Below are 450589 nucleotides of genomic sequence, written 5' to 3' on the forward strand. Positions count from 1 at the left end.
CGGGGTGATGAAGATCAGCGCTATCTGCAGGCGATGTGGCATTCCCGCGCCATCGTTAACGATACCCTGATTCCCAGAACAAGGGAATTTTGCGCCATCGCGCAATAAGGTTGCCGAGGCTTTCCCCCGATGCTAGCAATCCTGACACCGGGAGCTGAGCCTTCCGGCCACGCCGGCCCGCCTTTCTGCGGACCCGGCAATGCCTACAGGTTGATGCCCGAATGAGAAGCAAGAGCCATATTGCCAGTCCGCAGCCGCAAGGTTGCGCCATGGCGGTCGCTCTGGCGCAGCAAATACCCCCGCGCCTTCGCATTTCGGCAGACACATTCGACAGCGCCCCCCACAACATTGCACGCAAGTTGGCTCGGGGCGCCAATCCAATCTCCGTCCGAGTGACCGGCTATCGTCCGGCAAGTGGCGGAATTCACACAGATCGGCGCGCTTCGGCCCATGCCATTCCTAGCGGGAATTTGGTCATGGCAGCCGCGCGCGCCTGGAGACTATTTAATGGCAACGCGCATGCTGATCGATGCGCGCCACCCGGAAGAAACGCGGGTGGCGGTGCTCAAGGGAAATCGGATTGAAGAATTTGATTTCGAATCTGCCGAACACAAGCAGATCAAAGGTAACATCTATCTAGCCAAGGTAACTCGCGTAGAGCCGTCACTACAGGCGGCCTTCGTGGATTTCGGCGGAAATCGCCACGGGTTCCTCGCTTTCAGCGAGATCCACCCTGACTACTACCAGATCCCCCACGCAGACCGAGAGGCTCTGCTGGCGGAAGAACGCGCCCACGCGGAAGAAGAGGCTGCTCTTCGCGCCGACGAGGACGAGTTCGACGACGAGGCCGAAGGTGACGACGGCGATCTCGAACACTCGCATGTCGAGGAAATCGACACGAGCGAGAAGGACGATGTCGCGACCATCGAAGACGGTCATCTCGAAAACGGCGATAACGACGCCGACGAGGAGTCTGACGAAGGCGCTCGTGACGAAGGTGATGAAGAGACCGGCGAAGGCGATAACCAACGCGGCCGCCGTGGTCGTGGTCGCGGACGTCAGGGTCGCTCGCGCGCCAAGGAAATGGACGAGCTCCGCGCCAAGCGCCAGGCGCTGCGTCGTCGCTACAAGATCCAGGACGTCATCCAGCGCCGCCAGGTCCTGCTGGTGCAGGTCGTCAAGGAAGAGCGCGGCAACAAGGGTGCTGCCCTCACCACCTATCTCAGCCTCGCGGGCCGCTATTGCGTGCTCATGCCCAACTCGGGCCACGGCGGCGGCATCAGCCGCAAGATCTCGAGCGCGGCCGACCGCAAGCGCTTGAAGCAGATCGTCGGCGAACTGAGCCTGCCGAAGTCGATGGGCCTGATTGTCCGTACCGCGGGCCTCCAGCGTACCAAGACCGAGATCAAGCGCGACTTCGACTACCTCGCCCGCCTGTGGGACGAGATTCGCGAGAAGACGCTAGCCTCCAGCGCGCCGATGATGATCCATTCGGACTCCGACCTAGTGAAGCGGGCTATCCGCGACATCTACAACAAGGAGATCGAGGAAGTCGTCGTCGAAGGCGAAGGCGGCTACCGCGCGGCTAAGGAATTCATGAAGCTGCTGATGCCGAGCCATGCCCGGCGCGTGAAGCAGTATGCGGACCCGGTTCCGCTGTTCCAGCGCTACGGTGCCGAGGATCAGCTCTCGGCGATGTACGACCCGGTCGTGCAGCTGAAGAGCGGCGGCTACCTGGTGATCAATCCCACCGAAGCGCTGGTGTCGATCGACATCAACTCCGGCCGTTCCACCAAGGAGCACGGGATCGAAGCGACCGCGCTCAACACCAACCTCGAAGCCGCGCGCGAGATCGCCCGCCAGTTGCGCCTGCGCGACATGGCAGGCCTCGTCGTCATCGACTTCATCGACATGGAATACGGATCAAACGTCCGTAAGGTCGAGAAGGCGATGAAGGAGGCGCTCAAGAACGATCGCGCCCGGATCCAGGTCGGCCGCATCTCGGGCTTCGGCCTGATGGAGATGAGCCGCCAGCGCCTGCGCACCGGCGTGCTCGAAGCCACCACCCGCGCCTGCCCGCACTGCGACGGCACCGGCCTCGTCCGCACCGCCTCGAGCGCAGGCCTTTCGGCCCTGCGTCTGATCGAGGACGAAGCGGCCAAGGGCAAGGGGACGACGATCTCGCTCTTTGCTTCGACTGAGGCAGCGATCTACCTGCTCAACGCCAAGCGCGCCGATCTCGCAGAGATCGAAGAGCGTTATGGGGTGGCAGTGGAAGTCATTCCCGAAGGCGAAGACGAAGGCGCCAAGATGCGCGTCGGCAGCTCGGGTCCGCGTCCGACGACCGTTCCACGGTTCGAGCCGATCGTCGAGGAACCGGACGACAGCCTGCCCGAGGAATACGAGGACGAGGACGAAGAAGCCTTCGAAGCTCGCCCCGAACGCGAATCCGACGGCGAAGGCCGTGGCAAGCGCCGCCGCCGCCGCCGTGGCGGACGCGGTCGCAACCGCCAGGACGAACGCCAAGAGGAAGGTGAGGAACAACTCGCTGACGTCGATGGCGAGGAAGCTGGCGAGGAACGCCCGCAGCTGGCCGACGAAACTACGCCCGATGGTGAGGATCGTCCCCGCAAGCGTCGTCGTCGTGGTGGCCGTCGCCGGCGCCGTGGTGGTGATGGCGAGGGCACGACCGAAGGCGAGACCGGCGAGTTCGAAGGCACCGATACGGACGAAGCTAATGCTGAACCCGTAGCTGAAGAACTCACAGCAGGGACTTCGACGGACGAAGTTGAGGCCCCGGCGCCCAAGCCGCGCAGCCGTCGCCGGAAGGCCGAACCTAAAGCCGAGGAAGCGGAAGCCGTTACCGAAGCTCCAGTAGAAGCCGCCGAGGAACCTGCGCCCAAGCCCAAGCGCACACGCCGGAAGAAGGCTGATGTCGAGGCCGAGGCACAGGTAGAGGCAGCACCGGCGGAAATCGTCGAAGTGGCTCCCGAACCTGTCGCCGAGGAAGCGCCCAAGCCCAAGCGCACGCGCCGGAAGAAGGCCGAAGAGCCCGTCGAGGCTGAAGTAGCACCGGAGGCTGCTCCGGCGCCCGAGGCCGCTAACGACGCCAACGGCGAAGAAGCAACTGGCGACGACGAGGCCGGTTCGCCTCGCCGCGGTTGGTGGCAGCGCACTTTCGGGGAATAACCCTTAGAACTTGCGGGCGCTGCTCGGCTGGCAATTCTGTCAGTCGGGCGGCGCCCGCGGTTTTGAGCGCCTACCTATTTCAAGCATGACCGCGATGGCGCCGCAGCAACCTCAATCCTAACCACGTAACCCCTGCCAAGGCCGCGATCTTCAGCGTCGTACTTCCTGGCCGGCCTTTGCGTTCATTCAGTTCTTTCTGCACCCAGGCGTGCGGCATGGCCGAATTCGGAATTCTCGACATCATCTTGCGTCCCTTTGTGGTCCAGGCCTCAACGAGACCCTTCCCGCTTCGGTTCCGCCACGATCTTGCGTGCGTTCCTTGCAACAGCTGTTTTGTCCCAAGCGCTTGCCCTGTCCGCAACAGCGGCTAGATAGGCCGCGACGCAGCAGGATCTCCCGATGGCTACCTTCACGCTTCCGACGAACAGCAAGATCACCGGCAAAGGCCGTGAGCACAAAGCAACTGGCGCCGCGCGCGTGCGCAAGTTCAAGATCTATCGCTGGGACCCGGAAAGCGGCGAGAACCCTCGCTACGACACGTTCGAGATCGACCTGGACGAATGCGGTCCGATGGTCCTCGACGCGCTGATCAAGATCAAGAACGAGATCGACCCCACGCTGACCTTCCGCCGCTCGTGCAGAGAGGGGATCTGCGGATCCTGCTCGATGAACATGAATGGCCGCAACGGCCTCGCCTGCACCACCTCGATGGAAGACCTGTCAGGCGAAATCCGCGTCACGCCGTTGCCCCACATGGAGGTGGTCAAGGACCTGGTCCCAGACTTCACCCAGTTCTACGCCCAATACGCCTCGATCCGTCCGTGGCTGCAGACCGTCTCGACCACGCCGAGCGGCAAGGAACGCCTGCAAAGCCCTGAAGAGCGCGAGAAGCTGGATGGCCTCTACGAGTGCATCCTGTGCGCCTGCTGCTCCACTGCCTGCCCGAGCTACTGGTGGAACTCCGACGTGTTCCTCGGTCCCGCCATCCTGCTCCAGGCCTATCGCTGGCTGGCCGACAGCCGCGACGAGATGACCGGCGAACGGCTCGATGCGCTGGAAGACCCGTTCCGACTTTATCGCTGCCACACGATCATGAACTGCGCCAACGTCTGCCCCAAGGGTCTCAACCCGGCCAAGGCGATCGCGGAAACCAAGAAGATGCTGGCGGAGCGGCACGCCTGAGCGGACTGCTCGATCGTTATCGCGCGCTCGTAGCTGCGGGCGAGCTCCGCCCGGACCCCGCGCAAAAGGCTGCGGCTGAACGGCTGGTGGCCCTTCAACGCGACCTGGAGAGAGTTCCGTCCCGAGGCTTGCTTGGCCGGTTTTTTGCCCGCCCAAAGCTCCCCAAGGGTGTTTATCTCTGGGGCGGCGTGGGTCGCGGCAAGTCCATGCTGATGGACCTGTTCCACGAAACCCTGGCGATCGGGGACAAGCGGAGGGTTCACTTCCACGCCTTCATGATCGAGGTCCACCAGCGCTTGCGCGAAGCGCGCATGACCGAAAGCGGCGATCCGATCCCGCAAGTCGCGGAAGCGCTCGCACAAGACCTGCGCTGCCTCGCCTTCGACGAAATGGTCGTCAACAACAGCGCCGACGCCATGATCATGAGCCGACTGTTCAAGGCGCTCATCTGCGACGAGGGCGTCACCGTGGTCACGACCTCCAACCGCCCTCCCCGCGACCTCTACAAGGACGGCCTCAACCGCGAGCATTTCCTTCCGTTCATCGCTCTGATCGAGCAGCAGCTGGACGTGATTGAGCTCAACGGGCCCGTCGACTATCGGCTCGAACGCCTGGGCGGGATGAGCACCTGGTATTGTCCGGCCAATGGGCACGCGACCGCGCACTTGCGCGAGGCGTTCTTTCGCCTGACCGACTATCCGCCCGAGGATGCGGAGCATGTTCCGTCCGCTGAGCTCGACGTCGGTGGTGGACGAATGCTCCGTGTGCCGAAGAGCCTCAAGGGCGTCGCCGTGTTCAGCTTCAAACGCCTGTGTGGCGAAGCGCGCGGTGCAGCAGACTATCTGGCGGTAGCTCAGACCTATCACACCGTAATCGTGGTCGGCATCCCGATCATGGGCCCCGAGATGCGCAACGAAGCCGCACGTTTCGTGACGCTGATCGACGCGCTTTACGAGAACAAGGTCAAGCTGCTCGCTTCGGCAGCGGCCAAGCCCGAAGCCCTCTACCCAGCGGGCGACGGTCGGTTCGAGTTCGATCGCACAGTGAGTCGGCTCAAGGAAATGCAGAGCGCTGACTATCTGGCGGAGGGCCACGGCGAGGTGTAGGTTCCCACAAAGACAGTTGCGGGGGAGAATGAAATGCTTGTCGTAACCACCGAGAATGTGGCGAGTTATCGTACGGTCGAGACGATCGGCCAAGTCTTCGGCGTGGTCGTTCGAAGCCGCGGGCTCGGCGGCAATGTCGTCGCCGGATTGCGTTCGCTGGTGGGTGGCGAAATCAAGGAATACACGTCGCTGGTGGAAGACACACGGCGTCAGGCGATCGACCGTTTGGTCATGAATGCCCAACTTATGGGCGCCGACGCGGTGGTCATGATGCGCTTCGATTCCGGCTCGATCGGCCAGACGATGAACGAAGTCGTCGCCTATGGCACAGCGGTGAAGCTGGAGCGGGCATGAGCCCCAATGCCCGCCTTGCGGCCTTCGTCGTGGGCGCACTGGCGGTCGCTGGGGGCACCTTGATGACGATGGCTGGTGGTGGCCCAGGGTTATGGTTGTTGATCACTGGCGCCGTGATCATCGCCAGCTTGGCGCTCGAAGGCCGCTACGGCCGGCCTGGGGCACCGACTGATGTGCCGCCAACGGCGTGGCAACTGACCAACGAGCGCTTCGTCGATCACGAGACCGGGCAACTGCTTGAAGTCTGGATCGATCCCCTGACCGGAGAGCGTCGTTACGAGCCCGCCGGGCGCGATCCTCGACTGCCCGGCTCAGGGTCTTGAACAGCGCCATGAGCCACCACATCTATTTGTCATTCCGGCGGTAACTCCCCGCCGAGGTGGATTACCAGACATGATTGAAATCCGTCCGTTCGCCGATTTGGCGCACCGCAACCACGGCTGGCTCGACACCCGTTTTCACTTCAGCTTCGCCGACTACCACGATCCCGACCGCATGGGCTGGGGCCGTATCCGCGTGTGGAATGACGACCTGATCGCGCCCAAGAACGGCTTCCCGCCGCATCCCCATCGCGACATGGAGATCATCACCTTCGTCAGGAACGGAGCGATCACCCACAAGGACAGCCTGGGTAACACCGGCCGCACCGGCGCAGGTGACGTGCAGGTCATGAGCGCGGGTACCGGCGTCACGCACGCCGAATACAACCTCGAGGACGAGGATACCTCGCTGTTCCAGATCTGGATCATGCCCGACCGCGCTGGAGAGGCACCCGACTGGGGTCAACGCGAGTTCCCGCGCGGCGACCGTGCAGGTCGTTGGGAGATACTGGCGAGCGGCGATCCGGAAGGCGACGGCTCCCTGCCCATCCGCAGCGACGCGAAAATCCTCGCCGCCACGCTACCTGCGGGAGAGACCGTGACCTATGAGGCCGCCCCTTGGCGCCACCAATACCTCGTGGCCACAGGCGGGCGGATCCGCATCAACGGTCAGGAAGCCAACCCGCGGGACGGCATTGCCATCACCGGCGAGGAAGCGATCACCGTCGAGGCGATCGAAGACGCCGAACTGGTGTTGGTCGACGCCCGCTGAGCGGGCGCAGTAGCATCAGGCGGCTTTGTTGCCGACGCGCTGCTGAGCCCGTGTCAGCCGGCCCATGACCTTGAGGTCTCCATCAGTGAGCTGGAGCGCCGCGTCGGCCCATAGGTCAACGATGCGCTTCAGCTCCAGGAGGTCGATCGGGCTGGCCACTCGCATAGCCTTGCGGGCATTGACGAGGCCCGGGTGGCGCCGTTCTGACTTCTGGATGAAGTCCTCGCAGGCGGCCACGCCCTCGCCGTCTTCGGCCAGGTAGTGGACGATCCCGAGGTCGTACATCTCTTCAGCCGTATAAGTCCGGTTCGAAAGGATCAGTCGGTCCGCCATGGCACTGCCGAGCTTGCGCGAGAGGATCGCGTGGGCGCCCATTCCGGGGAACAGCCCGAACAGGATCTCCGGCAAGCCGAAGGTCGCGCTGCGTTCGGCGATGATGTGGTCGAAGGACAGCAAGGCTTCGAACCCGCCACCCAGAGCCGCGCCTTGCACAAGACCGATAGTCAACATCGGCAGGTCGAGCGCGTTCATGTTGCGGTGAAGGATTTCGACGCAACGATAGCCATAACGGGCGAGCCCGTCGCGGTCGCGATTGCGGATCAGGCGTTCGAACAGCTCAAGGTCGCCACCGAAACAGTAGACGCCCGGCGCGCGGCTGCCCAGGATGAGGTAGCGCAGCGGAGCCTGGCCCGAGCCGAAATTCTCGACAATCAGCCTTTGCCAATCTTCGAAATCGTGCAGCATCGAGGGCGTAAAGCTGGGACGGCCGTCCGGACGCATGAAAGTCCAGAGGGCGGCCTGATTACCTTGGTAAAGTACATCGAGTTCGGACAACTCGAACAGTTGCCGATCAATACGAAGGTGCCTGCTACTTTCCTGGACAAGACGTTCTTCGCCCGGCCCGAAGCCGATAACGCTATCGTCAGATTCAGAGAGGCTTTCGTTCAAACGATCTAGCTGGCTTGACAGCCGATCCATAAATTACCCCCATGCAACCCACTGGAGTGCCAGCGCTTTTGTTCGTTTTGAATTGACGTGATGCTATCATCACTTGTCTCATTGGCAACGAATTAATTGGCGGGGTTGATGGGTGCCCCCCGATGTTCCTAAAATGGCACATGACGATAACTACGTAGTATTACGTATCGTCAGGCGAAAATGCCCAAGCGGACCAATGATCGTTCCAGCATGAGCAGCTGCCAAAGTACGCGAGAATTGTCGGCCAGACCTGACGAATGAGCCTCCACAAGGCCACCGAGAGCCGCCTTGTCGAACCACTCCGACCGCGCCAGCGCGCCATTCGTCGTCATAGCCTTTGCCTGGTTGGCCAGCGGGCCGCGCAGCCATTCCTTGATCGGAGTCACGAAGCCCTGCTTTGGCCGATACAGGATGTCATCGGGAAGGTACCGGCCCATGGCCTTCTTGAGCAGCCACTTGCCCTGCCCTCCGCGCACGCGCATCCGGTCAGGCAGTCCGGCGGCGAATTCTATCAGCCGATGATCGAGCAAGGGCTCGCGCGCTTCGAGGCTGACGGCCATGCTCGTACGGTCGACTTTGGTCAGAATATCGCCGGGTAGCCAGAACTTCAGATCGGCATATTGCGCGCGATCGAGACCGGTTCGCGCCGGTGCCCGGTTCATCATGTCGATCACGGGCTGCTCGGCGCGGTAGCCGCCCAACGATCGCTGTAGCGCTGGAGCGTAGAGGCCGTCTCGAAGCATCGGCGGCACGACCGAGAGGCCGAGTGCGTAGCCCGCCGCCCCGTCTCCGGCCAACGAGAGCAAAGTGGCTTTGGCTCGCAGCCGCTGTGGAGCCCAATCGGCCTTGGGATAGATCCTGCCGAGCGGGCCGAGGACATTCCGTCGGAACGCCGCCGGAAGGAGGCTGCGCACTCGCTCCTCGTGGAAGTGAAATACCTGCCGACGGTAGCCGGCCATCGCCTCGTCAGCTCCATCGCCGGACAGGGCGACCGTCACACTCTCACGGGCGAGTTGGCAAACCCGCCAGGTCGGCAGAGCCGATGCGTCGGCAAAGGGCTCGTCGAACATTGCGGAAAGGGTGTCGAGGGCGTCGAAATCATCCGCGCTGACCTGCCGGGTGCGATGGTCGGTGCCGAACTTCTCGGCGATCTGGGCCGCGTAAGAGGTCTCGTCGACGGCAGCGACATCGAAACCGATCGTGCACGTCCGCACAGGATCGCGGCTAGCTTCGGCCAGCAGCGCGACCACGCTCGAGGAATCCACCCCGCCCGAAAGGAACGCGCCTAGGGGCACGTCGGCGACCATGCGGCTCGTCACGGCCTCGCGCAGGTGGTGCAGCAGCTCCGCCTCAAGGTCGCGCTCTGAACCACGGTGGCGTTCGGCGAAGCTCACGTCCCACCACTGGACGGGTGCAGTGGGAGGGCGATCATGCCTGAGCAGCCGGAAATGACCGGCCGGAAGCTTCTCCACCCCCGCGAGAATAGAACGGTGATCGGGCACATAACCCCAGGTCAGGTAGTCCTCGATCGCCAGCGGATCGACCTCGCGGCGCAGTAGCGGGTGTGCCAGCAGGCCCTTGAGCTCCGAAGCGAAAGCGATGCTGCCGTCGGACAGAGGCGCCATGAACAGCGGCTTCACGCCCAGTCGATCGCGGGCGAGGAACAGCGACCGCTCGCGCAGATCGTAGAGCGCGAAGGCGAACATGCCGTGGAGGCGAGACAGGCAGTCGGTGCCCCAGCGCTTGTAGGCGGCGAGGATCACCTCGGTATCGCCGTTAGTCCGGAACTTGGCGCCAAGGCCTTCAAGTTCCTTCCGCAACTCGCGGAAGTTATAGATCTCGCCATTGAAGACGATCACCGAGCGCCCGTCGGCGGAGAGCATCGGCTGGGGCGAACCTGCCAGGTCGATAATCGACAGCCGGCGGTGGCCGAGCCCTACTCCAGGCGCCGTCCAGACCCCCGAGCCGTCAGGTCCGCGATGGACAAGCGCGTCGCACATCCTTTCGACCCGCTTGGGATCGACCGGCTTGATCGTGCCGCAATGAAAAATCCCCGCGATCCCGCACATGAGGATGGACCGTTAGGTCAGTTGCCCGACGCGGTCCATCGCCGCGACGGTGACTGCCGTGGCAAACAAGACGAGCAGAACCGCTCGCCATCCGCCAACCTCGAGCCTCGCCAGGGCGGAAAGCAAAGGCGACGCCTCGATCGCCTGGGTATCGAGCAGTTGATCTTCGGGCGAACGGTCGAAGAACCGCCAGGAAGCCGCGAGCAGCCCACCCATGACGATCGCGAAGAAGACCCAACCGTAGACGATGTGATCAAACCCGGCGGCAAACTCCACGCCTTGGCTTTGCGCAACGTAGATCGTTCCCCAGGCTCGGACGCCGTTGGCGAGGATCGGAACGACTACCGCCGCCGTCATCCACGCGATGCGACGCTTAGGGCTGGCAAAGCAAAGATGCGCGACCAGAGCTCCAAGGGCGACCATCGCCACGAGGAACTTCACGCCCGAACAAGCTTCGGCCACCTCGAAGAGACCCGCCGGGGTGTCGATGAGTACGCCTTCGATTGTGGCCGGCACTCCGCTGGCATGCGTCAGACCGATGGCCAGCTTGGCGGTGATCGCCTGCAGCGCTGGCACGATCTCGTCACCGAAGGGCACGAGGAAAAGCATGTAGCCCAGCGGAAAGAGCAAGCCCGCGGTCACTCGGACCCCCAGAATGGTGGCAACGGCCGCCTGGAGCAGGACAACGGCCCCTGACTGGCTGAAGAGGTTTATCCCCGCCGCGCTCCCTCCGGACCAGATCAGCAAGCCTGCGCCGAGCAAGGCGAAGCCGGGCCACCATCCTTTCGGGCCCAGACTGGACACTTCCGACCAGCGCGTGCCGACGAGCCAGGCGATGATCGGAGGAACGAGCAGGATGTGGTTGTAGGTCGAGACGTCCCACCACTGGTGCGCCATCTCGGCCCAGTCCGCCCGCGTCAGCGCAATCAGTCCGGTCCAGGCAATGGCCAATTGCAGCAATGGAGCACGCCAGGCCTGGGGTAGCGCTCGCGATGGGCTCACTCTCGGCAGGATTGCTTCACGCGGCATGGCGCCGCCTGCTGCGATCACGCGGACGGCCGACGATCGCCGGTAGCGGCTCGAGCATCGCGCGCCAGCTCCGCTGCTCCACCACGACATCGCGCGCAGCAGCGCCCATGCGTGACGCCCGTTCGCGGTCTGAGAGCAAATCCAACGCACGGCTGGCGATTTCCTGGTCGGTGTCGGCAACCGCAAAATGTGTACCGTCGACGCCCGGCAATCCCGTCGCCGCCGCGGTTGTCAGAACGACAGGGCGGGCCATCGCCATGGCCTCCAGCACCTTGTTTTGAACCCCACGTGCGATGGTCAGAGGGGCGAGTACCACGCCTGCTCCAGACAGAAACGGGCGAACGTCGGGAACCTCGCCCCATACACGCGATCGGCACACGCCGTCTTTAGCGAGGAGCTCAGGCGCCGGCGACCGCCCGACTATGTGGAGGCGGGCTTCAGGCATGGAGGACAAAATCCGCGGCATGATGCAATCGATCATGCGAAGGGCCGCGTCGACGTTGGGCGGGTAGTCCATCTGCCCGGTGAAGACGATGTTTGCGCCCCCTTCACAGAGCGCGGGGTGAGCCCGCACCCGCCCCGGATTGAAAGCCGTCGCGTCGATGCCATTGCCCAATGCCGAGATATTGCCCTGCACGTCGGCGGGCAGTCGCGAAGCCAGCAAGGCCGCCTCTGCCTCACTCACCAACAAGGTGTGCGTCGCTTGCGCTGCCAGGCGAGCCTCTTCCACCCGCAGCAACCGGGCCTCGCGGGTATTGACCCACCGCATCGGCATGGGCTTCTCAGCGGAATAGGCCTCGAACTTGGCGGAATCGACATCAACCAGATCGACCACGAGCCGTCCGCCCCAATCCTTCGGCACGTACTGCCCCATCTGCCCCGAGAAGACGTAGATCGTATCGATGTCGGTCGTGGCCAGCATACGCCTAACCCACCGCGCCAGTTCGTAGTGATGGAAGGCTTTGAGGCTCACCGGCTTCGCCGCGCAGAGCGCCTCGAAGCCAGCCAGCGGCAGCGGCTTGGTCCGCGCCGGCATGCAATAGCCGGTGCTGACACGAGCCAGCTCCATTTCGCCGGCCTTGTCGGTCGCGGTATCCGCCAGGCAGCCGACATAGACAGGACCCAGGTTCGACAGGGCCTTGAGGATGTGGTGCGAGCGGATCTTGTCCCCACGGTCGGGTGGGAACGGTACGCGGTGGGCCAGGAAAAGGATGCCGCTCATCCGAGCCCCCTGGCGATGACCGGTCCAAGGCGTGCCGCAACCGACAGCGGCAACTTTCGCCACAAAGCGATGCGGGCGGCGTGTCGGCTGCTCGTGGGATCGGCATCGCGCGATGCTTGGTCCGGAGCCGTCCAGCTCGAGTAGGTCAGGGGTTCGGCCTCGAAACCCCAGTTCTTCTTGTACGCGTGGTTGCCGCTGCCGGTCTTGCTGCGGCCGAAGTCGAACCGCGTAAAGCCCTGGGTCCGCGCATGGAGCATGAGCTCGAAGTACATCCGGTCGTTGGCTCGCAGGCCGCGGGCCGCCCTGGTGCCGCCGCCCCAGTAGGGCATGGCCGTGTCAGCATGATAGATCGTCAGCACGGCGGCGACCGGTTCGCTCCGGTGACGAACGGTCAGAATATCGGCATCAAGTTCGTCGAGCACTGCCTGGAACAGCTTGCGCGGGAATACCGGGGTCCCAAGGTTGCGCACACTTTCGGAAAAGGTGGAGTAGAACGCGGCTTGCTCCGTCGCGCGAGTGCCGATGGTGATCTCAAGGTCGTTTTCCAGCCCTTTGCGGACTTCCGCGCGCTGCTTGCGCGGAATCGCGGCGAGCTCGGCATCATCGTGTGACGCCAGCGACTTCACGAAACCACAATGGCTGTCGCTGCGGCGGGTCCAATGTTCCGGCGAAATCCCGCCACGCAGTTCGATCGTTGTACAAGATCGCCGCGCCGCCAGCTCCTCAGCGGCTCGGCACAGCAGCAGCGATGTACTCTCCCGCTCGGCAAGCGCCCCGCCATCGACGGCAAAACCGCTCGAAGCCAGCATCCTGCCGAAGATCGGCGAATGAACCTCGCTCAAGGGCAGCCAGCCTGTGAGCATGCCACCCTTCTCCGCCACGAGCCCGAACCCCCGCTGCCCGGTCCCGCGCTCGATCGCCCGCAACCAGGCCGGGCGGTGGAATACACTGCCCTCCAGTGCCGACACGAATCCTTCGATCCGCGCCACTTCATCCGGTTGACGGAGGTCAGCCAGGCGAACGCGTTCCGCAGTCAGGGCGAAGGGCGCGTTCATCCGGCGTCTGCCGTGGTCCGCTCGGCATCGAGCCTGGCACTTTCGCGATGGGCCAGCAGATCCATTCGGCCCCACTGGAACTCTCGCACCAGCTGGCGCAGCTTGGGAGCCATCTGATCGAGCTTGGTGTAATGCCGCAGCCGCGACTTCAACGGCGCGCCGGCCACCCGAGGCTGACCCGGATCGATTTCCCAAGGGTGGAAGTAGAAGATCGCCGGACGTTCATCGCGGCGGTTGACCTGACGGATCGCCCAACGGCTGAAGGCATAAGGCAAGACGCGGAAGAAGCCACCTCCACCTGCCGCGAGCCGCTTCCCGCCGAATAGGGCGGTAGTGACCGGAATTTCGATCAAGGGCTTCCACGGCAGCGGCCGAAAGGCAAAGCGCGGTGCCTCGGGCCAGCCATAGTGATCGTGGAGTACGGGGGCGACACTGGAAGAATAGGCATAGCCCTGCTCGGCCAGTTCCATGAACGCCCAGGGCGTGCGCCGGTCGATCGAGAAACTCGGCGCACGGTAGCCGGTGACGCGCGCTCCCGTCACGTCTTCGAGCACGCTGCGCGCTTTCCGGATGTCGTCACCGAACTCGGCGCGATCCATGGTGAAGACCCGCCGATGATCCCATCCGTGGCTGGCGATCTCATGCCCGCGCGAAGCGACCTCGCGCAGTAGCTCCCCATGACGCTGCGCCACCCAGCCCAGCGTGAAGAACGTGGCCTTGGCCTCCACCTCGTCGAACAAGTCGAGGATCTCACGCACATTGCGATCGACGCGATCGGCAAGGCTTCCCCAATCGCCCCGCTCGATAACGCTCTCGAACGCGCCGACCTGGAACCAGTCCTCGACGTCGACGGACAAGCCGTTGACGATCGCAGCCTGCCCAACGGGCAGACCTGTCAGCCGTTCTAGAGAAGTGAGCGCATCCACATCCGTAGCCTGTGCCGGGGCGGCGGTTAGGCCGCCCTCGCCTGATCCATCTCGGCTTCCATCCATTCGATGAGCATGCCGAGCGTCTGCCGCACGGCCTGTTCCTGCTCCAGCAAGCGGGCCTCCATGCGCGCCATTTGATCCTTCAAGGCCGCGACATCCGGGGTGGATGAGGTTTCGGTGGCTGACTTGAGATGGGTCGCCAGCTCGATTACGGCATCTTGCAGCTCAACGATCTGCGCGTCGCGCACTGCCAGCTGAGCTTCGAACACGCTCATGTCCGCCTTGGGAGCCACCGGCGCAACCGCCACCGGCTCCGGCAGGTGTTCGGGTTCTGGAGCGGCCGCCGTCGGTACCTCGGCAAAGGTGCGCTCGCCCTCCATCTCGGCAACCACAGTCCGGAGCATCGTGGTATCGATGCGGGTGCTCTGCTCGACTGCACCGAGCAGCAGCAGACGGTTGGCGATCTGGTTGACCCTGCGCGGAATGCCGCCGCTGGCTTCGTAGAGTTCGGCAAATACCGCTTCGTCGAACTGCGGATTACCGTTCCAGCCAACCGTCTTCAGGCGGTGGGCAATGTAAGGCTCAACCTCGTCCTCTTCCATCGCCTCGAGATGATGCGCGGCAATGACGCGTTGACGCAATTGCTCGAGCGACTCATGGCCTTGCAGCGTCGAACGGAACTCGGGCTGCCCCAGCAGCAGGGTCTGCAGCAGCGGATGATTGCCGAGCTGGAAGTTCGACAGCATGCGCAACTCTTCGAGCGCCGAGACCGAGAGGTTCTGGGACTCGTCTACGATCAGCAGGCAACGACGGCCGGCACGCGCCTCGTCGTGCAGGAAGCCCTCGATGGCGCCCAGTGCGCTCGCCTTGTCGTGGCCTTCGATCTCGAGACCGAAGCTCTGTGCGACGACGTGGATGATCTCTTCCTCGTCGAGCTTGCTGGTCACGATCTGCGCCACGCTCAGCTGCGAGGGATCGACCGAGCCCATCAGGTGCGCGACCAGGGTGGACTTGCCCGCCCCGACTTCGCCGGTGATGACCATGAAGCCCTCACCCTGCGCCAGGCCGTAGCCGAGGTAGGAGAGCGCCTTGCGATGGGTCACGCTGCGGAAATAGAAAGCCGGGTCAGGCGTAAGCTGGAAGGGCTTCCCTGTCAGGCCGTAGAATTCAGCAAACATTGCGATGCCTCCGGTTCACCGGTCAAAAAACGAATAGCGCAGTCCCAGAAGGGCCGATGCGGCGAGAAAATCGGGTACGTTGTCGCGGACCACGCCATCGAGCCCGACGGCGGCAACGCCGCTCAGGCCGCGCAAGAGGTCACGGTTGTAAGCCATCGACATCGAGTAGCCGGTCGACTTCCCGTCGCTCGCGAAGGCGCCGTCGAACCAGTTGATCGATGCTCCTGCGGAAAGCGACGAACGCATGTCGAGCTCGGTCGAGCCGTAGACCGCGACCCAGATCATGTCGTCGGTCACCCCGCTGGCGTCGATCCCGCTGCCGGCCGCAGGAATGTACTTCCGCTGGTCGTAGCCTACCCCGGTGCTCACCTGAGTGCGGCCGAGGTTGAGCGAGTGGCTTGCGACAATGCCGCGGCTCTTGAACACCGACGAACGCAGCGAACCCAGTGCGCTGGCCAGGCAGTTCCCATTGTCGAGGCTTGCCACGCAGCCACCGACCTGGCCGTTGATCGGGTTTACGAAGGCGTCGAAGTTAGCCGGAAGTCCGGCCAGCTGGTTCACCAGCGCCCCGCCGAAGCTGGTCAGGTTGTCATAGACGGCGACGTTGTAGCTCTCCCGCGCATTCGGCGCGTAGGAGAACGTCCCGTGGTAGTTCATCATGCCATAGCGGTGGCCGACATAAGCCTCGAGCGCGGTACGGCGGCTCGGGCGCCACATTACGCCCGCGTCCCAGATCAGTCCGTCGGTCTGGTAGTCGATCCGGCGGGGTGAGCTCTTGTCGGTCACGAGGCGACCATCGGGTCCTACAACCGGATTGCCCGCCCCATCACGCACGACATCGCGGCTTGAGACCTCTACGTCCTCCAGCCCAACCCCGCCAACCAGCGCGACTGCCGGGCTAACCGGCAAGATCGCGTCGGCGCGGGCGTAAGCATCGCGGATACGCTGGTCGAAGTTCGAGATGTCCTGCTGAGTGAACCCGCCGCCTGCGCCGAAGCCGAACGGTGCGACCACATCCGGGCCGATGCCCGCGCGGGCCTGAGCCGTGTGGATCGTGCTCTCATCAAAGATGTCGGCCGGCTGCTGACCGGGTGCGATAACAACTTCGTCCGGCTCTTCGACCTTGGTGTAGCCAAAGCGATAGTGCCCCTCGACCTCTACCTGGTCGACCATGGTATGCACCGAGGGTCCAGCATAAGCCGAGTAGATCTGGCTGGTGGAATCGTCGCTGACGAACCCGCCAAGCGAGGTCGAGCCGTCAGCCTCGACGCGAGTGCGGGCAGCGTAGCCGCCGGCCTCCATGGTCAGACCTTCCGCCAGCGCCACGCCGGCACGGGCGATCCCGCTGACGGTGTCACCTCCGACATCGTCGTCGTCCCAACCGATCCGCCGCTCGTAGCGGAGCGAGACCGAGGCCGCGCTCCTCTTACCGACAATCGAAGCGTCGATCCCGACGGCGAGGTTGGTCCAGGTCACGACGTCGTTCACCGGATCGATCTGCGCGCTGACGACTTGAGCGGCCTCGATGTAAGGGACCACTTCGGTGTGGTAGCCGTCCGCGTTGGTGGACAACGCATCATCGGCGGCCGCCTCAGCGGCGCCCGGCAGGCCGAGCGCGGCCAGCGCAACAACAAGGCGAAGCGCGAACTGCTTCACTCCCCATCCCCACCATATCCGTAATAGGCACCGAAGCGGCGGCCGCTCGGGCTGAAGTTGGCAGAGTTCAACAGCAGCTTGATGTCGGGACAGATCGAAAGCAGCGAAAGCGCGTCTTCCAAGGCACGCTGGCCGGTCTGGTCTGCGCGACAGATCACCAGTGCCTGCGCCACGTACTTCGCCAGTTCCGCAGCCGGCGAGGCCGCCAGCGCCGGCGGAGAATCGAAAATCACCACGCGGTTGGGAGCGCCGGCCGTCAGCCTGTCGAGCACTTCGCGCGTGCGGCCACTGGAGAGATATTCGCTGTCCGAAGACGTGCGGTCGCCCGCGGGGAGCACGAACAAGCCCGGAATGTCCGTCGCGACCACACAGTCCTCGACCCGCACGGCCGGATCGGCCAGCGCGTCCATGAGGCCCTTGCGTCCCTCAAGCCCGAACAGCGTCAGGATCGAAGGCTTGGCGAAATCGGCGTCGACTAGCACGACCTCGGCATCCCTCTCGGCCGCAACGGCGAGCGCGAGGTTGGTTGCGCAGAACGTCTTTCCCTCGCCGGGAAGCGGCGAACACACCAGCACGCGCTGCAACTCAGGCGACAGGTTCGATCCGGAACGTCCCTCCCGCATCGCGAGAAGGAGCTGGCGCTTCACAATGCGGAATTCCTCGAGCGGCGTCGTCACCGGCCCATCGGGCACGATGAAACCCTGTTCGAGCAGGCGGGCGCGATCGACCGATTGCCGCTCGGCGGTGAATTCCACTCGTTGAGCCATGACGCGAGGTACGGGCGCGGCGGCAACCGGCGCTTCGACCACCGTCTCGGCTACCTTAGGAGCCGCTTGCACGTCAGGTTGCACCAACGGCGCTACCGGCCGTCGAGGGCGATTGGCGGGAGGCGCGAGGACCGTTGGGACTGGCGCGGCCCGAAGCTCGCCGGGAGCGCCGAACAGGCCTTCGGCTCGCTCGAACAGCGAACCGCCCTTGTCACCTTGGCCGGGAAGCGGGATCTTGCTGTGCTCTGTCATCCGCCGCTCCTCAGGCCACCATGCTGCGTTGGATGTACTCGACACCGACCAGCACCACGAACAGGCCGCCAAGCGCACCCGAAGCCATCACAAAGCGCTTCAGCTTGCGCCGTTGCAGGACCCGCGCCGCCTCGGTCATCGTGTGCGAGACGGTGCCGATCACCGGCAGCTCGAACGTGCGTTCCAGCTTCGCCGCGGTGGCGAATGTGCCGTTGACCTGGCCCGTGGCGAAAGCCGCGCCGCCACCGGCACCGATCGCGATGACCAGGACCGCGAACAGCAACAGCGGACGGTTCGGGGCGGAGGGCACTCGCGGAGTGCTCGGCGGATCGATGATCTCGAACTTGATCGCGCTGCGCTCGGTCTCGACTTGGCCGCGCAGGCGCAGTTCCTCGCGATCCTGCAGCAGCTTGTCGTATTGGGCGCGCAGCACCTCGTAGTCGCGGCTGATCCGTTGGGCTTCCGCCGCGGCACCCGGTTCCTGGGCTTGGCTGGCGAGGATCGAGGCGATCTCCGAATTCAACGCCGCCGCGCGCGATTGCAGCGCCTGCACGTTGGCCTGCCGCTCGACCTTCATCGCCTGCAGCGAGGAAAAGGCCGGGTTCGGCGTACCGCCCAGGTCCGCTGCTGCACCCTGCGCCTGAGGCCGCAACGCGGCGATCTGCCTTTTCACGGCGGCGACATCGGGATGATTGTCGGTGAGCCCGCGGCTTTCGAGAGCCGCAAGGTTGGCTTCGGCCTGGGCCAGAGCCGCCCGAGGGCCGCCCGTTCCGCTGGTCACCAGGGTGCGCGGAGTGCCCGCCAGCTGCCCTTCGATAGCCGCCAGCGCGGATTGCGCGGCAGCGAGATCGGCATCGACGCTACGCAGTTCCGAGCGGGATGCGCTGAGCTGCGCCGAAATCGACGCTGCGCCACCGATCAGGTCGGGATGTTCGGCTTCGAACGCGAGACGGCGCTGCTCGGCTTCCTCCAGTTCGCGCTGACGGTCCGCGAGTTGCCGATCGAGGAAGTCGATGGTTTCGCGCATTTCGCCGCGGCTGCCGCCAAGGTTCTCCTCGCGGAAGATGTCGACCAGGCGTTGCGCGATCTCATGCGCAAGCTGGGCATTGGCCGAGTCCGAAAGGCTCCTGCGGCCGCTCGTGGTCGTGATCTTGAATACGTTCTTGTCGTCGGCGACGATCTTGATGTCTTCGGACAGGTCCTTGACCGCCTTCTCCATCTGGCTCGCACCGGTGACATTATCGCCGAGGCGGGTGGAGCGGACGATCTTCTCGAGATTTGCCGCGCTCGTCACCGTTTCCCGGACACGGTCGATGTCCTTCTGCCGGGTGGCAGCACCAATGCCGATCTGTTCGGCCAAGGCGTCGTCGAGCTGTAGGAACAGCTTGGCTTCCGAGGAATAGCTGTTGGGGAACAGGGCAATCGCCAGCCAACCCAGGACGCATAGTCCCCAGGTTACCGCCAGCGCCAGCCAGCGGCGGTTCCAGATGGTCCACAGGGCCGCCCGGAATTCTTCGAGAATGACGTTCAACCGACCCCTCCCCGAACTTGCTTAGAACATGCTTTCGGGGATGATGATCACGTCACCCGGCTTCAGCATGACGTTGGCCTTGCTGTCGCCCTGCTTGAGCAGGTCGCCGAGGCGCAGCTTGTATTCCTGCTGGTTGCCGCTGGCTCTGTCGAAGCGCACCAGCTTCGCCCGGTTGCCGGCGGCGAACTCGCTAAGCCCGCCGACCGCGATCATCGCGTCGAGCAAGGTCATGTTGGCGCGGTAAGGCAGCGAGGCCGGCTTTTCCGTGGCCCCGACAACCCGCACCTGCTGGCTGAACGTGCCGGCGAACTCGTTGACGATCACCGTCACCAGCGGTTCGGAAATGTACTGCGAGAGCTTTACGCGGATATCTTCGGCCAGCATGGTCGGGGTCTTGCCGACGGCGGTCATGTCCGCGACCAGCGGCGTGGTGATCCGCCCATCGGGCCGGACCTGGACTTTCGCGCCTAGCTCGTCGTTGCGCCAGACGTGGATCGTCAGCTGATCGAGCGGGCCAATGACGTATTCCTCACCCGGGCCTTCCTCCGCCGACACAAAGCTCGCGGGCGCCAATTGGGCGCCGCCACTGCTTGCGCAGCCGGTCAGGAAAAGCGTCGCACTCGCAGCTATGGCGAGGGACTGGCCAACGAATGACTTGCGCATGCCTTGCGTCCTTGCAGTGTTCGGGCGAACCGCCGGCTCACCGGAGTTCGGGGGGATAAGGCCCCGTCATCGCCGGAAAGCGTGAACATTGCGTTAGTCTTAAGCGCGGAAAGCCCGCGATTTCGCGGGTTACGACAGCGCCGTCCCGGATCGGGACAGCGGCGAGTGAAACTCTAAACGAGCCTCTCGCGCGCCGGCCCCTGGCCAAGGAAAGCAGACGGGCTGGCGCTGGCCCCGTAAGCTCCGGCACAGAAGATCGCGACGAGATCGCCCACCGCGGCGCGAGGAACGAAGGCCTGGTCGGCCAACCTGTCGAGCGGGGTGCAAAGGCAGCCCACGATGTTCGCTTCTTCCTCCGGCTCGGCGTCATATCGCGTGGCGATGGCGGCCGGATAGTTGCGGCGGACCACGGTGCCGAAATTGCCCGAGGCCGCCAGCTGGTGGTGCAATCCGCCGTCGGTAACGAGGAAGACTTGTCCGTGGCTCTCCTTGCGATCGACGATCCGCGCCAGATAAACCCCCGTCTCCCCCACGAGATAGCGACCCAGCTCGATGGCGAACTCCGTTCCCGAGAGTTCTGACGGAAGCGACGCGAACCGGTCAGCGAGGGCAGACCCTACGGTCTCGACGTCCAGCGCCTGGTCACCGTGGAAATAGGGGATGCCGAAGCCGCCGCCCATGTTGAGGTGTGAAAGCGGCGAACCAATCTCGGCGGTCAGTCGCGCGGCGAGATCGAGCACATTGGCCTGCGTTTCGATGATCGCCAATGCATCGAGCGCTTGGCTACCGGTAAAAATATGCAGCCCGCGCCACTCGGCCCCGGCACTGATCAGCGAGCGAGCGAGCGCCGCAACGCGATCCTGGTCGATGCCGAAGGGCTTTGCGCCGCCTCCCATCTTCATTCCCGAGCCGCGCAACTCAAAGCTCGGATTTACCCGGATCGCGAGGCGAGGCCTGATGTCGAGCCGGTCCCCGATCGCCAAGGCCCGCTGCGCTTCGCCTTCTGATTCCAGGTTGAGAGTGACGCCGTGGCGGATTGCCAGTTCCAGCTCTTCGTAGCGCTTGCCCGGACCAGCAAAGCTGATGAGCGTTGGATCCTGTCCGGCTTCGAGCGCCATAGTGAGCTCTCCGGCAGAGGCTATGTCGAAGCCATCCACCAAAGTTCTCATGAGTTCGAGGATGGGGTGGTAAGAATTTGCTTTTATGGCGTAATGAATGCGCAACTGATCGGGCATCGTTTGCCGGAGCAGTTCCACCCGCCGGCGAATGAGGTCCTGCGAGTAGAGGAACAGCGGGGTGCCCCCGGCCTCCTCGACCCAGGCGCTCGCAGTGCGGCCACCAATAGCGAGTTCGCCATCGATCGCCTCGAAACCGGCGGGGATGGGGCCGAGCGGCTTCACGCGGTCAATTCCGCCTGCAGTGCGGCCCGATCAATCTTGCCGTTGGGATTGAGCGGCATGGTCTCGACCCAGTGAATGGCCTGCGGTTGCATGAAATTGGGTAGATCGCGCCGGAGCGCCCCGCGCAAGCCTTCCCCGTCTCCCGTCCCCCGGACCACGAGGTGGACGGCTTGCCCCAACCGTTCATCGGGAACGCCAATAGCCGCGGCCTCGGACACGAGACCGCTGGCCAGCGCGGCTTCCTCGATTTCCTGCGGACTGATGCGGTTGCCGGCACTCTTGATCATCGCGTCGCGACGCCCGACGAAATAGAGCAGACCCTCCCGATCACGCGTCACGCGGTCACCGGACCATACCGCCGTGCCGCCATAGCGCGACGCCGCCGGGGCCGGCTTGAACCGTTCGGCCGTGCGTTGGGGATCGTTCCAGTAGCCGTGGGCCACCAGGGGGCCGCAATGGACCAGCTCGCCCTCCTCGCCTGACGTCGTGACGTCACCATTTTCGCCTATGACGAGTATCTCGGCGAACGGAATCGCCTGGCCCATCGAGGTCGGATGGATGTCGACGAGCGAGGGGTCGAGATAGGTCGAGCGGAAGGCTTCGGTCAGTCCGTACATCGGGAATAGCTTGGCATTCGGAAACTTGCCCCGAAGCGCTCGCACCAGGTCGGCGGTCAGTGCGCCGCCGCTGTTGGTCAACCGCCGCATTGGCGTCACCGCGTCGATGGGCCAATCCTGTTCGACAAGTTGAACCCAGAGCGGCGGTACGGCAGCCAGCGTCGTGACGCCGTGACGCGCGCAGGCCTTGATGACGTCACGCGGGGTGAGATAATCGAGCGGGACCACGCAGCCGCCGGCATGCCAGGTCGAGAGAAGCTGGTTCTGACCGTAGTCGAAGCTCAAGGGCAGGACCGCCAGGGTCACGTCGTCCGCCGCCAGCCCGAGATAGTCCGCCACGCTCACCGCGCCGAGCCACATGTTGGCGTGGCTGAGCATCACGCCCTTGGGCCGGCCTGTCGAGCCGCTGGTGTAAAGCAGTGCGGCAAGCGTCTCAGGATCCCATGCCGACGGGGGGAGCGAGGCCTCGACCTGATCGACTCCGGCGAGGACGGCATCCTCCGCGATGGCTTCGCATGTATCTGCCAGGTCGCCGTCTTCTAGCGTCGCAAGCCGAGCGGAAGTCGCGAGCAGCAGCCTCGCGCCACTATCGCCGACGATGTGAGCAACCTGGGCCCGCTTGAGCAGCGGATTGATCGGTACATGCACCAACCCTGCCCTCGCCGCGGCGAGCGGCATCAGGCAAGTCAGTTCGCTTTTGGCGGCCCAGGTGGCGACCCTTGCGCCCTTGTCCGGCACCCTATCGGCCAGCCAGGCGGCCAGGCGGCCGACACGGGTTCTTAAGTCCTTCCAGCTAAGCACCGCTCCACGCAAGACCAGAGCCGGTGCATCATCCCGTCCGAATTCGGCGAGATGATCGAGTGGCCGGGGCTTTGGATCGGGCGCGGAATTCATGGTTTCCTGGAGTGCGGAAGTGTGACGGCGGTCAGCTATCACGACACGGTTAACGATCTGCAAGGCTTAGGTTTAACGAGCCGCAATCCGTTTACCCGTCCGGAATGGTTCGCCCTGCTCGAAAGCGCCGGGGCCAAACCGGTGATCGCGCTCGCCCGCGATGGACGGGGCGTGGTGGCTCTGCCCCTTGCCCGTAACTCGCATGGGCTCGAGAGCTTCAGCAACTGGTACGCCTTCACATGGTCCGATCTTGCGACCGACGAGGGATCACGCGAGCCGTTGCTCGAACGGGCCGCCAGCGAGCTTTCTCGCAAGGCAACCTGCGTCACTCTCTCGAAGTTGCCGGACGAGGACGGCACAGCCACACGCCTGGAGAGCGCGTTCCGCAATGCCGGCTGGTTTGTGCATCGCGAGCGCTGCGACTGGAACCACTTTCTGCGCGTGGATGGCCGCGCCTTTGCTGAATTCCTTGCGGGCCGACCGGGCGCACTGCGAACGACGCTGAAGCGCAAGGCGAAGAAGGTCGAAATCGAACTTCTGACGGATTTTCATGATGATGCCTGGGCTTCCTATGAGGCGATCTACGCTCAAAGCTGGAAGCCCGAAGAGGGCGACCGCGCCCTCCTCCGCAACTTCGCCAAAGCCGAGGGCGAGGCAGGCCGCTTGAGACTGGGGCTGGCCTCGCACGAAGGCGAAGTCGTCGCCGCGCAAATGTGGACCGTCGATCACGGCACCGCCTACATCCACAAGCTGGCCCACCTCGAAAGCGCCAAGCCGCTGTCGGCGGGCACGACGCTCACGGCCGCCTTGTTCGAGCAAGTGATCGACCGCGACCATGTCGAATGCGTCGATTTCGGCACCGGAAACGATCCCTACAAGCGCGATTGGATGGAGGAGGTGCGCCCGCGATATCGCCTCACTTGCTGGCGCGCTGGCAATCCCCGCAACTGGCCCGCAATCGGCAAGTCGCTGCTGCGCCAGCTTGTTTCGCAGCCAAGCCCTCTGTAGGGGGCCGCGCAAGAAGGGGCATTTGGATGTCGAGCGAGCCGGTTTCCATGGGCGAGTTTTCCGCGACCGACCTGATCCTGCGCGGGGTTCTGCGCGACGTGCTGGGGCTTAGCTCCGCCCGCGTCGACGCCTTTACCGCCGAGACCGGCCTGTTCGGCCATCTGCCCGAGCTCGATTCGATGGCAGTGGCGGGCCTGCTGACCGAGATCGAGGATCGGCTTCACATCATCATCGAAGACGACGAGGTCGATGGCGAAATGCTCGAGACCTATGGGGCGCTGCTCGGCTTCGTCGAGACCAAGCGCCGCGACGGCTGACCTTTCCCAGTGATCGCCGCCTGGCCCAGCTCCACCGGCGGAGACGAATACGCGCTGACGATCGGCAGCGGCGGCGGTACTCGGGTCCTGATCCTGCCCGCGCTGTTCGACGAAGCAAACAAGCTGCGCCACTTCACGGTCGAGGTTATGCGCCGGCTTGAGCAGTCGGGCATAGCCTCGGTTCTCCCCGACCTTCCCGGCTGCAACGAGAGCCTCAGTGCGATCGAGGCCCAATCGATCGAGACCTGGCGCGAAGCGTCGACCGCAGCGGCCTCGTTTTTCGGCGCTACCCATGTCCTGACACTTCGCGGCGGTGCTCTCGTGGCGCCCTTCAGCCTCCCGGTTCTCCGCTACGCCCCCGCCACCGGGTCATCGATCCTGCGAGCCATGATGCGGGCGCGGATGATCGCCAGCAAGGAAGCGGGGATCGAGGAAGACCGCGAGACCCTGCTCGAACGCGGCCGCCGAGAGGGACTCGAACTGGCAGGCTATCGCCTTGGCGCGCAGATGATCGGAGAACTTGAGACCGCTGAACCCTCTGGCGGCGCCGCGCTCGCCAATTTTGCTCAGGGCGACCTCAGCGGCGCGGGCCTGTGGCTCCGGGCTGAGCCCGATCATGATCCGGCCCAGGCCGAGGCGCTGGCGGCGCTCGTCGTTTCGGAGCTTACCAAGTGAGCCGACGGCATCTCGCCTTCGGGTGCGAAGGGGACACGCTCGTCGGCACGCTCGACGATGCCGAGGGAACAGCGGGCCTGCTGCTGGTAAGCGGCGGCAACGAGATCCGCTCCGGCGCCTTTGCGGGTCAAGCCCAGCTGGCAGCGCGTCTGGCCAAAGCAGGCTTCCCTGTGTTCCGCTACGATCGCCGTGGCATCGGCGACAGTAGCGGCGAAAACCGAGAGTTTCGTGAGAGCGGCGCCGACCTTGCCTGTGCGGTCGAGGCGTTCAGGGCCGAGCGGCCCGGCCTGTCGCGCGTGGTCGGTTTCGGCAATTGCGATGCGGCGAGCACGCTGATGCTCAATTCCGGCGTGGGATGTGACGCCCTGGTGCTCGCCAACCCTTGGACCATCGAGCAAGACGACGGCGCCCCGCCGGCGGAGGCCATTCGGGCGCGCTATGCCCAGAAGCTGCGCGACCCGAAGGAAGTCCTCCGCCTTGTCACCGGCGGTGTGTCGCTGCGCAAGCTCGCCTCCGGCCTCAAGCGCGCCGCGACCGCTCCTGCAGCGCCATCGGGGCTTGCCCAGCAGATGAAAGTCGGGCTCGAGGCGTTTGCCGGACCGGTGCGGATCCTCATCGCAGAGCGCGACCGCACGGCGCAGGCCTTCCTCGCCGAATGGGACCGGCACGATCCGCGCCTGTCGACGTGCAAGGGCGCCAGCCATGCCTTCGTCGAGCCCGATGCCAGGGAATGGCTATTCGCGCAGCTTGTCACCGCGTTGAAGAAATAGGATAAAAACCATTTTCCTACAAAGGATTGGATATGCATGATGGTCTCCCATGCACAACTCTCTCCCCCACCTCGCCCGCCTTCTGTCGCGCTGGAAGGCCGCAGCTTTTCAACGATTACGATCGATCGTTCGAGCGCTATCGTACGAACAGACTCACCAGTTCGACATGTGTCGACCAGCGGAACTGGCCCACCGGTCTCAAGTCAGCGAGCCGATAGCCAGCATCGGCAAGGACCCTGCCATCTCGTGCCCAGCTAGAGGGATTGCAGCTGACATAGACGATCCGTGGCACCGAGCTCGCTGCCAGCTGAACCACCTGCTCCCGCGCGCCCGCCCTGGGCGGATCGAGCAAGACCCCGTCGAACCCAGCAAGTTCTTCCGAGCGCAGCGGGTTGCGGAACAAGTCACGATGCAGGGCCTCGACCGGCAAGCCAGCGCGCCCAGCGGCCGCGCGGCAAGCAACCAGCGCCTCACGCGAAGCCTCGGCTGCGGTCACACGGGCCGAACCGGCAAGCGCAAAGGTGAAGGTGCCGAGGCCGGCAAAGAGATCGGCCACCTTGCTGCAATCGGCCAGCCCTTCACGCGCCGCTTCCACCAGCGCCCGTTCGCCATCAGCCGTCGCCTGCAGGAAGGCGCCGGCCGGCATGGTAACCTCCGCACCGCCGAAGGAGACAGTCACTGGCACCGGCTCCCAAAAAGTCTCCGCCCCATAGCCCTGGTCCAGCGTCAGGCGGGCAAGGCCTTGGTCGCGACAGAAGTCGAGCATGGCCTCGGTCTGGGCCAGGCCCTCGAGCGAAAGGCCCTTGATCGCGCAATCGACGCCCTGACTTGCAAGCGTCAGCGAGATTTCCACCGCGTACTTGTCACGCCGCGGCGTCAGCATGTCGCGCAGAGGGGCGATCAGGGCGAACAGGTCGGGATGCAGGACATGGCACTCGCGCATGTCGACCACCCGGTGAGAGCCACCCTCGTTGAAACCGATCAGCGGCTTTCCCCCGCCGTTGATCGCGCGAAGCGTCGCACGACGCCTAGTCCTCGTCGGCGAGAGGTGGACGGGTGCGACTTGTTCAGGGATCAGCCCCTGCCCTTCGGCCGCATTCAGCACACGGTCGCGAACGAACTCGGCCAGTACTTCCTCGTCGAGCTGCTGCAGCTGACACCCCCCGCACCGGCCAAAGTGGCGGCACGGCGGCTCGGCGTGATGCGGTCCGAATTCGAGCGTGCCATCGGGCAGCACACGGTCTCCTGGCGCGCTCAAGGCGACGTGGCGGCCCGACGCGGTGACGCCATCGCCTTTGGCGGCGACGCGAACGATCTCTTCTGATGTACTCACAACGCGGCCGCGTAGGCTTCCGAAACGTATCGCGCCAGCCCGGAGGCGGTGAAAGCCGGCCCAGCGAGCCGTGCAGCTTCGCCGTGAAGCCAGACGGCCTCACAGGCGGCGGTGAAAGCATCGGCCCCGGTGGCAAGCCGGCTGGCGGCTATTCCCGAGAGCACGTCCCCGCTCCCGGCGACCGAGAGCCAACTCGTGGCCGGCGGCGCGATAGTAAGCTTCCCACCCGGCGCGGCGATGAGTGTATCGGGCCCCTTTGCGACAACGACCGCTTGGGCGGCCTCAGCAAGCTGCAAGGCTCGCTCCGTCCGACTGCCCGCCTCTATCCCGAAAGCCTCGCCAAGCCGCGTCATTTCGCCCTCGTGCGGCGTCAGGACCAGGGCGGCAGAGCGGCCTTCGCAGTGCCGTGGACGAAGCAGGGTCAGCGCGTCGGCATCAAGCACGGTTGGGCGGTCTGCGGCGAGGACTTCGCCGAGCTTCACCCGCGCCGTTTCGTCAAGCCCGAGGCCTGGACCGGCGAGCACCGCCGAGGTCCGGTCATCCGAGAGGAGTTCGACAAGCGGTCCGCGTTTCAAGACCAGGTCAGGCGTGGCCGAAGGGTGCAGGCCTTGCGCAGCGAGACGGATGCAGCCAGCCCCGGCCCGCAATGCTCCCTCGCTCGCCAATTGTGTGGCGCCTGGCATGGCTCCGCCAACGACGAGCACCAGGCCACGAGTGTATTTGTGCGCATCAATGGCCGGGACGGAGATGTGCGGTCGGCCGAGGAGTGTTGCGGCGCCTTCGACGGGCTCAACGCCGATCGAAACCAGGCGTCGGTGGCCCATTGCCGCCATGCCCGGCATCAGCCAATGCGCGAACTTCCAGGCACCCAGAGCGACGGTAACGTCGTTGACCGGCAGACCGTCGTTCAAGGGAAGACCTGTGTCGCTGTCGATACCGCTCGGCATGTCCACCGCCACGAGAGCGGAATGACGCACCGCCTCTCGCGACAGGAGCGCGGCGAGCTCAGGCGATAGCGGCCGAGTTAGCCCGCTGCCGAATAGGCAATCGACCAGGACCCCTCCGTTGCCGGCGAGGTCGATCGTTCCACGATAGGTTTCGCGCGCAGCCTTGGCCGCCTCCGTCGCTGGTTCGAGCGGCGCCACGACCACCACAGCCGCCCCACGACTGGAAAGTTCTCTCGCAATTACATAGCCATCGCCGCCATTGTTCCCAGATCCACACAGGACTGTGACCGAACGCCCATGAGCGATCCGCCAAACCCAATCGGCAACGCCCTTGCCGGCGCGCTCCATCAAGGAAGTGACGGTCTCGCCGCCGTCGATCAGCGCTTGTTCGGCCGCGCGCATCTGCGCGACGGTGAGGACCTGGTCACTGTGCGTCATGGCTCATGGCCTTGGCCGGAATGCGATAGCGATCGAGGCCCACGGTGACTTCGATCCCGTCCTCGCGCGGCGTGACCGACGCGAGCTGCGCTCCGTCAGCGGACGACACGGTCCGTCCATCGCTGACAACGGTGAAACGACGGAAGCCACCTTGCGGATGGAGCACTGTAAGCACCAGGCCCTCTGCGCCCACGCTGCTTTCAATTGCGCAGGTCCGCTCAAAGGCACCAGCCCCGGCAAGGGCACATTCGACGAGGTTTTCCGGATCCGGCGGCGGAGCGCCGTTTCCCTGGGAGCAGGCCGTGAGCAGGAATAATGCCGCGCTCACGGCCTTCCGCATCAGCGGCGGCCCTGGATTTGTGTCACGTCGCGCACCGCACCGCGCGCAGCGCTGGTCGTCATCGCGGCGTAGGCCTGGAGTGCAGGCGAAACCTGGCGTGGACGGGCCTTGGCGGGTTGCCAGGCAGCGTCGCCCTTGGCTTCCATCGCGGCCCGGCGTTCGGCGAGCACCTCATCCGACACGGCCAGGTTGACGGTGCGGTTGGGGATGTCGATCTCGATCAGATCGCCCTCCTCGACCAGGCCGATCGTGCCGCCTTCGGCCGCCTCGGGAGAGACGTGGCCGATCGAAAGCCCCGAAGTGCCGCCCGAGAAACGCCCGTCGGTAATCAGCGCGCAGGCCGCGCCCAGGCCCTTCGATTTGAGGTAGCTGGTCGGGTAGAGCATCTCTTGCATGCCCGGCCCCCCGCGCGGTCCTTCGTAGCGGATCACCACCACGTCGCCCGCCACGACATGTCCGGCAAGGACACCCGCCACGGCGGCGTCCTGGCTTTCGTAGACCTTTGCCGGGCCAGTGAACTTGAGAATCGCATCGTCGACACCCGCCGTTTTCACGATGCATCCGTCGAGCGCGATATTGCCCGAGAGCACGGCGAGGCCGCCGTCCCGGCTGAAAGCGTGCTCGACCGAGCGGATCACACCGTTCTCCCGGTCGAGATCGAGAGCTTCCCAGCGGCGCGACTGGCTGAACGCGGTCTGCGTCGGCACCCCGCCGGGAGCGGCGGCGTAGAACTCATGAACCTTGTTGTTGCGCGTGCGGCCCACGTCCCAGTCTTCGAGGGCATCACCCAGCGTCGGGCTGTGCACCGTCGGCAACGCGGTATTGAGCAGTCCGCCCTTCTCCATTTCGCCGAGGATCGACATGATCCCGCCGGCCCGATGGACGTCTTCCATGTGTACGTCGGACTTGGCCGGTGCGACCTTGCACAACACCGGCACCTGCCGCGACAGGCGATCGATGTCGGTCATCGTGAAGTCGACACCCGCCTCATGAGCGGCGGCGAGCAGGTGAAGCACTGTGTTGGTCGAACCGCCCATGGCGATGTCGAGCGACATCGCGTTCTCGAAGGCCGAGAAACTGGCAATCGAGCGCGGCAGGACGCTGGTATCGTCCTCTTCGTAGTAGCGGCGGGCCAGCGTCACCACGAGCCGGCCGGCGCGCTCGAACAGCTGCTTGCGGTCAGAGTGCGTCGCCAGCTGCGAACCATTGCCCGGCAGCGAGAGGCCGAGCGCCTCTGTGAGGCAGTTCATCGAGTTTGCGGTGAACATACCCGAGCACGAACCGCACGTCGGACAAGCCGAGCGCTCGATCGCGGTCACTTCCTCGTCGGTCATGTGTTCGTCGGCTGCAGCGACCATGGCGTCGACGAGGTCGAGCGCAACTTCCTTGCCGCGCAACACCACCTTGCCGGCTTCCATCGGGCCGCCCGAGACGAACACCGCCGGAACGTTCAAACGGAGCGCCGCCATCAACATGCCAGGCGTAATCTTGTCGCAGTTGGAGATGCACACCATCGCGTCGGCGCAATGCGCGTTGACCATGTACTCGACGCTGTCGGCGATAAGGTCGCGGCTGGGCAGCGAATAGAGCATGCCGTCGTGCCCCATCGCAATGCCATCATCGACCGCGATGGTGTTGAATTCCTTGGCCACGCCGCCGGCTGCCTCGATCTCCCGAGCGACGAGCTGACCGAGGTCCTTCAGGTGCACGTGACCCGGCACGAACTGGGTAAAGCTGTTGACCACCGCGATGATCGGTTTGCCGAAGTCATCGTCCTTCATGCCCGTAGCGCGCCACAGGCCACGGGCGCCGGCCATATTGCGGCCATGGGTCGAAGTACGGGAACGATAGGCAGGCATTGGCTAGACTTTCCGGAACGTACGCAAACAGATGTGCGGGCGCATTATATCAGATAGCGAAGCAGTCGAAGAACAAATCGGCAATTGGCGGGCAAAGCCCGGCTATTGCGTGAGTTCCAACCGCACTGTCGAGGCGATGCGGCCAAGTCGCTCGGCCCAGAGCGCTTGACCGGTCGCGTCTGTGATCTGATCCTGGCGCACTTCGATGCCGACGTAAGGAACGCCGTTCGCCTCAGCGTGGATGTTCATCGTCGCGTTGAGCAGCTTGCCCGAATAGGGCTGTTGGTCGCCGACAACGAGTCCGTCATCCTCGAGCAGCGGGATCGCCAGGCGCGAGGCTCGGTCGTCCTCGTTGTAGAGGACACCGACCTGCCACGGGCGCATTTCTTCCGGGCGGGTCGTGAGTTGCGGCGTGAAGCTGTGCAGCGAGACGATCAAACTCGGCGGTGCATGCCTGATCAGCTGGGCCAATGCCGTGTGATAGGGACGATGGAAGCGCGCCAGTCTCTCTTCGCGCCCAGCGACGTCGAACAGGTTGCCGGGAATGTCGTGTCCGTCGCTGGCGTGGGGAACAACCGCCGGCGCCTCTTCCTCCCGGTTGAAGTCGCACACCAGTCGACTGACATTGCCAAGAAAGGCCGCGAACTGCGGCATTGCGGCCAAGCGCTCCGCCACCTTCGCCACACCGATATCGATAGCCACATGCTGATCCAGCAGCGCGCGGTCGATTCCCAGATCGATATCGTCCGGCACCCGGTTTGATGCGTGATCGGACACTACGAGAATGCCGCAAGTGACTGGGGTTCCCAGGATACGGAAGGCTTCCTCAGTCACCTCAGACGTCCTCTCAATTGCCACCAGTCGGGACGGCGCAAAGCCAGCGTTTCCGCGGCATTGAGCATGACGTCATGACTGCTGTAGAGGGCAAAACAAGTCGCGCCCGAACCGCTCATGCGGACCAGATCGGCCGGCCCCCCGCGCAATTCGCCAAGCACCTCGGCGACCGGCGGACAAAGCGCGATGGCAGGCTCTACGAGGTCGTTCCGCCCTTCACGCGCGATCTTTGATGCCGGACCAGTGGTCAGTGGACCGCGATCGACACCTTCCCAGTTCGCAAAGACCGGTCCAGTGGACAACGGCAGGCGGGGATTGACCAGGAGAACAGCCGTGCCCGCCAGGTCATTCTCGACCGGCTCGAGTTCGGTCCCCGTCCCGCGACCAATACAGGCTTCGCTCTCAACGCAAGCAGGCACATCCGCACCCAGCTTTGCAGCGCGCGAGTGCCAGTCGTCAGGCAAGCCAAAGGCATCCCGCACGAGGCGGAAAATCGCCCCGGCGTCTGCCGAACCGCCGCCGAGCCCCGCTGCAACCGGCAGGTTCTTCTCCAGAAGCACGGAGAGGCCGTCTGGGCGGGGAAGAAGCGAAAGCGCCTTGGCGACAATATTATTCAACGGATCAGTGAGTTGTCCCGAGAACTCACCAACGACCCTAAGCTCATCCTGAGGAGCGGACCGCGCATTGATCCGGTCACCCGCGTCCACGAACGCGAACAGCGTTTCGAGCTCGTGATAGCCGTCCTCCCGCCGCCGCCGGACATGGAGAGCGAGGTTGATCTTGGCGTAGGCTGTTTCGGAAAGCTGCAACCTGCCCGCTCACATATTCGGATAGTTGGGCCCGCCGCCGCCTTCGGGCGTGACCCATTCGATGTTCTGCGGCGGATCCTTGATATCGCAGGTTTTGCAGTGGACGCAGTTCTGAGCGTTGATGACCAGGCGCGGTTCACCCTCCTCGACACCGACGTATTCGTACACTCCGGCGGGACAATACCGGGTCTCGGGACCAGCGTAGATCGGCCAGTCCACGCGCTCCGGTATCGTCGGATCCTTGAGCAGGAGGTGGCAGGGCTGGTCTTCCTCGTGGTTGGTGCCCGACAGGAACACCGAGGACAGCCTGTCGAACGAGATCTTCCCGTCCGGCTTGGGATAGGCGATCGGCCGATAGAGATCGGCACGCCCGGTTGCCTCGGCATCGGTGTGATGACTGAGCGAGAACGGCAGGCGGATTTTCAGCGTCCGCAGCCACATGTCGGCACCAGCGAGCAATGTCCCCAGCACATCTCCAAAGCTGGAGACCAGCGGCTGGGCATTCTGCACTTGCTTGAGTTCGTCAGCGATCCAGCTCGACCGGACGGCGCTGTCGTATTCGGCCAGTTCATCCTTCTCGCGATCGGTCGCGATCGCGGCGGCAATGGCTTCGGCGGCGAGCATGCCGCTCTTCATTGCGGTGTGGCTGCCCTTGATCCTCGGCACGTTGACGAAACCGGCCGAGCAGCCAATCAACGCCCCCCCCGGGAACGCCAGCTTCGGCACCGACTGCCATCCGCCCTCGTTGATCGCGCGAGCACCATAGGAAACGCGTCGCCCGCCTTCGATCACCTCACGAATGGCCGAGTGCTGCTTCCAGCGCTGAAACTCCTCGAACGGGCTGATGTACGGATTGGCGTAATCGAGCGCGGTCACGAAGCCGAGCGCCACCTGGCCATTGGCCTGATGGTACAGGAAACCGCCGCCCCAGGTGTCGTTCTCCGACAGCGGCCAGCCTTGGGTGTGAATGACTCGACCCGGCTCATGCCGGTCCGCAGGTATCTCCCACAACTCCTTGATACCCAAGCCGTAGACCTGCGGCTCACTTTCAGCGTCCAGCGCAAAATGAGCCTTAAGCCGCTTGGTCAGATGTCCCCGCGCACCCTCGGCCAGCAGGGTGTACTTGGCGTGGAGCTCCATGCCCGGCTGATAGTCAGGCTTGTGCGAGCCATTCGCAGCGACGCCCATGTCCTGCGTTGCCAGGCCCATGACCGAGCCGTTCTCGTCAAACAGCACTTCGGAGGCGGGGAACCCGGGAAACACCTGCACGCCCAGCGCTTCCGCCTGCTCCGCCAACCAGCGGCACAAGTTACCGAGCGAGCCCGTAAAGCAGCCGTCGTTCGACATGAGCGGCGGCAACAGGAAGTGCGGCATGCCCCACTTGCCGTTCCTGGTGAGGAACCAGTGGTGGTTCTCGGTGACGGGTACTTCGGCCAGCGCGCAGTTTTCGCGCCAATCGGGCAACAACTCGTCGAGAGCCCGCGGGTCGATCACAGCACCGCTGAGAATGTGCGCCCCGACCTCGGAACCCTTCTCGAGCACGACGACCTCTAGGTCTTCGTTGAGCTGCTTCAGACGGATCGCCGCGGCGAGTCCGGCAGGCCCGGCCCCGGCGATGACGACATCGACCGGCATGGCCTCGCGTTCTGGGTGTTGATCGCTCATCGGTGGCTGTCAGTTTGGGGGGTTAGCATGGGTTCGGGACTTGATCGTCGCATGCCAGCAGGTCAAGACCCGAGCGCACCACATGAACAACCGCCCCGCCCCCTCGCTCGCAGATAGCATCGCCGCTGCCCAGGCATGGTGGCGTGACGCGGGCGTCGACCTGGTCTTTCAGGACGAGCCCATTTCCTGGCTGGCCGAAGAAGTTGCCGCGAGTCCCGCGCCCGCAGCCAAAGTTCGTGTGGAAACGCCGCCGGAGCCGGAAACTCCGCCAATGGGTGGCGAGCGAACGGCTTGGCCGGCAGATCTCGCCGGCTTCAAGCAATGGTGGCTGGAAGAGCCGAGCTTTCGCCAGACCGGCCCTCACCCGCGCGTTCCGCCGCGCGGTGACCACTCCGCCCCAGTTATGCTTATCGTGCCGATGCCCGAAGCAGGCGACAGCGACAGTCTGCTTGGAGGCCCCCAGGGCAAGCTCCTGGCCTCTTTCGTGAAGGCAATGGGGCTTGCTCCGGAACAGGTCTATTTGGCGTCAGCCCTGCCGCAACATATCGAGATGCCCGATTGGGATCGCCTGTCTTCCCAGGGACTTGGCGCCATAATCAAGCACCACGTCGAACTGGCGAATCCTGCCCGACTGATCGTTTTCGGGACCGGCATTCTACCGCTTGTGGGGCACGATCCAGCGCAAGGCACTCCCGCAATTGGCGAATTCACGATTCAAAGCGGCACGCTGCCGCTTTTGGCGAGCTACGCGCCCGGGCGATTGCTTGATCACCCCTTGTTGCGTGCCTCACTCTGGCGGCGGTGGCTTGAATGGACGGACGGGGACGCATGATGAGGAAACTGATGCTCGCCCTGGGCGCGGTCGCCGCGGTTTATTCCGTGCCGGCTCTTGCTCAGCCGACGCGGGAGTATTTTTCGAGCCGGTCCTCGCGCAGCGAGGCGCCGCGGCAACTCGACCAGGCTACGCGCGACTATTACACGCAAGTGTTCGCGGCGATCGACCGGCAAGACTGGGCCGGCGCCGAAACCCTGCTGTCGCAGCGCGACGGTATTCTTCACCCGGTTGCCCGAGCCGAAATCTACCTCGCCGCCAACTCGCCAAAGGTCGATTTGCCTCGGATCGAGACCTGGTTCGCCGCTGGACGCGACTTGCCGCAGGCGGATCGCCTGGCTCGTCTCGCCTACACGCGCGGCGCGACGGCCATGCCCGAGCTGCCCTATGAGCAACGTTTCTATGCGACTAGCGGAGCGACCAAGCGCACGCGACCACGCTCGATTGAAGACGGCACCATGCCGGCCGACATTCGCACTGCCATCCAGGAACGGATCACCAACGACGACCCTGACGGGGCCCGCATCCTGCTCGACGGTATCGATGCACAGCTCAGCCCCGAAGCGAAGGCCGAATGGCGCCAGAAGGTCGCCTGGAGCTACTACATCGAGAACATGGATGCTCAGGCCTTCGCTCAGGCCGCAACTGTCGGCGCCGGTGCCGGCTCGTGGGTGGCCGAGGGCGACTTTACCATGGGCCTCGCGGCCTGGCGGCTTGGTGACTGCGAACAGGCGGGCCAAGCCTTCGAGCGCGCGGCCTATGGCGCAGGCAACACCGAACTCCGCTCTGCCGCCTATTACTGGGCAGGGCGCGCGGCTCTGCGCTGCCGTCAGCCTGACCGCAGTTCGGAATTCTTGCGCCTCTCCGCCGGTGCCGACGAGACGCTTTATGGGATGCTGGCGATCGAGCAGCTGGGTACGGCTCTTCCCGACCGCCAGGCGAAGGCCGACTTCTCCTACGAAGACTGGCACCGCATCGGCGGTATCAGCAACGTCCGCGTCGCTATCGCGCTGGCTGAAATCGGTCGAGACAAGCTGTGCAGCCAGGTTCTGCTGCATCAGGCTCAGATCGGTGATCCCGGCGATTATGGCGCGCTTTCGCGCCTGGCCCGCGACCTGAGCCTGCCCTCTACGCAGCTCTACATGGCCAACAATGCCCCGAACGGCGCGCAGGCCCATCCGGCCTCGCAGTATCCCTCGCCGAAATGGGCGCCGATGACAGGCTGGCGCGTCGATCCGGCACTGGCCTACGCCCATACCTTGCAGGAATCGAACTTCCGCTCTGAAGCAGTGAGCCCGGCCAAGGCCCAAGGGTTGATGCAGATCACGCCCATCACCGTGCGCCAACACGCACCGGGATTGGGAATGAGCGCCAGCCAGGTCGACATCTTCAACCCGAGCGTAAACTTGGCGTTCGGTCAGCAGAACCTCGAAATGCTGCGCGACAGTCCGGCGACTGGCGGCGCGCTTCCAAAGATCATCGCAGCTTACAATGCCGGCCTGACCCCGGTGACGCGCTGGAACTACGAGGTACGGGACCAGGGCGATCCGCTGCTCTACATGGAATCGATTCCCTATTGGGAAACGCGCAGCTACGTCTCCATCGTGATGAAGAACTACTGGATGTACGAACGGCAGGCCGAGGCCTTGTCAGGTAGCCGCATCGCCTTGGCGCAGAACGCCTGGCCGGCCTTTCCCGGAAACAATGAGACCGGTGGCGGGCGCGTTTACCTTTCGGCTGGGGCCAACTGATGGCGATCGATTTAGAGCGCCAATTCAAGCCCATAAACATCGCCCTTCTCACCGTTTCGGATACACGCGGCCCGGATGAGGATACCTCGGGCGATATCCTCGCCGAGCGTATCCTGGCCGCCGGACACAAGCTCGCATCGCGGGCTATCGAGAAGGATGACGCCGACGCGATCGCTCGGCGGTTCAACAACTGGATCGACGATCCGCAGATCGATGCCATCGTCTCGACCGGCGGCACCGGTCTCACCGGCCGCGATGTGACGCCCGAGGCGATCGACCGGATCAAGGAAAAGGACATCGAGGGGTTTGGGGAGCTGTTCCGCTGGATCAGCTACAAGTCCATCGGCACCAGCACGGTCCAGTCGCGCGCCTGTGCTGCGGTCGCTCGGGGCACTTACATCTTCGCCCTCCCCGGCTCGAACGGCGCGGTTAAGGACGGGTGGGACGGCATCCTGGCCGAGCAACTCGACAGCCGTAACCGTCCCTGCAATTTCGTCGAACTGATGCCTCGCCTGCGCGAAAAATAACGTCATCTTTTCGGATTTCAGCGAAACCTCACCCTCTCCTCATGACGTTCATGCCGGGCTGAACGCATTCTTCGCCATCTTCGATCGAGGAGGTGGACGATGCAGAACCAATCAAACGGTGAGAAGTCCGAGACGGGGCCTTCTAGCATGCGCTCGGTAAGTGCCTGGGTGCCCCTACTGATGTCAGGGGCGGCAACCTGTCTGCTGGTCACCTATCTCGCGACCGGCCCGCATGAACCCTACATGGTCGTTGAGAATGGCGTCGCGCGTCCTGACGAGAGCACCACCGCGCGCCTGTGGCAATTGCTCATGTTGCTGCAACTGCCGTTGATCGGGTGGTTCGGTGTCCGCTGGTTTCAGCGCGATCCAAAAGGAACGGTGACAATGATTGCCATACAAGCGCTGGCCATCGTTGCGGCCGCGATGCCGGTGTTTTTACTCGAAATGTGACGGACCGCGGGCTCAACCCAAGCGGTACGGAGTGGGATCCCCGATCTCTGCAATGAGCTCCAATCGAGCCTTGGCGAAACATCGCGCGTATCTTTCCGAAACGTCTTGCCGATCGCAACCGGACCTCTCGGCGGCAATGTCGACCAGCGCATCCTGCTCAAGTGCTGCCGTATCGCGAACAAGCTCGTTCTCCTCAACGCCGAGCTCCCGGGCGAGCAAGCGCGTCGCCCTGACACGCTGGCGGAAGTCGAAGTCCATCAGGCGAGCGGACTCGAACTCCTCTTTCTTCAGCATGGCGCGGCGAAGATCCCAAACCATCGTGCCAGTATGACGCGTGACTTCGAGAACTCAACCGCAGGACCTTGCAATCTTTGATTGCCGCCACCAGCTGTTCCCTGTATGTTCCACGCCATGAAATCCCGCCTGGATCCTGCCATTCTCGGCCGTGGTGCCCAATCCGGCGCGATCCCCGATCGTTTCGGCCTGGCCCAGAGGGAACAGGACGGCGACTGGCGCGACTACATGGAAACGCTCGATGGTCCGCCGGTCAAGCTCCGCACAACGGTCACGGAAGAGCACCCAAAAACGATCCTCACCTTCAACCAGTCGCCCGACATCGGCTTCGACCGTTCGATCAACGCCTATCGCGGATGCGAGCACGGCTGCGTCTACTGCTTTGCCCGGCCGACGCATGCCTTCCACGACCTGTCGCCCGGCCTCGACTTCGAAACCCGGCTATTTGCCAAACCGAATGCCGCAGCATTGCTTCGCGAGACGCTGGCCCGACCTCGCTACCGCCCGAAACCCATCGCGATGGGGACCAACACCGACCCCTATCAGCCGATCGAGGGGCGCTTCCGGATCACTCGCTCGTTGCTGGAACTATGCCTGGAGACCCGCCATCCGGTCACGATCACAACCAAGTCCGATCGGGTCCTCAAGGACTTAGACCTCCTGAAAGACCTGGCACACCTTCAACTCGTAGCCGTGGCGATCTCGGTCACCACCCTCGATGCCAAGCTTTCGGCGCTCCTTGAGCCGAGGGCACCCGCCCCCGCCAAGCGACTTGCGGCCCTAAAGACCTTGGTCGAGGCCAATGTCCCGGCTCACTGCTCGATCGCTCCAATAATACCGGCGATCACCGACGAGTTCATGGAGGACATCGTATCCCGCATCGGCGCCATAGGTCTGCGTTCGGTCGGATGGATCCCGCTACGCCTCCCCTACGAGGTCGCACCGCTGTTTCGCGAGTGGCTCTCGGTCCATTTCCCTGACCGGGGCGACAAAGTCATGGCAATCGTTCGCTCGATGCGAGGAGGCCGCGACAACGATCCAGGCTTTTTCTCGAGAATGAAGCCTAGCGGCGTGTGGGCAGACCTATTCCGCGCCCGTTTTCGGATCGCGAAAAAGCGGGCGGGCATCGAAAGCGAAAGGTTCCAACTCGATATCGGGAAATTTGTCCCCCCCTCTTTGCGCGGACAGTTGCGACTTCTCTAGCAAAACTGCGGTAACGCGCCGGAAGTGCAGCTTTTTCACAACAATAAGGCAATAAACGGAGTTCTAGGCACACCTTATCACCATAATGGGCTTGCCAGGGTCGCACTGCTTGTATCAAGAATTGAAATAGGGATCCGTCCGCACACGGCCCGACGAAGGGGAATAAAAAACATGCGCAATATAGCACTCGCGCTCGCGACAGCGTCGACGATCATCGCATCGCCGGCTCTCGCGAGAGACGACTTTAGCTACGGCGGTATCGGTATCGGCGTAGTCTTTCCAAACGAGATTGACTACGAAGTCGTCGGCACCGACGACGTCGTTACTGCGGATCCCGGCAATGGCTGGAATCTGGAATTCGAAGGCGTAATCGGTCACGACTTCGGCCTACTGCGGGTCGAAACCGAAGCCGCCTACAAGAAGTTCGACATTGAGACGATCACCGCACCGCTTCCCGTCGGCACTTTCGACGTAACGGAAGGCAATGTCACCGTGATGAGCGCAATGCTCAACACGCTCATCGACATTGGTGGCAATGACGGTGTCGGCTTCTCGTTCGGCCCCGGCCTCGGCATCGCCGGCGTCGACGCTGAAATCAATCAAGTGATCAACGCGGAAGACATTGGCTTTGCCTGGCAGGGTGTCGCTGAACTGCGCGTCCCGGTCAGCAGCTCGATCGATCTCGGCCTGAAGTACAAGTTCTTCAACGTCGAAGGCATCAAGCAGAACGCGGGTGAGTTTGCCGACGTTCCGGTGAAGAGCAGCCTGAGCAGCCACTCGCTGCTGGCGACGCTCAAATTCAACTGGGGTGGTCCGCCGCCGCCGCCGCCGCCGGCTCCGCCGCCGCCGCCTCCTCCGCCGCCTCCCCCGCCGCCGCCTCCGCCGCCTCCGCCGCCGGTCGCGCGCTGCAACCAGGGTCCGTTCATCGTGTTCTTCGATTGGGACAAGTATGACATCACGCCCGAGGCTGCGACGATCCTGAACAACGCGATCACGGCCTACAGCAACTGCGGTACGGCAGCGATCATGCTCGCAGGTCACACTGACCGTTCGGGTACCGAAGAGTACAACATGGCTCTGTCGGCACGCCGCAACACCAGCGTGCAGACCTACCTGACCGGCCGCGGCATCCCCGCAGCTCGGATCTCGAGCCAGGCGTTTGGTGAAACCATGCCTCGCGTGCCGACTGCTGACGGTGTGCGCGAACTGCAGAACCGCCGCGTGGAAATCACCTACGGTCCGGGTTCGGGTCGGTAATAACCAACCACGGCAAAGAAATTGGCCCGGGAAGCACTGCTTCCCGGGCCTTTTCTTTTCAACCTGAGCAAGTGCTCAGCTGACCCTTTCGGAGCCAGCTAGCTAGCGCTCCATCAATCCATCAGCAGGAATATGCCGAACGAAAGCCCTGCCCCGATCAGGAAAATGGGCCACGACCAGAAGAACTGGAAGTCTGCCACCATGACCTGGTGAACGTTGAGCAATCCGCCGGTGGCGCCGCTCGAACCGATGAACAGTGACACGATCGCCGCCAGGAAGGCGCCCAGCACGGTGGCTTTCAGCAACGCGAACACAGACTTCTCCCCCCTAGGGTCAGGCGACCAATCTCAGACTCGCTTGTGCCCGACGCGTAGTTAAAGACACGTTCGTAAGGCCTTCGACGTGCGCCAAGCGCTCCGCCAGCTCTCCGTCGATCCGGAAATCGCGACCCAGTCGCATCCAGACGTCCTCGCTCTCGGAGATGTGCAGGCGGGTGACGACTTCACCCCTGCCGCCCTCGCCTTTCCCGGCCTCGCCCTCGCTCAGCGCCAGGCGAAGTTCCTGGAGCGCCTCCAAGGTGTGAACTTCGAGCGTCAAGAGCATTCGCGCCGAATTGCTCACCTCGGTCAACGGCCTCGCACCGCGTACGGTGACCCGCGGCGGCTCATCAGGACTGGGAGCATCCAACTCGACATTGAGGAGCACGCAGACCGAATCCGCCGCCCATCGTTGAAAGCTCTCGACCAGTCCCTCTTCGAAGCAAGCGGCGGTGAACTGTCCTGACGAATCCGAGAAGTCGGCCCGAATAAACTCGCTGCCCTTCCGCGTGCGCCCCTTGGTCACACCCTCGACCAGGGCAGCCATCACGGCAGACTGGCGCCCTCCTGCAATCCCAGACTCCATCAGACCGGCAAAGCTGCGCGCGCCGTTCGCCGAGGCGACCGCGCGGAACTGTTGGACGGGGTGAGCCGCGAAGTAGAAGCCGAAGTTCTCGCGCTCGGTCGCCATCTGGTCGGCGCGACTCCAGGGTTCGGCATCGGCAAGCAACAGCGACGGTTCGGCGTGATCGGCTCCGCCGAACAACCCTCCTTGCCCACTAGTACGCTCACGAACCGCGGCATCGGCGACCGCCAGCAGCCGGTCGGCATTGGCGAGCACCTTGGCCCTGTTCGGTTCCAGCCCGTCAAAAGCGCCCGCCCCGGCCAGCCCTTCGATCTGACGCCGGTTCATCGCGCCGGGGGGCATTCGGCGGAAGAGGTCTTCCAGACTATCGAAGGGACCGTTCGCCTCGCGCTCAGCAACGACCTGCTCCATCGCCTTCTCGCCGACATTGCGGATGCCCGCCAGCGCATAGCGGACCGCGTAGCCAAGCTCGGTCTGCTCGACGGTAAACTCCGCCTCGGAGTGGTTCATGTCCGGACCAAGCAGGACGAACCCGTTGCGGCGCAAGTCATCGACGAACACCGCCAGCTTTTCCGACTGGTGCATGTCGAAGCACATGGAGCCGGCGTAGAATTCTTCTGGATAGTGCGTCTTCAGCCATGCCGTCTGATAGGCAAGCAGTGCGTAAGCCGCGGCGTGGCTCTTGTTGAAGCCGTAGCCGGCGAACTTGTCGATCAAGTCGAACAGTTCGTTCGCCTTGCCCTTTTCGATCCCCGAAACTTCCTTGCAGCCTTCGACGAAGCGCAAGCGTTGCGCGTCCATCTCTGCCTGGATCTTCTTGCCCATCGCACGGCGCAGCAAGTCGGCGTCGCCGAGCGAATAGCCCGCCAGGATCTGCGCGGCCTGCATCACCTGTTCCTGGTAGACGAAGATGCCGTAAGTCTCCGCCAGGATCTCCTCGAGCTTCGGGTGAGGATACTCGATCGCGACTTCGCCGTTCTTGCGCTTGCCGAACAGCGGGATGTTGTCCATCGGGCCCGGCCGATAGAGCGAGACGAGCGCGATGATGTCTTCGAACATCGTCGGCTTCACCGCCGAGAGCGTGCGTCGCATTCCTTCGGATTCGAGCTGGAACACGCCGACCGTATCGCCGCGTTTGAGCAGATCGTAGACTTGGCTATCGTCCCACGGCAAGGCGGCCAGATCGACCTCGATCCCGCGCCGCGCCAGCAGGTCGACAGCCTTGCGCAACACCGACAGGGTCTTGAGGCCGAGGAAGTCGAACTTCACCAGGCCCGCGTCCTCGACGAACTTCATGTCGAACTGCGTCACCGGCATGTCCGAACGGGGATCGCGGTAGAGCGGCACAAGCTGCGCTAGCGGTCGATCCCCGATCACCACGCCGGCAGCGTGGGTCGAGGAGTTGCGCGGGAAACCTTCGAGCTGCATCGCCAGGTCGACGAGGCGCTTCACTTCGTTATCGTTCTCGTATTCCCGCCGAAACTCGCTCACGCCATTGAGCGCGCGCGGCAGGGTCCACGGGTCGGTCGGATGGTTGGGCACCATCTTGCACAGCCGATCGACGTGCCCATAGCTCATCTGCAGGATGCGGCCCGTGTCACGCAGCACCGCACGTGCCTTAAGCTTACCGAAGGTGATGATCTGGGCGACCTTGTCGTGCCCGTAACGCTCCTGGACGTAGCGGATCACCTCTCCACGGCGGGTTTCGCAGAAGTCGATATCGAAGTCCGGCATCGAAACGCGCTCGGGGTTGAGGAAGCGTTCGAACAGCAGGCCCAGGCGAATGGGATCGAGGTCGGTAATCGTCAGCGACCAGGCCACCAAGGAACCCGCGCCCGAACCGCGCCCCGGGCCAACCGGAATGCCTTGCCCCTTGGCCCACTTGATGAAGTCGGCAACGATCAGGAAGTAGCCGGGAAAACCCATTCGAGTAATGACGTCGACTTCGAAATCGAGGCGGTCAAAGTAGACCGTTCGCTCTTCGTCGGTCAGGTCTTCATAGGGGTCAAGCCGCGCGAGCAGCCCGGCCTTGGCGTCTTCGGCGAGCATCCGCGCCTCGCCTTCGAGGTCACCCGCGAGGCTTGGCAGAATCGGCTTGCGCTTCGGCGGAGCGAAGGCGCACCGTTGGGCCACTACGAGTGTGTTGGCGGTCGCCTCGGGCAAGTCCGCGAACAGTTCCTCCATCATCGCCGCCGACTTGATGAACGCCTCAGGGCTCGACCGAGGCCGTTCAGCGCTGTCAATGTGGGTGGAGTTGGCGATGCATAGCATGGCGTCGTGGGCCGAATGCATATGCGGATCGCCGAAATTGGCCGGGTTCGTCGCCACCAGCGGCAAGTCGAGAGCATAGGCGAGATCGACTAGCGCGTCTTCGGCAGCGTCTTCCGACAGGTCACCGCGCCGCACCAATTCCAGGTAAAGCCGTCCCGGAAACAAGCCCGACAACCGATCCAGCATATCCCTGGCCCGCTCGGCTCGGCCGTCCGCGAGCAGCCGCGTCACGGCTCCCTCACCGGCGCCGGTCAGGGCAATCAGTCCCTCGGTATGCCCCTCGAGATCTTCGAGGGCGACATGCGGCTCCTGCTCCAGGGGCCTGTCCAAGTGTGCACGGCTGACCAAGTGGCACAGGTTGTTCCACCCAGCCTCATCCTGCGCATAGAGTGGCAGGTAGTCGATCGGGCCATCCGCTCCTCGCGAAACGCCAAGCAGAGTGCCGATGATGGGTTGAACGCCCTCGGCTTTGCAGGCCGAGGCGAACGCGGTCGTGCCATAGAGGCCGTTGCGGTCGCAGATTGCGATAGCGGGGAACCCGCGTTCCTTTGCCAGCTTGGCGATCGCCTTGGGGTCGATCGCGCCTTCAAGCATCGAATAGCTCGAGAGGATGCGCAGGGGAACGAACGGAGCAAATGGCATGCGATTCAGATTTAATCCTCGGGCCGAGAATCTAAAGAGCGAGGCGGCCCCTTTCCCCCGGATTGAGCGGCGCTAACCGGGAAAGTCCGGCCGCGCTGCCAGCGACATGATTTCATAAAGTTCGAGGCGATGATCGCCCGACTTCTGAATGGTGTAACGGTTCCGCTGCGCTTCGGGCATGCGACAGATCATGGCGACCATTTCGGCCAGCGTGCCACGGTAGAGAATCTTCATCGCGTCGAGCAGGCCGCCGCCGTCATCTTTCAAATGGATCGAAGCGTGATCGTTCCAGTCGACGCCCTCCGCCTTCGTCGTGAAAGCGCGGAATGTGCTCGGATGATCTGTCATGAAAAGCTCCCTCTTCAAGATCAACGCCGATCTGGGCAGATTTGTTTCTACGTTAGCACGCCCTCGTGGATCCGGACGATCCGATCCATGCGTTGGGCGAGACGTTCGTTGTGCGTAGCGACGAGCGCGGCGCTGCCCTGCCCGCGCACGAGTTCAAGGAACTGCGCCAGGACCTTGTCGCTCGTTACCTCGTCGAGATTGCCAGTAGGCTCGTCGGCGAGGACGAGCTGCGGCTTATTGGCCAAGGCGCGGGCCACTGCAACACGTTGCTGCTCGCCGCCCGAAAGCTGGCTCGGCCGATGGGTCTTGCGATGTTCCATCCCGAGCGAGGCGAGCAGTTCTTCCGCACGTACGGCGGCCTGGGCACGCTCTACGCCGCGAACGAGTTGGGGCAACATCACATTTTCCTGCGCGGTGAAATCAGGCAGCAGGTGATGGAACTGATAGACGAAACCCAGGTGGTTGCGACGCAGCGCCGTCCGATCTCCTGAGGCCAGCTCCGTCGCGTCGATCCCGGCGATCTCGATCTTGCCGCCGAAGCCGCCTTCGAGAAGGCCCACTGCCTGCAACATGGTCGACTTGCCGGTGCCGGACGGCCCCAACAGGGCCACGATCTCGCCCGGCATGACGGTCAGGTTCACGCCGCGCAGCACGTCGATGCGCACTCCACCTTGCTCGAACGAGCGGGTCAGGCCGGTCAGATGGACGACGGGCTCACTCATAGCGCAACACCTGCACGGGATCGGTACCGGCCGCCCGATAGGCGGGATAGAGCGTAGCAAGGAAGCTGAGGCCCATCGCCATCACGCAGATCAGCAGCACCTCGAACGGATCGGTCTTGGCGGGCAATTCGCTGAGGAAGCGGATCGACGGATCCCACAGGTTTTGCCCGGTCACGAGTTCGATGCCCTTCACGATCGGCTGACGGAACAGCAGCACGATGAACCCGAGCGCAAGGCCAGCCAATGTGCCGACGGCCCCGATGACCGAGCCGGTTGTGACGAAGATCTTGAGCAGGCTTTTCCGCGTCGCCCCCATGGTGCGCAGGATCGCGATGTCGCGCGTCTTGGAGCGCACGAGCATGACCAGCGACGAGAGGATGTTGAAGGCTGCGACAAGCACGATGATCGACAGCGCGAAGAACATCGCCACACGCTCGACCTGCAAGGCTTCGAACAACTGCGCGTTAAGTGTCTTCCAGTCGGTCACGACCGCCCGGCCCTGCAATTTCTGCGCGATGGGAGCGACGATCTGGTCGACCTTGTCGGCATCATCGGTCTTGATCTCGATCAACTCGATCGAGTTCCCGGTCAGCAGCAACGTCTGCGCGTTGGGGATCGGCATGACGACATAGGATTCGTCGTAGTCGTACACCCCGATCTCAAAGATCGCGCCGACGGTATAGCCGACCTGCCTCGGCATAGTGCCAAACGGGGTCGAGCGGCCCTGCGGATTGATCAACGTGATGACATCGCCGACGCGGGCGCCGAGATTCATCGCGAGGCGCGAACCGATCGCCACCGTGTCGTTTCCGGGCTGCAACGAGGAAATGTCGCCCATCAGCACGTTCGGCTTGAACTTGGCGATGTCCTCCGGCGTATTTCCACGCAGGAGCACACCTTCGACGCGGCCATTGAAGGTAACCATCAGCGGTTGGTCGACCAGCGGCGAGGCCGAGGTGACACCGGGCGTCTTGCGCACGTCCTCGAGCACTTGTTCCCAGTTATCGAGCCGCCCGCCGTAGGCCTGGATGATGGCGTGGCCGTTGAGGCCGACGATCTTGTCGAGAAGCTCTGCGCGGAAGCCGTTCATCACGCTCATCACGATCACCAGCATGGCAACCGAGAGCATGACGACGCCGATGCTGATCGAGGCAACGAGGGCAATAACCGCCTCGCCGCGACCGGGCAGCATGTAGCGCTTGGCGATGGTCCATTCGAAGGGGGAGAGGATCAAGGAGTGCGCTTTGCCTTGTTAGGTCTGCGGGCGGTGTAGGAGGCTCGACTGACGGAGGCAACAACGTTCGAGGTAGGTAGATTCCGAAGCGTTTCGCGCAACACCTGTTGCGTTCGCGGAATTTGCCCATCTGTGCCATCGAGGCTATGGAGCCGCCCATGGTCGAGAACGCAGACGCCCTGCTGCTCGCGCGCTTCCAGTTCGCCTTCACGGTGAGCTTCCACTTTATTTTTCCGGCATTTTCGATCGGCCTGGCGAGCTACCTCATGGTGCTCGAGGGACTGTGGCTGAAAACCGGGAAGAGCCTCTACCTCGACCTGTTCAAGTACTGGATCAAGATCTTCGCCGTTACATTCGCCATGGGCGTCGTTTCGGGGATCGTCATGTCCTACCAGTTCGGGACGAACTGGTCGGTATTTTCGGACAGGGCCGGCCCGGTCATCGGCCCACTGATGGCTTACGAAGTGCTGACGGCCTTCTTCCTCGAGGCCGGGTTCCTTGGGGTCATGCTGTTCGGGATGGAGAAAGTCGGCAAGAAGCTCCACTTCGCCGCCACCTGCATGGTTGCCCTCGGCACCGCCGTATCGGCCTTCTGGATCCTCAGCGTGAACAGCTGGATGCAAACGCCTGTTGGCTACGAGAGCGGCGCCAATGGCCAGTTCCTTCCCGGAGAGAGCTGGTGGACCATCGTGTTCAACCCGAGCTTCCCCTATCGCCTCGTCCACACAGTCATCGCCGCCTACCTCACTACGGCGATGGTCGTCGGCGGGGTTGGGGCTTGGCACCTGCTGCGCGACCGAAGCAATGCCCACGCCCGCAAGATGTTCTCGATGGCCATGTGGATGGCCGCGCTCGTCGCCCCGATCCAGATATTCGCTGGCGACATGCACGGCCTCAACACGCTCGAGCACCAGCCGGTGAAGGTCATGGCGATGGAAGGACATTTCCAAAGCCATCCCGACGGCGCACCGCTGATCCTGTTCGGTATTCCCGACAGCGAGGCGAATGTGATCAACTATGCGATTGAAATACCCAAACTCTCGTCGTTGATCCTCAAACACTCGCTCGACGCGCCGCTCGCGGGCCTCGACAGCGTCCCGGAGGAGCTGCACCCGCCCGTGGGCATCGTATTCTGGTCGTTCCGCATCATGGTGGCGATCGGCACGGCGATGCTTGTGCTTGGCCTGTGGAGCCTGCTCGCGCGTTGGCGGGGCAAGCTTTACGACTGGCCGTGGCTACATCGCGCAGCGCTGGTGATGGGTCCGAGCGGGTTCGTGGCCGTGATCGCCGGTTGGGTTACGACCGAAGTCGGCCGTCAGCCGTGGACGATCTACGGCCTTCTGCGAACGGCTGACTCCGTATCCCCGCTGGACGCCCCCGCTGTCGGCATATCGCTGCTGGCCTTCGTGGTGGTCTACTTCGCTGTGTTCGGGGTCGGCACCTGGTACATCCTGCGGCTGATGAACGCGGCCCCTCACCCGCATGAGGAAGGCCTCGAACGCGAACCCGCACCCGTCCGCACCGCCGGCATCACGCCCGCGGCTTCGCAGTTGCCGGCTGACGGCAGGGAGGACGTGTGATGGATCTCACGGTGATCTGGGCGATCATCATCGGGTTCGCGGTCTTCGCCTACGTAGTAATGGACGGTTTCGACCTCGGCATCGGCATCCTGTTCCCGAGCTTCAAGAGAGGTCCCGAGCGCGACCAGGCGATGAACTCGATCGCGCCGGTGTGGGACGGCAACGAGACCTGGCTGGTACTCGGTGGTGGCGGGTTGCTGGCTGCGTTCCCGCTGGCCTATGCGGTGATCCTTCCGGCGACCTATCCGCTGATTATCGCCATGCTGCTGGCGCTAGTCTTCCGCGGCGTGGCCTTCGAATTCCGGTGGCGCGATCCCGAGCATCAGCCGTTCTGGGACATCGCTTTCTTCGGGGGCTCGCTGGTGGCGGCCATGGCGCAGGGTATGACTTTGGGCGCCTTGCTCCAAGGCATCGAAGTGGTCGATCGCGCCTATGCCGGGAGTTGGTGGGACTGGCTGACGCCTTACACCCTGCTGACGGGCCTTGGGGTGACCGCGGGCTATGCCCTGCTCGGCGCCTGCTGGCTGGTGTGGAAGACCAGCGGAAGCGGCCAGGACCATGCCTATCGCCTCGCCCTACGCGCCGCGGTGGCGACGCTGGTCCTGCTCGCCGCGGTCAGCCTCTACACGCCGTTTGTCGAGGCGCAGTATTTCCGGCGCTGGTTCACCATGCCGAACATCCTCTTTGCCAGTCAGGTGCCTCTGCTGACGGCGATCATTGCCTTCCTGCTGTTCCGGGGCCTCCTGAAGCGTCAGGAGGCCATGCCGTTCCTGCTCTCGCTAGGAATATTCCTGCTCGGCATGGCCGGGCTGGCGGTCTCGATGTGGCCCTATGTCGTGCCTGACGCCCTGACGATCTGGGACGCAGCAGCCCCGCATCGAAGCCAGGTGTTCATGCTGATCGGCGTTGGGCTGACCATGCCGCTGATCCTCGCTTACACCGGCTGGGCTTACTGGGTGTTCCGCGGCAAAGTGGACGAAGCGGGCTATCACTGATGGCCCCCGCCGAACCCAAGGAAGCCCCACTGTGGCAAAGGCTTCTGTGGATGGCGGCAATCTGGGGGGCCAGCGTCGCGGTGCTAGGCGCAGTGGCTTTCGTCATCCGCGCGTGGCTGGCCCCCGGATAGCTCAGCCGATGCCGGGGATTTCCCCGATCAGCGACTTCTTTTCCATGAACTCCTCAAGCCCGAACTTGCCGAACTCGCGGCCATTGCCCGACTGCTTGTAGCCGCCGAACGGACTGTTGAAGTCGAGCCCGCCCGAGTTCACGAACACCGAACCCGCGCGGATCCTGCGTGCGACCGGACCCGCTTCGGCCGGGTTGCCGGCGATATAGGCGCCAAGGCCGTAAGGCGTGTCGTTGGCGATCTCGACCGCCTCGTCCACGTCGTTGTACGGGATCACCACCAGCACGGGGCCGAAGATCTCCTCGCGAGCGACCGTCATATCGTTGGTCACGTCGCGCAGGACGGTCGGCTGGACGTAGTAGCCCTTATCCTTGCCCTCCGGACGGCCCGGACCGCCAACGGCAACCTTGGCGCCTTCGGCAATGCCCTTGTCGATCAGGCCCTGGATCTTCTCGAACTGCGACTGGTTGACGACCGGACCGATGTGACCGCCTTCCTTGGCCGGATCGTCGACGCCCTTGGCGCCGAAGATTTCCGCGAGTTTGTCGATCGCTTCGTCGTACTGGTCCTTGTGAACCAGGAACCGCGTCGGCGCGACGCAGGACTGGCCCGAGTTGAGCAGGATGCCGCCTGCACCGCCTGGCAGCGCGAGGTCGAGCGGCGTGCCCGGCAGAACGATGAACGGCGATTTGCCGCCCAGTTCCTGGTGCACGCGCTTGACGGTATCGGCCGCGTTCTTGGCAACCTGGATCCCCGCACGGGTCGAGCCGGTAAAGCTGATCATGTCGATTTCAGGGTGCTTGGCGAGCGCCGTGCCGACGCCTGGGCCATCCCCCTGGACGAGGTTGAATACGCCCGCTGGTACGCCCGCGGCGTCGAGAATCTCGGCAAAGATCTGAGCGCTACCCGGGGTTTGCTCGCTCGGCTTGAGGATCACGCAGTTGCCCGCCGCCAGCGCCGGAGCGACTTTGGCGACGATCTGGTTCATCGGCCAGTTCCACGGCGTGATCAGGGCAACGATGCCGGCGGCTTCGTAAAGCACGTGGTTCTTGCCGGTGTTCTCGACGAATTCGAAGTTCTTCAGCGCTTCGATGGTTGCGCCAAGGTGGCCCATGCCGGAACCCGACTGAGCCGTGCTGGCGATCGAGATCGGCGCGCCCATTTCCTCGCTGATCGCCTTGGCGATATCCGGAATCCGCTTCGCGTATTCGCCCTGGATCTTCCCGAGCAATTCGAGGCGCTCTTCCTTGCTGCTCTGCGACCAGGCGGGGAAGGCCTTCTTCGCCGCAGCGACTGCCTTGTCGACATCTTCTGCCGTGCCGAGGACGACCTTGCTGACCGGTTCCTCGGTCGCAGGATTCACCACGACCTTGGTGTCGGAGCCGGTGCTCGCGACCCATTCGCCGCCGATATAGTGCTTGAGATATTCGTGCATGGTGAACCCTCTCAATTCGGGAAAATCGTCGGGCCCGATATGGGTGCTCAAACCGGTTTCGCCAGTCCGATCGGGACCTCTTGAGGGGTTTGGTCGACGAAGCGCGGACGCTCTCAGGACAATCGCATTCCGCGATAAATCGCCCCTGACCGTCTCACGAGATCCATCGGGGATGCACGCGACGATCTAACGCCGTCCGCAATCCTTCAAGGGGTCATCCTGGCGAGTGGCAAGCCGGAATTACCAACTGTTAAGAAGTATATGCGATCTGGTGAACAAGTCTTTCGCATTATAGTGTCATTTCTATTACCACCCTGAAGAGGACCTGCCCGTGAAACTTGGTAAAACCATTCTCACGTCGCTTCTCGCGATCACGATGACCAGCACGCCTGTCCTCGCACAGGCAGCCACCGCCTCTTCGAGCGCGACCGCTCGCACCGGCACGGAAGTGACCAATAGCGACGAGTTCGCCGGCGGCAGCATGCTCGTCGTCGTTGTCGTGATTGTCGGCCTGCTCGCTGGCTTGCTGCTCATCGGCGGCGACAACGACACCCCCACCAGCCCTTGAATTCTGTTCAACCTCCTCTGAGCAGCTGGACACCCCAGTCACGCTCGAACAGGTAAAGCAGAACGCGCGCGGCCTCCCCTCGCACTGAGGCGAGGCCGCCGTCGCGCTCGACGAGCAAACGGGCATCGTCGCTCGCCATCGGCAGTAGACGTTCGATCTGTTCAAGATCGGCGATGCGGAAGGGCGTGTCGCCCGATTGGCGCGTCCCCAGCAGCTCGCCACCACCACGCAGGCGCAAGTCTTCCTCCGCGAGCCGGAAACCGTCCTGTGTTTCGCGCATCAAGGCCAGGCGTTCGCGGCCGACTTCGCTCAACTGCTCGCTGCGGAGGAGGAGGCAGACAGACTTGGCGCTTCCCCTGCCGACCCGGCCGCGCAACTGATGAAGCTGGGCGAGACCGAAGCGTTCGGCCTGCTCGATCACCATCAGCGTCGCGTTGGGAACGTCCACCCCGACTTCGATCACCGTGGTGGCGACGAGCAATCGCGCCTCCCCTCGCACGAACCGCTCCATCGCGGCGTCCTTGAGCTCGGGCTTCAATTGTCCGTGCACGAGCACCACGGCATCACCGAAGCGCGCCTTCAAAGTTGTGAAGCGGGCTTCCGCCGCGGCGAGATCTTCGGTTTCGTGCTCACTTCCTCGCACCATCGGGCACACCCAGTAGGCCTGTTGCCCAGTCTCAAGGTGGCGCGCCAAGCCGTCCGCCACATCGGACAAGCGGTCGAGCGCAATCACCCGGGTATCGATAGGCTGCCGTCCCGGAGGCATTTCGTCGAGGCGGCTGACGTCCATCTCGCCATATTGCGCCAGAGTCAGCGTGCGCGGGATCGGCGTTGCCGTCATGGCCAGGCAGTGCGGGGTGACGCGCCCCTTTTGGGTCAGCATCAGCCGCTGGCCGACGCCGAAACGATGTTGCTCATCGATCACGACCAGCGCCAAGTTCTTGTAGGAAACGGCCTCCTGGAAGATCGCGTGGGTGCCGACGACGATGTCGATGCTCCCATCGACCAGTCCCATGAGGATGGATTCCCGTGCCCGGCCTTTGTCTCGCCCAGTCAACAACGCGATGTTCACGCCGGTCGGTCCCGCCATCTTCCTGAGCGTGTCGAAATGCTGCCGCGCCAGGATCTCGGTCGGCGCCAGCATGGCTGCCTGCGCTCCGCCCTCGACCGCGATCAGCATGGCTTCGAGAGCAACGACGGTCTTGCCCGCACCGACATCACCCTGCAGCAGGCGCAGCATCGGGGATGTCTGCGCCAGATCGCCCTCGATCTCACCGATCGAACGCCGTTGGGCGCCGGTCAGCGGGAACGGCAGCGACAGCTTGTCGCGCAACCGCCCGTCACCGGTAAGCGGCTGTCCTCGGCGCTTGCGGTTATCGGCGCGGACCAACATCAGCGCGAGGCTATTGGCGAGGAGCTCGTCATAGGCGAGCCGGTCGCGTGCCGCAGGATTCTCACCGCGATGGGCGAGGACCAAGGCGTCGCGCCAGGCTGGCCACTTCTGGCGATCCAGCACTCCGGGTTCGATCCATTCGGGCAGTTCAGGAGCGCGCTGGAGCGCTTGATGAGCGAGATTGGCAACCTTGGGCTGGGTCAATCCCTCCGCGAGCGGATAGACCGGCTCGACCAGGTGTCCGACGAGTTCCGCGCTGTCCTCTGCAACGTGATCGGGATGCACGATCTGCAGCCACTGGTCGTACTGCTCTAGCTTGCCGGCGACCCAGCGTTTCTCGCCCGGCGGAAACAGCTTCTTGGCGGTGTAGGAAGCCTTGCCGAAATAGACGAGTGCGCAGACGTTGCCCTTGGCGTCGCGGGCCAGAACGCGGTGCGGGGCGCGGCTGTTGGAACTGGCGCGATGCTCCGTCACGGTCAGCGCCACGACGACTTGCTCCCCCACTTGCGCGTCGTCGAGATCGGGCACCGAGCGGCGTTGCACGAACCGATCGGGCAGGTGGTAGGCGAGGTCCCTCACACGCGTCAGTCCGAGCTTCTCGAGCGGTTTCTTGAGCTTGGGCCCAACGCCTTCGAGACTCTCGGTCTCGGCAAACAGCGGGTTGAGCATTTCGGGGCGCATAGTCCGCCTTCTCTATTCGCATTCTGCGCCACTCGAAAGGCCACCGCTTAACTTCGGTTTAAAGGGGAACGACGACGGAGACGGTGGATTGGGCTGTGGAGGGCTTCGAGGTCCGAAGCAGAGGAGTTTATCATGGCGCAACAAGAGTTTTCCGACGCGATCGCCCTGCTCAAGGCCGATCACCGCGTTGTCGAAGGGCTGTTCTCGAAATTCGAAAACGCCAGCGGCGACGGAAAGAAGCAGCAGATCGCCGAACAGATCTGCGACGAGTTGAAGATCCACACTCTGCTCGAGGAAGAGATCTTCTACCCGGCCCTGCGCGGAAAGATCGAGGATGACTTGCTCGACGAAGCCTATGTCGAGCACGATGGCGCCAAAGTTCTGATCAATGACATCATGGCCGGTGGCGCAGGTGATGCCTTTTATGACGCCAAGGTCACCGTGTTGAGCGAAGAGATCGAACACCACGTCAAGGAAGAGGAAGCGCCGAGCGAGGGCATGTTCTCACAAGCCCGCAAGGCGGATGTGGACCTCGTGGCTATGCGTGACCAGATGATAACGCGCAAGGAGGAGTTGAAGCAGCAAGCCGAAAGCCGCGGCCTTCCCCCTGCAGAACCGGCCGTGGTCAACCCGCGCGCCGCTTAGGCCTGACTGCCGGCGGCACTTCGTGGAGGAGAGCGGCGAAGCGATCCAGGGCACACTGCCGTCCTGGGTTGCTTCGCTTCTTTTCGCGCGACGCGCTTGAGGTCAGCCGGTCACCACGTTACCGCCGCCCACCATGACGGACCTCTCACCTCGCCTCGCCCGAGCCAAGTTCCGTGCCTGGCACCGCGGCACACGAGAGGCCGACTACATGATTGGCGGCTTCTTCGACCGGCATCACCTGTCGTGGGACGAAACGGAATTGGCCTGGTTCGAGGCCTTGCTGGACGAGGACGACGTGGACATCATGGCCTGGGCCCTGCAAGCGCAGCCCGCGCCCGAGCGCTTCGCCGGTGCGCAGATGCAGGCTCTGCAAAAGCTCGACTACGTAACCATATGACTTGCGCTCTGCTGCCCATCGCATAGGGCAGCGGCGACGAAAACGACCCCGGCAACGCGACCTTTCGGAACGCGGGGCCGGGTTTGCTGCGTGCCCGGAACAGACGGCCCGCCAAAAGCTTGGACATCACAATGGCCGATTTCTCCCGCATTATTTCCGCCAGGCACCCGCTGTCGCTGACATCCGTTGCACGAGGCTCGCAGCCGCTGGTCCTCGCCGACCTGGCCCGCGCGGCCAAGGGACGTGCGGTGTTCGTCGCGCCCGATGAACAGGCGATGCGCGCCGTCACCGACGCGGCCCGTTGGTTCGCACCCGAACTGCAGGTGATCGAGTTCCCAGCGTGGGATTGCTTGCCGTACGACCGCGCCAGCCCCGCCCTCTCGGTCAGCTCTCGGCGCCTCGCGGCCTTGCACCAGCTCCAGGCGGGCAAGACCACCAGCCAGTTGCTCGTCACCACGGTCAACGCCGTACTCCAGCGCGTACTGACCCCCTTCCGCATCCGCGAGGCGGTTCGCGAACTAAAGCCTGGCATCCAGATCGGCTACGAAAGCCTTACGGCGTTGCTCCAACGCCAGGGCTACAGCCGCACCGATACCGTGATCGACACCGGCGAGTTCGCTGTGCGCGGGTCGATCTTCGACGTGTTCCCCGCAGGACTCGAGCAAGGCTTGCGGCTCGACTTTTTCGGCGACGAGCTGGAATCGCTGCGCCTGTTCGATCCGACCACCCAGCGCACCACCAGCACGGTCGACGGTCACCTGCTCCTGCCCGCGAGCGAGGCCCTGATCGACGATGACTCGATCAAGCGTTTCCGCAGCAATTACCGCGAGCGCTTCGGCGCCAATGCCACCCAGGATCCGCTTTACCAGGCCGTGAGCGACGGACGGCGTCTCGCCGGGATGGAGCACTGGTTGCCGATGTTCGAAGACCGGCTGGCGACGCTGTTCGATCACCTCTCGGCCGACGACCTGATCGTTATCGATTCATCGGCCGTCGCGGCCGGGGAAGAGCGGCTGACCGACGTCGAGGACTACCACCGCCAACGCATGGAAACCGCTGGACAGGCCGCCGGAAGCTATCGCCCGTTACCGGCCGATGCGCTCTATCTGACCCGCTCGGAGTTCACCAACGCGCTCGAAGCGCACCCAGTCCACCGTGCGGTGATCTTTGCCGAACCCGAGAGCGACAAGGTAATCGACTTCGGCTTCCGTTCAGCGCGCGACTTCACCCCCGAACGCTCGCAAGGCGCGAACGTCTACGAGGCAGCGGCGGCGCACTTCAAGGCGCTCGGCAAGTCCGGCAAGCGACCGCTGCTGGCGGCCTATTCCGAAGGCTCGCGCAGCCGCATTACCTCGATCCTCGGCGAAAGCGGCACCGAGATGAAGCTCGCCGGGAGTTGGCAGGAAGCGCTCGGGCTTTCCGCCAAGGGCGCCCCTGTGGCGATGGTCCTGCCGCTCGACACCGGCTTTTCCAACGACGAGCTAGAGCTCGTCACCGAGCAGGACCTTCTCGGCGACCGCCTGGTCCGCCGACGCAAGCGCAAGAAAGATTCCGACGCCTTCCTGGCCGAGCTCTCGGCGCTCAATCGCGGTGACCTCGTGGTCCACCTCGACCATGGGATCGGCAAATACCTCGGGCTGGAGCCGATCACGGTCGGCAAGAGCCAGCACGATTGCGTGATGCTGGAGTACGCCGGGGGCGACAAGCTCTACATCCCGGTCGAGAACATCGACGTTCTCAGCCGTTATGGCAGCGGCGAGGACGGCGCGGTGCTCGATCGCCTCGGCGGCGAAGGCTGGCAGAAGCGCAAGGCCCGCCTCAAGGAACGCATTCGCGAGATCGCCAACGAGCTCCTGCGCACTGCCGCCGCCCGCGCCTTGCGTCGAGCTCCGGTGCTTGAGCCGGAGGAGAACGCCTTCAACCAGTTCGTCGAACGATTCCCCTGGCAGGAAACGGAAGACCAGGAACAGGCCATCGACGATGTGTTGCGCGACTTGTCAGAAGGCAAGCCGATGGATCGTTTGGTCTGCGGCGATGTCGGCTTCGGCAAGACCGAGGTGGCCCTACGTGCCGCGTTCGTCGCGGCCATGAATGGTCAGCAAGTGGCCGTGGTTGCGCCAACCACTCTGCTAGCGCGACAGCACTTCCAGGGCTTTGCCGAGCGCTTCAACGGCTTTCCCTTGCGGATCGGCCGCCTTTCTCGACTGGTTCCGGCCAATGAGATGAAGGCTACTCGCGATGGCTTGACCGATGGTACGATGGACGTGGTCGTCGGCACCCACGCGATCCTCTCCAAGACCACCAAGTTCAAGCGGCTCGGCCTGGTCATCGTCGACGAGGAGCAGCGCTTTGGTGTCGCGCACAAGGAGGCGCTCAAACAGCTTCGTGCTGACGTCCACGTGCTCACGCTCACCGCAACCCCGATTCCGCGCACGCTGCAGATGGCGATGAGCGGCTTGCGCGAGCTTTCCACCATCCAGACCCCGCCGGTCGACCGTCTCGCGGTGCGGACGTACGTGATGGAATGGGACGACATGGTGATGCGCGAGGCCCTGCTGCGCGAGCATCATCGCGGCGGGCAGAGCTTCATCGTCGTCCCGCGGATCGCCGACATGGAACAGGTCGCCGAATGGCTCCACAAGTACGTTCCCGAGATCAAGGTGGTCACGGCGCACGGCCAGATGGCGCCCAGCGAAGTCGAAGAGCGGATGAGCGCCTTCTACGAGAAGCGCTACGAAGTGCTGCTCTCGACCACGATCGTCGAAAGCGGCCTCGATATCCCGAGCGCCAATACGATCATCATCCATCGCGCTGACCGCTTCGGCCTTGCCCAGCTCTACCAGCTGCGTGGGCGTGTGGGCCGCTCGAAGCTGCGCGCTTACGCTTACCTGACCACGCCGAAAGATCGGCAGATGTCGGAAGTGGCCGAGAAGCGGCTCAAGGTCCTGGGCGATCTCGATAGCCTGGGCGCGGGTTTCCAGCTGGCCAGCCACGATCTCGACATTCGAGGCGCCGGTAACCTGCTCGGCGACGAACAGTCAGGGCATATCCGCGAGGTCGGCTTCGAACTCTACCAGTCGATGCTGGAGGATGCGATCCTCGCCGCAAAGGCCGGCGACATGGGGATCGAGCGCGAACGCGAGGGCCTGAGCCCGCAGATCACGGTCGACGCGCCGATCATGATCCCGGACGATTACGTGCCCGACCTTGCCGTCCGCATGGCGCTCTATCGCCGCCTCAACGATGCCAAGGACAAGGCGGAAATCGAAGCCATGGCGGCAGAGATGATCGATCGCTTCGGCCCACTGCCCGATGCCACCGCTAATCTGATCAAGCTGATCGAGATTAAGCACCAGGCGATCGAGGCCTGCATCGCCAAGATCGAGGTTGGAGCGCGCGGCACGTTGGTGAGCTTCCACAACGACCAGTTCCCCGATCCCGTTGGCCTGATCGCCTATGTCGAGCGCTTGAAGGATACCGCGCGGCTACGTCCGGACATGAAGCTCGTCATCAACCGCGCCTGGGGCGACCCGCAAAGCCGTCTGAACGGCCTGGTGCAGCTGACCAAGGGGTTGAGCGCGATTGTCAGGAAAGCGGCGAAGCGGGAAAAGGCGGCCGCTTAGCGAATTCAGCGAATTCGGCCTCGGCCAGCGGCTTGGCGCCGAGGAAACCCTGCCACGCCACGCAGCCTTCGCTGACGATGGCGTCAAGCTGCGCCTGCCGCTCGACGCCTTCGGCGATGACCTCGAGGTCCAAGGCCTTTGCCATCGCCAGGATTCCACGCAGCACGGCCAAGTCGCGCTCGCTCGTCTCGATGGCCTCGATCAGGCTGGCATCGAGCTTGAGAGCATGCAGCGGCAGGCGCTGCAGGTAGCGAAAGTTGCAGAAGCCAGCGCCGAAATCGTCGAGTGCGATCCGGATGCCGCGCTCGGCCAGTTGCTGCAATTGCAGCGATGACAGCTCAAGATTGGCCACGAGCACCTGCTCGGTGATTTCAATCGTCAGCCGTTCGGGCGCGAAGCCCGTTTCGGCGATCGTTTCCGCCAGAGTTTTGGCAAAGCTCGGGTTGGCGAGGTCGGCGGCAGTCACGTTGAGCGACATTCGCACGTCACGCTCCCAGCGGGCAGCGGCTGCGAGCGCCATCTTTGCCACATGGCGCGAAAGCGGATCTACTACTCCAGCCCGTTCGGCCATGTCGAAAAGCTGGGCGCCTCCGATAAGGACTTGTTCGGGGTGCTGCCAACGCGCCAGCGCCTCGGCGCCAATCAAGCCGCCACTCGCAGCGTCGAACAGAGGCTGAAACAGGACCTCGATCTCGCCGCGCTCCATCGCCGCTTCGATCGTGGCGCTGGATTGCTCCGCCGCGTCCTCGCGCCGGTCCGGCTTCTTTCGACGATCCTGACCCAAGACCAAGTTTTCCATGGCGGGCCGTGTGACCGATCCGTGATCGTCCGTCTCCTGCCTTGCAGCGCGCGTTGCAAATCGGGACGGCCGCCCATAGGCTGTGGAAGCCGAGCAAGGGGGATGCTGCCATTACTTACGAGAAACTCGCGCTGCTTGCCTCACCGACGGACCGTGCCCAGGAAGCGGCCGCGGATCTGGTCGGCTGCACCGACTGGGTCCCGCTTGAAGAGGCCGATGCTGCGGTTGTGCTAGGCGGCGACGGCTTCATGCTCGAAACCATGCACCGCATGATCGAGGATGGCACCCTGCGCCCGGTCTACGGGCTCAACCTTGGCACCGTCGGCTTCCTGATGAATCGCTACACCAAGGGCTGCCGCCTGCTCGACCGGATGGCGAAGGCCCGGCCGATCGCGGTTTCGCCTTTGCGGATGGAAGCGGTCACCCAATCGGGCGAGACCGAGAGCCTTTACGCCATCAACGAAGTGTCGTTGCTGCGCGAAACCCGCCAGACGGCAAAGATCGAGATCAGCGTCAACGAACGCGTGAGAATCGCAGAGCTGGCCGGAGACGGTGTGCTCCTGGCGACGCCGGTCGGCTCCACGGCTTACAACTATTCGGCGAATGGCCCGATTCTCCCGCTCGATTCGCGGATGCTGGCACTAACTCCGATCAGCCCGTTCAGGCCGCGGCGCTGGAGAGGTGCTGTACTGCCTGATCGCAGCCGGGTGACCTTTCGCGTGCTCGATCCGAAGAAGCGCCCGGTTTCCGTGGTGGCCGACCAGAAAGAGCTGCGCGACGTGGCGGAAGTTCGCCTGGAAATCGACAATTCGCGCGAAATGACCCTGCTGTTTGACCCCGGCCACGCGCTCGACGACCGCATTGTCGCCGAGCAGTTCGCCTACTGAAGAATTTCCCACAACTCGGGCTTGTCAAAGCTGCAGGCCGCCCATATAGGCGCACCCCTGCCGACGCGGCTGCTCCCCGATAGCTCAGCGGTAGAGTAGGTGACTGTTAATCACTTGGTCGTTGGTTCGAATCCAACTCGGGGAGCCACTCTTCAACACTAAAGAGCCGCAGCAGCGCGATTCTTCGCGCTCAGGCAGGCTTGCGGAAACGCATCGCGAACTTCTCGGTTTCGCCTTGCACTGAAGGATCGCGCACGCCGGCGGTCTTCGGATCGGCGGGATTCTTGAGCAGGTCCGACTGCGCATCGAGCACGAAGCCCGCGGCGGTCATTTCCTGCACTACCGCGGCAGGTTCGATGCGATGCAAGGTCGATGTAACGGTCGTTCCGGCACCGGTTGCCGCTGCGTGATCCTCCACAAAGTAGATTCCTCCCGGCTTAAGGGCTGAGAAGACCGAGCGGTTGATCGCCGCGACATTGGCGGTCGGGCCGTTGTGGAAGTCGTGATAATTCTCAGTGGTCCACATGAGGTCGACCGGTTCGGGCAGCTTGAGGTCGGTGTAGTCGACCGTAACCACCTTCACATTGGGATATTGCGCCGCCAGGGCGTTGATCGCGTCGAGCGCGCCCGGACGGCTGGCGACGGCTGCGGGCACCATCGCATAGACTTTGCCCTCAGGACCGACGGCCTTGGCCAGGATGCGGGTGTAGTAGCCGCCGCCCGGGGCCATCTCAGCGACGATCGAACCCGGCTTCACACCGGAAAAGGCGACGATCTCCGCTGGCTTGCGTGCGGCGTCACGGGCAGTGTCGGCTGCGGGACGCTGGGCATCGGAGACGGCCGCAGTTATCGCGGCAACCGGATTGGATCCTTGCGCCACTGCTGTGCCTGCCAGAGCCAGGCCCGATACGGCCAAAGCCAATGTCACTCGCTTCATCGACTTTCTCCCACGCGCTGCTGTTTGGCTTGCAATGCCATCGCAAGTCGTGGACTGCCAGCATATTGCGCCAGTGCGTAGGGATCAGGAGTTTGCATGCCCGGGGGATTGGTCGCGCTGCTGGATGATATCGCCACTTTGGCGAAGCTTGCGGCGACATCGATAGATGACGTGGCCGGCGCGGCAGGCAAGGCTGGCTCGAAAGCGGCCGGCGTCGTCATCGACGACACCGCGGTGACGCCGAAATACGTCGTGGGTCTCTCGCCGGACCGTGAACTGCCGATCATCGCCAAGATCACACTCGGGTCGCTGCGAAACAAGCTGCTGTTCCTCTTGCCCGCGGCGTTGCTCCTCAGCGCTTTTGCGCCGTGGGCGATCACCCCGCTGTTGATGATCGGCGGCGCGTATCTCGCGTTCGAAGCGACGGAGAAGATCTGGGAAGTCCTCTCGCACACCAGTCACGCAGAGGAAGTGATCGAGATCACTGATCCGAAGGAACTCGAGGACCGCCAGGTTGGCGGCGCTATCCGCACGGACTTCATCCTTTCGGCCGAGATCATGGCCATTGCCCTGAATGGGTTGCCACCCATGTCGCTGCCCATGCAGACCGCGGTACTGGCCGCTGTGGCCATCGTGATTACGCTCGGCGTCTACGGCGCCGTGGCGCTGATCGTGAAGATGGATGACCTCGGGCTGCACCTGTCAACGAGGCCACAAGCCTACCTGCGCAAGATCGGGCATGGCCTTGTAAGCCTGATGCCCGTCCTCCTGCGCGCCCTGTCGATCATCGGGACCGCGGCGATGCTGTGGGTCGGCGGCGGGATCTTCGTACATGGTCTCGAAGAATTCGGCCTCGGCGTCATCCCGCACACGATCCATGACCTGGCCGTTGCCGTGAGCGAAGCTGTGTCATTCGCACCCGCCGTGGTCGAATGGGTGGTTCAGGCGCTTGGAGCGTCGGTGGTAGGTCTTGTCGTTGGCGGCGCGATCGTCGCCGTGCTCCATGTCCTGCCGAAGAAGAAGCCCGCCTAAGCCGCCGCTAGCTTCGCCTTATCGGTGATCCTCACCGCCTGAAGCGCCACCAACGCCACCAGGCCAATCATCACCGCGCCGACGTACCACGGTGCGTCGTGCCCGATCTGACCGTAGATCAACCCGAACACCGGCGGCATGACGATGCGACCGACCGCGTTCGAAGCCATCATCAGCCCCATCGTACTTCCCTGCCGCTCAGGCGGCGTATTGCGCGACAACAGTGCGCCGGCCGAGGGGAACGCCAGGCTATGCCCCGTCATCAGCAGGCCCATCAGCAGCACACCAGAAATCGGCAAGCGAATGATCGGCTGCAGAACCATCGACAGGGCAAGCAGCGATAGGCCGATCACGATCACCCTCGCCTCGCCATAGCGGGCCGCGAGCGGACCGATCAGGAACAACTGACTGAGCAGCCCGCCCCCGCCGATAGCCAGGAACGCGAAGCCAAGGTCCTTGGCGTTCCAGCCAAAGTTCTCTTCGCTCCACAGGCCGTAGATTGCCTCCATCGAGGCGAACAGTGCGATGCCGAAGAACGAGATCACGAACAGGCGCAGCAGTAGCGGTTGCCCGCCGACGAAATTGAAAGCCTCGCTGTACTTGGGCAGCGGCGCCCCCTTGCCCTTGGGCGGTACGGCGTCGCGCAGGACGGCAAGGCACCACAGCGATGCGATGATCGAGAGCCCGCCAGCGATGAAGATCGGCAAGCGGAAACTCGCGGCCACGACCTCTTCGCCCGCGAACAACCCACCGATCACCGGTCCAAAGGCAAAGCCGAGGCTGAACGCGGCGCCGAACAAGCCCATTGTCTTGGCACGCCGTTCTGGTGTGGAGACGTCCGCGATAAAACCTTGCGCGACGCTCAGCGTGCCGGAGAAAAACCCGCTGACAATCCGGATGAGGACCGCAGCCCAAAGCGTTGGCGCATAAGCGAAAGCGAAATAGGTCAGCCCGGCAATGAACGTCGTCAAAGCCAGCACCTTGCGGCGGCCCCATACGTCCGACTGCCGGCCCCAGTGGATCTCCCCGAACACGTTGCCAAAGCTATAGGCCGCGAACAGCAGCGCGATTTCGTAAGGCTGGGCGTCGAACACCTGCCCGTAGAACGGCAGCAGCGGGAGGATCAGGCTGAAGCCGGCGATATTGATGAACACCGCAACGAGCAGCGGAGGAAGGCGTTTATCCACGGTATCTTGGCTCCGGCAGGCCGCGCACGCCGAGGCCGTCGATTACGTAACACCAGCCATCTCCTTCGGCGGGATCGCGCCCGAGAAACGATGGGTCGATGCTGGGAACGAAGAGGCGGTCGAGATCGGGGCCGAAGAACATGCAACTCGCCGGCAGCTTCGTCGGCATCTCAATCACCTGCTTGACCTCGCCTTCCGGCGAGAGGCGCAGAACCACCCCGCCTTCACAGATCGCCACCCACATGTCGCCATCGGCATCAATCGTCGCGCCATCGGGAATCGGGCCATAATCGGTCGTGTCGAAGAACACGCGCCGGTTCGAGGCGGCGCCGGTCGCAAGGTCGTAGTCGTAAGCGTAAATCGCCTGGCGCATGGAATCGGCGTGATAGAGGGTACGATTGTCGGGCGAAAAGCATGGCCCGTTGCCAAGGATCACGCCGTCGTCGAGTTGAGCGATGCGGCCTTCGATCCCGAGCGAGTAGAGCCCACCGATGGGCTCCTTGGCTTGGCGATGGCTGGTCCCGAACAGGAAACGCCCCGCGCGGTCGACCTTGCCGTCCGCTAGTTGCGTCGCGGGATCGGGCGGACTGAAGAGTGCAAAGGGCGTGACCTCGCCGCTTGTCAGGTCGAGAGTGTGAATCCCGTCAGGGAGCGACACGATTGCGCCGCCCTGCTCGCGCAAGGCCATCGAACCGATCATCGCAGGCACGCTCCAGCCCTGGTGATCGCCAGACGCGGGGTCCCAACGGAACACCCGCTTTTCGAGGATGTCGATATAGTAGAGCGCTTGTTCGCCTTTATCCCAAACCGGCCCCTCGCCCACCGAACAGCGAGGAAGCGGCAAGCGCGTGATTTTCATCGCCGGCTCCCTTTCCCGGCGACATTACTAACAGGTGTTACAATGGGAGCAAGGCTGAGCCGCGTTCAAACCATCAATCCTCCCCGAGCTTGCTCGGGGAGGTGGCGCACGCTGTAAGCGTGTGACGGAGGGGTAGGCGGAATAACACGACGCCCCTCCACCATTCGCTGCGCGAATGGTCCCCCTCCCCGAGACAAGCTCGGGGAGGATCTGACGGCTCAAGCCGCTCCGTGGCAGTGCTTGTACTTCTGCCCCGAGCCGCACGGGCACGGCGCGTTACGGCTGATGTCGAGGCCTGCGTAAGGATTGCTGTCGCCCTCGGCGCCGCCCGGTCCGACGGTCGGATGCGGAGCGCCCGCGAGCGAGCCAAGGATCGCTTCGGCACCGGCAATCCGGCCGAGGCCTGCGGCATCGTCGGTACCGAAGAACGGATCGATGTGGCCGGTCAGGAATTCGGGCAGCTCAGGCAGCGGCGGCGGCGGTTCGGCCATGCGCAGCTGCGCGGTCATCAACACGCGCGTCACGTCCTCACGGATCGCTTCGAGCATGTTCTCGAACAGGCCGAAGGCTTCCTGCTTGTATTCGTTGATCGGCTGCTTCTGCGCATAAGCGCGCAGGAACACGACCTGGCGCAAGGCATCGAGCGTGGCGAGGTGTTCTTTCCAGTGGTGATCGAGTCGATCGAGCAGGATGCTCTTTTCGACCTGGCGCCAGATGCTCGGATCGGTTTCACCGATCTTCGCCGCCATCTTTTCCTCGGCGAGCGCAACCAGGCGCTCTTCGATGATGTCGGGTTCGACCGCCTCTTCTTCCATCCAGGCGTCGATCGGCGGCTCCATGCCAAGGACGTCGGCGACTTTCTCCCTGAGGGTCTTGATGTCCCACTGCTCCGGATAGGATTCCGGTGGGCAGGCGGTGCCAACCATGGTGTTGATCGCATCCACGCGCATATCGGTGACGACATCGTCGACCGCATCGGCGTCCATGACTTCCGAGCGCTGCTCGTAGATCACCTTGCGCTGGTCGTTCATCACGTTGTCGTATTCGACGACCTGCTTGCGGACTTCGTAGTTGCGCGCCTCGACCTTCTTCTGCGCAGTCTCGATGGCTTTCGAGAGCCACTTGGAGCCGATCGCCTCGCCGTCGGCGAGGTTCGAGTTCATCATCTTGGAGAACAGCGTGTCCGGCCCGAAAATGCGCAGGAGGTCGTCTTCGAGGCAGAGATAGAACCGGCTCAGGCCGGGGTCCCCCTGGCGGCCCGCACGGCCACGCAGCTGGTTATCGATGCGGCGGCTTTCGTGGCGCTCGGTGCCGAGCACGAACAGTCCGCCGGCTTCAAGCACCTTCTGGCGCTCCGCCGCGACTTCAGCCTTAATCCGGTTGATCTCCAGGTCGCGCTTGGGGCCTTCCTCGAGGTCCTTCAGCTCGTCTTCGGTACGGAACTCGACGTTGCCGCCAAGCTGAATGTCGGTGCCGCGGCCCGCCATGTTGGTGGCGATGGTGACCGCGCGAAGGCGACCGGCCTGCGCGACGATGTGGGCTTCCTGTTCGTGGAAGCGGGCGTTCAGGACGGCGTGCTCCACACCTTCCTTCTTGAGATAGCCCGACAGCAGTTCCGACTTCTCAATCGACACGGTGCCGACCAGAACTGGCTGGCCCAGGTCCTGCTTCTCGCGGATCGACTTGGCGATCGCCTGGAACTTGTCGGCAGTGTTCTTGTAGAACTCGTCCTCCTCATCGACGCGCTGCACCGGCAGGTTGGTCGGGATTTCGACGACGTTGAGCTTGTAGATGTCCCAGAACTCGGCCGCTTCGGTCGCGGCGGTGCCGGTCATGCCGGACAGCTTGGGATACATGCGGAAGTAGTTCTGGAAGGTGATCGAGGCCATCGTCTGGTTCTCGGGCTCGATCTTCACCCCCTCCTTGGCCTCCACGGCCTGGTGCAGGCCGTTCGACCAGCGGCGTCCGTCCATCATGCGGCCGGTGAATTCGTCGATGATGACGATCTTCTCGTCCTTCACGATGTAGTCGATGTCGCGCTTGAACATCACGTTGCCGCGCAGCGCCTGGTCGAGGTGGTGCACGACCAAGGTATTCTCAACGTCGTAGAGATTGTCGGTCTCGATCACCCCGTTGGCGATCAACAGCTGCTCGACATGCTCGACGCCTTCCTCGGTCAGCGAGATGTTCTTGGTCTTCTCGTCGGCCTCGTAGAGCTCCGGCGGCAGGGTCTTCACCAGTTGATCGAGCGCGATGTAGAGGTCCGACTTATCCTCGGTGGGACCCGAGATGATCAGCGGGGTGCGGGCTTCGTCGATCAGGATCGAGTCGACCTCGTCGACGATCGCGTAGTTGAACGGACGGTGGACCTGCTGGGTCCGCTCCTGCTTCATGTTGTCGCGCAGGTAGTCGAAGCCAAATTCGTTGTTGGTGCCGTAGGTGATGTCGGCAGCGTAGGCCTCGCGGCGGGCATGCTCGGGCAGGTTGGGCACGATCACGCCGACGGTCAGGCCGAGGAACTGGTGAATGCGGCCCATCCATTCGGCGTCGCGACGAGCGAGGTAGTCGTTGACGGTAACGACGTGGACGCCCTTGCCCTCGATCGCGTTGAGGTAGGTGGCGAGCGTCGCTACCAGGGTCTTGCCTTCGCCGGTGCGCATTTCGGCGATCTCGCCGCGGTGGAGCACGATGCCCCCGATCAGCTGCACGTCAAAGTGACGCATGCCGAGGACGCGCTTGGAGGCTTCGCGAACGGTTGCGAAGGCTTCGGGCAGGATCTGGTCGAGCGTCTTGCCGCCCTCGAGCTGTTGGCGGAACTTGGCGGTCTGTGCCGACAGTTCGGCGTCGGAGAAATCTTCGAGCTGCGGCTCGAGCGCATTGATAGTGGCGACAATTTTGTCGAGCGATTTGACGTAACGGTCATTAGCGGAGCCGAAAACGGCCTTGGCGAGCACGCCGAGCATGGGCGAATCCTGTCTGTAAGAAGCGATGGCGGCCGCGCGCCAAGGCGTGGCCGGAGTTACCGAGCGGAAGTGGGATGTCGCCGCGCTATTCGCGCGCGCGGTCAGCCTGTAGCATCACCGTCGGAACGATGAGCACGATCTTCGGTGGCCTGGGGCACATCTTCGACTGCGAGGCGTCCCTGTCCTGCCGGACCGCGAGACGCGCCGTCGAAGCGCCCGCTTGCGCGGTGCAGGTGTAGCCGACATCAACCGTCCGCACGCTCTCCACGTCGAAAAGCCGCGCTTGCGCAGGCTGCGCGAGCACGGCGAGACCCGTGAGGAGGAACAGAAGAGCGGCTAGCTTCCGAAGCATCGCGGTGAAAGATAGTTCGTGCTCTGGCAAAGGTCCAGCCGGAATGCGCGTTTACGCGGGCACGGCTGGGTATTACAGGCGCTTGCCCATGGACCTCGAACGCTCTCCGCTCGCCCTGCCCTTTCCCGAGATCCCGTCGATCGACGGCGTGACGCTTCGCGTTGCGCGAGCCCACTACAAGTCATGGGACCGCTGCGATCTCACTTATGTCGAGCTCGCCGAAGGCACCACAGTAGCGGGCGTTTTCACCAAGAACGTCTGCTGCTCGAGCGAGGTCGAGCTCGGACGCGAGCAGGCGCGTCTGGGACGGGCCCGAGCGCTGGTGGTGAATGCCGGCAACTCGAATGCCTTTACCGGCTATCGCGGGCGTGAGGCGGTCGAGCAAATAATGGCCCAGGTCGCGGCGCACCTCGAGTGTCTGCCGAGCGACGTCTTTGTGTCGTCCACCGGCGTGATCGGCGTGCCGCTGCCGAAGGACAAGGCGCGTGATGGCGTGGCGTCAGTCCTGCAGGCTCCTGCATGTTCGTGGGAGAAGGCTACTGCAACCATCGGAACAACCGATACTTTTCCCAAAGGCGCCGTAGCTCAAGCCGTGATCGGTGACCGGACGGTCACTATCGGCGGGATCATCAAGGGTTCGGGCATGATCGCGCCCGATATGGCGACCATGCTCGGCTATATATTCACGGATGCCGCGGTCGAGCCGGGATTCTTGCAGCAGTGCCTTTCGGCGGCGAACGAGAGCACGTTCTCCTGCATTACGGTCGATAGCGACACCTCGACCAGCGACACTGTGTTGGCTTTCGCCACTGGCAAGGCCGGAAACACGCCGCTTGCCTCGTTCGAGGACGCCGGGAGCGACGCGTTTGCTGCAGCCCTGCAGGACGTGTGCAAGCGGTTGGGCATGCTCGTCGTGCGCGACGGCGAGGGTGCGCAGAAGTTGATCGAGGTGCAGGTTTCCGGAGCCGTCTCCAATGACAGCGCTCGGCGGATCGGGCTCGCGATTGCCAACTCCCCTCTGGTCAAGACCGCTATCGCCGGCGAGGACGCCAATTGGGGCCGCGTGGTCATGGCTGTCGGCAAGGCTGGAGAGCCCGCCGACCGCGACAAGCTGTCGATCGGATTCGGCGGGGTCTGGGCTGCGAAGGAAGGCCTGCCGCTCGCCGATTACGACGAGGCACCAGTTGCCGCGCACCTCAAGGGGCGAGAGATTGGAATCGAGGTGGATCTGGGCCTCGGCGAAGGCCGCGCGACCGTGTGGACCTGCGACCTGACCCACGGCTACATCGCCATCAACGCGGATTATCGCTCGTGACCCCGGACGTCCTTCATCGCACGATGCAAGACCTGCTGCGCGACGTAACGCAACGGGCGATCCTTCCCTACTACCAGAAGCTCGCCGCGGACGAGATCACCGCCAAGGCGGTCGACGACGTCGTGACGGTGGCGGACAACCTTGCCGAGGAGATGCTCGCCGAGGGCCTGGCCAAGATCGTCCCGGGCCTCCCCATCGTTGGCGAGGAGGCAGCACATGCCGATGCCTCGGTGCAGGATCGGCTTTCGAGTGACTGCTGGATCGTCGACCCGCTCGACGGCACGCGCAACTTTGCCAAGGGCCAGCCTCCGTTCGGCATCCTGATCGCCATGGCCTCGGGCGGGGAGGCGCATTCCGGGTGGATCTACGACTGCCTGACCGACCGGATTTGCATTTCCCACCGCGGCAAGGGCGCCTTCGTCAACGGTGAGAAGATCACCGCCCGACCGACAGGCGAAACTCCGCCGGTCGCGGCGATCTCGCTGATCTTCATGGATGGCGCGCGGCGGGAAGCTGTGAAGGAAGCCGCAGCCGGATACCGCCTGGTCGATGTCCCCTATTGCGCCGCCGAACAGTACCCGCGCCTGGCGTTGGGTGTGAACGACGTCTCGATCTTCGAACGCACGCTCGCCTGGGACCACGCCGCGGGCGTACTGTGGCTCAACGAAGCTGGCGGCAAAGCAGCGCGGCTCGATGGCTCACCCTACCGGGTGGACGAATGGGCCCGCAAAGGCCTGCTTGGTGCGGCGTCGCCGGCGCTGTGGGAAGAGATGGCGAACCGGCTGGCAAACCTGCCGCCGGAATAGCGCCTGTGCCCCTCCCGCAAGCGGGAGGGGAAAAGCAGTCTTAAATAACGCTCTCGATCCAGCCCTTGAGCTGGCTCTTCGGCGCAGCGCCGAGCTTTTGCGCGACGGGCTGGCCGTTCTTGTAGAGGATCATCAGCGGGATCGACTGCACGCCGATCTGCCCGGGCACTTCCGGGTTCTCCATGATATCCATCTTGGCGATGGTCACCTGGCCGGCCAGTTCCTCGGCGATTTCTTCGAGCGCAGGGGCGATCATTTTACACGGGCCACACCAATCCGCCCAGAAATCGACCAGCACCGGAGTCTCGGAATCGAGGACATCCGCCTGGAAGCTGGCATCGGTAACGTTCTTGGTGGCCATGTCTTAGCTCCTGTTCTTGGATCGATTATCTAGGCAGCCTGATCCAAGTGGCAACGGCTCAATTCACAAAGCTTTCCTGCTCCGGGGTCAAGCCGGCGTTGAGGCCAGGCCGGTGTGCCTCGATAAGTTCGGCCGGAATCGGGATCAGTTGAGGTGTCTGGGTATAGAGCACCGCCGCCTCGATCCTGCGGCCCGGGTAGATCGCCGCCAACGCCGCGGCGTAGGCCGCCATCTGGCGCAGCGTCGAATGCGGAACCTCCTCGATCGATCGCGGCGGACGGCGCGCGGTCTTGAAATCGGCGACGAGCACACGGCCGGGCTCAACCAGCAAGCGGTCAGCCGTCCCAGCAATGACTTGCCCGCCTACGACCGCAGCAAGCGGCACTTCGGCCAGCGCGGCCGGCGAGAACAACTCGGCCCACTGCGGCTCTGTCAGCACGGCCAGCGCACGCGAGACGATATCCTGGCGGTCATCTTCGGTCAGAGTGGCGGCATTGCGTGCCAGCCAGGCAAGCGCCCTTGCCTCCCGCTGGTCAGGCCAGACATCGGGCAGACGTTCGAGCAGCCGGTGGATCAGCACACCGCGCTGGGCTGCGGCGGCCAATACCCCGCCAGGCAACGGCGGATCGGCCCCTTGGTCCTCTCCCACCGATGAAGGCGCGAGGGGCCTAGGTGGGCGCGGCTCCGGTCCGACAGGTTGCACCGCCCACGCAGGCAGGGCTGGCGGAATGGCAAGCTTAGCCCGCAGCGGCTTACCAACGACAAGGGCACGCTCACCGAGTTCTCGGAGTTCGCCCCATATCGGATCCGCCACGGGTTCGCCCTGCACCAGCAGGTTGAGCCGCGCGTACCAGCTGTCCGCCGCCGGTTCCTTCTCCCGCTTCCCGAGCGCGCCGCCGATGAACAGCGCCTCCTCCGCGCGAGTCATGGCGACGTAGAGCAGCCGCCAATGTTCCTCCCGCTCGGCCTTCTTGGCCACTTCCGCCGCCTCGGCGATGCGGCCGACGCGCTGGTCCTTGCTCAGGTCGAGGACGGGAATTGTCCGGTCACCGAGGGGCTCCTTGAGCGACAGGCCCCTCTGCAGCGACTTGTCGGGATCGCCCGTTGCGTCGGCGAGGATCACGATCGGCGCCTGCAGCCCCTTGGAGCCGTGGACGGTCATCACCCTGACGAGGTTTTCAGACCCTCCGGCCTCACGCTTCAACTCGCCTTCGCCGGCATCGAACCACTGGATGAAGCCCTGGATGCTCGGCGTGTTCGAGGCCGAGAAAGCCAACGCGGCGTTGAGCAATTCGTTGATCGGATCGTTGGCTTCCCGGCTCAAGCGGCCAACCAGCTTGCTGCGCCCCTGCCATGGCCCCACCAGCAGCCACTGCAACAAGGCCTGCGGCGGCTCGAAATCGGCACGAGCCAGCAGCGGATCGAGCAACTCGCGCAGCATCGCGACATCGGCATGGCGCGAGCGGCGCAAGTGATCCCACAGCGGCACCTTGGGCGGCCGGTATCCGTGCTCGAGCAACTGCTCCTGGCTCCATCCGACAAGCGGAGACACGAGCAGCGCAGCGAGGCTGAGATCGTCGAGCGGCTGAGCTGCGAAACGCAGCGCCGCCATCAGGTCCTTCACCGCCAGCGGCGCGCCGAGCCTCAATCGGTCGACCCCCGCCACCGGCACACCCGCGGCGTGAAGCCGGGCAACGATCAGACCCGCAAGCTCCCGGCGCTTCCTCACCAGCACCATGAAATCGCCCGGCGCGGCGGTGCGTCCGCCTTCCTTCGCCAGGGCAAAGCGGCCGATCATCGACTTGATCTGCTCGGCGATCTTGTCCGCCATCCGTCTTTCAGGCGCGGAAAGCCAGGTCTCCGGACCCTCCCCGTCGTCTTCATCGTCCGGCCGCGAGTTTATCGGGTTCCACAATGTGACGAGGCCGGGCCGCTCGTGGCCGACATGCTGCCCCGGCACATCCTTCAAACCGAAGTTCTCAGGCCCGATCGCCTCGATGGCGGTATCCACGAAATCGAGCACCGGCTGGGAGGTGCGGAAGGATCGACCGAGACCAAGTTCGACGAGCTCGCGCGCTTCGATCGGTTGGCGTAGCTCGGCGGCGTTGCGCGCCAGTTCGGCCATCTCGCGGGCATAAGCGGTCTTGGCGGCTTCGAAGTTTTCCGGGCTGGTTCCCTGAAAGCCGAAGATCGCCTGCTTGTAGTCGCCGACGACAAAGATCGTCCGCAGCTTGTTGTCGCGCTGCCCTTCCCCGGTGAAAAACTCGCCCGTCAGCGCGCGGATGATCTCCCACTGTGCCTCGTTGGTGTCCTGCGCCTCGTCGACCAGGATGTGATCGAACTGCCGGTCGAGCTTGTACGCGATCCAGCGCCCGGTGCTCTCCGACTTGAGCAGTCCGGCTGCGCGACGGATCAGGTCGTCGAAGTCGACTAGTCCTTCCCGCTGCTTGGCCTCTTCCCAGGCCAGCGCGAAACAGCGGCCCACGGTGAGCGCGGGCGTGAGCATGTCCACGAGGGCGAGGAGCTGCTGCCGCTGCCGGACCGCTTCAAGACCATCGCGCACCCGATGCGCCATGCCTTCATAGTTGGCGTCGAGCTTCTCGAGCGACTTGAGCGAGCGGATCTCGCCCTTCTGGGTGAACAAGGCCGCGGCAAGCTCGGCTGACGCTTCCGCGCGGCCTATGGTGTCGGCGGACAGCCACCCTTCAATCGCCTCCGCACTCTTGAGGCCAGTTGCCGTTCCCCAGGCGCGATTGACCTCCAGGCACCGAGTGAGGGCCGCGCAATCGAACAGCCCATCGTCGCACAGCGCGGCCACGCTCTCGGGCCCAGCGCCGATTTCAAGGCCGAGCAGCGCCTCGACACGATTGCGCAGCGGCTCCTGCCAGGAACCTGGCCCGAACCACGCCTCACGCGCTTCGGCGCAGCGCATCAGCCAGCCCCGCGCCTTGTCGGGGCCGAACCTCAGCGACAGCCCCTCAAGCGCAGCGATCGAGCCTGAATCGCCGCGTTCTTCCCACTCCACGAGCAGATCGGCGAGGACCTGATGCGCGAGCAATTCCCGGTCTCGGTCCTCCATCGCCCGAGTGCCGGGAATGAGGCCTGCTTCCTCGGGAAAGGCGCCGAGCAGCCACTGGGCAAAGGCATGGATCGTATCGATCCGCAGCCCGCCACCCGGACAGTCGAGCACGCTGGCGAACAAAGTCCTCGCGCGTTCGATCACTTCGGCGGTCGGGTTGGCCCCAATGTGTTCGAGTTCGGCGAATAGCCTGGTCCGTTCGAGCCGGACCCAGCGGGCGAGCACCGAACTCACGCGCTCCGCCATCTCCGCGGCGCCGGCCTTGGTGAAAGTCAGGCAGAGGATGTTCTCCGGACGAACGCCGGGCGTCAGCAACAACCGCAGCACGCGGGCCGAGAGGACTTGCGTCTTGCCGGTGCCGGCCGAGGCGGACAGCCATACGCTGTCCGACGGATCGACGGCTCTGGCCTGGTCGCCTTTGAGGGGGTGGACCTGGCTCATTCGCGGCCCATCCACTCGTCGAGGCGCATGAGTTGGTCGTAAGTGTCGTACCCCGGCGCATCGGGGTTCAGCCGGGCCGTGAAAGGCTCGTCGCCTAGAATCCAGCGGTCGAGCGCCTCGTTGAGATAGCGCGAGGCTTCGGGCAGGAAGTCCTCTACTGGGATGCCGACGCGCTTGTTGCCTTCAAGGATCGGCGTGGTGACGTAGCCGAACCCGGTCTCGCTCTCCTTGCTGGAGCCGAGCGACCAGTACTCGAACCTCACGGGCTCGCCCTGCACTTTCTCGAACGCGCCCCGTTCGGCCATCAAGCCCAGGGTTCCGAGTTGCAGCGCATAACCCGCCTCGACTTCGCGGCCGCTTGGCGGAGCACCGGTCTTGTAGTCGACGATGGCGAGCGTGCCGTCGGCGAAGCGGTCGATGCGGTCGGCCTTGCCGAATATCTCGACCCCGCGGACCTCCATCTTGCCCCAGTCCTCGATCACGGTCGGGACACGCGCGGGATCCGCGGCGATCTGCCCCTCGACCCATTCGAGGGCCTTGAGCAGCCGGGGCCGCCACAGCGCTCGCATCAGCGGGTGTGCGTTCATCTGACGCAGTTCGTCGGCGGCGAGGGTATCCAGCGTCCCTTCACCGTTGTGCCAGCGCTCGAGGATCTTGTGCGCGACTTCACCGCGCCAGGCGGGCGAAGGCTCTGCGTCGAGGGCGTCGAGCTCCTTCAGGCGCAGGATCGAGTTGGCGTAGAACTGGAACGGGTCGGAGCGCAGGCGATCGAGCGCGGTAACGCTGATGCGCACCTGACGCTGCTCTGCCAAGGGACTGGGCTCGGGGCGGGGATGCGGTTCGGCCGGTTTTCCGTCGTCGAGCGAGCGCGCGAGTTCGGGGATCCCGGTTTCGAGGTGGTTCTTGAGCAAGTCCTCACCAAGCAAGGCCTGCACACGCAGCCAGAACCGGCTCGCAATCGCCGGACCGCCGCCATCGCGCCGGGCGCGGCTGAGCACGACTTCGGGCGCTCCGAGTAGGCCGGCGAGGTCATGCGCGGCGAGGCCAATGCGGAAGTCTGCACCCGGCACTCCCAGCGCCCGCAGAACCGCCGGGGCAAGCAACGGATCGGGCGCCGGAGTGGCCGGCCATACGCCCTCGTTGAGTCCGGCGCAGATCACCAGCTCGGCCCGCGTCATGCGCGATTCGAGCAAGCCGTAGACCGCCACTCGCGAATGCCCACCGTAAGGCGGCCGCACGGCGACACGGTCCATCGCCTCGCGCAGAACCGACGGCAAATCGGCGGTGTCGAGGCGGGTGCCGACATCGCGAGCCTGCAGCCGCAAGTCCTCCACAAGTGCCGACAGAGCGCGACCGTCCTCGCGAGCCCACAGCCCTTCTCCGCACAGCGTCTCGCCCGCGAGGATCAAGCGGTCGAGTTGGTCGGCAAGCAGCGCCTCTCCCGGCTCGACGAGAGGTGCGAGAATCGCCTCAACCTCAGACCACCACGGTGCAACCTGGGCCTCCTGAGCGACCTCGCGCAATGGCTCCAAGCCGGGCGCCGAGCGAGGACCGCGCAAGGCGAGCTCCAAGGCACGGGCGGCGTCGAGCCAGTCCCCACGCCCTTCGCCGGCGCGGACCAGTGGATGTTCGAGCAAGGCGACCAGCGCCACCGGTGCCGCTTGCTCCGCCCCGACTTCCGCCAGCAGCAACAACAGGCGTCCCGCCGCCGTTTGCGACAGCGCACGACCGGCGGAATCGTCGGCCTCAATGTTCCAGCGCCGCAAGTGCTGCACCACTCTGGCAGCGAGCCCGCGATCGGGTGTGACCACCGCGACCCGCTTCTCCGGTTGCTCGAGCGCCTCTCGCACCAGCAGCGCAATGGCCTGGGCTTCCTCCTCCGGGTGATCGGTCAACATCAGGCGCACGCCCGAGAGCCGCCGCCGCTCCGGTGAAAGGCCTGCCCATTCCTTGCTCGCCTCGGGCGGCAGGAACAGGCTGGAAATGGCGTGACTGCGCTCGGGCGGCCCTTTGCCAAGTCCTGCCCGATGCCACGGCTGCACCTCGTCGCGCGCGACGCGCATGCGGTTGAGCAGCAGCTTGAGGTGGTATTGCGGATGCGTCACCGCATCGCCGCGCATCATCGGTTGTTCGGCGTCCGGGGCACCCGCGACGCCAAGCTCGTCCCAAACCTCCGCGCTCATCGACAGGTCGAGATCAGGCAGGACGACCGCGCCGTCCGGCAACCGCGCCACCGTCCGCAGCAGCGCCGCGACGCCCTTGGCCGCGCTGGTCACTCCTGCGGCGACGATCGGAGTCGGCGGCGGATCGGCCCGCCAACGCTTGGCGGCGTAGCGGAACAGCCGGTTGCGCCGATCGGCGGGATCGACCTCCCCGCGGGCCATCAGCTCCTGGTACCAGCGGTCCTGCACGATCATGAACAGCGCCAGGCTGCGCTTCCAGTTGTCGGCCATGTCGCCCAGCAGGCCCATGAGTCGGTCTTGGTAGAGCTCCTCGGGACCGATCTCCTCGACCAGCAGGCGATCCATCGCCCGCCCCATCTCGAAGGCCAGGCGCAGCAGCGCGCTGCCCTTGGGTGCCTTGTCACCCTGCGTCTCGCGAATGATTTCTGCCAGACGCAGCCAGCGGCGCGTGAGGTCGGCAGCCGGGGGAATGCCGTCACCCGCCCCCAGCGGATCGAGCAGTGGCCCCAGCGTCTCGTCGAGATCAAGGTCGCCAACCACCACCATGCGCGGCATCAGCAGCCCGGTGCCCGAATGGCGGATGAAGGCCTCGCTCATGGTCCGCACTGCGCGGCCACTCGGCAGGAGCAGCGTCAGGCGGGTGAGACCGACCTCAGGATCGGCGTAGCGCGGCACCAGCCCGGCCACGAGCGCATCGGCGAACCCGCGATGCGCGGCTATCGAATAGACATTTGGCCCTGGACGGTCAGGCACCGGCCAAGGCCGCCTCCGTCGGTGCTATCGCCTCGGGATCGCCGACTTCGAACCACTCGCCGGTGAAGGCTATTCCGAAAAGGCGCCCTTCCTCGATTGCCCGATCCCACAACGCGAGCGTCGAGAACGGCCCTTCCGGCGCATCGCGGAGCAGGCGTTTGGAGACAATTTGAACGCCGGTATAAATGAACGGCGCGATCCGACCGGAGAGGCGGCGAGTCAGCCTGCCCTTGCCGTCGACTTGGAAATCGCCCTTCCCGCGAAAGTTTGAGGCCCGGGTATGCGACACCAGCAACAGCAGCGCATCCATCCGCTCCGGGTCCCACACCTGCGAAAGCTCCGCAAAGGCGTTGGTAGGGCCATCGAGCCAAATGTTGTCGCTGTTCACGCAGAAGAATGGATCGGGCAACAGGTCCTGCGCGTTCACCATTCCACCACCGGTTTCGAGCAGGACGGCTCGCTCGTCAGAGAATGTCACCGCAGGCGCGACGCGTCCTGCGAGGTGCTCCTCGATCATTTCGGGGAAGTAGTGAAGGTTGACCACTGCGCGAGCCACCCCCGCCTCGGCCAGGCGATCGAGCGCATGGTCGATAAGCGCCTTGCCGGCGACCTGGACCAACGGTTTGGGACGGTCGTTGGTCAGCGGACGCATGCGAGTACCCAGCCCAGCGGCCAGGACCATGGCGGTGTCTGAAGCCAGCTCGGTCACTTGATCTCACCACCGCCGGTTTCGCGCAGTTCCTGCGGCACATTGGCGGCGAACCATTCTGCCACCGGAGCAAGCGCCGGATGCGCCAGATCGCGCTCCATGGCTTCCCACACGCGCGGGATCATCGACAGGTAACGCGGCTTGCCATCGCGCAGCCACAGGCGTGCGAAAATTCCTACGATCTTGGCATTCCTCTGCGCACCGAGCCGGGCGTAGTCCGCTTCAAAGTCCGGCCCGGCATTCACTTGGGCCAGATACCGGTCGAGCATCTTGCGCTCCAACTCCGGCGAAACATCGCGCCGGGCGTCCTGCAGCAGCGAGACCATGTCGTAGGCCGGATGGCCGACCAGCGCGTCCTGGAAATCGATCAGCCCTTGCTCCCCATCCGGAAGCAGCATGATGTTCTCCGCGTGGTAATCGCGAAGCACGGTCACGCCTGGGTGCTGGCGAGCGAGCATCGGCTCGAGCACCTCATTCCACGCTTCGCGCCAGCCCTCGCTATCAACCGAGAGCTTCATCGCGGGGCAGTACCACTCGGTGAATAGCCCCACCTCACGCTGATAGACGGCCATGTCGTAAGGCTCGAACGGCCCCGGAGCGCAGGCGTGCAACTCAACCAACGCATCCACCGCCCGGCTGTAGATCGCTTCCTCGGCGTGCTGGTTCTCGTCGAGCCAATCGCGCATGCGGTCGGCGCCGAAATCCTCGATCAGGACCAGGCCCCGCTCAGCCTGCTCGGCGTAGATTATCGGCGCGCGCAGGCCGTTGGCGGTGAGCCACTTGCCCACATGAAGGAAAGGGCCCGGATCCTCGTGAGGCGGCGGCGCGTCCATCAACATCGCACTTCCGGCATCGCTTCGGATGCGGAAGTAGCGGCGAAAGCTGGCGTCGCCGGGCAAGGGCTCGACGATCGAACCGCTCCACCCTGCACCCTCTAGAAACGCCTCGAGACCATCCGGCAGTTCTGAATTCATGGAAGGCGCCCTAGCCAATCAGCCCCCGGTTCGACAATCGCCCTGCGACCGCTACCCGCAATTTCCAGCGTGACGGAGAGGCATCCTGGCTCATGGGCAAATCCGCCCGCCTGCTCAGGCCACTCCGCAATCAGCACTGCCCCCTCGCGATAATCGTCGAGGCCCAACTCGTCCGCCTCCTTCGGCCGCTCCAATCGGTAGAAGTCGGCGTGGACCAGCGGCAAGCGGACGGACGGCGGATCATAGGTCTCGAGAATCGTGAACGTCGGCGACGGCACTTCGCCTTCATGGCCAAGCGCGGCAATGACCGATCGAGCGAGCGTGGTCTTGCCCGCGCCAAGGCCGCCTGAGAGCGCGACGACATCGCCCGGCTGCAGTCTCGCCGCGATCCGCTGGCCTAGCTGCTCCATCGAAGCGAGGTCCGGCAGGTCGATGGTCACGGCAACACGATGGTGGCTGTCGTGCCGGAGCCCTTTTCCGACTGCAGCTCAAGCCGGCCGCCGTGGGCTTCGATCAGTTGCCGGGCGAGCGGCAGGCCAAGCCCGCCACGCCGGCTCTCAGGCTTGCCATCTGCGCCCATTCGATAGCCATCGAGGGCCCGTGCGAGCTCGCTCGGCTTCATGCCCGGGCCATTGTCGGAAACCACGATCCGCACACCCTGCTTGCGACGGGAGAGCGCGACGAGAATGCGGCCGCCATTCGGCGCCGCCTTGATCGCATTGTCGAGAAGGTTGCCGATGGCGCGCTTCAGCTGACGAGTATCGGCCATGATCGAGCCCGCTGAGCGATCGCCGCGCAAGTCGAGCGTCAGGCTCTTCTCTTCGATTGCCTCTTCGCGTTCGCGTACGATTTGGGTGACGAAAGTCAGGAGCTCGGTTTCCTCGGTCGCGATCGGCAGCAGCCCGGCTTCGCTTTGCGTCAGGTCGAGCACACTTTCGATCTGGGCGCTCAGCCGTCCAACCGAAGCGAGGATCGCAGCCACATACTCCTGCCCCTGGTCGCTCAACTGCCCGGCGACGCCGGTCTGCAAAAGCTCGGCAAAACCGCCGATGGAGGTCAGCGGCGTGCGGAACTCGTAGGACATGTTGGCGAGGAACCGCGTCTTGACCGCATCGGCCTCTTCCAAAGCCGTATTGCGTTCGCGCAGGGCATCCTCGGCCTTCTTGCTGTCGGTGACGTCGAGAACCGTAAGCAAACCGTTCCCGTCGGGCAGAGGCACGCCGGCAAACTCCAGGGTGCGGCCGTTCGAGAGTTGCACCCGCCCGCCGCGCTGCTTGCGATCGAGCGTGGCCGCGCGCACGACTTCGCCGATAGCTTCCCGCTGGCCAGGCCGCGCGAGTTTCGAACCGATGCGTTCGAGCAGGGATTCGATCCTCGGATGTTCGTCGAACCATTCCTCCGGCAATCCCCAGATCTCGGGGAAGCGGCGGTTCCACAGCTGCATGCGGCCGTCCGGCGCAAACACCGCGAGAGATTCGAACAGGCTGTCGAAGGTGGCCGTGCGCGTGCGCAAGAGCGTATCGCGCCCGGCGGACAACGCCAGTTGCTCGGAACGGTCTTCGGCGACCATGAACAACCCGCCATCGGGCAAAGGCTGGGCAACGATGCGCAGGTGTGTGCCATCCGACAGGGTCCAGGCATCCTCGTTCGCCTCGCCGGCCGTGAACCAACCGCCCAGCTCACGGCGCCAGACCGGAAAGTCACGCACTTCGGGCAATCGCCCGGCCTCACGCGCGGTATCGAGGAAGCGGTCGAACTTGAGCGGATCGAGCCGGGCCGCAGGCGGCATCGCGAAGATGCGTTGGAAAGGCTGGTTGGCGAACGTCAGCAGGCGATCCGCATCGAACTGCGCCACGCCGATCGAGAGCTGGTCGATGATCTGGCGCTGAGCCTCGCGGAAGGCGCGGAATTCGCGCGCCTGTTCCTCCATCTCTTCGATGTCGATCGCATAGCCCGCAACGCCTTCCTTGCCGAGCGGCAGGTCGCTGACCCGCAAGGTGCGGCGTTGGGTGCCGACAGTGGCCTGGACGATGCGCTCGACCGGCAGATCCTTGTCAGCCGCCTGGCGCGCGACTTGTGCCGCGCTGAGCCCGTCGACCACTTCGATCAGTTCGATCTGCTTCTTGACGCAATCCTCGGCGCTCTCGCTGCCGACCGCTTCGACATAGGCGCTGTTGACGAGGCGCAGCTTCATGTCCGGACCGCGGAACCACATCGGCGTGGGTGCGGCCTCGATCAGGCCGACAAGCGCGGCAAAGTCGGTCTTTGCCCTGGCGGTTTCGCTGCGCAAGCGCGCCAGCTCGCCCTGGCTTTCGGAGAAATCGAACCACCACAACAACGCCGCTCCGTTCGGGGCGATGACGGAGTCGGCCAGATGGCAACGGATCGCCAGGCTCTTGCCCGAACCGCGCGGCGTCGCGACCATGCTGAAGGGAGCGGCAGTCTTCTGCGTCTTGCGTACGGCATCGCGCAGTTGCTCGAGGTCGTCGGCCTCAAGGCCGCCCGCCTCCCCACCGTCGAGTTCGCTCAGGTATCCAGGAAGCTTTTGCAGCCCCAGCCAGGCCGCAAGCCGTTCTGGCCCTTCGATCTTGCCGTCAGACTTCACCAGTAGCGGAATCGCGGGCGAATCGTCGATCATCCGCGTCAGCCGGCGCGCAGTCGACCGGGCCGTGCGCGCGTGGCGAGCGCGGCTTTGCGCCGCCAGTACCAGCCAGACCGCGCCAAAAGTCCACGCCGCCAACAGGAGGCCGAGCATGACCAGCGCGACAGGAGATAATTCCATGACCTGTCAGCTATTAGCGCGGAGGGGGTGATGCAATGCCCGAAGCCGCCTCCTGCACGACTATTGAGGCCGAATGTGCCCAGTCACCCCCGCCGAAGCGGGGGTGACGAGCGTTTACGAGATCAATAGCGGTAATGGTCGGCCTTGAACGGCCCATTTGCCGGCACGCCGATGTAGTCGGCCTGGCGCTGGCTCAGCTTGGTCAGCTTGGCGCCGAGCTTGTCGAGGTGCAGCGCAGCGACCTTCTCGTCGAGGTGCTTGGGCAGGATGTAGACGTCGTTCTGGTATTCGCCGCTCTTGGTGAAGAGCTCGATCTGCGCCAGCACCTGGTTGGTGAAGCTGCAGCTCATGACGAAGCTCGGGTGGCCGGTGGCGCAGCCGAGGTTCACCAGGCGACCCTTGGCGAGAATGATGATCTTCTTGCCGTCCGGGAAAGTGACCAGGTCGGTGCCCGGCTTCACTTCCGACCAATCGTAGTTGTCGAGCGCGGCGATCTGGATCTCGCTGTCGAAGTGACCGATGTTGCAGACGATGCTCATCGGCTTCATCGCCTTCATGTGCTCGGCGGTGATCACGTCCTCGTTGCCGGTCGCGGTGACGAAGATGTCGCAGCGCTTGACCGCTTCTTCCATCGTCACGACTTCGTAGCCTTCCATCGCCGCCTGGAGCGCGCAGATCGGATCGATCTCGGTCACCATCACGCGCGCACCGCCATTGCGGAGGCTGTCGGCCGAACCCTTGCCAACGTCACCGAAACCGGCGACGCAAGCGACCTTACCGGCCAGCATCACGTCGGTCGCGCGACGGATCGCGTCGACCAGCGATTCCTTGCAGCCATAGAGGTTGTCGAACTTCGACTTGGTCACGCTGTCGTTCACGTTGATCGCCGGGAACGGCAGCTTGCCCTGCTTGGCCAGGCTATAGAGGCGATGGACGCCGGTGGTGGTTTCCTCCGACACGCCGCGGATCGCCTGGACCGTCTTGGTCAGGTAGCCCGGCTTGGCCTTGAGGTAAGCATTGAGCGCGCGAACGAACTCGATTTCCTCGGCATTGGAGGGTTCGAACAGAGCTTCGCCAGCTTCGACGCGAGCGCCCCACAACGCGAACATGGTCGCATCGCCGCCGTCGTCGAGGATGATGTTGCAAGTGGAGTCATCACCCCAGTCGAAGATCCTGCCGACGTAATCCCAATAATCGGCCAGGCTCTCGCCCTTGATAGCGAACACCGGAATACCCTGCGCCGCGATGGCGGCAGCAGCGTGGTCCTGGGTCGAGAAGATGTTGCAGGTGGCCCAACGGACCTCGGCGCCGAGCGCGACGAGCGTCTCGATCAGCACGGCGGTCTGGATGGTCATGTGCAGTGAGCCGGTGATCCGCGCGCCCTTGAGCGGCTGCGAAGCGCCAAATTCCTCGCGCAGAGCCATCAGGCCCGGCATCTCGGTTTCGGCAATGGCGATTTCGGCCCGGCCATAGTCGGCCTGAGAGATGTCCTGGACGATATAGTCTTGTTCAACGACGGCAGCGGTAGCCACGGTGCAACACTCCTGTGCTTTGGGGTGAAGGCGCAGCCGGGGCTCCATGCCGACGCCGATATCGCGAACGCACATAGTCGGTCACGCCCCGCATGGCAAACCCGGCTTCCGCGATCCGCTGGCTGAATAGGTGGAACGAAAAAGTTCGGCAGCAATGTCACATCCAGGTTCGCTGCCTCGTCAATGCATCATTCCTAGCGATGAAACGGATGCAATCATGACGAAACGCCTTAATCCCTACACCGCCGCGCCGGAACTCATGAAGGCCTGGCTTGCCCACTCGACCGAGGTTGCCGAAAGCGGGCTTGAGAAGCCCTTGGTCGAGCTCGTGAAAATTCGCGCCTCCCAGATCAACGGCTGCGCGAATTGCCTTAACATGCATACATTTGAGGCGCGCCAGGCCGGGGAGACCGAACAGCGGCTCGCTCTGCTGAGTGCGTGGGAAGAAGCGCCGTGCTTCAGCGACCGCGAACGTGCCGCGCTGGCCTGGACCGATCATCTCACACTGGTTGCCAAGAAGCGCGCGCCTGCCCACGTCTATGCCCGACTGGACGAGCTGTTCAGCAAGGAAGAACAAGTGAAGCTGACCCTGATGATCAACGTGATCAATGGCTGGAACCGGCTCGCGGTTGCTTTCGAATTGTTCGATCCGGGGCTAGGCTGGAAGGCATGAACGAGGCCGCCGCTCAGTTCGAGGCATTGAGGCCACGGCTCTTGCGCGTTGCCTATCGTATGCTCGGCTCGATGGGCGATGCCGAAGACGTGGTGCAAGACGCGTGGATACGCTGGCAGGCGGCAGATCGCGCAGTCGTGCGTACGCCCGAAGCTTTCCTGCGCCGCGTGGTCACACGGCTGTGTCTCGACCAACTCAAATCGGCGAGGACGCAGCGCGAAGATTACGTTGGAACCTGGCTGCCCGACCCGGTGGTGGAGGCCGATGATGTGGAAGACGTGACACTTCCGCTCATGCTCGCACTCGATCGGCTCTCCCCGCTGGAACGCGCGGCCTTCCTGCTTCACGACGTCTTCGGCGAGAGCTTCGAGCAGATCGGAGACACCCTCGGCCGCGATGCCGCCGCGTGCCGCCAACTCGCCAGCCGGGCCCGCGAGCACGTGAGAGCAGAAAAGCCGCGCTTTCCTGTCGACCGCGCCCACGGGATGGAGATCGCCGAGGCCTTCTTCGCCGCCTCGCGCGAAGGCGACACCGCACGGCTCGGGACGATGTTGGCGACGGACGTCGGGTTCTATTCGGACGGCGGCGGCAAGCGGCCAGCCGTGGCTCGCGTGATGCGAGGGGTCGGCGAGGTAGCACGGACTTACGCGGCCCTCGCCCGGCTGACTCGCGGCTATAGGGGGGCGCTGATCCGCTTTGCTTTTGTAAATGGCCTTCCCGGCTTCATCACGCGCGAAGCTGACGGCGTGCTGCAGACTACGGCGCTCGTGATCGAAGAAGGCAAGGTCCGGGCCATCTATGTCATGCGCAACCCCGACAAGCTCCAGCATCTGGAAAGCGCGCTTCATTAGCCGTCACTTCGTTCGCGGTTGCGCACCGAGCGGCAGAACCTATGTACGCATGCGCACTCACACAGGAGAACGGTTCAGATGACAATTTCCAAGGGCGACAAGCTGCCTGACGTAACGCTGGTCAAGGTAACCGAGAACGGACCTGAGAAGGTTCAGAGCGGCGAGTACTTCGCCGGCAAGAAGGTTGCGCTGTTCTCCGTGCCGGGTGCGTTCACCCCGACTTGCTCGGTCAAGCACCTGCCGGGCTTCGTCGAGAAGGCCGCCGAACTCAAGGCCAAGGGCGTCGACGAGATCGTCGGTACCGCGGTGAACGATGCTTTCGTGCTTGGCGCATGGAACAAGGCATCGGGTTCATCGGACATTACCATGCTCGCGGACGGTAACGGCGACTTCGCAGAAGCGATCGGCCTGACGATGGACGGCAGCGGCTTCGGCATGGGCAAGCGCGCCCAACGCTACTCGATGATCGTCAACGATGGCGTGGTCGAGGAGCTCAATGTCGAAGCGCCGGGTGACTTCAAAGTCAGCAGCGCCGAGCATATCCTCGGACAGCTCTAAGGCACGGCCTTCAGTCGAACCAACGAAGGGCGCCCCACTACGGGCGCCCTTTTTTGTTGAGAGTCGCTGCGGTGAAAGACCCTACAGACAACGCGTCACGCGCCGTATTTCACAATCCCGTAGGGGTTGAATTTGAAGCTATCCTCTTCGTGATTCATATCCCTGGTCAGCCGCGCACCGCGTGACTCCAATGAGGCAGCCAGGCCTTGCGCGGCGATCTCGTCGGCAATGCTGTCCATGATGGCGATCGCCTGCCATTCGTCTCCCGCCAACTGCGCGACATGGACATCGGGCAGCCCGACAAGGTGGAAACCTACGCTCTCGAAGTAGGCCTCTGAAGAGAGCGGACGCTTGGCAAAAGCTAGGCGGGCGATCCGCCGCTGCTCCAGTTGATCGTCGCTGGCCACCGCTGCCGCAGCCTCTGCAACCAAGTCGCGCCAGCGCTGAACGCCGTGGGCGGCACCCGCGCTCTCCGCCTTGATCGCCACCGCCCCTGCATCGAGCAAGTCATCGATCAGCATCAACGCCGCCATCGAAAACGCGACGCTGTTGTCCTGCGTCATCGGCGGGCTCAACACGTAGAGGACGGATTGGTGATCGGCGACGGCTTGCGCGTCGGCTTCGGTCCAGGCCCCCGGCTCCACCCGATCGCGGCAGATATCGAACGAGGCGACCATGCGATCGTCCGGCTCTTCCTGCGAATAGTCCCCGTCGATGTTGAAGCCTTCGGCATATTCGCCCGCTTTGCTGACAGCCGTCACGACATCACGCAGCGGTTGCAGATCGTGGGTCGCGCCCAGAATGCACAGGATGTGGCGTGGCTGTACGGCCGAGAAGGGGCTGTCCTGAGGATCTTCATCCACCTCTTGCACAGTATCTGCAGCGGCAAGATACCCCTTATCCCGCCAATGCTGCAGGGCGAAAGCGTCGCCGCAATGGGGCACTTCCCCGCGTTCGATCAGCGCGTCATTGGCAAGATCGAGCTGCCGGCGCCCAACCCGAAACATCAGCGTCGCCAGCTGCAGAGGGCGGCCGCCTAGAAAACTGGCCGGCACGCGATCGTCATCGCTGTCGAAGTGACTCTTGTATTCAATAAACACGCTTTCCGTTCCGTCGACCTGGCGGTGGATCGTGAAGAACCAGGTCTGATTCCGCTCCGTGCCTTCGGCATCGACGCACTCGCGGATCAGCCTGAGCTTGGGCGGGAGTGGTTCATCGCCAAACGAGGCGCCTTCCTGGCTGAAAGCGCACTCGATATCGCCAAGCCAGAAGCCGTAGCGATCGTCGTCGGTGAAATCGTCATAGGGAGCGACGACGGGCAGCGCGAGCAGCCGGCGCACCTCGTCCGGGTTAATCAGCGTGCGGGCGTAATCATAAGTGGACACTCCGTCGAGCAGGGCGTTCCAGCCGGTTTCCAGCAAACGCTGATACTCCGGCGGGAGTGAGAGCACCTCTCCCGACAACGGATTAGGGTCTTCAAAGTGGTGCCATTCACCGTCACCAGCCTGAACATCCTTACCCATCGCCGATATATCCCAGCGGCCAGTTACGGCGGCACCGGTCAACTTGCCGAAGAGTGAGCGGCGCTCTTCCTCCCAGTTGGCCGAGATAAACAGAACTTGGCGATCGTTCCACAGGCGGACGAAGCGCCTCGCAGACTTCTGGATGCCTGCCTGCACCGAGACATCCTCACCCACCTGGAAGCTGAAATCCGTTATGTTTGGATAGTCCGGATCGTGGACCATCCGCGAAGGGTCGGTGACCTTGAGTATATTCTCTAAGCTCACGTCCCGCTGTTCGAACATGGATGGGATGGCCATCGGCGCCTGCTCGATCCCTTCCATGCGCACGACTGGCTGCCCCGCCCGCAGCATGTCCAACATGGCCCCGCGGTGCAGCAGGACTTCCGTGTCATCGGCGTTTTGCGAAAGGCAATCGGGATCGAGCAACTCCGACATCGCCTGCTCGTCCATCAGGTACAACTCGCCGCCGTCCGGGTCACCCGAGGTCAATCGGCGGCGGATGCCCCGCGGCTCGCGGAAGAAGAAGTGATATTCATCCGTATCGATGCACAACGCGGCCGAGATAGTCCCGCAAACGGTCATGCTGCCATGACTGTAATCGCCCCACAGCAGCTCTTCGACCTCCACGTCACCGGTAACATGGACCTCTTGCCCGCCAAGGAGCGCGTTACGCACTTTCAAGTTGCCGTTGACGATCAACCCAATGGCACCGTCGGTCTCTTCATTGCCGATCCAGCTTTCGACCGTGAGATCGCCCTCCACCAGAACCATGAAGAAAGTCTCGGCTCCCTCTTCAGTCGGGAAATCGAGATCGAGTTCGGGCAGCGTTGTGTCGCCGCGATAGACCTTGACGGTCTCATCCTCGAACGCCCCATCCTTGAGCTCGTTGAGCGCACGCGCCCAGGAATCTTTGGGCAGGCGGTCTTTGATCTGCGAGAACGGAAGTAGTTCGTACTGTGGCATGTGACGGATAAGCCGATCGTCCGAGAGTTCACCTCACAGCACGACACACCGCTAACAAACCAACGAAGGTGGATCGCAGGCGCACAACTGCTGCCGCGCCGATCACCCGATCGAGCGTTTAAGTACCGTACCAGCCGCTGGACTTCGTCTCTTTACGCAGATTCCCGTAAGGGCACGCTGCCCTCAGCTAATCCACTGCACGTCCGCGCCGAGCGAGACGAAGTTGTCGATGAACCCCGGATGCGCCCGGCGGATCGGGTCCGCATCGAGAATCGTCGATTCGCCCTTGATCGAAGACGCGACCATCAGCAGCGCGATGGCGACGCGGATGATGTAGGGGCTGGTCACCGTCGCCGGTGCCAGTTCATCGCCGCCAAACGTGATCAACCGGTGCGGATCGCACAGCAGGGTATGGGCGCCGAACAACGAGAGTTCGGTGTGCCAGGTCAGCCCACCTTCGTAGACCTTGTTCCAGAACATCACCGAACCTTCGGCCTTAACGCCAAGAGCGATGAAGATCGGCAGCAAGTCGGCCGGAATGTACGGCCATGGCGCCGCTTCGACCTTGGTGATGAGGTGCGAGGTAAAGTTCTCCTCGACCACCAGGCGTTCTGGAGCCGCCAGGCGGGACCAGCCGCCTTCGTGCGTCACCTCGGCGCCGAACTTTCCGAACGTGCGGTCGATCAGGTCGAAATGTTCCGGGTGGTTGTTGCGCACCTGGATGTCGCCGCCGGTCACCGCCGACAGGGCGAGGAAGGTCGCAATCTCGTGGAAGTCGTCGATGAAGGTGTAGTCGGCACCGCCAAGCTTGCCGCCGCCTTCGACCGAAACCATCGAGGTTCCCTTGCCGATGATCTTGGCGCCCAACAGCTCGAGGAAAGTGCACATTTCCTGGACGTGCGGCTCGCAAGCCGCGTTCACGATCTGCGAGGTACCCTTGACCGTAAGGGCGCTGAGAATGAAGTTCTCGGTCGTCGTGACCGAGGCGTATTCGAGCCACATCCGCGCTGCCTGGCCCTTGCCGCTGGCGCTGAACACGATGTCATGTCCGCGCTGGCTGACCTCGGCCCCGAAGGCGCGAAATACGGCGACGTGGGGATCGATCTCGCGCGCGCCGAGAGTGCAGCCCTTTACCTCATGCTCGAGCCGGGCCTCGCCCAGGCGTACGATCAGGCCGGGGATCATCATGATCGAGGCTCGCATCGCCTGAGGCAGCCGGGCATCTGCGCCCGGCAGGACCGTCGAGTGATCGATCTCGAGGATCTTGGCCGTCTTGTCCCAGTTCACCGTCGAACCGAGCGTGCCGAAGAATTCGACGATCCGCGAGACGTCGGTGATCTCCGGGACGTTGCGCAGGATGATCGGCGCGTCGGTCAGCAGCGTCGCGCACAGTACCGGTAGCACGGCGTTCTTGTTGGCCGAAGGTTCGATACGGCCAGTAAGGGGCTTGCCGCCCCGCACGAGTAGCGCGGTCAAATCAGTATCCCATCAGCTTGAGGACTTCCTGGCGACTCTTGTCGTCGCGACGGAAGATACCCATCACCCGGCTTGTTACCATGTTCACGCCGGGTGTCCGTACCCCGCGCGCAGTCATGCACGCATGGCTGGCCTCGATCACCACGGCGACGCCCTTGGGCTGCAATTCGTCCCAGATGCACTGGGCGACTTCGGCGGTCAGACGTTCCTGGATTTGCAGCCGGCGAGCATAGGCGTGGAGCACGCGGGCGAGCTTCGAAATCCCGACCACCCGATCCGTCGGCAGGTAGGCGATGGCGGCCTTGCCGATGATTGGAGCCATGTGGTGCTCACAGTGGCTCTGGAACGGGATGTCCTTGAGCAATACGATCTCGTCGTAGCCCCCGACTTCCTCGAACATGCGCGAAAGGTGGCCCGCGGGATCTTCGGTGTACCCCTGGCAATACTCTTTCCACGCCCGCGCCACGCGCTTTGGCGTGTCGAGCAGCCCCTCACGCTCCGGGTCGTCGCCGGCCCAGCGGATCAGGGTGCGGACGGCTTCCTGCACGTCCTCGGGTACTGGCGGCTTGCCACGCGGATCGTCCTCGTCGGGACCGTCCAAACTGCTCATTGGGGGCGGTACTTCCTCTTCACCCTGGTCATCGCACGGGCCAATAGTCCGCCATTACGCAAAAGGCCACGCCTTGGTCCGCGTATCTGAAACATCTCTGCCGGTTCTTCAGGGTCGAGCACCTCGTTAGCCGCCAGTTTCAACGGCAATTCCGCGGGAACTTCCGGGTGGAACGGCATCAGGTGGCGGCCCGAATCCTTCCCGATCAACGCGATCATACCGGCCATCGATCCGGTCCGCTCGATCAACTCCGCGACTTCCTCTGCCGAGATTCCGCAATGTTCGGCCAGCAACGAATGCCGCAGATCGCGGATCATCGCACCGCAATGACCGTTTGCGGGGCGCTCACAGTCGATGAAGACATCGCATTCGGTGTCGAGCCCCATCGAACGGTTGTTGAAATTTGCCGATCCGACCCGCAGGATTTGGTCGTCGACGATCATGACCTTCGCATGGACGTAGATCGGGGTCTCTCCCGAGTAAGGCGTATAGATGTGGAAACGGGCATGCTCGTCGATCTCGCGAATGGCGGCCACGAGCTGCGCTCTGGCGGGGTCCATCGCGGTCGCTTCGATCCATCCGTTTGCTGAAATAGGCTGAACGATCACCACTTCCGGCGGATCGGCTTCGGCCATTCGCGCGGTGATTGCCTCGGCAATGACGCGCGAGGCGAAGTACTGGCTCTCGGCGTAAATGAAGCGCTTGGCTCGAGCGATGTGCTGCCGGAACAACGCTTCGATCTCGCGCACGCCGGGATCTTCATCGTACTCCGGCCGTGTGCGCGCGATCCCGACTTCGACATTCTCGAAGTGAGGGTCCAGTCCGTCGGGCCATGCGCTATCGTCCGAGGGCGTTGAGGGCGTGAGAGGCTTTCCTCCCGCGCGCACCCAACGGTTTAGGGCTAGCGCTTCAAGCTCCGCCGCTACTGGCCCCTCCATCATCATCGTCATGTCATGCCAGGGGAAATAGGGGGCACCGTTCGGCGTTTTTCGCCGCGCGTCCTGCTCGAGGTGTTTGGGCGTGTCCCAACGCCCAACTGTCATGTCGATCCCGCCACACACTGCGAGCGCCTTGTCGATGACGACGATTTTCTGGTGATGGCTGCATCCGAGCGGATGGATGGAGTCGAACTTGAAGTCGATCCGACGGTTTGGGAACCAGCGGATGAGGTCCAGCATCATCGAGCCGCGGAAGGCAAACTTGAGCGCGCCCACGCCCCACTTCAGGATGCGTACCTCCAGACCTTGTCGGTTGCGGGTCAACCAGGGGATGAAGCCGCCGAGGCGAGCCGGAAAATTCCGATTCCAGCCTCTCTGCCACCAGCGCCTTCCGTGAGTGAGATGAACGCGCGTGTCGACGTCCCACCCGATCAGCAGGATCCGTTGCCGTGCCTTGAGCATGGCTTGCTGCATGAGGTCGAAATAGGCCTCGGCATCGACAATGAGGCGCGCACGCGAAGCCATCGCGTAGCGCCACACACCAGGCTCGATCGAGCGGTCGTCGAATGCAGGATCGTTCTTTCCGACGCCCAAGGCCCCTCCGCTCGCGTTCATCTCAATACTCTGTTGCGGCAACAAGCGATTGCCCTCGCCGGTTCCACCTCACGAGGAGTGAGGCCGCCAGCCTTCGCATTGCCAGCTCCGACCGACGTGAAAATCCTGTGAGCCCACTCTTGCAACCTGTTGGAATGACCTAATTGCTAAGTTGCGCAATCTTAACGTTACTTGGTTAGGCCCGACCGCACTCAGTAAGTTACCGAGGCCCCCGCCCGAGTGCGCACGTTCAATCAGTACATCGACCGCGCGACCGATTGGCTTCTGGGTGCGAGGATGCAGGTTTCGCCCGCGATCCGAACGCAACTCGAAGCGGGGCTGTTTGGTTCGGTACCGATCTTTCTTGGCGGAATATTCAATAGCATAGCAGTTGCTGCGATCGCGGTGTGGCGACAGCCCACCACGCCGTTCTTCATATGGCTAGCGGTCGAAATCGCGCTTGGGGTCATCAGGCTCCCCGTTCTGCTTGCCGGACGGCGAGCGCTCAAGAATGGGAAGCCACCACCCAAGACCACGGCGGCCCTCCTTTCCTCAGCCTGGGCCGCGTCGATCGGCGTTGGCGCCTATTTCTCGCTGACGCACCACGACTGGGTCCTGTCGACCATCGTTTGCCTGTCAGCCGCGGCGATGGTCAGCGGCATCTGCTTGCGCAACTTTGGCACACCGAGGCTGGCCGCCCTCATGGTGTTCCTGGCCCTCGCCCCGTCGACGGTTGCAGGATTGATTGCCCCAGAGCCGGGCATCGCCATCATTTCCTTCCAGCTGCCGATCTTCATCCTCACCATCTTTTCGGCTTCGTTCGTGCTGCACCGGATGATGGTTTCGCAAATGACGGCGCTGAGTGATCTCGAGAAGAGCGAGTTCTTCAACCGGATCATTCTTGAATCGAGCCCCGACTACACGATCATCCTCAACGACCAGTACGAAATCATCTTCTTTAACCGCCCCAACTCGGCCCTGCGTGAAAGCGACGACCTGCTTGGGATTGCCTGGCTTTCCTTGCTTCACCCAGCGGATCAGGCGATCGGCGAAAAGGCCCTCGCCGATGTGATGCGCGACGGATCGGCCAATTTCACGACGCGGCGAATCGAACCAGACGGCCGAACCCGCTGGTTTGATGTGATCGCCAGCCGCATCTCGGACGGTTCCGGACGCATCTTGATGGTCGCGCGCGACATCACTCACCAGAAGCGCTCTGAAGAGCGAGCCTTGTGGATGGCCAGGCACGATCCTCTAACCGGACTACCCAATCGGGCAGTGCTGCAGGACCGACTCGACGCGATTCTGAAGACGGGCAAACCGTCGGCAGCCTTGCTGATGCTGGACATCGACAACTTCAAGACCATCAACGACACGCTCGGCCACGATGCCGGGGACCGCATGCTGTCGACCTTTGCTGCCAGATTGCAGGCAGCCCTGGGCGAAGAAGACCTGGTCGTCCGCCTGGGCGGCGACGAATTCGCCATCCTGATCTCCGCCCAGTCCGAGGCCGACGTCTGGAGTGCCGGGGCTCGAATCTATTCCGGACTGTGCGAACCGTTCGAATACCAGGGCAGACTCCTCGCCTGCGGAGCCAGCATAGGCGCCAGCCGCCTATGGCAGGACGGAGGAAATCGCTCCGAAATCATGAAGGCAGCCGACATCGCCCTCTACGCGGCAAAGACCGCCGGACGCGGGCAGCTCAAGCTATTCGAATCCTCCATGAAGGCCGAAGTGGAAGGCCGAGAAACGATGGTCGCCGCAGCGCTCTCCGCGCTCAGGCAGGACCGCGTGGTTCCCTACTTCCAACCGAAGGTCTCGCTCGGCACTTCGCGAATAATCGGCTTCGAAGCGCTGCTGCGCTGCACCGGCGACGATAACCAGGTCCTGGGGGCCGATGACATCAAGGCCGCCTTCGATGACCCAGCCCTGTGCGCCGTCCTGAGCGAGCGCATGATCGAGCGCACGCTGGCCCAGATCGAATGCTGGTTGGCCGAAAAGGTGCCGTTTGGCCACGTCGCCATAAACCTGACTGCCGCCGACTTCCGTCGGGAAGGCTTCGTCGAAAGCCTGCTAGCCCGCTTGCAACGCAAGGCGATTCCGCCCTCGTGTCTTCAGATCGAGGTGACGGAGACCGTGTTTCTCGGCCGCGGGGCGGGATATGTTGAGGCCGCACTCAAATCGCTGAGCGAAAATGGCATTCTGATCGCCCTCGACGACTTCGGGACTGGCTATGCCTCGCTTTCCCATCTCAGCCAGTTTCCGATCGACCTGCTGAAAATCGACCGCACTTTTGTGCAGCAGTTGGGGCAAAGCCCGGAGGCAGAGGCCATTTCCTTAGCAGTCATCAACCTTGGCCACTGCCTGGGAATGCAGATTGTTGCCGAGGGCGTGGAAACCACGGCACAGGAAGCGGCCCTCCTCGCTATGGGCTGCGATACCTGCCAGGGCTTCCTCTATTCGAAGGCTCTGCCGGCCGACGCCATTCCGATGATCTTGCTGGGGCAGGAAAGCACGCCGTTGCGAGCTCTCAGGGCCTGAGGGGCAACCTCGCGCCCATTAGGCTCGCTTGAGCCTGATGCTGAACGCAGGAACGACCCGAGCGGTCGGCGCCTTCGGCAACCGCTCATCAAGCTTCCGTCGATGTTTGAAAAATTGGCGCGCCCGGAAGGATTCGAACCTCCGACCCCCAGATTCGTAGTCTGGTGCTCTATCCAGCTGAGCTACGGGCGCGCTTGGAGGGCGGCACATAGGCAGGCCTTTCTGGCTTGGCAATAGCCTATGATCGGACTTCGGGACACAATCCCTCAAGAAGTTCACGATCCATGGGTGGCATGGCCAGCGCGACCGCCTCCGATGGGGTGAACCAACCCCATTGCTGACCGTCCTTGCCGTCAGGGTCACCATGCCAGTCCGGGCAATTGTAAAGGAATAGGACAAGTCCCGGGCGACCGGATTCGGCAGCCTCCTCAGCAAAGCCGGCCGGGCTCAAACTCTCTAAATGGAGCGAGATACCGAGCTCCTCCAGTACCTCTCGGCACACCGCAAACCGCGGAGTTTCGCCACTTTCCAGCTTTCCACCGGGGAACTCCCACAACCCGCCATGTCGCTTGTGAGGCAGAGCCTGCTGCAGCAGCAATCGGCCTGAAGAATCGCGGATGGCGGCAGCCACCACCAGGACGATTGTCGGACAATTTTCCACCTTAACCAATCCAATCAATAATTCATTAGGACGATACTGCGATAACGACATTCGATCAGACCAATGTGTTGGGGTAACTAGTGATGATCAGGGGCGATCTATTCCATAGATTACGGCGGGACGACCGCGGCGCAACTGCCATCGAATATGGCCTGATCGTTGCATTGATTGTCATTGCGATAATGGTTTCGCTTGGCACCCTTGCCGATGGTGGCAGCGGTCTTTGGGCTGTTGTCAGGGACAAGGTGGTTGAGGCGACCCCCGCTTAGGCATTTGTCAACTAATGCGAACTACTGCTGCGAATTGCTTGATCTCTACCTCGGGTCGAAAATGGGTGGGGTCAAGTTGGGTACCGAAGACCTAACTTAGGAGACGATCATGAAGTTTTTCAACAAGCTGCTCCGTGACGAGCAGGGCGCGACCGCCATCGAATACGGCCTCATTGCTGCTCTCATCGCGGTTGCCGCGATGGCCGCCATGGGCACCATTGGCACTCAGCTGAACAGCACCTTCACCAAGGTCGGCCAGACGCTGGACAACGCGAACTAATCGCGAAGTCGAGCCTCGGCTCGCAAGGAATGAGGCGGCAGGGCAACCTGCCGCCTTTTTCTGTTTGAGGCCCAGTCCCTGCTTAATTGCTGCGGATGACGATCTTGTATTTCTCGCCCGGAACGACCTGCGCATTGGCTGACAGGCCATTGAGGACGCGGAACCGCTCCACCTGGGCATTACTATAGGCCATTCGGTTGGCGAGGGACTGAACCGTGTCGCCGTTCCTCGCAGTGACGACGTCGATCCGCCGAGGGATCACTTGCGCCGCCTCCTGGGCCGAGATGCGGCGCATGGAATTGTACATCGGATTGAAGACGGAAGCCCTGCCAGCTGGAGTGATCGACGAGAAGTGGAGCACCTGGTTGTTCGCGAACTGATACGCGACAACCGTCACGTCTACCGCTCCCTGGCTGGCGTTGACCCGTGACGTCCCAATCAGCGTTTCGAGACCGTTTATCCTGCTCCGCTGCAGGTTTTGCGGTGCGAGCTGAGTTCGCCCGCCGATCGTCTGAAATGCCTGCCTGACATACGATTCCAGATTGCCGTCAAAGGCTGCGGTAGTCAGTTGAGCCTGACCGCCTTGGCCGTTGATCGACACCTCGGTTGAGCCGTTGACCATGTAGTAGCCCTGCGGAACAGTGAAGGTCAGCCGCAAGTCCGGGTGGATGAAGGTGTTTCCCTCGACCACCCCCTGATGAGGATCGTCGCCATAGAGCACGCCATCGATGCGGGTCAGAAACGTATCGCGATTGGTTACGCCGGTTAAATTGCCAGCCAGGCTGTTGGCACCCTGGGCCCGGCTCGCCGGATCGGGATGGCTGGAGGCCCATTCGGGCATCGTGGCGTCACGGCCTTCGAGCCGCGCGTCTAGCGCGCCCTGTGCAGCGAGGCTTTGCAGCACCGTGGCCATCGCGTGAGGATCATAGCCCGCCGACCGCAGGTACTGCACGCCGAGCCTGTCGGCCTCGGTTTCCTGCTTACGGGAATATTTCAGCGTCAGCAGCTGAGGAGCCGTCGAGAACACCTGCTGACCAAGCTGCCCAAGGGCGTTGTTCCCCAAAAGCACGCCTGATAGAATCGAACCGAGCGCACCAAGGACGCTATTCCGCGCGGCCGCATCCTGACGCTGCTTCGAGTGCCGTGCAGCAACATGGCCAACCTCATGGCCAAGCACTCCGGCCAGCTCCGCCTCATTGTTCATCAGCGAAACCAACTGCCGGGTGACGTAAACGTAGCCACCAGGGATGGCGAAGGCGTTGTTGACCGAGCTGTTGAGCAGGGTGACGTTGAATGCCGACGCCGAGTTCGACAGGCCGGACTGAACAGCGATGTTCTGGCCCACCTGCTTGACATAGTCGGCCTGAGGACCGGTCATCTCCCCGCCAAATTCACGCAGAAGTTCAGGGTGATATTGCGCGCCTTGCTGCGCCTCGGTCGGTGTAATGGCGCTACCGGCTCGTTGCGCGACAACGGGGCTTGCGCTCACGGCAATTACAGCAGCACCGGCCAGCGCAGTGCGCCGGAAGCCAGTTTTGAACTTCAGGACCATCGGATTCCTCGTTGGGCAGCACGCGATCTTAGCCGCGCTTTCACGCCACACGAACCCGTCAAGAAGGTCAATGTTCCCGTTTCTGCCTCACTGGACCATGACTAGCGTTCGACGCCCATGGTGAGGAAGCGCTCTTCGCGTAAGCGGATCAACTCCTGCGGAGTTTTCTGGGACAGCGCATCCAACTCTTCAGAGATCGCTCCGCCCAAAGTCAAAGCCGCAGCCTGCGGATCGCGCTGTGCGCCCCCCATCGGCTCCGGCACGATCCTGTCGATGACGCCCAACTGCACGAGATCCTGCGCAGTCATCTTCATGGCCTCGGCCGCCTGCGGCGCTTTTTCCGCGGTCCGCCAGAGGATCGAGGCACAGCCTTCCGGCGAGATAACCGAATAGACCGCGTGCTCGAACATGAGGACCCGTTCAGCACTCGCCAGCGCGACAGCCCCGCCGGAACCGCCCTCGCCCACGATTGCAGAGACCATCGGCACCGGCAGCGCCAGGCAGGCTTCGGTCGAGCGAGCGATTGCTTCGGCCTGCCCCCGTTCTTCGGCCTCGACGCCGGGGAATGCCCCTGAAGTATCGACAAGCGTGACGACAGGGAGCCCAAAGCGGCCCGCCATCTCCATCAAGCGGATAGCCTTCCGGTACCCCTCAGGCTTGCCCATCCCGAAATTGTGCCGCAGCCGGCTTTCGGTATCGTTGCCCTTCTCGTGCCCGATCAGCACGACCTTGCGGCCGTTGAGCCTGGCGAGCCCGCCCATGATCGCCTGATCGTCTCCGAAATGACGGTCTCCGCCCAGGGGGACGAACTCTTCGAATGCCATCGCCACGTAGTCGCGGAAATGCGGCCTGGAAGGATGTCGCGCGACCTGGGTTTTCTGCCAAGGCGTCAAACCCGCGTAAGTCGTCGCGAGCAAGTCGGAGCTTTTGCGTTCCAGCTTGGCCAGCTCACTGGACAGATCGACGTCGCCCCCTTCGGACGCGGCGCGCAGTTCGGCGATGCGAGCTTCCAGCTCAGCGACGGGCTTTTCGAAGTCGAGGTATGAAATCATGTCGACGCGCTAACCGCCCGGCTCGCCGCTCGCAAGAGGATGGCGCTGATTGACCAGCGCGACCAAGCGGGCAGCGTCGACGTGCGTGTAGATTTGTGTGGTCGCAATATCGGCATGTCCGAGCAGCATCTGCAGCACTCTCAGGTCTGCCCCTCCTTCAAGCAAATGCGTGGCGAAAGCGTGGCGCAATACGTGAGGGCTGACTTTGGCGGGATCCATTCCGGCCCTCGTTGCGAGATCCTTGATGAGCTGAAACAGGCGTATCCGGGTCAGATGCTTTCCGCGCGACGGAAAGAGATATCCACCGCCCTGAGGCCGCACGGCCAGCCAGCGCGAGAGCGCTTGCCGGGCCCGCGCCGAAACCGGGACCATGCGCTGTTGCGAGCCTTTGCCGGTGACTGTCAGCAGCGGCGCATCGCGCGGCACGGCGGATAGCGGGAGCGACACGAGCTCAGTCGCACGCAGCCCCGAACCGTAAAGCAGTTCGATCAATGCCAGCAGACGTATCGCCTCCGGACGATCGCTTCCGGCCTCCATTTCGACCCGAGCGAACAGGGCCTCTACTTCGCTGTGGGACAATATCTTCGGCAGCGGGCGTCGCGCCCCTGGGCGCGGCAGCGCGGGCGACGGGTCATCCTCGCGCTCCCCTTCGTCCACCAGGAAACCGTAGAATTGGCGCAAGGCCGAGGCCTTGCGTGCCACCGTCGAGGGAGCGAGGTCTGCCCATCCCTGTCCCAAGCGGGCGAGCGAAGCACGATCCGCCGAGGCAAGATCGCCGACGATCTCCTGCGCGCCTTCAAGGTCCCGGCGATAGGCAACAAGCGTATTGGCTGCGGCGCCCCGTTCGGCCGCCAGCATAGCAAGGAAAGCGTCTATCGCGGCGACGATGGCCTCATCCCCGCGCCACGGCTTCGGCGGCGATCATGCGCGCCTCTGCATTGAGCCCTGCTTGATCGAGCGCCCGCACGATGTGGTAGAGGTGGCGGGCAGTCATCTTGTCCCAACCCGACCCTTGCATGCCCAGCCCCGCCAGAAGCGCGACAAGCGTCTGATTGCGAAGTTCGCCGGCACGATCGATCTTGCGGCTCCAGGGGCTCTCGCGGTTCAAGTTGACGCCGAGGTCCTGGCCGAGACTCACCGCAGTGGAGAAATCCAGCCTGCCGAGGCCAGCAAGGCCCGCCACGAGGAAGCGTGACTTGCGCTGATTCTCACTCGAATCGTCGTCGATGAACTGGCTTACGGCCCCGCCGCTCACCTGCCCCGATCCTCCGGGTTGTGCGACGGCGAGGAGAGCCCAACCTTGGCTACCCTCAGCCACTGCGGAACTCCAGCGCGCTGCATTCCTGTCGAGACCGGCGGCGAGCATCGAGCCGATGATCTGCGGAGCGTCGTCGACCAGCAGCTCGGACACCGGAAGGCGTGCCGCGGCATAGGCGGTCAGGACCTGGCGTCCGTAGCTGTTCCCGTCGCCCCAAAGCTGCCGCATGGCCGCGAGGCGGTCCGCAGGGTCGCTCGCAACGTAAGCCTCGCGCAGCGTGCTTGCCCGTGTGCGGGCTTCGCCCTCGAGCTGCTCGGACCACAATTGCGAGTAGAGATCGACCATCGCCGAAGACGACAGGATGCCGCGTTCGCCGGCCACGTCCATCACTGCGACGCGTTCGGGCAGCGGGACGGCCGGGATCAGGACATCCGAGATGTCATAGGTCGGTCCCGCCCCGTTCCTCAGACTTGCCGGCAGTTCTACGCCAAGCTGGCGCGCCAGTCCGAAGCGCCACGGCGTAAGTTCGTCGACGTTGTTCCACTCGATGTTGACGGCCCGCCGTCCTTCGCCGGCGGCACCGGCAAAGCGCTGTGCGAGCAAGGCATCGATCCGCGGCGCTTCACCGTAGTAGAGCATCCTCTGCAGGTCGCGTTCGGCCTGGCGAGCCTCACCGGCGTAGGCAGCGCAGATCGCTCGCGCCATGTCCCACTCGGCGTCTTCGATCAGCGTGCTTTTCAGGCGCGCGACCGGGCAAATCCCCAACAGGTCTCCGGTGGCGAGATAGGCGTCGAACGCCGCACTCGCGAGGGCGGCGTTATAGTTCGACGAATCGACGTCCTGGACGAGGGCTCGGGCCGCCAGACCTTCGCCGATCCGATTGAGCAGTGAAGCCCTCAAGGCGATAAACGAGGCCGGGTCCATGCCCTGGGGGGAATCGAGCCTGCTGGCCAGTGCGCGGCGCAGCAGGATGTGCCCCCAACGGGAAACCAACGGCCCCCGCGTTGCCTGTAGCGCGGCCTGGACCAGCGCTGGCGGCTGAGCGGCCAACGAGGTGCTATCGAAGCCGCCTTCGTCCTGCCCGATCACTCCGACTTCGCGCAACGCGCGCCGGGCCGCAGGTGGGATGTCGAACTTGGGCTTCAGGCCGAGAAGCTCGTCGATCTGATCGGGATCCATCGCTTCGAGCTCGGCGAGCGAGGGGAAGTTCGCCGGAAGCGGGATATCGGGCAGCGCAACTGCGCCCGGATCGCCGATTCCCGGCAAAGGCTGGATGACCGGCTCCGACACCGTGGGCGCCGAAGGAGCATTCTGTGCCGGGGCGGGAGCCGGAGCCGGTGCGGGCCGTGGCGCGGGCGTCGGTGCCGGATTGTCGAAGCTCGGCGGCAGCAGCGATTCGGGCGCGGCAATCGCCAGTGTCGAGCATAGCGCCAGAGCAGCGCCCGCGAGCAGGACAGCGCGCCTCATTTCACTCCTTCCGGCAGCTCAACCGGCTGCTCGATCATCCGTTGGGGCTCGCGCCCGCCATCGTACCAAGCGACAGCGAGGAAGAGTACGAACAACGCCAGTAAGCCCAGCCAAATCTTGTTGACGCGCATCGCGACCAAAAACCAAACCTTCCGCAAACTTGCACGGGCGGTTAGCCCATCTATAGCGCATGCGGCAATGACCATCGAAACACCCAGCCTTACCGATACCGAGATCAAGTCTCTCGCCGCCCGTGTCGATCGCCCCCTTGTGCTCGTGGGTATGATGGCCGTGGGCAAGTCAACGGTCGGCCGCAAGATTGCGCAATTGCTCGATCTTCCCTTCGCCGACGCCGACGATGAAATCGAACAGGCGGCGCAGATGAGCGTGTCCGAGATTTTTGAGAAGTTCGGCGAGGAGCATTTCCGGGACGGGGAGCGGAGAGTGATCGCCCGCTTGCTTGAGCGCGGACCCTCAGTACTCGCGACGGGCGGTGGCGCATTCGTGCAGCCGGATACTCGCGCCCTCATCCTCGACCGCGGAATCGCCGTTTGGCTGGATAGCGAAGTCGACACGCTGATCGAGCGGGTCGGCCGGAAGGACAACCGCCCTCTGCTGCGCGGCGGTGACCGCAAGGAAATCCTCGCCCGGCTTAAGGTCGAGCGCGAACCCGCCTATGCACAGGCACCGATCAAGATAATGAGCGACGCCGGACCGCACAACGAGACGGTCAATCGTATCCTGCAGGGAATATCCGAATGGCTGTAATTCCGGTCGAGCTTGCTGGCCGCTCCTACGAAGTTCGCGTCGGCAGCGGTTTGCTTGCCGACGTCGCGGCACAGTGCGGCAAGCTGCTGCGCAAGAACCGCGTCCCGATCGTGACCGATTCCAACGTCGCAGCCCACTGGCGTGACACGGTAGAGGGCTCGCTTCGCGCAGGCGGCTTCGAACCGCGCTGGCTCGTGCTCGCTCCCGGCGAAGGCGCGAAGAGTTGGAGCGTGCTTGAAGAAGTGATGGATTGGCTGCTGGCCGAGGAAGTCGAACGCGGTGATCACGTGCTCGCCCTCGGCGGCGGCGTGGTCGGGGATCTGACCGGATTTACCGCAGCGATCCTCAAGCGCGGTTGCGGCTTCATCCAGTTGCCGACCACGCTGCTGGCCCAAGTCGATTCGAGCGTCGGCGGGAAGACGGCGATCAACACCTCGGCCGGTAAGAACCTGGTCGGCGCGTTTCACCAGCCCAGCCTGGTGCTGGCAGACCTCGACGCGCTCACGACCCTCCCCGCACGCGAAATGCGGGCTGGGTATGCCGAAGTGATCAAGTACGGCATCCTCGGCGACCAAGCCTTCTTCGAATGGTGCGAAGCGAACGGCGCCGACGTCGTCAGTGGCGTGGTTGCCGCGCAGGAATATGCCGTCACTGAAAGCGTAAAAGCCAAGGCCCGGATTGTCGCGGAAGACGAGCGCGAGACCACCGGCATGCGCGCCCTGCTCAACCTGGGACACACGTTCGGTCACGCGCTAGAGGCGCAGACAGGCTTTTCCGATCGTCTGCTACACGGCGAGGGAGTGGCGCTCGGCATGGTGCTGGCCGCACGGTATTCGGCGCGACAGGGGTATATTTCCGATGGCGACGCCGAGCGCGTGGCTGCGGCCATCGGTGCCTCGGGACTGCCCACCGAGATCGCCCCGCTTGGCCTCAACTGTGATGGCCGCGCGCTGGTTGCGCACATGCTGCACGACAAGAAGATGGACGCCGGCACCCTGCCCTTCGTGCTGCTGCGGGGGATCGGCGAGGCGTTCCTCGACCGGGCAGTCTCGCTCGACGACGTGGGGGATTTTCTCGACGGGCAATTGCAGCGGCGCTGATCCCGGCCTAGCCAGTTGCGTTCGTAACCGGTCGGGGAGAGCCGATGACCACTGCCGAAGCCACGCCAGAACTCGACATCGAGACCCGGCACGACCGCGCCTTCCTCGGCCACCCTAAGGGCCTGGGCTACCTCGCCTTCACCGAGGCGTGGGAGCGTTTTTCCTACTACGGCATGCAGACGCTGCTGGTGCTGTACATGGTCAACTTCCTGCTCAAGCCGGGGCAGGTCGAATATGTCGCCGGTATCGAGCAGTTGCGCGCGCTTTTCGGCGGGCTCGAGGGTCAGGCCTTCGCCTCAGCGATCTTCGGTACTTACGCGGCGAGTGTTTATCTGACGCCGATCTTCGGCGGCTGGCTGGCCGACCGAGTCCTGGGCAAACGGCGCACGGTGCTGCTCGGCGCCGTCACGATGGCCATGGGCCACTTCCTGATGGCCTTCAACGTCACGTTCCTGTTCGCGCTGCTGTGCCTGATTATCGGCTCGGGGATGTTCAAGGGCAACATCGCCAGCCAGGTCGGTGCGCTCTACAAGCCCGATGACTTGCGCCGGGCGGATGCGTTCCAGATCTTCTATCTCGGCATCAATGCCGGGGTGATCGCCAGCCCGCTGATCGTCGGCACGCTGGGAGAGACGGTCGGCTGGCACTGGGGCTTCGGCGCTGCCGGTGTCGGCATGCTGATCGGCCTCGCGATTTACATCGCCGGGCAGAAGTACCTGCCGAAAGAGCACTTCGACGTGCCCGACAAATCGGCCGAGCCGCGCGAACCCATGACCAGTTCTGACTGGCTCGCCACGCTGGCGCTGATCCTGCTGATCCCGGTCATGGCTATTGCCATCGTGCCCAACAACCAGATCTTCAACGTCTACCTCGTGTGGGCAGACCAGGACTTCGACCTGGTGTTCTTCGGCATCAAGCTGCCGACGACCTGGCTGGTTACGCTCGACGCGGTGGTTTCGGTCAGCTTCCTCGCCATCGTCGCCCTGTTCTGGCGCTGGTACGGCAAGCGTCGGCAGGAGCCTGACGAGCTGTCCAAGCTGATCATCGGCTCGGGTTTCTCGGTCCTTGGCATGCTGTGCCTCTACCTCGCCGCCGAGACCACGCCGGTGGGTGCCAAGATCGGGCTGTTCTGGCCGGTCATGTTCCACGTCCTCAATTCGATCGGCTTCGCCCATATGCTCCCGGTCAGCCTCGCGCTGTTCGCCCGCCTCGCGCCCAAGCAGATCAACGCGACCGTGATCGGGCTCTACTACCTCGCCTTCTTCGGCGCGAACTCGCTGGTCGGCTGGGTCGGCGGCTGGTTCGAGACGATGCCGACGACGCAGTTCTGGCTCATCCACATGGGCTTTGCGGCGACGGCGGGGCTGGTCTTCGTCCTGTTCAAGCTGTTCCTTGCGCCCAAGCTGATGCACCGGGCGGAACCGGCAGAGGTGGCGCTGGCCTAAGCCTCAGTATCGGTAGACCCGAAACCGCTGCATCCCGAACTCGCCGGGCGGCAGGCGCACGTGGCGGCCCTGGTGCGTTTGGTCACCGTTGAGCCGGCGGCCGGCGATCCATTGCCCGTCTTCGTAGCGGCCTTCCTCAACCTGCTCGAAGCCGAGGCGCCCCCGGCCATCGGCGGGTTCGACCGTAAGTGTGACACCCTGCCCCGCTAGGAGATAGTCTTCTCCGCCAAGCCAGATCAGCACCGCGCCGTGAGCCGAAGGATCCTGCTTGGCGCGGTCGGTCCAGGGATCGATCGTCGTGGCGGTGAAGCGCGTGGCACCAAGTGTCTCGACCAACGGGGCTTCGTCCACGGTACCGTCAAAGGAAACGGGATTGGCGAACCCGGCGATCCGTCCCTCCGCCTGCGCATCGAGCACAAGGGGCGCGATGCCCCCCAGCATCGCATAAAGCCCGGCAATGCGTCCGGCCTCCGCCTCGCTGGCATCTTCGATGGCAAAAGGGCTAAAACCGATGGCATCGCGATGGCCGATGCTGCGCAGGGCGTTAGCGGCGATCCGGGTGTCCGACGGCCGGTTGGCCTCGGGAATGAATAGCGGATTTCCGCTTGCGACGTAGCCGTCGACGATCCCCGCGAAGTTGGAAAAGTAGATATCGGGCGCGATGAAATCGATCGACGGTGCGCCTTGCCGCCACTCCTTTGAAAGATGCGCCAAGGGGCCACCGCTCGGGTAATCGCCAGGCGTGACGCCGGGTCGGCCCTGCGCGCCGTTGACGAACATCGGCAGGGCGTACTCACGCTTGCCCGCCGCCGCCACGGCCTCGACATAGCGGGCATAAGCGGTGGCCATGGCGCGCTCGTCGGCCAGGGGGTCGGCACCGGTCCCGCCCTCTTTCGCGAACGGCAGGAAGCCGACCTCGTTCTCGACCTGCACCATCAGCACCGTGTGCCGATCGCCGTCACTCGCCTTGAGGTGCCGCATCAACGCCGCGAAGGCCTTGGCATCGGCATCCCGCGCCTCCGCCGAAGAAGCCGAGATAATTTCCTGCGCCTTGCCGCCCGCGCCTATGGTGCGGGGAAACCTGGCGGGGTCGCGTTTGACCCACGCAGGCACGTAGCTCGAGGTCGAGTTCTTCCACGTGCCGAACCACAGCAGCACGAGCCGCATGTCGTGGGTCCGGGCATCCTCGATCAGTCCATCGACCGTAGCGAAATCGAACCGGCCTTCCGCGGGTTCGATCAGTTCCCAGTAGACCGGCGCGAGCACGGTGTTGAGGTTCATCGCCTGCAGTTTGGCCCAATAGGGTTGCATGTACGCCCTGCTGGACGCGCTCGAATTGCCGAGTTCGCCGCCAAGGATCAGGAACGGTTGTCCATCGACGATCAGCTGGATTGCCTCACCCCGGCGTTCGAGATGAGGGATGTCCTGCGCCTGCGTGGGTGTTGTGAGCGCGATCAAGGCGAAGAGTGCGGTCGCTATCCAGCCCACGAGGTGATGGAGAATGAAACGGTTCCGGGGTTGCCCAGATAGCGTCACTTCGGGCGGGTTTCCGAACCTCTCGGCGGTGATCGTCAAGGAAGCCTCCATGGCCGGGACACTGCATCAATCATGGGGTTGTAGGAAAGTGGATTCTTGTTGAACATCAAGAAATTAGATAACTTTTAGCTTCCGCGTTTTGGGGAGGGTTCAGGCTAGCACTGGCTCTAAATCCACTCGCGCAAAATCGGCAAACAACGCATCGAACAACAGCGAGCGGTGGCACTCCGCCGCGTCGCGCTCGTAGCACAGCAGCGCCACCCGCTTTTCCTCCGCCAACGCTCTGAGTTCGGCCATCTGGGCCAGCGCCTCGGGCAGTTCGAGCTGCCCGGCATAGACCCGCGCTAACTCCGCATGGTCATGCCGGCGAGCTGCCGCTCGTCCTTCCGCCGGCGTGCCGAGTTGCTTGAAATGCCGGTACCCGATCCCCGCCTCTTCGACGGCGGCCTTGAGCGAGCTTTTCGAAAACCCCGGCCGGCGCGACAGCGGGAGGTAGCGTATATCCGCCAGCACCTCGACCCCGGCCTCCTTGAGCACCGAAACCACCGCGGCCTGAGTCACCTGCTCGTAACCGATGGTGAAGATCGTGGGCATCGCCCTACCCGGTCCGCATCCCGTTGAAGTCGACGCCCCACATACCGAGCACGACCAGCATCATCGTGAGCCAGAACCATTGGGTAACAACGAAAGCCCAAAACGTGATCGGCTGCTCCGTGCGTCTTACCGTCATGCCCATCTTCTGGACTCTACCGGTTCGGAGTGTCTCACGGATCGCCCAGAAGAGGATCGCGATGAGGATCGCCGGGATGAGGGGGAAGTACCAGTTCATGCCGAATAGTACCGCAAGCCCACCAAGGGAGTCCTAACGGGGCCCGTCCTCATAGCGGTAGATTGTCGTGCTTCTTCCAGGGGTTCTCCAACCGCTTCCCCCGCAGCTTCCGCAATCCCAGCGCGATCCGTTTCCGCGTCGCATGGGGATAGATCACCTCGTCGATGTACCCTCGCGACGCGGCCACGAACGGGTTCGCGAACCGGTCCTCGTATTCCTTGGTCTTCTCCGCGATCTCCTCTGCCGAGAGGCCGCGGAAGATGATCTCGACCGCGCCCTTGGCCCCCATCACCGCGATCTCGGCCGTCGGCCAGGCGTAGTTCAAATCCCCCCGCAAGTGCTTGGATGCCATGACGTCGTAAGCCCCGCCGTAAGCCTTGCGGGTGATCACGGTGATCTTGGGCACGGTCGCCTCGGCAAAGGCAAACAGCAGCTTGGCGCCGTGCTTGATGATGCCGTTATGCTCTTGCGCGGTGCCGGGTAGGAAGCCGGGGACGTCGACGAACGTCAGGATCGGGATCTCGAACGCGTCGCAGAAACGCACGAACCGCGCGGCCTTCTTCGAGGCGTTGATATCGAGCACACCGGCGAGCACCATCGGTTGGTTGGCCACCACACCCACCGTACGCCCCTCGACCCGGCCGAAGCCGCAGATGATGTTGGCTCCGTGCGCAGGCTGGATCTCGAAGAACTCGCCCTCGTCGAGAACCTTCCGCACCAGCTCGTGCATGTCATAGGGCTGGTTCGCGCTCGCCGGGATCAAGGTGTCGAGGCTGTCTTCCTCACGGTCCCACGGGTCCTCGGTCGGCCGCACGGGAACCCCGCTGCGGTTGTTCTCGGGCAGAAACGAGATGAAGTCGCGCGCCGCCATCAGCGCCTCGATGTCATGCTCGAGCGCCAGGTCGGCGACGCCGGTGCGGGTGGTGTGCGTTACCGCGCCGCCGAGTTCCTCCTGGGTCACGACTTCGTTGGTGACGGTCTTCACCACGTCGGGGCCGGTGACGAACATGTAGCTGCTGTCCTTCACCATGAAGATGAAGTCGGTCATCGCCGGCGAATAGACCGCCCCGCCCGCGCATGGTCCCATGATCAGCGAAAGCTGCGGGATGACCCCGCTTGCGAGCACGTTGCGCTGGAACACCTCGGCATAGCCGGCGAGGCTGGCGACACCCTCCTGGATACGCGCGCCACCGCTGTCGTTGAGACCAATCACGGGCGCGCCGACTTTCATCGCCATGTCCATGACCTTGCAGATCTTCTGCGCATGACGCTCTGAGAGCGAGCCGCCGAACACGGTAAAGTCCTGGGAGAACACGAAAACCAGCCGCCCGTTGATCGTGCCGCTGCCGGTGACGACGCCGTCTCCCGGGATGCGTTGCGCTTCCATCCCGAAGTCGGTGCAGTTGTGCTCGACGTACATGTCGAGCTCTTCGAAACTGTCGGCATCGAGCAGCACCTCGACCCGCTCACGCGCGGTCAGCTTGCCCTTGGCATGCTGCGCCGCCATCCGCTTCTCGCCCCCGCCCAGCAAGGCGGCTGCACGGCGGCGTTCGAGTTCGGGAATGTTGGCGGACAATATGCTCTCCCTGCTGCCCTGGTGCAGGGGGTAGAGCCAGGAGCGGCGATTGCCAATCCTCCCCGGCACGGGGGAGGATCAGCGCATCAGCACAAGCTCTTCGGCCATGGTCGGGTGAATCGCCATGGTCGCGTCGAAGTCGGCCTTGCTCAGACCGGCCTTTACCGCAACCGCCGCGCCTTGCAGGATCTCAGGCGCGTCGGGCCCAAGCAGATGGATGCCCACCACCTTGTCCGCATCATCGCAGATCATCTTGTAGAGGCTGCGCTCGTTGCGCCCCGCGAGGACGTTCTTCATCGAGCGGAAGTCCGAGGTGTAAACCTTGACCGAGCCCAGCTTGTTGCGCGCTTCGCTCTCGGTCATGCCAACGCCGCACATCGGCGGATGGCTGAACACCGCGCTCGGCACGCAGGAATGGTCGACGGCGGTCGGCTTGTTGCCGAACACGGTGTCGGCAAAGGCATGGCCTTCGCGGATTGCAACCGGAGTGAGTTGCACGCGGTCGGTCACATCGCCGACGGCATAGATGCTGTCGATGTTGGTCTTGCTGAAGCGGTCGACTTTGATTTCGCCCTTGTCGCCCATCTCGACGCCGACTTCGGCGAGGCCGAGCCCCTCGGTGTTGGGCACGCGTCCTGTGGCGTACATCACAGCATCCACTTCGAGAGGATCATGGTTGGTCATCGACACCTTGAGCACGCCGTTCTCAAGTTTCTCGATCCCGCGGAACTCGGCGTTGAAGCGGAAGTCGATCCCCTTGGTCAGCGAGATCTGCAGCAGCCGGTCGCGCAGCTGCTCGTCATAGCCCCGCAGTAGTTTGTCGCTGCGGTTGATGATCGTCACATGGGTGCCGAACTCGTTGAAGATGCCGGCGAATTCGTTGGCGATGTAGCCGCCGCCGGCGATCAGGATGCGCTTGGGCAGTTCGTCTAGGTGGAACGCCTCGTTGGAGGTGATGCCGTGCTCATGGCCGGGGCAACCCGGGACGTGCGGACGCGCGCCGACGGCGATGAGGATGTACTTGGCGGTGACCTTGGTCCCGTCGCCCAGGGTGACTTCGTTTGGTCCAGTGACGACCGCGCGCTGTGCGATAATCTCGACTTTGTTGTTCTCGAGCGTCTGGGTGTAGAGCCCGTTGAGCCGGTCGACGTCCTTGAGCACGTTGTCGCGCAGGACCTTCCAGTCGAAAGTGCAGTTCTCGACCGACCAACCGAAGTTCTTCGCGTCCTGCAGGTCCTCGGCGAAGTGGGCGCCATAGACGAGCATCTTCTTGGGCACGCAGCCGCGGATCACGCAGGTGCCGCCGACGCGGTATTCCTCTGCCACGGCCACTTTGGCGCCATAGCTGGCCGCAATGCGGCTGGCCCTTACCCCGCCCGATCCGGCGCCAATGGTGAAGAGGTCGTAATCGTAGTCAGCCATGTACGCGCTCCGTGAAGGTGCGGGGCATATGGCGGGTGCCAGGGCGTTGGGCAACCAGCGCGGACGAGCCGTTCACTCATGTTGCGGAGGGCTTGCGATGCAACGCGGGATATCTGAAGCCCTGCGCACTGATTGTCGTGAGACTGAGGACGAACCATGCGATCGATCATCTTCTCAATGCTGCTCGCGGCGAACGTCGCGCTGGCCCCTGCTCCGGCGGAGGCACAACAGTCGCAGACGGACGAAGCGATCACCGCCACGCTGTCTGCCCTCTTGCAAGCGGATGGGAAACGAGCGCGCGAACTTCTGGCGGGTATTCCGGCCGATGGGCTCGACCCAAAGGATGTGAAGTTCCGGGAATGTGTGTTGGCGCGCCTGGACGGTCCGACGCTTGCTCAAGCTCTCGTCTCCCCGACCACCGGACAACCCGATGCTTTCGCCGGAGAAGTCCTTGGCCTTTATCGAGAGTATTGGCGGCGCAGCGTCATGGCTCCCGATCAACGCGAGGCCGAACTTGAAAAGCTTCGTGGACAGCTCGGCCGCCTGCTCGGTTCGGACACGCTCGACCTCGAGATGTTGCTTGAGCAGACCAAGGCGCGGCTCGAAGCCTCGGGCTTTCACCTGATCAACGGACAGACCGGCCGGCTCCAGGATCTGATTGTCTGGTCGAAAGAGGATGCCAAGATCGAGAGCGTCACACTGCCTGAAGGCACTGTGCAGACGCACGTCTTCTATCTCAACGATTTCCAGAGCCAGGGATGGAGCAGCTATCTCTCCTGCGAGCGGACGGGAACCGGAGGGTGGGCTACGCGAGATGGGCTCTATGTCATCGTGCCATCATACGAATCTCTGACCGATGAGAATTTCACGGTCAGCTTCCTGGGGCATGAAAGCCAGCATTTCGGCGACTACGAGCGCTTTCCGGATCTGTTGGGCTGGCAATTGGAATATCGCGCAAAGCTTGCCGAGCTCGCTCTCGCCAACGCGAACCGCGACCGGCTGCTGGCCAAGTTTGCCGGCAATCAGGGGGACGACCCGGAGGACGCGCATAGCTACGCGAACCGCCGGGTCCTTTTGACCTTGCGCGAACATCTGGGCCTTGGTCCGCAAGCGGACCTCAGCACCGTCCCCGTCGACCAGTTTAAGCAGGCCGCCGTTGCCGCACTCCGCGACGATAGCGCGCAGCGGAGTGGCAAGCCGGGAAAATAGCGGCCCTTCGGCCCAGAAATTCGCAGACGTCTAGATCAGCCCTCTACGGCGCGCGGGCCGCTCGGACGGCCGCCACGGCGGCGATTGCCTCCATTGCCACCGGGACCGCCATGTCCATGACCGCCGGGCTTGCCGCCCGGGCGGCCCTGGCCACCGCCGTGACCTTGGCGACGTTCGCCCTGGCCACCGCCGTTGTGTTCGCGGCGTTCGCCTTGTCCACCACCGTGGGCCGGACGACGTTCGCCCTGACCACCACCGTGAGCCGGACGACGTTCGCCCTGACCACCACCGTGAGCCGGACGACGTTCGCCCTGTCCAGCACCGTGAGCAGGACGACGTTCGCCTTGACCAGCACCGTGAGCAGGTCGACGTTCGCCTTGACCACCGGCGTGAGCCGGACGACGTTCGCCTTGACCGTTGGCTTGACCGTGACGACGCTCGCCACGCGGTTCGACCCGAGCTTCGCCGCGCGCATCGCGCTGGGCTTCGGTACGGGTATCGCGGCGCGGCGGCTGACCGCGGCCGGGCTGGCGACGCGGACCGCGTACCGGCTCGGCGTGCTTGGCCACGATCGCGACCTCTTCACGCAGACCTTCAGGCAGCGGCACCTGGTCGAGAGTGACCTTGGTCAGGCGCTGGATGTCGCGCAGATAGTCGCGCTCGTCATTGGCGCAGAAGCTGATCGCCACGCCTTCGCGCCCGGCACGCGCAGTGCGGCCGATGCGATGGACGTATTGCTCGGCGACGTTGGGCAGCTCGAAGTTGACCACGTGGCTCACGCCCGAGATGTCGATGCCGCGAGCCGCTATATCGGTCGCCACCAGCACCTTGACGCTGCCCTGCTTGAACTCGTCGAGCGCGCGTTCGCGCTGCGGCTGGCTCTTGTTGCCGTGAATGGCGTTGGCGCGGATGTTGCTCTGGACGAGCTTCTTCACCACGCGGTCGGCACCATGCTTGGTGCGGGTGAACACGAGCACGCGGTCCATCTCGCCGGCCTTGAAGCCTGCGCGCAGCGTGAGCGTGAGCAGGCCCTGCTTTTCGGGCTGGCCAATGAAGCAGACGTACTGCTCAACGCGCTCTGCGGTAGTGGCAGCCGGAGTGACCGAGACTTGCGCCGGATCGGACAGATACTGGCCGGCCAGCTGCTTGATCGCATTGGGCATGGTGGCCGAGAAGAACAGCGTCTGGCGCTGCTTCGGCAAGAGCCGGACGATCGCACGCAGCGCGTGGATGAAGCCGAGGTCCATCATCTGGTCGGCTTCGTCGAGCACGAGGATTTCGACCTGCGACAGGTCGAGCGCGTTCTGTTCGGTCAGGTCGACCAGGCGACCCGGAGTGGCGATCAGGATGTCGACGCCGCGCGCCACGTCCTGACGGTTCTTGTTGACCGAGGTGCCACCGAACACGGTGACGACCTTGAGGTGCGAGAAGTGCCCGTATTCACGGGCGCTCTCGGCGATCTGGCCAGCCAGTTCGCGCGTCGGAGCGAGCACCAGCATACGGCAGGTGCGCGGCTTCGGACGCTTGTCGGAGGCGACCAGGCGGTCGATCGACGGCAGCATGAAAGCCGCGGTCTTGCCGGTGCCGGTCTGCGCGATACCCAAAAGGTCGCGGCCGTCGAGCACGTAAGGGATCGCCTGTTCCTGGATCGGGGTCGGCTGCCCGTAGCCCTTGAGCTCGAGCGCCTGGAGTACGGGCTGCGACAGCCCGAGTGTTTCAAATGTCATGTTAAATTCTAAACTCGCAATATATGCGTCGGCGCGCAGCCGTAACGGCGCGCGTCAGCGGGTGGCTGAACGACCCGCGTGAAAAGGGAAGCTCTTTGGCTAAAGAACGAAGCGCGGCCGGGGCGGATTTGTCCGCCAGTTCACGCTGCCGAGGCGCTTCGATGGCGGCCATATGGTTTCGCAGTTGCGAAATGTCAATCGAATCTTGCGTGAACTAGTAATCTTCGAAAGCTTCGAGAGAGCATCTAACAGTCCGAGAGGGGCGTGAATGCGAGGGGACTTTATCAAGATCGCCATTGGCTTATGGGCCGTGTGGCTCGTCTCCTGGCACATCGCCGCGCTCTGGCACAGCCAACCCACGGTCAAGGCACCGCGCCGCGATTACCGGCTGCATTTTGTAGTGATCGTGCTGGGGTTCTTTCTGATCTTCAATGGCCTGCCGCGGCTTGCGGGACCAATCTTATGGCCAGTCACGCCCAAGCTCGGTTGGTCCATGATAGCACTGACGGCTGGCGGCATCCTGTTCGCATGGTGGGCCCGGATCCATCTCGGCAAACTGTGGTCGGGCGGCGTCGAGCGCATGGCCGACCACCGCGTGGTCGAGACCGGGCCCTATGCCCTTGTCCGGCATCCGATCTACACCGGTCTCATCGCGGCGGCGCTGGCGATGGCCGTTCTCCGAGGAACGCCATGGGCCTTGGCCGGCGTTGCGCTGTTCGCGCTCGGTTTCGCGCTCAAGGCCAAGGTCGAGGAGCGGTTCCTCGAAGGTGAGCTTGGCGGCTACGAACAATATCGCGCTCGCGTACCGATGATCGTCCCGTTTATCCGCCTCGGCCGATGACCCGCTCCGCTACGTTCAGCCCCCTCGCCCATCGCGTGTTCGCGCTCGCTATGGCGGGCGTGCTGCTGACCAATCTCGGTAACGCGATCCAGTCGGTCGGTGCGTCCTGGCTGCTCACTGCCGGCGGTGAGCCCGCCGATATCGTCGCGCTGGTGCAGACGGCGATCAACTTGCCGATCATGCTGCTGGCCTTACCCGCGGGCGCCTGGGCGGACATGCACAACCGGCGGCGGATCATCCTGACAGCGCAGACGGGCATGCTGCTGATCTCGCTCGTGCTTGCCTGGCTGGCGCTGTCGGGTAATGCACCGGCTGTTCCGGTACTTATCCTTACCGCGCTGCTGGCTTGCGGCATCGCCTGCTTCAGCCCGGCGATGGGCGCGTCGATCGGCAGCACTGTCCCACGTGCGGAGCTTGCTGCCGCCGTGGCGCTCAACATCCTGATCTTCAACACGGCTCGCGCTGTCGGCCCGGCCATGGGCGGCGCGATCGTTTCGTTCGGGGGCTCGACGGCCGCGTTCCTGGTCAACGCCGCGAGCTATCTGATCGCCATCGCCATCTACTTGCGCTGGCGCCCCACGCAGGACCTGCCGCAGAACCGGCGCCCGCTGGGCTCGATGATCGCCGAGGGCCTGCGCCACGCTGCCACCACGCCCCAGATCCGCACGATCCTGCTGCGCGCCCTGACCTTCACGATGACCGGTGCCGCCGCCTGGGCGCTCATGCCGCTGGTCTCGAAGGACATGCTGCACAGCGGCTCCACCGTATACGGCGTCCTCCTTGGCTCACTGGGCGCGGGCGCGGTGCTCGGAGCGGCGAGCGCCACCTTCTTCCGCGCCCGCTATTCGGCCGAGTTGATCACCCGGACCGCCGGCTTGATCTACGGCCTCGCCTGCGTCGGCGTCGCTCTTCAACCGAGCCTGGGCGCCATGGTTGCACTGCTGGTCCTCGCCGGCGCCGGGTGGGTCCAGGCGTTGTCAGGCTTCTCCGTCGCTGCCCAGCTGTGGGCCCCGCGCGAGGTGGTTGGGCGGATCGTCGCACTCGCGAGCGCCGTCACCTTCGGTGGGATCGCGTTCGGCAGCTGGCTGTGGGGCCACTTTGCCGAGGACTATGGCGTGGCAAGCGCGATCATGGCCTCAGGCGCCGGAATGGTCGTCCTGCCGCTGATCGGCCTGTTGCTACCGATGCCCGCGCACGAGGCGCCGCAGCCGAGCGCCTAGCGTACGCGGGTGAAGTAGTTGGTCCGCATCACCGGGACGCCGTTCTCGTTGTAGTAGACGGCCGTCTCAGTCTGCGAGTTGCCGTCGGGAGCGACGGTGTAGATGCGGATCGAACCGGGCACCCCGCCCTTGCTCAGCGCCATCACCAATACGTTCGGCTCCGGAGTCCGCACAGCGACCGTGTCGGCCTCGCTGCTCCCGGTTGCAGGGGCGGCCGTCCCATCGAGCGGATAGATCGCCACGCCGTGGCTCTCGCTGCCATCGGCCAGGATGATGTCGACATTGGAGCGGTACTTGCCTTCGCCGGCATCGCTGAAGGTGATCATGACGCTTTTCGGCCGCGCCTCGGGCGGGACCGGCAGCTTGGTTACGTCGACCGCCCAGGTGCCAAGGATCGGAGGTCCGCTATCGGCCGAGGCCGGGACCGCCTGAAACAAGATTCCTGCTGCCAATCCGATCGCTAATGCGTGTTTCATAACCCTCTCCCAAGACGGGACTCTCTCTTGATGCAGGTCCTTTGCTCCAGCCTTTAGCCAAGGCCCGCTGCCGCCAGCAGCGCTTCCGTGCTGGCATCGAAGCCTTCGCCGCCCTGCTCGATCTTCCGGGCGATCTCTTTGCCCAGTTCGACTCCGAACTGGTCGAAGGCGTTGATCCCCATCAGGACCGCGTTGGCAAACGTCCGGTGCTCGTGGAAGGCGATCAGCGCACCCAGCGTGGCAGCGTCGAGGTCGTCCACCAGGATCGTCGCACTCGGCCGGTCGCCGGGATAGGCGCGCGCGAGGTCGTCGCTGGCCTTGCCGGCCATCAGCGCCGCGCCTTGGGCAAAGCAGTTCATCAGCAGGATGCGGTGATGCGCCGGGTCGAGTTCATCGCCTGGGGCGATGCTGGCGATGAAGTCCACCGGCACGAGGTGGGTGCCCTGGTGAAGCAACTGGAACACCGCGTGCTGCGCATCGGTGCCTACCCCGCCCCAGGTGATCGGCGCGGTCGGCCCATCGACCGGCTTACCTTCGGCCGTCACGCTCTTGCCGTTCGATTCCATCTCGAGCTGCTGGAGGTAGCTCGGCAGCAGCCGCAGCCTTTCGTCGTAGGCGAAGACGGCGCGGGTCTGGGCCCCCTTGAGGCGGGTATAGAGCTGATCGGCGAAGGCGGCGCGCAGCGGCATGTTGGCGCGTCCATCGGCATCGCGGAAGTGCACGTCCACCGTGGCCGCGCCATCGAGCATGGCCTGGAAATCCTCCCAGCCCACGGCCATCGCCACGGGAAAGCCGATCGAGGACCAGATCGAATAGCGTCCGCCCACGCTTTCGGCGAACGGAAGGATGCGCGTCTCGTCGACGCCCCATTCCACCGCTTTCTCCGGGGCAGCCGTCAGCGCAATCACTCGGCCATAGGCATCGGACACGCCGTTGTCGGTCAGCCACTTGAGCGCACTTGCGGCGTTGGTCATGGTCTCGATGGTGGTGAAGGTCTTGCTGGCGACGGCGACGAACGTGGTCGCCGGATCGCAAGCCGCGAAGGCCGCCTCGAGCGCGACGCCATCGATGTTCGAGACCACATGGACATCGACCAGCGCCAGATCGCGCGCCAGGGCATCGACCGCCAAGGCCGGGCCGAGCGCCGAACCGCCGATGCCGATGTGGATCAAATGGCGGACCTCGCCCAAGGCGCCCTCGTGGATCGCCTCGACCAGCAGCCGCATCCGCGCGCACAAGGCAGCCGCCTCTTCGACGCTCGCTTCCTTGCCCACACCGCGCAGCGACGAGTGCTCGGCAGCACGCTTTTCAGTCGGGTTGACCACCTCACCCGCAAACAGCTTGCGGCGCATCTCGGCGAAACCCGATGCCGCTGCGAGATTTTCGAAGCCGTCGAGCAGGCCATCGGTCAGGTGGGTCTTGGACCAGTCGAACAACACGCTACCCGCGCCAATTGGCAACCGCGCGGAGAGCTTGGCCACCCGGTCAGGATCGGCGGCGAAAAGCTCTGCCAGTGTTTCCGCCGGTTGTTCCTTCAGCGCCTTCCAGGCCTGCGTGCGGCTCTCACTCAACGGTGTTTCCCCTTTCCTATATTCGGGCATAGCGGCTAAGGCCTCGCCCCATGATAGGCCAACGCAATCGCATCGATCCTAGCCAGGACAAGCTGCCATTGCGCCGGACTGCGTCATCTGTGTCAACTTCGGTAGCAGGCCAATGAGCGAAAACGCCCCCACCGTCACGAGTGAACCTGTCGAAACTCCGCCCGCCCCGGCGGCGAAGGCGAAGAAGAAGGAAGACAGCTTCCTCGTCTTCCTGATCAAGCTGGTGGTGGTCGTCCTGATCTTCCGGACGTTCCTGTTCACCAGCTTCTCGATTCCCAGCGAGTCGATGATGCCGCGCCTGTTGGTCGGCGATTACCTGTTCGCCGCCAAGTGGCCGTACGGTTATTCAGGAGCTTCGCTGCCGATCGATTGGAAAACTGGCAAGCGCATCTTCGGCAGCCAGCCCGAACGCGGCGACGTGGTGATCTTCAAGCATCCCATCGACCGCACCGACTACGTGAAGCGCGTCATCGGCCTGCCGGGCGATCAGGTGCAGATGGTCGCAGGGGTCGTGCACATCAACGGCGTGCCGGTGAAGAAGCAGAAGATCGCGGACTTCGTTGTCCCGGTGCGCCCCAATGGCGGTTGCGCCGAGGTCCGCTTCACCGAGCGTGAGGCCGACGGCACTTTTGCCTGCCGCTACCCGCAGTACCGCGAAACTCTGCCCAACGGCGTCAGCTACAACGTGCTCGATTTCGGGCTGAAGCCGCAGGACACCACCCCACCTGTGGTCGTCCCCGAAGACCGTTTGTTCCTGATGGGCGACAACCGCGATAACTCGCTCGACAGCCGCTTCCCGGCCGTCGCACAGCGTGGCATCGACCTCGTGCCCCAGGAAAACCTCGTCGGCCGGGCGAGCTTCATGTTCTTCTCCACCGACGGCACGGCGGAGTGGCTCAAGCCCTGGACCTGGTTCACCGCCGCCCGCTGGGACCGGATGGGGCGCGCGATTTGAGTTCGCTAACCGATGAAGCGCGTGAATGGCTCGATGGCCTTGGGTTTGAGGTCATCAATCCGGATTTGTGGCTCGAAGCGCTGACTCACGGCAGCACTGGGGCCGCACGCAAGTATGAGCGGCTCGAGTTCCTCGGCGACCGGGTGCTCGGCCTGTCGATTGCCGAATGGCTCTACCGTAACAGCACGGGCTCCGAAGGCGAGTTGGCCCAGCGCCTCAACGCGCTGGTCAGCCGCCTGTCCTGCGCCAAGGTAGCCCGCACGATCGGCGTCCCCGCGCATGTGCTCCTGGGCAAGCAGGCGCGGGATGACGGCGCGGCCGATAGCGACAACGTGCTTGGCGACATCATGGAGGCCCTGCTCGGGGCCAGCTTCCTCGAGAGCGGCTTCCCCGCCACCCGCGACAAAGTCCACAATTTGTGGCAACCGGTGATCGAAGGCCGGGCAGGTCGCTCCAAGCATCCCAAGAGCGCGCTGCAGGAATGGGCCGCCGGTAACCAGCGGAAGCCTCCGGAGTATAAGCTGGTCGGACGCTCGGGCCCGGATCATGCGGCCAAGTTCACCGTTCGGGTGAGCGTAAGAAACGTTGGCGAGGTCGAAGCGACTGCCAACAGCAAGCAGGACGCCGAGACCGAGGCGGCACGACAATTTATGGAGAGATACGGGTGAGTCAGAAGTGCGGAGTGGTTGCGGTTATCGGCGCGCCGAACGCCGGCAAGTCCACGCTGGTCAACCAGTTGGTGGGCCAGAAGGTCGCAATCACCAGCGCCAAGGCCCAAACCACGCGTGCGCGCCTGCTTGGCATCGCGCTGGAAGGCGAGACGCAGATCATCCTCGCCGACACGCCGGGCATCTTCGAACCCAAGCGACGGCTCGACCGCGCGATGGTCAGCGCCGCGTGGGAAGGCACAGTGTCGGCCGACGCTGTCCTGCTCGTCGTCGACCCGATCAAGCAGCGTCGTCACGAACTTGAGCCGCTGCTCGAAATCCTCAAGGACCGGCCCGAACGCAAGCTGCTGGCCCTGAACAAGGTCGATGCCAGCGCCAAGGAACCGCTACTGGCCCTCGCCCAGGACCTGACGGGGAAAGTCGACTTCGCCGAGATATTCTTCATCTCCGCCCTGACCGGCGATGGCGTTCCCGAATTGAAGGCTCACCTCGCCGGCCTGATGCCGGAAAGCCCCTGGCACTACCCTGAAGACCAGGTCTCCGACGCCAGCGAGCGCTTGCTCGCCACCGAGGTCACCCGCGAGCAACTCTACCGCCAGCTGCACGAGGAACTGCCCTACGACAGCGCTGTGCGGCCCGAGAGCTACCAGGTGCGCAAGGACGGCAGTGTCGAGATCCACCAGCAGATCGTCATCGGCCGCGACAGCCAGAAGCCCATCGTCCTCGGCAAGCGCGGTGCGCGGATCAAGGCCATCGGTGAAGAAGCGCGCAAGGAGCTAAGCGAGATCCTCGGCGTGAAAGTGCATCTCTTCCTTCACGTGAAGGTGGACGAACGCTGGGCAGAAAGCCGCGAGATCTTCGAAGAGATCGGGCTCGACTGGGTCCGTTAGGACTTCCGCAGCGTCGCCATTGTCCCACCTGCCTTGGTCACGCTGACGAACCTCGCCAGGCTGCACAACGCCGCCACCGCCGCGAGCGCGCAGGCCACGAATAGCGGCGTCGGTCCGAGCCCTGCCCCGCTCGCCAGCAAGATGCCGACGGTAACCGCCGCCATCGTCTGACCCAGCAGGCGCGACGTTGACAGCAAGCCTCCCGCCGCCGCCGCCCGCTCGCGCGGAGCCTGGCCGATCAACAGCCGCGAATTGGGCGCAAAGAACAGACCGAAGCCGAGCGCGGTGAGGCTGAGGCGCCAACCGATGCCGAACTCGCCCGGTCTGTCGGGCATGAAGGCCACTAGCAACAGGCCGACGATGGCGATGGCCATGCCGGCGACGCCGAGCTTGGTCGGGGCGATCCGGTCGCTCATCCAGCCAGCAAGCGGGGCCACGACCAGCATCGTCAGCGGGAATGGCAACAGCAGCAGTCCGACTTCCTCGGGCGCGTAGCCCATGCCCTCTTCCAGCCGGAACGGCAGCGAGAGCATCAGCGAGCCGGCAGCAATGAAGCAGGCGATCGCCCCGAGCGCAGACAGGCCGATGACAGGCTTGGCCAGGAGGTCCACCGGCACGACAGGGTTCTTGCGCGCCTTCTCCCGCTGCACGAGCAGTAGCAGCGAGACGGCACCGGCGATCGCCAGGGCCGTGCCGATGACCGCGTTCTCATGCGTCGCCAGCTGCATTCCGCCGATCAGCAGGAGCATGGTCCCGGCGCTCCACAAGCCACTGACCCATTCGGGCGGATGCGATTTGCGGACCGGCTCGGGGAGAGCCCTCCCCAGTAGAAGCGAGACCAACGCCAACGGCGCCGCGGCGACGAACACCCATTGCCAGGGCGCATGCCCGACGATGAAACCGCCCAGCGTCGGCGCCAGGGCCGACGACGAGGCGACGATCACGCTGTTGACCCCCATCCCGCTGCCAAGCTGTCGCGCCGGATATATCTGCCGCAGCATCGCCGCCGAAACGCTCAAGGCCATGCCCGCCCCGACCGCCTGCAACCCTCGCAGCGCAAGGAGGACGAGGAAGTCGCCGACGAACAGGCACAGCGCCGAGGAAACGAGGAACAGCGCTTGGCCGTACTGGTAGAGCCGCCTGTGCCCCATCCGGTCACCCAGGCTGGAGAACGGCAGCAGCACCATCACGAGGACAAGTTGGTAAACCGCCACGACATTGGTCACCGCCGCGTTGCTGACGCCGAGGTCGCGCGCGATGGTCGGTAGTGCGACGTTGGCGATCGCCCCGTCGAGCACCAGCAGCGCCGTGCCGAAGCTTATCGCCGCAATCGCCCACCAGCGGCGAGGCTTTGGGAGGCCGTCGTGCTGGTGAAGGTCGGGCTCGGTCGGCATTGAAGCCATGTGACTGTAATACCGCTCGCTTTCAAGCCCACCCAGCCTGCTGATCAGGAAGGCGTGCTCGGCTCCAGGCGGACGCTCAAATTCATCACGTAGGCAACGGGCGCGCCTGTCTTATCCGCAAGGACGGGACCGGTGAGCTTGGAAGCATGCCCGCAAGTCCATTCGACGACGGAACTGTCCACGGGATTGGAGGCAGGTATTCCTTCGCAGCGCTTCACGGCCCCCTCAGAATCAATCTCCAAAGCCAGCCCAAGCGACAGCGGTTCGGTGATCTGGAGAGAAGGAGTATCGACCTTCAGCGTAAGATCAGGCGTGCGCCTTGCAACTTTGACTTCGCTGCTCTGCTTGTCGCCGCCCACGAGCCATCGAGTGACGAACGTTCTAAAGCGGCCGGGCATGGGCGTGCCGTCCACCCCCTTGGCGGGAGTTAGCCGCAAACGCATCGCTGCATTGCACTCCTGCTGCGCCAGGCGTTCATCGCCGATGAACGAGACGACCGAACAGCTCCGCACTTTCCCATCGGTTTCTACGATCAAATCGATGAGTGTGGCGGCCGACTTCCCGTCTCGCACGGCCCAGGTGGGATAGGTGCCGAAAAACTGCTTCTTCGCCGCATTCGAGAATTCTGGCGCCGCCATGAGCGACGACAGAAAAAGTACCGATCCAATCACTTCCACCCCCATTGATCGCCGACCCCGGAACTACCGCTTCTTAGCAATCCCGATCCCGTCGATCTTGGCGCGGTCCTTGGTCGATTCCTCGGTCCGCCCCAGCGCCTTGGCGATCTCCTTCAGACCCTTGCCCTTGCCGGCAAGGATCTTGAGCTTGCCGACTTCCTCGGACGTCCAAGGCTGCTTATGTCGCTCGAAACGTTCACTCATGACTTCGCCGCCTTCTTCTTTGCCGGCGCCTTCTTGGCCGGAGCCTTCTTCCGGGCGCCCTTCTTCTTTGCCGGTCCCTTCGCAGCGCGAGCGTCGATCAAGGCGATGGCCTGCTCTTCGGTCACGTCCTCAGGCTTCACGTCCTTCGGCAGAGTGGCGTTGGTCGTGCCGTCGGTCACATAAGGGCCGTAGCGGCCCGGCATGACCTTGATCTCGCCGCCGCTGGTCGGGTGGGATCCGAGCGTCTTGATCGGTTCCGCCTTCGCCCCGGTACCCCGAGCCGCTCCGCCGCGGTTGGCGGCTTCGGCGAGCAAGGTCACGGCGGCGTTCATGCCGGTCTCAAACACCTCGCGCGTGCCGCCGAGCTTGGCGTACTTGCCATCGTGCGCGAGGTAAGGACCGTAGCGGCCGATGCTTGCGGTGATCGGGTTGCCCGTCTCCGGATGCGTGCCCACCTCTCGCGGCAGGCTCAGCAAGCGCAGCGCCCAGTCGAGATCGAAGTCAGGCAGATCCTTCGGGATCGAGGCGCGCTTGGCGTCCTTGCCCTCGCCCAGCTGGATATAGGGCCCGAAGCGCCCGGTGCGCCGGGTGACCGGCAGCCCGCTGTCGGGATCGGTGCCCATGACATCGTCGTCAGCGCCGTCTTCCGGCGGTTGGCCGAACTTCCGGCGGAAGCTGCATTCGGGGTAGTTGGAGCAAGCGATGAAAGCACCGAAACGTCCGCCGCGCAGCGACAGCCGGCCACCATCGCGGCCTTCGGCAATGCACTTCGGGCAGGCCCTCGGGTCGCTGCCGTCCGCCTTGGGCGGGAACAAGTAGTCGGACAGGAACTCGTCGAGCACCTCGGTGACTTCGGAGGGCTTGCGCTCCATCACCTCGTCGCTCTTCGGCTTGAAGTCGCGCCAGAACTCTTCGAGCACCGTCTTCCATTCCGCACGGCCGCCGGAGACGTCGTCGAGTTCTTCCTCCATCTCGGCGGTGAAGTCGTAGCCGACATAGCGCGGGAAGAAGCGTTCGAGGAACGCGGTCAGCAGGCGGCCGGAATCTTCCGCGAAGAAGCGGTTCTTCTCAGTGCGGACATATTCGCGGTCGCGCAGGGTCTGGATGGTCGAGGCGTAAGTCGAAGGGCGGCCGATGCCGAGTTCCTCGAGCCTCTTCACCAGGCTCGCTTCCGAGAAGCGCGGCGGCGGCTGGGTGAAGTGCTGGTCGGCCTCGACACCGAGCTTGGCCGGTGAATCGCCCTGGCGCATCAGCGGCAGCAGGCCCTCTTCCTCGTCGTCATCGCCCTTCTGGTCGCGGCCTTCCTCATAGACGGCGAGGAAGCCGGGGAACTTCACCACCTGGCCGGTGGCGCGCAGCTCGTGGCGTCCGGTCGGATCGCGCAACGTAATCGTCGTGCGTTCAAGGCTCGCGGCCGCCATCTGGCTCGCCATCGCGCGCTTGAAGATGAGGTCGTAGAGCTTGGCCTCGTCGCCAGAACCGGCACGATCGCGGCTGAAGTCGGTCGGGCGGATCGCCTCGTGCGCTTCCTGCGCGTTCTTGGCCTTGGTCTGATAGATGCGCGGCTTTTCCGGCAGGAAGTGGCCCGAGAAGCGCTCGGTGATGGCCTTGCGCGCGGCGCTGATGGCGCTGTGGTCCATCTGCACGCCGTCGGTACGCATGTAGGTGATGGCGCCCGCCTCGTAGAGGTTCTGCGCCAGACGCATGGTGTGGCTGGCCGAATAGCCGAGCTTGCGCGCGGCTTCCTGCTGCAGGGTCGAGGTGGTGAACGGCGGTGCCGGGTTGCGCTTGAGCGGCTTGGTCTCGACGCCTTCGACGGTGAAGCGGCCCGCTTCGACGGCGGCCTTGGCCTTGTCAGCCGTACCCTTGTCACCGATCGACAACCGGTCGAGCTTCTGTCCGTCGAACGTGACCAGACGGGCATCGAACTCGGTTCCGTCGTGCTGCATCTTGGCAACGACCGACCAATATTCCTGCGCGACGAATGCCTCGATCTCGCGCTCGCGGTCGACGATCAGGCGCAGAGCCACCGACTGCACGCGGCCAGCACTCTTGGCGCCAGGGAGCTTGCGCCACAGCACTGGGCTGAGGGTGAAGCCGAACAGGTAATCCAGCGCGCGGCGGGCGAGGTACGCATCGATGAGGTCGGTATCGAGCTCGCGCGGGTGCGCCATCGCTTGCGTCACCGCTTCCTTGGTGATCGCGTTGAAGGTGACGCGCTCCACCTCTTTAGGCAGCGCCTTGCGCTTCGCCAGCAGCTCCCGGACGTGCCACGAGATCGCTTCGCCCTCGCGATCAGGGTCGGTGGCGAGGATCAGACGGTCGGCCTTCTTGGCCGCGTCGGATATCTCCTTCACCCTGGAGACCTTGTCGCGATAGGTCTCCCAATCCATCGCGAAACCTTCCTCCGGCCGCACCGAACCATCCTTCGGTGGCAGGTCACGGATGTGGCCATAGGAAGCGAGGACCTTGTAGTCCTTGCCGAGATACTTCTCGATGGTTTTCGCCTTGGCGGGGGATTCAACGATGACAAGTTGCATGGGTTATTGGCATTCCTTACGCGTACACGCGCGAGGGTGGTGGGGCTCGGCAGGGTTCGTCAAGCACTTGCACAGAAGCCCCTCGCTCATGCGAAGACTTCGTCAAGCTCTTCGGCCTCGTCATGTACCAAGGAGTAGATGGCGATACCAAGGCCAGCGTAAACCCCGCTGATCGCGGTTTCGACAAAAGACGAGACGATGCCGCCAACAGTCTCGCCGGCGATGCTGAAAACGACAGAGAGCACGGCCACCGCCACTCCGAGCCCCAAGAGCAGGACGATGGCTGCGAAGAAGATGGCCCAGCCACTCCCCTTTGTGGCGTGCCAGCTCGATGACAATGACTCGAAGACGCCCTGGCGCGCGCCAATCAGGTAGCCGGATGCTGCTGACCAGCGAACCAGCAAGATAACGCCGGGTACGATCAGAAACAGGAAGCCAATGAGTACCGCGATCACGGAGAGGATCGACATGCCGAGATAGAGCCAGAAGCGGCTTCCTTCGCTCTGCAACCGTCCTCTTGCGGCTAGGTAACGGGTAAGCAGCACATAAGTGGCGACTATGCTCACGATCATGGTGCCTATCTCAAACAACGCGCTTGCCGGCGTGTCGTTCGTATCCACCGAGAACCCATAGCTGATGGTGCCGCTCGAGGTTTCCATCAGCCCGAACGCCACACCGATCGCTGTGAGGCCGCCCACTACGAGCGTGTAGATGGCAACGTCCCGCTTGGCATCGCCGATCAGCGATACCAACTCCTGAAATATGCCCGAAAAGGTGGCTTCGTTCCTCATCATTCCCCCCATTGGTCGACTGTCACGTCGCCGAAAATATGCATTAGATCAGCTAGAAAATCGCACCTAATTCAGGTCCGCTGTCGTAACGAGCGAAACCCGTGCCCCCGCGTGCCGCGCCAGTCTTCCAGCGATTTCCAGCTCAAGCAAGGCCATCTGGACCGCGCTCGCACTCTCACCACTCTGCCGAACCAGCTCGTCGACGCCGATCGGCGCCGTCGTGAGTAGATCGCGAATGTCTGCCGGCTCATCGGCGAGATCGTCTTCCTCGCCCGCTACGAACGGCGGCTGTGTCTCCTGGAACCCCGAACGCGGACGGCCGTCGAAGCCCTTCAGAAGTTCGACCACATCCTCTGGCGTTTGCACGAGCACGGCACCGTCGCGGATCAACTGGTTGCAGCCGTGGCTGCGCGCGTCGAGCGGGCTGCCCGGTATCGCCATGACCTCGCGCCCGGCTTCACCGGCCAGCCGTGCGGTGATTAGCGAGCCGCTCTTCGGTGCGGCCTCGACCACGAGGGTGCCCAGCGACAGGCCGGCGATGATGCGGTTGCGACTGGGGAAATGGCTGGCGCGGGGCTCGGTGCCGGGGGGCTGCTCGGCCACCAGCAGGCCCTCGCTGGCGATCCGCTCCTGCAGGGCCGCATGCTGTGGCGGGTAGGCGATGTCGATGCCGCTCGCGATCACTCCGATAGTCGCGGGAAGCGAGCCTTCGTGGGCCGCGCCGTCGATACCCCGAGCGAGGCCGGAAACGACCACAAAGCCCTCTTCCGTAAGCCCATGAGCGAAATCTCGCGCCAGCTTGACCGCCGCTGCCGAGGCGTTGCGGGCGCCGACGATCGACACGCAGGGCTTGGCGGCAACCTGTACATCGCCGCGAATGGTCAGGATCGGTGGGGCACTGTCGATTTCCCGGAGCAGCGCTGGGTAACCCGGCATGTCGTGAAACAGGTAGCGCGCTCCGGCGGCGCGGACTGCGGCGACCTCCCGCTCGATCCTGTCGCGAGGCGCGGGGCGGTAGTCCTTCTTTCCGCCAGCGGCCAGTTGGGGGAGCGCCCCGATCGCGGCCTGGGCATCACCGAACCGGCGGAGCAATTGGGCGTAGCTGATCGGCCCGATGTTAGGCGAACGTAGCAACCGGATACGGGCAAAAGCTTCGTCCTGACCCAGCGTAGCCGGTGCATTCATGTCTTCCGGCCGACCCTCGGTTCGGTGCCGGCGCGCAAGCGGGCGATGTTCTCGCGGTGCAGCCAGACCACGATCAAGGCGATCGCCGTGAGGACCGGCACGAACTCCATGCGTCCAAGGAGCGCCGCTGCGATGGGAGTCGCGACAACTGCGCTCATCCCGCCGAGCGAGGAAATGCGCGTGATCGCGAGCATGCCCAACCACACCAAGGCATAGACCAGCCCAAGGACCGGCGCGAGACCGAGCGCCACCCCGAGCGTCGTCGCCACGCCCTTGCCGCCCTTGAACTTGAGCCAGACGGGGAAGCAGTGGCCGAGCACTGCGCCGAGCGCCGCAAAGACCGCCACGTCAGGCAGCCAGCGCCAGGCCAGATAGACCGCAGCGAAACCCTTCGCCGCATCGAGCACCAGGACAGCAGCCGCCAGCCCCTTGCTGCCCGTCCGCAGCACGTTGGTAGCGCCGATGTTACCCGAGCCGATCTTGCGGATGTCACCCTTGCCCGCGAGTATCGCCAGCAGGAGCCCGAACGGCACCGATCCGAGAAGGTAACCGCCCAGCAGAGCCAGAACCCAGTCCATATCCTCCCCGTTCATTGCCGCCGAACTAGCTCAGCCCTTGCACTTCGCCAAAGGGAATACAATCCGTTGCGGACCGTATCTTGGGGTACCAGCCTTGCGGGCTTGGGTACCAAATGGCGATATTCTAGAACCTTGGGCCATGACCGACGCTGAGATCGACGAGAACACACGCGCCGCCTTGGGCCGTCTAACGGCGGGAGAGAGGGAATGCCTCCAGCGGCGGCTGCGTCACCAGACGGCGAAGGAAATGGCGATAGATCTCGGCGTATCGCCGCATGCCGTGGAAAAACGGCTGAAGATGGCGCGGGCGAAGCTGGGGCTTTCGTCCTCGCTGGAAGCGGCACGGCTGCTGGCCGCCTCTGAATGGTACCAGCAGACAGCACCCCACTCGCCGGCCCTCGCGCCAGCGGCCGCCGTCATCGACCACGGGGCAATCCGACTGACAGTGTGGGGAGTGATTGCCATGAGCCTTGTTGCAGCAACCTTGATCGTATTGGCCACCCAGAGCCCAAGTTCGGGTGGGGTCGCGCCATTGGATGCTGGTGGCGTGGCGCCATACCCTAGTGGCGCTGTCGCCCCTTCTCCGCGCTCCGAGGCAATGGTCGAACCCACTGCTGCGGAGCTTCACATGGTGGTGGTGGCAACATTCGGGAAGCTCGACGTGGACAAGTCCGGCTTCATCGAGCTCGCCGAAACACCGGTCACGGGCAACGACCCCATCGCGCAGAAGATCTATGACCGTGATGAGCAAGGTACGGTTCGCGAGACCGGCCAGGTTCGGACGGTCAGCGCTGATCAGGCCCGAGCCGAATACATCGCGCGCGGCGACCGCGACGGTGACGGAAAGTGGAGTTTCATCGAGTTCCGTGAGTGGATGAAATCCAACGTAGCGAAGACGGGGATTCCGGCTGCCTGGCGCGAAGATATCGAAAGCGCCTACTAGTCGGTAACTGTCGTTGACGGGGACGAGACCATTGTCCATCCCGCGCTGATGGATCCCGCTGCCCCGATATTGCTGTTCGACTCAGGCGTCGGGGGCCTCACCGTGCTGGCGGAATTGCGCAAGCTGCTTCCTGATGCGCCGGTCATTTATGCGGCCGACACAGCAGGCCTCCCGTACGGCGAGAAGACCGAGGCAGAGATTGCCGCACGGGTCGCCGGCCTGCTTGGCCGACTTGGCGAGCGCTACAAGCCGAGGCTGATTACAATCGCCTGCAACACCGCCTCGACCATTGCGTTGGGCATGGTTCGCGACGTGTTGCATGTGCCGATTGTCGGTACCGTGCCTGCGATCAAACCGGCGGCTGCGCTCACCAAGACCGGCTCAATCGGGTTGCTCGGCACGGCGGCGACGATTCGCCAGGGCTATGTCGACCGGCTTGAGGCAGAGTTCGCTAACGGCAAACGGCTGATCCGCCATGCCGCGCCCGATCTGGTCGAAGCAGCCGAGATCGTGTTGCGCGGTGGATTGCCCGACCCTGCCGTGTTCACCGCTGCCGCCGAAGGCTTGCGAGCACAAGCCGGCGGCGATGAGATCGACACAGTGGTCCTCGCCTGCACCCATTTCCCGCTAGTCGAAAGTCAACTTTCCACAGCCTTCGGGCCCGGCGTGAACTTCGTCCACGGCGCCGAAGGCATCGCTCGGCGGATCGAATTCCTCACTCGCGGACAGACGTTTGAGCGCGAAGTCCCTGATATGGCTTTGTTCACCGGAGATGCAGCCCGGTTCGGCCAATTGGCCGAGGCGCTCAAGCGATATGGGCTGGAACGGACAGAGTCATTCTAGTTGCGAATCCCTCGCAAACTCCGTGCTTTAAACCCTGCCCGCCTTCGCCTAAGTCGCGCGAGACTCAATCGGCCGCTGGGATCGCGGCGCTGAACGGACACATCCGTTGAACTACGATTTTATATTCGACCAAGCCATTCAGCGTCTCCATGCAGAGGGGCGCTATCGCGTTTTCATCGACATCCTGCGCAACAAGGGTGCCTATCCCGACGCGCGGTGCTTCGCCGGACACAACGGCCCGAAGCCGATCACGGTGTGGTGTTCGAACGACTACCTCGCGATGGGCCAGCACCCCAAGGTCACGGCCGCGATGGAAGAGGCGCTGCACAATGTCGGCGCCGGTAGCGGCGGCACGCGCAACATCGGCGGCAACACCCACTATCATATCGAGCTGGAGCGTGAGCTTGCCGATCTCCACGGCAAGGAAACGGCGCTACTGTTCACGAGCGGCTACGTCTCGAACGACGCGACGCTCTCCACTCTCGCCAAGCTGCTGCCGGGCTGCGTGATCTTCTCGGACGAGATGAACCACGCCAGCATGATCGCCGGCATTCGCAACTCGGGCTGCGAGAAGCGTATCTTCCGCCACAACGACGCGACGCACCTCGAAGAATTGCTGGCGGCTGAGGACCCGAACGTCCCCAAGCTGATCGCGTTCGAGAGCGTCTATTCGATGGATGGCGACGTCGCTCCGATCCACGCGTTCTGCGACCTGGCCGACAAGTACAACGCCCTCACCTACATCGACGAAGTCCATGCCGTGGGCATGTACGGCGCGCGTGGTGGCGGCATCTCGGAGCGTGACGAAGCTGCGCACCGGATCAACATCATCGAAGGGACGCTGGGCAAGGCGTTCGGCGTGATGGGCGGTTACATTGCGGCCGACACCAAGGTGATCGACTGCATTCGCAGCTATGCTCCGGGCTTCATCTTCACCACCTCGCTCTCTCCCGTGCTCGTGGCCGGCGTTCTGGCGGCTGTGAAGCACCTCAAGGAAAGCTCGGCGGAACGCGAAGCGCAGCAGGCCGCTGCGGCGACGCTCAAGCGCATGTTCCGCGAAGCCGGCCTGCCGGTGATGGATTCGACCACGCACATCGTTCCGCTGATGGTGGGCGATCCGGTGCGGGCGAAGAAGATCAGCGACATCCTGCTCGCCGAGTACGGCGTCTATGTGCAGCCGATCAATTTCCCGACCGTGCCGCGCGGCACGGAGCGCCTGCGCTTCACGCCTGGCCCCGCCCATACGGAAGCGATGATGGCGGATCTGACGGCGGCGCTGGTCGAGATTTGGGACCGCTTGGAACTCGAGTTCCGCAAGGCCGCCTAAGGTCGCGGCGGGAACGCCGACGCACCATCGTTCCACACCTGTCGGTCCCGGCAGCGCGGGCTTTCGCGTCTGCATCTGGTTAAAACTCCAGAGAAAACCTGAGTTGATCCTCGGTGCCGAGCGGCGCATCGTCCGCGTCCATATAAGAAGTGAAGTCTACCAACGGGTCGCCAACATCTCGGAGGTTGGCATGAAGGCACTTCTTCGGATTTCGACGATCGGGCTTTTCCCCCTCGCCCTGGTGGCGTGCAACCAGGCGAGCGAACCGGCGCCGGAGGCGACCACGGCAACGCCGTCCGCCGCCCCCGCCATCAAGCTTCCGGTCAGCCTCAACGCGGCGATGGTCAGCATGGTCGACCATTCGGCCGACTACATCTTCGCCCTCGGTAACGACGACCTGCCGAGGAATGATCGCGACTGGCTGCTGGTGCGTAACTCGGCCTTCGAGATGATGCTGGCAGGCACGGTCACACAGATCCCCGGCACCGGAGCGTTCGACGAGGAGTGGACGAAGAATCCAGAGTGGCAGACCCTGGCCAAGCAGTTGACCGCCCACGGCGCAGAGGCGCTCAAGTTGGCCGAGGCCAAGTCGACCAACGTCCAAGAGTGGCGCGCGCTCGGTGACCGGTTGGTCCAGACCTGCCTGCAGTGTCACGAAAAGTTCAAGCCGGAGATTCCCAGCGAAGGAATCCTCAAGGGTTCGACCGAGCGACAATCGCGCGGAGAGAGCATCTTCAGCTGACGGCAGCACCTTAACTGTATCCAACGATACAATTCCGCTTGGCTCGATTGTAGTCGTTGGATACAATCGCCTCCGATAAGAGTTGGGGGCAGATGTCGTGAAGCTCGCGGATATCGTCGGATATCGCCTTGATATGGCGCGTTGCGCGGCCTTGCGCAGCCTCCACCGACTCCTGGACGACACCACGTTCCGTCCCGCCGACACCACCGCGCTGCTGTTGATTAAGGAACGGCCCGGTTGCGACCAGACGATGCTGGGACGCGCGCTCGCCGGCAACCGGTCGGTCGGCATGAAAGTCGCCACTCGCCTCGAAGCCCGTGGGCTGCTGACACGCGGCGAAGGCCGCAATCGCCGTAGCAAAGGCCTCTACATCATGCCTGAGGGCGAAACGGTCCTCGCCGAACTCCTCGACTGCCACGACGAAGCCGAGGCCCGCATCGCTGCCGCCCTCGCCCCCGGCGAGCGCGAGCAGCTGCTCACTTTGCTTGGAAAAATCGAACAGGCCGTCCTCGATGAAGAGGCCGGACTCACCGGAAGTACCGCCGCTCAGACGGCAATCCAGGAAGCGGGAGTGCCCGAACCGACCTAGCCCAACCTCACGACAATCGGCCCGAAGAACATGCCGATGTCGATACCAGGGAGATCGATGCCATGAAGTCACGGATACCTTTGCTGTGCTCCTCCGCCTTCGCAATCCTGGCGGCCCAGCCCGCCCTGGCGCAGGACGCACCTGCCAGCCCCCCACCTGAAACTCAGAGCGGAGACATTGTCGTCACCGCGCAGTTCCGTGAGCAGCGGCTCCAGGACACGCCGCTGGCGATCACCGCGGTGAATTCGGAAATGCTCGAGGCTCGTAGCCAGACCGACATCAGCCAGGTTGCCAGCCAGGCGCCTTCGGTCACGCTCAAGCCGCAAGGTGCCGCGTTCGGCCCTTCGCTGGCAGCCAACATCCGCGGCGTCGGCCAGTACGACTTCAACCCCGCGCTTGAGCCGGGCGTCGGCCTCTATGTCGATGATGTCTACTACGCGACCCTGACCGGATCGATCTTCGACCTGCTCGACCTTGAACGTGTCGAGATCTTGCGTGGCCCACAGGGCACCCTGGCAGGCCGCAACTCGATCGGCGGCGCGGTGAAGCTCTATTCGCAGCGGCCCGAAGGCTCCAACACCGGATCGATCACCGCCGCTTATGGCAGCCGCGATCGCGTCGACTTGCGCGGCAGCTTCGACTTCAACATCACCGATGGGCTCGATGCCCGCATCGCCGGCGTGGCCAAGCGGCAGGACGGCTACGTCCAGCGGCTCGACTTCGGCTGCGTCTATCCCACGGGAGGCCCCGCCACGCTGCCGGCCGATGCTCCGCTGAACGCCGGAGCGCCGATCAACCCGGCAGTCGGCGGGATCCCCGCCCGCCTGCCTTCCGGCAGCGACTGCGTCGTCGCGGACGAAGGCGAGGTCGATTACATGGGCCTGCGTGGTCAGGTCCGCTGGCGGCCGACCGACACGATCGATATCAACATCATCGGCGATTATACGATCGACGATCGCTGGCAGGTCGGCTCGGTCCTGCTGGAAACGTACTACCCCAACGGGGTGCTCGCGAGCCCGCGTTTCCCGCTCCCGGCTAACCCGCCGTACAACACCGCAACGAACCCGACGCGGGACATCAATCCGTTCGGCCCCGGCATCGCCTACGACACGCGGTTCGTCTGCGGACCGTACTGTAACTTCGCCAGCTACACGAACGAGCCCGACACCACCTGGCCAATCCGCGACCAGGCCGACGGGCGCATCAAGTTCGAAGGTTGGGGCGTATCCGGCCAGATCGACTGGGACGTCGCCGAGACCGTCCAATTGGTCTCGATCACCGCCTATCGCGAATACACCTCGAACTTCTCGAACGACAACGACACCTCACCGATGGCTCATAGCCTCGGCTATGGCCCGCTGACGTTCGAGTTCTTCAGCCAGGAACTGCGCCTCAACGGCACTTTCGGCAGCAATGAGGAAATCAACTACACGGTCGGCGCCTATTACAGCGACCAGCAGTCGGTCTACACGTCGTTCCAGGGCTTGCGCGGATCGGGCCTCCGCTTCGTCCAGAGCGACCCCGTCGATCTCACCAGCAAGGCCGTGTTCGCCAACGTCAGCTGGACGCCGATCGATGACCTGACGCTCAACGGTGGCATTCGCTACACCGAAGAAGACAAGACCTACACCTACAGCCGCAAGAACCCCGAAGGCGGCGTGGCTGGCCCGCCGCTAACTGCGCTCGACGGTCTGGTCGGCGAGGCTTCGGCAGAACACGTCGACTACCGCCTGGCGCTGCAATATCGCTGGTCCGACGAGTTCATGACCTACGCCCAGTACTCGACGGGCTTCAAGGGAGGCGGCGTCAATCCGCGGCCGTTCTTCCCACAGCAGGTCCTGCCGTTCGGTCCGGAAACGCTGGAATCCTTCGAGCTCGGCTTCAAGAGCGACTTCTGGGATCGCCGGGTCCGTCTCAACGTCGCCGGCTTCTTCAGTAACTACAACGATATCCAGCTAACGCTAACCAATTGCACGGTCCAGGCCGGGGCGGGCTTCGGCGCGCCGTGCGCCCTGCCCGTCAACGCGGGCAACGCCGACGTGAAGGGTATCGAGGTCGAGACCACGATTACCCCGATCGACGGTCTGCTGATCGACGCCGCGGCGGCGTTCCTCGACTTTGACTATAAGGAATTCGCCAGCTTCGACACGCCGGCGGGCCCGGTCAGTGTGGGTGGGCCGACCAATATCAACGCCCCGCAGTTCGGCGACTATCCGGCGTTCACGCCGCGGTGGAAGTGGAGCATCGGGGCGCAGTACGCGATCCAACTGGGCGGCGGTGCGGGCTCGCTGACCCCGCGCATCGACGTCGCTTACCAAGGCGACCTGCACACCAACCCGATCAATCGCGATAGCAACCTGATCGAGGGCTACACGCTAGCGAACGCACGTCTGACCTGGCGCAACGACAAGGAGGATCTCGAGTTCGCGCTCGAGGTCTCCAACTTGTTCGACGAGTACTACTACCTGACGATCAACGACCAGACGACGGGCGGCCAGGGCTACACCAATGCCCAGCCCGGCCGGCCGCGCGAATGGGCCGTCAGCGTGAAGAAGAAGTTCTAGGGGCCTTCCGGCCGGTTCGCCCCTAGGGGGAGGGGATGCCGGGCTGCCTTGGGCGGCCCGGCATTTCAGCGCCAAGGCCGCACTTTAGCGGCCCAGCGCAGCTCAGTTCTTGAGCGCGTCTTCGCCAGCCTGGCCGACGGACTGGATATCGCGCCCGGCACCCTTGACGGTGTTGCAGGCACCAAGCGCCAAAGTGGCGACAATAAGGATCGCGGCAGCGGCTTTACGCATCGAGAACAGACCTTTGCAGTGAGAATACGAAACGGGTGAGCCGACTAGCGCAGACTCACGACGTTGTCGCTGGCACGAGGATCCTTACGCTCGCCTGTATAGAGGCTCGCCATCGGCTCATCGTTCGCGATTACGGCTTCGGCCACGCCGAATCCGTTGAACCGCGTCTTCATCGCCGCACCGTAGGCACCGAGCATGCCGATCTCGATGTAGTCGCCCGCCTGGATGTCGGCCGGCAACATGAAGGGACCCTTCATGTAGTCGGCGTCGTCGCAAGTCGGTCCGTAGAACGCGAATTCCTCGAGCGGCTGGGTGAGGTCATCCTCCAGCGCGCGAACCGGGAAACGCCAGGCCACGTGTGCGGCATCGAACAGCGCGCCATAGGCACCGTCGTTGATGTAGAGCTCGTCACTGCGGCGCTTCTCGACCTTGACGATCATCGAGCTGTATTCGGCGCAGAGCGCCCTGCCCGGCTCAGCCCAAAGTTCGGCCGAGTACGAAATCGGCAGAGCTTCGAAGTGGCGGTGAATCAGCGCGAAGTAGTCTTCGAGCGGCGGAGGCTCCATGCCCGGATAGGAGCTAGGGAAACCGCCGCCCACGTCGATGATATCGACCGTGACCGCCGCCTCGACGATCGCCACGCGAACGCGCTCGAGCGCCTGGACATAAGCGAACGGCGTCATCGCCTGGCTACCGACGTGGAAGCAGATGCCGAGCGCGTCGCAATGCTGGCGAGTCGCCTGCAAGAGCGATCCGGCGTCAACCAGGTCCGTGCCGAACTTGGCAGCGAGAGAGAGCTCAGAATGCTCGGAAGACACGCGCAGGCGGACCAGCAGGTTCAGGTCCTGCGCGCCGTCGGTGGCTTCGACGATCTTCGCCAGCTCTTCGTGCGTATCGAGGCTGAAGGTGCGGACGCCGTGGACCTTGTAGGCTTCGGCGATGGCGCTCTTCGTCTTGACCGGATGCATGAAGCACAGCGTCGCTTCGGGCAGCAGCCCGCGGACGAGACGCACCTCGGCAATCGAGGCCACGTCGAAGTGAGTGATTCCCGAATCCCACAGGATCTGCAGCAGTTCGGGCGAGGGATTCGCTTTTACCGCATACATCGACTTGCCGGGAAAGCTCTCGGCAAAGAAGCGAGCAGCCCGCGCCGCGGCGTGCGGGCGGTTGCAGATCACGGGTTCATCCGGCGCGAGAGCGCGAACTACAGCCTTGGCGTCAGGATAGATGTGCAACTCAAGGGACCCCCAACAAAACGTTCGGTTTAAAAGCTGCCTTGCGGTTGGAAGTCCCCATGGGGCAGCGGAGTGGCGCGCATATATGCGGAGGCAGCTGAACTGCAAGTTAAAATGTGCAGGCCGCGCGATGACTGCGATCAGTTGTCCACAGCGTCAAAAGCTTACGGATGGAACCTGATCGACGGTGCCTTGTTCGCTCGCATCGAGTCGATGAAAATCAGCCTCGCGAAAGCCCAGGGTTCCCGCGAAAAGAATCGCGGGAAATGACTGAATTGCAGCGTTGAAGCGCGACACGGCGGCATTGAGAGCTCGGCGGGCTGCGGCCAGCTTGTCCTCCACGTCGGCCAGCTCGCGCTGCAGTTCCTGGAAATTGGCGCTGGCCTTGAGGTCCGGATAGGCTTCACCCAGCGCCAGCAGCTTGTCGAGCGCGACGCGAAGCTGCGCCTCGCTGGCCGAGTTCGTGCCCTGCGCTGCGCGATTGCGTGCTTCGACTACGGCGTCGAGCGTGGAGCGCTCGTGAGTCGCGTAGCCTCTCACCGTGTTGACTAGGTTGGGCACCAGGTCATGCCGCTGGCGCAGCTGGGCATCGATGTCCGCTACGCCCTGGTTCACGTTCTGACGAAGGGCGACGAGCCGATTGTAAATGCCGATTACACCGACCAACAGCACGACCACTACCGCGAGCAGTATCCATTCCATCGCCGAGTCCCCAGCTTCGCCCGCTTGCCCCCGGGCCCCCTGACGTTATCAAAGCGCAACGGGGGGCATCTGGCAATGATCGAACGTCCGAACGTGGAAGCCTTGTTGGCGGGACCGCTGGGCGAGTGGCTCGAACGTCAGGTTCAAGTCCGGGCAGAGGCCAAGGCCAAGTCGAACAAGCGCTTCGTGATCGCAGGGCTGATCGGGGCGGTGCTGGCCTTCGTTGGCTGGACCACCCTCCCCATCCCCGAGCAGATCAAGGCGTTCGGCACCCTGGCGATCGCCCTGGTCGGCGCGGCCTGGGCCTATGCTCCCCGCGCCAAGGCGATCGAGGAGACCAAGAACGGCATCAACAAGGCGATCGCCGCTTCGCTCGGCCTCTCCTACGAAATGGAGTTTGATCCCGGCCACGGCTTCGACCTCGCCAGGCGCTATGGCCTGTTGCCGAGCTACGACCGGTCGAACTTCGAGGACCTGTGGAGCGGCCCTTTGGGAGCCCGCGCCTTCACCCTGCACGAAGCGCATCTCGAAGAGGAGCGCGGCAGCGGCAAGAACCGCAGCTACGTCACCGTGTTTCGCGGCGCGATCCTCACGATCAGCTTCGACAGGCGATTTCTCGGAACAACGCTAGTCGAACGCTCGAACAAACACCGCAAGCTGTTCGGCGGGTCCCAGGATTCAGTCGAACTCGACGGGCTTGAGCTCGACTATGTCGACATGGTCCACCCCGACTTTCAGGACCGCTTCTCGGTGTGGTCGGACGATCAGGTGGAGGCCCGCTACCTCGTCCACCCTCGCTACGTCGAGCGCCTGCTCGACATCGAACAGGCGTTCAGCGGCAAAGACGTGCGCACACTGTTCAAGGGCGGCGAACTGGTCATCGTCATCGAGAGCGAGAACATGTTCGAAAGCGGCTCGCTCGACGCCAGCGAGGACCGTGCCAGGGTCACTCGCTGCGTCGATCAGTTCATGACGCTCGTCGACTTGTGCGAGGCCCTGAACGAGCCGGCCAGGTAAGCCTCAGGCGAACAGCTTGGCCCAGCGGCGCTTCTCGCGATCCTTCCACAGGCCGCGATGGTAGGCGTCCGACGCCAGCAGCGGCATGACCGAGCCGGCTTCGGCGAAGACCATCTGCTCGATCCCGGTGTTGACCTTGCCCCAGCTCGCGGCCTCCTGCAGCGTCGAGGACGAGCAGGCCCCGTCGCGCACGTCGGCGACGGTGATCTGCACGGCGTACTTGTGCACCTCGACGTCATCGTGGCCGAGGATCTCAGCGCAGACGACGGTGTCCTGGATGAAGTTCTTGGGCACGCCGCCGCCGATCATCAGCAGGCCGGTGGTGCCGGCCGCGATCTTGATGTCGGTCAGTTCGCGGAAATCGGCGATCGAGTCGATCGTGAGGTAAGGCCTGCCCGCCTTCATCGCGTCGACCTGGTGCTTCACCAGACCAAAGCCTGCAGAGCTGTCGGTGAAGGCCGGGCAGAAGATCGGCACGTCATGCTCGTAGGCGAGCTTGACCAGGCTGTTCTCTTTCTTGCCATGCTCGACGAGGTACTTGCCCATCTCGCGGATGAACGCGCGGCTCGAATAGGCCTTGGGTTCCAGTGTTTCGGCAATCTCAAAGATCGTGTGGTCGACGTTCTGGAGGTCTTCCTCGTCGATGTAGGTGTCGTAGATGCGGTCGATGTAGAGCGAGCGCAGCGTGTCGTCGTCGGGGATCTCGAGCGCTTGGTAGTGCTTGTGACCGAGGCCTTCGAAGAAATCCATGTCGACGATCGTGGCACCAGTCGCGACGATGCCGTCGACCATGTTGTTGCGCAGCAGCTCTGCATAGAGATCCATGCAGCCCGCCGCCGAAGTCGAGCCGGCGATGACCAGGAACACCGAGCAATCCTTGTCGCCGAGCATCTGGTTGTAGATGCGCGTCGCGCGGGCAAGGTCACGGCTGGTGAAGCTCATCTTGCCCATGGCGTCGATCAGCGGGCGAGCGTCGAACTTGGTGATGTCGATGTGTTCGACCTCAGTCGAAAGCAACTCGGCTTTACGAGTGTCGTTGATCGCGGCGTCGGTCATGAAGAGTCCTCCGGCATGTCGGTGAGGCAACGGGCCGCGTTGAACAGCGGTTCCCCGAGAAAACGGGCCCGTTAGAGGCTGGAGGCCCGCTAGTAAATATGCCACGTGGCAAGGCTGTGACGGAGACAGCCAACATGCGCACGCCAACCAGAGAGGGCGTGCTTCGCGCCGCGACGAAAGTGGCAGAGATCCTGCCGCAGACGCCGCTGCTCATGACGGAGATCGGCGGCACGCCGGTTTGGATCAAGGCTGAGTCCCTTCAGCCTATCGGCGCATTCAAGATTCGCGGGGCGTGGCATCGACTGACCGATCTCTCAGACGAAGAGCGCGCACGTGGAGTGGTTGGCGTCTCCAGCGGCAATCATGCCCAAGGAGTCGCCTGGGCGGCGCGAAGGCTCGGCATCGCCGCGACTATCGTCATGCCCAGTGACGCACCCTCGGTTAAGCTCGACCGGACCCGGGCCATGGGCGCCGAGATCGTGCCCTACGATCGCTACAAGCAGGATCGGGACGAAATCGCCCAGGCCCTGGTCGCCGAGCGGGGCGCAACGCTGGTGCATGCTTACGCGGACCCATGGGTGATCGAAGGCCAGGGCAGTTCCGCCATCGAGATCGCTGCGCAACTTGGCGGCGAACCCGATCGGATCGTAACACCCTGCGGCGGAGGCGGGCTGGCCGCCGGTCTTGCCCTCGCCTGCCCGTCCGCGAAGATCGTTCCGGTGGAACCGGAAGGCTGGGACGATGTCTGCCGCAGCCTGGAAACCGGTACCATCCAGCGCGTCGCTGCCGATGCCCCGCCCACCGCCTGCGACGCCTTGCAGACCCCGGCAACCCGGCCGATCAATTTCACCGTTCTAAAAGAACGCTGCCCATTCGGTCTGCGGGTCAGTGAAGCCGAGGTCGCCGAAGCACAGCGCTTCGCCTTCGCTCATTTGCGGCTGGTGGTGGAGCCAGGCGGAGCAGCAGCTCTTGCTGCTGCACTTGCCGGCAAGGTCGCGCTCGACGGACGAACGGCCATTATGGTTACTGGCGGCAACGTTGATGCGGCCAAGTTTGCCAAAGTGCTCTGAGGGACTGCTCGATCGGTAGCTGAGCAGTAGCCCAGGTGAATGGCCCCCGAGATGACGTCTCAAGCTTTCAGGTGAAACGAATCACCATCGTGATGAACATTGCGCCATTTTGGGCGCGCACGACGCTTCTGTGCCAGAATGGCACCATTAAGTGTCGCAAATATACAACGAATTAACAAATGTACAACGGGGTTAGCGCTACCCGGTCTACCCCTTTAGTATAGTTTGCCCGACAAACAGGAACCGCGCTCCACCATGCATGCTCATGGAATGAATGATTTTTTTGGGCTTAGCCAAAAGGGAGAGCCTCGACCTCTTTGCACAGGTTTTTTGCGATGCCGCAAATTTCTCGACACCGGGGGCGTCAATAATTTATAAAGACTTCAACGGTTCCGGTCATCCGGTTAGCCGAACGAGAGCAAGAAACGTCCACTGTATCCTGGGTCGCGTACTTCTTTTTACCGAGAGAAGGTACCCGGTATGCACGAGCTTAAAAATATCAGTGTCTCACTTATTTGTTCTACATCACTTGTGAGCGAAGGTCTCAGAAGGATATTGGACGAGAGGGAGTTCATCGTTGAGGGATCTTTCAAAAGCAGCCATGCTTTACTTGGCGATGGTGGAGAATTACTCCCCAGCACCGCTTCAGAACTTATCCTTCTCGATGTAAGCGCCGCCACCGAGTTGCGTGACGAAGTTGTCGCGCTGCGGAAGGCGTTCCCCAAGTCCAGGCTGGTGTTGCTTAGCGACACCTTCGAGCTCGACATCATGATTGAAGCTGTCAGAGCTGGAGCCGACGGATACATCCTGAAAGAGATCGCCTGCGAGTGTTTGCTGGAATCCCTCAAGCTTGTGGCGTTGGGCGAAAAGGTTCTCCCTGGCCAGTTGATTGAGCATCTGCCTCACGGCGGGATGATGAACAGCAACCACAATAAGGTTGAAGCCGACTTGGCTTCGCTGCTTTCGGAACGAGAAATCGAAACCTTGCGGTGCCTGATCATGGGCTACCCCAACAAGGTCATCGCCTATCGGCTCGATATCAGCGAGGCGACCGTCAAGGTCCACGTCAAGGCAATCCTGCGCAAGCTGATGGTCCAAAATCGGACCCAGGCGGCGATCTGGGCGGTCAATCATGGCCTGGACTCCAATGCGGTCTGCGCGACAATTGCCGCAGCTCCGAACGCCGCGCGGCGGGCCGTCGAGGGGATCAAGTCCGACAGCCTGATTGCCATTGCTTCCTGAGGCGGGAAACTCCCCCCTATCCCGCCTAGGATCCTGCCAATCTCAAGCCCCGGTGGCGCAAACGAATTGAACGGCTAAACACGGATTTCGTCATTCGCGTTTACAGCTACCGGGGACTTGGAGAGCATGGCTCTGCTAGAAATCGACGGCGATGAACTACGCAACGAGCTTGCGGCGATCGGGCGGTTCATCCTGGTCGGGATACTCAATACGGCGATCGGATATGCGATCATCCTCACGGGGCTGGCCGCCGGGCTTGGCGACTATTCGGCAAACCTGGCTGGTTTCGTTCTCGGCTTCCCGATTGCCTATACCTTGCAGCGTCGCTGGACTTTCCGAACAAGTTCCAAGGCGACGATCCTGGAAGCCGCGCTCTACGCGCTGTGTTTCCTGGCTGCGTACGGGATAAACCTTGCAGTCATCGCCATTGGCCGACGGCTAGGTTACGAGGAAAACGCAATCGTACAACTTGCCGCGATCTGCTTTTACTCTGGATCGTTCTATGTATTGACGCGGCTTATTGTCTTTCGCGGAAAGGCACCAGCGTCGCAGTCTCGGCGAAATTGATTTTGGTTTCGATTATCGGCTGGGCATCGTTCTTTGCCTGAAGGAACAACCTGCCGATGTATTCGCCCATGATCCCCATGAAGATGGCATTGATCGAAATCGACATCAGCAAGAGGATGGTGGTCGTCGCAAAACCGGCTGGCCATTCCTGACCGAGCAGTAGCCGCCCCACGATATAGACGAATGTCAGCACCAGGCTGAGCATCCCGATGACGATCCCCGCGATCGAAGCCAACCGCAGCGGCAAAAGCGAATGGTTCAGCACTCCATCGATTGCCAGGGATATCATCGACTTGATGGGGAACTTGCTTTCTCCGGCAATCCGGTCGGCCCGATCGTATTCGAGTCCGATCTGGGAGAACCCCATCGAACTGATCAGTCCGCGCAGATAGGGAGTGGTATCGTCGACCTTACGCAGCTCGTTCAGGATGCGCCGGTCAACCAGCCTGAACTCACCGGCATTGACCGGCAGATCGTCCTCGCTGATCCAGGAAATGAAGCGGTAGAAAGTTCGTCTCGACGACGCGACGAGAAAGCCGTCCGCCAGGGACCTGCGGATGCCGTAGACGACCTGGTTACCCAGCCCCCAGAGACGCAACATGTCGGGGATCAGCTCCGGCGGGTCCTGCAGATCGCAATCGAGCTGGACCGAACAGTCGCCCGAAGCCGCCTTGTAGGCACACAGGAGCGAGCGCTGGTACCCGAAGTTGCGTGAGAAGCGGATGACCTTGAGCTTCGGATCACGCTTGGCGAGGCCCTCGAGCAGTTCAAACGTCCTGTCCGTCGAGTGATTGTCAGTGACGATTATCTCGTAGTCGTAGTCTGTGAGCTTGCTGAACGTGTTCACGATCGCCGCATAGGCGCGTTCGACGTTCGCCTCCTCGTTGTAGGCCGGCACCAGAACCGAAACGAGTGTCTTGCGCTCAGCCACTGCCATGCCCCGCTCTTAAGTGATCCCCATCCCCGACCGACAGCAGCCTGGCCAGGCCTTCTTCGAGCGAAAGCGAGGCTCGCCACCCGAATACTTGCCAGGCGAGCGACGTATCCGATCGCAACTCCGTCGACGGCGATTGAGCCGGGCCGAAGTGCAGTCGTTGCGGATCGCTGCCTATCAGTGTCACAACAGTCTCGGCCACCTGTCGCATCGTGGGCGCGACACCCGTGCCGATATTTACCAGTCTGCAAGCCCGATCATGCTGTTTCGCGACCAGCAGCAGAGCGTCGACGACGTCGTCCACATGGATCAGATCGCGCCGGTCTTCGGGCCGCTTGATGTCGAAATCGCGCCCAGCGAGACAGGCTTCGACCAATGCGGGAAGCAGGAAGTTGTGGGACTGGCCAGGCCCATAGGTGAGCGCAAGCCGCGCGGTGATGACCGGAAACGCAAGCTTGTCCGCTAACATCTCGAGGTACTGCGTACCGGCAAGAAGACCCGCACCGTAGGCGTTTCGCGGGGCCTCGCGGACGCCCTCAAGATAGGGGAGCGGTACGTCGCCATATTCGGCGATACTGCCCGCGCGCACCACGACAGCTGGCGGCACACTGAGACCCTCGAGCGCTTCGACCAGACTGATCAGGGGCTCGACGAGGTGCTTTACGGAGAGATGCGCTGCCGCAGGCGATGCCTGTGTGCCCGCCCGCGTTTCCGCACCGAGATGGAAAACGATCTCTGGCTGGACCCGCTCGATGCAAGTTCTAACCGCATCCCGATCTTCGAGATCAGCACGGTGGATGACGATTTTGTCTGCGTTGCGGGCGATCCGCCCAACATGTGATCCTGGCCGGATGACCGCGTGTACCTTTGCCCCTTCACGGATCAGCCGGTCGGTCAGGTGCGAGCCGATAAAGCCCGCAGCACCTGTAACGAGACAGACTGACCCTTCCATTTCGCGCTATCCCGCCCCCGGGTTTTCTAGACCAGCCGTGGCTCCGGGAACGGGACAAGGAACTTGCCTCCGCGCGCCCGGAAGTCAGCTTGCTGCTCCTTGATTTCGTCGAAGAAGTTCCACGCGAGCATGAAGAGGATGTCCGGCTTTTCTTCCTCGATGGCTTCCACCGGCCTGATGGGAATTCGCAGGTTCGGCGAGAACAGGCCGTGCTTGAGCGGGTTCTTGTCGACCAGGAAGTCGAGATACTGCGTCCCGATCCCGTAGTAGGTGATCATGGTGTTGCCGCGGGCCGAAGCGCCATATCCGGCGATCCGGAGGCCCTGCACCTTGAGGTCGTCGAGCATTTCGCGAAGCCGCATGCCGGTCTCATCGAAGCGTTCAACGCGAGCATCATAGGTGGCCTGGTCGAGCATGCCGCCGGCAGCCTCCTCGTCCAGCATTTCGGCCACCAGGGGATTGATGGGGTACCCCGCCGATTTCCTGGTCAGGAACACTCGCATCGAGCCGCCGTGGATGTTGGGCAGCCGTTGAGCGTCGGAGACTTCGAGGCCGAAGAACGCGCCTAGCTTCGCGATCGACAGGAGACTGAACTCCGAAACATGCTCGTGATACATGTTGTCGAACTCGGCCAGTTCGAGCATTTCCTTCGCGCGCGGTACTTCGATGATGAAGGTACCGTCCTCGGCAAGCAGGATGCAGACGGCATCCATGAAGCTGTGCAGGTCGCCGATGTGATTGAAGGTGTTGGTCGTGACGATGACCTTGGCGCGACCGTGCGCTGCCTTCACTTCGTTTGCCGATTGCCGATGGAAGTAGTCGATGTGGGTCTGAACCCCCCTCGCAGCAGCCAACTCGGCAATGTTCTCAGCTGGATCGATGCCCAGTGTCTTGCAACCAAGGGCATTGCAGGCGGCGAGCAGCAATCCGTCATTGCTGCCGATATCGACAACAAGCCCTTCCGTCCCTGCCCGCTCGGCGATGACGCGCGAGAAGCCTTCGAAATGGCTCTGCATCGTGGCCGCGCCGGAAGGCACATAGAGATAATGGGAGAAGAAGTTCTCCGGAATCTGGTCCGCCACCGCGATCAGCCCGCATTCGAGGCACACGTGCGCGTTCAGTGGAAAGGAAGGCTGTTCGCGTTCCATGTCCTCAGGCCGGATGAGCATCTGAGCTGGCGAGTGCGAGCCGTACTCCAGGAACAGGTACGGGTCCGGTGCCTTGCAAGCGCGACAGCTCGAAAGCGTGGCGTGGTCGACACGTTCGACGGATTGCGGGTCAAGCATTTGCGGCCTCTTGCATTGGATTGAAAAGACGCTCGCGGACGAACGCTTCGAAACACTCGTGCATGTAGTCGAGTTGAGCTTCTTCGAGCCCGTGATGACACGCGAGCAGGATACCGCCCCGCATGACCGCATCAGCCACCGGGTAACCATCGGCGGAAGTAGTCGAAACGACCGACTTCATTGCGGGTTGGCGCAGGATGTTGCCGGTGAAGACCGGACGGGTCTGCACATCGCGTTCCTCGAGCCAGATCTGCAGCTCGCGGCGGGTGAACGGCGCATCGGCGCGGATCGTCATCGGGAATGCCAGCCAGCCGGTACGCGATTCCGGCAGCTGCTTGGGAAGGATGAACCACTCTTCGTACGCCTTGAAGAAGTCGTACTGGCGCTTGAAGTTGTGCTCCCGCGCCGCGATGTTGTTTTCCAGCTTGTTGAGCTGGATCAACCCGAACGCAGCGCCCATTTCCGACGGCTCGACGTTGTAGCCAAGCTCTTCGAACAGGAACTTCGCGTCGTAGCTGATTCCGTCGAGCTCGACGTTGAAGCGCTTCTCGATGCTCTCGGAATCCACGTAGAGCGACGAAGTCCTGCCCCATGACCGGAGCAAGAGCGCGCGACGCCCAAGCTCCTCGTCCGACACGCACAGCATGCCACCGTTGCCGGCGGCATTGATGACGTGCGAACCGTAGAAGCTCGTCGTGCTGATGTGTGAACGAGTTCCGGTGCTGGTGCCGCGTATCGTCGCGCCCAGGGTATCGGCGCTGTCTTCGATCACCATCAGGCCGTGCGCATCGGCGATGTCGCGAATTCTATCCCAATCGGGGAGGTTGCCGATCAAGGACGGGATCATCATGGCCTTGGTCTTCGGGCCGATCAGTTCCTCGATCTTGTCGACGTCGATGTTGTAGGTGCCCTCTGCCGCATCGATGAAGGCGGGTACGAGCCGCCCGCGAACGATCGGTGCAACCGTCGTCGCGAAGGTCAAAGCGGGAGTGATGACCTCGCTACCTTCGGGAAGGTTGAGCAGCTCCATCGCAAGGTAATTCGCGCTCGAGCCGCTGTTCACCATGATGCCGTGGCTCTTGGCGAACAGCGCCGCGACGCGTTCCTGCATTTCGCGCACTTTTGCCCCCATCTGCGTGGATGTGCGGAGCACCTCCACGACAGCGGCGATTTCCTCTTCGCCATGGACCGTCTGGCCGTAGTTCACGCGCATGCCTGGATCTTCTCCTGAACACGAGAGGACAATTCTGCAGATGCCGCGAAGCTGGCGATCTGTTCGATGGTTAGCGACCGCATGTTTTCCGAGCCATCCGCGAAAGCGCGATACCAATTGGTGGTCATGGCAATCGCTTGCTCGGTGGTGAGCCTGGGCCGCCAGCCGAGCCGGCCAAGCGCCTTGCTGCTGTCGAGCGTGAGCATGCCGGCCTCGTGAGGGTCGTCGGTCCGCTTGCCGAATGCGATAGAGGCAGCGCCTGGCCCCCAGGTCTTCTGTAGAATTCGGGCTATAGTCTCGACATCGACGAATGCGTCCGGGTTCGGGCCGAAGTTCCACGCCTCCGCGAAGTCAGGTGCGGCATCGCTGAGCAGCAAGGCACCGATCGTGAGGTAGCCCGACAAGGGCTCGAGGACGTGCTGCCACGGCCGCACGCTGGCAGGGTTGCGAATGGCGACTGCCGTTCCGGCGATCGTCGCTCGGATGATGTCAGGGACCAGTCGATCTACGGCCCAATCGCCGCCACCGATGACATTCCCCGCGCGTACCGTGGCGATCTGGCAACCTTTGGGATCGCTGAAGTAGGATCGCCGAAAGGAGCTGGCGACCAGCTCCGTGCATCCCTTGGAAGCGCTGTAAGGATCTGCCCCGCCCATCGGGTCAATCTCGCGATAGGGCCAGGGCCACTCGTTATTCTCGTAGCATTTGTCGCTGGTGACGACGACCACGCCGCGCACGGTTGGCATCCGCCGAACTTGATCCAGCACCACAGCCGTTCCGACAGCATTGGTCCGAAACGTGTCCACAGGATCAGCGTAGGAAGGACGCACGAGTGATTGTGCGGCCATGTGAATAACGAGATCGGGCTCCAGTCCCTCGCAGGCCCGCCCAAAGTCCGCCCCGTCGCGAATGTCTCCGATGCGATGATCGATGACGTCGGCCAGGCCTACCGCTGAGAACAGCGAGGGACCCTCAGCAGGCGGCAAGGCAATCCCCGTCACCTCGGCCCCCAGCTCCTTCAGCCAGAGGCACAGCCAGCCTCCCTTGAAGCCCGTATGGCCTGTAACAAGGACCCGCTTGCCGGCAAATTGAGCTGCCAGGGCGTCATGGCAGATCGCTTGTTCAGGCATTGACGGCCTTCGCCTGCCAATCTGTCGAGGTGATCGCCTGACCGTTCTCGAAATCCATCCACGGCGGCAGCGGCTCGGAGCCTAGCTTGTTCAGCGTGTCGCGATCGCGCACGGTGTCCATGGGGTGCCAGAAGCCCTTGTGCATGAAGGCCATCAATTCGCCATCACGCGCCAAGTTTGTCAGCGGACCTTGCTCCAGCGGCTCGTCGTCGCCGGTCAGGTAATCGAGCACACCCGGTTCGAAGACGAAGAAGCCCCCGTTGATCCAGGTTTCGTGCTTGCGCACCTTTTCCGTGAATTCCACGACCTGGTTGCCGTCCAGCTCCAGATTGCCGAACCTGGCGGGTGGCTGCACGGCCGTGACGGTCGCAAGCTTGCCATGCGAGCGGTGGAACTCCAGCAGCGCCTCGATATCGATGTTCCCCACTCCGTCGGAGTAGGTGACCATGAAAGTCTCGTCGTCGAGCCAGTCGCGCAAGCGACGGATGCGGCCACCGGTCATGGTGGCAACACCGGTGTCGACCACCGATACCCGCCAGTCCACCTTTGACGTTGGGCGCAGGGCCATTTCACCGTTGCCGATGCCAACGGTGAAATCGTTGGTCATCAGGTGCAGCCCCTGGAAGAAGCTCTTGATCGATAGGGCCTTGTAGCCACAGGCCACGATGAAATCGGCGTGCCCCCAGTGATCGTAGATATCCATCACGTGAAGCATGATCGGCCGCCCGGCGACTTCGACCATGGGCTTCGGTATGTGGACGGTTTCTTCCGCGAGGCGTGAACCAAGTCCGCCCGCTAGCAAGACTACCTTCATTTGGCCCTCCGATGCACGGAAATCTCCGCGCGTCGCGTGGTTAAATACCTGTCGATTTTACGGAACCGGGCCGATGCTTCTAAATGGGCATCGGGGTTAGGCAGCTTTAGACAATCGGTGTACCAACGGGCTAGCGCCCCACCTAAATCGTCAGTCAGTCGGGCCGAACGTACAGCCGGACGTCTCGCCCCTCCCGCCCGGGGACCTCGCGATAATTGTGGCTCACCGCGAATGCGGCAAGAGCGCCCTCCATGGGCTCCTCTTCGTTGACCAGGATCGCGTCGGGCCGTTTGCTTGCAAGAAACGCGGGCAATTCGGCCGCTGAGGTCGTCCGGTAGTAAGGTTTGTCGTCAGCCGGTATGAAGGGTGCAACGCGATAGACGAACTGGCCAGCCGCGAACTCCGGGTAGATCTGCCAGCCCCCGTCAAGTGCCATTACCGGCGTCATCGTCACCACGTGCGCCCGACCATCCAGTCCGGCTTTCCCAGCTAGGTCGCGCATATCTCGATGCAGCGCGAGAGGCTCCCAATGGCCGGGTCGGGCAAGTTGGAGCAGGCCTGGTCCGATCCGCGTGACGGATCCGAGTATGGCGATCAGTGAAAGAGCCAGCCAAAGCGGCATTGCAGCCCTTCTCTCCCCTTCGCCAAGCGAACCGGCCAACGCGATCATCGCCAATACGAGGAAGGGCAGAGGCAGCGCAAAGTACTGCGGGAATGCCGGATCGGGCACGAACGCGACAATGAAGCCGAACCCGGCAAAAGCCGCGGGCAAAATCACCTTCCACGACGCGATCTGTCGAATTCCCGCCCACAAGCCCCTTTCCCACAACACCATGGCGATGAGCACGACCAGGCCCGCGATGGCCAGGAGGTAGGTGTTCGAGAGCCAAATCTCTTCGGCCAGAAGCGTCTTTTGGGCCAATCCCGTGACCAGCGGGTCGGTTGAGCTACCCCAGTAAGCCTTTTGCAGCTCGGTGAAGTAGCGCAAGGTGTGGGCCAGGAAGGCGTCGGGATCCCTGGCAAGATGGATCAAGGCCGGGAGCCCGCCAATGACGCCGCCGATTGCCAGGGGCAGGCTGCATTTGACTATGCGCTGGGTAAGCGGCCGCGCTTGCGGAGCAAGGACTGTCACCAGAGCGATGACTGGCGCCAGGAAGAAGTAGTTCACCTTGAAGCCGACAGCGAGAGAGGCGAACAGGCCTGCCCAGAAGGCGGAAACCGGCGACGTTCGCCCCTCATCCATGGCGCCGAGCAGGAAGTAGTAGGACGCAAACGCGAACGGCAACGGAATGAAGGTGTTGCTCACCAGCATGCCCGACGGGCCGAGAAACAGAACGTTGCCGGTCAGCAGGAAGGCACAGGCGAGGAAGGCCGGCAGGCCGGCGTTGAGGCGCCGGGCGATAAGCCAGAGCATTGCGATCAAGGCCAGCCAGGCAACTAGGACAACCAGCCTTCCCGTGAAGAGGTAAGTACCGGTCCCGGTCAGCGAGTATACCGAGCCCAGTAGGTAAGGCATGTTGGGCAGGTGGTTGTAGCCAAAGTCGCGGTAGATATCGCCCTGCCCCAACTGGCTCGCTACCGAAACGAACATGTTCTCGTCACGATTGAGCGGATAGGAGAGGAGGCGTCCGGCGATCCCCGCGAGCATGACGCCCAGAATGACCAGCCCGGCCTTGACGAATGTGCCGCTGCGCAGCTCGTCGCTCTTGGCGTCCACGTCGCTCATCGGTCGAGTGCCCTCCAAATCAACCGATGTTGAGGCGGAGAAGCGCAGCTGGCGAGCGCTATAACGACGTAATCATTCTGGATGGCCATGCGATCCCAGTGGCTTACGTTCCCAGCTGGGCGAACCAAGGTGACGACGCGCCCGGATCTCGCCCCTCTAAGAAGGGTTAGACCAGAAGACTATCCTCAAAGCTCTCTCTCCCATGCTAGAAACGCCGTTGTTAGAAACGGAGAAACGACGTTTCAGCTGTGCCGTCGCACCACATATCTATCCTGACATCCGGCCTTGGGGCCGGTGGCGCGGAGCGCGTCATCGCCCAACTTGCGGCGCATTGGTGCGACACGCCCTATCGTCTTTCGATCATCACGTTCGACCATGCCGAGGATGCGGTCTTCCATCCGCTGCCTTCGAATGTCGCCGTCGAGCGGCTCGGTGACACCACCGGGAGTGGCCTTACGGGCGCGATCCGCAAGACCTTTGCCCTTCGCAAAGCCCTGCGCCGCGATCCGCCCGACTTGCTCATATCCTTCCTGACAAAGAACAATCTCCTCGCCGCGATTGCTTCGATTGGTCTCCCAACAGGCCTCGTTTGCTGCGAACGGAACAACCCTGAGCGGCAGAAAGTGCACCCTCTCTGGAATTTCCTGCTCCCCGCGGCCTATCGGCGCGCGGATGCCATCGTTTGCCAGACTGAAGGGGTAAAGAGGTGCTTTCCCCGCTCCGTCGCAGACAAGTTGGTGGTCATTCCCAATCCGTTTGCCGGTCTCGATAGGACCGGGCCGGAAACGGCCGGCAAGGATATCTGTGCCGTGGGACGCCTGACCGAGCAGAAGGGATTCGACCTCCTGATCGACGCGTTCTCCAGGGCTCTGCCGGATTTCCCCGGATGGAACTTGCACATCTGGGGCTCCGGACACGATTTGGAGGCACTGGAGCAGCAAATCTCCGACCTCGGCTTGAGCGAGAGCGTCCACATGCGTGGCATCAGTCCCCGCCCGGGCGGTTGGCTCGACAATGCCGACCTGTTCGTCCTCTCTTCCCGCTACGAGGGCTTTCCCAATGCCCTGGGTGAAGCGATGGCGGCCGGCCTGCCGATCGTTGCGACGGCTTGCGACTTTGGGCCGGAGGAAATGCTCGACCACGGGGTAAGCGGGTGGCTTGTCCGCAACGAGGACCCGGCGGCGCTCGCAGCAGGTCTGAAGCATCTGATGTCGGACAGCGCTCTTCGTGTCAGGCTAGGGGACGGGGCAACCAAAGCGGTCCAGCGTTACGCGCCCGCCGTAGTTTTCAGGCAGTGGGACAATCTCGTGCGGGACTTGCTCGGACCACGGGAAGAAGCCGTCGCTGCGGGAGCGAGCCCGGCTCACTCGTTGGAGGTTCGGGTCACCGAATGAGGAACGGGCCGCTGCGTATTCTGTTCACGTCCGCCGGACGCCGGGTTGAGCTTGCGCAGTGCTTCCGTGCGGCAGCCGCGCGATTGGACACAAGTTGCGAAATCCACGCCTGCGACCTCGATCCGGAACTCAGTCCGGCATGCCGAACTGCCGACGCCCGGTTTGCGGTCCCGAGGTGCACGGCCCCCGGCTATATCGACACCCTGCATGAGTACTGTGTGACGCAGTCGATCGATCTTCTGGTCCCGACAATCGATCCCGAACTTCCCCCTCTCGCAGAAGCACGCGATCGCTTCGCTCAGACCGGCACACTGGTCCACGTGAGCTCTGCTGAGACGATCGATATCGTACGCGACAAGCTGAAAACCATCGAGGCGCTGGCCAAGTCTGGGGCTCCGGTGCCACGGACCGCAACGGCAGAAGAAGTCCGCCGGTCGCCAGGCGATTGGCCCTTCGCCGCATTCATCAAGCCATCCGCAGGAAGCGCGAGCCGCGGGATCGGGATTTTGCAAGGTCCGGAAGATATTCGCGCCGAATACGATGAGCCCATGATCGTGCAGGAGTTCCTTCGCGGCCCCGAATACACCGTGAACATCTACGTTGACCGCAATGGCAAGCTCTTGTCCGCGGTACCGCACATCCGCCTTTCAGTGCGGGCCGGTGAAGTCGAGAAAGGCCGTACCGAACGCAACTCCGCCTTCTGGGAGATCGCAGAACGTGTGGTCGCCGCCCTGCCGGGACCGCGAGGGGCGATGTGCTTCCAACTCATTGTTGACCCGGCGAAGGGGCCAAGGGTGTTTGAAATCAACGCGCGGTTTGGTGGCGGCTATCCGCTGGCGGACCATGCCGGCGCCAGGTTTGCTGAAAGCCTGTTAGCGGGAGTGCTCGGGCAACCCGAATGCGCATCCAACGACTGGCGCGAAGGGGTGACGATGCTGCGCTATGATGCGGCGGTGTTCGATGGTTGAGATTGATGCCGCAGTCGTCGTGCTCGATCTCGACGATACGCTCTTCCATGAGAGTGATTTCGCGCGCAGCGGATTTGCTGCAGTTGGCGCCCACCTCGAAAATCGGCTCGGCGTTTCCGACTTTGCTTCTCATTGTGAAAGGCTGCTCAAGGCCGGCTCGCGAGGACGCATTTTCGATCAGGCGTTAGCCGAGTGCGGGCACCATCCCACCCCTGACTTGATCGAAGAGCTTGTCGATATTTACCGATCGCATAAACCTTCGATCCAATTGCCGCGAGATACGGTGGCGTTCCTCGAACACGTCGCGGGATTGCCGACGGCCCTGATCAGCGACGGCCCCGCAAGGATGCAGCGGAACAAGGTCGTAAGCCTGGGTCTCGATAAGCTCATCGATAAGATCGTGCTGACCGGCGAATGGCCCGACGGCTATGGCAAGCCCCATCCCAGGGCCTACGGCGAAGTCATGCAATGGTCCGGCCGTATCGGCTCCGATCACGTCTATATCGCGGATAATGGCTCAAAGGACTTCATCGCCCCAAGAGCCCTTGGGTGGAAGACCGTACAGATCCTCCGGCCCGGGCGAGTTCACGACGGCGTTGCACCAACCGCGGAGCACGAAGCAGAGTTCAGAATAGCCAGCCTCGACGAAATTAGCCTGCGTCGCGTCCTCGCTGGCTCGCGTTAGCGCGACACTTCCTCGCGCAGGACTTTGGTCCGCCGCTCACCGCCGATCATGACGAGAACCGTTCGCTGCAGGATCGTCAGATCAAGCCAGAGACCGGCGTGATCGATATACCAGAGGTCCAGCGCCACCTTCTCGTCTAACGAGAGGAGAGTGTTGCCATTCACCTGGGCCCAGCCGGTCATCCCCGGTCTTACCAGGCCTCTCCTCCGGCCCTTGTCGCCGAGTTCCTCGATGGTAATCGGCAGAAGCGGGCGAGGTCCGACAAAGGCCATTTCGCCCCGTGCGATGTTCAGGAGGCCAGGCAACTCGTCGAGGCGGCTCCGGCGTAAGAATGCACCCACTGCAGTGACTCGCTGCTCGTCGGGCAATAGGCGCCCAGCTTCGTCGCGGTCGTCCCGCATCGTACGGAACTTGTACAACACGAACGGCTCGCCAAGACGCCCGCAACGGACCTGCCTGAATAGGACCGGCCGACCCAGCGAAAGCAGGACAAGCAGTCCGAGCAGCAACTGGATCGGGGTCAACGCGACCCCAAGGATCACCGCCAGCAAGCGAGAGAACGCGGAAGCCATCGAGCGCGGCCGATCAGGCCATTTCAGGTTCATTCCATTCTGGCCGGCGCCGGCGTCGCATCCAGTTGCGTGCCCGTGTGACGATGCCTTGCGGATGTTCGAAGTCATCCGAGTAGTAGTCCGACGAGTCGACGTAGAACTGGACGGAATCGCCATACCGGAGCCGCGCGTGTTCGGCATAATCGACATGGTCGAAGATGACGCCCGACACGGCATAGTGGTGCAGGTCGAGGGATGCATCCATCTGCTCGATGGTCGTGCGTCCCCAACGGGCCACCATGATCGTCTGGTCGGCGAACTGCCCCATCGCCCGCGCGTCGCGCACGGCGAGCGTCGCCGGGGCGTTGATGACGATGAAGTCGAACTTCTCCCGAAGATCGCGGAGCAACTTTGCCAACTTGGGCGAGGACAGCAGCACCGCCGGTTCTTCCACCGGGTTATGGGCGCTCAGGAGGCCGATCCTCGGAGCGTTGGTGAATTCGCCGTCGTCGTCGGTTGCTCCCTCATGAGGCAAGGGAAGCAACCCATCGATATCGGCCTGGCCCGTGATGATATCGATAAGGTCAGGTGAATCGATATTATTCTGCAACCGTTGCAGATAGCCGTGCTTGCGCAGGTCCAGATCGAGCACCAGGGTCCGATCGCCCATGGCGAGGCCTGCCGCGGCGAGTGTCAGGGTGACAGTCGACTTGCCATCTCCCGGCAAGGGAGAGCTGACCAGCACGACTTGCGATCCCGGCTTCTGCCGCAGCGACCGGATCTCGCAATACATCGACCTTGATACTTCGGCGAAGAGCGACTGCGGGTCGGCGATGACCGGGCTGTCGCTCGGATCGTCGGCCGGCTGGTCCCGCTCTAGCAGCGGAAGCATGCCGAAGGTCGGGAGCCCGAAGTACTTCCGGATCTGGGCAGATGTCCGCAGGCGATCATCCAGGAAGTCGCGCAGGAACGCCAGGAGGAAGGCGAGTATTCCCGAGCCGAGGAAGGCGATTATCGTATACTTGAGCGGCGCCGGAGCAATGGCGTCGAGGTTGGGCACGGCCGGCGAGACGATCGAGGATGAAACGCCCTCTTCCTGCATCTGGGCACGCACCTGCTCAACGCGCGCGGCGATGGCTTTGTATGATTCATCAGCCAGCGTGGATTCGCGAACCAGGTTCTCGAGTTCGACCGAGTTGCCCACGTTTTGGTAGGACTTGCTTTCGACGCTCGCGAGGATCCCGTTGAGGCGTGCGGCGGCCGCTGCATCACCAGCTGCATCGCTGCGTGCTATCTGGGCCATCCTGGCGGACTCAGCGGCCGCAACCGCCCGAGCATTGGCTTGGGCGTTGCCTCGCTCCACCGTCATCGCGCTTTCGACGGCATCGATCTGCGACGAGATGCGCTTTACGTCTGGGTGGTTGGGGCCATAGCTCGACGTAAGCTTCGAGCTCTCCGCCACGAGATCGGCGTGCCGGCGTTCAAGCTGATCAAGGCCGGCCGAACTGGCCATCGCCGTGCTCTGCATCGATCCCGCCGCGGCGATCCCGCCGCTGCGCGCTGCCGAACCTTCGCGCGAAGCGCTGGCGGCCGCTGCCTGAGTGGCAATGCGATTGAGCTGGGCCAGGTCTTCAGCACCGCCCGCACCAACGAGCATGCGATTATTTTGCCGGAATTCGGCAACCTTCTGCGCAGTGGCAGCGGCAATCTCTCCACGCTCGTGCTGTTCGGTCTCCAGGGAGGCGAGCAGCTGAGCGCGAAGCTCATTGTTCTTTGAGGCGCGTACGGCGCGAACCGACGCGGGGATCTGGTTGGCAATGCGCGCCGCCAGCTCGGGCGAACGCGAAGAGACCGAAATCGCGAGCAAGTCGGAGTTCGGCTCGGCTGCCACTGTCACCATGCTGAGCAGCCGGTTGATGGCGAGATAGATGAAATCGTCGTCGCCGGAGCCGATATTGCCCATGTCTTTCTTGAAGTGCGGATCGTTGAGCAGATCGAGGTCCTCAATCACGTGCTCTGCAGCTGAACGCGAACTGTGGAGACGGACAGCGTTAGCCACCCGCTGCGCGTTCTGAGCGATGACGTCAGCCTGGTTGGTACCCACCTGGTCGATAAGCTCGACCTGAACGTGTGCCGTGGACCGGTAGATGGTCGGTGACAGCAACTGATGGGCCAGGACCGGCAACGTGATCGCGGCAACGATCGCCGCCATCATGTATTTGTAGCGAATTGCTACCCGCAGAAGGTCCTTCAGCGAGATCGCCGACCCAGCATGCGGGGGCGCCCCACTGGGGTAATAAGGTGCCTGGGAATTTGTGCTGAGGCTGTTGCCTCCATATGATGCCAAGGCAGTTTGCATCGTACACCCCTGTGAGCAGACGCGCCGGCAAAATTTGCGTCACTCGCCGCCGACGCAAACGGGGTTATGGGCAATTTCAATGGGTTTTTGAAACGGGCATCCGTCTTGTCGGCCGGGTCATAAAGGGTAGCTCGAAAGGGTGGTAGCGAGATCCCCTAACGGCCGGCGCTGCGATATAGGGCGAGATGCCGGTCCGCTGAAACGTCGATCGAGAATTGCCCGCTCTTCTTGACGGCTCCCTGCGAGAGGGATCGGTACAAGTCAGCATCGACGATTACACGTCCGATGGCTGCTGCAAGCCCTGCTGGATCGTCAAGCGGAGCAAGCAAGCCGTTCTCGCCCTCGGCCACCAGGTCGCGGTTGCCAGCGACATCGGTGGCAACGATTGGCAGGGCCATCCCCATCGCCTCGATAATGGCAATGGGTAGCCCCTCGTAAGTCGACGTGTTGAGAAGGATGTCAGCGGAAGCCATCAGGTGGCGAACGTCAGATCTTTCGCCGAGGAACTCTACATCCTCGAACAGGCCCATGTCCTGCGAGCGCATCCTGAGCTCGTCGAGGCCCTGCCCACCCCCCGCGATCAAGAACTTAGGTCTCGCGAACTCGGGATTGCTGTCGCGCATTGCCGCTGCTGTTTCCAACACCAGGCCATAGTTCTTTTGGTCGGAGATCGTCCCCACGCTGAGGATCAGGCATGGCTTGCCGGCTGCCGTTCTCGGAGCGCCAGCGTCGAATTCACGCGCCGCGGCATTTGGGATAAGTGTGATCGGACGCCTGGTAAGGCTTCGATAAATTGCCTCCAGCTCAGGCGAAATAGCGACATACCTGTCTACGACCAGATCGAAGGCTCTGAACAGATAACCGGGAAACGAGAGCCGCGTGTTGTGATGGGTCAATATGACCGAGCCGCGAAAACCGGAAAGGGCAACCATCGCCACCGCCCTGGCGGTATGGCAATGGATCACGTCCGGGACGCTAGAGGCCAATAGCTTTCGGAGGGCTGCTGCGCCTTCCAATGGGCCGCGTTTCTTGCTGAGTCGCAACGACACGAAGTCACTGCCGCCATTTCGTATTTGTTCGGCGAGGATCGCTTCCATCTCGATGGTGTTGCCGAGCGTGGCAGCATCACAGAGCGCAATTACGCGGTTCGTTACCCCGCGGGCCGCTAGCGCCGCACTCAGGTTGGACACCAGCACCTCTGCCCCGCCCGCGGTGAGGCTCGTGACGATCGACCAAACATTGAGGGTCGTTTGCACTTGTTCGACCGACCCTTGCTCTTCAGCGATGGTCCGCATGTCGTTCACGCGCTGTCTTCTTCCAGCCGCTGCGCACTTATTTCGGCGCGAACACGGCCCAATCCTCGCCACATCGCGACGTCGAGAGCGACAGCGGTCACGAAACCAAACGCGATATGGGCAAGGTTCACCCCGACAGCGCCGAGGCTCGGCATGGCCGCAAATGCCGTGACAAAGAAGATTGCAGTCGAACCTGCTGCGACCGCGAGAACGTAAGTCGGGCGATTCATCGCCAGCAACGCGGAGCGCGAAGGCGCAGCATGCAAGACGAGCGCGACGGCGAGCAGCTGGGCCAGCAGCATGGGAAACGCGCCCACGAAATCCGGACCGAAAACGAGGTGCAGCGCCCACTCACCCGCAAACCAGCACAAGGTGATTGCAACAACGGCACCCACTGCGAGGATGACCTGCAACCACTTCACCGTCTGGGCAAAATTGGCGATCCCCTTGCCTGTCCACATCCGCGCCAGGTCAGGATAGGCCACGGTTTGGATCAGGTCCCCCCCTTGCTGGGCGATCTTCGCGATCCGACGCGACAAGAAGTAAAGGCCCGCAGCCGCAGGACCAGCAAAGAAGCCAACCAGCAGCGTATCGGCCTCATGCGTTAGAGTACGCAGCGCGGAGGACATATTGGTAGAGAACGCAAAGCCGAGGAAGCCCGGAAATTTCGCGGGCAGCCCGCGCCAGCTTGCCTTGAATGGGCTGGGTATTCCGTTCTGCGCCAGCGCACGCAAGCCAATCCAATTGAACACGATCGAATCGAGAGCCTGGGCAAAGGTCCAAGCGGCTATGAATTCGAGCAGGCTTCCGCCGGTCAGAAAAACCAACAGCGCCAATACGAGCCGGGTCAGGCCGCCGACGAACTGGACGTAGGCAATCGTGCGAAATTTGCCGGACATGCGGAGCGCTGCGCTGGCCATGCCCCGGAAGTTGATGGCAATAGCGGCCGCGTAGATTACAACCAGCCGCCCCTGATCGGGAGATAGCCCGACATGGCTTGCCGCCAGCCATCCTGTGATGACGCAGAGCACGGCCGCAAGAAACGCGCTGCTCACGTCAAGGAGCAAGCCATACGCGTAGAGCTGCGACAGTCGCTTGGGATCAGCCGCATTTTCCTCGGCAGCCACGAAGCGGATCAACGGCTGCCAGGATTCAAAACGGACCAGACGCTCACAAACGCGACCTAGTGCCAGAATTAACGCAAGAGCCCCGAAGTCCGCCGCTCCGAGCGTTCGAGCCGCCACCGCTGTGCTCGCCAGCATTGTGACTGCAACACCGAAGTTTCCGGTCAACAGATGAACCACGCTGCCGATCCGACTTTTCAGAAGCGGGTTCTCGTTTACCGACGCGGACAGATTGCGCACGAGTTCTCGAGGATGCAGCGCACTGAGCGAAAACTTCGCGGTCGGTCTGGAGGCAGCCATGACGCTTATCCCGTCGCGCGCAGCGAGTCCCGGACGGACCGGTTGCCAGCAAGGTCCGGACCGTCCCGTCGCGTTGCCCGCTCGTACCTTGCGAATGCCAGCGCAAAGACGATGAGCGTCGGACCAATCCAGATGCGGGCGTACATGTGCGGGATCGACATCGTATAGATGAAGAAGGCCGCCGTAATGGCCGCGCACGCAGCGCCGTCCAGCCGATGGTTCCGCCAGATCAGGAGGCTGGTGAGGCACATGCTCACCAGCATTGCGGTTAGCCCAAGGCCAGCAACGGCCCCGCCCTCATTTAGGACCAGGAGATGCAGATTGTGGACCGGCATGCCCTCCGGATTCACTTCGCGATATCGATCGGTGCCGAGCCCGATCAGCATGTTGTCGTTTGCCATCTGCCAAGCCTCGGCAACAAGGTGCGTCCGTCCCGTGAATGTTCCAGCCTTGTCGAGATCGCCGGTTGCGATGGCGGCCACCACACGATCCTCGAATGGCTTTGGCAACGGTCCCCCTGCCCAAACATAAGTGACCGCCACGAGGGCTAGCGGGACCGCGAACCTCACAAAGTTCGAAAACCGTCCAAGCACCAGAAAGAGCGAAATTGCCAGTACTCCGGCCGCGACTGCCGAGAAGCTGGCGCTGGCGATGAGGCCGGCCACGATCAATCCACCACATACCACGGCAATGCGGATCGGCATCCGGCGATCCATGGCACAGTGAAGCAACATCACCAGCGCATAGACGCAGACCGCCCCGTTCGAATTTGGCTCACCCGTCAACGTCCCGAGCCGACCGTTACCCGACAGGACTGTCTGCCCGACATATGGGGCAACGTCGTCATAGGTAAGAAATTGAATGATCAGCAACCCAATGAGCTGGGAGATAGCGACGGCTACGACAAAGGCAGTCACCGCCGTCTGCAACGTCAATCGATCGCAGCTCCGTAGAACCATCGGTATGACCAGCAAGGCGAAGAGATACTGCGCCGCTACCGGCATCCAGCGGTCCGGCTCGCCGCTGGCGAGTGAACTGACTAGCAAGCCGCCAAGCATCAATGCGAGGCCTCCAATCCAGAAGATCGTCAACCTTCCGAATACGTCGACCCGCAACTTTCCAGACAGGAGGAGCACCAGGCTTGCTGCAGCAAACAGCATGTCGGAGACGCTCAAATTTTCCTGGGGCAGGCGCACCAGTTGCCAGGGCAGGAAGAAGCACGCCGCAATAACGATGAGGCGATTGGCCATCGACGTACGGAAGGGGTCGTATCTGTCTCGAGCCGGCCGAGTTGGCATCGGGCCAAGCGGTCCGCCTTCCGGAACACGATGTCGTCCTCTCGCGACTTGCATGCCCAGATGATGGCGCCTGGCCCCTGCATGCGCAAATTCAAGAAAGGCCAGACCCGCTACGCATTGTTGGTACCCTAATGGTCACGGCCGCCCCCGAGTTGCATCTCGAAATGATAGCTTTCGGTCTAATGGCGCCGTTCGTATCTTTGTTGACCAAGTATGTTGCCGATTCCGCTCAATTATTCACACCAACCCGGCACCATGGCGGGCATTGGAACCACAATGAGTGGAACTTCCTCGGAGACGGATGGATGAAACGCGCCCCGGTCCACACCCGCATGGCCAAACTCGCATGGATTCCTGTCTGCGCTCTCACGGTCCTTTCCCTGGGCTGTTCGAACACCGCTGGCGCCGACGCCTCGCAGGAGCCTCAACCTCCGACATTCAAGGCTGTCGCGGGCACCCCGGCGTTTCCGGGGGCTGTAGGGTTTGGCGCCGTAAGTAAGGGCGGGCGCGGTGGTCGCATTATTCAGGTGACGACGCTGGCCGACAGCGGACCCGGATCACTTCGAGCTTGCGTCATGGAAAGTGGCCCCCGCGTTTGCGTGTTCCGTGTGAGCGGCGTTATCCGGTTCACCGATCGCCCTCCAATAATTCGCGAACCCTATCTGACCATCGCTGGCCAGACGGCCCCTGGCGGAGGAATAACCTTGGCCCATGCTGGCGGTCCAAACGGCCGAACCCCGCTGGTCCTAAAGACCACCCATGACATCGTGGTTCAACACATCCGGATAAGGCCTGATATTTTCGGAGAAAATCGCGAATCCGAAGACGGAATAACCATCGAAAACAGCAGCCGCGTGATCATCGACCATGTCAGCGCCACCTGGGCGCGAGACGAACTGATCAACGGCTATGCGGACAACGATGAACTGACGATCAGCAATTCGATCTTTGCCCTCGGCATCCCTCCTCACGACAAATGCGCCCTCCTCGCAAGCGACCCGACTGATCGGCAGAACGTGAGCTTCATAGGCAACATCTGCGCGCACAATGGTGACCGCAATCCTGATGCAAACTTCCCGGTTCGGTCGTGCGTCGAAGTGGTCAACAACGTGTTCTACAACGGCCAGTCGGAATTCACCGAGGTCTGGGAGAGCGAAGGTGGGACACCGATCTCGATCGTTGGTAACACCTACATTGCCGGCCGAAACACGCACGCCGAAACGGTTGGAATTCAAAACGATCGTACGGAATCACTCGGGCAAGCGACAATTTACCTGTGGGACAATCGGTTCTTCGGCTCGTTCATCCACCTGGGCCCGAACGCGCGCGAGGCGTTGAGTCCTACCTCGCCTTGTCCTCTGACCGTGCACCCCAAGGAGGTGAATGCCGCCTACGATGCCGTCCTTGCGCAGGCCGGCGCCTGGCCACGTGACGATATCGATCGACGGGTGGTCGAGGATGTAAAAGGCCGCTCCGGACGCATCGGCGCCATGACCAGGGTCATTCCAGAAATCGCCCAGGGTGATCCTTATCCGGATCAAGACCAGGACGGCATGGACGATAGTTGGGAACGCACCGCGGGCGCAGATCCGGCGACAAATGACGCGTGGAAGGATTCCAACGGCAACGGAACCGCGAACCTCGAGGAATTCCTCGCTTATCGCGAAAAGCAGCTCGCTTCTTGAGCAACCGGCGATCGGCTCTTGATCAACCTGCCGACGCAGAGCCGACCGGCAGCGACCTTTCGAGGACTGGGCGAGGCCCGATTACCGTCTGCTACCCCCTAGCTGGCGACACCATTGGCGGAAGCCACGTGTCCTTGCGAGGGCTCCTCGATCGCCTCGATACCGCACAGTTCAATGTTCTCATCGTCCCAGAGTCGACCACCGGCCGCCTCGCCCAGCACTACGCGGGATTTCGGCAGATTGCCGATCCGGCTCCTCCGCGAAACTCGTTCGTTGCTGGTCGACAGTTCGGTCTCCTGAATTTCCTGCGCACATTTCCGGCGATTGCCAAACGCGCTCGTTTTCTGAAGCGCCACCGGGTCGACATCGTCCACACCAATGATGGACGCACGCACGCGAGTTGGGCCTTGGCCGCAAAGCTCGCCGGCGCTCGCCTGGTCTGGCATCATCGCGGCGATCCAACCGCACGCGGCATTCGATATGTCGCTCCGCTGCTCGCGGACCAGATACTCGCGGTCTCGTCGTTCGCGCTTCCGGGCGGGAAAGTGGGTGCCGCCCGAACGGCCAAGGTCGTGCACAGCCCATTCGACAGCTCCATGACGTTCGATCGGCAAGCTTCCCGAGACAAGATCATCGCCGAGCTCGGATTGGATCCGGACACCGTGCTCTGCGGCTATTTCGGTTTGTTCATCGAACGCAAGCGACCGCTGAAGTTTGTCGAAGCCGTTGGTGAGCTTGCTCAGCTGATGGACCGGCCAGTAGCCGGGGTCATGTTCGGCGAAGCGCTCGATGAGGCGATGCCCACTTCAATAGGCGACCATATCGCGCAACTTCCTGCAAATGCTCGAGTTGCGCTTATGGGCTACCGTACTCCCGGCCATGAATGGCTGGTGGGTTGCGACCTCTTGCTCGTTCCAGCGATCGATGAGCCACTGGGACGCACCCTGGTCGAAGCGATGCTCGTCGGCACGCCAGTGGTCGCAACCAATTCGGGCGGAAACCCCGAGGCCCTCGCGAACGATTGCGGCGTCCTCTGCGAGGGCGATGATCCGACAGACATGGCCCGCAAGGCGCGGGACCTGCTGCATGACCCCGAGCAGGTTGCCGCCATGGTGTCCCGCGCTCGAGCAAGAGCAGTCGACAACTTTTCAGAAGAACGCCACGTCCAGTCGATCGAGGAAATCTATCTCCGGCTCGCCGGATGAACCTAGATCCGTAGGCGGATTGCCACGCCGCCGCGGAACCGTTCGAACTCATCGAACGGAACGTCGCTGGTGCGCTTGCCATAGGATGCGTCGGCAACAGCGGATAGATTGCGGCTGACCAGATACTCCAGCTCGAACCGTCCCTGCGCCGTTTCCTCGGTCAAACCGCTGCCGCGATATTTGCTGTGGCGATAACCTGCGCCGAGGCTGGAGTAGAGGTTATGGCGGATTTCGTGCTGCCAGGTCAGCTGCACGCTTGTGTCGGTTCTTCCGCTTGCCCCGTTCCGAAACGTGACCACATCGCCATTGAAGGCATCCAGGATAATCGCAGCCCGGCGAGTGGGACGATAGACAAGCTGTCCAGCTGCAGAGAGGCCCGTGTGACTGTCGATCGTGGGCTCGGCCGGTTCGTGCTTGAACACACCGATCGAGAAATTGCCTTCTAGGACGCCACCAGGCGTCACCTCAAAGCCCAGTCGTCCGCCATATGTAGTCGTGTTTCGTAGAAGCCCGGCGAGCGAGGTTTCTAGACGAAAGTCTCGCGTGGTTATGAAGCCGGTTGCAGTCGCGAAGGTCGAACCGCCGATCCGATAGCCCACCGTCGCTCTACCCGAATAGGATGTGAAATCGCGGTCGGCGTCGATGATCGATACCGCGTCATTCTTGACGGCCGATCCCTCGATATCGAGAAGCAGCTTGGCTGAAGTCCGGCGGTATCCGGCAATCGCGGAAGCGATGTCGATTTCGCGCGGTCCGATCGCCCTGACGTCGCGAGCTTCGGGATCGCCACGATCCTCGATCGCTCGCTCGTACCCGGCGTTTAGCCGAAGCGCGTCTGCTTCCGTCGGCCGCCAGGTCAGGTCGCTTGCGAGGCGATAGGTCTCGGCGTCTTCGGTGCTGTAGGTCGCGTATCGCCGGAGGCCGAATGCTCCATGCAGATCCAGGTCAAATGGGCCCGATCGGTGGCTTGCGTCGGCCCTGACGTCCAACTGGACGATCTCATCAGCAATGGGATCGGTCGGGATGGCATAGATATTGTCGTCGTAGCCAAGATGCAGATCGCTCCCGACGGTAAGCGCCAGTCCGCCAACGTCGGTCGGACGAACACGATACTCGGGGTCGTTGCCCCTCACCGCCGGCGCCGTCTGCACCATGGTTTGGGCATGGAGCGGCAGCGCGTGGTACGCGACGCAATTGCACAATACGGCGATCGAAAGGCGTAACTTCACGGTCAGAACCAGCGCTCGAGAACTCGAATTCGATCGCCAGGTAAGACGCGTGTGTTTTCATCGGCCCGAGTGGTGACTTCTTGCCCCTGAACCGTGCGGGTGATCGCCACCTCACCGGTTTTGGCTCGGTAAGTGTATCCGCCCGCGGCAGAAAGGGCGGCGAGAACCGTCATCCCCTGCCGGTACTTGAATTCACCCGGCTGATTGACTTCACCCATGACGTAGAACGGGCGCAGCTCGACGGGCTGCACGCTTACGACGGGCTGGTTGAGAATGCCGGACTGAAGATACGCGGCCTCGACTTTGCTTTCGATCTCTCGAAGCGTCAAACCATCCACGGGGATTGCCTTGACCAGCGGAAGCGAGATCGAGCCGCTATCGTCGACCTCGTATTCCCCGTCGGCAGCGGTCAGGTCCTGCACCGTGATCCGAATCTTGTCGCCGGCACCTGCGCGATACTCGGCCGCATCGGCTGACATCTCCGGAATGCCTTGCAGGCCAGAGCTACACCCCTGAAGCACCATCGCCGCAAGGAGGGCCTGCGCGAAGATTAGGAGTGTTTTCCTCCAGGAGCTCATTCTCACCTCCATCATCCGTTGTGACGGTTCCCGGAACAATTTTCCGGATTTTGGCACCCGAAAACCTAGCGTTTTCAGACGCTGTGTCGCTTTCTACGATGGCGAGTTGACCCACCCTCTTTCTTCCACTCGACAGTCCTGTCGAGTATGCCTCTCATACCAAGGGGTTATCGCACCATTCTTTTCAGGCAGCAATCTCCGATGCCGGAACCTTCCAGTGCGAGAGGTCGAGATCGAGTAACTTCTCCGCCCGTTCGATGTCTTTCTGGTAGAACTCAGTCATTCGTTCCCGCAGATCGGGCCTCAAGGGTGGATAGGCTACCTGCCTCGCCAAGAGCGATCGGGCCCCCTCGAAGAGCTTGGTGCCGCGAACCGGTCGGACGCTATCTTTGAGCGGGGCCAACGCCTTGCGTATCGGCAGCGGCAGAAGCGGTGACTGGCTGCTGTTTTCGTGCTTGTCCGCGAGCCCTGGATCGAAATAGGCCTTCGCTCCGATGTGCTGCGAGGTCGACCGCACCACTTGTTCAGGATCGCGCTCCACATCCTCAAAACGGAAGGCAAATATCTGCTCGCGATCGAAATGGTCGAGCCATCGCGACAGATGCTCGCCGTACAATCCGTCATTCAGGAATCGCGGCTGGGGGTTGTCCAGGGAGCTGAGATACTCTTCAGGCTGGCCTCGCACGGTGCCGCGGCGGAAGAGCATCTTGTAGTCGGAATAGGCCCGTTCGACGGGGTCGCGAAGCTGCACGACCAGCCTCACCTTCGGCAACATGGCTGCGATGCGCTCTGCTGCCTGGTCATGTGACAGGTAGTCGGCCGATTTTTCGCCGATCAATGCGCCTGTAGCGGGCCTGCCGGAAAAGAAGCTCTCGTAGAATTCCAAGCTCTTCTCGAACTCCCGGCTGAAGAAGTGCGGTTCCGGATCGGGCATGAAGATTGCCGGGTTCGCCTGCAACTGCATTTGAATCCACGTGGTCGCCGCCTTTGCAGCGCCGATCACAATGAATGCAGGATGCCAATCCGTGTCACGCGAATCCGTCGTCATGCCAGGGCCTCGACCAGACTATCGGCAATGCGGGCCATGTCCGCTTCGCTAAGTGTATGATCTACCGGGAACATGAGCGTCCGCCCGGCAAGCCCAGCAGCCGCAGGCAGGACACCATCCTTCCTGATGGGTAACCCGGCAAACGCTTCTTCCTTGCTCATGTCGGGGCAGGAGCCTGTGGCCACGGGAATGCCTTTGGCCGTCAGCTTGGCGATAACGCGAGCACGGTAGTGCTGGATTGGCTCGTCCAGGCGCTCGCGGAGCTGAACGTAGAATTTGTACCATGCACTCCGGACTGATGCGGGAGGCTGGAAGACGTCAAGGCTCGGATGGCCTTCCAATGCCGTGGTAAGGACTTCGACGTTGCGCGCCCGGCAATCAAGCCACTCCGGCAAACGCCGCAATTGCTTTCTGCCGATAGCGGCCTGCATCTCGGTCAGGCGGTAATTGGAGCCCGGCCCGTCGTGGATGTACCGGAATTCGCCAGGTACGCCCTTGCCGTCGGTGAGCTTTGCGGGGTTCTTCCCGTGATCCTTGTAGGACCAGGCAATGTCGTGGTGCCGACGGTCCTTGAACAGGACCATGCCCCCTTCCCCTCCCGTGGACATGATCTTGTCGGTGCAGAAGGAAAACGAGGAAATATCCCCGAACGAACCCACGCGACGCCCCTCTATCTCGGCTCCGTGGGCCTGGGCACAATCCTCGATCAGGAACAGGCCATACTTCTCCGCCAGGCCGACTAGCGCTCGCATGTCGCAAGGCCATCCGGCTAGATGGACGCAGATGATCGCTCTGGTGCGCGCCCCAATCAGGCGCTCGACCGAGACGGGATCGATGTTCTGGCTGTCCGGCAAGACATCGGCGAACACCGGCATTGCCCCGGAAGCGAGCACACAGCTTGCGGTCGCAAAGAAGCTCCGCGCGGGAACGATGACCTCGTCCCCCGGCCCAACGTCCAAGGCGCGCAGTGCCAGTTCCAGCGACACTGTTCCGTTGGCCACACAGAAGGCATGATCCATGCCGATGTAGCTCGCGAACTCTCGTGCGAAGAGCGCGTTTTGCTTGCCATGGACCAGGCTGTTCACCTGACCAGTTCGCAACACTTCGGCTACGGCGTCGATCTCGTCGTCCTCGTGACGCGGCCACTGGCTACGCACGGGCGGCAGGGCGTGATCTGCCGTGGACAGATCATCGCTGAAGTCTGACGGTAGTTCCGAACGAAAGTGAGCGGCGCTCGCTTCCTTCATAACGGGATCGCTTTCTCATTTGTGCTGGATGAGCGACCCCCGGGCGGTGCAGTGAAGATATCGAACGTTGCCCCGCTGGCCGGGATCTTCGTGAGATTGTGAGTGATCGTCCGCGCTTCCGCCTGATCGCCTTGGGCAACGGCGCGCGCCAGGCGGTCGATGCTCTTGGTGATGAAGGGAAGAGGAATGGGCTGCGACAGCGCCTCGAAGATGCCCTTGATGCCGGATTCAACCTGCTCTTCGCAGTTGTCGAACAACTCTTCGAACAGCTTCTCTCCAGGACGAACACCGACGAACTCGATTGGAACGTCGGTTTCCGGTTCGAGGCCGTAAAGCCGGATCATTCGACATGCGAGATCGACGATCTTCACGGGATTACCCATGTCGAGGACGAAGATCGTGCCTCGCGGAGTGTCGTAATTGAGCGAGCTTGAGCTGCTCTGCAAAATCAGTTGCACGGCTTCGCGAACCGTCATGAAGAAGCGCTCGATGTCCGGATGCGTGACCGTGAGCGGTTTGCCTTCCTCAAGCTGGCGCCGGAACAGGGGCACCACCGATCCGCTCGACCCCAACACGTTTCCGAACCGAACGGTCATGAACCGCGGCGCTTCCTCATCGTCCGCACCGCACATATCCAGAGCCTGGCAATAAAGTTCGCCAACCCGCTTCGTCGCCCCCATCATCCCCACCGGATTGACGGCTTTGTCGGTCGAGATTTGGATCATGGCCTTGGCCGAAAACTCGCAGACCGCGTCGGCGATGGTCTTGGTGCCGATGATGTTGGTCTGCACGCCAGCGCAGGGGTTCATCTCCACGATCGGCACGTGCTTCAGCGCCGCAGCGTGATAGACGATGTCGGGGCGATGCTTGGCAAAGACCCGGCGCACTTCCTCCTGGTCGTACACACTGCACAGTTCCGCGTGGATTTCGACCTCAGGATAGGCCTCACGCAGGCGCATCTCGATCGTGTAAAGTTGGTACTCGCTATGCTCGAGCAGGATCAATTTCGATGGCCTGAAGCTAGCTAGCTGCCAGCAAAGTTCGCCGCCAATCGTTCCTCCGGCACCCGTAACCAGAACGCGCTTGCCGCCGACCTCACGAGAGATGAGCTCGCCATCCATCTCGTATTCGTTGCGGCCCAGCAACTTCTTGACCGAGATCTCGCCGGGGTTCGACGCGCTTGGGGATTGGAGGATGTGGCTCCAGCAATCGCGGATGCGCGAAAGGTCGAGCCCGAGCTGGCGGGCACGGTGCGACAAGCGGGCCATTTCGCGGTGGCTCAAATGGGTGCCGTCATCGCAGGCAATCACCAAGGACGGGCGTTGATCGCGCTGCTCAAGCGTCGCGACCACCTCCACCAGCATGTCGTGACTGCCTAGGACCGGGACGCCGGCAAGCCGGTTAAGCGTATCGCTGATCGACGGCAAAAGAACGCCAGCGATGCGGAACGACGGCTCCTCCTCAGCCCGGAGCAAATGGATCACGGACAATGCCCATTGGGGCGAGCCGACCAATATCGCCCATCGAGTGCCGTCCGCGCCGCTTCTGTGAGCCACGCTCGGTCCGGTCCCCGAAAGCCACTCCCGGACAATTCTTCGAGATGCACGCAAGGCCATCAACAACGCAGTGGCGAACATCAGGTGATCGAGCGCGAGCGGAACGATGCCGCGGCCGATGGCCCGAACGTCAGGAACCGCCAATGAGGAAGTCCAGGCTATCAGCAGCCCAACTATGAGCACACCGACCAGCGTAAGCGCATGCCAGAAGCCATAGTATCGCCAACTCCGGCGATAGATTCCGGAAATGTACAGGACGGCGACGACGATCGACCCGAACGGCAGAGTGATCCACCATTGCGTCATCACGCTCGCCACTTCCGGCGAGTTCGATTGATTTGCGAGGAGAACCAGGCCGAAGACCAGCGCGAGGTAATCGACCAGGACAAGCGTCAGGGTTCGCGTTGCGCGCCTGACGCTGAACGGCCGGCGCGCCGGTCCCGATTGCTGGCCGATAAGCGTGATCCGGTGATCCTGCCCCTCAAGGTGAGAAGTCAGTTCCCCATCGTTACCGGCAATGACATTCGTCATGGGTGGTGCGCCCTTCCTCTCGCCCCCGATCAATCGATCGCCAGAAGAACAGAACAATTCGGACTTTAGAGCTAAGCAGCGATAATCTATCGGTCGCCAACAAACACAGGTGCAATTAGCCATCAGCCATAATGGCAGGCGCATAGCCTTTGGGATGTCTGCCCTGCTCCCTTAGCTCTCTTCGCTAGTGGGCACGCCGCAGAGCACCCTTTTGGCGCTGCCATCCTATCCGAAGGGTTATCAAACCGATGACCGGGTTGCCGATCGGCATGGGCGTGCCAACTATACGGCGTCCACTTGGTCTGGGTGAACGGGGGTGCCGGACAGCCGGCTTGAATGCCCGTGACCCGAGTAGAGCACGGTAAAACCTCGTGAAAATATTGATCTTATCGAGCCTAGCCTATTCGTTGACGAATTTTCGCGGGGCCCTCCTCGCGGACATGCGGCGCAATGGACACAAGGTCATAGCCGTTGCACCGGACGACAATCCCGAAGTCAGGGAAAAGCTTGCGGCAAACGGAATCGACTTCCGCGTGATCCCAATGCAGCGAGCAGGCAAGAACCCGTTCAGCGACCTTTGGTTGTTATTGAACTATCTTTGGCTCATGACCCGCGAGAAACCGGACCTCGTCCTCGCCTACACACAGAAGCCGATCGTGTACGGAGGTCTTGCCGCCCGAATACTGTGCATCCCGCGGTTTTACGCACTCATGTCCGGTCTCGGTCATGTATTCGGCTCATCTGGACAAGTCGACACGGTCTTCAGGCTGATCGTCGCCAAGCTCTATCGAGAAGCAGTCAGGTGGGCGCGAGCCATTTTCGTGTTCAATGCCAACGATCGAGAAGACATGCTCCGGTTGGGCATCATCTCGCCCGAGCAGAACGTCATCCAGGTCCCTGGATCGGGAGTCGACGTGGACCATTTTGCGTTCACTCCGCCCGTTCAGTCCCCGACCTCGTTCGTGCTGATCGCGCGGCTCATGCGCGACAAAGGCATCTACGAATTCGCAGAGGCCGCGAAGCTTGTGAGCGCCGACCATCCGAACTGCAAGTTCAGCATTCTTGGTCACATCGATTCCGAGAATCCCACGGGGCTCACCGTGGCGAAATGCGAACGTCTGGCTCAGCGATATCCGGTCCGCTTCATTCCCGGCACCAAGGATATCCGCCCCTTCCTTTCGAGCGCCTCGGTGTTCGTGCTCCCCTCCTATTATCGGGAGGGGCTTCCCCGTACCATTCTCGAAGCCATGGCAATGGGGCGGCCGGTAATCACGACCGATATGCCCGGATGCCGTGATCCGATTGAGGAAGGAGGCAACGGCTTCCTCGTTCCTCCTCGTGACACAGCAGCGCTCGCCGAGGCCATGCTCCGTTTCGTGAAAAAACCAGCGCTGCTCGAACAGATGGGCCGGCGCTCAAGGGAACTGGCGGAAGAGACCTACGATGTCAGAAAGGTCAATCGGCTCCTTCTCAGCGAAATGGATCTTGAATCACCATTTGGCTATGAGAGCACGATCAGGCCGTCCCCAGTGAAACGATCACTTGGCAGTGCCGGCACCGCCACCACGCAAGCCAGTAAACTCGACAGACCTGCCCGTGCAGCAAGCTGACGGCGTGGCACATCATCCTGCAATCCTGACTAGGGTAGCTTGACGTGCGTGCAGTGGTAGTGGGTGCCGTCGGCAGCACTGAAGTATTAATCAACGCCTTGATCGCCGATCCGGCGTGGGAGCTCGCTCTAGTCGTCACTGTCCCGCCGGAGCTCCATGGTCGGCATTCGGACATCGTCGATCTGTCCGATCTCGCCGCCGAGGCCGGGTGTGCCTTGCATTTCACCGCCCACACTAATGACGAACCAACGCTAGCGGCCGTGCGTCGCGCCGAGCCCGACTACATCTTCGTAGTCGGTTGGTCGCAGCTCTGCAGATCGGAGTTTCTGGCCCTGAAACCCGGCCGGATTGTCGGGTACCATCCTGCCGCTCTCCCACGGCTGCGAGGAAGGGCCGTATTACCCTGGACCATCCTGCTCGATGAGAAGATCACTGCCGGGAGCCTCTTCTGGTTGGAAGAGGGGACCGATGACGGCGATCTGATCGCGCAAGAGTTCTTCCATGTGGCGCCCGACGAGACAGCCACGACCCTGTACGCCAGGCACATGCTGGCGCTCGGAGCCATGCTGGCGCGAGTTCTGCCTGAGCTCGCCAGCGGACGACAGCCACGGACCGCGCAGGACGAGCGGTACGCAACTTACGCTGCAAAGCGCACACCATCGGACGGGCTCATCAATTGGGCCGCTGGTGCCCGTGAGATCGATCGGCTTGTGCGGGCGGTTGGGCGCCCTTACCCTGGCGCCTTCAGCTACCTCGGGGACGAAAAGCTCATCCTATGGAAATCATCGCCGGCTGCAGATGATGGACGTTATCATGCACGGCCTGGGCAAATCGTGGCCTGTGGAGACGATACGTTGGTAGTTCAAACCGGCGACGGACTGCTGCAGGTCGAGGATTGGGAACTTGAGGGACAATCACGGCCGCGGATACACGCTGTGTTGGGGCGCTGACCGATGGGCGAGCTGAAGCACCTTGGGCGCGTGCTGGTGATCGCGCCCCATCCGGACGACGAAATCCTCGGCTGTGGCGGCACAATGGCTCGTCTCGCTGCCGAAGGGCATGACGTTCACGTAGCAATCGCGACCCAGGGCTACCCGCCCGCGTTCTCGGAAGAGAGTGTCGCGCAGGTCAGACGCGAGATGACGAACGCTCACGAAATCGTGCGCGTCACCAAGACGCACGTGCTGGACTTACCCGCCGCGGCACTGGATCAAGTGCCGGCTTCCGAGCTTAACGCCAGGCTTGGACGGCTGGTCGAGGAAGTCGAACCGGACACTCTCTTCCTCCCATTCGTAGGGGATATTCACGGCGATCATCAGCTGATCTTTCTAGCGTCGATGGTCGCTGCCCGGCCCAGGCACGACAAAGCTCCGTCCCGAATATTCTGTTACGAGACGCTATCCGAAACGAACTGGTATGCTGCGCCGATAACGCCCGCATTCGTGCCCAATGTCTTTGTCGACATCGCCGACACACTTCAGGTCAAGCTGGACGCGTTCGCAGCGTTCGAGAGCCAGGTCCGTCGCTTCCCCGAGGAACGCTCGATCGAAGCGATCGAAGCTCTCGCACGAGTTCGTGGGGCGGCCGTGCATCTGCGCGCTGCCGAAGGGTTCATGCTAATCAGGGAAATAGCCCGCAAGGCCTGAACCGCGTTGGCAAATCCTCTCGACGCGGGATCCGCCGCAAGCGGTCGCGTAGAGCGACGCTACATGACACCAGGCAATAGGCGCCAAGTCACCAATACAATCCATTGAAATATCAAATTATTTCAAATTGTCGGCCAAGAACGCCAAATTTCGGCGGTTGATAATCCTTCGGCTCAGCGAAAATCAACCACGGTTCACCTCCTTTTGTTCAGACCGTATTGTGCCCTTATCATTAGCTTTGGCAATAAGCGCTCGGGCGGAGCGTCGTTGCAATAAGTTCAATGCAGCGCATCCCAATCTTCTTTGGCGTATCCATCGGTTTTATTGGGATTTGTTCAAGTATGAACCTGCACCGGGTGAAGCTGTTCGCTTCAGCAAGCATTCTTCTTATGTGTCTGTCAGCTTGCGAAGGTGGATCTAGCTCCGGTGGCGGTGGAACTCCCACGCCAGCGCCCGTGCCGACACCAGCTCCGACGCCGGTGCCTTCACCGTCACCGACCCCCTCGCCGTCTCCGACACCGGTGCCAACTCCAACTCCCGCACCGACACCCACTCCAACCTCCACGCCGACGCCAACGCCGAGCGCAGGGAACGTCAGCGCGTTCACGAACCCGGACGACGGTGCCATTCCAGATCGCGCCAAGCATCCAATCGCGTTTCCTACCGCGATTGGTTTCGGTCGCGCGACGAGTGTGCGGAGCAGCGATGCAGTGGTCTACAAGATCAACTCGCTGGAGGATTCGGCCAGCCCGGGTGATGGCAAGATAACTTATCGCGAATGCGCCCTCGCCCTGGCAGTCACGTCGCCTTACGCGATCCCCGCCGGGAGGCCGCGTTACTGCGTGTTCGACGTTTCGGGCGCGATCATCATGCAATCGCCGGCCCAGATCACCACGGGCAAGATCTACATCGCTGGCCAGACATCGCCGGGAGGGATCGAATTCCGGCTTGGTGCAAACTACGATCCGGTGGACTCCTTGATCGACACCAGGCGCGGCGGCGACAACATGATCTTGCGCCACGTGAGAGCCCGCTTGGGCGAGCATCCGACGCGTAATTCAGACAACGGCGACCCGATCCGGCTCAACGCCACGAGCTACCAGATCCTCGATCACGTCTCGACCATGTACGGGACCGACGAAAGTCTCGAGGCCGATTGTTTCAATTGCACGATTCAGTGGTCGATCATCGGGCCGAACATCTGCCGCAGTTCAGGGCATACGGCTGCCCTCCACTGCAAGACGTTCTTCCTCAAGCCGGCAGGCAACGTAACAATTGCCTATAATCTCAGCCAACACGGCGAGCAGCGCGGCGTCAACATCGCGCCTGGAACGTACCCCCAAGGCCCGGGCAGCTACGCCCAAGCGGACATCTTCAACAACGTCCTATATCACTTCGTGGCGGAGGGAGGATTGCTGTCGAACCAGTTCGGTAGCCCCTACGTCAACTATATGGGCAACGTCTATTTGCGCGGCCCAAGATATAACGCATCGGACGGAAACTACCTCGCCGCATTTTATGCAGACGGCGCGCAATATGACTTTGGCTACAGTGTCTTCATGAAAGACAATGTTACTCCTCGCACGCGTATTGCAGGCCAGTTTGGCCAAACCGTCACCGACCCGTTCCAGAATGGAGCCGGGTTCCATTCGACGGCCAATCCTGCGGACGTCTGCGGAGTTACTGCCACGGGGATCAAGAACTGCGCGGTTAGCGGCCTCAGTGTCGTGCAAAACACCGCCTACACCACCGCACCAAACGTAAACGGGCTGCAGTACGAATCGTGGATGATCGGAACGCCGATGCAGGCCATGCGCGACGTCCTGGCTTATGCGGGCGCGGAGCGGTGCCGTGACGGTTCATGCCGCGACAATGTCGACAGCCTCTACCTCGACGACGTTCGGACTTGCGACAGCAGCCCTTACCTCATGCAAAACGATTGGACGTCGACCGTCGCCGCTTCAGGTGGGTGGGCAAACCTGACTTCCACCGGCGGAGCAAAGCCCGATCGCGACAACGACGGCATGCCGGACGAATGGGAGCAGAAGTTCAAGAACACCAACCCCGACATCTGGGATGCCAACGCTGACGCTGACGGGGACGGATATCCAAATATCGAGGAATACCTGAACTTCCTCGCCCAGGATGACCTGCGATATCGCGGCATCTACGGCTCAGGAGCAGGTACTCTCCCGGCCTATAACTGCGGTCGCCCGATGTTCTAAGACTGCATCGGTCTGCCGCGAGCAGTACCGATCGCGTAGCGAAAATCGCCTCAGACGCCGCACAACCGACGAGTCCCGGCTATTTTCCGGGCTGGCTTGCTAGTTCGGCGAGGAAGCGTCCCTTCCGCGGCCAAATTGCGGCATAGCTCGGAAAAAATAAAATAAAAACAAATAGATTGTATGTCAATCGCAAGACTGTTTGAAGCCCGATTGCAAAATTAGACTACAATCCTGAGACTTACAATTTCTCATCTTAGCCAGATTCGACCACGGTTCGTCTAATTTTCGGCGAAACATACTGTGCTGATATCGCTTGCTTTGGCAAGAAAAGACCGGGTCAGGCGTCGCTGCAATAAGATAAGTGCAGCGAATCCCAATTCACATTGTCTTGTCCATTGGCTTGTTGGGATTTATTCAATTATGGGTCGGCACCGCTTCGGGCTACTCGCTTCTGCGAGCGCACTTCTGTCACTTACGGCCTGCGACGGGGCCTACACCTCCGGAGGTGCGGGGACGAAGTCCACGCAGGCGACGGCTGCAACTCCCGCCCCCACTATTACCACCGCTGCAGTAGCCGTGACCCCTACCGGGAACGTGAGTGCGTTCACAAATCCGGACGACGGCGCGATACCCGATCGGGCGAAGCATCCGATCGCATTCCCGACGGCCATCGGCTTCGGGCGTACCACCAGCGTGCGAGCGAGCAATGCGGTGGTCTACAAGATCAACTCGCTGGAAGACACTGCAAGCCCCGCAGACGGTAAGATCACCTATCGCGAGTGCGCCCTCGCCCTGGCAGTCACGACGCCGTACGCGATCGCTGCCGGGCGGCCGCGTTACTGCGTCTTCGATGTCTCGGGGGCGATCATCCTCCAAAAGCAGGCGCAGATCACCACGCCAAAGATCTATATCGCAGGCCAGACGTCACCAGGAGGAATCGAGTTCCGGCTCGGCGCGAACTACACACCGGTCGACTCCCTGATCGACACCAGGCGCGGCGGCGACAACATGATCCTGCGGCACGTCCGAACTCGGTTGGGAGAGCACCCTACCCGCAAGTCCGACAATGGCGATTCCATCCGCCTCAATGCGACGAACTATCAGATCCTCGACCACGTCTCGACCATGTTCGGGACGGACGAAAGCCTTGAGGCCGATTGCTTCAACTGCACGGTGCAATGGTCGATCATCGGGCCAAACATCTGCCGCAGCTCTGGGCATTCGGCCGCGCTCCACTGCAAGACGTTTTTCCTCAAGCCAGCTGGCAACGTCACCCTTGCCTATAACCTCAGCCAACATGGCGAACAGCGAGGGATCAATATTGCTCCGGGCACATATCCGGAGAAGGTCGGAGGGTTTGCCCAAGCCGATATCTTCAACAACGTCTTGTATGATTTTATCGCAGAAGGCGGCCTGATCTCGAACCAGTTCGGCAGCCCTTTTGCCAACTATATCGGCAACGTCTATTTCCGAGGACCACGCTATAATGCGTCGGACGGAAATTACCTCGCGGCCCTCTACTCTGCAGCCGCTCGAAATAAGTACGGCTTCAATATCTACATGAAGGACAACGTGACACCGCGCACGCGCGTGGCCGGCCAGTTCGGACAGACCATCACGGACCCGCACCGGAACGCCGCCGGCTTCCACTCGACTGCGACACCTGCTTCCGTCTGCGGTCTGACCGCAGCGGGGCTGCAGAACTGCTCCATCAGCGGGTTGAACGTGGTGCAGAGCACGACCGTCGCCACCGCGCCAGGCGTCGGCGCGCTACAGTCTGAGTCCTGGATGATCGGCACCCCGATGCAGGCCATGCTCGATGTGATGGCCTTTGCCGGCGCGGAGAGGTGCCGTGACGGTTCCTGCCGAGACAACGTCGACGCCTACTACATCGACGACCTGCGAACTTGCGACAAGAGCCCCTACCTGTTCCAGAGCAACTGGACATCGACCGTCGCAGCGTCGGGCGGATTTGCAAAGCTGACTTCCACCGGAACGGCAAAGCCCGACCGCGACAACGATGGCATGCCTGACGAATGGGAACAGAAGTACAAGAACACCAACCCCAACGTCTGGGACGCCAATGCCGACCTCGACGGGGATGGCTATCCGAATATCGAGGAATACCTCAACTTCCTCGCCCAGGACGACCTCCGCTATTACGGCATCTATGGTTCCGGGAAGGGAGCCGTTCCGGCCTACAACTGCGGGCGCCCGATGTTCTGAGGCGCTTCTGGCGACGGCCATGGGCGCGCAGGAGGTGGCTCTCCTGCGCGCGCGTTGGGGGTGACTAAGCTTCGATGCCTCGTGCCTTAAGCAGCTCGCGACTGTTCTCCACGTAGATCCGCCGCCGTTCCTGCGGGGTCAGCGCGCTGTTCAAGGTGGAGATTGACGGTGCGATGTTCCCCCTCTCACCCCCGCCCACGCCATAGTCGGTGCCAAACAGGATCCGATCGGCGCCAAGCTTGCGAACCGCTTGCGCGACCCACTCGCCATTCCGGCTATACGGTCCGGTATCGAGATAAAGGCGCCGCAGGCGTGCGAGCGGATCGGCAATGCCATTCTCGCGCCCCGCGTCGATCCAGCTGTCCAGCAGGTGCGGCAAGTAGCCGGCAAGCATCACGATTTCGACGCTCACATCGGGATAGGGATCAAGAAAGTCGGTGAGCCCCAGAGTGATGCCACCCGAGGTTAGGTGCAAACCGTTTATGAGACCCCAGCGGGCGAAGGCCGTGTCTTCGGGGATGATGATCGGTGGCTGATCGGGCAGCAATGCGCTCGCCGGACCCCGGTGGATGAGGAAATGGCTCCCGAGCTTCTGCGCCTCAGCGAAAAGAGGGGCCAGCGTCCGCGCAGACTTCAGCGAAATGAAGGCATTGAGCGGCAATGATCCACCGATGAAGCCCAGCTCGCGTTGCGCTCGGCGGAGTTCGTCCGCCGCCCACTGAGGATCGGCCGACGGCAAAGCCGCCACCGCCAGAAACCGGCCAGGATGGCGCTGCAGGACTTGCGCCAATTCGTCGTTGTAGGCTCGATAAAGTGTGCGTTGATCCTCGATCGCCAAAGTCGCGTCTAAGCCCAACGGAATTGTCTGCGACAACAACTGCCGCTTTACACCATTGGCGTCCATTTGCCGAAGCCGAGCTTCTACATTGGAACGAGCCACGCCGGTGAAGGCCAGACCTGCTCCTGAGGCCGTGGGCAGGTTGTCGATGCTGGCGACGCCGTCATCGCCGCGGATCAGGCGCGGAGCGGCGTTCCGCGCGGCGAGGAACTTGAGCTCGGCATCCGAGACATAGTGGCTGTGCCAATCGACAAGGACGGGATAGGCCTCGGCAGCCAGCGCGGGTGCCCACCTGGCGGAATAGGCGACTGCCGTGGCCGCGCCCGCGGCTCTGAGAAAATGGCGCCGGGTTGCGTTCATTGTCGCTTCTCCATCGATTTCGTCGGTGGTCCCAAGAAGGACAGCCAGGCCGTGAGGCCTGGCCGTCGCAGCGTCCTGGATCAGAAGTTCACACCCACTCGCAGGTAATAGTAGGCGCCGTTCGCGCCCTCAGGATGGATGAAGGAATATCGATTGATCCCATTCACCTGGTTCTGCGGGATGAACTGTGCCGGATAGGTGTCGAACAGGTTGTTGGCACCCACGGTGACACGCGCATCTGGTGTGACGTCGTAGCTGACCTCGAGGTTCGTATATCCCTTCTCGCCGTACTCCTCGTCGAAGGCCGGGTTGGTCGGGTGGACGTAGGTATACTTGCCGTAGAACAGCTGGTTGAGCGAAGCTGAGAAATCCCCCAGGCGCCAGTTCGCTCCCAACACCACCTTGTATTCCGGCGTACCCAATTCCGGATTGAGAATGACGTTGCGCTGGAACAGGTCGATCGAAGTCACCTCGTTCGGACGGACCCACAAGACCTTGGTGTCGTAGCGGCTAAACCCGGCCGACAGGTCCAGTTGTCCCGCACTTCCGAGATCCGCCTCGTAGCTCGCCAGGATGTCCACCCCGCGCGTTCGAGTATCGAGGCCGTTCACGAAGAACGTGATGCTCTTGTATTCCGGGATACCCGCGGCCCTTGTCGCCGCTTCGACGATCGGCCCCGTGAGGGCCTGGGTCGTCACGATGCGGTTGTCGACTTCGATCTGGTAAAGATCGACCGTAAGCGAAGCGTTAGAGGCGGGACGCCAGACGAAGCCGGCGGAAATGTTGACCGCCTTTTCCGGCTCGAGCGGTCCACCGCCGAGAGCGGCGGCCACCGAGCTGTCGGGCTGCACCTGACGTGTGCGGTTCGGCGCCGGCACGACGCCGCTGTGGTTCCAGGTGCCGGCATAACCGCTGCTCTGGTAGGCGAGCTGGCCCACCGTAGGCGCATGGTAGCCGTTGCTGACCGTGCCGCGCAGCGCGAAGGCTGGCGAGAAGTCATAGCGCGCCGAGATCTTGCCGGTCGTCGTCCAACCGAAGTCGGAATACTGCTCGCCTCGCGCGGTCACGTCGATCAGCAGCTTGTCGGTGATGTGGAAATCCGCGCCGATATAAGCACTGTAGACTTCACGGTCGCCCGCGGTGACGTCCCAGGGTGCGATGCCCTGCTCTGTTCCGCCCCAACCAGCCGGGTCACCGGCAGTGGGCCCGTCCAGGATCGGCTGGCCGCCATGGTTCCAGGACTGTTCCTCGCCGGTCTTGTTGACCCACCATTGCTCGCGCCGGAAGGACACGCCTGCCTGAATGGCCAGCGGTCGGGCAAGCCAGGAGACGTCGAGGTCACGATCATAGTCGAGGCTGGCGATCAGCTGGTCGGCGACCACCTGCCCCGAATAGAGATCAGTCTTGCTGGCTAAGCCGTAGCTGGGCGAGACCAGGTTGAAGTTGTGGGTGTCGCGTTCATGGCGCCCGTAGACCAGCGACAGGTCGAACTCGCCAGCATCACCCGTGTCATAGCGCAGGCCGGCGACGCCCGAGTAGTTGTCATCGTAGTATTCGCCGATCACCTGGAAGCCGTCCGGGAAAATCGCACGCACGTTCGAAGGCGAAGACGGAACCTGAGGGTTCACCCAGCTGCGTGTATCGGTGTTGGCGTAGTTCACCCAGGCATAAGCTTCGACGCTGTCCGACAGGGGCAAGCCAGCATTGACGAGGATCGCGGCGTGTTCGATCGCCGCGTTGCCCCACTGCCCCACCTGATCGCGGCCATAGGGTTCGCGCGGGTCCGCAACACCCTGGGTGCTGTTGGCGGGCAAGGGGCTGCCATCGGCTGCGATGCGGAAGTAGCGGGGCCGAATGTCAGGTCCGCTTCGATCGGTGGAACCGCGCCGCGAATAGTCGGCGCTGATATTGAGGAAACCGCCATTGCCCAGGCCGGTACCGACCCAACCGCTGACCGCACCGGTCTCCCCATCGCCTTCCTTGTAAGTGCCGAGCGTGGTCGTGATCGCACCGCCGCCGTCATCCTCGCGCAAGGTCAAGTTGACCACGCCGGCAATCGCGTCGGAGCCGTACTGTGCCGATGCGCCATCCAGCAGCACCTCGACCTGGGACACGGCGGCCACCGGAATGGTGTTCACGTCGGAATAGCCAGCGCCGCCGTAGGGGAAGGTTCCGCCGGTCGACACGGAGCCGTGGCGTCGCTTGCCGTTCACCAGCAAGAGCGTCAGATCGGGGTTCTGCCCCCGCAGCGAGAGCGAGCGCGTGGCGCCACCGCCAACGCGAGCGGCCGCGCCTTGCGGAAAGTTGATCGAGGGCGACAGGCGGAACAGGCTTTGCTGCAGCGTGACCGCGCCACCCCTGTCGAGTTCGTCTTGCGAAAACACGTCGATCAGGCTGGCGCTCTCGAGCGCGGGCGTGGCGCGCCGGTTGCCGACGACGACGATTTCGTTGCCTTCTGTTGTTGTCTCAGCGCTCTCGGCGGTTTCGTCGCCTTGCGCTTCGGTCTGCGCAAACGCGGCCGAGGCAAAGGCAAGCGCGCCCAGCGCAACGCCGAACTTGATGTTGGTAAGTCTCATTATTTCCGTCCCTCATTTTTTGGACAGGCTCCGCCCTCCGCGCAAAGCGGTGCAGTCAGGCCTGCGGATTCGCTGTCCCAAAGACCCTCGAGCTCAGCGCTCGCGAGCCGATCCCAAACAGCTTGCTAGGAAGCCTCTCGCTGGCGTCGTCGCCCCGCGAGCGGTGATGTCATCGGCTGATAATTGGCCCCGTGATCGGTACGCCAACCGCCCCGCCGCCAAACGGGCCGTTGTTCTCGACGCAAACGCGTTCGAGATATTCGTTGAGAAGCGGCTGTCCCGGCCGGTTGGCCGCAAACGCTTCGTAGTGCCAGCCGTCGGTCGCGTCCGCTTCGGTGTAGCGGCGCGCCGGAATGGTGGCGGTCCAAGGCCGCGAATAGACCGTCGGATCGGTAAAGGTCGCGACGTAGTTGTAGCGCGAACCATCGCTGTCGAAGATGAAGCGCTCCTGGACCGTAGCGTTCTCGCTCATGAAGTCGCCGCTGCGCCCGAACAGGGCCTTTCCGTTGTTGTTCTGCACATCGACGACCAGCGTGTTGCCTTCCCAGTGACCGCGGGAATCCCCGTTCCACAGCTTGATGTCGGAAGGCAGGTGCGGCTTGTCGTCGAGGTAGATGACCCGCGTGCCCGAATTGAACAGGATCACCACGTAACCGGGGAACTGGCGGATCTCGTACCCGTGCCAATAGAAAGACTTCGGCACCCCGCCCGGCGCACACCGCGCCAGCGGCTCAATATACTTCTGCTCGGTCGGGTCGGCGAAGTGGCGTTCGAAATCCTGCTGCAGAGCGCGGGCTTCGGGCAGATAGGGGATCTGCCCGTCAGCCGGATCGGTGACCCGGCTCGGCGCGCGCTGCTCACGCGGAAGGCTCGCCTGGCGCGAGGGCTCCCCCGGTGCGCCGGCTTGCGGATCGGTGAAGTTGTTGTGGTTGGCGATGGTGTTCGACCAGTGCCCCTCGACGTCGGGCTGGCCGTCTGGCAATCGCTTGCCAGTCCATTCTGCGGACTGGATGAGGGGGACCTTGCCTCCCCATCGGCTCTGCATGGTTTGCTCGGGCGGCGGAGTAGTAGCACCCGTCTGCGCCTGGAGCGGGGCCGCGACCGTCAAGGCTAACGCGGCGACGAGCGGCAGCTTGGCCGTGCGGTTCATTGGGCACCGTCCTTGTGCGGATAGTATTGATCGTAGGGGAGCGTGAAGCAGTAGTCCTCGATCACCTGGAAGTTCTTGTCGCGCCGGCGATGCAGGAGAACATCGATTGTCCAGGGGGCCGTGAAGACCTCGGGATCGTCCATCGTCGCGGTGTAGGAGATCGTGTTGGCGTCGATGAGCGTCCACTTTTCGACGACGTGCAGGGACTCGCTATGGAAGTTCCCTGACCGATCGAGCCAAGTCTCACCCGCGAAACCGTTCACATCGACCACCAGCGTGTCGCCTTCCCATTTGCCGCGGGAATCCCCGAGCCACAGGCCCGCATCCAGTTCGACCGGATGAAGGGTCCCGTTGGTGTGGATCGTGCGGACCTGGTGGCCCAGCTGGTGAATCAGCGTAAGGTCACGCTCGCGCTGGAAAATCTGGAAGGGCGCCGGGTAGTAGACACTCCGAGGTACGCCGAGTGACCAGCACTTCTTGGCCGGATCGTCCTCGGCACGCTGTTCGAAGTTCTCCTTCCGCTGCTCGAGAGCATCGGCGCGGTAGGGGATTGTCCCACCTTCGACGACGCCCGGCCCCGGTGGCGCGTCGCGCCGACCGGCATGGGGCTCGAGATCGTAGTCGGCCTCGCCGAGTATCTGCCAGATGCCCGACAAGTCGGGCTTGCCATTGGCCTGGCGGGGAATGTCGGCCGACACTTGCGCGCTCGCCGAATGCCCGATCACCAATGACAGAGCGAGGACGGCTGCCTTTAGGCCGCGGCTCAGGACCGTTGAGTGAAGTTGGGCCATGTTAGCGCCTCGCCTGCGCGGTCGGCGCATCGGGAGCGCTGCCCACTGCAATCGTGCGGCCGTCACCCAGCTCTACCGCCTGGGCATAGCCGAAGGGGCCCGTGTTCTTTGACCGATAGCCGGAGATGCGCACCACGGTGCCCGGGCGCACGTCCTCGCGCTTGATGCCCTTGGCCTTGAGTACGATCGGCGTTCCGAACTCGAATCCCCAGTTGGTCTTCGTCCCGTCCACGTTGCGAACGTCGAGATAGAGCCAGCCGTGCGGATTGACGATCCGAGCGCTGGTGACAGTCCCTTGGACTTCGACCGGCTGTCTCCGATCGAACTCCGATGAGAACGAGTGATGGGCCTGGCTCTGGGTTGAGAAACCAGCCGTCGCGGCGGCGAAACCGGCAATAGCCAGCACGCTTGAAAGTCGTTTGTTCATGATATCCCCGGGGCGTGCGGGTACGCCCTCTTCGTTATGAGGAGTGAAGGTGTCGACGGCGCTCTCGAGAGGCGACGCGCGGCGCTATGGAGCCCCCTGCCCTGCCGATCCGCTTGAGGCGGTCACAGGCCAGTGATTGGCAAGGGGCATGGGCGGACCACGCCTTCCGAACACGCGGAAAGCAGGTCCCAAACGCCTGGTGCTAGGTTTTCGTGTGTATGCGCATCGTATCACCCCGTTAGGAGGGAACACGATGCCGAGCGAGGTCGCCTGGGCATCGCGCGCTTTAGCCGTTGGTGACGCGGAGCAAGCTGCTTCCCGGTCAAAAGCCGCGGATCTCTTTGAAAAACAGGAGCGAGATCAGACCCCTTGCCTTTCTCAACTAATTTGGTTGAGAGCTGGTGTCAACGGCCATGTGGGTAGCTTTTCTAAAGATCGATTAGGCGCAGCTATCGCGGCCAAGAGCCGCCAGTCCGACTTGCGCCCATTCACGCCATTCAAATGACGCCACCCCGTGACGGAAAGCTCCCGTTCACTTTGATTTGAAGGCTTTTGGTTCAGGTTAAGTGCCATTTGCGCTGGTAGTTCCATGAACTGGCGCGAGTTCCACTGAGAGCAGGCGCGGAGTACAGGCCGCGGGTCACTTGATCCTGCCGAGGTAGTGAACTAGGCCGCGCCAGGTTTGGGCGCTCGGGGGTGTGCGTGGGGGATTTTATTGGGCGTCATCGCGCCATTCGCGGCGCGATTTTTTCGAGCACTTTGGCGATCGCGTGGTTGGCAGCGGCCCCGGCGGCCGGGCAAGTCGCGTTACCTTCACGCCAGGAACTCGATCCGGCCAGGGCTGCGCCGATACCGGCCGCACCGCGCCGCGATCTGTTCAAGGGCATCGAAGCCGCGCCCTGCGCCTTTCGCGACAGCCCGTTGAAGGTCAAGCTTAGCGCGGTGGAGTTCCGCGGCGCGACTGCCGGCGACCTGGCCTTGTCGGACGAAGCCCTCGCCTCGACTTATGCCGAGTTCATCGGCCAGGAAATGCCGCTCAGTGTCGTCTGCGACATCCGTGATCGGGCGGCAGCTTTGTATCTCCGCAAAGGCGTGCTCGCCAGCGTGGTCATCCCTGAGCAGCAGATCACCGAAGGGCGGTTGACCCTGACGGTGGTCGAAGCGCGGATCGAAGCGGTCAACTATCACGGCGACGCAGGCCCGAGCCAAAAGCAGGTCGAGCGCTTCCTCAACCACTTGCGCGGCCTGGCGCCGTTCGACCTCGACGTTGCCCAGCGCTACCTGCTGCTGGCGTCGGACGTACCGGGTGTGACCATTCAATCGGTGCTCAAGCCTTCGGCGGCCGGTGACGGCGCACTGGATCTCGATATCGCCATTGCCCGGGACTCTCTCGACGGCTCTGTGATGACCCAGAACTACGGTTCGAAGACCGTGGGTCGTGATCTCAACCTGGCGCGGGTGGATCTCAACAGCTTCACCTCGCTGGGTGAGCGCACATCGGTGATCGCCTACGGGACTCTCGCCGCTGACGAACAGCGCGTGCTGCAGGTGGTGGAGCGGTTCTTCATCGGTGGCAACGGGCTCGCGGCCGACTTGTCGGGCGCTTGGTCCTGGACCCGTCCAGGAGACACGCTGAGGCCGCTGGAACTGGAAGGTGAATCCTTCGCCGGCAGCGTCCGCTTCACTTATCCGCTGATCCGCCACGGCCGCCGTAACCTCAATGTCGGGGTCGGCTTCGACCTGATCGACCAGTCCGTGGACTTCGGTGGAGGCCTGGCCACGCTGACGGACGATCACTTGCGCGTATTCTTCGCGCGCCTCGACGGCCACTACGCGCCCGCCAGCCTGGCCGATCACTCGTTCGCGATGACGGGATCGCTCGAAGTGCGGCAAGGTATCCGCGGCCTCGGCGCCAGCAGCTTCGGCGATCCGCAGGCCTCTCGCTACCTCGCCAAGCCGGACGCCACGGTGTTTCGCGCCGAAGGCGAGGTTGGCGCCCGCCTGGCCGGGCCGATCCTTGGCAAGATCGCCGCCACCTGGCAGTACACTGACGATCCGCTCCTCTCCTACGAGGAGCATGGTGTCGGCAACCTCTCGATCGGACGAGGCTACGATCCTTCTGTCGCCTCTGGGGACCGCGCCCTCGCGGCGACGATCGAACTCAGCACCGTACCCCTGCCCCTCCAGGGCGGCCGTTCCGCCTGGCGGCCCTACGTCTTCTACGACGCAGCCGAACTGACAAATCTCGGTTTCGGTGCGGGCAAGCTCAACCTGGCTTCGGCCGGATTCGGAATTCGCGCCCAGCTTACCCCGAGCGTGGCGATCGACGTCGCCTACGCCGAGCCATTCGACAGCCCCTTTGGCGTAGGCGACGAGCCGCCCGCGCGTCTTCTCGTCTCGCTGTCCGCCCTGGTCTTCTAGCCGCCTGAAATCTCCGGAGCCTTCCATGACACAGTCTCAGATCCGCATGATTTCCCACCCCGCCGCCAAACCCTCGGCCCGCCTGTCCCGCCTGCTGATGAGCTCGGCCCTGTGCGGCGCGGCAATGCTCCCCCAGCCTAGCCTGGCGGGGACGCTGCCGGGCATCCCGAGTGCGGCCAACATCACGGTTTCGAGCGGCGGATCTCAGCCGCTCATCACCTTTCCCGACGCCATCACCCTCCAGATCGAGCTCAACGCCCCGCGCACGGTGATCAACTGGACCGACCTCCACCTGAGCAGTGGCGATGCGATGAACTTCATCTTCGATGCCGCCAGCGACATCGTCCTCAACAAGACGACGAGCCAGATCACCGTAGATAGCGGTGCGATCGTAACCGGCACGGTGGGCGCCGCGACCGCCGGCAACGTCTGGTTCTATTCACCGCAGGGCGTGATCATCTCCCCTGGCGCGACGATGACCGCCGGCGGATTCCTGTTCAGCCGCGGGTCTTCGCTCAATGACTTGAGCTTCGTCGGCTCGGCCGACCCGCTCGCCAACCTGCGCGCGGCCACCGATGCGTTGATCCGGATCACGACCATTTCGTCCGCCACCACCGCCTCGATCAACAGCAGCGGGGACGTCGTATTGAGCGCGTCGTCTGGCGCCCTCAACGTCTCTATCGTGGAGGGCAATACCGCGGAGGTAAGCACCACCAGCGGTTCGATCACCATTAGCGAAATGATCGCGACCGGTGGCGCGGCCGTGGTGACTGCGGGCGGTCCGGGCGCAACGGTCACTCAGATCACCGGGGCGACGGGAGTGACCGTCTTCTCGAACAACAACACTTCCGTCGGATCCGCCACCACCACGGGCACCGGGGACATCCACATCTCGAGCAACGGGTCGGCATCGCTTACCCTCGGCAATTCGGGGCGCGATCTCACCTTGAGCGCCCCGCAGGTGTTCATGAGCACCGTCGACGCCGTGCGCGACGTGTTCGTGACGGGTACGACCAGCGCGTTCGTAACCAACCGGATCTTCGCGGGCGATGATATCGAGATCACTGCGGACGGCGACGTCTCGGCCGGCGGAGCTTATCTCAAATCCACCGGCGTCGGAGCGGTCGACGATGCCCATATTCTGCTCAGGTCGACAACCGGCGCGGTAAACGCCAGCAACACCCTGCTGACCCAGGGGACCGGCGTGGCCGCGGGCGACATCACGATCAGCGCCGCAACGACAGCGACCGCGGGCACCCTCGACTCCAGCCGCGATGTGCAGGTCACCGGCGTAACCGCCAGCCTCGCGAACGGCTCTGCCGCCCGTGACCTCTTCGTCACCGGCACGACTGGCGGAGCGACCGTCACCACCCAGGCTATCGCCGGTGACGACGTCGAGATCACCGCGACCAGCGGCAATGTCTCAGCCTCCGGTGCGACACTCCGTTCGACCGGTGTCGGCGCCACCGACGATGCTCACGTCCTGGCCCGCTCGACCACGGGCTCGGTCGCCGTCGGCACGGCACAGACCCAGGGAACCGGCGCGGCAGCGGGCGACGTCACGGTCACCGGCGGCCCGAGCGCGAGCCTCGCCTCGGCGTCCTCGACCCGCGACTTGACGCTGGCGGGTTCGGCCGCGCTGACCCTGACCGGGAATTACAGCGCGAACCGAACCGCGTCGCTGACCTCGACGACAGGATCCATCACCCAGACCTCGGGTGTCATTGCCGCCCAGACGCTGACTGGCAGCGCCATTGGCGGGGCCAGCTTCGGCGGCGACAACCAGGTCGCGCAACTCGGCAACTTCACCAACACCGGCGGCCTCCTGCTGTTCAACAATGCCACGGCGCTGAGCGTTACGGGAACCGTGCTGAGCACCGGAACCCTGAGGGTCCAGTCGCACGGTGGCATGACCTTCGCCGCCACCGGCACAGTGCGGGCCAACGGCGCCGGCGACGCGGTCATACTGGCCTCTGATGGGCTGTTCACCAACGGGCGCGGCGCCGATGCAGTGACAACTCCGGCCGGCCGCTGGCTGGTCTACACCCAGGCGGCGGGTGACCCGGCCGGCTCGACCGCCGGCGACACTTTCGGCGGTCTGGCGGGCAAGAGCTATTACGGGACGGCGTACGACTTCTCGACTGGGACTTTCGGCGCGACGCCGGGCGCCGGCAATCGCTTCGTCCACGCCTACACGCCTATCCTGACGGTGACCCCGAACGGCCTGACCGTGACCTACGACGGCGCAGTGCATGCCGGATCGACGGCCACGATCACGGGCTTGGTCAATGGCGACCTCGCCGTCGACGCCTGGTCGGGAGCACCGGTCGTGACCGGGTCTGGCAGGAACGCCGGGACCTACACTCTTAACGCCAACGTGGGCAGCCTCGCGTCCGCCCTCAATTACGCCTTCGGCTTCGGGACCGGCACGTTGCAGATCGATCCCAAGGCGCTGACCGGGGCGCTGACCGCCAACGACCGGACCTACAACGGCACCACCGCCGCGACAGGGAGCATCGCGCTGACCGGCGTGGTGGCGGGCGACGCGGTCAGCGCTGCCGGGACCTACACCTTCGCCGACAAGAACGCCGGCTCCGGCAAGACCGTGACCGCATCAGGCGTGACCCTTAGCGGCACCGACGCCGGCAACTACACAGTGAGCGTGGCGACCGACACGGCCGACATCCAGCGTGCCGCGCTGACCGGCCTTCTCACCGCCAACGACCGGACCTACGACGGCACCACCGCCGCGACCGGAACCATCGCGCTGAACGGCGTGGTGGCGGGCGACGCGGTCAACGCTGCCGGCAACTATGCCTTCGCCGACAAGAACGCGGGCACCGGTAAGACGGTGACCGCATCGGGCGTGACCCTGAGCGGCACCGACGCCGCCAACTACACAGTGAGCGTGGCGACCGACACGGCCGACATCCAGCGTGCCGCGCTGACCGGTGCGCTGACCGCCAACGACAAAACCTACGACGGCACCACCGCCACGACCGGGACCATCGCGCTGACCGGCGTGGTAACCGGCGACACCGTCGGCGCTGCGGGGACCTACACCTTCGCCGACAAGAACGCCGGCATCGGCAAGACGGTGACCGCATCGGGCGTGGCCCTGAGCGGCACCGACGCCGGCAACTACACGGTGAGCGTGGCGATCGACACGGCCGACATCCAGCGTGCCGCGCTGACTGGCGTCCTGACCGCCAACGACAAAACCTATGACGGCACCACCGCCGCAACCGGGGCCATTGCGCTGACTGGCGCGGTGGCCGGCGAAACGGTTAGCGCTGCCGGCACCTATGCCTTCGCCGACAAGAACGCCGGCATCGGCAAGACCGTGACCGCATCGGGCGTGACCCTGAGCGGTACCGACGCCGGCAACTACACCGTGAGCGTGGCAACCGATACGGCCGACATCCAGCGCCGACTGCTGACGGTGACCGCCAACGGCACGGGCAAGGCATTCTCCCAGGTCGACCCGCCGCTGACCTATCTGGTCTCCTCCGGCCAGTTGGTTGCGGGCGACACGTTCACCGGCGGCCTGGTGCGCGACGCCGGCGAGGCGCCCGGCGCCTACGACATCCAGCGCGGGACCCTTAACCTGTCCTCGAACTACGACATGACCTTCGTCGGCGCGATCTTTGCCATCGGGGCGGTGCCGACGAACGATCCGGGCGGTTCGGCGGCCCTGAAGTATCTGCTTGAGGGCCCCGACTTTACCCTGAATTGGGATCCGTCGCCCAACCTCACCGTCGACGCAGCAGTCTGCTTCAGCGACGACTGTCCAAATTAAGTCGGCCGTGCGGGCACGGCGATATCAAATTCAAAGAAGCGAAATCGGGCACTCGCTCCAATGCGGACCGTCTCCAAACGACCCATTGCGGACATTGGGTCCGGGCCATAACGTCGGGTCCAATATGAAGGGCGGCACGCAGGGGATTGAATGCTGGTCGAGGACAGCAGCGGTCAAAGGCTGAAACCTGCCCTGGGGGCGGTTATGTCAGGCTCTGCGGTGGGACTGCTGCTGGCCATTCCCGCGATTTTTGCAGCGGTGATTTCAAGTGGCGCTGGGCACGGCCATTACGTGGCGGCGCGGGCCTTGTTTCCTACATCGATGCTGCTGACTCTTCTCGAGGGTAGCATTGGAGTTCTGTCGGTCAGTGTCGCGCTACTGCAGTTTCCAGTTTATGGTGGACTGGTTGCCTGGGGCTTCGTTCGGAAGACCTACATTCCAGCCGCGGTGGCGGGATCGCTGCACTTGGTAGCAGCTCTGGTCTGCTTCGCGGGCACACTTCCCAATTTCTCCTGACCCGAGGGTCCGCTTCCCACCGATGTCGGCCATTCGGAGCGCAAATCCCGGAAATCATCGCTCAACGATTGGGGACCGTCGGCTAACGACCCATTGCGGACGTTGAGGTCCTCTGTCAGTCCATTTCCCTCATAAAAAAGTTGGAGGGGTATTTGAGGCGGGCCAATCTGTCCTGGTTCGCGGCGGGCGCGGCAACGAGCGCGCTTGCTGCGGTTTTGAGTCGAGTTTTGATCCCTGTATCTGACGATGCTCATCCATACTTGGCGATCACCGATCGATGGTACCGAGTGGATGAAGTGGGGCAATACAAAGATATTGAATATAACGGTGGACAATTGCTCAGCGATTGCGGCGCGCGGCAGTTCACTATAAGACTAGCTCAGCAACCGCATAGAGAAACCTATTATATCATCAAGATAAACCAGCCTAACGCGACGGCTATTAGGTGTGTTTTGGGGAGGGCTACTAAGGAAGGATTCCCGATTGAGGTCCAATTTATTACGGATACTCAGATTAGGAACTATTGATGTGGGCATTTTCTTGGTGTGCCCACCTTAAAACGGGGCAATGACCGCTTTCCACCCATTGCAGACCTCAACGAAACGGCGCGGGGCTAGAAGCGGACCGTCCGCAACCGGCCAGTTCCAGGCGCTCGGCTAGGCGCCCAACTCCGTCATTCTGGACCGCCTCACAAAAGCATCCAGCAGCAAGACACGCTGTTTGGCATTTAGAAGCTCAGCGTGACCACGATGAAATCCTGATACTGTCCTGGGGTCGGTGGTGGATCGGGTTCGACGCGGCCGTAGATCGGCGTCGTCTGGACGCTCCCAGTGCCTGTGCCTCCGATCGTGCCGTTGATCGCAATCAGGTTGCTCCGGTTCGCATCGCGATAGAGGCGGTAGGGGACATAGTTGCCGAGCGTGTCGCGCATTCGCCGGGTGCTGTTGGCGGAATTGCGGCCGCCATCGAAGCTGAGCGTCCAGGCGCGGCTGACCGGGCAGGTGAGCTGCACCGAGCCGGCGGCGTCGGCTCGCTTGAACAGGCCCGATTGCGCACCGAAGTCGATCAGGCCGATCGTCCCGAGCGTGCACGAAGCCGCGACCGTGGCCTTCACGTTGAGAGTGAACTCTACCCCTTGGAGACCGGGATTGAGGTTGGCTTCGCAAGACTGCACGCCAGTCGGCTTGAAGCCGAGGCGCGTGTTGAACATCTGCCCCTGGTAGGTGCCCACCGGCACGACCTGGCCCGCCGGTATCTTGCCGTAGATCAGGAACGAGCCGGTGGACGTCTGATTGGCAGGAATGGTGACGGCCCGGGTCAGGAAGTTGGTCGTCGTCCACACCTGGGTAGCCGCGGCGTCGGTGTAGAGGTTGTAGTTGAGCGCGTCCGCCCCGCTCTGCAGCTTGGGCTGTGCGACGGTTCCGGGGAAGCTCGGCGTTCCCACGCGTAGGCACAGGGTGAAGCTAATCGAGCTCGGGTCGAAGTTGGTACAGCTATACTGGATGGAAACCGTGGTGGTGAGGGCGCTGCCGAAGTCCATGTTCGGCTGAGTGACGTTGCAACTGGTGTTGGCCTGGGCCGGTTGCGGTGCGACCACGAACCCTAGGGCGAGAACCGCGAGAAGTGCCGTCAACAGCAGTCGGACTTGGGGCAAGGTCAGCGACATGTCAGGGGTCCGATCAGTATCTGTTCGCCCTCGACGGGCGTGAAATCGAAGCTGGCGGCACAGTCAGGTGCATCCGGGCGTTGCACCTGAACGCTGTTGTGTGGAGCAAGGCCGGTCAGATAGGCGCGTCCGTCGAACCCGACGACGGCAGGTTCGCTCGATCCCTCAAGGGTGACGACCGAGCCCACTGGCAGCACCTCTCCGGCGCTGTCGACCAGGATCACGATTGCCGCCGCGAGCTTCTCCACGCCGTAGTCGATGACCACGCCGGCCCGGTCGCCTGGTATGACGACGGCTTCGGTGCGGGCGGGCCGCAGGTCGACCGGCAGGTTGATAGGATCGATGGAGACAAGGTTTTCCTGGAACGAGGACAGGAATGGCACCAGCGCGCGTCCCGAACTGTCGGTCTGCGTGGCGAGGCGGGTGTTCGACAGCACCGGCGTATCCGCGCCGGCGCCGGTGACAACCGCGAAGCTGTCGTCGATGCGCGGCGAGAGGAACACGCCGCCGCCCATGCCGACGATCGACCCTTCGACATAGGCCGTGGCCCGCAGGTCGCCTCCGTCCTGCTGGAGACCGCCTTCGAGCGTGGCGAAGCCCGCGTGGTAGCGAACCGTTGCTGAGCGGTGGCTCTGCAGATCGCCGCCAAGAGGCTCGGTCGCGGCCAGCGACCATCCCCATGATCCCACGGTTCCTTCGGGATCACGCCACACCCTGGCCGACACCAGTTCGCTGTGGTTGGTCTTCGAATAGCTGCTCGAAGCCGTGATGCGCTTCCCGAGCGCAAGGCTCAGGCCGACGAACGCCCCGTAGTCATCCCGTTCGCCCAGGTCCTTGAACCCGTTGGCCCAGATCGAAACCCGCCCGAACAGCGTCCGCGAAAGCGAGGCGCTGGCGATCTTGGCGTCATCGTTCGACAGCCGCAGGCGAGTATAGTTGAGGCTGACCCCGGTATCGAACAGGCTGAAGCTAGCCCCCGCGCGATCGACCTTGCTGGAGAAGGCCACCAACAACGGTGATCCCGCCGAGCCGCCCGAAGGGACAGGAATGTCCGGATCGGGTTGATTGGCCCGTCCGAGGCGCGCCAGACGGTCGGTCTCGCGGACCACGTCCTGATAGTTGCGCTGGGTGCGTTCCCTCCCCGCGTAGAAATTGACACCCCCAATGTGCCCTTCAACCTCGATGGAATAGCGGGTGCTCACGTTGCCGCGATAAGTGCTGGCCGCGAACTCGCCGCTAATCGTACCGATGCCGCCGATGCGGAAGGTCGCCCCGGCGCTGCCGTTGCCGAATTCCTTCATCCCTTCGGCATGGGCCCTGACCGTCAGCCAGTCGGTCAAACCATAGCGTATCGATCCCGAGGCGGCGGGCTCCTTGAGGTAATCGAGCGACCGGACGCCGAAGGCGAAGCGCGGAAAACCCGCCTCGACCGAGAAATCGAGCATGCCGCGGGGCAGCAGGCTGGGTGCAAAGAAGATTGGCTGTTGGATGCGGGTTTCGCGCCCGGTCGCATCGGTCAGCACCACCGTCGCCGTCGCCCCTCCGCCGACGTTGGGGAGCGAGCGGAATTCGAACGGCCCGCGACCCGTCTGGCCGGTGAAATATCGCATCCCGTTGATGTAGAGATCGACGGTCGAGGGCACGGCCGCGGTTCCACTGAGGATCGGCAAGGCATGCGTCACGAGGTCCGGCCGGCTCCCGAAGTCGCGTTGCACCTGGAGCCCGCCGAGGCGGTAGAGATTACCCAACTCGCCCCCAGCGGCGATCACGTCTCCGGCCGAGAACGCAATCGCGCTCCGGGCATCGACGTAGCGCCAGTAGGTCTCGAGCCGGACATGTCCCGTGGGCGTAAGGCCGCTTGAAGCGAGGATTCCAAACCCTGTGCTCGTGAGCACACCGAACGGGCTCAGTAGCCGCAATTCGTACTGGGTCGAGATGTCCGCCCCACCCTTGGTGAAGTCGCCGAAGAAGCTGTAGTTCAGCATGACGCCAAGGTTCTGCTCGACTTTGTCTGGGTCGATTGGAACCGGGGCGGACGCTGCATCGAGCTGAACCGGAACCATGTCTTCGTCGACCGCTTCGATCTCGATCGACTGCTGGTTCTCGATGTAGCGGAACCTGACGCCGGGCAGTTCACCAAGTACGACCAGCGTTTGCTCGGTGGAGACTCCCAGCGCCTCCAGGTCGAAGCCGAGCCTTTGCAGCTTCTCTGGCGTGATCGCGATCCTCCCATCGGGGAGCAGGACGAACTCCCACAGCTGGGGGGAGAATCGTCCGTTGAGGTAGACTTCGAGGACTAGCGGGTACTGTCCCACCGGCGTATCGGCCTGAGCGCGGGCTTGATTGCAGGACACAGCGATGACGAGGGACGCAACCAGAATTCTCTGCAAAGAACTCCTGCGCCTAGTTGGCGAGCGTGACGGTCTGGCGGGTTTCACTGCCGCCGGCTCCGCTCACGACGGTTGCACCTCCTCCGGCGAACAAGTCCGGACTCGGGGTCGGCGCGCTCCAGCTCCGGGTTGAATTGCCGAGCACGTATCCGTTCAGCCCCTCGCCGAACGAAACGCTCGCGCTCGAACCCTGCAGCTTGAGCCCCTCGATCCGTGCGTGACGCGAACTCGCGTTGGTGCCGGTGAGCACGATCTCGGACCCGACACGCCGTGCGGTCCAGCTGACCTGAGGGGCGCTATTGGTGTCGTGAAAGAAGATCGGCAAGTCGAACCGCAGCCGCACCTCGACTTTGCCGCCTTCGTCGCGCACCTCTGACGGTGGCGGCAACTCATCGACCCAGAGGCGATAGCTCTTCTCGGTTCCGGCTGCTGCAGCCCCGGCCGTCCGCGCCACCCGGATCGTGAAGTTGGAGCCCGCCGGTATTCGCGCGACAGGAGGACTGGCCACGACGTCGTTGGTCGGCACGAGCTGATCGTGACCATCGACTTGCGACCATTCGAACACCCGCAACTGTAGCGAAAGCTCTTCGGACCCGTTGTTTTGCAGCGTCAGCGAAGAAGCCGCCGAGGGTGAACTCACATCCACTAACAAAGGCTGGACGCGCAGCGCTGCCTGGGAACTCGCGGTCAGCGGCATCAAGACGGCAGCCGCCGCTGCCAGGATCGCGGCTTTTCGCATTCAGGCCTCCCTGTTCAGAAAGCGACCGTGATTGTCACGACGTCCTTGTAGTTCCCCGGTGGCGGAGCGGTCTGGACCGGTACCCGGCCGTAAACGACGACATATTGCTGAGTGCCGGTGCCCGTGCCGGAGAGATTTGCGAGTACCGTGTTGCGCGCCGCCGTCGTGTAGAGCTGGTAACCCACGACCTCTGAACCGCCTTCCCGCTTCATCGCCCGATTGGCGATTTGGGTGGCGTTCTGCCCGGCGTCGAATGTCAGCGTATACTGCACGCCGGGATTGCACAGGACCCTCAGCGCCTGGGTGCCGCTTGAGCCGGTGTCGGCATTGATGGCCTGCTGCAGCAGGGTTGCCGTTCCGAAATCGAGCACCGCGTTTCCAAGGCCCCCAGCCGTGGAACCCGAAATATCGCACGAGGCGTTCACGAGCATTCTTACCTCAAGTTGCCCGGTCGATTGGGTGACTTGCGCTTGGGCCGCTGCAGGCAGGGCAGCGAGGGCGATGAAAAGGGCGATGGCGCGCACTTTGGACCCTCCTTGTTTTCGTTGCAGCGGAACAGTCCGCCTAAGAAACACGCGCTGCAATTGGGAAACACCCGGACGCGGGAGGTGGAAAGTGTGTAGTTCCAGATCGAGTCAAATGACCGCTCAACCTGAATCCCGGTTGGGAAATTGGGTCGTTGCTACGATGAAGCCCGTCGGTCAGCTTTTGGCTTACGAGCCTTCCGCTTTTGACTGCGATGGGTAGGAAGCGGACGCTAGATCCGACCGTCGCCTTGCAAACACACTGCCTCGTTGCCGCATTCCAGGTGACTTCTCATCAACTCTCGAACCTCGTTGATCGCGATGCACGGCGTGCCCGCGTCGAAGTTCAGGGTCGTGAGAGGTACAGGGTAAAACTGGGGCACCACGCTGAGGTTAGCCTCCAGGAGTGATTTGGACACGTCGGTACCGTTCCAAGTGATTGACCGATCTGCCCGAATCTTGATGACGTTCGTCAAGTCGCTACCGGGAGCAGCTGGACGGCTGTTTGAAACCTCATGGAATGAACGAAAATCAGCTGGCATTATGGAACAGTTGACCGAGCTCGGCACGGCATCTGTGCTCGCTTCATCCCTCGTTAGCACCTTTGCAATGCTATCCTCACCGTCGGGCGAGCAAGCTGCAGTCAGGCAGATCAATGACCCCAGCCAGATCGAGCGCATCATAAGTTGCAGTATGGCACGCGGCCCAAGGTCCGCCAAGGCCACTAGCCGATGGCCGGCAAAATGATCCGTTGCGATCGCAAGCAGAACTCTCCGGGAAAAAGAGGATAATCGGCAGTCATCGCAACGTGGTTATTGTCCGCTTCTGACCCATTGCAGACATTTAACACTGCGAAAATTGCGAGATTGATCGAACCGTTTGCGGACAGTCCGCTAACGACCCTTTGCGAAGGTTGGCCGTTCCCGCGAGAATGCCACAATGACGCATTGGACTTTCCGCGACTGGAAGCACCACACCATCGAGAAAATCGTTGGCAACGGCCTTGCCGCGACCGAGGTGCACCGAGCCGATTATCTTCGATTGCAGATAGGGCTCGCAATTGAACAGGCGTTGCGACACGGACGATCGGGGCTTGGCGACGATGAGCCAGTTACGCCGTAGCCGCAATTGAACAGGCGTTGCGACACGGACGATCGGGGCTTGGCGACGATGAGCCAGTTACGCCGTAGCCTGCAATGCGATCCAATGTCCGCTTTCCACCCAATTCGGTCATCACGACAGCCAGCAAATAGCCGCAAAGCGGACCGTCTGCTTAAAGGTACCCGTCAAAGAGTTCGGAATGACTGCAATGGGTGGAAAGCGGTCCGGCGGTTTTCGGGTCGCCCACGTCCGACAGCGGCCTGCTATTCGCGATCCCATTTGCCCGATATCGAACAAATGGAACATCACGGTGTCGCCGCCTTCCGCTAAGGATAGGGCAAGTACTAATTGAGCGTGGTCTGACGAATGGTGCGTGAGAGGGTCAAAGGCGCTTGCCTGGTCGGCTACCCGACCCGATGCGTTGTAATGCAACGTCAGCGCCTCCATATGGAGATTATCGCAGGCTGATCATGTGCACGCCTGCGGCTGAGAGACCACGTGGCGCTCCCGCATGCGGGAGATTTGCTATGGCTACCCCAGGTTACGAACTCCAAGGTGCCTATCTGGCGCGTGCGGCTAAAGATCATGCCTCGGCGCGTGCGGAGGTCTTGCACCACGTTCGCCACAAGCACATGACGTCGGCTGCGAGTTGGGAAAGGCTGGCGCTGTTGGCGGCTGAGACACTGGCCGCTCGCGAAGCTCGCCTGTTCAGTCCCGATGTCTAAGATCATGACCCAGGAGAGCGATGTCGTCTTCGCCGCAGCTAGGCGCAAGGCACCACGGTTCCTAACCGAAGAGCGCTGGCAGTTCCGGCTCTTTCTGGCTGACCGGGTGAGCTTTACTTCGACCCAGTTCGGCGGAGGAGATTGGCGGTGGCAGTTTTGCTCGCCAACGGGAGAGATTCTGGCTGAATGCGGTGGATATTCCACCGAGTTGGGATGTCGCAATTCCATCCTGCGCCTCCAGAAAGAGGCGGCCTCAGCCACCCTCCCGAGCCAGGACTAACCGAGCGGTCAGGCCTTCGGCGTGGAGCGCACCACTTGCCGCGCAATCTGGAAGCCCAAGCTATCGGTATCGACCAGGTTGGTGTTCGCCAGGATCACGATGGTGATGTCGTCGTCGAGCAGTCTCAACAGCAGCGTATTGGCTCCCATGATCCGGCCCGGCCGCTGTGCGAACCGGTGCTTCTGACCGTCGACATCGAGCGTCGATATCCATTGCCCGAAGCCATATTCATCGAGCCCTGGCACGAGCATTTCGGCCAAGGCGGTCTCCTGGAGCAGGCGCTTTCCGTATAACGCATTGGCAAAGGCCAGCAGATCGCCGGCCGTGGAGTACATCCCGCCAGCCGCGTACCAGTTCTGCGGATAGACCGGTAAGTCGTTGGCGAGCGGCGCTTGGCCGTCCTTGTAATAGCTGGATGCGAGGCGCAGGATGATGCGCGATTGCACGGCCATGCCGGTGGAGGTCATGTTCAGCGGACCGGTGATGCGGGTTTCAACGACCCGATCGAAAGGGGCGACCTCGATCGCCTCGATGATCTGGCCCAGGATCACATAGTCGGCGTTGTTATAGTCGAAGGCGGTCCCCGGCTCATTCACCAGCGGGCCGCTCGCAAACTGGTCCATCAACTCCTGGGGCGTATGGGGAAGCTGATAGGCCGGTATCCCGGTCCTGGCAGCGTCCGCAAAGCTGGTCAGGCCTTTGTCGGAATTCTCGATGCCGGACGTGTGGTTGAGCAGTTGGCGCAACCGTACTTTCGAAGCGCCCTCTCCGCGATAGTTCGGCAGATAGGTTGCGATCGGCGCTTCCAGATCGAGCTTTCCGGCTTGCCGCAGCTGCTGGACGAGCGTTGCGGTGAACAGCTTGGTTATCGATGCGATCCGATAGGCGGTATCGGCTGTGCAGGGGACGGCAAGAGCCCGATCGGCGAGCCCGTATCCTTGCTGCAGAAGCGTACTACCTCTTACGGCGACGAGGATCGTTCCTCCAAAGTCCGTGCCGGCGAGTTTTTCCGCGACGAAGGTATCCAGCGAGGCGTCTTGCGGCGCGGCATGGGCAAGTTGCGCATAGGCCATGGCGGCCATCGAGGTGGTCAGAAACTCTCGCCGGTGCATCGATCTTTCCCCTCAACCCTTGCGCGGTTCCAGCCAGACCCTCCGGTCCTTGAAGTCTGCGGTTATGAGGAAATGACGCAGGATCGACGTGCCGAGGTTCAGGTCATTGGCGCTCGGTTGGTCGTCGACGGCCGCACGCACCTCGCGAAAGTCGGTGCCGGCGACCTCGAGTAGTGGAATGACCACGATGTCCCGACGTACTTCCCCGCCAATACCTCCACCCGCCTTCTGGCCCACGACCGCCAGCTTCAGCTTGTCGGCCAAGGCGCGCGAGATGAGCACCTCGCTGCCATTCCCAAGGTCAAATTCCGCCTGAGCCATCTGGCCACCCACTACGACCGGCAACGCCTCAACTCCGGCATGAGCGGTGAGCGGCAGTTCGCGGCCGGGAGGCGGGTCATCGCGCGATGCCAGGACGATGCTCCCTCCGCCAATATCGATGCGCACTCTGGCGGCGTCGAAGAACTCGCGCCCGATCACGGCGTTCGTGGGGCGCTTGATGAGGCGCTTGGAGAGTTCGCTGAGATCAGTCACCACCACCACTTCCGGGCGCAGGTCGAGACCGAGAACCTCGATCTGCACCCCCTCGACGATCAGCGCGCTGGTGCTGCCACCCGAGCCTCTGATCGTCTGAGCGGTTCCGCCCGAAATGTTCGCTCGCCGGGCAAATTCCGGGTCGATGAGCGTGGCTTCGGCCGCGCTATCCAGCAGCGCCTCGGTCTCCACGCCATTGACGCGAGCGTCCACAAAGAGACGTCCGTTATGAATAGCGAGGGGCTCAGCGGCAGCCGGAACGGCCAAGGCGAAAAGTAGGACCCCAAGGCTGCGGATCATCTGCTTCAATCCTGTGAGCGCCGGCGCGGAACTAAGGTCTATCAATTCGGTCTACGTCCGCAATGGGTCGCTAGCGCTCCGTCCGCAATCGGCTGCGAAGGGTGGAAAGCGGACGTCACTGACGCTTGAAAACAGATTGCATTGATAAGCTAGGTTGCAATCATGTATTTCGGACTTCCGCCTTCGCTCGTTCAATCAATCTCTCTAATCCACGTAAGATAGATCGACGCTTCATCTTGAGCGTCACAAGCTCATGCAAACTTTTCTTCAGGAAGTATACATCGGTCGTTTCTGCGGGAATACTCATCTGGAGGTAGAAGTCTCCATAGTGACTCGCATAGTTCCAGAGTTCGTGCGTTTTGCCGACAAGCGACTTGAGGGCGGGGCATGTCGACAGGTTCCGACCTTGTTGATCAAGCTCTCCCCAAAGGCCCATCGCTTGATTGCCTAGCTCGAAGAACTCCTTAGCGTGCTTCCGAAACTCGCGGGAAATCAGCTTCTGACTTAGCGCGATCATCGCGGCATCTCTCTGTTCGCCACTTGCCGTCGATGGGTTCAAGCGGAACCCCTAGATCGAGACCTATTAACGTCCGCTAAGGGTCGCTAACCGACTGTCCGCAATAGGCTGCGAAGGGTGGATTGGAGACTGTCGGCTTTTCGGGCGAATTGCCGAAAGTTGCCGCTGCGCTCGTTCTTTACAGCCGGCCCGCCTCGCACCATTGAGAAGCAAAGTTCGTTTGCGATGTTGCGCGAAACGAGGGGGCGATTGTGTTCGATTCGATAGGTGCGTTCACCAAGCAATTTACGCCTGTGGATGGGGGTTACCTCTATTATCCAACAAAGCGGGATGGCGGTAAGCTTGTGACTGCTGAGGAATATGAACAGTTGGCCGAAGGTTGGTGCAAGGTGGCTGGTCGCCGCGGTACATGGACGATCGCCGGTGTGGTCATGCTGGCGATCTTCGTTTGGACTGCCGTGTCGCAATTTTTGTCCCTGCCAGACTGGTCGGACTCGGTCTTAGTTGCCGCGTGCGTGATCGGTATTTCAGCGTGGCTGTTCTGGGCCAGCTTCGCACCACGTCGCCTGGTTAGGGACCGACCCTCGATAACACCGCCAAGACCGATTACAGAGATGAAGCGTCAAGCTCGAGCGCTGCTTAGTCGGCGCTTGATCATTTTCGTGCTTTTTTTCAGCGGTATCGCGTTTCTTGGTTCGTTGAGCTCGCCAAATCGCGATTTGAAATCATGGGCATGCCTCCTCGGAAGCGGAGCGATGTTCGGCGGTTATATTTGGGTAGCCATCATGAAGCTTCGGGACCGGTAGGCCTTGCTCAATCTGCCGCGAAATGTCCGCTAGTGGGACTGTGTCACGATCGTTCGAAAGGCAAGAATGGGTCGTTACAAGAATGGGTCGTTAGCGGCCAGTCTGCTTTCGACCCATTGCGAAGGTTGGCCGTTCCCGCGAGAATGCCACAATGACACATTGGACTTTCCGCGACTGGAAGCACCACACCATCGAGAAAATCGTTGGCAACGGCCTTGCCGCGCCCGAGGTGCACCGAGCCGATTATCTTCGATTGCAGATAGGGCTCGCAATTGAACAGGCGTTGCGACACGGACGATCGGGGCTTGGCGACGATGAGCCAGTTACGCCGTAGCCTGCAATGCGATCCAATGTCCGCTTTCCACCCATGGCGGCCATCCGGTGCTTCGACGGGGCCTTCGGAAGCAGACATTCCGCTTTGGGATTCGACGGAACCCCACCTGAATGACCGACATGGGCGCAAAGCTGCCCGCACGAACAACCGTCTCGGTCGCGTCCAAGTCAATCAGGGAAAGATGCCGAAAAACTCTGGTAGGACACACGGTTCGCGTCACCTTACGGCCAACTCGTATGCGGAGATGTCACCCCCACGTGCATCAAATTGCAACGATCGGCGCACCTCGATATTCCGAAAACTGCTCAGGATTTCGGTCATTTTCAAAGGCGTTGCGAGGCGCATTATTCACGACCCGAAAAATACGCGGGCGAGGCGGTGGGATAAGCACGTTCTGAGGGGCAACCGTTTCCCCCCTTCCCCTGCCCTATCCGGTAAACAGGTGCGTTCCGCTGTCTTGACGACCGGAATGGGTGGAAAGCGGTGCTCACCACCAACCCTATGTCTTCCTCTACTGCTCAATCGACGATAGCCATGCGGTTGGGCAATCAGGGGGATCTCATGTCAATGTGGCGCGCTTTCAACTTGATCGTACCTCTCGTTGTGCTGCCGTATCTCGCTGCCTGCAACTCACAGGCTGAAAGGCGGGCTGCCGAACTTCAGGAGACGTCCGAAAAGCTCGACGCACTCCGCCAGGATGCCATTGAGATCGCTGATCGGGCCAAAGCTGCGGAACAGGCAGCGCTGTTAGATGATCGGGGGGAAGGTCCCGATGCCGACAAGGGCGTAGACACCATTAGCCCCCAACAGCCTGACACCGTCGTCTATACACCGGATTAGCCTTTCCCGCGGCGCTGAGCGGGAAGGAGAAGGCTGGAGGATGACGAAGTGAGCGCACCTATGGCCATCACTGCGCCTGACAGGATCACGCTTCGCCCGCTAAGGCGGACGGTCTGGTCAGTCATCTGGCAAATATAGGCATTCGCGCCCGTGTTTACAGCGCGGATCCGATGGCCATTCGGCCAGAGCCTCTAGGAACTTTGCCAACCGGCCGGATTTCTACCTAATGTGGAAAGTTGCATTTTCGTCGCGTACCTGCTGATCGCCCTTGTCGCCGAGGCCGGGCTGTTGACCGCCTTCCTGGCGGGGCGGAAAGCCATGAGCGATACGCGCTGGTATGAACCCCATAGCGATCAGATGCGGAGGATGAAGGAGCGGTGACCACCCTATGCACTACGGAAATACCTTGATCCAAGCCTAACGTGACGGACGTCTGGCCGAACCAATCGGAGAAGGACGAATGCCAGACTGGCTTATCGTTGTACTGGTGATCCTGCTTTCGTTTTTGCTCTTGGGCAGTTGGTTTCTCGTGTCCTGGGGAATCCGCCGAAGAACCCGGCGTGGCCGGCGCTCGCGCATACTTCCCATGCGGGTCCGGCGGTCGCGCATCTTGCCCATGGAGGATCCCCCGAGAAGTCGGCGCAAGAACACCTGAGGCGCCCTTCGATCAGTGCGAAGAGGGGCGGTGACTCCACCCAGGAGACTCTGACGTTCATACGCCTGTGCCATCTCGAGGACCTTCGCCCTCGTTTCTTCGTCTGCCTCAGCAGCCGGCGTCGGCATTTCGAATGCCCAGACCCGCAAGGGCCTTCACCTACGGGTAGAATCAGGGTTGTAAGCCTGTGGTCCTTGCCAACCCTGCCCTGCTCTCGACCGAAATTTGCGGGAAGAAGGACATTGCTTCGCTCGAGCGGCGGAGGCGCTGTGGCGAGTGCGGAGAGCAAAAAGCCCGCATTACTGCCGAGCCAATAGCGAAGCCCAGAAGCCCAAGTGGGTGCTCGCCTGGAAGAAGCCGGAAGAATAGCGACAGGTCGAGGGAATCAGGCGCGCCGCATCAGGGGTCAAGCAAGGCACGACGCACCCGAGCGCCTTATAGCGTGCCCAGCAGCCACAACCTTAACCTTGATCATGCCGATACCAGGTGCTTGCGCCGACGATCAGGAGTATGACCATGTCATCGCCGGCTCCATTAGGCCTGCCTGCGCCTGAGAGACACGGATGAGCTCCCGCCTGGCAGGAGCACAGATATGTCCTGGATTCTCATTACGGCCCTAATCGTTCTTGCCTTCTTCGCATGTGCGTGGGTCATGTGTGAATGGGTCGCCAGACGGATGCGTCGATTGCCGGCGCGTGGCAGTGACTCTGCCCAGAACAAGCGGCGCTTGCCAGCAGCTCATCCAGAGGTATGGCACTAGGACAGAACCGGAGCGCCGGTCCCTCCTCCACTTTGAGCCTTGGCTTCGTATTCCTCAGCCAGCTCGATCAACGCATCGGCGGTGCGTTGGTCGGCCCCCCGCGCCATTCGACGGCATCTCTTGGCCTCCGCGGTATAGTAGGTGAGATCGTCCTCATCGGGCATAACGAGCTTACCGATGTAAGCTGTTGTCGTTCCTAACTTAACATTGCCGCGCTTGCGGCTGACAAGCTGCGATCATCCGACCATCATGGCAGCGTGCGCAGCTTTGGCTCGCGAGCCCAATAGCGCTTTGCTGCTGCTTCGACGAAGGTCTTATCGAGCGCGACCACACCCTCGTCGGGCTGGACCCCGGCCTTGTCGAGCAGCGGCTGCGCGGCGGGAGTATGGCCGATCGCTTTGAGATGCCCGAAGGCATCCATGACAAACTGGATTGCCGCAGCCTCGCCAAGCAAAAGTTTGGTTCCTTCCGCCGAGAGAGCAATCGCCACCGCGTCGACCAGCACCGATGGGAAACCAGCAAGTTGTCCGTCCGCCTTGAGTATTGAACCATCGGACAGCTTCGCGCCGCCGATCCTGGGCGCGATGACGATCGCGCGGGCGCCAGCGTCAGCGATCTGCTTGGTCAGGGCCGTCACGGTCTTCGCATCCGATCCGTCCGCAACGAGAATGCCAATCGCTCTTCCCTTGATCGAGTCCGGGGTCAGCGGCCCCTCGATGATGCGAAGCGCCGGTGAAAGCTTGAGATCCTGAACCGGCGTGACCGATTTCGAGGCCGGAGGAACGGCCATATTGAGCCCTTCGGCCACGCGCTTGGCCAACGACGGATCGACGTTGACGAGGTTCGACAGCATCCGCGTGCGGACATGCTCGAGCCCAACCTTGGACAATTCAAACACGAGCGCGAACGCAAGATGCGCCTGTTCTGGCGCCGCCAGCGAGCGGAAGAACAGCCGCGCCTGGCTGTAGTGGTCGGCAAAGCTCTCCGGGCGAAGGCGAAGCTTGTCGCCTTGCTCTTCGGCGCCATCGGCACTCGCGAAAGTCCCAAAGCCGGTCACCGGGCATTCGCGCGGTCCCGGCTCATCGCTGGGGCGTTGCTCCGCGCCTTCAGATAGCCCGTTGGGCTCGTAGTTGGTTCGCCCCTTGGGAATGGCCATCTGCATCATGCCGTCGCGCTGGAAATTCATCACTGGGCACTTCGGCGCGTTCACTGGCAACTGATGGAAGTTGGCGGTGCCGAGACGGCTCTTCTGGGTGTCGAGGTACGAGAACAACCGGCCCTGGAGGAGCGGATCGTTGGTGAAGTCGACGCCTGGGACAATGTTCGCCGGGCAGTAGGCAACCTGCTCGGTCTCGGCGAAGAAGTTATCCGGGTACCGGTCGAGTACCATCCGACCGATCGGTCGCACGGGGAGCACTTCCTCGGGAATGATCTTGGTCGGATCGAGCACGTCGAATGGGAGGGAGTCTGCAAAATCCTGGTCGAAGGCCTGAATACCGAGTTCCCATTCCGGGAAGTTGCCAGTGTCGATCGCTTCGAACAAGTCGCGGCGATGGAAATCGGGATCGGCACCGGCGATTTTGACCGCCTCGTCCCAGCACGTCGATTGCAGGCCCTGCGTGGGCTTCCAGTGGAACTTGACGAAAGTCGACTTCCCCGCGGCATTGACCAGGCGGAAGGTGTGCACACCAAACCCCTGCATCGTGCGCAGTGAGCGCGGAATGGTCCTGTCGGACATCGCCCACATGATCATGTGGGTGGATTCCGGCATGAGCGAGATGAAATCCCAAAAGGTGTCGTGCGCAGTCGCGGATTGCGGATAGCCACGGTCGGCTTCCATCTTCACCGCGTGCACGAGATCGGGAAACTTGATCGCATCCTGGATGAAAAAGACCGGGATGTTATTGCCGACGAGGTCCCAGTTGCCTTCCTGGGTATAAAATTTGACGGCGAACCCCCGCACGTCGCGCGGCGTATCGACTGAGCCCGCCCCACCGGCGACCGTCGAGAAGCGCACGAACACAGGCGTTCTTTCGTCGGGGCGTTGGAAGATGTCCGCCTTCGTAAGCTCGGCTAAGCTCTCATAGACCTCGAAAAAGCCGTGCGCTGCCGTACCGCGCGCATGAACAATGCGCTCCGGGATGCGCTCGTGATCGAAGTGGAAGATCTTCTCACGGAGAACGAAATCCTCCAGCAGTACGGGACCGCGCGACCCGGCCTTCAGCTGGTTCTGATTGTCAGAGACACGGATGCCCTGGTTGGTTGTGAGGTGGTCTTCACCCGTGTGCGGACCCTTTTCCGGCACATGCTGGTGAAGCTCTCCGCCGGGTGCCACGTCGGATGTGAATTTGCTCTTGGTGGCCATCTCGCGCTCCTGCTGATTTCTGGCACGCTCAGGCTCGGCATGCGATCCTCAACCGCCGGGCGGATGCAAAGGTCCATGATTGCCAAATGTCACTATCTGCCCACCGGACGCTCGTTCCGACAGATGTCGAGGACTCCACTTAAGTCGGCCGTTCCGGGTGCCATTGTCTGTCGCGAAGCATTGCGCAGGGAAGAACCACAGCAGCAAATCAGGGGTCATGATGTTCACCAACGACGCATATCGCCGCTGGCTCAATCTTGGCTTCGATGCCTGGGTGCTGGGAGTTGAGGCCTCCACGGTCATCGCCTTGAGGGCATCTAAGGCGGCCATGGGTGGTGACGCCGATGGCCGGGAGGCGCGGCGCATGATCAATGAAAAGGTCACCGCCGCGATCGAACTGCAAACGGCGTTTCTGACGGGACGCCTGGGAACCGATCCTGCTTCCGCCACGAAACGCGTCGTGCGCAAGTACACGCGCAAAGTTCGAGCTAACCGACGGCGCTTGTCTTAGGGCCATCAAGGCCCCTGGGATCAACTAGCTTCTCCGCCCGACAAGGCTCGAGTGCGGAGTCTATGCGTCGCGCGTTAGAGGCATAAGAAATGTGAAGCGCGTTTCACTTTCGTTCGAGACCAGCCCAATCGATCCCTCGTGCGCTTTGGCAATTTCGCTGACGATGAACAACCCAAGGCCTAGCCCGTTCTGGCTGCTGCGCACCGTCCCGCGGAAGAAAGGTTGAAAGAGCTGATCTTGCGTCGCGGCGTCGATCGGCGCGCCACCATTCGCAACAGAAATAGAAAGCCGATCACCCAGCGTGTCAGCCGTCAATCTGATCGGGGCTTCTGGATCCCCATGCGTAACCGCGTTCGATAGCAGATTGCCTACGAGTTGGCCGATCTTGACCCGGTCGCAATAGACTGGATCCTCAATCGATAAGGCGATGTCGAACACACGGTCCGGCGCGATGGTGCGCATTTCGGCGACAACTTGTTCAAGGACGGGTTGGAGCGGCTCTCGGCTATCGCAAGTTATCTCAAAGCCGTTGCCGAGCCGATTTCGGGCAAAGTCGAGCACGTTGTCGATCAGCGCCGACGCCCGTTTGCCGCTTGCCAACATCTCCCTGAGAATCAGATCGCCACGCTCGCTGAGCTGTTCGCGAGCTTGCAACATTTGAACGCCCGCCGTGATTGCGGCGAGCGGATTGCGCAGATCATGTCCGAGCACTGCGATGAACTGCTCTCGGAGAATCGCAGCATCTTGCTCAGCAGCAAACGCTGCTTCGACCTTGGTCAGTGACGCACGCAAGCCCCGCTCGTAACCAAGGCGGTCCACCGCCTTCAACAAAGTGAAGCGGGTAAAATGGTGCTTCCCCGCCTCGTCACGCTTCTCCGTCGCATTTGCGATCACGGGGATCTTGGAGCCGTCGGCATGGATCAGATCGAGCGCTATCTCATCAACGAAACCCTGCAGCCTCAGCAACGGCGCCAAGTGGGTTTCGTAGGCTATGCGGCCTCCGAAGCTCAGCACATCAAGGAATGAACGCCCCAACAACTCGCTGGCTGTTAGCCCTAACCAATTGGCGAGTGTTCGGTTCGCTTTGACGATGCGCGTATCGGGCGACAGCGAGATGTAGCCGCAGGGCGCTTGCTCATAGAGGTCGGAGAGATCCTCGGTAGGGAAGGTGTCAGACAAACGCGCGGATCGCCGCCGTCACTTCCTCTGGAGCGCTCAAGTTCGGGCAGTGGCCGGTTGCATCGAGCAAGACATAGGTGCTGCCGGGGATCCGGGAATGAACGTATTCACCGACGGTCGAGGGGGCGATGATGTCTTCCCGGCATTGCAGCACGAGCGTTCGGGCTTTGATTGCCGGCAGGTCATCGCGGTTGTCAGACAGAAACGTGACCCTGGCGAACTCGCGAGCGATCTTCGGATCGGTATGGCAGAAACTACTGGTCAACCGCTCGCCGAGTTCCGGACGGTCCGGATTGCCCATGATCGCAGGGCCCATCGCCGCCGACCAGCCGAGATGATTTTCCGCAAGAAACTCGAGCAGTTCGTCTATTTGCGCGCGGGAAAACCCGCCGTGATAGCTGTCGTCATCCAGGTAGCGGGCCGAAGGTCCGACCATGACGAGCTCGGAGAACATCTCAGGGGCCTTTAACGATGCCAGCGCACCGATCATCGCGCTTACCGAGTGCCCTACGAACACGGCGCCATGGAACCCGAGGGTACGGCCGATTTCAACTACGTCGTCGGCGTAGCCGTTCAAACTCGAATACTTCGAAGAATCATAGGCCGACAAATCGGATCTGCCGGCTCCGACGTAGTCGAAGAGGATGACGCGAAAATCCTGTTCGAACGAGGGAGCAACGGCGTCCCACATCTGCTGGTCGCACCCGAAACCGTGCGCAAACATCATCGAGCGGGAACCGGTTCCAGTGACTTTCACATTGTTTCGAGCAAGAACCATCCACCTTCATATCGCAGGCGAACGACAAGCTGCCCATCCAAATCTGCGGTGGGGTCAAATGGATGCCGGCCATTGGTTCCGCTCTTTCACCTATGCCCCGCTTGCTTGGCTTCAGTCAGGGCCAAGTGAAGAACAAGCTGTTTGGATCATATTTCGCGCGCAAGCTCTGCAGGCGCTGGAGGATTTGCGGTTCGAAGCATTCGGCCACACGCCCCGGCGACGCGGTCAAATCTGCTTCGCCAACGTAACGGCCTGAGCGAAAGAGGCTGAGCGCCGCGTCGACCCGCCGCACCCAAGCTCGGTTTACGTCATCGTCGGTCGCGTTGTCCCACATGGCGTAGATGCCGACACCCGTACCGCCGCCCACCGAGAGGGCACCATCTCTCGGTAGACAAACTCGTGAGTGGCCGCCGTAAGCCACCAGATCGATCGTCGAATGAGGGCTGCGCGCGGGGATGTCATGAACTGCGAGCAATAGCTCGCCCAACTTAGCGGTGGCCCACAGGTGATCCGCTGCAACGCGCTTTCCGCTTGGCATTGGCGACAGCTTGAACAGTTCGACGAACGGCAAGATCTCGGTGCAAGGATCGCCAATGGTGGTCGCTCCACGAGGTGGGGAGGCGAAGGACGACACTCGCGATCTCGCGTCAGCTTCGTCGTCTCCGCAGGCCGAAACCCGAAGCACGATGGCCTGCTCACCCGTGTCCCAATGCGACATCAGGAAGCAGCCGACTTCGGTTTCCGGAGCGGCCGCATCCGTCGCGGCCGTGAGCCAGTCGGCCAGTAGCGGCGCGCTAGCGGCAGGAAAGGCGCCTCGCCAGGCGCAGGTGACAGTTGGTAGCGGCCGGAGGGTGATGTGGTACGCAATCACCGCGGCGAAGAACCCGGGTCCTCCTCCACGAGCTGCCCAGAAGAGGTCCGGATGATTGCTCTCGCTGGCCAAGACAGTCTCACCATCCGCCAAGACCATTTCGATTGTGATGACGCTGGCGCAAGCTGCACCCCATTCGCCTGAATTCCAGCCGAAGCCGCCATTGAGGAGGTAACCGCTCACGCACACATCGGCGCAATGGCCAACCGGGAAAGCGAACCCGTGCGCGGCAAGCTTCTGGCTCAGCACGTCGCCGCGCACGCCCGCTCCAATTCGGGCAACGCGGGCCGCGCTGTCTATTTCGATGAAGTCCAACGCGCCGAGGTCAAGTAGCAATCCGCGATCCCGTAGTGCAGCACCACCATAGTGGTGGCCACCTCCCCGCGGAGACACCTTCAAGCCGTTTGCTGTCGCAAAGCGAACCACTTCAACCACTTGGTCTACGGAGCGAACCGTTATAATCCCATCTGGTTGCCGGGCCTGAGCGAGCCGCTTGTTCCAGATCGCCCGATCGCACTCTTCAGAGTACCCGGCTGAGCCCCTCATGGTCACACTCGCTAACGCCGCTGCAAGGGCATCTAAGGGCGAGCGGGCACACACTCCCTGCTAATCGAATACCTCGCCAAACAGTTCCGGCTCCCCGAGCCAAACCGACGCGGAGACTTGGCCGAATGACCTGTGCTGGCCGATAGCGGATCGTCCGCTCGTATCGGCTAGGCGCGATAAGCAGTCGCTCACGCGTACAACTTTGGTCTGGGCGACCGGCTGGGCTATCAAAGCCCGCTCTTCAATTGCCCACCGGCGTACTTCGACAAAGCCCATTCGATGGTCGGGGTGTTGGGGAAGGCACTCCGACGACCTTCGCGTGAGGCGAAGAGAGATCCGCCACCCGTTCTGTAAGGCGTCAGGTGCGACAACCGCATCCGGACCGCCGTCAAGTTGAAGCTTTGCAAGCCAGATCGGGCGCGGCTAAACTCATGCCGTGTCCGGATCCGCCGACCTAGATGATCTATTACGTTCGCTCTGCAATTCACCGATTGCGACCGTGGTTACCAATCCGCGAGCACCGGATAATCCCATCGTCGGGGTCAACGAGGCGTTCACCCGGCTGACCGGTTACGCAGCTTCCGAAGCCATTGGCCGGAACTGCCGGTTTTTGGCCGGCGGCCACACGAGACAAGCCGGCACAAGCATCCTCCGAGAGGCAATCGTAAGGCAACGACCCGTCTTGACCGAATTGTTGAATTACCGACAAGATCAGACGCCCTTCCGGAACGCAGTAATGATCGCCCCTCTTTTCGACGGTGAGGGCAGGCTGGAGTATTTCATCGGGTCGCAGATGGAGGTCGGCGGCGGTGATATGCCCTCGGTCGCCCGCAAGGAGGCGTCGAGGGAGCTGATCAACAGGCTGACGCCTCGCCAACGGCAGGTGCTCGGCGAGATGATACTCGGCTATCGCAACAAGCAGATCGCCGCACGGCTGGGCTTAAGTGAAAAGACGGTGAAGATGCATCGCAGCCTTTTGCTTGAGCGATTGGGCGCCATTTCGTCCATGGAAGCGGTCCGGATAGCGGTCGAGGCTGGAATCTGAGTTAGTAGTCTCGGGGGCTTGCGAAGCCGGCGATGGCGTGCGGCAAGAACAAGTCTATGCCGAACGATCGGAGGTGGTCCTTGGCCTGGCCGACCGACATGCGCGCCTGGGCGCGTACTCGCTCGCGTCCCAGCAGGGACACGAACTTGACGTTGCCCGCAGCGGCGTCCTTTCGTGGGCTCTTGCCGGGCCTTCGCGTCGCTGTCGTCGGCATCGAGGAGGTCGGCCGCAGTCTCGAATGCCAGACCGATGCGCGTCTGCGCCGGGTCGAACAGCCAGTCGATTTCCCCACAGACTAGCTTCCCGCCGTGGACAGCGTGACGTCGACTTCAAAAGGCCTGAGCATGATCATCGACTTTCATCCGCTTGAACATGGTCCCTTCGCTCGCCTCGCCAAACTCCTCCACGGTGATATCAAAGCGCTCGCGCAGCGCCGCGATGATTGCGGCAACGCTCGCTTCAGGGGTTGACGCAGCTGCCGTAATGCCGATCGAACGGCAATCTTCCAGCGAACGCCAGTCGATCTGCGAAGCTTCGGCAATGAGCTGCACCGACGCGCAACCGTGAGCCCTGGCCACTTCGGCCAGCCGGTTAGCGTTGGAAGAAAACGATTCTCCGGCCACCAGCACCGCGTCTACCTGCGGAACCATCTGCTTGACCGCGGCCTGCCGGTTGGTCGTCGCGTAGCAGATGTCGCTGCTCGCCGGGCCAACGATGTCCGGGAAGCGCGAGATTAGCGCGGTCACCACTTCGTCCGCCTCGTCAACGGAGTAGGTCGTCTGTATCGCGTAGGCCACCCCCGTGTCCGGCTCCAGACGGAGCTCAGCCACGTGTTCGATGTTCGCAACCACGCTGGCGGCCTCCTCCGGGATCTGGCCCAGGCTGCCTACGATTTCAGGATGTCCGGCATGGCCCACCAAGACCACGTGACGGCCCGCGCGGTGATGCTTGAGCACTTCGCGGTGAACTTTGGCGACCAGCGGGCAGACCGCATCGAAGTAGCGCAACTCCCGCCTCTGGGCCTCGTCAGTGACGCTGCGGGCGACGCCGTGCGCGGACAGGATCACCACTGCGCCATCCGGGGCTTCGTCAAGCTCTTGAATGAACACCGCACCCTTGTCTTCCAGCGATCTCACGACAGCCAGATTATGGACAATGGCGCGCCGCACGTAGACCGGCGGGCCGAACCGTTCGAGCGCATCTTCGACGGCGTCGATCGCCCTCCGGACGCCGGCGCAAAAACCGCGGGGGCCCGCCAGCAGAACGTTCAGTTGGGCGCGAGCTTGCGAGACCGCTCTGGGATCCGCGGCAGCACTGCTTCCGTGCGACATCGTTCTCCTTCCGGCCCCTACCCGCCGCGCGAAGGTACGAGACCCAAGGAAGGGCGTCCACATGGACTAAAGGAGGTACCGCATCCTGACCACCTGCAGATTCCGACCAGGCGTCAATGTGAAACTGGCTTCGCCGAATTTGGGCGGGCCGAACCGCATCGGTGGATTACCCGAAAAGCCATACCCCTCGCGCGGGATTTTAGCGAACGTGTCGAGCTTTCCGTTGCCGTTCTCGTCGTGGACAACTGACAGCGCATAGCTGCCGCTTGCCAAATGGCGAAAGCTCAGCTCGCCCGCCTCGTTCGCCGCCACGCTAAGACGATGCGCCCGCGCGTCGGCCTTGCAGTCGGGGAAGTAGGCCTCGACCTTTGTTAGGCAGACATGAACCATTCCCTTGGCGTTGCGCAGATGGGAGACTTCGACAAGCAGCTCAAACTCCTGAGGCTCGGCCGCCCGCGTTACCGCGGAAGTCGCCAAGACCCCAATCAGTACGGTAGATCCGATCCCAAAAGCGGAAATTGAGCACATAGTTTCACCTGTGATCGTGATGATGTCTCTGGTGGTGGCTCACGGTTACCAGCCATTTGCCTAGCCGACCATGAACCAGTTCGAGCGGGAAACCTCGCATCCCATTGGTTGGTGCCGCCCCTGACCTTCATGATTAAGAGCGGAGCCGTGTGAACGGCGATAAGCACGACCGAAGCAGGGATCGGCCGCTCAGGTCGAGCATCCAGGTGAGCAAGCTTATCGCAGGTCTGGCGATCGACGGTTTGCTCGCATGATCGATGGCGTGTGCCGCGCGAACACTGTCGGCAGAAATATCCATCGATGTGGCCAGTAGCACCAAGTGTGGCCAGGACTGCGATTTGATTCCCCCCTAGTCGGCCGGGAACCAATCGGGAGAGCGAGGTATTCAGAAGCCCTGTCAAATTGAACTGCACTAGAGGCTTTTGTCATGGTCATTGGTAACGACGAGTTGGATCTCAAGCGAGACTTCTGGAACGCGCTGGAGGAGAGCCAGACACTGATGCTGGGTCTCGTAGCGGACAGTGCGAAAATGCTGAGGCCGATGACCGCTCAAATCGATCGCTCTGGTCACGCCGAAGACGACAGCTTGGCAGAAATCTACTTCTTTGCCTCGCGCGAGGAGGGGGTGGGAGCGAGTCTATCGCATACCGAGAGCGAAGCTATCGCCGCATTCCAGTCGAAAGGGCATGATATCTTCGCTTCGATCCGGGGGTCGCTCGCCGTCGTCGACGATCGCGCGACGATCGAGAGGCTTTGGTCACCGTTTGCGGAACTCTACTACGAGGAGGGGAAGGCTGATCCCAACCTCCTCTTGCTCCGCCTCGATTCAGCAACAGCCGAGGTTTGGCGAGCCGACGCGACCGGTTTTTTCAAGTCTATTGTTTTCAAGTTGCTCGGCAGGGACCCGGGATGCGCAAACCCCGAGAATCGAATTGCGATCTCCCTCTGACGAAAGCGGAGCGCTGAGATGTCCGCCCTTCTTCTAAACTGAGGGGCGATCGCGGACCGCCGCCGTGTTGGCCCGAAAGCACTACTACCGCAGCCGGGCTAGCTGCAACGCGAACGGGGCCGGAACGTATTGTTCTGGAACCTTGAAGGAAATCCGATGAGAAAGGCAGTTCTGGCGGGCGGTGTGCTCGGCACAACGATTTTGATGGCAGCTACTGCGCTCGTCTTGCGACGAAGGCCCGTGGGCAACAAATCGGTTCCGGAACCTGCCAAACCTGTCGATGTCAAACGTTATATGGGCAGGTGGTATGAGCAATTCCGCTATGAAGCCTGGTTTGAAAAGGACCTCGACGCTGTCACTGCCGACTATGGGCTAAATGACGACGGCACGGTAACTGTCGTCAACAGGGGCCGAAAGGGCGGGCCGGGTGGGCGGATTAAGCAATCCATTGGGAACGCGAAAATTGAGGATACAGCCACCAACGCTAAACTGAAGGTCGCGTTCGTAAGACCGTTCTACGGAGACTATTGGGTGCTGGACCATGGCGACGAGTACCAGTGGTCCATTGTTGGCGAACCATCAGGTCGTTATCTTTGGATACTCACACGAGAAACGAATCCGAACCCGGACCTGTTAGAACAGCTAAAGAACCGCGCGCAGGAGATGGGATACGATCTTTCGTCGTTGCGGAATACCCAGCACTGAAAGCTTCTACCGACAAAGAGCATTTTGGGGTTGCGGTGACCGAAACTCCGACACCACTCATGACCGATCGTGGCCGATAGCGGACGGTCCGGATTCGGGCGGTGTGGGGCGAAAAGCTGCCGGTTAGCTCGTCGACTAATCTAGCGCCGGCCATCGAGAAGGGTGGCTGGGTATTCCTGATTTCGGGGTACTGGCCTACCAACTCCAAGCCGATGAACCTGCGTTCGCGATCAATGGAAAATAGCGCTTTACCCAGACTAAGCCGAAACCCCGCCATGGCCACCCGGGCGGAGGGCGGTCATCGCAGAAGGCCGAGCGCCGCTCTGCCTTTTTGAGTAAGCGCCCGGCTACCGTGGCGCCGTTCGACAAGTCCCTTCCGGTGCAGTTCCTGCCAGGTACTGACGTCAATATCAGAACCGGCGGAGACGCGACGCATTGCGTTCTGTTCGCCTTGGGTTAGGGCAGAGTTGCTCATTGGCGCGGTATGCCACTTGTCACTTCATGATGCCACGGGGCGGATGGGCCGAAGCCGCTCGTATCGAAATGGTCACTGCGTGACGCTTATGACAATGCCGGACCCAGACCTGCTCGAACTTGGCTGGAAGTCCTTTTTCAGCGACCAGCTCTCGCCCGAGGAGCGCTCGCAACTGCAATCGGCGCGCGTAATGGCGGTCCACCGGGGGAAGCTCGCCGTGGCAGGCTCCGGTCTCGATCAATTCATCACGCCAAGTTTGCCGAACTCAGATGCCGAGGAATACCAATTGGCAGTCGGTGACTGGCTGTTGCTCAATCCAGCGACATTGCAGATTTCACGCATCCTTCGTCGCGGCAGTCTGTTCAAACGGCGCGCGCCCGGAAGCGGCCGCAAGCTTCAACTCATCGCCGCTAATGTCGACACAGTGTTCATCGTTGCCTCGTGCAACCAGGATTTCAACCTCGCCCGGATCGAGCGTTACCTGATCCTGGCGCGCGAAGTCGGTGTCCATCCGGTCGTCGTACTGACCAAAGTTGATCTGACCGAAAGGCCTGACGAATTTGTGGACGCCGCACGCGGTCTGCAATCCGGCCTCGATGTGGAGATCATCAATGCTCGCGATCCCCTCAGCGCCGGTTCGCTCACTGCCTGGTGCGGTATAGGTGAGACGGTCGCGCTTCTCGGCTCTTCTGGGGTGGGAAAGTCGACCCTGATCAACACGCTCAGGGATTCTCAAGACATAGCCACGCAGGAAGTTCGGCAAGCCGATGGCAAGGGGCGCCACACGACTACCGTGCGCGAAATGCACCGTCTCGCGCAGGGCGGCTGGCTGCTGGATACGCCCGGCATGCGTGAGCTCCAGCTAACAGATGCGGCAGCGGGACTTGCGGCCGTTTTCGAAGATATCGTTTCCCTCGCGCAGCAGTGCAAATTTTCGAACTGCGCGCATGAAAGCGAGCCGGGATGTGAAGTGCAGAGGGCACTACAGGACGGTACCCTGGACCGGGAGCGGCTCGACCGCATGCGTAAGCTGACGGCCGAGGATGATCTAAACACACTAAACCTGGACGAGCACCACGCGCGGCCCCAGCGCCGGCACTAATGCCGCCCAGTTGTTGGGGTTCGCGACCAATGCAGCTGCAAGGAACTGTAATGTCGTCAGTCTCGCGCTCGTCACTTTCCGGTACAGCTAGCTTTTGCCAAAAAGCGGTCGTGAAGCCGACGCGACTAACGCCCTCAGGCGGTATGGCGCAGTTGCCCTTACAATCCCGACATACCGTTTAGTCGAACACCACCGTCCGATTGCCGTTCAAGAACACGCGGTATTCAAGGTGTGACTTGACCGCTCGCGCCAACACGCCGCGTTCGACATCTCGCCCCCTGGCGACAAGCTCATCAGGCGTTTCTCGATGGCTAACGACCGCTACGTCCTGAGCGATGATTGGCCCTTCATCGAGGTCGGTCGTCACGTAGTGGCTGGTCGCACCGATTAGCTTCACGCCGCGATCATAGGCCTGATGGTAAGGCTTCGCGCCCTTGAAGCCGGGCAGGAACGAGTGATGGATGTTGATGCAACGGCCCGACAGGAACGCGGTCAACTCGTCCGAAAAGATCTGCATGTAGCGTGCGAGCACGACCAGTTCTGCACCGCTTCGCGTCACGAGGTCTTTGATCTGCGCTTCCTGCTGAGGCTTCGTTTCCTTGGTGATCGGCAGGTAGTGATAGGGAATGTCCTGGATCAGTGAGGTGGTCAGCGCTTCGCGGGGATGATTGCTGATCGCCGCAACCACCTCCATGTTTATCTCGCCGATGCGCATGCGATAGAGCAAGTCGCCGAAAGCGTGGTCGAACTTGGATACCAGCAGCACGACCTTCGGCACGTAGCCGGGCGAACGCCACCGGCACTCCATTTCACACTCGCTTGCGATGGGCGCAAATCCGGTTTGCAACTCGTCGACAGGTGTCGTGCCTTTGAACTCGGCTCGCAGGAAAAAGCCCGCACTGATCGGGTCGGTGTATTGCTGCAGGTCTACGATGTCGGCGCCGCTAGCCGTCAGGAACGTCGAGACTCTTGCGACCAGGCCGGGCCGGTTCTTGCACGATAGCGCAAGGGTGAAGGTATCTTTCACAGGGACATTCTCCGTCGGAACCTAGTCTAGCGCGTCCGTCTTTGGGACCTAGCCCGTGACGTGCGAGGCTGATCTCTTCGCAATTCCAAGCAGGTACTTTTTGATCCTATAATACCCCCAGGCCAGGCAGGGGAGTGCTGATGACACTTGATCGGCTCACGCATCGGCTCGGAGCTCGAAGTCGGGACGATCCACGATGCCCATTACATGCATCGCGATCCAGCACTCGGCAAAGCAGCCATCCAAAAGCTCGAAGGGAGAGTGATTTCTCCCAACTAAGCGCCCAACCGTCTCGGACGCGTCCAGTTCAATCAGGGAAAAATGCTGAAAAACCCTGGTAGCGGAGGGGCGCTCATGCCTTAACCGTACACTTGCTTGCTGTAGGGTTTAGCGTGGTGCTCCGGTAGATAGGCACACCCAATCGTTGACTAGCCCGCGTGAACGCGACAGCATTTCCGGAGGCAATATGGGCCTGGATTGGGGCGCTCCGCTAGTGCTGGCGCACGTTCGGTTACCGACACCATAAGGGGGGCTTCTTGGCGATTGATCCCAAACTGCGCGAGCTGCTGGAGCTGCTCTTTTGCTACGACAGGGAACGGGTGAAGACGGTCAAGGAGGAAAAGAGACTTATTGCTCATTACACGACCGCCGACACCGCGATGAAGATCATCAGTGGCCGCACGCTCTGGCTGCGAAACGCCGGGGTGATGAACGATTACATGGAAATTCAGTACGGGAGGTCGGTGATCGAGCCAGTCCTAAGGGGACAAACTGGCAAGCGGTTCTTTGCCCTGCTCGACGGCGTCAAGTGGGGGCTGGGCCAGAGGGTTCAACGGCAATTCGCGGAGCACTGCGAACACGCCCGCGAGACGGTATTCATGACTTCGCTGAGCGAACACGATCAGACCGATGCCCTAGGCAAATTGTCGATGTGGCGGGCATATGGTGGGCCAGTGAGTGGGGTGGCACTCCTGTTCAAGGGCGACGTCGTCGATCTCGAATTGGAGCCAAGCCTCGAAATAAGTGCCAGCCCGGTACTCTACGGTGGGCCCGAGAGATTTGACGCCGAACTACAGAAAGTGGTGAAGGGGTTGGAGGCGAGGTCTGATCTCCTAAAGGAGTTCGAACCGGATCATCTCCTCTCCGTATGCGGAGCGCTCCTGCAATTTTCGATGTTCTCTATCAAACATCCGGGGTTTGCCGAGGAATGCGAATGGCGATTTGTTCATCGGCCTTTTGAATTTGCAGCCGCCCATGTAACTTCGCAGACCGTTACCGTGAACGGCATTCCCCAAACGATTTACGAGGTGCCATTTCACAATCCGGCACGAGGTCCGCTTTATGACCTCCCTCAACTCAACCTGGATGAGATATTGGAGGGAATAATCATCGGGCCCTGTCATTACCCGGAAACCGTCTTTCGTGCCTTTGTCGATGCAATGCAGAGCGCCGGTATCACCGACCCCGAACGCCGCATTCGCGTTTCAAATATCCCGCTTCGACAGCAATGGTAGCGAACCGCAACGCCGCAAAAGTATTGCGACGCGAAGCCCCTCAAAGGCCTATAAGATACTGATATCTAATGATTTTTCCGTGGTAGCGGAGGAGGGACTCGAACCCCCGACACGCGGATTATGATTCCGCTGCTCTAACCGGCTGAGCTACTCCGCCCCAAGGGCTTTCGGTCGCGGTTGAACCGCGGCAAGGCGGCGCATTTAGGGCGGACCTGCGGCGCGGTCAACCGCGGAATGACCAAGATTTGAGGTGGTCCCAAGGACCGCCTCTCCAGGCGTGGAGAGCGAGGCCCGCGAAGGCGAAATCGCGCGTGGGGAACTCGCTTTCCAGCTCGCCCTGCAACGCCCTTGCCTCCGCAGACGCTACCTTGTTTTGGATCGTGATGTGGAGCTTGGGAACACCCAGGTCCTGCGCACTGAGCAGGCCGTACAGCCGCTCTGCAAGGTCCTGACGCAGGGACAGCAACTGCGGGGACATGACCTCTAGAGCCGTTCCGCCGGCAAACCGCAGCACTCCTGACAGTCTTGCCTGCGGTGGCCGATTGCATCGGGCGCTATCCTTCAGGAGCTCGCGCAGTTCGCCTTCGCTCGATGGTGGCAGCGAATGGAACAGCGTGACGTGCGCGGGGACTTGGTTGCGCTCGGGCGGATAGTGCTGGCGGCGGAGCTTGTCCGCGAAGGCCTGCACGTCGCCGGGCAGGACCGCGGTGACGATCAGGGGCGCCCCGCCCGCTGGCAGCGGCGCCGCCGTCGCTACATCTCCCCGCGGGCGCGGCGAATGGCGAACCACTTGGCGACGTTGGCGTTGTGTTCGGCCAGGGTGCTGGCGAAGGCGTGGCCGCCAGTACCGTCGGCGACCATGAACAGCGCATCGGTGTCGGCCGGGTTGAGCACCGCTTCAATCGAGGCGCGGCCGGGGTTGGTGATCGGGCCCTTGGGCAGCCCGACCATCGAGTAAGTGTTGTAGTCGTTCACGTCGGAAATCTCGGACTGCCGAATCCGGCGCCCGAGCGGCTTGCCCTTGGTGATCGGGTAGATGATCGTCGGGTCCGCCTGCAGCATCATCCCCTGCCTCAGGCGATTGGAGTAGAGCCCGGCGACCATGCGCCGCTCGCTGTCCTTGCCGGTTTCCTTCTCTACGATCGAGGCGAGGATCACGGCCTCTTCAGGCGTCCTCACCGCGATGCCTGGCGCGCGCTTGGGCCATAGCTCGGCGACAGTGTCGCGCATGGCCTTCTGCATCCGCGCCAGCACCGCCGTTCGGGCCTCGCCGCGTTCGAAATCATAGCTCTCGGGAAGGACCGAGCCTTCCTCGGGAACGGGGATCGCGCCGGTCAACAAGGACTCGGCCATCAAGCGTTCGTAGACCAGGATCGAAGGCATGCCTTCGGGTATGGTCACGAACCGGCGGATCACCTCTCCGTGCTGGAAAGTGTCGAGGATGTCCGAACCGCTCGAACCGGCAGGCAGCAGGAATTCACCCGCCTTGATCGGATCACCGCTGCCGAGGAACTTCGACCAGAGGAGGAAGGACTCGCTCGAAGCGATCAGGTTTTCCTCTTCGAGCTTCGTCGCGATCGAGGTGAGCGACGATCCCGAAGGAACCACGAACGTCGTGTCCTCCTCGATCTTCGACGCCCCCCACCAGCCCCAGGTCGAGGCTGCGGCTATGCCAAACAGCAGCGCGCCGAGGACGACGGCAACGAGGCAACCCTTGCGGCCCATTGCCTGCCCTAGTCGACGCGCTTCACGATGAGGCTGGCGTTGGTGCCGCCAAACCCGAAGCTGTTGTTGAGCGCCGCGCGCACGGTACGCTTCTTGGCCACGTGCGGGACCAGGTCGGCGCCTTCGGTGCCTTCATCCGGATTGTCCAGATTGAGCGTCGGCGGAACGATCTGGTCGCGGATCGACAGGATGCAGAAGATCGATTCGACCGCGCCCGCGCCACCCAGCAAGTGGCCGATGGCGGATTTGGTCGAGCTCATCGAGACGTTGGCCATCTCCGGTCCGAACAGGCGCTTCACCGCGCCGAGTTCGATCGTGTCGGCCATGGTCGAGGTGCCGTGCGCGTTGATGTAATCGATGTCTGCCGGGGTCATGCCCGCCTTCTTAAGCGCCGCACTCATCGAGCGGAACGCGCCGTCCATCTCCGGATCGGGCGCGGTCACGTGATAGGCATCGCCCGACAGGCCATAGCCGACCACTTCGGCGTAGATCTTGGCTCCGCGCGCCTTGGCATGCTCGTATTCCTCGAGCACGACCACACCCGCGCCCTCGCCCATGACGAAGCCATCGCGGTCGCGGTCATAGGGGCGGCTCGCCTGCTCAGGACGGTCGTTATAGGTCATGTTGAGCGCACGCGCCTGAGCGAAACCGGCAATGCCGATCGGGCAAATGGTCGCTTCCGCGCCGCCCGCGAGCATGATGTCGGCATCGTCGTCGCGGATCATCCGCGCGGCATCGCCGATCGAATGCGCGCCCGTCGAACAGGCGGTGACGACGGCATGGTTCGGGCCCTTAAGGCCGTACTTGATGCTGACCTGACCGGAGATCAGGTTGATCAGGCGGCCATGGACGAAGTGCGGGCTGACGCGGCCAGGGCCCTTCTCGGCCAGCAATAGGCTCTCGCTCTCTATGCCCGGCAGGCCGCCGATGCCCGAACCGATCGAAACACCGGCGCGCAGGCGCGTGGCCTCGTCCATGTCCTCGAGTCCCGCATCCTCGATCGCCTGGCCGGCGGCATCGAGGCCAAAGATGATGAACGGATCGACCTGGCGCTGGACCTTGTGGTCGACGCGCTTGTTGGGATCGAAGCCGTACTCGTGGTCGGCGGGCTTCACTTCGCAGGCGATCTGGCACTTGTACTCGGACGCATCGAAGTGCGTGATCGGTCCCGCACCGCTCTTGCCGGCAAGAATGTTCGCCCAGGTCGTCTCGACATCGCTGCCAAGCGGGGTGACTAGCCCCAATCCGGTTACGACCACTCGACGCATAACTAATCTCCGAAAACCGTGCGGAACGTCCGCCATAAAATGCAACAGGCCCAACCCCTGTTCGGGCTGAGCCTGTCGAACCCGTTAGGGTTGCGCCGCGCGCCCCTTGATAACCTCAGGGCTCACAGCGGCAGGGATGGCAATTATCCCTTGTGCTCTTCGATATACTTGTTGGCATCGCCAACCGTATTGATCTTCTCGGCGGCGTCGTCCGGGATCTCGACCCCAAACTCTTCCTCGAAGGCCATGACCAGCTCGACGATGTCGAGGCTGTCTGCGCCCAGATCGTCGATGAAGCTCGCATCCGGCGTGACCTTGTCTTCTTCGACGCCAAGATGCTCGACAACGATCTTCTTCACGCGATCGGCGGTGTCGCTCATGTAATGCCCTCTCGAACTATGCAGGGTTGGAATTTCCTGTCGCCCTAATGAACGGCGCGGGCACTGGCAAGTGCCCGGCGTTCAGTTCCCTTAGTTCTCCGCGGTGGCAGTTTCGGCCGAAGCGGGCTTGGGCGGGTCGACAAGTCGAACGTGAACGTCGCGCAGTTGGCGCGCGCTGACCGGGCTCGGGGCGCCCATCATGAGGTCCTGCGCCCGCTGATTGAGCGGGAAAGCAATGACTTCGCGGATGTTCGGCTCGTCGGCCAGCAGCATGACGATACGGTCGATACCCGGGGCCGAACCGCCGTGCGGCGGGGCGCCAAGCTTGAATGCCTCGATCATGCCAGAGAAATTCTCATCGACCTCGGCCTGCGAATAGCCGGCGATTTCAAACGCCTTGTACATGATTTCCGGACGATGGTTCCGGATCGCGCCCGAGCTCAGCTCATAGCCGTTGCAGACGATGTCGTACTGCCAGGCGAGGATCGACAACGGATCCTGCGTCTCCAGCGCCTCGAGCTCGCCTTGCGGCATCGAGAACGGGTTGTGGCTGAAATCGACCTTCTTCTGCTCTTCGTCGTATTCGAACATCGGGAAGTCGACGATCCAGCAGAACTTGAAACAGCCCTGCTCGATCAGCCCCAACTCTTCGCCGACGCGGGTGCGCGCGGCACCGGCGAGCTTGACCGCGTCCTTTTCCATGCCCGCGGCGAAGAACAGGCCGTCATCGGCGCCAAGGCCGAGCTCGGCGTAGAGCTTCTCCATGTTCTCCGGACCGTGATTCTTGGCGATCGGTCCTCCGAACTCGCCGCCCTTGCGGGTGACGTAGCCGAGGCCGGCAAAGCCTTCGCGCCGGGCCCAGTCGTTCATGTCGTCGAAGAACTTGCGGCTCTTCTCCGCCGTGGCCGGCGCCGGAATGGCGCGGACGATGCCGCCCGAACCGACGATCTTCTCGAACAGGCCGAATCCCGACTGCCCGAAGTGGTGCGAGACGTCGGTGATGATCAGCGGGTTGCGCAGGTCCGGCTTGTCGCTGCCGTACTTGAGCATCGACTCGCGATAGGGAATGCGCGGGAAGTCGCCCGCCGCCGTCACGGTCTTGCCGTTGGCGAATTCGGCGAACACGCCGGCGAGGACCGGTTCGATCGCGTTGAACACGTCATCCTGGGTGACGAAGCTCATCTCGAAGTCGAGCTGGTAGAACTCCGGCGAACGGTCGGCGCGGAGATCCTCGTCGCGGAAGCAGGGCGCGATCTGGAAGTAGCGGTCGAAACCGGCGACCATCAGTAGCTGCTTGAACATCTGCGGCGCCTGCGGGAGCGCGTAGAAGGTGCCCGGGTGCAGACGGCTCGGCACGAGGTAGTCGCGCGCGCCTTCGGGGCTCGATGCGCCGAGAATCGGGGTCTGGAATTCGTTGAAGCCCTGCTCGATCATCCGGCGGCGCAGGCTGGCGATAACCTGGCTGCGCAGCATGATGTTGCGGTGCATCGAGTCGCGGCGAAGGTCGACGAAGCGGTACTTGAGGCGGATTTCCTCCGGATAATCCTGCTCGCCAGCCACTGGCAGCGGCAGTTCATCGGCCCGGCTCTGTACGGTTACGCTGCGGGCATAGACCTCGATAGCGCCGGTGGGCAGGTTCGGATTGGCGGTGCCTTCTGCGCGCGCCTTGACCGTCCCATCGATGGTGACGACGCTCTCAACGCGAAGCCCTTCAAGCACTTCGAGCGCCGGCGAATCTGCGTCGGTGACGATTTGCGTGATGCCATAATGGTCGCGCAAATCGACGAACAGCACCCCGCCGTGATCGCGCTTGCGATGCACCCAGCCCGACAGGCGGACGGTTTCCCCGACATTTCCGGCGTCTAGTCCGGCACAATTGTGGGTACGATAGGCATGCATCGCTGACTCTTCCGTTCTTGCAGTCTATGGGGCTAAGGAGCCGGCGCTAACGGGGCTTGGGCCCTGTTTGTCAAGCGTCCCGCCCGGCATCATCCGGGCCCTATAGAAAAGTCACGATGAAAATACACCCGCTCATAACGACCACAGAGGAACTGGCGGAACTCTGCACGCGCTTGGCAAAATCGAACTTCGTCGCGGTCGATACCGAATTCATGCGGGAGAACACCTTCTACCCGCTGCTGTGCCTGGTGCAGATCGGCAATGAAGAAGAAGCCGCCGCGATCGACCCGCTTGCAAGCGGAATCGACCTGTCGCCGCTGCTCGAGCTTCTCACGAACAACGAGGATGTGCTGAAGGTCTTCCACGCCGGCGGACAGGATGTGGAGATCGTCTACAACCTCACCGGCCGGACGCCCCACCCCATCTTCGACACCCAGATCGCCATGATGGCGGTCAGCCAGTCGGAGCAGATCGGCTACGCGAACCTCGTCGAATCATGGATCGGCAAGACGATCGACAAGGGCGCGCGCTTCACTGACTGGAGCCGGCGCCCGCTGACCGAGCGGCAGATCGAATACGCCATCGGCGACGTGACTTACCTCGCGAAGATCTTCCCCAAGCTGCTCAAGAAGCTGATCAAGACCGGGCGCGGGGAATGGCTCAATGCCGAGATGGAAAAGCTCGCCGACCCAGACAACTACGCCAACGACCTCGAGACGGCCTGGCACCGCATCCGCGCGCCCAGCCGCAACTCGCTCGTCCTAGGGCGGTTGAAGGCGCTCGCCGCCTGGCGTGAGACCGAGGCCCAGGCCAAGGACATTCCGCGCGGACGAATCATGCGTGACGAGACCCTGGCGGATCTCGCCAGCCATCCGCCGGCCAAGCAGGAAGACCTCGCCAAAGTCCGCGGGCTTAGCCAGGCATGGAAGGACAACGATATCGGAAAGCGTCTCATGCGCGTCCTGCGCGACGTCGAACCGCTCCCCGCCGATGAGATGCCCGACAAGCCCAAGCGCGGTGCGCCCCTGGGCAAGGAAGGCGCCTTGGTGGCTGATCTGCTCAAGCTGCTGCTCAAGATCCGTACGCGTGAGATCGACGTCGCGGCGCGGCTGCTTACCCGCTCAGACGAGCTCGAGGCGCTCGCCGCCGGCGTGCGCAAGCTGCCGGTGCTCGAAGGCTGGCGCTACGAGGTGTTTGGGCGTGACGCGCTCGAGCTGGTCGAAGGTCGCCTCGGCTTCGGTGTCGAACATGGCCGCCTCAAGATGACGCGGATCGTCGACACCGGCGAGACTGCCGCACCCGAAGAACCGGGAGAAGGGGCGGAGTCGCAAGCGGCCGAGTGAGCACTTACCTCCCCACCATCAAGCAACTGCAGTACCTCGTTGCCCTTCACGAGCATGGCCACTTCGGCCAAGCCGCCAAGGCCAGCTTTGTTTCGCAGTCGACCTTGTCGGCGGGGATTCGCGAACTCGAATCGCTGTTGGGTGTCACGCTGGTGGAGCGGAGCCGCCGAGTCGTGCGCTTCACTCCGCTAGGCAACGCGGTGGTCGCGAAGGCTCACCGGTTGCTCCGGGAGGCCGAGGAACTGAGTGATCTCGTCCAGGCCTCCGGCAAGCCCCTCCAGGGCGAATTACGGATGAGCGTGATCCCGACGATCGCGCCGTTCTTCCTCCCCCGCATCCTCCCTCGCCTGCGCAGGGAACGGCCCAACCTGCGGTTGTTCCTGCGTGAGGAAACGAGCGGAGACGCTGTCGAGTCGCTGCATCACGGCCGTGCCGATTGCGTGCTGCTCGCCCTGCCCTTCGCCACTGGCGAAGTGGACAAGGCGCACATTGCGGATGACCGCTTGTTCGTCGCCTTCCCCAAGGACGACCCGCGCGATCCGCCCGATTCGATTCCTCCGGCAATGATCGACGAGAATCACTTGCTGCTGCTCGAAGACGGGCATTGCCTGAAGGAGCACGCGCTCTCTGCCTGTAACAGGCCTGAGTTGCGCGCCTCAGCCACGATGATTGGCACCAGCCTGCACACGCTGGTGCAGATGGTCGACAATGGTCTGGGGATGACGATGCTGCCGGAAATGGCGATCGACGCGGGGATTCTCCACGATACCCACGTGATCGCAAGGCCCCTGAAGGCACGCAAGGCGAGCCGCGAGATCGCGTTGATCTGGCGCAAGAACAGCCCTCGCGCCGAGGAATTCCGCCTGTTGGCTCAGGAACTCCAGGCGGGCTGACCGCCGAACTGTCTTAGCGTAAAATGAGCGCGGAGACTGGAGTTCCGGCGGGAAACCGAGCCGAACATCCAGCTAGCTAAAGCGACCCGAAGGGCTTTCCCTCCGGTCCCGGCACCTCCGCGCCCGCCAATCCCGGGATTGCGCGGCTTCTGCAGTGAAGCGGGACCGAGCGCTTTCCGGAATGCGACAAGTTGTGTGCGGATCGGCCCTTCGGCCTCAGTCCATGTGCTTGATGCCGACCCGCAGGTAGTCCCATCCGGTCACCAGCGTCAGGATCGCCGCGCCCCACAAGCTCGCCAGACCGACGACATGGATCCATTGTTCGCGTAGCGATTCGCAAACGCCCGCGGCATCGCAGGGCTGACCTTGAACCGCCCCGCCCAGGATCAGCGCCCCTAGAGCGACGAGCTGGAAGGTCGTCTTCCACTTGGCGAGCTTTGAGACCGGCACCGAGACCTGGAGGCCCCCGAGGAACTCCCTGAGGCCCGAGACGGCGATCTCACGCACCAGGATGATCAGGCCAGCAATGACATGCATATCACCAACAAGTGGGCCTCGCAGATACCCTTGGGCGGTTAGGACAAGTATGACGACAGCGACCATGATCTTGTCAGCGATGGGATCGAGGAAGATACCAAGCCGAGAAACGGCGCCGCTCGACCGGGCGAGATAGCCGTCGAAATAATCGGTAATACCCATCAGGCAGTAGAGGACGAACGCCATGGCGTAGCCGACCTGCCAGTTGGGCCACCACAAGAGGAAGCCAAGCAGTGGCAGAGCCACGATTCGCGACAAGGTGAGCAGGTTGGGCAGGGTCAGCATCATGAGGGTTCTAGGCGGTCGGCGTTCGCGGGAAAAGTCCGCCGATAGGATTGTCGTTAAGCTCAGGGTGTCTAAACGGGCTGGCACATGCTGACATCAACGCACTTGCTGAAACAGCGGCGCTTCCTGCCGCTCTTTGCCACCCAGCTCTTCAACGCCTTCAACGACAACCTGTTCAAGAACGCGATGGTGCTGTTCGTCGTGTACAGCGTCTACAATTCCGAAGAGGCCGAGGCGCAGTTCAGCGCGATCGCCTCGGGCCTGTTCATCCTGCCGTTCTTCATCCTCTCGGCCCTCGCGGGCCAACTTGCCGACATGCGCGACAAGGCGATGATCATTCGCTGGATCAAGGCGGCGGAGATCGGGATCATGCTCGTCGGCGCCATAGGCTTGGTCATGGCGTGGCAGGGCCTGCTGACACAAGTTGCAGCCATTCCGCTCATGTTGCTCGCGCTGTTTGCGATGGGCGTCCATTCGACCTTCTTTGGCCCGATCAAGTACGCCATTCTCCCCCAGCACCTGGAAAAGGACGAAGTGCTTTCCGGTACCGGCCTGGTCGAGGCCGGAACTTACATTGCGATTCTCGCGGGCACTATCGTCGCCGGATATATCGACGTCGAATGGGCGGCGTTGGCAGTCGTTCTGACCGCCATCGTCGGCTACATTACCAGCCTACAAGTTCCACCGGCCCCGCCCTATGAAAAGGGCCAGCCGATCGATCACCACATTTTCCGCGCCTCGGTAGAGCTGGTGCGTGACACGATGCACATACGCGAAGTGTTCTACGCGATCCTCGCCATCAGCTTCTTCTGGACCATCGGCGCGGTGCTGTTCATCCAGTTCCCGCCGCTTGCCAAGAACGTGCTGATGGCCAGCAAGGAAGTCGCCAGCCTGTTCCTGGTGGTGTTCTCGATCGGCGTGGCGATCGGATCGGTCGCCATCAACGCCCTGCTCAAGGGTAACGTCTCGGCCCGCTATGCACCGATATCGGTGCTGTTCATGGGGGCCTTCGTCGCGGCGTTCTGGTTCGTCTGCCACGAGTGGAAAACCGAAGTGCGGCCCACCGACTTGATGAACGTCGGCGAATTTCTGTCCCAGCCGCTCGCTCCCATGGTTCTGCTCACGCTGCTGCTGATTGCCGTTTCCGGCGGCATGTTCGTGGTCCCGCTCTATGCGTTCCTGACGACCAAGTGCGATCCGTCCCGCGCCGCGCGCACCGTCGCGGCGAACAATATCGTCAATTCGGGAGCCATGGTGATCGGCTCACTCATCGCGGCAGGACTGAGCGCAGTAGGCATCGCTATTGTCGAGCAACTGTTGCTCAGCGCGGCGATGTGCCTGGTCTCAGCCTGGCTGGGCGCTCGCCTCTACCAGGCAGAGCGGCACGCCCTGGTTGCCAAGCAGATCGAGGTCAGATGATAAAGGCTGTGATCGCCAGGAAACAGGCGCAGTAAGTCTGGGCAAAGCCCCGGACATCCAGCGCCAGCTGACTTCGCCAGGGAGCGCGAGGCTCGGCGAATTCATGGCGGAATTCCCGCCATTGAGGTGGCAGGGAAGCCCGAAACGGATGTCGGGCGGACTCGTCGGTCAGGACCAATGAACGGCGCATAGTCATGCTGCGTAACGATTTAGTAACCTATTGGTATCCGCCTATCCGGGTATGTCCCGGGATTGCACAGAGGTTGCTACCGACGCGGGGCCTCGCTACTCCTCTGTCATGACTTCAACGGCTGCCAGGCTGCTCGTCGATTGCCTGGTCGAACAGGGCTGCGACCGCATCTTCAACGTGCCCGGGGAAAGCTTCCTTCCGGTGCTCGATGCGCTCGGCGAAACGAGCCAAATTCAAACGGTTACTTGCCGGCAAGAAGGCGGCGCAGCCTTCATGGCTTGTGCCGATGGCGCAATGACCGGGCGTCCAGGAATCTGCTTCGTCACCCGCGGCCCGGGGGCGACCAACGCCAGCATTGGCATCCATGTGGCGTTTCAGGACTCGCAGCCGATGATTCTGTTTATCGGAGACGTCGACCGGTCGATGCGCGATCGCGAAGGGTTCCAGGAAGTGGATTTTCCTGCCTTTTTCGCCCCAATCGCCAAGTGGTCCGCCCGAATCGAAGATGCGGCCCGTATTCCAGAGTACGTCGCGCGGGCTTACGCCACCGCGATCTCGGGCCGTCCCGGCCCGGTGGTACTCGCCCTGCCGGAAGACATGCTGCACGAAAGCGGCCTTGAGAGCTCTTCCCGCCCGTACATATGCCGACCCGCGCAGGCTCCCTGTCCGGACGCGATGGCGACGATGCTCGACCTGGTCGGTGATGCCGCCGCCCCGGTCGCCATCATCGGGGGAGCAGGGTGGAACGCGAAGGCCAGGCAGTATTTCACCGATTTTGCTGAGCGGATCGGCATTCCAGTCGCCACGGCGTTTCGCCGGCAGGATGCCATCCCCCCCTCTTCACCGGTCTTCGCGGGCAACCTCGGCTACGGACCCAATCCCAAGCTGGTAGAGCGCATCAAGGCGGCCGACGTCGTTCTCGTCGTCGGAGCCCGGCTCGGGGAGGCGACGACTGACGGGTACGAGCTGGTGACGCTCGAACACCCCGGACAGACGCTGATCCATGTCCATCCTGATCCGAACGAACTGAACCGCGTCTATCGCACCGACCTCGCGATCTGTGCGGACGTGGATGAATTCGCTGAAAGTGCGGCACTGTGGGAGGAAGGGAGCGTGATTCCCTTCGACGCCGGGGCCGAGGCGCATGGCGAATGGCTTACCTGGTCGACGCCGGGCGATGGCGGCTATCCCCTCGACCTTGCTGCCTGCCTTGCAATCGCACGGCGCGAGCTGCCTGCCGATCTGATCGTGTGCAACGGCGCGGGCAACTTTTCGGGCTGGTGGCATAGGTACTGGCCCTACGCGGGCTATCCTTCACAGCTGGCGCCGACTGCCGGAGCGATGGGCTACGGCGTACCGGCGGCGGTTGCTGCGGCCTTGCGCCACCGCGACCGCCTGGTCCTCGCGGTTGCGGGAGACGGCGATTTCCTGATGAACGCCCAGGAACTGGCCACTGCGGCTCAATACCGCTGCAACTTGCTGGTACTCGTGGTCGACAACGGCTCGTACGGTACGATCCGCATGCATCAGGAGCGGACTTATCCAGGCCGCGTCTCGGGCACCGATCTCGCCAATCCCGATTTTGCGGCGCTCGGCGCTGCTTTTGGCGCGTGGACGCGAAGAGTGGAGACAACCGCAGAGTTCGAAGCGGCATTGATCGAGGCAACCAGCCTCGAGGGCATTCGCCTCATCCACTGTCTGGTCGAAGTCGAGCAGCTGAGCGCTGGCGGCGCGACCATCAGCGGACTGCGCGCCAAGGCCTGACAAGCAAAGGGCCGCCCGAATGGGCGACCCCAAGCTCATGTCGGCAGGGCTCAGATCTTGTCGCCCAGGGCGCCTTGAACGCTGCCCTTCAGATTCTGGGCCTCGCCCTTGCGTTCCTGCGCACGCCCTTCAGCGCGCTTTGCCGGATCGTCGGAACCCTGTTTTGCCTTGCCGATCGCTTCGTTGGCCAGGCCCTTAGCTTTGCTCGTAAGCTCGCCCATCGGTTCTCTCCTGTTGGCAGTGCACTGCGCACCACCTTACAGAAAACGAACGGCCCCTTCTGGCTTAAGTTCCTGAAATCAGGCCTTTGCCAGCGAAATGACGTGGTTCCATTCCGCCGGTCGGATTTCCGCCACGGACAACCGTGAAAGCCGCACCAGCTCAATCTCGGGGAGATCCTTGTCGGCCTTGATCTCAGCCAGGGTAACCGCCCGCTCTAGCGCGCGGACCGGCTTTACTTTCACCGCCGCCCAGGCCTCGTCCTTGGGATCCGGCAGTCCTGCAACACTCACCTCCACGATGCCGACGATCTCCTTGCCGGTCACCGAGTGGTAGAAAAAGGCTTGGTCGCCAACTTTCATCGACCTGAGATTGTTCGCCGCCCGGTGATTGCGGACGCCATCCCACAGAGTTTCGCCATCTTTGACCAGATCGTCCCAGCTATAGGCAGCGGGTTCGGATTTGATCAGCCAATATTGTTGCACAAAATTGTCCTCTGTTTTCCGCACTGTGACTTTGGTTTGCAGTAATTAACGGAATTTTGAATGAGTTCAGCCATTGATGCCGAAAGGGTTTGGGATCTCAAGACTCTGTGAAACACGCTGTCGGCAAATTCAGGTCGAGCCTCCCCGGCACCGCCAAGGCGGAAAGGGATATCGTCACCCTCGGGGTGGCGGTAGCGGCCATTATTCTGTTTGTCGGCACCGGTGGCACGATCATGCACAAGATCGTGCGCTCTTTCCTCGGCTTCGGACCCCAGCCCGACTCCGCCTTGAGCGCCACCGTTCTGTTGAACATCGCGTTGCTGATCTTCGGGTGGCGCCGCTACTCGGATCTTCACGAAGAGGTGGCCGAACGCCGCCGAGCCGAAGAAAGAGCCAACCAGCTCGCCGCGATGGACCCCCTTACGGGCAGCCTCAACCGCCGCAGTGGCGGACCAGCGATCGACAAGCTTCTCGCAGATTCGCGCGCCAGCCGGCGGGAAGTCGCGCTGCTGATGGTCGATCTCGACAAGTTCAAGCAGATCAACGACCTCAACGGCCACAAGATGGGCGACGCCGTCCTGGTAGAGATAGCCCGCAGGATCGGGGAGTTGCTGCCCAGCGACGGCATCTTGGCCCGCATCGGCGGCGACGAGTTCGTCTGCGCGCTGCCTTATGATTCCCGCGATAGCGGCGACATCGACCGGTTGGCGCTACAGCTGATTGCCTCGGTATCGGCTCCGATCAATGCCTACGAAATGCAACTGGAAGCCGCTGTCTCGATCGGCATGGCCAGCAGCGGCGAGCATTTTGACGCGGTCGAACCTGATGCCGAAGGCCTGATCCACCACGCCGACATGGCGATGTATCACGCCAAGAAACACGGCCGTAACCGCTACTTCTGGTTCGAACCTGCGATGGAACGTGAACTGCGGCATCGCAACGACCTCGAGACCGGCATCCGTCGCGGTATTCCGGCCGGCGAGTTCGTACCGTTCTACGAACAACAGATTGACCTCGAAACCGGCGAGCTCGTCGGCTTCGAAATGCTCGCGCGGTGGCAGTCGCCCCTCTTCGGGCTGGTCAACCCGGACACCTTCATTCCGATCGCCGAGGAAATCGACCAGATTGGTGCCCTGTCTGAGTCACTCATTCGCCAGGCGCTCGACGATGCCAAGGAGTGGCATCAGAAGCTTACGCTTTCGGTCAATGTCTCTCCCATGCAGATGCGCGATCCGTGGTTTGCGCAGAAGCTTCTGCGCCTGTTGATCGAGAGCGGATTTCCGCCCAGCCGGCTGGAAGTCGAAATCACCGAAAGCTGCCTGCATGAGAACCTGGGCGCCGTGCGAGCCATGGTGACCAGTCTCAAGAACCAGGGCATCCGCATCAGCCTCGACGATTTCGGGACCGGATATTCGAGCCTCTCGCAATTGCGGGCGCTTCCGTTCGACCGCCTCAAGATCGACCGCAGCTTCGTCAGCGAATTGGCGAATGAAGGCATGGGGCACGAACTGGTCGAAGCTATCGTCTCGCTCGGACGCGACTTGTCGTTGCCGATGACGGCCGAAGGGGTCGAATCACACGAGATCCTGGAGAAGCTGCGCAGCTTCGGCCAGCTGAAGGGCCAGGGCTATCTCTACGGTCTGCCGGAAGATGCCGTGACCACCCGCGCACGGCTCGCCCGGCTCGATTTACTGGTCAACGGCAAACCGGCGATCGAGCCCCTGCCGGCCGGCGAGACCGCGGATGAGGATACGACGGCCGACCGCAAGGCGGGTTAGGCCCTATCCGCCCATTGCCCTGACGCCGCGCGGCTCCTAGGTGACTGCGATGCGCGCAGCGTTCACCAAGATGCACGGCCTCGGGAACGACTTCGTCGTGCTCGACACGCGCGTTCATCAGCTGCCTCCCATCACGGCCTCGCTCGCGCGGGCCGTGGCTGACCGTCGCACCGGCATTGGCTGCGACCAGATGATCCTTCTCGAGCCCTCCGACATCGCCGATTTCCGCATGCGCATCTTCAACGCCGACGGCAGCGAGGTAGAAGCTTGCGGGAATGCGACGCGCGCCGTGGCTCTGCTCCATGGCTCGCCCGCACGGATAGAGACACTTGCCGGAATTCTTGCGGTACAGCCGAGCGACGGCGGCGCCGCTGTCGACATGGGCGAACCGCGCTTCGAGTGGGAAGCGATCCCTCTGGCTTACGCGATGGACACGGCGTCCCTCCCCGTCGGCTGGGAAGAGCTCGAACAGCCGACCGCGGTCAACCTGGGTAATCCGCACGCGGTGTTCTTTGTCGACGACTGCGACGCCGTCGCGCTCGATCGGCTGGGGCCTGTCATCGAAAACGATCCGCTGTTTCCCGATCGCGTCAACGTCGGCGTAGCCACGGTCGAGAGCCGCGACCGCCTGCGGCTGCGAGTGTGGGAACGCGGCGCCGGCCTGACCCGCGCCTGCGGTACCGGTGCCTGCGCGGCGGCGGTGGCAGCCATTCGCCGCGGCCTTGTCGACCGAGAGGTTACCGTCAATCTGCCGGGCGGATCGCTCTTGATCGAATGGGGCGAAGACGGCCGCATCACTATGACCGGCCCGGCCTCCGAGAGCTTTCGCGGCACATTCGACTGGGGCGACTTTGCGTGACCGCTGAAGTCATTTCGCTGGGTTGCCGCCTCAACCTTGCCGAAAGCGAAACAATCCGGGCGCTTCTAGCGAGCGAACGCGATGTCGTGGTCGTCAACAGCTGCGCCGTGACGGCCGAAGCGGTCCGGCAGACGCGCCAGGCCATTCGCAAGGCCCGCCGCGCCAATCCCGATGCGCGACTGCTGGTGACCGGCTGCGCCGCCGAGGTCGAACGCGAGTCTCTCGGATCGATGCCCGAAGTCGATGGCCTGATCGCCAACGAGCATAAGCTCGACCCGCGCGTGTGGAATATCCCGGGCAATCCTGCGCCCGTTCCCTCGCTGCACACCCGCGCCTTCATCGCGGTCCAGAACGGTTGCGATCACGCATGCACCTTCTGCGTCATCCCCCAAGGCCGGGGTCCTAGCCGGTCGCTGCCGGTCGGAAGCGTGTTGCATGAGGTCGAGCAACACTTGGAGCGCGGGGCCTCGGAGGTCGTGTTGACCGGGGTCGACGTAACAAGTTGGGGCCACGATCTGCCCGGACAACCGCGCCTCGGGAGCCTTGTGGGTGCCGTACTGGACGCATTTCCTGAGCTCGCCAGGCTGCGCCTGTCATCGCTGGATGGGGTGGAGATCGATTTTGAACTCATCGAGCTGTTCGAGAGCGAGCCGCGGATCATGCCGCATATCCATCTCTCCTTGCAGCACGGCCACGACTTGATCCTGAAGCGCATGAAGCGGCGCCACACGCGCGCGGATGCCGTGACGCTGGTCGAGAAGCTGCGCGCCAAACGGCCCGAACTTGCAGTTGGGGCCGATCTCATCGCCGGGTTTCCGACCGAAGACGAAACCATGCACCAAGCCAACCGCTCGATCATTCGGGAGCTTCAGGTGGTTCACTGCCACGTATTTCCTTATTCCCCGCGCCCGAATACGCCGGCGGCGCGAATGCCGCAGGTCGACAAGGCCACGATCCGCAGGCGCGCCAGCGAACTGCGGTCCGAGGCGGAGGCCGTGCGCCATGACTGGCTCGCTGGTCTTATCGGCAGCGACCTCACGGTGTTGGCCGAAGCCGATGGCACCGGTCACGCCGAGAACTTCGCACGCGTCGCGCTACCGGGCGGCATTGAGCGCGGCCGGATCGTTTCGATCCGCCCGCAGTCTCTCGACGGGGGTCTGCTGCAATGAGCGAGGCCACCTGGAGCGAGCGCCTGTTCGGCGGCTTCCGCAAGACTTCCGAGCGCCTGACCGAGAACCTCACCGGAGTGGTCGGCACCGCGAAACTCGACGACCGCACGCTCGACGAGCTCGAGGACGCGCTGATCCTGTCCGATCTCGGTCCAAGTGCGGCAGCCCGCATCCGTAACAAACTGGCCGAGAAGCGTTTCGGTCTCTCGATCACCGAGCGTGAACTGAAGGAAGCCGTGGCCGAAGAGATCGCCGCGATCCTGCGCCCGGTGGCCAAGCCGCTCGAAATTACCGCCTTCCCGCGGCCCCAGGTGATCCTGGTCATCGGCGTGAACGGCAGCGGCAAGACCACGACGATCGCCAAGCTGGCCCATCTCTTCCAGGAAGAGGACTACGGCGTCCTGCTCGCCGCAGGCGATACGTTTCGCGCCGCGGCGATTGGGCAATTGGCTGTCTGGGCCGATCGGATCGGGGTGGACATCGTTCGCGGGCCCGAAGGCGGCGACCCGGCCAGCATCGTGTTCGACGCTGTAAAGCAGGCGACCGATACCGGTATCGACGCCCTGGTCGTGGACACTGCTGGGCGCCTGCAGAACAAGCGCGAGTTGATGGACGAGCTGGCCAAGATCCGCCGCGTCCTCGGGCGGCTCAATCCCGAAGCGCCGCACGATGTCGTGCTGGTGCTCGACGCGACCAACGGCCAGAACGCCCTCGCCCAGATCGACGTGTTCCGGGAAGTTGCAGGCGTGACGGGGCTAATCATGACCAAGCTCGACGGAACCGCGCGCGGTGGCGTGCTGGTTGCGGCCGCAGAACAATACGGCCTGCCGATCCACGCGATCGGCGTAGGCGAGAAAATAGACGACTTGCGCCCGTTCGACCCCGACCTGGTCGCGCGCGTGATTGCGGGAGTGGCGTAATGTCTGAAGTCCAAGCCAAGAAGCCGAAGTCCGGCTGGATCAACGTGGCGGTCGACTATGGCCCGCTGCTCGTGTTCTTCCTCACTTATCGCTACTTCCGCCCCGACGGAGAGGACATCGCTGGAGAGATCTTTGCCGTGGTGCGCAGCACGGGGGCGTTCATCGCCGCGTCGCTGGTAGCGCTGGCCATCTCCAAGTGGCGGCTCGGCCGCATTTCGCCAATGCTGTGGCTTTCGACGGTCCTGATCGTCGGGTTCGGCACATTGACGATCTACACCGGGAACGAATGGTGGATTCAGCGCAAGCCGACCGTCATCTACACGCTGTTTGCGGTGGCGCTTATCGCCGGCTGGCTGGCCGGCAAAGGGTTGCTCAAATACCTGCTCGAGGCAGCGTTTGACGGGTTGAATGACGAAGGTTGGCTCAAGCTGTCACGCAATTGGGGCTTCTTCTTCGTCATTCTTGCCGTGCTCAATGAAGTCCTCGCCAACACGCTGAGCTTTGAATCTTGGCTCGCCGCGAAACTGTGGGTGTTTCTGCCCCTGAGCTTCGCCTTCACCTTCACCCAGCTTCCCATGCTGTTGAAGCACGGACTTTCGACTGAAGGTTCGGAAGACGAGAAGACCAATCCCCCGCCGACTGGCTAATCTCCAAGTTGTGCCCTTCCCCGGCAAGCCGCTTGGCGTTAGACCACGCCAGCAATTGGGAAGAAGGGGGAACCTCCATGGCAAAACTATTCGGCAATCTGCATCTTGTGCTGCTCATCGGCCTGGTGCTGGCGATTGCGGTAATCGCGAGTTTTACCGGCTGGACCGGCGAAAGCGCGCGCGACGTCGCTGACGACGTTATGCGCTGGCTGCATCTGTTTTTCGGCGTCGTGTGGATCGGCCTGCTCTACTACCTGAACTTCGTGCAGGTCCCGACCATGCCGAAGATTCCGGCCGAACTGAAGAAGGGCGTTACGGGCTACATCGCTCCGGCGGTGCTGTTCTTCTTCCGCTACGGTGCGCTGTTCACGGTCCTGACCGGCCTCGCGATCGCGTTTCACAACGGCTACGGCGCCGATGCGCTCCTGTTCCGGGGCGTGGGCGCTGACGGGATCAACCTGATCGGCCTCGGTATGTGGCTGGCGATTATCATGGCCTCCAACGTGTGGTTCGTGATCTGGCCGGCGCAGAAGAAGATCCTCGGCCTGGTGGAAGCCACTGACGAGGCGAAGGCCAAGGCCGCCCCAGTCGCTCTCATCGCCAGCCGGACCAATGTGATCCTCTCGCTGCCTATGTTCTACGCGATGGTCAGCGCCAACCTCGGCTAATTAGGCAAGTTTGCACTTACCGGGGGCGTCGCGACTGGTCGCGGCGCCCCTTTTTACACGTTAAGGGCGATAATTAGGGACTCGCCCCGCACGAATTCAGTGTTTGCCCCGATCAGCGAACGGCCGCGAGAGGTCTAGACCCATCGCTTCTGACGGGGGTCGCTACTCCGTTTTTCGCACTCCCGTCGCATGCCTAAAGGGAGACCACCGGTGATGATCGGCAAAAAACTCGTGCTTGCCGCCAGCGTGGCGCTGCTGGCTTCCACCCCCGCCCTCGCCCAGGATGACAAGCTGGAAGGCGTCATCATCCGCTCCGGCGATGGCCAGGTCGTGCTTCAGGCCGGCAACACCCAGCAGACAGTCACGCTCGATTCCGACACGCGTATCCGCCAGACTGCGGGTGCGTTGAATGTCCGTAAGGAAGACAAGACGGCATCCGATTTGCTCCCGGGCCTGCCGATCAAGGTCCAGGGGACCAACAACGGCAGTTCGTTCGCGGCTGACGAGATCGAATTCAAGCAGAGCGACTATCGCACCGCAGTGCAGATCAGGGCCGGACAGACCGAAACCCGCGAAGCGCTGGCGCAGACCGGCGAATTCGACGTTCGCGCAGAAACCAACGTCTACTTCGCCAGCGGTAGTTCGGCAATCAACGCCGCCGGCAAGCGCTCGCTCAATGACCTCGCGACTCAGGCGCAGTCCATCGAAGGTTATGCCATCTCGGTTCTCGGTTATGCCGATCCCACGGGAGACGCCGCGGCCAACCAGCGGCTGAGCGATCGCCGCGCACAGAACGTGATCGACTACCTCAAGCAGCGCCCCGGCATCCAACCCGGGCGCGTCATCGCCGCTTCGGCGATGGGTGAGGTCGATACGGGTGCCGCACCGACGACAGCCTCAAATGCCGAAGCCCGCCGCGTGACTGCCCGTGTGGTCACCAGCAAAGCCCGGCTCGCCAACCCGTAAGCCGCCGCCGGACCTGCGGCTTTGGTCGCGTGATCCGTTCTATGAGGGAGGAACGCGATACAGCTGTTTCTGCAAGCGCTGGCGATCTGCTTCGGGGCGATGTTCCCGATCGTGAATCCGTTCAGCACGGCGCCGCTGTTCGTTTCGCTGACCGCGGAAATGAGCCCGGAGCAGATCCGTCGGCAGGCGTTGAAGGGCTGCCTTTACGGGTTCGCCATCCTGATGGTTTTCCTGCTGCTGGGCGCGCGCATCTCCAACTTCTTTGGAATTTCCGTGCCGGGCATCCGCGTCGCCGGCGGCCTGATTATTGCGGCGGTGGGATATCGCATGCTCTTCCCCAAGCCCAAGGCGCCCGTGGCCAGTCAGGACAAGGGACCACCCCAGAGCATCGAGATCGCCTTCACGCCGATTGCCATGCCCAGTCTTGCCGGACCGGGGTCGATCTCCGTCGTTCTCGCGGGAGCAACGCGGATCCGCAGCTTCCCGGTCGACGATTGGGTTCCGATACTCGCGGGCGTGACCGTGGGACTGGCAGCGACCTTCGTCATCGCCTTCATCGTCCTTCGCGGCGCGGGGTCACTGGTTCGTTTCCTCGGCCACAACGGCATCGATGCCATGACGCGGATCTTCGGCTTCCTGCTCATGTGCATCAGCATGGAGTTTCTGCTCGGCGGTATTGCCGAATTCTATGGCATCTCACGAGCGTGAGCGGCGGAGAGTGCGGCACAATTCCCGCCGCTATTGAGGGGTTTTCCCGGATGGTTCCGGGGTGCTCCCAGGGCCTAACTTCGATCAACTCCCGATGAGGATGAACCCGATGAAGCATAGCCTCATTGCCGCGGTCGCGGCGCTCGCATTGCTTGGGTCAGCGCCCGTCTTGGGCCAGGTGAACGAGAACCAGTGGGAAAATCTGGTTCGGGTCAAATCCGACAAGATCGACATGGTCTATCTCGCGCCCGGAGCCGACTTCCGTCCCTATACGAAAGTCATGTTCGCCAAGCCGCACCTGGCCATGCGTGCGAACTGGATCCGCGACCAGCGACGCAACAGCTCCCAGGGCCTGCGGATCAGCGAGTCCTTTGTGCGCGACGCCCTGGACAAGGCGACCGTCGAATTTGAAGCGATATTCAAGCAGGCCTTCACCGATGCCGGCTACACGATCGTGACCACGCCGGGGCCCGATGTCCTGGAACTGGTCACCGGTGCCATCGACATCGACGTGACCGCGCCTGACGCTCCGACCGCGGGCAGGACGCGCGTCTATTCGCAAGAGGCCGGCGCAGCGACCATCGTCATCGAAGCTCGAGATTCGATGACCGGAGCCGTCCTTGGTCGGGCGATCGAGCGCCGCCTCGCGGGTGACAACGGTCCGTGGATCCGCAACCGCGTTACCAACCGGCACGACTTCGAGCAGATCTTCAGGCGTTGGGCCGAAGCCAGTGCGAACGGCCTGGCCGAGCTCAAGCAGCTTTCGCCAGTCGATACGGAAGGCAAAGCGCTGGCGCGCTAAAGCCTAGATTTCGACCTGGCTGCCGAGTTCCACCACCCGGTTCGTGGGCAGGCGGAAGAACTCCATCGGCGTCGCCGCATTCCGCATCATCCACGCGAACAGCTTCTCGCGCCAGATCGCCATCCCGGGCTTGTCTGCGGAAAGCAGCGTCTGGCGGGAGAGGAAGAAGCTCGTCTGCATCATCTCGAACTTCCCGCCGCACATCTCCATCTGCTTGAGCGCGGCCGGAATGTCGGTCTCTTCCATGAAGCCGTAGTGCAGCACCACGCGATAGAAACCGTCGCGCATGTCGTGGATTTCGTATCGGTTTTCAGGCTGGACGTAAGGCACGTCGGCAATCTGCACCGTCAGCACAACCACCCGGTCGTGCAGCACCTTGTTGTGCTTGATGTTGTGCAGCAGCGCAGAAGGCGTTCCGTGCGAGCCGGAGTTCATGAAGATCGCCGTCCCCTGAACTTTGGCAGTGCTATTGCGCGCCGACTTGGCGAAGATGTCGAGCGGAAGGCCCACCTCGCTCATCCGCTCGCGCATCAGGCGGCGGCCCTTGGCCCAGGTGGTTAGCATCGTGAAAGTGATCGCGCCGACCAGCAGCGGGAACCAGCCACCGTCCGGGATCTTGGTGAGGTTCGCGGCGAAATAGGCGCCGTCGAGCAGGAAGAAGACCGAAATCACCGCGATGACCAGCGGCAGCGGCCAATTCCAGACCCGGCGTACCAGCACCGTCAGCATGATCGTGGTACAGATCATCGTACCCGTCACGGCGATACCGTAGGCCGCGGCGAGGTTGGACGATTCCCCGAAGCTCACCACCAGCAGGATAACAAGCAGCATCAGGCTCCAGTTGACCGCGGGAATGTAGATCTGCCCGTGAGCGCTCGCCGAAGTATGACTGATGCGCAGACGCGGCATCACGCCCAGTTGCACGGCCTGCTGCATAACCGAATAGGCGCCGGTAATCACCGCCTGGCTGGCGATGACCGTGGCCGCTGTGGCCAACAGCACCAGGGGCAAACGCAGGTCTTCGGGGGCCAACAGGAAGAACGGGTTCTCGGCCGCAGCCGGATTGCGAAGCAGCAGCGAGGCCTGGCCGAGATAGTTGAGCAGCAATGCAGGGAAGATCAGAATGATCCAGGCGACCTGGATCGGCTTGCGCCCGAAATGGCCGATGTCGGCATAAAGCGCCTCGGCCCCGGTCAGCGCCAGGACCGCAGAGCCGAGCGCAAGGAAGGCGAGGTACGGGTCGGTGGCGAAGAAGTGGTAGATCCAGATGGGATTGAGCGCCTGGAGCACCTCGGGCCGAAGCACGATGCTCGACACGCCCAGCACGGCCAGCGTAACGAAATAGACCAGCATGACCGGGCCGAACAATGTGCCCACACGCTCCGTGCCGCGCTTCTGGATCAGGAACAGCCCAATCAGGATCCCCGACGCCGCCGGCAAGACATAGGGCGCAAAGTTGTTCTGGACCACAGTTAGGCCCTCGACCGCCGACAGCACCGAGATCGCCGGAGTAATCATGCAGTCGCCCAGGAACAGCGCCGTGGCGAAAATGCCGAGCAGGACCAGCCCGTTGCTCCAACGCCCTCCGCTTCCGGTCTTGCGCTGGATCAGCGCGAGCAGTGCCAGGCTGCCACCTTCGCCCTTGTTGTCCGCCCGCAGTGTCAGGAACACGTATTTGCCGGTCACCAGGATCATTAGCGACCAGAACATCACGCTGACCACACCGTAGACGTGAACGAGGTCGACCGCCAAGGGATGGTGGCCGACGAAAGTCTCCTTCATCGCGTAAAGCGGGCTGGTGCCGATGTCGCCGTAGACGACGCCTACGGCGCCCACGGCCAGCTTGGCCAACCCTGCTCTGGAACTGTCGGAGTGGTGGGAATGCGAGACGTCAGTCATCGGGATTTAGGGCCCCCTGCGCGACTCAGTCGTGCGGAGCGCGGCGCTTAGCAGCGGCATCATGACGCCGCAATGCGTGCAGAGGGCTCAATCCTGTTGCGGGACAGGTGCTTGCCCGGAAAACTGCGCGATCAGAGCATCGAGCCGTACGAGCCGTTCCTCGAGCAGCGCGCGACCTGCCGCATCCTCGGGGGAGCCTTCCACGGTCGCCTGCCAAACGCCACGCGCTTCAATCAGCTGGCCCTGCCTGATCAGCGCCAGGCCGAGGAAATAGCCCGGGCCGACACCGTCGGGATCGAGCTCCGAGGCTCGGCGATAAGCGACCAAGGACGGCTCCGTCAGGATCCCGCCAGAGTGTTCGACCAGCGCATTGCCCAGCGCGAGCCAGGCTTCGGCATCGCGAGGATTGTCATGCACTGCCCCGCGCAACATCGCAGCGGCGTTGGCGAATTGCCCCTGACGGGCGAGCGCATCGGCGATCACCAGCTTCTTGTTCCCCGACAGAGCCGAAGATCCGATCATTTCCTTGCGCTCATCGACGTAGGAGAAGCCGGAATCGATCTCTCCTGCGGCGCGCGGCGCGGCAGGGGCGCCGGGAACGCCGGGGCTGGCCTGTACGGCATAACCCGCGAGACCGAGCGCAAGAGCGGCGGCAAACGATGTCCAGCCTTGCCTCGGAACGCCGAGTACGAAGGCGGCCAGGGCGAACGCCGCGAGGGCGACGGCTATGGCGATCAGCCAGCTCATTTTGCTTTCCTCAGCCGGCGCAGGATGATGAGTATCGCGAGCGCCATTAGCGCCAACGGAATTGCGAACAGCGGCCAGGTCGTGGCGCTGATCTCAGGCTTGTAGCTAACGTAATCGCCGTAGCGCTCGATCAGCCAGGCGCGCACGTGCTCCGGCTCCTCGCCCGCGGCAATGCGGGTGCGGACCTGGTGGCGCATGTCGCCGGCCATCGGCGCGTCGCTGTCGGCGATCGACTGGCTCTGGCACTTGAGACAGCGGAGCGTCTCCATCAGCGCCTGAGCCTTGGCCTCTAGCTCCGGGTCGTCGAGCTGACGGTAGGCGTAGGGCGCCGGCGGGAGCGAGTCCTGCGCGGCGACGGGAGCGGCAAGGGCCAGCAACATCGCTGCAAGGATCAGGCGCGCGTTCATGCGCCCGCCTTCCGCAGCTCTTCGAGCAGCTTGGGGATGTCGTTATCGCGGATGTCGCCGATGTGCTGGTAGCGGATCACGCCCTGGCCATCGATGACGAAGGTTTCGGGGACGCCCGAAGAACCAATCGACAGCTGGACGGCGCTGATGTCATCCTTGCCGATGCGGCTGAACGGGTTGCCGTAGGCCTCAAGGAATGCGGCGACGTCTTCGGGACGGTCGCGGATGGCGACGGCGACGATGTTTGCGCCGCTTGCCTCCAGTTGCGCCAACTGCGGTGCTTCGGCCCTGCAGGGGACGCACCAGCTGGCGAAGATGTTGAGCAGCTTGGGCTGTCCGTCAGCCAGGTTGACGCTGGACAGGCCCGGCCGGTCGGCAACCGCGGCTGGCAGTTCGAACGCCGGAATCGGTTCTCCGATCATCGCGCTGTGGACGAACTCGTCCTTCGGCTGCGAAAGCTGCCAGGCAAACAGCCCGAACAGACCGGCGACCAGCGCCAATAGGACCCAACGTAGCCAGGTCACACGGTCACCTCGGCCGGTTCAAGCTCAGGCACCGCCTCCGTCGATCGACGAGCAGCGATCTGCGCCTGCGCCGAACGGCGCAGGAGATCGCCCGAGAGACGGCCGACCAAGGCCAGCGAACCGCCCAGCGCGATCAGCACGCCGCCGTACCAGATCCATGTCACGAACGGCTTCCACCACAGGCGTATCTGCCAGCGCCCGCCTTCGGCCTCTCCGCCGATCACGGCGTAGAGCTGGCCGTTCCAGCGAGTGTGCAGCGCGGACTCGCTGGTCTGCTGCGGCGGAGTCCAGAAGCTGCGTGCCTGGGGCTTGAGTTCATGCTCGGCCCCGCCGTTATAGCTTGCCAACAAGCGCGCCTCGAGCGCGGTCCAGTTGGGTCCGGCGACAGGATCGACTGAGGCCAGCTTGACAGACCAAGGGCCCACTTGCGCCGTTTCGCCCACTTTCGCGGCGACCAGCTTTTCCTTGGTAAAGGCCGTATCCGCCGCCATGCCGAACAGCGCGACCGCGATCCCGAAGTGCGCAACCACCATGCCCCAGACCGGCAGCGGCAACCGGCGCAGCGAACGGCCGCGCAACGGGAGGACACTGCCGACGGCCACTGCGGCCGCAAGCGTCATGCCCAGCAAAGGCATGAGCGCGATCCCGGCAATCAGCCATCCGGCGAGAAGCACGGCAAAGCCCACTACTCCGATCGCGATCACCGGCAGGCGAATGCGGGCAAAGCTGTCCCGCCGCCAACGCAGCAAGGGCCCAACCGCCAGCACGACCAGCATCGGCAGGAAGAAGATCGCACCCACCGGATTGAAGTACGGCGGCCCGACCGAGACCCGCACATCGAACGCCTCGGTCAGCAGCGGATAGAGCGTGCCCAACAGCACGATGCCCAGGATCGCCGAGAGCGCCACGTTGTTCACCACCAGGGCGCCCTCGCGGCTCAGCACCGAGAAGCGCTCGCCTTCGGCAATCGTGCCGGCCCTAAAAGCAAACAGCGCCAGTGCGCCACCAATGTAGATTGCGAGCAGGACTAGGATGAACGTGCCGCGCTCGGGGTCTACGGCGAAGGCATGGACGCTAGTGAGAATGCCCGAACGCACGAGGAACGTGCCGATCATGCTCATCGAGAAGGCCACCACGCCAAGCATGATTGTCCAGGCCCTCAACGCATCGCGGGAGGCCAGCACGCTTACCGAATGGAGCAGAGCAGTCGCCGCCAGCCACGGCATAAGCGAGGCGTTCTCGACCGGGTCCCAGAACCACCAGCCGCCCCAACCGAGCTCATAGTAAGCCCAGTAGCTGCCCGCGGTGATGCCGAGCGTGAGGAAGATCCACGCGCCGAGCACCCAGGGCCGCATGACCTTGGCGAAATCAGGCGTGACCTGCCTTGTCAGCAGCGCGCCGACCGCGAAGCTGAAGGCGATCGAGAGGCCGACATAGCCGAAGTAGAGCGTGGGCGGATGCAGCGCGAGACCGATGTCCTGCAGCAGCGGATTGAGCCCTGCCCCTTCGGCCGCCACCGGCACGAGCCGTTCAAACGGGTTCGAGGAAACCAGCAGGAAGGCATAGAAGCCGAGCCCGACAAACGCCTGCGAGGCGAGCGTGGCCAGCATGGTCCGCTCCGGCAGGCGGCGCTCAAGGAAGGCGATCAGACCGCCGGCCAGCGCCATCACCGTGACCCACAGCAGCATCGAGCCTTCGTGGTTGCCCCAGGCCCCGGCGAGCTTGAAGATGAACGGCTTGTCCGAATGCGAGTTCTTCGCGACCAGCGCGACCGACAGGTCAGTGCGCGCGAAAAGCAGGAGCAAGGCACCGAACGAAAGCGCGCACAACAGCGCTTGAGTGACCGCGGCCGGACGAACCAGCGCAGACAGCTCCGATCGCCTCTCCCGCAAGCCCAGGAAACCGGCGAGCAGCTGGAGGCCCGCAAGGGCAGCAGCTAGCCAAAGGGCGGAAAGGCCGAATTCGGCGATCATTGGGTTTCCGCGACCGTTTCCCGCTTCTGGGCGGCAGACATGTCCTCGAGTTCGCGCGGCATGTAGTTCTCGTCGTGCTTGGCGAGCAGGTTGTCCGCCTTGAAGGTGCCGTCGGGCCGCAACGAGCCTTCGGCGACCACGCCCGATCCTTCGACGAACAAGTCGGGCACGATGCCGGAGAAGACCACCGGAATGCGTGCAGTTCCGTCACCGACAATGAAATGGATCGTCACGCCATCGGCCATGGTCTTGAGCGACCCGGCCTCGACCATTCCGCCAAGACGCACGGCCTGGCCCGCCGCGGGCGGATTGCCTGCCATGTCGCTCGGCACGTAGAAATAGCTCGCTTGGTTGCGCAGCGCCCAGGCCGCAAGCAGTGCGGCGCCGATCAGTGCGGCGACGGCGACCAGGATCAGCACCAGGCGCTGATGCTTGGGCTTGAGCGCGCTGGTCATCGGGCACGAGCCCTATCGCGCCGGCTTTCGGCGGCGCGCATGGAGAGCCAGCTCCACGCCACCAGCGCCAGAGTGCCCAGCACTCCGACGGCATAGGCCGCAATCACGAAATCCCAATGGTCTAGTGCTTCGCGCATCAATCCTCCAGCGCGCGCCGACGCAGCCGCGCTTCTGCCTGGACGTCGGCCAGAATCGCCCGCATCCGCGCGAGCACTACCCCGCCGAAGATGAACGAGAACCCGAGCGTCGCGACGGCAAGCGGAATGAGAAATTCGGCGGCCATGGCCGAACCGCCAGTGGTCAGGCTCGGCGGCTGGTGGAGCGAGTTCCACCACAGCACCGAGAAGTGGATGATCGGAATGTTCACCGCGCCGACGAGGCCAAAGATCGCCACGATGCGGCTCGACGCCCCTTCCCGGTCGGACGCCTGGGCGAGCGCGATGTAGCCGAAGTAGAGGAACAGCAGCACGAGCATGCTCGTCAGGCGCCCGTCCCACACCCACCAGGTACCCCAGGCGGGGCGACCCCAGATCGATCCGCTGGCGAGACAGATCGCCGCGAATACCGCTCCCGGAACGGCGGTAGCCCGGGCAGCAATCGCCGCCAGCGGGTGGCGCCAGACCAGCTCGACGAGGCTGGCGACGGCAATCGCCGTCCAACCGCCCATGCCGAGCCAGGCCGAGGGGACGTGGATGAAGACGATACGAACGGTGTCGCCCTGCAACCGCTCGGCCGGAGCGCCGAACAGGCCCCAGGCTAGCGAACCGGAAGTCAGCACGAGGCCAGCCAGCAACAAAGCCGGGGTCAGCCAGCGGGCGATCCGCAGGAAGCGGGCAGGATTAGCGAAGCCATGCATGGTCCGCGCGCGGCTTTGGCAGGTCAGGGTTCCGCGAGCAAGGGGCGACACGCGGCGTTTCGGACAAAATCAACGAAAGGGTCTAGCCTCGCCCAATCAACCGTTGCGCCATCCGGTCGGCCACGACGTCCGAGGACAGCCCGCTCTCATCGCTCTCGCGCCAGATCGATTCCAGGCGCTCGGGAATCTGCGCGATGCGCGCCCGGACTTCGTTCAGGTCGCAAGGCTCGCCGTGCTGGCGGCACAAGTACTCGAGACTGACATTGATGATGCCGCCCGCGTTGATGACATAGTCCGGAGCATAGAGAATGCCGCGCTCCGCCAGCAGGGCACCGTGTTCGCGCCGGGCCAGTTGGTTGTTCGCCCCACCTGCCACGATCGGGCAGTCGAGGCTGGCGATTCCCTCTGCATCGAGAATCGCCCCGAGCGCGTTCGGACTGAAGACATCGCACGAGGTCGCCATGATCTCGTCCGCGGCCACGGCCGTCGCGCCGAGGTCCGCCGCCAGCGCGGCAGCGCGGGCCGGAGTGATATCGGCCAAGGTCAGGCGTGCGCCTTCCTTTGCCAGCAACCGGGCTACCCCGCCGCCGACACTCCCGCAGCCCTGCAGAGCTACGCGAACGCCATCGAGGTCCTGGCGCCCGAGCTTGTGCGCCACCGCCGCCTTGATACCGAGGAAGATGCCCATCGCGGTGAACGGTCCGGGATCACCGCCCAGTTCTCCCTCGCCCGCGGGTAAACCGCAAACGTGCGGCGTCCGCTTGGAGATCGCGACCATGTCGGCCTCGCTCGCGCCGACATCCTCAGCTGTAACGTAACGGCCGCCGAGCGCGTCCACCGCATCGCCGAATGCGGCCAACATCTCGGGCGTCTTGGTCCGGTCCTTGTCGAGGAGAACGACAGCCTTGCCGCCGCCCATCGGCAGGCCGGCCATGGCATTCTTGTAGCTCATCCCGCGCGACAGCCGCAGCGCATCGCGCATACCGCCTTGCGGGTCGGCATAGTGCCAGAACCGCGTGCCCCCGGCGCCGGGGCCAAGATGGGTGGAATGGAGCGCAAGGATCGCCGTCAGGCCCGAAGCCTTGTCGTGTACCAGTTGGACGAGTTCGTGTTCGTCCCAGTCTGCTTCGGTCCAGAAAGCCGTCATGCAAAAGGCCTCGCGCAATAAGGTGCGAAAGCGCCAGGACATGGAGGGGAATGGGGCGATTGACGGGGTTTGAACCCGCGACCTCCGGTACCACAAACCGGCGCTCTAACCAACTGAGCTACAATCGCCACAGCCTCAGCCACCTTGCGCTGTGTCGCGGTGGCTCTCAGGCAGACGCACCAACCGGTCAAGCCAGATCGGCGCGGGCGCGAGCCTGTTGCACAGGTCACTTGCCAAGCAAAGTGAAAACTTCGTCAGGTGACGGTCAACGCAACTTTCTTACGCGAGGCTCCCCGGCTATCCAGGGCTGATGGCGAATCCTGGAGAGACCACTGCCGATCACCTGGCCGCCCGGCCGGGGCTGCGGCGCGTACCGACACCAAGGGCTGAAGTGTACGACTTGCCCGGTTTCCTTTCTCCCGAGCTCTGCACGCGCCTGATCGCGCTGATCGACAAGGATCGCCGGCCCTCCACCATCGCCGACGCCAATGGCGATCACTATTTCCGCACCAGCGAGACTTGCGACCTCAGCCCGGAGGAACCGGCGGTGCAGGAACTCGAGGCTTTGCTCATCGGTCTCAACGGGATTGATGCTGCCTACGGTGAGCCAGTCCAGGGCCAGCGTTACGAAGTCGGCCAGGAATTCAAGAATCACACCGACTACTTCGAACCCTCGGGGCAGGACTTCGAGAAGTACTGCTCGGTCGCCGGGCAGCGGACCTGGACCTTCATGATCTACCTCAACGATGTCGAGGCAGGCGGCGCGACGCGGTTCAAGGTGATCGACAAGATGTTTCGGCCGCAGGAAGGCAAGCTGCTGTGCTGGAACAACCACCGCCCCGACGGCAGCCTGAACCCCGCGACGCTCCATCACGGAATGAAGGTGCGCAAGGGTGTGAAATACGTGATCACCAAATGGTATCGTGAAAGGCCCTGGGGATGGTGAGCGTTCAGCGATCTGGATCATGCCATTGCGGCGCGGTGAAGTTCACGGCCCAGGTCGAGGAGCCGCTGCGCGGGGCGCGCTGCGATTGCTCGATTTGCTCAACCAAGGGCGCGGTCACGGTAGGGACGCCGCTGGATGGACTGGTGATCCTGGAGGGCGAAGACCAGCTCGGCTGCTATCAGTTCAACACCAAGGTGGCGAAACACTACTTCTGCTCGGTGTGCGGTACGTACACTTTCCATCAGCGGCGTTCTGACCCGGATACCTACGGGGTCAACGTAGCCTGTCTCGGCCTCAATTCGTATCACGACTTTCCGGACGTTGCGGTGGTGGATGGCAGGCACCACGTTCGCGATACAGGTAAGGGCAGGCTTGCCGGGCGGCTGAAGTTTGAGCCCTCAGGAGATTGATATCGCCTGTTGGGCGAGCCGTCGCTCTTGACATTTCTAACCAAATAGGTTATATGCCCCGCCGTCAGAATGCCACTGACAAGCGACGGGTGCGGGGGCGTAGCGCTTCGTTCTCACTCCCGCAGCTAAGGCCGGCGCCCTTCCGACATCGTCAGAGGGTGTCCAGCGTAGGATACGAGGATGACAACCACTGGCGGGACCTGCGAGCCCTAACGGCCAGTGCCTCTTATCCGACAGGGCCGAGCAGCGAGTTTTGGTCGCAGCCCTCGCCGCCGTTCGCATTCCATGCTCGCGCAAGGCAATCCTGTGACGCCCAGGACGCGCCGGCCGAGCAGCGAGTTTTGGTCGCAGCCCTCGCCGCCGTTCGCATTCCATGCTCGCGCAAGGCAATCCTGTGACGCCCAGGACGCGCCGGCCTTTGCCCGTCCGCGATGTTCTCTCTCGGCGTTAGGCCCGCGCTCGCCCGCGGGCGATCTTGCATGTCCGAGTTTCAGATCCTCCCCAGCATGGGGAGGGGGACCATGCGCAGCATGGTGGAGGGGCACGGGCGGATGTGCGCTCCCCCGAAAGCTCAGAGCAACCCGAGGGTGCCCCTCCACTAACCTTCGGTTGGTCCCCCTCCCCGGGCCGGGGAGGATGGGCTCAGCGTTTGACTTGGCAATCCCCGTAGGCACCACAAAAGAAAAGGGCGGCCCCGCAGGACCGCCCTCACTTGTCTCAAATTCGAGGCTTGGCTCAGTTCTTCTTGAGCGTGAGCCCGCCGAAGCGCTTGTTGAACTGCGCAACGCGGCCGCCCTGGTCGACCTGGCGCGTTCCGCCGGTCCAAGCCGGGTGGCTGGTCGGGTCGATGTCGAGGTGCAGCGTGTCGCCTTCCTTGCCCCAGGTGGAGCGAGTTTCGAACACGGTGCCGTCGGTCATCTGCACCTTGATCATGTGGTAATCGGGATGGGTATCGGCCTTCATCGCATTAGTCCTTCGAGCGTTTGACCGGTTCCGACCGGCCCTGCAATATCGGGAAAGGCGCGCCCTTACAGATGGGCGCGAGTAATTGCAACCTGGCTCAGGCCGCGCCTAAATCAGTTTGCGCTGGGCGGATCGGCGACCATCGCAGTGAATTGCACTTCGCAGGTCACTTTGCCCTCGACGCTGGCCTTGCCCCAGAACTTGCACACGCGGGCGCGCTTCTGGACGAAGCCGACGTTGAGGTCGAGCAGGCAACCGGGCTCCACCGGGGCGCGGAACTTCGCTTCCTCGATCGCCATGAAATAGACCAGCTTGCCCGAACCGGCGAGCTGGAGCGTTTCGATCGCCAGGATCGCCGCCGCCTGGGCCAGCGCTTCGATCTGCAGCACGCCCGGCATGATCGGCCGGCCAGGGAAATGGCCCTGGAAGAACTGCTCGTTGAAGCTGACTGCCTTTACCGCGTGAATCTCCTCGTCGATCTTCAGGCTCTTGACCCGATCGACGAGCAGCAGCGGATAGCGGTGCGGCAGGGCATTGAGGATTTGCACGATATCGTAAGCGTGCCCATCCACGGCCTGGTTTGCCTCTGTCATGCCCTGCCCCCGGATCGCTGCTTAGCGGCCCTGCGGCTGCGCAGCTTGCGGCTGAGCGGCCTGCTGCTGCTGCGCCTGCTGCTGCAACGCCGCCTGCACCAGAACCTGCTGCACTTCCTGGTACAGCGAGACAGTCTGCTGCTGCGGACGCCAGCCGGCCGGCACGGTCGTCGACACAGCCGGGACCAGCGTGTTGAGCGAAGTGGCGATTTCGTCGGTCACGTCAGCCGCCTGGCTGGCGTAGACCGCCTGGCCGGGCGAGAGGATCAGCTGCAGGCTGTGCTGGGTGACAACCTGCTGGACCGCCGGGCCGAACTGCTGCGCCACTTGCTCGAGAGCGTAGACACGAGCCTGCGTGATCGGCTGCTGGACCTGCGAAATCTGCTGGTCGAGACCTTCGATCTGGGTCCGGGCAGCTGTGTTGTTCTGCGCCGTGGTCGCCTCGGCTTCGCTCAGCTGGCCATCGTTGTTCACGTCGAACTGCTTCAGGGCCGCCTGGCGCTGCGACTGGAGCTGTTCAAGCTGGGTGCGCTGCGCCTGGTAGGTCTGGGAGATCTGCCCGAAAGCGGTCTGCAGGGCCTGCGAGGCGGCGATGGCGATAGCTGGCTCAGCCACGGCGATGCCGTTGACCTGGGCCGAGGCGGGGCTCGCAACGACGGCCAGAGCAAGCGCGGCAGTCGCGAAAAGTTGGTTCTTCATTAGAATTGGGTCCCTACGTTGAAGGAGAATTTCTTGGTGTCGTCGCCTTCCTGCTTGAGGATTGGATAAGCGAAGTCGATACGGAATGGTCCGAAGGGGGAGTTCCAGTTTACGCCGATACCGACCGAAAGGCGAGGCATCGCCGAATTGCCGAGGAACGTTTCCTTGAACGCCGGATAGGTCGTGCCGATCGGAATGTTGTTGGCCTGGCCATTGCTGGCCGGCAGGCAGCCCGGATTCGAATTGGTGGGACTGGTCACGATGACCGCCGTACCAGTACAAACGCCGCTGGAATTCAACGTAGAGTCGTTGATTTGCGTGTACAGCGGGTCACCCGTGGCATTGCGCGTCGGATAGAAACTGCCATTCGGGAAGGTGTCGATAAGGACCGGCGTCTTGACGCCGAAGACCGAGCCGATGTCGGCAAAGATCGACGGACGAATACCCATCTCGCGCGCGCCCGACCCCAGCGGGATTTCGAGTTCGGCTCTGCCAAGATAGTAGGCGTGTCCGCCCAGTGAATCGTTCTGAGTGTTCTTTGAATCGTAGGGTATCAGAACCCCGTTGCCGTCGGGACCGATAACAACATTGCCGGTCCCATCCGTTTCGTACAATTGCCTTATTACGCGAGGGCCAACGCCGCGAATATCAAAGCCGCGAATGTCAGGCTCGCCAAGGAAGAACCGATCGGTGAGCTGAACGTCATCCGTTTCCGGGCCCTTGTCTTTCAGGCCGTGGATATATCCGACTTCCGCTCCGAGCGTGAAGATGAAACCCGGGCGTAGCTGCCAAAACCGCTTCGCTTCCGCCCGTCCGCGAACGTAGTAGGTATCGCCGCCAAGGCCCGCCAGGTCGACACTGGCAATGGCTCGCTGACCACGTGTCGGTCGCGCGCCATTGTCCAAGGTGTTCTGAATGACCGACATGCCCAGAATTGAACTGGTGCGCTTGCCGATGGCGTCGCACAGATAGCGTCCGGCAAGGATCGGGTCGCAAGTCCGCACGCCATCGCCATCGAGGTCGGAGTAATACTGGTTTTCGTCGATGGTTACGTCTTCAAAGTTCAACGTATAGCGAGCAAGCGCTGAAACCGTCTCGGTCAGCGGAATTCCCAAACGCCCCTGAAGTCCTGTCGTCGAGGATTCGTAAGTGGCGGTGGTATCCTTGTAATAGGCGTTGTTGTAGTCGCGGCGGTAGATGTCGGCACCGGCCGAGATGTTCTTGTCGAATACGTAAGGCTCGGTGAAGCTGACGTTGAACGCTTGCGAATAGCGCGAATAGTTGAGCTGAAGGCCCACGGTCTGCCCGCGGCCGCGGAAGTTGTTCTGGCGGATCGAGCCCTGGAACACGAAGCTCTCAAGGCTGGAGAAGCCGGCCGAAAGCGAAAGCTCGCCCGTCGCCTGTTCCTGGACGTTAGCCTCGAGGACGATCCGGTCGGGCGCGCTGCCATCGACCTGCTCGATCTCGAAGTTCTCCTGGAAATAGCCCAGCGAGTTGATGCGCGCGGTCGAACGTTTGACGCTCAGCGAGTTGAACGCATCGCCTTCGGCAAGGCGGAACTCACGCCGGATAACCTTGTCCTGCGTCAGCGTGTTGCCGTTGATGTCGACCCGCTCGACATAGACGCGCGGCGCTTCGTTGATGACGAACTTGAGGTCCATCGTCAGGTTTTCGCGATTGCGCACGTACTGTGGGCGCACTTCGGCGAAGGCATAGCCGAACGTGCCAGCCGTCTCGGTGATGTTGTCGATGGTATCTTCGACCAACTTGGCATCATACCAGTCGCCGGTTTTCATCGGCAGCGCGTTGGTCATCACCGTGCTGTCGAAATCACGCAGCTGGCTTTCGACAGCGACGTTGCCGAACTTGTAGCGCTCACCCTCTTCCACCACGAACGTGATGATGAAGTCTTTCTTGTCCGGGGTCAGCTCGGCAACCGCAGAGACGATGCGGAAATCGACATAGCCGTTCTGCAGATAGAACGAGCGCAGCTGCTGCTGGTCGAACGCCAGCCTGTCAGGGTCATAGCTCGTCGTCGAGCTGAAGATCTTGGTCAGGCTGGCGACCTTGGTCACCATCTCGCCCTGCAACTCACCATCCGAGAACTGCTCGTTGCCGATGATGTTGATCTGGCGGACCTTGGACTTCGGACCTTCGTTGATCTCGAAGATGACATCGACGCGGTTCTGGTCGAGCTGGACCATCTGCGGCTCGACCGTTGCCGCGAAGCGACCCTGGCGCTTGTAGAGTTCGATGATGCGCGCGACGTCTGCGCGGACCTTGGAACGGGTGAATATCTGACGCGGCGCGAGCTTGATCTCGGGCAGGATCTTGTCGTCCTTGAGGCGCTTGTTGCCCTCCAGAACCACCCGGTTGATCACCGGGCTTTCGACGACCGTGATGACAACATTGCCGGTATTCGCGTCGAAATCGATGTTGAAGTCCGAAAACAGCTCGGTAGCGGCCAGGTCCTTGAGCGCCTGGTCGGCCAAGGCGGCAGTGTAGTTCTGCCCGACGCGCATCTGGATGTAAGATACGATCGTCGCGGGTTCGAGCCGCTGGGCGCCCGCCACCGCGATCGAACGGATCACGCCGCCTTCGGGCTGTGCCGGAGTTTGGGCTGGGGCCTGGGCAGCTGCTGCATCAAGCGGTGCCGGCGCTGCAGGTGGCTGGGCCTGTTGGGCAAGCGCCGCAACCGGAACTCCCGCCAGGACAGTGCACCCCAGGAGGGCCACAACGAAATGCGAGGCGCCGATCGACTTTGCCTTACCGCTCATGTCCCCATCCATTCTTACGCGCCACATCCCAATTTATTGCTGCAGTGACTTCGTCCCGGTCAAGACGACAAGTCTCGCGAAAGCGCGAGGTGCGGCCTTGCCCCAAGTGAGGCAGGCGTTCAAGCAAACTTGCCGGGATTTACGCTGCAGTGCCTTCCTTATCCCCGCCCCGCTAATGCCGGGTGGAGCCCACTCACCTTCGCCTAGCTGCCGAACAAAGACAGCGAGGCGACGTCGTTGATGGTAACGAACAGCATCAAGGCCAGCACGAAGGCTATACCGGTGCGGAACGCCCATTCTTGACTGCGCGGACTGGCTGGTTTCCGGCGGACCGCTTCGGCCGCGTAGAAAGCCAGATGCCCACCGTCGAGGGCCGGGATTGGCAGCAGGTTAATGAATGCCAAGTTAATCGAGATCATCGCCGCGAACCATACGTATTCGCGCCATCCGAGGCTCAGTTGCTCGCCGGAAAACTTGGCGATCTTGATCGGTCCGCCAAGCTCGGTGATCGGCCGTCGGCCTGTCACGATCTGCTTGATGCCGGTCACCATCATGCTGACGATGTCGCCGGTCTGCCGCACCGACAGCACGACGGCCTCAGCGGGACCTACGGGAACCAGGCGCCCTGCCCCCGATCCAATGCCGACCTGCCCCGTCAGGAACTCGTTACCGAAGCGATCTCGCTCCTTCACCGCGGCGATCTGGAACTCGTAAGTCAGGCGCTCTCCGCCGCGCTCGACTTCGAAGGCAATGTCCTCGCCGGGATAGGCGGCGACCATTGCCGGAACTTGGTTGAAGCCTTCGATAGTGTTGCCGTTCACCGCCAGGATACGGTCCCCGACCTTGATCCCAGCCTTGGCAGCAGCGCCATCGTCCACCAGCATCGCGACGACAGGAGGTATCTCCAGGCGGCCATAGGCGAGATTGAAACTGGCGAGGATCGCGATGGCGACAAGCAGGTTGGTCACCGGCCCCGCAGCAACGATCAAGGCGCGCTGCCATAAAGGCTTGGCCTGAAAGGTTTTCGCCCGCTCTTCCTCTGGCAGCGCAAGCCATTCTTCGCTCGGCTGCCCTGCGGGGTTCATGTCACCGGCGAATTGCACGTAGCCACCGAGCGGCAGAGCGGAGAGCTTCCAGCGAGTACCGCGCTTGTCGGTATAGCCGGCCAGTTCCTTACCAAAGCCGACCGAGAAGCTGTCGGCCTTAACGCCGAACCAGCGCCCCACCAGATAGTGACCGAGTTCGTGGACGGTCACCAACGGCCCAAGCACCAGCAGGAAGCCGACTATCCACATCCACCAAGGAACGCTCTCAAGCAACTCGGGTAATCTCCAGCATTTCGGCGGCCCTCACCCTCGCCACAGCGTCGACGGCGAGAACATCGTCGAGGCACTGTGGTGCGGGTGGCAGGTCGCTGTCGAGAGTTTGCGCCACCAATGCCGAAATATCGGTGAACGCTATCTGACCAGCGAGAAACGCCGCCACGGCCACTTCGTTCGCTGCGCTCAGCACCGCAGGCGCAGCCCCGCCCGCTTCCGCCGCTTCACGCGCAAGCCTGGTCGCGGGGAAGCGCTCCTCGTCGGGCGCAAAGAAAGTCAGCGAGCCAAGCGCTGCAAGATCCAGCGGTGCACAAGGCGTATCCATGCGCGCCGGCCAGGCGAGGCACGAGGCGATAGGCACGCGCATGTCCGAAGGGCCAAGCTGCGCCAGGGTGGACCCGTCGCGGTATTCGACCATCGAGTGGATCACGCTTTGCGGATGGACGAGAATGCGGATCTTCTCGAGCCCGACCGGAAACAGCCGGTGCGCCTCGATGTATTCGAGGCCCTTGTTCATCATCGTCGCGGAATCGATGGTGATCTTCGCACCCATGTCCCAGTTCGGATGCTTGAGCGCCTGCGCCGGGCTTGCCGCGCGCAGTTGATCCCAGGTCCATTCGCGGAACGGCCCGCCACTCGCTGTCAGGGTGATCGAGCGTACGTCCTCGATCCGGCCGGCTTGCAGGCATTGGAAAATCGCGTTGTGCTCGCTGTCGGTGGGCAGCAGCGTGGCGCCGAACCGCGCGACGGCGGCGGTCATCACGTCGCCTGCCGAAACCAGCGCCTCTTTGTTGGCCAAGGCCACCACGCCGCCCTGCTCGATCGCCGCCATTGTCGGCGCCAACCCGGCGGCCCCGACGATGGCCGACACCGTCAAGTCGGTGGCGCGCCCGGCGGCTTCGCACAGCGCCTGGGCGCCTCCTGCACTTTCGATCCCGGTTCCAGCGAGTGCCTCCCGCAATTCCGGCAGGCGAGCTTCATCGCCGATGACCGCGATCTCGGGTCGAAACTCACGCGCCAGGCGAGCCAGCTCATTCGCTTGGGAATGGGCCGTCAGCGCCACCACGCGCCAGTCCGTCCGGTTGCGCCGGATCAGGTCGAGCGTGGAGGCCCCGATCGAGCCGGTCGCCCCAAGGATCGTGATTGTACGCATCGGTCTTTGACCTAGACGACCATCTGCGTCGCGACCAAACCAGCCACGATCGCGACCGGGATTAGGCCGTCGATCCGGTCGAATATCCCGCCATGACCCGGAATCAGGCGCGAACTGTCCTTAACGCCTGCGCGTCGCTTCAGCCAGCTCTCGAAAAAGTCTCCGACTTGAGCCACGACTGCCAGCCCCGCCCCGACAAACACCGCGCCGACGAGGTTCTGCGCCGACATCTTGAGTCCCAACTCAAACCGCGGACCGAGCCAGTCGTCGAGCGGCGCATCGATCGCAAACACCCAGGCGAAGACCCAAGCAGCGGAAGCTACCATGCCACCAACCAGACCTGCCCAGGTCTTGGACGGACTTATCGATGGCGCAATCTTCGGCCCGCCGATCGCGCGGCCGACAAAGTAGGCGCCGGTGTCCGTGGCGACGGTCACCCCGATGACCAGCACCAGCAGGAAAGTGCCCGCCCCAGCCATGATCGAAGCGGCACAGCCGAAATAGAACGCCCCGGCGATCACCGCGGGAAGGCGGACGGTGAAACGCGGCGTGGCCTTGAACACCAGCAGCATGAACTCAACGAAGCCGATCAGCGCGACCAGGTAGATGAACGTGTCGAGCGCCTGTCCGCCCAGCCACAAGGCCAGCAACAGCACCGCGAGCATCATCCCAGCCGACGCCAGCCGGATCGGCAGATCCGCCGTTCGCACATTCAACGGCACCGGGTCGAAACTTCCCGGGGCGTGGGCTGCGGGCCTATCGTCCGCCATATCGCCGTTCCCTGCCGGCAAAACTCGCCAGCGCCTCTTCTAAATGCGCGAGAGTGAAATCCGGCCACAGCACATCGGTAAACCACATCTCGGCATAGGCCGCTTGCCAGAGCAGGAAGTTCGACAGCCGCACCTCGCCCGAGGTGCGGATCAGCAGATCGAGCGGCGGCAAATCGGCGGTGTCGAGATTGGCAGCGATCGTCTCGGGCGTCACCGGGCCCTCGGCGGCGGCCTTGGCGGCGGCGCGGGCAATCTCCTGCTGCGAGCCATAGTTCAGCGCCACAGCCAGCGTCTTGCTGCCACCCGATGTCCGTTCCAGCGCGTCTTCGAGCATCTCGACAATATCAGGCGCCATGGCCTTGTAATCGCCGAGTATCTTCAGCCGCACGTCATTGGCGATGAACTCAGGCAAGTCGCTGCGGATGAACTTCCGCATCAGGCCCATGAGATCGGAGATCTCTTCATCGGGCCGTTTCCAGTTCTCGGAGGAAAAGGCGTAAAGCGTGAGGCAATCGATCCCCATCGGCCCGATCGCGCGGACAAGCCGGCGCACGGCCTCGACCCCGCGCTGGTGACCCAGGGCGCGTGGCAGATGGCGCCGCTTGGCCCACCGGCCGTTGCCATCCATGATGATCGCGACGTGGCGGGCGCTGTAGGATTTTCCGTCTTTCCGCACTGAACCTTGTGCTTCGAGTGAGGCTGCACCGCCTTCACCCGACGTAACCGGAGACGGGGAAGAAGCGTTCACGGCTGCAGGATTTCCTTTTCCTTGTGCGCCGCTGCCGCATCCACGTCGGCCACGAAACGATCGGTCAGCTTCTGGACTTCGTCTTCCATCCGCTTGCGGTCGTCTTCCGAGATATCCTTCTTCTTCTCGTCTTCCTTGAGCGCTTCCATGCCGTCGCGGCGGACGTTGCGGATGGCGATCTTGGCGCCCTCGGCATACTTGCCGGCGAGCTTCGCCAGTTCCTTGCGGCGCTCTTCAGTCAGGTCGGGCAGCGGCAAGCGCAAGGTCTGGCCGTCGATCATCGGATTGAGGCCGAGGTTGGCGTGGGCAATGCCCTTCTCCACCGGCGTCACGTTCGACCGGTCCCACACCTGCACGCTCAGCATGCGCGGCTCGGGCGCGGAAACGGTGGCGACCTGGTTCAATGGCATCATCGAACCGTAGACCTCAACCATGACGGGGTCGAGCAGCGCCACGTTGGCGCGCCCGGTGCGCAAGCCCGAAAGGTCGCTCTTCAGGCTCTCGACTGCACCGACCATCCGGCGCTCGATATCGGCCTTGTCGTACTTGGGCATCTCAGGCTTCCTTTTGCACTATCGTCTGCACGCCTTCACCTGACAGCACCCGCGCAAGATTGCCCTTCTCGCGGATCGAGAAGACCACGATCGGGATATCGTTGTCGCGGCACAGCGCCACGGCGGAGGCGTCCATGACCTTGAGGTTGTCTGCAAGGACACGGTCGTAACTCACGGTTTCGAAACGCGTCGCATTCGAATTCTTCTTCGGATCGTCGTCGTAGACGCCATCGACGCTGGTGCCCTTGAGCAAGGCATCGCACCGCATCTCCGCAGCCCGCAGGGCCGCGCCACTGTCAGTGGTGAAGTAGGGGCTGCCGACACCCGCGGCGAAGATCACGATGCGCCCCTTCTCCAGGTGGCGTTCAGCCCGGCGGCGGATCACGGGCTCGCAAACCTGGTCCATCTGCACGGCCGACTGGACCCGCGTATGGACGCCAAGTTGTTCAAGCGCGTTCTGCATCGCCAGCGCGTTCATCACCGTGGCCAGCATGCCCATGTAATCGGCTTGCGCCCGGTCCATGCCCTGGGCCGCACCCGCCATGCCGCGGAAGATGTTTCCGCCGCCAATGACGAGGCAAATTTCGAGGCCGCTTTCCTTGGCCGCCTTAACCTCGCGCGCGAGCTCGTTGACCACTGCAGGATCGATCCCGAACTGCTGCCCGCCCATAAGCACTTCGCCCGATAACTTGAGCAGGACGCGCTTGACGCTGGGCATTGGCATGGGGCGGGGTTCTCTCCGGTAGGACTGGGATTTGCCGCCCTTATAGAGCGCGGCGGAGCGGTGCCAAGGGGGCGAAGGGCCTTGGTAGACGCCGCGTAGCCGACGTCGTGGCAATTGGCGATGATGCTTCTGGATTTGCTGACGCACGGTTTTCGGCAAACTGTCTGACGCCGTCGTATCATTAGCTGGTCAGCTAAAGCCGTGACTGGTCCTGCCGAGACATTCACGGATAAACTGCATAACGGCGATTATCGGCGCGCTGCGGTGTGTGTCGCTGTGCCGGACTAGCCAGACTGGCTGGCGCAGGATTTCGTCGCTCACCTTGTTAAGACCATCGGCCATGAACAGCGGCAAGACTCCAAGCCCTGCCCCGCCCTTCACCGCGGCAAGCTGACTTGCAAGACTCGTAGTCGTGACGGCAGCCTTGCCCTTGGGCCGCATCTTGCGCAGCCATTGTGCGGCGGCAAGGTCGGCATCGCGCTCATCCCAACACACAAGTCGATCGATGATTGGGCCTTCCAGCAGATAGTCGGACGCGGCGAAGATCGCGCTTTCCATTTCAGCGACTTTCGAGACCAGATAACTTCCAGATCGAGGCCGTACGAGTCTTAGAGCGATGTCCGCCTCGCGACGGCTGAGTTGTACAGTGCGCACGTCCGTCACGACTTCAAGGCGCAACTCTGGGTGGCGCGCGAGAAGTGTCGCCACATTTGGCAGGATCAGTCGGGTCGCAAAGTTCTCCGCTGTGGCAAGGCGCACGGTCCCTGTGACCGAGCTGCCGTGCCCGCTTCCGCGCGCTGTGAAGGCAAACATCGCCCGTTCGGCAGCTTCTGCGTTCTCCACCAATGCACGGCCTGCATCTGTCGGAAGATATCCGCGCGGAGTTCGATAAAACAGATGCGAGCCCAACGCGTGCTCTAGGTCCTCGATGTTACGGGAAACCGAAGACGGAACGATGCGCAGGCTGCGGGCCGCACCGGACAACGTTCCCTCATGTATCAAGGCCAGAAAGACCCGGACTTTGTCCCAGTCGAACTCTTTCGTTTTTTCGAAAGCCACCCTCTCAAATCCTCCGTATCCTGCGCTCAGCACAATAAACTAATCGTCTCGGCAGGAACACAGACACGAGAAAGGATCCTGCCGTGAACCTCACGACCGGAAAACGCGAACTGGCCGCCATCGACGGCGCGCGCGGTGAAGCTACCGAAGCGCGAATTCGCCGGACATCGCCCCTGCTTGCGGACATGCTGCTAGATCATGCATTCGGCACCGTCTTTGCCAGTACCGCGCTTTCGCGGCGCGAACGCGAGATGGCGACGATCGGCATGTTGGGCGCGATAGGCGGCGTGGAGCCGCAATTGCGCCTCCACGTCGAGGCGGCATTGCGTGTGGGCGCGGATCGCGACGAGATCGTGGCCCTTCTGGAGCAGATGTCGGTCTATGCTGGTTACCCGCGCGCCATCAACATGCTGAATACAGTGCGGGAAGTCTTTGATGAGGAACGGCTTCCTATGGCCGCGGGTACCAAGGAATGGTCCCTCCGCGACTCCACCACGCGTGTATTCGATAGCGGCGAGAACAAGCCGGTGTTGGTGCTGGTCCATGCTCTCGGACTGGATTGGCGCATGTGGCGAGACGTCATTCCTCATCTGACCAGAGCGCACCGCGTTATCGCTTATGACTTGCGCGGCTTCGGCGCCGCCCAAACTGCAGCGCCCGCACAAGGCCTCAGCGACTACGCGGTCGACCTGGCCGAGCTCATCCAAAGCCTCGGCACCGGCCCCGTTCACCTGGCCGGGCTTTCGCTGGGAGGATCCATCGGACTCGAACTGGCTCTCAAGCATCCAGAGCTGCTCTCGAGCCTCACAGTCATCGCGGCCACAGCCTGGTCGTTCCCTGCATTTGCAGAGCGCGCCCACGCCGCCGACGAGCAAGGCCTTCCCGCCCAGATTGCACCAAGTCTGACGCGCTGGTTTCGGCCTTCCGACCTTGCCACCAACAACTGGGGCGTGCGCTATGCGCGTGATTGCGTTGAGCGAGCAGACCTCGCGGGATGGCGCGCGGGATGGAATGCCCTCGCCGGTATCGGGGTAGGCGAACATCTCGGGCAAATTTGCATCCCCACCCACGTGATCGCAGGCGAAAATGATGCGTCGACACCTCCGTCGCTCATGCAAGGATTGGCGGAAATCCCAACAACCAGATTCACCACGATCTCCGGTGCCCCACATATGCTGGCGCTCACCCATGCAGATGAACTTGCAAAGGCCATTTCGCTCGATTGAGCCGGATTGCCTTCGTCAAGCCCATTCTACTGACACGAAAAAGGCCGCCGAACCGAAGTTCGGCGGCCTTTCGAAAAGCCAAAGCTGGCGAAAAGGATCAGCCGGCGACAGCCGCGGCGACTTCCGCCGCGAAGTCGGTGACTTCCTTCTCGATGCCTTCGCCGAGCTGGAAGCGGACATAGTCCTTCAGCACGATCGACGTACCGGCGGCCTTGCCGGCCTGCGCGACGACGTCGGAGATGGCGGTCTTGTTGTCCATCACGAACACCTGGCTCAGAAGCGCGTTTTCCTTGGCGTACTTCTTCACCGCGCCTTCGACCATCTTGGCCTGCACGTCGGCGGGCTTGCCGGTCTCGGCGGCCTTTTCGGCAGCGACCTTGCGTTCACGCTCGATCACGTCCGCGTCGAGGCCATCGGCGTCGAGCGCCTGCGGGAACGCCGCGGCGATGTGCATGGCCAGCTGCTTTCCCAGCGCTTCGAGGGTCGCGGCATCAGCCTCGCTCTCGAGCGCGACGAGCACGCCGATCTTGCCGAGGTTCGGCGCCTGCGCATTGTGCATGTAAGGCACGACCACGCCGTTGCTGACCGAGACGCTCTTGATGCGACGCAGCTGCTGGTTCTCACCGATGGTGGCGACGTTGTTGGTGAGCTTCTCGCCCACGGTGCCGCCGGTCGGATAGGCCGCTTCCTTGAGCGCTTCGACATCATCCGAAGCCAGCGACAGGGCTGCTTCGGTGGCGTTGCGCACGAAATCCTGGAATTGGTCGTTCTTGGCGACGAAGTCGGTTTCCGAGTTGACCTCGACCGCGACACCCTTGGTGCCGGTCACGGCAACGCCGACCAGACCTTCGGCCGCGGTGCGGCTCGACTTCTTGGCGGCAGCAGCCAGACCCTTGGCGCGCAGCGCGTCGACCGCGGATTCGAAATCGCCCCCGGTTTCATCCAGCGCCTTCTTGCAGTCCATCATCCCGGCGCCGGTGCGCTCGCGGAGATTCTTCACGTCTGCGGCGGTGTAAGCCATTGTACGTTCCTCTTGAAATATCCTGGGCGCCGGACCGCTCAGCGTGGTCCGGCGCCCTGCAATACGAATGTGACGGGCGGCTTACGCCTGGACGTCAGCAGCTTCGTCGGCAGCCGGAGCTTCGGCAGCCACAGTCTCTTCCGGCGGGGTGTCGAGCGCACCGACATCGGTGCCCGAATCAACCACGCCTTCGTGACGGCCGGTGGTGGCCGCCTGGGCCACGGCGTCGCAGTAGAGACGCACGGCACGGCTGGCGTCGTCGTTGCCCGGAACCGGGAACGCGATGCCGCTCGGGTCGACGTTGGTGTCGAGGATCGCAACGACGGGAATACCCAGCACGTTGGCTTCCTTGATCGCCAGCTCTTCCTTGTTGGCGTCGATCACGAACATCACGTCCGGGATGCCGCCCATGTCGCGGATGCCGCCGAGCGAGAGCTCGAGCTTGTCACGCTCGCGGGTGAGCTGAAGGACTTCCTTCTTGGTCAGACCAGCGGTGTCGCCCGAGAGCTGCTCTTCAAGAGCCTTGAGGCGCTTGATCGAGCCCGAGATGGTCTTCCAGTTGGTCAGCATGCCGCCGAGCCAGCGGTGGTTGACGAAGTGCTGGCCACAAGCCCGAGCGGCCTGAGCGATCGGCTCCTGCGCCTGACGCTTGGTGCCGACGAACAGCACCTTGCCGCCCGAACGGACAGTCGCGGCGATGAAGTCGAGCGAGCGCGCGAACAGCGGAACGGTCTGCGACAGGTCGAGGATGTGCACGCCGTTGCGCGAGCCGAAGATGTACGGCTTCATCCGCGGGTTCCAGCGGTGGGTCTGGTGGCCGAAGTGTGCGCCGGCCTCGATCAATTGCTGCATTGAGACGGTGGGTACCGCCATAAGTCATTCCTTTCCGGTTAAGCCTCTGGGAAACTGGAACCGGGCGGAGATCCCGCCTGCGGCACCGGTATGTGCGTTTCCCATGTGGATTTGCCGAATCGCCGCGCCCCGAATGGAACGCCAACAGTTCGACGCGCGGGCCATTAGATGAGGTTTACCCGGAAAGCTACCCCGAATCCGCTCGATAACGGAACAGACGAAGAACTCTCTTGACGTCAGAACAAATCAAGAACATACCGCCTTCAACAGGAACTCGTCACAAGGTTCGCAGTTATCAAGCGGTCCCGCCCCGGGGTTTTGGGTCAGGCAGGCCGCATAGGAAAGGTTGATCCGATGGTCGCAATCGCCTTCTCGATCCTGTTCGGCTTCATCGCCATGAGTGCGATGGCGGCGATTCAGAAGTCAGTCGCCACCGGCCTCCGCCGGGGGCGCGACATTCAGACGGAACTGGAACGCCAATGGAGCGCAGACCGCGCGCCCGTCACTCAGCCGTTGGGGTTGCCCCACTTGCAGTCGGAGCCAGCGCTGCGGCGCGCTGCGATTTGATCCTGGCGTATCGCAGGATGCTGTACGGCATCAGCGCCAGGTAGAGGACGCAAATACCGGCAAGCGTCCACCACGGCTCGGTCAGCAACGCGGCAAAGACCAAACCCGCGAATGCAATCGCGCCAAGCCGGATGCTCCTTCGCGGACGGATCAATCCCCAGCTGAGCGTGGCAAGGTTGGAGATCATCAGGATCGCGATCGCTGCCACCCATACCGCAATCACGGCGGGCTCACGGAAGATCGGCTCCCCACTGGCAAGCCAGAGGAACATCGGCAGGAAGGCGAGGCCAGCGCCGACCGGCGCCGGTACACCCGTCAGGAACCCGACCGACTTGTGCGGTTGATGCTCGACATCGATCTGCGCGTTGAAGCGGGCCAGCCGAAGCGTGCAGCAGATGGCGAAGGCCAGCGCCGCGAACCAGCCAAAGCGCGGCAAGTCGTGCAGCGACCAGAGGAACAGCACGATGGCCGGGGCCGTTCCGAAGCTCAGCGAATCGGCAAGGCTGTCCAGTTCCGCGCCGAAACGCGATTGAGCCTTGAGCAGCCTGGCGATCCGACCGTCGATCCCGTCGAGCATCCCTGCCAGGATGATCGCGAGGACGGCCTTTTCGAAGTTGCCGTCGATGGCGAACCTGATGCCGGTCAGGCCTGAGCATAGTGCGGCCGCGGTGATGGCGTTGGGCAGGACGGCCCGCAAGGTCAGCCCTTTTACGCCTTTCGACGGGGTGACCACTTCATCTTCGCTGGCCCTGGGTCCTACCCAGCCTGACGCCAGGTCAGGCTCGTTATCGTCGTCCAGATCGGACGGGGTCACTGGCTGACGCCCTCGATCAATTGCTGGGTCCCGATTTGGGCGAGCACGGTCTCTCCGGCGATGACCTTCTGCCCCAGGAGGACCTTCGAGTCAGTTCCGAGCGGCAGGTAGACATCCACCCGGCTGCCGAATCGTATCAGCCCGACTCGCTGGCCAGCCGCCACGATGTCGCCCGGCTTGACGAACGGCACGATTCGGCGCGCGACCAGGCCGGCGATCTGGGTGAAGCCGATCGCTCGCCCATCAGGCCGCTCGATCAGGATATGCTGCCGCTCGTTGTCTTCGGATGCCTTGTCGAGATCGGCATTCATGAACTTGCCGGGGATATAGGCCACGCGGCGCACTGTGCCGCCCACCGGGGCACGATTGATGTGAACGTCGAACACCGACATGAAGATGGAAACGCGGGTCACCGGATCCGTCCCGAGCCCCGGGTTACCTGTTGCGTCGGGCCCTTGCAGCTCCGGCGGCGGCGCGACCTGAACGATGAGCGACACCAGCCCATCGGCCGGCGCCAGCACCAGGTCCTCTCCTTGCGGAACGACCCGCTCCGGATCGCGGAAGAAGGCGAACACGCCCGCGGACAACGCGAGCATGGGCCAGCCGAGAATCTCCCAGTCGAGCAGGAGCAGCACGACCAGCGCAAGGCCGACGGCGATCAGGCCGAACTTGCGTCCTTCCGGATGGATTGCGGGCCAGGACCATTCGGCTTCGCCGCGTCCCCGGTTGTCTCTTAATTCTCCGGCCATTCGAACCATCTAGGGCCTTGCGGAGTGCGCCACAACCCGGTGCGTCAGGTTATCCGGGCGGCAATTGCCGCGGATTTGGTTGTGGAGGCCCCTAGGAGGGCAGGCTGGTGGACAGGGCTGGATTCGAACCAGCGTACGCTTTCACGGGCAGATTTACAGTCTGCTGCCTTTAACCACTCGGCCACCTGTCCACCGATTGCCGGAAGGCGGGAAATCCCGCCTCGCTTGGCCCATTTGAAGGGGCCGTCCGGCCGAGTGGGGGGGTCCATGGCGAAGCGATGCTTGCCTGTCAATGGTGCCGCTGGCAGGGGGGCTGAATGAGCAAACGAGACGGTAAGAAAAACCTGCGCGGACGGGCAGGACGGATGCAAGGCGGACGCGGCTCGGGCCGCGCCTCGCAGGGCCAGGTGCGGCTTTGGGGTAGGCATGCCGTAGAGGCTGCCCTCAAGAATCCGGACAGAAGGCATCGCAAGCTATGGGCGACGCGCGAGGGAATCGCCTCGCTCGATGGCGAATTGCCGGCCGACTTTCCCGTCGAATACGCCGAAGCTGCCGACCTCGCCCGGCTCGTCGCCCGCGACGCGCCGCACCAGGGCCTCGTCCTCGAATGCGATCCGCTCGAAGATATCCACTTGTCGGAAATCCTCGACGAGGAACTCGAGGGGCCGTTGCTCATCCTCGATCAGGTTACCGACCCGCACAACGTCGGCGCGATTCTGCGGTCCGCGGCCGCGTTCGGTGCCGCAGCAATAATCACCCAGGATCGCCATGCCCCACCAGAGGGCGGTGTCGTGGGCAAGTCCGCCTCGGGCGCGCTCGAAATCGTGCCCTGGGTGCGAGTGGTCAATCTGGCACGCGCCCTCGAAGAGATGGCCGAAGCCGGATACTGGCGCATCGGCCTGGCCGGAGAGGCTGAGGCTACGCTCGCCGAAGCCTTGCCCTCGGGCAAGGTCGCGCTCGTCCTCGGAGCCGAAGGCGAAGGGATGCGGCACAACATAACTGCCCATTGCGATGCACTGGCGCGCTTGCCGATCAGCAATGCTATGGAGAGCCTCAACGTCTCCAATGCAGCGGCGATTGCGCTCTACGCGGTGGCGACACGATAGCAGGGGTACTCACAGGGTCACGGGGCACGCGTTACAGGGGGAATTTCAGATGGAATTGATGCGACGTTGGCGCGTTGCCGCGGCAAGTGTTGTGGCCGCTGTAGCGACGTTCGCTCTAAGCGCCTGCATAATCACGCCTGGCACTTTCGATGCGACGCTGGACTTGCGCAAGGATGGCGAGTTCACCTTCTCCTACAACGGGCAGATCTACCTTCTCGCCCTCGCCCAACTCGCCGACGCCGCCAACAAGGCTGAGACCGGCGACGAAGAGTTCACGGCATCCACCTGCTACGACGATGACGATTTCGAGGAGCGCCCCTGCACCGACGAGGAAGTCGCCGAACAGCGCCAGGTCTGGGAAGACCAAGCCGAAACTCGCGCGGCGGCTGCCAAGCGCGATTCGGAAATGATGAGCGCCGTTCTCGGCGGCATCGACCCTACCGATCCCGAAGCGGCAGAAGAACTCGCCGAACGCCTGCGCCGGCAAGCAGGATGGAAGCGTGTCGACTACCGCGGTGACGGGCTGTTCGATGTCGAGTTCTCGATCACCAGCCGCATGGGCCACGACTTCAATTTCCCGACCTTCGAGCGCTTGCCGATGTCGAACAGCTTCGTCCTCGCCAACCTGCGCCAGGGCAATCAGCTGCGGATCGAGGCTCCCGGCTTCTCCACCCAGGGCAACGGCAACCCGCTCCAGAGCATGATGACCGGCTTTGCCGGCCTCGCCAGCGCCTACAACACCACCGGCGCGGGTGAGGAGACTGGGCTGGAGAACATGCCCGACATGCAGGGCACCTTCCGTATCATCACTGACGGTAAGGTCCTCGCCAACAACACCGACGAAGGTCCGCAGGCCGGCACGACGGGCCAGATACTCGAGTGGAAAGTTAACCGGCGGACCCAATCTCCGCCAATGGCACTGATCCAACTCGGCAACTGAGCGGACAAAAAGAAAGGGCCGCCAGGCAGATACCTAGCGGCCCTTCTTTCTGCCCCCTGTTCAGGAGGCGGACTTCAAGGTCTCAGTTCACCGAATCCTTGAGGCCCTTGCCGGCCTTGAACTTCGGCTGCGTCGACGCCTTGATGGTCATCGGCTCACCCGTCCGCGGATTGCGGCCGGTGGAAGCTTTGCGCTTTGCAACCGAGAAAGTGCCGAACCCAACCAGGCGCACTTCGTCTCCCTTCGAGAGCGCTCCCGTGATCGTGTCGAACACACCTTCAACGGCCTTAGTCGCGTCACTCCGCGACAGGCCGCTGGCATCGGCAACGGCACCGATTAGCTCGTTTTTGTTCATGCCGGAAAACCCCCCTCCAGTTTCTCAGGTTCCAAGTTTTGAATCGCGTCGGGCGAAGCGGGGAATTGAGCGAGTTTTCGGACGACTGGCAAGGGCAAAGCCGCGGCAGGCGCGGAATAGCGCCAAAATTTGCGACATTTCGAATGAAACCGCCATTCGCGCCATCGATCAGGCGCTAAACCGCTCAATCCTGCGGGTTCCGGAGGCCGAGTCGCTGCGATGCAACAGACCCGGCCGCCAGATTTCCCTAGTGCGCCACTGCCGTCGACGACGGGCCGGAGCCATGCGGGCTCGGCTGACTGGCAAGGTCGTCCGCTTCAGTCCATTCGATCGGTGCCGGCACATCCGTCAAGGCATGGCGGAGCACCTCGTCGACATGAGCGACGGGAATGATCTCTAGCCCTTCCTTCACGTTGGCTGGAATCTCCGCGAGGTCCTTCTCGTTCTCCTCTGGGATGAGGACCTTCTTGATCCCCCCGCGCAGCGCCGCGAGCAGCTTTTCCTTGAGCCCGCCGATCGGCAGGACCCGGCCGCGCAAGGTAACTTCGCCCGTCATCGCCACGTCCGGGCGCACAGGGATGCCCGTCAGCGTCGAGACGATCGAGGTGACCATGCCAACGCCCGCGCTCGGACCATCCTTCGGCACCGCCCCTTCGGGCAAGTGGATGTGGATGTTCTTGCGCTGGAAGATCGACGGCTTGATGCCATAGGCCGGCGCCCGCGCCTTCACGAAGCTGAAGGCCGCCGCGACGCTTTCGGTCATCACTTCGCCGAGCTTGCCCGTCGTGCGGATTTCACCCTTGCCGGGCGTCGTCACGCTTTCGATGGTCAGCAGTTCGCCGCCCACTTCAGTCCAGGCAAGGCCGGTAACGGCGCCCACCTGAGCCTCCTCGTCCGACATGCCGTGGCGGAACTTCCGCACGCCGGCAAAGTCGCCGAGGTTTTCGGGCGTGATGACCACGCTCGTGACTTTCTTCTCGAGGATCTGGCGCAGGCTCTTGCGGGCCAGACGCGCGATCTCGCGCTCAAGCGTACGCACACCGGCTTCGCGGGTGTAATAACGGATCAAGTCGCGCAGACCGGCTTCGGTCAGTTCGAACTCGCCCTTCTTCAACCCGTGGGCCTCGACCTGCTTGGCGATCAAGTGGCGCTGAGCGATCTCGAGCTTCTCGTCCTCGGTGTAGCCTTCGAGCCGGATGATCTCCATGCGGTCGAGCAGCGGCTGCGGCAGGTTGAGCGAGTTCGCGGTGCACACGAACATCACGTCGGACAGGTCGATGTCGAGCTCCAGGTAGTGGTCCTGGAACTTGGCGTTCTGTTCCGGATCGAGCACTTCGAGCAGCGCCGAGGCCGGATCGCCGCGGAAGTCCTGGCCGAGCTTGTCGATCTCATCGAGCAGGAACAGCGGATTGCTCGCCCCTGCGCGGCGGAGGTTGGTGACAATCTTGCCCGGAAGCGAGCCGATATAAGTCCGGCGGTGACCACGGATTTCCGCTTCGTCACGCACACCGCCGAGCGACTGGCGCACGAACTCGCGACCGGTCGCCTTGGCGATCGACTTGCCGAGGCTGGTCTTGCCGACGCCCGGAGGGCCGACGAGGCACAGGATCGGCCCCTTGAGCTTGTTGGTGCGCGCCTGGACCGCGAGATATTCGACGATCCGGTCCTTCACCTTGTCGAGCGCGTAGTGATCCTGGTCGAGGATATCCTGCGCCTTGACCAAGTCCTTCTTCAACCGGCTCTTCTTGCCCCACGGCAGGCCGAGCAACACGTCGAGATAGTTGCGCACGACGGTCGCCTCGGCGCTCATCGGCTGCATGGTCTTGAGCTTCTTGAGTTCCGCCGTGGCCTTGGCCTTGGCATCCTTCGACAGCTTTAGGGTTTCGATCTTCGCCTGAAGCTCGGCGATCTCGTCCCCGCCCTCATCATCGCCGCCGCCCAGCTCGGACTGGATCGCCTTGAGCTGTTCGTTGAGATAATACTCGCGCTGGGTCTTCTCCATCTGGCGCTTCACGCGCCCGCGGATCTTGCGTTCGACCTGCTGGACCGAGAGTTCGCCCTCCATCACCGAGTAGACCATCTCGAGCCGCTTGAGCGGATCGGTCTCGGCCAGCAGGGCTTGCTTGGAAGCAACCTTGGCCGAGATCGCGCCGGCGATCGCATCGGCCAAGCGGCCCGCATCGTCGATCCCGCCGAGGTCTTCCTCGATATCTTCGGGGAGCTTCTTGTTGTGCTTGGCGTAGTCGGTGAACTGCTCGATCGCCGAACGCATCATCGCCGCGACCTGGTTGCCGCCGACGGTGTCCTCGTCAATCGCCTCGGTCACAGCGGAGACGAAGCCTTCAGCCTCTTCCATCGCCACGAGACGGGCTCTCGAATGGCCTTCGACCAGGACCCTGACCGTGCCATCGGGAAGCTTAAGCAATTGCAGGACCTGCGCGACGACGCCGATGTCGTAGACGTCGCTGCGTTCCGGAGCGTCGCAGCTCGGATCCATCTGGGCGACCAGGAAGATGTCCTTGTCGCCTTCCATCGCCTCCTCGAGCGCCGCCACCGACTTTTCACGCCCGACAAACAGCGGGACGACCATGCCGGGGAAGACGACGATGTCGCGAAGGGGAAGGAGAGGGTACGAAATAGTCATGAAATGTCGTGTCCGTCCGTCTTAACGCGCGCGCGGAATTGTGGGGGGCGCGCCGAGGTATTGGATTTGAATATGGGTAGCACGTCAGCCGCTCGCAACGCCAAGGACGGATTCGTTGTGGAAGGAGCGCGCAGGAGGTGACGGGCTGACACGGTGGCCGATGACGTGTCGCCATCGCACGTTGACCCTTTTTCGGGTGTGCGCTGCTCGCTGCAAGCCATTGCCGACGCTCGCAAAAGGGGTCAGGATAGCGTCAAACAATAACACACACGGGGGACTGAGATGGAGAGGAAGGCCCTTCGCACTTTGGTGCTGTTCGCGGCGCTGGCTGCTACGACGCAGCTTGCGGCGCAGGAAACGGTGGGAGTTCCCCCTCCCTCCCCTGCGGGATGGAGTGCCTCCAAAACCGAGTGGGGCGATCCCGACTTGCGCGGCACCTACCCCCTCGATCAGGTCGGCCGTACGCCGATGCAGCGCCGCCCCGAATACGGCAACCGCCTGCTGATGACCGAAGAGGAATATCGCAAAGCCCTCGATTCAGCTGCGGAAGTCGAAGCCGGTGCCGATCGCGAGGATGCCAACAACCAGCTCGGAGCCGGCAACTGGTTCGAATACGGCACTGCGCTGCGGCAGACCGCCCTGATCGTCGAGCCGGCCGAGACCGGGCGAATTCCGGCACTCACCGACGAAGGCAAGCGCCTCCAGTCGACCATGCACAGCAGCTGGAACGGCGAGGTGTTCGAAAGATTGAGCGATTTCAACTCGCTCGACCGCTGCATAACGCGCGGGATGCCGGCGACCATGCTGCCCTTCCCCTACAACAACGGCGTGCGAATCTTTCAGTCGCCCGGCTGGGTGGTGATCAACCACGAGATGATCCACGAGCAGCGCTTCATCCCGCTCGATGGCCGGCCGCGGCCGCACGAGGACGTGAAGTCCTGGCTCGGCAGCTCGCGCGGTCATTTCGAGGGCGATACGCTGGTGGTCGAAACGACCAACTTCAACGGCCTTTCGCCGATGGTGATAGTTGGGCCCAGCAATGGAACGTCGGGCATTCCGACCAGCCCCTCGATGAAGATCATCGAACATTTCACGCCTGGGCCGAACGGCCTCTACTATGAAGCATGGGTGGAGGATCCGGTCGTCCTCACCGGATCATTCAAGATCGGCTACCCCTGGACGCGCAACAATGCCTACGAACCGTTCGAGTACGCCTGCCATGAAGGTAATACGCTGATCTGGGCGAATGTCCGCTCGACCAGTCCGCGCTACGCCGAATGGCGCGCGGAGAACGAGCGCAAGCTGGCCGAAGCTGGGGTTACCGGTAACGGGGGCAGCTGAGTTTGCCTCTCCCAAGGGGAAAGGGATTTAGCGTCACCCCTCGACCGAAACTGCCGCCTCGGCCGCCTGGAACCCGATCTTGCTGTGCTGCCCGTCGCAGAAGGGCTTGGTAGTTGAACCGCCGCAGCGGCACAGGAACACGCGGGTTTTGCCTTCAAGATCGTAGAGATTGCCTTCCCCATCGCGCAGCTCAAGCTGGCTGAGGTCGCCAGTCACGAGATAGGGGCCATCCTTACGCGTGACGATTTCGAGAGCCATCGCATCCTCCTGTTCGGTAAGACCGATCCCTCAACGCGCGGGAGCGATGGTATTTCCCCGCCGGCGATCAGGCCGCGATTCCGACGCGCTCTCGCTCCTCGCGCACGAGCTTATCAACCAGCCGGTTGAACAGTGTCACCCCCTTGTCGTGCGCCGTGGGCATGATCTGCGCGTTCGGCGAGCGGTTGATGACCCGCTGCTGCGCTTCGATCATCACTTTGTCTTCGGCAAAGGCCTTGCCGGCAATGCCCATGAGCATGTCGCGCAGCGCCTCATCGCCATGATCGCGATGCGGCCCCCAGGAGAAGAAGTAGCGTGAGGTTTTGGCCGTCAACGGGGTGACGGCCTGGCTGGTGAACGTCGTCCCACTGACAGCGCGCGACAAGTCCGGCGTACCGTAGTCGCACTCCGCCGCGGTCCCGAGAGGGAAGACGCCCCCGGTCATCAACAGGACGCCCGGGATCAGGAAGTCGTAGACCATGTAGCTGTCCATCGGCGTATCGCTCTTGCGCGAGGACGAGCCCAGCGAGTTCTCGATCCACCGCTGATAGCGAATGCCGCGCTCCAATGGTTCGATCTTACCCTGCGTCGCCGCGAACTCCTCGCCGGCGCCGAAGCTTTCCGCATGAACGTAGGTCAGGTGGCTGAAATCGAGCAGGTTGTCGTTGATCAGCCGCGCTTCGGCTTCGTAATCGAGCTGGCCGTGACCGAGGATGAAATCGGGATGATCGAGCCCCACGGCCGGCGGGATCAGCGCCTCGTCCGCCGCCTCGGCTTCGCCCATCCATATCCAGATCCAGCTATGCCGCTCGACAACCGGATAGCTGCGCACCGCGGCACGCGGCGGAATTTGCTGCTGGCCGGGGATCTCGACCACCTTGCCTTCGGGAGCGTAGAGCAGCCCATGGTACATGCAGCGCAGCCGGTCGCCCTCGCAGCGGCCAAGCGAAAGCGGCGCCAGCCGGTGGACGCAGCGATCCTCCAGCGCGGCAAGCCGGCCGCTCTCGCCGCGATAGATCACGACCGGCTCCTCGAGTATGGTGATCGCGAACGGCTTCCTGTCCGCGATCTCCTCGGACCAGGCTGCGACATACCAGGCGTTACGGACGTAATTCATCGCCAACTCTCCCTTGGCTCTTCGAAGCCAGTTGACTTTAACACTGTTAAATTGTCAAGATGACCCCATGGCACGACGCAAGGAAAAGACGCTCAACCGAGACGACGTGCTCCGCGAAGCCTTCGTCTTGCTCGAGGAACGTGGCCTCGCCGGGCTGAGCATGCGCGCCTTGGCCGAACGGCTCGATGTGCAAGCCCCGGCGCTCTACTGGCATTTTGCTGACAAGGCCGAGTTGGTGAGCCTGATGACCCGCGCGATCTACGACGAAGCGCGCGGGGCGGTCACTTCAGGAGGGACAGCCCGTGATTGGCTGCTCGCCTACGGGCGCGCGCTGCATCACCGGCTTGCCACACAACGCGATGCGGCACGGCTGTGCGTAAACGCCGCACCGATCGGCGTGAGTTCAACCGACGCAGCGTCTGCCATTGCCCAACCGCTGACGGCCCGGGGAATGGAACGGGAGTGGGCACTTGAAGCCATCGCCTCGGTGACCTCATTGGCGCTCGGCTGGGCAAGCTTCGAGGCGAACGGGCCGATGCACGACTTCCTCGAAGGCATGATCGACCTCAACCGCAGCTTCGAACGCGGGCTTCAAGCGCTAGTCGAGGGCCTTATCCCGAACCCGGCGGTTTGAACCTCGGTACGGGTCCCGCGTCAGAACGACACGATCACGTCAGTAGAGAATAGCCAGCCGTTCCCGCCAACCGGGAAAGGCACGCTGCTGTAACCCACGGGCGAATCCACCAGGTAAAGCGCCTGGCCGTTGATGCGGAACTCCCTCCGTTCGAAGGGGAACCAGGTCAATCCGACCGCCAGGTCCCAGGGATTGCCATAGTCTCCCCAGATCTTCGAGCCCGAGAGATAGGCCTGCAATTCGGACGGCAGCAGCATGGCCGAGGCCTGGACCTGCACGCCCTGGTCTGAGACGCCGGTGACGGGAATGACGCCGACGGTCTGGAAGTTGCTCAGCCACCGGAAATAGGCCTCGATATCGAACGAAAAGCCCTGGTACTTGGCGCCCGCGTTGACCGCGAGCATGTCGTAAGTGGCCTCCCTGATCACGCCGCCGGTGCCGAAGGGGTCCGCTCGGAAGATAAGCGTGCCGTCGGACAAGCGCAGTTGGGCGTTCTCGAAACCTTCGGTGCCGGGCTGGGCCTGGGCATCTTCCCGGCTGTGCGTGAAGTGGACCCCGAACAAGGTCGCCACGCGATCGTGCTGTTCGAAGTCGCCGAACCCGCTAGCGGCGCCGTATTCGCCCGTCGTGGGCATCCACCAGAGCCGCGCCGATGCAGTGTTGAGTCCGGCATCCAGCTGTGAGGCGTTTACCCCGAGCTGGCTCAAGTTATTGCCCAGCATCACGTGATAGCCGAGCGTGTCGGTAAGATCGCCCCGCGCCCAGATGCCACTGGTGTACGATCCGCGAAAGTACTCGTCGGCGATCGTGCGGTGATCGTTGCGGAGCCAGAGCGGAAACGTGCCGCTGGTCGTCCGGGTCGAGGGAAGCGCCTCGATGCCCGCGCCCAGGATCAAAGCCTTGTCGATCTCGAACTGGAACTTCCCCGCCACCACGACTTGGGCCAGGTCACCCTGGCTGGTGTTGGAGGTCCAGACATACCACAAGTACGTAAACCGCGGGTCGAACAGCCATCCCTTGAAGTTCAAGGTCACCTTCTGAAACTGCACGTCGTTGCGAAGGTCGAGCACTGAGGTACGGCCGAAAGCGTCGGTGTAAGTCTGCTCGAGAGCCTGCTGGTTTAGATAACGGGCATAGCTGAACGCCGAGAACGCCAGCTCGCCTTGATCGCCACTGGCCAGGACGAAGCCCTTTCCGGGAACGTAGTCGCCGACCTTGGAGCCGCTTGGCGGTGAAGCCGCCGCGAGCGCCTGGTCCGCCTCGCCCGCCGCGGCCACGGCGACGGCGACGGGCGACTGCGGGGTAGCCTGCTGACTCGGCTCGGCAGCGTGTTCAGCCGCTGCAATTGCGGAAGGCGGCACATCGAGTTGGCGCTCAAGATCGCCGATACGCTGGTCGAACCCGCCCATCTGGCGCTGGATGTCGGTGCGCATCGAGTCCAGCTCGTCCATCTTGCGCTGCATGTCCGTCCGCATCGCGCGGAGTTCGTCCAACTGACGCAGGACTTCCGTCTGGTCAGCCGTCTGCCGAACGTCCTGGGCCGCCGCTGACCCTCCGAAAGCGCCGGCAACCAGACACATAACCACAGCGGCTCGGCCGCGCATGATCGGGTATCACCTCCCTGGACAAATAACGCTGTCCAAACGGTGACATAGGCGCTGCCTCACCCGGAATCGGTATTAACCCCCGGTAGCCGATACGAATTGACCTGAGCGTCGGGGCCTCAGCCAAGTCCCGGCAGATTGAACCCAGGCGGCAGGCCCATGCCCTGCTGGACCCGCTGCATTTCGGCATTGGCGGCTTGGTCGGCCTTGGTGCGGGCGTCGTTGAAGGCCGCCGCAACCAGATCTTCGAGCATCTGCTTGTCTTCGGGCACGATCAGGCTGTCGTCGATCGACACACCGAGCAAGCGACCTTTGGCGGTGCAGCGGATCTTGACCAGGCCGCCGCCCGAGACGCCTTCGACCTCAAGCGAATCGAGCTTGGCCTGCGCCTCGCCCATCTGCTTCTGGATCGTCTCGGCTGCGGCCTGCGCTGCCTGCATCATCTCTTCCATCGATTTCATGCTCTGCTCCAATTCTTCTCGCCCCCGGGACCGCCAGCTCGGCCGCTAGCTTCGGCCTCCTCGACGATCTCCGCATCGGGAAAGGCCGCAAACGCCGCCTCGACGAGCGGGGTATTCCGAATGCGTTCGGCTTCTGTCGCCTTCGCCGCTTCCGCCTGCTCGCGCAAGGTCGGAGTGCCCTCGCCCTCTACGCGTTCCACCAGCCAGCGCTGGCCTGTCGCCTTGAGCAAGGCATCGCGCAACTCCGGGCTCGGATCGTCCGAGAATCCCGGCGCAGGAGCGAACGTCAATTGTCCCGGCGCGAGTTCGATCACGCGGATCCAGTCACGCATGACGCCAGCTACTCGGAGCATTCCAGCACGGTCGACGGTCTCGCACAGTTCGGCCCAGTCGACTTTCGCGACGGGAGCCGTCCCCGGGGCAGAACCGCCGTTACCACCAGTCCCCACTCCGCTAGCGGCCAACTCTCCGAGCTGTTTCGCAAGCGTACCCGGATCAGGCATGTCGGCCGCGTGGAGCACACGCAGCAGCGCCATCTGCGCCGAGACCAGCGGGTCAGGTGCGCCGCGGACTTCGTCGTGACCCTTGAGAAGAAGTTGCCACAGTCTGTGAACCTGACCGGCCGAAAGGCGGTCTGCCCATTCCTCGATCGCCTGCCGCTCCTCTTGCGTCGGCGCATCGGCGCCCGCACCACCGACCTGGGTCACGGCGACACGGTGGACAACGTCCATCAGCGTACGAAGCAAAGCGAGAGGCTCGACGCCGAGCGAATACTGGCGGTCGACTTCCGCCAGCATAGTTTGGGGATCGCCTTCGAGCAGCGCGCCAAACAGCCTCCGCCGGGCGGACTTGTCGGCCAGGCCGAGCATGTCGCGCACGCGCTCGGCGGTGACCTTGCCGTCAGTGTCGAGGTCGGCGTGGGCGATGGCTTGGTCGAGGATCGACAAACCGTCGCGCACCGAGCCCTCGGCAGCCGAGGCGATCATGTGCAGCGCCTCCGCCTCCGCCTCGACGCCTTCCTGGCGGCAGATGCTGGCGAAGTGCTGCTGCAGCATCGGCGTGGGAATGCGGCGCAAGTCGAACCGCTGGGTACGGCTGAGCACCGTGACCGGCAGCTTGTCGACCTCGGTGGTGGCGAACAGGAACTTCACATGCGCCGGCGGTTCCTCAAGTGTCTTGAGCAAGGCATTGAAAGCATTGCGCGACAGCATGTGGACTTCGTCGATGATGTAAATCTTGTAGCGCGCGCTGACCGCAGCGTAACGCACCGCCTCGATGATCTCACGCACGTCGTCGACGCCGGTGTGGCTGGCAGCGTCCATCTCGATCACGTCGATGTGGCGGCCCTCGGCTATGGCGACGCAGGGCTCGCATTTGCCGCACGGATCGATCGTCGGACCGCCCTGCCCGTCGGGGCCGACGCAGTTGAGCGCCTTGGCGATCAGGCGCGCTGTCGAGGTCTTGCCGACCCCGCGCACGCCGGTCATCAGGAAGGCATGGGCCAGCCGGTCACGCTCGATCGCGTTGGCGAGCGTGCGGACCATCGGTTCCTGTCCGATGAGCTCGGAAAAGGTCTGCGGCCGGTACTTGCGCGCGAGGACGCGGTAAGGTTGCGCGGCTTCCACGGTTGAGGCGGGAGCCTGAGGCGGCGGAGCCGGTGGAGGAGGCGGTGCAGCCGGCGGATCGGCCGGAGCGCCGAACATCGAAGACTGGCCGGCGGCCTCCAGTTCGGCTGCGCTCGGCGGGGTCTCGAGGAATTCTTCCTCGTCAGGCACCTCTGGTCGATCGGACATGGATGCAATCTAGGGCCGAAGCCCCGGCTTGTCGAAGGGGCCGGGGCAATTTATCTCCGACTTCAATCACAAGGGAGGGGGACGGCGCATGCGTTTGCGAGGGTTATGCCTGCTTGTTGCGCCGGCGTTGATCGCGCAGCCGGCCCAAGCCCAAGAAGCCATCCCGGTTCCGGCCGCAGCGGTCATCGAACAGATGTGTTCATCGACCGGGGCTCTCCAATACAGATTCGGCGAAACCGGCGTCCCTGGCGGTGACCGGCTGATGCGAACGCTGTCGAAGGGCTTTCCCCTGCCCGCCTCTACGGCGCCGTTCGATCATGCGAAACCGTGGTCGACTGAATGGTCGGATCGCTTGTTCGGCATCGAATACACCACGCCTGACGAGGAGGACGAGGGCGCCTTCGCCGCGTTCGCGCTCGGGCTCGACGGCGTGCTGGCGCCGATGGGTTGGGAACGACAGCCTGCGGACTTCGACCCGCCGCTCTACCTGTTGACGCTCACGGGAGACTGGACCTGGTTTCGCCCTGTCGAAACCGAACAGGGGCCGACCAAGTTGGTTCTCAGTCTCAGCAACTCGGTCCTCGGCATGACGCTCGCCTGCGGTCGGGACGACCTCGCCGAGACCCACGCACGCGAGGCATTCGGCGACTTGCCGCCCGGCACCCCGCGCCCGAAGGTGCCCGAAATCCCGGTCCCGACCCTCCTTAGCGTGGCCGACTGTGCCAAGCCCGAGGTTGAAGCGGAAGTTGCCAAGGTCTTCGCGACCGAATCAATGGATGGCTTCATGGCCTCGATGGTCGCGAGGACGACGTATCGCGACCGGCTCACTGGGTGGATGACCTGGAAGCTGGAGCAGTCGGGCAAGATTTCAACCGAAGACCTGATCGACCTTAGCTTCTCGTCGATCGGGAGTGTGAGCCCAGGCGGCGACCCGTTCGCCCAGCTTGGCATGATCCAGGAGATGTTCGATCTGCTGGGTCCGGTGGCCGAAGCCGAAGAGGCTGGCGATGCCGCCGCACTCTGCCGCACCTTGGTACCTCTGCAGGACTGGTTCACCCGCGTCGATGCGCTGACCCTGGAACAGACCGAAGCGACCCAGGCGGCGCTCACTGCTGAGGCCGCCCGGGTGGGCGTGTCATTCGACTAACGTTAGAGAAATAGGAGCCGGGCGACCCGCTGCCATCCGTTGTGGCTGCTTCCTTCCGGACCTGACCAGGTTGGCGGACGCGAACGTCCACCCGACTCCCGGGCGGGCATATGGCGGGCAGTCTGGCGGATTGCAAGGCGCTAACGCGCCCCTGAGCGCGAGACTTTAGCGGAAGTTGTCCGCGTAAGCCTGAAGCTTGAGCCGCCGAGGCGGCGATTCGTGGAGCTTGGCGTCGATGCCGTACTTCTCGGCATAGGCGATCGCGGCTTCCTTGTTCGGAAAGCGCAGCGAGAGCTGCTGGCGGGTGTCGCCGCTGCCGGCCCAGCCCATCAAGGGATCGGGCTTCTTCGCCTCCGCCGGAACGAAGTCGAGGACCCACTGACTGGTGAGCGCCTTGCCGGACTGCATGGCGTTCTTCGGGCGCTGGTAGATACGAGCCTGCATGGCCCACGCCTTTCCTTCGGAACGGCGACGAAATCAAGAGCGCAGAAAGGCGTTCTTCGTCTTGAGGCTCGGCGCTTCGGTCCAAGGCTCCTCCGGCCACCGGTGCTTGGGGTAGCGCCCCTTCATCTCCTTGCGCACATCGGCCCAGCTTCCGCGCCAGAATCCCGGCAAGTCGCGCGTCGCCTGGAGCGGACGGCCCGCGGGGCTGGTGAGCTTGAGAAGCAGCGGCGTATTTCCGATCATCGGATGCCGCTCAAGCCCGAACAGCGCCTGCACGCGAACCTCGACGCAGGGGGCATCGGGGCCGGAATAGTCGATCGGATGGGTCGTACCGGCGGGCGTTTCAAATTCGCGCGGGGCCAGCTTGTCGAGCCGTTGGCGCGTGTCCCAGTCGAGCAGGCCCAGCAAGGCGTCGGTCAGCTTTCCCTTGGAAACCTCAAGGTCGCGCCGCCCGTGAAGTAAGGGCGCGAGCCACTCCTCTGCCGTTTCGGCGAGGCGCACGGGATCGAGCGCCTCGACCCCGGTAAAGGCGGCTCGGGTCCGGAGGTCTATCGGCAGGATATCCTCAAGGTTCTGCACGGCCTTTTCCACAAGCAGCGCGGTTACGGCGTCAGCATCGGGCTTGGGATCGGGCCCGCTCACCAGCGTGATGGCGCCGAGCCGGCGCTCCAGCCGCGCCTCCACCCGCTCTCCGGTCCAGCGGAGCACCGAGCGACGCTCAACACGTTGGCCCAACCATTGCTCGACTTCAGCGGTCGTCAGCGGCAGCGCGGCGGTGATCCGCGCTGACTGCGCCCTGCCCTGCGCATCGCCGATGGCGAGCCATTCAGCCGACGCGAGCGGTGAAGCCGGATCGAGCGAGTACCCGCGCCCGCCGGCAGAGAGCCAGCTTTCGCCGGTGACGTCACGACGTCGCGCGAGGTTATCGGGCAGAGCGAGAGCGAGGAGGATGCCGAGGGGCGGCAATGGTCCGTCCACTGGTCCCTTGCGAAGGCCGCGCGTTTTCGCCGCCCAGCCCTCTGCCAGCTTGGCCGACGCCTTGGCGCGAGACGACCGATCTCCATCCCATCGGGTGAGGCGCTGAGCCAGGTCCTCGCCCTTCCCGCCCAAGCCCCGCTCCTGCAACAGCAGAGCGAGCTTCGCCGCTTCGAGCGCAGCCCCATGCTCGGAGCCGAACAGGAGCATGGCGGCCTGCCACGGTTCCATCGGCAGCGCCGCTATCCGGCGCCCGCGTTCGGTTATCTTACCCTCACCGTCGAGCGCATCCAGCTTCGCAAGTCGGTCGCGAGCAGCACTCAAGGCCGCAGACGGCGGCGGATCGAGCCACGCCAACTTCGACGGATCGCCCACGCCCCACTGCGCCAGGGCGAGCAGCAGCGGCGCGAGATCGGCAGTCACGATCTCGGGAGGATCAAACGCCTCCCGGCCCGAATGCGCGGCCTCTTCCCACAGGCGGTAAGCCACGCCGGGCGACTGCCTTGCCGCGCGCCCCGCCCTTTGCGCGGCGGCAGCCTGGCTGGAGCGGCGGGTAACGAGGTGCGTGACCCCGGCGGCGATGTCGAACTCGGCCCGTCGCGATAGACCGCTGTCGACCACTACCGAAACACCGTCGAGCGTGATCGACGTCTCCGCAATGCTTGTGGCGAGCACGATCCGGCGGCGGCCTTCTGGGTCACGGCGGATCGCGGCGCGTTGGGCGGCAGGCTCGATCTGGCCGTGAAGCGGCAGGATCGGCACATGCGGCAGGCGCTCGGCCAGCCTTTCGCGAGTTCGCTCGATTTCGCCCACGCCCGGAAGGAACGCGAGCAAGTCACCCTCCTCCTCACGCCAGGCGGAGAGGATTGCGCTGGCCATCGCTTCGTCGGTGCGCAGCTCCGGCCGGCTGCCGAACCATCTGATCGCCAGGGGATAGGCCCGCCCCTCGCTCTCGATCACCGACGCGCCGTCGCCGAGCAAGCGCGCGAAGCGGGCGCCGTCGATCGTGGCGGACATGACGAGGATGCGCAGGTCTTCGCGCAGGACGGACTGGCTTTCGATCGCCAAGGCCAGGCCAAGGTCGCTGTCGAGATGCCGCTCGTGCGCTTCGTCGAACAGCACCGCGGAGACGCCCTGTAGTTCCTGATCGCCGAGAATGCGGGAGACGAAGATCGCCTCGGTTACGACGAGAATTCGCGTGGCGGCCGACTGCTTGCTGTCGAGGCGGGTGATATAGCCGACACGCTGGCCGACCGGTTCTCCCAAGAGTTCGGCCATGCGCTCCGCCGCTGCGCGCGCGGCGACGCGGCGTGGACTGAGAAGGATGACCTGACCGGTACACCACGGCTGGTCGATCAGCGCCGGGGCAACGGCAGTGGTCTTGCCCGCACCTGGCGGTGCTACGAGAACGGCGGAGTTCCCGGAACGAAGCGCTCCGAGCAAGTCGGGCAGAACGAAATGGATCGGAAGGTCGGCGCTCACCATCTAGCCCCTACCTGCTTCAGCATTTCCGCGAAAGCGAGTGCCTAGTCGGCCAGGGCCGTGGGATCGCCCACTTCGCGGTTCAACCGCGCCGCCTCGCTAGCCAGTTGGGTAACGACATCACTCTCGATCCTCTCGCCTTCCCGGAAGACGATGTTCCCCAGTTCATACTTCCCGCTCGGTTTGATCCGCGGCTCGATCCCCGTGAGGCGCTTGCCGCGCCAGAAGCCGAACACTACCCGCTCGTCCTCGACGTGAATCAGGATGCACAGCCCGTTGTGGACGAAGACCAGGTTGCCCCATTTGATGATCTCATCGAACGCCGCGGCCGAATTCACCGCGCCTCTCAGCGCGGTCACGAGTTCGGCCTGCCAGCCCGACAACTCGGCGACGAAGGCGTCCGGATTTGCGGCCGCCTTCATCTTCTGCATCGGTCAGTAGCCCCGGCTGACTGCGAACTGGGCCGCTTCGACCATCGCCCGGCGCGCACGCCCGTCGGGGAAGATTGACAGGGCATCGCAAGCGCGCTGCGCGAAATGGCGGGCGCGTTCGCGGGTCGCCGTCACGCAATCGTGGCTACGGATCAGCGCCACCGCGTGGGCGAGGTCCTCGTCTTCGGTGCGGAAACCGGCGATGGCTTCCTGCCAGAAGCGCCGCTCCTGCTCGTCACCGCGCGCGTAGGCGAGGATGACCGGTAGGGTCATCTTGCCCTCGCGGAAGTCGTCGCCGCGGTCCTTGCCCATTTCGGCGGCCGAGCTGTCATAGTCGATGGCGTCGTCAACCAGCTGGAAGGCGATGCCGAGGTTACGACCGTAATCGTCGAGCGCGCGCTCTTCGGCCTCGCTGCATTCAGCAACGACCGCCGAAATGCGGCTGGCGGCGGCGAACAGCGCGGCAGTCTTGGCGCCGATGATGTGGAGGTAGCGCTCTTCGCTGGTTTCGATCCTGCGTTGCGCGGTCAGCTGATCGACTTCGCCCTGCGCGATGATCGCGCTTGCCGACGAGAGGATCTTGAGCACCTTGAGGCTGCCGTCTTCGACCATCAGTTCGAACGCCCGAGCAAACAGGAAATCGCCGACAAGGACCGTGGCCGGATTGCCGAACACGATGTTGGCCGTTTCCTTCCCGCGGCGGGTTTCCGAGCCGTCGACCACGTCGTCATGCAGCAGAGTCGCGGTGTGAATGAACTCGACCGCGGCGGCGAGCTTGTGGTGGCGTGCGCCCTGGTAACCGACCAGATCGGCCCCGGCGAGCGTGAGCATCGGCCGCATGCGCTTGCCGCCGCCAGCGATCAGATGACCGGCAAGCGCGGGAATCAGCGGAATCTCGCTCTGCATCCGGTCGAGAATGGTCGCGTTGACGGAGTTCATCGCCGTCGCCGTCAGCGACAAAATAGGACTGAGCGACGGCTCCTTGACGGGTAAGGGGACGACCTCTGCGCTCATGCGGCGCAGATGGCGACCCGGCGCGCGCTTGGCAAGCGCGGAATCCCTGCTAACCCTGCAAACCTATGGCCAGCCAAGCGCAAACTTCCAAAGCAGACGCGGTCCTTGCGGGTTACCGCAAGTCGATCGACAATATCGATGCCGCCCTGATCCACATGCTGGCCGAGCGGTTTCGCATCACCCAGGCAGTCGGCGAATACAAGGCCGAGTCGGGCTTGCCGGCAAGCGATCCGTCACGAGAGGCCCGCCAGATCGAGCGCCTGCGCGCCCTAGCGGTCGACGCCGATCTCGATCCCGAGTTCAGCGAAAAGTTCATCCGCTTCGTGATCGACGAAGTGATCCGCCACCACCGGCGCGCCGCAGAGAAGTGATTTTCGTTTAGGCGGCAGCCGATCCGGCGGCCGCCCAACCGGCCCGCCTTACGCGGTCGGGATTTCGTCCTGACATTTTTGGAAGACTTGCGTGATCGCGTCCTTCGCGCCGGTCACAGTGAATGACGCTTCGACCCAACGAGCGCGTTCCGGGTTCATCCGCACGTTGAGTTGCTGCGCGCTGGACAGGCCCGTAAGAAGGCGCTGCAGCGTCTTCTCCGTCGTCTGGTTCACAGCCGTCGCCATCTGTTCGTAGAAACGGTAGCGCTCTTCAACGGTCGCTCCGGTATCGAAGCGGAGCTCGATCGGGCGCATCTGAAAGCGGGTGTTGCTCGGCGGAACGAGTTTTTCCTTGGAGATGATCGCCGCGTAGACCGTTCCCTTGCCCGGCTTGTCGCACTTCAGCATCAACTGCGAACCATCTGCGCCCTGGACACCGGCACCAAACGACCCGTCTGCCCCTTCGAAGAAACCCCACGCCGAGTTCTGCGCCTGCGCCGCCACTGAAGTCAGGGCAACGATCGCCGCACCCGCTACCAAATATCGCATTTCCCTATCTCCCTAACCCTCAAGTCCCGATCCGACAGGTCAGGATACGCGCCCCCTCCTGCCACTTCTCTTTGCTCAAGTTTCTGGCCGAATTTCATCCAGCTAGGGTGCATCCTAACGGCTCGAAACTTGCGGGGCAACGCCCCGAATGGTCATCCAGCTCGCGGCAGCCGGAGCGTGACCATCAGGCCTCCTAGATCCTCGCTCTCGCCCAATTCCACCTCGCCGCCGTAGATCTCCACCACGTCGCGCACGATGGCGAGGCCAAGGCCAGTCCCGGGCTTCTCGGTGTCGAGCCGGGCGCCGCGCGAAAACAGCTTCGCCCGATCGCTCTCCGAAATGCCGCGACCGTCGTCTTCGATCCAGATGTCGCAGAGCCTGGCGCCCGGCACGGCATCCACCGTCACAAAGACGCTGCCACCGCCGTACTTCGCGGCATTTTCGACGAGGTTGCCGAGGATCTCGTCCAGGTCCTGACGCTCCATGGCCACGAACGCCGCGTCCGACCCGTCGGTGTCGAAGCGAACCTTGGGATAGAGCCGCGCCACCGCACGTTCCACGCCTTCGACCGATTGCAGGACGTTGGTGCGCGAATGGCCCATCGCACGGCGCCCGACGGCGCGGGCCCGGGCGAGATGGTGATCGACCTGGCGGCGCATGGTCGCCGCTTCCCGCAGGACTGTCGTGTCGAGGTCCGGCGAATGGGCCGAGGCGGCGTTGGTCAGGACCGTCAGCGGTGTCTTGAGCGCATGGGCGAGATTGCCGGCATGGGTGCGGGCTTCCTCGGCCTGACGCTCCGAATGGGCGAGCAAGGCGTTGAGCTCCTCGACCATGGGCTGAACTTCGAGCGGCAAGGGGTCGGTTACGCGATTGGCCCTGGCGGTCCGCACGTGCGTGATCGCCCTGCGGATGCGGCGCAACGGGCCAAGGCCGTACCACGTCTGCAACCCCGCCATGAGGAACAAGCCTATCCCGAGCACCGCGAAGCTCCACACCAGAATCGAACGGATGTCGGAGATTTGCTGGTCGAGTTCGTTGCGATCCCCGGCCACGACGAACTGCCAGTCGTTGTCGCTCCCGGGTATGCGGATGGTCTGTTCGACTACCCGGAGGGGTTCGTCGGGGAATTGGCGTGAGTTGTAATAGGTCGGCGCATCGCGGGAGACTCTCCCGCTGGTTTCGAGCGTGCGGTCCCACAGCGAGCGTGACGGCGTGGGCTCATGCCCTTCGCCGTTGATCTGCCAGTAGAGGCCGCTGTTCGGCTCGAGGAACCGCTGGTCGCCGAGCGCGCGGTTGAACCAGATCTCGCCTTCCGGGGCGATCTCCGCCGACGAGATCAGCGCGATCAGCGAGTATTGCAGCCGATCGTCGAACTCCCTGGTCAGCAGGTCGTTCAGTGTCCTGTCGAGCGCCACGCCGCCGAGCAACAGCAGGATCGAGATCCAGCCGGCCGCAATCACCATCATCCGGCGCGCAAGGCTGCCGGTGTGCTGCGGCGGCCCCTTCGCTTCGCTGCTCGCTTCCGCCGACGGCAAGTCCGCCGGCACGGCGCTTACCGCAGCGGGCGCCTCATTCGCCGCGCGAGGGGTCGTCGGGGTCGTCGAGGCTGTAGCCGAGGCCACGGATGGTGGTGATGACATTAGCACCCAACTTCTTGCGAATACGGGTGACGAAGACCTCGATCGTATTCGAATCGCGGTCGAAATCCTGATCGTAGATGTGTTCGATCAGTTCGGTACGGCTGACCACCTTGCCCTTGTGGTGCATGAGGTAGCTGAGCAGCTTGTATTCCTGAGCGGTGAGCTTGACCGGCTCCCCGGCCAGCGTGACCCGGCCCGAGCGCGTGTCGAGACGCACACCGCCGGCGGTCAGTTCCGAGCTGGCATTGCCCGAAGCGCGGCGAATGAGCGCGCGCAGGCGGGCGATGAGTTCTTCGGTTTGGAATGGCTTGGCGAGATAGTCGTCCGCCCCGGCATCGAGCCCGGCGACCTTGTCCGACCAGGAATCGCGCGCCGTCAGCACCAGGACCGGGAAATTCCGCCCTTCCCGGCGCCACATCCCGAGCACGGTCAGGCCATCGATCTCCGGCAGGCCGAGATCGAGAATTGCGGCGTCGTATTGTTCGGTCGAGCCGAGGAAATGCCCGTCCTCCCCGTCGGTGGAAAGGTCCACCGCATAGCCGGTCTGTTCCAGTGTTGATTTCAACTGCTGGCCCAGCGTCGGTTCGTCCTCGACGATCAGGATGCGCATTCATATTCCCCTGCTTTGACGCGGCCCACGATGTGGGCTTTTGAACGAAACGCGTCAACGGGGTGGCCGTTTCCGGCAAGTTCCGGATACTTATTTGGATACGCGCAGCACGCGGCCGGTACGTGCGTCGACGTCGACCCAGGTGACCTGGCCTTCCTTGATGAACTTGAGGCGATAGGCGCTCGCGACGGAATCGTACTCGAAGCCAAGGTAATCACTGCCCCTCATCTGCGGCACGATGCGACGTTCGATATCCCGCGATGACAGGTTGCGGCCCGCGTTCATCTCCTCGCGCGCGGTCGCCTGATCGCTGCGCGACGAATCGCCATGGTTCCCGTTACCCCTGTCGCGGTGTTGCGCGGCCGCAGGGGCGGTTAGGCCGCTGGCACATAGGACTGCCGCGGCAAGAGAGGCGATAAGCTTGCGCATAACGCCTGTCTGCCTAGGGCTATGGCATTGAACAAGGTGTGAATGCCGCAGTGCGGTGCAATTCAGGTTGAGGTGTGGCTATCGGGTCAACTCGTAAGTCACCGTAACGGTGACACCAGCCTGCACCATGCCTGGCTGCACCGGGGTAGAAGCATCGGCCGCGGCTTGGGCCTGCATCCTGAACATCGGCATCGGCCCTTGCTGGGAGATACCCTCGCGCACTTGCAGCAAGCGGACGTCGGCGAAGCCCGCCCCTCGTGCATAATCGAGTGCCAGCGCCCGCGCGGTGGCCATGGCGGTCTGCCTTGCCTGGGCGCGCGCGCCGGTATCGTCGTCGACCGAGAATTCCGGACCGCCAATGTCGGTGGCTCCCGCTGCGACCAGCGCGTCGAGCACTTCACCGGTGCGGGAGACGTCGCGCAGCTTGACGCTGACCCGGTTCGACACCTGGAACCCACGGAACACCTGCCGCTGCGTATCGCGGTCGAAATCGTATTGCGGGCCGAGATTGATCCCGGTCGTCTGAATGTCGCGTTCCGGTATGCCAAGCTGCTTGATCCGAGCGGTCACCGCGGTCATCGCCTGGGCGTTCGCCCGCATGGCCTCGTTCGCGGTCGGTGCTTGAGTGGTCACCCCGGCGCTGACAGTGACGATGTCGGGCGCGACTTCCACGCTTTCATTGACCGTCAGCTCGACCACCGGCCCGCTGGAGGTGACTTGCACCTGGGCATCTGCCGGGGCGGCAAGCGCAGCGGAAGCAAGGACAGGCAGGACGTATCGTATCATCGCGGTATCTCCGTTCGAATGCGCCTTGGCTGCGCGTCTGGCGATTACGCGCAGCTTAACCGTGGGGTTCCTTCCCAAGACGGTGCCGACGGGCCGGAGCCTTTCTCACCAACCTCGAAAGGTCACGATTGCCTAAGCTGCGGGAAAGGCTCTAAGCGCCGCGCCCATGGCTGAAGCACCGATCCTCTCCTGGGAAGGCCTGGGACTACAGCAAGGCGGCCGCTGGCTGTTTCGCGACCTCGACCTGCACATCGGCCCGCGCGACAGGCTTGCGCTGATCGGCCGCAACGGCGCGGGCAAGACGACCTTGCTCAAGCTGATCGCGAACATGATCGAGGCCGACAAGGGCAAGCGTTCGATCCAGCCCGGCACCCGCGTAGTGCTGATGGAGCAGGAGCCGAACTTCGCGCCGTTCGAGACGCTGATGGACTTCGCCTTGTCAGGCGACGACGCGCCAAAACAGCACGAAGTCGAGGCGATTGCCGGCCAGCTGGGGATCGACATGAGCCGCCCTTCGGCCACCGCCAGCGGCGGCGAGAAGCGCCGCGCCTCGATCGCGCGCGCTCTCGCCCAAGACCCTGACCTGCTGTTGCTGGACGAACCGACCAACCACCTCGACCTTGCGGCGATCGACTGGCTGGAAAGCTGGCTCAACCGCTTCAAAGGCGCCTTCATCGCCATCAGCCACGACCGTACGTTCCTGAAGCGCCTGACCCGCGCCACCCTGTGGCTCGACCGCGGGTCGATCCGGCGCAAGGAAGTGGGCTTCGGTGGCTACGAGGCTTGGGAAGAGCAAGTCTACGCCGAGGAAACTCGCGCGGCCGAGAAGCTCGATGCCAGGCTGAAGCTCGAAGCGCATTGGCTGGAACGCGGCGTGACCGCGCGGCGCAAGCGCAACCAGGGCCGGCTCGAAGCGCTCCATCGCATGCGGGCGCAGCGCGCGGCGATGATCGGCAAGGCGGGCACCGCCAAGCTCGGGCTCGAGTCCGAGGCTGAAGTGCGGACCAAGTCGGTGATTGTCGCAGAGAACGTGACCAAGCGCTTCGGCGAACGCACCGTGATCCGCAACTTCACCCTGCGTATCCAGCGCGGCGACCGGATCGGCGTCGTCGGTGCGAACGGCGCGGGCAAGACCACGCTGCTCAAGCTGCTGACCGGTGAAATGGCGCCCGACGAGGGTTCGGTGACGATCGCCAAGACACTCCTCGGCGTCATGATCGACCAGCAGCGCAGCTTGCTGGCCGCCGACAAGAAGGTGCGCGACATCCTGGCCGAAGGCGGCGACTGGGTCGATGTGCGCGGGGTGCGCAAGCACGTGCAGGCCTATCTCAAGGACTTCCTGTTCGAACCGTCACTGGTCGATACGCCCATCGCCGCGCTCTCGGGCGGGGAGCGGTCGCGCCTGCTGCTGGCGCGTGAGTTTGCCCGCAAGTCGAACCTGCTGGTGCTCGACGAGCCGACCAACGACCTCGACCTCGAAACGCTCGACCTGCTGCAGGAAGTGATCGCCGATTACGACGGTACGGTCCTGATCGTCAGCCACGACCGCGACTTCCTCGACCGGACGGTGACCGTCACCCTCGGTCTCGACGGTTCAGGCACGGTCGACATTGTCGCCGGTGGTTATGAGGACTGGGAGGCGAAGCGGAAGAAGCCCACCGCTCCCGCCACGAAGAAGCCGGTGCGCGAACCCGCCCCCACGGCCGCGCCGAGTTCGTCGGCCCCGGCGAAGAAGACCAAGCTCACTTACAAGGACCAACGCGACTACGACCTGCTCCCAGCGCGGATCGAGGAACTCGACGCTGAAATCGTCAAGGGCGAGCATGCGTTGGCTGACCCTGACCTCTACACCCGCGATCCGGCGCAGTTCGGGCGCCTGACCGAGAAGCTCGACAAGCTCCGTACCGAAAAGGATGCGGCCGAGGAGCGGTGGTTGGCGTTGGCGGAAATGGTTGAGGGTTGAGCTCCTCTCCGAGCTTATCTCGGGGAGGTGGCGCGTGCCGCAGGCACGTGACGGAGGGGTAAGCGGACGAACGCTGGTGGTTCGACAAGCTCACCACAAACGGTGTTGGGATCGGAGTTGTATCCAACCTCCGTTCGTCCTGAGCTTGTCGAAGGACACCCCTCCACCATCCACTTCGTGTATGGTCCCCCTCCCCGAGCGAGCTCGGGGAGGATCTAAGACGGCTAAGCCGCTTTCACCCGTGCGGCCCACGCCGCCACTCGTTCGTCCAACATCTCGAGCGGCATGCTGCCTTCTTTGAGGATCTCGTGGAACTGCCGCAGGTCGAACTTCGCCCCTAGCTCCTGTTCGGAGCGGCGGCGCAAGCGGACCCACTCGTTCTGGCCGATCTTGTAGCTGCAGGCCTGCCCCGGCGAAGCGCAGTAACGCTCGATCTCGCGCTGGGCCATCGGCCTGGCGTAACCGGTGTTGGCCACGAGATAGTCGGTCGCCTGTTCGCGGGTCCAGCGCTTGGCGTTGAGGCCGGTATCGACCACCAGACGCGCCGCGCGGAACAACCAGCTCTGCAGCGCCCCGGCCTTCTCGATCCCGGTGTATCCGCCCAGTTCGTCGGCCACCATTTCGGCGTAAAGCGCCCAGCCCTCGCCATGCGCTGACAGCCAGTAGTTCTTGAGCAGCAGCGGCAGGTCCTTGTCCTGCTGCAGTAGGCTCAAGTGCAAGTGATGCCCCGGCACGCCCTCATGGTAAGTCAGCGCCGGCAGGGTGAACTTCGGCCACTCGGCGGTGTCCTTGAGGTTGATCCAGTAGATCGCCGGGCGCGAGCCATCGAGCGAGGCGACGTTGTAGTAGCCGCTCGGCGCTCCGTCCTGGATCTCCACCGGCACCCGTTTAACCACAAGCGGCTGGCTCGGGATCGTGGCGAAGGCCATGGGCAGCTTGGCCTGCATCGCCTCGACACCGTGGTTGAGCGAGGCAATCAGGGCCTCGCGCCCGCCATCGTCATTGGGGAAGAGCTGGTCGGGCCGCTCGCTAAGCTGGATCAGCCGCTCTCCGACCGTGCCACTGGTCAGCCCATCCGCCCGCATCAGCTTGTCGAGCTCGGCGGTGATTTCGGCGACCTGTTCGACGCCGGTCCGATGAATCTCTTCGGGCGAGAGAGAGGTGGTGGTGAAGTAGTCCAGCGCCTGGGCATAGATTTCATCGCCGCGCGGCACGCGCCACACGCCGTCGCCAGCGGGCGTGTTCGGCCGTAGCCCCTTCAGCAATTCCAGCTGGCGCCGCAGCGCAGGATAGACTCCTCCCTCGACCAGCTTGGTCGCTCGCGCCTGCCAATCACCAGAGAGGTTCTTGGCACCGGCACGGCGAACGAGAGAGCGGACCATGTTGTTCTCGCCGGGCGCAGGTCGGAGCTGCGCTTCGAGCTGGCCCATCGCCAGATCGAGCGACCAACCAGGCGCGAGATAGCCCCGCGCCGCATCGGCCTGCTGGTTATCGCTTTGCTCGTCGAGCCGGTCGGGAAAGGCCTCGAGGCGCGAAAGGTAAGCCTCGGCATCGGCAGCGGTCTCCACGGGATGAGTGGAATCGAGGAAGTCGGGGATCGAGAAGTAGACCCCATCCTGCTGGCTGATGCGATAAGGCGCGCCGACATGCTGGATGCCGAACGGCTCCGAGATCAGCCGCTTCCCCAGCAGATATTCGACAAGCTCACGCCGCACCTGCCAGGTTTCTGACAGACCTTTCGGAGAGATCGCCTTGACCTCGGCGAGCATCTTGCGGGCATGATCCGCTCCCGCGCGTTCTGCAGCCGGCCCCGTCCGGTCGAGGCGCGAGCGCATCGCGGCGTCAGCCCCAGTGTCGAGCCCGAGCGAGGTCATCGATTGCGGGCTGAGCAGCATGTCGCCGCGAAAGGTCCGGTCGATAACGTCCCGCAGGGCCGCGTCACCCTGGGTCTGAGCGAAGGCCGGCCAGGGAACGCTCGCCGCGATCGCCGCTGCGCCGGTGCTGACCAGGAATTGCCGTCTTTTCATGTGCCACCCATAAATCGAACTGAATGAGCGGGGTCTGGCAGGTTGCCGCACGTCGCTCAATTGCGCGCGGCCCCTTTTCGATGAACGTCAACGAATGCGATAGAAGTCCGCCACCCGGTCGAGCGCCAGCTTCAGGACGAGCTTGCCGCTGCGCGCGGGCCAGTCGAGCGCCTTTTCCGCTGTCGGCAGGGTCTCGCAAGCGCAGACGACGCGCCAGAGGATGTCCTCCAGCCCCTTGCCCGCTGCGGCCACTGCCCCATCGAAGCGGCTGCGGGCTGCGATCTGCTTTTCGGTGGGCGACAGGCCACCGGCGCCAGCGCCCTTGAGACGGACCGGGCTCCAACTCATCGTGATCGACGCGGCGAGGTTGGCCCGTTCGTAATCAGACCGTAGTCGTTCCCCGGCATCGAACAGCCGGTCTTCGAGGTGGCCATGCGCGTGAAGCCAACCAAGCGGCGATTCTCCAAGGTTCACGGTGACGCTCCGCCGCCGCCTGACGACGCCGTTTCGCCGGCGCGGACCTTCTGGCGTGAGTTCACGTTCTACGAGTTTGCGACGCATGCGAATCTCCTGCAAAGCCGAATCGAACCTTGCCAAATCAGCATGGTTGTAGGAAAGTGAAAAAACCAAATTGGTTATAGGGGTCAGAACGTGATCAATCGCATTCGGGATATTCGCAAGCAGAAGAACATGACCTTGGCGGAAGTCGCGGCTGCTTGCGATCCGCCGACGACGGCCCAGACGATCGGCCGTCTCGAAACGGGCATGCGCAACCTCTCGCTGGTATGGATGAACCGCATTGCCGAGGCTCTCGGTGTCGATCCGGAGCTTCTGGTTAAGGGAGAGACGGGAGAGGCCACCATGATCGTGGCGCGCCTGACCGATAGCGGGGCAGAGGCCCTAGCCACTCCGCGCGATGCCATCCTGCCGACCGACCTTGGCGGAGAGGGTGCGCTGGTTTGCATCACGGTCGAGGCGCCTCAGGGCGAATATCGCGCTGGCGACCAATTGTGGTTGCGGCAGGTGGAAGCCGATGAGGCCCCCAAACTGATTAACCGAGACGTTCTCGTCCCGCGCTCGGGCGGGCGGTTCGCTTTCGGCCGGCTGATTGATCGGCAGGGCACAATGGTCGGCCTGCTCCCTCCGGGAAGCGGACAGCGTCAGATCGTGGTAGATAAGCCGGCATGGCTGGCGGTGGCGGAGATGCTGGTCCGCAAATTGTGATGCGCGTCCTTTCGATCTCGACGCTTTATCCCAACGCGCATCTGCCGCGCTTCGGCACCTTCGTGGCGCGCCAGATGGAAGCACTTGCTGCGCGTGGCGACTGGGACGTGACGGTGATCAATCCGGTAGGCGTTCCGCCGGTACCGATGGGCAAATACGCGGCGCTGGCGAAAGCGGCCGTCACCGACGTCGAAGCCGGCGTCACGGTCCATCGTCCGCGTTTCACCCTGCTCCCCGCGGTGGGTGGACCGGTGAACCCGGCGATGATCGTTCGCGCCGTCCTGCCTCTCGCCAAGCGCCTCCATGCCCTTGCCCCGTTCGACCTGGTCGACGCGCAGTTCTTCTATCCCGACGGCCCCGCAGCCGCGCGTGTCGCGACAGAGCTCGGCGTGCCCCTCTCGATCAAGGCACGCGGTTCCGACATCTCGTTCTGGGGCTCCAAGGGCTATGCCCGCCGCCGGATGCTGCGGGCCGCTGATCAGGCAACCGGACTACTCGCCGTCAGCGAAGCCCTGGCGGCCGAGATGGTCGAGATGGGCTTCCCCGGCGAGAAGATCACGGTGCATTACACCGGCCTCGACAAAACCTTGTTCCGCCCCCTTGGCCGCGAAGTCAGCCGGGCGCGCCTCGCCTTGGACCTGGGTGTGATGGTGGCTCCGGGAGCCCCCTTGCTGGCCAGCGTCGGCGCGCTGATCCCGCGCAAGGGCCAGCAGTTCGTGGTTCGCGCGCTGGCGCGTCTGCCCGAAGCGCATCTGGTGCTGGTGGGCACTGGCCCCGACCGCGGGATGCTGGCCGAGCTGGCCCGCGGTGGCGGCTATGCCGATCGGGTGCACTTCCTCGGGTCGCTCGACCACACCATGCTCCCCGCGGTCCTCTCGGCGGCTGACGCGATGGTGCTGCCTTCCGCGAGCGAGGGGCTTGCCAATGCCTGGGTCGAAGCGCTGGCCTGCGGTTGTCCGGTGGTGATCACCGACGCGGGCGGCGCGCATGAATTGCTCACCGGCCCGGACCAGGGCCGCATCGTCACTCGCGATGCGGAGACGATTGCCGCGGCGGTGCGGGAACTGCTCGACAGCCCCCCTTCACGCGCCGCTGTTGCCGAAGGCGCCGCGCGCTTCAGCTGGGAAGCGAACGCGGCGGCTCTGGCGGAGTATTACGACAGGCTGGTGACGAGGCCTTAGGCCTCGCCGCGCGCCTTGCGATCCTGCACGTCGGCCCGGCTTTCGCTCGGGACGAAGCTGTCCGAAGTGACGCCCAGCCACACCAGTACCGGCGTCGCCATGTAGATCGAGCTGTAGGTACCGACGAAGATGCCGAGGGTGATCGCGGCGGTGAAGCCGAAGATCACATCCGGACCCAGGACCAGCAGCGCGACCAGGGTGATCAGGAGCGAAGTCGAGGTCACGATCGTGCGCGACAGGGTCTCGTTCACCGACAAGTCGAGCAGTTCGGGCAACTGCATGCGGCGGTACTTCTTCAAGTTCTCGCGCACACGGTCGTAGACCACGATGTTGTCGTTCAGCGAGTAGCCGATCAGCGTCAGCAGCGCGGCCACGATGTTGAGGTCGAACTCCAACTGCGTCAGCGCAAACAGGCCGACGGTCAGCGTCACGTCGTGAACCAGCGCGAACAGGGCGCCGACACCGAACTGCCATTCGAACCGGATCCAGATGTAGATCGAGATGCCGACCATCGCGAGCGCGAGAGCCAGCATGCCCGACTGGAACAGCTCGCCGGACACTTTGGCCGACACCGAATCGACGCCGTCCACCCGCACATCGGGATGGTTGGTCTTGAGAGTGGAAACGATGCGCTCGGACATGACGTTCGCCAGGGCCGTCGGGTTCTCGCCTTCCGGAAGCTTCATCCGGATCGAGATCTCGTTCGGCTTGCCGAATTGCTGGATGATCGGTTCCCCGTACCCGAGCTGATCCACTTCCTCGCGCAATTGGGCGAGCGGGGCGGATGGGCTTTCGGTGAAGGTCACGCGGATCATCTGGCCGCCGATGAAGTCGACGCCCAGGTTGAGGCCCTTGGTGGCCACCAGGCCGACCGACGCCGCCATCAGCAGTACGCTGACTACGTAGAACGGCACCCGCCAGCGCAGGAACTTGATGTTCGTGTTGTCGGGAATGAGCTTGAGGAGTTTCATCTCGACAGCGCCTTACAAAACAATGTCCGCCGGCCGCTTCTTGCGCAGCCAGCCGGCGACCCACATGCGGGTCAGGGTCACGGCGGTGAACACCGAGGTGACGATACCGATCATCAGCACCACCGCGAAGCCGCGGACCGGGCCAGTGCCGAACAGGAACATGATCACTGCGGCGATGACGTTGGTGACGTTCGCGTCCATGATCGCGCGGCTCGCTTCCTTGTAGCCCATCTCGACCGCCTGGACGACACGCCGGCCTCTGGCGCGTTCCTCTCGTATGCGTTCGTTGATCAGCACGTTCGCGTCGACCGCGGCACCGACCGTGAGCACGAGACCTGCGATACCCGGCAGGGTCAACGCGGCCAACGGGCCGAGCAAGGCCATCGTGCCGAGGATCATCAGCAGGTTCAGGATCAGCGCGATGCAAGTGTAGACGCCGAAGCGGCCATAAGTCGCGATCATGAAGACCATCAGCAGCCCAAGCCCGACAAGCAGGCCGATCGCGCCCTTCTGGATCGAGTCGGCGCCGAGGTCCGGACCGACCGTGCGTTCTTCGATCACGGTCAGGTCGATCGGCAGGGCGCCCGAACGCAGCGCGATGGCGAGCTGGTTGGCGGTCTCTACCGTGAAGCCACCGCTGATCTGCGCCTGGCCACCGTCGATCGGTTCATTGATGTTGGGGGCCGACAGCACCTCGCCGTCGAGGATGATGGCGAAAGGCTTGCCGACATTCTCGCGCGTCAGGATGCCGAAGCGGCGGCCACCCGCGGAGTCGAACTGGATCGACACCACCGGCTCGTTGGTCTGCGGATTGAACGACTGCTGGGCATTGGTCAGCGAGTTGCCGCGAATGCCGCCGAGCCGCTTGACCGCGATCGACGTGCCCTGGCCGATAGTGCCTTCAGCGTAAGGAACGATCTGGCTGCCCGGAGGGGCGATGCCCTGCTGGATGTCGGACTGCAACGCGGTCTGGTCGACCAGCTTGAATTCGAGTTCCGCCGTCTGGCCGAGCAAGTCCTTGAGCTGCTGCGGATCCTGCAGGCCGGGGACCTGCACCACGATGCGGTTGTCACCCTGGCGGATGATCGTCGGCTCGCGCGTGCCGAGCGCGTCGATACGCTTGCGCACGACTTCGGTGGCGCTCACCATTGCGTTCTTGACCGCTAGGTTGAGCCCGGCAGAAGTCTGCGTGAGGACAAAGCGGCTGCCGTCGACGACCTGGATCTGCCAGTCACGCTGGCCCGTCAGCCCGGCGCCCGTGGTCAGCGGCTCGATCACACCGCGGGCGGCGTCGACCTGGCTCGGATCTTCGAGCAGGAACGACAGGCGGCCGTTGGCTGTGGAGATGTCGCCGATGCGGATCCGCGGGTTGGCGTCGCGAAGCCCCGTGCGGACCGATTCTTCCATCGTTTCCAGGCGCTGATTCGCGACCTGGCGCGGATCGGCTTCGAGCAGGATGTGGCTCCCGCCCGCAAGGTCGAGCCCGAGGTTGATCATCGGGCTTGGGAGGAACTCGGGCCAGCGAACGTTCGTCAGCGAAATCAGCGAAGGAACCGCCGCAAGCGCGAAGAAGAGCGTGATCGCCCAGAGATAAACGCGCTTCCAGGTTGGAAATTCAAGCATTTGGGCAGGACCTTGGCGGATCAGTCGTTTGCGGGGGTGCCGCCGGGGGGAACGATGTCGCCGATGGTCGACTTGACCGCCTTGACCTTCACACCCTGGGCAATTTCGATCTCGACATAGAGATCATCGACCTTGATCACTTTGCCGATCAAGCCGCCGGCAGTGACGACCTGATCGCCCTTCTTCACCGCGGCGATCTTTTCGCGCTGGGCCTTCTGCTGGCGCATCTGCGGGCGAATGATGAGGAACCAGAAAATGGCGACCATGCCGACGATCGGCAGGAACTGGACCCATCCGGGAGCGGAGGCCGCAGTCGACCCTGCGGCAAGAATTTCAAGCATGTTTTCGGCCCATCCAATCGGCAACGAAGGCGGGGATATTGTGGGAGGCAAACCCCATTACAACTCCCCCTCCCAAACTAAGGCGGACCCGCTAGCAGCAAAGCAAAGGGGGTGCAATCAGCGCCGCTTGCGTTGCCGCTGACCCTTGCCTATAGGCCCGGCCTCCACTGGATCGGGACGTAGCGCAGCCTGGTAGCGCATCACACTGGGGGTGTGGGGGTCGCTGGTTCGAATCCAGTCGTCCCGACCAGTGGATTTCCGGCAATTCGATCGCCGGATGGGCAAACGGATTGGGCCTCAATCCGGCCGAATCCGTGAGTTCCTGCATGACAGCACCCCACCCAGTCCGCGGAGCGCTCCTATGCGTAGCCGCACTGCTGCTGTTCGCCTGCATGGACGCAACCACCAAGTACCTGACCGCGAGCCACGAAGTGCCGCTGATCGTGGCGGTCCGCTATCTCGGCAACCTGTTGATGATGATCGTGGCCTTCGCCCCGCATCACAAGATGGAGATGGTCCGCACCCAGCGTACCGGGCTGGTGCTGGTCAGAGCCCTGTGCCTCGCCATGGCATCGTTGCTGATCGGGCTCGCGCTACAACGCATGCCTGTTGCCGAAACGACGGCGATCACCTTTCTCGCGCCGATCCTGCTGGTCGCCATCGCCGGCCCCTTGCTCGGAGAGCGTGTCGGCTGGATCGGCTGGCTGGCGACTCTCGGTGGCTTTGCCGGAGTCATCCTGATCGTCCGTCCGGGAAGCGGGTTGCCTTTGACCGGCGTCGTCCTCGTCCTATGCGCGGTGGTCTGCAACCTCGGATACCAGGCCTTGTCACGCATTCTGGCGACGACCGAGAAGACCGCCGCCTTGTTGTTCTACACCGCGCTGGTCGGCTCGATCCTCTTCAGCCTCGGCCTGCCGTGGTATCTCGAAGACGCGGCCCCCTCGTGGTTCGAGGTCGTCTTGTTCGCCAGCCTCGGAGTCTACGGGGGCCTCGGCCACTTCATGTTCACCGCTGCCTTCCGTTATGCGCCCGCCTCGCTGATCGCCCCGCTCAACTACCTGCAACTCATCTGGGCCGGACTACTCGGCTGGATCGTGTTTGGTGACGTGCCTGATGGCGTGACGATTCTCGGCATGGTCATCGTGGCGCTGTCCGGCGCCATGATCGCCCTCAAGACGCGCCGGCCGCCGGAGAAGCGTACGGCCTGAGCGGCTGGCCGCCTCACAACTCTGGAAAACGGCAGCCGGGGGATTGTTGCCTTCCCGCAGACCCTTATGCGCACTGGTGTGAGTGCATCGGTAGAAATTGGCGTTGCCCCCGACGGGCGTCCTGTCACGATCGACATAAAGGAGCTGCTGGCTACCCGCCTGCTGGTGCAGGGCAACAGCGGCTCGGGCAAGTCACACCTCCTGCGTCGCCTGCTCGAAGAGAGCGCGGCGATGGTGCAGCAGGTCGTGATCGATCCGGAGGGCGACTTCGTCACGCTGGCGGACCAGTTCGGCCACGTGGTGGTCGACGGCGGGGCCTATACCGGCGCTGAACTCACTCGCCTCGCCAGCCGCATCCGCAAGCACCGCGCTTCGGTGGTGCTCACGCTCGACAGCCTCGAGGTCGAAGCGCAGATGCGCTGCGCCGCGCTGTTCCTCTCGGCCTTGTTCGATGCGCCGCGCGAAGATTGGTTTCCGGCGCTGGTCATTGTCGACGAGGCGCAGATGTTTGCCCCCTCGGCCGCCGGCGACGTCACCGACGAGGTGCGCCGCTTGTCGCTCGGCGCCATGACCAACCTGATGTGCCGCGGCCGCAAGCGCGGTCTTGCCGGGATCGTGGCGACTCAGCGACTGGCAAAGCTCGCCAAGAACGTCGCCGCGGAAGCGTCCAACTTCCTCATGGGCCGCACTTTCCTCGACATCGACATGGCCCGCGCCGCCGACCTCCTTGGCATGGAACGGCGCAGCGCCGAAGAGATACGCGACCTCGAGCGCGGCCACTTCCTCGGCCTAGGCCCGGCGATCAGCCGCAGGCCGATTGCGGTCAAGATCGGGCCTGTGCGGACGGGCTCGCAGGCTGTATCGCATGCGATGGCGCCGCCACCCTCGGTCTCAAGCGAAGAGTTGCACGCGCTGCTGCACGAAGCGGACGCGCACACGCCTGCCCCGCCCCCCACTCCGCCAGTCCCGGTTGTCGCCGCCGAAGAATTGATCGGCCGGATCGAAGAGATCGCAGCGATCGACGAGGCGCCCCAAAGGACTTCCGAGCCGGCGGACGCGGCGGCCCCTGACGACAGCGAGCAGGTCATCTCGCGAATCCTGGCCGAGATGGCATCCGACAAGGAAGCGCCGTTCCGCAACTCGGCAGCGCTGTTCCAGGATTTCTCGATGCGCTGCCGCATGCAGAAGATCGGTGTGCGCGGGGTCGGCCTGACCGATTTTCGCCGGCGCTTTGCCTTCGCTGTTGCTGGCCTCGGGAGCCCGCCTGCTGAGGAATGGGCCGACATTACGCGGGCGGCGCAGGACGTGCCCGATGATCTCCTGGCACCCTTCCTCATGCTCGCCCGCGCTGCGCAGGGGAACGAGACTTGCCCTGAGGACGAAGAACTGGGCCGGGTCTACGGAACCACTTCTCCCGGGCGAATCCGCCGGCTGCTGGAGTATCTCGAAAAGAGCGGATTCATCGCGGTGCGGACCGATTTCAGCGGGAGACGATCCGTGTCGCTGCCGCAACTCGGGACAGCCACTGCACCGGTGGATTGAGGGCTCCAAAGAAATTCCCAAGCGCTAACCCTCTCGCGCTCCCCTCGCCTTGGCGCTATGGCCCCGGCCAGCGCCAAGGGGGAGCAGTATGTCGAATAGAGTTCTCGTCCTCAACGGACCCAACCTCAACTTGCTCGGCTTGCGCGAGCCGGAGATCTACGGCTCCGACACGCTCGACGACATCGCCGGACGGCTCGAAGACCGGGCCAAGGAGCTTGGCCTCGAAATCGACCTGCGCCAATCGAACCACGAAGGGCATTTGTGCGACTGGCTACACGAAGCCCAGGCAGAGGGTATGAAGGCAGTGCTGCTCAACGCTGGCGCGCTCACGCACACCAGCCTGGCGCTCTATGATGCGATCCGGTCGATCAAGACTCCGGTGATCGAAGTACACATTTCCAACCCCGCCGCGCGCGAGGCCTATCGCCACAAGAGCTACGTCGGGATGGCCGCCAAGGGCACCATCGCGGGGTTTGGCGCGTATGGCTATGAAATGGCCCTCGAAGCAGCCGCCAGGCTGTAGCGAGACGTATCGCTGGTACTTGCCAGCGCCGAACACCGCGCGCATAGCGCCGGGCTTGTTCGACCAGGATAGAGGGATCGCATGGCCGAAAGTAACAATCGCGGACGTGGAGGCAGCATGAACGTAGACACCAAGCTGGTGCGCGAGCTGGCTGAGCTCTTGTCCGAAACCGGCCTTACTGAAATCGAAGTTGAAGACGGGGACCGGAAGATAAAGGTCTCGCGCGGAACGGTTGCTCCAGTGCAGGCCTACGCCGCAGCTGCGCCCGTTGCCGCCGCTCCTGCGCCTGCCGCAGCGGCTGAAGCCGCACCGGCCGCCGCCGAAGTCGCCGCCAGCGCCATCCGCTCACCGATGGTAGGCACGGCCTACCTGTCTGCGGAGCCGACTGCCGATCCGTTCGTAAAGGTCGGCGACAAAGTCTCGGCCGGCGACACGCTGTTGATCGTCGAAGCGATGAAGGTGATGAATCCGATCACCGCCACCGCGGGCGGCACGGTCAAGCAGGTCCTGGTCGAGAACGGCCAGCCTGTCGAATACGACCAGCCCCTGATCGTGGTCGCCTGACACCATGCCTATTACCCGGCTCCTGATCGCCAATCGCGGCGAAATCGCGCTGCGCATTCACCGCGCAGCGCATGAGATGGGCATCGAGACCGTGGCGGTTCACTCCACGGCCGACACCGACGCCATGCATGTGCGGCTGGCCGACCATGCGATCTGCATCGGCCCGCCCCCGGCAACCGACAGCTATCTCAACACCGCGGCGATCATCTCGGCTGCCGAGATCTCGGGCGCCGACGCGATTCACCCGGGCTACGGCTTCCTGTCGGAAAACGCCCAGTTCGCCGAGATCGTCGAGGCTCACGGGATCGCCTGGATCGGGCCCAAGCCCGAGCACATCCGCACGATGGGCGACAAGGTCGAAGCCAAGCGTACGGCGGGGGCCCTCGGCCTGCCGCTGGTGCCGGGCTCGCCTGGAGCCGTCTCCGATCCCGAAGTGGCTGCCAAGATCGCCGACGAGATCGGTTATCCGGTGATCATCAAGGCCGCTTCGGGCGGCGGTGGACGCGGGATGAAGGTGTGTAACTCACCCGACCAGCTCGCCACGCTGATGAAGCAGGCGGGCAACGAGGCCAAGGCCGCGTTCGGCGACGATACGGTCTATATCGAAAAGTACCTCGGCAATCCGCGGCACATCGAATTCCAGATCTTCGGCGACGGCAACGGCAACGCCATCCACCTGGGCGAGCGCGATTGCTCGCTGCAGCGGCGTCACCAGAAGGTGCTCGAAGAAGCGCCCTCCCCGGTCATCACCCCGGAAGAACGCAACCGCATGGGCGGGATCGTCAGCAAGGCGATGGCCGACATGGGCTATCGCGGCGCGGGGACGATCGAGTTCCTGTGGGAGAACGGCGAGTTCTACTTCATCGAGATGAACACCCGCCTGCAAGTCGAACACCCGGTGACCGAAGCGATCACCGGCGTCGACCTGGTGCGCGAACAAATCCGCGTCGCCGACGGCAAGCCGCTCTCGGTCCGCCAGGAAGAGATCGAGTTCAAGGGCCACGCGATCGAGTGCCGCATCAACGCAGAAGACCCGTTCACGTTCGCCCCGAGCCCCGGCCTGGTCACCGCCTATCACGCAGCGGGCGGCATGCACGTGCGCGTCGATAGCGGGCTCTACGCCGGCTACCGCATCCCGCCGTACTACGATTCGATGATCGCCAAGCTGATCGTCTACGGTCGCACCCGCGAAGGCTGCATCATGCGCCTGCGCCGCGCACTGGAGGAAATGGTGGTCGAAGGCGTGAAGACCTCGATCCCGCTCCACCAGGCGCTGCTGCGCGATCCCGACGTGCTCAACGGTGACTATTCGATCAAGTGGCTCGAAGAGTGGATGGAGCGGCGGGAAAGCTGACGGCTAGCGCCGCTGCAGCAGCCGGGCGACCGTTTCGCTGGTCGTTGCGGACTTGCCGCTCTCGATTTCGATCTCCTCGATCTCCAGCGCCTCGCGGATGCGCTCGATCTCGATGTCGGTGAGATGTTCGATGCCGATGAACTGACCGCGCGCCTGCTCGACCGCGCGGATCAGTTCGTCGAGCTTGGCCTGCATCGCGGCCGCATCGCGGTTTTGCGAATTCTGGATCAGGAACACCATCAGGAAGGTGACGATCGTCGTCCCGGTGTTGATGACCAGTTGCCAGGTGTCGGAGAAATTGAACAGCGGCCCGGTGACCCCCCAAACGATCACGATCGAGAGCGCCAGGAGAAAGGCTAGCGGTTGACCAGCCAGGCCGGAGATCCGTGTCGCTATATGGGTGAATAGCTTGTCCATGATCCGAGGAACGAAGTTATCGAACCCCGGTGCCCGGCGCATCAGGGCCGCCAATTCCATCCACTGATTTTCCGAATGGCTGGGCGAACGGCCGTGTCCGAGCTAGCTTAGACGCCAGAATAGCGGCGAAAGGCCCTTCTCATGAAGATCAGCGCACGCAACCAGATCGCCGGCACGGTGCTGTCGTTCGATCACGGGGCGGTCAACGGAACCGTCAAGATCGACATCGGCGGCGGCAACGTCATCACCTCTAGCATCACCGAGGAAGCGATCGCCGACCTCGGGCTCACGACCGGCGACAAGGTCACGGTCCTGATCAAGGCGAGCGACGTCCTGATCGGCAAGTAACGGCTCAGCTGGGCGGGCTGCAGCGCTTCCCTTCGTACTGGAAGCGGTTGAGCTCATAGGCCGTGCCATCCCAGCGTTCGACCGGGAAACAGAACCCCGGGCCGCCAATCTCAAGGTCGGGCCAGCCCCCTGCCCCCTTTTGCTCCAGCACGTTGACGATCCCCGGACCGCCGGTGACCAGTTTCCACTCACCGTTCGCCTGCTTGCTGACGATCACGTAGCCGACCTCGGTCGAGCCGAAGCAGAACACGCTGCCCTCGGTGATGATAGCCTCGGGCCGCCCATCGCCATTGAGATCACGCACTTCCGCGATCTCGCCGGGTGTGTAGCTCGCCGTGCCTGGGTCCTCGCAGCCGCGCCACTGCCCGCCCTCCTGCTTGAACCCGGCCGCGCGGAAAGCCGCCGCGCTATCGGCGCTGGAAAGCTTGTCCTGCGAAGCGGCAGGCGAGGCGAGGAAGATCAGCGAGAGGGCGGCAATCGATAGAGCGCGCATGGGGCCTCCGAGACTATCGGTGCGACCATCGGCGCAGCTTACCGATCGCAGCGGTCACCTGCAATCGAACCGAGCAAGGGAAAGCCCCAATAGAATCGCCCGTCCGGTTGTCTCATCATGGTCTCCATGAATCGAACCGCCCTCCTCCTCCCAACTTGCGTGGCCGCCTGCCTGGCGGCGAGCGCAGCCAATGCCCAAGCCGTTGACCGGGGTGACCGGCCGATCCTCTCGATGGCGGGCTCGCTGAAGCCGGGAGAATATGTCTGGGCTCCCGAGCTAAGCCCCGAAGGACCCGCGCTGCTGGTGGTCAATCTCGAAACCCAGCGCGCCGTGCTGTTTCGCAATGGCGTGCCGATCGCCGCCTCTACCGTCTCGACCGGCACCGAGGGCCATGAGACGCCCACCGGCGTCTTCACCATCCTCCAGAAGCGCAAGGAGCATTACTCCAACCGCTACAACAACGCCCCGATGCCCAACATGCAACGGCTAACCTGGGATGGCATCGCTCTCCATGCCGGGAAGCTGCCCGGCTACCCAGCCTCTCATGGCTGCATCCGCCTGCCGATGGCCTTTTCCGCGCTTCTGTTCGACGCGACGCAGCTCGGCATGACGGTCGTCATAACCAGCATACCCTCATTGCCGCTGGGCTCGGCAGCGCCCCAAATCGCCGTCCCCGCCACGTCAACCGACGAGCAGCCGCTCGCCGACGCGCCGTTCGATTGGCATCCGGAGCGCGCGCCCGAGGGGCTGGTCTCGGTCGTCGTCAGCGTGGCAGACCAGCACGCCATCGTGCTTCGCGGCGGGGTGGAGATCGGATCGGCCCCGGTCCGGGCCTTGCGCCCGGTAGACAGCGGCACCGCCTACATGCTGCGCGCCTGGGACAACACCGGACGGCACTGGCTGAAGGTCAAGTTCGCCGGCCCCGGCGACAGCATGGAAGTGTCCATGGACGAGGCCGGCCAGTTCGACGTCCCCTCAGGCTTCCGCCGCGCGATCTCCGATGTCCTGCAACTCGGGAGCGTCATCATCGTCACCCCGGAATCGCTCACGGCCGGCGGCTCGGGCAGCCCGCTGAGGGTGATCGAGGACGAGGACAGTTCGGAGGCGCAGGACCAAGCGGGCGGAGAGTAGAAGCGGTCAATCCGCTAACGCCCAAAAACGGATATCATGGATGTGTCGTCCAACGCCCCAGTCTAATCGCCATCGTCGGCTGCGACGGGATAGTTAGCACCCCATTCTTCAATCAGTTTGTGATCGCGAATGCGGCCAACGAGTATGCCGGCAATCTGGAGCGGTTGCGGGACCGAATGGATGGTCCATGTGTATGCGAGCGAAAACACATCGCCGCTGCCCAGGAGGTATTGCCAATCCTGGGTGATGGATGCTCCGTTGAAGCTGTCCCGCATCCCCTCGACGGCCCGTATATGGGCATCCCGACAGTCAAAAACGGTTCCGTTGATATTCTGGAACACGACGGCAGCATCTTCCAAAGCCATGAGGCCGGAGAAGTCACTTCTCTCCCAAGCCGCTTTTTGCGCTTCGATATATTCCTGCGCAAAGCGATTCACATCGTCTGCCATCCAGGACTCCCCTTTGGCCAAAGAAGACGCAATCGAGGGGCAAAGACAATCAGAAAACGGCGTCGGCCAGTTTGTCCGTTCACCACCCATTGCGGACGTTCCGACCGGCCTGAACGCAAATTGACGCCCGCTCCAAAGCGGACGGGCCGCAAACGACCCCAAACGGTCGTTAAGGATATCAGAACGACAGGCAGTTAGGCCCAGCTCGAGCGACCCCGCACCTGCGCGCGCTCGCCTGGAGATTCATTGTTCGATGGATGATCAAGCACGGAAGATACAGGTTCGAGCAAGGAACGTTTTCAAGGTCGCAGCCATCAATCTTGTGTTCTTTTTTGCTGTGGCGATCCTAATTCCGATCTTTGGGGCCAGCTTTGCCGCCAACTTGTTTCACGAGGGCTTGTATTCGGAACTTTCCGCTTATTGCGTAGAAAGACCCTGCAAGGTCGCTCCAGCGACAGTAAGCGCGGTCTACTTGCTTCAAGCCTTCTACTGCCTGTTGTTCCTTGTATGGGCGTGGGGCAAGGCGATCCTCTCTCGGGCTCGTCTCAAATCGGCATTTCTTATTTCGGCACTAATAGCTATGCTTCTAATAATAACTGTTGGCCAACAGTTCGGCTTTGAACGAGATTCAATTTTTGCGAACCGGGTATATGACTACCCAATATACCTGATGCAGCCAGCATTTCTGATGATTGCTGGATGTTTAACTGCGCATACATTGGCCGTTATGCCTCCGTACATTCTCGACAAGTCTGGGCCAAAACCGAAATTAGTTTATCTTGACGAAAACTCTCTCCCCACTTGGCGAGACGAGTTTGCGATGAAGCCGCAGGTTTTCCGGCGTCTCGCGCTCTGTTGGGTGCTGGCTGGTGCTCTGTTGGCTGTCTTGGCCCTCGCAAAGATCATCGCATCGTTTGCCCAATAGTGTGGGTACGGGAAGGTCCGCTAACCACCCATTACCGCCGTTACTAACTCAGAGAGCTCATCCCGAAAGCAGACGTTCGGCCTTGAGGTCTCTCTCAGCATATCTGCAATGTCCCACATGAGTGGCAAGAGACGTTTGGGAAGTGACGTAAGAGTACGGTCGCAACTCATCCGTTTCGACTTCGTACCGATTTTTTTTTGGGAAAAGGCGCAGTAACTTTGTTGGACGTAGGTTTCCTACTTGCGCTTAAGAGGCCTTTCATGGTGCTGGTCCTGAGCCGACCAAAAATGGTCTGAGACATCAACCGGGTGAGGGGCGGATGATCCGACATACGTTCTGGTTCGCATGCATGTTGTCATTATCGGCATGCGGCGGCGGGTCCTCTGGCGGAGGGGGAGGTAGCGCACCGACACCCACGCCCACACCAGCGCCTTCTCCGTCACCAACTCCCACTATGGATATCCGGGACCTGTCCGCAACAACACCGAGTGGGGGATTTCTTGTTACTGGGACAGCCACCGCTAGCGGAGCGGGCGTGGGCTTTGCCGGAGCAGCCCTGGGAGACGTAAACGGCGACGGAATCGACGATTTTGCCGTCGGCGTCGCCCGCGACAAGGTCGCAATCATCTTTGGCAGTTCGACACCGCTCGGAAGCTTAGTCGGCTCGCAACAAGTGTTGGACTTCGCCACTATCACTCCAACTCAGGGCTTCCTGATTGAAGGAGCATCGATCGTCGCCTCTGCAGGTGACATCAATGGCGACGGGCTGCAGGAGATAGCCCTCGGGCGTCCCACTGGCGTCCCGAACAATCAGGGCGACGGCTACGTGATCTTCGGAAAGCAGGGGGCGTTCGGCCAGGTTGCCAACGGTCAAGCTGTCATTTCCCTCGCTACTCTGTCGCCGAGCGACGGCTTCCTTGTGCGCGGAAAGGAAGGCGGCGACGCTTCAGCCACCGATATTTCCGCGGCCGGAGACCTAAATGGTGACGGAATTGGCGATCTGCTCGTGGGTTCGCCCTATGCCGACCCCGTCGGAGCCCAGTTCAACAGTGGCAATGCCTACATTGTATTTGGGCATACGGGGACGTCTTTTGGGGCGCTGGTCGGCGGAAGGACTATCGTTTTTCTGGGGGGGCTAAATCCCGGAGAAGGCGTCTTGATCTCGGGCGACGGTGCCGGCGCCTACGCAGGTACCAGCGTTGCTCCGCTGGGTGACTTCAACGGCGATGGCATCGACGACATTGTCATCGGCGCGCCGGGACAGACGACGCTCTATACAATCGGTGGGGCGGCTTATGTCGTTTTTGGAACGCGGGGAAGTTTCGGGCCGACAGTCGCCGGGCAAACGACGCTCTACACGGGCACGCTCAGTCCATCGCAGGGGTTCCTGATGGCGGGAGACTTCGCATCCGGACTCGGTCAGGTCGTCCGAGCCGCTGGCGATTTGAATGCCGACGGCCTGCCAGATCTCGTGGTCGTCAGCCACACCCCAGATAGCTATGGCGCGAGCGCTTTCGTTGTGTTTGGAAGCAGAAACCTTCTCGGTGAGGAGATCGCTGGCCGTCGGGTCCTGAATATGGTGACACTTCCACCCAGCGTGGGCTTTGCATTCAAGGGCGCAGTTCGAAGATTGTCGGCGGCGCGTGCTGGCGACTTCAACGGGGATGGCATCGACGATCTGTTGCTGGGCGATCAGGGGCGCGATGCTGTGGCTACCGGTTCGGGTGTGGGCTACGTAATCTATGGATCCCGGCAGCCATTCGGTGTCGTCGTCAACGGTCGTGGCGTGATCGACCTGGAAACGGTCCCAAAGGCTGCGGGCACTATCTTTCGTGGCGTAGCTGCGCAGGATGGTGCGGGCTACGCGGTCGCAGGCCTTGGAGACGTCAACGATGACGGGAGGCTAGACATGATGATTGGCGCACCCACCACACCTCTATTCGGGAGCGGTCGGGCGGGTATCGCATATGTCATGTACGGTCTTGCCCAATAGCTCGGAATGACATTGCCTGCCTGCAAATCCTAATGCCGAAGGTCCGCAATGGGTCGAAAGGAGACTGTCCGCAAACGACCCATTGCGGTCATAGTCCAAGCGAAGCACAACGTGGCGGATGAGACTGGCGATAGCACTTTCACTTGCGTTCTCGTCAGTGTTGTCCGGCTGCGGTTCGGCGTCCAACGATGGCCGTGACGATTGCACCCTCCGGGCGGTAGAAGAAGTAACCGGTTCAGGTGGGCTGAGAGCCACCCTGAGTGTGCCGGAACAGTATCGTTCGGGCGTTGAGACTTCGAATGGCGGCATCATAGTTTACTGGGGCGATTGCGACTTTCCCCTCAACGCCTTCCTTTCATACGAGACCGCAAGTCACATAATCGAAGTTGCGCCCGCACGCACACTTACGGATAATGTGCACGGCTTGCGTCTCGTCGACGCAGAACTTTTCATAGAGATGCTCAAAGATGGGTCGGAGGGTCCGAGTTTCTTCGTCTCAAAGGTCGGTGACATGAAACCGATCACCAAGCCCCGCACCCCTCTCGAGGCCGAGCGATATGTTGTGCCGGAAGTCGGGGATTCACCGCTTTAGCGAGCGTCCGCTTTCCACCCATCTCGGTCATTCCGATCGGCAAAAGGGCAAATCGGCCCTCGCTCCAAAGCGGCCCGTCCGCAAACGACCCATTGCGGACATTGCATCGGCTCGCCACAAGCGAAGCATGAGGTGGCGCTACGGATATAGTTGGGTCGTGTTCTTTGGAGCTGCTGCAGCTACGGCATTCGTTTCCTCAACCGAGTGGTCGAGCCGCATTGTCGTATTGGTAGTAACGACAGTCCCCATCTCGATTTGGCTGCTGAGACGAATTGGCGCGACAAAAAGTTAGAGTCCGCTTTCCACCCATCCCAGTTGTTCACACCGGCAATCGGCCTGACCCACTGCAGACGGTCCGCTTTCTACTCGTCACTCCCCCGCCTTCCCCGCCTCCTGATACTCCAGCGCAAATGCAGGATCGCACTCGTAGGGGTAGACATACTGCCCCGGCTGCTTCGCCCACTGGATGTAACGCGCGCCGTTGTTGTCGAGCACTGCCGGGTCCTCGAACCACTGGGTCGCGATCAGCCGCTTGCCGTCCGGGCTCAGCCGATAGCGTTCGACCATGTGAATGTCGGCGCTGTGATCGAGCCCGTTGTTGGTGATCGTCGAAGGCGCGAGGTGAGTGGTGTCGACCACCAGCTCGTCGCCTTCCCAGTGGCCGATCGAATGACCCATCTTCGAATGCGGCGCATCGGCCGGCGGATGGCCGCGGCCGTCCATATGCACCAGGCGGACCTGGTCGAAATACTCGTACTTGAACACGATCAGCTCGGGCGTCTGGAACACTTCGAACGGGAACGGGCCCTGGATCGCGTAGACGATCGAGGGCGCGAGGCACACGCGCGACAAGGTCATCTCGTCAGCCGGCTTCCACGCATTGGCCTTAGCCAGCGCCTCGGGCTTGAGCTTGAGGCCGCCGTATTCGCCCTCGGGAAACTCGACCACGCCGGTGTCCGCGATAATCACCGTGTCCGGCGGCAACTTGGCGACGAGGTCGGCCGGCGGATCGCCCGCTTCGAAACTGAGGTTCCAGAACCCGGTGAGGTCAGCTTCCGCGAAAGCGGGCGCGGACAGCGTGAGCAGCGCCGCGCCAATAAAGGCCGTCCGCATCAGCTCTGGTCCGCCTGTCCGAAGGGGGCAGTCCCAACCAGGCTTCCGTCCGCATGGACCGCGCGGCGCAAGCGCATGTACGGCTTGCCGTCGCGCGAGGGCCAGCCTTCGATGGTGATGGTCTCGCCGACCTTGATGCTGTCGCGCGTCCAGCCGCGCCGCTGCAGCACCACAGGTGCGTTAGTCTCCGCCCGCCATTCGCTCACCTTGCCCTGCGCGTCGGTTACATCGAGCACCACCGTGCCGTGCGGATTGGTGAAGCGGAACGAGGTCACCTTGCCGGTGATGGTCACGTCCTTGCTCGGATCGAAATAGACGGCGAACGAATGATGAGCCTCGGCGGCAACTGGCGTCAGGCATGCCAGTGCTGCAGCGACGATTAGCGCGCGACTTCTCATGTGCGGACCTCTCCCGGATTTTTCGGCACGCTAGCACCATCGCCCCAGACGGCGAAAGCGCCTATTCCAGCGGAACGCCCGGCTCGTTTTTGGCGGTGCGGATGGTCAGCGACGTCTTCACGCTGGCAACGTTGGGCGCCGGGGTGAGCTTGCTGGTCAGGAACTCCTGGAAGCTCTGCAGATCCTTGCTGACAATCTTGAGGATGAAGTCGATCTCGCCGTTGAGCATGTGGCACTCGCGGATCTCGGGCAGCCCCTTGATGTGCTGTTCGAACGCGCGAAGATCTTCTTCCGCCTGGCTCTTGAGGCTGACCATGGCGAAGACGGTGATGGTGAAGCCGAGGCGCGAGGGATCGAGGTCGGCATGATATCCCCTGATGACCCCCTCTTCCTCCAGCGCGCGGACCCGGCGAAGGCACGGTGGCGCGGTCAGCCCGACACGGCTCGCGAGATCTACGTTAGTGATGCGGCCTTCGGCCTGCAGTTCGGCCAGGAGCCGGCGATCGATTGAGTCGAGCGTTGCCATCAAGCCGGTTACCGCCCCCCTATTAACTATGAGCGTAATTTTGCGCCGCACAGTGCGGCAATCCCGTAATATTATTGTTTATGGCGGCAATTGTCCCGGTTTGCAACGCACGATGCGTTCGCCGTTCCACCTTTGAAAAGTGTCGCTAAGTGGCAGTCTGCGTATTGCTGCGTGTGACTTTCCACGCTTACCGGAGCGCCGATGCTGTTCGATGATCGCCTTGCTACCGTCCTGCGCTTTCCCGCGCAGAGCGAGCTGGCGTCCCGTACACAGTACCGGCAACTGCTCGACCTGCTTGGCAGCATGCCGGCCGATACGCCGAGCCAGCTCACCGAATCGGCCTTTGCCCGGTTGGGCGATCTGGCGGACGAACTTCCCGCTGCGATGCAGTCGGCCATCCTCAGGGCTCCCGGTCTCCGGCTCCGCAATCCGAGGCTGGTGGCGTGGCTGGCTCAGTCAGAGCCGCAGGCCGCCGCCGCCGTGATGGCCACGGCGCAGTTGACCGACAGCGAGTGGGTCGAGCTGATCCCGCGGCTGCCGCTGACCGCTCGCGGCTTCCTGCGTCACCGGCGCGAGCTGCCGCCCGGCGCTCGGCAGGTTCTCGACCGGCTGGGCGTGAGAGACCTGGTTCTTCCCGAGCCCGAGCGGGTCGAACCTGATACGCAATCCGAGGACCCCGGCATCGGCGCCCTCGTCCGCCGGATCGAGGCGTTCCAGAATGCCAAGCGCAAGGGGCCCACCGCTCCGCGTCTGCCGCTGGGTGACGGACGGGACTTCGACCACGAGCACTTCCGCCACAGCCGCGCGTTCGACTTTTCGACTGACGCGCAGGGCGTCGTCACCTGGGCCGATCCGGCGATGGCGCCAATGGTCGTGGGCCTGGCGCTCGGCCCGGCCCGGCCCGATGCGCTGGCCGTGCTCGACGCGGCCGGGGCGAAGACCATGCTCAGGCGCCTGCCGCTGCGCGGGGCGAGCCTGAACCTTGACGGCACGGCCGAGATTGCCGGCGAATGGCGGATCGATGCGGCGCCGGTCTTCTCGCCCGACGAAGGGCGCTTCACCGGCTACAACGGCCGCATGCGCCGGCCGCTGCCGGTGCTCGCCGCGACATCCACCGCGGCTCCGGTCAAAGCTGGCGGATCCGGCGACCGGATGAGGCAGCTGCTTCACGAATTGCGCACGCCTGCGAACGCGATCCAGGGCTTTGCCGAGATGATCCAGCAGCAGATGTTCGGCACCACGCCCAACGAATACCGCGCCCTCGCCGCCGCGGTTGCCGTGGACGCGGCGCGGATCATGGCCGGGTTCGACGAGATCGACCGGCTTGCGCGGTTGGAATCGGGCGCGCTCGAGTTCGAGGGTGGCCAATGCGATTTGCGCGAGGTGGTGAACCAGCTTCTGCGCCGGCTCGACGGCGTGCTGCGCCAACGTAGCGCCCGCATCGAGTTTGAGGCCGAGGGCCCGGACTTCACCGTCGGGATCGAGCGGGACGATGCGCTGCAGCTGATCTGGCGCTTGCTCGCGACCCTGGCCGGGGCGCTTGCTCCGGGGGAGATCATCGATCTCACTCTGACGGTCGGTTCGGGTCAGGTGACGATGGAGCTCGACATTCCCGGTTCGATGATGGGCGATACCGACTTATTTGCAGCGACCGCCACGTCCCAGCCGCGCGCGGTGTCGGCCGGGATGTTCGGCAGCGGGTTCACCTTCCGGCTTGCTCGCGCCGAAGCCAGGGCTGCGGGCGGCGAGCTTGAGCGGCAGGAAGACCGGCTCCAGCTGACGTTGCCGAGCTTGACCGATGCGCGGGTTACCCTCGATAGAAGGGGCTAGGCGGATCGACCGCTACCGAGGGGGGTGAAAGCTAAGTCATGCGATCGATGATCGATCCGCCCTCGCGGCCAGCGTACGCGCGGTTCGATCCTCCTTTCGGTTGCCGCTTCCTGCTGACGGTCGACACCGAGGAAGAGTTCGACTGGACGAAACCGCTCACCCGCGACCAGCACGGCCTCGACCATGTGCCCGAACTGGCGCGATTCCAGCGGTTCTGCGAGGCGGAAGGGGTGGTGCCGGTCTACCTCATCGACTGGCCGATCGCGCAGTCGCAACAGGCCGCGGAGATCCTGCGCGCCCCCCTCGCCGCCGGCAAGGCGGAGCTCGGCATCCAGCTCCACCCCTGGGTAAATCCGCCGTTTGTGGAAGAAGTTAGTCAACACAACTCCTTCGCCGGCAACCTCCCCCCGGAATTGGAAGAAGCCAAGTTCCGCGCCCTAAAGGAAGCGATCGAACGCAATTTCGCAATCGAACCAACTATCTACCGCGCCGGCCGCTACGGCCTCGGTCCAAACACCGCGGCAATGCTCAACCGGCACGGCATCGCGGTCGATACATCGGTCAGGTCCAAGTTCGACTATTCCGCCATCGGAGGCGCAAACTACGGTAGCCACCCGCTGGCGCCCTATTGGGTCGACGACGAGCGACGCTTGCTCGAATTGCCGCTTACCACCGTCCACTGGGGCATGCTTCGGCGCCAAGGCGACTGGCTCCAGTCCACCCTCGCTGGCTCCCCGGCGCTGCTCGGCGCCTTGGCCCATACCGGCATGCTTGAGCGCATTCCGCTGACGCCCGAGGGAGTGGCCGTCGAGGAAGCAATCCGCGGCATCGACATGGCCCTCGACGACGGCCTGCCGCTGCTGGTCCTGTCTTTCCACAGCCCTTCGCTGCAGCCCGGACACACGCCCTACGTCCGCGACGAAGCTGATCTCGAGAACCTTTACGACTGGTGGCGCCGCGTTTTCGCCTACCTCGAACAGCGCAAGGTTGCGCCAACCACGGTCGCCGAAATCCTTACGTCGGTGCAGCGCTAACGCCCTGACTTGCCAGCGCCCCGGCACCAAGCTACCTCGCCGCGGCGCCCATGGTGCACGGGCCTGTAGCTCAGCGGTTAGAGCTGGCCGCTCATAACGGCTAGGTCGCGGGTTCGAATCCTGCCGGGCCCACCAATTTTCCGTGCCACCCTATCGCTTAGGCTTTTGGCTTGCGCCAAAGCGGCAGCAACCATAGGGAGGCGCCCCCGGTCGGGGAGTAGCGCAGTCCGGTAGCGCGCCTGCTTTGGGAGCAGGATGTCGCAGGTTCGAATCCTGTCTCCCCGACCAACTTCCTTGCGAGGCCTTGAGCCTCGGCGCTGAGCGCCTTCAGTCACCGTCGCCAGCGGCGAGCAAATCCATCAAATTTCGCGCTGCTTCACGATCGGCTTCTTCCTTGAAGGCGACGTCGAGGTCTGGCGCTTGTCCGAGCATATAGAGCACGGACCACAGCGCGAAACGGCGCGATCGATCGGTCTCCAGGCCAAAGTCCACGCGAAGCCGGTCAAGGCCGGCCGCTTGCACCGCCGGCGACGCTTCCGAGAGGTCGGATGTGCCAAAGTAGCGCTGCAGCAGATCGTCGAAATCCATCCGTGAGTGCTAGCGTACCAGACCCATCAGGCAAGCGACATCGTGAGCGCCAAGACTACTCCGTCGGCTTTACAGTCACCCAAACATCGACCGGGGCGATGAACTTGCCGGGAGCGGGCTTGCCGACGTCGATGCGCTCAGCGGTGACGAGCTCTCCGGTGGCGAGGTTAAAGCTCGCCCAGGGCTTCGGCATTCGTCCGAACGACATCTTCTGGATTGGACGCCCGGTCACAGTGTTCATGATAGTCGCGATGATAGCCATGCCGCGCCGCTAGGGTGCGGTGCCATACAGGTCCAGACTTAGGCCGCGGCTAATCAACAACCGTGCCTTTATGCGCGTACCAGCGCCGCTTCCTCTGGCCGAAGCGTCAAGACGCGAACGCCGTCTCGGGTCACCGCTACGGTGTGTTCAAATTGCGCTGATAGCTTTGCATCGGTGGTGACGACGGTCCACCCGTCCGCCTCGGTGCGAACCGTCCTTCGACCCTGGTTCAACATCGGCTCGATCGTGAAGACCATGCCCTCCCGGAGGGTCAACCCCGTGCCGGGTCTTCCGAAATGGAGCACCTGTGGCTCTTCGTGCATTTCCCGGCCGATGCCGTGGCCGCAATAGTCGCGCACGATTGAATAGCCGGCTCGTTTGGCGTGGCGCTCGATGGCATGGCCCACATCGCCCAGCCTGGCGCCAGGACGAACAGCGCGAATGCCCTTCCACAGCGCTTCATACGTCGTTTGCACGAGCCTCTTGGCTTGGGGTGCGACAGTTCCGATGAGGAAGGTCTTGCTGGAATCGGCAATAAATCCGTTCTTCTCCAGCGTGATGTCGAAATTGACGATATCGCCGTCCTGCAACACGTCCTCCGTGGACGGGACGCCATGGCAAACGACTTCGTTTCTCGAACAATTCAGCACGAAACCGTAGCCGTATTGGCCTTTGCTGGCCGGTCGCGCGCCAAGCTGGTTGACGATCAAGTCTTCGACCAGGTCATTGACCTGCATGGTGGTCTGGCCTGCGAGCTCCTGGTGGTCGAGGTACGAGAACACGCTCGCGAGAAGGCGGCCGGATTCGGCCATCAGCTCAACCTCGGCGGGCGATTTGATCACTAGACGACGACACCGGCATCGGCAGGATCGACGCCGGCTTCCTTGAGCTCACGAAGCAGGACCTGATGAAAGGTCAGTTGGGGGTTCAGCTCGCACAACATGCCTATCTTTATCCAGAAAGCGGCTTGTGCATTGATGGAGCGATAAGAGGCCTTGCTCGCCTTGCGGAGCTGTTCGTGGAGGTCGTCCTCTATGTTGACGATACCCATTTGATCATCCTCGAATATACGAATCGTATATGAATCATATAGTCGAGCTAAGTGTTCAGCAAGCCGGAAGGAATGACGGCTGGAAAAGCCCGCGAACCCGTCCCATCTTGTTGACCACCCAGTCGGCGTGGAGATGAGTTCAATGAGCGTGGCATTCCGTCGTGAGAGCGACGAGGAACATCTGGAGCCTAAATTCGAGCTCCCGATCCCTTCCGGTCCCAACCTGGTCACCGGCCGAGGCTTGGCCCTGATCAGGGAACGGATTTCCGAACTCGAAGCTCAGCTTGGCCGCGTCGACGATCCTGAGGCCATCAAGAAGCTCCAGCGCGACTTGCGCTATTGGAATACCCGGCAAGTGACAGCCGAGCTTGCCCCTCTCCCGCTTGGCGACAAGGTGGAATTCGGGACCCAAGTCCGCATTCTCCTCAACGGCAAGCCCAAGACATTTCTGATTGTGGGAGACGACGAGGCCGATCCCGCCGCGGGACGGCTCTCCTTCAACGCCCCGTTGAGCCGCGCCATGCTCGGGGCCGAAGTGGGAGAAACCCTGCCGTTCGGCAACGCGACCGACGCAATCGAGATCGTGGAGATCACCGTCCCGCCGGAATAACCCGCCCTGCCCTTAGCGCAGGCCCACTCCATCGGCTAAGCGGCGCCAGTCGAGCGCTTCGTGTCACGCCTGCCCGCTTGCCCCCTGACGCTGCACCGCCTATCTGCGCCGCAACCTCCCCACACCGATTTCCAAGGACGACCATGGCCGCCCAGTACGCATACGTCATGAAGAACATGACGAAGACATTCCCCGGCGCCCAGAAGCCGGTCCTGTCGAACATCAACCTGCAGTTCTACCAGGGCGCCAAGATCGGCATCGTGGGTCCGAACGGCGTCGGCAAGTCGACGCTGATGAAGATCATGGCCGGGATCGACACCGAGTACACTGGCGAGGCCTGGCCCGGTGAGTACATCACCGTCGGCTATCTTGCGCAGGAGCCTGAGCTCGATCCGACCAAGACCGTGCTCGAGAACGTCAAGGACGGCGCGCGTCAGGTGGCCGACATGGTCGAGCGCTTCAACCAGATCGGTATCGAGATGGGTGAGGACGGCGCCGACTTCGACGCACTCGGCGCCGAGATGGGCGAACTGCAGGAGAAGATCGACGCGGTCGACGGCTGGACGCTCGACAACCAGCTCGAGATCGCGATGGAGGCCTTGCGCTGCCCGCCGGGTGACATGGGTGTCGAAAGCCTCTCGGGCGGTGAGAAGCGCCGCGTGGCGCTGACCCGCCTGCTGATCCAGAAGCCTTCGATCCTGCTGCTCGACGAACCGACCAACCACCTCGACGCGGAATCGGTCGAGTGGCTCGAAAACCACCTCAAGGAATATGCCGGCGCGGTGCTGATGATCACCCACGACCGCTACTTCCTCGACCACGTGGTCGACTGGATCCTCGAGCTCGATCGCGGCAAGTACTTCCCTTACGAGGGCAACTACTCGACCTACCTGGAAAAGAAGGCCAAGCGCCTCTCACAGGAAGAGCGCGAAGAGAGCGGCCGCTCGAAGGCCCTCCGGGAAGAGCTCGAGTGGATTCGGCAGACCCCGGCTGCTCGCCAGACCAAGTCCAAGGCGCGTATCCGCAAGTTCGAACAGCTCCAGGAAGCGCAGAACGACCGCAAGCCCGGCAAGGCGCAGATCGTCATCCAGGTGCCCGAGCGGCTCGGCGGCAAAGTCATCGAGGTCAACAACATCTCGAAGGCCTATGGCGACAAGCTGCTGTTCGAAGATCTCAGCTTCACCCTGCCGCCTGGCGGCATCGTCGGTGTGATCGGTCCCAACGGTGCCGGCAAGTCGACGCTGTTCAAGATAATCACCGGCAAGGAGCAGCCGGACTCGGGCTCGATCGAGCTCGGCACGACCGTGCGCCTCGGCTTCGTCGACCAAAGCCGCGACCATCTCGATCCCAAGCACAACGTCTGGGAAGAGATTTCCGACGGACTCGACTACATGAAGGTCAACGGCAACGACATGAGCACCCGTGCCTATGTCGGCGCGTTCAACTTCAAGGGCCAGGACCAGCAGAAGAACGTCGGCAAGCTTTCTGGCGGTGAACGCAACCGCGTGCACATGGCCAAGATGCTCAAGACCGGCGGCAACGTGCTGCTGCTCGACGAACCGACCAACGATCTCGACGTCGAAACTCTGGCCGCGCTCGAAGACGCAATCGAGAACTTCGCCGGTTGCGCCGTGGTCATCAGCCACGACCGCTTCTTCCTCGATCGTCTGGCGACCCACATCCTCGCCTTCGAGGGTGACAGCCATGTCGAATGGTTCGAAGGCAACTTCGAGTCTTACGAGGAGGACAAGCGTCGCCGCCTTGGCGATGCTGCCGATCGTCCGACGCGTCTGGCCTACAAGAAGCTGACCCGTTGACGTTCAGCTTGACTGCTTGAAACATGAACAAAAGGCTGTCCGACCGGTTCAGTTGTCGGACAGCCCAGACGGAATATCACCGACTCATTAGCCGCAGCCACTTGGCGGTAGAGTTTGGAGATGCCGTCAATGTCACATCAGAGTTTGAAAGGGCGTGTCGGGTGGTCTGCGTTGGCAGTCGCGCTCGTCGCCAGCAGTTTATCGGTTCCCGCTACCGCACAGGATCGCGGCGGGCGGAACAATGGCCGCGGAGAACAGAGTTCGCAGCGCCAGCAAAGCTGGTCGGAGCGAACCGAAGCTCGCAGGGCGCAACCCGCCCCGCGCACGCAGGTAGAGAGCGACCCCCAGCCCCAGCGTCAGGCGCCTGAGCGGAGCGCTCCGCAACAGAATACCGCCCGCGCCGAACAGCGCCCGGCGCCTGCGGCCCCGCAAGGCAACCGAGTGGCCCCTGCTCGCCAGCAGGCCCAGGTAGGCCAGCGCGCCACACGGGATCAGCAGCAAACCGAACGTCGTGTGGAGCAACGCGCAGAACAGAACGCGCGTCTGCAGGAATGGCTCAGCAGCCGCTCTCAGGCACGAGCGGGCCAGCCGAGACAGGCGGGACAGACAGGTCAGGCTGGTCAGCCAAGACAGGCAGGTCAGGCGGGGCAGGAACGCAATCGAACCTACACCGACCAGAACCGCAATCCGGCCTATCGGGACGCCAGCCGCGACCGCGACAATCGGCAGGGCTGGCAACAGCGCGAAAACGACCGTCGAGTCGACGACAACGCTGGCCGGGCCGAACGCGACAATCGGCAAGGTTGGCAACAACGCGAAAACGACCGCCGGGGCGACCAAAACGCTCGTCGCGCCGATCGGGATGACAGGCCTGACTGGCAGCGTCGGGACAACGACCGGCGTGGCGACAACGATTGGCGCAATGGCCGCTACGCTCAGAACGACCGGGGCGACTGGAACCGCGGCAATCGGCAGGACTATCGCCAATGGGACCGTCGTTGGCGCGATAACAACCGCTATGACTGGCAGCGCTATCGCAACAGCAACCGCTACACCTACCGGCTAGACAGCTATTACGCGCCCTACCGCAACTACGCCTACCGCAGGCTGGGCGTCGGGTTCTACCTCGACTCCCTGTTCTTCGGGAACAACTACTGGATCGGCAACCCGTGGCAGTATCGCCTGCCCGAGGTCTACGGTCCTTACCGCTGGGTTCGCTACTACGACGACGTCGTACTGGTGAACACGTTCACCGGCGAAGTGGTCGACGTGATCTACAACTTCTTCTGGTAACTGCCTTTCTGCCGGTGTGAGTGGCCCGGCAGGAGCGAAGCCCTCGCCCGGAAACGGGCGGGGGCTTCTGCTCGTCGGATTTCAAGGGCTTGCCTCTGCGAGCAGAGGGTGGATAGGTTCGCGGCCATGACCGAGATCCACATTCCGCCCCCTGAGGACAAGAGCGACCAGCCGCGACTGCGGAAGCTCGGCCAGAAGGTGCGGGAGCGGCTCGCCGCCAACAAGGACGTCTACGCGCTCCCTTGCGAGAAGGCCGAGCTGTGGGCGGTCGGCAACTTCTTCTCGCCCGAGGAGTGCGTCCGGTTAATGGCGATGGTGGATGCCATCGCCAAGCCGAGCCGGGCCTTCGACGCCGAGTATTCGAGCGGTTACCGCACCTCCTATTCCGGCGACGTCGATCCACTCGACCCCTTCATCAAAGGCCTGCAGCGGCGGATCGACGATCTGCTCGGGATCGATCCCACTTTCGGCGAGACGATCCAGGGCCAGCGATACCTGGTCGGCCAGGAGTTCCAGGCCCATGCGGACTGGTTTCCCGGCGGCACTTCGTATTGGGAGATCGAAAAGGACCGTGGCGGGCAGCGGTCAATCACCGCGATGGCTTACCTCAACCAGGTCGAGGAAGGCGGCGCGACGCACTTTCCGCGGCTTGGCTTCAAGGTCGACCCCCAGCCCGGCGCCTTGCTGATCTGGAACAACGCCGATCCGGAAGGCGTGCCCAATCCCTGGACCATCCACGCCGGCACCCCGGTGGTCCGCGGGGTGAAGTACATCGTCACCAAATGGTACCGTTGCCGGCGGTGGATTTGAGCCTCAGGCGGTTCGTTCCAGCGCTTCGGCAATCAGCTTTCGCGTATTGGCCACGCCGTAGAGGGCGATGAAGCTGCCCATGCGCGGCCCCTGGCTCGAACCGAGCAGCGTTTCGTAAAGCGCGCGAAACCAGTCGCGCAGGCTCTCGAAGCCGTACTCTTCCTTCTTGCCGATTTCGTAGACCGCGGTCTGCAGGTCTTCCGCCGGAGTATCGTCGCCCGAGCGCGCCAATTCCTCGTCGAGCGCCCGCAGCGCCGCGGCCTCGTTCGGCTCCGGCGCGCGGCGGTTGAGCGTCGGCGCGATGAAGTCGCGGTTGTAGGCCAGCGCCCGGTTGATCAGCGCATCGAGCTCGGGATGGTGGGTCGGGTTCAAGTCGTGGATGTAATTGCCGAGGTAGCTCCACACCTGCTCGTGCGTCGCCCCTGCGCCCAGAACCCCGACCAGGTTGAGCAACAAGGCGTAGCTCACCGGCAGGGTATCGCCCTCGCCCCCGTGATAGCCATTGGCGCGCAGTAAGTGCCAGACCGGGTTGCCGAGCTGCTGTTCGAGCGGCTGCTCAGGGATCTTGGCGCGGAACTGCCAATATTCGTCCACTGCCTTGGGGATCACTCCGACATGCAGGCTCTTCGCGCTCTTCGGTTCGCGGAAGATGTAGAAGCCCAGGCTCTCTTCGGTGCCGTAAGTCAGCCACTCGTCGATCGTCAGGCCATTGCCCTTCGACTTGGAGATCTTCTCTCCCTTCTCGTCGAGGAACAGCTCGTAGATCATCACTTCGGGCATGCGCCCGCCAAGCGCACGGACGATGCGGCCCGACTGGGTGACGCTGTCGGTCAGGTCCTTGCCGCTCATCTCGTAGTCGACGCCGAGCGCGTACCAGCGCATCGCCCAATCGACCTTCCACTGCAGCTTGGCCTTGCCGCCGAACACGCATTGCTCGACCGTTTCGCCTTCGTCTTCGAAGCGGACGATGCCGTTGGCCGCGTCGACCACGGTGACGGGCACCTGCAGCACGACGCCACTCTTCTCGCTGATCGGGAGGACCGGCGAATAAGTCTTCTGCCGCTCCGCCCGCAGCGTCGGCAGCATGATGTCCATGATTGCGTCGAACGTTTCGAGCACGCGGACCAGCGGCGCGTCAAACGCGCCCGAGTTGTAGCGATCGCTCGCGGCGACGAATTCGTACTCGAAGCCGAAGCGGTCGAGGAAATCGCGCAGCATCGCGTTGTTGTGGTGCGCGAAGCTTTCGAACTTGCCGAACGGATCGGGCAACCGGCTCAGCGGCTGACCGAGATGCCGCGCCATAAGTTCCTGCTGCGGCACGTTGTCGGGGACCTTGCGCAGCCCGTCCATGTCATCGCTGAACGCCACCAGCCGCGTCGGCGCGCCGCCGGAGACGATTTCGTACGCCCGGCGCACGAGCGTGGTCCGCAGCACTTCCTGGAACGTGCCGATGTGCGGCAGGCCCGAGGGGCCATAGCCAGTCTCGAACAGCACGGGCGCCCCGCCCGGCTTGCCATCCGGGTAGCGTTTGACGAGCTTCATCGCTTCCTGGAACGGCCAGGCCTTGGAAACTCGGGCGGCGGAGATCAGCGCGTCATCAAACATGCTGGGGGCCTTTGCGGAAGGCGGCCCTCGGCGCAAGCACGAAGGGCAGCGTGCGACGTTTGCGCTGACAGGAATGTGGCTTCGCCAATAGTCCGGATTGGCTGAATTCCGCCGTCCTCGATCCCGTGACGCCTCTGGTTCCAACCTAGATCAATGGCCTCAGGAGCGGGAGACAAGGGACTGTTTACAAACAGCTATTGAAATTGAACGCAGTTAAGGCATTATTCGCCCAAGACACGCCCCCGCAGCCACTAGGATCTCTTCGATCCCAAAGAGGCCGCGGAAGAAGGCCGCTAAGATTCGCCCAAAAATGGGTGGTTTAGGGGAGGGAAGACATGCGGGTCTACAGACACCGCGGCACGATGATGTGTCGCGAGCTCAGCAGAATTGCACTTGCCATTGGCCTTGCAGCGGGTTGGTCCGCCACCGCGATGGCGCAAGACGCGGCCCCCTCGGACCCTCCAGCCGCCGCTACGGCGGATGGCGAAAACCAGATCGTGGTCACCGGCTCGCGCGTTACCCGCAGCACTTTCGAAACGCCGAACCCGGTCACCGTGCTCGACTCGGAAGACATCCAGGCCCTGGGCCTGAACAATGTCGCCGAAGTCGTCTCGCAGTTGCCTTCGAACTCGAACTTCTTCGCTGCCAACAACGTTGGCCTCGGCAACTTCAACGTCGGCGCGCAGCTGGTCAACTTGCGCGGCCTCAATCCGTTCTTCGGCACGCGCACGCTGACGCTGATCGATACGCGTCGTGTGGTCCCAACCACCACGGGCGGCGGCGTCGACATCACGCTGGTTCCCTCGATGTTGGTCGGCCGGGTGGAGACCGTCACCGGCGGCGCCTCGGCGGTCTATGGTTCCGACGCGATTGCCGGGGTCGTGAACGTGATCCTCGACAAGGATCTCGAAGGCATCAAGGCGCAGGCCGACTACACCGTCACCACGCACGGCGATGGCGACGATTTCCACATCACCGGCGCCTATGGGACCGCCTTTGCCGACGATCGCGGGCACTTCATCGTCGGCGCCGAATTTCAGGACACCTCGGCGATCGGCAATTGCTCCGAGGAACGCGACTGGTGCGCGCAGAACTATGCGATGTTCACCAATACCGACTACGCGACGAATGGTCAGCCGCACTACATCATCGGTCGCGACGCGAGCCCGGCCTACACCAGCCAGACAGGCGTGCTCATTCCGTGCCTGGCGTTTGTCGGCGTGTGTATCTACGCGCCCGCCGTCACCGGGCCCGCGGTCCAGTTCAATCCGGACGGCACCGGGACCGTTCCCTTCGATCCAGGCCTGTACTCCGCCGGCGCCGGCATCTTCGGTTTCCGCCAAGGTGGCGACGATCTCGCAGTGGGCGCTTATGATGCCACCACCGTGCGCGTGGCGGTCCAGAAGCTCAGCACCCTCGCCCGCGTCGAATACGAAGTCGGTTCGTCGGTAACCGCCTCTCTCGAAGGATCATACGCCCGCAGCGAAGCCAACAACCCGGTCGCAACGGGCGCTATTGGACCCTACGCGTTCGATGTCGGCGGGGGCGCCCTCGTCGGCTATCATATTGCGCCCGACAACGCCTTCCTGCCTGCCGGCGTGGCGGCCACCATGGGGCCAGGCGGCGCCTTCATCGGCCGCAACATGAACAATCTCCAGACCGCGGAGAACGACACCAATAACGAAACCTGGCGCGTGGTTGCTGCGCTTTCGGGAGACGTCGGCGAGAGCTGGAACTGGGACGCCTACTACTCGCACGGCGTGAACAAGAACGACCAGCACTTGTACCACAACGTTGTCGATCCGCTGCTGCGCTTCGCGCTCGACGCGGTCAACACGCCCACCGGGATAGCCTGCGGTATCGACGTACCCGGACACATCAATCCCAACACCGGGCAGCCCTACACCGCGGCCGACCAGGCTCTGGCCGATGCGTCGGGCACTTGCGCGCCGCTCAACCTGTTCGGAGCGGCCAATGCCGATCAGGCGGCGATCGACTACGCCTTCCGCACATTGGTTGAGTTCTCGACCCAGAAGCAGGACGTGATCGCGGCCAACTTGCGGGGCGACTTGTTCGATGGGTTCGGCGCGGGGTCGGTCAAGCTCGCCAGCGGTGTCGAATGGCGAACCGAAAGCGGCACCGTCACGCACGATATGGCGAACCAGCCTTGGTACTCCGGCTACACGCTCAGCTACGGCCTCGACTACGGCGGCAAGACCGAAGTCCTCGAAGGCTATGCCGAATTGAACGTACCGGTGTTTCGCGATTCGCCTGTCGGCAAATATCTGGAACTCGACGGTGCGGTCCGCCTGACTCACAACAAGAACACCGGCACATCAGGAGCCAATGACGGTCAATCGGCCAGCCGCGAGTTCCTCACCTGGAAGCTCAGCGGTATCTGGGACGTTACCGACTGGGTGCGCCTGCGTGGCACACGCTCGCGAGACGTCCGCGCTCCGCAGTTCCGCGAACTGTTCCAGACTTACGCGACGACAGTGGGCGGGCCGTTTGGTTCAGTCAGCAACCCCTGGCCGGGTGGCAGCCCTAGCGATCCGGTCAGCATCGACAGCGGCGGCGACGTCAACCTTCGGCCCGAGAAAGCCGATACCCTGACCGTAGGCGTGGTGCTGACGCCAGAGGACTGGTTCAGCGGCTTCCGCTTCTCTGCCGACTGGTATCAAATCAAGATCAAGGACGCGATCATCGGCCCGCCGTTCGGCATCGGGGCGCAGAACATCGTCACGGGTTGCTTCCAGGGCAACACGACCTTCTGCGATCTGATGGAGGGTGAAGGGACGGCGGACATCATCCACATCGACAACCGCGCGGCCAACCTGCAAGGGTTTACCACGCGGGGCATGGACTTCGAGGCGCAGTACCAGACCTCGATTGGCACCGGTTCGCTGCTGGTTCGAATGCTGGCATCTTATCTTTACGATCAGCTGTTCGACACCGGCCTGACCAACGCCGCGACCGGCGAGCCCCTGCCGCCCACCAACTACGCCGGGCAATCGGGCCCGACGGCCGCGTTCGGCAGTTTCAACACGGCACCCAAGTGGCAGGCGAACGCCTTCGTCACGTACAACCAGGGCCCGTTCACCGGGACGGTGCAGGCGCGCTACATCGGCGCGGGACGGTTCCTCACCGTCACGGCCAGCGGCGGCGCGCCGATCGATCCCAGTGACCCGGGTTACGCCACGACTGATCCGAACAGCATCAGCGACAACCGTGTCGACGATGCGATCTACATCAACCTCTCTGGATCTTATGACATCACCAAGCAGATCCAGGTCTTTGCGGCGCTGAACAACGTGTTCGATCGTGATCCCGTGATCGCGCCGGGCGGGAATGGCTTCCCGACAAACCCGGTCTACTTCGACACGTTCGGGCGGAACATCCGCATCGGAGCGCGAGTGAATTTCTGATTGGAACGGCGCCCTTTCGAGGGCGCCGCTTCCTTTGGATGCCGAGAGGCGGCACTGCGCACCGCCAAGGAAACCTAGTCACCCGCAGATCATTGTACCCAATGAGCAATCGCGCTCCAGAACGGGGACGGGGTGGCGCCGCAGACTTCGACCTATCAGTTCGCGCCGCATGAACGGCCGGTCATGCCCGGCTCGCCGGCGACGCCGACGCACCCCATGCCGCGCCGGATCGGCTATTTCGCGATCGGCGTCCTCGTCGCACTGACGGCGGGGCTCGCGAACGGATTGCTGATCGGAAACCTGCCCCAGATCCAGGGAGCGCTGGGCCTGACGAGCGTCGAGGGGGCCTGGCTGACCGCCGCCTATTCGATGACCAATGTCTGCACCAGTTTCATGCTGATCAAGTTCCGCCAGCAGTTCGGACTGCAGCGCCTGACGCGGGTATTCCTGCTCGGGTTCGTGGCGATTTCCGGCATCCAGGTCTTGGTCCACAGCTATGGCCTCGAGCTCGCGCTGCGCGCCGGAGCCGGGATCATCGCCGCCGGTTTCACCCCGCTGGGCTTCTTCTACATCATGCAGGCCATGCCCGCGAAAGCCCGGCTCGGCGGGATGATCCTCGGCGTGGGCCTGACCCAAGTGGCCTTGCCGCTGGCGCGGGTGATCTCGCCCGTGCTGCTGGCCAATGGCGAGATCACCAACCTCTACCTGTTCGAATTCGCGCTTAGCTTGATCTGCCTCGGCAGCATCGCCCTGCTGCGCTTGCCCCCGAGCGAGACGGCAAACGTGTTCGAGAAGCTCGATTTCGCCAGCTTCGCGCTGTTCGCGCCGGGCATGATGCTGCTGTTGGCGGTGCTGACGCAGGGGCGGATCGTCTGGTGGACGACGCCGTGGATCGGCTACGGGTTCGCGGCCTCGGTCGTGCTGATCGGCACCGCGATGGTGATCGAACACAACCGCGCCAACCCCATGCTCAACACCCGCTGGATGCGGACCGGCGGCGTAATACGCTTCGCCCTGGTGGCGGCCACGGTCCGTCTGCTTCTGGGCGAGCAGAACTACGGAGCCGTGGGCCTGCTTTCGGTCGTCGGCATGGGCAATGACCAGCTCATCATGTTCAACCTGGTTCTGGTGGCGGCCACTCTGGCCGGAGTGATCGCCAGCCTGGTTACGCTCAACCCGAACGACCTGCTCAAGCCGATCGTGCTGTCGGTCGCGCTGATTGGCCTAGGCGCCTGGCTGGACTCGCATTCGAGCAACCTCACCCGCCCCGCCGACTTCTACGTGACGCAGGGCATGATCGGCTTCGCAGCGGCCTATTTCCTCGGACCCACCATGATGCTCGGCATCCTGCGCGCGCTCGCCAAGGGGCCGAGCCACATGGTGAGCTTTTCCGCAGTGTTCAGCATCGCGCAGACGCTCGGCGGGCTTGGCGGCGGGGCGATGCTCGGCACATTTCAGATCGTTCGCCAGCGCTACCATTTCAACGAGCTGGTCCAGTCCATGCTGGCGACCGACCCCCAAGTGGCGCTGAGGGTCAAACAACTGAGCGGGGCCTACGGCAAGGTCGTGACCGACCAGGTGCTGCTCCAAAAACGAGGGATCGAACTTCTCACCCAGCAAGTCACGCGCGAGGCGAACATCATGGCGTTCAACGACGTGTTCCTGCTGATCGCGGTGCTGTCGGCTATCGCGTTCGCCTATCTTTTCGGCCGCTGGCTCTATCTCCGTTGGTACGGGATCAACCCCCTCGCCGAAGAACTCGCCGCACTCCAGAGAATGAGGCCCAGCCAGTGAGCGACACCCAGCCTCCCGAAGACAAGCCGACGCCCCCGCCCGCCGAAGAGCCCGATGCCGAACACGTCAGGCAGGAGGATCCCTTGGAGAGCCCCGACCAGGTCGGCCCCGAAGCGAGCGGCTGGGCCCCACCGAAAAGCGGGCGGAAGGGGACGATCGTGTTCCTCGTGGTCCTGCTCGCCGGGGTCGTTCTGGCGCTCTACGCCTGGGACCTGCCGCCATTCCACAGTTCGGTCCAGACCACCGACAACGCCTTCGTCCGCGGTCAGACCACGGTGATATCCCCGCAAGTGAGCGGCTATGTGACCAGGGTCTACGTGCAGGACTTCCAGCAGGTGAAGACAGGCGATCCGCTGGTGCAGATCGATGACCGCACCTACCGTCAGCGGGTCCAGCAGGCCGAAGCCAACCTGCAAGCGCAGATCGCCACGCTCGCCAACTCGGAACAGAGCCAGCGATCGAGCGAGGCCTCGGTAGTCGGCCAACAGGCGGCAATCGAAAGTGCCCGCGCCCAACTGGCGCGAGCCCAGGCCGACATGACCCGCATCGGCGAACTCTACGCCCAACGCTGGATCACCACGCGCGAGCGCGACCAGGCGCTGGCAGCGCAGCAGCAGGCCGAAGCCGCCGTCCGCCAGGCAGAAGCGCAGCGCACCGTGGCACAGGAGCAAGTCCGCAGCGTCACTGTCGGGCGCGGCGGACTGGAGGCGAGCGTAGCCAACGCCCGCGCGGCGCTGAAGGTGGCGCAGATCGACCTCGAAAACACCCGGATCCAGGCGCCGCAAGCGGGCCAGGTGAGCGAAGTCGGCGTGCGCCTAGGCCAGTTTGTCACTGCCGGCACGCAGCTGCTGTTCGTGGTGCCCGAGAAGATCTGGGTCGTGGCCAACTTCAAGGAAGCGCAGACGGCCAATATCGAGCCAGGCCAACGCGCGCGGGTACGGGTCGACGCTCTCGCCGGGCGCGAGCTCCAGGGCCGTGTCGAACAGATCGCTCCGGCGGCGGGCAGCGAATTCTCCGTCATCCGCCCCGACAATGCGACCGGCAATTTCGTCAAAGTCCCGCAACGCATCCCGGTGCGGATCGCCATCGACCCCAACCAACCCCTAGCGCGGCGCCTGCGGCCCGGCATGTCGGTGGAGGCAAGCGTGGATACGAGCAGCGGCCGGTAGGTCGATCGGGCCAGATTCCCACAATCCCCGCTTGCGCTCGCGCTCGGCTGTGGCAGGTAAGCGGACAACGAGAAAACAACAGGGAGAGATGGGGGTATGGCTCTGCAAGCCTATCCGGACGTACCGCTATTCCGGTACCCGTACACGCAGCTGACCGAAGTGCAGGTCCAGGCAAAGCTCGCCGAGGCCGCTGGCGGTCCGGGGAGCAAGGGGCCGCTCGAGACCGACCTCGCGGGCGCCAACCTGCGCGTAGTGACCGACAGCGCGGGGACGCTGCTCTGGCAGTTCGGGCCGGGCAACAAGGTCACCTTCGAAGGGGCTGAGGCCGGATATGGCGCCCTGACGCTCGATCATGTCACCCTGATCGCGCACCTCATCCCCAACTCGACCCGCGGCTATGCGATTGCCTGGGATCGCCACAACAGCCTCGCCACGGTGTTCGAGCTATGGTTCGGCGGTGGCCCCTCGCCGCACAACCGCGAGGTCAATCGCGCGGTGTGGCACGGCTATGTGCAATCGGGCGACAGCGAAGCCCCGACGGAGCGCCATGCTCCGACGCTGCGGCTTGAAGGCCGCGCGTTTGCCTGGACCGAGGACACCGGCAACCGCACGATCGAGTATTATCCCTCGGTCACTTACACCCATTGGGTCGAGCTTGACCGGCTCAAGGAGAAGCGCGGCTATTCAGCGCCGATGGATTACATCCAGCTGACCGAAGACCTCTACCTGGTGGCGCGGGTCGAGTCCGAGTTCTCGGGCCTCCTGCACATGTACCTGGTGGACGTGAACCGGCTCCAGCAAGCCGGGCTTAGGCTCGGTTTCAACGGCGCGGACGAGTTGGAATACTACATGTTCCGCGGCACCGGCGAATGGCTCGGCCAGCTCGCCCGGTTCGAGAAGCTGGGCGATTTCAGCGCCGAGCCGCTCAAGATTGAGAACGCCAAGAAGGGCGAGCGGCGCATCTATCGCCCGGTCGCGACGATGGACAAGTTGACTCCGGCGGAAGTCGCCAAGGTCGTGGCCGAGAACACTCATGTGTTCGACCGCCCGAGCCCGATGGCTGGCAACGGCACAAAGTCCAGCGGAGAGCTGGCGGGCAAGTCCTTTGCCATCCACTACGATAACGGCCCACGGATGGAGTACCGCTTCACCAGTGCCGATAGCCTGCAATGGCGCAAGGACGGTGCGGGCGACTGGAAGGAAGCGCGCTACAACGCCTGGGAAGTGATGCCGGGCGCGTTCATCTTCGGCCACTTGCTGCAAGGCGAGCCGAACCATGACGGCCATATCGCGGTGATCGACCTCGATGCGGGCCTCGCGACCAATTACCACGGCTTCCTCAACACGCCCTACATAGCCAACGAGGCGGGCGCCGAGACGCTGTTCGGCAAGATCGTCGGGCAAGGCATCCCCGACCCCGGCACCAAGCGGCATGAACGCACCCGCGACTTGCTCGGGAGGGCGTTCACCTGGGAGTATTCGCCGGGCCTCAATTCGATGCACCTGTATTCGACGCCGAATACGACCTCGTGGATCATCCCCACGCCGACCGGTCATTTCGCCACCGAGTGGAGCGGGAGCGGCGACTTCGTGAAGATCCGCGACCAGCTCTACTTCGCGCGCTGGCAGGAAGAGGCGTGCAACGGGACGCTCGGCACGATCCTGATCAACATGCGCACGATGCACGACGCTGGCATCGGTTATCACTGCGGCAAGAACGGCCTCAGCATGAGCGCGGTCGGCGCCCCCGCCCGCCATGCCGGCAAGTTCAACGTCGACAAATTCTTCCCCGCGGCCTGAGGAGGACACGAGATGGAAAAGCTATCCGCAACGAACCGCCGCAGCTTTCTCAAGTCGAGCGCGCTGATCGCCGTCCCTATCGCAGCCGTTGCCCCGGTTGCCGCGCTTGCGGCCGACGACAGCCGCGCCAAGCTCGCCCGGCTCGAGGATGAGCGGGCGATCGAAGCCTTGCAGCGCAAGTTCCTGCGCCACCTCAACGGCACGGCCGATTGCGGCGAGTTCATCGCCTCCACCGACGCGGTAGACTTCGGCGAAGGCCTACGCTCGATCGCCGAGGACATGGGGCATGAGGCCTCGCTCGATCTGGCCGAGGACGGCCTCTCCGCCAGCACCCGCTGTGCCTGCCTGGTCGAGCGGGAGGCCGAGTTCGCCGGCCACTCCACTCTCGAACAGATGACCCGTTTCCAGGGCCAGGGCAGCCACCGGCACGAGGCGCGCCAGGTCCTCGCCACCGAATTCGTCAAGAGCGCAGACGGTTGGCGCATCGCCGGCGCCACGCTCGCTTAAGTCTCCAGGAAAGGTCACCCATGAGAATACTCGCAACGGTCGCGCTTGCCGCGCTGGCCGCCGGCTGCACCACTAGCGACGCCGCCACCACCAGCGCCGCCGCTTCCCCCGCGATCGGGAGCGCCGAGGGCTGCGCCGCCGTGACCCCGGCAATGCTCGGCGCCACCAGCGCCAGCGGCAAGTGGGTCGCACCGGCCAATGGCCTGCCTGGCTTCTGCGAAGTCACCGGCACGCTATCGCCCGTCGCGGGTTCGACCATCGGCGTTGTCTATCGCCTGCCAGCGAGCTGGAACGGCAAAGTCCTCGGCATCGGCGGCGGCGGATGGGCGGGCAACACCACCATCCAGGCAGCAACCCCAGCGCTCAAGCGGGGCTATGCCACGTTCCAGACCAACGCGGGCCACGATTCCACCAACGTGTGGGACACCAGCTGGGCGGCGAACCCGGAAGCGGCCAAGGACTTCGCCTGGCGCGGCATCCACGAGATGACGGTCTCCGGCAAGAAGCTGGTCGCGGCCTTCTACGACCGACCGCACAGCCGCGCCTACTTCGAAGGCTGTTCGACCGGCGGACGCATGGCGCTGATGTCGGCGCAACGCTTCCCGGCGGACTATGACGCGATCAGCTCCGGCGCTCCGGTCTACACGCTGCAGGTGCAAACGAGCGCCGTGCTGCGCAACCAGACTTTCGCCAAGAACAACGGCGGCTTCACGGCCGAGGACCTCGCGCTCGCCAAGTCCTCCGTCCTCGCGAGCTGCGATGCAGCCGACGGTCTCAAGGACGGCCTGATCGCCGATCCGCGCCAGTGTAACTGGGACCCGGCCGCGATCCAGTGCTCGGGCGCCAAGAACGCCACTTGCCTGGCCCCCGCGCAAGTGACCGCGCTGCGCACGGTCTACGAAGGCGTGCGCACGCCCAACGGCGAATGGGGCATGTTCCCGATGAGCCGCGGCGGGGAGACCGGCTGGAGCCTGTTCGTCGGTACCAACGGCGCCGGCACCGACCCGAGCGGCGGTGGCGGCCTTCGCGGCCTGCTGCCGCTCATCTTCGGCAACCAGCCGATCGATCTTACCACCATGACCCTCGCCCAGGTGCAAACTCTCCGCGGCAGCGCCTTTGCCGAGATGTACGAGGCGAAGAACCCGGACCTCTCGGCCTTCTTCGGCCGCGGCGGCAAGCTGATCCTGTGGCATGGCGAGAACGATCCGGGCCCGAGCCCGGTCGGCACCAACGACTATGTCCGCGCCGTGCTGGCCAAGAACAGCGCCGCTCCGCAATCGATGCGCTACTTCACCCTGCCGGGTGTCGAGCATTGCCGTGGTGGACCGGGCGCGGACCAAGTCGAATGGCTCGATGCCCTCGACAGCTGGAAGGATAGCGGCACCGCGCCCGAAGTGCTGGTTGGAACCAAGGCCGACGGCTCGTTGACCCGGCCGCATTGCGCCTGGCCGAAGGTTGCCCACTACAAGGGCAGCGGTGATGCCAACAATCCCGCGAGCTGGCAGTGCGTAGCCCGCGCCGCTAGCTGACGGTGATGGTCCTTCGACAAGCTCAGGACGAACGGTAAGGGAACAACCTCCGTTCGTGGCGAGCCCTGAGCTAGTCGAAGGGTCGAACCATCAGGCGAAGGTCGCTGCGACCTCGCTCGGCCGGCGGTAGCGCCGATTGTAGAGGCGATGGATGAAGAACACGTCGCCCAGGACCCACAGGCCCCATCCGATGAGGACGGCGAACCCAGCAATGCCGAACGTGCCGTCGCCGGTGGTGGCGGAAGTGAAGATCAGCATCCACGAGAACACGCCGACGAAGAACTGGATCACCGCCGACTGGTAGGCGCCCAGATAGAACCGGTGGGCGGAGAGATTGCCGAGGATGAACCACAACACATAAGCCAGGGCGAGGCTGCGATCGCCTGCCGGTTTGCTCTTGAGTGTGCCTGCTTCGCTGGAAAAATCGTCGCCGGCTTCGGCCTTGCGTGTGCGTTCGGAGGCGAGGAAGGCCTCGCGGCGGCGGGCCAGTTCGGGATCGCCGGACGACTGTCCCGCGTGTGAACCGAACGAGGCCTGCCTGCGTGACGAGTTATGCAATGCGTCGAGGCCCATGCCAGCCGGACCTGCCGTAGCAGCCGCACCTTCGACCCCAAGTCCCTTACGACCAAAACCGCTCATGCTTGCCCCCAAGCCTACGCAATTCGGCCCAGGCTATCGCATCGATTGGTTAATAACTTCCCACCAGCCCACGCGCGAAAGGGCGGCCGTGGAGTAGCCGCCCTCTCTTCGCTGCCTCGCGTAAATCAGGCAGCGACAGTCTTGCTGCGCGACAGCTCGGGCCAGTTGGCGGAGTACTGGCTGAGGTCGATCCAGGGATCCACGTCCGTGAAGTCGCGACCCAGCGATTGCAGGATCAGCCGAGCGCGCTTCATCCGCGCCTTGTTGCTGGCGAAGGGGTTGGCCCGGTCCGGCTTGGCGGCGACCATGCGCTTGAGCAGGGCGTCGCGCTCCTCAAACGAGGCGGGCATGCTGCGCGGGAGGGCCACTCCGGCGCCCGAGTGCGCCATGCTGGCGGGATGAACCGTGGCATGGACCGGCGCCCAATTGCGCGCCGGTTCGGCGACGAACGTCGAAGCGGCGAGCGTGGCAGGCAGCGGGCGCTGGACAGGCTTCGGCGCAGGCCGGACGCTCGTCTCGGCGCGGCGTTGAAGCGGCTTGCGGCGGCCGATGGCAACAAAACCCCAAACGGCGAGAGCCAGCACAGCGAGACCGCCCAGGCCGATCGGCACCAGGTCTTCGGTCAACTGATTGTCCGCCACCGGAGCAGCCGGTTCGGCAACGACCGGTACGGGCTGTTCAAGCTCGAACGGAACCACCTCGACCGGAGCGGTCGGGAGAACGGCTGCAGGTGTCGGGCTGGTCTCGGCCACTGGTGCGATTGCGCGAGGCGTGTTCGTTCGCTGCGCGGTTCGGGTCGTGACCGGAGCCGCCACAGGTTCATTCGAAGCGGCCGGAACCACCGACGCTGCCTCGGGCTCAGGCTCGGGTATCGGCTGAACCACCGGCGATGAGATCATCACCGGGTCGGCAGTCGTGATCGGGCTGGCTTCGGGCAGTGGAGCCGGCGTGGCGACCTCAGGGAATGGGCTGACCGAAGGCTCTGCGGTTTGCGCAAAGCTCGGAGTTGCCCCCAACAGCAGGGCCGTGGCAATCACGGAGCCGCTGCAAAGCGATGTGTTGCGTGTCTTCTTCATAGCAAGGGCCAAAATGGTCGTGGCGCGATTCGCGTTCCCTGACTCTTTGTTCAGCTTGGCGACAGAACGCTGTTTTTCCCTGTTTTTTCGAGGGCAAGATCAAGATGGACCGAAAGATTGCCGGGGCGGGCCGAGTTCGCAAAATACGCCAATCTGCGCCAGGCTGAGGGAAAAGCGGCCACCTCGCGCCTATCCGCGTTTACTTTTCGTTCCGGTCGCAGCATCAGACAATCATGCCGGCCCTCCCCCTTCCCGCGCTACATGCAAGCCATGCCGGAACCTGGGTGCGGACTCCGACAGGGGTGACGCGCGGAGTGGGCAAGGGCGAGGCCATCATGGCCGCCGCCGACACGCCGCTCCTGCTGCTCAACGCTCCACTGGTAGCGACACGGCTCGGCTATCCCGACTTGTCCGGGCTCGACTTGTTAGAGCTGTTTGCCTTCGTGCACCCGGCTCGCTTCGTGGTCCCGACGCCCAAGGGCCTTGCCCACGCGCTAAACTTGCCCGAACCGGCGAGCGACGATGCCGTGCCTTTGCTGCTGCAGGAAGCAGCGGGCGCCCTGATCGAAACCTGCGAGAGCGAGGATTGGGTCGAGCGAGAAGGCGCCTGGAGCGGCCTGCAGTCGCTCGTGCGCCTGCGCTGGCCTTGGGCTCAAGTCATTGCCCCGCATATCCGCAAGCCGGAACGAGCCGAGAAGTGGCTGTTCTCGAAGCTGCCAGAGTGGGAGGAAGCGCCGGAACGGCCGCAACCCGCCCAGGTCACGCTGGACGAGAGTGAGGTCGAAGCACGGCTCGAGGACCTGACCGGCCACGGCGCGGAACGGCGCGAAGGGCAGCGTGCCTACGCCAAGGAGGCGGGCCGGGTCTTCGCCCCACGCGACCGCCGGGGCACGCCGCACATCCTGCTGGCACAGGCCGGAACCGGAATCGGCAAGACGCTCGGCTACCTGGCGCCGGCTTCGCTATGGACCGAGCGCTCGCAAGGCACCGTCTGGGTCTCGACTTACACCAAGAACCTCCAGCGCCAGCTCCGCCGCGAAAGCAAGCGCGCCTGGCCCGAAGCGCGGCCCGATGGCAGCCGCCCTGTGGTGGTGCGCAAAGGGCGCGAGAACTACTTGTGCCTGCTCAACCTGGAAGATGCGCTGCAAGGCGGGTTCGGCGGGCGAGCGGCAATCCTGGCGCACCTGGTCGCGCGCTGGGCCGCCTATAGCCAGGACGGGGACATGATCGGCGGCGACATGCCCGGCTGGCTCGGCACCCTGTTCCGTAACCGCGCCATCCGTTCTTTGACCGACCAGCGCGGCGAGTGCGTCTATGCCGGTTGCCCGCATTACCGGAAGTGCTTCATCGAGCGCGCCGCGCGGGCCTCGGCACAGGCGGACCTGGTGATCGCCAACCACGCCCTGGTGATGGTCAACGCGGCGCGCGGCCGCGACCACGCCCAGCGCCCGACGCGCATCGTGTTCGACGAAGGACACCACGTATTCGAAGCCGCGGACAGCACCTTCTCCGCCGCGCTCACCGGACAGGAAGCGATCGAGCTCAAACGCTGGATCATCGGGCCCGAGAAGGGCTCGCGCAACCGCCGCCGGGGCCTCGCAGCGCGGTTGGCCGATGTCGCCAGCTGTGACGAGGCTGGCGGCAAAGCCATAGTGCAGGCCTGCGACGCCGCCGAGGCACTGCCGGGCGATGGCTGGCTCCAGCGCCTCGCAGAAGGCAACCCGTTCGGTCCGATCGAAGCGCTTCTCGCAGCGGTGCGGGCAGTGACTTACGCCCGCGACGAGAGCGGCGGGCAGGAAGCCGGTTACGGCATCGAGACCGAGGCGGCCCAGCTCGACGGCAACTTCGTCGAACTCGCTCAGCAGGCGGCCGCCTCGCTCGCCTCGATCCGTCAGCCGCTGATCCGCCTCGGCGTGCGGCTCGAAGCCCTGGCCGAAGACGCGCCCGATTGGCTCGACGGAGCCGGCCGTGCCAGGATCGAAGGCGCGCGCCATTCGCTCGCCTGGCGCATCGATACCCTGTCGGCATGGGAGGCTCTGCTCAACCGGCTCGGCGGCCCGACCGATCCGGAGTTCGTAGATTGGCTCGCGGTCGAACGCTCTGACGCGCGTGAGTTCGATATCGGACTGCACCGCCACTTCCTCGATCCGATGAAGCCGTTCGCCAAAGTCGTGCTCGAACCGGCACACGGGGTCATGCTGACCAGCGCGACCTTGCGCGACGGAGACGACTGGAACGCCGCGATTGCCCGCTCCGGCGCGCCCTACCTCGAAGGTCAGCCGCTGCTCACCAGTGCGGAGAGCCCGTTCGACTATGCGGGCCGCGCCGAGGTGTTGATCGTCACCGACATCACCAAGGGCGACATCGCAGCGCTAGCCGGAGCCTACGCCCACATCATCGAAGCGAGCGAAGGCGGCGTGCTCGGCCTGTTCACCGCGATCCGCCGGCTGCGAGCTGTTCACGGGCGCATCGCCGACCGCCTCGCCCGCGCCGGACTGCCGCTCTACGCCCAGCACGTCGATCCGATCGACACCGGCACGCTGGTCGACATCTTCCGCGACGATCCCAACGCCAGCCTGCTCGGCACCGACGCCTTGCGCGACGGCGTCGACGTGCCGGGCCGCAGCCTGCGCTGCGTGGTCATGGAACAAGTGCCCTGGCCCAAGCCCTCGATCCTCCACCGCGCTCGCCGTGCCGCCAACGGCGGGAGCGCGCATGACGACCGCCTGATCCGCGCACGCCTGGCGCAGGCGTTCGGGCGGCTCATTCGCTCGGCCGAAGACAGCGGGTACTTCATCGTGCTGTCCTCGGCGTTCCCCTCGCGATTGCTGAACGCCTTTCCCGCCGGCACCCCCGTCCATCGCCTGACTTTGGCCGACGCTTTACAACGCATCGCCACGGGTGTTTTCTCTGAGCGGGGCAACGGCGCCGCGAGGGTGCCGGAAGAGGAACGGGACCAGCAGTGAAACGGCTCGGTTTGCTAAGGCATGCGAAATCGGATTGGAGCGACGTGTCGCAACGCGATTTCGATCGCGGACTGAACAACCGTGGCCGCCGTGGCGCCGCCAAGATCGGCGAGCACATCCGCGATTACAGTGTGAAATGGGACGTTCTCCTCGCCAGCCCCGCCGAACGCGTAAAGGACACGATCGACGGCGCACGGTTGCAGATCCCCATCCAATGGGACGAGCACATCTATCTCGCGGAGAGCGGCACGCTGCTTCATGTCCTGCAGGGCGTTGAAGGCGATCCGGACGCCGTGCTGCTCGCGGGGCACAACCCCGGCCTGCAGGAACTCGTGTTCGATCTCGTCGCGGCCGAGAACGAGAACGCGCTGTTCAGCGAAGTGGCGGAGAAATACCCGACCGCCACCTTTGCGGTGCTGGAACTGGACATCGACCGCTGGGCCGACTGCCAGCCCGGTTGCGGCAAGCTCGTCCACCTCACCCGCCCGCGCGACCTCGATCCCGAACTGGGGCCAGAGCGGGTCCGCTAGGGCCGTCTAGGGCTCCAGCCTCTTTGCCGTCAGGTGCTGTCCGTCCTGCGTGAACTCGGCCGCGGTGACCTTGCCGCTTTCGTCAGTCGTGAACCGTACTTGCGCGTTCACCGCCTTCCAGAAGAAGCTAAGCGGAGCTTCGGCGAAGATCGGCAGTGTCGGCGCGTTGGTGAGTGCCGCGGTCAGCCCCTCGTCCCGCCTGGCAACCGTCATGACAAGGTTTGGCAGCAACTCGTAACGCCCCACAACGCGGTCGAGTTCGGCGGCCGGGAGAGTCACCTCGGTGCGCACCACCGGCGGAGGCGGAGCCGGTGGGATCGGCGGTGTCGCCGTGACCGGAGCGCCGACCAGGACATGCAGCGCGATATCCGTCGCGGATGGCTCGGCGCCGGAATTGGCCAGCGCCACCACCCCGCGCTGCTTCGCCGGCTCGAGCGCCAGGGCCGAGCGGAAACCACCGGTCCCTCCGTTGTGGATCACGATCTCGCGCCCTTCTTCGGGATGCCCGACCTGCCAGCCGAGCGCCTGCTGAAACCGGGGATCGCCGGTGTCGACGCGGTTGGCGAGCGCCGTCTTCATCGCCGGACCGATCGGCGATTGCGGATCGAGCGCCGCGGCGGCGAACTTGAGCATGTCGTCGGCGGACGAGCGAATACCGCCCGCCCCCATCAGGGTCGGCAACAGCCAGGGTTTGGCGGGGCGCATGTACATGTCGAAGGCTGGCGCCAGCCGCTTCGCCTGAGCCGGCGACAGGGTGACCGCCGTATCGCTCATCGCCAAGGGACCGGTGATCCGCTCGCGCAGCAAGGTCTCGTAATCCGAGCCAGCGGCACGGGCGAGCAGGTAACCGAGCAGGCCAGCGCCAAGGTTTGAGTATTCGTACTTCTCGCCGATGTCGCGTGGCAGCTGGTAGCCGTCGAGGAACGCCAGCATCAGCGCTTCGCTATAGTCGGCGTAGGGATCTTCGGGGTCGCCCATCGGCATGTTGTCGGGCAGCCGCGGCAGGCCCGACATGTGCATCGAGAGGTCCTTGAGCGTGATCTTGCGCCCGTTGCGCCCGGGCATGTGATGACCGGCGGGAAGATACTTCTCCGCCGGATCGTCGAGCGCGACTTGCCCCTTGTTGACCATGTCGGACAGGATCAGGGCGGTGAACACCTTGCTGATCGAGCCGATCTCGAACAGCGTCGTCCCGTCGAAGGTCACGCTTGCAGCGGGACCGCGAGCGATCACCCGGCGTCCCTCGGGCTCGACCACTCCCGCAACCATTCCCTGCCCGGTGCGCGGCGCGATGCGCGCATCGAGGGCCTTGGCGATATCGTCGTCCGAAGCCCGCCAGTTTGCTGGCAGAGGCGCTGGCCGCGGCGCGGCCGACAGGTTCAGCGGCGATGGGCCGACGTTCTGCTCCCAAGTGCCTGTCCACAGCTTGGCATTCTCGTCCCAGGTGGCCTGGTACTTGCCGAGGATTGCGGGGACCGAGAAGGCCAGCTTGCCCTCGCCGGCCACCACTTCGGCCAGCGCGATGCCGCGGGCGTTCTGGTCGGGGCTGTCGAGCGTTCCGCCCAAGTCACCTTCGGCATCGCGCGAGATGTGGATCACGACGCGCAAGGCGGTCGGGCCTTCGCCCAGCACGCCCGCCCAGTCACCGACGGCTTCCTGCGCGCTTGCTGGAGCCGCCATCACCATCGCTACGGCCGCTGCCAACGCTAGCTTCGTCCTCATGCACCCTTCCCCGTAAGCGCGTCGATATCGTCGATATGCCGCTGCAGCTTTGCCGCATGTCTCTGGTTCCACCACCACAGTCCGCCAAGGATCACCGCGGCGATGGTCAGCGACACCAGTTCCTGCCAGCCGACAGTGGCGGTCTCTCCGGTCTTGCTGATCCGCACGGCCCGTCCGCCTAGCGACATGACGAACAGCCCGGGAAGGAACGGCAGGATGTACCACCAGAAGATCGATCGCAGCGCATCCCGATGTCTGACCAGTTGCGCCCGCGAGAACAGCAGGATCGGCATGGTTCCGGCGCTTTCCGGAGGCACCGCGGAAGCGCGCCGGTGGAGTTGCCATGCAGCGAACACCGTGCCGACCACGATCATCGCCGATCCGATCTTCTGCAGCACATGGGGCAGGAACACGACGTAAGCCGAGAAGGCCACAATAGCTACGGCGCAGGCCACGTACTCGATCAGGTTGCGCCGGCGGACGAAGCGATAAAACTTGTCGGCCCCTGCCCGCACCTCGTCGAGCGGCAGCGCACCGCCGATTTCGACCGAGTTCTGCCAGGCCAGCTTGGCATCATCATCGGGGGTCATGCCCGTTTCTCCTGTGCGCGATAGGGCTCGGCGAGCAACGCCTTGAGCCGATGTATGCGGACCGCCACGGCCGAGGCCGAAAGGCCGGTGACTTCGCCGATCTCGGCGGCGGTCAGGTCTTCGAGGTAGAGCAGCATGACCTGGCGATCGGCCGGTTCCAGCCGGTGGATCGTCGCCAACAGCCGGTCGGACAGCGTCCGTTCCCCGGTGCTGTGCTCGGGATCGTCGTCGTTCGGCAATTCCTCGATCTGTTCGAGGCCGACCAGCCGCAAGCGCCGTTTGCGCCGGCCGGTCATCATATGCGTGACGCCGACATTGTGCGCGATCCGGTGGACCCAGCTCTTCTCCGCGCATTGCCCTTCAAAGATCGCAAAGCTGCGCCACAGCGCCGCGTGAATCTCCTGGACGAGATCGCGCCTCAGTTCCGCGTCTGCCTCGTAGCCTCGCGCCAGCCGCTCGATCATCGCCCCGTGCGTGCGCGCGGCGGCGAGATAGCGTGCGTCCTGTTGCGTCTTGGCGGTCTTGCCGTTCATGCCTCGTCCGATCCCTTCGACATGATTAGTCGAGGTGGTCGGCCAAGTCTTACAGCGATAATCGAATTATGTCCGTGAGGCAGCGGGCGCGGCGCCATCACCCTTGCGCAGCATCAACAGTCCCAAACCGATCACCCAGACCAGGAGCATGAGGAAACCGAGCATCCTCAGCGGCGCCAGCGCGGGAACAAGCAGCCCAAGGACGCGCCCCGCTACCGCAGCGAACCCAACCCAGGCAAACAGGCTTACTTTGTCCTTCCTGGCCATCAGCGCGGCAGCGATCAGCAGGATGCCGAGATCTCCGATAATCGTTCCGACCACTGTCAGGATCGCAATGATGTTTCCGGCCAAGTCACCATTGGCCAGTATCGCAGGGACGCTTGCAGCGTCGGCCGCAAGGTATGCCGCGGGCAAAGTCTGAAAGGCCGCGACTTCCAGCGCATCCTGCAGGACGATGAACAGCGTGCCGATGTACCACAAGAGCACGCCCATCTGGGCTTCGCCGCGATCCTTGCCAGCGACGTGCAGCCAACCGATTCCGGCCCCCAGGCCCAAGGCCGGCGCAACTAGCGCCAAGACTTCGATCAAATACCCGGTGGACCCTGATGCCGCGAGTCTGCGGAGTACTTCGGGGTCGCCGAAGTCCACGGGGGCGGGTCCTTCACCACCGGCGGTTATTCCAAGAGCTATGACTGTAATGAGTGTCGCGGCCGACAGCAGCGAGAACACGCCTGCCAGCCTGACGATAGACCATGTCGACATCGCACCCCCCGGTAAGCGACCCAAACTCTGGTCGGTCAGGCCTCCAAGGCCGCGGCCAACCTTTGCCGGAGGCTTCGCAGCGCGGGCAGAACGTCGGAATCGGTTTTCGTTGATGGCGGAGTAGACGGAACGCGCACGGCCGGCTCGTTAACATCGGTGCCACCTGCCGACTTCTCGATCGCCTGCCGGGCACCCTTGAGAGTGTACCCTTCCCGATTGATCAAACGGTCGATAGTCGCGACGAGAGCAACATCCGCCGGACGGTAATACCGGCGCCCGCCGCTACGCTTGAGCGGCCGGAGCATCGGGAACTGCTGCTCCCAATATCTGAGAACGTGTTGGCGGATGCCGAATCCGGCCGCCAACTCGCCAATCGTCCGAAGCGCATCCGGCTCTTTGCCGTCGTCAAATACGGGATGCCTGGCGTCTTTCACCCGCCCTTGGTTATCCTGTCCTTGAGTTTCTGGCTGGCGCGGAAGGTCATGACCCTGCGCGGCGTGATCGGAACCTCAATGCCGGTCTTGGGATTGCGGCCGACTCGCTCCCGCTTGTCACGCAGGATGAATGTGCCGAACCCCGAGATCTTGACGTTCTCGCCAGTGGCCATCGCTTCACACATCTTGCCCAGGATCTCTTCGACCAGGGCCAGACTCTCGGCTCGCGAAAAGCCCAACTTGCGGTTAATCGTCTCAGCAAGATCGGCGCGCGTAAGTGTACCAACGGATCGCATCATCTCGTGCGTTCCTCCAAAGCTACTTTCGTGCGACCCCTATGGCCATAAATGACTGAATTGCGAGCGTTTGGCAAGATAACTAAACGCGCAACTCACAACCTAAATTCGAAGCAGGCTGGCGCCCCAGGTAAAGCCGCCGCCCATCGCCTCGAGCATGACCAGATCGCCGTCCTTGATCCGACCATCGCGGCGGGCCACGTCGAACGCGAGCGGCACCGATGCGGCCGAGGTATTGGCGTGGCGATCGACGGTCACGATAACCTTTTCCGGCGGCAGGCCGAGCTTGCGCGCGGTCGCGTCGAGAATGCGCATATTGGCCTGGTGCGGCACGACCCAATCGATATCCGCGGCCGTGTAACCGCTCTGATCGAGGACTTCTTCGAGCACTTCGGCCAGGTTCACTACCGCGTGACGGAACACTTCGCGTCCCTTCATGCGGAGCTTGCCGACGGTCCCGGTTGTCGAGGGGCCACCGTCTACGAACAGCAGGTCCTTGTGCCGGCCATCGGCATGGAGCCGCGAGGCGAGGACCCCGGGGCCGTCTTCCGCGACGTCTTCCGCCTTGAACACCATGGCTCCGGCACCGTCGCCGAACAGGACGCAGGTGGTGCGGTCTTCCCAGTCGAGAATGCGGCTGAAAGTCTCTGCCCCGATCACCAGCGCACACTTGGCAAGGCCGGTGCGCAACATCGAATCGACCGTCGCCAGCGCATAGACGAAGCCCGAGCAGACCGCGGCAACGTCAAACGCTGCGCCGCCTGGGCATCCGAGCGCCGCCTGGACCTTGGCGGCCGTGGCGGGAAAGGTGCTGTCCGGCGTCGCCGTGGCGAGCACGATCAGGTCGATTTCGCTCGCTTCTATTCCGGCATCGACCAGCGCCGCACGGGCGGCTGCGATGGCCAGGGTACCGGTGGTTTCGCCTTCAGCGGCGATATGGCGATGGGTAATGCCCGTCCGCTCGCGGATCCATTCGTCACTGGTCTCGACGAAAGTCGCCAGTTCGTGATTGCTCATCTGCTTCGGCGGAAGAGCCGAGCCTGAGCCCTTGAAGACAGATCGGATCACTTGGACGCTCCACCCGATCCGTTCTCACGCAGGCGTATCTCGCCAAGCTCCGCCAAATCGGCGGTGATCCGTTCGGTCAAATTCTCTTCCAGCAGTGCTGCGGCGACCGCGACGGCATTGGCCACCCCCGCGGCGTTGGCACTGCCGTGCGACTTCACCACCACGCCGTTGAGGCCGAGGAACACGGCCCCGTTGTGGTTGTTCGGATCGAGGTGGTGGCGCAGCAGCTCCGTCGCCGGACGCGAGATCAGGAAGCCGATCTTCGAGCGCAACGAGCTGCGGAAGGCATCCTTCAAAAGATCGGTCACGAAGCGCGCCGACCCTTCGATCGCCTTGAGCGCGATGTTGCCCGAAAATCCGTCCGTCACGACCACTTCGATATTTCCACGGTTGATCTTGTCGGCTTCGACATAGCCTTCGAAGCTGAGGGCCAATCCGGTGGCGTCGCGGAGCCTTTGCGCGGCGGCTTGCAGTTCACCGGTGCCCTTGGTTTCCTCGGTCCCGATGTTGAGCAGCCGAACCCGCGGCTTGTCTCGTCCGGTGACGATCCGCGCATAGGCGGCGCCCATGATCGCGAACTGCACGAGGTTGCGCGCATCGCACTCGGTATTGGCGCCAAGGTCGAGCATGACCACGTCGTGCTCTTCGAGCGTCGGCATCAGCGCGGCGAGCGCCGGGCGATCGATGCCGGGCATCGTGCGCAGCGCCAGCTTGCTCATCGCCATCAAGGCCCCGGTGTTGCCCGCACTAACGGCAGCGCCGGCATCGCCGTGCTTCACCGCTTCGATAGCGAGACCCATCGAGGTCTTCTTGGCCCGGCGCAGCGCCTGCGTCGGCTTCTCATGGCCGCCGACGACATCCTCGCAATGGAGGATCTCGGAAGCGCTGCGCATGTTCGGATGGTTTTCGAGCGCGGCTTTGATCCGCGCTTCGTCACCGACAAGCAGGAACTTGAACTGGTCATGGCGACGCCGCGCGAGCGCAGCGCCTGAGACCATCACGCGCACGCCCTCGTCGCCGCCCATCGCATCAACAGCGATACGCGGCAGGCTCATGCGCTATTCCTTGGCAATCCGGGCCTTAGAGCCCGACGGAGACGATCTCGCGTCCGTTATACTTGCCGCAATGGGTGCAAAGGTTGTGCGGGCGCTTAAGCTCGCCACAATCCGGGCATTCGTGGAATGCTGCAACCGTGAGGGCGTCGTGTGAACGGCGCATGCCCCGGCGTGAGGGGGTAGTTTTTCTTTTAGGGACTGCCATTTCGGCACCTGTTCCTTGAAATCTCTGTCGTCTTTGACGGCGCCCCTAAGCCAAGCCCCTTGCATGTGCAAGGGCGACGGCGTCTGGGCAGCCATGCGGCGAAGGCGCGGCCTATAGCGATTTTTCGTAAGTGCGCAAGGGAGCCATCAGCGCCCCGCCCCAACCGCCGCATCGCTGACGAACGGATTGCTCTGCCGCTCGCGGCCGAAGGTGCTTGTCGGACCGTGCCCCGGAACGAAGGTCACCTCGTTCCCGAGGGGCCAAAGTTTGCCCGTTATCGCGTCGAGCAGGTCCTGGTGGTTGCCCATCGGGAAGTCGGTGCGGCCGATCGAGCCGGCGAACAGAACATCGCCCACAAAGGCGAAATTCGTGGCGCGATGGAAGAACACCACGTGGCCCGGCGTGTGGCCAGGACAGTGGATAACTTCGAGCTCGATTTCGCCGAAACTGACGGTCTCGCCGTCTTCGAGCCAGCGGTCGGGTTCGAATATCTTGGTCTCGATCCCGAAGCGCGGGCCGTCATCCTCCAGCCGGGCGATCCAGAAGCGGTCGGCCTCGTGCGGGCCCTCGATCGGGAGCGACAGTTCCTTCGCCAGCATGCCCGCCTGGCCGCAGTGGTCGGCGTGGCCGTGGGTGAGCAGGATCTTCTCCAGCGTGACGCCAGCTTTCGCCACGCTCGCCTTGATGAGGTCGAGATCGCCGCCGGGATCGACCAGCGCACCGCGCATCGTCTTGCTGCACCAGACCAGCGAGCAGTTCTGCTGGTACGGCGTGACGGTTATGATGGCGGCGCGCAGCGGTGCTTGAGGGGCTTCGGTCATGCCCGACAGGTGGACGTATTTGGCCCGGCCTTCAATCCTCCCCGAGCTTGTCTCGGGGAGGTGGCAGTCGCGAAGCGGCTGACGGAGGGGTAGGCGTGCGAGCGCTGGTGGTTCGACAAGCTCACCACGAACGGACCTTTTCTAGATCCGTTTGTCCTGAGCTTGTCGAAGGACGCCCCTCCACCACCGCCTGCGGCGGCGGTCCCCCTCCCCGAGCAAGCTCGGGGAGGATTTGCGATCACCGCGCCTGCCGCGCCTGCATTTCCTTCAGCCACTCCTCACGCGTCGGCATGATCGGGTTGTCGACGCGGCGGAGGATCTTCCACTGGCCGTCCTCGCGGATGAACTCGTCTTCGTAGAGCCCGGCCAGTTCCGGCGTCGGCTCACCGTCCTTGCCGCGCATGATCAGCAAGTGACGCGAGCGGGCCGTGGCATGGTCGCCGTCGACGTTGACCTGCGGATTGGACACCAGGTGATAGTCCTCCCGGTTGACGAAGCCGGCAGCCGGAGTGCCGAACAGGCCGACCAGCATGGCCTTGATCTCCTCGCGCCCGCGACGGACCGTGTTGCCGTTCTGCCAGATCCCCTCTCGCGCGAAGAGGTCGGAGTATCCGTCGAAGTCCCGCGCATCGAGCCGCGCGCCATACTCGATTAGCACCCGCTGGATCGCGAGCTGATCCTCGACCGCCCGCAGGCGCGCATCGTTGCTCGACACCGACAGGTTCGGCCCTTGCGCCGAGGGCGGCTCGTTGGGATCGCGGAAGGGGATCTCGCCCCAGGTCGTGCGCCGGGCGATCTTCCACTGCCCGTTCTCGCGCACGAACTCGTCCTCGTAGCGTCCGGCCATGAGGGGCGTCGGCCGATCTTCGGGAGAGCGGGACCAGAACAGGTATTTCGAGGTGACCTTGGCCCGGTTGCCGTCGATCTCGATCAGCGGGTTGGTCAGCATGTGGAAGTTCGACTTGTTGACGAACCCCGGCTCGGGTTTGCCGAGGCCGTCCTCGAGCATCTTGCGGATCGCCTCCGGCCCGGTGAACTTCCCGAACCCGCCGATCCATTCGCCGTCCGCCGCGAACAACCCGGCATAGGCGGCATAGTCGCGAGCATCGAGGTAGGCGCCGTACTCGACCAGAATGCGCCGGATGTCGGATTCCGCCTCCATCCGCTCGACGCGTTGCTCGAGCGTGGCTTGCGCCGAGGCGACCGACGGCAGCGCCATCAAGGCTGCGGCGAAAACGAACCGGTAGTGCATGAAACCCCTCCCCCAAGGCGATCGCTCTTGTCGGCGATCTTATAGACGTCCGCCCTTCCATACCACGCGGCCGACGACGTCGATGTCGCTCATTAGCACCTCGACCGGCTCGTAGGCCGGATTCTTGCTGATCAGCCGCAAGCGGTCCGGCGGCACGGCCTGGAGCAGCTTGACGTGCAGCGCCTCGCCTAGGCGGACGACGTGGATGCCTTCGCGGAACGGCCGCATGGTGCGGTCGACAAGGATCTCGTCACCGTCGCGCAGGACCGGATCCATGGAATCGCCCATGACCCTGATCGAGGACAGCATGCCCGGTTCCAGCCTCTGTTCGCGCAGCCAGCGGCGCGAGAAGCGGAAGGCGTCGAAGGGAATCTCCGCCGCCCCCACTGCGCCCGGACCGGCCGAGGCTTCGAGCGGCAGACGCGGAATGTCGACCCAATTACCGGGGCGTTCGTAGGATATTTCCGCCGCCGGTCCCCCGAGTTCCGATTCGCCTACGCCGAAGAATTGCGCCAGACGGCGGCGGTCCTCTTCCTCCAGCTTTCGCGGGCTGCCCTTGGTGATATACTGCTGCAAATACGTGGTATTTCGCCCAAGCATCCGCGACAGTGCAGCCAGGCTACTGCCTTGCGTCCGGGCCAGCTCAGCCAGTTTCCCACGTGCATCCATGGCCGCTTTCCTATCACTTTCGAGGGCAACCTCCTACACGCAGGATTTTTCCTAGACAAGTAGGATTTGAACCGCAATGGATTGAGCACGCGGGGCGACTCGCGAAAGTCACCATCCAGCTGAACGAGGCGCGCAATGCTGATCCGAAAGGTCGAGGCCTTCCTCCGAAAAACCGGAATGCCCGCGACCAAGTTCGGCCGCCTCGCCACCCACGATCCGCGTTTCGTGTTCGACTTGCGCAACGGCCGCTTGCCGCGAACTCGCATGGAACATCGGGTGGAACATTTCATGAACACTTATCGGGAGAGCATGCATGATTTCCAACCCTCGGCTTCCTGAGCCCGCCCCGCGTATCCGCCGCAATGCGGGCGACCGCCTGCGCGCCGTCCTGCTCGATCTCGCGAGGGGACAGGCGAAGATCACCACTCATTCGGAAAGGAACTGGGCCAGCATTACCTTCGCCGGCGCGCGCCATCGGCTAACGCTTGAGTTCGAGGGAGAAGAGGCGGTCCAGGCGGGTGAGCTGTTCATTGCGCTACTGCCGGACCACGAGTTCGCGATCCCCGGCCAACTCGTGGCCGATGCGTCGATCATTGCGGTCGACCACAGGCTCGAACCGCCTTGGATGCAGGTTTCCTGCGAGTTGCTCGTGCTGGAGGACGCATGATCCTCCCCGAGCTCGCTCGGGGAGGTGGCAGACGCCGCAGGTGGCTGACGGAGGGGTAGGCGGCCAAACGCTTTCCCCTCCACCATCCGCTTCGCGGACGGTCCCCCTCCCCGAGACAAGCTCGGGGAGGATCAAACCCGTCGGATCACCAGGTTCCGGATCTCGGTCATGTCTTCCATCGCGAAGCGGATCCCCTCCCGCCCCAACCCGGAATCCTTGACCCCGCCATACGGCATGTTGTCGACCCGATAGGAGGACACGTCATTCACTACCACGCCCCCCACCTCCAGCCGGTCCCACGCTTCCAGCACTTTGTGGATGTCGCGTGTGAATATCCCGGCCTGGAGCCCGAACCGGCTGTCGTTGACCTGCTCCAGCGCTTCGTCCCACTCGGAGAACCGCATCAGGTTGGCGAGCGGACCGAACGCCTCTTCCTTGTTGGCGTCACAGAACTCCGGGACATTCTCGAGCAAAGTCGCTTCGAGCATCGCCCCTTCGAGCTTGCCGCCGCAAAGCAGCGTCGCACCCGCGTCGACCGCAGCATCGATCCAACCCTTGAGGCGCAGCGCTTCCTTCTCGGAAATCATCGGGCCGATGAAAGTCTCACGGTCATGCGGATTGCCGGACACAAGCGTCTTGGTCTTGGCGACGAGCATGTCCTTGAACCGGTCGTAGAGGCTGTCGTGGATCAGGATGCGCTGCACGCCGATGCAGCTCTGGCCCGATTGGTAGAAAGCGCCGAACACGATCCGCTCGAGCGTATGATCGAGGTCGGCATCCTTGTCGACGATCACCGCCGCGTTGCCGCCGAGTTCGAGGACGACCTTCTTCTTCCCCGCCTTGGCCTTGAGCGACCAGCCGACGACCGGCGATCCGGTGAAGCTGAGCAGCTTGAACCGCTCGTCGGTGGTGAACATGTCCGCCTCGTCGCGGTGCGCGGGGAGGATCGAGAACGCCCCCTCAGGCAGGATGTCGCACTCGGCCAGGACCTCGCCGATGATGATCGCTCCCAGCGGCGTGAGGCTCGCCGGTTTCATGACGAAGGGACAGCCGGCGGCGATGGCTGGGGCGATCTTGTGCGCGGCGAGGTTGAGCGGGAAGTTGAACGGGCTGATGAAGCTGCACGGCCCGATCGGCACGCGCTTCCAGATGCCCATGTACCCCTTCGACCGCGGGCTGATATCGAGCGGCTGGACCTCGCCGTAACTGCGGGTCGCTTCTTCGGCGGCGATGCTGAAAGTGTCGATCAGACGGCCGACTTCGCCTTCGGAATCCCGGATCGGCTTTCCGGCTTCGACGCACAGGGCATAGGCCAGTTCGTCGAAGCGCTCGCGGAAGCGGGTAACGCAGTGGAGCAGGACATCGCGCCGCTCATAGCTCGCCAGCCGCGCCATCGGCTCCGCTGCGCGCACGGTCCCGGCGATAGCCTGTTCGATGATTTCGGGTGTCGCCAGCGCGGTGCGGAACGCGACTTCGCCGGTGAACTTGTCGGTCACCTCAAGGTCGGTGTTGGGCTGCGCGGCCTTGTTGTTGAGGTAGAGCGGGTAAGTGTCCTTGAGCTTCATTACCGTCTCCGTCCTCAATATCCGCGAGTCAGATCCACTTGCGCTTCGAGCGGTTCGCCAGCGCGGAAACGCTCGCAATTGCGCAGGAACCGCTCTGCCGCGCGCGCCTGGCTGGCAGGCGTCGGGATGCCCGAAAGGTGCATGGTGATGTGCGCATTGTCGAGCGACCAGAGCGGATGCTCGGGCGGCAGGGGCTCGGGATCGGTTAGGTCGAGAATGGCGGCGGCGATGCGCTTCTCGCGCAAGGCATCGACCAGCGCGGCTTGGTCGACGCAATCGGCGCGCGCAAAGTTCACCAACACCGCGCCTGACTTCATGACGTCAAGTTCACTCGCGCCGATCATGCCGCGGGTCTCTGGCGTTCCGGGGACAGCGAGCACGATCCAGTCGAAAGTGTGGAGCTGCCCACGCCAATCACTCTGGCGGCTCGTCACGGGCACGGTCTCGACCTCGAACGCTTCAAGCGCCCGGCCGATCGCCTGCCCGATCGCTCCGTTGCCAAGCAGAAGCGCCCGACTTCCCGCGAGGTCGCGTATTCCCGGCGGCACCGCGAGCCACTCCCCGCGATCCTGCGCCCGGACGACGGCGGGATAATCCTTCGCCACCGTCAGCATGGTCATCACGGCGAACTCGGCCACCTGCTGGGTGGTCAGGCCGGTACCGCAAGTCAGGCGCACCCCACGGCCATGCAGGTCAGCAAGCGGCATCCAATCGACACCGGCGTAGGAACTGTTGAGCCAGCGAAGGTTCGGCGCGAGTTCGATCGCGCGAAAGGCCGGCGGCTTCACATGCATGTCGAACCAGCCGATCTCGGCCTCCGGCGCATGCTGGTGCAACTCTTCGACCGAACCCCACCATCGTACGTCGAGCCAGTCGGGCAAATGCCCTTCGAGCAGCGTTCGCGTGTAGTGGGGCAGCACCGCTATCGTCACGGACTAGAGCTTCCACTCCCAGCCGAGCGGGTCGCCGTCCATCGCTTCCACGCCCTTCGCCGCCAACTCATCGCGAATGGCGTCAGAGGTGGCGAAGTCCTTCTCCGCGCGCGCGGCTTTGCGGCGGGTGAGCGCTTCTTCGATCTCTGACTCCTCGATCGCTGCGCCCTTGGGCCGCAGCCGCAAGTCTGCGCGAGCCAGATCGAGCAAGCCGAGGCCGAGGATGGCGTCGAAGGCTGCAACAGCCGTCAGGCGGTCCCGCGCATCGACCTTCTTGAGCGACAGCAGGTCTTCGAGGACCGTCAGCGCAACGGCCGTATTGAGGTCGTCCGAAACCGCCTCGTCGAACCGGGCGACGTGGGGCAGGAGCATGGCGCCGACCTCGTCGTGAGCCAGTAGCTGGGTCCAGCCGCCTTCCGGCTGTTCGATCGGTTCCTCGACCCGTGCCTTCAGGGCTTCGACCGCCATGACCAGCCGCTTCAGTCGAGTGAGCGCCGCGCCCAGCCCTTCCCAGCTGAACTCCAGCTCGCTGCGGTAATGCGCCTGGAGGCACATCATGCGGTAGGCGAGCGGGTGGTAGCCCTTGTCGATCAACAGCTGCAGCCGCAGGAACTCGCCAGCGCTCTTCGACATCTTGCCGCTGCGCTCGACCAGGAAGTTGTTGTGCATCCACAGCCTCGCGCCGCTGTTGGCCGGCACGTCGAGCCCGTTGGTGCAGCAGAACGCCTGGTTCTGCGCGATCTCGTTCGGGTGGTGGATCTCGCGGTGATCGATGCCGCCGGTGTGGATGTCGAACGGGAAGCCGAGCAGTTGCCCGCTCATCACCGAGCATTCGAGATGCCAGCCCGGTGCCCCGCGGCCCCAGGGGGAATCCCATTCCATCTGCCGCTTCTCGCCCGCGGGGGTCTTGCGCCAGATGGCGAAGTCGGCGGCGTTGCGCTTGCCTTCGACCGCTTCGATGCGGCCCTCGCCCTCGTCGGTCTTGGCGCGAGCGAGGCGGCCGTAGTCGGCCACGGTCGAGACGTCGAAGTAGAGCCCGCTGTCCAGCTCGTAGCAGTGCTTGGCGGCGATGCTCTCAGCAAACTCGATCATCGCCGGAACATAGTCGGTGGCGATCGACCAGTGCGCCGGCTGGCGGATGTTGAGCGCTTTTACGTCGGCCCAGTAAGCCTCGGTATAATGCTGCGCGATGTCCCAGATGGACTGCGCCTTTTCGGCGGCCATCTTCTCCATCTTGTCCTCGCCCTCGTCGGCATCGTCGGTCAGGTGGCCGACGTCGGTGATGTTGATGACGTGGGTGAGGTGGTAACCCTTCCAGCTCAGCGTGCGCCCGAGCAGGTCGGCAAAGACATAGGCGCGCATGTTGCCGATGTGCGGGTAATTGTAGACCGTCGGCCCGCAAGTATAGACCCGCGCCTCTCCCTCATGGATCGGCTGGAAGGTCTCGAGTTCGCGAGTGAGCGAATTGAACAAGTGCAAGGGCGCGGTCATCGCGGCGGGCTTACGCAGTGCGCCGCCGAGGTCAAGCAGGGGCCATCACGGAAATTCAGGAGCCGCTGTCGGGCACAGGCAGCCGAGCGCCGAGATAGGCAGCCAAACGCGAGACCAACTGACTGTCCATGTTGGCGGCAACCGCGACCTCGTAACCGAGGTCAGGGAACACCGTGAGGTCCGCACTCATGCCCGGCGCGCCGCCGCTGTGGCCAAATGCGCGGGTGCCATTCACATGGTTCGCGCCGAATCCGTAGCCGTAGCCAGCGCCCGGCCCCATCGCCACCTGGCTCTTGGTTGCTTCTGCGAGCAGTTGGGGCGAGACGAGCTTGCCCGCGCGCAGGGCTTCCGAGAACCGGATCAAATCGCCGACCGTCGAATAGCCGCCGCCTGCCGAGGCTCCGCGACAGGGCAGCGTATCGGTGTTCGGCTGCAACTGGCCGTTCGAACCCGGTACCTGGGCGGTATAACCGATCGAGCGGCCCGGGACCGCGACGGATTCAGGCAACGAGGCGGTCGAGCGCATGCCTGCCGGGGCGTAGATGTGTTCCTGAACGTAGTCGTAGTAGCTCTGCCCGGTCACTGCCTCGATGATCCCGCCGAGCAGCAGAAAGCCGTAGTTGCTGTAGGCGAAGCGCTCTCCAGGGGTGAACGCCACATCGCGCTTTCCGAAGAGCTTGAGATAGTCGGAATGCTCGCACAGCTCGAGCCGGTGCTGGTTGAACTCGGGGCCGAAGAAGTCGCCGGTGCCGCCCGTGTGGGTGAGCAGGTGCTTCACGGTTACGCGCGAGGCGAGGTCCTTGTTGGGATAGTCCGGGAGGTAGGTTGCGATCGGCGCGTTGAGGTCGATCTTGCCGGCCTCGACCAGTTGCAGGATCGAAACCGCGGTGAACATCTTGTTCATCGAACCGATGCGGAACAGCGTGTCGAGCGTATTGGCCACGCCGTGTTCTCGGTCCGCCTGGCCGCTGACATAGTCGAAAACCGTATCGCCGTTATGCGCCACGCGCACCGCGCCCGAAAACTGACCGGCAGCACTGGCGGCATCGAGCTTGGCCTTGATCGCGGCCAGTGCCTGGGTTTCGCTCATCCGCTGGGTCGGGGCGATGTCGGGCGGTGGGGGGACGCCTTGAACCCGCACTGCAATAATCTTGCCGCCCGGCTGCGGGTCCACGTCAAGCGCCAAGCGAGCGTATGAGTCTTCCCAATTGCGCTCCCTCAAGAGCACCACGATCTGGCTCTCGCTCGCCGATTCCACGCCGACAGACTCGAAACCGCCTACGAGGTTTCGAAAGTTGCGGTTGGACCCTGGCGGTGCGGACCAGCCTGGATACTCCTGGCGCATGTACGCGTCGAAGGCGTCGGGGTTGTCGCTGTTGAAGGCCTGGAGCCAGCCGGTAAGCTGGCGGCCGGCTTGGGTATCAGGGACGGTGGACAGACGCGGCGCGAATGTGACGGATTGCGGTTCGGCGCCAGTGTCGGAAAGTCGCGTGCCGACCACTTCGCTTCCGGCGTAGCGGCTCCTGATCCGGGTCGCCTTCGGACCCTCTCCCTCGAAGAAGAGCCGCACTCCGGCTGCGTCCCCTGCGAATTCGTTTGGACCAACGGTGCGCAGCGGCGGACCGACGGGTTGGCCGCTCAACTGAACCGTGAGCCGGTCGTCGTCGGTCAGGCCGACAGTCACGATCGTGCCGTTCAGCTCATAGCGCCCCACATATCGCTCCAGCACAGAGCGCGGCACTGAAGGAGAGGGCGCCGGGTCGGCCACTGGTTCTGAGGCGGCCTGCTGCGCCGCACATGGAAGCGCCAAAACCGTGCCAGCGAACGAGACTGCTGCAAGGAACCTGCTGAGCATGCCGTCCTCCCCATCTCCGTTATTGAGTGAACTCTAGTCGATAGAACGCCAGATTAACACTGCTTGCCTCGGACCCAAGTCCCTAAGGCTCCCCTGCACGCAATGTCGGCAACGGGTGGATCTACGACTGTCAGCTTTTGGGGGACACCTTTCACCGAGCGGCACTTTCGGGCAGTTTGTCTCTGTGGAGAGCTGAGAGCAAGTTTGAGAGGGGAAACTACAAATGAACTGGGCAGCAATCTCCTCCGTAAGCGACCTCGTGGCGGCCCTCGCTGTCGTGGTCAGCCTTTTGTATGTGGCCATACAGCTCCGGCAGAACACGAAGGCGATCGAAGCGAGTTCGCGGCAGGGGCTGCTCGACGGCGACCTTGGCCTTATTTCCGAGTATATGAGCCACGCAGTAGATCCACACTTGATAGGCGATGAGGTCAAGCTGTCGGCGGAAAACGAGCGCAGGTTCTTCTGGCTTGTAGTCAAGGCGCTAAGAATTCGGGAGTTTGCCTCGCATCAGTACAATTCCGGGATCCTAGATGAATCGACGTGGCGGTCTTACATGGCTCCGGTGCCGGGAATTTTCTCCACCAAGCGAGCAAGATCCGTCTTGGATATCTATACCGGCAGCCCTAAATTCATGCAGGTAATCAGGGCGCATGTGACTGACGCCACAACGTGAAGCGGGCTATCGGCAGACCGGCTCCTGGCAATCGGTAAGGCTGCGTTCCGACTGTATCGGACGTCCGCAATGCGTCGTTTGCTTAAGCCCATCCTATGGTACGCCCTGCGTGAACCGATCGAGGGCTAGGCCAATATCATCCTCGCTTGCGATCGCGATGGAGCCCTCCGCCGGGAGGCAACGCGCCCGTTCCGCTTCTACAGCGAAGTATGGATGCTCGGTCCGCTACGCTGGCGGAGAAGAGAAACGTCTCGAACCAGCGCAGCACCGGTTCCGGCGGATCGCCGTCGCGTTGCTTGTGGAGAGGTCAGCCGCCGCGATCTTCCTTCCTGACCGCTATGCTGGCTTGCAGATCGGTTGGACGAATGACTGGCATGACCGGAGCCGCGGCAACGAGTTTTACCCAGAGGACGTCCCCGCTCCTGAAATACGATGTCTCTTTCGCCTGGCGCAATGCGTCCATGCTGCCCTGTTCCGTTCCGGAGGTCGCACTGGCGAAACCCGGCAGTTCGAAAATAACCCATGAGCCCTGGTCCATTTCGGCCAGACTGAGAGTGACTTCCGGCCTTTCGGTCTTGACCAGGATCTCGGTGCCGGCACGCACGGTGCTCTGGTCGCCGGAGATCTTGAATTCCTTGCCATTGCGGACAAGCGCGATGGGCGCCTGCGGCGCACGGCGGGTGAACAGGGCTGCACGCTGAGCCTGGACGAGGGGCGTGTTCGGCGCATTAGGGCCGAGCGAGGCGAGCAGGGCGAACCGGGCAGTGCGGGATTCCAGATCGACTGCGCGTGGAAGTTCGCCCCTGCTGTCCGAGAGATTCAGGCGTCCGATATCGCCCTTGCACACGGAAGCATTCCAGCTGGGGTGGATCTCGCAGCTGTCGTCGGTGGCGACGCTGTCATTTTCGCCGTCGTGCAGCAGGACCTGGGAATTGGGGACACCGGTCACCGATCCGTCCAGGTCGCGGAAGGACAGGGTCCGATAGGCATTGCCGCCGCGGTTGTCGTTATCGAACCGAGAATCGAACTTCGGAAAATAGACCGGCTTGGCGTTGACGAACTTGGCGCCGCTGATGGTGCTTCCGGTACTGAGCCCCGCGCTCGTGAACAGCAGGAACGACAGCGCGCCTGTCTTTCTCCGATCGTTGTCCTGGAAATTCACGAATGTCGTGTTCACCACATCGCCGCGGTAATCGTAGTATTCGTAACCGCGGATGGGGAAGTCCGGGATGGATGGCTTGGGCAGGCTGCGTCCGTAGGCCACTTCCTCCGGTGTTGTTGGATTGCCGATGTTGGCGGTTTCGCCCACGACCAGCGCGTCCACCAGACGTGAACTGAAAGGCAGGCTGCCGATATCGCCGGCCGCCTGCGTCATGCCAATGGCATTATCAGCAAGCTTCATGTTGCTGTACACGTAAAGGTCCCCCCGGCCCCAGAGACCACCATTGCGGTTCTTGTAGGCGGTCAGGCTCTCGAAGTGCGTCTCGATCACTTCGCTCTCCAGATCGGTGGGATCTTTCAAAGGCAGCAACGGGATGGAGGCCAGCCCAAACGTGTTGTCTTGGTCGATGTGCCGGTCGATCAGGAACCCGTCGAAGTTGGAATGGGAAGTGTTGCCCCTGAACGCGCGCAGCGGCGTGCGGCGCGGCCAGGTGTTGAGGCTGACTTCCGTTCCCTGGAAAGCGCCATTGGGGTGTTCAGGGATCGACAGCCAGAAGCCGACCTGATCGGAACCGGCCGCCACATTATCGATGAAGCTGTTGTCCGGGTTGGTGATCCAGAAGGACGCCACGGTGTTGTCCGAAGGCAGCAGGGTGTTCCCGCCGTGGAAGCTGGCTTGCCTGGCTGCCGCAGGATTCGCGTACTGGGTGACTTTCTCACCGTTGGCGGCGAGGTTGGTGGGTACGCAGTCCAGTGTCGGATGACACTTGGTCTGGATCGCCAGGTTCCTGACGAACTCGTTTCCGTGCTCGATCCCGTCTTCCAGGAAGAAGCAGTGGCCGACCGTGTTGAAGGTCACATTGTTCTCGACGCGCAGATTGTTGGTGCCGTGAACCGTCACGCAACGGTTGTAGGTATCGTGGATCGCCGCGTTCTTGACGTACATCCCCGCGCCTTCACCCAGGAGGTGGAAGTGCATCGGATAGCGCGCCAGGGTCAGGTGCTGGCCCATGCGGTTCAGTTCGATGCCGTCGGCATGCACGGTCGAGCCCGCCATGGCCATGATATGCCCGCCGAAATAGCTTTCGTTGGCATCCTCTGACGCCTGCACCTTGATGTTGCGGGTCAGCATGCCGACCTCGCCCCGCTCGTCGACCCCGAAGGTGACCTCGCCGAAGTGCATGTACTGGAGCGGCTGGGCGAAGGAGATCGTGTTGCCCTTGACGGCCGTAACCGTGCGGCGCTCGGCCTGGCGCGGATTGTAGTCGGTCGAGGCGAGGACGATTTCGTCGCCGGTCCGCCATTCGGTTGCGTCGAGCACCTTGATGCTGGTGCTGCCGGCTTGGGCGGTGCCGTCAAGCTTGGTCCAGCTGTGATCGCGATTGCCGTGCAGCTCCAGCGTACCGCGCAACAGCATAATGCCGCGGTCGCCCATGCTGTTGATGTTTTCGCCAGGCACGGTGTCGGTCAAGGTGATCGTCGCATTGTGCCGGTACGGCGCGGCCTCGGTGCCGATCTCCAGCGTCCCGCCCGGAAGGTAGATCCAGTCGGTCCTGAGCTCCATGTCGCGCGTGTCCGCGAAACGGAGCTTGCCCTGGATCGTTAGGCTGCGCAGCGCAGCGGGCTGCACGTCGAGCATCACCTCGGTACCGCGCGGAATGGTCACTTCCTCGCCCGCCGAAGGCACCTTGCCCGAGGGCCATGCCGAGGCCTCCGACCACTTCACCGTGCGCGTGATCGCGGCGGGGGCGGTCGCGTCCGTCGCCATGTTGGCGTGATCCCCGTGATCCTGCGCAACGACGGCCCCACCCGTTACGAGCAGCAAGAAGGCAGCAACGAGGCGAGTGTAAATGAACAGCCTAGACTGTTTGCGCATGACCAAATTTCCCCTCTCCGGACTGACGAGTCCGACTTATGTTTTGTTTGCGAAGGGTTATGAAATGAATGAACCCTTCTGCCAAGCGGTCGAGCCGCAAAAAGGCGGAAGAAGTCGTAATGGTTTCTGCCTGGGACCGGAACGCGTGCACCCCGACGTTGTGCGCATGACGGTCAGACTTACCGGCGTAGTCCTGGTCGCATTCGCTGCGAAGCTCCCCTTACCCAGGCAAATGTCCGCGATCTATGCGCGCCATCGTTTCGCTGCGGATCGGCGCCGTGAGGCAGTCGGGGTTGCCGTGGAGATGTGCTGAACTGTCTGCATCGGAACTGCTCTCCCCGCTCAGGGTTGTCAATTGTGAGTTGACCCCGGGAGACCTGATGTGAGGAATACAATCGCCTTCGCCGCGCTGCTTGCGCTCTCGGCCTGCAACAATGCTGACTCCGGGGCCAACAAGGTCGATGCGACTGCAACAGCGACTGCAACCGGAGAAGTGGCCGATGCCTCCAGCGTTCTCGAAGGCGAGGCGCCAGGCTTCGAAGCCGTCGCCCCGGGCACTTACCAAATCACGCGCGCCGGCGGCGAAGTCGATTATATCGAGATCCATCCAGGCATGACGTTCTCGCGCATAGCTGCCGACGGCAAGGCCACGGGCGGATCGATCTTCATGAAGGATGGCAAAACCTGCTTCCTGGTCGAGGGCCAAGCGCAAGAGGCTTGCTTTACCGACGGACCACGACAGGCCGGCGGCACAATGCAAACGACATCCGCCGAGGGCAATGTCTCAACGGTGCGCCCGGTCGAAGGCCACCTCGAAGATCACGTCAAAACCAAGGCTTAAGGTCGCTTAGGGCCAAAATACCCTTCACGAACATGCCACTCCCGCTTCACCGTTACTGGCGCAGCTGATCCGATTGCCTGATCTTTATCACGCCCTCGATGAGCTGCGGGCGCCAGTGATCCACTTCCGTCTTGTAAACCGCGTCAGGGTTCTGTTCGTCCACAGAGGGCTGACGATCCCTGGGCGTCGGGACCGAACTGCCTGCATGATATTTGCCCCGACATTCGCTCAAGGCCGCCTCAACGACGGTGTTGGCTGGCACATTGGATGTCAGCGCGCGATTTCTCGCCGCCGTTTCAGTACAACTCCTCCAGTCGTCCGCGGGCCGGTCAGCTGCCGCCGCAGATACCGCGATGCTGGAAGTTGCCGCAATCAATAGAGCCGGCGCCCAATTTGGTTGGATCACTATTCTCTCTCCCCTGATAGCGCGTCATAGCATCCGTTTTTCATTTTGCGCGAGGCTGATTGACTCCATCGAACTGGCACGAGTTGATCCGATGCCAGATCGTGACATCGCACTAAAGCGCGCTGGTATGGACAGAGACCACCATGCGGTCGAATGCATTCGATGGCCCTTCCCATGCACCAGAAACCGGACAGGCCTTCTCCTGTTCGCGGGCCACGGCCACGGGGATGTGCTCGCTTCCAACCATCTTGTTATTGGTGGGATCGAACCCGTGCCAGCCAGCTCCCGGTATGTAGATCTCCGTCCAGGCATGCGAGGCACCGTGCTGGCCTTCGTTCATCTGGATGTATCCCGTGACAAATCGCGCGCCAAAACCCCAATATCGCGCGGCTTCCATCATCAGCACCGCGAAGTCCCGGCACGATCCACTGCCTAGCGAGAGCGTCTCGCAGGGCGGCTGGGTGCCATGCTCCTCGCGGTTCAAGTATTTGAATGATTTGTAGATATGCGTGTTGAGCAGGCCGAGAAGATCGAAGGTCTCGGTTACCTCGCCGCTGCCATGCCGGTACAGCTCCTCCAGCCAATCATGCAGCCTCGCTCCGTCGTAGGGATAGCTGGGGAGGCGATACTGGATCAGTTCGATCTGTTCTTCGGGCGCATACTGGAACGGGAAAAGGCGGGCGTATGGTTCGATGAGGCATTCGATGGGGCTGTCGCGGAGGTAGTCGATTTCCGCTTCGCCCAAGATGCTTAACTTGCTGGCCGGTTCCGCGAAGGTCAGGACGGCGATGGAGTTGTTGTAGATGTCGCGCAGCCAGCGCACCGTCGCCTCCGGCTCAACTTCGAGACGTCCGTCGACGATACGGATATCGTGCCCCTCGCGCGGGCGCATCATGATGCGATGCGGCCCGAACGAGACCGGTTCGTTGTAGAAATACTCGGTCTTATGGGCGATCTTGAGACGTTTCACGACATGCCGTCCTTTGTCTCCGGCCTGGCGTCCACAACCCCACCTATAGGTTCATCACCCCAACACCTGGGCTCGAAGCTTGGTGAACTCTTCGGCATTGATCACGCCGGATGCCTTGAGCTTTTCCAGCTTCTCCAACTCGTCCGCCCGGCTGTAGCCGACAAAGTCGCGCAATTCAGCGCGCGCCTGGCTTCGCTGAAGGTTGTTGCGCTCCGCCATGCCGCCCGATTGAGTGAGTAAATAGATGAACACGCCCAGGAATGGCGTCACGAATAACAGGATGACCCACAGAACCTTCTTGAACCCGCCTGCATCGTTCCGACGGATAAGGTCACCGATCACCGTAATCAGCAGCCAGAACCACATCACGAATGCAAAGATGATCGTGACACTTACAAGGAACGACCAGAGATTTTGCCACATCAGACTATCCCTTCGACTGATTTGACACTCAATATCGCGCGCCGCTCCGACTTATCATCGGTATAAACCCGAACGAGAGGCAGAGTTATGTCGGAGCCAATGCTCCAGCGGAAAACGAACTGACCCGCGAAAGGGAATTGAAGGCAGGGGCTACAGTTCGATCGACGTCCGCTTTTCAACCAAAAGCGGACTGTCAGGTCACTCGACCTCGAACAAATCCGCGAGCTGCTCGATGATCGTTCCGCCGAGCTGTTCGACGTCCATGATCGTCACGGCACGCTTGTAGTAGCGGGTCACGTCATGCCCGATGCCGACGGCCACCAGTTGAACGGGCGACTGCTTCTCGATCCAGTCGATGACCTTGCGCAGGTGCGTTTCGAGATACCCCGCCGAGTTCACGCTCAGCGTTGAATCGTCCACCGGTGCGCCGTCGGAGATGACCATCAGGATGCGGCGGTCCTCGGTCCGGGCGAGCAAGCGGTTGTGCGCCCAGATCAGCGCTTCGCCGTCGATGTTCTCCTTGAGCAGCCCTTCGCGCATCATCAGGCCGAGGCTCTTGCGCGCGCGGCGCATGGGCTCGTCGGCCTTCTTGTAGATGATGTGGCGCAAGTCGTTGAGGCGGCCGGGCGTGGCGGGCTTGCCGGAGTTGAGCCACTTCTCGCGGCACTGCCCACCCTTCCACGCGCGAGTGGTGAAGCCGAGGATCTCTACCTTCACCCCGCAGCGTTCGAGCGTGCGGGCCATGATGTCGGCGCTGATTGCGGCGATCGAGATCGGCCGCCCGCGCATCGAGCCCGAGTTGTCGATCAGCAGCGTTACGACGGTGTCCTTGAACTCCTGCTCTCGCTCGATCTTGTAGCTCAGCGAATGGCCGGGGCTGACGACCACGCGGGCGAGCCGGGCGGCGTCGAGCAGACCTTCCTCCTGGTCGAAGTCCCAGCTGCGGTTCTGCTGCGCCATGAGGCGCCGCTGGAGCCGGTTGGCTAGTCGAGTGACCACGCCTTGAAGCCCGGTCAGCTGGCTGTCGAGGTAGGCGCGCAGACGGTCGAGCTCTTCGAAGTCGCACAGCTCAGTCGCTTCGACGACCTCGTCGAACTCTTCGGTGAATACCTTGTAATCGAAAGTCTCGGGCAGGTCGGTCCACGGGCGGTTGGGGCGGACGGGCATCATGCCCTCCTCGCCCTCTTCGCCGGGCTCCCCTTCCCTCATTTCCTGCTCGGTCTCGACCTCCTGCTCGGCGTCCTCGTCGCCTTCACCCTCGCTGCTCTCGCCGGCGACCTGCTCCTGGCGCATCTCGGTGCCGCCGTCGTCGTTGTCGTCCTCGCCGTCTTCGTCTTCGGAGCCCTGGTCCTCACCCGATTCATCCTCGCCGGAATCATCGAGCGGTTCGGCTTCGACCAGTTGCAAGTGACGGAGCATGTCGAGCGAGAGTGACTGGAAAGCCTGCTGGTCGTCGATCGACAGGGCCAGGCGCTCGAAATCGTCGCCCGTGCGGCTCTCGACATATTCGCGCACCATCTCGACCCCAGCCTGTGCGGCTTGCGGGATCGGCTGGCCAGTCAGCTGTTCGCGCAGCATCAGCGCAAGCGCGGTCTGCAGCGGAACTTCGTCGGCCTTGGTCGCACGGGTGATCGGATCGGTCCGCACGCGCAGCTCGTTCGCGGCGGCGAGGTTCTCGCGCATGCCGGCGTAGTTGTTCTCGCCGAGCGCCTCGTAGCGGACACGCTCAATCGCATCGTAGCAGGCGCGCGCTGCGGGCTCGGCCGGCATCGAGCGGCGATGGACCGCCTCGTTATGGAAACGCAGCTTGAGCGCGAAGCTGTCGGTCACACCGCGCGCTTCCTGCGCCTGATCGCGCGGCAAGGTGCGACCCGGCATCGGTACTCGCAGCGACTTGCCCTGGATGCCCGGGGTGTCGGCCGTCCAGCTGACTTCGGCCTCCGCATCGTGCCCGATGGCGCGGGCCGCGCCGGTCAGCGCCTGCTTAAAGCGATCGAGAGGAGATTCTTCGGCCATCGGAATGCGATCGATCAGTAAAAATGTGTCTCTGCTAGCGAGTTGGGCGGTATAGGCGCCACCATGCTGCGCACAACCGCCTTTTCGGTTTTGACCCTCACCACCGCTGGAATCGCAACGAGCGCCCAGGCGGCTGACGAGGACACGCAGCTTTGGCTGTCGCAATCATTCCAGGTTCCGCTGGTCGAACACCAAGTCACCGGCACGCTCGACCTCTCGCAACGCGTCCGCGAAAGCGGCAACCAGCTGCTAACGCGGGGCATGGCGGAATTGAGGTTGTCTGAGGACGCCGTCGTCGGAGGGGGCGCGGCTTATGTCGAAACCTTCGACAGCCCGGACGAATTCCGACCGCATCAGCAACTCACGCTCACCTCTGGGATGTGGTCCTTCAGGACGCGCGTAGAGGAACGGTTTTTCGAAGGCGCGGACCGGATGGAGCTGCGCTTGCGGCAGAAGATCACGGCGACCTGGCCCCTGGCGAAGGAGCTCAAGGGCTCGCTCGCCGGCGAACTGCTCTACACCGCCCGAGCGCAGACCGTCGGCGACGATCCTCACATAGACCAGTGGCGCGCCACGGGGGCGCTGACCTACAAGCTCTCGCCGAAGGTCGAAGGAACCGTGGGCTATCTCATGATCCTGTCTCCGCGCGATGGGGCAGAGGACAAGCTCAGCCACGTCGCGCAGGTCTCGCTGACCTACAAGGGTTAGGGCAGAGCGCCACCGCCGAACGCCTCCATCAGCACCCGGTCGCGCGTGGCGGCAGGGTCGGCGCGGATAGCCGCTTCCTCGCGGCCGATCTCGGTCCAGATCACTTCCTCCACGGCACCGGCAAAGCCGCGCGCCACGCCACCCAAGTCGACGCCGGTAAGGCCGACCAGGAGTTCGCGAACGAGCGGGTCCTCGGCAACTTGCAGCGCCTGACCCACCTCGGGCACCAGCGCATTGAGCAACTGAGTGCCCATCTCCTGCCGCAGGAACGTCGTCGCCGCAGTCGGTCCACCTCTGATCAGCGCTACTGCGTTGGCGTATCCCACCGTCCGCACGGCATCGGCCACGACTGGGGCAACGCGATAGGAGGCGTCGATCGCGATATCGGCCGCCACTTGCTCCAACCGGCTCTTGAACAAGGTCGAGGTGAGGATGTTTGTGAGCACCGAGCCACGGTTGCCGAAATACCCGTCGAGCCCGACCTGCGTGACCTGCCTGTCCCAATAACCGCCTGGTTCGGTCAGCCGCACAAACGCCCGTTCGCTTGCCTGCACGAGCAAGCGCCGGATGGCCTCTTCGTAGCTGAAGGCCGGGTAAGTGGCGCAGCCCGGCAGCGCCAGGACAGCAACAGCGGCGAGCGAGCCGCCAATAAGCGCTCGACGGCGCACGGAAATCTCTTCGGGGATCATTTCGGGCATTTTTGCGACCTCTCTTCTTGCCGCCCCCTGCGTGCGACGCCCATATGCCGCCGTGAACATGAACCGCGCTCGACTGCTCATCTTCAACGCTGCGCTAGGCCCGCTCGACTACCGTGTCCCCGATGGGATGGAGGTGGCGCCGGGCTCGGTTGTCGTCGCCCCGCTCGGGCCGCGGCAGATCGTGGGCATCGTGTGGGAGGAAGATCGCCTACCGACGCAGTCGGTTCCCGATTCAAAGCTGCGTCCCCTGCTGGCCGTTCTGCCGGTGCCGCCATTGAAGGCGGAGCTTCGCCGGCTGCTTGAATGGACTGCCGATTACTACTGCGCCTCGCTGGCGTCGGTGGCGAGGATGGTGCTTTCGAGCGGGGGCGCCCTGCGTGGCCCCTCGACGACGATTGAGTATCGGCTGAGCGGCGGGATGCCCGAGCGGCTGACCCCGCAACGCCTGGCCGCGATCGAGGCGCTGGAAGGCGAGCAGGCGACGATCCGCGAACTCTCGGGCATCGCGGGTGTCAGCGACGGTGTGTTGCGCGGCCTCGTCAACCAGGGCGTGCTCGAACCCATCGAGGTCGATTGCGATCGACCTTATCCGCCGGTCGATCCCAGCTTTGCCGAGCCCGAGTTATCGCCGGACCAGCAGGAAGTCGCCGACCGTTTCGTGGCTTCGGTGGAGGAGCGCAAGTTCGCTCCCTTCCTGCTCGACGGGGTGACGGGATCGGGCAAGACCGAAACCTACTTCGAAGCCATCGCGCAAAGTCTCAGGGATGGGCAGCAAACGCTTGTCCTGCTTCCCGAAATTGCCCTGACCGAAGCGTTCCTGCGTCGCTTCGAAGACCGCTTCGGCGCGCCGCCTGTCGTATGGCATTCCTCGCTCAAATCGACCGAACGGCGGCGGGCCTGGCGCGCCATTTCAGCGGGGACCGCGCAAGTCGTGGTAGGTGCTCGGTCGGCGCTGTTTCTGCCTTATGCCAAGCTCGGCCTCGTCGTGGTCGACGAAGCGCATGAGGTCAGCTTCAAGCAAGACGACGGCGTACGCTACAATGCCCGTGACGTGGCTGTCATGCGCGCCCGGTTCGAGGGTATTCCGGTAATCCTCGCCAGTGCCACACCAGCGCTCGAGAGCCTGCAGATGGCCCAGAGCGGGATCTACGAAAAGCTGGTCCTCCCTGCCCGCTTTGGTGGCGCCGAACTCCCTTCGATCGACACGATCAACCTGACCGAAGAGAAGCCCGAGCGCGGGCGCTGGCTCTCGCCCCGATTGGTCGCAGCGCTCAAGGATCGGCTCGCGAAGGGCGAACAGTCGCTGCTGTTCCTCAACCGCCGCGGCTACGCGCCGCTGACGCTGTGCCGCCATTGCGGCTTCCGCTTCCAATGCCCCAACTGTAGCGCCTGGTTGGTCGAGCACCGCCTCAGCCGCCGCCTCGCCTGCCACCATTGCGGGCATGAGACGGTTCCGCCCGAAAACTGCCCCGAATGCGGCGAGCCCGATTGCTTGGTCGCCTGCGGCCCCGGCGTCGAGCGCATCGCGCATGAGGTCGAGGAGATCCTGCCTGAGGCGCGACTGGCGATCGTCACATCCGACACGCTGAACTCGCCAGAGAAAGCCGCGCAGTTCATCGCTCAGGCAGAGGCGGGAGAGATCGACGTGATCGTCGGCACCCAGCTCGTAACCAAGGGCTTCCACTTCCCCGAGCTAACCTTGGTCGGCGTGGTCGATGCCGACCTGGGCCTCGAAGGCGGAGACTTGCGCGCGGCCGAGCGGACCTATCAGCAAGTCGCGCAAGTCGCGGGCCGTGCCGGACGCGGCGCGAAGGCGGGCGAGGTCTTCATCCAGACCCGACATCCCGAGGCCACAGTCATCGCTGCTCTGGCTGCAGGCGACCGCGACGCCTTCTACGAAGCCGAGACCGAAGCTCGACGCCACGCTGGTGCCCCACCGTTCGGCCGCTGGGCGGCGATCATTGTGTCGTCGGAAGATGAAGCCGAAGCGCGCGAGGCGGCGAACCGCATCGGGGCGACCCGTCCGAACCTCGAAGACGTGATGATCCTCGGCCCGGCACCGGCCCCGCTTTCGATGCTGCGCGGACGCTACCGCTATCGCCTGCTGCTCAACGCCCGTCGCAGCGCCGAAGTGCAGCAAGTCATCCGCGATTGGCTTGGCGCCCTGTCGTTTCCGCAAGGTGTCCGCGTCGCGGTCGACATCGACCCCTACAGTTTCGTGTAGAGCCCCCTTGCTTCCTCGGTCACGCGCGCCATCGCCCAGTACCAGGGAAACGGGCCCCAACTGATACGGGCCACGCCAGCCGCGGCAGTGGCGGCGATGTCTGTCATGTCCCGCTTGATCACATTCACCGGCAGCGGCGAGGCCGCGCAGATCTCTGCAATAAGGTCGAGGTCGCTCACGCCCGGCACGAAGAAGCTGTGCGCCCCTGCTCCGGCGAAAGCATGGGCTCGCTCGAGTGCTTCGCCCAGCAGCGAGCGATCGTTCGCGTTTTCGCCGGCGATCAGCTTCTTGAGGAACAAGTCGGTGCGCGCGTTGACCCAAAGCCCGCTTTCAACGATCGCGGAGACACGGCGAGCCTGCTCCTCAATCGGATGGAGCCCCTCACCGCCAATAACCTGATCTTCGAAGTTGCAGCCGACCGCGCCAGCCTCGACCAGGAGGCGTGCGTGTTCGGCCAGATGCGCCGGATCGGCCGCAAAGCCGCCCTCGAAGTCGACAGAGACCGGAACCTCGACCGCCGAGGTGATCCGGCGAACACTATCGAGCAGCAGGTTGAGCGGAATACCCTCCCCGTCGGGAAAGCCCTGGGCCTCTGCCAACGAATGGCTGCCCGTAGCGAGCGCCGGTGCACCGGCGGCCACCACCGCCTTCGCGCTGCCGACGTCCCAGATGTTATAGAGCAGGACCGGATCACCGGGCCGGTGCAGGGCCGCAAAAGCTTCGCGCAGTGCATTCATGCCTGTTTCTCCCGCTCCAGCAGAGCCCGCTTGATGTCGAGCCCATAAGCGTAACCGCCCAATGACCCGTCCGAGCGGACCACGCAATGGCACGGAATGAGAACTGCCACGTGGTTTGCACCGTTGGCCGAACCGGCGGCCCGCACGGCCTTGGGATTGCCCGCAGCTGCGGCGATCTCGGTATAGGAGCGAGTCTCGCCTGGCGGGATCTTGCGCAGTTCTTGCCACACCCGTTGCTGGAACGCGGTTCCCGATACATCAACCGGGATGTCACGCCCGGAGGCCGGATCATCGACCGCCGCGACCACTCGGCCGACCAGCGCGGCGAAATCCGCTCCGCCCTCTGCCAGCTCGGCGTTCGGAAACAGTTGCTCCAGCTCCTCGCGCCCTCGTCCGAAGGACAGCCGGCACACGCCCTTGTCGGTCGCGGCCACCAGCATCGGCCCGAGGCTGGTCTCAACCACCGTCCAATTGATCGTCATTCCCGCACCACCGCGGGCCCACGCTGAAGGCTTCATGCCCAACTTTCCTTCCATCGAATCGTAGAACCGGCTCGGGCTCTCGAACCCGGCCTCGTAGATCGCCTCGGTCACAGAGCCCGAAGCGCTCAGCGCCTCGCGCGCCCGCTCTTCGCGCAAGGCGCGCCCATAAGAGGCAGGCGACAGGCCGGTGTCCCGAGTGAAGATGCGCTGTAGATGGCTCGGCGAGTAACCGACCGCGTCCGCCAGATCGCTCAACGACAGCGATTCTTCTGCCGATCGCAGCAGAGCAATGGCTCGCTCGATCGCCGCCCGGTCGCGCGCTACTGCATCCGGCTCGCACCGCTTGCAGGCGCGAAAACCGGCAGACTCGGCCATGGCGTTGCTGTCGTAGAACTTGGTGTTCTCTGGCCGTGGGCGCCGGGCCGGGCAGCTTGGGCGGCAGTAGATGCCGGTGCTGGTCACGGCGACCACGAAGCGGCCATCCCAGCCCCGGTCGCGCGCCGCGAAGGCCGCTTTCATCCGCTCTAGCGTCACAGGATCCTCAATCATCATGCCCTGCAAAATAGGCGATCAGACGTCGATTGCTTCCCGAATCTTGCGCTCAAAGCAGATGACGGCAAGAAGGCGCGCATGGCGGAGGGTAAAGTGCGACTTCACGGCATGATGAAATGGCTCGCGCGGCTGCTGCCGGTGCTGGGCCTGATCCTGCTCGTTCCCTCGGCGGCGCAGGCCGACCCGGAAGACATCAGCGCCGCGGCGCGCGGCGTAGTGCGAATCGTCATCGTCGAACAGGACGGGGACCAGATCGTCCCGGTCTCCCACGGCACTGGTTTTGCGGTCGGCCCCGAGATGATCGTGACCAACGCCCACGTCGTTGCCGAAGCCCGTTCCGACGACAACCTTTCGATCGGCATCGTCCCGTCCGACGGCACGACCGCGGTCTATGCCCGGATCGTAGCGGTGAGCCCGCGCAACGACCTCGCCCTGCTCGCCACGACCCAACCGATGCGGCTGCCCCCGCTGACGATCTCCGGCAATCCGTCGACCGAGAGCGGCAACGTCACCGCTGTCGGCTACCCAATGAACGTCGACCGCGCGCAGGGCCTGTCCTCGCAAGATATCTTCCGCGCCCAGCCTCCGGTGAAGAGTACTGGCAACCTGGCAGGACGGCGGCCGACGCGCGAATTCGATTCGCTGCTCCACACCGCCCCTATCGCCCGCGGATCCAGTGGCGGGCCCCTCCTCGACGATTGCGGCCGTGTCATCGGCGTGAACAGCTTCGGAGCCGAAAGCGGCGGCGCGGACGCGGAGTTCTTCTTCGCCGTCTCGACGCGCGAGCTGCTGCCCTTCCTGCGTGCCAACAACGTGACGCCACAGGTCAACGGCATGCCCTGCCGCTCAATCGCCGACTTCGAGGATGCCGAGCGCCAGCGCGCTGAGCAGCAGCGCCAGGCAGCCCAGGCAGAGGCCGCCACCAAGGAGCAAGCGCTCGCCCGCCGTCAGGCCGAATTGCGCCGCGAGATCGAGTTCAACCTGTTCGACGAGCGCGACAACGGCCTTGCGCTCTCGATGACCATGCTCATTTGCGCTCTGGGTGCCGCGGGTCTCGCGATTCACGCCCACCATGTCGGGCTCAAGCACAATGCCGAGATCGGGTTCGGCCTCGCCGCCGTAGCCGTGGTCGGCGCGGCTATCGCATGGATCGGAAGACCGGGCTTCGATGAGATCAAGGGCCGGCTCGAAGAGCGGCTGCGAACCGAGATGGAGGCAGAGGAGAAGCGTGGTCCGATGGTCGCCCCCACCGCCGGTAACATGATTTGTGCGCTCGTCCCTGAGCGGAGCCGCATAACCGGAGCCGCCGAGCCGAACGTCCCGTTCAATTGGTCGCCCGACGGCTGCGTGAACGGCCGCACGCAATATGGGTTCTCCAGCGGAACTTGGTCGCGCGTTCTCGTCCCGCAGGACGAAGAATCGGTTTCGGTAAACACCTTTGACCCCGCTTCGAAGGAATACCGGATGGAGCGGTACTTGCTCGACCGTGAGACGATGGAACGCATCCGCACAGCGCGGGCCGAGTTCCAGGCGCCCGCTTGCGGTGCCGGCCAGGAAGCCGCGGGCGAATATGGTGCGATGCAGTCCGGGATTCTCGCGCTGCTGCCCGAACGGCCGAATGAACGGCTGGTCTACACCTGCGCAAAGGCAAGCTAGCGACACTCGAAAACGGGCTAAGTGTGCCACGCTCGACGGATGCTGAGCACAGACCCGCGCTCACCGAGTTGCATCCCTGCCCCCCCTTTGCTACGGGCGCGCCAGCTTTGCCGGGGTGCCTCGTTCGCGCCCGCATTCGGTAAACTGACATTTTCCGTTTCACCGGACCTAAGAGGACCTTTCGCGCGTGGATGTTTCCGCCGGTATTCAGGCAAGCCTAGCGGGGCGTTACGCCTCGGCACTGTTCGATCTCGCCAGCGAGGCGGGCACAGTCACCGCGGTCGAACGCGACCTGGAGACGCTTGCCGCCGCACTCAGCGAATCGGCTGAACTGCGCGCTCTCATCCGCAACCCCGAAGTGAGCCGCGAAGCCCTCGGCCGTGTGCTTTCGGGGCTTGGTGAAAAGCTTGGCCTGGCCGAGCTCACCCGCAACTTCATCGGCGTGCTGGCGCAGAACCGTCGCGCCGACGAACTGCCAGCAACGATTCGTGCTTTCCAGACGATCGCTGCTGCGCAACGTGGCGAAGTGACTGCTGAAGTCGCCAGCGCCCACCCCCTCACCGACGAACAGCTCACAACGCTGGAGCAGAAGCTCCGCGCCCGCGAGGGCCGCACCGTGAAGCTGAAGACCCGCGTCGAGCCGGAGCTTCTCGGCGGGCTAGTCGTCACCATCGGCTCCCAGCGGATCGACAGCTCGATCCGCTCGCGTCTCAATACTCTCGCCCAGGCGATGAAAGGCTAACAATGGAAATCCGCGCCGCAGAAATCTCCAAGGTCATCAAGGACCAGATCGCCAACTTCGGCACCGAGGCCCAGGTCTCGGAAGTCGGCCGCGTGCTTTCGGTCGGTGACGGCATCGCGCGCATCCACGGCCTCGACAAGGTTCAGGCCGGCGAGATGGTCGAATTCGCCAACGGCATCCAGGGCATGGCCCTCAACCTCGAAGCCGACAACGTCGGCGTCGTGATCTTCGGCTCTGACGCCCAGATCAAGGAAGGCGACGTCGTCAAGCGGACCGGCACCATCGTCGACGTTCCGGTCGGCAAGGGCCTGCTCGGTCGCGTGGTCGACGCGCTCGGCAACCCGATCGACGGCAAGGGCCCGATCGAAGGCGCCCAGCGCAGCCGCGTCGAAGTGAAGGCTCCGGGCATCATCCCGCGGAAGTCGGTGCACGAACCCGTGCAGACCGGCCTCAAGGCGATCGACGCCCTGGTTCCCGTCGGCCGCGGCCAGCGCGAACTGATCATCGGTGACCGCCAGACCGGCAAGACCGCCGTCGCCATCGACACCTTCATCAACCAGAAGGGCGTCAACTCGGGCACCGACGAAGGCAAGAAGCTCTACTGCATCTACGTCGCCGTCGGCCAGAAGCGCTCGACCGTGGCGCAGATCGTCCGTCAGCTCGAAGAAAACGGCGCGATGGAATACTCGATCGTCGTCGCCGCGACCGCTTCGGAGCCCGCTCCGCTGCAGTACCTCGCGCCCTACACCGGTTGCGCGATGGGCGAATTCTTCCGCGACAACGGCATGCACGCCGTGATCGTGTACGACGACCTTTCGAAGCAGGCCGTCGCCTACCGCCAGATGTCGCTGCTGCTGCGCCGCCCGCCGGGCCGCGAAGCCTACCCGGGCGACGTGTTCTATCTCCACTCCCGCCTGCTCGAGCGCGCGGCGAAGATGAACGACGAGAACGGCGCCGGTTCGCTGACCGCGCTGCCGATCATCGAAACCCAGGCGGGTGACGTGTCGGCCTACATTCCGACCAACGTGATCTCCATCACCGACGGCCAGATCTTCCTCGAAACCGGCCTGTTCTACCAGGGCATCCGACCGGCCATTAACGTCGGCCTTTCGGTCAGCCGCGTCGGTGGCGCTGCGCAGACCAAGGCGATGAAGAAGGTCGCGGGCTCGATCAAGCTGGAGCTGGCGCAGTACCGCGAAATGGCGGCCTTCGCCCAGTTCGGCTCGGACCTCGACGCTTCGACGCAGAAGCTGCTCAACCGCGGCGCGCGTCTGACCGAGCTGCTCAAGCAGGCCCAGTTCAGCCCGCTGCCGTTCGAAGAGCAGACCGTGTCGATCTTCGCCGGCACCAACGGTTACCTGGATCCGATCCCGGCCAACCGCGTGACCGAATACGAAGCCGCCATGCTGAGCTTCATGCGCAGCGAGCACGCCGATGTGCTGACCCTCATTCGCGACACGCGCGAGTTCGGTGACGAAGCGAAGAAGAAGACCGTCGCGGCGCTCGACACTTTCGCCAAGCAGTTCGCGTAAGGAACGCTAAGTGGCCTCGCTGAAGGAACTCAAAGGTCGGATCAACTCGGTCAAATCGACCCAGAAGATCACCAAGGCCAAGCAGATGGTCGCCGCTGCGAAGCTGCGTAAGGCGCAGGCCGCGGCGGAAGCCGCGCGTCCCTATGCCACGCGGCTGGCGGCGGTCATGGCCAGCCTGGCCGGCAAGGTCGCGGGGCAGGACAACGCGCCCAAGCTGCTGCGCGGAACCGGCTCGGATCAGCGCCACCTGCTGGTGGTGGTGAACACCGACAAGGGCCTGTGCGGCGGCCTCAACTCTAACATCGTGCGTGCGGCCGTGGCCAAGGCGCGCGAGCTGATGGCTGCGGGCAAGAAGGTCGAATTCTACCTCGTCGGCCGCAAGGGCCGCGCGCCGATCCGCCGCGTCTACCCTGACGCCATCGGACAGAACTTCGACACCTCGACCGTGCGTGAGCCCGGCTTCGCCGAAGCCGAAGCGATCGCCGCCGAAGTGATCGCGATGTTCGACGCCGGCAAGTTCGACGTCGCGCACCTGATCTACCCGACGTTCCGCTCTGCCCTGGTGCAAGAGCCGACCGTGCAGCAGATCGTTCCGGTGCCGGCTCCGACGACGGCCGCCGAAACCGGCGGCGCTGTGGTCGAGTATGAACCGAGCGAAGAGGAAATCCTCGAGGAACTGCTTCCGCGTTACCTGAAGACTCAGCTCTTCGGCGCGCTGCTGGAAGTCTCCGCCTCCGAACAGGGTGCCTCGATGACCGCGATGGACAACGCCACGCGCAACGCCGGCGACCTGATCAACAAGCTGACCATCCAGTACAACCGCAGCCGTCAGGCCGCGATCACCACCGAACTCATCGAAATTATTGCTGGCGCCGAAGCGCTCTAAGCAAGTTCAAGGCAAGGAAACCAAAATGGCCACCGCCCCCGTGCTCAACAAGACGACCAACGGCACCATTGCCCAGGTCATCGGCGCCGTCGTGGACGTCGCCTTCGAAGGCGATCTGCCGGCAATTCTGACCGCGCTCGAAACCGACAACAACGGCAACCGTCTGGTGCTCGAGGTTGCCCAGCACCTCGGTGAGAACACCGTGCGCACCATCGCCATGGACGCCACCGAAGGCCTCACGCGCGGCCAGAAGGTCACCAGCACCGGCGCGCAGATCTCGGTGCCGGTCGGCCCGAAGACGCTCGGCCGCATCCTCAACGTCATCGGTGAGCCGATCGACGAGCGTGGCCCGGTCGGCAGCGACATGTTCGCCCCGATCCACGCCGAAGCCCCGCTGTTCGTCGACCAGTCGACCGAAGCGGCGATCCTCGTCACCGGCATCAAGGTCATCGATTTGCTCGCGCCCTATGCGCGTGGCGGCAAGATCGGCCTGTTCGGCGGCGCCGGCGTCGGCAAGACCGTGCTGATCCAGGAACTGATCAACAACATCGCCAAGGGCCACGGCGGCGTGTCAGTGTTCGCCGGCGTGGGTGAGCGTACCCGCGAAGGCAACGACCTTTACCACGAGTTCCTCGACGCCGGCGTTATCGCCAAGGACGCCGACGGCAACGCCACCTCGGAAGGCTCCAAGGTCGCGCTCGTGTTCGGCCAGATGAACGAGCCCCCGGGCGCCCGCGCCCGCGTCGCGCTCTCGGGCCTGACCATGGCCGAGTACTTCCGCGACCAGGAAGGCCAGGACGTGCTGTTCTTCGTCGACAACATCTTCCGCTTCACCCAGGCGGGTTCGGAAGTGTCGGCGCTGCTCGGCCGTATTCCTTCGGCCGTGGGCTACCAGCCGACCCTGTCGACCGACATGGGCCAGCTGCAAGAGCGCATCACCTCGACCAACAAGGGCTCGATCACCTCGGTGCAGGCGATCTACGTCCCCGCGGACGACCTTACCGACCCGGCGCCGGCCACCTCGTTCGCCCACTTGGACGCAACGACCACGCTGAACCGCGCGATCTCCGAGCTCGGCATCTACCCGGCGGTCGACCCGCTGGACTCGACCAGCCGCGTGCTGACCCCGGCCGTCGTCGGCCAGGAGCACTACGACGTCGCTCGCCGCGTCCAGGAGACCCTGCAGAAGTACAAGAGCCTGCAGGACATCATTGCCATTCTCGGCATGGACGAGCTGTCCGAAGAGGATAAGCTGACCGTCGCCCGTGCGCGCAAGATCCAGCGCTTCCTGTCGCAGCCGTTCCACGTGGCCGAGGTGTTCACCAACATTCCGGGCAAGTTCGTGCAGGTCGAAGACACCGTGCGTTCGTTCAAGGCGGTTGTCGAAGGCGAGTACGATCACCTGCCGGAAGCCGCGTTCTACATGGTCGGCGGCATCGACGAAGCGGTCGAGAAGGCCAAGAAGCTGGCTGAAGAGGCCTAATCATGGCTTTGCACTTCGAACTCGTCACGCCGGAACGTCTGGTCCGCTCCGAGGAAGTCCACATGGTGGTCGTCCCCGGTACCGAGGGCGAGTTCGGCGTGCTCGAGGGCCATGCTCCGGTCATGTCCACGATCCGCGATGGCGCGGTGAAGGTCTATCGTACCTCCGGCTCCGATTTCGAGAGCATCGAGGTTCGCGGCGGCTTCGCTGAAGTCGGCGAGAACGGCCTGACCATCCTCGCGGAGCATGTGGAGAGCTAAGGCTCCTCCCTCGCTAACGACAAAGGAAAAGGGCGCCCATTGCGGCGCCCTTTTTCATTCTGGCGGATGCGCTTCCCGATAAGCGTCCCACAGGACCCCGGGCTGATCGCCAGGCTTCGCCAACGGAACACGCGCATTCGCCCCGCGCGCAGTAGGCGCTGGAATAGGCTCTTCCCTGCGATTCAGGCGGCCAAAATAGGGATGAGGCCTTCGTGACACGTCTGTCTCCGGTGCGGCCCACGGGTTTATCGCCCATTCTGCCTTGCAGACCGGTTGAACGACTAGGTTACTTGACCGGTAACCATGATTTGCCGCGCTCTAGGCCGGCTTGGGTGCCCTTGCCCGGCCTTCCCACCAGAGGAACAGGCCCGCCCCGATGATGATCACCGCCCCCAGGAGCGCGATCGGATCGGGATGGTCGTCAAAGAAGATCCACCCCAGCGTAACTGCCATCAGCAGCTGCCCATAAGTCATAGGCGCCACCGTTCCTGCCCCTGCCTTCACAGTCCCCATGAAGATCAGCCACTGAGCCAGCGTGGCGCTGAGACCGATGAAGGCGCAACGCGCGACCACGCTCCAATGCGGCCAGTGCATCTGAAAATTCTCCAGCCCGGTAAAGTGGGCCGCAGTGGTGGCGAAAAGCAGGAAGATCATCGCCGTTACCGACATGTAGTACTGCATGGCGAGGATGCTGGCCCTCCCCTGCACCGCCCGGTTGGCGATGATCGTGACGGCCATGCCGGTAGCTCCCAACAACGGAAACAAGACGCCCCACCCGGCGGCCGCGAAGTTCGGCCTGAGCACCACGAACACCCCGGCGAAGGCGATGAGTGTGGCGATCCACGTCGCCGGTCGCGCCCGCTCTCCAAGCAGGATCGTGGCCAGAACTGCGGTGATCATCGGCTGAGTAAAGGCAATCGTCGTCGCTTCCGCCAGGGGCATGAGCCAGACCGCCAGGAACATGCCCATCGCCGACATGCTGATGGCGATCCCGCGCACCCACTGCAGCTTGTCGCGCGGCAGGGCCAGCGAGGCCCAGCCTTGATGGCGAACCATCAGCGCACCAAGCAGGATAGTCCCCGCGATATACCGCGTCGCCGCCATCGCCGGCGCTGGCCATGCGCCAGGCATACCCTTGATGATCGCGTCGCCGATGGAGAGGGTGCAAAATCCGGCAAGTGCGTAGAGCAGGCCGGCGCGATCGGATTGATGCATGTTGGCGAGCTACGAGGTTCGTCGAGTCTTGACCATATCCTTCCGCGTGGGGTGCGCTCGAGTGGGTGTCCCCAATCCGCCCTTCTTTGCAGCTTGTTAACCATTCCGGGACATTGGCTTCAACGCGCCGTGAGTTGGGACTCGCAAGGAAGGCAAGCATATGAAATCACGCCTTTACGGGCTAGACGGCATGCGGGGCATCGCCGCACTCTCCGTGGCGTGGCATCACCTCCAGCAGAGCTACCGCTTCGATACACCGGAGCCAGCGGCCATTTCCGCCGTCGATCTGTTTCTTGTCATCTCCGGCTTCGTCATGGCGCGGACGTATGAGCACAAGATGCCATCGCCTACCGCGTTCTTGCTTGCACGGTATCAACGGCTGTGGCCGATCATGGCGATCGGAACTTCCATCGGCGCGGCATCCGCCCTCCTTTTCAACGGTCCCTCCTTGGGACTGATGCTGACATACATCTCCACGCTGTTCTTCATGCCCTTCTTCGCCGTGAATTTGCCCGCATGGTCCCTGTTCGCAGAGGTTCTTGCAAATTGGCTTCACAGCAAGCTTTTCGCAGGAGCACCGAGCAGAGCGCTGTTCGTGTTGTCGGTCATCCTTGCGATCGCCTTCATCGTTGCGAGCCTGGTTTTGAATCGGGTGCCGTGGGGGTCGGATTTCACTTCACTGGCGGTCGCCACCACAAGGTGCCTGTTCTGTTATGTCGCCGGTGTCCTGATCTACCGCTTCTATGGCGACACGCCCCTCGGGAAAGCCCCATGGATCGCGCTCGCGGCGGTTCCAGTTGCACTTTTCGCCGGAGCTTTGTTGCCGCCGGTACTGTTCTCAGCACTGTTCGCCGTCGCCGTCGCGCCATTGCTGGTTAGGGCAGCTCTAGGGCTGCGGCCGTCGGGTCTGGCGGCATTCGCAGGTGCGGTATCCTTCCCCCTTTATGCAGTGCATCTGCCTGTCATGGCGGCATGCAAGGTTCTCGGATTTGGTCCGATTATCGCAGCTGCAATGGCGCTGGCCCTGGCCGTTGCGATCGCGTTCCTATTTGACGGAAAACGGCAGCTCTCCATTCCAGCGACCGCTTGAAGGTTGTAAAGTCCGAGCGCGAATAGCGCACGCCGACGCGATCATTTTGTTGGTAACTGGCTGCCGCCCTGATCGCTGCGGGTGTGTCGAAGCTAGGGGTTTCACCGTAAAAGCCAGGAGTTTTTACAGCTAATTAACCATCGTTTGTCATCGCTTCTCCTCACGAGGAGAAAGCATGAGCGTCCAGGATCTTAACCTCAAAGTCGAGACGGCCGTTACGGACGAGGTCGACGTCACGATCGTGATGCCGTGCCTGAACGAGACGCAAAGCCTTCCTCACTGCATCGGAAATGCGCTCGACGCTTTGGCTCGGCTGCGCTCTGAGTACGGAATGAGCGGTGAGATCGTCATAGCCGATAACGGCTCCACCGATGGGAGCCAGTCACTGGCGACCAACCTTGGTGCACGGGTCGTGCCGGTTTCTCGTCGGGGCTACGGCGCAGCGCTGATCGGAGGATGTGAGGCTGCGAAAGGCCGCTACATCCTGATGGGCGACTGCGATGGCAGCTACAATTTCGTCGAAGGCGTACCGATGATCGCCCGTCTCGAACAGGGCTACGATGTATGTATGGGCTCCCGATTCAGGGGCGGTATCGCCCCCGGCGCCATGCCGTGGAAAAACCGCTACATCGGCAACCCGGCCCTGACCGGGATCCTCAACCTGTTCTTTCGATCCGGCATCGGTGACGCCCATTGCGGCCTGCGGGCCATCCGCAAAGGGGCATTTGAAAACCTGCACCTGACAAGCAGCGGCATGGAATTCGCCAGCGAAATGGTCATCAAGGCATCTCTGCAAAAGCTCAAGATGACCGAAGTCCCAGCCACACTTTCTCCGGACTTGCGCGAGCGGGCCCCGCACCTGCGTCCCTGGCGCGATGGTTGGCGACACTTGCGCTATCTGTTCATGCTATCGCCGACGTGGATATTTGGGGCGCCCGCCTTGGCAGCGATAAGCCTGGGCATAGCGATCCTCGTCACGGCGATCGCCCACTCGCTCGGCTTGATTGGCCCGGTTCCGTTTGGCGAGAGCTGGATCGTGATCGGCGCGCTCCTCGCCAGTGTGGGCCATATGGCGGGAATGATGGGCATCGCGTCGCATCTATACGGAGTGCGCGAACGCTACCGCCTCCCCAAATCCTGGCCGCTCAGCATGCGGAAGTGGTTGTCCCTGGAAGGCTGCGTGATTTCCGGACTCTTACTGATCGGATCGTCGATCATTTCGCTAGCCGCAATTGGCGTCTATTGGGGAAGCGAGAGCTTCTCGGCATTGCCGTCCGTCTTGCCGGTTACGCTTGCCGGCCTGGCAGGCACGATCGGCCTTCAGTCGCTTCTCGGTGGATTTCTTCTCGCGGTGATAGGGGGCAACGAGGCCGATTTTCTTGTCGGCGCCGATCCGTTGGCGTCGTCAAAGAACGCCAGAAGCTGAGCGTCAAACCATGCAAATCGAGGCATCACCTGACCAGATCCGACGTCGCGAGCCTCGTATCGTCGACACCGACTGGCTCGTGCTTCGTGGACTCTCACGAGCTGTGAATGTCCGCGCGGCAGCGCTCGACGGAACAGGGAAGATTGCGATCGACTTCGGCTGCGGTGACCAACCGTATCGACACCTTTTCGAAACGCGCGGCGTGACATACCGGGGGGCAGATTTCGGCGGGAAAGTCGATATCGCAATCACCGACGAAGGTAGGGTTGAGGTCGAGGGGAAGACTGCCAATCTTGTGCTCAGTTTCCAGGTACTCGAACACGTCCGCGACCTGGACACCTACCTTTCTGAGGCCAAGCGCATCCTGCGTCCCGGAGGGACCCTCCTGCTTTCCACCCACGGCACTTGGCTCTATCACCCCCATCCGGAGGATCATCGTCGTTGGACTCGCCAGGGCCTGATCAACGAGCTCCAGTCTCGTGGCTGGACCGTGGATGAGTGTGAGGCGATTTGTGGCCCGCTCGCCTGGACTACACTGATCCGGTTGACAGGATACTGCTTCGCCCTGCGCCGTGTCCCGCTGATAGGGAGAACCGTGGGCGCCTTGCTCGCCGTCGCGATGAACTTGAGAGCCGTGCTTGAAGATCGGATCACACCTAGGTCCATCCGTGACCACAATGCCTGTGTCTATCTCGTACAAGCCCGGCCGAGCGCCGCATGACGTACTCTCTGCCCCGTCAAATCGGCCCCTATGCCATTATCGCCGCGATCTGCGCCGGCTTGAATCTCGTAATCCTCTTGGCTGGAGACCGCGCCGGCTTCCACTACGCAATTTCGACGACCCTGTCCTTCCTGGTCTGCGTGGTCGTCGGCTATCTTTTGCACTGCCGTTTCACCTTTATGGTAGAGCCTGGGTTCCCCGCATTGGCGCTCTACACAGCCGCGATGGGCGCCAACTATCCATTGGCGATGTTGGCGATCTGGCTATTCCACGATCAGCTCGATTGGCCCATGCTGCTGTCTGCCCCAGCATCGACCTTGGCGCTGACCCTCTACAATTTTCTCTCCAGCCGCTGGGCAGTTGTCCGCCTGACTGGTCGGCGCGCAGAAGGAACCGCAAAGCCATGACCGCGATTTCGCTCGGCTCAGTGACCGAAGTGCTGGAAAAGCATACGTCGGTCTATCGCCACAGGCCGCCAGTCTATCAAACAGTCATGCTCACCGACCTGGCCTCTGTCTGGAGCGGCCACCATTCCAACGTGCTCGACATCGGCGGCGGTACCGGCGTGATGGCTGAAGCCATGCAGGCCTTGCTCTCAGTGGACAGTGTGACAGCAATCGATGTCGTGGATCGCTATTTTGAGGATCTGTCGGTCGAGACACGCGTCTACGATGGCGCTACGCTTCCATTTGATGATGACGCCTTCGCAGCTGCGACCATCAATAACGTGATACATCACGTCCCCATTGAGGCGCGCGGGGGGTTGATGAGCGAGATTCGCCGGGTTGTGAAAGGTCCAATCTACATCAAGGACCATGTCGCTCGCTCCAGGCTCGATCACGCCCGTCTCACAACACTCGATGCTATCGGCAACATCCCATTCGGTGGCCAGATCGGCGCCCGCTACCTGACGATGAACGATTGGAAGTCCCTCGCTGGAGGCGCAGGATACCGCATAGCGGCAACATCGACGGGTCGGTACCGCCGCGGACCAATGGCATGGCTATTCCCAAATCGCCTGGAAATAGCGTTTCGCCTCGACCGCGCCTGACCACCAATCTGCACCATCGCTCGCCATGCGCGTTCTAACCGTTTCAGCCTTCTTTGAATCCCACGGCGGCGGTATCGAGATTGTGGCTAGCGCGTTGGCCCAGGCACTTGCACGTCGTGGCCATGACAGTCTGCTCGCAGCAACGGCCCTCGACCCGCCACCGGCGACCTCCAACGTAAGTTCCATTGCCCTGACCGCACGTGATCCGATCGAAGCGGTGACTGGGCTACCGATGCCCTTGCTCAATAGAGCAGCACGCGCCCGGCTCGAAGACGAAGTACGCAGAGCGGATGCTCTTGTGATCCATGATGCGCTTTATTCGACTTCGCTTCTTGCGCGCCGATATGCCGAACGTCACAAGAAGCCTTGGCTGCTAATCCAGCATGTCGGCCAGATCCCCTATTCGAGCAGAGTCCTGCGCACGGTACTGCGCGTGGCCAATAACCTGGTGACGGCGCCCATGATAACGGCCGCACCACAGACCGTGTTCATCAGCGATGTCGTGCGGAGCCAGTTCACTCATTTGCGCTGTCCAAGACCTCCGCAACTCATGTTCAACGGAGTGGACGGAACGGCTTTTCGTGCCGCTACGGAGAACGAGAAGCTGGCACTTCGCCAAAGCCTCGGTGTGTCGGCCCAACGCCCGCAAATGTTGTTTGTCGGCCGCTTCGTCGAGAAGAAGGGATTGTCGGCGCTAAGAGTCCTCGCGGCCCTGCGCCCTGAATGCGACTTCCTCTTGGTTGGCAATGGTCCGATCGATCCAAGCAATTGGGACTTGGCGAACGTCAGAGTGCTTGGTCGCAAGGATCGCACCGAACTGGCCAACATCTATCGCGCGGCCGACGCCTTGGTTCTTCCTTCGATGGGCGAAGGATATCCACTCGTCGTCCAGGAGGCGCTCGCCTGTGGACTGGCGGTCTATTGCGGTGCGGACACCGCCGCGGCCGATCCGGCAGCTTCTAGCTTCCTGGAAGGCGTAGAGGTCGACCCGCGCGCACCGGAGATTACTGCCCAGCGGTTCGCCAACGCGATCGCCCATCCGTTGTCCGCATTACCCGATCAGGAAGCCTCGGTCTTTGCGCGCGAACGGTACGACTGGGACGCGAATGCTGCCAAGATCGAAAGGCTGCTGCGGGCCCTCCTCTAACTTGGCAATTGTACGGTTAGCAGGCTTCCGGCAACTGTCGCTCGGTTTCGCCCACGACACTTAGCGAAGCGATCCCGAACCGCTCTGCATCGGCATCGCCGAATTCGACCACCTGATACTTGCGACAAATCTCAGCCAGTTGCTGATCCGTCAATAATACTGGGGTCATCCGCTTCGGTCGATTGATGAGGAAAGGGTCGTTCCGCACCAGATCAATCGAGTAGGCATGGCCCGGGGCATTCACCACCACCACATCAGCGTCGATCCGCGAGATGGCTGCGTCAGCTGTCCGATAGGGCGTGGTGAAACGCTCCGCCTGCCAGGCGCGGAACGGCAAGAGAGCGAGGGAAAGAACCAAGGCCGCCCCAAAGAGAGCCTGCATTCTCCGACGATCATCGGTCCTCTCCACGATCCTGAACCAGGCGAGGGTCGCCAGAAGGCACAAGCTGCCGAGCAATCCGTGCAGGTAGCGGTAACCCCATCCATGCCCCTGGAAAGCGAGCACAACGGTCATCGTTATCCCGGTGAGCACGATCCCGGCCAGCATGGCGCGCCAGGCACCAGCCTTGCGGACGAGCGTCCAGGCCACCGTAAGCAGTAACGGCACGGCCAGCAGGTTCTGCCAAACTGTCCACCGGATCAGGTTCAGTGACATGAGGCCCAAGTTGCTCGCATCAAAACCCGCCACCAGGTCGACCGCGCGCTTGAACAGCAGAGCGGTTCCAGTGGGGCCGGCTTTGGCTGGAACAACGTCGAACCACCAATAGAGCAAGGCATCCCATCCGCTCCAGAACAGGAAAGCCAGGGCGATGGCCGCTCCTTGCAAAATGGCGGCCCCGCGGCGCCCGGTGAGAAAGGCCTCGAACAGGAACGGAAGCGCGAAAAGCGGGAAGAACACCACCTGATGCAACCCGATCGCCAACCCCACCAGCGGCAACGCGACGAATTGCGCCAGGCGCGAAGAATGAAGGAACAGCCACAGCCAGGAGAGATTGACGGCAAGATGCGCGCTCATGGCGTAGGGCGTCATGGCGTTGAGCAGGAGTTGGCTCGAACTCGCCATCAACACGGCGCAAACGATAGGCGCGCTCCGGTGTTCTGGTAGCAGACGCCGTGCAATATCCGCGGCAACCAGAATGGAGAACCCCGCCAGTAAGGGCCCGGCCAACGGCCCCAAGTTGTGCTGAATGACGGCGTTCAACGGCAGATATTCCGATGCCCACAGCCCTTCTTGCGGAATGATCCGGGTGAACATCGGCTGCAAGGCAGCTGCGTAATCCCGCCATTCGGCAGGGATACGCGCCATCGGCTGACCCGTCGCGTAGATCGCGCCATCCGCGCGAGCCCAGAACTCGTCCATCGACAAGGGGAAGAAACCAAACACGAGCCAACCGCCAACCAAACCGACCACGGCGACAAGAGCCGCCAGAACCCAAGGCGGAATGCTCAAGCTCGCGTCGGCCAACGCGGCAAAGCGCGCGACCCATCCGGGTGATTTCAGCAGTCGAGGCACAAGGAGGGAAAAGCCGGCCAAAGCAACGACAGCCGGCAGGTCTTGCGTGCGGAAGAGGTGCAATGTGATGAACGGCACGCCCGCACTTGCGAGGCAGATCGCCGCGATGGCGGCCAGGCCCAACAGCAAGATCAGCGTCGGCCGCAGCAACCTTGTCGCCACGTCACCGCGCTCGGCCTGCTTGGTCATCAACATCGCCACCTCCGCAAGCGCGGTTAGCAAGAGAGCATTAACCAAACGATACCGTCCGCCGAACTCTTCGCTCGTGGTTAGTAAAGCCTCAACGCTTGGCCGTTAGAACACGTGCTTGGCTCCACGGGCCACAGCTACGCTTGAGCGAAAAAGGAATTGGAATGAGCGCTTTCGGCCGGAAAAACGGGGTTGCAGGAATGAGCCCCGGAGCTCGTCCGAGTTTCGGCGTGGCGCGGCCCATGAAGGGTGGCGCAGCGGTGCCGCGCGAGCCCGGCGGCGGGCAGCAGTTCCCGGCGGTTCCTAGCGAAATACCGAGCGGCGACACGGTTGCGCCCTCAGGTGGACCCAACCGCGAAGATGCGATGTCGCGCCTGGCGGACCGGGCCAATGCGGCCGCTGGGTCCGGCACCTCCGAGGTCGGCGGCTTCGAGGCGTCGGTCCACAAGATCAAGGAGCAGGTGCTCCCCCGCTTGCTCGAACGCGTCGACCCTGAAGCGGCCGCGACGCTGTCCAAGGATGAATTGTCGGAGGAATTCCGTCCGATCATCATGGAAGTGCTGACCGAGCTCAAGGTCACGCTCAACCGCCGCGAACAGTTCGCGCTGGAAAAGGTGCTGATCGACGAGTTGCTCGGCTTCGGTCCGCTCGAAGAACTGCTCGGCGATCCCGACATCTCCGACATCATGGTCAACGGACCGCTGCAGACTTACATCGAAAAGAAGGGCCGGCTGCAGATCGCACCGATCCAGTTCCGCGATGAAGCGCACTTGTTCCAGATCGCCCAACGCATCGTGAACCAGGTCGGCCGCCGCGTCGACCAGACCACGCCGCTGGCCGACGCCCGCCTCAAGGACGGCAGCCGCGTCAACGTGATCGTGCCGCCGCTTTCCTTGCGCGGTACTGCCATCTCGATTCGTAAGTTCTCCGAGAAGCCGATCACGATCGACATGCTCAAGGACTTCGGGTCGATGAGCGAGAAGATGGCCACCGCCCTCAAGATCGCCGGCGCCACCCGCATGAACATCGTCATCTCCGGCGGTACCGGCTCGGGCAAGACGACCATGCTCAACGCCCTGTCGAAGATGATCGACCCGGGTGAACGCGTGCTGACGATCGAAGACGCGGCCGAGCTTCGCCTGCAGCAGCCGCACTGGCTGCCGCTCGAAACCCGTCCGCCGAACCTCGAAGGCCAAGGCGCCATCACCATCGGCGACCTTGTGAAGAACGCCCTGCGTATGCGTCCTGACCGCATCATCCTGGGCGAAATTCGTGGCGCCGAGTGCTTCGATTTGCTCGCCGCCATGAACACCGGTCACGACGGTTCGATGTGTACGCTCCACGCCAACAGCCCGCGCGAATGCCTCGGCCGTATGGAAAACATGATCCTGATGGGCGACATCAAGATCCCGAAGGAAGCCATCAGCCGCCAGATCGCGGAATCGGTCGACCTGATCGTACAGGTGAAGCGCCTCCGCGATGGTTCGCGCCGCACCACCAACATCACCGAGGTGATCGGCATGGAAGGCGACGTGATCGTCACCCAGGAACTGTTCGCGTTCGAGTATCTCGACGAGAGCGAAGACGGGAAGATCATCGGCGAATTCCGCGCCTCGGGCCTGCGCCCATACACGCTGGAAAAGGCGCGTCAGTTCGGGTTTGACCAGGCCTACCTCGAGGCCTGTCTGTAAGATCAGATCCTCCCTGTGAGGCGTAGCCTCATGGGGAGGTGGCAGTCGCCGCAGGCAGCTGACGGAGGGGCAGGCGGACGCCCGCATGTGGTTCGACAGGCTCACCACGAACGGCCCTTGTACAAAAGAACTCCGTTCGTCCTGAGCTTGTCGAAGGACGCCAGCCCCTCCACCATCCGCTTCGCGGACGGTCCCCCTCCCCATCGCTGCGCGACAGGGAGGATCTAGCTACCCAGCTAGCCACCCTTTCAGCGCCATCCAGATCAGGATCGCGCCGGGAAAGAAGCACAGGAAAAACAACGTGGTCCACGGCATACAGCCGACCGCGTCGACATGTCTGCGCTTTTGCCGTCGGCGCTCGCCCACGGCGGCGGCCAGCGACACCAACAGCAGGACGCCGCCCGCCATCCCCATGAGAGTCGCATCGCTGGCGAACAGCAGAAATTCGGGTTCGTGCACGGGCGCGATATGACCGGGCCAAGGCGCGTCGGCAACGCTTGATCGCCACCCGTATCGTCCTAAGGCGGATGCAATGCACGCCGCCCCTGCCCATCGTCCTTTACTCGCCCTGCTGATCCGTCTCGGCGCCGTAGCCGGGCTGGCGACGATGTCGGCCCTGATCAAGCTGGCATCCGAGCGCGGCGTGCACTTGCTCGAAATCATGTTCTGGCGTCAGTTCCTGACCATTCCGGTCATGCTCGCGTGGGTCTGGGCGACCACCGGCGGCATTGGGAGCCTGGCGACCAATCGGCCCTGGGTGCATTTCCGGCGCGGGCTCTACGGAACCATCGGGATGGTTCTCAACTTCGGGGCGGTCATCATCCTCCCGCTCGCCGAGGCGACCACGCTGAACTTCACCGTACCGATCTGGGCGGTGCTGCTCTCGATCGTTCTGCTCAAGGAAAAGGTCGGGCTCTGGCGCTGGTCGGCAGTCGCTTTGGGCTTCATCGGCATCGTCGTGATCGCACAACCGGGGAGCGGGCATTTCCCACTCTACGGAGCGCTTGTGGGCCTGGGCGCGGCTTTCATGATCGCCTTGATTTCGATCCAGATCGCCGACCTCAACAAGACCGACAAGCCGCTGACCATCGTGTTCTACTTCGCGCTGTTCAGTGCCCCGCTGACGGCCCTTGCCCTGCCCTTCGTCATGACTAGCCACGATTCAACCGAGTGGCTGCTCTTGGCCGGGATCGGCGTGACCGGGCTGGTCGGCCAGCTCCTGCTAACTGCCGCTTTGCGCTTCGGCAAAGTCGCCAGCGTGATCGTGATGGACTACTCGGCGCTGTTCTGGGCGACCCTCTACGGTTCGCTACTGTTCGGCGTGCTGCCGCCCGCCAGTACCTGGTTCGGTGCGCCGCTGATCGTGACCGCGGGCCTGATAATTGCTTGGCGTGAACACCGGTTCGCCAAGACGCTCCGACGCGAAGCGGCTCCCCTGGAGGGAACATAAGGCGACACTAAGGGTTAGCCCCATCAAGAAGCACAAAAAGCTTCGAGAAGGAGTTGGGATATGGTTCGCAAGATCGCTCTTGCCTTGGGACTAGCTGCGTTCTCGCTCTCGATGGCCGCCTGCAACACCGTAAAGGGTGCCGGCCAGGACATTGAATCCGTCGGTCAGGCCGCGGATAACGAGATCTGAGATAGCTTGGCCTGAGGGTCGCAAGGCGCCCGTCGGAGCAATCCGGCGGGCGCTTTTCTATGGGGCCGAAGCCACGCCCTCCAGCCGCCGCGCCTGGCGCAGGATCGCTGCGTGCTCGTGCACGAACTGCCCGGCCGCCTTTTCCCGAGAGCACTGGATGGCCGCGGCGGCCACCAGCCGCGCATCGATCGAGCGATAGCGGGCGTTTCCGCCAAGCATGAACAAGTCGGTCAACGGTGCGGCGAGCATACCAAGCCGCTCCAGGGGACGCGCTTCTCCCTGGCGTTTTCCGCGCAGCAAGCCTGGGCGGAGAATATCCAACCGGCGGAAGCGGAGCTTGCCCACGGCCGCTTCCACTTCGCCCTTCACGCGCATGTAGAACGCCTTGGCGTTGGGGTTCGCCCCAACCGAGGATACCAACACGAAGTTCTCGACATTCGCCTCTCGCGCCGCCCTGGCAACCGACAGGACAAGGTCATGATCGACGGCGCGAAACGCCTCCTCGCTGCCCGCCTGCTTCATGGTCGTGCCTAGAGCACAAATCATCGCGTCCGGGGCGATCGCTGCCACGACAGCCGGCCATTCCCCTGGCTGAGCGACGAGCATCTCCATCCGCGCCCCACGCGGCATCGGCGCCTCGCGCCGCGCTAGCGCGACCACGCGCAACCAGGCCTCGTCCTTTGCCGCCTCCATCACGCGATTGCCGATGAGGCCCGAAGCGCCAGCAAGCAGGACGCGGCGCGGCTCAGACATTGGACAGCCCTTCGGGTACGGTGCCGTAGATCTGGCGGTATTGCTCCATCGCGTAGCGGTCGGTCATTCCGGCGATGAAGTCGGCAATATGGCGGCTGCGGCCTGGCTCTTCTTCGGGGAGGCTTTCGCGCCAACTCTCTGGTAGGAGCGCTGGTTGCTGATGGTAACCGGCATAGAGCTTGGCGATGACCGTTCGCGCCCGCTCGGCGGTGGCCAGCTGCTCGTCGTGATAATAGAGGCGACGGTAGAGGAAGGCCTTCAGCTGTCGCTCCTGCGCGGCCATCGCCGGGGAAAGCGTTGCAAGCGCGCGGCCTGCGGCGCGGACTTCCTCGACCGAGCCAATGCCAGAAAGATTGGCACGCGTGGCTTCAAGCAGATCGTTGACCATCAATCCGATCTGGTCCCTCACCAGCTCGCGCAGGAGCACTTCGTGCGGCTGTCCGGGAAAGCGGGTTTCGACCGCACGCCAGTTGTCGGCCACGAAGTCGAGCTCGAGCAACTCGTCGAGCGTGAGGTAACCCGACCGCAGGCCATCATCGATGTCGTGGTTGTCGTAGGCGATGTCGTCAGAGATCGCGGCGACTTGCGCTTCGAGCGAGGGCCAACGCGCAAGGTCGAGCGGATAGGCCGAGTCGAGTTCGGCCAAGGCCCAGCCCGGAGCCGTTACTGGCCCGTTGTGCTTCGCCAGGCCTTCGAGCACCTCCCAGCTGAGGTTTAGGCCTGGAATGCCCGCGTAGGGGCAATTCAGGCGCATCAGGACACGCAAGGTGTTCTCGTTGTGGGCAAACCCCCCGCGCTTCTCAAGCGCGGCATCGAGGGCCTTTTCGCCGGGATGGCCGAACGGCGGGTGGCCGATATCGTGCGCCAGGCACAGCGCCTCGGTCAGGTCTTCGTCCAGCCCCAGCGCCCGCGCGATCACCCGGCCGATCTGCGCAACCTCGAGGCTGTGCGTCAGGCGGACGCGGAAGTGGTCGCCATCGGGGGCAATGAAGACCTGGGTTTTGCCGGCCAAGCGCCGGAAAGCGATCGAATGGATGATCCGGTCGCGGTCCCGCTGGAAAGCGCTGCGCGGCCCGCGGCTGCCCTCATGCCCCTGCTGGAATTCGCGTCCGCGCGAAGCGGCAGGATCGGCGGCGTAGGGCGCGCGGTTCATGGCTGGGGTGGCTAGACTTGCGCCCTGCGGTTTACAACCCGCTCAAAGCAAGGAAACCGAATGAAATCCTCCTCGAGCTTGCTCGGGGAGGTGGCGCGCGACGAAGTCGCGTGACGGAGGGGTGAGCGGAACAACACAGCGCCCCTCCACCACCGCCTGCGGCGGCGGTCCCCCTCCCCGAGCGTGCTCGGGGAGGATTAGCCCAGGATCCACTCCACCGCCTTCTCGGCATGGATCCGCGTGCTGTCGTAAATCGGCAGCACGTTGGCATCGACGTCGACCACCATCTCCAACTCGGTGCAGGCCAGCACGATCGCGTCGGCGCCTTCCTTTTCCTTCACCGTGACCATGGTCTTGAGCTTGCGCTCGGCATCGCGCGTCGCCTTGCCGACCATCAGTTCGTCATAGATGATCCGGTCGAGTATCTCGACGTTGTCCAGGTCTGGCGGCAGCAGGTCGACGCCATGCGCCACCAGCCGGCGGCGGTAGAAGCTCTCGGTCATGACATTGCTGGTGCCGAACAGCGCGGCGCTCTTCACGCCATCCGCGCCCATCCGCTCGCCGACGCAATCGGCGATGTGGAGGATCGGAACCTGCACTGCCTCGGCAACGTGGTCGTACTCGCGGTGCATCGAGTTCGCCCCGATGATGATTGCGGTCGCCCCGGCCTGCTCCAGCCGCCGGGCGGATTCGACCAGTACCCCGGCCGCGCGGTCCCAATCCGCTTCGTCATGCAGGGCGTAGAGCTGCGAGAAATCGAGGCTCTCGATCAGCAACGGCGCGCTGTGCCGCGCATCGGTGCGTTGCTGCACCTTGCGGTTGATGTGTTCGTAATAGGTGCGGGTAGAGACCCAGCTCATCCCCCCTATCAGCCCTAGCTTGCGCAACGCTTATTCCCTCACTTGCGCACCGGCTATTCCGCCAGCGCCTTGTTGATTTCTTCGACCATCTTCTTGGCATCGGCCAGCAGCATCATCGTCTGGTCCATATAGAACACATCGTTGTCGACACCGGCATAGCCCACGCCGCCCATGCTGCGCTTGATGAACATGACGGTCTTAGCCTTGTCCACATCGAACACTGGCATACCGTAAATCGGACTCGACTTGTCGGTCTTGGCTGCCGGATTGACCACGTCGTTGGCGCCGATGATGAAGGCGACGTCGGCCTGGGCGAACTCGCTGTTGATGTCCTCCAGCTCGAACACTTCGTCATAGGGCACGTTGGCTTCGGCCAGCAGCACGTTCATGTGCCCCGGCATGCGGCCCGCGACCGGATGGATCGCGTACTTGACGCTGACGCCTTCCTTCTTGAGCAGGTCACCCATCTCGCGCAGCGCGTGCTGCGCCTGGGCCACGGCCATGCCGTAGCCGGGGATGATGATGACGCTCTCGGCCTGCTGGAGCATGAAGGCCGCGTCCGCTGCGCTGCCTTGCTTGTAGGGGCGCTGCTCCTTGGCTTCGCCGCCGGCAGAGCTAGATTCTGCGCCAAATCCGCCAGCTATCACACTGATAAAGCTACGATTCATTGCTCGGCACATGATGTAACTAAGGATCGCGCCCGAGCTGCCGACCAACGCGCCCGTGATGATCATCGCGGTGTTGTGCAGCGTGAACCCCATCGCCGCCGCCGCCCAGCCGGAGTAGCTGTTGAGCATCGACACCACGACCGGCATGTCCGCCCCGCCGATCGGGATAATCAGCAGGAAACCGATCGCGAAGGCCAGGGCGACGACAATCCAGAACAGCATGTTCTCGCCTGGGCCCGCGTCCGGAGAGACGGCGAACAGCCCGGTCAGGATGACGATGGCCGCCAGGGTGCCGAGGTTGATCACATGCCGCGCAGGCAAAAGGATCGGCGCGCCCGACATGTTGCCGTTGAGCTTGGCGAAGGCGATTACCGAGCCGGAAAAGGTGATAGCGCCAATCGCCGCGCCGAGCGCCATCTCGATCCGGCTGACCGTCAGGATATTGCCATCGAGACCAAGGATGCCGAACGCTTCGGGATTAACGAAGGCCGCCGCCGCGACCAGCACTGCGGCCATGCCGACCAAAGAGTGGAACGCCGCCACGAGCTGCGGCATGGCGGTCATCTGGATGCGCCGGGCAATGACGAAGCCAATGGCGCCGCCAATAGCGATGGCACCCGCGATCTCCGCGACGCTGGCGATCTCGTGCGTGAGCAGCGTCGTCACGACCGCAATCAGCATGCCCGCCATACCGAAGCGGTTGCCGCGTTGGCTCGTCGACGGCGAGGAAAGCCCACGCAGGGCCAGGATGAAGCACACGCCCGCGATGAGGTAGGCCAAAGCCACCCAAGGGTTCACCGCATGCACCGCGTCGGCCGCAATGCTGAGATCAGTCGTGTTGTCAGGAGGAAGAAGCGCCACGCTCAGCGTTCCTTCTTCTTGTACATCGCCAGCATCCGCGCGGTAACCGCGAAGCCGCCGAAGATGTTGACGCTCGCCAGCACTACACCCGCCAGCCCGAGCCACTTGGCCACCGGATTACCCGAGGCTGCCGCCGCAATCAGCGCACCGACGATGATCACCGAAGAGATCGCATTGGTCACCGCCATCAGCGGCGTATGCAGCGCGGGAGTGACCGACCAGACAACGTAATAGCCCACGAAGCAGGCCAGCACGAAGATCGAGAGAATGGTGATGAAGTCCACTTAAGTCGCCCCCCTTTCGAGCCTCAGACCTTTTGCGCGATCTCGATCGGATTGCCCTCTGGATCGAGCAGGTACATGACCTTGATCCCGAGTGGCGCGACCTCGGTAATGTCGAGCACCGGCGTCACGCCCTTGTTCGCCAGCGCCACCTTCACCGCCTCGATATCCGAGGTCTCTAGTGTGACCTGTGCGATGCCGCGCACAACGGCATGGCCGGGCGGTTTCGGGCGGGTTGCGCCGGGCTGCGAATCCGCGAGCTGGATCAGTTCGATCCGCTGGTTGCCGTTGATCAGCCAGCGGAAATGTACCGCGCCGTCCCTCAGCGAGGCGTCCTTCTCGACCGTGAAGGCGAGGTTATCGACGAACCAGGCCGTTTCCTTCTCGATATCAGCGACTGAAATCGCGACCATGAAGTGATTGAACTGCAGCCCAGCGGAGAACTCCGGCCCCTGGGCGCTGGCCGGAACGGCAAGACCCAATGCCGCAAGCGCCAGCGTGATACGCAACCTCTTCATCCCTTGACCCTCTCGTTCACGATTTCACCGCCGCGCGTCAGCCGCACGGCGTTGCCAATTTCATCGTCCAGCACCGGACGACCCTGCTCCTTGTCCCAGAAGGCGGAGAGGAAGTTGAAGTGATTGCGCGCGAACAGCGCCGAAGCGTCGGCCGCCAGGTGCGCGGGCGTGTTCGAATAGCCGATGATCTTGACGCCATGACGTTCGACCACCTGATCGGCCACTGAGCCCTCGACATTGCCGCCTTGCGCCACCGCCAGGTCGAAGATCACGCTGCCGCGCTTCATCGTGGCGATCTGCGCGTCCGTGATCAGGCGCGGAGCCGCGCGACCGGGGATCAGCGCGGTGGTGATGACGATGTCCTGCTTGGCAATGTGGCTTGAGACCAGCTCGGCCTGGGCCTTCTGGTATTCTTCGGACATTTCCGTGGCATAGCCGCCACTGCCCTCGCCCTCGATGCCCGCCACGCTTTCGACGAAGATCGGCTTGGCACCGAGCGACTGGATCTGTTCCTTGGTAGCCGAACGCACGTCCGTAGCCGAAACCTGCGCGCCGAGACGCTTGGCCGTGGCGATCGCCTGCAGGCCCGCTACGCCCACGCCCATGACAAAGGCCTTGGCAGCGGCCACGGTCCCGGCGGCGGTCATCATCAACGGAAAAGCGCGGCCATAGGCATCGGCTGCCGCAAGGACTGCCTTGTACCCGGACAGGTTAGACTGGCTGGAGAGCACGTCCATGCTCTGTGCCCGCGTGATGCGCGGCATGAACTCCATCGCAAGCGCCTCGAGCCCGGCCGTGGCGTAGGCCACCACCCGGTCACGCTGGGCGAACGGATCGAACACCGCGGCGACCCATGCTCCGGGAGCAGCGCCTGCCAGCGTCGCGATCTCAGGCGCCTGGATGCCAAGCACGATCTCCGCGCCCTTCACCACTTCGGCGGCCAGGCCCAGTTCGGCTCCGGCCGCTTCATAATCCGCGTCGGAAATCGACGCCGCGCTACCGGCGCCGCGTTCAACCGCGACGGTAGCGCCCAGGCCTATGAATTTTTTGACTGTCTCCGGCGTAACGGCGACGCGGGTTTCGCCCGCGGCCCGTTCTTGCAAGACCGCGATCCGCATCCCCCCCGCCCGAGCCTGATCAGGAAATGACGATGATGATCAGGAGGACCAGCGCGACGAGAATCGGCACGGTCCATTTGAGCAGATTGATGAAGCCGTCGTAGGTCTTTTCCGCAGCCTTCATGTCGTTAGCCGATGCCATTACCCTGAATTCCCTTGTGAGCGTCGTTAGCAGTTGCTGACCGCTCTATCGCTGCACGCGAATGCGCTCAACCCCTCCTTAATGGGCTCTTTACTCGAACCCGGTAAGCAGCGGGCTTGGTAGGGACCGGGGAAGACACGAATGGCTGAGGCCGAGCAGCGCCTATTGATGCTGATTGACGACGAGCCTGCGCAGAGCAGGCTGATTTCGGCGCTGGCCGCACGCGAGGGCTGGCGCACGATCGTCGCTAATGATGCCGAAACCGCTATCGCCACCCTTGGCACCCGCCAGGGGATGCAGCTTTCGGCGATCATTCTCGACCAATGGGTCCCGGGCGACCAGGCTTGCGAGCTCATCGCCGAGCTCAAGAGCCGCCGCCCGGCCGTGCCGATTCTGATGCTCACGACAAGCACCTCACCGCTGCTGGCGGTCGAAGCGATGCGCGCCGGTGCGACCGACTATCTGGTCAAGCCGGTCGCTCCAGACCGGATGATGCTGGCGCTGCGCAATACGACGACGCACGAAGCCCCGCGCGACGAGCTGACACCGCTGACCGAGAAGATGCCCTCGGTGCTCGATTTCGACGCCATGGTCGGCAACGCGCCGCCGTTCCGCGACGCGCTGGCCAAGGCTGCCAAGGCCGCTCGAGGCCACGGTCCGATTCTGATCGAAGGCGAAACTGGCACGGGCAAGGAAATGCTCGTCCGCGCGATGTACGCGGCCAGCCCGCGGGCCAAGACCACCTTCCGTATGATCAACATCGGCAGCGTTCCGGCCAACAGCCTCGAATCGATGCTGTTCGGGCACGAAAAAGGCGCATTCGCCGGTGCGTTCGACCGCCAGACGGGCGCCTTGCAGAATTGCGATGGCGGCACGCTGGTGCTCGACGAGGTCGACCGCCTGTCGCCCGAGTTGCAGGATCGCCTGATCGAATCGCTCACCAACCGTTCGGTCCGCCCGATCGGCGTAGCTCACAGCTTCAAGGTCGATGTCCGCATTATTTCGGCCAGCAACCTGCCGCTCGCCGACCTTGTGACGGCGGGTCATTTTCGGGCCGAGCTGCTCGACCTGCTGAACGGCACCAAGATCGTGTTGCCGGCGCTGAGGGAGCGGTCCGGAGATATTCCTTCGCTCACGCGCCATTTCCTCGCCCGCATCGGCGAACAGCCCGGTTTGCGCCCGCTCGGCATCACCGACGGTGCGCTGCAGTTGCTGGCCGCGTTCGATTGGCCGGGCAACGTCCGCCAACTGCAGGCGGTGCTATTCCGCGCGGCGGTGTTCTGCGACGGCAATGCCCTGACCTCCGCCGACTTCCCGCAACTGAGCGAAATGCTCGGCGATATGGAAAACGCCGCCATGCCCGCGCAGGATGGCGGCGGCGTGCAGCTCTTCACCGCGGACGGTCATCTTCGCCCGCTTGAAGAAATCGAGGCCGACGTGATCCGCCTCGCCATCGGCCACTATCGCGGCCGCATGACCGAAGTGGCCCGCCGCTTGGGGATTGGCCGGTCGACGCTCTACCGCAAGCTCAGCGACCTCGGGATCGAAAGCGCGGCTTGAGGCAAGGTCCTCCCCGAGCTTGTCTCGGCGAGGTGGCAGACGCAGCAGGCCGATGACGGAGGGGGTAGGCAGACTTCTGCACGGGGGCCGGGCGTGCTACCGAGGCCCTGACGACGTCATCGGGGGGTGATATGAGGACGGAACCGGCTAGCCTCCCGCGGTTGACCTGCCTCGACGTCCTTCGCGGCGTTGCCGTGATGGGCATCCTCGTCATGAACATCAACAACTGGGGGTTCGGCCGGCCCGGTTACTGGAACGCCGCCGCGATCGGCGGGTCCAAAGGGCTCGATCTCGCCGTGTGGTGGATCGACACCGTGCTGGCGGCCGACAAGATGCGCGGCCTATTTTCGATCATGTTCGGAGCCTCGACGCTTCTGGTCATTGAGCGCGCGATCGCAAAATCGGAAGGCCCGGCGAAAGTCCATTACGCGAGAATGATCACCCTGCTGATCCTGGGATATGCCCACTACGCCTTCGTCTGGCGTAGCGACATCCTGGTCCTCTACGCTAGTTGCGGCCTATTGCTGTTTCTGTTCCACCAGCTCTCCCCCCGGGCGCTGTGGATCTGGGCTGGGCTGTTCTTCATTGCCGGCATGGTCCCGGTGACGCTCGATCTTCTCCCGATCGGGTTGGCCGGATACGGATTGATGGACAACCCGCCCGCCGATCTGCTCGAAGCCTTCCGACAGATCAACCTTGAGGTCGGCCCCAACTCCCCGAACACGGCTGCGGATCTTACCCTGCATCGTTCGGGCTATGCCGAACTGTTCCACTCCAGAGTGTTCGAACATACCTTCGACCGGTTCTTCACGATCGTGGAGGAGGGAGCGGAAACCGTCTCGCTCATGCTGATCGGGATGGCCCTGTTCAAGCAGGGCATGCTGACCGGCGATTGGCCGACTGCCCGATATCGGAAATGGGCCTGCATCGGGCTGGGACTGGGCCTGGTCGGCAACATCCTCCTCGCCATCTGGCAGCTGCGTGAAGGGATGAACGGCTATGCCGTGCTGACGTCTCAGATCCTGTGGTCAATGCCGTTCGACTTCGCGATGTCCATTGGATATACAGCGCTCGTCATGGCGTGGGTCAAGTCTAGCGGCCCTTCGCGCGTCATCGACCGCGTCGCCGCCGTAGGGCGAATGGCGTTCACCAACTACCTGATGACGTCGATCATCATGACCTCGATCTTCTACGGGTATGGCCTTGGACTGACGGGCAGGCTGAGCCGCGCTGAGCTATTCCTGGTTGTGCTGGGCATGTGGGGCCTGATGATCGCCTGGTCGAAGCCATGGCTCGACCGCCACATCTACGGTCCCTTCGAGTGGTTATGGCGCAGTCTTGCGCGCGGCCGGTTGCAGCCAATGCGCAAGTCGCCCGATCCGGGTTTGCTGCCTGCGACACACCCTCCTGCATAGGATCGATGGCCCACAGGGCCGCCTACCTCACTTCTTCACCCGTACTCCGTTGTAGGGGACGCTGAAGCCCATGATCTCGCCAGTGCCGGTGAAGGTGTCGCCGGTTACGGTGCCGTTGTAGACGATCTCCAGCGGTCCCTGGGGGGTGCTGACGATGCGCTTGTAGGAGAAGCTATCGCCTTCCAGCTTGATCTCCATGCCCGGGCCCGCGCTCATGCCTTCGGCAGGGGGAGGCTGCACGTCTTTGGCCGTGACCGAAAAGCCGTCAGCGGTTTTCTCGACGGTCAGGGTTTCGGAGATTTCGCCGTCCGGCGCTTGGGCGGTGGCTCGCCATTCGCCGACGAAGGATTGGGCCGATGCAGGTGCTGCAAACGTTGCGGCTGCAAGTAGGACGGACAATGCGGCTGCACGCATTTCAGGTCTCCCGGTCACAGATACCGGCTTAGGTGTATTACCTATATAGAGCAGTAAGTCAATCGTCCGCCAGGCTGCTGAAGTCCGTCAGCGCCGCATCGCGCAGCCCACGCCAGACATTGCGCGCCTGCACCGTGTCGTAAACGTCATGGACGCGCAGCAACTGGTAGCCGGCCTGCATCCCGGCGACTGCCAGCATCACGCTGCCTCCGAGCCGCTTGTGGGCCTCTGCTTCGTTCGAGAGCGCGCCGATCATCCGCTTACGGCTCACGCCGAGAAGCATGGGCTGGCCGAGCGCGTGGAACAACGGCAACGCGTTCAAGAGGGCGAGGTTCTCGGCCAGGGTCTTGCCGAAGCCGATGCCGGGGTCGAGCACGATCCGCTCGCGCGGAATGCCCGCCTCGACCGCTCGGTCGCGGGCAGCGCGAAGCCAGTCGAACACGTCGAACACCACGCTGCCATAGTTGCCGTCGGAGTGAAGGTCGTCGCCGTCGCCCGGGGCATGCATGAGGATAACCGGAACACCGCTGGCCGCTGCGAATTCGAGGCTGCGCGGGTCGTGGCGCAGGGCCGAAACGTCGTTGATGATATGCGCGCCCGCCGCGAGGGCAGCTTCCATAACCCCCGGACGGCGAGTGTCGATGCTGACGGCTGCGCCCATCCTGACGCAGTGCTCCACAGCCGGGATCACCCGCTTGATCTCGTCGCCTTCCCACACCGCCGCGGCGCCCGGACGCGTGCTTTCACCGCCGATGTCGATGATCGCGGCGCCGGCCTCCAGCATAGCGCCGGCATGGGCCTGGGCCTCCTCGGGATCGTCGAGGAACTTGCCACCGTCCGAAAAGCTGTCGGGCGTGACGTTGAGGATGCCCATGACCTGCGGCTGGTCGAGCCGGATAGTCCGCTCGCCCAGTTGCAGCGGCGGATGCGCCATGCGCAGCCCTGCCCATTGGGCCTCCGCCTCCGCGCCAAGGGAATCCGGAAGCCGGCCGAATGCCTCGTCGATACCTTCAGGCGTGACCAACTCGCGCTGTACGACCGCTCCGTCGCGGGTCACGACGACGGCGAACTCGCGGGCATAGGCCATCCCACCGGCGAGGCGGATCGCGTCTCCAGCCACGGCCTGCGGGCAGGTAACGAGCGTCAGCGGCTGGATGTAGAGCTTGTCGGACAATTCCATTCCTTCGTCATTGCGAGCGGAGCGTGGCAATCCAGGGTGTCTCGCACGGCCGCTCTGGATTGCCGCGTCGCTTCGCTCCTCGCAATGACGAGTTTTGGATTAATCCTCCACCGCCAGCAGATAGAGCTGGCGCAAGGTATCGATCGGGCTCGCCTGCCCCTCGTGCATGATGTGCCAGAACGTCCAGCCATTGCAGCTCGGTGCGTCCTGCAGCGTCTTGCCGACACCGTGGATCGAGCCGGTCTCGCGCCCGCATTCGATCGAACCGTCGGCGCGCACGATGGCGGTCCAGCGGCGTTGGCGGTCGAAGATCTCGGTGCCGGGGGCGATGAAGCCCGCCTCGACCAGCGCCCCGAACGCCACCTTGGGCGCCTGCTTGCGGCTCTGCATCGTCGCCAGCGCGCTTTCGTCGAGCGGCAGTGCGCCTTCGATCCGCTCCATGGCGATGCGACGATAGTCAGTCTCGCGCTCGCAGCCGATCCAGTTGCGGCCGAGGCGCTTGGCCACCGCACCGGTGGTGCCGGTGCCGAAGAACGGATCGAGCACCACGTCGCCGGTCTCGGTCGTCGCCAGCAGCACGCGGTAAAGCAAGGCTTCGGGCTTCTGCGTCGGGTGCGCCTTGTGGCCGCCTTCCTTGAGCCGCTCTTGCCCGCTGCAGATCGGCAGAACCCAATCGCTGCGCATCTGCAGCTCGTCGTTGAGCGTTTTCATCGCGCGATAGTTGAAGTGGTAGCGGGACTTCTCGCCCATGCTCGCCCAGATCAGCGTCTCGTGCGCGTTGGTGAACCGGGTGCCGCGGAAGTTCGGCATCGGGTTCGACTTGCGCCAGACGATGTCGTTGAGGATCCAGAACCCCAGGTCCTGCAGCAACGCGCCAACGCGGAAGATGTTGTGATAGCTTCCGATCACCCAGAGGGCGCCGTCGGGCTTGAGAATTCGTCTCGCCTCCGTCAGCCAATCCTTTGTGAACGCGTCATAAGTTGCGAAGCTGTCGAACCGGTCCCAGTGATCGGTCACGGCATCGACATGGCTGCCGTCGGGGCGGTTGAGGTCGCCGCCAAGTTGCAAGTTGTAAGGCGGATCGGCGAACACGAGGTCGACCGACGCGCTCGGAAGCGAGCGCATCGCCTCGATGCAGTCGCCTGAAAGTATCTGCCCGAGCGGCAGCTTGACCGGCTCGGCGGCGCGGGCACGCGGCGCCCGGAGTGTAGTGACAACGCCCATTACGTTCTTATGCCCCCTGATTTATCCACAGGGTGCCAGTGGTGCGAGTCCCGCGTCAACCCGCGGATTCGCGTAGCTTTTGCGATGGCGCGAATTGGCAAGAACGGAACGGAACGAGTCCGGCACAGCATCTTGAGTCTCCGTGCCCGGACGAGACTCGATATCTGGTGGTGTGGCATGGAAGACTCGCATCGCGGGTTTCGCGCTTGCTTCCTTGCGGCAGGGCGCGCAGACCCGATTGGGGTCGCGCCCGTTGGGGAGCCTACGATGGCACTCAAGGTTATCGGCGCGGGCCTTGGCCGCACCGCGACATTCTCGCTCAAGTTCGCGCTAGAGCATCTCGGGTTCGGCCCCTGCTACCACATGTCGGAGGTCTTCGCCGGGGGGCGCCGCAACGTTCCGCTATGGCTGGATGTCATCGAAGGCAGGCCCGACTGGGATGCGGTCTTTGACGGCTTTGAGTCCACGACGGACTATCCCGCTTGCACTTACTGGCGCGAGCTCGCTGAGCATTATCCCGAAGCCAAAGTCGTGCTCTCGGTGCGCGACGCGGACAGCTGGTTCGATTCCGTCACCGAAACGATCTTCTCGCAGGGAATGCAGGCCTCGCTCGCCGGGAGCCCCCTCGAGACGATGATGCAGGGAGTCGTCTTCGACCGCTTCAAGGGCGGCGACATTCTCGACCGTGAGTTCATGACCGATTGGTTCGTCCGCCGGAACCAGGCGGTATGCGACGCGCTGCCTCCCGAACGCCTGCTGGTCTTCTCCCCTAAGGAAGGGTGGGAGCCGCTCTGCACCTTCCTCGATGTTCCGGTGCCCTATGGCCCCTTCCCGCGGGTCAACAGCCGCGACGAGCTGACCAGCCACTCGGACGAGCAAGGTGGCCTGCCGCCCGATCCTGAGACCGGTGAACGCTTCGCCCGCGAGTATATTGAGGTACTGAAGGCGAAGGCCTTCGCGGCAGCTTAGAACAGCTCCATCTGTGCCACCGGAGCGAAGCTGCGCCGATGCAGCGGTGTCGGACCGTGCACGCGCAGCGCTTCGAGGTGATCGGGCGTGCCATAGCCTTTGTTGCGCTCCCACCCGTATTGCGGATGGGCGAGGTGGTATTCGCGCATCAACCTGTCTCGGTGCTCCTTGGCGAGGATCGAGGCGGCCGAGATGCACGGCTCCAGCGCATCACCGCCAACGATCGGCCGAGCAGGCCAGCGCCACTCGGAACGGCGACCGGCGGGCGTCAGGTTACCGTCGACCAGAACTTCGGAAGGCTCACAGCCGATCACCTCGCACAGTCGTGCCACTGCCTGGGCCATGGCCCACATCGTGGCCTGAAAGATGTTGAGCGCGTCGATATGCTCTACCTCGACCACCCCGATCCCGAAGGCGCAGCGGCGGCGGATGCGCTCTTCCAGTTCCCCCCGACGGGCAGCGGCGAGTTTCTTGGAATCGTCGAGCCCGGCAGGTCGCGGCTTGCACAGCAGCACGGCGGCCGCCACAACGGGCCCAGCCAGCGGCCCGCGGCCGGCCTCGTCAACACCGACGACGAGTTCGCCCGCGGCCAGCGAGGAAGCAAATTCGCGAGAGGGAGTTCCGGATAGCATGCGTAAGTTCAAACAAGTGCTCGTCGCCCTATCTCCCGCCACGCTGCTGATCGCAAGCTGCGGTAGCGCCCAGTCGGGGGATAGCCCGGCTCCAACCGGCCCTTCCCCCTTCGCGCTTGCCGAGAAGGCCACGTTCGATTCGCCTTGGGCGCTCGCTTTCGCGCCCGGCACCCAGACACTGTTCGTCACCGAAAAGCCCGGCACGATGAAGTTCATCGACCTCGCCACCGGGCGCCAGGGCAGCGTCACCGGGTTGCCGAAGGTCCTGGTCCAGGGCCAGGGCGGTTTGGGCGATGTCGCATTCCTGGCGTCCGAGAGCGCGCCGACGGTCACCCGCCGCACGGTCTACCTCACCTGGGCCGATCCGGGTGACGGCACCGCCAGCTTCGCCGCCATGGGCCGCGGCACGCTGGTCTGCGATCCCGGCGCCGATTGCCGGATCGAAGGGCTGACGCAGATCTGGCGCCAGCAGCCGGCCATCAAGAGCGCGGGCCACTATTCGCACAAGATCGCCTTCTCGCCTGACGGAAAGTACCTGTTCCTCACCTCCGGCGAGCGCATGCAAGGCGACCCGGCCCAGGATCTCGGCACCAACCTCGGCAAGATCCTGCGGCTCAACCTCGACGGCACTCCGGCCGACGGCAACCCGTTCGCCGACCGCGGCGGCGTCAGCCGCGAGATCTGGAGCTACGGTCACCGCAATCTGCTCGGGCTCCACTTCGACCTCGACGGGCAGCTGTGGGACCTCGAACATGGTCCTCGCGGCGGGGATGAGATCAACAAGGTCGAGCCCGGCAACAACTACGGCTGGCCGGTGCGCTCCAACGGCGACAACTACGACGGCTCGCCGATCCCGGATCACTCGGCTGACGACGGCTTCGTCAAGCCCGCCATCTTCTGGAACCCGGTGATCGCGCCGGGCGACTTCGTGTTCTACAGTGGCAAGCTCTGGCCCGAATGGCGCAACCAGGCGGTCATCGCCAACCTCGGCTCTATGTCGATCGTGCGGGTCAAGCTGGCGGGCGGCAAGGGCACCGAAGAAGCCCGCATCAAGTTCGACAAGCGCCTGCGCGACATCATCGAGGCAACCGATGGGTCGCTCTACGTGATTGAGGACGGTGCCAACGGCAGGCTGCTGCAGCTGACGCCTGCGAAGTAAGTATCCTCCCCTGCAAGGGGAGGGGGACCACCCACCGGGTGGTGGAGGGGCACTCTGGGTTAGCGCTGCGCTGGCACGTGGGTGCCCCTCCACCATGCTCCGCATGGTCCCCCTCCCCGTTCTGGGGAGGATTTCCTCATTGCCATCACTCCCCGCGAACCCTATCGGCGCGCGCCTTATGGCCGACCTTGCGCTCTCCACCCTGATTCCCCTCGATCAGGTCGATCCGACCCTGGTGGAAGACGTGCTCGACCGCGCTTTCGGACCAGGCCGCCACGAGCGCACCGCCTACAAGATCCGTGAGGGCACCGACTGGCTCCCGGCGTTGAGTTTCGCCGCACTCGACGCCGAGGAGTATCTCGTCGGTACGATCCAGGCCTGGCCAGTCGCGCTCAATGACCCGCAAGGCCGCCCTCACCCCCTGATCATGGTCGGCCCGGTGGCAATCACGCCCGAGCGCCAGGACCAGGGCTTCGGCCGCGCGCTGATGGCCGCGCAAGCCGCCGCGATCGACCCCGCCGCCCCGATCCCGCAAGTGCTGATTGGCGATGCGCCGTACTACGGCCGCTTCGGCTTCACCGAAGCCCCGCGCGGCTGGAAGTGTCCCGGCCCGTGGGACCCGGCCCGCCTACTGATCCGCGGCGCCGCTCCGGCTACTTTGCCGCCAGCGGGCATGCTGGGGCCTTGGCTGAGCTAGGATTTGCTGTCCGCGGGTGACGTCGGCTTTGGTTGGAAAGCGGGCGAAGGAGCCTCCCTAGACGTCATACGGCTCGACAACGCCGCGCTAGCACATCGACCCCTTCATGACATTCGACGGAGCCTGGCAGCCTCCACCAGCTTGCCTCACCGTATCATCCAGGCCTTGCTTCGTACGCCGGTGAACCTCTTGCCATTGCGCGCGTGTCAGGCAGATGCGTGTTGATCGCGTGAGCGAGCCAGTTACCCGGTCGGTGCGGCAAATCTTCTTTTCCTGCTTGGCATCCGCCTCTGCAGGGGGCGTTTGAGCCTCCTGGGCCATCACGCCGGTCGACAAGAGAAGCATGACTGCACCGAAAAGACCGACCTTCATCGTCCTCTCCCTTGTGCGTTGATCTTAAATGGAAAAGCACGGAGACAATTTACGCCTTCCAACCCAGTCCGCAACGCACTCAATCGGGTAGTAGGCATCCCGTCACATCAGGCTGAATTCCCTCTTAATCCCCCCATCCGGCAAGTTCCGAGATTGTTACATGCGTCACCATCTGCCATCCCGGGGCAAATGCCATATGATGAACCACCAGACCTGGCAGCGATGACGCTGCGCGAGATAACCGATGTTATCGAAGCGCACGAACTTCCCCCTGTAGACCGATGGAATCCGCGCGATACTGCCGACAGTCATGCGCGAATCGCGGCCGATGGCACCTGGTTTCACGAGGGCCGCGAGATCACCCGCCCGGCCATGATCCGGTCGTTCTCGTCCCTCCTCAAGCGCGACCGCAAGGGGCGGCACTGGCTGGTTACCCCGGAGTGCAAGCAATCGATCGAAGTCGAGGATGCCGCCTTCATCGCCATCGACACCAAAGTACTCGATGGCGCTCTGGCCTTCCGCCTCAACACTGACGAACTGGTGATCGCAGGCCCCGATCATCCACTCCGTACTGCCGGAGATCTCGACAGGCCGTCGGTCTATCTGATGGTGCGCCATGGCTGCGAGGCGAAGCTCAACCGTTCGACTTGGCTGCAATTGGCCCATCATGCCCTCGCCAACGACGATGGGTTCTGGGTCGAAAGCCGGGGCGAGCGCTTCTCGCTCTATCCCGAATGAGCGCGCTGTTCGAACGGCTGAAGCTGCTGTTCGACGAAGGGCATGGCGTCGAACTGCCCAGCCTGCGCAACGACGGACAGTTCGCCCCAGCCGAAATTCGCCCCGCGGCGGTGCTGGTGGCGGTGACCGAGCGGGAAGAGCCTGGCGTTATCCTGACCCACCGGCCGGATTCGATGCGTGCCCACGCCGGGCAGGTCGCCTTCCCTGGCGGCAAGCTCGATCCGGGCGAAGATGCGGTCGAGGCCGCGCTTCGCGAAGCCTACGAAGAGCTGGCGATAAACCCATCAGACGTCAGGGTTATCGGTGCGAGCGATCGCTTCATAACCGGCACCGGTTACGACGTGACGCCCGTCCTCGGCCTGGTCCCGGCCGACCTGCCGATCGTGCCCAACCCGCACGAAGTGGATTCGTGGTTCGAAGTGCCGCTGGCCTTCCTGCTCGATCCCGCCAACCATGCCCACAAGGAACGCGAGTGGTTCGGCCGAATGCGCCCCTACATCGAAATCGACTGGCAGGGCCACGTGATCTGGGGGATCACCGCCGCCATCGTCGCCAACCTCTCTCAACGCCTGGCGTGGCCGGGAAGAGACTGAGCTCTGTCCTACTTGCCGATGCTGTGCCATTCGGCGGACATGATCGCGAACTGCCCTCGATTTGCCCACGCCAGCACGGCAATGGGATTGGCCCAATGAGCACCGTTGCCTCCAAACTGCCCGCGGTGGCCTGGACGGCCCGAGACGACCTCGCTGCACTCGTTGCCGCGTTGGGCCCGGACAAGGTCCGCTGGGTCGGCGGCGCGGTGCGCGACACGCTGCTCGGCCATCCCGTCGCTGATGTCGACGCCGCGACGCTGCACGAACCGCAAACGGTCATCGAGTTGCTGGGCCAGGCAGGCATTCGCGCCATCCCCACGGGCATCGATCACGGCACGGTGACCGCCATACTGCCCGGCGGCAATGTCGAAGTAACGACGCTGCGCCACGACGTCAGCACGGATGGCCGCCGTGCCACCGTAGCGTTCGCGACCGAGTGGCGCGAGGACGCAGAGCGACGCGACTTCACCATCAATGCGCTCTACGCCGATCCCGTGACGCTGGAGATCTTCGACTGGTTCGGCGGCCTGGCAGACCTCGAAGTGCATCGCGTGCGCTTCATCGGCGACGCCCGCCAGCGTATCCGCGAAGATCACCTGCGCATCCTGCGCTACTACCGCTTCCAGGCCCGCTTCGGCAGCGCGCTGGACGAAGAAGCCGAAGAGGCCTGCGCCGAGCTCGCGCCCACTCTCAAGGGCTTGAGCCGCGAGCGAGTGGCGATGGAGCTGCTCAACTTGCTCAGCCTGCCCGATCCCTCGGCGACGGTGGAGCGGATGGAAGCGCGCGGTGTCTTGCCAGTGGTCCTGCCAGAGGCGGGCGAACGCGGCATTGCCGCGCTCAAGGCGCTCACCACCGAGGAAAGCCGCCAGGGCGTAGCTCCTGACGCGCTGCGCCGCCTCGCCGCGCTGTTGCCGGCCGAGCCCCGCACTGCCGAGCAAGTCGCGGCGCGGCTGCGGCTGTCGGCGGCCCAGAAGAAACGGCTGGTCACGGCGGCAGCGCGAGAGGCCGAACCCGGCGAAGCCCGCGCGCTCGCCTACAGCCTCGGACGCGATGAGGCAATCGACCGGCTTCTGCTCGCGGGTGCCGATGTCTCGCCTCTCACCGGCTGGGATATCCCACGGTTCCCGATCAAGGGCGGCGAGATCGTCGCTCGCGGGATCTCCGCAGGACCGGAAGTAGCGAGAATCCTGCGCGAAATCGAGCGCCGCTGGGTCGCCGAAGGGTTCCCGAATCCAGAACGGGCCGGGAAACTGCTCGATGAGAGGCTGCCACGCTAATAGTTGTATTGGCTAACCTTTCACCGCGTCAAAGACACGACTCATCCGAAACCGGTTTGCGCGATCGGCTCTCCATCACGAAGCAGGACTCCAGGTCGCAATAAGCAGGACCGGTGGCGTCCCGTCATCGGCAAGGGTCTCGAGAAGATAGGTCGCATCCGCAGCGGCCACGCCCATTCCCCTCATTCCGGCTGCCCCCCACGCCCGTTCAGGCGGGCGCCAAGTGTCTTGGAGTTATTGGAGAGTGACGATGAAGTTTTCCCCCCTCGCGGCCATAGCGGCCGTGGCGCTGGCCGGCCTTTCGGTTCCGGCCTTCGCCGCCCCCACGGTCGGTGCCACGGTATTCGGCCCTGACGGCAGCGAAGTCGGCAAGATCGAACAAGTCGCTGGCGGCAACGTCGTGATCAACACCGGCAACCTCAAGGCGGCCATCCCCGCCGACGCCCTCAGCGTTGGAGAGAAGGGCCCGACCATCGGCTGGAACAAGGCCGACCTCGAAGCCGCCGTTGGCGCCGCAAACGCGGAAGCCGGTGCGGCGCTAGACGCCAAGCTCGTGGCTGGCGCCGAAGTCTACAGCAGTGACGGCGTCGTTCTTGGAAAAGTGAACAAGGTCGACGGCGAGCTCGTCGTAGTCGACCTCAAGGACGGCGCGACCTCGCTGCCCAAGAAGCAGATGGCCCTACAGGCCGACAAGGTCACCTTCCTCGCCACCGCGGCCGACGTCGAAGCGGCCCTCAAGGCCCAGGGCGGAGACTGATCAAGGATACCGGGTGCCCCGCACCCGGTGGAGGGGACCCGCCAAGGGTCGCTACTTGGGCGGGTCCCTTCCGTTCGCCTCGCAGTCTCAGAACTTGTTGTCGCGGGGGAAACCCTGCGGCGGAAGCCGGCCCGCCGCACCACGAGCGACCTTCCACATGTGGATGTCCTTCTCGGTCCTAGTGCGGCCGGTCTCGCCGCCCATCTCCCATGACAGCCCATCTTCCAGCTTGAGCGTGGTCGCATCCCCTAGCCCGCCATCGCGATAGCGCTGCAGGGTCACGCCCTGCCCTCGCGACATGACCGGCAGTTCTTCGAGGCTGAAGACCACCAGCTTGCGGTTCTCGCCGACTACGGCAACGTGATCGTGCTCAGGCGCGATCGGACGAACCACGACCAGCTTGCGACCATCCTTGAGGTTGACCACCTGCCGGCCCTTACGCGTTTCCGCCAGGAGCTCGTCCGTCACTGCAGCGAACCCGTGACCGGTGCTCGAAACCAGCAGCAGCTGCGTGCCCGGCTTATGGACCACGACCTCGATGATCTGCGCCGCGGCATCGATGTCCAGCGTGTTGCGCAGTGGTTCGCCGAAGCCTCTCGCCCCAGGTAGCTTGTCCGCCCCGATGGTGAAGAAACGTCCGTCGTCCGCCGCGAGAAGCAGCTTGTCGGTAGTCTGGGCGTGGAGCGCATAGGCCGGGCCATCGCCCTCCTTGAACTTCCAGTCCTGTTCGAGCGGCAGATGCCCACGCGCCGCCCGGATCCAGCCGCGCTGCGAAAGGATAATCGTCACCGGCTCCTTCTCGATCATCGCATCCATGCTGAATTCGATCGTCGGTGCCGCCTCGGCAATCGTGGTCCGGCGGCGGCCGAGCGCGGTGTCTTCGGCGTATTCCTTGCGCATCGCGGTGAGATCGCGCTTGAGGCGGGTCCGCTGGCGGGCCGGGGAGTCGAGCAGCTTCTCAAGCTCGGCACGCTCGGCCAGGAGTTCATCCCGCTCCCGCTTGAGCTCCATTTCCTCGAGCTTGCGCAAGCTGCGCAACCGCATGTTGAGGATCGCTTCGGCCTGCCGGTCGGTCAGCCCGAACTCGGCCATCATCACCGGCTTGGGCTCGTCCTCGGTGCGGATGATCTCGATCACGCGGTCGAGGTTGAGGAAGGCGATGATATAGCCTTCGACCAGCTCCAGCCGGTCGGCGATCTTTTGCAGCCGGTGGCGCGTGCGGCGCTGGAGGATGTCGATCTGGTGCGCGACCCAGTTCGACAGCAGCTCGTGCAGCCCCATGACCATCGGCGTGCGCGTGGCGTCGAGCACGTTGAGGTTGAGGCCGATGCGCGTCTCCAGATCGGTCAGCTTGTAGAGGCTTTCCTTGAGCAGCTCCGGATCGACATTGCGGCTCTTTGGCACGAGTACGATGCGGATCTGCTCGTCGCTTTCGTCACGAACGTCTTCCAGGATCGGCAACTTGCGATCGGCGATCGCCTGGGCGATCTGTTCGATCAACTTGCCCTTCGGGACCATGTAGGGGATCTCGGAGATCACCAGCTGGTACTGCCCGCCGCCGAGGCGTTCGATGCCCGCCTGCTGGTCGTCCTCGTCCTTGGACTCCGCGGCGAAGAACCGCCCGCGTACGCGGAAGCTGCCGCGTCCCGTCTCGTAGGCTTGGGAGATCGCCTCCTTCGAATCGACGATCAGCCCGCCCGTGGCGAAGTCCGGGCCGCGGAACAGGTCCATCAGCCGGGCATGCTCGACATGCGGGTTGTCGATCAACTCAAGCGCGGCGTCGATCACCTCGGCCACGTTGTGGCTTGGGATCGAGGTCGCCATGCCCACCGCGATGCCGCTGGCGCCGTTGGCCAGCAGGTTCGGGAACAGGCCCGGGAAGATCGAGGGCTCTTCTTCCTCGTTGTTGTAGGTCGGGACGAAATCGACCGTGCCTTCGTCGAGCCCGTCCATCAGCTGCATGGCCGTGCGCGTCAGGCGGCATTCGGTGTACCGCTCCGCCGCCGCGTTATCGCCGTCGATGTTGCCGAAGTTGCCCTGCCCTTCGACCAGCGGATAGCGCAGCGTGAACGGCTGGGCGAGGCGGACCATCGCGTCGTAGAGCGCCAGGTTGCCGTGCGGATGGTATTTGCCCATCACGTCGCCGACCACGCGGCTGGACTTCTTGAACGCACTCGACGGATCGAGCCGCAAACCGCGCATGCCCCACAGGATCCGCCGGTGAACCGGCTTCAGGCCATCGCGCAAGTCCGGCAGCGAGCGGGCCGTGATCGTGGACAGCGCGTAGACCAGGTACCGCTCCGACAAGGCGCTGTCGAACGGCGCGTCGACGATCGTGTCGAACGGATCCTTCTCGTCTTCGATAACAGTCATGCCTCCGCCCTAGCAGCGGCGCCGGCCGCGCGACAGGCGGGGAATGGGGCTTTCAACACTAAGAATTGAGCGGCCGGAACAGCTCGTGACGCCCGTTCATATTCGCGAAAGCTCAATTATGGCGAAATTAAGGCCCAAATGCGGCACAAAGGAGGCCATAATGCGTAACTCTTTGAAGTTGCTTGCCCCGATTAGCCTGATTGCCCTGACAGCGTGTTCGGAAGCCGGAGACCGAGCGGGCCAATCTATGGAAATGGCCGAAGCCGCAGCCGACAGCGCCGTGGCGCCTGCCGAAAAGGACAACAGCGCCAGCGGAGAGCAAGGAGCCCTGGGCTCGCTCTCCGAGATCCCCGTCACTCTGCCCAAGCTGGCCTTCGTCCTGGACTACGGCTTTCGCCTGAAGCCCAAGGAGATCGCACCGCTGCAACAGAAGCACGCCGACATGTGCGAAGCGCTTGGCCCCTACCAGTGCCAGATCGTCTCACTCACCCGGACGGGCGAAGAAGACGAGATCTACGGCGAGCTTCAACTCGCCGTGGCGTCCGAAAAGGCGCGCGGGTTTGCCACTTTGCTCTCGGCAGCTGCCGAAAGCGACGGCGCGGAGACCTTTAAGGCCAACATCACTGGCGAGGACATGTCGAAGTCGATCGTCGACACCGAAGCTCGCATTCGCGGCCGCGTCGCGCTGCGCGACCGGCTGATGGAAGTCCTAAAAACGCGCAAGGGCACGGTCCAGCAACTGGTCGAAGCCGAGCGCGGCGTTGCCGCGGTGAACGAAGAGATCGACCAGGCCCAAAGCTGGCTCAAGGAGCAGAAGGGACGAGTGGCGTTCAGCAGGATGACGCTGTCGTATGAGTCGGCCACCCCAGGTGGCAGCTTCCTGAAGCCGATCGAAGGTGCCTTTGGAGCGATCGGCTCGATCCTCGGGGTACTGGTCGCTGGAATAATCCTGATGCTCGCGGTAGTTGGACCGCTGGTGCTGGGCGTTTTCGGTGTGAAGCGGGTTAGTCGCCGGCTCTCGCGGGACACCGCAGTCACCGAAGCGTGAACTTCGGGGCGGGCGCCTCTCGCGGCGCCCGCTACCGCTTCTGCATGTCCCAACTCTCGGCCGGGATGCGCACCTCTATCCCGTCGAGCGCGTCGGTCAGCTCGATCTGGCACGACAGCCGACTCGTACGGCAGACGCCCACGGCGAGGTCGAGCATGTCTTCCTCATCGTCGCTGGCGGGCGGGAGGCGATCGAACCAGTCGGCGGGGAGGATGACGTGGCAGGTCGAGCAGGCCATCTGCCCCTCGCACGTCCCTTCGAGCGGCATGCCGGCAGCCTGCGCAACCTCGAGCAGCCGCATGCCCGGCTCCGCGGCCGCGTCCACGCGCGCTCCGTCTCTTGTAATGAAGGCTACACGAATGGCTGTTATCCTTGCTGCGCTGCAGCACAATTAATCAGTTCGGCGGCCCGTTCAAGCTCGTCGAGCGTAGTGTAGCGTCCCAAACCGAGACGGACCGATCCACGCGCCTGTTCCTGGGTCAGACCAATCGCCGAGAGAATGCGGCTCGGCTTGTTGCTTTCGCTGGCGCAGGCCGACCCGGCGGAGAACATGACCTCGCGCACGTCGGAGATCAGGCGGGAGACGTCGAGGCCCTCGCGGCGGATGTTGAGGTTGCCCCGATAGCGCTGTTCCGCGCTGCCGTTGAGCTGCCAGTCGGTGAAGAACTCCAGCGCGCGACTCCATAACGAAGCCACGTGAATTGCATCCTGCTCCATTCGTTCGAGCGCCACTTTCGCGGCCATGCCCATTCCCGCGCACAGGGCCGGACTGAGAGTCCCCGATCGCAGCCCACCTTCCTGGCCGCCGCCGGTTATCTGGGGCGCAAGCTCGATCCCGTCGCGCACCCACAAGGCGCCGATCCCTTTGGGACCGTGGAACTTGTGCGCGCTGATCGCGATCAGGTCGGCCTCGGCAATGGGGATCTTGCCCGCCGCCTGAACCGCGTCGCACATCAACAAAGCACCGCGCGCCTTCGCTCGCTCGTACAGGTCGGCGACGGGCTGGATTGTGCCGACCTCGTTGTTGACCTGCATGACCGACACGATCCCGACACCTTCGGGCAAGGCAACCTGCGGATCGACCAGCGCATCTCGGTCAACCGGGAGGATCGTCGTGTCACCCGGCAGGTCGAGCGCCGTATCGAGCACAGCCGAATGCTCGATGGCGCTCACCGCCACGGGCTTCCCCGCCCGGCCCGGCTCGCACCCGCGCAGCGCGAGATTGATCGCCTCGGTCGCGCTGCCGGTGAAGACGACAGTCCCTCCGGCGGGAAACAGCGCCGCCACACGCTCACGCGCGATTTCGACCGCCGCTTCCGCCTGACGACCCATGCGGTGAATACTATGCGGATTACCGAAGCCCGTGCCCCCCGGCCCATCGAGCCAGCGCAGCATCTCCTCTCGCACTTCCGGCGCGAGCGGCGTGGTCGCCTGGTAGTCGAGGTAGATCATGAGTTGGATTGCGCCTCGATGGCGACCGCCTGCCATGCCTCCGCAAACGCATCGAGTTCGGAGACGGTAGTGTTCCAACCCATGCTGATCCGAACGGTGCGTGCCGCCACGCTTTCCTCCACCCCGAACGCTTCCAGCGCCCGGCTGCGCTTCAACGTACCCGATGAACAGGCACTACCGGCAGAGATCGAGAAGCCCATTCCATCGAACTTGATCAGCGCCACCGCGGAGGCGAGCCGCTTGGCCGAGACGGAGATGATGTGCGAACATTGCAGACCCGGCCGAAGCACATCGCCGCCACGCCCGAGCAGGTCCTTGAACTCATATCGCTCCGGATAGGAAGTCCGCCAGCTTTCGACCCCTCCGGCCTCCAGCGCCGCCGCGAACCCGAGCGCGCCTGGGAGATTTTCCGTTCCCTGCCGATAACCTCGCTCGTGCCCACCCGTAGGTTCGAGCATCGCGTAGTCCTTCACCAGCAAGGCTCCGATCCCGATTGGACCGCCAAGCTTGTGCGCCGAGACTACGATCATGTCGGCGACCGGCAATGGCACCTTACCTGCCGATTGCGAACAGTCCGCCAACAGCAGCCCACCACCCTCTCGAACCTGGCGAGCAACTGAGTCGTCCCCGTGCGGCAGGAGTACCGTGCCGGTTTCGGAATTGATCGACTGCACCGCGACCACCGCACGGCCGGGCCGCGCAAGCGACTCGGCGAGAGCTTCGATGTCGATGCCGGCATGCCTGTCCTCGTCCATGCCGAGCGGTATGACTTCGGCATCGGGTGCCGCGCGAAAAACCGCGTCGTGCTCCACCGCCGAAGCAAGCCTGCGGTCCGCCTTTGCCTGGCCAAGCCCGATCGCCAGCGCCTCGCTCGCGCCAGAGGTGAAGATCACCTCCCCCTCCCAGCCAAGCGCCACTTTTACGCGTGCTCGAGCGTCTTCGAGCGCCGCCCGAGCCGCCCGGCCTTCAGCGTGCGGGCTCGACGGATTGGCCCAGATATCGAACCCGTGTTCCATCGCCTCACGCGCCTCAGGGCGCAGCGGCGAGGTTGCGGCATGATCCAGATAGATACGGCTCATCGCGCGGGAATTGCGAAATTTTGCATCAACACTATATAGCCCGCGACTTCACGCGCGCCACCTGCGCCAGAACCCTACCGAACAAGAGCTGCAACTATGCCCTCCGTCATCTTCCCCGGCCCCGAAGGCCGCCTCGAAGGCCGTTTTGCCCCAGCCCCGCGTCCGCGCGCACCTGTGGCGATGATTCTCCATCCGCATTCGCAGGGTGGCGGCACGATGAACGATCGTATCGTGCAGCGTCTGTACAAGACGTTTGTCGACCGCGGGTTCGCCGTGCTGCGCTTCAATTTCCGCGGCGTCGGCCGCAGCCAGGGCAGTTTCGATAACGGCATCGGCGAACTGTCGGACGCGGCCGCCGCGCTCGACTGGGTGCAGTCGATCCATCCCGAATCGCAGACCACCTGGGTCGCCGGCGTCAGCTTCGGCGCGCTGATCGGCATGCAGTTGCTGATGCGTCGTCCGGAAATTCGGGGGTTCATCTCGATCGCCCCGCCGGCGAACATGTACGACTTCTCGTTCCTCGCCCCGTGCCCGGCCTCGGGCATCTTCATCCAGGGTGCGGCGGACACGGTCGTGCAGCCCAACTCGGTGGTGAAGCTGGTCGAGAAGCTGCGCACGCAGAAGCACATCACGATCCATCACGAGGAAATCCCGCGGGCCAACCACTTCTTCGAAAACGAAATCGAAGAACTGATGGGCTCGGTCGATAACTACCTCGACTTCCGCCTGTCCCCCGACTGCCCGATCCGCTGAGCTGACTGACTGAGCAAGGCCTTGCGAGAGGCCTTGCATAACACTGCTTTTCTATAGTAATGTTACATCATTACACGAGTCACTGGACACGAACCGGCGACCGCAAAGGAGAGGAGCAGGGTATGGCTTACCTGGACCAATCAAACGACCCTCGGCGCCGCGTCACCGCGATTGCTGGTGTGGCTATCATTCACGCAGCAATTGGCCTTGGCGTGGTTACCGGGCTGACGGTTGCAGGTATTGCTCCCAAGCCAGATATCTGGAACCCCTTCCCCACCACGCCGGAGCCAAAGCCCACACCAACACCGACGCCGGAGACGAAATCTCCCGAGCCAACCAACACAACTCCAACCGTTAACCCCGTGCCCGATGTTAAGTGGCCGCCGGAGCCCAATCCGCGACCTCAGCCAGATGAACCGACCGGCACAACCGGCACGGAGACGGGACCGTGGATACCCCCAACTGTCCCCCCACCGCTGCCTACCCCCACGTCCATTCCGCATTTCGCGAAGCCAAGCAGCGACCGTAACGGTTGGATCACCACCGAGGATTATCCGGCTGCCCCCTTGCGAAAAGGGATCGAGGGAGTGGTCGGCTATAGCCTTATCATCGGCAGCAACGGCCGCGTATCGGCCTGCGACGTGGTCCGCTCTTCGGGCAACAGCCAACTCGACGAGGCCACCTGCCGCCTAATCACACGCAGAGCCCGCTTCGATCCGGCCACTGACGGCTCGGGCGCCAAGATCATCGGCTCATTCAGCGGCACCGTGCTCTGGCAAATACCCGACTAGCGCGTCGCTTCGGCGGCACGGTCGACCGGGGCCGTGCCGTTCGAGTCGGGCAGAATCCAGATCAGCAGGTTGACGATCATCACCACGGCCAGAAGCAGCATGAGCCAGACCTGCTTCTGCGCCCCGCCCTTGCGCCAGAGGAAAATCGCTCCGCCGATAAGGACCAGCGTGGCGAGCATGACGAGTGAAAGCACGATATCCATGGGGCGGGCCTAGCCGCCACCGCCTCGCAAATCCATGCGGATTGACAGACTCGATCCTCGGCCGCAGAAACCCGCAATGCCCATTTCAAATGAAACCATCACCCGCCGCCAGGCGCTCGCCACGCTTGGTGTCGGTGCCTCGGTGTTTGCCCTGCCCGCTTGGTCGACAGCCTCGGCCCAGGTCGCACCTGCCGACGCCACCGCGCTGCTGAACGACGTTGCGTGGAACCTGCTCGAACAGTCTCCGACAGGGGCGACCGGCCTCGGGCTCGACGTCGGCGATCGCGCGTACCTGCGCGGCCAGATGGGCGGCACTTCGCCCGAGGCGGTAAATAAGCTGGCGGCAACCCTGCGCACCGATCTCGCCCGCGTCCGCGCCACGGACACGTCGAAGCTTGATCCTTCGACGAGGACGAGCTTCGAAGTCGTAGAGAGCGCCTATTCGACGGCACTGGATGGCTTCGCCCTTCCCTATGGTGACGTCGCAGTCGGCGGCTGGCGCAACGCGCCCTACGTCGTGATCCAGAACGTCGGCGGCTATATCGACTACCCGCGCTTCCTCGATGCCGACCACCCGGTGCGGGATGCGGCCGACGCGGAGGCCTATGTCTCCCGCCTTGAGCAGATCCCCGCAAACCTCGATGGTGAGCTCGATCGGATCCGCTCGGCTGCAGGCCTCGGCGTGATCCCACCCTCGTTCTTGCTGGCCAAGGCCATCCCCCAGATGGAAGCCTCTCTTGCCGACGCCAAGTCCGGCGGCTCGATGGTCAGTTCGCTGACCCGCCGCACGGCCGAGGGCAATATCGCCGGCGACTGGGAGAAGCGGGCCTCCGCCATCGTCACCGGTCCGCTTGCCGCGGCACTCGAACGGCAGCTGGCCGAGCTGAAGCGCCAGGCCACCCAAGCCGACACTGACGCCGGCATGTGGTCGCAGCCCGGCGGTGACGAGTGGTACGCCTGGGCCCTGCGCGCCAGCACGACCACCCGCATGACGCCGGACGAGATCCACGAGATGGGCCTGACCCAACTCGAAGAGATCCATTCGCGCATGGACCCAATCCTGCGCAGCCTCGGCTACACCGAGGGGCCGGTCGGTACCCGGATGACCCAGCTCGGCACCGATCCGCGCTTCAAGTTCGCCGAGGGCGATCCCGGCCGCGCCGAGATCATGGAGTTCATCCAGGAGCGCATCTCGTGGATCCGAGCGCAGATGCCGCGTGCCTTCCGCACGCTGGTGCGCGCCAACCTCGAAGTACGGCGCCTGCCGCTGGCGGAAGAGCCCGGCGCCCCGACAGCTTATGGCGGTGCGGGTTCGGTCGACGGGACGATCCCCGGCAAGATGTGGATCAACCTGCGAACAACCGACCTGCACCGCAAGTTCGACGTGCCCACTCTGGTCCATCACGAAGCCATCCCGGGCCACGTGTGGCAGGGCGAGTACTCGAACCAGCTCCCGCTGATCCGCTCGATCCTGTCGTTCAATGCCTATTCGGAAGGCTGGGCGCTCTACGCGGAGCAGCTGGCCGACGAGCTCGGCGCTTACGACGATAATCCCGCCTGGCGCCTGGGCTACCTGCAGGACCAGGCCTTCCGCGCGTGCCGCCTGGTGGTCGACACCGGCCTCCACGCCAAGCGCTGGACGCGTGACCAGGGCATCGCCTTCTTCATGGAGCGCAATGGCAACAAGCGCGAACAGGTCGAAAGCGAAGTCGATCGCTACTGTTCGTGGCCCGGCCAGGCTTGCGGCTACAAGGTCGGACACAGCGAGATCGTCCGCCAACGCTCGCGCGCTCAGAAGGTCCTCGGCCCGGCCTACGACTTGCGCGACTTCAACGAGGCTGTGGTCCAGGGCGGCAATGTGCCGCTCGACGTTCTGGCAAATAACATCGACCGCTACATTGCCACGGCCAAAGCCTGATCGTTATTTTCGGGAGCTGAGCGAACTCGGCAGCGTTGCCTGAAGCCCGACGGTCAGTTCGACCAGGTGTTGGGCAGCCAACTGGGCGTTGCCGAGATAGCGGAGGGACGTTTCATCCAGGGAGCGGTTGGCGAGCAACTCAAGGTTGCCGCTCACCGCCTGGACTAGGTTCGCCAGTTCATGCGTGAGACCGGGCAGGCGTTCGACCGTCCCGCTCGGCAGTCTTGCCGGCGCTGCATCCAATGACGGTCCCTTGTCGGCCAAGTTCGATCTACCCCTCATGCCCCAACTTCGTGCTATCCACGACAGTTCGTCCTGTTCCGAAGAATGCAGGATTGCGAGGCGACCCGCTTTGTTTTTGTGATTAAGTGCCCGAAACCGGCGCCTAGCCGCTTCGCAAATATGCAATTCGCGCCAATCCGTTACATCGGACGAGGCGGTTCTGAAAACAGCAGTCGATACAGCGCACCCCCGATCCCTCCCCCGATGAGCGGCGCGACCCAGAACAGCCACAGTTGCTGGAGCGCGAGACCACCCACAACGAGCGCCGGCCCGGTGCTGCGAGCCGGATTGACCGAGGTGTTCGTCACCGGAATGCTGATTAAGTGGATCAGCGTTAGCGCAAGCCCGATGGCGATCGGGGCAAATCCCGCCGGTGCCCTGACGTCAGTGGCGCCGAGGATCACCATCAGGAACCCGCCCGTCAAAACGATCTCGATGATGAGTCCGGCAGCAAGCGAATAGCCTCCCGGCGATCCCTCGCCGAAGCCGTTCGCGGCCAGGCCGTTGGTGGCCAGGTCGAAGGTCGGAGACCCGCTCGCGATGCAGAACAGCAGGTAGGCCGCTGCTATGGCGCCGACGACTTGGGCGACGACGTAATAGGGGATGTCGCGTGCCGGGAAGCGTGAGCCCGCCCACAGGCCCACCGTCACCGCAGGATTGAAGTGCCCGCCCGACACATGGCCGAGCGCAAAGGCCATCGTCAGCACCGTAAGGCCGAACGCCAGCGACACACCGAGCAGGCCGATCCCCACCTCAGGAAATGCCGCGGCCAGCACCGCGCTGCCGCATCCGCCGAAAACCAGCCAGAAGGTCCCGATAACCTCCGCCGCCATGCGCCTGCCGATAGTCATGGGCTTTCCTTCCCCGCGTTTGCCGCTTCATCTTTCTGACGGTGCAGCCGTGGGGAGGTTGACCATTCGATGCGCCCACCGCCTATCAGGGGTTCCCCTGAAAACACGGCGGGGAATCATAGGAGTACGGACGAAAGGTCGAAGAAAACCGACCAGTTAGTGTCTGCGCTGAATCTCGGTCAGGCGCCCATGCCGGCAACGACGACCTGCATGAACTGCGGCTTCGACCGCTGGCCACCCTCATTCAGCGCCAGGGGATAATGGCCTGGCGGCAAGGCGGCGAGCGGCATGCCGGCCGCCGCTAGCGCGTAGGGAGACACACGATGCCGGGTGCACAGACCGCCAGCCCCGTCTCCGACAAGCGGCGTCTCGAACTCGATGGCGATCATCAGGTCCTCGCTGCGGTTCACCAAGCCCACGGCAAGCTGTCCTTCGCCGAGGTCGAGCACCAGGCCGGTGCCGACGGGAACGCCGACCAGGCCCTCCACCATCGCGCCAGTCTTGGAGAGGTTGCGCATGACCGCTTCGTAGCGGTGATCGTCGTGAATCACGCCAACACGGCGGAACACCGAACGGCGCTCGGGCCGGTGGATTTCCGGGCCGTTCGGCTCGATCTTCAATTCGCCGCTGTCCATCCGCTCGGCGACGACGGCCGCCGGCAGGGCCTTCGAGTAGATCCAGCCTTGGATGTACTTGGCACCCTTTTCGCAAACCAGATGGAACTGGTCGAACGCCTCGACACCTTCGACCGTGGTTTCCATCCCCAAGGCATCGCTCAGGCCGATGATCGCTGTGATGATCTTGGCGCTGTTCTGGTCCTTCTGGGTGCAGGAATCGACGAAGCTCTTGTCGACCTTGAGCTTGTCGAACGGGGCCGAGCGCAGATAGCTGAGCGAGGAATAGCCGGTGCCGAAATCATCGAGTGCCAGCCTCACCCCGAGATGCTTCAGCGACTGGAAAGTCCGATCGGTCTGCTCGCTATCGCCCATGAACACGCTCTCGGTGAGCTCAAGCTCGAGCCGGTCCGGCATCATTTCCGCGGCAGCCAGCGCATTGGTGACCACGGAGACGAAGTTCGCGTTGTTGAACTGAACCGCCGACACGTTGACCGCCACCCGAACGCTGTCGGGCCAAGAGGCCGCGTCGGCGCAGGCACGGCGCAGCGCCCATTCGCCCAACTGGTTGATGAGGTTCGATTCTTCGGCCGCCGGGATGAAGATGTCAGGCGAAACCGGACCGCGTTCCGGGTGACTCCAACGCATCAGGGCTTCAAAGCCGACGACCACGTGGTCGCTGGTGCGCACTACCGGCTGGTAATGAAGTTCGAGCTGGTCGGAAGCGAGCGCCTCGCGCAAGTCCTTGAGCAGGAGCGCGCGCTCTTCCTCTTCGTCCTTGAGGTCGGACGAGTAGAAGCGAAACTGCCCTCGCCCGCCGTTCTTGGCAGCGTAGAGGGCAAGGTCCGAAGCCCGGGTAATTTCTTCGCGATCGATCCCGTCATAGGGTGCGATGGCAATGCCCACGCTCGTGCCGATGATCGCACGCTTGCCGTCGATCGGGTAAGGCTGGGAAACGATCTGGATGACCTTGTCGGCCAGTTCACCGAGCTTGCCGCGGTCATCTAGGTCGGGAAGGATAATCTGGAACTCGTCACCACCCAGGCGACCGATTTCTCCGCGATCACCGATAATGTTGCGCAGGCGCTCGGCGACCTGGCGCAGCAGATCGTCACCCGCCTGGTGGCCCATCGTGTCGTTGACGTACTTGAAGCGATCCAGATCGAGCATCATCAGCGCACAGCTGCGCTTGGCGGACTTGTAAGCGCCGAGGATGCTGTCGAGCCGGCGGACCATGCGATGGCGATTGGCGAGGCCGGTCAGGGCGTCGTACTCGGCCATGCGCGAGTCGATCAGCTTGCGCTCGTATTCGACGGTGATGTCCTTGGCGCTGCCGCGATACCCCTGGAACTTACCGCCCTTGTCGAACTTGGGATGGCCGCAAAGCAGCCACCACGCCTGTCTCGCGCCGGTCCGGTCGATGACAACGCGCACGGTCAGGTCATTGATCTTGCTGTGCGCGTTGATCTGGAAATTGAGCGGTCGTTCGCTCTTGTCGTCGGGATTGTCGGGATCGGTCTCGAACAGGAGCACTAACGGCTGGGCGAGCAGCTCATCGACCGGGCGACCGATCTTTTCCGCTGCGTTCTCCGACAGATAGATCAGGCGCCCCTCGGCGTCGGTGGCCCAGATCCAGCCCATGCCGGCTTTCTCGAATTCGTCGAGCACCTGCAAACGGCGGCTAGCGTCGCCCGCACGGATGACGGCTACGTCACCGTGATCGGTTCCGCTGTCGGCGCTGCTTGAACCTGCGCCGGTAAGCCCTTTGAGAATGCTCCGAACTGCCATTGACCGCCTGTCGACCCCCAAGTCTCAGGCAATGTGTAAATCCGGATGGTTTAATTTAAACTAACGCCGACCCGCGGAGGCGCAGTTTTCCACCATCTAAGGGGCATCACTTAGGTTATTAACCCTAACGACGGCGTCCGCCCCCTCTCGAGGACGGACGGCGCGCGTCTGGATAGTGTCGTCAGGCTGCTTGTGGAGCGGCCTTGCGCACGCCTTCGTCAACGTGAGCTTCGAACTGTGCGAAGTTGTCGACGAACAGCTGAACCAGCTTGGCAGCGGTCTGATCGTATTCGTTCTTGTCCGCCCAGGTTTCGCGCGGATCGAGGATCGCGCTGTCGACACCGGGCACAGCCACCGGCACGTCGAAGCCGAAGTTGGGATCCTTGCGGAACTCGGCGTTGTTCAGGGTGCCGTCGAGCGCGGCGTTGAGCAGCGCGCGTGTCGCCTTGATCGGCATACGCTTGCCGACGCCGTACTTGCCGCCGGTCCAGCCGGTGTTGAGCAGCCAGCACTGCACACCACCGCTGGCGATGCGCTGCTTGAGCAGGTTGCCGTAAACCGAGGGATGACGCGGCATGAACGGCGCGCCGAAGCAGGTGCTGAACGTCGCTTCCGGCTCGGTCACGCCGATCTCGGTGCCCGCCACCTTGGCGGTGTAGCCCGAGAGGAAGTGGTACATGGCCTGGTCCGCCGTCAGGCGCGCAACCGGCGGGAGCACGCCGAACGCGTCGGCCGTGAGGAACACGACGTTTGCCGGAACCGGACCGAGGTTCTTTTCCGAAGTGTTCGGAATGAATTCGATCGGATAGGCGCCGCGGCTGTTCTCGGCCAGGCTGGCGTCGTCGAAATCGAGCTCGCGCGTTTCCGGGTCCATGACCACGTTTTCGAGCACGGTGCCGAACATGCGAGTGGTCGCATAGATCTCCGGCTCGGCCTCGGGCGAAAGGCGGATCATCTTGGCGTAGCAACCGCCTTCGAAGTTGAACACGGCAGTGTCCGACCAGCCATGCTCGTCATCGCCGATCAGCGTGCGGCTGGCGTCAGCGGAAAGCGTGGTCTTGCCGGTGCCTGACAGGCCGAAGAACACCGCCGTCTTGCCGTCGGCTCCAACGTTGGCCGAACAGTGCATCGGCATCACGCCCTTGGCCGGCAGCAGGTAGTTGAGGATGCCGAAGACGCTCTTCTTCATCTCGCCAGCATAAGCGGTGCCGCCGATGAGGATCAGCTTCTCGCTCAGGTTGACCGCGACAACCGTCTCGCTGCGGCTGCCATGGCGCTCAGGATCGGCGCGGAAGGTCGGCAGGTCGATGATCGTGTATTCGGGCGCGAACGAGGCGAGTTCGTCCTTGCTCGGACGGACCAGCAGCGTGCGGATGAACAGGTTGTGCCAGGCGAGCTCGTTGATCACGCGCACGTTGACGCGGTTTTCCGGCTGCGAGCCGCCGAACAGGTCGGCGACGTAGAGCTTGTCCTTGGTGCCGAGCGCGGCGAAGAAATCTTCCTTGAGCGCGGCGAAGTGCTCCGGCGTCATGGGCACGTTGACCTTGCCCCACCACACGGTGTCCTCGGTCTCCGCGTCGCGGACGATGAACTTGTCCTTCGCCGAACGGCCGGTGTGCTTGCCAGTCTGAACGACGAACGGTCCATGCTTAGCAAGCTGACCTTCGCCATTGGCGACTGCTTGTTCGACAAGCGCCGCAGTCCCAAGATTGGCGAGGATAGCCGCGTCAGTCTTGATGCCTTGCGCCGACAGCGGAACGGTAAGCGAACTGGTCACTAAGGGGTCTCCCTTCGAAAATCGCAATACGAGGCCGCTCCCCCATCAAGGCGGCAAGTCTTGATCCGAGCGCATAGTCGGCGAACGGTTCGCCGTCAAACCGGGTAACCAAGACCCTTTCTGTGCAGGCCATGTGCGATCTGAAATCCTACATTTCAATAGTTTATGCGCATTCCATTTGCGAAATTCACGAGGTCCAATTGTCTCCTTAGGGCTAACGCGGTAACCCGAACGCGATGAATAGCTCTCTGGACCGGCGGAATGATGGCTGAACAGGCGCCCAGCGATGTCGCGACTGCCGAACTCCAGCGCAGCATCGCGCTGGTCGATGACGACCGCAATATCCTGACGACCCTGTCGATCGCCCTGCAGGCGGAAGGCTACGCGACGCGCGTCTATTCCGACGGCGAGGCGGCCCTGAAGGCGCTGACGGAGAACCCACCAGACCTAGCCGTGTTCGACATCAAGATGCCCCGAATGGATGGCATGGAGTTGCTGCGGCGACTGCGCGAGACCAGCGACCTGCCGGTCATCTTCCTCACCAGCAAGGATGAAGAGCAGGACGAGGAAGCTGGCCTCGCAATGGGCGCCGACGACTACATCGCCAAGCCCTTCAGCCAGCGCCTGCTGCTGGCGCGCATCCGCGCAATCCTGCGCCGCGCTTCTTCCGTCCGCGATCCAGGCTCCGAGGCTGGCGAAGAAGAGACGCTCGACGGCCCGATGATCGAACGGGGACGCTTGCGCATGGACCCGTCACGTCACCGGGTCATGTGGATGGACCGCCCGGTCTCGCTGACGGTGACCGAGTTCCTGATCCTCGAAGCGCTGGCCCAGCGGCCTGGTGTCATCAAGAGCCGCAACCAGCTGATGGACGCCGCCTATCCCGATGACGTCTTCGTCGACGACCGCACCGTAGACAGCCACATCAAGCGCCTGCGCCGCAAGTTCCGCGTCGTCGACCCTCAGTTCAGCGGAATTGAGACGCTTTACGGCGCCGGCTACAGCTTCTCAGATGGTTGAACAGGAACCGCACGAACGCCGCGTTGGGCGTTGGTTTCCCTTCACCTCGAACGCCTCACTGACCTCCCGCATTCTCGCGGTGAACCTGATCCCGTTGCTGCTGCTGGCGGGCAGCCTGTTCTTCCTCGACTCCTATCGCCGTCAATTGCTGGACGAGCGCTTCAAGCTGGCGCGCATCGAAGCGCAGATTACCGCCGAAGCGCTCGCCGGCGCCACGCGGGAGCGGCAGGAAGCGCTGCTCATCCAGATCGGCAAGGAACAGCACATGCGCCTGCGCATGTACGACGCCGAGGGCAATCTCTGGGCTGACAGCTTCGAACTGGCCAAGCCCTCGTTCCAATTGGGCGACCCTGTCTCCGCGCCATTCCCGCAGGACTTCGCCCGGGCCCTGGACACAACCGTCGATTTCCTGGTCGGCGCCCGTTCGGTGCCACCTTACGTCGAACCGACAGAACAGGGGGCCGACGCCTGGCCGGAACTGGTCCGGGCGCGGGAGCAGGGCCTGACCCAGATCGAACTGCGGCTTGCGCCCGACAGGACGCCGGTTATTACCGCGGCAGCGCCCGTCGGGCTCAACGGGGCGAGCCTGCTGACCACGCGCAACGCCAGCGACATCACCGCCGCCGTTCGCGACGCCCGGACGTCGCTGCTCATCCTCTTCGCCGTGTCGCTGGTCATCTCGATCGTGCTGTCGCTGTTCCTGGCTCGCACGATCATCGACCCCCTGCGCCGCCTCGCGCGCGATGCCGTGCGAGTGAGGCTGGGGCGCGAACGCGAAGTCGAAGTGCCCCGCATGCAGCGGCGCGGAGACGAGATCGGCGTCCTCGCCCGCGCCGTGTCCGACATGACCATTGCGCTGCGCCAGCGGATCGACGGGGTCGAGGCGTTCGCCGCCGACGTCGCGCACGAGATCAAGAACCCCCTCGCCTCGCTGCGAAGTGCCATCGAGTCCCTCCCCAAGGTGAAGGACCCGGCGCTACGCGATCAGTTGCACGAGATTGCCGCGCACGACGTTCGCCGCATCGATCGCCTCGTCACCGAGATCGCCGAGGCTAGCCGGATCGACGCCGAACTCAGCCGCGCGACTTTCGAGCCGCTCGACCTGGCCGCGCTTATCAGAAACGTCGTCAAAGCGCGTGAAGACCGCGGCCTCAACGTCTCGAGGAAAGTCGAAATCCGGCAAAGCGGCCCCGCGCTCGTAAGCGGCGTGCCGATCCGTCTGGAGCGCGTGATCGACAATCTGCTCGACAACGCGGTTTCGTTCTCACCGCCTGGGGGCACGATCCACGTGGACTTACAGCGCGATGGCGACACGGTGCGAGCAGCGATCTGCGACGAAGGCCCCGGCATACCCGAGACTTCGCGGGAGAAAGTCTTCGCCCGGTTCCATACCGCGCGGCCCGAAAACGAAAGCTTCGGCGATCACAGCGGCCTCGGCCTCGCGATCGCCAGGACTATCGCCGAAGCTCATGACGGCGCACTCTACGTCACCGACCGTCCGGACGCCGAAACGGGCGCGTGCCTGGTGCTGGACTTGCCCGCGGCATGACCCCGGTCCCTCATCAGGCGACTTGCGTGGCCATCAAGGCGCGCGGGCTACTGATCGAAGGACCGCCCGGCAGCGGCAAATCCACCCTCGCGCTTTCGCTGATCGACCGAGGGGCGACACTGGTCGGTGATGACGGTGTGATGCTGGAAGCCCGCCAGGGGCGCCTGTGGGCCCTGCCCCCGCCCAACATCACGGGACTGTTGGAGATCCGTAACGTCGGCCTCCTCAACTTGCCCGCCGAACCTGCTCCGATCGCGCTGATAGTGCACCTCGATCCCAATGCACCGCGTTTGCCCGAAACGGTCGAGACCATCGCTCTACACGGCATCAAAATCCCGGTTGTCCGGCTTTACCCCGACAATCCAGCTCTGGCGCTGCGTGCTGAATGGGCACTGGCCCTGCACGGGACGCCCTGATCGGCCCCTTCACAATTGTTCCGCGGAGGGGCAAAGCGCGACGGATGTCCAGCGAGTCTCCCAATCGGCAACGGATCGTCCTGGTCACCGGGATGTTGGGTGCCGGTAAGTCGACCGCGCTGCGCGAGCTCGAGGACCTTGGCTGGGAAGCGATCGACAACTTCCCGATCCGTCTGCTCCAGCGCCTGGTCGGGACCGAACCCGCCGAACAATCGCTGGCCATAGGTTTCGACTGCCGGACCAGGGGCTTTGTCCCGGAAACCATCATCGAGTTGGTCAAGAAGCTCATCAATCGAGACGACGTGGACGTAACCACTTTGTTTCTCGACTGTTCAGGCCACGAACTCGAACGGCGCTTCAACGAAACGAGGCGGCGCCACGCCCTCGCTCACGACCTTCCCGTTGCCATGGGCATTGCCGCCGAGCGGGAGTTGCTTGCACCGCTGCGCCGCTGGGCAGACGTGCTGATCGACACCACCCATTTCTCGAGCAACGACTTGCAGCAGCGCGTCCGCGAGCTGTTTGCCGCCAATGCCCCGCGGGACATGACCATCACCGTGTCGAGCTTCGGCTTTGCCCGAGGCATGCCCCCGGTCGCCGATCTGGTGTTCGACGTCCGCTTTCTCGACAATCCGCATTGGGACCCGGAACTGCGCATACAGACCGGATTGGATAGCGCCGTTGGGGAACACATTCGCAAGGATCCGGCCTTCGAATCGGCCTTCGTTCGCATCCGTGACCTGCTGCTGGAACTGCTCCCGCGCTACGCCGCACAGGGAAAAACTTATGTTAACATCGCCTTCGGCTGCACCGGTGGCAGGCATAGGTCCGTGTTTGTCGCTGAAAGTATAGCCGAGGCCTTGCGCAAAGGAGGGTTTTCGCCCACTGTGCTGCACCGCAACTTAGGGTCGCGGACTGCCGAGATGATCGAAGGGCCGTAACAGTCGTGACCTGTTTGTATTTGGTCCGGACGCAAGGGATCGTCCTGATTGCGAGCCCGCTTTTCGTGAGTCGCTGCCCCAAATGATTGGTATGATTCTGGTGACCCACGGCCAGTTGGCCGAGGAGTTTGTCCACGCGATGGAGCATGTCGTCGGCAAGCAAGCTGACGTGGCTACCGTCTGCATCGGCCCACATGACGACATGGAGGCGCGCCGCAAGGAAATCGCCCGGGCGATCAAGCAGGTCGATTCCGGCAGCGGAGCGGTGCTTCTTACCGACTTGTTCGGCGGCACCCCCTCGAATCTCGCGATTTCCCTCCTGAAGAGCGGCAAGACCGAAGTCATTGCCGGCATCAACCTGCCCATGCTCATTCGCCTTGCAGGTGCCCGCAAGGACATGGATCTCGCCTCTGCAGCCAAGGCGGCGCGCGACGCCGGGCGCAATTACATAACCATCGCCTCCGAGTTTCTCGGCCAGGAGGCGTGACAAGAATCGAGGGAGACAGGGACTTGGGAGAGACCTGCCGCGAAGTTATGATCGTCAACAAGCGCGGGCTTCACGCTCGCGCTAGCGCGAAGTTCGTCGCCGCCGTTGCCGGAATGGAAGGGAGCGACGTGCGCGTTTCCAAGGATGGCCACTGCGCCGCGGGCGGTTCGATCCTCGGCCTGATGATGCTCGGCGCCGCCAAGGGCGATACCGTCCAGCTTTGCGTGAGCGGGCTTGAGGCCGAACAGCGGCTCGAGGAACTGAGCGCACTGGTAATGGACGGTTTCGGCGAGGACTGATCCTCGCCTGCCAGTTCGCCCCGACATGCGCCGCACCATAACCGGATTCTCCAACCCGACGGTGAAGTATCTTCGCTCGTTGAGGGACAAGAAGCATCGCAAGCGCGAAGGCAAGTTCCTCGCCGAAGGCTTGCGACTGCTGACCGATGCGCGCGAATGCGGGCGGCTGCCCGAAATGCTGGTCATGGCCGACGGGCGCGATCCTCACCCCCTGCTCGACGCGCTTGAAGCCGACGTCGAGCGTGCTGGCGGCGAGATCGTCGAGACCAGCGCAGACATCCTCGCCAAGATAACCGGCAAAGATAACCCCCAGGCAGTCGCGGGGGTCTTCGCCGAATTCGACACTTCCCTGGCTGCGCTCGATCGCGGGCAGTCGCCGATCTGGCTCGTGGCCCAATCACTGCGCGATCCCGGCAATCTTGGCACCATGCTGCGCACCGGCGATGCTGTCGGGGCCGGTGGGCTGATCCTGCTCGACGACAGCGCCGACCCGTTCTCGGTCGAAGCGGTGCGCGCGAGCATGGGGGCGATTTTTACGCAGCAGGTGGCCTTGGCCCGTTGGGATGAGTTCCTGCCTTGGCTGCGCTCTGGTCCGGGACAACTGGTCGCGGCGAGCTTGCGCGATGCCCTTCCCTATCGCGAGGCACCTTATGCGGCGCCGTGCTTCATCCTGGTGGGCAATGAATCGCGCGGGCTTCCGGAAGAGTATGAGATGGCCTGCGACCTGCGGGTGACCATGCCGATGCGCGGGAGGGCGGATAGCCTAAACGCGGCAGTGGCTGGCGCGGTCCTGGCGTATGAGGTGCTCGCTCGGTTGGATAGTTCGCCGAACTAAGCCAAGCCGTTAGTCCCCAGCGACAAGCGCCGTGATCTTCCATCGACCGTCTTGGCGCGCGGCGATGAGGCGAAAGTCGATGACGGAGCGAAGCTTTCCGGTGGCGATGTAGCCTTCGCGGCCATCAGCCAGAGTGACCGGTTGGAATGGCGCTTCCCAGTCAAACAAAGCGGTCTCCACCAGATCCCACGAAACGGTGCCGATCTGCTGCGCCGAGGCGCTTGGACCTGCCCGAACCGGCTCATCCTCCGCCGTCACCAGCAGAGTGCTGAAGGGATCGACGTCGCCGAGGTCCTGATCGAAAAGCCACGGGATGGCCAGGTTGCCGTTCGCGTTCGCCGAACAACCGAGCGTCATGAGCTTGTCCAACTCGTCCCACAGGCCGGCTTCTGCGTCGAGCCGTGAGCGGAGTTCATCGGGCCCTTCACCACCGTTGAAGTCGAGCTCGACATCGTCTGCCGCGAGCGCGACGAGAGCATCTGCGTCCCGCGCCTTCACCGCGGTGGCGAGGTTCGCTCGGAAAAGGTCTGCACCCTCGACTTCGGTGCAAGTGTCTCGCGGCGCCCACTTGCCCTTGGCGAGATGCGTTGGTGACGAGGATGTGGCGTCCTTGACCTCGTCCGCCCGCGCATTCTCCTCCGAACAGCCTGCGCAAACCAGCGCCAGCACGATCGAGAGGAGCCGGGCCGTCAAGCGAGGCGGGCCTCGTCTTCATCGTCCGAGATATCGACCAAGCGGGGCGTTGGGGCATCGTCGGTCGGACTGTAAACCGGCGCGATCTCAATCTGCTGCACGTCCTCGATTTCGCGCTTTCCAATCTCAATGTGCTTGTCCCGCAGGCGCTTGGCCGAGACCACCACGCGACTTTGAAAACTGCGGGAAAAATCGTTGTAGCTGCCCACGGCGCGACCGAGGTGCGTCCCAACCTTAGTCAAGTCTTCGGTGACCTTCGCCAGCCGGTCATAAAGCTCACCGCCCATGCGGCCGATCTCGCGGGCTTCGCGTGCCAGTCCGTCCTGGCGCCAGACTTGCGCGACCGTGCGGCAGATAGCGACGAGGTTGGTCGGGCTCGCCAGCAACACGCGCCGCTCGAAAGCGAAGTCCCACAAGCGCGGATCATGCTCGAGCGCGGCGGCTATGAAGTGTTCGCCCGGCACGAACATCAGCACGTAGTCGGGCGCTTCTTCGAACTGGCTCTGGTAGCTCTTGGCGCCCAGCGTCTGGATGTGGTTGCGCATCGAGGCCGCGTGTAGATCGAGGTGACGAATGCGCTCGGCATCGTCGGCCGCCTCGAAAGCTTCCTGGTAGGCGTTGAGGGAGACCTTGGCGTCGATCACCAGCAGCTTGTTGCCGGGAATGCGCACGATCGCGTCAGGACGCAGCCGTCCTTCGTCGGTGTCCACCGAATGCTCGGTGACGAAGTCGGTATGTTCGGCCAGGCCGCACTGTTCGAGGACGTTCTTGAGTTGCTGTTCGCCCCAGCGCCCGCGCGCTTTCGGCGCGTTGCGCAAGCTGTTGCCGAGCTGTTGCGCGGCGCTGCGTACAGCTTCCTGCCCTTCGCGCATCGACTGGATCAACCCGGTCAGTTGGCCGAACGCGTCGACCCGCTGGCTTTCGAGGGCGCGAACTTGCTCCTCGTAGCTCTTGAGCCGCTGGTTGACCGGTTCGAGCAGAGCGGAGACCGCCTCCTTGTTGGCTTTCTCCGAGTTGCCGAACCGCTCTTCGGCGCGCTTGAGGAAATCCTCCTGCGCCTTCGACAGGACTTCGCTGCCCGCCGCCTTGAACTGGGTCAGCAGCTCGGCGCGTGCTTCGTTGAGCTGCGCGATCTGTTTGTCGAAGTTCTCGGCATTGGCCTTGAGCGTCGCATTCTCGATCCGCGTCTGGCCGAGTTCCGTCACGGCCTGCTTGAACTGCCCTTCGCGCTCCTTCGCCGCTGCATCGACCTCCGCATGGCGCGCCTTCCAGTCAGCGACAGGGCGCGATCCGGCGAACCAGCCGAGTGCGGCACCGGCCACCAGGGCGACAAGCACGATCACGATGACGAGAAACGGTTCCACCAAACCTCCGGAAATTTGGAACGAAAAGAGAACTTATTCGGGAAAATCCAACATTGCAAGGCTGTGCCGCGCTCGATCCCCCGATGAACACGCCCACCCGCAAGATTCGCCCTTGAGCATCGCGCCTGTAAGATTGTATGGGCCACATACAAATTCGTGATTGCGAAAATTTCGTGATTGCGAAAAATCGCGACCAATTAACGCCCGCGGTTCATAGCGGGCCAGCAACCGGAAGAGGACGCCTGATGGCCACCGATATCGAGATCGCCCGCGCAGCCAAGATGAAGCCGATTACTGAAATCGGCGCCCGCCTGGGCATCCCTGACGAATCGCTGGAACCCTATGGCCGGTTCAAGGCCAAGATCTCCATGGACTGGATCAACCAGCAGGCCAGCAAGCAAGACGGCAAGCTGATCCTCGTCACCGCGATCAACCCGACTCCGGCGGGCGAAGGCAAGACCACCACCTCGGTCGGCCTCAACGACGGCCTCAACCGCATCGGCAAGAACTCCATCGTCTGCCTGCGCGAACCGAGCCTCGGCCCGTGCTTCGGCGTCAAGGGCGGCGCGGCCGGCGGCGGCTATGCCCAGGTCGTGCCGATGGAGGACATCAACCTCCACTTCACCGGCGACTTCCACGCGATCACCAGCGCGCACAACCTGCTGAGCGCGATGATCGACAACCACATTTACTGGGGCAACGCGCTCGAACTCGACACCCGCCGCATCACCTGGCGCCGCGTGCTCGACATGAACGACCGCGCGCTGCGCCAGATCGTCAACTCGCTGGGCGGCGTTTCGAACGGCTACCCGCGTGAGACCGGCTTCGACATCACCGTCGCTTCGGAAATCATGGCGATCCTGTGCCTCGCCACCTCGATCGAAGACCTTGAGGAATCGATCGGCAACATCATCATCGGCTACCGCCGCGACAAGACCGCTGTGCGCGCCCGCGACATCAACGCCCATGGCGCGATGACCGTGCTGCTCAAGAGCGCGATCCAGCCGAACCTGGTGCAGACGCTGGAGAACAACCCGGCGTTCATCCATGGCGGCCCGTTCGCCAACATCGCCCACGGCTGCAACTCGGTGACCGCGACCAAGACCGCGCTCAAGCTGGCCGACTATGTCGTGACCGAAGCCGGTTTCGGCGCTGACCTCGGTGCCGAAAAGTTCTTCGACATCAAGTGCCGCAAGGCGGACCTCAAGCCGTCGGCAGCCGTGATCGTCGCCACCGTGCGCGCGCTCAAGATGAACGGCGGCGTCGCCAAGGCCGACCTCGGCAAGGAAGACGTCGAAGCGGTGAAGAAGGGCGTCGTGAACCTGCTCCGCCACATCGAGAACGTGAAGCAGTTCGGTGTGCCGGCAGTCGTGGCGATCAATAACTTCGTGACCGACACCGACGCCGAAGTGCAGGCGATCAGGGACGCGGTCGCCGCTGTTGGCAGCGAAGCCTTCGTCTGCACGCACTGGGCCAACGGCAGCGCCGGCACCGAGGAACTGGCAAAGCGCGTGGTCGAGATCGCCGAGAGCGGCCAGTCGCAGTTCGCCCCGCTCTACCCGTCTGACATGCCGCTTTTCGAGAAGATCAACACGATCGCCACCCGCATCTACCGCGCGGACGAAGCGATTGCCGACTCCTCGGTCCGCAACCAGCTGCACCAGTGGGAGAAGGACGGTTTCGGCCACCTGCCGATCTGCATGGCCAAGACCCAGTACAGCTTCACCACCGACCCGACCAAGCTCGGCGCGCCGAGCCACCACACGGTGCCGGTCCGCGAAGTGCGTCTGGCGGCTGGCGCTGGCTTCATCGTCGCCATCTGCGGCGACATCATGACCATGCCCGGCCTGCCGAAGGTCCCGAGCGCCGAGAAGATCCGGCTCGAGAACGGCGTGATCGAAGGTCTGTTCTAAGGACCGATTCACTCGGTATGAAATCGAAGGGCCGCTCCCAGTGGAGCGGCCCTTTCTTTTTCCGCAGAACCTTCAAAATTCACCCTTGGTAACGGTCACATTCTGAGTCATGTACCTCCGCGTCGCCGTTCGTTGCGACTTCTTGGGGGGAAATACATGAAACTGCGCCACACTGTGGCCCTCGCGGGCCTTTCTATTGCGTTGTCCGGTTGCGCGACGGTCATCAACGGTACCAGCCAGGACTATACCGTGCGGACCGATCCCGATGGTGCCGCCATCACCCTTAACGACGGCACGACTTGCGTGTCTCCGTGCAAGCTCAATCTCAAGCGGCGCAACGACTTGCGGGTCGACATCACCAAGGAAGGCTACAAGCCCGCCTACGTGCTGGTGCAGAGCCGGCTCGGCGGCGCCATGGCGGGTAACATCCTGCTTGGCGGTATCATTGGCGGTGCGGTGGATGCCGCCAATGGCTCGACCAACTACCTCTACCCTGAACCGCTCCACGTCCGCCTCGCCAAGCTCGGCACCGCCGAGGAATCGGTGCTGCTCGACAAGGAGGGCGCGATCTCGGGTACGGTCCTGGCTCACAACGATGAGGTACGGGCCGACGTTGCCGAGGGAATCGGCGCCCAGGCGGCCGGTATCGCCACTACGACAGGCGCAGCTGACGCTGGCGGCGCCAAGTAACGCCACAAGCGAAAACACTGCCCAATCTCCAAGGGCCGCTCCGATGGGGCGGCCCTTTTCACAGGTGAATTCCGGAACGCCCCGCGCGGTCATTCGCTCCTTCCATGGAAGAGGAGCTTACGATGTCGATCGAGAAGATGATCTCCGAGCACCCCGAGGTCGGTGGCGAAGACAACCCGTCGCTGGGTATGGCCGTCAGGCACGCAATGCATTGCGCGGCGATTTGCAATTCCTGCGCCGATGCCTGTTCGGCCGAGGACATGGACATGCGCCGCTGCATTCGCCTGTGCATGGACTGCTCAGACGTGTGCACCGCGACTTACCGTGTGGCCAGCCGCCGGACGGATCATAACCGGCAACTGATCCGCACCATGCTGGCCGCGTGCATCGAAGCTTGCGACATCTGCCGCGCGGAGTGCGAGATGCACGAGCACGCCCATTGTCACCGCTGTGCGGCGATGTGCGGCGAGTGCTCGGTCGACTGCCGCGACGCGTTGATCATGCTCAACCAGGAAGTCCACGCGGAGGCCTGAGCCTCCGGCGAGGGTCAGGCTGCCTTGCGCAGCTTCTCGAGCTTCTTGAGCGCCATGTTGCGCTTGAGGCGGCTGAGGTGGTCGATGAACAGGATGCCTTCGAGGTGGTCCATCTCGTGCTGGATGCAGGTGGCCATCAGGCCGTCCATCTCTTCCTCGTGCACCTTGCCCTCAAGGTCCTGCCAGCGGACGCGGCAGGTCTTGGGACGTTCCACGTCGGCGTAGATCTCGGGGACCGAGAGGCAGCCTTCCTGGTAGACGTTCAGCTCGTCCGCCGGATCGAGGATCTCCGGGTTGATGAATATCCGCGGCTCGTTCTTGACCGGCTGATGGGTGTGGTGGTGGCCACCGTGCGCGGTGCATTCCTCGGGCTCTGCGTCCGGATCCTCGGGCTGGAGGTCGATCACCAGCACGCGCAGGGGCACGCCGACCTGGATCGCCGCCAGGCCGATGCCGCTGGCGTCGTACATGGTTTCGAACATGTCTTCGACGAGCACCTTGAGCTCATCGTCAAACTTTTCGACGGGAGTCGACACGATTTTCAGCCGGGAGTCCGGCACTTCGAGGATTTCGCGGATAGCCATGGCGCGCAAATAAGCATTTTCGCCCCGAACGACAAGTGAACGAACGCTAGGGCCGGTCGGCCGGGCGATTGAGGAACATGCAGGCGGCGGCAAGCAGGCTCACTGGGATCGCGATCGGCAGCCACCACCTGAAAAACTGCCAGTAGAGCTGCGCCGTGGGGCGGCCGGTCTCGGGATCGACGTAGATCTGCAGCGGGTTGCGATCGGCCAGGTCGAGGGACATCCACAGCGAGGGAAGCGCCGAGGCGACCATGGCGATGAGCCAGCCCCCGACGATCCAGCTGCGTTTCATCCCACCGGCCTCCGCGCCCGCAGCGCCTGGGCCAACGTGCCTTCGTCGAGATAGTCGAGTTCGCCACCGACCGGCAGGCCGTGAGCGAGCTGGGTGATGCGCACCGGATAACCCTCAAGCCGCTCGGCGATGTAGTGGGCGGTGGTCTGGCCTTCGAGCGTGGCGTTCATGGCGAGCACGACTTCGTCGATCCCGCCCGCTGCGACGCGTTCGATCAGCTTGCCGATCGACAAGTCTTCCGGCCGCACGCCGTCGAGCGCAGAAAGCCGTCCGCCGAGCACGTGGTAGTGGCCGGTGAACAGCCGCGCCCGGTCGAGCGCCCACAAGTCCGCGACATCCTCCACCACGCACAGCTGTCGCGCATCGCGGCGCGGATCGGCGCAGATGCCGCAGGGATCCTGGGTGTCGACATTGCCGCAAGTCCGGCATTCGACCAGTGCGCCGCGCACGTTGTCGAGCGCATCGAGCAGCTGCACCAGCGCGGTCTCGCGGCGCTTGACCAGCCACAGCACCGCCCGCCGTGCCGAACGCGGGCCGAGCCCTGGAAGACGCGCCAATGCCCCCGCGAGCGCCTCGATCTCTTGCGATGCCATGGAGCGGGAGATAGGGCCAACCCGCGAGAAGAGGAAGGGACGCCTTCCACAGGCTCAGGAAGAGCGGGGAAGTTATGCGCATAGTCTTCATGGGCACCCCTGCCTTTTCGGTGCCGACCCTCAATGTCCTGCACGAAGCCGGGCATGAGATCGTGGCCGCCTACACCCAGCCGCCCCGCCCCGCAGGCCGCGGCAAGCAGCTGCAGCCCTCGCCGGTTCAGCAGGCGGCCGAAGCGCTCGGCATCGAGGTGCGCCATCCGGTGACCTTGCGTGACATGGAGGCGCAAGCGGACTTCCTGGCGCTGGAGGCCGAGGTCGCGATCGTCGTCGCCTATGGGCTCATTCTACCGCAGCCGATTCTGCAAGGTCCGGCGCGGGGGTGTCTCAACGTCCATGGCTCGTTGCTGCCGCGCTGGCGCGGGGCCGCGCCGATCCAGCGCTCGATCCTCGCCGGAGATCACGTGACCGGCGTCACCATCATGCAGATGGAGCAAGGGCTCGACACGGGGCCGATGCTCTCGACGGCCCGAGTGCCAGTGGAGGACAAGACCAGCGGCGAACTGTTCGAGGAACTGGCCGAGATCGGCGGACGGCTGATGGTCGATACCCTGGCCCAGCTCGACCAACTCAAGGCCGAGCCGCAGCCGGAGTTTGGCGCCACCTACGCCGCCAAGATCGCCAAGTCCGAAACCCGTATCGACTGGCGCAAGTCCGCCGAGCTGCTTGAGCGCGAGGTGCGTGCTTTCGCGCCTTTCCCTGGTTCTTGGCTCGAATTCGATGGTGAACGCATCAAGCTGCTGCGAGCCCGGGTGATCGGCGTGAACGGCGCTCCCGGGACTGTGCTCGACGAGGAATTCACAGTGGCCTGTGGTGACGCGGCGCTGCGTCCACTGACGATCCAGCGAGCAGGCAAGCCGGCGATGAACGCGGCCGATTTCCTACGCGGGAAGCAGGTTCCGGTTGGGACCGTGTTGCATTGACTCGCTTCGCTCTCACCCTCGAATTCGACGGCGGCCCGTTCATGGGCCTGCAGCGGCAAGACCATGGCCCTTCCGTGCAGGAGGAGGTCGAACGTGCCGTGCGCGAGGTGACTGGCGAGACGGTGACCATGCACAGCGCCGGCCGCACCGACAGCGGCGTCCATGCGCTCGGCATGGTGAGCCACGTCGATATCGAGAAAGACATCGCCCCGTTCCGCTTGATGGAAGCGCTCAACGCTCGGTTGCGCCCCCACCCTATCGCAGTGCTGGCCTGTGAGCCGAAGGCGGGCGATTGGCACGCTCGCTTCTCGTGCCTGGGCCGCAGCTACCTCTACCGTATTCACAACCGCCGCGCGCCGTTGACGCTCGACAAGGGGCGCGCCTGGCTCGTCACTCGCCCGCTCGACGCCGAGGCTATGCATCGTGCCGCGCAAGTGCTGGTGGGGCATCACGACTTCACCACCTTCCGCTCGGTCCATTGCCAGGCGAAGGATCCGGTGAAGACCCTCGACCGCCTTGATGTGCGACGGGACGGCGATCTCGTGACGATCGAGGCGGAAGCGCGCAGCTTCCTGCACCACCAGGTCCGCTCGATGGTGGGCACGCTCGGGCTTGTCGGTCTTGGGCAATGGAGCGCGGAACAGGTGGCCGATGCCCTCGCAGCCCGCGACCGCGCGGCACTGGGGCTGAATGCTCCGGCCGAAGGGCTTTACTTCGTAGCGGCGAAGTATCCGGACAACTGATCCTCCCCGAGCTTGTCTCGGGGAGGTGGCGCGCGCCGCAGGCGCGTGACGGAGGGGTAGGCGGCCAAACGCGAGACCCCCTCCACCACCCTTCGGGCGGTCCCCCTCCCCGAGCAAGCTCGGGGAGGATTAAGGCGCCGCTGTCGGTGTTGCCTGAGCCACGGGCCGTTCGCGATTGCGTGGGTCGGAGTTGATCCGGACGCCCTGCTCGTCGATCCGCACATCGACCGGCACGCCCTGAATATCGCCCGATATCACCGCACCGCCGTTCTGCACCCCGATCGCGGCACTGCCATCGCCGAGCGGAATCGTGCCGAGGTCGGGCAAGTCGAGCTGCTGGACCGGACCACTCGGATCGGGCGTCGGCGTCGGACGCGGGCGTTGCGGAGCTGCGCGCTCGCCAAGCGCCTGCTGCATGAAGTCCTTCCAGATCTGCGCAGGCAGGCCACCACCGTAGACGCCATTGAGCGGGGTATTGTCGTCATTGCCGACCCACACCCCAACCACGAGATCGCCAGCATAACCAACGAACAGCGCATCGCGGTTGTCCTGGCTGGTACCGGTCTTGCCGAAGTTTGGCCCGTTGAGCATCGCCGCCCGTCCGGTGCCGCGGTTGACGGCCTGGCGCAGCATTGCCTCCATGTCCTCGTGCTCGCGTTCCGACAGGCTGGAGTGGCCGTCGAACCAGCTCTCGAACCAACCCGGCTCCTCGCCCTTGAGCGCGGTCGGCTTCACCGGATAGTCGTTAGCTGCAATCCCGGCGTAAGCGGCCGTCAGCTCCATCAGCGTCATCGTCGACGTGCCGAGCGCCAGGCTCGGATCGCCGCTCGCCAGCGGAGACGTCACGCCAAGATCGCGAGCCGCGTCGATCACCGCCTTGTCGCCGACTTCGCCCCACAGCCGGACGGCCGCGACATTGCTCGATTGCGCGAAAGCGTCGGCTAGCGTGATAGTTTCCGAATAGCGCCCGCCGGCATTGCGCGGGCGGTAGGAGCCTTGCTCGATCGGTTGGTTGGAGATCTTGTCGTCCGGCTCCCAGCCCTCTTCCAGCGCGGCGAGATAGACGAAAGTCTTGAAGGTCGAGCCAGGCTGGCGCCGTGCCTGCGTCGCGCGGTTGAACGAAGACTCGGCATAGTCGGTCCCGCCGATCATCGCGACGACCTCGCCATTGGTGCGCATAGCTACGAGCGCAACCTGGGCGCCGCCGAGCGGTGCGCGTTCGATGGCCCTGCGAGCCGCCGCCTGCAAGCGGGAGTCGAGCGTCGTCCTGACCGTCTGGCTGGAGTAGCTCACACCTGAGTTGAGGCGCGCCTCGGGCAAAGCCCAGTCGGCGAAGTAGGTCCCGGTCGGCAGGTCGTTCTTGGTCCGCACGTCCACCCGCGGCGTCGGCAGCGCGTTGGCCTGGGCCTTGGTGAGGTAGCCCGACTCGACCATCGCCTGCAGCACCATCCGCATGCGCTTTTCGGCGAGCTTCGGGTTGTCGGTCGGCGCAAGGCGCGAGGGCGCCTGCAGCAGCCCGGCCAGCATGGCGGCCTGCTCGGGCTTCAGGTTCTCTGGCTTGCGGTAGAAGTAGTGCATCGAGGCGGCGCGCAGGCCGTAGACGTTGTCGCCGAAGTAGGCGTTCGAAAGGTAGCGTTCGAGGATCTCGTCCTTCGACAGCCATGCCTCGAGCCAGAACGCGATCAGAGCCTCGCGCGCCTTGCGGGTCAGGTTCTGTTCGGGGGTGAGAAAGGTGAACTTGGCGAGCTGTTGCGTAATCGTGCTGCCGCCCTGGGTACGTCCGGTCGTGATGTTCGACCACAGCGCGCGGGCAACGCCTCGCGGGTCGACACCCCAGTGGCTGTAGAACCGGCGGTCCTCGATGGCGATGAACGCCTGGGCCACGTGGGGCGGCAACTCGCTCACCTTGACCGGCTGGTCGACGATGGCGCCATTGCGGGCGATCGGCGTGCCGTCGGCCGCGAGCAAAGTCAGCTGCGGCGGGGCAATCGGCTGGAGCGACTTTGAGAGCGGCGCGGTAATCGCGAGCCAGGCGAGCAGCAGCAGGAACACCGCAAGACAGCCGAGCATGCCGCGCTTGATCCACCACCAACGGGTCCGTGGCTTCGGCTTGGGCGCGAGCTGTTCGTCGAGCCATGCGCGCGCCTCGACGGCCTCAGGCTCATCGTAATCGGGACCGTACGAGATGTACTCGGAATCCGCGCGCGCGGATTCGCTCCGGCGCGACCACGGCCAGAATCCCGCCCGACCTTTCTTGACCGATCCACGCGACAGCATGTCCATCGCCTACTGTGTTACAGGATTAACACAGGATTGACGAGGGGGTTCACGCCTTGCCGACGACGCTTTCGGGTAAATCTACGCCGAAAACGCGCTGGTAATACTCGGCCACCAGCATCCGTTCGGCCTCGTCGCACTTGTTGAGGAACGTAAGGCGGAAGGCGAAGCCCGGGTCCTTGAATATCTCGGTGTTCTGCGCCCAGGTGATGACGGTACGCGGGCTCATCACGGTGGAGATATCGCCCCCGATGAAGCCCTGGCGCGTCAGGTCCGCGACGCGGATCATGTCGGCGACCAGCTTGGGATCGAGCGACGTTTTGGCCGAGACGATCTCCCGCTCGGTTTCCGCCGGCAGGTAGTTGAGGCCCACGACCACGTTCCAGCGGTCCATCTGACCTTGGTTGATCGCCTGGGTGCCGTGGTAGAGCCCGCTGGTGTCGCCGAGGCCGACCGTGTTGGCGGTCGAGAACAGGCGAAAATAGGGGTTCGGACGGATCACGCGGTTCTGGTCGAGCAGGGTCAGCTTGCCCTCGGTTTCGAGCACGCGCTGGATCACGAACATCACGTCCGGACGGCCGGCGTCGTATTCGTCGAACACCAGCGCCACCGGGTGCTGCAGCGCCCAGGGCAACAGGCCTTCGCGGAACTCGGTCACCTGGAGCCCGTCGCGCAGCACAATCGCGTCACGGCCGATCAGGTCGATACGGCTGATATGCGCGTCGAGGTTGATGCGGATGCACGGCCAGTTGAGGCGCGCCGCCACCTGCTCGATGTGCGTCGACTTGCCCGTGCCGTGATAGCCCTGGACCATCACGCGGCGGTTGAAGGCGAAGCCTGCCAGGATGGCGACCGTGGTGTCCGGATCGAACACGTAGCTCGTGTCGATATCGGGCACGCGCTCGTCGGCCTTGGAGAAGGCCGGGACCTTCATGTCGATATCGATGCCGAAGGTCTCGCGCACGTCGACCTCAAGGTCTGGCGCGGCCATGGCGGTTCCGGAATTGGCGTGGCTGGTCGTCATCTCGTTCATCGCGGCGGATGCGTAGACGTACGGAGTTGCGCCTGCAACACGCAAAGCCCACTCTGGCGACGACCTGAAGGAGGGTAATCCATGAAGATCTACGGTTTTCCGCTGTCACCGTTCGTACGCAAGGTGGTTGTTGCCGTTAAGGAAAAGGGCCTCGACGCCGAACTGGTGCCGAGCAATCCGATGCAGCCCGACGAGGAGTTCGCCGCGGCAAGTCCTTTCCACAAGATTCCCGCTTTTCGCGATGGCGACTTCACGATCGCCGACTCGACCGCGATCGTGACTTATCTCGAAGCGAAATATCCTGAACCGGCCCTGCTTCCCGCCGCACCAGAGGCGCGTGCGCGGGCGGTTTGGTTCGAAGAAGTGGCCGACACCGTGCTGACGCCGGCCGGCTCTCCCATCGTGCTCAACCGTTTCTTGCGCCCGAAGCTCTTCGGCACCGAGGGTGATGAGGCTGCGGCCCTGGCGGCGGAAGAAGCGCTCACGAAGCCGCTCGCCTATCTTGAAGACGCTGTTTCCGGCGAATGGCTCGATGGCGCGTTTTCCGTCGGCGACATTGCCGTAGCTTCGGTGATCCGCACCTTGGGCTACACTGGTTGGGAGCTCGACGCCTCGGCCTATCCGCAACTCTCGGCCTGGTTCGGCAGAGTGCAGCAGCGCGAAGGCTGGAAAGCTGCCGTCGAGATCGAGAAGGCCATCTTCGCGGCCGCTATGGGCGGTTAATCGACCTTATCCGGCAGACTGAATACCGAACAGAACCGGCGGGCAGCTTCGCGGTCGCCTTCGACCCTGAGGCCGCCTTCCGCCTCGATCGCCTCGAGCGTCTGGTTGCCGTAGATCACGCGCAGGACCGGCAGCGGCGCTGACGCACGGATCACGGCGTCGGCCCCATCCATTTCACCGCGGCGAACGGGCAATTGCCCATCGCGGAGGTGCGCGAGAAACGTCTCCCCTGCGATGTCGAAGCCAACTTTGGCTTCAACCCCGGCAGTCGCCTCTGGCACGAGCATCGTGCGCATCGACAGCATCAGGCTGACCGGCGAAAGCGGCAGTTGCGGATTGTGCTCGCGCGAGCGCGCCGCCCAGCGCCCCAATTCCTGGATCGCCGGTTCGGCAAGGTAACCCCACTCGGTCAGTTCATAGACTTGCGTCGCAGCCGGCGGGGGCAGCTTGCGGCGCATCAGCACGCCGGCCTCCTCCAGCCCAGTCAGTCGTTCGGTGAGCACTTTGGCGGAAATTCCGGGCAGGCTGGCGCGCAAGTCGGAAAACCGTCTCCCCCCGAGCATAAGCTCCCTGACGATCAGGATCGACCACCGCTCACCGACCAGTTCCATCGCAAATGCCGTGCCGCAGGCGTCTTGATACCACTTACCATGCGACTCGGTTTCTTTTTGTAACTTCATAGTTGCTTTTAGTAACTCAATGGGTCACGAATCACAAGTGCCGATTCGCGGCACCAACGAAGCGGGACAGGAGCTGCATAATGAGCGACACCGCAATACTGCCGCCCCGGGATATGCTGAAACCAGCGGATGAGCTGGCGAATGCGAGCACCACCCGCTGGCAAGGCGAAAGTGCGGACTATCGACAAGCCCGCACCGCCCTGCTGAGCGAGGAAATCGCCCTTCGCCGCCAGATTCAGAGAGTGGCCGAGCAGCGCCGTGCCCTCCCACCTGGCCCGCTGGCGAAAGACTATCGCTTCCTTGATGAGCAAGGCAGCGAGATCGGCCTGGCCGAGCTGTTCGGCGCGCATGACACCCTGTTCACATACCTCTGGATGTACGGACCTGAGCGGGCGCGGCCATGCCCGATGTGCACCTCGTTCGTCGGCTCGCTGGACATTCCCGCGCCCGATATCGAGCAGCGTCTGGCACTCGCCATCATCGGTCGCTCACCGGTTGCCCGCCAGTTGGCTTTTGCCCGCGAGCGGGGTTGGAGCAATCTCAAGTTCTATCAGGCGATCGACGACGATTTCGTGCGCGATACCCATTGGGTAGTAGATGGCAACGAGGGTGCCGGTGTGCTGGTCTGGACTCGCAAGGGCCCGGAAGTGCGATTGTTCTGGGCGGCAGAGGGCAACACCGAAACGGCTGATCCCGGGTTCGACCCCCACCTTGCCCCTGACCCCACCCCGCTTTGGAACCTGCTCGATTGGACGCCCGAAGGGCGCGGCAAAGCCTGGTACCCGAAGCTCGACTATTCGAACTGAACCCTGCCTCTCAAAAGGATCGCGCCATGACCAAGATGATTTTCGTGAACCTTCCGGTGACGGACCTTCCCGCCTCGATGCGCTTTTACGAGGCGGTCGGCTTCACCAACAACCCGCAATTCACGAACGATCAGGCGGCCGCCATGATGTGGTCGGACACGATCGTCGCCATGCTGCTACGGCACGATTTCTGGAAGACCTTCACCGACAAGCAAATCCCCGACGCGCATCAGTCCGCGCAAGTGCTGCTGGCGTTGAGCCAGGACAGCAAGGAGGATGTGGAGGACATCGTCGCCAAGGCCGTCGCAGCCGGCGGCAAGGCCGACCCCACTCCGAAGCAGGACCTGGGCTTCATGTACGGCCGCAGCTTTGAAGATCCCGACGGCCACATCTGGGAAAACGCCTACATGAACATGGCCGAAGTTCCGGAGCACGCAGGGGCCTGAGAGCCTGACGGGGAGAGGAGAACGACAATGGCAAGCCTGGCCCAATCCAAACCAACGGCATCCCCCCAGGTCTGGGCAGGAAGGGTCCTAAGCGGCCTAGCCATAGCCTTCCTGCTGCTCGACTCAGGATCGAAGCTGGCCGTGCCGGAGATGATGGCGGCGAACAGCCCGGACATCGGCTGGTCGCTCGACCCGGGAACGATGCGGACCCTCGGCCTGCTGCTGTTCGTCCCGACCCTGCTCTACATCTGGCCGCGCACCGCGGTCCTCGGGGCGATCCTGATCACCGCCTACCTCGGCGGCGCGATCGCCACCCACATGCGCATCGGCAGCCCGCCGCTCACTCACACGCTGTTCGGGGTCTACCTCGCACTCATGGTCTGGGGCGGCCTCTGGCTGCGCAGCCCAGCGCTTCGAGCCATCCTGCCCTTCCGCCTTCGAGAGGAGTGAACGATGACCACATCAGCCCCCCGCCCCCTCGTGACCGCCTTCGAGTGGGTTCCCGCCTTCGCCCACGGGCTCGTGCGTGACCTGCGCGTTCGCTGGGCGCTCGAGGAAATCGATGAGCCCTACGACACCGAGTTGTTCAACGCCCGCAATCCCCGGCCCGAGGAATACCTCGCCCGCCAGCCCTTCGACCAAGTCCCGGCCTTTCGGGAAGGTGATATCGATATTTTCGAGACCGGGGCCATCCTGCTCTACCTGGGCGAGCAGGATGAGCGCCTGCTGCCGAAGGACGGACAGCCTCGCTGGACCGCCCTTTCCTGGCTGTTCGCCGCGCTCAACAGCATTGAGCCATTCCTAGTCCCGATCACGATCTATGACCTGTTTCATCAGGACAAGGCCTGGATGCCCGAGGCGCGCGAAGCTGCGCTCACGATCTGCCGCAAGCGGCTCTCGCGCCTGACCGATGCTCTGGACGGCAAGGACTGGCTCGCGGGCCAGTTCTCGATTGCCGACATCACCATGATCACGGTGCTCAACAACCTGCGGCATACGGAAATCGTCGCAGAATACCCTGCCCTCGTCGCCTACAAGGCCCGCGGGGAGGAACGTCCCGCCTACAAGCGCGCTCTCGAAGCACAGATAGCGGACTACGCCCAAGAAGCCGCCTGAACCCAAGAGGAGAGCTTGCCATGTACATTAATGGATTCCTCATCCCCGTTCCCGGCGACAAGAAGGCTGAATACCAGGACGTTGCCGAACGGTTCTGGGACATCGCCAAAGACTATGGCGCGCAAGAACAGGTCGAAGCGTGGGAAGTCGACGTCAAGGACGGCAAGTGGACCGACTTTCGCCGCGCCGTGGACATTCAGGACGGCGAGAAGGTGGTCTTCTCGTGGATGGTCTGGCCGGACAAGGCCACTGCCGACGCCAGCCACGACAAGATGATGACCGACGAACGCATGAAGCAATTCGGAGAGGACATGCCCTTCGACGGCAAGCGCATGATCGTGGGCGGGTTCGATCCGCTCGTCGTCAGGGGACGCTGACCCTCCCCAGGAATTGCCCCCAAAACCGAATCCAAGGAGAGATACCGTGAGCTACATCGAAGGTTTCCTGGCCGCTGTCCCGACAGCCAACAAGAATGCCTATCGCGAGCATGCCGAGGGCGCGGTGCCGATCTTCAAGGACCTGGGCGCGGGCCGAATGGTCGAAGGCTGGGGCGACGACGTGCCGCACGGCAAGGTCAACGACCTCTACGGCGCGGTGGCCGCGAAGGACGATGAGACGGTCCTGTTCAGCTGGATCGAATATCCCGACAAGGCCGCTCGCGACGCCGCCAACCAGGCGATGATGAGCGATCCGCGCTTCAAAGAAATGCCGGAAATGCCGTTCGACGGCCAGCGCATGGTTTGGTCGGGCTTCGAGACGATGCACGCAGAGGGTCCGGGCGGAAAACCCGGCTATGTCGATGGCGTCGTGCTGCCGGTGCCGGCCAACAACAAGGAAGCCTATCGCGCCTACAGCTCGGATACGACCGAGGTGCTTCTTGAAAGCGGCGCCACGCGGGTGGTCGAAGCCTGGGGCGACGACCTCATGGAAGGCAAGGTCACCGATTTCCACCGCGCGGTGCAGCGCAAGGACGACGAGGCGGTGGTGTTCAGCTGGATCGAGTGGCCCGACAAGGACACCCGCGATGCCGGCTGGGGCAAGATGATGCAGGACGAGCGGATGAACGGCCTCGAACAGCCGTTCGACGGCAAGCGGATGATTTTCGGCGGCTTTGTGCCGATCGTCGACGCCTGAAGGAGAGCGACCATGGCAAGCACGCAAGGCGGTCCCATCTGGTACGAGCTGATGACGCCCGATCCGGGCGGCGTCGCGCCTTTCTATCGCGAGGTGCTCGGCTGGGAGATCCCGGCCGAGGGTCATCCCATGCCCAATGGCTCCGAGTACCGCGAGATCCGGCGCGGCAGCGGCGGCTATGCCGGCGGTGTCCTGTCGCTCAATTCTGGGATGTCGGATAGCGGAATGCAGCCGCACTGGGTGCCTTACTTCCACACCAAGGACGTCGATGCCGCGGTCGCCAAGACGCAGGCGCTCGGCGGTGCGGTCCATATGCCCGCCACCACCATGGATGGCGTCGGCCGCATGGCGATGGTCACAGACGCCCAAGGTGCCTCGTTCTACCTGATGGATCCGGTGCCGCCTCCCGGTGACCCGAATGCCCAGAGCGACGCGTTCGACCCGCAGAAGCCGGGCCACTGTCGCTGGAACGAGCTCAACACGACCGACGCCGCTGCCGCCAGCGAGTTCTACCCTGCCCTGCTCGGCTGGACGCTGGGAATGGCCATGCCGATGGGTCCATTGGGCGACTATCAGTTCGTCGAGGTCGACGGCGTGGCGATTGGCGCGATCAATCCGGACCTTGGCGGCGAGAGGCCGCACTGGCTGCCGATCTTCGGCGTCAAGGAAGTCGAAGCCGCGAAAGCCGCGGTCGAGGCCACAGGCGGCACAGTGACCCAGGACTTGCAGGAAATTCCGGGCGGCGAATTCGCCTTCACCGCCACCGATCCCAGCGGCGCGGCCCTTGGCTTCGTCGGTCCGAAAGGAGCATGATCATGAGCAGCAACAAAGCAGTGGTCTGTCTTTGGTACGAGAGCGATGCGGCATCGGCCGCGAGCTTCTACGCCGAGACCTTTCCCAACAGCTCAGTCGGCAAGGTGCATGCCTCGCCCAACGACAATCCCTCCGCCAAGGAAGGGGAACCGCTGACGGTCGATTTCACCGTGCTCGGCATCCCCTGCCTCGGCCTCAACGGCGGACCGCACTTCAAGCAGAGCGAGGCGTTCTCATTCCAGGTCCTGACCGAGGACCAGGAGGAGACCGACCGCTACTGGAACGCCATCGTCGGCAACGGCGGGCAAGAGAGCATGTGCGGCTGGTGCAAGGACAAGTGGGGCGTCTCGTGGCAGATCACCCCGCGCTTCCTCTCCGAGGCCGCGACCGACTCCGATAAGGGCCGGGCCAAGCGGGTCTTCGAAGCGATGATGCAGATGAAGAAGATCGACATCGCCACCCTCAAGGCGGCGGCCGATGCCGCTCCGGCCGAAGCCTGACGCCATGCCGCGCAAGATCGTCGGCGCCGCCTTCATCTCGCTCGACGGGGTCATCCAGGCCCCGGGTGGGCCGGGGGAGGATGACCAGGGAGACTTTCCCTACGGCGGCTGGCTGGAGCCTGTGGCCGACGAGGCGGTCGGGGAGCAGATCGATGGCCTGTTCGACGGGCCGTTCGACCTGCTGCTGGGGCGCCGGACTTACGACATCTTCGCCAGCTACTGGCCGTTCCAGCCGATGGATGGCCCGATCGCGGCGCTGTTCGCCAAGGTTGAGAAGTTCGTCCTGACCCGCTCGGACGCGCCGCTCGAATGGGTAGGCAGCCATCGCCTGGCGGATATCGACGCGCTGGCTGCGCTCAAGCAGCAGGACGGGCCCGACCTGGTGATCCAGGGAAGCTCGACGCTCTATCCGCAGCTATTCCAGCGTGGGCTGATCGACAAACTGGTGCTGATGCTGGCCCCAGTCGCTGTTGGCCAAGGGAAGCGGCTGTTCGGGGAAGGCACGCCGGCTGGCACTTTCAAACTTGTCGAACAGCGGGTGGGCTCCAAAGGGAACGTGGTGTTGACCTATGAACCCGCCGGCAAACTCGAGACAGGAACGTTCGCGACACAAGAGGTGAGCGAGCGAGAACTCGAACGCCGCGAGAAGGTGAAGGCGGGGACCTGGTGATGCTCGAACTCTATGGCCACCTGTTCTCCTCCTACACCTGGAAGGCGCTGATCCCGCTCTATGCGAACGGGACCGAGTTCGAGTTCAAGGAGGTGAGCCCGGATCACCCGCGCAATGCGGCATTCGTCCGGCGCGCCCACCCGGACGGCAAGTTTCCGGTCCTGAAGGACCGCGACACGGTGATCTTCGAGGCGACTGCGATCATCGAATATCTCGCCATCCACCATCCCGGTCCGGCCCCGCTGATCCCGCAAAACCCGCGGAATGCGGTCATGGCGCGCATGCTTGACCGGCTGTTTGACAACTACGTGATGAACTCCATGCAGCAGGTGGTGTTCGCCTATCTCGCGAACCCGGAGAACCCCGACCAGGCCCTGCTCGACAAGGGTAAGCAGGATCTGTTGCACACTTATCGCTGGATCGAGGACTGGCTGACCACGAACACGCTCCCGCCGCACGTTTCGCTGGTCACTTGCGCCGCGGCACCCTCGCTGTTCTACGCCGACTGGGTCGAACGGATACCCGAGGATTGCCCGCGCCTCGCCGCGCTGCGGGCCGAACTGCTGGCCTTGCCCCCGGTGGTGCGCTGCGTCGACGACGCCCGGCCCTATCGCGCCTTCTTCCCGCTCGGCGCGCCCGACCGCGACTGACACTTCACGAGAGGATCATTCATGAGCGACCCCAAGGAACTGAGCATCACCCGTTACATCGAGGCCGCGCCCGAGAAGGTGTGGGACGTCATGTCCAACCGGATCGAGGAATGGTGGTGCCCCAGGCCATGGCGCGCCGAGTTCGCCAATCTCGATCGACGCCCCGGCGGGACCTCGAACTGCACGATGTACGGCCCCGAAGGGGAGGTGCATCCGCATGACGGCATGGTGCTCGCCTGGGACGAAGGTAAGCGCTTCGCTTTCACCGACGCCATCGTCGGCGACCTTGAGCCCGCCGGGCCGTTCATGGTCGGCATCTGGTCGATCGAGCCCGAGGGCAGCGGCACTCGCTACACCGCCAAGGCAAGGCATTGGACCGAAGAGGATTCCAAGCGCCACGCCGACATGGGTTTTGAGCCCGGCTGGGGCGCCTGCGCCGATCAGCTCAAAGAATTGTGCGAGGGGGGTTGAAACGGGGATTGTTCTCCTTATGTTCCGATCCGTCCCTAGCCGATCTGGAGGTTGCGATGGCCGAATATACGTTCTTCTTCAATCCGATGAGCCGGGCACAGATCGCGCGCTGGGCGCTGCATGAGGCGAATGCGGACTATGAGCCGGTACTTGTCGATTGGGACAACAAACCGCAGGCGCTGCTCAAGGCCAATCCGATGGGCAAGCTGCCCACGATCATCCACCACCACAACGGTCACGACCATGCGGTGAGCGAGGCGGCCGCGGTGTGTCACTACCTCGCCGAAATGTCCGCGCCCGACCTCTTGCCGCGCCAGGAGGAGAAGGCCGACTACTTCCGCTGGCTGTTCTTCGCCGCCGGGCCGGTCGAGCAATCGGTTACCGCCAAGTCCATGGGCTGGGAGGAAGGCGACAGGCAGCGCATGGTCGGCTTCGGCAGCTACGATCTGACGATGGACGCGCTCGACGGCTGGCTCTCGACGCACGACTACGTCTGCGGCAACCGCTTCACGATGGCCGATGTCTATGTCGGCAGCCAGGTCATGTGGGGTCTGCGCTTCGGCTCGATGCCCGATCGCGCAAGCTTCAAGGCCTACTGGGACCGCTGTAGCCAGCGGCCGGCGTACCAGGAAGGCTCGGCGATCGACATGGCGCTGATCGTCGAAATGCAAGGTGCCACCAAGACGGAGGCGTGACGATGACCGCCAATTTTCCCCGCATGACGTTCCCCAACGAGAGCTCGGCCTACCGCGAGGCTCGCAACGCGCTGCTCGACGCCGAAATTGCGCTGCGGCGGCAGACGGAAACGGTGGCCGAGATGCGCCGTGGCTTGCCGCCGGGTGGCGAAGTGCCGGAGGACTTCGAGTTCGAACGGATCGGCGCGAACCATCGCCCGGAGAAGGTGCGCCTCTCGCAACTGTTCGGGGAGTTCCCCTCGATCATGCTCTACAGCTTCATGTTCGGGCCCGAGCGCGACACTCCCTGCCCCGGCTGCACCCATTTGCTCGACGGGATCGACGGTTCGGCCGAGCACGTGGCGCAGCGAGCGCCGTTCTACGTGGTGTCGCGGTCTCCGATCGCCCGGCTTGAAGCCCTGGCTCATGAGCGTGGCTGGGACCATCTCGCGATGCTCTCGACCGCCGGCAACAGCTATAGCGATCACTACTACGGCAACACTTCCGCCCTCACCCCCGCCATGCGCGAACACCGCGGGTTCAAGAACGGCGAGAACTGGGACGAGCCTATGCTCAACGTGTTCCGCAAGGATGGCGACAGGGTCAGCCACTTCTGGGGCAGCGAATTGGTCTTCGCCCCCGACGAACCGGGCCAGAACCACCGCGCGATGGATTTTGCCGATCCCGTCTGGGGCTTACTCGACACTATCCCGGAGGGACGCGGCGAGACGTTCTTCCCGAAGCTCAGCTACGCGTAGCTAAGCGCTACCCCACCCCTGCCCGTTCGTCCTGAGCTTGTCGAAGGACGCCAACGCAGCGCTGCCGTGGTTCGACAGGCTCACCACGAACGGAAACGAGGTGTACTTAGGTGAAGGCAGCCGACTTGCGCAGCAGCTGATAAGCCTCGACCACCCGCTGCAACCGCGCCTCCTGGCTCCGATCCCCTCCGTTGCGGTCGGGGTGAAAGCGGCGCACGAGCGCGGAGTAGCGCTTGCGCAGCGAATGGAGATCGGTGTCCGGCCCCAGGCCCATGGCCGAAAGCGCCTCGGCCTCTTTCGCGGTGAAGCGCGCCATGGCCTGCCGCCCCGCGGCACGCTTGCGGATATCGGCCGCGCGCGCCCCGATCGCATCGAGCGGATCGTCGAAGTCGGCCCAACGCGGCACCGTGCCCGCGCCCGGCTTGAACGCCCGTGTCTCCCGCTCCCAGCCGGCTATCGGCGATTGCGCCGCCATGATCTCATCGGCAGACATGCCCTCGAACCAATCATACCCGGCGTTGAATTCGCGCACGTGCTGGAGGCAGAACCAGCGCCAATCTCCCGGTCCGTCGAAGCCAGGCGTGCGCGTCCCCGGCGCGCGGAACTCGCCTGCTTCCTGGCAATCGGGAGCGTCGCAGCCCTTGCCTTCGTTTTCGTATCGTCCATGAAATTTCTCGGGGCGCATTCGGTCATTAGTGGTGATAGGGGACGCGAATGAAAAGCCCCGGATTGAACCGATGAGCGGACCTCTCGCACGCGAGATCGAAATTCTCCTTCAGGAGGCCTTCCTGCCGACGCGCCTCGACGTCATCAACGACAGCGCCCGCCACCACGGCCACGCCGGCGACGACGGCAGCGGCGAATCGCACTTCACCGTGGTGATCGAAAGCGCCGCCTTCGTGGGCAAGAGCCGCGTCGATCGCCAGCGCCTGGTCAACCGCGCGCTGGGCGACATTCCCGGGAACCGGGTGCATGCGCTCGCCATTCGAGCTTTCGCCCCCAACGAAGCGGACTAGACCGGCATGAGCTACGACCTGTGGTACTGGCCGAACATCCAGGGCCGCGGGGAGTTTGTGCGGTTGGCGCTCGAAGGCGCAGGCATCCCTTACAGGGACCGGGCGCGCGAGGATGGTGCCGAAGCGCTGATGCAGGACATCGCGGCACGCGGCGGTTTGGGTCCGTTCGCCCCGCCCTATCTGGTCGACGGCGACTTCGCGATCGCCCAAGTCGCGCATATACTGGCATGGTTGACCGACCGGCACGGCCTTGGAGCCGGCAACCTCGAAACCGACCTTCAGCTAATCCAGCTCCAGCTGACGGTGACCGACCTGGTCGCCGAAACGCACAACGTTCATCACCCGGTCGGCGCCGATAAATACTACCACGAGCAGAAGGCCGAGGCGCTCACGGCGGCCGCTTCGTTCCGCGCCTATCGAATGCCGAAGTACCTCGGCCATTTCGAAGCGGCACTAGAGGTCAACGAGGGACCGTTCGTGCTCGGCGCGAAGTGGAGCCCCATCGACACCTCGCTGTTCCAGCTGGTCGAAGGCCTGAGCTACGCCTTTCCCCGCCGCATGGCCGCGCTGAAGCCCCGCTACCCTCGCCTCCACGCCCTGCACGATGCGGTGGCGCAGATCGACGGCATTGCCGCCTACCTGTCATCCGACCGCCGTATCCCCTTCAACGAGGACGGCATTTTCCGTCACTATCCGGAGCTCGACGCAGAATGAGCATTCTACAGACCGTCATCCCCGTCACCCACGACCTCGGCGGCTTCCAGGTCCGCCGCGCGGTGCCGAGCCCGAATTGCCGCATGGTCGGGCCGTTCGTGTTCGTCGACCAGTTCGGCCCGGCCAGGCTCAAGGCCGGCGAAGGCATGGACGTGCGCCCGCATCCGCATATCAACCTCTCCACGGTGACCTGGCTGTTCGAAGGCGCGATCGACCACCGCGACAGCCTGGGCAGCTACTCCACCATCCGCCCCGGCACGGTGAACCTGATGACCGCCGGCAGCGGCATCGTCCATTCGGAACGCAGCCCGCAAAGCGAGCGCGACGCCGGCCCCTCGATGTACGGCATGCAGACCTGGCTCGCCCTCCCCGACGGCAAGGAAGAGATCGCCCCGGCGTTCGAAGCCGTGAGCGAACTCCCGCTGATCGAGGACACCTGCATCAAGGCCCGAGTGATCATGGGCTCGCTGTGGGGCAAACGCGCGCAGACGACCTGCTATGCCGACACGATCTACGCCGAGATCGACCTCGGCCCCGCCGGCGCGATTCCGATCGATGCCGAGGCCGACGAACGCGCAGTCATGTTGGTCGGCGGTGAGGCGAGCATCGACGGGTATCCGCTCGAACTCTACGCCCTCACCGTGCTCAAGCCGGGCGAGCCGATGACGCTCAGCTCGGCTCACGGCGGCAAAATTATGCTGCTCGGCGGCGAGGCCTTCAAGACCCACCGCTACGTCTACTGGAACTTCGTCAGCTCCAGCCGCGACCGGATCGAGCAGGCAAAAGAGGACTGGACCTCAGGCCGCTTCCCGCTGGTGCCAGGCGACGATCACGAATTCATCCCCTTGCCTGAAAAGCCGAAGACGGTCAGCTATCCCTGAGGCGGCCAACAGGGGAGGCTACTATCAGCGAGGGTCACGGCGTTCGGGAGTCGAGCAGGCATAGGACGCTTCTGCGCGACCAGAGCGGCCACGCGCCGGTCAGCTATCTCGAACTTTTCTTCGATCTCGTCTTCGTCTTCGCGCTGACGCAGATCTCGCACCTCATCCTCGAAACGATGAGCTGGCAGGGGTTGGCCGAAGCCGCGGTCGCTTTCTCCGCCGTCTGGCTGGCATGGATCTACACCACCTGGGCCGCCAACTGGGCCGAACCCGACCGGCTGCCGGTGCGGATCATGCTGATCTGCGTAATGCTGGCGAGCCTGATCATGGCCGTCGTCCTGCCCCACGCGTTCGAGGACGGCGGGCTGGTCTTCGCATTGAGCTATGTCGCCATCCAGGTCGGCCGCACGCTGTTCATGGTCTATGTCATGCACCGTTCGGAGGGCGGCAACACCCGCAACATGCTCCGCATTGCGATCTGGTTCATGACCTCGGCCGTGATCTGGATCGCGGGGGCCTTGCTGGCCGAAGGCTGGGACCGCCTCTGGTGGTGGCTCGCCGCGTTGGCGATCGAATATGCCGGCCCCTTCGCCCTCTTCCGCGTGCCGTTCCTCGGCCGCTCGACTCTCGAGGACTGGAGCATCTCCGGCCACCACCTGGCCGAACGCTGCGCGCTGTTCATCATAATCGCGCTCGGCGAAGGGATAGTCGTGACCGGCGGCACGTTCGCGGAGCAGGAGTTCACCGCGACCAACCTCACGGCGTTCCTGATCGCATTCTCCGGCTCGGTGCTGATGTGGTGGATCTACTTCGACACCGGCGCCCGCCGTGGCTCGGACCTGATCGAGCATCATTCGCAGCCCGGACGCGTCGCGCGTGACGCCTACACCTACCTGCACATGCCCATCGTCATCGGCATGATCGGCGGAGCGGTGGCCGACGAGATGCTGCTGGCCCATCCCGATCACCACGCCAGCCGAGCGCTGGTCGCCTTCACGTGTGGCGGTCTGTCGCTCTACCTGTTGGGGGTCGGCCAGTTCAAAAAGGGCTCCAGCCTTCACCTGAGGTTTCCCTTGTCGCATCTCGCCGGTCTCAGCCTGTTCGGATGGCTGGCCATCTATGCATGGCTGGTCCACGTGCCCGCGCTTTTGTTCGGAAGCCTGGGAGTGGCGGTGCTGCTGCTGGTCGCGGTGTGGGAGTGGTTCTCGCTGCACGGCGGCTGGCAAGAGCGCCTCGGACGCTGGGGGAATTAATCGCAAGGCCTCGTTTGCGCTCGATCAAAGCGGGCTAGCCAATTCCCTGCCACCTCAAGAGCAGAACACTGCCCTGGTGGAGGATGACAATGCGAGCCGCTTTCCTGACCCTTGCCCCGATCGCGCTGCTGGGAGCGTGCGGTTCGTCTGCCGATACGGCTTCGGTGCTCGAAACTGTGCGCGCAACCGAGGAAGCCCAATTCCAGGCGATTGCCGCCAAGGACTTGCGCGGCGCCACCCGCAATTACGAAGACCAGGCGATCCTTGTCGCCCACGGCCGCGCGCCTACCGTCGGGGCAGCGGCGATCGGGACTTCCTACGAGAGCCTGCTGGCCGATCCCAACCTCAAGATCGAAATCACGCCGGGCAAGGCCTGGGCAGCTTCGAGCGGCGACCTGGTGGTCACCACCCACACGGCGCGTGTGACGACCACTGACCCCGCGACCGGCAAACCGGCTACATCCGCGACTACCAACCAGACGGTGTGGCGCAGGGACGCGGGCGATCCGTGGAAGATCGCCGCCGACTACCAGATGCCGGTTACAGAAGCTGACGAGGCGGCCTGACGCTAGGTCCTCCTCGGAACGGGGAGGGGGACCGCCGACGAAGTCGGGGGTGGAGGGGCACGCGCGAGTATTCCTGACTTTGCGGTGTTGAGTAGATCGAGGGTGCCCCTCCACCATCCTTCGGATGGTTCCCCTCCCCGTCCCGGGGAGGACTACGTCAGCCCAACCATTCCACCCAGGCCCCGTGGGGATGGGCTTCGGCGAGCATCACTGCGTCCTCACCGCCGGGCCAATACCGCACCGTCAACTCATGGCGGAAAGTCACACGGTTGGTCTCCAGCCTGACCCAGGCGAGCGGCTTTTCGGCGCTCGCCCGCGCCCCCGCCTGCTCCATCGCGACGGAGATCGCATAGCGTGCCGCTTGCGGCAGGTACTGCCACATCACCGAATGGTAGAGCACCCGCGTCACGCCCTCCTGCTGAGGCGCGGCTAGCCGCTCGAGCACGAACTCTTCGGCATCCTTACGCTCTAGCAGCGGCGGCTTTTCGGCGGCGAGCCGAGTGGCGGCTTCGATCCGGCCCATCCGCTCGGTCGCGTCGGGCCAGACGTAGGCCTTGAGCCGCAAAGCCTCCGCCGGATCCGACAAATCGACTGGCGCGACATCGCAACCGCGGATGGAGATGATCTGCACCTCGCCCTGTGGCGCCGGCGGCCCGCGCCATTCGGGCACGATGCGCATCGGCGAGCCCTCGGGACCGGTCTCCGTTCCGCCAAGGTCATAACGATAACGCTCGATCATCGTGTTGACGCCCGCACTGGCGCCGATCTCGTTGAGCTCGAACTTCGGCCCCAACCGCTGCGACAGCCACAGCAACCCACCCATGATACTGGCAGAACGGCCCGCCTCGTTGGTCTGCGGCGGACTGTCGAGCCACGGCACAAGCTTGGCGTCCCACTCCACCGCCACCGCCGCGACCAGTTCATCCACCAGGGCCTGGACAGTGATCTCTCCGGCATAGACCGGTGCCAGCCGTCGGTCCGCACCTGACAGGCTCAGCCAATGCAGGCCCCCCGCTACCCGCAGCGGCATCGCATCCTCCAAGCTCAGGCCCGGCCAGTTGTTCATCCGCCGAGCAAGCTCGGTCGGCGTATCGAGAATGGCCAGCTCGCCGCGGATCACACGGGCTGTATGAGTGGCGCCGGCCTTGGCCGCATGGTCCGCCTGCCAGGCGATCGCCTCGCGCACGTCCGTAATGCCCATGACCCCCGTGACTGCCATCGCCGTTGCCCTTTCCTGCCTCTTTGCCTAGGGCCGCGCCATGACCACTGCCCTCACCTTCGCCGTGCCTAAAGGACGGATCCTCGACGAGGCGTTGCCGGTGATGGCGCGCGCCGGCGTCGTGCCGGAAAGCGCCTTCAACGACAAGGGCAACCGCGCACTCAGTTTCGCGACCGAAGATGGCGCCATGCGGATCATCCGCGTGCGCGCATTCGATGTCGCCACGTTCGTGGCCTTTGGCGCCGCGCATGCCGGGATCGTGGGCTCGGACGTGATCGAAGAGTTCAACTATTCAGAGCTTTACGCGCCCGTCGATCTCGACATCGGCCACTGCCGCCTGTCGGTGGCTGAGCCGAAGGATGCGAGCGTCTACAGCCCTGGCAACGCCAGCCACCTGCGCGTCGCGACGAAGTACCCGAACCTGACCAGCCGCTGGTTCGAGCGGCAGGGCATCCAGGCCGAGTGCGTCAAGCTCAACGGCGCGATGGAGCTGGCACCTTCCCTCGGACTTTCGCTGCGGATCGTGGACTTGGTGTCGAGCGGTCGCACCCTGGCCGACAACGGCCTGGTCGAAACCGACGTGATCATGCCCGTCTCCGCCCGGCTGATCGTCAATCGCGCCGCGCTCAAGACCGATCCGCGCGTGGCGCAGCTCGTCGAGCGCTTCCGCGCCCTCTCTGAAAGCGAAGCCGCCTGATGCAACGCCTGCTGACCAGCGACCCGCAGTTCGAGCGCAAGTTCGCCCGCCTGGTCGACGACCGGCGCGAGACCGAAAGCGACGTTTCGAGCGTGGTATCGGACATCCTCGACAAAGTCCGCCAGCGCGGTGACGAGGCCGTAGCCGAATACACCGCCCGCTTCGATCGCCACACGCTCGGCGCCGACGACGACTGGCGCATCGGACCCGAAGCTTGCAAGGCGGCCTACGACGCGCTCGAACCCAAGCTCCGCGATGCGCTCGAGCTCGCGGCAGAACGCATCCGCGCCTATCACGTCGACCAGCTTCCGCGTGATCGCGACTTCACCGACGACGCGGGCGTTCGCCTCGGAGCGAAGTGGCGCGCGGTCGACGCTGCGGGCCTCTACGTTCCAGGCGGACGCGCGGCCTACCCGTCCTCGCTGCTGATGAACGCGATCCCGGCCAAGGTCGCGGGCGTGGAGCGTATCGTCGTCGCCACCCCGACCCCGCGGGGCGAGAGCAACCCGCTGGTCCTCGCCGCAGCCCACCTCGTGGGCGTGGACGAAGTTTGGCGCATCGGCGGCGCGCAGGCGATCGGCGCACTCGCCTATGGCACCAAGCGCATCAAGCCGATCGATGTCATCACCGGACCGGGAAACGACTACGTGGCCGAGGCCAAGCGCCAGCTGTTCGGCGTAGTTGGCATAGACATGGTCGCCGGGCCGAGCGAGATCCTGGTGATCGCCGACGGAAGCAACGATCCCGACTGGATCGCCGCCGACTTGTTGAGCCAGGCCGAACACGACCCGTCCTCGCAATCGATCCTGATCACCGACGATGCCAAGTTCGCCGACCAGGTGGCCGACCGTGTCGACGTACAGTGCTCAATGCTCGCCACCGAAGACTGTGCCCGCCAGAGCTGGGACGACAACGGCGTGCTGCTGATCGTGAACGACCTTTCCGAGGCCCCCGCCCTCGCTAACCGCCTGGCCGCCGAACACGTCGAGCTGGCGGTCGACGATCCCGAGGCGTTGTTCGCCGAGCTGCGCCACGCCGGCAGTGTGTTCCTCGGTCGCTACACGCCCGAGGCCGTCGGCGATTATGTCGCCGGCCCGAACCACGTGTTGCCGACCGGCCGCCGCGCGCGCTTTGCCAGTGGGCTTTCGGTGCTCGATTTCATGAAGCGCACCAGCTTCATTTCGATGGACGCCGAGGCGCTCGCCAAAATCGGTCCGGCCGCGATCGCGCTGGCCGAGATGGAAGGCCTTCCCGCCCACGCCAAGTCCGTACAGTTGAGGTTGAAATGAACACCCCCGCCCGCTCCAAGGCCCGCTCGGCCGCCCGGCTTGCCGCCGTCCAGGCGCTGTACCAGCGGCAGATGGAGAACACCCCGCTTGCCCGGCTGCTCGACGAATTCCACCAGCACCGCCTAGGTGCCGAGATCGAGGAAGAGCAGTACATCCAGGCCGAAGTCGAGTTCTTCGACGACCTGGTGAGCGGCGCCATTGCCCGCGAGGAAGAGATCGACACGCTGATTGGCAGCAAACTGGCCGAAGGCTGGTCGGTCCAGCGGCTCGACAAGACCATGCTGCAGATCCTGCGCGTCGGCGCCTACGAACTGCTCGCGCGGGCTGACATCCCAACCGGCGCGGCAATCAGCGAGTACGTCGACGTGGCTCACGCCTTCTTCGACGCGCGCGAGGCCAAGTTCGTCAATGGCGTGCTCGACGCGGTGGCAAAGGTCGCCCGTTGAGCGGCGAGTCCGCTTTCATCGACACACTCCGGGCCCTCGCCCACGATCCCGCCGCACGCAGCTTGCTCGACGATACGGCGGTGCTGCAAGTCGGAACGGAAACGCTGGTCCTGACGCACGACATGATGGTCGAGGGGCGGCACTTCCTCCCCTCGCAATCGCAGGCGGACGTGGCGTGGAAGCTGGTGGCGACCAACCTGTCCGATCTCGCGGCGAAAGGCGCGCAGCCCTTGGGTGTGCTGCTCGGCTATATGCTCGCGCCTAATCAGGCCGATTTTGCCGAGGGCCTCAGCGAAGCGTTGGAACATTTTGGCGTACCGCTGCTGGGGGGTGACACCGTGTCCGGCGGACCTCCGCAGGCACTCGGCCTCACGGCCATCGGCCGGGCGACGCACTCGCCAGTGCCCTCAAGAAGCGGCGCGAAAGTTGGCGACGGGCTCTGGCTAACCGGTCA

Annotated in this window: 432 protein-coding genes, 8 tRNA genes, 1 other RNA gene and 1 pseudogene (2 of these 442 running past the window's edge); 203 read left to right on the forward strand and 239 right to left on the reverse strand. The window is 63.4% G+C overall.

All coding sequences use genetic code 11. The features are described 5' to 3' along the window. Positions 1-42: the start of an N-acetylmuramoyl-L-alanine amidase family protein gene (locus ASD76_RS05445; protein ID WP_055919568.1), read on the reverse strand. It extends 834 nt beyond the left edge of the window; 42 of the gene's 876 nt are visible here — the first part of the coding sequence; it begins with the start codon at positions 40-42; its stop codon lies off the left edge, out of view. Positions 43-507: 465 nt separating this feature from the next. On the opposite strand from ASD76_RS05445, the gene ASD76_RS05450 reads away from it, so the two are divergent. The 6 genes from ASD76_RS05450 (at position 508) to ASD76_RS05475 (ending at position 6923) form a co-directional block, all read left to right on the forward strand. After that, entirely contained in the window at positions 508-3189 is a 2682-nt protein-coding gene (locus ASD76_RS05450; RefSeq protein WP_055919571.1) for an Rne/Rng family ribonuclease, read from the forward strand. Positions 3190-3588: 399 nt separating this feature from the next. Further along, the gene (locus tag ASD76_RS05455; protein ID WP_055922969.1) at positions 3589-4371 is read left to right on the forward strand and encodes a succinate dehydrogenase iron-sulfur subunit; all 783 of its coding nucleotides are present in this window, start codon (positions 3589-3591) and stop codon (positions 4369-4371) included. After that, positions 4368-5477: a cell division protein ZapE gene (zapE, locus tag ASD76_RS05460; protein WP_055922971.1), complete on the forward strand. Its 1110-nt coding sequence runs from the start codon at positions 4368-4370 to the stop codon at positions 5475-5477. Before ASD76_RS05455 ends, zapE begins: the two co-directional genes overlap by 4 nt. 33 nt (positions 5478-5510) lie before the next feature. Continuing rightward, positions 5511-5831 (forward strand): heavy metal-binding domain-containing protein, encoded by a 321-nt coding sequence (locus ASD76_RS05465; protein WP_055919577.1) that lies wholly within the window; start codon positions 5511-5513, stop codon positions 5829-5831. Then, positions 5828-6154: a hypothetical protein gene (locus ASD76_RS05470; protein ID WP_055919578.1), complete on the forward strand. Its 327-nt coding sequence runs from the start codon at positions 5828-5830 to the stop codon at positions 6152-6154. Before ASD76_RS05465 ends, ASD76_RS05470 begins: the two co-directional genes overlap by 4 nt. A gap of 70 nt (positions 6155-6224) precedes the next feature. Continuing rightward, positions 6225-6923, forward strand: coding sequence for a pirin family protein (locus ASD76_RS05475; RefSeq protein WP_055919581.1), 699 nt, complete (start codon positions 6225-6227; stop codon positions 6921-6923). A gap of 15 nt (positions 6924-6938) precedes the next feature. Here the strand turns inward: ASD76_RS05475 and ASD76_RS05480 are convergent, their stop codons facing one another. The 13 genes from ASD76_RS05480 to ASD76_RS05540 form a co-directional block, all read right to left on the reverse strand. Continuing rightward, entirely contained in the window at positions 6939-7871 is a 933-nt protein-coding gene (locus ASD76_RS05480; protein ID WP_235506645.1) for a crotonase/enoyl-CoA hydratase family protein, read from the reverse strand. Positions 7872-8071: 200 nt separating this feature from the next. Next, entirely contained in the window at positions 8072-9970 is a 1899-nt protein-coding gene (locus tag ASD76_RS05485) for an XrtA/PEP-CTERM system amidotransferase (RefSeq protein ID WP_055919582.1), read from the reverse strand. Between the two features lie 12 nt (positions 9971-9982). Beyond that, the gene (gene xrtA, locus ASD76_RS05490) at positions 9983-10999 is read right to left on the reverse strand and encodes an exosortase A (protein WP_082553765.1); all 1017 of its coding nucleotides are present in this window, start codon (positions 10997-10999) and stop codon (positions 9983-9985) included. Then, complete coding sequence (locus ASD76_RS05495; protein ID WP_055919588.1) at positions 10989-12221, reverse strand: TIGR03087 family PEP-CTERM/XrtA system glycosyltransferase; 1233 nt, start codon at positions 12219-12221, stop codon at positions 10989-10991. The genes xrtA and ASD76_RS05495 overlap by 11 nt, the downstream gene beginning before the upstream one ends. Further along, entirely contained in the window at positions 12218-13276 is a 1059-nt protein-coding gene (locus tag ASD76_RS05500; protein WP_055919590.1) for a FemAB family XrtA/PEP-CTERM system-associated protein, read from the reverse strand. The genes ASD76_RS05495 and ASD76_RS05500 overlap by 4 nt, the downstream gene beginning before the upstream one ends. Then, positions 13273-14202, reverse strand: coding sequence for an XrtA system polysaccharide deacetylase (locus tag ASD76_RS05505; protein WP_235506520.1), 930 nt, complete (start codon positions 14200-14202; stop codon positions 13273-13275). The genes ASD76_RS05500 and ASD76_RS05505 overlap by 4 nt, the downstream gene beginning before the upstream one ends. A 26-nt stretch (positions 14203-14228) precedes the next feature. Further along, positions 14229-15383 (reverse strand): XrtA/PEP-CTERM system-associated ATPase, encoded by a 1155-nt coding sequence (locus tag ASD76_RS05510; RefSeq protein ID WP_055919592.1) that lies wholly within the window; start codon positions 15381-15383, stop codon positions 14229-14231. 15 nt (positions 15384-15398) lie between these two features. Then, positions 15399-17039 (reverse strand): hypothetical protein, encoded by a 1641-nt coding sequence (locus tag ASD76_RS05515; protein WP_055919594.1) that lies wholly within the window; start codon positions 17037-17039, stop codon positions 15399-15401. Next, positions 17036-18058 (reverse strand): capsular biosynthesis protein, encoded by a 1023-nt coding sequence (locus ASD76_RS05520; protein ID WP_055919597.1) that lies wholly within the window; start codon positions 18056-18058, stop codon positions 17036-17038. The genes ASD76_RS05515 and ASD76_RS05520 overlap by 4 nt, the downstream gene beginning before the upstream one ends. A gap of 10 nt (positions 18059-18068) precedes the next feature. After that, positions 18069-19589 (reverse strand): XrtA system polysaccharide chain length determinant, encoded by a 1521-nt coding sequence (locus ASD76_RS05525; protein WP_055919600.1) that lies wholly within the window; start codon positions 19587-19589, stop codon positions 18069-18071. A 21-nt stretch (positions 19590-19610) separates the two neighbouring features. Next, positions 19611-20252 (reverse strand): XrtA/PEP-CTERM system exopolysaccharide export protein, encoded by a 642-nt coding sequence (locus ASD76_RS05530; protein WP_055919607.1) that lies wholly within the window; start codon positions 20250-20252, stop codon positions 19611-19613. 173 nt (positions 20253-20425) lie between these two features. Beyond that, complete coding sequence (locus ASD76_RS05535; RefSeq protein WP_055919615.1) at positions 20426-21652, reverse strand: pyridoxal-dependent decarboxylase, exosortase A system-associated; 1227 nt, start codon at positions 21650-21652, stop codon at positions 20426-20428. Further along, complete coding sequence (locus tag ASD76_RS05540) at positions 21649-23163, reverse strand: acyl-CoA ligase (AMP-forming), exosortase A system-associated (RefSeq protein ID WP_055919617.1); 1515 nt, start codon at positions 23161-23163, stop codon at positions 21649-21651. Before ASD76_RS05540 ends, ASD76_RS05535 begins: the two co-directional genes overlap by 4 nt. Before the next feature lie 21 nt (positions 23164-23184). On the opposite strand from ASD76_RS05540, the gene ASD76_RS05545 reads away from it, so the two are divergent. From ASD76_RS05545 to ASD76_RS05560, 4 genes are read left to right on the forward strand one after another with little or no spacing between them, the layout of a single operon-like run. After that, on the forward strand, positions 23185-24171 hold the full coding sequence (locus tag ASD76_RS05545) for a GNAT family N-acetyltransferase (RefSeq protein WP_055922977.1): 987 nt from the start codon (positions 23185-23187) through the stop codon (positions 24169-24171). Positions 24172-24197: 26 nt separating this feature from the next. Continuing rightward, positions 24198-24488: an acyl carrier protein gene (locus ASD76_RS05550; protein WP_200943046.1), complete on the forward strand. Its 291-nt coding sequence runs from the start codon at positions 24198-24200 to the stop codon at positions 24486-24488. A 9-nt stretch (positions 24489-24497) separates the two neighbouring features. After that, positions 24498-25163 carry a hypothetical protein gene (locus ASD76_RS05555; RefSeq protein ID WP_055919620.1) on the forward strand — a complete coding sequence of 222 codons (666 nt, stop codon included), beginning with the start codon at positions 24498-24500 and terminating at the stop codon, positions 25161-25163. Continuing rightward, a complete protein-coding gene (locus ASD76_RS05560) occupies positions 25160-25933 on the forward strand; it encodes a hydrolase 1, exosortase A system-associated (protein WP_055919623.1) in 774 nt (257 codons plus the stop codon). The genes ASD76_RS05555 and ASD76_RS05560 overlap by 4 nt, the downstream gene beginning before the upstream one ends. 136 nt (positions 25934-26069) lie before the next feature. Here ASD76_RS05560 and ASD76_RS05565 read toward each other — a convergent pair whose 3' ends face one another. From ASD76_RS05565 to ASD76_RS05595, 7 genes are all read right to left on the reverse strand, one after another. Then, positions 26070-27266 carry a class I SAM-dependent RNA methyltransferase gene (locus ASD76_RS05565; protein WP_055919626.1) on the reverse strand — a complete coding sequence of 399 codons (1197 nt, stop codon included), beginning with the start codon at positions 27264-27266 and terminating at the stop codon, positions 26070-26072. Further along, a complete protein-coding gene (locus tag ASD76_RS05570; protein WP_055919629.1) occupies positions 27263-28651 on the reverse strand; it encodes a bifunctional ADP-dependent NAD(P)H-hydrate dehydratase/NAD(P)H-hydrate epimerase in 1389 nt (462 codons plus the stop codon). Before ASD76_RS05570 ends, ASD76_RS05565 begins: the two co-directional genes overlap by 4 nt. Further along, positions 28638-28991: a hypothetical protein gene (locus ASD76_RS05575; protein ID WP_082553615.1), complete on the reverse strand. Its 354-nt coding sequence runs from the start codon at positions 28989-28991 to the stop codon at positions 28638-28640. The genes ASD76_RS05570 and ASD76_RS05575 overlap by 14 nt, the downstream gene beginning before the upstream one ends. Next, on the reverse strand, positions 28991-30850 hold the full coding sequence (gene ilvD, locus ASD76_RS05580) for a dihydroxy-acid dehydratase (protein WP_055919632.1): 1860 nt from the start codon (positions 30848-30850) through the stop codon (positions 28991-28993). Before ilvD ends, ASD76_RS05575 begins: the two co-directional genes overlap by 1 nt. A gap of 102 nt (positions 30851-30952) precedes the next feature. Further along, a complete protein-coding gene (locus ASD76_RS05585) occupies positions 30953-31684 on the reverse strand; it encodes an N-formylglutamate amidohydrolase (protein WP_055919635.1) in 732 nt (243 codons plus the stop codon). Continuing rightward, entirely contained in the window at positions 31681-32493 is an 813-nt protein-coding gene (locus ASD76_RS05590) for a 4-(cytidine 5'-diphospho)-2-C-methyl-D-erythritol kinase (RefSeq protein WP_055919637.1), read from the reverse strand. Before ASD76_RS05590 ends, ASD76_RS05585 begins: the two co-directional genes overlap by 4 nt. A 9-nt stretch (positions 32494-32502) precedes the next feature. Then, on the reverse strand, positions 32503-34158 hold the full coding sequence (locus tag ASD76_RS05595) for an electron transfer flavoprotein-ubiquinone oxidoreductase (RefSeq protein WP_055919640.1): 1656 nt from the start codon (positions 34156-34158) through the stop codon (positions 32503-32505). Positions 34159-34240: 82 nt separating this feature from the next. Between ASD76_RS05595 and ASD76_RS05600 the strand changes: the two genes are divergently transcribed. The 4 genes from ASD76_RS05600 to ASD76_RS05615 all read left to right on the forward strand — a co-directional run bounded on the left by ASD76_RS05600 (position 34241) and on the right by ASD76_RS05615 (position 37718). Next, positions 34241-34990, forward strand: coding sequence for a hypothetical protein (locus ASD76_RS05600; RefSeq protein ID WP_156457548.1), 750 nt, complete (start codon positions 34241-34243; stop codon positions 34988-34990). Next, positions 34990-36741, forward strand: coding sequence for a lytic transglycosylase domain-containing protein (locus ASD76_RS05605; RefSeq protein ID WP_156457672.1), 1752 nt, complete (start codon positions 34990-34992; stop codon positions 36739-36741). The genes ASD76_RS05600 and ASD76_RS05605 overlap by 1 nt, the downstream gene beginning before the upstream one ends. Then, positions 36741-37268 (forward strand): molybdenum cofactor biosynthesis protein B, encoded by a 528-nt coding sequence (gene moaB, locus ASD76_RS05610; RefSeq protein WP_055919649.1) that lies wholly within the window; start codon positions 36741-36743, stop codon positions 37266-37268. The genes ASD76_RS05605 and moaB overlap by 1 nt, the downstream gene beginning before the upstream one ends. Positions 37269-37367: 99 nt before the next feature. After that, complete coding sequence (locus tag ASD76_RS05615; protein ID WP_156457549.1) at positions 37368-37718, forward strand: hypothetical protein; 351 nt, start codon at positions 37368-37370, stop codon at positions 37716-37718. A gap of 12 nt (positions 37719-37730) precedes the next feature. Here ASD76_RS05615 and ASD76_RS05620 read toward each other — a convergent pair whose 3' ends face one another. After that, positions 37731-38036 (reverse strand): hypothetical protein, encoded by a 306-nt coding sequence (locus ASD76_RS05620; RefSeq protein ID WP_055919655.1) that lies wholly within the window; start codon positions 38034-38036, stop codon positions 37731-37733. 93 nt (positions 38037-38129) lie between these two features. On the opposite strand from ASD76_RS05620, the gene ASD76_RS05625 reads away from it, so the two are divergent. Next, entirely contained in the window at positions 38130-39215 is a 1086-nt protein-coding gene (locus ASD76_RS05625; RefSeq protein ID WP_055919658.1) for a PA0069 family radical SAM protein, read from the forward strand. Positions 39216-39386: 171 nt separating this feature from the next. Beyond that, positions 39387-40472 carry an OmpA family protein gene (locus tag ASD76_RS05630; protein ID WP_055919662.1) on the forward strand — a complete coding sequence of 362 codons (1086 nt, stop codon included), beginning with the start codon at positions 39387-39389 and terminating at the stop codon, positions 40470-40472. Between the two features lie 113 nt (positions 40473-40585). On the opposite strand, the gene ASD76_RS05635 is transcribed toward ASD76_RS05630, so the two are convergent. The 5 genes from ASD76_RS05635 to ASD76_RS05655 all read right to left on the reverse strand — a co-directional run bounded on the left by ASD76_RS05635 (position 40586) and on the right by ASD76_RS05655 (position 46592). Beyond that, positions 40586-40786: a hypothetical protein gene (locus ASD76_RS05635; RefSeq protein ID WP_055919663.1), complete on the reverse strand. Its 201-nt coding sequence runs from the start codon at positions 40784-40786 to the stop codon at positions 40586-40588. Positions 40787-40805: 19 nt separating this feature from the next. Continuing rightward, positions 40806-44288: a DNA polymerase III subunit alpha gene (gene dnaE, locus ASD76_RS05640; RefSeq protein ID WP_055919666.1), complete on the reverse strand. Its 3483-nt coding sequence runs from the start codon at positions 44286-44288 to the stop codon at positions 40806-40808. Positions 44289-44360: 72 nt separating this feature from the next. Further along, positions 44361-44636 (reverse strand): hypothetical protein, encoded by a 276-nt coding sequence (locus ASD76_RS05645; protein WP_055919669.1) that lies wholly within the window; start codon positions 44634-44636, stop codon positions 44361-44363. Between the two features lie 47 nt (positions 44637-44683). Continuing rightward, entirely contained in the window at positions 44684-45358 is a 675-nt protein-coding gene (locus tag ASD76_RS05650) for an ABC transporter ATP-binding protein (RefSeq protein ID WP_055919672.1), read from the reverse strand. Then, positions 45351-46592, reverse strand: a complete 1242-nt coding sequence (locus ASD76_RS05655; RefSeq protein WP_055919675.1) for a lipoprotein-releasing ABC transporter permease subunit — start codon at positions 46590-46592, stop codon at positions 45351-45353. Before ASD76_RS05655 ends, ASD76_RS05650 begins: the two co-directional genes overlap by 8 nt. A 158-nt stretch (positions 46593-46750) precedes the next feature. On the opposite strand from ASD76_RS05655, the gene ASD76_RS05660 reads away from it, so the two are divergent. Genes ASD76_RS05660 through ASD76_RS17820 form a run of 3 tightly spaced genes read left to right on the forward strand, consistent with a single transcriptional unit; the run spans position 46751 to position 49298 of the window. Further along, entirely contained in the window at positions 46751-48172 is a 1422-nt protein-coding gene (locus ASD76_RS05660) for a cytochrome ubiquinol oxidase subunit I (RefSeq protein WP_055922983.1), read from the forward strand. Then, the gene (gene cydB / locus ASD76_RS05665) at positions 48172-49167 is read left to right on the forward strand and encodes a cytochrome d ubiquinol oxidase subunit II (protein WP_055919678.1); all 996 of its coding nucleotides are present in this window, start codon (positions 48172-48174) and stop codon (positions 49165-49167) included. Before ASD76_RS05660 ends, cydB begins: the two co-directional genes overlap by 1 nt. After that, on the forward strand, positions 49167-49298 hold the full coding sequence (locus tag ASD76_RS17820; RefSeq protein WP_082553616.1) for a DUF2474 domain-containing protein: 132 nt from the start codon (positions 49167-49169) through the stop codon (positions 49296-49298). Before cydB ends, ASD76_RS17820 begins: the two co-directional genes overlap by 1 nt. A gap of 1 nt (position 49299) precedes the next feature. Here the strand turns inward: ASD76_RS17820 and ASD76_RS05670 are convergent, their stop codons facing one another. Beyond that, complete coding sequence (locus ASD76_RS05670) at positions 49300-50733, reverse strand: aldehyde dehydrogenase family protein (protein WP_055919682.1); 1434 nt, start codon at positions 50731-50733, stop codon at positions 49300-49302. A gap of 331 nt (positions 50734-51064) precedes the next feature. Here ASD76_RS05670 and ASD76_RS05675 point away from each other — a divergent pair, with 331 nt between their 5' ends. After that, positions 51065-51301, forward strand: a complete 237-nt coding sequence (locus tag ASD76_RS05675; protein ID WP_055919685.1) for a hypothetical protein — start codon at positions 51065-51067, stop codon at positions 51299-51301. Between the two features lie 7 nt (positions 51302-51308). Here ASD76_RS05675 and recG read toward each other — a convergent pair whose 3' ends face one another. Further along, positions 51309-53375: an ATP-dependent DNA helicase RecG gene (gene recG / locus ASD76_RS05680; protein WP_055919688.1), complete on the reverse strand. Its 2067-nt coding sequence runs from the start codon at positions 53373-53375 to the stop codon at positions 51309-51311. Positions 53376-53507: 132 nt separating this feature from the next. Between recG and ASD76_RS05685 the strand changes: the two genes are divergently transcribed. The 3 genes from ASD76_RS05685 (at position 53508) to mfd (ending at position 58040) form a co-directional block, all read left to right on the forward strand. Next, complete coding sequence (locus ASD76_RS05685) at positions 53508-54020, forward strand: hemerythrin domain-containing protein (protein WP_055919691.1); 513 nt, start codon at positions 53508-53510, stop codon at positions 54018-54020. A 133-nt stretch (positions 54021-54153) separates the two neighbouring features. Continuing rightward, entirely contained in the window at positions 54154-54417 is a 264-nt protein-coding gene (locus ASD76_RS05690) for a succinate dehydrogenase assembly factor 2 (RefSeq protein WP_055919693.1), read from the forward strand. Between the two features lie 131 nt (positions 54418-54548). After that, positions 54549-58040, forward strand: coding sequence for a transcription-repair coupling factor (gene mfd / locus ASD76_RS05695; protein ID WP_055919697.1), 3492 nt, complete (start codon positions 54549-54551; stop codon positions 58038-58040). Here mfd and ASD76_RS05700 read toward each other — a convergent pair. Continuing rightward, positions 58003-58839, reverse strand: a complete 837-nt coding sequence (locus tag ASD76_RS05700; RefSeq protein WP_055919700.1) for an EAL domain-containing protein — start codon at positions 58837-58839, stop codon at positions 58003-58005. The genes mfd and ASD76_RS05700 overlap by 38 nt on opposite strands. Positions 58840-58898: 59 nt before the next feature. On the opposite strand from ASD76_RS05700, the gene ASD76_RS05705 reads away from it, so the two are divergent. Together ASD76_RS05705 and ASD76_RS05710 are read left to right on the forward strand one after the other, a co-directional pair. Then, the gene (locus tag ASD76_RS05705; RefSeq protein ID WP_235506647.1) at positions 58899-59726 is read left to right on the forward strand and encodes an NAD kinase; all 828 of its coding nucleotides are present in this window, start codon (positions 58899-58901) and stop codon (positions 59724-59726) included. A 73-nt stretch (positions 59727-59799) separates the two neighbouring features. After that, positions 59800-59874 (forward strand) — tRNA-Asn (locus tag ASD76_RS05710). A 42-nt stretch (positions 59875-59916) separates the two neighbouring features. Here the strand turns inward: ASD76_RS05710 and ASD76_RS05715 are convergent. Next, entirely contained in the window at positions 59917-60663 is a 747-nt protein-coding gene (locus tag ASD76_RS05715; protein ID WP_055919703.1) for a class I SAM-dependent methyltransferase, read from the reverse strand. A 96-nt stretch (positions 60664-60759) separates the two neighbouring features. Between ASD76_RS05715 and ASD76_RS05720 the strand changes: the two genes are divergently transcribed. Then, positions 60760-61695 carry a DUF808 domain-containing protein gene (locus ASD76_RS05720; protein WP_055919705.1) on the forward strand — a complete coding sequence of 312 codons (936 nt, stop codon included), beginning with the start codon at positions 60760-60762 and terminating at the stop codon, positions 61693-61695. On the opposite strand, the gene ASD76_RS05725 is transcribed toward ASD76_RS05720, so the two are convergent. The 4 genes from ASD76_RS05725 to ASD76_RS05740 form a co-directional block, all read right to left on the reverse strand. Then, positions 61692-62882, reverse strand: a complete 1191-nt coding sequence (locus ASD76_RS05725) for an MFS transporter (RefSeq protein WP_055919707.1) — start codon at positions 62880-62882, stop codon at positions 61692-61694. The genes ASD76_RS05720 and ASD76_RS05725 overlap by 4 nt on opposite strands. Then, positions 62875-63741 carry an SMP-30/gluconolactonase/LRE family protein gene (locus ASD76_RS05730; RefSeq protein WP_082553617.1) on the reverse strand — a complete coding sequence of 289 codons (867 nt, stop codon included), beginning with the start codon at positions 63739-63741 and terminating at the stop codon, positions 62875-62877. The genes ASD76_RS05725 and ASD76_RS05730 overlap by 8 nt, the downstream gene beginning before the upstream one ends. A gap of 218 nt (positions 63742-63959) precedes the next feature. Then, positions 63960-66704 (reverse strand): preprotein translocase subunit SecA, encoded by a 2745-nt coding sequence (gene secA, locus ASD76_RS05735; RefSeq protein WP_055919713.1) that lies wholly within the window; start codon positions 66702-66704, stop codon positions 63960-63962. 85 nt (positions 66705-66789) lie between these two features. Next, positions 66790-67056: a hypothetical protein gene (locus ASD76_RS05740; protein ID WP_055919716.1), complete on the reverse strand. Its 267-nt coding sequence runs from the start codon at positions 67054-67056 to the stop codon at positions 66790-66792. A gap of 88 nt (positions 67057-67144) precedes the next feature. Between ASD76_RS05740 and argJ the strand changes: the two genes are divergently transcribed. Beyond that, complete coding sequence (argJ, locus tag ASD76_RS05745) at positions 67145-68371, forward strand: bifunctional glutamate N-acetyltransferase/amino-acid acetyltransferase ArgJ (RefSeq protein ID WP_055919719.1); 1227 nt, start codon at positions 67145-67147, stop codon at positions 68369-68371. Positions 68372-68394: 23 nt separating this feature from the next. Next, positions 68395-69177: an inositol monophosphatase family protein gene (locus ASD76_RS05750; protein WP_055922987.1), complete on the forward strand. Its 783-nt coding sequence runs from the start codon at positions 68395-68397 to the stop codon at positions 69175-69177. A 40-nt stretch (positions 69178-69217) separates the two neighbouring features. On the opposite strand, the gene trxA is transcribed toward ASD76_RS05750, so the two are convergent. From trxA to ahcY, 8 genes are all read right to left on the reverse strand, one after another. Next, entirely contained in the window at positions 69218-69538 is a 321-nt protein-coding gene (gene trxA, locus ASD76_RS05755) for a thioredoxin (protein WP_055919722.1), read from the reverse strand. A 58-nt stretch (positions 69539-69596) separates the two neighbouring features. Then, positions 69597-73058: a double-strand break repair helicase AddA gene (gene addA, locus ASD76_RS05760; RefSeq protein WP_200943047.1), complete on the reverse strand. Its 3462-nt coding sequence runs from the start codon at positions 73056-73058 to the stop codon at positions 69597-69599. After that, a complete protein-coding gene (locus ASD76_RS05765; protein WP_055919728.1) occupies positions 73055-75994 on the reverse strand; it encodes a PD-(D/E)XK nuclease family protein in 2940 nt (979 codons plus the stop codon). The genes addA and ASD76_RS05765 overlap by 4 nt, the downstream gene beginning before the upstream one ends. Next, positions 75987-76703, reverse strand: a complete 717-nt coding sequence (locus tag ASD76_RS05770) for a nucleotidyltransferase family protein (protein ID WP_235506522.1) — start codon at positions 76701-76703, stop codon at positions 75987-75989. Before ASD76_RS05770 ends, ASD76_RS05765 begins: the two co-directional genes overlap by 8 nt. Further along, positions 76700-77677, reverse strand: coding sequence for an aminoglycoside phosphotransferase family protein (locus ASD76_RS05775; protein ID WP_055919731.1), 978 nt, complete (start codon positions 77675-77677; stop codon positions 76700-76702). Before ASD76_RS05775 ends, ASD76_RS05770 begins: the two co-directional genes overlap by 4 nt. After that, positions 77674-78117 (reverse strand): tRNA (adenosine(37)-N6)-threonylcarbamoyltransferase complex ATPase subunit type 1 TsaE, encoded by a 444-nt coding sequence (gene tsaE / locus ASD76_RS05780; RefSeq protein WP_055919734.1) that lies wholly within the window; start codon positions 78115-78117, stop codon positions 77674-77676. The genes ASD76_RS05775 and tsaE overlap by 4 nt, the downstream gene beginning before the upstream one ends. Continuing rightward, on the reverse strand, positions 78114-80459 hold the full coding sequence (locus tag ASD76_RS05785; RefSeq protein WP_055919737.1) for a PAS domain-containing sensor histidine kinase: 2346 nt from the start codon (positions 80457-80459) through the stop codon (positions 78114-78116). Before ASD76_RS05785 ends, tsaE begins: the two co-directional genes overlap by 4 nt. A gap of 122 nt (positions 80460-80581) precedes the next feature. Then, positions 80582-82039 carry an adenosylhomocysteinase gene (gene ahcY, locus ASD76_RS05790; RefSeq protein WP_082553768.1) on the reverse strand — a complete coding sequence of 486 codons (1458 nt, stop codon included), beginning with the start codon at positions 82037-82039 and terminating at the stop codon, positions 80582-80584. A 169-nt stretch (positions 82040-82208) separates the two neighbouring features. On the opposite strand from ahcY, the gene ASD76_RS05795 reads away from it, so the two are divergent. The 3 genes from ASD76_RS05795 (at position 82209) to ASD76_RS05805 (ending at position 84073) form a co-directional block, all read left to right on the forward strand. Further along, positions 82209-82664 (forward strand): carboxymuconolactone decarboxylase family protein, encoded by a 456-nt coding sequence (locus tag ASD76_RS05795; RefSeq protein ID WP_055919740.1) that lies wholly within the window; start codon positions 82209-82211, stop codon positions 82662-82664. Then, positions 82661-83515 carry a sigma-70 family RNA polymerase sigma factor gene (locus ASD76_RS05800; RefSeq protein ID WP_055919743.1) on the forward strand — a complete coding sequence of 285 codons (855 nt, stop codon included), beginning with the start codon at positions 82661-82663 and terminating at the stop codon, positions 83513-83515. Before ASD76_RS05795 ends, ASD76_RS05800 begins: the two co-directional genes overlap by 4 nt. A 78-nt stretch (positions 83516-83593) precedes the next feature. Beyond that, the gene (locus tag ASD76_RS05805; RefSeq protein WP_055919746.1) at positions 83594-84073 is read left to right on the forward strand and encodes a peroxiredoxin; all 480 of its coding nucleotides are present in this window, start codon (positions 83594-83596) and stop codon (positions 84071-84073) included. Between the two features lie 95 nt (positions 84074-84168). Here the strand turns inward: ASD76_RS05805 and ASD76_RS18150 are convergent, their stop codons facing one another. From ASD76_RS18150 to ASD76_RS05825, 4 genes are all read right to left on the reverse strand, one after another. Next, positions 84169-86559: a hypothetical protein gene (locus tag ASD76_RS18150; RefSeq protein ID WP_156457551.1), complete on the reverse strand. Its 2391-nt coding sequence runs from the start codon at positions 86557-86559 to the stop codon at positions 84169-84171. Positions 86560-86742: 183 nt separating this feature from the next. Continuing rightward, positions 86743-88035 carry a UDP-N-acetylglucosamine 1-carboxyvinyltransferase gene (locus tag ASD76_RS05815; protein WP_055919749.1) on the reverse strand — a complete coding sequence of 431 codons (1293 nt, stop codon included), beginning with the start codon at positions 88033-88035 and terminating at the stop codon, positions 86743-86745. Position 88036: 1 nt separating this feature from the next. Further along, positions 88037-88645, reverse strand: a complete 609-nt coding sequence (folE, locus tag ASD76_RS05820) for a GTP cyclohydrolase I FolE (RefSeq protein WP_055919752.1) — start codon at positions 88643-88645, stop codon at positions 88037-88039. After that, positions 88642-90198, reverse strand: coding sequence for a phospholipase D-like domain-containing protein (locus ASD76_RS05825; RefSeq protein ID WP_055919756.1), 1557 nt, complete (start codon positions 90196-90198; stop codon positions 88642-88644). The genes folE and ASD76_RS05825 overlap by 4 nt, the downstream gene beginning before the upstream one ends. 219 nt (positions 90199-90417) lie before the next feature. On the opposite strand from ASD76_RS05825, the gene ASD76_RS05830 reads away from it, so the two are divergent. Continuing rightward, positions 90418-92718: a putative bifunctional diguanylate cyclase/phosphodiesterase gene (locus ASD76_RS05830; protein WP_055919759.1), complete on the forward strand. Its 2301-nt coding sequence runs from the start codon at positions 90418-90420 to the stop codon at positions 92716-92718. A gap of 115 nt (positions 92719-92833) precedes the next feature. On the opposite strand, the gene ASD76_RS05835 is transcribed toward ASD76_RS05830, so the two are convergent. After that, positions 92834-92910: transfer RNA gene (locus ASD76_RS05835), tRNA-Arg, on the reverse strand. A 46-nt stretch (positions 92911-92956) separates the two neighbouring features. Further along, the gene (locus ASD76_RS17825) at positions 92957-93430 is read right to left on the reverse strand and encodes an NUDIX domain-containing protein (RefSeq protein WP_082553618.1); all 474 of its coding nucleotides are present in this window, start codon (positions 93428-93430) and stop codon (positions 92957-92959) included. 32 nt (positions 93431-93462) lie between these two features. Here ASD76_RS17825 and ASD76_RS05840 point away from each other — a divergent pair, with 32 nt between their 5' ends. Both ASD76_RS05840 and ASD76_RS17830 read left to right on the forward strand, forming a co-directional pair. Then, positions 93463-93648: a Flp family type IVb pilin gene (locus ASD76_RS05840; protein ID WP_055919762.1), complete on the forward strand. Its 186-nt coding sequence runs from the start codon at positions 93463-93465 to the stop codon at positions 93646-93648. A gap of 109 nt (positions 93649-93757) precedes the next feature. Continuing rightward, a complete protein-coding gene (locus ASD76_RS17830; RefSeq protein WP_082553619.1) occupies positions 93758-93928 on the forward strand; it encodes a Flp family type IVb pilin in 171 nt (56 codons plus the stop codon). Between the two features lie 82 nt (positions 93929-94010). Here ASD76_RS17830 and ASD76_RS05845 read toward each other — a convergent pair whose 3' ends face one another. The 5 genes from ASD76_RS05845 to ASD76_RS18735 all read right to left on the reverse strand — a co-directional run bounded on the left by ASD76_RS05845 (position 94011) and on the right by ASD76_RS18735 (position 99388). After that, a complete protein-coding gene (locus ASD76_RS05845) occupies positions 94011-95480 on the reverse strand; it encodes a M48 family metalloprotease (protein WP_055919765.1) in 1470 nt (489 codons plus the stop codon). Between the two features lie 101 nt (positions 95481-95581). Continuing rightward, positions 95582-96532 carry an acetyl-CoA carboxylase carboxyltransferase subunit alpha gene (locus tag ASD76_RS05850; RefSeq protein WP_055919768.1) on the reverse strand — a complete coding sequence of 317 codons (951 nt, stop codon included), beginning with the start codon at positions 96530-96532 and terminating at the stop codon, positions 95582-95584. Between the two features lie 9 nt (positions 96533-96541). Beyond that, entirely contained in the window at positions 96542-97420 is an 879-nt protein-coding gene (locus ASD76_RS05855) for a tyrosine recombinase (RefSeq protein WP_082553620.1), read from the reverse strand. A 4-nt stretch (positions 97421-97424) separates the two neighbouring features. Further along, positions 97425-99257 carry a hypothetical protein gene (locus ASD76_RS05860; RefSeq protein ID WP_055919773.1) on the reverse strand — a complete coding sequence of 611 codons (1833 nt, stop codon included), beginning with the start codon at positions 99255-99257 and terminating at the stop codon, positions 97425-97427. Next, positions 99254-99388, reverse strand: a complete 135-nt coding sequence (locus ASD76_RS18735; protein WP_268760309.1) for a hypothetical protein — start codon at positions 99386-99388, stop codon at positions 99254-99256. Before ASD76_RS18735 ends, ASD76_RS05860 begins: the two co-directional genes overlap by 4 nt. A 67-nt stretch (positions 99389-99455) precedes the next feature. Between ASD76_RS18735 and ASD76_RS05870 the strand changes: the two genes are divergently transcribed. From ASD76_RS05870 to ASD76_RS05880, 3 genes are read left to right on the forward strand one after another with little or no spacing between them, the layout of a single operon-like run. Then, on the forward strand, positions 99456-100025 hold the full coding sequence (locus tag ASD76_RS05870; protein WP_200943048.1) for a shikimate kinase: 570 nt from the start codon (positions 99456-99458) through the stop codon (positions 100023-100025). Further along, entirely contained in the window at positions 100016-101125 is a 1110-nt protein-coding gene (gene aroB, locus ASD76_RS05875; RefSeq protein WP_055919777.1) for a 3-dehydroquinate synthase, read from the forward strand. The genes ASD76_RS05870 and aroB overlap by 10 nt, the downstream gene beginning before the upstream one ends. 44 nt (positions 101126-101169) lie before the next feature. Beyond that, positions 101170-102570 (forward strand): peptide MFS transporter, encoded by a 1401-nt coding sequence (locus tag ASD76_RS05880; RefSeq protein ID WP_055919780.1) that lies wholly within the window; start codon positions 101170-101172, stop codon positions 102568-102570. 3 nt (positions 102571-102573) lie between these two features. Here ASD76_RS05880 and ASD76_RS05885 read toward each other — a convergent pair whose 3' ends face one another. From ASD76_RS05885 to gor, 5 genes are all read right to left on the reverse strand, one after another. Next, positions 102574-104157, reverse strand: a complete 1584-nt coding sequence (locus ASD76_RS05885; protein WP_055919783.1) for a DUF5597 domain-containing protein — start codon at positions 104155-104157, stop codon at positions 102574-102576. A gap of 99 nt (positions 104158-104256) precedes the next feature. Continuing rightward, on the reverse strand, positions 104257-104700 hold the full coding sequence (locus ASD76_RS05890; protein ID WP_055919787.1) for a DUF488 family protein: 444 nt from the start codon (positions 104698-104700) through the stop codon (positions 104257-104259). A gap of 4 nt (positions 104701-104704) precedes the next feature. Continuing rightward, positions 104705-104935: a hypothetical protein gene (locus ASD76_RS05895; RefSeq protein ID WP_055919790.1), complete on the reverse strand. Its 231-nt coding sequence runs from the start codon at positions 104933-104935 to the stop codon at positions 104705-104707. 49 nt (positions 104936-104984) lie between these two features. Continuing rightward, entirely contained in the window at positions 104985-106511 is a 1527-nt protein-coding gene (locus ASD76_RS05900; RefSeq protein ID WP_055919793.1) for an acyl-CoA carboxylase subunit beta, read from the reverse strand. Positions 106512-106589: 78 nt separating this feature from the next. Further along, entirely contained in the window at positions 106590-107933 is a 1344-nt protein-coding gene (gor, locus tag ASD76_RS05905) for a glutathione-disulfide reductase (protein ID WP_055919796.1), read from the reverse strand. Positions 107934-108110: 177 nt separating this feature from the next. On the opposite strand from gor, the gene ASD76_RS05910 reads away from it, so the two are divergent. Then, positions 108111-109142 carry a hypothetical protein gene (locus ASD76_RS05910; protein ID WP_156457552.1) on the forward strand — a complete coding sequence of 344 codons (1032 nt, stop codon included), beginning with the start codon at positions 108111-108113 and terminating at the stop codon, positions 109140-109142. A 35-nt stretch (positions 109143-109177) separates the two neighbouring features. On the opposite strand, the gene ASD76_RS05915 is transcribed toward ASD76_RS05910, so the two are convergent. Beyond that, a complete protein-coding gene (locus ASD76_RS05915; protein WP_082553621.1) occupies positions 109178-110869 on the reverse strand; it encodes a DEAD/DEAH box helicase in 1692 nt (563 codons plus the stop codon). A 268-nt stretch (positions 110870-111137) separates the two neighbouring features. Here ASD76_RS05915 and ASD76_RS05920 point away from each other — a divergent pair, with 268 nt between their 5' ends. After that, on the forward strand, positions 111138-111710 hold the full coding sequence (locus ASD76_RS05920) for a methyltransferase family protein (RefSeq protein WP_055919802.1): 573 nt from the start codon (positions 111138-111140) through the stop codon (positions 111708-111710). Continuing rightward, the gene (locus ASD76_RS05925) at positions 111707-112930 is read left to right on the forward strand and encodes an MFS transporter (protein WP_055919805.1); all 1224 of its coding nucleotides are present in this window, start codon (positions 111707-111709) and stop codon (positions 112928-112930) included. The genes ASD76_RS05920 and ASD76_RS05925 overlap by 4 nt, the downstream gene beginning before the upstream one ends. Here ASD76_RS05925 and ASD76_RS05930 read toward each other — a convergent pair. Both ASD76_RS05930 and pgi read right to left on the reverse strand, forming a co-directional pair. Next, positions 112927-113406, reverse strand: coding sequence for a hypothetical protein (locus ASD76_RS05930; protein WP_156457553.1), 480 nt, complete (start codon positions 113404-113406; stop codon positions 112927-112929). The two genes, ASD76_RS05925 and ASD76_RS05930, sit on opposite strands and share 4 nt — an antisense overlap. A 53-nt stretch (positions 113407-113459) precedes the next feature. Beyond that, positions 113460-114977 carry a glucose-6-phosphate isomerase gene (gene pgi, locus ASD76_RS05935; protein WP_055922999.1) on the reverse strand — a complete coding sequence of 506 codons (1518 nt, stop codon included), beginning with the start codon at positions 114975-114977 and terminating at the stop codon, positions 113460-113462. A gap of 142 nt (positions 114978-115119) precedes the next feature. Between pgi and lepB the strand changes: the two genes are divergently transcribed. Genes lepB through era form a run of 3 tightly spaced genes read left to right on the forward strand, consistent with a single transcriptional unit; the run spans position 115120 to position 117520 of the window. Beyond that, positions 115120-115962, forward strand: a complete 843-nt coding sequence (gene lepB, locus ASD76_RS05940; RefSeq protein ID WP_055919808.1) for a signal peptidase I — start codon at positions 115120-115122, stop codon at positions 115960-115962. Then, positions 115959-116630: a ribonuclease III gene (rnc, locus tag ASD76_RS05945; RefSeq protein ID WP_055919811.1), complete on the forward strand. Its 672-nt coding sequence runs from the start codon at positions 115959-115961 to the stop codon at positions 116628-116630. The genes lepB and rnc overlap by 4 nt, the downstream gene beginning before the upstream one ends. After that, positions 116627-117520 carry a GTPase Era gene (gene era, locus ASD76_RS05950; RefSeq protein WP_055919815.1) on the forward strand — a complete coding sequence of 298 codons (894 nt, stop codon included), beginning with the start codon at positions 116627-116629 and terminating at the stop codon, positions 117518-117520. The genes rnc and era overlap by 4 nt, the downstream gene beginning before the upstream one ends. Here the strand turns inward: era and ASD76_RS05955 are convergent. The 7 genes from ASD76_RS05955 to plsY all read right to left on the reverse strand — a co-directional run bounded on the left by ASD76_RS05955 (position 117517) and on the right by plsY (position 124913). Next, on the reverse strand, positions 117517-118914 hold the full coding sequence (locus ASD76_RS05955) for an MFS transporter (protein ID WP_055919818.1): 1398 nt from the start codon (positions 118912-118914) through the stop codon (positions 117517-117519). The two genes, era and ASD76_RS05955, sit on opposite strands and share 4 nt — an antisense overlap. 53 nt (positions 118915-118967) lie before the next feature. Next, positions 118968-119606: an energy transducer TonB gene (locus ASD76_RS05960; protein ID WP_055919822.1), complete on the reverse strand. Its 639-nt coding sequence runs from the start codon at positions 119604-119606 to the stop codon at positions 118968-118970. A gap of 18 nt (positions 119607-119624) precedes the next feature. Continuing rightward, positions 119625-119804 carry a hypothetical protein gene (locus ASD76_RS05965; protein WP_055919825.1) on the reverse strand — a complete coding sequence of 60 codons (180 nt, stop codon included), beginning with the start codon at positions 119802-119804 and terminating at the stop codon, positions 119625-119627. Continuing rightward, a complete protein-coding gene (gene topA / locus ASD76_RS05970) occupies positions 119801-122344 on the reverse strand; it encodes a type I DNA topoisomerase (protein ID WP_055919828.1) in 2544 nt (847 codons plus the stop codon). The genes ASD76_RS05965 and topA overlap by 4 nt, the downstream gene beginning before the upstream one ends. An 86-nt stretch (positions 122345-122430) precedes the next feature. Then, positions 122431-123135, reverse strand: coding sequence for a hypothetical protein (locus ASD76_RS05975; protein ID WP_156457555.1), 705 nt, complete (start codon positions 123133-123135; stop codon positions 122431-122433). Positions 123136-123201: 66 nt separating this feature from the next. Then, a complete protein-coding gene (gene dprA / locus ASD76_RS05980; RefSeq protein WP_055919833.1) occupies positions 123202-124320 on the reverse strand; it encodes a DNA-processing protein DprA in 1119 nt (372 codons plus the stop codon). After that, on the reverse strand, positions 124317-124913 hold the full coding sequence (plsY, locus tag ASD76_RS05985) for a glycerol-3-phosphate 1-O-acyltransferase PlsY (protein WP_055919836.1): 597 nt from the start codon (positions 124911-124913) through the stop codon (positions 124317-124319). Before plsY ends, dprA begins: the two co-directional genes overlap by 4 nt. A 124-nt stretch (positions 124914-125037) precedes the next feature. Here plsY and ASD76_RS05990 point away from each other — a divergent pair, with 124 nt between their 5' ends. The 6 genes from ASD76_RS05990 (at position 125038) to ASD76_RS06015 (ending at position 131906) form a co-directional block, all read left to right on the forward strand. Next, entirely contained in the window at positions 125038-125841 is an 804-nt protein-coding gene (locus tag ASD76_RS05990) for a sigma factor-like helix-turn-helix DNA-binding protein (protein ID WP_055919839.1), read from the forward strand. Between the two features lie 48 nt (positions 125842-125889). Continuing rightward, positions 125890-126684 carry a glutamate racemase gene (gene murI, locus ASD76_RS05995; protein WP_055919842.1) on the forward strand — a complete coding sequence of 265 codons (795 nt, stop codon included), beginning with the start codon at positions 125890-125892 and terminating at the stop codon, positions 126682-126684. A gap of 106 nt (positions 126685-126790) precedes the next feature. Continuing rightward, the gene (gene hemA, locus ASD76_RS06000) at positions 126791-128011 is read left to right on the forward strand and encodes a 5-aminolevulinate synthase (RefSeq protein WP_055919843.1); all 1221 of its coding nucleotides are present in this window, start codon (positions 126791-126793) and stop codon (positions 128009-128011) included. Positions 128012-128201: 190 nt separating this feature from the next. Further along, positions 128202-128753, forward strand: coding sequence for a cytochrome c (locus tag ASD76_RS06005; RefSeq protein ID WP_156457556.1), 552 nt, complete (start codon positions 128202-128204; stop codon positions 128751-128753). Positions 128754-128850: 97 nt separating this feature from the next. Beyond that, the gene (locus tag ASD76_RS06010; protein WP_156457557.1) at positions 128851-129342 is read left to right on the forward strand and encodes a MarR family winged helix-turn-helix transcriptional regulator; all 492 of its coding nucleotides are present in this window, start codon (positions 128851-128853) and stop codon (positions 129340-129342) included. A gap of 62 nt (positions 129343-129404) precedes the next feature. Next, on the forward strand, positions 129405-131906 hold the full coding sequence (locus ASD76_RS06015) for a TonB-dependent receptor (RefSeq protein ID WP_055919852.1): 2502 nt from the start codon (positions 129405-129407) through the stop codon (positions 131904-131906). A gap of 102 nt (positions 131907-132008) precedes the next feature. Here the strand turns inward: ASD76_RS06015 and ASD76_RS17835 are convergent, their stop codons facing one another. From ASD76_RS17835 to ASD76_RS06025, 3 genes are all read right to left on the reverse strand, one after another. Then, positions 132009-132137 carry an entericidin A/B family lipoprotein gene (locus ASD76_RS17835; RefSeq protein ID WP_082553622.1) on the reverse strand — a complete coding sequence of 43 codons (129 nt, stop codon included), beginning with the start codon at positions 132135-132137 and terminating at the stop codon, positions 132009-132011. A gap of 44 nt (positions 132138-132181) precedes the next feature. After that, positions 132182-133372 (reverse strand): type III PLP-dependent enzyme, encoded by a 1191-nt coding sequence (locus ASD76_RS06020; protein WP_055919855.1) that lies wholly within the window; start codon positions 133370-133372, stop codon positions 132182-132184. Between the two features lie 156 nt (positions 133373-133528). Continuing rightward, positions 133529-134074, reverse strand: a complete 546-nt coding sequence (locus ASD76_RS06025) for a LemA family protein (RefSeq protein ID WP_055919858.1) — start codon at positions 134072-134074, stop codon at positions 133529-133531. A 75-nt stretch (positions 134075-134149) separates the two neighbouring features. Here ASD76_RS06025 and ASD76_RS06030 point away from each other — a divergent pair, with 75 nt between their 5' ends. Continuing rightward, on the forward strand, positions 134150-135091 hold the full coding sequence (locus tag ASD76_RS06030) for a DUF3137 domain-containing protein (RefSeq protein ID WP_055919861.1): 942 nt from the start codon (positions 134150-134152) through the stop codon (positions 135089-135091). Between the two features lie 3 nt (positions 135092-135094). Here ASD76_RS06030 and ASD76_RS06035 read toward each other — a convergent pair whose 3' ends face one another. Next, complete coding sequence (locus ASD76_RS06035; protein ID WP_055919864.1) at positions 135095-136147, reverse strand: 1,9-bis(guanidino)-5-aza-nonane synthase; 1053 nt, start codon at positions 136145-136147, stop codon at positions 135095-135097. Between the two features lie 134 nt (positions 136148-136281). On the opposite strand from ASD76_RS06035, the gene ASD76_RS06040 reads away from it, so the two are divergent. The 3 genes from ASD76_RS06040 to ASD76_RS06050 all read left to right on the forward strand — a co-directional run bounded on the left by ASD76_RS06040 (position 136282) and on the right by ASD76_RS06050 (position 139026). Further along, positions 136282-137217, forward strand: coding sequence for a threonine/serine dehydratase (locus ASD76_RS06040; protein WP_235506525.1), 936 nt, complete (start codon positions 136282-136284; stop codon positions 137215-137217). Between the two features lie 480 nt (positions 137218-137697). Continuing rightward, the gene (locus tag ASD76_RS06045; protein WP_082553623.1) at positions 137698-138459 is read left to right on the forward strand and encodes a LuxR C-terminal-related transcriptional regulator; all 762 of its coding nucleotides are present in this window, start codon (positions 137698-137700) and stop codon (positions 138457-138459) included. Positions 138460-138585: 126 nt separating this feature from the next. Further along, entirely contained in the window at positions 138586-139026 is a 441-nt protein-coding gene (locus ASD76_RS06050; protein ID WP_156457558.1) for a GtrA family protein, read from the forward strand. On the opposite strand, the gene ASD76_RS06055 is transcribed toward ASD76_RS06050, so the two are convergent. The 7 genes from ASD76_RS06055 to ASD76_RS06085 form a co-directional block, all read right to left on the reverse strand. After that, the gene (locus ASD76_RS06055; RefSeq protein WP_055919875.1) at positions 138977-139963 is read right to left on the reverse strand and encodes a glycosyltransferase family 2 protein; all 987 of its coding nucleotides are present in this window, start codon (positions 139961-139963) and stop codon (positions 138977-138979) included. The two genes, ASD76_RS06050 and ASD76_RS06055, sit on opposite strands and share 50 nt — an antisense overlap. Beyond that, on the reverse strand, positions 139950-140912 hold the full coding sequence (locus ASD76_RS17840; protein ID WP_082553624.1) for an NAD-dependent epimerase/dehydratase family protein: 963 nt from the start codon (positions 140910-140912) through the stop codon (positions 139950-139952). Before ASD76_RS17840 ends, ASD76_RS06055 begins: the two co-directional genes overlap by 14 nt. A 26-nt stretch (positions 140913-140938) precedes the next feature. Then, the gene (locus tag ASD76_RS06065) at positions 140939-142198 is read right to left on the reverse strand and encodes a class I SAM-dependent methyltransferase (protein ID WP_082553625.1); all 1260 of its coding nucleotides are present in this window, start codon (positions 142196-142198) and stop codon (positions 140939-140941) included. Beyond that, positions 142191-143411: a DegT/DnrJ/EryC1/StrS family aminotransferase gene (locus ASD76_RS06070; RefSeq protein ID WP_055919880.1), complete on the reverse strand. Its 1221-nt coding sequence runs from the start codon at positions 143409-143411 to the stop codon at positions 142191-142193. Before ASD76_RS06070 ends, ASD76_RS06065 begins: the two co-directional genes overlap by 8 nt. Then, positions 143402-144541 carry a CDP-glucose 4,6-dehydratase gene (gene rfbG, locus ASD76_RS06075; RefSeq protein ID WP_055919883.1) on the reverse strand — a complete coding sequence of 380 codons (1140 nt, stop codon included), beginning with the start codon at positions 144539-144541 and terminating at the stop codon, positions 143402-143404. The genes ASD76_RS06070 and rfbG overlap by 10 nt, the downstream gene beginning before the upstream one ends. Continuing rightward, positions 144534-145355, reverse strand: a complete 822-nt coding sequence (gene rfbF, locus ASD76_RS06080; protein ID WP_055919886.1) for a glucose-1-phosphate cytidylyltransferase — start codon at positions 145353-145355, stop codon at positions 144534-144536. Before rfbF ends, rfbG begins: the two co-directional genes overlap by 8 nt. A 154-nt stretch (positions 145356-145509) precedes the next feature. Beyond that, positions 145510-147081, reverse strand: coding sequence for a hypothetical protein (locus ASD76_RS06085; RefSeq protein ID WP_055919889.1), 1572 nt, complete (start codon positions 147079-147081; stop codon positions 145510-145512). Between the two features lie 248 nt (positions 147082-147329). Here ASD76_RS06085 and ASD76_RS06090 point away from each other — a divergent pair, with 248 nt between their 5' ends. From ASD76_RS06090 to ASD76_RS06100, 3 genes are read left to right on the forward strand one after another with little or no spacing between them, the layout of a single operon-like run. After that, positions 147330-148475, forward strand: a complete 1146-nt coding sequence (locus ASD76_RS06090) for a glycosyltransferase family 4 protein (protein ID WP_055919891.1) — start codon at positions 147330-147332, stop codon at positions 148473-148475. Next, the gene (locus ASD76_RS06095; protein ID WP_055919894.1) at positions 148472-149443 is read left to right on the forward strand and encodes an ATP-grasp domain-containing protein; all 972 of its coding nucleotides are present in this window, start codon (positions 148472-148474) and stop codon (positions 149441-149443) included. Before ASD76_RS06090 ends, ASD76_RS06095 begins: the two co-directional genes overlap by 4 nt. Positions 149444-149462: 19 nt before the next feature. After that, positions 149463-150128, forward strand: a complete 666-nt coding sequence (locus tag ASD76_RS06100) for an HAD family hydrolase (RefSeq protein WP_162249639.1) — start codon at positions 149463-149465, stop codon at positions 150126-150128. Here the strand turns inward: ASD76_RS06100 and ASD76_RS06105 are convergent. The 5 genes from ASD76_RS06105 to ASD76_RS18585 form a co-directional block, all read right to left on the reverse strand. Then, entirely contained in the window at positions 150125-150700 is a 576-nt protein-coding gene (locus ASD76_RS06105) for a sugar transferase (protein ID WP_055919901.1), read from the reverse strand. The two genes, ASD76_RS06100 and ASD76_RS06105, sit on opposite strands and share 4 nt — an antisense overlap. A 13-nt stretch (positions 150701-150713) precedes the next feature. After that, positions 150714-152891, reverse strand: coding sequence for a GumC family protein (locus ASD76_RS06110; RefSeq protein WP_235506529.1), 2178 nt, complete (start codon positions 152889-152891; stop codon positions 150714-150716). A 302-nt stretch (positions 152892-153193) separates the two neighbouring features. Then, positions 153194-154234, reverse strand: a complete 1041-nt coding sequence (locus tag ASD76_RS06115; protein ID WP_162249640.1) for a glycosyltransferase family 4 protein — start codon at positions 154232-154234, stop codon at positions 153194-153196. A 104-nt stretch (positions 154235-154338) separates the two neighbouring features. Then, on the reverse strand, positions 154339-155757 hold the full coding sequence (locus ASD76_RS06120; RefSeq protein WP_055919910.1) for a lipopolysaccharide biosynthesis protein: 1419 nt from the start codon (positions 155755-155757) through the stop codon (positions 154339-154341). Positions 155758-155762: 5 nt separating this feature from the next. Next, positions 155763-157007, reverse strand: a complete 1245-nt coding sequence (locus ASD76_RS18585; protein ID WP_055919913.1) for an O-antigen ligase family protein — start codon at positions 157005-157007, stop codon at positions 155763-155765. A 623-nt stretch (positions 157008-157630) separates the two neighbouring features. Between ASD76_RS18585 and ASD76_RS06130 the strand changes: the two genes are divergently transcribed. Beyond that, positions 157631-158740, forward strand: coding sequence for a pectate lyase (locus tag ASD76_RS06130; protein WP_156457560.1), 1110 nt, complete (start codon positions 157631-157633; stop codon positions 158738-158740). A gap of 128 nt (positions 158741-158868) precedes the next feature. Continuing rightward, a complete protein-coding gene (locus tag ASD76_RS06135) occupies positions 158869-159945 on the forward strand; it encodes a glycosyltransferase family 4 protein (RefSeq protein WP_055919916.1) in 1077 nt (358 codons plus the stop codon). A 2-nt stretch (positions 159946-159947) separates the two neighbouring features. Here ASD76_RS06135 and ASD76_RS06140 read toward each other — a convergent pair whose 3' ends face one another. The 5 genes from ASD76_RS06140 to ASD76_RS06160 form a co-directional block, all read right to left on the reverse strand. Further along, positions 159948-161174: an outer membrane beta-barrel protein gene (locus ASD76_RS06140; RefSeq protein WP_055919918.1), complete on the reverse strand. Its 1227-nt coding sequence runs from the start codon at positions 161172-161174 to the stop codon at positions 159948-159950. 2 nt (positions 161175-161176) lie between these two features. Then, positions 161177-161752 (reverse strand): polysaccharide biosynthesis/export family protein, encoded by a 576-nt coding sequence (locus tag ASD76_RS06145; RefSeq protein ID WP_235506530.1) that lies wholly within the window; start codon positions 161750-161752, stop codon positions 161177-161179. 184 nt (positions 161753-161936) lie between these two features. Continuing rightward, complete coding sequence (locus ASD76_RS06150) at positions 161937-162800, reverse strand: sulfotransferase family protein (RefSeq protein ID WP_055919925.1); 864 nt, start codon at positions 162798-162800, stop codon at positions 161937-161939. After that, positions 162797-164047, reverse strand: coding sequence for a DegT/DnrJ/EryC1/StrS family aminotransferase (locus ASD76_RS06155; protein ID WP_055919927.1), 1251 nt, complete (start codon positions 164045-164047; stop codon positions 162797-162799). The genes ASD76_RS06150 and ASD76_RS06155 overlap by 4 nt, the downstream gene beginning before the upstream one ends. Then, entirely contained in the window at positions 164044-166134 is a 2091-nt protein-coding gene (locus ASD76_RS06160; RefSeq protein WP_055919930.1) for a polysaccharide biosynthesis protein, read from the reverse strand. Before ASD76_RS06160 ends, ASD76_RS06155 begins: the two co-directional genes overlap by 4 nt. A 371-nt stretch (positions 166135-166505) precedes the next feature. On the opposite strand from ASD76_RS06160, the gene ASD76_RS06165 reads away from it, so the two are divergent. Genes ASD76_RS06165 through ASD76_RS06175 form a run of 3 tightly spaced genes read left to right on the forward strand, consistent with a single transcriptional unit; the run spans position 166506 to position 169390 of the window. Then, positions 166506-167744 (forward strand): glycosyltransferase family 4 protein, encoded by a 1239-nt coding sequence (locus tag ASD76_RS06165; protein WP_082553631.1) that lies wholly within the window; start codon positions 166506-166508, stop codon positions 167742-167744. Between the two features lie 44 nt (positions 167745-167788). Then, positions 167789-168694 (forward strand): methionyl-tRNA formyltransferase, encoded by a 906-nt coding sequence (locus tag ASD76_RS06170; protein WP_055919933.1) that lies wholly within the window; start codon positions 167789-167791, stop codon positions 168692-168694. 3 nt (positions 168695-168697) lie between these two features. Further along, the gene (locus ASD76_RS06175; RefSeq protein WP_055919936.1) at positions 168698-169390 is read left to right on the forward strand and encodes a PIG-L deacetylase family protein; all 693 of its coding nucleotides are present in this window, start codon (positions 168698-168700) and stop codon (positions 169388-169390) included. Positions 169391-169622: 232 nt separating this feature from the next. Here ASD76_RS06175 and ASD76_RS18155 read toward each other — a convergent pair whose 3' ends face one another. Next, the gene (locus tag ASD76_RS18155; RefSeq protein ID WP_156457561.1) at positions 169623-169997 is read right to left on the reverse strand and encodes a hypothetical protein; all 375 of its coding nucleotides are present in this window, start codon (positions 169995-169997) and stop codon (positions 169623-169625) included. Positions 169998-170082: 85 nt separating this feature from the next. On the opposite strand from ASD76_RS18155, the gene ASD76_RS06180 reads away from it, so the two are divergent. Both ASD76_RS06180 and ASD76_RS06185 read left to right on the forward strand, forming a co-directional pair. After that, a complete protein-coding gene (locus tag ASD76_RS06180) occupies positions 170083-171615 on the forward strand; it encodes a hypothetical protein (protein ID WP_156457562.1) in 1533 nt (510 codons plus the stop codon). A 594-nt stretch (positions 171616-172209) separates the two neighbouring features. Further along, positions 172210-173841, forward strand: a complete 1632-nt coding sequence (locus ASD76_RS06185) for a hypothetical protein (RefSeq protein WP_055919941.1) — start codon at positions 172210-172212, stop codon at positions 173839-173841. Between the two features lie 64 nt (positions 173842-173905). Here the strand turns inward: ASD76_RS06185 and ASD76_RS06190 are convergent, their stop codons facing one another. The 5 genes from ASD76_RS06190 to ASD76_RS06210 all read right to left on the reverse strand — a co-directional run bounded on the left by ASD76_RS06190 (position 173906) and on the right by ASD76_RS06210 (position 179983). Next, a complete protein-coding gene (locus tag ASD76_RS06190) occupies positions 173906-175039 on the reverse strand; it encodes an amidohydrolase family protein (protein WP_055919944.1) in 1134 nt (377 codons plus the stop codon). An 80-nt stretch (positions 175040-175119) separates the two neighbouring features. After that, positions 175120-177615 (reverse strand): TonB-dependent receptor plug domain-containing protein, encoded by a 2496-nt coding sequence (locus ASD76_RS06195; protein ID WP_055919947.1) that lies wholly within the window; start codon positions 177613-177615, stop codon positions 175120-175122. A 169-nt stretch (positions 177616-177784) separates the two neighbouring features. Further along, positions 177785-178765, reverse strand: a complete 981-nt coding sequence (locus tag ASD76_RS06200; protein ID WP_055919949.1) for a hypothetical protein — start codon at positions 178763-178765, stop codon at positions 177785-177787. Continuing rightward, complete coding sequence (locus tag ASD76_RS06205) at positions 178762-179556, reverse strand: hypothetical protein (protein ID WP_055919952.1); 795 nt, start codon at positions 179554-179556, stop codon at positions 178762-178764. The genes ASD76_RS06200 and ASD76_RS06205 overlap by 4 nt, the downstream gene beginning before the upstream one ends. 1 nt (position 179557) lies before the next feature. Next, positions 179558-179983 (reverse strand): DUF6152 family protein, encoded by a 426-nt coding sequence (locus ASD76_RS06210; RefSeq protein WP_055919959.1) that lies wholly within the window; start codon positions 179981-179983, stop codon positions 179558-179560. A gap of 253 nt (positions 179984-180236) precedes the next feature. Between ASD76_RS06210 and ASD76_RS18160 the strand changes: the two genes are divergently transcribed. From ASD76_RS18160 to ASD76_RS06225, 4 genes are all read left to right on the forward strand, one after another. Then, complete coding sequence (locus ASD76_RS18160; protein WP_156457563.1) at positions 180237-180488, forward strand: hypothetical protein; 252 nt, start codon at positions 180237-180239, stop codon at positions 180486-180488. 197 nt (positions 180489-180685) lie between these two features. Continuing rightward, complete coding sequence (locus tag ASD76_RS06215) at positions 180686-182404, forward strand: ShlB/FhaC/HecB family hemolysin secretion/activation protein (protein ID WP_082553633.1); 1719 nt, start codon at positions 180686-180688, stop codon at positions 182402-182404. 25 nt (positions 182405-182429) lie between these two features. Further along, entirely contained in the window at positions 182430-186203 is a 3774-nt protein-coding gene (locus tag ASD76_RS06220) for a beta strand repeat-containing protein (RefSeq protein ID WP_156457564.1), read from the forward strand. 150 nt (positions 186204-186353) lie between these two features. Then, positions 186354-186719 carry a hypothetical protein gene (locus ASD76_RS06225; RefSeq protein WP_055919968.1) on the forward strand — a complete coding sequence of 122 codons (366 nt, stop codon included), beginning with the start codon at positions 186354-186356 and terminating at the stop codon, positions 186717-186719. A gap of 727 nt (positions 186720-187446) precedes the next feature. On the opposite strand, the gene ASD76_RS06230 is transcribed toward ASD76_RS06225, so the two are convergent. Genes ASD76_RS06230 through ASD76_RS06245 form a run of 4 tightly spaced genes read right to left on the reverse strand, consistent with a single transcriptional unit; the run spans position 187447 to position 192038 of the window. Continuing rightward, the gene (locus tag ASD76_RS06230) at positions 187447-188385 is read right to left on the reverse strand and encodes a spore coat U domain-containing protein (RefSeq protein ID WP_055919971.1); all 939 of its coding nucleotides are present in this window, start codon (positions 188383-188385) and stop codon (positions 187447-187449) included. Beyond that, positions 188376-190739: a fimbria/pilus outer membrane usher protein gene (locus tag ASD76_RS06235; RefSeq protein WP_055919974.1), complete on the reverse strand. Its 2364-nt coding sequence runs from the start codon at positions 190737-190739 to the stop codon at positions 188376-188378. Before ASD76_RS06235 ends, ASD76_RS06230 begins: the two co-directional genes overlap by 10 nt. A 49-nt stretch (positions 190740-190788) precedes the next feature. After that, positions 190789-191514 (reverse strand): molecular chaperone, encoded by a 726-nt coding sequence (locus tag ASD76_RS06240; RefSeq protein ID WP_055919976.1) that lies wholly within the window; start codon positions 191512-191514, stop codon positions 190789-190791. Between the two features lie 14 nt (positions 191515-191528). Next, positions 191529-192038 carry a spore coat U domain-containing protein gene (locus ASD76_RS06245; RefSeq protein ID WP_055919979.1) on the reverse strand — a complete coding sequence of 170 codons (510 nt, stop codon included), beginning with the start codon at positions 192036-192038 and terminating at the stop codon, positions 191529-191531. Between the two features lie 939 nt (positions 192039-192977). Between ASD76_RS06245 and ASD76_RS06255 the strand changes: the two genes are divergently transcribed. From ASD76_RS06255 to ASD76_RS06265, 3 genes are all read left to right on the forward strand, one after another. Continuing rightward, on the forward strand, positions 192978-193160 hold the full coding sequence (locus ASD76_RS06255) for a hypothetical protein (protein ID WP_055919985.1): 183 nt from the start codon (positions 192978-192980) through the stop codon (positions 193158-193160). Between the two features lie 506 nt (positions 193161-193666). Then, complete coding sequence (locus ASD76_RS06260) at positions 193667-193864, forward strand: hypothetical protein (protein WP_055919988.1); 198 nt, start codon at positions 193667-193669, stop codon at positions 193862-193864. A gap of 4 nt (positions 193865-193868) precedes the next feature. Then, on the forward strand, positions 193869-194144 hold the full coding sequence (locus ASD76_RS06265; protein ID WP_162249643.1) for a YegP family protein: 276 nt from the start codon (positions 193869-193871) through the stop codon (positions 194142-194144). An 8-nt stretch (positions 194145-194152) separates the two neighbouring features. Here ASD76_RS06265 and ASD76_RS06270 read toward each other — a convergent pair whose 3' ends face one another. The 3 genes from ASD76_RS06270 to ASD76_RS06280 all read right to left on the reverse strand — a co-directional run bounded on the left by ASD76_RS06270 (position 194153) and on the right by ASD76_RS06280 (position 196649). Further along, entirely contained in the window at positions 194153-195256 is a 1104-nt protein-coding gene (locus ASD76_RS06270) for a serine hydrolase domain-containing protein (RefSeq protein WP_055919995.1), read from the reverse strand. Between the two features lie 12 nt (positions 195257-195268). After that, entirely contained in the window at positions 195269-196090 is an 822-nt protein-coding gene (locus tag ASD76_RS06275; RefSeq protein ID WP_156457565.1) for a retropepsin-like aspartic protease, read from the reverse strand. A 160-nt stretch (positions 196091-196250) separates the two neighbouring features. Continuing rightward, positions 196251-196649, reverse strand: a complete 399-nt coding sequence (locus tag ASD76_RS06280) for a hypothetical protein (RefSeq protein ID WP_156457566.1) — start codon at positions 196647-196649, stop codon at positions 196251-196253. A 209-nt stretch (positions 196650-196858) separates the two neighbouring features. Here ASD76_RS06280 and ASD76_RS06285 point away from each other — a divergent pair, with 209 nt between their 5' ends. The 4 genes from ASD76_RS06285 to ASD76_RS18165 all read left to right on the forward strand — a co-directional run bounded on the left by ASD76_RS06285 (position 196859) and on the right by ASD76_RS18165 (position 198968). Continuing rightward, positions 196859-197413, forward strand: a complete 555-nt coding sequence (locus ASD76_RS06285) for a hypothetical protein (protein WP_055920004.1) — start codon at positions 196859-196861, stop codon at positions 197411-197413. 151 nt (positions 197414-197564) lie between these two features. After that, positions 197565-197747 carry a hypothetical protein gene (locus tag ASD76_RS06290; protein ID WP_055920007.1) on the forward strand — a complete coding sequence of 61 codons (183 nt, stop codon included), beginning with the start codon at positions 197565-197567 and terminating at the stop codon, positions 197745-197747. 483 nt (positions 197748-198230) lie between these two features. Then, positions 198231-198587, forward strand: coding sequence for a hypothetical protein (locus tag ASD76_RS06295; protein WP_156457567.1), 357 nt, complete (start codon positions 198231-198233; stop codon positions 198585-198587). Between the two features lie 228 nt (positions 198588-198815). Beyond that, positions 198816-198968 carry a hypothetical protein gene (locus ASD76_RS18165; RefSeq protein WP_156457568.1) on the forward strand — a complete coding sequence of 51 codons (153 nt, stop codon included), beginning with the start codon at positions 198816-198818 and terminating at the stop codon, positions 198966-198968. Positions 198969-200249: 1281 nt separating this feature from the next. On the opposite strand, the gene ASD76_RS06300 is transcribed toward ASD76_RS18165, so the two are convergent. Further along, positions 200250-202367, reverse strand: coding sequence for a catalase (locus ASD76_RS06300; protein ID WP_055920013.1), 2118 nt, complete (start codon positions 202365-202367; stop codon positions 200250-200252). A gap of 217 nt (positions 202368-202584) precedes the next feature. On the opposite strand from ASD76_RS06300, the gene ASD76_RS18170 reads away from it, so the two are divergent. Next, entirely contained in the window at positions 202585-202878 is a 294-nt protein-coding gene (locus ASD76_RS18170) for a hypothetical protein (protein ID WP_235506532.1), read from the forward strand. Positions 202879-202938: 60 nt separating this feature from the next. Here ASD76_RS18170 and ASD76_RS06310 read toward each other — a convergent pair whose 3' ends face one another. The 3 genes from ASD76_RS06310 to ASD76_RS06320 form a co-directional block, all read right to left on the reverse strand. Next, entirely contained in the window at positions 202939-204057 is a 1119-nt protein-coding gene (locus ASD76_RS06310) for a PAS domain-containing sensor histidine kinase (RefSeq protein WP_055920016.1), read from the reverse strand. Continuing rightward, positions 204050-204814, reverse strand: coding sequence for an alpha/beta fold hydrolase (locus tag ASD76_RS06315; RefSeq protein WP_235506534.1), 765 nt, complete (start codon positions 204812-204814; stop codon positions 204050-204052). Before ASD76_RS06315 ends, ASD76_RS06310 begins: the two co-directional genes overlap by 8 nt. 136 nt (positions 204815-204950) lie before the next feature. After that, complete coding sequence (locus tag ASD76_RS06320; protein ID WP_082553634.1) at positions 204951-206252, reverse strand: FAD-binding oxidoreductase; 1302 nt, start codon at positions 206250-206252, stop codon at positions 204951-204953. Between the two features lie 436 nt (positions 206253-206688). Here ASD76_RS06320 and ASD76_RS06330 point away from each other — a divergent pair, with 436 nt between their 5' ends. Next, the gene (locus tag ASD76_RS06330) at positions 206689-207297 is read left to right on the forward strand and encodes a LuxR C-terminal-related transcriptional regulator (protein WP_055920028.1); all 609 of its coding nucleotides are present in this window, start codon (positions 206689-206691) and stop codon (positions 207295-207297) included. A gap of 329 nt (positions 207298-207626) precedes the next feature. Here ASD76_RS06330 and ispH read toward each other — a convergent pair whose 3' ends face one another. Both ispH and ASD76_RS06345 read right to left on the reverse strand, forming a co-directional pair. After that, positions 207627-208628 carry a 4-hydroxy-3-methylbut-2-enyl diphosphate reductase gene (gene ispH, locus ASD76_RS06340; RefSeq protein WP_055920035.1) on the reverse strand — a complete coding sequence of 334 codons (1002 nt, stop codon included), beginning with the start codon at positions 208626-208628 and terminating at the stop codon, positions 207627-207629. A gap of 66 nt (positions 208629-208694) precedes the next feature. After that, positions 208695-209105: a DUF2141 domain-containing protein gene (locus ASD76_RS06345; RefSeq protein WP_055920038.1), complete on the reverse strand. Its 411-nt coding sequence runs from the start codon at positions 209103-209105 to the stop codon at positions 208695-208697. A gap of 478 nt (positions 209106-209583) precedes the next feature. Here ASD76_RS06345 and ASD76_RS06350 point away from each other — a divergent pair, with 478 nt between their 5' ends. The 3 genes from ASD76_RS06350 to rsgA all read left to right on the forward strand — a co-directional run bounded on the left by ASD76_RS06350 (position 209584) and on the right by rsgA (position 212387). After that, positions 209584-210105 (forward strand): pyridoxamine 5'-phosphate oxidase family protein, encoded by a 522-nt coding sequence (locus ASD76_RS06350; protein ID WP_055920041.1) that lies wholly within the window; start codon positions 209584-209586, stop codon positions 210103-210105. Positions 210106-210261: 156 nt separating this feature from the next. Beyond that, positions 210262-210810, forward strand: a complete 549-nt coding sequence (locus ASD76_RS06355) for a lipocalin family protein (protein ID WP_055920044.1) — start codon at positions 210262-210264, stop codon at positions 210808-210810. 569 nt (positions 210811-211379) lie between these two features. Continuing rightward, positions 211380-212387 (forward strand): ribosome small subunit-dependent GTPase A, encoded by a 1008-nt coding sequence (gene rsgA / locus ASD76_RS06360; protein WP_156457569.1) that lies wholly within the window; start codon positions 211380-211382, stop codon positions 212385-212387. A gap of 178 nt (positions 212388-212565) precedes the next feature. On the opposite strand, the gene purU is transcribed toward rsgA, so the two are convergent. Continuing rightward, positions 212566-213414: a formyltetrahydrofolate deformylase gene (purU, locus tag ASD76_RS06365; RefSeq protein ID WP_055920050.1), complete on the reverse strand. Its 849-nt coding sequence runs from the start codon at positions 213412-213414 to the stop codon at positions 212566-212568. Between the two features lie 147 nt (positions 213415-213561). Between purU and ASD76_RS18740 the strand changes: the two genes are divergently transcribed. After that, complete coding sequence (locus ASD76_RS18740; RefSeq protein ID WP_268760311.1) at positions 213562-213693, forward strand: hypothetical protein; 132 nt, start codon at positions 213562-213564, stop codon at positions 213691-213693. Positions 213694-213950: 257 nt separating this feature from the next. After that, complete coding sequence (locus ASD76_RS06370) at positions 213951-214928, forward strand: DUF2971 domain-containing protein (RefSeq protein ID WP_055920053.1); 978 nt, start codon at positions 213951-213953, stop codon at positions 214926-214928. A gap of 80 nt (positions 214929-215008) precedes the next feature. On the opposite strand, the gene ASD76_RS06375 is transcribed toward ASD76_RS06370, so the two are convergent. The 6 genes from ASD76_RS06375 to aspS form a co-directional block, all read right to left on the reverse strand. Next, a tRNA-Met gene (locus ASD76_RS06375) sits at positions 215009-215085 on the reverse strand. Between the two features lie 66 nt (positions 215086-215151). Beyond that, entirely contained in the window at positions 215152-215718 is a 567-nt protein-coding gene (locus tag ASD76_RS06380; protein ID WP_235506536.1) for a 2'-5' RNA ligase family protein, read from the reverse strand. Next, on the reverse strand, positions 215682-216653 hold the full coding sequence (gene mltG, locus ASD76_RS06385) for an endolytic transglycosylase MltG (RefSeq protein WP_055920055.1): 972 nt from the start codon (positions 216651-216653) through the stop codon (positions 215682-215684). Before mltG ends, ASD76_RS06380 begins: the two co-directional genes overlap by 37 nt. A gap of 8 nt (positions 216654-216661) precedes the next feature. Then, the gene (fabF, locus tag ASD76_RS06390; protein ID WP_055920058.1) at positions 216662-217921 is read right to left on the reverse strand and encodes a beta-ketoacyl-ACP synthase II; all 1260 of its coding nucleotides are present in this window, start codon (positions 217919-217921) and stop codon (positions 216662-216664) included. A 143-nt stretch (positions 217922-218064) separates the two neighbouring features. After that, entirely contained in the window at positions 218065-218301 is a 237-nt protein-coding gene (locus ASD76_RS06395) for an acyl carrier protein (protein ID WP_039094202.1), read from the reverse strand. A 90-nt stretch (positions 218302-218391) separates the two neighbouring features. Further along, entirely contained in the window at positions 218392-220200 is a 1809-nt protein-coding gene (aspS, locus tag ASD76_RS06400) for an aspartate--tRNA ligase (RefSeq protein ID WP_055920060.1), read from the reverse strand. A 116-nt stretch (positions 220201-220316) separates the two neighbouring features. Here aspS and rnd point away from each other — a divergent pair, with 116 nt between their 5' ends. Next, positions 220317-221543, forward strand: a complete 1227-nt coding sequence (rnd, locus tag ASD76_RS06405) for a ribonuclease D (protein WP_055920064.1) — start codon at positions 220317-220319, stop codon at positions 221541-221543. Beyond that, positions 221540-222436, forward strand: coding sequence for a hydrogen peroxide-inducible genes activator (locus ASD76_RS06410; RefSeq protein ID WP_055920067.1), 897 nt, complete (start codon positions 221540-221542; stop codon positions 222434-222436). Before rnd ends, ASD76_RS06410 begins: the two co-directional genes overlap by 4 nt. A 216-nt stretch (positions 222437-222652) precedes the next feature. Here ASD76_RS06410 and pgsA read toward each other — a convergent pair whose 3' ends face one another. Beyond that, on the reverse strand, positions 222653-223258 hold the full coding sequence (gene pgsA / locus ASD76_RS06415; protein WP_055923009.1) for a CDP-diacylglycerol--glycerol-3-phosphate 3-phosphatidyltransferase: 606 nt from the start codon (positions 223256-223258) through the stop codon (positions 222653-222655). An 87-nt stretch (positions 223259-223345) separates the two neighbouring features. On the opposite strand from pgsA, the gene ASD76_RS06420 reads away from it, so the two are divergent. Both ASD76_RS06420 and ASD76_RS06425 read left to right on the forward strand, forming a co-directional pair. Then, complete coding sequence (locus tag ASD76_RS06420; protein ID WP_055920070.1) at positions 223346-224677, forward strand: MFS transporter; 1332 nt, start codon at positions 223346-223348, stop codon at positions 224675-224677. A gap of 298 nt (positions 224678-224975) precedes the next feature. After that, complete coding sequence (locus ASD76_RS06425) at positions 224976-226631, forward strand: thiamine pyrophosphate-binding protein (RefSeq protein ID WP_055920074.1); 1656 nt, start codon at positions 224976-224978, stop codon at positions 226629-226631. A 50-nt stretch (positions 226632-226681) separates the two neighbouring features. Here the strand turns inward: ASD76_RS06425 and ASD76_RS06430 are convergent, their stop codons facing one another. After that, on the reverse strand, positions 226682-226852 hold the full coding sequence (locus ASD76_RS06430) for a CsbD family protein (RefSeq protein ID WP_055920078.1): 171 nt from the start codon (positions 226850-226852) through the stop codon (positions 226682-226684). Positions 226853-226930: 78 nt separating this feature from the next. Then, positions 226931-227335, reverse strand: coding sequence for an EVE domain-containing protein (locus tag ASD76_RS06435; protein WP_055923011.1), 405 nt, complete (start codon positions 227333-227335; stop codon positions 226931-226933). Between the two features lie 107 nt (positions 227336-227442). On the opposite strand from ASD76_RS06435, the gene ASD76_RS06440 reads away from it, so the two are divergent. The 9 genes from ASD76_RS06440 to ASD76_RS06480 all read left to right on the forward strand — a co-directional run bounded on the left by ASD76_RS06440 (position 227443) and on the right by ASD76_RS06480 (position 235852). Then, on the forward strand, positions 227443-229113 hold the full coding sequence (locus tag ASD76_RS06440; RefSeq protein ID WP_055920081.1) for a putative bifunctional diguanylate cyclase/phosphodiesterase: 1671 nt from the start codon (positions 227443-227445) through the stop codon (positions 229111-229113). Between the two features lie 49 nt (positions 229114-229162). Then, positions 229163-229972, forward strand: a complete 810-nt coding sequence (dapF, locus tag ASD76_RS06445; RefSeq protein WP_055920084.1) for a diaminopimelate epimerase — start codon at positions 229163-229165, stop codon at positions 229970-229972. Then, the gene (locus tag ASD76_RS06450; protein WP_055920087.1) at positions 229969-231141 is read left to right on the forward strand and encodes a MiaB/RimO family radical SAM methylthiotransferase; all 1173 of its coding nucleotides are present in this window, start codon (positions 229969-229971) and stop codon (positions 231139-231141) included. The genes dapF and ASD76_RS06450 overlap by 4 nt, the downstream gene beginning before the upstream one ends. Next, positions 231138-232061 (forward strand): signal recognition particle-docking protein FtsY, encoded by a 924-nt coding sequence (ftsY, locus tag ASD76_RS06455; RefSeq protein WP_055920089.1) that lies wholly within the window; start codon positions 231138-231140, stop codon positions 232059-232061. Before ASD76_RS06450 ends, ftsY begins: the two co-directional genes overlap by 4 nt. After that, the gene (locus ASD76_RS06460; protein ID WP_055920092.1) at positions 232061-232708 is read left to right on the forward strand and encodes an inner membrane-spanning protein YciB; all 648 of its coding nucleotides are present in this window, start codon (positions 232061-232063) and stop codon (positions 232706-232708) included. Before ftsY ends, ASD76_RS06460 begins: the two co-directional genes overlap by 1 nt. Before the next feature lie 77 nt (positions 232709-232785). Then, positions 232786-233376, forward strand: a complete 591-nt coding sequence (locus ASD76_RS06465; RefSeq protein ID WP_055920096.1) for a urate hydroxylase PuuD — start codon at positions 232786-232788, stop codon at positions 233374-233376. Positions 233377-233589: 213 nt separating this feature from the next. Continuing rightward, entirely contained in the window at positions 233590-234342 is a 753-nt protein-coding gene (locus ASD76_RS06470) for an OmpA family protein (protein ID WP_055920099.1), read from the forward strand. A gap of 78 nt (positions 234343-234420) precedes the next feature. Then, positions 234421-235050: a MarC family NAAT transporter gene (locus ASD76_RS06475; RefSeq protein ID WP_268760326.1), complete on the forward strand. Its 630-nt coding sequence runs from the start codon at positions 234421-234423 to the stop codon at positions 235048-235050. A 109-nt stretch (positions 235051-235159) separates the two neighbouring features. Then, the gene (locus ASD76_RS06480; RefSeq protein ID WP_055923013.1) at positions 235160-235852 is read left to right on the forward strand and encodes a DUF3313 family protein; all 693 of its coding nucleotides are present in this window, start codon (positions 235160-235162) and stop codon (positions 235850-235852) included. A 3-nt stretch (positions 235853-235855) separates the two neighbouring features. On the opposite strand, the gene ASD76_RS06485 is transcribed toward ASD76_RS06480, so the two are convergent. The 10 genes from ASD76_RS06485 to ASD76_RS06525 all read right to left on the reverse strand — a co-directional run bounded on the left by ASD76_RS06485 (position 235856) and on the right by ASD76_RS06525 (position 243988). Beyond that, positions 235856-237751 (reverse strand): potassium transporter Kup, encoded by a 1896-nt coding sequence (locus tag ASD76_RS06485; RefSeq protein WP_055920105.1) that lies wholly within the window; start codon positions 237749-237751, stop codon positions 235856-235858. Positions 237752-237838: 87 nt separating this feature from the next. Then, positions 237839-238498: a tetratricopeptide repeat protein gene (locus ASD76_RS06490; RefSeq protein WP_055920108.1), complete on the reverse strand. Its 660-nt coding sequence runs from the start codon at positions 238496-238498 to the stop codon at positions 237839-237841. Next, positions 238495-238905 (reverse strand): cytochrome c-type biogenesis protein, encoded by a 411-nt coding sequence (locus tag ASD76_RS06495; RefSeq protein WP_055920111.1) that lies wholly within the window; start codon positions 238903-238905, stop codon positions 238495-238497. Before ASD76_RS06495 ends, ASD76_RS06490 begins: the two co-directional genes overlap by 4 nt. After that, the gene (locus ASD76_RS06500) at positions 238902-239429 is read right to left on the reverse strand and encodes a DsbE family thiol:disulfide interchange protein (RefSeq protein WP_055920113.1); all 528 of its coding nucleotides are present in this window, start codon (positions 239427-239429) and stop codon (positions 238902-238904) included. Before ASD76_RS06500 ends, ASD76_RS06495 begins: the two co-directional genes overlap by 4 nt. Further along, positions 239426-241402: a heme lyase CcmF/NrfE family subunit gene (locus tag ASD76_RS06505; RefSeq protein WP_055920117.1), complete on the reverse strand. Its 1977-nt coding sequence runs from the start codon at positions 241400-241402 to the stop codon at positions 239426-239428. The genes ASD76_RS06500 and ASD76_RS06505 overlap by 4 nt, the downstream gene beginning before the upstream one ends. Then, positions 241399-241857, reverse strand: coding sequence for a cytochrome c maturation protein CcmE (gene ccmE, locus ASD76_RS06510; RefSeq protein ID WP_055920120.1), 459 nt, complete (start codon positions 241855-241857; stop codon positions 241399-241401). The genes ASD76_RS06505 and ccmE overlap by 4 nt, the downstream gene beginning before the upstream one ends. Further along, entirely contained in the window at positions 241854-241994 is a 141-nt protein-coding gene (locus ASD76_RS18530; RefSeq protein ID WP_200943050.1) for a hypothetical protein, read from the reverse strand. The genes ccmE and ASD76_RS18530 overlap by 4 nt, the downstream gene beginning before the upstream one ends. After that, positions 241994-242713 carry a heme ABC transporter permease CcmC gene (gene ccmC, locus ASD76_RS06515; RefSeq protein WP_055920123.1) on the reverse strand — a complete coding sequence of 240 codons (720 nt, stop codon included), beginning with the start codon at positions 242711-242713 and terminating at the stop codon, positions 241994-241996. Before ccmC ends, ASD76_RS18530 begins: the two co-directional genes overlap by 1 nt. 82 nt (positions 242714-242795) lie before the next feature. Next, positions 242796-243860 carry a Leu/Phe/Val dehydrogenase gene (locus ASD76_RS06520; protein WP_055920125.1) on the reverse strand — a complete coding sequence of 355 codons (1065 nt, stop codon included), beginning with the start codon at positions 243858-243860 and terminating at the stop codon, positions 242796-242798. A gap of 51 nt (positions 243861-243911) precedes the next feature. Further along, positions 243912-243988, reverse strand: a tRNA-His gene (locus tag ASD76_RS06525). 182 nt (positions 243989-244170) lie between these two features. On the opposite strand from ASD76_RS06525, the gene ASD76_RS06530 reads away from it, so the two are divergent. Further along, positions 244171-244806 (forward strand): prolyl hydroxylase family protein, encoded by a 636-nt coding sequence (locus ASD76_RS06530; protein ID WP_055920128.1) that lies wholly within the window; start codon positions 244171-244173, stop codon positions 244804-244806. A gap of 35 nt (positions 244807-244841) precedes the next feature. After that, on the forward strand, positions 244842-245216 hold the full coding sequence (locus ASD76_RS06535) for a GFA family protein (RefSeq protein ID WP_235506539.1): 375 nt from the start codon (positions 244842-244844) through the stop codon (positions 245214-245216). 735 nt (positions 245217-245951) lie between these two features. On the opposite strand, the gene rpmE is transcribed toward ASD76_RS06535, so the two are convergent. From rpmE to ASD76_RS06590, 11 genes are all read right to left on the reverse strand, one after another. Then, on the reverse strand, positions 245952-246179 hold the full coding sequence (rpmE, locus tag ASD76_RS06540; protein ID WP_055920134.1) for a 50S ribosomal protein L31: 228 nt from the start codon (positions 246177-246179) through the stop codon (positions 245952-245954). Positions 246180-246292: 113 nt separating this feature from the next. Further along, positions 246293-246772: a 3-hydroxyacyl-ACP dehydratase FabZ gene (gene fabZ, locus ASD76_RS06545; RefSeq protein WP_055920137.1), complete on the reverse strand. Its 480-nt coding sequence runs from the start codon at positions 246770-246772 to the stop codon at positions 246293-246295. A 21-nt stretch (positions 246773-246793) separates the two neighbouring features. After that, a complete protein-coding gene (locus ASD76_RS06550) occupies positions 246794-247471 on the reverse strand; it encodes an OmpH family outer membrane protein (protein WP_055920140.1) in 678 nt (225 codons plus the stop codon). Beyond that, the gene (gene bamA / locus ASD76_RS06555) at positions 247471-250248 is read right to left on the reverse strand and encodes an outer membrane protein assembly factor BamA (protein WP_156457570.1); all 2778 of its coding nucleotides are present in this window, start codon (positions 250246-250248) and stop codon (positions 247471-247473) included. The genes ASD76_RS06550 and bamA overlap by 1 nt, the downstream gene beginning before the upstream one ends. A 203-nt stretch (positions 250249-250451) precedes the next feature. Then, the gene (gene rseP / locus ASD76_RS06560) at positions 250452-251543 is read right to left on the reverse strand and encodes an RIP metalloprotease RseP (RefSeq protein ID WP_055920146.1); all 1092 of its coding nucleotides are present in this window, start codon (positions 251541-251543) and stop codon (positions 250452-250454) included. A 16-nt stretch (positions 251544-251559) separates the two neighbouring features. Next, on the reverse strand, positions 251560-252720 hold the full coding sequence (gene dxr / locus ASD76_RS06565; protein WP_055920149.1) for a 1-deoxy-D-xylulose-5-phosphate reductoisomerase: 1161 nt from the start codon (positions 252718-252720) through the stop codon (positions 251560-251562). A gap of 11 nt (positions 252721-252731) precedes the next feature. Further along, the gene (locus ASD76_RS06570) at positions 252732-253490 is read right to left on the reverse strand and encodes a phosphatidate cytidylyltransferase (RefSeq protein WP_082553639.1); all 759 of its coding nucleotides are present in this window, start codon (positions 253488-253490) and stop codon (positions 252732-252734) included. Beyond that, positions 253477-254118 carry a polyprenyl diphosphate synthase gene (gene uppS, locus ASD76_RS06575; protein WP_235506654.1) on the reverse strand — a complete coding sequence of 214 codons (642 nt, stop codon included), beginning with the start codon at positions 254116-254118 and terminating at the stop codon, positions 253477-253479. Before uppS ends, ASD76_RS06570 begins: the two co-directional genes overlap by 14 nt. Before the next feature lie 116 nt (positions 254119-254234). After that, positions 254235-254792, reverse strand: coding sequence for a ribosome recycling factor (gene frr / locus ASD76_RS06580; RefSeq protein ID WP_055920156.1), 558 nt, complete (start codon positions 254790-254792; stop codon positions 254235-254237). 1 nt (position 254793) lies between these two features. Beyond that, entirely contained in the window at positions 254794-255516 is a 723-nt protein-coding gene (pyrH, locus tag ASD76_RS06585) for a UMP kinase (protein ID WP_055920159.1), read from the reverse strand. Positions 255517-255705: 189 nt separating this feature from the next. After that, a complete protein-coding gene (locus tag ASD76_RS06590) occupies positions 255706-256575 on the reverse strand; it encodes a LysR family transcriptional regulator (RefSeq protein ID WP_055920162.1) in 870 nt (289 codons plus the stop codon). Positions 256576-256658: 83 nt separating this feature from the next. Here ASD76_RS06590 and ASD76_RS06595 point away from each other — a divergent pair, with 83 nt between their 5' ends. Then, the gene (locus tag ASD76_RS06595) at positions 256659-257801 is read left to right on the forward strand and encodes an alpha/beta fold hydrolase (RefSeq protein ID WP_055920165.1); all 1143 of its coding nucleotides are present in this window, start codon (positions 256659-256661) and stop codon (positions 257799-257801) included. Positions 257802-257898: 97 nt separating this feature from the next. On the opposite strand, the gene tsf is transcribed toward ASD76_RS06595, so the two are convergent. From tsf to ASD76_RS06620, 5 genes are all read right to left on the reverse strand, one after another. Next, the gene (gene tsf / locus ASD76_RS06600) at positions 257899-258822 is read right to left on the reverse strand and encodes a translation elongation factor Ts (RefSeq protein ID WP_055920168.1); all 924 of its coding nucleotides are present in this window, start codon (positions 258820-258822) and stop codon (positions 257899-257901) included. An 81-nt stretch (positions 258823-258903) separates the two neighbouring features. Further along, positions 258904-259695 (reverse strand): 30S ribosomal protein S2, encoded by a 792-nt coding sequence (gene rpsB / locus ASD76_RS06605; protein WP_055920171.1) that lies wholly within the window; start codon positions 259693-259695, stop codon positions 258904-258906. Between the two features lie 481 nt (positions 259696-260176). Next, positions 260177-260974, reverse strand: a complete 798-nt coding sequence (locus ASD76_RS06610) for a CDP-alcohol phosphatidyltransferase family protein (protein ID WP_235506656.1) — start codon at positions 260972-260974, stop codon at positions 260177-260179. Positions 260975-261051: 77 nt separating this feature from the next. Further along, positions 261052-261804 (reverse strand): phosphatidylserine decarboxylase, encoded by a 753-nt coding sequence (locus ASD76_RS06615; RefSeq protein WP_055920174.1) that lies wholly within the window; start codon positions 261802-261804, stop codon positions 261052-261054. A gap of 105 nt (positions 261805-261909) precedes the next feature. Continuing rightward, positions 261910-261995 (reverse strand) — tRNA-Tyr (locus ASD76_RS06620). A gap of 126 nt (positions 261996-262121) precedes the next feature. Here ASD76_RS06620 and rlmB point away from each other — a divergent pair. After that, positions 262122-262910, forward strand: a complete 789-nt coding sequence (rlmB, locus tag ASD76_RS06625; RefSeq protein ID WP_055920178.1) for a 23S rRNA (guanosine(2251)-2'-O)-methyltransferase RlmB — start codon at positions 262122-262124, stop codon at positions 262908-262910. Positions 262911-263001: 91 nt separating this feature from the next. Beyond that, complete coding sequence (locus tag ASD76_RS06630; protein WP_235506540.1) at positions 263002-263850, forward strand: hypothetical protein; 849 nt, start codon at positions 263002-263004, stop codon at positions 263848-263850. 82 nt (positions 263851-263932) lie between these two features. Here the strand turns inward: ASD76_RS06630 and ASD76_RS06635 are convergent, their stop codons facing one another. Both ASD76_RS06635 and lon read right to left on the reverse strand, forming a co-directional pair. Then, positions 263933-264205, reverse strand: a complete 273-nt coding sequence (locus tag ASD76_RS06635) for an HU family DNA-binding protein (RefSeq protein WP_055920184.1) — start codon at positions 264203-264205, stop codon at positions 263933-263935. A 247-nt stretch (positions 264206-264452) separates the two neighbouring features. After that, the gene (gene lon, locus ASD76_RS06640; protein ID WP_055920187.1) at positions 264453-266849 is read right to left on the reverse strand and encodes an endopeptidase La; all 2397 of its coding nucleotides are present in this window, start codon (positions 266847-266849) and stop codon (positions 264453-264455) included. Between the two features lie 282 nt (positions 266850-267131). Between lon and ASD76_RS06645 the strand changes: the two genes are divergently transcribed. Then, a complete protein-coding gene (locus ASD76_RS06645; RefSeq protein WP_055920189.1) occupies positions 267132-268190 on the forward strand; it encodes a hypothetical protein in 1059 nt (352 codons plus the stop codon). A 33-nt stretch (positions 268191-268223) separates the two neighbouring features. Here the strand turns inward: ASD76_RS06645 and ASD76_RS06650 are convergent, their stop codons facing one another. Both ASD76_RS06650 and ASD76_RS06655 read right to left on the reverse strand, forming a co-directional pair. Continuing rightward, positions 268224-268448, reverse strand: a complete 225-nt coding sequence (locus ASD76_RS06650) for a CDGSH iron-sulfur domain-containing protein (protein ID WP_055920192.1) — start codon at positions 268446-268448, stop codon at positions 268224-268226. 67 nt (positions 268449-268515) lie between these two features. After that, positions 268516-269565, reverse strand: coding sequence for an aromatic ring-hydroxylating dioxygenase subunit alpha (locus ASD76_RS06655; RefSeq protein ID WP_055920195.1), 1050 nt, complete (start codon positions 269563-269565; stop codon positions 268516-268518). 67 nt (positions 269566-269632) lie between these two features. Here ASD76_RS06655 and ASD76_RS06660 point away from each other — a divergent pair, with 67 nt between their 5' ends. After that, on the forward strand, positions 269633-270199 hold the full coding sequence (locus ASD76_RS06660; RefSeq protein ID WP_055920198.1) for a TetR/AcrR family transcriptional regulator: 567 nt from the start codon (positions 269633-269635) through the stop codon (positions 270197-270199). A 20-nt stretch (positions 270200-270219) separates the two neighbouring features. Here the strand turns inward: ASD76_RS06660 and ASD76_RS06665 are convergent, their stop codons facing one another. From ASD76_RS06665 to ASD76_RS06675, 3 genes are all read right to left on the reverse strand, one after another. Beyond that, a complete protein-coding gene (locus tag ASD76_RS06665) occupies positions 270220-271803 on the reverse strand; it encodes a hypothetical protein (RefSeq protein ID WP_235506542.1) in 1584 nt (527 codons plus the stop codon). 119 nt (positions 271804-271922) lie between these two features. Next, positions 271923-272264, reverse strand: coding sequence for a YbaB/EbfC family nucleoid-associated protein (locus ASD76_RS06670; protein WP_055920204.1), 342 nt, complete (start codon positions 272262-272264; stop codon positions 271923-271925). Then, positions 272261-274057, reverse strand: a complete 1797-nt coding sequence (locus ASD76_RS06675; protein ID WP_055920206.1) for a DNA polymerase III subunit gamma/tau — start codon at positions 274055-274057, stop codon at positions 272261-272263. Before ASD76_RS06675 ends, ASD76_RS06670 begins: the two co-directional genes overlap by 4 nt. Before the next feature lie 88 nt (positions 274058-274145). Here ASD76_RS06675 and ASD76_RS06680 point away from each other — a divergent pair, with 88 nt between their 5' ends. Continuing rightward, positions 274146-275204 (forward strand): hypothetical protein, encoded by a 1059-nt coding sequence (locus tag ASD76_RS06680; protein WP_156457571.1) that lies wholly within the window; start codon positions 274146-274148, stop codon positions 275202-275204. A 7-nt stretch (positions 275205-275211) separates the two neighbouring features. On the opposite strand, the gene ffs is transcribed toward ASD76_RS06680, so the two are convergent. From ffs to ASD76_RS06700, 5 genes are all read right to left on the reverse strand, one after another. Further along, positions 275212-275306, reverse strand: an RNA gene (gene ffs, locus ASD76_RS17860) — signal recognition particle sRNA small type. A 63-nt stretch (positions 275307-275369) separates the two neighbouring features. Further along, positions 275370-275648, reverse strand: a complete 279-nt coding sequence (locus tag ASD76_RS06685; protein WP_055920211.1) for an ETC complex I subunit — start codon at positions 275646-275648, stop codon at positions 275370-275372. Between the two features lie 33 nt (positions 275649-275681). After that, entirely contained in the window at positions 275682-278105 is a 2424-nt protein-coding gene (hrpB, locus tag ASD76_RS06690) for an ATP-dependent helicase HrpB (protein ID WP_235506544.1), read from the reverse strand. A 44-nt stretch (positions 278106-278149) separates the two neighbouring features. Continuing rightward, positions 278150-278527 (reverse strand): DUF1801 domain-containing protein, encoded by a 378-nt coding sequence (locus tag ASD76_RS06695; RefSeq protein ID WP_055923021.1) that lies wholly within the window; start codon positions 278525-278527, stop codon positions 278150-278152. Between the two features lie 12 nt (positions 278528-278539). Then, positions 278540-279550: a polyprenyl synthetase family protein gene (locus ASD76_RS06700; RefSeq protein ID WP_055920217.1), complete on the reverse strand. Its 1011-nt coding sequence runs from the start codon at positions 279548-279550 to the stop codon at positions 278540-278542. Positions 279551-279615: 65 nt separating this feature from the next. Here ASD76_RS06700 and ASD76_RS06705 point away from each other — a divergent pair, with 65 nt between their 5' ends. Continuing rightward, positions 279616-279921 carry a chorismate mutase gene (locus ASD76_RS06705; protein WP_055920219.1) on the forward strand — a complete coding sequence of 102 codons (306 nt, stop codon included), beginning with the start codon at positions 279616-279618 and terminating at the stop codon, positions 279919-279921. A 48-nt stretch (positions 279922-279969) separates the two neighbouring features. Here the strand turns inward: ASD76_RS06705 and ASD76_RS06710 are convergent, their stop codons facing one another. The 5 genes from ASD76_RS06710 to ASD76_RS06730 all read right to left on the reverse strand — a co-directional run bounded on the left by ASD76_RS06710 (position 279970) and on the right by ASD76_RS06730 (position 283935). Then, on the reverse strand, positions 279970-280470 hold the full coding sequence (locus ASD76_RS06710; protein ID WP_055920221.1) for a hypothetical protein: 501 nt from the start codon (positions 280468-280470) through the stop codon (positions 279970-279972). Between the two features lie 152 nt (positions 280471-280622). Next, positions 280623-282092, reverse strand: coding sequence for a sensor histidine kinase (locus tag ASD76_RS06715; RefSeq protein WP_414826685.1), 1470 nt, complete (start codon positions 282090-282092; stop codon positions 280623-280625). Next, a complete protein-coding gene (locus tag ASD76_RS06720) occupies positions 282040-282720 on the reverse strand; it encodes a response regulator transcription factor (RefSeq protein WP_055920224.1) in 681 nt (226 codons plus the stop codon). Before ASD76_RS06720 ends, ASD76_RS06715 begins: the two co-directional genes overlap by 53 nt. Positions 282721-282810: 90 nt before the next feature. Next, a complete protein-coding gene (locus tag ASD76_RS06725) occupies positions 282811-283149 on the reverse strand; it encodes a PepSY domain-containing protein (protein ID WP_055920226.1) in 339 nt (112 codons plus the stop codon). 78 nt (positions 283150-283227) lie between these two features. Further along, the gene (locus tag ASD76_RS06730; RefSeq protein WP_055920229.1) at positions 283228-283935 is read right to left on the reverse strand and encodes an SIMPL domain-containing protein; all 708 of its coding nucleotides are present in this window, start codon (positions 283933-283935) and stop codon (positions 283228-283230) included. A 166-nt stretch (positions 283936-284101) separates the two neighbouring features. Here ASD76_RS06730 and ASD76_RS06735 point away from each other — a divergent pair, with 166 nt between their 5' ends. Next, entirely contained in the window at positions 284102-285898 is a 1797-nt protein-coding gene (locus tag ASD76_RS06735; protein WP_055920232.1) for an ABC-F family ATP-binding cassette domain-containing protein, read from the forward strand. Positions 285899-286122: 224 nt separating this feature from the next. Here ASD76_RS06735 and ASD76_RS06740 read toward each other — a convergent pair whose 3' ends face one another. Next, the gene (locus ASD76_RS06740; RefSeq protein WP_055920234.1) at positions 286123-287925 is read right to left on the reverse strand and encodes a DUF885 domain-containing protein; all 1803 of its coding nucleotides are present in this window, start codon (positions 287923-287925) and stop codon (positions 286123-286125) included. Between the two features lie 87 nt (positions 287926-288012). Next, complete coding sequence (locus ASD76_RS06745; protein ID WP_055923025.1) at positions 288013-288486, reverse strand: DUF6456 domain-containing protein; 474 nt, start codon at positions 288484-288486, stop codon at positions 288013-288015. Positions 288487-288576: 90 nt separating this feature from the next. Between ASD76_RS06745 and ASD76_RS06750 the strand changes: the two genes are divergently transcribed. Further along, positions 288577-289149 carry a helix-turn-helix domain-containing protein gene (locus ASD76_RS06750; protein ID WP_055920237.1) on the forward strand — a complete coding sequence of 191 codons (573 nt, stop codon included), beginning with the start codon at positions 288577-288579 and terminating at the stop codon, positions 289147-289149. Beyond that, the gene (locus ASD76_RS06755) at positions 289149-290330 is read left to right on the forward strand and encodes a glycosyltransferase (protein ID WP_055920240.1); all 1182 of its coding nucleotides are present in this window, start codon (positions 289149-289151) and stop codon (positions 290328-290330) included. Before ASD76_RS06750 ends, ASD76_RS06755 begins: the two co-directional genes overlap by 1 nt. On the opposite strand, the gene secF is transcribed toward ASD76_RS06755, so the two are convergent. From secF to yajC, 3 genes are read right to left on the reverse strand one after another with little or no spacing between them, the layout of a single operon-like run. Then, a complete protein-coding gene (secF, locus tag ASD76_RS06760; protein WP_055920242.1) occupies positions 290327-291301 on the reverse strand; it encodes a protein translocase subunit SecF in 975 nt (324 codons plus the stop codon). The genes ASD76_RS06755 and secF overlap by 4 nt on opposite strands. A gap of 12 nt (positions 291302-291313) precedes the next feature. Continuing rightward, on the reverse strand, positions 291314-292924 hold the full coding sequence (gene secD, locus ASD76_RS06765; protein ID WP_055920244.1) for a protein translocase subunit SecD: 1611 nt from the start codon (positions 292922-292924) through the stop codon (positions 291314-291316). A 20-nt stretch (positions 292925-292944) separates the two neighbouring features. Further along, complete coding sequence (gene yajC / locus ASD76_RS06770; protein ID WP_055920247.1) at positions 292945-293265, reverse strand: preprotein translocase subunit YajC; 321 nt, start codon at positions 293263-293265, stop codon at positions 292945-292947. A gap of 173 nt (positions 293266-293438) precedes the next feature. Here yajC and ASD76_RS06775 point away from each other — a divergent pair. The 6 genes from ASD76_RS06775 (at position 293439) to accC (ending at position 298456) form a co-directional block, all read left to right on the forward strand. After that, positions 293439-293515 (forward strand) — tRNA-Pro (locus tag ASD76_RS06775). A 76-nt stretch (positions 293516-293591) separates the two neighbouring features. Further along, a complete protein-coding gene (locus tag ASD76_RS06780) occupies positions 293592-294473 on the forward strand; it encodes a DMT family transporter (protein WP_055923027.1) in 882 nt (293 codons plus the stop codon). A 78-nt stretch (positions 294474-294551) separates the two neighbouring features. Further along, entirely contained in the window at positions 294552-296015 is a 1464-nt protein-coding gene (locus tag ASD76_RS06785; protein WP_055923029.1) for an ATP-binding protein, read from the forward strand. Between the two features lie 88 nt (positions 296016-296103). Then, on the forward strand, positions 296104-296538 hold the full coding sequence (gene aroQ, locus ASD76_RS06790; RefSeq protein ID WP_055920249.1) for a type II 3-dehydroquinate dehydratase: 435 nt from the start codon (positions 296104-296106) through the stop codon (positions 296536-296538). A gap of 117 nt (positions 296539-296655) precedes the next feature. Then, positions 296656-297102: an acetyl-CoA carboxylase biotin carboxyl carrier protein gene (accB, locus tag ASD76_RS06795; RefSeq protein ID WP_156457572.1), complete on the forward strand. Its 447-nt coding sequence runs from the start codon at positions 296656-296658 to the stop codon at positions 297100-297102. A 4-nt stretch (positions 297103-297106) separates the two neighbouring features. Continuing rightward, positions 297107-298456: an acetyl-CoA carboxylase biotin carboxylase subunit gene (accC, locus tag ASD76_RS06800; protein WP_055920255.1), complete on the forward strand. Its 1350-nt coding sequence runs from the start codon at positions 297107-297109 to the stop codon at positions 298454-298456. 3 nt (positions 298457-298459) lie between these two features. On the opposite strand, the gene ASD76_RS06805 is transcribed toward accC, so the two are convergent. Next, complete coding sequence (locus ASD76_RS06805) at positions 298460-298873, reverse strand: low affinity iron permease family protein (protein WP_055923030.1); 414 nt, start codon at positions 298871-298873, stop codon at positions 298460-298462. A 141-nt stretch (positions 298874-299014) separates the two neighbouring features. Here ASD76_RS06805 and ASD76_RS06810 point away from each other — a divergent pair, with 141 nt between their 5' ends. After that, positions 299015-299221 carry a TOBE domain-containing protein gene (locus ASD76_RS06810; RefSeq protein ID WP_055920258.1) on the forward strand — a complete coding sequence of 69 codons (207 nt, stop codon included), beginning with the start codon at positions 299015-299017 and terminating at the stop codon, positions 299219-299221. 4 nt (positions 299222-299225) lie between these two features. Here ASD76_RS06810 and ASD76_RS06815 read toward each other — a convergent pair whose 3' ends face one another. Continuing rightward, positions 299226-299714 carry a hypothetical protein gene (locus tag ASD76_RS06815; RefSeq protein ID WP_055920261.1) on the reverse strand — a complete coding sequence of 163 codons (489 nt, stop codon included), beginning with the start codon at positions 299712-299714 and terminating at the stop codon, positions 299226-299228. Positions 299715-299840: 126 nt separating this feature from the next. Between ASD76_RS06815 and ASD76_RS06820 the strand changes: the two genes are divergently transcribed. Beyond that, positions 299841-300845, forward strand: coding sequence for a L,D-transpeptidase family protein (locus tag ASD76_RS06820; protein WP_055920263.1), 1005 nt, complete (start codon positions 299841-299843; stop codon positions 300843-300845). A 62-nt stretch (positions 300846-300907) separates the two neighbouring features. Here the strand turns inward: ASD76_RS06820 and ASD76_RS06825 are convergent, their stop codons facing one another. Next, positions 300908-301294 carry a nuclear transport factor 2 family protein gene (locus ASD76_RS06825; RefSeq protein ID WP_055920265.1) on the reverse strand — a complete coding sequence of 129 codons (387 nt, stop codon included), beginning with the start codon at positions 301292-301294 and terminating at the stop codon, positions 300908-300910. Between the two features lie 253 nt (positions 301295-301547). Between ASD76_RS06825 and ASD76_RS06830 the strand changes: the two genes are divergently transcribed. The 3 genes from ASD76_RS06830 to ASD76_RS06840 all read left to right on the forward strand — a co-directional run bounded on the left by ASD76_RS06830 (position 301548) and on the right by ASD76_RS06840 (position 304804). Next, positions 301548-302219, forward strand: a complete 672-nt coding sequence (locus ASD76_RS06830) for a hypothetical protein (protein ID WP_055920271.1) — start codon at positions 301548-301550, stop codon at positions 302217-302219. Positions 302220-302754: 535 nt separating this feature from the next. After that, positions 302755-304212: an FG-GAP-like repeat-containing protein gene (locus ASD76_RS06835; protein WP_055920274.1), complete on the forward strand. Its 1458-nt coding sequence runs from the start codon at positions 302755-302757 to the stop codon at positions 304210-304212. A 118-nt stretch (positions 304213-304330) separates the two neighbouring features. Next, complete coding sequence (locus ASD76_RS06840) at positions 304331-304804, forward strand: hypothetical protein (protein WP_055920278.1); 474 nt, start codon at positions 304331-304333, stop codon at positions 304802-304804. 369 nt (positions 304805-305173) lie between these two features. Here the strand turns inward: ASD76_RS06840 and ASD76_RS06845 are convergent, their stop codons facing one another. The 3 genes from ASD76_RS06845 to ASD76_RS06855 all read right to left on the reverse strand — a co-directional run bounded on the left by ASD76_RS06845 (position 305174) and on the right by ASD76_RS06855 (position 306841). After that, entirely contained in the window at positions 305174-305917 is a 744-nt protein-coding gene (locus ASD76_RS06845; RefSeq protein ID WP_055920281.1) for a hypothetical protein, read from the reverse strand. Further along, positions 305917-306315: a DUF6152 family protein gene (locus tag ASD76_RS06850; RefSeq protein ID WP_055920284.1), complete on the reverse strand. Its 399-nt coding sequence runs from the start codon at positions 306313-306315 to the stop codon at positions 305917-305919. The genes ASD76_RS06845 and ASD76_RS06850 overlap by 1 nt, the downstream gene beginning before the upstream one ends. A 61-nt stretch (positions 306316-306376) precedes the next feature. Then, on the reverse strand, positions 306377-306841 hold the full coding sequence (locus tag ASD76_RS06855) for an Lrp/AsnC family transcriptional regulator (protein WP_055920287.1): 465 nt from the start codon (positions 306839-306841) through the stop codon (positions 306377-306379). Positions 306842-307042: 201 nt separating this feature from the next. Between ASD76_RS06855 and ASD76_RS06860 the strand changes: the two genes are divergently transcribed. From ASD76_RS06860 to ASD76_RS06875, 4 genes are all read left to right on the forward strand, one after another. Beyond that, on the forward strand, positions 307043-308671 hold the full coding sequence (locus tag ASD76_RS06860; protein ID WP_055920290.1) for a histidine kinase dimerization/phospho-acceptor domain-containing protein: 1629 nt from the start codon (positions 307043-307045) through the stop codon (positions 308669-308671). 38 nt (positions 308672-308709) lie between these two features. Beyond that, positions 308710-309705 carry a polysaccharide deacetylase family protein gene (locus ASD76_RS06865; protein ID WP_055920293.1) on the forward strand — a complete coding sequence of 332 codons (996 nt, stop codon included), beginning with the start codon at positions 308710-308712 and terminating at the stop codon, positions 309703-309705. Between the two features lie 59 nt (positions 309706-309764). Continuing rightward, positions 309765-309840 (forward strand) — tRNA-Ile (locus tag ASD76_RS06870). A gap of 76 nt (positions 309841-309916) precedes the next feature. After that, positions 309917-309993, forward strand: a tRNA-Pro gene (locus ASD76_RS06875). A 39-nt stretch (positions 309994-310032) separates the two neighbouring features. Here ASD76_RS06875 and ASD76_RS06880 read toward each other — a convergent pair. The 4 genes from ASD76_RS06880 to ASD76_RS06895 form a co-directional block, all read right to left on the reverse strand. Continuing rightward, a complete protein-coding gene (locus ASD76_RS06880; RefSeq protein WP_055920296.1) occupies positions 310033-310293 on the reverse strand; it encodes a hypothetical protein in 261 nt (86 codons plus the stop codon). Between the two features lie 55 nt (positions 310294-310348). Next, positions 310349-310555, reverse strand: coding sequence for a hypothetical protein (locus ASD76_RS06885; RefSeq protein WP_055920299.1), 207 nt, complete (start codon positions 310553-310555; stop codon positions 310349-310351). A gap of 68 nt (positions 310556-310623) precedes the next feature. Then, positions 310624-311397 (reverse strand): type I methionyl aminopeptidase, encoded by a 774-nt coding sequence (map, locus tag ASD76_RS06890; protein ID WP_055920302.1) that lies wholly within the window; start codon positions 311395-311397, stop codon positions 310624-310626. Further along, positions 311397-311606: a ParD-like family protein gene (locus tag ASD76_RS06895; RefSeq protein ID WP_055920305.1), complete on the reverse strand. Its 210-nt coding sequence runs from the start codon at positions 311604-311606 to the stop codon at positions 311397-311399. Before ASD76_RS06895 ends, map begins: the two co-directional genes overlap by 1 nt. Before the next feature lie 142 nt (positions 311607-311748). Between ASD76_RS06895 and ASD76_RS06900 the strand changes: the two genes are divergently transcribed. The 4 genes from ASD76_RS06900 (at position 311749) to ASD76_RS06920 (ending at position 316136) form a co-directional block, all read left to right on the forward strand. Continuing rightward, on the forward strand, positions 311749-312216 hold the full coding sequence (locus tag ASD76_RS06900; protein WP_055920308.1) for a GreA/GreB family elongation factor: 468 nt from the start codon (positions 311749-311751) through the stop codon (positions 312214-312216). 143 nt (positions 312217-312359) lie between these two features. Then, positions 312360-314033 (forward strand): energy-dependent translational throttle protein EttA, encoded by a 1674-nt coding sequence (gene ettA / locus ASD76_RS06905; protein ID WP_055920311.1) that lies wholly within the window; start codon positions 312360-312362, stop codon positions 314031-314033. A gap of 441 nt (positions 314034-314474) precedes the next feature. Continuing rightward, the gene (locus ASD76_RS06915) at positions 314475-315326 is read left to right on the forward strand and encodes an RcnB family protein (protein WP_162249645.1); all 852 of its coding nucleotides are present in this window, start codon (positions 314475-314477) and stop codon (positions 315324-315326) included. Between the two features lie 126 nt (positions 315327-315452). After that, positions 315453-316136: a prolyl hydroxylase family protein gene (locus ASD76_RS06920; RefSeq protein ID WP_055920320.1), complete on the forward strand. Its 684-nt coding sequence runs from the start codon at positions 315453-315455 to the stop codon at positions 316134-316136. A 3-nt stretch (positions 316137-316139) separates the two neighbouring features. Here the strand turns inward: ASD76_RS06920 and ASD76_RS06925 are convergent, their stop codons facing one another. Continuing rightward, entirely contained in the window at positions 316140-317741 is a 1602-nt protein-coding gene (locus tag ASD76_RS06925; protein WP_055920324.1) for a lysine--tRNA ligase, read from the reverse strand. Positions 317742-318076: 335 nt separating this feature from the next. On the opposite strand from ASD76_RS06925, the gene ASD76_RS06930 reads away from it, so the two are divergent. The 6 genes from ASD76_RS06930 to ASD76_RS06955 all read left to right on the forward strand — a co-directional run bounded on the left by ASD76_RS06930 (position 318077) and on the right by ASD76_RS06955 (position 327965). Further along, the gene (locus tag ASD76_RS06930) at positions 318077-321166 is read left to right on the forward strand and encodes a TonB-dependent receptor domain-containing protein (protein ID WP_082553647.1); all 3090 of its coding nucleotides are present in this window, start codon (positions 318077-318079) and stop codon (positions 321164-321166) included. Positions 321167-321298: 132 nt separating this feature from the next. Continuing rightward, the gene (locus ASD76_RS06935) at positions 321299-322960 is read left to right on the forward strand and encodes an MFS transporter (protein ID WP_156457573.1); all 1662 of its coding nucleotides are present in this window, start codon (positions 321299-321301) and stop codon (positions 322958-322960) included. Further along, positions 322957-324129: an HlyD family secretion protein gene (locus tag ASD76_RS06940; protein WP_055920330.1), complete on the forward strand. Its 1173-nt coding sequence runs from the start codon at positions 322957-322959 to the stop codon at positions 324127-324129. Before ASD76_RS06935 ends, ASD76_RS06940 begins: the two co-directional genes overlap by 4 nt. Positions 324130-324225: 96 nt before the next feature. Next, positions 324226-325929 (forward strand): MoaF N-terminal domain-containing protein, encoded by a 1704-nt coding sequence (locus ASD76_RS06945; protein ID WP_055920333.1) that lies wholly within the window; start codon positions 324226-324228, stop codon positions 325927-325929. Positions 325930-325941: 12 nt separating this feature from the next. Beyond that, the gene (locus ASD76_RS06950) at positions 325942-326436 is read left to right on the forward strand and encodes a hypothetical protein (RefSeq protein WP_055920335.1); all 495 of its coding nucleotides are present in this window, start codon (positions 325942-325944) and stop codon (positions 326434-326436) included. 20 nt (positions 326437-326456) lie between these two features. Further along, positions 326457-327965: a tannase/feruloyl esterase family alpha/beta hydrolase gene (locus tag ASD76_RS06955; protein WP_055920338.1), complete on the forward strand. Its 1509-nt coding sequence runs from the start codon at positions 326457-326459 to the stop codon at positions 327963-327965. A 90-nt stretch (positions 327966-328055) separates the two neighbouring features. Here ASD76_RS06955 and ASD76_RS06960 read toward each other — a convergent pair whose 3' ends face one another. Together ASD76_RS06960 and ASD76_RS06965 are read right to left on the reverse strand one after the other, a co-directional pair. Beyond that, the gene (locus ASD76_RS06960; protein WP_055920344.1) at positions 328056-328604 is read right to left on the reverse strand and encodes a TM2 domain-containing protein; all 549 of its coding nucleotides are present in this window, start codon (positions 328602-328604) and stop codon (positions 328056-328058) included. A 125-nt stretch (positions 328605-328729) separates the two neighbouring features. Then, positions 328730-329680, reverse strand: a complete 951-nt coding sequence (locus tag ASD76_RS06965; RefSeq protein ID WP_055920347.1) for a hypothetical protein — start codon at positions 329678-329680, stop codon at positions 328730-328732. 233 nt (positions 329681-329913) lie between these two features. Between ASD76_RS06965 and ASD76_RS06970 the strand changes: the two genes are divergently transcribed. Next, positions 329914-332646: an ATP-dependent DNA helicase gene (locus tag ASD76_RS06970; protein ID WP_055920350.1), complete on the forward strand. Its 2733-nt coding sequence runs from the start codon at positions 329914-329916 to the stop codon at positions 332644-332646. After that, on the forward strand, positions 332643-333176 hold the full coding sequence (locus tag ASD76_RS06975; protein WP_055920353.1) for a SixA phosphatase family protein: 534 nt from the start codon (positions 332643-332645) through the stop codon (positions 333174-333176). Before ASD76_RS06970 ends, ASD76_RS06975 begins: the two co-directional genes overlap by 4 nt. Before the next feature lie 6 nt (positions 333177-333182). On the opposite strand, the gene ASD76_RS06980 is transcribed toward ASD76_RS06975, so the two are convergent. The 12 genes from ASD76_RS06980 to ASD76_RS07030 all read right to left on the reverse strand — a co-directional run bounded on the left by ASD76_RS06980 (position 333183) and on the right by ASD76_RS07030 (position 342583). Then, positions 333183-334898, reverse strand: coding sequence for a serine hydrolase (locus tag ASD76_RS06980; protein ID WP_156457574.1), 1716 nt, complete (start codon positions 334896-334898; stop codon positions 333183-333185). After that, a complete protein-coding gene (locus tag ASD76_RS18175) occupies positions 334895-335488 on the reverse strand; it encodes a hypothetical protein (RefSeq protein WP_055920360.1) in 594 nt (197 codons plus the stop codon). The genes ASD76_RS06980 and ASD76_RS18175 overlap by 4 nt, the downstream gene beginning before the upstream one ends. Then, positions 335485-336021 carry an RNA polymerase sigma factor gene (locus tag ASD76_RS06990; protein WP_055920364.1) on the reverse strand — a complete coding sequence of 179 codons (537 nt, stop codon included), beginning with the start codon at positions 336019-336021 and terminating at the stop codon, positions 335485-335487. The genes ASD76_RS18175 and ASD76_RS06990 overlap by 4 nt, the downstream gene beginning before the upstream one ends. A 66-nt stretch (positions 336022-336087) precedes the next feature. Then, positions 336088-336783 (reverse strand): hypothetical protein, encoded by a 696-nt coding sequence (locus ASD76_RS06995; RefSeq protein ID WP_156457575.1) that lies wholly within the window; start codon positions 336781-336783, stop codon positions 336088-336090. 35 nt (positions 336784-336818) lie between these two features. Next, on the reverse strand, positions 336819-337217 hold the full coding sequence (locus tag ASD76_RS07000) for a MerR family transcriptional regulator (protein ID WP_055920370.1): 399 nt from the start codon (positions 337215-337217) through the stop codon (positions 336819-336821). Then, positions 337214-337516, reverse strand: coding sequence for an integration host factor subunit alpha (locus ASD76_RS07005; RefSeq protein WP_055920373.1), 303 nt, complete (start codon positions 337514-337516; stop codon positions 337214-337216). Before ASD76_RS07005 ends, ASD76_RS07000 begins: the two co-directional genes overlap by 4 nt. 99 nt (positions 337517-337615) lie before the next feature. Then, positions 337616-338581, reverse strand: a complete 966-nt coding sequence (locus tag ASD76_RS07010) for a beta-ketoacyl-ACP synthase III (RefSeq protein WP_082553649.1) — start codon at positions 338579-338581, stop codon at positions 337616-337618. Beyond that, positions 338578-339636: a phosphate acyltransferase PlsX gene (plsX, locus tag ASD76_RS07015; protein ID WP_055920379.1), complete on the reverse strand. Its 1059-nt coding sequence runs from the start codon at positions 339634-339636 to the stop codon at positions 338578-338580. The genes ASD76_RS07010 and plsX overlap by 4 nt, the downstream gene beginning before the upstream one ends. Before the next feature lie 25 nt (positions 339637-339661). Next, entirely contained in the window at positions 339662-339841 is a 180-nt protein-coding gene (gene rpmF / locus ASD76_RS17865; RefSeq protein WP_082553650.1) for a 50S ribosomal protein L32, read from the reverse strand. Between the two features lie 146 nt (positions 339842-339987). Then, complete coding sequence (locus tag ASD76_RS07020; RefSeq protein ID WP_321164421.1) at positions 339988-340662, reverse strand: MBL fold metallo-hydrolase; 675 nt, start codon at positions 340660-340662, stop codon at positions 339988-339990. 238 nt (positions 340663-340900) lie between these two features. Beyond that, positions 340901-341914, reverse strand: coding sequence for a nuclear transport factor 2 family protein (locus ASD76_RS07025; protein ID WP_055920382.1), 1014 nt, complete (start codon positions 341912-341914; stop codon positions 340901-340903). Positions 341915-341953: 39 nt separating this feature from the next. Next, the gene (locus tag ASD76_RS07030) at positions 341954-342583 is read right to left on the reverse strand and encodes a helix-turn-helix transcriptional regulator (protein ID WP_055920385.1); all 630 of its coding nucleotides are present in this window, start codon (positions 342581-342583) and stop codon (positions 341954-341956) included. Between the two features lie 135 nt (positions 342584-342718). On the opposite strand from ASD76_RS07030, the gene ASD76_RS07035 reads away from it, so the two are divergent. Together ASD76_RS07035 and ASD76_RS07040 are read left to right on the forward strand one after the other, a co-directional pair. Continuing rightward, positions 342719-342922: a hypothetical protein gene (locus tag ASD76_RS07035; RefSeq protein ID WP_055920388.1), complete on the forward strand. Its 204-nt coding sequence runs from the start codon at positions 342719-342721 to the stop codon at positions 342920-342922. Further along, complete coding sequence (locus tag ASD76_RS07040; RefSeq protein ID WP_055920391.1) at positions 342897-343250, forward strand: hypothetical protein; 354 nt, start codon at positions 342897-342899, stop codon at positions 343248-343250. Before ASD76_RS07035 ends, ASD76_RS07040 begins: the two co-directional genes overlap by 26 nt. Before the next feature lie 131 nt (positions 343251-343381). Here the strand turns inward: ASD76_RS07040 and ASD76_RS07045 are convergent, their stop codons facing one another. The 4 genes from ASD76_RS07045 to ASD76_RS07060 are packed head-to-tail and all read right to left on the reverse strand — an operon-like array spanning position 343382 to position 349093. Further along, entirely contained in the window at positions 343382-344815 is a 1434-nt protein-coding gene (locus tag ASD76_RS07045) for an aldehyde dehydrogenase family protein (protein WP_055920395.1), read from the reverse strand. A gap of 14 nt (positions 344816-344829) precedes the next feature. Next, complete coding sequence (locus ASD76_RS07050; RefSeq protein ID WP_055920397.1) at positions 344830-345747, reverse strand: NAD(P)-dependent oxidoreductase; 918 nt, start codon at positions 345745-345747, stop codon at positions 344830-344832. Between the two features lie 3 nt (positions 345748-345750). Then, positions 345751-347238: a cysteine--tRNA ligase gene (cysS, locus tag ASD76_RS07055; protein WP_055920401.1), complete on the reverse strand. Its 1488-nt coding sequence runs from the start codon at positions 347236-347238 to the stop codon at positions 345751-345753. 55 nt (positions 347239-347293) lie between these two features. After that, a complete protein-coding gene (locus ASD76_RS07060) occupies positions 347294-349093 on the reverse strand; it encodes a serine hydrolase domain-containing protein (RefSeq protein WP_082553651.1) in 1800 nt (599 codons plus the stop codon). A 223-nt stretch (positions 349094-349316) separates the two neighbouring features. On the opposite strand from ASD76_RS07060, the gene ASD76_RS07065 reads away from it, so the two are divergent. Then, a complete protein-coding gene (locus ASD76_RS07065) occupies positions 349317-349766 on the forward strand; it encodes a hypothetical protein (protein ID WP_055920406.1) in 450 nt (149 codons plus the stop codon). Between the two features lie 307 nt (positions 349767-350073). Here ASD76_RS07065 and ASD76_RS07070 read toward each other — a convergent pair whose 3' ends face one another. Beyond that, a complete protein-coding gene (locus ASD76_RS07070) occupies positions 350074-352803 on the reverse strand; it encodes a G8 domain-containing protein (RefSeq protein ID WP_055920410.1) in 2730 nt (909 codons plus the stop codon). Positions 352804-353185: 382 nt separating this feature from the next. On the opposite strand from ASD76_RS07070, the gene ASD76_RS07075 reads away from it, so the two are divergent. Next, entirely contained in the window at positions 353186-353644 is a 459-nt protein-coding gene (locus tag ASD76_RS07075; RefSeq protein WP_055920413.1) for a hypothetical protein, read from the forward strand. Positions 353645-353696: 52 nt separating this feature from the next. On the opposite strand, the gene ASD76_RS18180 is transcribed toward ASD76_RS07075, so the two are convergent. The 4 genes from ASD76_RS18180 to cobT form a co-directional block, all read right to left on the reverse strand. Continuing rightward, positions 353697-354050 (reverse strand): hypothetical protein, encoded by a 354-nt coding sequence (locus ASD76_RS18180; RefSeq protein ID WP_156457576.1) that lies wholly within the window; start codon positions 354048-354050, stop codon positions 353697-353699. Positions 354051-354162: 112 nt separating this feature from the next. Then, positions 354163-355020 (reverse strand): transglutaminase family protein, encoded by an 858-nt coding sequence (locus ASD76_RS07080; protein WP_055920416.1) that lies wholly within the window; start codon positions 355018-355020, stop codon positions 354163-354165. A 54-nt stretch (positions 355021-355074) separates the two neighbouring features. Further along, complete coding sequence (locus ASD76_RS07085; RefSeq protein ID WP_055920419.1) at positions 355075-355443, reverse strand: SHOCT domain-containing protein; 369 nt, start codon at positions 355441-355443, stop codon at positions 355075-355077. Positions 355444-355641: 198 nt separating this feature from the next. Further along, positions 355642-357459 (reverse strand): cobaltochelatase subunit CobT, encoded by a 1818-nt coding sequence (cobT, locus tag ASD76_RS07090; protein ID WP_055920422.1) that lies wholly within the window; start codon positions 357457-357459, stop codon positions 355642-355644. Positions 357460-357522: 63 nt separating this feature from the next. Here cobT and ASD76_RS07095 point away from each other — a divergent pair, with 63 nt between their 5' ends. Beyond that, positions 357523-358167 (forward strand): DUF2490 domain-containing protein, encoded by a 645-nt coding sequence (locus ASD76_RS07095; protein ID WP_055920425.1) that lies wholly within the window; start codon positions 357523-357525, stop codon positions 358165-358167. On the opposite strand, the gene ASD76_RS07100 is transcribed toward ASD76_RS07095, so the two are convergent. Then, entirely contained in the window at positions 358164-358865 is a 702-nt protein-coding gene (locus ASD76_RS07100) for a DUF4197 domain-containing protein (protein ID WP_055920428.1), read from the reverse strand. The genes ASD76_RS07095 and ASD76_RS07100 overlap by 4 nt on opposite strands. 58 nt (positions 358866-358923) lie before the next feature. Between ASD76_RS07100 and ASD76_RS07105 the strand changes: the two genes are divergently transcribed. Then, a complete protein-coding gene (locus tag ASD76_RS07105) occupies positions 358924-361089 on the forward strand; it encodes a primosomal protein N' (RefSeq protein WP_055923036.1) in 2166 nt (721 codons plus the stop codon). Here ASD76_RS07105 and ASD76_RS07110 read toward each other — a convergent pair. Both ASD76_RS07110 and ASD76_RS07115 read right to left on the reverse strand, forming a co-directional pair. Beyond that, positions 361074-361826, reverse strand: coding sequence for an isocitrate lyase/PEP mutase family protein (locus tag ASD76_RS07110; RefSeq protein ID WP_055920431.1), 753 nt, complete (start codon positions 361824-361826; stop codon positions 361074-361076). The two genes, ASD76_RS07105 and ASD76_RS07110, sit on opposite strands and share 16 nt — an antisense overlap. Beyond that, the gene (locus tag ASD76_RS07115; RefSeq protein WP_055923038.1) at positions 361823-362857 is read right to left on the reverse strand and encodes a bifunctional transcriptional activator/DNA repair enzyme AdaA; all 1035 of its coding nucleotides are present in this window, start codon (positions 362855-362857) and stop codon (positions 361823-361825) included. The genes ASD76_RS07110 and ASD76_RS07115 overlap by 4 nt, the downstream gene beginning before the upstream one ends. A gap of 81 nt (positions 362858-362938) precedes the next feature. Here ASD76_RS07115 and ASD76_RS07120 point away from each other — a divergent pair, with 81 nt between their 5' ends. The 6 genes from ASD76_RS07120 (at position 362939) to ASD76_RS07145 (ending at position 369419) form a co-directional block, all read left to right on the forward strand. After that, positions 362939-364516, forward strand: coding sequence for a S1 family peptidase (locus ASD76_RS07120; protein ID WP_235506547.1), 1578 nt, complete (start codon positions 362939-362941; stop codon positions 364514-364516). Positions 364517-364703: 187 nt separating this feature from the next. Continuing rightward, positions 364704-365258, forward strand: coding sequence for a F0F1 ATP synthase subunit delta (locus ASD76_RS07125; protein WP_055920435.1), 555 nt, complete (start codon positions 364704-364706; stop codon positions 365256-365258). Between the two features lie 2 nt (positions 365259-365260). Further along, a complete protein-coding gene (gene atpA / locus ASD76_RS07130) occupies positions 365261-366790 on the forward strand; it encodes a F0F1 ATP synthase subunit alpha (RefSeq protein WP_055920438.1) in 1530 nt (509 codons plus the stop codon). Between the two features lie 10 nt (positions 366791-366800). Next, positions 366801-367676: a F0F1 ATP synthase subunit gamma gene (locus ASD76_RS07135; RefSeq protein WP_055920442.1), complete on the forward strand. Its 876-nt coding sequence runs from the start codon at positions 366801-366803 to the stop codon at positions 367674-367676. A 25-nt stretch (positions 367677-367701) separates the two neighbouring features. Further along, positions 367702-369159, forward strand: a complete 1458-nt coding sequence (gene atpD, locus ASD76_RS07140) for a F0F1 ATP synthase subunit beta (RefSeq protein ID WP_055920445.1) — start codon at positions 367702-367704, stop codon at positions 369157-369159. A 2-nt stretch (positions 369160-369161) separates the two neighbouring features. Next, the gene (locus tag ASD76_RS07145; RefSeq protein ID WP_055920448.1) at positions 369162-369419 is read left to right on the forward strand and encodes an ATP synthase F1 subunit epsilon; all 258 of its coding nucleotides are present in this window, start codon (positions 369162-369164) and stop codon (positions 369417-369419) included. A gap of 318 nt (positions 369420-369737) precedes the next feature. Here ASD76_RS07145 and ASD76_RS07150 read toward each other — a convergent pair whose 3' ends face one another. Beyond that, complete coding sequence (locus ASD76_RS07150) at positions 369738-370634, reverse strand: DMT family transporter (RefSeq protein ID WP_055920452.1); 897 nt, start codon at positions 370632-370634, stop codon at positions 369738-369740. Positions 370635-370794: 160 nt separating this feature from the next. Here ASD76_RS07150 and ASD76_RS07155 point away from each other — a divergent pair, with 160 nt between their 5' ends. From ASD76_RS07155 to ASD76_RS07180, 6 genes are all read left to right on the forward strand, one after another. Further along, the gene (locus ASD76_RS07155; protein WP_055920455.1) at positions 370795-371724 is read left to right on the forward strand and encodes an acyltransferase family protein; all 930 of its coding nucleotides are present in this window, start codon (positions 370795-370797) and stop codon (positions 371722-371724) included. Positions 371725-371899: 175 nt separating this feature from the next. After that, the gene (locus ASD76_RS07160) at positions 371900-373150 is read left to right on the forward strand and encodes a glycosyltransferase family 2 protein (protein ID WP_055920458.1); all 1251 of its coding nucleotides are present in this window, start codon (positions 371900-371902) and stop codon (positions 373148-373150) included. A 10-nt stretch (positions 373151-373160) separates the two neighbouring features. After that, entirely contained in the window at positions 373161-373871 is a 711-nt protein-coding gene (locus ASD76_RS07165) for a class I SAM-dependent methyltransferase (protein WP_082553652.1), read from the forward strand. Then, complete coding sequence (locus ASD76_RS07170) at positions 373868-374278, forward strand: GtrA family protein (RefSeq protein WP_055920465.1); 411 nt, start codon at positions 373868-373870, stop codon at positions 374276-374278. The genes ASD76_RS07165 and ASD76_RS07170 overlap by 4 nt, the downstream gene beginning before the upstream one ends. Next, a complete protein-coding gene (locus ASD76_RS07175) occupies positions 374275-374922 on the forward strand; it encodes a class I SAM-dependent methyltransferase (protein WP_055920468.1) in 648 nt (215 codons plus the stop codon). The genes ASD76_RS07170 and ASD76_RS07175 overlap by 4 nt, the downstream gene beginning before the upstream one ends. A 25-nt stretch (positions 374923-374947) precedes the next feature. Continuing rightward, positions 374948-376069 carry a glycosyltransferase family 4 protein gene (locus ASD76_RS07180; protein WP_055920471.1) on the forward strand — a complete coding sequence of 374 codons (1122 nt, stop codon included), beginning with the start codon at positions 374948-374950 and terminating at the stop codon, positions 376067-376069. Between the two features lie 16 nt (positions 376070-376085). On the opposite strand, the gene ASD76_RS07185 is transcribed toward ASD76_RS07180, so the two are convergent. Further along, positions 376086-377771: a hypothetical protein gene (locus ASD76_RS07185; RefSeq protein WP_156457577.1), complete on the reverse strand. Its 1686-nt coding sequence runs from the start codon at positions 377769-377771 to the stop codon at positions 376086-376088. 164 nt (positions 377772-377935) lie between these two features. On the opposite strand from ASD76_RS07185, the gene ASD76_RS07190 reads away from it, so the two are divergent. Continuing rightward, a complete protein-coding gene (locus ASD76_RS07190; protein ID WP_082553653.1) occupies positions 377936-379462 on the forward strand; it encodes a CpaF family protein in 1527 nt (508 codons plus the stop codon). Between the two features lie 228 nt (positions 379463-379690). On the opposite strand, the gene ASD76_RS07195 is transcribed toward ASD76_RS07190, so the two are convergent. Then, positions 379691-379921: a hypothetical protein gene (locus tag ASD76_RS07195; RefSeq protein ID WP_055920479.1), complete on the reverse strand. Its 231-nt coding sequence runs from the start codon at positions 379919-379921 to the stop codon at positions 379691-379693. 73 nt (positions 379922-379994) lie between these two features. Between ASD76_RS07195 and ASD76_RS07200 the strand changes: the two genes are divergently transcribed. Both ASD76_RS07200 and ASD76_RS07205 read left to right on the forward strand, forming a co-directional pair. Continuing rightward, the gene (locus ASD76_RS07200) at positions 379995-380912 is read left to right on the forward strand and encodes a DMT family transporter (RefSeq protein ID WP_055920482.1); all 918 of its coding nucleotides are present in this window, start codon (positions 379995-379997) and stop codon (positions 380910-380912) included. Between the two features lie 60 nt (positions 380913-380972). Further along, a complete protein-coding gene (locus ASD76_RS07205) occupies positions 380973-381101 on the forward strand; it encodes an entericidin A/B family lipoprotein (RefSeq protein WP_055920485.1) in 129 nt (42 codons plus the stop codon). Positions 381102-381158: 57 nt separating this feature from the next. Here ASD76_RS07205 and ASD76_RS07210 read toward each other — a convergent pair whose 3' ends face one another. The 8 genes from ASD76_RS07210 to ASD76_RS17870 all read right to left on the reverse strand — a co-directional run bounded on the left by ASD76_RS07210 (position 381159) and on the right by ASD76_RS17870 (position 387455). Further along, the gene (locus ASD76_RS07210) at positions 381159-381854 is read right to left on the reverse strand and encodes an NAD(P)H-binding protein (protein ID WP_055920487.1); all 696 of its coding nucleotides are present in this window, start codon (positions 381852-381854) and stop codon (positions 381159-381161) included. Then, positions 381847-383007, reverse strand: coding sequence for a deoxyguanosinetriphosphate triphosphohydrolase (locus ASD76_RS07215; protein ID WP_055920488.1), 1161 nt, complete (start codon positions 383005-383007; stop codon positions 381847-381849). Before ASD76_RS07215 ends, ASD76_RS07210 begins: the two co-directional genes overlap by 8 nt. A 197-nt stretch (positions 383008-383204) precedes the next feature. Next, positions 383205-383894, reverse strand: a complete 690-nt coding sequence (locus ASD76_RS07220; protein ID WP_055920490.1) for an aspartate/glutamate racemase family protein — start codon at positions 383892-383894, stop codon at positions 383205-383207. A gap of 26 nt (positions 383895-383920) precedes the next feature. Then, on the reverse strand, positions 383921-385342 hold the full coding sequence (locus ASD76_RS07225; protein ID WP_156457676.1) for an NAD(P)(+) transhydrogenase (Re/Si-specific) subunit beta: 1422 nt from the start codon (positions 385340-385342) through the stop codon (positions 383921-383923). Positions 385343-385398: 56 nt separating this feature from the next. Next, entirely contained in the window at positions 385399-385680 is a 282-nt protein-coding gene (locus ASD76_RS07230) for an NAD(P) transhydrogenase subunit alpha (protein ID WP_055920497.1), read from the reverse strand. A 23-nt stretch (positions 385681-385703) separates the two neighbouring features. Continuing rightward, on the reverse strand, positions 385704-386195 hold the full coding sequence (locus ASD76_RS07235) for a VOC family protein (RefSeq protein WP_055920500.1): 492 nt from the start codon (positions 386193-386195) through the stop codon (positions 385704-385706). Then, positions 386192-387313, reverse strand: a complete 1122-nt coding sequence (locus ASD76_RS07240) for an NAD(P) transhydrogenase subunit alpha (RefSeq protein WP_055920503.1) — start codon at positions 387311-387313, stop codon at positions 386192-386194. Before ASD76_RS07240 ends, ASD76_RS07235 begins: the two co-directional genes overlap by 4 nt. 19 nt (positions 387314-387332) lie before the next feature. Then, on the reverse strand, positions 387333-387455 hold the full coding sequence (locus ASD76_RS17870; RefSeq protein ID WP_082553654.1) for an aa3-type cytochrome c oxidase subunit IV: 123 nt from the start codon (positions 387453-387455) through the stop codon (positions 387333-387335). A 141-nt stretch (positions 387456-387596) separates the two neighbouring features. On the opposite strand from ASD76_RS17870, the gene ASD76_RS07245 reads away from it, so the two are divergent. Both ASD76_RS07245 and ASD76_RS07250 read left to right on the forward strand, forming a co-directional pair. Continuing rightward, positions 387597-389015 (forward strand): sigma-54-dependent transcriptional regulator, encoded by a 1419-nt coding sequence (locus tag ASD76_RS07245; RefSeq protein WP_055920506.1) that lies wholly within the window; start codon positions 387597-387599, stop codon positions 389013-389015. Positions 389016-389146: 131 nt separating this feature from the next. After that, a complete protein-coding gene (locus tag ASD76_RS07250) occupies positions 389147-390430 on the forward strand; it encodes a DUF418 domain-containing protein (RefSeq protein ID WP_082553655.1) in 1284 nt (427 codons plus the stop codon). A gap of 27 nt (positions 390431-390457) precedes the next feature. Here the strand turns inward: ASD76_RS07250 and ASD76_RS07255 are convergent, their stop codons facing one another. From ASD76_RS07255 to ASD76_RS07265, 3 genes are all read right to left on the reverse strand, one after another. Beyond that, positions 390458-390844 (reverse strand): hypothetical protein, encoded by a 387-nt coding sequence (locus tag ASD76_RS07255; RefSeq protein WP_055920511.1) that lies wholly within the window; start codon positions 390842-390844, stop codon positions 390458-390460. Positions 390845-390902: 58 nt separating this feature from the next. Continuing rightward, positions 390903-392018: a dihydropteroate synthase gene (gene folP, locus ASD76_RS07260; protein ID WP_055923042.1), complete on the reverse strand. Its 1116-nt coding sequence runs from the start codon at positions 392016-392018 to the stop codon at positions 390903-390905. Between the two features lie 105 nt (positions 392019-392123). Beyond that, positions 392124-393248 (reverse strand): site-specific DNA-methyltransferase, encoded by a 1125-nt coding sequence (locus ASD76_RS07265; protein WP_055920514.1) that lies wholly within the window; start codon positions 393246-393248, stop codon positions 392124-392126. A 267-nt stretch (positions 393249-393515) separates the two neighbouring features. Between ASD76_RS07265 and ASD76_RS07270 the strand changes: the two genes are divergently transcribed. Further along, positions 393516-394217 (forward strand): sulfotransferase family protein, encoded by a 702-nt coding sequence (locus ASD76_RS07270; RefSeq protein ID WP_055920516.1) that lies wholly within the window; start codon positions 393516-393518, stop codon positions 394215-394217. Here ASD76_RS07270 and ASD76_RS07275 read toward each other — a convergent pair. Beyond that, on the reverse strand, positions 394214-394849 hold the full coding sequence (locus ASD76_RS07275; protein WP_055920519.1) for a ribonuclease HII: 636 nt from the start codon (positions 394847-394849) through the stop codon (positions 394214-394216). The genes ASD76_RS07270 and ASD76_RS07275 overlap by 4 nt on opposite strands. Here ASD76_RS07275 and ASD76_RS07280 point away from each other — a divergent pair. Together ASD76_RS07280 and ASD76_RS07285 are read left to right on the forward strand one after the other, a co-directional pair. Continuing rightward, a complete protein-coding gene (locus tag ASD76_RS07280; protein WP_055920522.1) occupies positions 394848-396008 on the forward strand; it encodes a PQQ-dependent sugar dehydrogenase in 1161 nt (386 codons plus the stop codon). The genes ASD76_RS07275 and ASD76_RS07280 overlap by 2 nt on opposite strands. 178 nt (positions 396009-396186) lie before the next feature. Beyond that, on the forward strand, positions 396187-396705 hold the full coding sequence (locus ASD76_RS07285) for a GNAT family N-acetyltransferase (RefSeq protein ID WP_055920525.1): 519 nt from the start codon (positions 396187-396189) through the stop codon (positions 396703-396705). An 87-nt stretch (positions 396706-396792) separates the two neighbouring features. On the opposite strand, the gene ASD76_RS07290 is transcribed toward ASD76_RS07285, so the two are convergent. Further along, the gene (locus ASD76_RS07290; protein WP_055920528.1) at positions 396793-397077 is read right to left on the reverse strand and encodes a hypothetical protein; all 285 of its coding nucleotides are present in this window, start codon (positions 397075-397077) and stop codon (positions 396793-396795) included. Between the two features lie 189 nt (positions 397078-397266). Here ASD76_RS07290 and ASD76_RS07295 point away from each other — a divergent pair, with 189 nt between their 5' ends. The 4 genes from ASD76_RS07295 to ASD76_RS07310 all read left to right on the forward strand — a co-directional run bounded on the left by ASD76_RS07295 (position 397267) and on the right by ASD76_RS07310 (position 400442). Continuing rightward, entirely contained in the window at positions 397267-397815 is a 549-nt protein-coding gene (locus tag ASD76_RS07295) for a DUF1285 domain-containing protein (RefSeq protein WP_055920531.1), read from the forward strand. Then, positions 397812-398408, forward strand: a complete 597-nt coding sequence (locus ASD76_RS07300) for a CoA pyrophosphatase (protein WP_055920534.1) — start codon at positions 397812-397814, stop codon at positions 398406-398408. Before ASD76_RS07295 ends, ASD76_RS07300 begins: the two co-directional genes overlap by 4 nt. A gap of 95 nt (positions 398409-398503) precedes the next feature. After that, positions 398504-399685 carry a CCA tRNA nucleotidyltransferase gene (locus ASD76_RS07305; protein WP_055920537.1) on the forward strand — a complete coding sequence of 394 codons (1182 nt, stop codon included), beginning with the start codon at positions 398504-398506 and terminating at the stop codon, positions 399683-399685. Between the two features lie 250 nt (positions 399686-399935). Beyond that, positions 399936-400442, forward strand: a complete 507-nt coding sequence (locus ASD76_RS07310) for a hypothetical protein (protein WP_055920540.1) — start codon at positions 399936-399938, stop codon at positions 400440-400442. Positions 400443-400529: 87 nt separating this feature from the next. Here the strand turns inward: ASD76_RS07310 and parC are convergent, their stop codons facing one another. Then, entirely contained in the window at positions 400530-402815 is a 2286-nt protein-coding gene (parC, locus tag ASD76_RS07315; RefSeq protein ID WP_055920542.1) for a DNA topoisomerase IV subunit A, read from the reverse strand. Positions 402816-402975: 160 nt separating this feature from the next. Here parC and ASD76_RS07320 point away from each other — a divergent pair, with 160 nt between their 5' ends. Then, positions 402976-403863, forward strand: coding sequence for a DUF4349 domain-containing protein (locus ASD76_RS07320; RefSeq protein WP_156457578.1), 888 nt, complete (start codon positions 402976-402978; stop codon positions 403861-403863). Between the two features lie 31 nt (positions 403864-403894). Here the strand turns inward: ASD76_RS07320 and ASD76_RS07325 are convergent, their stop codons facing one another. The 3 genes from ASD76_RS07325 to ASD76_RS07335 are packed head-to-tail and all read right to left on the reverse strand — an operon-like array spanning position 403895 to position 406394. Beyond that, positions 403895-404224: a 2Fe-2S iron-sulfur cluster-binding protein gene (locus ASD76_RS07325; protein ID WP_055923044.1), complete on the reverse strand. Its 330-nt coding sequence runs from the start codon at positions 404222-404224 to the stop codon at positions 403895-403897. 5 nt (positions 404225-404229) lie between these two features. Beyond that, a complete protein-coding gene (locus ASD76_RS07330; protein WP_055920547.1) occupies positions 404230-405315 on the reverse strand; it encodes a cysteine desulfurase family protein in 1086 nt (361 codons plus the stop codon). Further along, the gene (locus tag ASD76_RS07335; RefSeq protein WP_055920550.1) at positions 405312-406394 is read right to left on the reverse strand and encodes a cysteine desulfurase family protein; all 1083 of its coding nucleotides are present in this window, start codon (positions 406392-406394) and stop codon (positions 405312-405314) included. Before ASD76_RS07335 ends, ASD76_RS07330 begins: the two co-directional genes overlap by 4 nt. A 96-nt stretch (positions 406395-406490) precedes the next feature. Between ASD76_RS07335 and ASD76_RS07340 the strand changes: the two genes are divergently transcribed. Then, the gene (locus ASD76_RS07340) at positions 406491-407147 is read left to right on the forward strand and encodes an alpha/beta hydrolase (RefSeq protein ID WP_055920553.1); all 657 of its coding nucleotides are present in this window, start codon (positions 406491-406493) and stop codon (positions 407145-407147) included. Positions 407148-407269: 122 nt separating this feature from the next. Beyond that, positions 407270-407938: an energy transducer TonB gene (locus ASD76_RS17875; protein ID WP_156457579.1), complete on the forward strand. Its 669-nt coding sequence runs from the start codon at positions 407270-407272 to the stop codon at positions 407936-407938. On the opposite strand, the gene ASD76_RS07350 is transcribed toward ASD76_RS17875, so the two are convergent. After that, the gene (locus ASD76_RS07350) at positions 407935-408141 is read right to left on the reverse strand and encodes a hypothetical protein (RefSeq protein ID WP_055920559.1); all 207 of its coding nucleotides are present in this window, start codon (positions 408139-408141) and stop codon (positions 407935-407937) included. The two genes, ASD76_RS17875 and ASD76_RS07350, sit on opposite strands and share 4 nt — an antisense overlap. Before the next feature lie 76 nt (positions 408142-408217). Between ASD76_RS07350 and ASD76_RS07355 the strand changes: the two genes are divergently transcribed. Next, positions 408218-410059, forward strand: a complete 1842-nt coding sequence (locus ASD76_RS07355; RefSeq protein WP_055920562.1) for a DUF885 domain-containing protein — start codon at positions 408218-408220, stop codon at positions 410057-410059. 3 nt (positions 410060-410062) lie between these two features. On the opposite strand, the gene ASD76_RS07360 is transcribed toward ASD76_RS07355, so the two are convergent. The 4 genes from ASD76_RS07360 to ASD76_RS07375 all read right to left on the reverse strand — a co-directional run bounded on the left by ASD76_RS07360 (position 410063) and on the right by ASD76_RS07375 (position 415371). After that, positions 410063-410323 (reverse strand): hypothetical protein, encoded by a 261-nt coding sequence (locus ASD76_RS07360; protein ID WP_162249646.1) that lies wholly within the window; start codon positions 410321-410323, stop codon positions 410063-410065. A 158-nt stretch (positions 410324-410481) separates the two neighbouring features. After that, positions 410482-411192: an aquaporin Z gene (gene aqpZ / locus ASD76_RS07365; protein ID WP_055920567.1), complete on the reverse strand. Its 711-nt coding sequence runs from the start codon at positions 411190-411192 to the stop codon at positions 410482-410484. A 179-nt stretch (positions 411193-411371) separates the two neighbouring features. Continuing rightward, positions 411372-413594, reverse strand: a complete 2223-nt coding sequence (locus ASD76_RS07370; RefSeq protein WP_055920570.1) for a putative bifunctional diguanylate cyclase/phosphodiesterase — start codon at positions 413592-413594, stop codon at positions 411372-411374. A 181-nt stretch (positions 413595-413775) separates the two neighbouring features. Beyond that, on the reverse strand, positions 413776-415371 hold the full coding sequence (locus ASD76_RS07375) for a phosphoenolpyruvate carboxykinase (RefSeq protein WP_055920573.1): 1596 nt from the start codon (positions 415369-415371) through the stop codon (positions 413776-413778). Positions 415372-415635: 264 nt separating this feature from the next. Here ASD76_RS07375 and ASD76_RS07380 point away from each other — a divergent pair, with 264 nt between their 5' ends. The 7 genes from ASD76_RS07380 to ASD76_RS07410 all read left to right on the forward strand — a co-directional run bounded on the left by ASD76_RS07380 (position 415636) and on the right by ASD76_RS07410 (position 420918). Next, positions 415636-416391, forward strand: coding sequence for a response regulator transcription factor (locus ASD76_RS07380; RefSeq protein ID WP_055923046.1), 756 nt, complete (start codon positions 415636-415638; stop codon positions 416389-416391). Next, positions 416384-417940 carry an ATP-binding protein gene (locus ASD76_RS07385; RefSeq protein WP_055920576.1) on the forward strand — a complete coding sequence of 519 codons (1557 nt, stop codon included), beginning with the start codon at positions 416384-416386 and terminating at the stop codon, positions 417938-417940. Before ASD76_RS07380 ends, ASD76_RS07385 begins: the two co-directional genes overlap by 8 nt. Next, complete coding sequence (locus ASD76_RS07390) at positions 417937-418356, forward strand: HPr kinase/phosphorylase (RefSeq protein WP_055920579.1); 420 nt, start codon at positions 417937-417939, stop codon at positions 418354-418356. Before ASD76_RS07385 ends, ASD76_RS07390 begins: the two co-directional genes overlap by 4 nt. A gap of 44 nt (positions 418357-418400) precedes the next feature. Continuing rightward, positions 418401-419297: an RNase adapter RapZ gene (gene rapZ, locus ASD76_RS07395; protein WP_055920582.1), complete on the forward strand. Its 897-nt coding sequence runs from the start codon at positions 418401-418403 to the stop codon at positions 419295-419297. 82 nt (positions 419298-419379) lie between these two features. Further along, positions 419380-419784 (forward strand): PTS sugar transporter subunit IIA, encoded by a 405-nt coding sequence (locus ASD76_RS07400; RefSeq protein WP_055920585.1) that lies wholly within the window; start codon positions 419380-419382, stop codon positions 419782-419784. Positions 419785-419807: 23 nt separating this feature from the next. After that, positions 419808-420083 (forward strand): HPr family phosphocarrier protein, encoded by a 276-nt coding sequence (locus ASD76_RS07405; protein ID WP_235506551.1) that lies wholly within the window; start codon positions 419808-419810, stop codon positions 420081-420083. Between the two features lie 25 nt (positions 420084-420108). Beyond that, positions 420109-420918, forward strand: coding sequence for a TrmH family RNA methyltransferase (locus ASD76_RS07410; protein ID WP_055920591.1), 810 nt, complete (start codon positions 420109-420111; stop codon positions 420916-420918). 9 nt (positions 420919-420927) lie between these two features. On the opposite strand, the gene ASD76_RS07415 is transcribed toward ASD76_RS07410, so the two are convergent. After that, the gene (locus ASD76_RS07415) at positions 420928-421611 is read right to left on the reverse strand and encodes an SH3 domain-containing protein (protein WP_055920594.1); all 684 of its coding nucleotides are present in this window, start codon (positions 421609-421611) and stop codon (positions 420928-420930) included. Next, positions 421608-422975, reverse strand: coding sequence for a DNA recombination protein RmuC (gene rmuC / locus ASD76_RS07420; protein WP_055920597.1), 1368 nt, complete (start codon positions 422973-422975; stop codon positions 421608-421610). The genes ASD76_RS07415 and rmuC overlap by 4 nt, the downstream gene beginning before the upstream one ends. Positions 422976-423220: 245 nt before the next feature. Between rmuC and ASD76_RS07425 the strand changes: the two genes are divergently transcribed. The 3 genes from ASD76_RS07425 to ASD76_RS07435 all read left to right on the forward strand — a co-directional run bounded on the left by ASD76_RS07425 (position 423221) and on the right by ASD76_RS07435 (position 426111). Next, positions 423221-424888 carry a formate--tetrahydrofolate ligase gene (locus tag ASD76_RS07425; RefSeq protein ID WP_055920599.1) on the forward strand — a complete coding sequence of 556 codons (1668 nt, stop codon included), beginning with the start codon at positions 423221-423223 and terminating at the stop codon, positions 424886-424888. A 156-nt stretch (positions 424889-425044) separates the two neighbouring features. Further along, the gene (locus ASD76_RS07430; RefSeq protein ID WP_055920601.1) at positions 425045-425578 is read left to right on the forward strand and encodes a PEGA domain-containing protein; all 534 of its coding nucleotides are present in this window, start codon (positions 425045-425047) and stop codon (positions 425576-425578) included. A 104-nt stretch (positions 425579-425682) separates the two neighbouring features. Next, positions 425683-426111 (forward strand): four-helix bundle copper-binding protein, encoded by a 429-nt coding sequence (locus ASD76_RS07435; RefSeq protein ID WP_235506553.1) that lies wholly within the window; start codon positions 425683-425685, stop codon positions 426109-426111. Positions 426112-426125: 14 nt separating this feature from the next. Here the strand turns inward: ASD76_RS07435 and def are convergent, their stop codons facing one another. The 3 genes from def to recR are packed head-to-tail and all read right to left on the reverse strand — an operon-like array spanning position 426126 to position 427580. After that, complete coding sequence (gene def / locus ASD76_RS07440; RefSeq protein ID WP_055920604.1) at positions 426126-426695, reverse strand: peptide deformylase; 570 nt, start codon at positions 426693-426695, stop codon at positions 426126-426128. Between the two features lie 46 nt (positions 426696-426741). Next, positions 426742-426987 (reverse strand): hypothetical protein, encoded by a 246-nt coding sequence (locus ASD76_RS07445; RefSeq protein WP_055920606.1) that lies wholly within the window; start codon positions 426985-426987, stop codon positions 426742-426744. Continuing rightward, on the reverse strand, positions 426984-427580 hold the full coding sequence (gene recR / locus ASD76_RS07450; RefSeq protein ID WP_055920609.1) for a recombination mediator RecR: 597 nt from the start codon (positions 427578-427580) through the stop codon (positions 426984-426986). Before recR ends, ASD76_RS07445 begins: the two co-directional genes overlap by 4 nt. Positions 427581-427654: 74 nt before the next feature. Between recR and fmt the strand changes: the two genes are divergently transcribed. Then, positions 427655-428560: a methionyl-tRNA formyltransferase gene (gene fmt / locus ASD76_RS07455; protein ID WP_055920612.1), complete on the forward strand. Its 906-nt coding sequence runs from the start codon at positions 427655-427657 to the stop codon at positions 428558-428560. Then, the gene (gene truA / locus ASD76_RS07460) at positions 428557-429303 is read left to right on the forward strand and encodes a tRNA pseudouridine(38-40) synthase TruA (RefSeq protein WP_055920615.1); all 747 of its coding nucleotides are present in this window, start codon (positions 428557-428559) and stop codon (positions 429301-429303) included. Before fmt ends, truA begins: the two co-directional genes overlap by 4 nt. Positions 429304-429432: 129 nt before the next feature. Here truA and ASD76_RS07465 read toward each other — a convergent pair whose 3' ends face one another. Both ASD76_RS07465 and cobS read right to left on the reverse strand, forming a co-directional pair. After that, on the reverse strand, positions 429433-431586 hold the full coding sequence (locus tag ASD76_RS07465; RefSeq protein ID WP_235506555.1) for a transglycosylase domain-containing protein: 2154 nt from the start codon (positions 431584-431586) through the stop codon (positions 429433-429435). Positions 431587-431629: 43 nt separating this feature from the next. Next, positions 431630-432613, reverse strand: a complete 984-nt coding sequence (gene cobS, locus ASD76_RS07470) for a cobaltochelatase subunit CobS (protein WP_055920618.1) — start codon at positions 432611-432613, stop codon at positions 431630-431632. Positions 432614-432694: 81 nt separating this feature from the next. Here cobS and ASD76_RS07475 point away from each other — a divergent pair, with 81 nt between their 5' ends. After that, complete coding sequence (locus ASD76_RS07475; protein WP_055920622.1) at positions 432695-433336, forward strand: glutathione S-transferase family protein; 642 nt, start codon at positions 432695-432697, stop codon at positions 433334-433336. On the opposite strand, the gene ASD76_RS07480 is transcribed toward ASD76_RS07475, so the two are convergent. Beyond that, positions 433333-434016 carry a winged helix-turn-helix transcriptional regulator gene (locus ASD76_RS07480; RefSeq protein ID WP_055920627.1) on the reverse strand — a complete coding sequence of 228 codons (684 nt, stop codon included), beginning with the start codon at positions 434014-434016 and terminating at the stop codon, positions 433333-433335. The genes ASD76_RS07475 and ASD76_RS07480 overlap by 4 nt on opposite strands. 80 nt (positions 434017-434096) lie before the next feature. Between ASD76_RS07480 and ASD76_RS07485 the strand changes: the two genes are divergently transcribed. The 14 genes and pseudogenes from ASD76_RS07485 (at position 434097) to ASD76_RS07545 (ending at position 442054) form a co-directional block, all read left to right on the forward strand. Continuing rightward, positions 434097-434822 (forward strand): DUF899 family protein, encoded by a 726-nt coding sequence (locus tag ASD76_RS07485; protein WP_082553658.1) that lies wholly within the window; start codon positions 434097-434099, stop codon positions 434820-434822. A 26-nt stretch (positions 434823-434848) separates the two neighbouring features. Next, on the forward strand, positions 434849-435268 hold the full coding sequence (locus ASD76_RS07490; protein WP_055920630.1) for a VOC family protein: 420 nt from the start codon (positions 434849-434851) through the stop codon (positions 435266-435268). 27 nt (positions 435269-435295) lie between these two features. Beyond that, the gene (locus tag ASD76_RS07495) at positions 435296-435718 is read left to right on the forward strand and encodes a DoxX family protein (RefSeq protein WP_055920633.1); all 423 of its coding nucleotides are present in this window, start codon (positions 435296-435298) and stop codon (positions 435716-435718) included. 3 nt (positions 435719-435721) lie between these two features. Continuing rightward, complete coding sequence (locus ASD76_RS07500; protein ID WP_082553659.1) at positions 435722-436384, forward strand: glutathione S-transferase family protein; 663 nt, start codon at positions 435722-435724, stop codon at positions 436382-436384. 20 nt (positions 436385-436404) lie between these two features. Next, entirely contained in the window at positions 436405-436761 is a 357-nt protein-coding gene (locus tag ASD76_RS07505; RefSeq protein WP_055920638.1) for a DUF1428 domain-containing protein, read from the forward strand. Between the two features lie 46 nt (positions 436762-436807). After that, positions 436808-437101: pseudogene (locus ASD76_RS18590) on the forward strand (DUF1428 domain-containing protein); the annotation flags it as partial. Positions 437102-437143: 42 nt separating this feature from the next. Next, positions 437144-437518 (forward strand): DUF1428 domain-containing protein, encoded by a 375-nt coding sequence (locus ASD76_RS18595; RefSeq protein WP_235506662.1) that lies wholly within the window; start codon positions 437144-437146, stop codon positions 437516-437518. Between the two features lie 12 nt (positions 437519-437530). Beyond that, positions 437531-438331 carry a VOC family protein gene (locus ASD76_RS07515; protein ID WP_055920644.1) on the forward strand — a complete coding sequence of 267 codons (801 nt, stop codon included), beginning with the start codon at positions 437531-437533 and terminating at the stop codon, positions 438329-438331. Between the two features lie 2 nt (positions 438332-438333). Next, the gene (locus ASD76_RS07520; protein WP_055923052.1) at positions 438334-438831 is read left to right on the forward strand and encodes a VOC family protein; all 498 of its coding nucleotides are present in this window, start codon (positions 438334-438336) and stop codon (positions 438829-438831) included. Beyond that, positions 438809-439501, forward strand: a complete 693-nt coding sequence (locus ASD76_RS07525) for a dihydrofolate reductase family protein (protein ID WP_235506557.1) — start codon at positions 438809-438811, stop codon at positions 439499-439501. Before ASD76_RS07520 ends, ASD76_RS07525 begins: the two co-directional genes overlap by 23 nt. Next, the gene (locus ASD76_RS07530; RefSeq protein WP_235506664.1) at positions 439501-440151 is read left to right on the forward strand and encodes a glutathione S-transferase family protein; all 651 of its coding nucleotides are present in this window, start codon (positions 439501-439503) and stop codon (positions 440149-440151) included. The genes ASD76_RS07525 and ASD76_RS07530 overlap by 1 nt, the downstream gene beginning before the upstream one ends. Before the next feature lie 21 nt (positions 440152-440172). After that, the gene (locus ASD76_RS07535) at positions 440173-440622 is read left to right on the forward strand and encodes an SRPBCC domain-containing protein (RefSeq protein WP_055920649.1); all 450 of its coding nucleotides are present in this window, start codon (positions 440173-440175) and stop codon (positions 440620-440622) included. A gap of 56 nt (positions 440623-440678) precedes the next feature. Continuing rightward, positions 440679-441317 (forward strand): glutathione S-transferase family protein, encoded by a 639-nt coding sequence (locus ASD76_RS07540; protein ID WP_055920654.1) that lies wholly within the window; start codon positions 440679-440681, stop codon positions 441315-441317. A gap of 2 nt (positions 441318-441319) precedes the next feature. Further along, complete coding sequence (locus ASD76_RS07545) at positions 441320-442054, forward strand: DUF899 family protein (RefSeq protein WP_200943051.1); 735 nt, start codon at positions 441320-441322, stop codon at positions 442052-442054. A 106-nt stretch (positions 442055-442160) separates the two neighbouring features. On the opposite strand, the gene ASD76_RS07550 is transcribed toward ASD76_RS07545, so the two are convergent. Next, a complete protein-coding gene (locus ASD76_RS07550; RefSeq protein ID WP_055920658.1) occupies positions 442161-442739 on the reverse strand; it encodes a J domain-containing protein in 579 nt (192 codons plus the stop codon). A 52-nt stretch (positions 442740-442791) separates the two neighbouring features. On the opposite strand from ASD76_RS07550, the gene ASD76_RS07555 reads away from it, so the two are divergent. The 5 genes from ASD76_RS07555 (at position 442792) to ASD76_RS07575 (ending at position 446484) form a co-directional block, all read left to right on the forward strand. Next, positions 442792-443070, forward strand: coding sequence for a BolA family protein (locus tag ASD76_RS07555; RefSeq protein ID WP_200943052.1), 279 nt, complete (start codon positions 442792-442794; stop codon positions 443068-443070). Positions 443071-443076: 6 nt separating this feature from the next. Next, positions 443077-443784, forward strand: coding sequence for a glutathione S-transferase (locus ASD76_RS07560; protein ID WP_055920660.1), 708 nt, complete (start codon positions 443077-443079; stop codon positions 443782-443784). Continuing rightward, positions 443781-444665, forward strand: coding sequence for a pirin family protein (locus ASD76_RS07565; RefSeq protein WP_055920663.1), 885 nt, complete (start codon positions 443781-443783; stop codon positions 444663-444665). The genes ASD76_RS07560 and ASD76_RS07565 overlap by 4 nt, the downstream gene beginning before the upstream one ends. Positions 444666-444736: 71 nt before the next feature. Then, a complete protein-coding gene (locus tag ASD76_RS07570; RefSeq protein ID WP_235506666.1) occupies positions 444737-445918 on the forward strand; it encodes a low temperature requirement protein A in 1182 nt (393 codons plus the stop codon). 89 nt (positions 445919-446007) lie between these two features. Beyond that, a complete protein-coding gene (locus tag ASD76_RS07575) occupies positions 446008-446484 on the forward strand; it encodes a YybH family protein (protein WP_055920669.1) in 477 nt (158 codons plus the stop codon). Positions 446485-446641: 157 nt separating this feature from the next. Here the strand turns inward: ASD76_RS07575 and ASD76_RS07580 are convergent, their stop codons facing one another. Then, a complete protein-coding gene (locus tag ASD76_RS07580; RefSeq protein WP_055920672.1) occupies positions 446642-447703 on the reverse strand; it encodes a DUF2332 domain-containing protein in 1062 nt (353 codons plus the stop codon). A 40-nt stretch (positions 447704-447743) separates the two neighbouring features. Between ASD76_RS07580 and hisG the strand changes: the two genes are divergently transcribed. The 4 genes in view from hisG to thiL are tightly spaced (each overlapping or abutting the next) and all read left to right on the forward strand, a layout consistent with a single transcriptional unit that may run on beyond the window. Next, complete coding sequence (hisG, locus tag ASD76_RS07585; protein ID WP_055920675.1) at positions 447744-448400, forward strand: ATP phosphoribosyltransferase; 657 nt, start codon at positions 447744-447746, stop codon at positions 448398-448400. Next, the gene (gene hisD / locus ASD76_RS07590) at positions 448400-449689 is read left to right on the forward strand and encodes a histidinol dehydrogenase (RefSeq protein WP_055920678.1); all 1290 of its coding nucleotides are present in this window, start codon (positions 448400-448402) and stop codon (positions 449687-449689) included. Before hisG ends, hisD begins: the two co-directional genes overlap by 1 nt. Continuing rightward, the gene (gene nusB, locus ASD76_RS07595) at positions 449686-450135 is read left to right on the forward strand and encodes a transcription antitermination factor NusB (protein ID WP_055920680.1); all 450 of its coding nucleotides are present in this window, start codon (positions 449686-449688) and stop codon (positions 450133-450135) included. The genes hisD and nusB overlap by 4 nt, the downstream gene beginning before the upstream one ends. Continuing rightward, positions 450132-450589, forward strand: the 5' portion of a protein-coding gene (thiL, locus tag ASD76_RS07600) for a thiamine-phosphate kinase (RefSeq protein WP_055920682.1). 415 nt of this gene lie beyond the right edge of the window; the window shows 458 of its 873 coding nt (coding positions 1-458); it begins with the start codon at positions 450132-450134; its stop codon lies off the right edge, out of view. Before nusB ends, thiL begins: the two co-directional genes overlap by 4 nt.

It is taken from the genome of Altererythrobacter sp. Root672 (assembly GCF_001427865.1).
Taxonomy (GTDB): domain Bacteria; phylum Pseudomonadota; class Alphaproteobacteria; order Sphingomonadales; family Sphingomonadaceae; genus Croceibacterium_A.

What these genes read in the sequence shown, in the direction of transcription:
- ASD76_RS07265 (WP_055920514.1), bottom strand. Translation starts at nt 393,248, where the DNA reads ATGGGCGTTGTCACTACACTCCGGGCGCCGCGTGCCCGCGCCGCCGAG.
- ASD76_RS06725 (WP_055920226.1), bottom strand. Translation starts at nt 283,149, where the DNA reads ATGCGCAAGCTTATCGCCTCTCTTGCCGCGGCAGTCCTATGTGCCAGC.
- ettA (WP_055920311.1), top strand. Translation starts at nt 312,360, where the DNA reads ATGGCCGCCCAGTACGCATACGTCATGAAGAACATGACGAAGACATTC.
- ASD76_RS07020 (WP_321164421.1), bottom strand. Translation starts at nt 340,662, where the DNA reads ATGACCGAAGCCCCTCAAGCACCGCTGCGCGCCGCCATCATAACCGTC.
- ASD76_RS06015 (WP_055919852.1), top strand. Translation starts at nt 129,405, where the DNA reads ATGAAGTCACGGATACCTTTGCTGTGCTCCTCCGCCTTCGCAATCCTG.
- ASD76_RS06040 (WP_235506525.1), top strand. Translation starts at nt 136,282, where the DNA reads ATGCGCACGCCAACCAGAGAGGGCGTGCTTCGCGCCGCGACGAAAGTG.
- ASD76_RS07350 (WP_055920559.1), bottom strand. Translation starts at nt 408,141, where the DNA reads ATGGATATCGTGCTTTCACTCGTCATGCTCGCCACGCTGGTCCTTATC.
- ASD76_RS07300 (WP_055920534.1), top strand. Translation starts at nt 397,812, where the DNA reads ATGAGCGCGCTGTTCGAACGGCTGAAGCTGCTGTTCGACGAAGGGCAT.
- ASD76_RS18595 (WP_235506662.1), top strand. Translation starts at nt 437,144, where the DNA reads ATGCACGCAGAGGGTCCGGGCGGAAAACCCGGCTATGTCGATGGCGTC.
- ASD76_RS05485 (WP_055919582.1), bottom strand. Translation starts at nt 9,970, where the DNA reads ATGTGCGGGATCGCGGGGATTTTTCATTGCGGCACGATCAAGCCGGTC.
- ASD76_RS06990 (WP_055920364.1), bottom strand. Translation starts at nt 336,021, where the DNA reads ATGAACGGCAAGACCGCCAAGACGCAACAGGACGCACGCTATCTCGCC.
- ASD76_RS07065 (WP_055920406.1), top strand. Translation starts at nt 349,317, where the DNA reads ATGAACTGGGCAGCAATCTCCTCCGTAAGCGACCTCGTGGCGGCCCTC.
- ASD76_RS07525 (WP_235506557.1), top strand. Translation starts at nt 438,809, where the DNA reads ATGCCGCTCCGGCCGAAGCCTGACGCCATGCCGCGCAAGATCGTCGGC.
- dapF (WP_055920084.1), top strand. Translation starts at nt 229,163, where the DNA reads ATGCGCGCAGCGTTCACCAAGATGCACGGCCTCGGGAACGACTTCGTC.
- ASD76_RS06730 (WP_055920229.1), bottom strand. Translation starts at nt 283,935, where the DNA reads ATGATACGATACGTCCTGCCTGTCCTTGCTTCCGCTGCGCTTGCCGCC.
- ASD76_RS05920 (WP_055919802.1), top strand. Translation starts at nt 111,138, where the DNA reads ATGCGAGGGGACTTTATCAAGATCGCCATTGGCTTATGGGCCGTGTGG.
- ASD76_RS17870 (WP_082553654.1), bottom strand. Translation starts at nt 387,455, where the DNA reads ATGGCATCGGCTAACGACATGAAGGCTGCGGAAAAGACCTACGACGGC.
- ASD76_RS07035 (WP_055920388.1), top strand. Translation starts at nt 342,719, where the DNA reads ATGCTGATCCGAAAGGTCGAGGCCTTCCTCCGAAAAACCGGAATGCCC.
- ASD76_RS05595 (WP_055919640.1), bottom strand. Translation starts at nt 34,158, where the DNA reads ATGAGCGATCAACACCCAGAACGCGAGGCCATGCCGGTCGATGTCGTC.
- ASD76_RS06955 (WP_055920338.1), top strand. Translation starts at nt 326,457, where the DNA reads ATGAGAATACTCGCAACGGTCGCGCTTGCCGCGCTGGCCGCCGGCTGC.
- ASD76_RS07040 (WP_055920391.1), top strand. Translation starts at nt 342,897, where the DNA reads ATGATTTCCAACCCTCGGCTTCCTGAGCCCGCCCCGCGTATCCGCCGC.
- ASD76_RS06970 (WP_055920350.1), top strand. Translation starts at nt 329,914, where the DNA reads ATGCCGGCCCTCCCCCTTCCCGCGCTACATGCAAGCCATGCCGGAACC.
- ASD76_RS06490 (WP_055920108.1), bottom strand. Translation starts at nt 238,498, where the DNA reads ATGAGCTGGCTGATCGCCATAGCCGTCGCCCTCGCGGCGTTCGCCCTG.
- ASD76_RS07520 (WP_055923052.1), top strand. Translation starts at nt 438,334, where the DNA reads ATGAGCAGCAACAAAGCAGTGGTCTGTCTTTGGTACGAGAGCGATGCG.
- ASD76_RS05750 (WP_055922987.1), top strand. Translation starts at nt 68,395, where the DNA reads ATGCAAGACCTGCTGCGCGACGTAACGCAACGGGCGATCCTTCCCTAC.
- ASD76_RS06005 (WP_156457556.1), top strand. Translation starts at nt 128,202, where the DNA reads ATGAAGGCACTTCTTCGGATTTCGACGATCGGGCTTTTCCCCCTCGCC.
- ASD76_RS17835 (WP_082553622.1), bottom strand. Translation starts at nt 132,137, where the DNA reads ATGCGTAAAGCCGCTGCCGCGATCCTTATTGTCGCCACTTTGGCGCTT.
- ASD76_RS05615 (WP_156457549.1), top strand. Translation starts at nt 37,368, where the DNA reads ATGCAGAACCAATCAAACGGTGAGAAGTCCGAGACGGGGCCTTCTAGC.
- ASD76_RS06495 (WP_055920111.1), bottom strand. Translation starts at nt 238,905, where the DNA reads ATGAACGCGCGCCTGATCCTTGCAGCGATGTTGCTGGCCCTTGCCGCT.
- ASD76_RS07250 (WP_082553655.1), top strand. Translation starts at nt 389,147, where the DNA reads ATGAGGACGGAACCGGCTAGCCTCCCGCGGTTGACCTGCCTCGACGTC.
- ASD76_RS05885 (WP_055919783.1), bottom strand. Translation starts at nt 104,157, where the DNA reads ATGGAGGCTTCCTTGACGATCACCGCCGAGAGGTTCGGAAACCCGCCC.
- ASD76_RS06930 (WP_082553647.1), top strand. Translation starts at nt 318,077, where the DNA reads ATGCGGGTCTACAGACACCGCGGCACGATGATGTGTCGCGAGCTCAGC.
- ccmC (WP_055920123.1), bottom strand. Translation starts at nt 242,713, where the DNA reads ATGCATGGCTTCGCTAATCCTGCCCGCTTCCTGCGGATCGCCCGCTGG.
- ASD76_RS07270 (WP_055920516.1), top strand. Translation starts at nt 393,516, where the DNA reads ATGGCACTCAAGGTTATCGGCGCGGGCCTTGGCCGCACCGCGACATTC.
- rseP (WP_055920146.1), bottom strand. Translation starts at nt 251,543, where the DNA reads ATGTGGATAGTCGGCTTCCTGCTGGTGCTTGGGCCGTTGGTGACCGTC.
- ASD76_RS06810 (WP_055920258.1), top strand. Translation starts at nt 299,015, where the DNA reads ATGAAGATCAGCGCACGCAACCAGATCGCCGGCACGGTGCTGTCGTTC.
- ASD76_RS05575 (WP_082553615.1), bottom strand. Translation starts at nt 28,991, where the DNA reads ATGCGGAAGGCCGTGAGCGCGGCATTATTCCTGCTCACGGCCTGCTCC.
- rapZ (WP_055920582.1), top strand. Translation starts at nt 418,401, where the DNA reads ATGTCCAGCGAGTCTCCCAATCGGCAACGGATCGTCCTGGTCACCGGG.
- ASD76_RS07305 (WP_055920537.1), top strand. Translation starts at nt 398,504, where the DNA reads ATGAGCACCGTTGCCTCCAAACTGCCCGCGGTGGCCTGGACGGCCCGA.
- ASD76_RS06065 (WP_082553625.1), bottom strand. Translation starts at nt 142,198, where the DNA reads ATGCTTGACCCGCAATCCGTCGAACGTGTCGACCACGCCACGCTTTCG.
- ASD76_RS06705 (WP_055920219.1), top strand. Translation starts at nt 279,616, where the DNA reads ATGGCCAGCCAAGCGCAAACTTCCAAAGCAGACGCGGTCCTTGCGGGT.
- ASD76_RS07105 (WP_055923036.1), top strand. Translation starts at nt 358,924, where the DNA reads ATGAACCGCGCTCGACTGCTCATCTTCAACGCTGCGCTAGGCCCGCTC.
- ASD76_RS05495 (WP_055919588.1), bottom strand. Translation starts at nt 12,221, where the DNA reads ATGAGCGGCATCCTTTTCCTGGCCCACCGCGTACCGTTCCCACCCGAC.
- ASD76_RS05975 (WP_156457555.1), bottom strand. Translation starts at nt 123,135, where the DNA reads ATGAGGAACGAAGCCACCTTTTCGGGCATATTTCAGGAGTTGGTATCG.
- ASD76_RS07465 (WP_235506555.1), bottom strand. Translation starts at nt 431,586, where the DNA reads ATGGACATGCTGTCGCGTGGATCGGTCAAGAAAGGTCGGGCGGGATTC.
- ASD76_RS07175 (WP_055920468.1), top strand. Translation starts at nt 374,275, where the DNA reads ATGACCGCGATTTCGCTCGGCTCAGTGACCGAAGTGCTGGAAAAGCAT.
- ASD76_RS06030 (WP_055919861.1), top strand. Translation starts at nt 134,150, where the DNA reads ATGATCGAACGTCCGAACGTGGAAGCCTTGTTGGCGGGACCGCTGGGC.
- ASD76_RS05530 (WP_055919607.1), bottom strand. Translation starts at nt 20,252, where the DNA reads ATGCGCAAGTCATTCGTTGGCCAGTCCCTCGCCATAGCTGCGAGTGCG.
- ASD76_RS05520 (WP_055919597.1), bottom strand. Translation starts at nt 18,058, where the DNA reads ATGACAGAGCACAGCAAGATCCCGCTTCCCGGCCAAGGTGACAAGGGC.
- ASD76_RS07550 (WP_055920658.1), bottom strand. Translation starts at nt 442,739, where the DNA reads ATGCGCCCCGAGAAATTTCATGGACGATACGAAAACGAAGGCAAGGGC.
- bamA (WP_156457570.1), bottom strand. Translation starts at nt 250,248, where the DNA reads ATGAGCGGTAAGGCAAAGTCGATCGGCGCCTCGCATTTCGTTGTGGCC.
- ASD76_RS06980 (WP_156457574.1), bottom strand. Translation starts at nt 334,898, where the DNA reads ATGAGGACGAAGCTAGCGTTGGCAGCGGCCGTAGCGATGGTGATGGCG.
- ASD76_RS06265 (WP_162249643.1), top strand. Translation starts at nt 193,869, where the DNA reads ATGACCCAGGAGAGCGATGTCGTCTTCGCCGCAGCTAGGCGCAAGGCA.
- ASD76_RS06920 (WP_055920320.1), top strand. Translation starts at nt 315,453, where the DNA reads ATGACCGAGATCCACATTCCGCCCCCTGAGGACAAGAGCGACCAGCCG.
- ASD76_RS06825 (WP_055920265.1), bottom strand. Translation starts at nt 301,294, where the DNA reads ATGGCAGACGATGTGAATCGCTTTGCGCAGGAATATATCGAAGCGCAA.
- ASD76_RS07485 (WP_082553658.1), top strand. Translation starts at nt 434,097, where the DNA reads ATGAGCGACACCGCAATACTGCCGCCCCGGGATATGCTGAAACCAGCG.
- ASD76_RS06995 (WP_156457575.1), bottom strand. Translation starts at nt 336,783, where the DNA reads ATGTCGACATGGTCTATCGTCAGGCTGGCAGGCGTGTTCTCGCTGCTG.
- atpD (WP_055920445.1), top strand. Translation starts at nt 367,702, where the DNA reads ATGGCCACCGCCCCCGTGCTCAACAAGACGACCAACGGCACCATTGCC.
- dxr (WP_055920149.1), bottom strand. Translation starts at nt 252,720, where the DNA reads ATGCGTACAATCACGATCCTTGGGGCGACCGGCTCGATCGGGGCCTCC.
- ASD76_RS07150 (WP_055920452.1), bottom strand. Translation starts at nt 370,634, where the DNA reads ATGCATCAATCCGATCGCGCCGGCCTGCTCTACGCACTTGCCGGATTT.
- ASD76_RS18530 (WP_200943050.1), bottom strand. Translation starts at nt 241,994, where the DNA reads ATGCGCGAAGCACTAGACCATTGGGATTTCGTGATTGCGGCCTATGCC.
- ASD76_RS07165 (WP_082553652.1), top strand. Translation starts at nt 373,161, where the DNA reads ATGCAAATCGAGGCATCACCTGACCAGATCCGACGTCGCGAGCCTCGT.
- ASD76_RS05805 (WP_055919746.1), top strand. Translation starts at nt 83,594, where the DNA reads ATGACAATTTCCAAGGGCGACAAGCTGCCTGACGTAACGCTGGTCAAG.
- ASD76_RS07400 (WP_055920585.1), top strand. Translation starts at nt 419,380, where the DNA reads ATGATTGGTATGATTCTGGTGACCCACGGCCAGTTGGCCGAGGAGTTT.
- ASD76_RS05955 (WP_055919818.1), bottom strand. Translation starts at nt 118,914, where the DNA reads ATGCCGACCGAGCCCGACCTTCACCAGCACGACGGCCTCCCAAAGCCT.
- ASD76_RS06745 (WP_055923025.1), bottom strand. Translation starts at nt 288,486, where the DNA reads ATGCGTCGCAAACTCGTAGAACGTGAACTCACGCCAGAAGGTCCGCGC.
- ASD76_RS07030 (WP_055920385.1), bottom strand. Translation starts at nt 342,583, where the DNA reads ATGGATGCACGTGGGAAACTGGCTGAGCTGGCCCGGACGCAAGGCAGT.
- ASD76_RS07275 (WP_055920519.1), bottom strand. Translation starts at nt 394,849, where the DNA reads ATGCTATCCGGAACTCCCTCTCGCGAATTTGCTTCCTCGCTGGCCGCG.
- ASD76_RS05620 (WP_055919655.1), bottom strand. Translation starts at nt 38,036, where the DNA reads ATGGTTTGGGATCTTCGCCGCGCCATGCTGAAGAAAGAGGAGTTCGAG.
- ASD76_RS06680 (WP_156457571.1), top strand. Translation starts at nt 274,146, where the DNA reads ATGCGTTTGCGAGGGTTATGCCTGCTTGTTGCGCCGGCGTTGATCGCG.
- ASD76_RS06645 (WP_055920189.1), top strand. Translation starts at nt 267,132, where the DNA reads ATGGAGAGGAAGGCCCTTCGCACTTTGGTGCTGTTCGCGGCGCTGGCT.
- ASD76_RS06485 (WP_055920105.1), bottom strand. Translation starts at nt 237,751, where the DNA reads ATGACTGACGTCTCGCATTCCCACCACTCCGACAGTTCCAGAGCAGGG.
- ASD76_RS06070 (WP_055919880.1), bottom strand. Translation starts at nt 143,411, where the DNA reads ATGCGCGTGAACTACGGCCAGACGGTCCATGGCGAAGAGGAAATCGCC.
- ASD76_RS06660 (WP_055920198.1), top strand. Translation starts at nt 269,633, where the DNA reads ATGGCACGACGCAAGGAAAAGACGCTCAACCGAGACGACGTGCTCCGC.
- ASD76_RS05990 (WP_055919839.1), top strand. Translation starts at nt 125,038, where the DNA reads ATGACCGACGCTGAGATCGACGAGAACACACGCGCCGCCTTGGGCCGT.
- addA (WP_200943047.1), bottom strand. Translation starts at nt 73,058, where the DNA reads ATGAGCCAGGTCCACCCCCTCAAAGGCGACCAGGCCAGAGCCGTCGAT.
- ispH (WP_055920035.1), bottom strand. Translation starts at nt 208,628, where the DNA reads ATGTCGCACGGAAGCAGTGCTGCCGCGGATCCCAGAGCGGTCTCGCAA.
- ASD76_RS06050 (WP_156457558.1), top strand. Translation starts at nt 138,586, where the DNA reads ATGGCTCTGCTAGAAATCGACGGCGATGAACTACGCAACGAGCTTGCG.
- cysS (WP_055920401.1), bottom strand. Translation starts at nt 347,238, where the DNA reads ATGACCGCGCCCTTGCACTTGTTCAATTCGCTCACTCGCGAACTCGAG.
- ASD76_RS18175 (WP_055920360.1), bottom strand. Translation starts at nt 335,488, where the DNA reads ATGACCCCCGATGATGATGCCAAGCTGGCCTGGCAGAACTCGGTCGAA.
- ASD76_RS06225 (WP_055919968.1), top strand. Translation starts at nt 186,354, where the DNA reads ATGCTGGTCGAGGACAGCAGCGGTCAAAGGCTGAAACCTGCCCTGGGG.
- ASD76_RS05895 (WP_055919790.1), bottom strand. Translation starts at nt 104,935, where the DNA reads ATGAACTGGTACTTCCCCCTCATCCCGGCGATCCTCATCGCGATCCTC.
- mfd (WP_055919697.1), top strand. Translation starts at nt 54,549, where the DNA reads ATGGCCGATTTCTCCCGCATTATTTCCGCCAGGCACCCGCTGTCGCTG.
- ASD76_RS06820 (WP_055920263.1), top strand. Translation starts at nt 299,841, where the DNA reads ATGAATCGAACCGCCCTCCTCCTCCCAACTTGCGTGGCCGCCTGCCTG.
- ASD76_RS07555 (WP_200943052.1), top strand. Translation starts at nt 442,792, where the DNA reads ATGAGCGGACCTCTCGCACGCGAGATCGAAATTCTCCTTCAGGAGGCC.
- ASD76_RS06675 (WP_055920206.1), bottom strand. Translation starts at nt 274,057, where the DNA reads ATGTCCGATCGACCAGAGGTGCCTGACGAGGAAGAATTCCTCGAGACC.
- ASD76_RS05910 (WP_156457552.1), top strand. Translation starts at nt 108,111, where the DNA reads ATGCTGCTCGCGGCGAACGTCGCGCTGGCCCCTGCTCCGGCGGAGGCA.
- ASD76_RS05730 (WP_082553617.1), bottom strand. Translation starts at nt 63,741, where the DNA reads ATGAAAATCACGCGCTTGCCGCTTCCTCGCTGTTCGGTGGGCGAGGGG.
- ASD76_RS06845 (WP_055920281.1), bottom strand. Translation starts at nt 305,917, where the DNA reads ATGCGGACGGCCTTTATTGGCGCGGCGCTGCTCACGCTGTCCGCGCCC.
- ASD76_RS05860 (WP_055919773.1), bottom strand. Translation starts at nt 99,257, where the DNA reads ATGAGGCGCGCTGTCCTGCTCGCGGGCGCTGCTCTGGCGCTATGCTCG.
- fabZ (WP_055920137.1), bottom strand. Translation starts at nt 246,772, where the DNA reads ATGACAGAGGCAAACCAGGCCGTGGATGGGCACGCTTACGATATCGTG.
- ASD76_RS06735 (WP_055920232.1), top strand. Translation starts at nt 284,102, where the DNA reads ATGGCTGAAGCACCGATCCTCTCCTGGGAAGGCCTGGGACTACAGCAA.
- ASD76_RS06160 (WP_055919930.1), bottom strand. Translation starts at nt 166,134, where the DNA reads ATGACGAATGTCATTGCCGGTAACGATGGGGAACTGACTTCTCACCTT.
- rfbF (WP_055919886.1), bottom strand. Translation starts at nt 145,355, where the DNA reads ATGAAGGTAGTCTTGCTAGCGGGCGGACTTGGTTCACGCCTCGCGGAA.
- ASD76_RS07560 (WP_055920660.1), top strand. Translation starts at nt 443,077, where the DNA reads ATGAGCTACGACCTGTGGTACTGGCCGAACATCCAGGGCCGCGGGGAG.
- ASD76_RS07160 (WP_055920458.1), top strand. Translation starts at nt 371,900, where the DNA reads ATGAGCGTCCAGGATCTTAACCTCAAAGTCGAGACGGCCGTTACGGAC.
- rpsB (WP_055920171.1), bottom strand. Translation starts at nt 259,695, where the DNA reads ATGGCGGTACCCACCGTCTCAATGCAGCAATTGATCGAGGCCGGCGCA.
- ASD76_RS07380 (WP_055923046.1), top strand. Translation starts at nt 415,636, where the DNA reads ATGGCTGAACAGGCGCCCAGCGATGTCGCGACTGCCGAACTCCAGCGC.
- ASD76_RS06255 (WP_055919985.1), top strand. Translation starts at nt 192,978, where the DNA reads ATGACGCATTGGACTTTCCGCGACTGGAAGCACCACACCATCGAGAAA.
- ASD76_RS07330 (WP_055920547.1), bottom strand. Translation starts at nt 405,315, where the DNA reads ATGATCTACCTCGACTACCAGGCGACCACGCCGCTCGCGCCGGAAGTG.
- ASD76_RS07060 (WP_082553651.1), bottom strand. Translation starts at nt 349,093, where the DNA reads ATGCTCAGCAGGTTCCTTGCAGCAGTCTCGTTCGCTGGCACGGTTTTG.
- tsf (WP_055920168.1), bottom strand. Translation starts at nt 258,822, where the DNA reads ATGGCTTACACCGCCGCAGACGTGAAGAATCTCCGCGAGCGCACCGGC.
- ASD76_RS07285 (WP_055920525.1), top strand. Translation starts at nt 396,187, where the DNA reads ATGGCCGACCTTGCGCTCTCCACCCTGATTCCCCTCGATCAGGTCGAT.
- ASD76_RS07235 (WP_055920500.1), bottom strand. Translation starts at nt 386,195, where the DNA reads ATGAAGAGGTTGCGTATCACGCTGGCGCTTGCGGCATTGGGTCTTGCC.
- ASD76_RS06570 (WP_082553639.1), bottom strand. Translation starts at nt 253,490, where the DNA reads ATGGCGGACGATAGGCCCGCAGCCCACGCCCCGGGAAGTTTCGACCCG.
- hisD (WP_055920678.1), top strand. Translation starts at nt 448,400, where the DNA reads ATGCAACGCCTGCTGACCAGCGACCCGCAGTTCGAGCGCAAGTTCGCC.
- ASD76_RS07295 (WP_055920531.1), top strand. Translation starts at nt 397,267, where the DNA reads ATGCCATATGATGAACCACCAGACCTGGCAGCGATGACGCTGCGCGAG.
- ASD76_RS17825 (WP_082553618.1), bottom strand. Translation starts at nt 93,430, where the DNA reads ATGTCGTTATCGCAGTATCGTCCTAATGAATTATTGATTGGATTGGTT.
- rsgA (WP_156457569.1), top strand. Translation starts at nt 211,380, where the DNA reads ATGCCGGACCCAGACCTGCTCGAACTTGGCTGGAAGTCCTTTTTCAGC.
- ASD76_RS07245 (WP_055920506.1), top strand. Translation starts at nt 387,597, where the DNA reads ATGGCTGAGGCCGAGCAGCGCCTATTGATGCTGATTGACGACGAGCCT.
- ASD76_RS05465 (WP_055919577.1), top strand. Translation starts at nt 5,511, where the DNA reads ATGCTTGTCGTAACCACCGAGAATGTGGCGAGTTATCGTACGGTCGAG.
- ASD76_RS06805 (WP_055923030.1), bottom strand. Translation starts at nt 298,873, where the DNA reads ATGGACAAGCTATTCACCCATATAGCGACACGGATCTCCGGCCTGGCT.
- secD (WP_055920244.1), bottom strand. Translation starts at nt 292,924, where the DNA reads ATGCTTGAATTTCCAACCTGGAAGCGCGTTTATCTCTGGGCGATCACG.
- yajC (WP_055920247.1), bottom strand. Translation starts at nt 293,265, where the DNA reads ATGCTTGAAATTCTTGCCGCAGGGTCGACTGCGGCCTCCGCTCCCGGA.
- plsX (WP_055920379.1), bottom strand. Translation starts at nt 339,636, where the DNA reads ATGAGCCTGCCGCGTATCGCTGTTGATGCGATGGGCGGCGACGAGGGC.
- ASD76_RS06840 (WP_055920278.1), top strand. Translation starts at nt 304,331, where the DNA reads ATGAGACTGGCGATAGCACTTTCACTTGCGTTCTCGTCAGTGTTGTCC.
- ASD76_RS06780 (WP_055923027.1), top strand. Translation starts at nt 293,592, where the DNA reads ATGACAGCACCCCACCCAGTCCGCGGAGCGCTCCTATGCGTAGCCGCA.
- ccmE (WP_055920120.1), bottom strand. Translation starts at nt 241,857, where the DNA reads ATGACCAGCGCGCTCAAGCCCAAGCATCAGCGCCTGGTGCTGATCCTG.
- ASD76_RS05850 (WP_055919768.1), bottom strand. Translation starts at nt 96,532, where the DNA reads ATGATTTCATACCTCGACTTCGAAAAGCCCGTCGCTGAGCTGGAAGCT.
- ASD76_RS07370 (WP_055920570.1), bottom strand. Translation starts at nt 413,594, where the DNA reads ATGGCAGTTCGGAGCATTCTCAAAGGGCTTACCGGCGCAGGTTCAAGC.
- ASD76_RS06035 (WP_055919864.1), bottom strand. Translation starts at nt 136,147, where the DNA reads ATGACCGACGCCGCGATCAACGACACTCGTAAAGCCGAGTTGCTTTCG.
- ASD76_RS06045 (WP_082553623.1), top strand. Translation starts at nt 137,698, where the DNA reads ATGCACGAGCTTAAAAATATCAGTGTCTCACTTATTTGTTCTACATCA.
- secA (WP_055919713.1), bottom strand. Translation starts at nt 66,704, where the DNA reads ATGCTCGGCGTGCTCGCCAAGGCCGTTTTCGGCTCCGCTAATGACCGT.
- ASD76_RS05550 (WP_200943046.1), top strand. Translation starts at nt 24,198, where the DNA reads ATGTCGAGCGAGCCGGTTTCCATGGGCGAGTTTTCCGCGACCGACCTG.
- ASD76_RS07005 (WP_055920373.1), bottom strand. Translation starts at nt 337,516, where the DNA reads ATGATGCGATCCGTTGGTACACTTACGCGCGCCGATCTTGCTGAGACG.
- ASD76_RS06665 (WP_235506542.1), bottom strand. Translation starts at nt 271,803, where the DNA reads ATGCGCGGCCGAGCCGCTGTGGTTATGTGTCTGGTTGCCGGCGCTTTC.
- def (WP_055920604.1), bottom strand. Translation starts at nt 426,695, where the DNA reads ATGGCTATCCGCGAAATCCTCGAAGTGCCGGACTCCCGGCTGAAAATC.
- ASD76_RS06355 (WP_055920044.1), top strand. Translation starts at nt 210,262, where the DNA reads ATGAGAAAGGCAGTTCTGGCGGGCGGTGTGCTCGGCACAACGATTTTG.
- folE (WP_055919752.1), bottom strand. Translation starts at nt 88,645, where the DNA reads ATGAGCAGTTTGGACGGTCCCGACGAGGACGATCCGCGTGGCAAGCCG.
- ASD76_RS06130 (WP_156457560.1), top strand. Translation starts at nt 157,631, where the DNA reads ATGGAAAGTGGCCCCCGCGTTTGCGTGTTCCGTGTGAGCGGCGTTATC.
- ASD76_RS06300 (WP_055920013.1), bottom strand. Translation starts at nt 202,367, where the DNA reads ATGGCCACCAAGAGCAAATTCACATCCGACGTGGCACCCGGCGGAGAG.
- ASD76_RS05965 (WP_055919825.1), bottom strand. Translation starts at nt 119,804, where the DNA reads ATGAGTGAACGTTTCGAGCGACATAAGCAGCCTTGGACGTCCGAGGAA.
- ASD76_RS05600 (WP_156457548.1), top strand. Translation starts at nt 34,241, where the DNA reads ATGAACAACCGCCCCGCCCCCTCGCTCGCAGATAGCATCGCCGCTGCC.
- ASD76_RS07100 (WP_055920428.1), bottom strand. Translation starts at nt 358,865, where the DNA reads ATGCCCGAAATGATCCCCGAAGAGATTTCCGTGCGCCGTCGAGCGCTT.
- ASD76_RS07515 (WP_055920644.1), top strand. Translation starts at nt 437,531, where the DNA reads ATGGCAAGCACGCAAGGCGGTCCCATCTGGTACGAGCTGATGACGCCC.
- ASD76_RS07210 (WP_055920487.1), bottom strand. Translation starts at nt 381,854, where the DNA reads ATGTCTGAGCCGCGCCGCGTCCTGCTTGCTGGCGCTTCGGGCCTCATC.
- aqpZ (WP_055920567.1), bottom strand. Translation starts at nt 411,192, where the DNA reads ATGACTATCGGCAGGCGCATGGCGGCGGAGGTTATCGGGACCTTCTGG.
- uppS (WP_235506654.1), bottom strand. Translation starts at nt 254,118, where the DNA reads ATGGATGGCAACGGCCGGTGGGCCAAGCGGCGCCATCTGCCACGCGCC.
- ASD76_RS06110 (WP_235506529.1), bottom strand. Translation starts at nt 152,891, where the DNA reads ATGGCGGCGATCGTTGCCGCGATCACGTTGCCGGTCCTGGCCCATCAG.
- ASD76_RS05700 (WP_055919700.1), bottom strand. Translation starts at nt 58,839, where the DNA reads ATGGAAAACTTGGTCTTGGGTCAGGATCGTCGAAAGAAGCCGGACCGG.
- ASD76_RS07490 (WP_055920630.1), top strand. Translation starts at nt 434,849, where the DNA reads ATGACCAAGATGATTTTCGTGAACCTTCCGGTGACGGACCTTCCCGCC.
- ASD76_RS07495 (WP_055920633.1), top strand. Translation starts at nt 435,296, where the DNA reads ATGGCAAGCCTGGCCCAATCCAAACCAACGGCATCCCCCCAGGTCTGG.
- ASD76_RS06210 (WP_055919959.1), bottom strand. Translation starts at nt 179,983, where the DNA reads ATGAACAAACGACTTTCAAGCGTGCTGGCTATTGCCGGTTTCGCCGCC.
- nusB (WP_055920680.1), top strand. Translation starts at nt 449,686, where the DNA reads ATGAACACCCCCGCCCGCTCCAAGGCCCGCTCGGCCGCCCGGCTTGCC.
- ASD76_RS07120 (WP_235506547.1), top strand. Translation starts at nt 362,939, where the DNA reads ATGGCGGAGGGTAAAGTGCGACTTCACGGCATGATGAAATGGCTCGCG.
- ASD76_RS07240 (WP_055920503.1), bottom strand. Translation starts at nt 387,313, where the DNA reads ATGCGGATCGCGGTCTTGCAAGAACGGGCCGCGGGCGAAACCCGCGTC.
- ASD76_RS07435 (WP_235506553.1), top strand. Translation starts at nt 425,683, where the DNA reads ATGGAAGAGGAGCTTACGATGTCGATCGAGAAGATGATCTCCGAGCAC.
- ASD76_RS05630 (WP_055919662.1), top strand. Translation starts at nt 39,387, where the DNA reads ATGCGCAATATAGCACTCGCGCTCGCGACAGCGTCGACGATCATCGCA.
- ASD76_RS17875 (WP_156457579.1), top strand. Translation starts at nt 407,270, where the DNA reads ATGGCTTACCTGGACCAATCAAACGACCCTCGGCGCCGCGTCACCGCG.
- ASD76_RS05800 (WP_055919743.1), top strand. Translation starts at nt 82,661, where the DNA reads ATGAACGAGGCCGCCGCTCAGTTCGAGGCATTGAGGCCACGGCTCTTG.
- ASD76_RS06855 (WP_055920287.1), bottom strand. Translation starts at nt 306,841, where the DNA reads ATGGCAACGCTCGACTCAATCGATCGCCGGCTCCTGGCCGAACTGCAG.
- ASD76_RS07215 (WP_055920488.1), bottom strand. Translation starts at nt 383,007, where the DNA reads ATGAACCGCGCGCCCTACGCCGCCGATCCTGCCGCTTCGCGCGGACGC.
- aspS (WP_055920060.1), bottom strand. Translation starts at nt 220,200, where the DNA reads ATGCATGCCTATCGTACCCACAATTGTGCCGGACTAGACGCCGGAAAT.
- ASD76_RS05775 (WP_055919731.1), bottom strand. Translation starts at nt 77,677, where the DNA reads ATGAATTCAGAACTGCCGGATGGTCTCGAGGCGTTTCTAGAGGGTGCA.
- ASD76_RS06925 (WP_055920324.1), bottom strand. Translation starts at nt 317,741, where the DNA reads ATGTTTGATGACGCGCTGATCTCCGCCGCCCGAGTTTCCAAGGCCTGG.
- ASD76_RS07310 (WP_055920540.1), top strand. Translation starts at nt 399,936, where the DNA reads ATGAAGTTTTCCCCCCTCGCGGCCATAGCGGCCGTGGCGCTGGCCGGC.
- ASD76_RS06850 (WP_055920284.1), bottom strand. Translation starts at nt 306,315, where the DNA reads ATGAGAAGTCGCGCGCTAATCGTCGCTGCAGCACTGGCATGCCTGACG.
- ASD76_RS07340 (WP_055920553.1), top strand. Translation starts at nt 406,491, where the DNA reads ATGCCCTCCGTCATCTTCCCCGGCCCCGAAGGCCGCCTCGAAGGCCGT.
- ASD76_RS07070 (WP_055920410.1), bottom strand. Translation starts at nt 352,803, where the DNA reads ATGCGCAAACAGTCTAGGCTGTTCATTTACACTCGCCTCGTTGCTGCC.
- ASD76_RS07390 (WP_055920579.1), top strand. Translation starts at nt 417,937, where the DNA reads ATGACCCCGGTCCCTCATCAGGCGACTTGCGTGGCCATCAAGGCGCGC.
- ASD76_RS07565 (WP_055920663.1), top strand. Translation starts at nt 443,781, where the DNA reads ATGAGCATTCTACAGACCGTCATCCCCGTCACCCACGACCTCGGCGGC.
- pgsA (WP_055923009.1), bottom strand. Translation starts at nt 223,258, where the DNA reads ATGCTGACCCTGCCCAACCTGCTCACCTTGTCGCGAATCGTGGCTCTG.
- ASD76_RS07500 (WP_082553659.1), top strand. Translation starts at nt 435,722, where the DNA reads ATGACCACATCAGCCCCCCGCCCCCTCGTGACCGCCTTCGAGTGGGTT.
- ASD76_RS06460 (WP_055920092.1), top strand. Translation starts at nt 232,061, where the DNA reads ATGTCTGAAGTCCAAGCCAAGAAGCCGAAGTCCGGCTGGATCAACGTG.
- ASD76_RS05715 (WP_055919703.1), bottom strand. Translation starts at nt 60,663, where the DNA reads ATGAAGCGAGTGACATTGGCTTTGGCCGTATCGGGCCTGGCTCTGGCA.
- fmt (WP_055920612.1), top strand. Translation starts at nt 427,655, where the DNA reads ATGCGCATAGTCTTCATGGGCACCCCTGCCTTTTCGGTGCCGACCCTC.
- ASD76_RS06885 (WP_055920299.1), bottom strand. Translation starts at nt 310,555, where the DNA reads ATGGCTATCATCGCGACTATCATGAACACTGTGACCGGGCGTCCAATC.
- ASD76_RS05510 (WP_055919592.1), bottom strand. Translation starts at nt 15,383, where the DNA reads ATGTTTGCTGAATTCTACGGCCTGACAGGGAAGCCCTTCCAGCTTACG.
- ASD76_RS06290 (WP_055920007.1), top strand. Translation starts at nt 197,565, where the DNA reads ATGACACATTGGACTTTCCGCGACTGGAAGCACCACACCATCGAGAAA.
- ASD76_RS05825 (WP_055919756.1), bottom strand. Translation starts at nt 90,198, where the DNA reads ATGAACGCGAGCGGAGGGGCCTTGGGCGTCGGAAAGAACGATCCTGCA.
- ASD76_RS07385 (WP_055920576.1), top strand. Translation starts at nt 416,384, where the DNA reads ATGGTTGAACAGGAACCGCACGAACGCCGCGTTGGGCGTTGGTTTCCC.
- ASD76_RS06350 (WP_055920041.1), top strand. Translation starts at nt 209,584, where the DNA reads ATGGTCATTGGTAACGACGAGTTGGATCTCAAGCGAGACTTCTGGAAC.
- ASD76_RS06865 (WP_055920293.1), top strand. Translation starts at nt 308,710, where the DNA reads ATGCGATCGATGATCGATCCGCCCTCGCGGCCAGCGTACGCGCGGTTC.
- ASD76_RS07180 (WP_055920471.1), top strand. Translation starts at nt 374,948, where the DNA reads ATGCGCGTTCTAACCGTTTCAGCCTTCTTTGAATCCCACGGCGGCGGT.
- ASD76_RS17820 (WP_082553616.1), top strand. Translation starts at nt 49,167, where the DNA reads ATGGCCCCCGCCGAACCCAAGGAAGCCCCACTGTGGCAAAGGCTTCTG.
- ASD76_RS07540 (WP_055920654.1), top strand. Translation starts at nt 440,679, where the DNA reads ATGGCCGAATATACGTTCTTCTTCAATCCGATGAGCCGGGCACAGATC.
- ASD76_RS06320 (WP_082553634.1), bottom strand. Translation starts at nt 206,252, where the DNA reads ATGAGGGGCTCAGCCGGGTACTCTGAAGAGTGCGATCGGGCGATCTGG.
- xrtA (WP_082553765.1), bottom strand. Translation starts at nt 10,999, where the DNA reads ATGCCGCGTGAAGCAATCCTGCCGAGAGTGAGCCCATCGCGAGCGCTA.
- ASD76_RS06105 (WP_055919901.1), bottom strand. Translation starts at nt 150,700, where the DNA reads ATGGCTTCCGCGTTCTCTCGCTTGCTGGCGGTGATCCTTGGGGTCGCG.
- ASD76_RS05470 (WP_055919578.1), top strand. Translation starts at nt 5,828, where the DNA reads ATGAGCCCCAATGCCCGCCTTGCGGCCTTCGTCGTGGGCGCACTGGCG.
- plsY (WP_055919836.1), bottom strand. Translation starts at nt 124,913, where the DNA reads ATGAACGGGGAGGATATGGACTGGGTTCTGGCTCTGCTGGGCGGTTAC.
- ASD76_RS05785 (WP_055919737.1), bottom strand. Translation starts at nt 80,459, where the DNA reads ATGGAATTATCTCCTGTCGCGCTGGTCATGCTCGGCCTCCTGTTGGCG.
- mltG (WP_055920055.1), bottom strand. Translation starts at nt 216,653, where the DNA reads ATGGGCCGCAAGGGTTGCCTCGTTGCCGTCGTCCTCGGCGCGCTGCTG.
- frr (WP_055920156.1), bottom strand. Translation starts at nt 254,792, where the DNA reads ATGCCCAAGTACGACAAGGCCGATATCGAGCGCCGGATGGTCGGTGCA.
- ASD76_RS06860 (WP_055920290.1), top strand. Translation starts at nt 307,043, where the DNA reads ATGCTGTTCGATGATCGCCTTGCTACCGTCCTGCGCTTTCCCGCGCAG.
- atpA (WP_055920438.1), top strand. Translation starts at nt 365,261, where the DNA reads ATGGAAATCCGCGCCGCAGAAATCTCCAAGGTCATCAAGGACCAGATC.
- ASD76_RS05605 (WP_156457672.1), top strand. Translation starts at nt 34,990, where the DNA reads ATGAGGAAACTGATGCTCGCCCTGGGCGCGGTCGCCGCGGTTTATTCC.
- ASD76_RS06220 (WP_156457564.1), top strand. Translation starts at nt 182,430, where the DNA reads ATGACACAGTCTCAGATCCGCATGATTTCCCACCCCGCCGCCAAACCC.
- ASD76_RS07445 (WP_055920606.1), bottom strand. Translation starts at nt 426,987, where the DNA reads ATGAAACGCAGCTGGATCGTCGGGGGCTGGCTCATCGCCATGGTCGCC.
- ASD76_RS07480 (WP_055920627.1), bottom strand. Translation starts at nt 434,016, where the DNA reads ATGAAGTTACAAAAAGAAACCGAGTCGCATGGTAAGTGGTATCAAGAC.
- ASD76_RS05840 (WP_055919762.1), top strand. Translation starts at nt 93,463, where the DNA reads ATGATCAGGGGCGATCTATTCCATAGATTACGGCGGGACGACCGCGGC.
- ASD76_RS18160 (WP_156457563.1), top strand. Translation starts at nt 180,237, where the DNA reads ATGCCGAGCGAGGTCGCCTGGGCATCGCGCGCTTTAGCCGTTGGTGAC.
- ASD76_RS06615 (WP_055920174.1), bottom strand. Translation starts at nt 261,804, where the DNA reads ATGGCCGGAGAATTAAGAGACAACCGGGGACGCGGCGAAGCCGAATGG.
- ASD76_RS06120 (WP_055919910.1), bottom strand. Translation starts at nt 155,757, where the DNA reads ATGGCTGCCTCCAGACCGACCGCGAAGTTTTCGCTCAGTGCGCTGCAT.
- ASD76_RS07290 (WP_055920528.1), bottom strand. Translation starts at nt 397,077, where the DNA reads ATGAAGGTCGGTCTTTTCGGTGCAGTCATGCTTCTCTTGTCGACCGGC.
- moaB (WP_055919649.1), top strand. Translation starts at nt 36,741, where the DNA reads ATGGCGATCGATTTAGAGCGCCAATTCAAGCCCATAAACATCGCCCTT.
- ASD76_RS05960 (WP_055919822.1), bottom strand. Translation starts at nt 119,606, where the DNA reads ATGGGGGTGGAAGTGATTGGATCGGTACTTTTTCTGTCGTCGCTCATG.
- dprA (WP_055919833.1), bottom strand. Translation starts at nt 124,320, where the DNA reads ATGAATGCACCGGCTACGCTGGGTCAGGACGAAGCTTTTGCCCGTATC.
- ASD76_RS07185 (WP_156457577.1), bottom strand. Translation starts at nt 377,771, where the DNA reads ATGACCAAGCAGGCCGAGCGCGGTGACGTGGCGACAAGGTTGCTGCGG.
- ASD76_RS06530 (WP_055920128.1), top strand. Translation starts at nt 244,171, where the DNA reads ATGGCGAATCCTGGAGAGACCACTGCCGATCACCTGGCCGCCCGGCCG.
- ASD76_RS06635 (WP_055920184.1), bottom strand. Translation starts at nt 264,205, where the DNA reads ATGAACAAAAACGAGCTAATCGGTGCCGTTGCCGATGCCAGCGGCCTG.
- dnaE (WP_055919666.1), bottom strand. Translation starts at nt 44,288, where the DNA reads ATGCCATTTGCTCCGTTCGTTCCCCTGCGCATCCTCTCGAGCTATTCG.
- ASD76_RS07110 (WP_055920431.1), bottom strand. Translation starts at nt 361,826, where the DNA reads ATGAATGCACTGCGCGAAGCTTTTGCGGCCCTGCACCGGCCCGGTGAT.
- ASD76_RS05795 (WP_055919740.1), top strand. Translation starts at nt 82,209, where the DNA reads ATGACGAAACGCCTTAATCCCTACACCGCCGCGCCGGAACTCATGAAG.
- argJ (WP_055919719.1), top strand. Translation starts at nt 67,145, where the DNA reads ATGGACCTCGAACGCTCTCCGCTCGCCCTGCCCTTTCCCGAGATCCCG.
- ASD76_RS06700 (WP_055920217.1), bottom strand. Translation starts at nt 279,550, where the DNA reads ATGAGCGCAGAGGTCGTCCCCTTACCCGTCAAGGAGCCGTCGCTCAGT.
- aroB (WP_055919777.1), top strand. Translation starts at nt 100,016, where the DNA reads ATGGCTGTAATTCCGGTCGAGCTTGCTGGCCGCTCCTACGAAGTTCGC.
- ASD76_RS07170 (WP_055920465.1), top strand. Translation starts at nt 373,868, where the DNA reads ATGACGTACTCTCTGCCCCGTCAAATCGGCCCCTATGCCATTATCGCC.
- ASD76_RS06965 (WP_055920347.1), bottom strand. Translation starts at nt 329,680, where the DNA reads ATGAAGAAGACACGCAACACATCGCTTTGCAGCGGCTCCGTGATTGCC.
- ASD76_RS05685 (WP_055919691.1), top strand. Translation starts at nt 53,508, where the DNA reads ATGGCGCAACAAGAGTTTTCCGACGCGATCGCCCTGCTCAAGGCCGAT.
- ASD76_RS06470 (WP_055920099.1), top strand. Translation starts at nt 233,590, where the DNA reads ATGATCGGCAAAAAACTCGTGCTTGCCGCCAGCGTGGCGCTGCTGGCT.
- rpmF (WP_082553650.1), bottom strand. Translation starts at nt 339,841, where the DNA reads ATGGCAGTCCCTAAAAGAAAAACTACCCCCTCACGCCGGGGCATGCGC.
- ASD76_RS06740 (WP_055920234.1), bottom strand. Translation starts at nt 287,925, where the DNA reads ATGAAAAGACGGCAATTCCTGGTCAGCACCGGCGCAGCGGCGATCGCG.
- ASD76_RS06960 (WP_055920344.1), bottom strand. Translation starts at nt 328,604, where the DNA reads ATGAGCGGTTTTGGTCGTAAGGGACTTGGGGTCGAAGGTGCGGCTGCT.
- ASD76_RS05500 (WP_055919590.1), bottom strand. Translation starts at nt 13,276, where the DNA reads ATGAACGCGCCCTTCGCCCTGACTGCGGAACGCGTTCGCCTGGCTGAC.
- trxA (WP_055919722.1), bottom strand. Translation starts at nt 69,538, where the DNA reads ATGGCCACCAAGAACGTTACCGATGCCAGCTTCCAGGCGGATGTCCTC.
- ASD76_RS05925 (WP_055919805.1), top strand. Translation starts at nt 111,707, where the DNA reads ATGACCCGCTCCGCTACGTTCAGCCCCCTCGCCCATCGCGTGTTCGCG.
- ASD76_RS07575 (WP_055920669.1), top strand. Translation starts at nt 446,008, where the DNA reads ATGCGAGCCGCTTTCCTGACCCTTGCCCCGATCGCGCTGCTGGGAGCG.
- ASD76_RS17830 (WP_082553619.1), top strand. Translation starts at nt 93,758, where the DNA reads ATGAAGTTTTTCAACAAGCTGCTCCGTGACGAGCAGGGCGCGACCGCC.
- ASD76_RS06815 (WP_055920261.1), bottom strand. Translation starts at nt 299,714, where the DNA reads ATGCGCGCTCTATCGATTGCCGCCCTCTCGCTGATCTTCCTCGCCTCG.
- ASD76_RS06240 (WP_055919976.1), bottom strand. Translation starts at nt 191,514, where the DNA reads ATGCGAAAAGCCGCGATCCTGGCAGCGGCGGCTGCCGTCTTGATGCCG.
- ASD76_RS06055 (WP_055919875.1), bottom strand. Translation starts at nt 139,963, where the DNA reads ATGGCAGTGGCTGAGCGCAAGACACTCGTTTCGGTTCTGGTGCCGGCC.
- ASD76_RS06480 (WP_055923013.1), top strand. Translation starts at nt 235,160, where the DNA reads ATGAAGCATAGCCTCATTGCCGCGGTCGCGGCGCTCGCATTGCTTGGG.
- ASD76_RS06655 (WP_055920195.1), bottom strand. Translation starts at nt 269,565, where the DNA reads ATGAATTACGTCCGTAACGCCTGGTATGTCGCAGCCTGGTCCGAGGAG.
- ASD76_RS05870 (WP_200943048.1), top strand. Translation starts at nt 99,456, where the DNA reads ATGACCATCGAAACACCCAGCCTTACCGATACCGAGATCAAGTCTCTC.
- ASD76_RS06895 (WP_055920305.1), bottom strand. Translation starts at nt 311,606, where the DNA reads ATGGGTATCGTCAACATAGAGGACGACCTCCACGAACAGCTCCGCAAG.
- ASD76_RS06270 (WP_055919995.1), bottom strand. Translation starts at nt 195,256, where the DNA reads ATGCACCGGCGAGAGTTTCTGACCACCTCGATGGCCGCCATGGCCTAT.
- ASD76_RS07430 (WP_055920601.1), top strand. Translation starts at nt 425,045, where the DNA reads ATGAAACTGCGCCACACTGTGGCCCTCGCGGGCCTTTCTATTGCGTTG.
- ASD76_RS05540 (WP_055919617.1), bottom strand. Translation starts at nt 23,163, where the DNA reads ATGAATTCCGCGCCCGATCCAAAGCCCCGGCCACTCGATCATCTCGCC.
- ASD76_RS06195 (WP_055919947.1), bottom strand. Translation starts at nt 177,615, where the DNA reads ATGAGACTTACCAACATCAAGTTCGGCGTTGCGCTGGGCGCGCTTGCC.
- ASD76_RS06755 (WP_055920240.1), top strand. Translation starts at nt 289,149, where the DNA reads ATGCGCGTCCTTTCGATCTCGACGCTTTATCCCAACGCGCATCTGCCG.
- ASD76_RS07085 (WP_055920419.1), bottom strand. Translation starts at nt 355,443, where the DNA reads ATGTGGCAAAATCTCTGGTCGTTCCTTGTAAGTGTCACGATCATCTTT.
- ASD76_RS05740 (WP_055919716.1), bottom strand. Translation starts at nt 67,056, where the DNA reads ATGCTTCGGAAGCTAGCCGCTCTTCTGTTCCTCCTCACGGGTCTCGCC.
- hisG (WP_055920675.1), top strand. Translation starts at nt 447,744, where the DNA reads ATGACCACTGCCCTCACCTTCGCCGTGCCTAAAGGACGGATCCTCGAC.
- ASD76_RS05670 (WP_055919682.1), bottom strand. Translation starts at nt 50,733, where the DNA reads ATGCACGAATATCTCAAGCACTATATCGGCGGCGAATGGGTCGCGAGC.
- ASD76_RS05690 (WP_055919693.1), top strand. Translation starts at nt 54,154, where the DNA reads ATGACGGACCTCTCACCTCGCCTCGCCCGAGCCAAGTTCCGTGCCTGG.
- recR (WP_055920609.1), bottom strand. Translation starts at nt 427,580, where the DNA reads ATGGCATCGCAAGAGATCGAGGCGCTCGCGGGGGCATTGGCGCGTCTT.
- ASD76_RS07280 (WP_055920522.1), top strand. Translation starts at nt 394,848, where the DNA reads ATGCGTAAGTTCAAACAAGTGCTCGTCGCCCTATCTCCCGCCACGCTG.
- ilvD (WP_055919632.1), bottom strand. Translation starts at nt 30,850, where the DNA reads ATGCCTGCCTATCGTTCCCGTACTTCGACCCATGGCCGCAATATGGCC.
- ASD76_RS06465 (WP_055920096.1), top strand. Translation starts at nt 232,786, where the DNA reads ATGGCAAAACTATTCGGCAATCTGCATCTTGTGCTGCTCATCGGCCTG.
- ASD76_RS07205 (WP_055920485.1), top strand. Translation starts at nt 380,973, where the DNA reads ATGGTTCGCAAGATCGCTCTTGCCTTGGGACTAGCTGCGTTCTCGCTC.
- ASD76_RS07190 (WP_082553653.1), top strand. Translation starts at nt 377,936, where the DNA reads ATGAGCGCTTTCGGCCGGAAAAACGGGGTTGCAGGAATGAGCCCCGGA.
- secF (WP_055920242.1), bottom strand. Translation starts at nt 291,301, where the DNA reads ATGAAACTCCTCAAGCTCATTCCCGACAACACGAACATCAAGTTCCTG.
- ASD76_RS07155 (WP_055920455.1), top strand. Translation starts at nt 370,795, where the DNA reads ATGAAATCACGCCTTTACGGGCTAGACGGCATGCGGGGCATCGCCGCA.
- ASD76_RS06900 (WP_055920308.1), top strand. Translation starts at nt 311,749, where the DNA reads ATGAGCGTGGCATTCCGTCGTGAGAGCGACGAGGAACATCTGGAGCCT.
- ASD76_RS07355 (WP_055920562.1), top strand. Translation starts at nt 408,218, where the DNA reads ATGCCCATTTCAAATGAAACCATCACCCGCCGCCAGGCGCTCGCCACG.
- ASD76_RS05455 (WP_055922969.1), top strand. Translation starts at nt 3,589, where the DNA reads ATGGCTACCTTCACGCTTCCGACGAACAGCAAGATCACCGGCAAAGGC.
- ASD76_RS07025 (WP_055920382.1), bottom strand. Translation starts at nt 341,914, where the DNA reads ATGCACTACCGGTTCGTTTTCGCCGCAGCCTTGATGGCGCTGCCGTCG.
- ASD76_RS06145 (WP_235506530.1), bottom strand. Translation starts at nt 161,752, where the DNA reads ATGAGCTCCTGGAGGAAAACACTCCTAATCTTCGCGCAGGCCCTCCTT.
- ASD76_RS07505 (WP_055920638.1), top strand. Translation starts at nt 436,405, where the DNA reads ATGTACATTAATGGATTCCTCATCCCCGTTCCCGGCGACAAGAAGGCT.
- murI (WP_055919842.1), top strand. Translation starts at nt 125,890, where the DNA reads ATGGATCCCGCTGCCCCGATATTGCTGTTCGACTCAGGCGTCGGGGGC.
- ASD76_RS05880 (WP_055919780.1), top strand. Translation starts at nt 101,170, where the DNA reads ATGACCACTGCCGAAGCCACGCCAGAACTCGACATCGAGACCCGGCAC.
- ASD76_RS06085 (WP_055919889.1), bottom strand. Translation starts at nt 147,081, where the DNA reads ATGAGCGACGTGGACGCCAAGAGCGACGAGCTGCGCAGCGGCACATTC.
- ASD76_RS06150 (WP_055919925.1), bottom strand. Translation starts at nt 162,800, where the DNA reads ATGACGACGGATTCGCGTGACACGGATTGGCATCCTGCATTCATTGTG.
- ASD76_RS06945 (WP_055920333.1), top strand. Translation starts at nt 324,226, where the DNA reads ATGGCTCTGCAAGCCTATCCGGACGTACCGCTATTCCGGTACCCGTAC.
- ASD76_RS18585 (WP_055919913.1), bottom strand. Translation starts at nt 157,007, where the DNA reads ATGGCCAATCGCCTCATCGTTATTGCGGCGTGCTTCTTCCTGCCCTGG.
- ASD76_RS06190 (WP_055919944.1), bottom strand. Translation starts at nt 175,039, where the DNA reads ATGAACGCAACCCGGCGCCATTTTCTCAGAGCCGCGGGCGCGGCCACG.
- ASD76_RS05450 (WP_055919571.1), top strand. Translation starts at nt 508, where the DNA reads ATGGCAACGCGCATGCTGATCGATGCGCGCCACCCGGAAGAAACGCGG.
- ASD76_RS05720 (WP_055919705.1), top strand. Translation starts at nt 60,760, where the DNA reads ATGCCCGGGGGATTGGTCGCGCTGCTGGATGATATCGCCACTTTGGCG.
- ASD76_RS05890 (WP_055919787.1), bottom strand. Translation starts at nt 104,700, where the DNA reads ATGCCCACGATCTTCACCATCGGTTACGAGCAGGTGACTCAGGCCGCG.
- accC (WP_055920255.1), top strand. Translation starts at nt 297,107, where the DNA reads ATGCCTATTACCCGGCTCCTGATCGCCAATCGCGGCGAAATCGCGCTG.
- ASD76_RS06670 (WP_055920204.1), bottom strand. Translation starts at nt 272,264, where the DNA reads ATGAAATCGATGGAAGAGATGATGCAGGCAGCGCAGGCCGCAGCCGAG.
- ASD76_RS07535 (WP_055920649.1), top strand. Translation starts at nt 440,173, where the DNA reads ATGAGCGACCCCAAGGAACTGAGCATCACCCGTTACATCGAGGCCGCG.
- ASD76_RS06025 (WP_055919858.1), bottom strand. Translation starts at nt 134,074, where the DNA reads ATGGAATGGATACTGCTCGCGGTAGTGGTCGTGCTGTTGGTCGGTGTA.
- lepB (WP_055919808.1), top strand. Translation starts at nt 115,120, where the DNA reads ATGAGCGAAAACGCCCCCACCGTCACGAGTGAACCTGTCGAAACTCCG.
- ASD76_RS07255 (WP_055920511.1), bottom strand. Translation starts at nt 390,844, where the DNA reads ATGCGTGCAGCCGCATTGTCCGTCCTACTTGCAGCCGCAACGTTTGCA.
- ftsY (WP_055920089.1), top strand. Translation starts at nt 231,138, where the DNA reads ATGAGCGAGGCCACCTGGAGCGAGCGCCTGTTCGGCGGCTTCCGCAAG.
- ASD76_RS05625 (WP_055919658.1), top strand. Translation starts at nt 38,130, where the DNA reads ATGAAATCCCGCCTGGATCCTGCCATTCTCGGCCGTGGTGCCCAATCC.
- accB (WP_156457572.1), top strand. Translation starts at nt 296,656, where the DNA reads ATGAACGTAGACACCAAGCTGGTGCGCGAGCTGGCTGAGCTCTTGTCC.
- ASD76_RS06950 (WP_055920335.1), top strand. Translation starts at nt 325,942, where the DNA reads ATGGAAAAGCTATCCGCAACGAACCGCCGCAGCTTTCTCAAGTCGAGC.
- ASD76_RS06650 (WP_055920192.1), bottom strand. Translation starts at nt 268,448, where the DNA reads ATGGCTCTCGAAATCGTCACGCGTAAGGATGGCCCCTATCTCGTGACT.
- ASD76_RS06550 (WP_055920140.1), bottom strand. Translation starts at nt 247,471, where the DNA reads ATGAAGAACCAACTTTTCGCGACTGCCGCGCTTGCTCTGGCCGTCGTT.
- ASD76_RS06830 (WP_055920271.1), top strand. Translation starts at nt 301,548, where the DNA reads ATGGATGATCAAGCACGGAAGATACAGGTTCGAGCAAGGAACGTTTTC.
- ASD76_RS06710 (WP_055920221.1), bottom strand. Translation starts at nt 280,470, where the DNA reads ATGCGATATTTGGTAGCGGGTGCGGCGATCGTTGCCCTGACTTCAGTG.
- ASD76_RS06155 (WP_055919927.1), bottom strand. Translation starts at nt 164,047, where the DNA reads ATGAAGGAAGCGAGCGCCGCTCACTTTCGTTCGGAACTACCGTCAGAC.
- aroQ (WP_055920249.1), top strand. Translation starts at nt 296,104, where the DNA reads ATGTCGAATAGAGTTCTCGTCCTCAACGGACCCAACCTCAACTTGCTC.
- ASD76_RS07145 (WP_055920448.1), top strand. Translation starts at nt 369,162, where the DNA reads ATGGCTTTGCACTTCGAACTCGTCACGCCGGAACGTCTGGTCCGCTCC.
- ASD76_RS06200 (WP_055919949.1), bottom strand. Translation starts at nt 178,765, where the DNA reads ATGAACCGCACGGCCAAGCTGCCGCTCGTCGCCGCGTTAGCCTTGACG.
- ASD76_RS06275 (WP_156457565.1), bottom strand. Translation starts at nt 196,090, where the DNA reads ATGATCCGCAGCCTTGGGGTCCTACTTTTCGCCTTGGCCGTTCCGGCT.
- ASD76_RS07410 (WP_055920591.1), top strand. Translation starts at nt 420,109, where the DNA reads ATGCGCCGCACCATAACCGGATTCTCCAACCCGACGGTGAAGTATCTT.
- ASD76_RS06175 (WP_055919936.1), top strand. Translation starts at nt 168,698, where the DNA reads ATGGGCGAGCTGAAGCACCTTGGGCGCGTGCTGGTGATCGCGCCCCAT.
- ASD76_RS06720 (WP_055920224.1), bottom strand. Translation starts at nt 282,720, where the DNA reads ATGCGCATCCTGATCGTCGAGGACGAACCGACGCTGGGCCAGCAGTTG.
- pyrH (WP_055920159.1), bottom strand. Translation starts at nt 255,516, where the DNA reads ATGCCAATGCCCAGCGTCAAGCGCGTCCTGCTCAAGTTATCGGGCGAA.
- ASD76_RS06880 (WP_055920296.1), bottom strand. Translation starts at nt 310,293, where the DNA reads ATGGATTTCGACGATCTGCTGCAGCGCTACTTTGGCACATCCGACCTC.
- ASD76_RS18150 (WP_156457551.1), bottom strand. Translation starts at nt 86,559, where the DNA reads ATGCCACAGTACGAACTACTTCCGTTCTCGCAGATCAAAGACCGCCTG.
- ASD76_RS06395 (WP_039094202.1), bottom strand. Translation starts at nt 218,301, where the DNA reads ATGAGCGACACCGCCGATCGCGTGAAGAAGATCGTTGTCGAGCATCTT.
- ASD76_RS07545 (WP_200943051.1), top strand. Translation starts at nt 441,320, where the DNA reads ATGACCGCCAATTTTCCCCGCATGACGTTCCCCAACGAGAGCTCGGCC.
- cobS (WP_055920618.1), bottom strand. Translation starts at nt 432,613, where the DNA reads ATGAACGAGATGACGACCAGCCACGCCAATTCCGGAACCGCCATGGCC.
- cobT (WP_055920422.1), bottom strand. Translation starts at nt 357,459, where the DNA reads ATGGCCGAAGAATCTCCTCTCGATCGCTTTAAGCAGGCGCTGACCGGC.
- topA (WP_055919828.1), bottom strand. Translation starts at nt 122,344, where the DNA reads ATGCAACTTGTCATCGTTGAATCCCCCGCCAAGGCGAAAACCATCGAG.
- ASD76_RS07475 (WP_055920622.1), top strand. Translation starts at nt 432,695, where the DNA reads ATGAAGATCTACGGTTTTCCGCTGTCACCGTTCGTACGCAAGGTGGTT.
- ASD76_RS07045 (WP_055920395.1), bottom strand. Translation starts at nt 344,815, where the DNA reads ATGAAGCTCAAGGACACTTACCCGCTCTACCTCAACAACAAGGCCGCG.
- ASD76_RS06695 (WP_055923021.1), bottom strand. Translation starts at nt 278,527, where the DNA reads ATGAAGGCGGCCGCAAATCCGGACGCCTTCGTCGCCGAGTTGTCGGGC.
- rlmB (WP_055920178.1), top strand. Translation starts at nt 262,122, where the DNA reads ATGAGCAAACGAGACGGTAAGAAAAACCTGCGCGGACGGGCAGGACGG.
- ASD76_RS06520 (WP_055920125.1), bottom strand. Translation starts at nt 243,860, where the DNA reads ATGACGGCTTTCTGGACCGAAGCAGACTGGGACGAACACGAACTCGTC.
- ASD76_RS05645 (WP_055919669.1), bottom strand. Translation starts at nt 44,636, where the DNA reads ATGACAGATCATCCGAGCACATTCCGCGCTTTCACGACGAAGGCGGAG.
- ASD76_RS06425 (WP_055920074.1), top strand. Translation starts at nt 224,976, where the DNA reads ATGACTTCAACGGCTGCCAGGCTGCTCGTCGATTGCCTGGTCGAACAG.
- ASD76_RS05660 (WP_055922983.1), top strand. Translation starts at nt 46,751, where the DNA reads ATGGTCGAGAACGCAGACGCCCTGCTGCTCGCGCGCTTCCAGTTCGCC.
- ASD76_RS05930 (WP_156457553.1), bottom strand. Translation starts at nt 113,406, where the DNA reads ATGAAACACGCATTAGCGATCGGATTGGCAGCAGGAATCTTGTTTCAG.
- rfbG (WP_055919883.1), bottom strand. Translation starts at nt 144,541, where the DNA reads ATGCCTGAACAAGCGATCTGCCATGACGCCCTGGCAGCTCAATTTGCC.
- ASD76_RS18170 (WP_235506532.1), top strand. Translation starts at nt 202,585, where the DNA reads ATGATGTTCACCAACGACGCATATCGCCGCTGGCTCAATCTTGGCTTC.
- ASD76_RS05845 (WP_055919765.1), bottom strand. Translation starts at nt 95,480, where the DNA reads ATGGTCCTGAAGTTCAAAACTGGCTTCCGGCGCACTGCGCTGGCCGGT.
- rpmE (WP_055920134.1), bottom strand. Translation starts at nt 246,179, where the DNA reads ATGAAGGCCGATACCCATCCCGATTACCACATGATCAAGGTGCAGATG.
- ASD76_RS07530 (WP_235506664.1), top strand. Translation starts at nt 439,501, where the DNA reads ATGCTCGAACTCTATGGCCACCTGTTCTCCTCCTACACCTGGAAGGCG.
- ASD76_RS06095 (WP_055919894.1), top strand. Translation starts at nt 148,472, where the DNA reads ATGAGGAACGGGCCGCTGCGTATTCTGTTCACGTCCGCCGGACGCCGG.
- ASD76_RS05650 (WP_055919672.1), bottom strand. Translation starts at nt 45,358, where the DNA reads ATGAGTGAGCCCGTCGTCCATCTGACCGGCCTGACCCGCTCGTTCGAG.
- ASD76_RS05475 (WP_055919581.1), top strand. Translation starts at nt 6,225, where the DNA reads ATGATTGAAATCCGTCCGTTCGCCGATTTGGCGCACCGCAACCACGGC.
- ahcY (WP_082553768.1), bottom strand. Translation starts at nt 82,039, where the DNA reads ATGGAGCCCCGGCTGCGCCTTCACCCCAAAGCACAGGAGTGTTGCACC.
- ASD76_RS05915 (WP_082553621.1), bottom strand. Translation starts at nt 110,869, where the DNA reads ATGACATTTGAAACACTCGGGCTGTCGCAGCCCGTACTCCAGGCGCTC.
- ASD76_RS06685 (WP_055920211.1), bottom strand. Translation starts at nt 275,648, where the DNA reads ATGCAGGCTCGTATCTACCAGCGCCCGAAGAACGCCATGCAGTCCGGC.
- ASD76_RS06420 (WP_055920070.1), top strand. Translation starts at nt 223,346, where the DNA reads ATGCTGACATCAACGCACTTGCTGAAACAGCGGCGCTTCCTGCCGCTC.
- ASD76_RS06260 (WP_055919988.1), top strand. Translation starts at nt 193,667, where the DNA reads ATGGCTACCCCAGGTTACGAACTCCAAGGTGCCTATCTGGCGCGTGCG.
- ASD76_RS06505 (WP_055920117.1), bottom strand. Translation starts at nt 241,402, where the DNA reads ATGATCGCCGAATTCGGCCTTTCCGCCCTTTGGCTAGCTGCTGCCCTT.
- rnd (WP_055920064.1), top strand. Translation starts at nt 220,317, where the DNA reads ATGAAAATACACCCGCTCATAACGACCACAGAGGAACTGGCGGAACTC.
- ASD76_RS07115 (WP_055923038.1), bottom strand. Translation starts at nt 362,857, where the DNA reads ATGATTGAGGATCCTGTGACGCTAGAGCGGATGAAAGCGGCCTTCGCG.
- ASD76_RS07580 (WP_055920672.1), bottom strand. Translation starts at nt 447,703, where the DNA reads ATGGCAGTCACGGGGGTCATGGGCATTACGGACGTGCGCGAGGCGATC.
- ASD76_RS05570 (WP_055919629.1), bottom strand. Translation starts at nt 28,651, where the DNA reads ATGACGCACAGTGACCAGGTCCTCACCGTCGCGCAGATGCGCGCGGCC.
- recG (WP_055919688.1), bottom strand. Translation starts at nt 53,375, where the DNA reads ATGCGCCCCGAAATGCTCAACCCGCTGTTTGCCGAGACCGAGAGTCTC.
- ASD76_RS07200 (WP_055920482.1), top strand. Translation starts at nt 379,995, where the DNA reads ATGCACGCCGCCCCTGCCCATCGTCCTTTACTCGCCCTGCTGATCCGT.
- ASD76_RS18735 (WP_268760309.1), bottom strand. Translation starts at nt 99,388, where the DNA reads ATGCGCGTCAACAAGATTTGGCTGGGCTTACTGGCGTTGTTCGTACTC.
- ASD76_RS07320 (WP_156457578.1), top strand. Translation starts at nt 402,976, where the DNA reads ATGCGTAACTCTTTGAAGTTGCTTGCCCCGATTAGCCTGATTGCCCTG.
- ASD76_RS06205 (WP_055919952.1), bottom strand. Translation starts at nt 179,556, where the DNA reads ATGGCCCAACTTCACTCAACGGTCCTGAGCCGCGGCCTAAAGGCAGCC.
- ASD76_RS07335 (WP_055920550.1), bottom strand. Translation starts at nt 406,394, where the DNA reads ATGAGCCGTATCTATCTGGATCATGCCGCAACCTCGCCGCTGCGCCCT.
- ASD76_RS07095 (WP_055920425.1), top strand. Translation starts at nt 357,523, where the DNA reads ATGCTGCGCACAACCGCCTTTTCGGTTTTGACCCTCACCACCGCTGGA.
- ASD76_RS06230 (WP_055919971.1), bottom strand. Translation starts at nt 188,385, where the DNA reads ATGTCGCTGACCTTGCCCCAAGTCCGACTGCTGTTGACGGCACTTCTC.
- parC (WP_055920542.1), bottom strand. Translation starts at nt 402,815, where the DNA reads ATGACTGTTATCGAAGACGAGAAGGATCCGTTCGACACGATCGTCGAC.
- ASD76_RS07425 (WP_055920599.1), top strand. Translation starts at nt 423,221, where the DNA reads ATGGCCACCGATATCGAGATCGCCCGCGCAGCCAAGATGAAGCCGATT.
- lon (WP_055920187.1), bottom strand. Translation starts at nt 266,849, where the DNA reads ATGACTATTTCGTACCCTCTCCTTCCCCTTCGCGACATCGTCGTCTTC.
- fabF (WP_055920058.1), bottom strand. Translation starts at nt 217,921, where the DNA reads ATGCGTCGAGTGGTCGTAACCGGATTGGGGCTAGTCACCCCGCTTGGC.
- gor (WP_055919796.1), bottom strand. Translation starts at nt 107,933, where the DNA reads ATGGCTGACTACGATTACGACCTCTTCACCATTGGCGCCGGATCGGGC.
- ASD76_RS17840 (WP_082553624.1), bottom strand. Translation starts at nt 140,912, where the DNA reads ATGGAAGGGTCAGTCTGTCTCGTTACAGGTGCTGCGGGCTTTATCGGC.
- cydB (WP_055919678.1), top strand. Translation starts at nt 48,172, where the DNA reads ATGGATCTCACGGTGATCTGGGCGATCATCATCGGGTTCGCGGTCTTC.
- ASD76_RS06430 (WP_055920078.1), bottom strand. Translation starts at nt 226,852, where the DNA reads ATGGGCGAGCTTACGAGCAAAGCTAAGGGCCTGGCCAACGAAGCGATC.